The following is a 458,312-nucleotide window of genomic DNA, read 5'->3' on the forward strand; positions in this document are numbered from 1 at the left end:
GGCGTGGCCGCACTTGTACTTGCCGGAAGCAGTCTTCCGGAAGCGCTTGGCTGCCGCCCGATTGGTCTTGATCTTGGGCATTGCGATGTCCTTTCGGAGTTTGGTCACTGGCCTGGGCGGTGGCTCGCGCCACTCTTTCCGTCCTGCCCTTGCCGGCTTGTAAGTCGTTGATCTTGAAAGGATTCTACGACAGGTTCCTGGTACAGCACACAACAAACCCGGCGAACCGGGCCGCACATTATGCGGAAAGGTCACCGGGCTTGCAAATGTTTTCTTTGAGAATCAGGGATTTGGGCTTCAGTGAGCGCTGGAGGCGCCCCGCCCTCACCCCCGGCCCTCTCCCGCTGGCGGGAGAGGGAGCAGATCTCGTCAGATCTTCTTCTTCGGCGCGATCATCATGACCATCTGCCGGCCTTCCAGGCGCGGACGCGACTCGATCACGATGTCCTCGCCCAGGTCGGCCTCGATCCGCGCGGCCATCTCGCGGCCGAGCTCCTGGTGGCTCATCTCGCGGCCACGGAAGCGGATGTTGACCTTGACCTTGTCGCCCTCTTCCAGGAAGCGGCGCATGTTGCGCAGCTTGATCTGGTAGTCGCCTTCGTCGGTCACCGGACGGAACTTGAGTTCCTTGATCTCGACCTGCTTGGTCTTCTTCTTCGCCTCGTTGGCCTTCTTCTGCTGCTCGAAGCGGAACTTGCCGAAGTCCATGACCTTGCAGACCGGCGGATCGGCGTTGGGCTGGATTTCGACGAGGTCGAGGCCTTCGTCTTCGGCCATGCGCAGCGCTTCGTCGCGCGTCAGCACGCCGATCATCTCGCCATCACTGCCAATCACGCGCACGCGCGGGACGCGGATTTCCTGGTTCTTGCGATTCGGCTTTTCGGGGGTACTGATGTTGCAATCTCCGGTATGGATCGTGCCGGCCGCCGGGGGTGGCAGCCGGACCTGGGCAGCTTACGGGCTTATTGAACGCCCTCACTGCGCAAACGCGAGGCGAATTCGGAGACGGTCATCGTCCCGAGGTCCTCCCCTCCCCGCGTGCGCACAGAAATCTGGCCGTTTTCCTTCTCGCGGTCACCGACCACGAGCAGGTAAGGCACGCGCTGCAGGGTATGCTCGCGAATCTTATAGCCGATCTTTTCGTTGCGCAAATCGGCATGGACCCGGAATCCTTGATTTGCAAGGGTTTTCCTGACCTCGTCCACGTAATCGCCCTGGGCGTCGGTGATGTTCATCACCACCGCCTGGATCGGGGCCAGCCAGGCCGGGAACTGGCCGGCGTGGTGCTCGATCAGGATGCCGATGAAGCGCTCCATCGAGCCGACGATGGCCCGGTGCAGCATCACCGGGTGGCGGCGCTGGCTGCTTTCGTCGACATATTCGGCGCCCAGGCGGCCCGGCATCATGAAATCGACCTGCATGGTGCCCAGCTGCCAGGTCCGGCCGATGGCGTCCTTGAGGTGGTATTCGATCTTGGGGCCGTAGAAGGCGCCCTCGCCGGGCAGCTCCTCCCACTGCACGCCGGCCGCGCTCAGGGCCGAGCGCAGGGCGTTCTCGGCCTTGTCCCAGGTGGCGTCGTCGCCCAGGCGCTTGTCCGGGCGCAGGGCGATCTTGATCTGGATCTCACTGAAGCCGAAGACGTCGTAGACGGCCAGGGCCTGCTGGTGGAAGGCGCTGACCTCGGCCTCGATCTGGTCCTCGGTGCAGAAGATGTGGCCGTCGTCCTGGGTGAAGCCGCGCACCCGCAGGATGCCGTGCAGCGCGCCGGACGGCTCGTTGCGGTGGCAGGCGCCGAACTCGCCGTAGCGGATCGGCAGGTCGCGGTAGCTGTGCAGGCCGTGGTTGAACACCTGCACGTGGCCCGGGCAGTTCATCGGCTTGAGCGCGTAGGTGCGCTTCTCCGACTCGGTGAAGAACATGTTTTCCTGGTAGTTGTCCCAGTGGCCGGACTTCTGCCACAGCGACACGTCGAGGATCTGCGGGCAGCGCACTTCCTGGTAGCCGCTGTCGCGGTAGACCTTGCGCATGTACTGCTCGACGACCTGCCAGATCGACCAGCCCTTGGGATGCCAGAAGATCAGGCCCGGGGCCTCTTCCTGCAGGTGGAACAGGTCCTGCTGCTTGGCGATCTTGCGGTGGTCGCGCTTCTCGGCTTCCTCCAGCTGGGTCAGGTAGGCCTTGAGGTCCTTGTCGTTGAGCCAGGCGGTGCCGTAGATGCGGCTGAGCATCTGGTTGTTGGAATCGCCGCGCCAGTAGGCGCCGGCGACCTTCATCAGCTTGAACGCGCGCAGCTTGTCGGTGGACGGCACGTGCGGGCCGCGGCACAGGTCGGTGAACTCGCCCTGGCTGTACAGCGACAGGTCTTCGCTGGCCGGGATCGACTCGATGATCTCGGCCTTGTAGGCCTCGCCGATGCCGCGGAAGAAGGCCACGGCGTCGTCGCGCGACTTGACGCTGCGCGAAACAGGCTGGGCTTCTTTCACAATCTTCTGCATTTCCGCCTCGATCGCCGGCAGGTCTTCCGGCGTGAACGGGCGCTCGTAGGCGAAGTCGTAATAGAAGCCGTTGTCGATGACCGGGCCGATGGTGACCTGCGCGCCCGGATACAGGCGCTGCACGGCCTGCGCCAGCAGGTGCGCGGTGGAGTGGCGCAGCACCTCGAGGGCGTCGGGGTGCTTTTCGGTGACGATCTCGAGCGAGACGTCGTGGTCGATGCGGAAGCTGGAGTCGACGAGCTTGCCGTCGACCTTGCCGGCCAGGGCAGCCTTGGCCAGGCCGGCGCCGATCGAGGCGGCGACCTCGCCGACGGACACGGGCTGTTCGAATTCGCGGCGGCTGCCGTCAGGAAGGGTGATTGCGATCATGAGAGGGCGTCTTGCTGGCGCGCGGGTGCGCGGCTTGGCGGTTGGAGATCGTCGGAACCGGCAACAAACCGGGCTTCCGGAAATGAAAAACGGCGCCGCGGCGCCGTCCTGCAGGGGCGTCGTCGGCGTTCAGCGATGGGAAGTGGTAGTGCTCATGTCGCACGCTCGGCCGGCGGTTTTGCCGCGGGCCACCTCTGGATCCTGCCTCCGGCCGATGCCGGAGCTAGGGTGAAATAGTTGGGTCTTCGCGCGGCCAAGTCAACGCCGGCGCGCGGGCCGGCCTGCGGGCGTCGAAAATACGGGCCCCGAAAAGCAGAACGGCCGGGCAGAGCCCGGCCGTTCGCAACATATTGGTGGGCGGTACAGGGTTCGAACCTGTGACCCCTACCATGTCAAGGTAGTGCTCTACCGCTGAGCTAACCGCCCTTCGTTTCGCCACAAGTGGCTCACGAGGGCGCGCAGTTTAGCCCGTCGGCGCGATGGCGGCAACACCTTTGCCATCAGGCCGCGAAGCCGGCGTCCTTCAACTGCCGCAACTGGTCGCGAACCGCCGCGGCCTCCTCGAATTCGAGGTCGCGCGCGTGCTGGTACATCTGCTGCTCCAGCGCCTTGATGCGCGCCGCGAACTGACTCGGGCTGAGCCTGGCGTATTCGGCCAGGTCCTCGGCGACCCTGCGTGCCTTGCCCCTGCCCTTCGCGGTCTCGCCCGGTTCGGCGCGGGCGCCTTCCATGACGTCGACCACGGCCTTGGCAATCGACTTCGGGGTGATGCCGTGCTCGAGGTTGTACTCGACCTGGCGCGCACGCCGGCGGTCGGTTTCGTCGATCGCCTTCTGCATCGAGTTGGTGATGCGATCGGCGTACAGGATCGCCTTGCCGCGCAGGTTGCGCGCGGCGCGGCCGATGGTCTGGATCAGCGAGCCGGCCGAACGCAGGAAGCCTTCCTTGTCGGCATCGAGGATCGCCACCAGCGACACCTCCGGCATGTCCAGGCCTTCGCGCAGCAGGTTGATGCCGACCAGCACGTCGAACTTGCCCAGGCGCAGGTCGCGGATGATTTCCACGCGTTCGACGGTGTCGATGTCCGAGTGCAGGTAACGCACGCGCACGCCGTGTTCGCCGAGGTACTCGGTGAGGTTCTCGGCCATGCGCTTGGTCAGCGTGGTGATCAGCACGCGGTCGCCCATCGCGACGCGCTTGTGGATTTCGCCAAGGACGTCGTCGACCTGGGTGCCGACCGGACGGATCTCGACTTCCGGATCGATCAGGCCGGTAGGACGAACCACCAGCTCCACGATCTGGTCTTCGGACTTGCGCAGCTCGTACGGGCCCGGCGTCGCCGAGACGTAGATCGCGCGCGGTGAGCGGCCTTCCCATTCCTCGAAGCGCAGCGGCCGGTTGTCGAGCGCCGACGGCAGGCGGAAGCCGAACTGCACCAGGGTTTCCTTGCGCGAACGGTCGCCCTTGTACATCGCACCGATCTGCGGGACGGTGACGTGCGATTCGTCGACCACCAGCAGCGCGTCCGGCGGCAGGTAGTCGAACAGGCACGGCGGCGGTTCGTCAGGCATGTGCCCGGTGAGGTGGCGCGAGTAGTTCTCGATGCCGTTGCAGTAACCGACCTCGGCCAGCATCTCCAGGTCGAACTGGGTGCGCTGCGCCAGGCGCTGCGCCTCGACCAGCTTGTTCTCGGCGTACAGCTGCTCCAGGCGCATGCGCAGCTCGTCCTTGATCCTCTCGATCGCATCGAGCACGGTGCGGCGCGTGGTGACGTAATGGGAACCGGGGTAGATGGTGTAGCGCGGCACGCGACGCAGGGTCTCGCCGGTGAGCGGGTCGAACACGCTGAGCTGCTCGATCTCGCCGTCGAACAGCTCGATCCGCAGCGCCTCGGAGTCGCTTTCGGCCGGATGCACGTCGACGACTTCGCCGCGGACGCGATAGGTCGCGCGGCGCAGCTCGGTGTCGTTGCGGGTGTACTGCATCTCGGTCAGGCGGCGGATCAGCTCGCGCTGGTCGATGCGCTCGCCGCGGACCATGTGCAGGACCATGCGGAAGTATTCGTTCGGATCACCCAGGCCGTAGATTGCCGAGACTGTGCAGACGATGATCGTGTCGCGACGTTCCAGCAGCGCCTTGGTCGCCGACAGGCGCATCTGCTCGATGTGCTCGTTCACCGAGCTGTCCTTCTCGATGAAGGTGTCGCTCGACGGGACGTAGGCTTCGGGCTGGTAGTAGTCGTAGTAGCTGACGAAATACTCGACCGCGTTGTGCGGGAAGAACGCCTTGAACTCGCCGTACAGCTGCGCGGCCAGCGTCTTGTTGGGCGCCATCACCAGGGTCGGCTTCTGCACCGACTGGATCACGTTGGCCACGGTGAAGGTCTTGCCCGAGCCGGTTACGCCGAGCATGGTCTGCGAGGCAAGGCCGCTCTCGAATCCGTCCACCAGGCGCGTGATCGCCTGCGGCTGGTCGCCGGCAGGCTCGTAGGGCGCCACCAGCTGGAAGCCTGCGGGATGGAGGCTGTCGTTCATCAGGCGATGGCTCCGGGCTAAACCTTCAGTGTAGTCGGTGCTGGAGATGGGGACAGCGACGGGTGTTCCCTACCCCCGCGCGCCTCGACACGCCGACTGGATTCAGGTGCCGACGCACCGATAGTCGGCTGCCGGATCTGGAGTACATGCCATGGATCGGCACTCGCGGGGCCTGACCCTGCTGGAACTGATGGTCGCCCTCGCGGTGCTGGGCATGGTTCTGGGCATGGGCGTTCCCGCGTTCAGGCGCGCGTCCAGTGCGGCCCGGGCGGACGGGGTGTTCCATGATCTGACCGCATCGCTGGCGATGGCCAGAGCAATCGCGGTGAGCCGCGGCGTCCCGGTCGTGACCTGTCCAAGCCGGGACGGGATCAGCTGCAGGCAGGACGGCGCATGGGACCTGGGTTGGATCGCATTCCAGGCCCGAAGCCGCCAGCAGCGCGACGCCGCATCGCTCGAGCTGGTGCGGATGCATGATGCGTCGTCAGCGCGGAAGCTGGTCATTCAAAGCACCCGGCCCCGCGTCCGCTTCCAGCCAAGCGGTCGCAGCGAAGGCAGCAACGTCAGCTTGTGCATCTATGGCGGCGCAGATGGCCCCCTGATTGGCCGCATCGCGGTCAACCGGAGCGGCCGGATTCGATCGGAACGGACGCCAAACGCCACGATCTGCGGCAATTCGCCATGATCCACAGGCTGGAGACTATTGACCCTGCCGTTGGAGGCTTTACAATGCCCGTCCCCGCCCGAATAGCTCAGCCGGTTAGAGCACTTGACTGTTAATCAGGGGGTCGTTGGTTCGAGTCCAACTTCGGGCGCCAAATACTGAAAGCCGCGAGCAATCGCGGCTTTTTTGTTGCGCGGGATTCGCGCTCGGCCCTGCTTCCCGATCGACGGCACGAAGCAATCGGGCAAGAGAAAGCCCACGTCGCCGTGGGCTTCTTTTGCATCTTCAGCGTTACCAGCAACCGGGCCCTGAGCCCGTCGCGGACTTCGCACCGGCCTGGGTCAGGCTGAGCGAACCGCACTTGGTGTCCTTCTCCTGGCCCGTGCCCGAAATCGGTGCGGCGGTGAGCGTGTACGTATCGACGGTGGCCACGATCTTGACCCCGTAATACGCCTTGCCCGTACGCGGCGACTTGCCAAGGCTGCCCGCCAGCGTGCCATCACCTGCCGGAGTGCCGAATCCGACGTAGGTGTTGTTGACGGTGCGCCAACGCTCAGCCAGCTGGGCAAGCTCCAGGACGTCTGCCTTTGCCTGACCGCGCCGACCCTTGCGCACGCTGTCGGCGTAGGTCGGGTACGCGATCGAGGCGAGGATCGCCACCACCACCACCACGATCATCAACTCGATGAGGGTAAAGCCGCGGGCGGCCCGGCGAGGGGCGCCCGTGCCGGATGCAACGTTGATCATCGGATCTGTCTCCAGGATTGACGGCCACACGGTCTCACTCGATACAGCGGCTTCGAGCCTGCGACCGAGACGATCGCCATGCAGTACTCAGGCGGCAATGCATCGTAGGCGGCAACGGCGGCATCGTCCGGCGTACCCGACAGGCCACCTTGCTTACCGGTGGTGAGCACGGTCACGTCCTTGACCGGCGCAGAGCCGTCCGTTTCGAGGGTCAGGCGTCCACTGCCCTCCGCGGCTGCAGTGCCCGTCGGCGAACCGACCCGCACCGTGCCCAGGTTGCCGCCACCGCTCAGCGCGTTCAGGCCGTACAGGTAGTTGGTACCGCCACCGGAGCAAGCATCAACCGCGGTAGGTGCGTATGTCGCGAAGTAGAGCGTGCCTCCATCCAGGCGCGGATAGCTGACCATGCGCTCGCCGTCGTACTTGAGTTTGCCGTCGGTCCCCGGGATGACGAGGTCCACATACCAGCCGCGACTGGTGTAGTAGTCGACGTCGCTGTTGCTGACCGCACTGACGCCATTGGTCGCCGCACCGGCCGACTGCTGGACCAGGTTGGCTCGCGTCAGCGGCAGAGCCGATGCCAGCTCTCCCGGCATGTCGAGGACGCCGTAGATGCTGTGGACGTCCCTGTTCTCCTTGTCACCGTTGTAGGAGAAGCTGCCGGTACCGAACAGCAGCATCACGCCGCCGCGCGGTCCAAGCGCCGCTTCAAAACCACCGGTGATGGCCTGGCGCTTGGACGTGGTCAGCGTGCCGTCCTTTGCCGTGAACAGCGGCTTGCCGCCGAGCGCGAGGCGTGCGGTGCCGCTCTTGGTCAGGTCGAACTTCCAGACGTTGCCGTGCAGGTCGCCGCCGTAGACCGTATCGATCATGCCGTCGGAACCAGTGACGAATGCCGAGGTAGCCGAGCTGTACTGCTTCTGGTCGATGGCGACGATGTTACCCAGGCCGTTGGCCGTGGCCGGACCGCCGGTTTCCTTGGCATCGATGTAGTCCACATCGCCGGTCTTCATGTCGACCACGAACAGAGTCGCGGTACCAATCGTGGTGGTGGCGGTGTCGGCGTTGACCTTGTTGCCGTAGCCGCCGCCAAACACTGCCTTCCACACCGGCTTGCCGCTGCTGTCGCGCACCGGAACGATCAGCGGCTTGCCCAGCACGTAGCCGATGCGGTCACCGACTGCGCCGGCGATCTTGTCATTGACTTCCCACAGCACGTCATCCGCGGCGAACTTCGTCTTGCCTACGTCGCTGATATCGAGGCCGAAGACGCTGCGGCCACCGGCTCCGGACGTGCCGACCAGCACCGTGCGCCAGTCGTCGGTCGCGAACAGCGCATCGGAGATCGCGACGGGGCCGTCGACAAAGTAGCGATGCTGGAAGTTCGGGCTGGTCGGGAACAGCAGGTTGCCCATGTAGCCAACTGCGGTCGCCGGGATGAACCCGAACTGCTCCACGCCGGTATCGCCATGAAACGCGTGCAGCATGCCGTCGTTGGCGCCGACGTAGACCATGCGCTTGCGGGTCTTCTTGTCGTCCAGGTACTTGTTGTACGCGTACGGGTCGTAGCCGAAGCTGCCGTCGGCCTTGCGCATCAGCGCATAGCCGAAGTCGTCGGTCGGCGCGGCCACGAGCGGGCTCGAGTTGACGATGTCGCCCAACGGGCTGGTACGCGTGCGCAGGCTGCTGCCCTCAAGCGTGCGGTCGCCACTCAGGTAGGCCACGGCCTGGGTGGCGGTCACGCCGAGCGTCGTCACGTCCGCGCCCGAAGTCGGACCGCAACCGGAGGTGTAGTTGGCGCACAAGGCCGTCAGCGTCGACGGGCCTGCCGTCACGAAGTCGGCAACCGTCGGCGTGCTGTCGTCCGTGGTGGTTGCATAGAGCAGATTGCGTGCGGTCGCGGCCGGCAGCTTCGTGCTGGCCGTCCAGCTGGCGGTGTAGGTGATCATGCCACCGGTGCCGCGGGTTGGCTTGCTGGCGGCCACATCGCCGTACCAGTCGGTGCCGTTACGACCGAAGCGCGGCGTGACCTGGAGCGAGTCGTCGCCGATCTTGGTGCCCGTAATCGCGATGCTGCCGGATACGCCGCCCGCCACACCGACCGAAGCCAGCACGTCGCGCATCGCGTTGGTAATGGCCGCGGGCGTCTGCGCGTTGATATAGGAGCCGCGCGCGGTCATCGTGGCGTGCCAGATCTCGTCCACGGTGTTCGGGTTGTCATTGGTGCGCACTTCCCAGGCCGGAGACGTCGCCGACGCCAGTGCCTGCTTGGTGGCGAGCGGACCGTCACCGCGCCCATTGGGAAGGACACCATAGTTGACGCCGAACTGCTTGCCACGGGCACCCAGGGTGATGCCATAGAAGTTCATGTGCAGATTGGTCTTGCAGTCCACGCCCTTCTTGGCGTTGGCGTCCGAGCTCTCGCAGATCGCTGGATTGGACGTGGGCACTCTGCCGGCGGTGAAGGAACCCGAGCGCAACGTGCGGTTGTAGTAGTACGCGGCAATGTCTGCCAGCGTGTCGGAATGAGTATCCTCGAACGGAACTCCGAGCCCGCTGTCGGCGTTGCCGACCGTCGGGCCATCCTGGTTGCTGTAACCATCGGTAAACAGCATGCCGGCGTTCTTCTGGCACGCGTGCAGGATGACGTTGGTGTTGGTATCGAACTGCTTGCCGATGTTCTCGACCGCGAAGCGGTTGGGCGTGCTGCCATTGGCGTCAAGCTTGATCACGTCGGTCAGCAGCGCGGTCTTGTCGGCCGCCACATCCATGTCGCGCATCGACAGGTTGGTGTAATTGCCGTTCTTGTCGCGAGCGTTGATCGTGAAATAGCCGACGCGAAGCTTGCTCACGTCCTTCAGCGAGCGGGTAAGGCCCGCGACCATCGCGCGGTTGCGGTTACCGTAGAACGAGTACCAGTTGGCAAAATTCTGCCGGGTCTTGTCCTCGTTCGGCGTGTAGCGATAAAGCGAACAACCGGTGCCGCAGGCGTTGGTAATCGCGGCGCTCTTGTCGTAGCCGGCGATGGTCCGGTCGGCCTTCAGATAGAACGTACCGGGGGTGTACTCAATGGCGATGGGCTGCGCACCACCATTCCAGGTGAAGCTGCTGGCGGCGGTGTAGGACTTGTCGACGTCTCTCCACGCGTTGCAGTTGCCATTGTTGTAGTTGCTGCAGATGAAAGTGGTGTACTTGGTGTCTTTCGGGATGACCATGCCATCCTGGACAAAGAAGCTCTCGCCGACGTTCTTTTCGTAGCGCGCACCGAACAGATTCACCGTCGCGGTGCCGCGGGGATCGATAAGTGTTGCCGTCAACGAAGCGTTGGCGTAGTCCTGCAGATCCGGCTTGACCCACCGGTCATACGTCACGTCAGGGCTGTAGTACGTCGGATTGTAGTCCGGCGAACGAGCGAAGCCGTAGGCATCGAATGGCGGGATGCCGCGGTAGTTGTTGATGCGCGTTCCCGGAAGCACGTACAGGTAGTCGCAGCTTCCCGAAGTCCTCAGATTGAGGCCATTGAAGAAGCTGTTGCTGCTCCAGCAACCCTCGCCGTCAGCACCCGGGAACATCGTCTGGAACGTCATCGAGCCCGAGTCGTCGATGGCCATGATGAAGTTCGGGGACACCGTCGAACCCAGGTGCATCGGCTCCTGGGCGAGGATGCCGTCGCCTTGGCGGGTGGCGTTGGCCCCCACGTAGTGCGTCAGCGCCAGCAGGCCGACTACGCCAGCCGTGGCGATGGAAACTATCAGCAATCGTTCGAGTTTCATTGGTCGCCCTTTAAGGCATGAATACGGTTTCGACGGCGGCGTCGGAGGTGGGAGCTGCCGCTACGTCGGTGGAAAACGACGAGATCTGCCAGATCACCGGCTTCTCGTTGACTGGACGCGAGCCCTGGGCAATCGAGAAGCCGGGCGTGCATTCGTTGAGGCGGGAGACGACGATCGCCGTGTCGGGATCGTCGTCGTTGCTGCGCGCTTCGGCCCAGGCCGAACCGCGGACGGGACTGGGGTCGTCGCAGCGACGCTCTTCGTCGCGCTCGCCGGCGCGCGGCACGAAACGCGTGCCGGTGTTGAGCTGCACTTCCTGCAGGCGCGCCAGGCCTTCGGCGCGCTGGAAGGCCATGTTGGTGGCGCGGTAGTTGGATGCCATCCGCTCCTGCAGCGAAGCCACCTGCATGCCGACGATGCCCAGCAGCGACAGGAGGATGAGGAAGATGAGGGCAACATAGAGGACCGCGCCGCGCTGCTGCCTGGGAAACGAAGGTTGACGATGCATGGCGGGCGGCCTCAGTTGCCGAACAGACGGTTGCGCAGGGCCACCGTCGTCTCGTAGACGGATCGATAGTGACCATCGGCGGTGGTATCGGTCGCGCCGCGCTTCATGGTCACGCCGAGCACCTTGGGTGCAGTGGAGGACTGCTGTGCACGCGACCGGTCGGCACTGCGCATCAGCAGGCCGACCTGGACCGTTCCGACGCGACGCCACAGGTCACCGGCGGTGTTGTCGGGATTGGTCGAGTTGGAGACCGCCGAGGCGATGCGCATGCGCTCGACGTTGCCGCGCGGCAGGTTGGCCGGGAGGTGTTCGTCCATGCCATATAGCAGCTGGATGGTTTCGATGCCCTCGACCAGTTCTTCGGCAACGAACGTGAATCCGGTGCCGTCGTTGATTGCGCGGGCACGGAACAAGGCCGGCGGACGGGTACCGTCGGCATTGGTGCCGGCGCCAGCGGCGACGTAGTAAACGACGGTTTCGGCGCGAAAGAGCATCGGCTTGTTCGCCGCACCCTCGTAACCCCACTCGTCACCAATCAGGCCGCTGGCGTTGAGACCGGTCACATCGACCGTGAGGGCGCCGGAGGTGGCATTGACCGTCTTGGAGGCGAAGATGCTGGCCTGCTTGCAGTCGGCCAGCCCGAACAGGCCGGTGGAATTGGTCGTGCTGACGCTGCTGCCGTAGGAATCGGGCGTGATCGTGTAGCTGGTGGCCGACGAAGACACCAGCGAAGCAGGTACGCCGTCGCGCGAAAGGAACCGCACGACGATGATGTCGCTGCCTGCGATGGGGCCAAGGTTGGCAATGGCCGTGGGCAATGCCGGCGACCACTGGTTGGCGTTGCCCGCCACCGGGGTTCCAGCCGCCAGCACCGCGGTGTCACCCGGGGCCGTCGTCGAGGCCTCGTAGCCCTGCACGCCCAGGTCGAAACGCAGTGCGACGTTGGCGCCGGTGTTGAGGGCGGCGTAGTTGCGTGCCGTGCGCTGGGCAGCGGTCAGGAACCACAGGTTGAGACCCTGCCGGCTGGCGTCGCTCGCACCAGGCATCTCCGGCGACATGTGCGCCTGGTCGTTGACGCAACCCATGTGGCCGGCCATGCGCACGTCGCGCTGGATGAAATCCACCGCAAAACGGGCGTTCTCCTGCGTCCTGGCGACACCGGTCGACAACTGGTAGGCCGCGCGCGATGCGCTCATCACCTGCACCAGGCCAAGCAGCAGGACGACACCAATGGCCATGGCGATCATCAGCTCGATCAGCGACAGACCGGCCGCGGAACGCGGGGTATTGGAAGGGCGGCTGTTCATAGGGTGGAGGTGACCTGGAACGTAGTGGTCTTGCCGGGAACGCCTGCCTGGCCATCGGCACGACCGACGTCGTCGGACCAGCTCAGCGAGACGGTGGCGGTGAAGCCGGCGGCCTCGCTGCCTGCAATCACGATGCTGCCGCGCCCGGCCGGAAGCTGGGACGCGACATCGCAGCGCCAGCGCACGATGTTGTTGAGTGCAGTCGCGGCGTCGTCGCCAACCTTGCTGCAACCGGCGGTGTCGGGCGTGTAGCCGGTGAAATAGCCCTCGGTCACACGGTTGTAGACCACCAGGTGACGGGGATTGGAGCGCATCATGTCGAACGCTTCGGTCGCCAGGTTGGTCGCCATCGTGCGGTGTTCGGCGCTACTGGTGTAGCGCACGTTCAACACCTGCAGGAACGCCAGGCCAAGCAGGCCCAGTGCCAGCACCAGCAGTGCCATCAACACTTCGATGAGCGAAAAGCCGCTCTGGCGGCCTTGCGGGGAATGCGTCACTTTCGCGCTGCGTCGGATCACTGGCAGGTCTCCTTGGCCATGCGGGCCTGTCCGGATCGCCTGATCACGATCCGCCGCTGGTAGTCCTGGCCGGTCTTGCAGCCAGTCAGTTTCAGGGAAAGATCAACCGCCTGCGTTACTCGGCCGGAGCGGTCGAACGCCACCTGGGAGATCGTGCCCGTGCCGGATTCGCCGGCACCGGCGGCGGCGGTCAGCCCCAGCTGGTTGTTGGCTTCGATGTAGCGCAGCGCCGTGTCGCCAGCCGTCCAGTCTCCGCTGCCGTCGAGGTCGGTGTAGGCGAGGTAGCCCACGTTCCAGTCGGAGCCGTTGCAGGACGTGCCGGTCGAGGACGGACACACGCCGGCGCCGCGGTTGCTGCGGATGGCCTCGGTGCGTGCCAGGTTGAGCGCCGCGATGACGTTGTTGGTCGATGTGGCGATGCGGTTGGAGCGGATGACGCCGTTGAACGATGGATAGGCCAAGGCCATGCCAATGGCCATGATGGATATCGTGATCATGAGCTCGATGAGGGTGAACCCCCGGCTCGACGTTGCGCTCGACATGCAGATTCCCCTTACAGCCCCAGAGGCATAGTTGAACGCCCTGCTCCGGCGGACAAGGCCGCTGGGGACGAACGGTCATATCGGCCGATGGACGCGGCAAACGCCTCGCGCCGTCCCGGCTATGGCCCCCGCCACATCCGGACAGGCAATATGGTGACACCGCGAGCCCCGCCACCGCAGTGCGCCAATGCCCAAATCGCAACCCGCACACAGCCCGCTGGACGCCCTTTGGCAGCCGTCCGCGATCCTGTGGACGATGCTTTCGGGCGAGGCCGTGGCACTGCTGCTGGCACTGGCGCCAGGCATGGACGAACAGCGGCTGCGCTATTTCGCCCTGGTTTCGGTGGCGATCCAGTGGATGCTGCTGTGGAGCATCGCCACGCTCTACCTGCTGCGCCGACCGCTGCGCTCCTTGCCGCCGCAGCGGATCGCCTATGTGGTCCTTGCCATCCTGCTGATCAGCACTTGGGCGATCACCGCCGCGATCGGATTCTTCTTCCGCGATGGCTGGAATCTGTCCGCAGGGGAATGGCGCTGGACCCAATGGCGCCTGATCGGCATGGTCATGACGGTGGGCGCGCTGGGCGTGGCCGTGTTCCAGAGCCAGTGGCGGGCACGCCAGCTCGCCCTGCGCGCCAAGCAGCTCGAACTGGAAGCGCTGCAGGCGCGTATCCGCCCGCATTTCCTCTTCAATACCCTCAACACCGGGGCCGCGCTGGTGCACCGCCGCCCGGAAGAAGTGGAGCGGCTGCTGCTGGACCTGGCCGATCTGTTCCGCGCGGCGCTGGCCGGGCCGCGCGACATCTCGCTCGAAGACGAGCTGGCGCTGGCGCGGCGCTACCTGGAGATCGAGTCGCTACGCTTCGGCGAGCGCCTGCAGGTGAACTGGAAACTGCCCAGGGAGCTTCCGCCGGTGACGGTTCCGGCATTGTCGATCCAGCCCCTGGTGGAAAACGCGATCCGCCACGGCATCGAGCGCCGGCCGGGCGGCGGCGAAATCGAGATCGCGGTGACGACGACGCCCGAAACCGTGATCGTGCGCATCATCAATCCGCTGCCCCCCAGTGGCCAGGAGAACCGCCTCGGCCATCAGGTAGGCCTCAACGCCTCCCAAGTCCGGATCGAGGCGTTCACCAGCGGCCGCGGCAGTGTCCATACCCAGCTTGAAGGCAAGCGCTTCATCGCGACGGTGCGACTGCCGGTTGCAGGGGCTCCGGACTGATGCCCCGCCCTTGTGCAGACCACTCCCGCCGGGCGGGAGTGGTCCCGATCACTCAGGCAACCACCCGATAGCACGGCTTGTACTCGCCGGCGATCTTCATGCGGCGCTGCTCGACGAACGCACGCAGCAGCGCATCGAGCGACTGCATCATGTCGGCGTCACCGTGAATCTCGAACGGGCCGTGCGCCTCGATCCGGCGCATGCCGTCTTCCTTGACGTTGCCGGCGACGATGCCGGAGAACGCGCGGCGCAGGTCGGCGGCCAGCTCGTGCGGCTTGCGGCCGTGGTGCAGGTCGAGCGAGGCCATCGCCTCGTGGGTCGGCACGAACGGACGCTGGAACGCCAGCGGGATGTCGACCGACCAGTTGAAGAAGAACGAATCCTTCTGCGCGATGCGGTGCTCGCGGACCTTGCGGATGCCGGTCGACATGCGCTTGGCGACCTTGTCCGGGTCGCCGACGATGATCTCGTAGCGCTTGGTCGCTTCCTCGCCCAGGGTCAGGCGGATGAACCTGTCGATCTGCTCGAAGTACGGCGCCGACGCGGTCGGGCCGGTGAAGATCAGCGGGAACGGCAGGTGCGCGTTCTCTTCGCGCAGCAGGATGCCGAGCAGGTAGAGGATTTCCTCGGCGGTGCCGACACCACCGGGGAACACGATGATGCCGTGGCCGAGCCGGACGAACGCCTCCAGGCGCTTTTCGATGTCCGGCATGATCACCAGGTGGTTGACGATCGGGTTCGGCGATTCGGCGGCGATGATGCCCGGCTCGGTGATGCCGATGTAGCGCGTGCGGTTCCGACGCTGCTTCGCATGGGCAATCGTCGCGCCCTTCATCGGGCCCTTCATCGCGCCCGGGCCGCAGCCGGTGCAGATGTCGAGGCCGCGCAGGCCCAGCTCGTAACCCACCTGCTTGGTGTAGACGTATTCGTCGCGCGAGATCGAGTGGCCGCCCCAGCACACCACCAGGTTGGGTTCGGTCGGATGCAGGATGCGCGCGTTGCGCAGCAGGCCGAACACCGAGTCGGTGATCCCCGACGAGGTCTCCAGGTCCTTGTTGCTGTCCGGCCCGAGTTCCATCGCCGTGTAGGCCAAGTCCCGGACCACGGCGAACAGGAGCTCGGCGACGCCGCGGATGATCTCGCCGTCGACGAAGGCCATTGCCGGCGCATGGGCCAGGTCGATGCGCACGCCGCGATCCTGCTGGTGCACCTGGATGTCGAATTCGGGGTACAGCTCGCGCGCGGCGCGCGGGTCATCGGATGCGCTGCCGCTGGTCAGCACCGCCAGCGCGCAGCGGCGCAGCAGGTCGTGCATGCCGGTGGACACATCGCGCAGGCGCGCGACCTCGTCCCGCGAGAGGACGTCGAGCCCGCCCTTGGGGTAGATGCGGGCGTTGACGGTGGGGAGGGTGGTTTCAATGGTGGCGCTCATCTTTCTCTTCTTTCGTCCTGTTTACCGGCATGACTCTAGCCTGCCTCCCCCACAAAAGAAAACGGCCGGGAAACCCGGCCGTTTTCAGGTGCTTCAGACAACCTGTGATCAGAACTTGTAGCGCACGCTGACCTGGGCGGCCCAGCGCGAGATGCCCTTGTCGTCGTAGATCGTCAGAGCGTCAGGCGTATTGACGCGGTAGATGTACTTGCCGGTCGCGGTATCGACGCCGCCGTACTCGACCACGCCGCGCATGCCCGGGAACGACATTTCCTCGACTCGGCCCCAGTCCTTGTTGAGCAGGTTGCCGACGTTGAGGATGTCGACCGACACTTCACCCTTGTGACCGTCCATGAAGCCCGGGAATTCCTGGGCGATGTGCAGATCGAACTGGTTGACCCATTCGCTTTCCACCGCGTTGCGCTCGGCAACCTGGCCGCGATGCGAATTGAGGTACTCGTTGTTGTTGATCAACGCCCAGAACGTTGCCTCTTCCGCAGCCTTCGTGGCGCCCTGCCCGATGATCACGTCGTCGAGACCGGCCGGGATGTACAGCAGGTCGTTGACGCGACCGTCGCCGTTGGCATCGTTGTCGAAGGTGTAGCTGTACGGACGACCCGAACGGCCCTCATAGACCAGCGACACGATGGTGTTGCTGTCGCCGAAGAACGCGTGCTTCCAGCTGGCCGTGGCCAGGAAGCGGTTCTTGATCTCGTAGCTGGAGGTCGCGCTGACTTCCTCGTTGGACTGGAAGACCGAGACGTTGCCCAGGTTCGAGCTCGAGGTCGAGCTGGTCAGCGGGCTGACTTCATTGGCGTTGGTGTAGGTGTAGGACGCGGCCCACGACCAGTCGCCGTCGTTGAAGGGCTTGTTCAGCGACAACGTCAGCTGCTGGCTTTCGCCCTTGCCGGTGCGCTTGGCGATGATGGCGTCGTTGAAGCTCGTCGAGCGGTTGGCGCGCGCGGTGGCACCGCCGCTGGAGACGCCATCGCGGTTCCAGTTAACGGGGTTGTAGCCAGCCGTGTTCCAGAAGAGCGCGCGACCATCCGTGCCGAGCCTGGTCGCGTTACCCAGGTTGAGCTGCTGGTAGTAGATGCCGTCCTTGACCGAGGTCAGAACCAGCTCGGTCGATGCGACCACGCCCCACCACGGCAGCTCGGTGTCGAACGCGATGTTGGACTTCCAGACCGACGGCTGCACCACATCGTTGTCGATGAAGTCGACCGACTGCAGGCCCGGAGTGCCGCCCGACTGGGCAACCGCCAGCTGGCCGCGCGGATCAGGCGAGAACAGGGTGGTGCCGTTGGAGTCGAAATAGTCGGTGTAGGTGACACCGTTGTTGGCGTACGGGTTGGCCAGCCACACCGTTGCCGCCGCGCCCTTGAACAGGCCAACGCCACCACGGACCTGGCTCGGACGCTCGCTGTCCAGGGTGTAGTTGAAGCCGAAGCGCGGCGACCACAGGTCGGCGCCGTCGATGGTGTTGTCGTTACGCACGCCGAACAGCGACGAGGCCTGCGCATTGAACACCGGCTTGTCGTCGACGATCGAATGGTCGTAACGCAGGCCGTAGGTCAGGGTCAGGTTGGCGTTGACCGCCCAGCTGTCCTGCACGAACAAGCCCAGGTTCTCCTGGGTGAACACGGCTGCCATCGCGTCCAGGTCGCCGCCCTGCGGGTAGAACAGCTGGTAGCGGCTGGACTGGTTGGCGGCGTAGGCGGCGATGCTGTTGAAGGTGTAGACACCATTCGTGCGGCGGCCGAACAGGTTGTAGACCTCGTTGGACTCGTAGTCCACGCCGAACTTGACGGTGTGGTCGCCGAGGAAGAGGTTGCCGGCGAAGAAGCCGTTCCAGGTCTTCGTACCGAGGACGTTGGCGTGGGTGTTCTCTTCCGTGCCGAAGTTCAGGGTGTTGCTGCCGACGCGCACGGCGATGGCCGGCAGGTCTGCCAGCGGATTGCGCACGGCGGTGTAGTCGCGGTACGAAACCTTGGCTTCGGTGGAGAACGTGTCGGTCCAGTCACTGAACAGCTGCGCGCTGTAGGTCTCCAGTTCGAAGTCCTGCACGTAGTGGTAGGTGTTCAGGGCGAGCGACGAGTTGCTGAAGCCCTGCAGGAACGGCGTGCTCTGCTCGGTCTTGCCGTAGCGGAAGCTGGCGCGCTGTGCGTCGGTGATGTTCCAGTCAATCTTCAGGCCGTACTCTTCGCTCTCGGTGTCGAGGGAAGGCTTGGCCAGCGTGCCCGGGTTGAAACCCTTGGCCTGGGAAATCGCGATGATCTCGTCGATCTGCGCCTGGGTGATGCCGACGATGTTGCTCTCGCCCGAACCGACCGGACCGAAACCGGAGTTGCCGGTGAACAGGTCCTTGCCGGTGTAGTTCTCGTAGTTGGCGAAGAAGAACAGCTTGTCCTTGATCAGCGGGCCGCCGAAGGTCATGCCGTAGGTCTGCTCGTTGTCGAACAGCTTCGGACGGATGTCGTTCTGGTTCTTGCCCGACCAGTCGTTGTCACGGTAGATGCCGTAGACCGAACCGTGGAACTCGTTGGTGCCCGACTTGGTCACGGCGTTGATCACGCCGCCGGTGCCGCCGGAGATGGTCACGTCGTAGTTGGCGACGTCGACCGCGATCTCATCGATGGTGTCCATCGAGAACGGCTGGCGCGGGGTCGGCAGGCCGTTGCCCTGCAGGCCGAAGGAGTCGGCGCTGCTGATGCCGTCGACGCGGATCACGTTATAGCGCGGGTTCTGGCCGCCGACCGTGATTTCGTTGCGGGCCTTGTCGCTCTGCACGATGCGCGGGTCGAGGCGGGCGAAATCCTGCAGGTTGCGATTGATGCTCGGCATCGTCTCGATCTGCTCGCGGGTCACGTTCGAGCCGGCGCCCATCTTGTTGGCGCTGAACACTTCCGAGCCGCCGTACGAGATTGCCTGCACCGATTCCAGCGTGGTGACTTCGTTGTTCAACGACAGGTCGACCTGGTTGACCTTGTCGAGGTTGAGGAAGACGCCATCCTGGCTGGTCGTGCCGGCACCGGCCTTGTTGATGGTGACCGTGTACGGACCACCGACGCGCAGGCCGCGGGCGTTGTAGCGACCATCTGCACCGGTGATGGCGCGGCTGACCGTGCCCGACTCGGTGTGGGTGATGACGACTTCGGCGCCGGCGACCGGCTGGCCGTCTGCAGCGACGACGCGGCCACCGATACCGGCCGAAGTGGCCTGGGCGAACACAGAAGAAGTGGCAAGGGCGGCGAACAGACCAAGCGCGAGCTTGGACATACGTACGCGGTTCGGATGGGTCATTGCAGATGGCCTCATGCGTCAGATCAAAGGAAGAAAAAATGCGTGGCCTGCGCGGGGCGACTTCCGCGCGGCATGTACTTCGAGATTGCGTAGCCCCAACACCCGGTGGGTGTGGGCCCCCAGCCCGTTTGTTAACAGTAGTTTAACAGGCTAGGTGGGGCTTGTGACAGAGTCGTGACGGCTGTCAAGAAACGCCACGGGCGGCAAAACCCCGGGCCGCTGGCCGCTGGCTTTGCCCCCTGCGCCGAACCGTTGCCCCCTCCCCCAGCCACGGCCACCGCGCCCCAGGGTTCCGGGCACGGCCGGGCCGCCCCGGTGGGGCGAGCGGACGCGGGCGGCCAATTACGGGGGAGCGATCTGCAGGTAGGTGCCCAGGCCGTCGAGGAACATCTGCACCGAGATGGCAACCAGCAGCATGCCCATCAGTCGCTCGATGGCGGTCAGCGCGCGGATGCCCATGAGCTTGTAGAGCAATGTGGCGCTGAAAAGGATCGCCGCGGTCGCGCCCCAGGCGATCAGCAGGGCCAGGCTCCATTCGCCCAGGCGGGTGGGCTCGTTGCTGCCCATCAGCATCACCGCGGCCATGCCCGACGGCCCCGCCACCAGCGGAATGGCCATCGGCACGATGAAAGGCTCGCCATCGGGGATCTCGCCCATCAGCCCTTCCGGCGGCGGGAAGATCATGCGGATGCCGATCAGGAACAGGACGATGCCGCCGGCGATCGACACCGACTCCTGGCGCAGGTGCATCAGTTCCAGGGCGTACTTGCCGCCCCACAGGAACATCATCAGCACGCCCAGCGCGATCAGCAGCTCGCGCGCGAGCACGATCCGCTGCCGCTTGGGCGGCAGGCCGCGCAGCAGGCTCAGGAACACCGGCACGTTGCCGAGCGGGTCCAGGATCAGGAACAGCAGCAGGGCTGCCGAGGCAATCGTCATGGGCGTGGCGTCATCGGTGCGGCGTCAAAGGCCGGAAAGCGTCGGCAACGTCGGCAGTGCGGTGGCGGCCGGAGGATTCCAGACCTGGCCACGGTGGGCCGCGCCGGCCGGCGACAGGAGGGTGACGCAGGCAGCGGCGTAGGCCGCCGGTTCGACCGCGGCGCGGTCGCTGTCTTCGACGTAGGCCTTGGCACGCAGCGGCGTGCGCATCGGGCCCGGTTGCAGACCGGCCACGCGCACGGACGTGTTGGCCAGTTCGCCATGGAGGGTGCCGACCAGGCCGGCCAGGCCCTGCTTGGCCACTCCGTAGCCACCCCAGTAGGCCTTGCCGATGCGGGCGGGATCGTCGAGCACGAACACCACCGAGGCATCCGGCGCCTTGCCCAGCAGCGGCAGGCAGGCCTGGGTCAGCCACCACGGTGCGGTGAGGTTGACGTGGATCGCGCGCGCGAACACCGCCGGGTCGGTCTGCGCCAGCGGCGTCAGCCCGGCGAACTCGGCGGCGCAGTGCAGCACGCCATCGAGGCGCCCCACTTCGCTTTCCAGCCGCTGCGCCATCTCGGCGTAATCGTCGGGCGATGCACCTTCGAGGTCGAGCGGATACAGCAGCGGCTCCGGCCCGGCCTGGCTCAGCGCGTCGTACACGCGGTTCAACTTCGGCAGCTTGCGTCCGAGCAGCACGACCGTTGCACCGGCACGCGCGCACGCCAGCGCCGCGGCCTGGCCCAGGCCACCGTGGGCGCCGGTCACCAGGATCACGCGACCGTCGAGGGGGCGGTCCACTACCGGATTCACTGGCTGTGCGTCTCGCTGATCATGCGCGCCAGCTCGCCGGACTCGAACAGCTCCATGGTGATGTCGCAGCCGCCGATCAGCTCGCCGTGGATGAACAACTGCGGAAACGTCGGCCAGTTCGAATAGCGCGGCAGGTTGGCACGGATCTCCGGATCCTCGAGCACGTTGACGGTGTGCAGCTCGTTCGCTCCGGCGGCCTTGAGCGCCTGCACCGCGCGGCTGGAAAAGCCGCACATCGGGAACTGCGCCGTCCCCTTCATGAAAAGGACGATCGGATGGCTTTCGACTTCAGCCTGGATCCGCTCCATTACGGACATGGGTGCAACTCCTGCGATGGTGCGTTGCGAACCTTTGACGGCACGGCAACGAAGCGTGGGGATAGAATGTCCAATTGTAAGCCTTCCCGAGCCGCGGACGCTCCGGCAACCCGGATCGCGCCCCCGGCCCTCCCCTTAGCCAGCCCTCTGGAGCCCGCAATGGCCATCGAACTGCCCGCCCTGCCCTACGACCGCACCGCGCTCGAACCGCACATCTCCGGCGAAACCATCGACTTCCACTACGGCAAGCACCACAAGACCTACGTCGACAACCTCAACAAGATGATCGAAGGCACCGAGTTCGCCGGCATGGCGCTCGAGGAGATCATCCGCAAGTCGCAGGGCGGCATGTTCAACAACGCCGCGCAGATCTGGAACCACACCTTCTACTGGAACTGCCTGGCACCGGCGGCTCCTGCAGGGCGCGGCGGCGGCGAGCCCGGCGGCAAGCTGGCCGAGCTGATCAACAAGGCCTTCGGCGACTTCGCCAAGTTCAAGGAAGAGTTCACCAAGGTCACGGTCGGCACGTTCGGTTCGGGCTGGGGCTGGCTGGTGCAGCGTCCGGACGGTTCGCTGGCCCTGGTCAGCACCTCCAACGCCGCCACCCCGCTCACCGGCGACGACACCCCGCTGCTGACCTGCGATGTGTGGGAGCACGCCTACTACATCGACTACCGCAACGCCCGCCCGAAGTACGTCGAGTCGTTCTGGAACCTGGTCAACTGGGACTTCGTGGCTGCAAACCTGAAGTAACGGCGCCTGCTGCAAGAACGAACGGCCGGGGAAACCCGGCCGTTTGCATTTGTGCCGATGACGGCAATCGCTACGAACGTGCCAGCGCCACAATCACCGGATCGACCTGGTCCCGTCGGCCCAGCCCATCGCCGATGCGCTGCAGCGACGTCGCCAGCGCCTGCGCCGAATCGGCGCGCACGGTGGCGTGGCCGACCTTGCGTCCGGCCCGCGATGACTTGCCGTAGTCGTGCCAGTGACCGCCCGGCTCGGCCAGCACCGGTGTCGGCGACGGCATCTCGCCGATCCAGTTGAGCATGCAGGCCAGGCCGACCATGCGCGTATCGCCCAGCGGCAGGCCGAGCACGGCGCGCAGGTGGTTCTGGAACTGCGAGGTCTCGCTGCCTTCGATGGTCCAGTGGCCGGAGTTGTGCACGCGCGGGGCCAGCTCGTTGGCGAGCAGCTCACCGTCACGGCAGAACAGCTCGAGGGCGAACACGCCGACGTAATCCAGCGCCTCGCCCAGCTTGCGGGCATGCTCGTAGGCGACGTCCGCCAGCGCGCCGTCGACACGCGCCGGGGCAAGACTGGCCGACAGCACACCGTCGACATGCCAGTTCTCGGTCAGCGGCCAGGTGCGGAACTCGCCGTCGCGGCCGCGCACGGCGACCACCGACAGTTCGCGTTCGAAGTGGACAAACCCTTCCAGGATCAGGCCGACCTTGCTCGCCTGCGCGCCCAGCGCGTCCCATGCGCCGTCGGCATCGGCCGGGGTCTTGATGCGGAACTGGCCCTTGCCGTCGTAGCCAAGACGGCGGGTCTTGAGGATGCACGGCGTGCCGATCTGCGCGATCGCCGCATCGAGCTGCTCGCGCGTATCAATGGCGGCGAACGGCGGCACGGGAATGCCCAGCTGCTGGAACAGGGTCTTCTCGGCCAGCCGGTCCTGCGCCGTCGCCAGCGCGCGCGGGTTCGGAAACACCTGCACGCGCTCGCTCAGCCACTGCGCCGATTCGGCCGGCACGTTCTCGAAATCGAACGTGGCCACGTCTACGCGCGAGGCGAACTCGGCAAGTGTCGATTCGTCGCGATAGTCACCGACGACCATAGGCGCGAACTGTCCGGCGCAGGCGTCGGCGACGTTGTCCATCACCAGGAAGCGCAGGCCCAGCGGTGCGCCGGAAAGCGCCAGCATGCGGGCCAGTTGCCCGCCACCCAGGATGCCGACCGTGGTCATTTCCGCGGGTCGTCGTTGGCGAGCACGTCGTCGGTCTGGCGCGTGCGGAAGGATTCGAGCGCGCTGCCGATGGCAGGATGCTCGGCGGACAGCATCGCCGCGGCGAACAGCGCGGCATTGGCGGCGCCGGCGTTGCCGATGGCGAACGTCGCCACCGGGATGCCGGCCGGCATCTGCACGATCGACAGCAGCGAGTCCATGCCGTTGAGCGCCTTGCTCTGCACCGGCACGCCCAGCACCGGCACGGCGGTCTTGGCGGCGAGCATGCCCGGCAGGTGGGCGGCACCGCCGGCACCGGCGATGATCGCGCGCAGGCCGCGCGACTGCGCCGTGGCGGCGTAGTCGAACAGGACGTCGGGGGTGCGATGCGCCGAAACCACGCGGATCTCGTGCGGGACGCCCAGCGCCTCCAGCTTGGCGGCGGCGTGCTGCATCGTCTCCCAGTCGGAGCGCGAGCCCATCACGATGCCTACCAGCGGGGCCACTTCTGGGGCGTCACTTCTAGAAACGGACATTGGTCGAGCCTTGGTGCAAAGACGTATTCTAACCGCCTGTTCCGTTCCCCTGGCATCACACCGTATGGATCGCAAGCTCCTCGACCTGCTCGTCTGCCCGACCACCCGCCAGCCCCTGCAGCTGCTGGACAGCCGTGGCCTGCAGGCCCTGAACGCCGCGATCCAGGCCGGCGGCATCGTCCGCGGCGACGGCAGCGCCCAGGCCGACGCCATCAAGGAGGCGCTGGTCACCCGCGACCGCAAGCTCGCCTACCGGATCGACGACGGCATCCCGGTGCTGCTGGCCGAAGAGGCCATCGCCACCGCCCAGGTCGACGCTTTCCCCGGCGCATGACCGCCGCGTTCGCCCCGCCGCCGGCCGAGGTCATCGCCGCCGACGTCGCCCGCGCACTGGCCGAGGACCTCGGCAGTGGCGACGTCACCGCGGCACTGCTGCCCGATTCCGCCGACAGCGCCTACCTGCTGTGCAAGGAAGATGCGGTGGTGTGTGGCCGTCCGTGGTTCGACGCCTGCCATCGCGCACTCGATCCGGACGTGCGCATCGACTGGCGCGTCGCCGAGGGTGACCGCGTCGCCAAGGGCAGCGTGCTGGCGATCCTGCAGGGCCGGTCACGCGCCCTGGTCAGCGCCGAGCGCGCATCGCTGAATTTCCTGCAGACGCTTTCGGGCACTGCCACCACGACCGCGGCCTACGTCGATGCCGTGCGCGGCACCGGTGCGAAGATCCTCGACACGCGCAAGACCATCCCTGGCCTGCGCCTGGCGCAGAAGTACGCCGTGCGCGTCGGCGGCGGCGTCAACCATCGCATCGGCCTGTTCGATGCGGTGATGCTCAAGGAAAACCATGTCCGCGCCGCCGGTTCGCTGACCGCCGCCATCCGCGCCGCGCGGGCGATGCATCCGCAGCTGCCGCTGATCGTGGAAGTGGAGACGATTGCGCAGCTGGAAGAAGCCCTGCATGAAGGCTGCGACCGGATCCTGATCGATGACTTCGACGCGGACACGCGCCGTGAAGCCGTCCGCATCGCCTCGGGCGCACCCTTCAACCGGCGCATCCCGCTGGAAGTCTCCGGCGGTGTCGACATGCAGACGCTGCGCGCGATCGCCGAGGATGGCGTCGACTGCATCTCGATCGGCGGACTGACCAAGCACGTCCGCGCCATCGACCTGTCGCTCAAGCTCGGCCCGCCGCCCGCCTGAGAGGCGGCGCGGCGTCCGGCCTGCTCAAAGCATCTGCAGGCCGCCCTGGCCCATCACCACGAAAGCGCCCGCAGCCGCCGCTGCGAGCAGCACGATGGCCAGCAGCCACGGCCACACCGGGCGCCGGCGCGGGGCCGGGCGCGGGGCTGCAAGGACCTGCACCGGCTCGGCCTTGGCCGTGGCAGCGAGACGGAAGCGCAGGGTATCGAAGGCGATCTCATCGCCTACCTGGGCCTCGCCGCGCAGCACGCGCTTGCCGTTGATGAAGCTGCCGTTGCTGGAGCCCAGGTCCTCGACCTGCACGCCGGTTTCGGTCGGCATCAGTCGGGCATGGTTGCGAGACAGCCCCGGCGAATCGAAGCGCATCGTGCTTTCGCTGCTGCGTCCGACGGTGATGACACCGACCAGCGGATCGCTGCGTCCGGACACCTCGGCCGACACACCGCGCAGGAAGAAGCGCGGGACCACCGGGCGAACCGCGGTCACGCCCGGGTCGTCGTTGGCCGGCATCAGGTCGGGCCCGGCCGGTGTCGGCTGGCGGCCGACCACGGGCGCCGGGCCCAGCGCCGCCAGCTTGGCCTGGACCTGGTCGAAACCGACGCTGTCACCCGGCCGAAGCGTGATCAGGCCCGCCACTTTGCGGCCGTTGACGCTGACCGCAGTGCCGGGCGGGACATCGAGCATCACGCCCTGCGCGGTCACGTGCAGCTGGCAATGCTGCGGCAACACCCCGGGGTGGTCGATGACGATGGTGGAGAGTGGATCGGAGCCAACGCGATTGATGCCGTGGCCAAGCAGAACCTGCGGGTGTTCGCCACCCGGAAAGACGAGTTTCATCGTGGACCTGCTCCCCTGTCAGCAATGTCCTGTACCCCTTGCGGCCGGCGCGGCGCGCCGCCACATTTAGGACCTGGATATCCAATCCCGCGGTCCCGAATTGCATGCCGACTTTACTGATCCTGATGATTGCCGCTGCGATGGTGTTCGCATTCTGGAGCGCCGGCCGCGCCGCCGCAGAGCGTGCCGAGGCGGTCGGCCGGGACGCCTGCAAGGCCGCCGGCGTGCAGTGGCTGGACCAGAGCGTGCACGCGACCGGCATCCGCTTGTGCCGGCAAGCCAACGGCTGGCTCGGCTGGGAGCGCACGTTCCGCTTTGATTACTCGATCAATGGCGAGGACCGGCACGTGGGCCGGATGGTGCTGCGCGGGGATCGGCTGATTGCGTTCAGTGGCCCGGTGACGCGGGCGCCTGCGCAGTTGCACTGAACGGCCACGGCGACGTCCTTGGACTCCCGCCTTCGCGGGAGTGACGGGCTGGGTTACTTGACGATGCGCAGATGCCCGCCGCGACGTGGCGTCGGCGTTGGCGCCTGCGGGCCGCCGTCATCGTCACCCTGCGGCGCCGGATCGCTGGGCACTGCGCTCAGGGTCGTGGTCACGCCTTCTTCGGCGTTTTCGACATCGCCGTCGAGGTCACCGTCGTCGCCAGCGGCATGCACGTCATCCGGCAATGCCATGCCCTGCCCGGTCTCGCGGGCATAGATCGCCAGCACCGCCTGCACCGGCACGCTGACCGGATAGCTGACGCCGCCAAAGCGGGCGCTGAAGCGGATGGCATCGTTGCCCATCTCCAGGTGCGAGACCGCACGCTCGGCGATATTGAGCACGATCTTGCCGTCCTTCACCGCGTGCATGGGCACCTGCACGCTCGGCCGTGCGGCATCGACCAGCAGGTGCGGGGTCATGCCGTTGTCGGCGATCCATTCGTACAACGCCCGCAGAAGATAGGGGCGGTGGCTGGTCATCGGGGGACTTTCCTGACTCATGCGGGCAAGTTTAGCGCCGTCGCGTCGTGGGCAGGTGGAAACCGGCGCCAAAAAAACGGAGCGGGCCGTGTGGCCCGCTCGTCGGATCGGTGTCGCGGCCGCGGATCAGGCCGGCATTTCGCGCAGTTTGCGTTCCTGCTCGGTCAGGCTGCGGGTGAAGCCGGGATTGCGGAAAATGCGGTTGCCGTAGTCCTCGATCGCCTTGCCGTCCTTGGGCATCGGCACGCCCAGCGCATCGAGCCGCCAGATGATCGGCGCCATCGCGCAGTCGGCCAGGCTCATCTCGGGATTGAGGAAGAACTTGCTCGCCTTGAACAGCGGCACCGAGGCGGTCAGCAGTTCCTTCAGGCGCTTGCGGCCGGCTTCGGCCTGGGCCTTGTTGCCCAGCTGGATGGCCTGCACCTGCGGCACCCAGTCGTGCTCCAGGCGCAGCATCGCAAGGCGCAGGCGTGCGCGCGAAAGCGGGTCGACCGGCATCAGCGGCGGGTGCGGGTAACGTTCGTCGAGGTACTCGCTGACCACGCTGGCCGCATAGAGCACCAGGTCACGCTCGACCAGGGTCGGCACCGAGTGGTACGGGTTGAGGTCGACGAGGTCTTCGGGGGGATTCTGCGGGTCGACCGGGACCAGATCGTAGGTGACACCTTTGGCCGCAAGCACCAGGCGCACGCGATGACACAGCACGCAATCGGTGGAGGAAAACAGCGTCAGGGCATTACGCATACGTGGACTCGCCGCCATTATCGACCTCTCCCAGCCACCGGAATCCGCCAGTGGCAAGACGCCATCCACCCCGTGTGGACGGTCGTCACGGCCTCGATCGCGCAGCCCGCCGCATCAACCAAGGAGCCCGCACATTGCTGGGCGGGCTCCAAGGGATACAGCAGCGATCAGTGCTTGTCCACGTCTCGCCAGTACTCGATCTTGAGCAGGTAGGCGATGATGGTGAACATCGCCAGGAACAGGATCACCCACACGCCCAGACTCTGGCGCTTGAGGGCGGCCGGTTCGCCGGCGTACTCGAGGAAAGTGGTGATGTCGCGCACGGCCTGGTTGAAGCCCTTCTCGTCGAGCTGACCGGGCTGGGTCACCTTGAGCCCGTGCACCGGACGCTCGCCGGTCTTCTTGTCGGCTTCGCCGAACTCGGCGTGCTGGAGGCCCTGCAGTTCCCACAGCGGGTTCGGCATCGAGGCGTTCGGGAACAGCTGGTTGTTCCAGCCCAGCGGACGCGACTCGTCCAGGTAGAACGACTTCAGGTAGGTGTAGACCCAGTCGCTGCCGCGCACGCGGGCGATCAGGCTCAGGTCCGGCGGCATCTTGCCGAACCACTGGTTGGCGTGCTCCGGCGTCAGGCTGACCTGGATCTGCTCACCGACCTTGGCGCCGGTGAAATTCAGGTTGGCCATGACGTCGTCCTCGCTCAGGCCGAGGTCTTCGGCCATGCGCGAGTAACGCAGGTACTTGAGCGAATGGCAGCCCGAGCAGTAGTTCATGTACAGCTTGGCGCCGCGCTGCAGCGACGCCTGGTCGCCCAGGTCGGTGCCCGACTGCAGCAGGTGGCCACCCTCGGATGCGAAGGCGGTGACCGAGACCAACAGGCCGGCGGCAAAGATGGCGAGCTTCTTCACGATGTGCGTCTTCTGGAAGGGCTGGCGGACGTCGGTCTGGTTATTCATGCATCGTCACCCGTTCCGGCACCGGCTTGGTCTTGTCGAGCTTGGTCCACAGCGGCATGGTGATGAAGAAGGCGAAGTACAGGAAGGTCAGCACCTGGCCGATTCTGGTTTCGACCGGGTCGGTACCCGGGCCGGCGCCGATCTTGCCCAGCCACACGAAGCAGACCGCCAGCACGCCGAGCATCAGCTTGGTGATCCAGCCGCGGTACTTGTGCGACTTGACCGGCGACTTGTCCAGCCACGGCACCAGGAACAGCACCGCAATCGCCGAGAACATCACGATCACGCCGCTGAGCTTGTGCGGGATGACGCGCAACATCGCGTAGTACGGGGTGTAGTACCAGACCGGCTTGATGTGCTCCGGCGTCACCAGGCGGTTGGCCTCGGTGAAGTTGTCATGCTCCAGGAACCAGCCACCGAAGGCCGGCGCGAAGAAGATGACGAACGCGCAGATGATCAGGAAGAAGCCGACGCCGAACAGGTCCTTGACCGTGTAGTACGGGTGGAACGGGATGCCGTCGAGCGGCTTGGCCGCATCCCAGCGGTTGCCCTTCGGACCCTTCTTGATGTCGACGCCGTCGGGGTTGTTGGAGCCAACCTCGTGCAGCGCGCCCAGGTGCAGCACGACCAGCAGCAGCAGCACCAGCGGCAGCGCGATCACGTGCAGGGCGAAGAAGCGGTTGAGCGTGGCATCGCCGGGCAGGTAGTCGCCCATGATCCACTCGGTCAGGCCGTTGCCGATCACCGGGATCGCGCCGAACAGCGAGATGATCACCTTGGCGCCCCAGAACGACATCTGGCCCCACGGCAGCACGTAGCCCATGAAGGCTTCGGCCATGAGCACCAGGTAGATCAGCATGCCCAGGATCCACACCAGCTCGCGCGGCTTCTGGTACGAGCCGTACATCAGGCCGCGGAACATGTGCAGGTAGACGACGATGAAGAACATCGACGCGCCGGTGGAGTGCATGTAGCGGATCAGCCAGCCCCACTCCACGTCACGCATGATGTATTCGACCGACGAGAACGCTTCGGCCGCGGACGGCTTGAAGTGCATCGTCAGGAAGATGCCGGTGACGATCTGGTTGACCAGCACCAGCAGCGCCAGCGAACCGAAGTAGTACCAGAAGTTGAAGTTCTTCGGTGCGTAGTACTCGGTCATGTGCTTGCGGTACGCCGGCATCATGCCGGGCGCGCGCGCGTTGACCCAATCCCAGGCGCCGAGGGCGGTGCGGGTAATGATGTTCGACATGACTTACGCCGCTCCCTTGCTGCCGGACGACGGATCGACGCCGATCACGATCGTGGTGTCGCTCTCATAGTGGTGCGGCGGCACGACCAGGTTGGTCGGCGCCGGGACGCCCTGGAACACGCGACCGGCCATGTCGAAGCGCGACTTGTGGCACGGGCAGAAGTAACCGCCCTTCCAGTCGTCGTCGAACGGCTCGGGGCGGATCTCGGCCTTCATTTCCGGCGAGCAGCCCAGGTGCGTGCACAGGCCGACCAGCACGGAGATATCCGGCTTGATCGAGCGCAGCTCGCCGGTGATGTAGGCCGGCTGCTGGTCCTTGTTTTCCGACTTCGGATCGCGCAGGCGCGCGTCCAGGGTCGGCAACGCGTCAAGGATCGCCTTGGAACGCTTGACGATCCAGATGGGCTGGCCGCGCCACTCGAGGATCATGCGCTGGCCTTCGCCGAGCGCGCTGATGTCCGCCGAGATCGGAGCGCCGGCGAGCTTGGCTCGGGCACTCGGGTTCCAGGACTTGATGAACGGTACCGCCACAAAACCGGCCCCGACCGCACCGACCACGGCAGTGGTCGCGGTCAGGAACCGACGGCGGCCCTGGTTGACAGGATCGTGGACCCCTTGGTTGGCCATCCGGCACTCCGCAAAGCTGTTCGAAGTTACACCGCGTAGCCAGCCACTGGCGACGGCTCGCGGCACAAAAGACGGGGAAGTGTAACGGAACGGTGAATGGCCCGACAATCCGCCGATGTTGCGCAAACCGCCCGCTGGGGCCCGGCAGGCGCCCGGCAGGCCCTTAAAACCCTCAAATCAGCGGACGACGCTGCCCGCGCCGCGGTAACGCTCGGCCAGCTGGGCCACGCGGACGACGTAGCGCTGGGTTTCGCTGTAGGGCGGCACGCCCTTGTACTTGTCCACGGCGCCCTCGCCGGCGTTGTAGCCGGCCGCGGCCAGGGTCAGGTTGTTGTTGAAGCGCTTGAGCAGCCAGGCCAGGTACTGCACGCCCCCCTGGATGTTCTGGCTGGCGTCGAAGGCGTTGCTGACGCCGAAGCGCCGCGCCGTCGCCGGCATCAGCTGCATCAGGCCCTGCGCGCCCACGCGCGAGAGCGCATTGGGGTTGTAGGCCGATTCGGCATGGATGATGGCGCGCACGATCGACTCGTCGACCCCGTGCTGGCGGGCGGCGGCGGCGATCTCGTTGCGGTAGGCGTCGGTGTTGAGCCGGACCGTGCCGAAGTTCACCCCAGGCCGGGCCCCGCAGGCGTAGCAGCTCTCGATGTAGCTGTAGCGGATGGTGCGCACCGCGCTGGCATTGGCCACGCCCCGCGGCGCCTGGCTGGTGTAGTGCCGGACCCCGTCCTTGATGTACGAGTAGACCTGCCCGCGGATGACGCGCGGCGCCGTGCTGCTGGCGGGCGACATGGCGGCCGGCGCCGGCGTGGCAACGGCCGGCACGTTCATGGCGGCAGGCACGGCGGCCAGCCCTGCCGGCGCCGCGGACTGGATCGCGACGGGCGACCCGGCGACGGCGTTGACCGGCACGGTGCTGCCAATCGCGGCGGCGGATGCGGCGGAAGCCTTGGCCTTGGGCGCCGATGCGGACCGATGCTCCGCCCCACCCGATTGGCTGACGACGATGCAGTGGGCGCCCGAGGGCTTCTTGTTGACGTAGCTGCGGGTGCCGTCAGGCATGTCGCAACGGTACAGGGCGCCGGCCACGGACGGAGCCGCAGCCAGCAGACAGGCAATCCCCAGTAGCAGTGAGCCCCCTCTCATGGCCGCGAGTGTGTCCTGTCCCCTTTACCGCTACAAGTGCTTGATCAGGCTGGCTGGAGCGAAACGTGACCCGTGCCGCGTCGCGCCTGTCGCCGCTTTCGAACCCTGCTTCCCATGGCGGGCGAGGTCGGAGCCCCACCTCCGCCCTCGCCCTCCCGGGCCCCTGTCATTGCCTCGCTCAGGGCGCTGCCCTGGCGTTTCGATACCGGTCGGCCAGCACTGCGACGCGTTCGACGTAGCGCTGGGTCTCGCTGTACGGCGGCACGCCCCGATAGCGGTCCACTGCGCCCTCACCGGCGTTGTAACCGGCCGCGGCGAGGGTCAGGTTGCCGTTGAAGCGCTTGAGCAGCCACGCCAGATACTGCACGCCGCCGCGGATGTTCTGCCCGATATCGAAGACGTTGGCGACACCGAAGCGCCGCGCCGTGTCCGGCATCAGCTGCATCAGGCCCTGCGCCCCGACCCGCGACAGCGCGCGCGGGTTGTAGGCCGATTCGGCATGGATCACCGCCCGCACCACTGATTCGTCGACGCCGAAATCGCGCGCGGCCGAGGCGATCTCGCGCCGGTAGGCATCGGTGTTGAGGCTGACCGTGCCGAAGTCCACGCCCGGCTGCAGGTCACAGGCGTAGCAGGTTTCCATGTACGTGTAGCGCACACGGCTGACCGGGCCGATGCCCGCCGCGGCCTCTGGACGGCGGCTGCTGTAAACCAGTTCGCCGCCACTGGTGTAGCTGTAGACCTCGCCCTGAGCGACCCGCATCGAAACCGGGGCAACCGGCGCAGCCGTGGCAGTACTGGCTACCTGGGGTTGCTGCAGTTCGCGCGCGACGGGCGGCAGCTGGGCGGTTTCGCCGACCCGGGCCGGCATCGACGGCTGGCTGACCCGGCCCAGCGGCGCCGCGTCGACGGTGCCCGGGCAGGCCGGCGCGGAGACCGCCCCGGCGGACGCCACCAGCGGCTCGCCGGCACGCTCGCAGCGTCCCGGGCCCGCGGCCACCACCGGCGACAACGCCAGCAGGCACACGACCCGCAGCCACCACGCACCTGCCTTCACGGACATTCCCTCGACCCCGTCGGCGCACGTCGCGCCCTGCCCTTTCCTTCACCAACGCGAACCACGGCCCGACCCGGCCCGCCCCCTCTGCCGGCGCACCCGGACCGGCGCGGGTAGAATGACGGCCCCTCCGGCGCGGAATAACCGCCGCCCCTCCCGGATCGAGCCAGATGACCGACACGACTGCCCCAGCCGCTCCCGTCTCCACGGGCGCCAAAAAGCTCTTCATCCAGACCCACGGTTGCCAGATGAACGAGTACGACTCGGCCAAGATGGCCGACGTGCTCGCCGCCAGCGACGGCATGGAGCTGACCGACAACGTCGACGAAGCCGACGTCATCCTGATCAACACCTGCTCGATCCGCGAGAAGGCCCAGGAGAAGGTCTTCAGCCAGCTCGGCCGCTGGAAGGCGCTCAAGCAGGGCGACCGCCCGGTGGTGATCGGGGTCGGCGGCTGCGTCGCCTCGCAGGAAGGCGAAGCGATCGTCAAGCGCGCGCCGTACGTCGACCTGGTGTTCGGACCGCAGACCCTGCACCGCCTGCCCGAACTGATCGCCGCCAAGCGCGCCACCGGCCTGCCCCAGGTCGACATCAGCTTCCCCGAGATCGAGAAGTTCGACCGCCTGCCCGAGCCGCGTGCCGATGGCCCCAGCGCGTTCGTCTCGATCATGGAAGGCTGCTCGAAGTACTGCTCGTTCTGCGTGGTGCCCTACACCCGCGGCGAGGAAATCAGCCGTCCGTTCGAGGACGTGCTGGTCGAAGTCGCCGACCTGGCCTCGCAGGGCGTGCGCGAGATCAACCTGCTCGGCCAGAACGTCAACGCCTACCGCGGGCCCATCGCTCCGGGCGAGGACAGCGGCGAGGACGGCGGCGAGGCAGAAGTCGCCGACCTGGGCCTGCTGATCCGCACCATCGCCGAGATCGAAGGCATCGGCCGTATCCGCTTCACCACCTCGCATCCGCTGGAGTTCTCCGACTCGCTGATCGAGGCCTACCGCGACGTGCCCAAGCTGGCCAACTACCTGCACCTGCCGGTGCAGGCCGGCAGCGACCGAATCCTGGCGGCGATGAAGCGCGGCTACACCGCGCTGGAGTTCAAGCAGAAGATCCGCAAGCTGCGCGCCGTGCGCCCGGACATCTCGGTGTCGTCGGACTTCATCGTCGGCTTCCCGGGCGAGACCGATGGCGACTTCGACAAGACCATGAAGCTGATCGAGGACGTTGGCTTCGACCAGTCGTTCTCCTTCATCTACTCGCGTCGCCCGGGCACACCGGCCGCCGACCTGGAAGACAGCGTCTCCAGCGAGGAAAAGCACGCGCGCCTGTCGCGCCTGCAGGCAGCGATCAACGACAACGCCCGCAAGATCGGCCAGTCCATGGTCGGCAGCGTGCAGAGCGTGCTGGTCGAGGGCCCCTCGAAGAAGGACCCGAACGAGCTGACCGGCAAGACCGAGAACATGCGCTCGGTGAACTTCCCGGGCCACCCGCGCCTGGTCGGCCAGTTCGTCGACGTGGTGATCACCGAAGCGCTGAGCAATTCGCTGCGCGGACGCGTAGCGACCGCGTGATCCGGTAGCCCGGGTAAGGCCGCAGGCCGCACCCGGGGTCCTGTGGCCGTTTCCCTGCGTCGTTTCCCCGGGTGCGCTTCGCTTACCCGGGCTACTTGGCTGCGCGGTAGACCGGGCGGCCGTCGACGTACGTCGCTTCGACGGTCAGTTCGCGCAGGCGCGCCGGCGCGATCGCCAGCGGGTCTTCTTTCAGCACGACGAAATCGGCGCGCTTGCCGACCGCGAGGCTGCCGACTTCGCTCTCGGCAAACCCGGCATAGGCGGCGTCGAGGGTGAAGCCGCGCAGGGCTTCGAACGCTGTCAGCTTCTCCTGCGGGAACCAGCCGCCGAGGGGCAGCCCGTGCGAATCAGCGCGGGTGGCGGCCGAATAGAGCCCGAAGCGCGGATCCACCGATTCCACCGGGAAGTCCGAGCCAAGGGCGAGGCGTGCGCCGCTGTCGCGCAGCTGGCGCCACGCATAGGCGCCGACGATGCGTTGCGGTCCGACACGGTCTTCCGCCCACGGCATGTCGCTGGTGGCGTGGGTCGGTTGCATCGACGCGATCACGTGCAACTGCGCCAGGCGCGGCAGGTCCTGCGGCGTCAGCACCTGGGCGTGCTCGATGCGCCAGCGGTGGTCGCCCGCCGCGTCCGCACCCAGCGCCTTCGCATAGGCTTCGAGCACTTCGTGGTTGCCGCGGTCGCCGATGGCGTGCGTCGCCACCTGCACGCCGCAGCCCTTGGCCTTGATCGCCGCGGCCAGCAATGCCTCGGGCGACACCAGCATCAGGCCGCGGTTGCCGTGGTCGTCGCTGTAATCCTGCAGCATCGCCGCACCGCGACTGCCCAGCGCGCCGTCGGCGTAGAGCTTGACGGTGCGCATCTGCAGGCGCCCGGACGGATGCCGGTAGAGGCCGTCGCGGCAGATCTGCGCAAGCGCGTCGCCATCGCCGGCAGCCATCGCGGTGATCCGCAGCGGCATTTCGTTGCGGTCGGCCAGGCGGCGGTAGCGCTGCAGTTCGGCCAGGCTGACGCCGGCGTCGTGGACGCCGGTCAGGCCGTGCTCGACTGCGGACTGCATGCCCAGCACCAACGCGCGTTCGGCCGTGGCGTCATCGAGCGGCGGTCGCGACTCGTCGACCAGTGCCATCGCGCCGTCGACGAATATGCCCGTGGGCTTGCCGACGGCATCGCGTTCGATGCGGCCGCCATCGGGCTGCCACTTGCCGGCCAGATCGCGCTTTACCGCGCGCATCGCCGCGCTGTTGGCCCAGCCGGCGTGGCCGTCGATGCGCTCCAGCCAGACCGGGCGATCGGGAAACACCGCATCCAGGTCGGCCGCGCTGGGGAAACGCTTCTCGGGCCAGTCGTTCTGGTCCCAGCCGCGCCCGATCAGCCACGCATCGGCCGGCAGCTTGGCGGCGAACTCGCGCAGGCGCCGGATCACCTCATCCTTGCTGGTCGCATCGACCAGGTCGGCGGTGAGCATCGTCAGCCCGAGGCCGGAGACGTGGGCATGTGCGTCGATCAGGCCGGGGATGACCGTGGCGTCACCGGCATCGACGCGCTTGGCCTTGGGGTAACGCTTGAGCAGTGCGGCGGTTTGCCCAAGGGCGAGGATCTGCCCACTGCCGTCGTAGGCCAGTGCCTGCACGCGCGGCTGGGCGGTATCCATCGTGTGGATCCTGGCCGCGCTCAGTACTGTGACCTCGGCCGCAGTTGCGCTGCCGGCCAGCGTGAGCAGCAACGTCGAAATGGCCAATCCGAGCTTGTGCATTACGCCCTCCCCAGGCGATTGGAGCCTGGCGACTTTGCGCAATGATGCGTTGGCGTGCAAGTCGCGGGGAGACGGGACGTCCCCACCGCCATCACCGCGCCGCCATCACCGCGCCGCCATCACCGCGCCGCCATCCCCGCGACCGTCATCCCCGCGAACGCCGGATGACCGGCGGGCGCTCAATCCAGCCGTTTGCGGAAGCGCAGGATCGTCGCGGTCATCATCACCGTGATGAAGGCCAGCAGTGCCAGCACCTCCGGCCACAGTTCCAGCAAGGTCGCGCCGCGCAGCATCACGCCGCGTATCAGGCGCAGGAAATGCGTCAGCGGCAGCACCTCGGCCAGCCACTGCACGACCTTGGGCATGCCGGAAAACGGGAACATGAAGCCCGACAACAGGATCGACGGCAGGAACACGAAGAACGTCATCTGCATCGCCTGGAACTGCGACTGCGCCTTGGTCGAGATCAGCAGGCCCAGGGTCAGGTTGGCGACGATCAGCAGCACGGAGGCGAGATAGACATCGAGCAGGCTGCCGCGGATCGGCACATCGAACAGCCATACGCCCAGCACGATCACCAGCGTGGTCTGGATCAGGCCGATGCCGGCATACGGCAGCACCTTGCCGATCATCAGCTCGCTGCTGCTCAGCGGCGTGGCGATCAGCAGTTCCATGTTGCCGCGCTCGCGCTCGCGGACGATGGCCACGCCGGTGAACATCACCATCGTCATGGTCAGGATGATGCCGATCAGGCCGGGCACGATGTTCACCGCCGATCGCCGCTCGGGGTTGTAGAAGCTCACCACGCCGATCTGGCCGGCAGCGACCTGGCCCGTGCCGCCGCGCGCCGGCCCCAGGTTGCTGGTGGGCGTGTTGCCCAGCGGCAGCTGCGCGAGCTGGACCGCTGCGCTCTGCACCACCGTGTCGCTGCCGTCGACCAGCACCTGCACCGCCTCGCGACCTTCGAAGCGGCGCCGCTCGAAGTCCGGCGGGATCACCACGCCGATGCTGATCTCGCCGCGACGCAACTGCTCCATCAGCTCCTGCGGCGAGGTCGCGCTGTAGGTCGGGTCGATGACCCCGGTGGCCACCATGTCCATGACCACCGCGCGCGAGCCGGCGGTGTTGGCCTGGTCGGCCACGCCGGTTTCCAGTCCGCGCAGGTTGAGGTTGATCGCGTAGCCGAACAGCACCAGCTGCATCACCGGGATGCCGACGATCATCGCCAGCGTGATGCGGTCGCGGCTCATCTGCCGCAGCTCCTTCTGCACGATCGCGAACATGCGGCGCAGGTTCATGCGGCGCGCTCCTGCGGCTTGTCGGCACGTCCGCGCGTGGCCGATACGAAGACGTCCTCGAGGTTCGGATGCGAGGGCGCCACGGTCGCCTCAAGACGCGCGTCGGCCAGCGCCTTCTGCAGTCGCTCCGCGGCGTCGCCGTTGCGTTCGTTCAGCACCCGCAGCGTGTTGCCGATCTGCGCCACGCTCAGCACGCCCGGCACCTTCACGAGCATCTGCTGCGCGCGCCGCGGCTGCGCCGCCAGGACCTCGACGGTGCGTCCGGCCAGGGCCCGGGTGAGGTCGTCTGGCGTGCCGTCGGCGACCAGCACGCCGCGATCGAGGATGGCGATGCGATGGCAACGCTCGGCCTCGTCCATGTAGTGGGTCGAGACCAGGATGGTCGTGCCGGCGTCGGCCAGGTCGAAGAGCTTTTCCCAGAAGTCGCGGCGCGATTCCGGATCGACCGCGCTGGTGGGCTCGTCGAGGAACAGCAGCTCGGGGTTCTGGATCACCGCACCGGCCAGCGCCAACCGCTGCTTCTGGCCGCCGCTCATGGTGCCGGCCAGCTGCTTCTGGCGATCCTCGAAGTGGTATTGCACGACCAGTTCGTCGATGCGCCGGGCCGCCTGTGCTCGCGGTATGTCCTGCACGGCGGCGAGGAATTCCAGGTTCTCCCGCACCGTCAGGTCTTCGAACAGGGAGAACTTCTGCGTCATGTAACCGATGCGCTTGCGCAGTTCCTCGGCCTGCTTCGGAATGTGCAGGCCCAGCACTTCGACCTCGCCGTCGCTCGGCGTCAGCAGACCGCAGAGCATGCGGATGGTGGTGGTCTTGCCGGAGCCGTTCGGGCCGAGGAACCCGTAGACGTTCGCCCGCGGCACACTCAGGTCGACATGGTCGACGGCGACCAGCGATCCGAAGCGCTTGGTCAGCCCGCGTGCGCGGATGGCAAGGTCGTCCGCGCCGGCGTTCATCTGGTGTCGGCCTCGAATTCGACCCGGACCGGCAGGCCCGCCGGCAGGTTTGCGGTCTGGCCGCCGACGAGCTCGACTTCCGCCAGGTAGCTGAGCCGCGCCGCGTCCTTGCCGATCAGCGCGTAGTACGGGGTGAAGCTGGCCTCGTTGCGGATCATCCGCACTTTACCCTGCAGCGATCCGTCGCGACCGTCGATGAAGACGCGGGCGGACTGGCCGACGCGCACGCCGGCGCGGATCGGCTCGGGCACGTACACACGTGCGTACGGCGCATCGCCGACCAGCATGATGGCCAGCGGCGCGCCGACCGGTGCCTGGTCACCCAGGCGGTACGGCAGGCTGTCGACGACACCGCTGCGTGGCGCGACCAGATCCAGCTTCTGCAGCGTCACGGCCTGCGATGCGGCCTGTGCCCGGGCGGCGGCAAGCGCCGACTCGCCCTGGGCGATCTGTTCGATGCGCGTGCCGTGCTCGAGTTCCAGCAGCGCCGCCTGTGCCGCGCGGACCTGAGCCTCGGCATTGCCAGCGAGGGCACGCGCACGGTCGACGTCCGAGGCGGCGACCAGCTGCTGCCGCCCCAGTGGTTGCAGGCGCGCGTAGTAGGTGCGCGCATCGACGGCCTCGGCCTGCGCCGCCGCCAGGTTGGCGCGTGCCTGCGCGATGTCTTCGCTGCGCGGGCCGGCCTCCAGTTCTGCCAGCACGTCGCCGGCCTGTCGCGCCTGCGCCTGCAATGCAGCGAGTTCGGCCTGGGTGCGCGTGACCTCGAGCTGCACCAGCCGCGCCCCGGCCTTGACCCGCTGGCCTTCGCGCACGTCGATGCGAACGATGCGCTCGGGCGCCGTTGCCGGCAGCGCGATGCGGTCCCATTCCAGCGTGCCCAGCGCCTGTGGCGGGTCCTTGCCGCAACCGGCCAGCAGCGCGGCGCAGGCCACGGCTAGCCAGGCCTTGTGCGTTGTCGTGGGGGTGCTCGTCGTGTCGTTCATGGCTCCACCTTTCATCCCGCCGCCAGACCGCGATCCAGCAGCGCCAGCGTGTGCCGGCGCAGTGCATCGAAGTCCAGGTCGTCGGCCTGGAACATGCGGCGCCAGATCGGTGCACCGGCCGCCGGAAACAGGGTCAGACCGACCAGCGACACCATCAGCAGCCGCGGATCGAGGTCTTCATTGAGTTCGCCGCGCTGCTGCGCCTGGGCGAAGCGCGCGGCCATCATCTGCGGCAGCTGCGGGCCGATGCGTTCGAACAGCACCTCGCGCAGGGCACCGCCTTCGCACAGCACTTCGCGCACCCACAGCGCCGGCAGCCAGGGGTGTTCCGCGACCAGGCTGCCGATGCCCTTGACGAACGCGGCGACCAGCTCGGCGACGTCATCGCCTGCGTGCAGCAATGGCTCGCGCAGCCGGCCGAATGCCGGGAGCACGCGCTCGGCGACCACGGCCTCCTGCAGTTGCGCCTTGTCGCCGAAGTAGTAGTGCAGCAGCGCCGGGGTGACCCCCGCCTCGGTGGCGATCGCCCGCAATGGGGTGGCCGCGATGCCCTGGCGGGCAAAGCAGGCGATGGCGCCGTCCAGCAGGCGCTCGCGCAGGTCGGGACTGTCTGGCCCGGGCCTGCCCGGCGCGCGTCGGCCGGCGCCTTTGGCGGCCTTGCCGGTCTTGCCGGCCTTCGGCCCTGCCTTGGCGGCCCTGATCTGGCTGGAATCTGTCATGGGCGCTATATTTAATTCAACAGTTAATTAGTTTCAAGCTGGAGCCGACGAACGGTCCACCACCACCCGCATGCCGCCCGGACCCGCAAGCTCCGGCCGGTCGCCGTGCCCTATCGTGTCGCCAGCCCGCGCTTGAGATTGCCCTGTCGCCATGCCCGACCCGACCTCCGCTCCCGGCCTCCTGCAACGCTGCGCCCTGGGCCTGTGGTTCTGCGCCATCGGCGCGCTCGGGCTGCTGCGCTACGCGATGGCCTACCTGCGCAAACCCGAGCATGCCGGCGACACGGTGATGTGGTTGTGGCTGATTGGCTCCTTGCTGGTCGGTGCGATCGGCGTGCGCCTGATCGTCCGTGCCTTGAAGCACGACGCTCCCGGCAACTGAACTCCCGCCCGCTGCCGACCGCGCCACCGCCGCTTTGCGAAATGCGCCGCGCAGGCGCAAGCTGTTTGCCCCCCGGCGCGCCAGCGCGCGCACCCCCAGTTCGCCACGGAAGACACTTCCTCTCGATGTCCTCTCGAACCACTTCCGAATTCGCCCTCGAACCCGCGCAAGCAGAGCGCCTGGCCAACCTCAGCGGCCCGTTCGACGGCCACCTGCGCATGATCGAACTGCGCCTGGGCGTGGAGATCGCCAATCGCGGAAACGTCTTCCGAATCGTCGGCCCGCCGCTGGCAGTCAACAAGGCCGAGCGGTTGCTGCGCGACCTGTGGCGCGACACCGCCGAAGAGACCCTGACCGAGCCGGCGATCCACCTGCGCCTCACCGAGATCGATGCCGACGCTGTCGCCAACGACGACGTCGAACCGCAGGAAGTCAGCATCCGGGTCAAGCGCGGCACGATCCGCGGTCGCGGCGCCAACCAGGCCAAATACCTGCACGCGATCGCCACCCACGACATCAACTTCGGCATCGGCCCGGCCGGCACCGGCAAGACCTTCCTGGCCGTCGCCAGCGCCGTGGAGGCGCTCAACGACGCGCGCGTGCAGCGGTTGATTCTGGTGCGCCCGGCAGTGGAGGCCGGCGAGAAGCTCGGCTTCCTGCCCGGCGACCTGACCCAGAAAGTCGACCCCTACCTGCGCCCGCTGTACGACGCGCTGTACGAGATGCTCGGCGTGGAAAAGGTGGTCAAGCTGCTGGAGAAGAACGTCATCGAGATCGCGCCGCTGGCCTACATGCGCGGACGCACGCTTAACGATGCCTATGTGATCCTCGACGAAGCGCAGAACACATCCATCGAGCAGATGAAGATGTTCCTGACCCGAATCGGCTACGGCAGCACTGCCGTCGTCACCGGCGACCTGACCCAGATCGACCTGCCCAAGCACCAGAAGTCCGGACTGCGCGACGCGCTGGACGTGCTGCGCAACGTCAACGGCATCAGCTTCACCTTCTTCGAATCGCGCGACGTGGTGCGCCACCCGCTGGTGGCGCGCATCGTCAACGCCTACGACGCCCGCGACGCCAAGGACGCGGTGTCCGGTCCGTCCACCTGAGCGCAGACACCATGACCCGGGGCCCCATTCGACTCGAAGTTTCGATCAACTATGCAGTCCCGCGCACCGGCATCCCGGCGGCGGTGAGTTTTCGCAAATGGGTGGCGGCGGCGCTGGAGAGCCGCATCCGCGAAGCCGACCTGGCCATCCGCATCGTCGGCACCAAGGAAGGACGCGCGCTCAACCGCCACTACCGCGGCAAGGACTACGCCACCAACGTGCTCAGCTTCCCCGCCGACCTGCCGGACGGTCTGCCCAAGGGCGTGAAGCTGCCGCTGCTGGGCGACCTGGTCATCTGCGCACCGGTGGTGGCGCGAGAGGCCAAGGAACAGAAGAAGCCGCTCGCCGCCCACTACGCCCACCTCACCGTCCACGGCGCGCTGCACCTGCTCGGCTGGGATCACGAGGACGAAAAGGAGGCGATCTGCATGGAGCAGCTCGAGCGCGAGATCCTGGCCGGGATGGGGATCGAGGACCCGTACCGGGATTGAGTCCGGAGCTTCCCCTGCGAGCCGGGGGAGGTTGCGGGCCCCCCTCGCCGGCCCTCCCCGTCGCTGGGCGCGAGGGAGCAAGCACCCCCGGGCCGCTTCCGCGGTAGACTCCTCCCGTCGCCCTTCCCCCTGGGCGCCTTCAAGAACGCAATGTCCGAGGACGACAGTGGTAGCTTCCACGCGCAGGAAACCCACGAGCGGCGGCACCACGAGAAGCCGCGCTCCTGGCTCGAACGCATCAGTTCGGCGCTTTCCGGCGAACCCACCACCCGCGAGGACCTGGTCGAACTGCTGCGCGACGCGCAAGCCGACGGCCTGATCGCCGCCGACACCCTGCGCATGATGGAAGGCGCCATCGCGGTGTCCGACCTGACCGTGGGCGACGTGATGATCCCGCGCTCGCAGATGGTCTCGTTGCCGGCCGACGGCAAGTTCCTCGACCTGATGCGCCAGGTGGTCGAGTCCGGCCATTCGCGCTTCCCGGTCCATGGCGACGACAAGGACGAGATCCTCGGCGTGCTGCTGGCCAAGGACCTGCTGCGCGGCGTGGTCGCCGACAACGGCCCCGGCAGCGTCCACGAGCTGCTGCGCCCGGCCGTCCTGATTCCCGAATCCAAGCGCCTGAACGTGCTGCTGCGCGAGTTCCGCCAGTCGCGCAACCACATGGCGATCGTGATCGACGAGCACGGCGGCGTCGCCGGCCTGGTCACGATCGAGGACGTGCTGGAACAGATCGTCGGCGAGATCGACGACGAGCACGACGACGCCGAAGACCCCAGCGCCCTCATCGCGGCGCAGGCCGACGGCCAATTCGTGGTCGACGCGCTCACGCCCATCTCCGACTTCAACGAGCGCTTCAGTGCCGACTTCGACGACGACGAATACGACACCATCGGCGGCCTGGTCACGGCTGCGATCGGCCACCTGCCCGAAGCCGGCGAGGAACTGACCCTTGGCCGCTTCGTCTTCCGCGTCTCCGGCGCCGACGCGCGCCGCGTCCACGCCTTCCACGTCGGCGTCCTGTCGGATGCGTGACGCTTCACTCCCCTCCCCCGGGGAGCGGACGGATCGAGCCCCCTCTCCCGCGTGCGGGAGGGGATTGGGCTGGCGGCGAACCAAGCAGCTGCTCCTGATGCTGCTGGTCACCGCGCTGGGCCTATTCGCCGGCGCCGCCGTCGCCGCCACGCCCCGCATCGGCGTGGCCACCATGCAGCCCGGCGAAATCTTCTTCGAGCGCTTCGGCCACAACGCCATCGTCGTGGTCGACCCCGACACCGGTGCGGCGATCTCCTACAACTTCGGCTTCTTCGATCCCAGCGAACCGGACTTCATCAGCCGCTTCGTCCGCGGCCACATGCGCTACCGGCTGGCAGCCCTGCCGTTCGAGGAAGACCTGCTGCAGTACCGCGCCGAAGGCCGCGGTGTCGACGTGCAATGGCTCGACCTGAGCGATGCCCAGGCCCACGAACTGGCCGATGCCCTGGCCGAGAACGCCAAGCCCGAGAACGCTTTCTACGCGTACCAGTACTTCGACGACAACTGCTCCACGCGCGTGCGCGATTCGCTCGACCGCGTGCTCGACGGCGGCCTGCGCCGCCAGATCGAAGGCCGCTCGCACGGCAGCACCTACCGCAGCGAGGCCGTGCGCCTGGCCTCGCCGGCATGGTGGATGTGGCTCGGCTTCGACGTCGGCCTGGGTCCGTCCTCGGACCAGCCGCTGCCGGTGTGGAACGAGTCGTACGTGCCGATGCGCCTGGCCGCTGCGCTGCGCGAAGTGAAGAACAGCGAAGGTCGGCCTCTGGTGAAGGCGGAGCAACCGATCCTCCCGCACCGCCTGCCGCCGGAACCGCAGGAACCGCCGCCGCGCTGGTGGCCGTGGTGCCTGGTGGGCATCGTCCTCGGCATCGCCGCGGCATGGGCCGGCCGCCGGCAACCGCGCGCCGTGGCGGCGCTGGCGTTGCCGTTCTGGACGCTGTCGGGCCTGCTGGGTGCGGTAATGCTGTTCATCTGGCTCGGCACCGTGCATCGCTACGGGTGGGCCAACAACAACCTGCTGCTGCTCAGTCCGCTGGCCTGGCTGTTGCTGCCCGGCGGATGGCGCGTGCTGCGCGGTCGCGACCCGGGACCGTGGTTCCGGCGCTGGCTGGCGGTGATGGCCATCGCGGCGGTGGCGGCATTGTTCCTGTACTGGCTGCCGGTGTACCCGCAGCGCAACGCGCACTGGGTTGCACTGTTGCTGCCGATCCACCTGGGGCTGTGGTCGGCCTTGCGCAAGCGGCCGTAGGCGCGGATTTGCGCTTCCCGGGAATGGGTGGCTTGCCCTCGCGGCAAGGCGCGGGCACGATCGCGCCATGAAGGATCCCACCCTCCCCCAGTGCGTGGTCAACTGCGCCGCATACACCCGCGACGGCAAGCGGCGCGACATCAGCCTCGACCAGATCAGCGACGTCCTTGCCGTCGATGACGGCACCTTCATCTGGGTCGGCCTGTACGAGCCGGCCGATGAGATCCTCGAGAAGCTGCAGGAGGAATTCGGCCTCCACGACCTGGCCATCGACGACGCGCGCAACGCGCACCAGCGCCCGAAGATCGAGACCTACGGCAACTCGTTGTTCATCGTCGTGCACACCGCGCAGAGTGTGGACAGCCACATCCGTTTCGGCGAAAGCCACATGTTCGTCGGCCCGCGCTACCTGGTGACGGTGCGCCATGGCGCTTCGACCAGCTACGCGCCCGCCCGCGCCCGATTCGAGCGCGACCCGGAGGACATGGTCCACGGCCCCGCCGCCGCGCTGTACGTGGTGCTGGACCAAATCGTCGACAACTTCCTGCCGATCGTCCAGGAGTTCAGCCAGGACCTCAACGAGCTGGAGCAGGACATCTTCGCCGACGAGTTCCGCAAGGACACCGTCAAGAAGCTCTACGAGCTCAAGCGCGAACTGACCCGCATGCGCATGGCGGTGGCACCCTTGCAGGACATCCTCGGCCAGCTGGCGCGGGCGCGCGGCGCGATGATCGACGAGGAAAGCGCGCTGTACTTCCGCGATGTCCTCGACCACGTCGTGCGCATCAACGAGACCACCGACACCCTGCGCGAGATGCTCACCGCGGCCATGAGCGTGAACCTGTCGCTGGTCACCATCTACCAGGGCGAAGTGGTCAAGCGCCTGGCCGGCTGGGCCGCGCTGCTGGCCGCCCCCACGCTGATCGCCAGCTGGTACGGGATGAACTTCGAAGCCATGCCGGAACTGCACGGGCGCTACAGCTACGCAATCCTGATCGGCGTCACCATCCTCGTGTGCCTGATCCTCTTCGGTTTCCTGCGCCGGGCCAAGTGGCTGTAAACACTGGGATTGTTGTCGCGGTTAGACCAAAGTCGCAGGGTTCATTGCGCACTGCGCATTGACCCGGCGCCATCGGCGGCGCGACCCTTCGTTGATCCTTACGGAGGGGTGTCATGAAAGCATTGTCCTGGCTTGGCTGGGTCGCGCTCGCGGTCCTTGCCGTCTTCTGCATCGGCACCATCGCCCTGCACCGTGGCGAGACCATCAGCGCGATGTGGCTGGTGGTGGCCTCGGTGTCGGTGTTCACCATCGCGTATCGCTTCTACGGTCTGTACATCGCGCGCAACGCGCTGATGGTCGATGCCACCCGCGCGACGCCGGCCTGGCGACGCAACGACGGCCTCGATTACGTCCCCACTCCGCGCAGCGTGCTGTTCGGCCACCACTTCGCCGCGATCGCCGGCGCCGGCCCGCTGGTGGGCCCGGTCCTGGCCGCGCAGATGGGCTACCTGCCTGGCACGATGTGGATCCTGTTCGGCGTGGTCCTGGCCGGTGCGGTGCAGGACATGCTGGTGCTGTTCTTCTCCACGCGCCGTGACGGCCGCTCGCTCGGCGAGATGATCCGCGCCGAGATGGGCCCGGCAGCCGGTGTGATCTCGATGGTCGGCATCCTGATGATCATGGTGATCCTGCTGGCGGTGCTGGCACTGGTCGTGGTCAAGGCGCTCGCGGACAGCCCGTGGGGCACCTTCACCGTCGCGATGACCATCCCGATCGCGATCCTGATGGGCCTGTACCTGCGCTACTTCCGTCCGGGCCGGATCATGGAAGTTTCGGTGATCGGCTTCGTCCTGCTGATCCTGGCGATCTGGAGCGGCGGCAAGGTCGCGGCGAATCCGGACTGGGCGCCCATCTTCCACCTCACCGGCACCACCCTGGCCTGGCTGATGATCGGCTACGGCTTCGTTGCCGCGGTGCTGCCGGTGTGGCTGCTGCTGGCGCCGCGCGACTACCTGTCGACCTTCCTCAAGATCGGCACCGTGCTGGTGCTGGCACTGGCGATCCTGATCGCCATGCCGGACCTGCAGATGCCGGCGATGACCAAGTTCGTCGACGGCACCGGCCCGGTGTTCAGCGGCAAGCTCTTCCCGTTCCTGTTCATCACGATCGCCTGTGGCGCAGTCTCCGGCTTCCACTCGCTGATCAGCTCCGGCACCACACCGAAGATGATCTCGAACGAATCGCAGATCCCGCTGATTGGCTATGGCGGCATGCTGATGGAAGCCTTCGTCGCGATCATGGCGCTGATCGCCGCCTGCGTGCTGCAGCCGGGCGTCTACTTCGCGATGAACGCACCGGCCGCGCTGATCGGTACCACCGCCGAGTCGGCCGCCGCGGCGATCTCGAGCTGGGGCTTCGTGCTCACGCCTGACATCCTCACCGCGACCGCCAAGGAAATCGGCGAAACCACCATCCTCTCGCGCACCGGCGGTGCGCCGACACTCGCGGTCGGCATGGCGCAGATCCTGCACGGGCTGGTTGGCGGCGAAGGCATGATGGCGTTCTGGTACCACTACGCGATCCTGTTCGAGGCGCTCTTCATCCTGACCACGGTGGACGCCGGCACGCGCGTCGCCCGCTTCATGATCCAGGAGCTGATCGGCCTGGCCTACGCACCGTTCAAGCAGACCGAAAGCTGGGCGGCGAACGTGGCCTGCACGGCATTGGCGGTGGCCTTGTGGGGCTACTTCCTCTACCAGGGCGTGGTCGATCCGCTGGGCGGCATCAACACCCTGTGGCCGCTGTTCGGCATCGCCAACCAGATGCTCGCCGGCCTGGCGCTGGTGTTCTGCAGCGTGGTGATGGTGAAGATGAAGCGCGAGAAGTTCCTGTGGATCCCGCTGATCCCGACCGCGTGGCTGCTGATCTGCACCCTCACCGCCGGCTGGCAGAAGCTGTTCCACCCGGATCCGAAGATCGGCTTCATCGCCAACGCCCGCAAGTTCGCCGACGCCGCCGCGCGCGGCGAGGTGCTGGCACCGGCCAAGTCGATGGACGACATGACGCGGGTGATCTTCAACAACTACCTCGACGCCGGCCTGTGCGCACTGTTCGTGTTCGTGGTGCTGGCGACGGTCTACTTCGGCATCAAGGCAGCGCTTGCGGCACGCCGCAACAATGCCCCGACGGCCAAGGAGAGTGAGTATGTCGCGTTCGATGCGGTCTCTCGCTGACACCGGCACGCTGGCCCTGGAGCTGCTCGCACGCTGGTGGCGTGCGGCAGCCCAGACCGCGCGCCTGGCGATCGGCATTCCCGACTACGACAACTATGTCGAGCACGTCCAGCGCAACCATCCGGACCGGCTGCCGATGAGCCGGGACGAGTTCTTCCACGAGCGGATGATGGCGCGCTACGGCAAGGGCCGGTCGCGCTGCTGCTGACTGGACTCCGCGCCCCTCTCCTCTGTGAGGAGAGGGGCGCGGCAAATCGGCGTCAGCCCGCCGCCTGCGCCCGGATCACATAGTCCTGATAAGCCGGAATCGCGATCGCGGCCAGGATCGCCAGGCCCATCACGCCGAATGTCAACACCAGGCCCCAGATCGACCACTTGCGCTGCACGCGCTGGAAGTGCTCGACGCTGTCCCAGCGCGTGTTCTGCCACGACCATTCGCGACCCTTCATGCCGAGAATGATCGCCATCACGATGCCGACATACGGGATGAGGCACACCAGCCCGATCCAGGTGCGGTTGCCCACCGCCCAGATCCAGTTCAACAGGAACGCGCCCCAACTCCAGCCGGCGACGCCCTTGGGAATGGCTGCGCCCTTGCCCATGCCCGAGGTGTTGTCACCCATCGACAGCTCGGCCAGCGTCGCGGCCGGCGCCTGATACGGATTCTGCATTTGCTTCCCCTTGGTTTGACTGATTGCGCCGACCCTTCGATCGGCCGCATGGATGGCCCCGGGTGCAACCGGTGCCGCGATGCCCTCCCCAGGACACCGGTCGCAGGATAGTCGCGGCCGGGCACCCGCCGCCAGAGGGGCGCTACGGGGCCGTCCCGGAACGGCCTATCGCGATCGCCCGGGAGTCGTCAGTTGCACAACTGCTTCTCACACGGCTCGCCATCGTTGTTTCCGTCCATTTTGGTGTTCGGACAGTGCTGCAGGAAGTACGTCGCTTCCGCGCAGGAGGTCATCTGCGAACACATCGTGCGGCCATCGCATTTGAACTGCGCCACCGCCGGCGTTGCGGCGGCCGGAACAACACGCGAGACAGCGTTGCCAACGGGCACCGACTTGCTGAGCTCACGATAGCCGTACATCGCAATGGCGGCGATCGCCGCGGCCACGGCAATGCCGGCCAGGCTGATGCGACCACGCCCAGTGGTCTCGCGATGGCGCGGCGTGCGCTTGGCGGAAGTACCGGGACGCATGACCCGGACCGCACGCATCCTTCCGTCCGGACCGGCCTGGGTCTCAAAGGAGATCAGCTCGCCAACCGTGGGACGTGAGCCGCCCGGAAACGAGGAGATGTGGACGAAGATCTCGTCGGATCCCTGCGCGGGAGAGATGAAGCCAAAGCCGCGGTCGTCGTTCCACTTCGACAACGTGCCGTGTGTTCGCATATGCAATGCCCAGGGAGCGCCAAGTGGCGGAGTAGCACGGTCGGTTCTGGTCAGGCGCCATCAAAGCCGGGAAGGAACGAGAGGTCCATGTAGTACCTGTCGCTGCGCTGCGGATCGATGTAGACCACGACGTGGTCCTGCCTGATGAACACCGTCGGGTCGTACCAGAGGTTCCAGCTCTTGAAGGTGTGCATCTCGCCCGTTGCGGGGTCCATCCACTGCGCCTCAATCCGGTAGGGCGAGCGGCCATTGACCTGGAGCATCCCGCTGACCTGGACGCGGCGAACCAGGGCATCCACCTGCCGGCCATGCCGCATCAGGCCGACCGCCAGGCTCCTTCGCCTGCGCCTCCACAGCATGATCGACAGACCCACGGCAGCGACCGCGACGCCTATCAACGATTCCAATGGCCTGGCCGAGACCAGCAGCGTCGCAGCAAGCCCGCTGCCGAAGAACAGCAGCGCAGTCGATGCAAAGGTCGAGCTGGGATAGTTGGATACGCGATCAATCATGGTCGCGTCCCCCAAGCCGGCCGGCGGCTGCATTCGTGCCCGGCATCGCGATGCCGACGACATTCCGATTCAAGGAGCCCCCCTTCAAAGCCCCGATCCCCGGAAACAGACGCTATCACCTGGATTGGCGACCGACAACCAACCCCAGCCAGCGCCTCAGAAGCCGGACCGGAATGCGGCTACGTCTTGACGAATGGTCAGTGCCCCGCCCCGTGAGCACCGAGCCGATCAACTGTCATGTGTTAGCCGGAATATTGACGATCGTGGCCTGCATGAGCGCAATGGTCTCCCGACGCGAGCCTTGCTCGCCGATGACCTCGCCCTGACACACCGTCAACGTCTTGCCCGCCTTTGTGACCCGGCCAAGCTCGCGGAAATCTTCTGTTCCAGGTCAGACATTGAGGCACTCCACGTAACACCCGGCACCAGAGTCAATCCGCGCCGAGAAGCGGCTTCGGCTTGAGCGAACTGGCCGGCGCAAACTGCCTGCGAAACTCGAACACGATAACCGCGTATTGCTGGCATCGCGGACGATTTCCACGACGGTCGCGAAAGGTAGAGATGCCGAAACGGCGCCGGGATCATGGCCCTGCAGGGCTACCAGCTGCTGCTCCAGGTGACGGAGGACAACGCTCTCAACCGCGACAGTAGTGGCGGCAATGGCACTCGCACCGCAGATGCCCGTGATCAGGCCGAGCAGATAACCTCCGAGACCGCATAGCCAGTAGCTGCGGCAACGCGGCCGGCCCCGACGCAACTCAGCCCCGAATATGGCGCGGTGCCCTAGCTCATGCGACCCGACCTCGGTCAGCTCACCGACCATCGCCGGCGCAGTGAACCGCGCCATGTGGATCTGACTGGAGTAGATACAGATTGCCCTGTGCTCGCCAGCGTGATTGACCTTCATGTTCCGGTCGCCAACGCTCTTTGCGGCAATGGCTTGAACAGCTGCGTCCATGGGGCACCGCTCCTGCAATCTGCACAAAACCGACACCCAGGAGGACAGCGGCAACAAATGAGTAGTGCTGCATGGCATTGCCTCAGCAGCAGATCAATTGTTATGTCCGCAGCTCGCTGGATACGTACTCCGATAGCTCCCTGATGTTCCTGGCAAACTCCGCCTCCAGATCGATGCCGCACTTGTTTGCAAGGACAATGATCGACCACAGACAGTCCGACAGTTCATGACCAAGTTTCGCTTTGCAGTCATCGATATCCCGGATGCCAGCGTTCGCCTGGATCAGCTTTGCCAGATCGCCTACGTCCCCTACGAAACCAAGCGCAAGCTCTTCCGTGGTCCAGATGCGCCCATACCTCTTGATCTCGAGCTGTTCGTAGAGCTCGTTTAGCTGAAGTGCCGACTTTTCAAAATCACTGAGTTTCATGTTGATCGCACAGGTTGAGCCGAGCCGAGAAGCTGCTTCGGTTTGGTTGAATTTTCAGGTCTCTCCATCAGGAAGGCACGTGGCAACCAGCTTAAGCCTGGCGACTGCCTCCACCGAACGCAGACCCGCCCCATCAGTGACCATTGCGGGTCTACTCCCGAACGCTCTCGCCGCGCCATCTCAGCGCCGCCCTTAGGACCGCGGGTCGTCCCCGAAAACCCGAAGCTCCTGATCGCAGCGGCAGGCCTTGGCGATGCGCGCCGCCCACGCGATGGCCTCATCGCGCGAAGGCAGTTCCAACACCGTGAAGCCGCCGTTGAGCTTGGGCGCCCAAGGATAGCCACCCGTTGCAATCGCGCCATCAGCAGAAACGAGTGCGGGCGGAATGCCTTCGTCGATTCCGCCGGCGAAGACGTAAACACCGGCGGCTTTCGCCTCATCGATCACAGCACTTGCGTCGCGACCCACCGCTTCCAATTCGCCATCGGGCACAACCATCGCCGCACTTGGAAACGAGATCAGGTACTTGGCCATGGTGCTCCTCCTGGGGATTGATGGCGGTTGTGAGTTGGTCCAAGCCGCGAATTGGCTTCGGCCTGGATGGGGCTTAACGCGCCTCAACAAATCCGCGCCGCGGAACGGCGTCGACTTGAATGTAAAGTTAGCCGTGCTTGCCTCAGTACAGGTCTTGCCGCTTCTTTGGCTTGACGGCTTGGAAGAAGCTGTAGCCGAGGCCGATGTCTGTAATGAGGCGCGCAACAAGCGCGGGAACTGCGATGAAAGCATGTATCACCATTGCGACGGCAGCGTAACTACCAAACTCCATGTATCGAAACAACGGAAGTGCGTTGCGCGTCCTTGCACCCAGAACCGAATCACGGAGCAGGTCCACACTGGGCCACCGCCCAGAATCCACACCTCTGCGGGTGAGCTTTGAGTACAAATTCTTGCTATTGGTGCCTCGAACAAACGCACGCCACATCCGTCGTGGCTCGAGGACCAGGCCAGTGGACAACGCAATCAAGTTCATAAATGCGAGGGTGGGTGATGATAGGAGGGACCCAGTGCCCAACTCCCAAGCGCTCACCTCACCTTCGCCGATACGGCCGACGCTATAGCCGGTAATCAGATGGTGGAGGTCGTGGTACTTCAGGTAACGGTGCCGTGTCTCGATATTTGGCAATGGGACAAGCAAGCACCCGGTATAGACAGGCACCGTGAGGGGGCGCTCGCCAAGGGTCTCCCCGAAGCCATGCTTAGCGTAGAACGCGGAAAGCTCTTGTTGCAGCTGCATTGCTGCTCCCTGTACGGCTAACACCTGGGCTAAGCCGCACCGCGGAGCGGCGTCGGCTTGAATGAATTGTCAGGCCTCACACCGACGGCCCGCGAGATTCGACCTTTGCAAGCAACTGTTGCACACGACAGGTTGCGCGATCGAGTGCACCACCCGTATAGCCCAGCCCCGCAGCCGCAGCCAGAAAATCGGCCGCAATGTCGGCTTGCCCCCGACTGGCCACGGCAGCAGCAAGGTTTGCATGGGGAATGGAGTAGAGCGGATCAATGATCAAAGCCTCCCGCCACGCGGCCTCCGCGGCGTCAACCTCCCCCATGGCCGCGTACGCGACGCCTATATTATTGAGACCCATGGCCTTTGCGCTCGGCGTATAGATGGACCACGACAGCCATAGTGCCCACTTACGCCAAGGCTGGCGCTCAAGAATCTGCAGGAAATGCCTGAACTCAGATAACGCTAGCGCGGGGTCCAGCGTCGCGAGGGCCCGCTGACCTCGGAAGAGCGGTCGGTAAAGCAAGCCTTGGATGCGACCGGGAACCAAAAGCAAGACAACTGCAATGACCGTTGCGTGATTGCTGCCAAGCGCACGCAGAGCCGAGAATGTTCCGGCCGCGAGGAGGGCCATGCAGGCGATACACGCTGCTCTGTAGCGGGTTGTCCGAGTCATCTGTTTGTGAGGCCTAACGCCTGAACTAAGCCGAGCCGCGAAGCGGCTTCGGCTTGAATGAATTGTTAGGTGCGGACCTGCTGCACCTTGCGAGCCAAATGCCCACCACTCCGAAAGCAACAACAACGGCCGGCCAAGCTACCGAGAAGAACACAACCACACCAAAGAACAGAACCACTCCAAAACCCATCGCCGGCCTTGCCTCGGCTGGGCCGAACGCTAGGGCCCAGGCTGCAAGCGTGGCCAAGCCGAGCAACAGAGACAACACCAGGACCAAGGGAGGGCAGAGGAAGAGCTCGAATGTGGGGCGCTCCTCCAGCACGGGAACATACCAGCGGCCCATCCACCAGCCGACTGCGAGTGCAGCCAGCGACGACGCAATGCCAGCGATCCAAGAAGCCAGCGAGCCCGCGAGGTTGGGCGCAACAAGCAGGAAGAAGCCGACGGACACCGCCATGGCCGCGCCGTATCCGACTGCGCTTCTAAACCGCATGTTCCAGCTCAGCATCCGGCCGCACCTAACGCCTGAGTTAAGCCGAGCCGCGAAGCGGCTTCGGCTTGAATGAATTGTTAGGTGCCGCCCGCCTACGGGTAGACGACGACAGCAAAGCCTGTCTCCAGTGCATCACGGAAAGCCCCGGCTTCTGGAGTGTCTTTTGCTTGAAACTGCTCATGATTAGTGACGTCCTTGTACCGATCAATAGCCATTGAGGCCCAGCCGAGGTCGGCGAGCTCGCGGGAGGCGACCTCCTCCAGCTCGTCGTCGCTGTGAACGTTTACGAAGAGAAGCGCCGGCAATGATGTGCCGGCGGCGTACTTCTCGTGACGGGATCCGGCGACCAAAGTTGCGCTTGCGAGGATCATTAGTGCGGCACCTAACGCCTGAATTAAGCCGAGCCGCGAAGCGGCCTCGGCTTGAATGAATTGTTAGCGCGCTTGCTGCGAGGCTGATACTTCACCCGGCAGACATAGGCCCCGTCCTCGGACTCTAGATTGGTGGATAGCCAGAACTCATAGGTGCCGGGAACTGTAAAGACAGGCTCCGGTGAGGAGCCAGTGCTCCACTCCAACCCAGCGAGCTCCGCTACACGAATCCGAATCTCCGTAGTTGCTCCCAATTGATCTGGAGACATAAGGGGCTTCATTGCCTCCGGAGGTAGACCTACAACCAAGAAGTGCGGGGCTTTGCTACCAGGGCGACGAACGGCCAGCTCTCGTAGGGCGTCGGAATGCTTGTAGAGCACGAGAGTGTCGTCTGGGCCAACAACATTTGGGGTGCACCGGAACACGTCGGGGCTAGTCCAAAATGGAGTTGGTGGGGCGTCACTTTGCGCAGCCAATGCAGCTAGTGCCAAAACTGTGAGGATCTTTCCCATGCGCGCTAACGCCTGAATTAAGCCGAGCCACGAAGTGGCTTCGGCTTGAATGAAATGTTAGCCATGACTACCACCGTGTGCCAGCCTCGGTGATTAATCCGAGACGAGCGGATAAACGGTTGGAATCCCATTTGTAGTTTGGGTGCCTTTCTCTAAGCAAGAACCGACCAGCTATACGAGCGGGCACTGTGCGATCGATTGAGGGTAGCTGCTCCAAACCTGGCCCAAGCTCCTGTATAGCGGGGCCTTCTAGCACCACTGAGCCAATCCCCACTCCGGACTCTAGGGCCTCTCGAGTGAGGAACAGTGTTAGCTGGTGCCTATCACCACCAACCCATCCAGAAACGATTACGAGCTTGCCATCGTAGAACTGTGGATTGGTAAGGAGCTGCGTGCCAGTGATGCCGCAATAGATCCTGTCCGCTCGATTGGACATAAAGATGCATGCGCCTGGTGGTGCCTCCCACTTTCCGTCCTTAGGGAACTCCGGCTGAGGCGAGGAGCAGCCAGAAAGCAAGCAAAGAAGGAGCACGAGCGACGGGGATCTCCGGGTCATGGCTAACGCCTGAGTTAAGCCGAGCCGCGAAGCGGCTTCGGCTTGAATGAACTGTTAGAGTCCGACCAGCGGAACTCAAGCAGCCCACCTGGAATGACCTGGCGGGCAGGAGCGTCCGCCGGAGCAATACATTCGGCTTCAGGGTCAGATTTGAAGTTGGCCAGTACCCGAGCAACTGGCTCGCCTTCAACAAATCCGCTGGCGCTGGTGTATGTGGATGAGAACTGGAGAAAAGCGGATTTAGCTATCCGCTCTAGGACACTGCCGAAGGTCTCTTTTCTGGAGATGCGGAGTGTGAGTTCAAGTGGCATGGTCTGATCATCTGCGGCGCAGACTGATTCACGTGTGACCCTGATCTCATCCACTGTGCACTCCATAGACATTGCTGAGGGCTCTAACGCCAGAGTTAAGCCGCACCGCGGAGCGGTGTCGGCTTGAATGAATTGTTAGGCGCCATTGCCCACGACGGAACTGACGCCCTTGTTGAGTTGCCACACGCCGAAGAATACCAGCGCACCACCAAGTACAACTCCAGAGCCAAATAGCAACATCCGGGGCCAGAGGTCCGGCCGGCCAGGCTGGTCTCCAACGACGACAAACCCCATGAGAAGGATAGGCGTGAGCCCTCCAATGATCATGTTGGCGCATGCCCCGGCGATCCAAAGCACCTCTTTGGCGGAGCTCCAAGCGGATCGGTTGAACTTGCGGATAGCCTGGAAGATGAAGCCCGAGGAGACGGAAAGACCGCTCACGTAGCCAGCACCGAATAGAGCAAGGATTTCGATGACTTTCATCGCCTAACGCCAGAGTTAAGCCGACACCAAGCGCGTAGCGATTGGTGTTCGGCTTGAATGACTTGTTAGGCCTTAGCGCCCTAACCGCAGCCCAGAAACTGCGGCCGGCTGCAGTGCCATGACCTAACTCCAGGCGGAAATGTATCAGCTCGCCGGGCCTGGCGCCGCCGGAGACGGGGGCCCGACCGAAGCGGGAGAAATGCCGCTGGCAATGACAGAGGCTGGGGGCGTTGTGCGCACCACCGAAGCACATAGCCGGACGCGTACCCGCTGCCACAGCATGTCGATTCCGGACCGGCCGCAACGCTGCGACTACAGGCCTAACGCCTGAGTTAAGGGGAGCCGCGAAGCGGCTTCCCCTTGAATGAATTGTTAGGCACCAACCGCTGGAGCAGCAAGCGCCGACCTTGAGTGACCTGACGCAAAAGACTAACCACGCTTTGACGGGCTGCCAAGCAAGGTTGCAAGCAATGCGCCGACGCCTATGACGGCAGCCAGTAGCGCAACAAGAATGGCCCCGGTAGCGGTGAGACTTGGATAAGAAAGCGCTGGGCAGTCATAGCCACAGCCAGTCCAGACGTAGAGCCCGCGGAATCCGAGGGCAAGGCCGATCAGCACTAATGCAATTGCGATGTACTTGGCCATGGTGCCTAACGCCAGAGTTAAGCCGCACCGCGGAGCGGTGTCGGCTTGAATGAATTGTTAGGCCCCAGCCAGCGCTGTGACCGACTCGACTGTGATGCTGCCATTGAACCCCTCGACAATGCACGCTGCGATGGCATCCGAGAACTCGTCCGTCAGGGCAGAGCCATCCGAGTCATAGTCATTGTCCGCTTGCAGCAGCAGCCGAGAGCCGTCCCAGGAGCATTGAACGTTCTGGTGCCATGGTCGGTGCTTGAACTCCTCGGCGATGTCACAGACGGCAGCGGCGCCGACGTGCTCAGGGACTCCACTACAGGCAAGCTTTACTCGGTACATGGGGCCTAACGCCTGAGCTAAGCCGACACCAAGCGCGTAGCGATTGGTGTTCGGCTTGAATGACTTGTTAGGCCCCGCCGGATGACTGCGGCGCCCGCTTAGTGCCTGGCAGGTATCCCTTGACGGCGCCAATGATCGAGACGATGGCAGAGCCAACAAACACGTAGGACTGGAGCCACGCCACCGATGCGCCCGCAACCCTCCCAGCTTCAAAGGCCTTCTGCGGATCAGTCTCGCCCGCGCCCGCCACCATGCCAGCAATCATTGCAATCAGAAGGCCAATGACGACGTTCAGACCAATGAACCATAAGAATCCAAATACAATCTTACGAAGCATGAACGCCCCCCCTGTGGGCCTAACGCCAGAATTAAGCCGAGCCGCGATGCGGCTTCGGCTTGAATGAATTGTTAGCTGCCACCGGCAAAAACTACCGAAGGCGCGCCTTTGGATGCCTCAGTCTCGGCGTAGAACCTGCCGCCACCGGTGCCTATTACAAGAAGCCCATCGCCGAGACCCATGGCGCGGTGAGCCTCGGCCCAAGTGGCCGCCCTGAACCCTCTGGGGCTGGAAAGGATCAAACAGGACTCAGACGGCTCGTAGCTGCACCTGCCATTGGCGAGTGACGCCTCAAACAGATCGTCAGGGTTGTGGCAGACACGGGCGAGCAGCTTGTCCGGCTTCTTTTCCGCCTCATGCACGAAGCGATCGCGGAACTCCGGCCTGACAAAGGCCGACGCGAATGCCTCCAAGGTTTCCTTGTCACCCATAGCAGCTAACGCCTGAGTTAAGCCGAGCCACGAAGTGGCTTCGGCTTGAATGAATTGTTAGGGCCCGTTCTTTGGCCGTCGGAGGTCACAGCGCGAAACATCATCAGCGCTTGCACTGGGAACAGAGTGAAGTGTCATGCAGTACTCGTACTCCACGATCTCCGGGACAGCGCCTTTTTCGCGAAGGGACGACACAGCAGCCTCAGCCTTTCGATAGTCACGGCGCACGAGCGCCGAAATATTGGCCGCCAGAACTGCGTCCGACCCGTACTTGCGATCAATCAGCAGGGATGTGATCACATAGATTGCATCAAACTGATAGCGAGGACTGAGAGGTAGATTGTCGGAGAACTCTGGAATGAGTGCGCATTCTGCCGTGCTCCCCTTACCCTGGCAGTTCAGGCTCAATAGTTGTTCCGCGTCCTGATGTTTGCCAAGCACGTCCAAGGCGACGGCGCGCTGATAGTTTCGATACGCCTGCAGGTCTGGCCTTGGACTCTTGCCCACCTTCTCGTTGAACTGCAGAGATTTCCGGGCATCCGAAATATCGTGATTGAGGTAGGCACGCGTCAAGTAGATGTCTGCCAGAATGGCGTTGGCAAGCAGTGCGTCGTCCGCATCATCCGACTCGGCCAGCCTAGACAAACTGGTGAGCGCCTCGATATCGCTACCACCGTCATAGGCTCTCATTGCATTGCTATAGAGATCTTCCCGTCCAGGCGCCCCGCGCTGCGAGCACGCTATCAGCGAGCCTACAGCCAGCACCATTGCCAGCCGAATGATCGAAATCACCAAGTCAGACTCCCCTGCATTGCGCCCGGTGTGGGCCTAACGCCTGAGTTAAGCCGAGCCGCGAAGCGGCTTCGGCTTGAACGAATTGTTAGGCGCCGACCTAGTCACGGCAAGCGCTGACATAAACACTGAACTGTAGTTGGCGATCAGGTAGGGAGGCGATCTGTAGGGGCTCGCCGAAATCCTGATAGGGCACGACGGCCTCCAGCCGCCCCTTCGGCGGAACCTGCAGCTTCCCACCGCAGCCACCCGGGCAATAGCGGGACATCAGTGAATTTCCGGCGCGGGAAAATGCGAGATCTCCGGACACTACGAACATCGGGTCACCGCTCGCCCGGCCTGTCGGCCATGCGCCTTCCGCCAGGCATAGCGCTCTTGAGTCTTGGGAAGAGAGCACGAGCTTGAAGCGCTGTTGGGCTGGCTCGTCTTGGATGTCCAGGCGGTACGAAGCGGGCGCTGTATCGCGTCCCGGTACGCTGCAGGCGGAGAGGCACGCTAAGGTCAGCGCGCCTATTGCGAACTTCACGGAGTTCAGAAGATGCATGTTCCGACGCCTAACGCCAGAGTTAAGCCGCGCCGCGGAGCGGCGTCGGCTTGAATGACTTGTTAGGCCTTAGCGCCCTAACCGGAGCCCAGAAACTGCGGCCGGCTGCAGTGCCATGACCTAACCCCAGGCGGAAATGTATCAGCTCGCCGGGCCTGGCGCCGCCGGAGACGGGGGCCCGACCGAAGCGGGAGAAATGCCGCTGGCAATGACCGAGGATGGGGGCGTTGTGCGCACCACCGAAGCACATAGCCGGACGCGTACCCGCTGCCAGAGCATGTCGATTCCGGACCGGCCGCAACGCTGCGACTACAGGCCTAACGCCTGAGTTAAGCCGACACCAAGCGCGTAGCGATTGGTGTTCGGCTTGAATGACTTGTTAGGCCTAGCGCCGTGACCGGAGCCGAGAACTGCAGCCGACCATGCCCTGGGCCTTCCCCGGACCGAAATGTAGCAGCTTGCGGCGGCCTGTGAACCAGGCCCCTCCCCTGCCCGAACGCGGAATGCAAGAGGATCGACCGGGCCACCGAAGTCACGCGCGACGCGACAGAGTCCATGTGGCTCTACACCCTTACGGCTGCACAGCGGCGACAAGAGGCCTAACGCCTGAGTTAAGCCGAGCCGCGAAGCGGCTTCGGCTTGAATGAATTGTTAGGGGCGCGCCTAGTCACCGACAAACCAAATGTAGGTATGCGACCGGACGGCGCCCTCAAGCAGGTCCACGATAGCTTGAAGGTGTGTGTGGGCCCGTGCGTTGGAAACGGCAGGCAGCAGCTCACGCATCTCAGTTACCAGAAGCGGGCGCTGTAGCTGATTGAAACAGGCATCTCCGGCGGGATCTATGAAGCGCAAGCAAGTGCTGCCGGATTGGCGATAGAACTGGTGGCTCAGATCGCTCAGCACACCGTTGTCCTCGACTGTGCCGAGGACCTCCCCGCGCTCATCTTTCCAGTAGACGTCAATCCCCATTTGCGCCCCTAACGCCTGAATTAAGCCGAGCCGCGAAGCGGCTTCGGCTTGAATGAATTGTTAGCGCCCATTGGTGCGGTTGACCATGAGCGCGTAAACGAAGGTCACTGGCCAGGCAAAGAAGCACGCCAGAAGCCAAAACCAACTACCGGCAAGGTACGCACGACGCATTGCCACGGCCATGGCCCCGAAAACGGACAGCGGCACCGCCAAGCAAAAGGCTTTCTCGGCAAGGCTCATCTCGTCGCCGGAGAGTCCGCCGTCAGCCATGCGAGGTTGCCCAGAAATGAGCCATAGGTAGGCAGCCGCAGCGAGCAGAAGCAAAAGAGCCAGATAAGGGATCGCGTTATCTCTAGTCATGGGGGCGCTAACGCCTGAATTAAGCCGAGCCGCGAAGCGGCTTCGGCTTGAATGAACTGTTAGGCGCCACCCTACGGCCCGAAGCCAGCAGGAAGCAACTGGACGTCAGTTGCCATGCAAATGCCATTGCCGCCCGAAAGCGGACGTACGCCCAAGATGGTGCCGTGAGGTGCTGTCTCTGCCTGGACGATCACGACAGGTTGTTCAGAGCCATCCTCAAGCGACTGCATAGCGCAGCAAGGCAATGTCATTGGAGCGGCGGCTGACTCGCCCGCGACGTAGAAGACTGCAGAGCCTGCAACAACGTCAGCCTCAGTGGCCGGACGACCGACGACACATGGCGTGCTGCGCCAGTCACTTACCGAGATTGGACCCCAGAGATCGACCATGTCCGATGTGGCGCCTAACGCCTGAATTAAGCCGAGCCGCGAAGCGGCTTCGGCTTGAATGAATTGTTAGGGCGCAGACTACGGTAGTCCGCGACCGCAAGGTAAACGATTGCGCTGGCCGCAATGGCACAGGATGCCACTATCAGATAGTGATGCGGGCTGAGCCACGACAGCCCCCAGAGCGTGAAAAAGGCGATTGCCAGCAGATAGGCCAGAGCTAGCCCGGCCACGGCCAGGAGAAGCCAGTGACGTGAGCTTGGCCCCATGCGGAGAGCTCGACCAAGTGAAGACAGCCCGACAACCGCCACAAGCAGGGCGGCACCAACCACAGAAAGTTCTGCTGTTTCCGCCAGCGGGATGCCAATCGAGTCGGCATTGACGGGATAGACGCCGTTCCGCTGGTTCGTTGCGAGGACGGCTCTAACCGTGCCGTTAACCAACAGTAGCGATGCTGCAGACACCAACAGTTTGCTGATTAGCTTCATCTGCGCCCTAACGCCAGAGTTAAGCCGCGCCGCGGAGCGGCGTCGGCTTGAATGAATTGTTAGGCCGCTGCTGCACGATGTGGCTGCATCGACCCTGGACGCCAACCAAGGAGGCGGGCAGGTAGGAAAAGAATAGCCTGCAGAAGTGCGAACAATGCAGAGAACGTAATGCCTACCAAGCGGAATGGAATGGTGAGCAGCCAGGCGATTGGCCAGAGAACCAAAGCCAGCAGGGCCAGCGGCCAGCAAAGAACAAACAAGATGCACCAAGCAACAACGGCTATTAGCGCCTTCATATCTAGTCTCCCTGCGGCTCGGATCTGTGACGGAAGGGGGAACATTGCGACCCTATGGCGCTGTTGGCAACTGGCGAGCGACATACCGGCCCAAATCTCTGACGAAGCCACAAATACGCCGACGAAAGCACGGCCTAACGCCAGAGTTAAGCCGCGCCGCGGAGCGGCGTCGGCTTGAATGACTTGTTAGGCCTTAGCGCCCTAACCGGAACCCAGAAACTGCGGCCGGCTGCAGTGCCATGACCTAACCCCAGGCGGAAATGTATCAGCTCGCCGGGCCTGGCGCCGCCGGAGACGGGGGCCCGACCGAAGCGGGAGAAATGCCGCTGGCAATGACCGAGGCTGGGGGCGTTGTGCGCACCACCGAAGCACATAGCCGGACGCGTACCCGCTGCCACAGCATGTCGATTCCGGACCGGCCGCAACGCTGCGACTACAGGCCTAACGCCTGAGTTAAGCCGACACCAAGCGCGTAGCGATTGGTGTTCGGCTTGAATGACTTGTTAGGCCTTAGCGCCCAAACCGGAGCCCAGAAGCTGCGGCCGGCTGCAGTGCCATGACCTAACCCCAGGCGGAAATGTATCAGCTCGCCGGGCCTGGCGCCGCCGGAGACGGGGGCCCGACCGAAGCGGGAGAAATGCCGCTGGCAATGACCGAGGCTGGGGGCGTTGTGCGCACCACCGAAGCACATAGCCGGACGCGTACCCGCTGCCACAGCATGTCGATTCCGGACCGGCCGCAACGCTGCGACTACAGGCCTAACGCCTGAATTAAGCCGACCCGCGAAGCGGGTTCGGCTTGAATGAATTGTTAGAGCTTGGCCCGAATTGCATCGGCGACCTCCCCAGCCCCCATGTTGCTTGCTGCTAGTAGAAGTTCCTGCCAGAACTCCGGCGGAGCACTACAAGCCTCGCCAAGGCCAACCAGGTAGTCAAGTGCCAAGCCAAGCTCATTGTGATGCAGATAGTCTTCTGCCTCAGACCAAGACTGGGCCGCCTCTGCGCTTGGCAAATCCTGGGGTAAGTAGAAACGGCTAGCTGCCAGGTGGCGCAGTGACGTCGCCCAGGAAGCTCTCAACTCAGGACTCGACATTGATTGCGGCAAGCTCTAACGCCTGAGTTAAGCCGCACCGCGGAGCGGTGTCGGCTTGAATGAATTGTTAGGCATCAGCCCGGCGACCTCTGCTTGGCTTCCAGAGCGGGCGTGGCTCATAGGCGACGTAGCCCGTGCCATCGTCATAGCCAAGGACCTTGTGACCGAAACACTCAATGAAAGCCACGAGACACGATATGCCGCCATATGGATAGGCGCCTGGTTCGAACGTGAGAACGTGCCGGCCGCACCTCTCGGTGAGGCCGCCAAGCTCGTACTCACCATTCCAAATTGCCTCATACATGGATGGAAGATCCCACTGTGGACACACCATCGTGGGAGAGAGTCGAACGGCTACAGGAGTGCAATTCCAGTGAGCGTTCCATTCATCCCATTCATCAGGCGAGAACTGCGAAAAGTATGCCTGCTCTTGCGGGTTCAATAGCGCGGTCAATCTCACCTCATCGACTTCCAACTCGCTGGACTTCATAGCCCTGATGAGCGAGAGCATCTCTCCGGTTCGAAGAAGCTGCTCGGCGCCGGCTGGCGCGAATTCGATGTAACAGGACTCCACAGCGTTTCCCCTGATGCCTAACGCCTGAATTAAGCCGAGCCGCGAAGCGGCTTCGGCTTGAATGAATTGTTAGGTGCGCAGGCGGCGGCGCACGAATGCCGCGACTGCCACCAGCGAGCCAACGAGAGCAACCAAAGCTGAGTTGTAGAACACAAAAGCGAGAGCCTTGAATCCGCCATCTTTGTGCCACGCGTTAAGCGCCACTGCCGGATCATGCTTCAGATAGCGATCTGCAATTAAGCAGAAGGCGACCGTGGATACAACGACCCAAGCGGCAACCGCACCGTGCCAGAGGCGGCGACTCCTGGTCGTGGGAAGGAGACGGCCAGCCAACCTCACTACAGCCAACGCTAGGAACGGTAGGAGGAGAACTAGCAGACCCATTTCTGCACCTAACTATCTAATCGAGGACAGATTGGGGCGTAATCCCGGTGCGTATCTGTCGTGGTTAATGGTTGAACTTCAGGAATTCCCCACCCAAACAACCGCTTGTCGCCAATGTAGGCGTGTAACCCCGGTGCCTAACCTGTCGTTCCGCCAGTTCTGTTCAGGATGCCCCGATGCGACGCTATCACCGGCCTGCGAACGGGACAAGCGAAGCCACGTTGGGCGTCGGCGCGCCTGCCGGACCGCCGCGATTGCTAGATCGGGTTCGCGAGCGCGCTCGCCGCCTGGGCATGGCCAAGCGCACCGAGGAGGCCTACGTTGGCTGGGTGCGGCGGTACATCCTCGCCCATGGCAAGCGCCATCCGGACCAGATGGGTGCCAGGGAGGTCGAGCAGTTCCTCACCCTGCTGGCGGTGCGCGACAACGTGGCGCCCTCGACCCAGAACCAGGCTTTGGCGGCGCTGCTCTTCCTCTATCGCGAAGTGCTGGGGCAGTCGCTCCCCTGGATGGATGAGGTCCGTCGCGCGAAGAAGCCGCAACGGCTCCCGGTGGTGCTGTCTCGCTCCGAAGTGGCGGCCTTGCTCGGCGAAATGTCGGGCGTGCACGGTTTGATGGCATCGCTGCTCTACGGCAGCGGGCTCAGGCTCATGGAGTGCATCCGACTACGGGTCAAGGACGTCGACCTTGAGCGGCACGAACTGCTGGTGCGCCAGGGCAAGGGCGGAAAGGACCGGCGCACCATGCTGCCCCAGGCATTGGGGGCTCGCCTGCGCGTGCAGATCGACGAAGCGCGCACCCTGCACCAGCGCGACCTGGCGGCAGGTTTCGGCCAGGTCTGGATGCCCGACGCACTGGCGCGCAAGTTCCCCAACGCTGCACGGGAGTTCGGTTGGCAGTACATCTTTCCGGCGAAGACACGCAGCGTGGATCCCCGCTCGGGTGTGTTGCGCCGGCATCACCGCGACGAGAAGGGCCTGCAGCGCGCGGTCCGGGCGGCGTCACTTCGGGCCGGCACGGTCAAGCCAGCCACTTGCCACGCACTGCGCCACTCCTTCGCGACGCACCTGCTGGAGGCCGGGTACGACTTGCGCACCATCCAGGAACTGCTGGGGCACTCCGATGTACGCACCACCCAGATCTATACCCATGTGCTGAACCGCGGCGGCCGCGGCGTGCTGAGCCCGTTGGATCGCTGAAACCTGCGCGGCCTGCGCGCCTGCCGGATCCAACGCGCTCGCCTTCATCCACTCGCTGCGCGACGGCGCCTACAGTAGCGCCACGCCATGGCCCTCCGGCCCAGGCGTCCTTTACCGCAATGGAGTGATGCCATGTGGCATGACAACGCTTTCGCCCGGCGCCTGGGTCTGCAGTATCCGATCGTGCAGGGGCCGTTCGGCGGCGGGCTGTCTTCGATCGATCTGCTGGTGGCGGTTTCCGAGGCGGGCGGTCTGGGCTCGTTCGGTGCGCATCACCTCGCGCCGGAAAAGCTCGATGAACTCACCCGGCAGATCCGCGCCCGCACGCAACGACCCTTTGCACTGAACCTGTGGGTGTCGAACCAGGATCCCGGCGGCGACCGGCTCACGGCGGAGCAGTTCGCAGCCGCCATCGAACGCTTCCGCCCCTATTACGATGCGCTCGGCATGACCCCGCCGCCGATGCCCGAGCGCTATGGACAGCGCTTCGATGACCAGGTGCAGGCCATGCTCGATGCACGGCCGCCGGTGATGAGTTTCGTGTTCGGGATTCCGTCCGCTGCCATCCTCTCGGAATGCCGACGTCGCGAGATCGCCACCATGGGCACCGTTACCACGATCGACGAAGCGATCGCGATGGATCAGGCCGGCGTGGATGTCATCGTCGCCACCGGCTTCGAAGCCGGTGGACACCGCGTGTCGTTCCTGCGCCCGGCCGAGGAGTCGTTGACGGGCACGCTCGCGCTGATTCCGCAGGTGGTCGATCGCGTGTCGACGCCGGTGATTGCGGCGGGCGGCATCGCCGACGGGCGTGGCGTTGCTGCGGCGCTGACGCTCGGTGCGCAGGGCGTGCAGATCGGCACGGCGTTCCTGGCGTGCGAGGAGTCCGGCACGAACGCGCTGCACCGCGAGATGCTGTTCAGCGATGACGCGAAGTACACGGCGCTCACGCGCGCATTCAGCGGGCGCCTCGCGCGCGGCATCCGCAATCGCTTCGTCGAAGAGTGGGAAGGAAGTTCACCGTTGCCCTACCCGATCCAGAACTGGTTCACCGGGACGTTCAAGGCGACGGCGGCGGCGCAGGGTCGCGGCGACATGATTTCGCTTTGGGCGGGACAGGGCGCGCCGCTGTTGAAGCATCGACGCGCGCGCGAGCTGTTCGATGCGCTGGTCGCTCAGACGGGGGCGTTGTTGCGTTGACGCTTGCAGGCGTTGACCCGGGTGCGGCCGTTGGCCTTACCCGGGCTACGCCCTCACCCCAACTCCTCTCACGCACGCGGGAGAGGAGCGTTCTAGGCAATTACTCGCCGATGTGCTGCTTCAGCCAGGCATTGACCGTGTCATGCCACTGCACGGAGTTCTGCGGCTTGAGCACCCAGTGGTTCTCGTCCGGGAAGTACAGGAACTTCGACTCGATGCCCTTGAGCTGCAGCGTGGTGAAGGCACCGATGCCCTGCTCCACCGGGATGCGGAAGTCGAGCTGGCCGTGCACGACCAGCATCGGCACGCGCCAGTCCTTGACGTGGTTGACCGGGTTGAACTTCTCGTAGTTGGCGGCCTTGTCGATCGCGGTGCCGCCCTGCTCCCACTCGGTGAACCACAGCTCTTCGGTGGCGAAGCCCATCATGCGCTGGTCGAACACGCCGTCGTGGTTGACCAGGCACTTCCACGGCTGGTTCCAGTTGCCGGCGATCCAGTTGACCATGAAGCCGCCGTAGCTGGCGCCCAGCGCGCAGGCCTTGTCGCCGTTGAGGAAGCCGTACTTCTGCTGCGCCGCGGCCCAGCCCTTCTGCAGGTCTTCCAGCGGACGGTCGCCCCAGTGCTGGCTGATCGCGTCGGTGAAGGCCTGGCCGTAGCCGGTGGAACCGTGGAAGTCGATCATGACCACCGCGTAGCCCTGGCCCGCGTACGTCTGCGGGTTCCAGCGGTAGCTCCAGCCGTTGCCGAAGCTGCCCTGGGGGCCGCCGTGGATCAGGAACGCCACCGGGTACTTCTTGCCCTCGACGTAGTTCCACGGCTTGACCACGTAGCCGTGCACGGTGTCGCCGTTCCAGCCCTTGAAGTTGAACTGCTCGAAGTCGCCGAATGCAACGTCCTTGAGCGTTTCGCCGGTGGTCGCGGTGATCGCGCGCAGCGGCGCAGTTGCATCGCTGCTGGTGGTGTAGAGCACGTCGCCGCTCTTGAGCGAGTTGCGCGTCAGCGCCAGGGTCGGGCCGGCCAGGTCGATGGCCGACACGCTGCCCCCGCCGACCAGCTTGCTGGCCTTGCCGCTGGCGATGTCGACGGCGAAGAGCGGGTGCTCGCCCAGGTCGGTCGCGGTGGTGTAGATGCTCTTGCCGTCCGCCGACAGGGTGATGCCGTCCGCCGAGCGATCCCACTGCGGTGCGATCTCGCGACGCTGGCCGCTGGCCAGGTCGAGCGAGATCAGAGCGAAGCGGTCTGCCTCGAAGCCCGGACGCTTCATCGCGCGGTAGTACAGGGTCTTGCCGTCGGCGCTGAAGGTGGCGCCGGTGTCCCAGGCGGGATTGGCAGCGGTCAGGTTCTTCGCCGCGCCGGTGCCGTCGGCACTGACCTGGTAGAGGTCGAAGTTGGTCGAGGTCGGTTCCTTGGCGTCGGCGATGCGTGCGCTGAACACCAGGCTCTGGCCGTCGGGCGCCCAGGTGTACTCGCCGCTGTCACCGAACGGACGCGAGGGCACGTCGCCGATCACCTCGCCGCTGACCAGCGTCGCCGTCGTCGCCGGCTTGTCGGCCAGCGCGGTCACGAACAGGCGATTGAGGCGGCCGTCGTTCCACGCATCCCAGTGACGGATGAAGATGCGGTCGAACAGCATGCCGCTGTTCTTCTGCTTGCCCTTGTCGTCCAGGCGCTTCTGCGAGCAGGCGAAATCGCCCTTGCAGTCGGCGAACACTTCGGCGTTGAAGGCGATGCGCTTGCCGTCGGGCGAGAGCTTGTAGCCGCCGACGTCGGTGTTGAACGCGGTCAGCTGCTTCGGCGTGCCGCCGCTGGCCGCGATCGAGTACAGCTGCGAGCTGCCCGACTTGGCGCTGAGGAAGTAGACGGTCTTGCCGTCCGCCGAGAAGCTCGGCGAATTGACGTTCCAGCCCTCCGGCGTCAGTCGCACCGGCGGCGCGGCATCGCGCGCGAACAGATCCTCGATCCACAGCGACGATGCGCCCTTGTTGGCGGCGAAATCGACCACGCGCTTGGCGAACACGACGCGGCGACCGTCGGGCGACAGCGTCGGCGACGACACGCGGTCGAGGGTGGCCATGTCACGGACCTCGAAGCCACGCGGGGCGGCCGGGGCGGCCGAGACGGAAAGGGGGGACAGCGCGGCCGCCAGCATCAGCGGCAAAAGGGCGCGGCGAAACGTCATGACGGCTCCAGCGGGTACAAAGCCCCGGATACAAAGACCGTCGATGTTAGGCGTCCGTGACGGCGGCCGCAAAGGTCAAAGCGCCCGCCGTCATTGCCGGGTTTGCCGGCTTGGGCCGGCCCTCCCCGTTCAGCCGCTCCGTCAGGCAGCCGCAGCCTTGGCGCTGACCCGCTCGGCCCAGCGGTACAGCACGAACACGACCGCGACGAATGCCGCGCCGCCGATCCACACCGCCGGGCCGGCAAAGCCGTCGCCGACCAGGCCGAGCGGGAAGTCCTCGCCGGAGAACGCCACGATCGCTGCGATCGCCACGCCGATCAGGCCTTCGCCGACGATCATGCCCGAGGCCAGCAGCACGCCCATCTGCTTGGTCGATTCCGGCTTGGCGCTGCGCTCGGCACGGCGGTCGTAGAGCCAGCCGATGATCGCGCCCACCACCACCATCAGCGTGGCCGAGGTCGGCAGGTAGATGCCCAGGCCAACGGCCAGCGGCGACAGGTGCGCCGACTTGGTCGTGCGGCGCAGCACCATGTCGACGACGATCAGGCCGGCGCCGATGTAGGCGCCGATGCGGATCAGGCTCCAGTCGATGTTGCCCAGGATCACGCCCTGCGCCAGCGCCGAAATCAGGCCGGCCTGCGGCGCGGCCAGCGCGCGGCCGGGAACGGCACCCGGCGCACCGGTGAAGCCGTAAGCCTGGTTGAGCAGGTCGAGGATCGGCGGAATGATCGCCGCGCCGGCAAGCACGCCGACCACCAGCGCCCACTGCTGCTTGGACGGCGTCGCGTCCACCAATTGGCCGGTCTTGAGGTCCTGCAGGTTGTTGTTGGCAATCGTCGCCACCGCAAACACCACCGCGGTGACGAACAGTGCGAATGCGACCAGCCCCTTCTCGTTGCCCGGTGCCAGCAGCGGCTTGATACCGAAGACCAGCAGCAGCGCCGCGCCGATCACCACCAGGATGCCGATGCCCGACAGCGGGCTGTTGGACGAGCCGATCAGGCCGGCCATGTAGCCGCACACCGCCGACACCAGGAAGCTCATCACCACGACATAGAGCAGCCCGCCGATCACCAGCTTCCACATGTGCTCGCCCAGGCCGCTGCCGAGGGCGAAGTGCCCCAGCAGGAAGGCGATCGGGATGAAGCAGGCCACGGAAATCATGCCAACCACGCCGATCGGGATGTCCTGTTCCTGGCGCGGCAGCGAACCGGCCTGGCCGGCCTTGCGCACGCGCGAGGCGGCCATCGCCGAGGCCAGGCCGCTGGCGACCGGCTTGACCAGCTTGGCCAGCGTCCAGATCGCGGCAACACCAATCGTGCCGGCACCGATGAAGCGTACGTAAGTCGCCCAGGTCTGCTGGCCGAGATCGGCCGCGGGGCCTGCCGTGGCGGCCAGTGCCGAGTAGTGCGGTACCGCCCAGCCCCAGGCGATCAGCGCGCCCACGCCCATCGCCACGCCGACCCACAGGCCGACCAGGTGGCCGACCGCGAGCAGCGCCATCGACAGGGTGAAATCGAATCCGGTCACGCCACCGCGGTCACCGCCGAGGCGGAAGTACGCGCCAACGTTCGAACCAAAGATCCGGGTGGCGACGATCAGCGAGAACGCCGCGGCCACGACCGAACCCCACACCACCGCCAGCAGGCCGTAGCGGCTTTCCTCAACGCCGGAGGCAGTGGACGTGTCGCCGCCGCTGCCCACCTTCAGCACCTCGGCGCAGGCCACGCCTTCCGGATACGGCAGGTCGGAATTGGTCACCAGCGCGCGCCGCAGCGGTATCGAATACATCACGCCGAGGATGCCGCCCAGGGCGCAGATCGCGAACGACTCCCAGTAGGGGAAGCCGGTCCACCAGCCGATCATCACCAGGCCCGGCAGGACGAAGATGATCGACGACAGCGTGCCCGCCGACGAGGCGACGGTCTGCACGATGTTGTTTTCCTGGATCGTGGAGTCCTTGAAGTTGCGCAGCAGGGCCATCGAGATCACCGCCGCCGGAATCGAGGTGGCGAAGGTCAGACCGGCCTTGAGGCCGAAGAACACGTTGGCCGCGGTGAACAGCAGCGTGATGACGACGCCGAGGATGAGGCTGCGCACGGTCAGTTCGGTGCGCGGTGCGGTGTCGGACAGGCTGGTGCTGGTCACTGGATCGGGCCCCTGGCTCAAGTTCGGGCGAGTATTGCAGACCGGCTACTGCGACGTACATCGCCCCCTGCCCGCGCCGGAGGGTGCGCGCAGGGCCGTTCCAGGCCCTAGAATTCGGCGACGTCAGTCACGGATCGCCCATGTCCACCATCGCAGCCCCGGCCGTCCCCGGCGACGTCGTCATCCGCGACGCCCGCGATGAGCTCTTCGGCCACCCCAAGGGCGTCTACGTCTGTTTCTTCACCGAGATGTGGGAGCGGTTCTCCTTCTACGGCATGAAGGCGCTGCTGCTGCTGTACCTGCTGCAGCACCACAAGTTCGGCGACCGCTCCGGCCTGGACGTGCTCGGTGCCTACGGCGGCCTGGTCTACTGTCTGCCGGTGGTGGGCGGGTTGCTGGCCGACCGCTACCTGGGCATGCGCAAGGCGGTGGTGTTCGGCGGCCTGCTGCTGGTCGCCGGCCACCTGGGCATGGCGGTGGAAGGCCATGCCGCGCAGATCACCCATGGCGTGGTGGTGCGCGATGAAGCCTCGCTGCGGGTGTTCTACCTGTCGCTGTCGCTGATCATCCTCGGCGTGGGCTTCCTCAAGCCCAACATCTCCACGATCGTCGGGCGCCTGTATCCCGACAACGACCCGCGCCGCGACTCGGGCTTCTCGCTGTTCTACGCAGGCATCAACCTGGGCGCGCTGTTCGCCTCGCTGGTGTGCGGCTACCTCGGCCAGACGCTCGGCTGGAGCTGGGGCTTCGGCGCGGCCGGCATCGGCATGCTGCTGGGCCTGGGGCAATTCCTTTGGGGCCAGAAGTACCTGCACGGGCATGCCGAACCGCCGGATCCGGCACGCCTGCGCGAGCGCGTGTTGGGCGTGCCGCGCGAGTGGGCAATCTATCTGGGGACGATGCTCGGCCTGGTGCCGATCGCCGCGCTCATGTGGGCCGTGGCCAACGGCCGCTTCGCCCTCGGCGGCGAGATCTCGCTGGCGCTGCTGCTGATGCTGCTGGTGATGCTGGCTGTGCTGGCCTGGTTCGCCTGGTTCGTCACCGCCCGCTGCACGCCGGTGCAACGCCAGCAGATGATCTCGCTGCTGGCGATGATCTTCATGTGCCTGGTGTTCTTCACCCTGTACGAGCAGACGTACGGCTCGTGGGTCACCTTCACCGATCGCATGCTGACCAAGGACGTGGCGCCATCGCTGGTGATCCGTGAAGGCACGCCGTGGCCGTGGTCGACGATCTCGCTGCTGCTGGCGCCGCTGGCGTTCATGGTTTCGGCGGCGCTGTCGGACCGCCATCCCGAGTCGCGCATGCCCAAGCTGCTGTTCGCCGGCGCGGTGCTGGTGATGCTGGTGTTCCTGCTGCGCGACTGCCTGGTGCTGCCGCAGACCGCCGGCTCGCTGACCTACCTGGGGGCGCTGTTCCTGGTGCTGCTGGCGCCGCTGTTCGGCCGCCTGTGGGACGTGCTCGACCGCCGCGGCATGGACCCGTCCAAGCCGGTGAAGTCGGCCTTCGGCCTGTTGTTCGCCGGACTGAGCTTCATCCCGCTGGCATTGGCCGCGCAGCATGCCGGCGTCACCGGCGAAGTGGCCAGCGTGTGGTGGCTGGTGCTGGCCTACCTGGTGCTGGAGATCGGCGAGATGTGCCTGGCGCCGGTCGGCCTGGCGGCGGTGACGCAGTTGTCGGTCAAGAGCGTGGTCAGCCTGATGATGGGCACCTGGTTCCTGGCCACCGCGTTCTCCGAAACCCTGGCCGCGCTGTTCGGCAAGCTCGCCGCGATTGATATCCCCGAAGGCACCACGCTCGACTTCGCCGTCGCCGGCAGCAAGTACGCCAGCCTGTTCTGGCTGATGATGTGGATCGGTATCGGCTGGGCCGTGGTGGCGCTGATCGCGTCGCCGGTGCTGCGACGGATGATGCATGGAGTGAAGTAGCGGCTGCCCTGCAGGCAAAAAAAGGGGCTGCAATGCAGCCCCTTTCAATCAACGGTCTACTTCGCCGACTTTGGCGCACTCGTGCCGGTCGTCGCCACCGCGCCGCCGAGGCTGCGCGACAGGAACGCCAGCAGGCGGGTATAGAACTCGCGCTCGTGCTCTTCGAGGTAGAAGCCGTGGCCTTCGGTGTCGTAGTAGAGCGTCTCGACCGGCACGCCGGCCTTGCGCAGCGCCTGCTCCATCATCCTGCTGTGCTCGATCGGCGCACGCTCGTCCTCGCCACCGGCCGCCAGGAACACCGGCACCTTGATGCGATCGGCCATGCGGTTGGGTGACACGGCAGCGACATCTTCGCGGCTGCCCACCCATTCCTTCAAGAAGGTCTCACCGGAACCGCGCTCCTGGACATCGCCGTCGGTGTGCAACGTCGGCAGGTCGTAGATACCCACGTAGCCGGCCGCACAACGGTACAGCGCAGGTTCCTTGGCCGCGCCCATCAACGAGGCGTAGGCGCCGTAGCTGGCGCCGTAGAGACAGATCTTCTGCCCGTCGGCAATGCCCTCCTTGATGGCCCAGTGGGTCGCATCGGTCAGGTCGTCCTGCATCGTGCCGCCATACTGCTTCGCACCAGCCAGGCTGAACGAGCGACCGTAGCCGGGCGAACCGCGGAAATTCACCTGCAGCACGGCATAGCCGGCATTGGCCAGGATCTGCACATCCGTACTGAAACCCCACACGTCGCGGACCTGGAACGGGCCGCCATGCGGCATCACCACCATCGGCAGCCCCTTGCCGGTCGAGCCATTGGGCACGGTCAGGTAGCCATGCAGCGGCAGGCCGTCGCGCGCCGTGAGCTGGATCGGCTTCATCGCCGCCATGTCTTCGGGGGCGAACCAGTCGCGCCGGCTGACCAGGTGGCTGGCCTTCTTGGCAACCGTGTCGAAGATGTAGAAATCGCCCGGATTGCGATCGCTCTGCACCTGCACCAGCGCCAGGTGGCCGTCGGTGGTCTGCGAGGCGATCCGCACGGGTTCGCCAAAGGCCGCTTCCAGGCTGCGGTACAGCCTCGCCTCCGGCGCGGCCGGGTCGAAGAACTCCGCCCGCGGCTTGCCGTCCATCACGATCGCGCCGATCGGAGTCCTGGTGCCGTTGCGGTAGATGATTTCACTTGGGTCCGTGTCGTCGTCGCGCAGCACCTGCTTGCGCTGCTTGCTGGCGATGTCGTACGCCTCGATCGAATCGGGGCCCTGGCCGTGCTCGACCTTCAGGTAAGCCACCTTGTCGTCGGCCGAGAAGCCGAGCGCCTCTTCGACGAGGTGGCTTTCGGCCTCGTCGTTGATCAGCTGCCATTGCGCACCATCGCCTTCGCGGTAGTACAGCTTGTTGGCATTGTCGGTGCCGCTTCCCAGTGCGAAGCGGACGACGCCCTGGTTGTCGGTGACAAAGCTGGCATTGCGCACCGGAGCGCGCGCAAGTTGGGTGCGTCGTCCGGTATAGACATCGAGCATGTCGGCTCGCGTAAATGGATCGGCGGAAAACGGCGAGATCGAGACGACGACGGATTTGTCGTTGCCCGCAAGCTCGTCAACCAGATCCGCGGCCACCTTCTCGACCTTCTTGGGCTGGATCTTGGTGCCCGGACCGCCACCGAGCATGCGTTGGCCCACCAGGAACTCCGGCTTTCCGCCATCGGCATTGATGGCGTACAGCTCGCCCGTCGCCTGCGGCTGGTCCAGTGCGCCGATCTTCTCGGCCATGCTGATGACGACGCGTTCCGGGTTGACCCACCAGAAGTTGTCGACATGCGTGTTGTTGCCGAGCCTGAAGTTTGCCGTCAGCGCGTTGTCGGAGCGGCGCATGATCGCCAGGGCAGTGCGGTCTTCCAGCACCACCGTCGCCGCGTAGTAGTCGCCGTTGGGCGACAGCTTGATGTCGCGGAAGGCTTCCTTCTTGACGAACGCACGAACGTCCACCGCCTGTGCGAGGGCAGGCGTCAGCATCAGCGCCGCCATGACGGCAGCGACGCACTTGATCTTGTTCATTACTTCCCCTTGGTGATCCGCACCGGGCCCCTCCCCGGCGTTCGCCGCAAGCCTACCTCAGGCCCGACCGGGGCTGCCATGCGAATTCAGCTCAGACGTGCGCCGGCCAGGGTGGTGCCGAGGGCGTCCCGCCAGTCCGGCAGGGCAATGCCGTGCTCCGACTGCAGGCGACGGGTGTCGAGCACCGAATAGGCGGGCCGCCGGGCGCGCGTGGGGTAATCGGAAGTTGCGATGGCGGTCACACGTGGCGCACGTTCGATGAGACCGGCGGGGACCGCCCCGGCGAAGATCGCCTCGGCGAACCCGTGCCAGCTGGTTTCACCGCCGGCCACCAGGTGCATCACGCCGGACCTGTCGAAGCCGTTGCGCAGGAGTTCCGCGGTCACGTCCGCGATCAGCCAGGCCGGCGTCGGCGTGCCGCGCTGGTCGGCGACCACGCGCAACTCATCGCGCTCGGCGCCGACACGCAGCATCGTGCGCAGGAAGTTGGCGCCGTACAGGCCGTACACCCAGGCCGTACGAAGGATCAGATGACGCACGCCGCTTGCGGCGATCGCCTCCTCGCCGGCCAGCTTGCTCTGGCCATAGACACCAATGGGAGCGGTGGCGTCGTCCTCGCGGTAGGGGCGGCTGCCCTGCCCGTCGAAGACGTAGTCGGTCGAGTAGTGCACCAGGGCGATGTCACGCGCGGCACATTCCACGGCGAGCCGCCCCGGACCTGCGGCGTTGGCACGGAAAGCCGCTTCGGCATCGTCCTCGGCCCGGTCGACGGCAGTGTAGGCCGCGGCATTGACGACAACATCCGGCCGAACGCGATCCAGCAACGGCGCGATCGCGTCGAGGTCGGCCAGGTCGAACTGCTCGCAGGCAGCACCGTCCGCCAGCTGGCCACTGCGCGTGGTTGCGACGACCTCGCCCAGCGTGGCCAGGCTGCGCAGCAACGCGTGCCCGACCTGACCATTCGCGCCAGGCACCAGCACCTTCATGGCACGTAGACCGGCAGGCGTTCCTGGGCAATTTCGTCGAGAAACGGAGCGCGCGCGTCCTTGTCCGACAGCGACACGTCGGTCACCGGCCAGTCGATGCCAAGGCGGGCGTCATTCCAACGAATCCCGGCGTCGGCCTGGGCGTCGTAGGTGGCCGTGCACAGATAGGTGAAGACTGCACGCTCGCTCAGGGTCACGAAGCCGTGGGCGAAGCCTTCGGGAATCCAGAAATGGCGCTTGTTCTCCGCGCTCAGCAGCACGGCCGTCCAACGTCCGAAATGCGGGGAGCCGCGACGGATATCCACCGCGACGTCCCACACTTCGCCTTCAACCACCGAGACGTACTTGCCCTGCGGATTGGGCCACTGGTAGTGCAGGCCGCGCAGCACGCCGCGACTGGACGACGACACGTTGCCCTGGACGAAGTGCGGCTGCAGGCCATGTTCGGCGAGCCTGTCGTGGTTGAACGATTCGAAGAAGAAGCCGCGGTCGTCGCCAAACACACGTGGCTCGAAAACCACGCAGCCTGGCAGATCGGTTTCGATCACTTTCACGGCACATAGCCCCGATCGGCCAGGCTAAGCAGGTACTGGCCGTAGCCGTTCTTGGCCAGCGGCCGCGCCAGTTCGTTGAGTCGCTCGGCGTCGATCCAGCCATTGTTCCAGGCGATCTCCTCCGGGCAGCACACGCGCAGGCCCTGCCGCGCTTCGATCGTCTCGATGTAGTTGGAGGCCTCGAGCAGCGATTGGTGCGTGCCGGTGTCGAGCCAGGCGTAACCGCGTCCGAGCTGCTCCAGATGCAGCGAGCCCTCCTCGAGGTAGCGGCGGTTGAGATCGGTGATCTCCAGTTCGCCGCGAGGCGACGGCTTGAGCTCGGAAGCGAAATCGCTGGCGCGGCCGTCGTAGAAATACAGACCGGTCACTGCATAGTTGGAACGCGGCTTGGCGGGCTTCTCCTCCAGACCGATCACCTTGCCGGCCTGGTCGAATTCGGCAACGCCATAACGCTCGGGATCGCGGACCCAGTAACCGAACACCGTAGCGCCCTCGTCGCGCGAGTCGGCGCGCTTGAGCATGGCCGTCAGGCCCGGGCCGTGGAAGATATTGTCACCAAGGACCAGGCAGCTCGGCTGGCCGGCGACGAAATCGCGCCCGATCAGGTAGGCCTGCGCCAGGCCATCCGGGCTCGGCTGCACGGCGTACTCGATGTTCATGCCCCACTGCGAACCGTCACCCAGCAGGGTACGGAACAGGGCCTGCTCGTGCGGCGTGTTGATGATCAACACATCACGGATGCCCGCCAGCATCAGCACGCTGAGCGGGTAATAAATCATCGGCTTGTCGTACACCGGCAACAGCTGCTTGCTGATGCCCTGCGTGATCGGATACAGCCGGGTTCCGGAACCTCCGGCGAGGATGATGCCCTTGCGGTTCATGTGCGCGCCCTCAGGCCTGTCCGATGCGTTCGAGGCGGTAGCTCCCGTCCAGCACGCGGCTGACCCACGGCTGGTTCTGCAGGTACCACTCCACGGTCTGCGCCATGCCCTGTTCGAAGGTTACGGTGGGTGCCCAGCTCAGTTCGGTCTTCAGCTTCGACGCGTCGATCGCGTAACGGCGATCGTGTCCCGGGCGATCGGCCACGAACTTGATCAGCGTTTCGCGGGCACGACCATCGGCCAGCGGCAGGCGCTCATCGAGCAGCTTGCAGATGGTCTTGACCACGACAATGTTCTCGCGCTCGGCATCGCCGCCGACGTTGTAGGTCTCGCCGACACGGCCGGCTTCCAGCACGCGGCGGATCGCCGCGCAGTGATCGGCAACAAACAGCCAGTCGCGAACATTGCGGCCGTCGCCATAGACCGGCAGTGCCTCGCCGGCGAGTGCCTTGGCAATCACCAGCGGAATGAGCTTTTCGGGAAACTGGTACGGGCCGTAGTTGTTCGAGCAGTTGGTCGTCAGGACCGGCAGGCCGTAGGTGTGATGGAAGGCGCGCACCAGGTGGTCCGACGCGGCCTTCGACGCCGAGTACGGCGAGTTCGGTGCGAACGGCGTCTCCTCGGTGAACTTGCCGGTCTCGCCGAGCGTTCCGTAGACCTCGTCGGTGGAGACGTGCAGGAAACGGAACGATGCACGAGCGGCGTCGTCGAGGGACTTCCAGTAGTCGCGCGTCTTCTCGAGCAGGCTCAGCGTGCCCACGACATTCGTCTGCACGAATGCGGCCGGGCCATCGATCGACCGGTCGACGTGGCTTTCGGCGGCAAAGTTGATGACCGCGTCGGGGCGATGCTGGCGCAGCAGGTTCTCGACCAGCCCAGCGTCGCCGATGTCGCCCTGCACGAAGACGTGGTTCGGATCGTCCTGGATGGACTTCAGCGTATCCAGGTTGCCGGCGTAGGTAAGGACATCCAGGTTGACGACCCGGATGCCCTGCCTCACTGCCTCAAGAACAAAGTTTCCGCCAATAAAACCGGCGCCGCCGGTAACAAGCCAGGTGGGCACTTACTGGAACTCCATGTCAATTTCAAGAATGTTCGTACGCAGCCATCCGACTCAGAACGGAATATCGTCGTCGGCGAAATCATCGGCGAAGTCATTGCTCTTGGCCGCCGGGGCCTCGCGACGCGGTGCGGATTCCTGGCGTGCTGCCGGCGCGCGTGCCGGACGTTCGCTGCGATCGCCACCACCGCGGAACTCGCCACGACCGGCACCACCGCCGCCGCCACCGCCCTCACCGCGGCCGCCGAGCATCTGCATCTCGTCGGCGATGATGTCGGTGGAATAGCGCTCGACGCCGTCCTGGCCGGTGTACTTGTCGTAACGGATCGAGCCTTCGACGTAGACCTGGCTACCCTTGCGCAGGTACTCGCCGGCGATCTCGCCGAGCTTGCCGAAGAAGGTCACCCGGTGCCACTCGGTGCGTTCCTGGGTGTTGCCCTCACGGTCCTTGCGCACGCTGGTGGTGGCCAGGCGGGCCTTGGTCACGGCCATGCCGCCCTGGGTGTACTTGGTTTCCGGATCGTCACCGAGATTGCCGACCAGGATCACCTTGTTTATGCCACGTGCCATGGGTATGCGTGCCCCCTCGTATGGTTATTCAATAGTTTGCGCCGGCTGCCGCCACCCCCGGGGGGTCGGGCGCTGCCGGATCGAAGACCATCATAGCAGTCCGCCCAGACCGCCCCGGACGCCCGGAGCGGCTGTCAGGGCCAGGGACTGCCGCTGCGCCCGCAGGGACTCAACGCCGGGCCGCCCTCAGTGCTCCGAAACGCCGCCGCAGCGGATCCGGGCATGGGTGTGCTGGAGGAATCCCAGCAGCATGCCTTCGCGGCATTCCATCAGCGACCGGCCGCTGCGCCTGGAGTACTTCCAGCAGGCATGGCTGAAAAGGTCGGCCAGCAGGACGCCGAAATCCTCTGCTTCGCCTTCGACGTCGGGACGCAGGTTCATCGAGAGGCGGCCGTTTGCCACCCATAACCGGAGGATTTCGAACGCGGCGGGATCTGCCTCGACACCCGGCGGCGTGGCCAGCGCTTCGGCGCCCAGCACCTTGCCCGCTGCGGTGATCTTCCTGCCCTCTTCCATGACTGCCTCACGCGTCGAAAAGATCGCCGTCCTCGGGGTCCGGGCGGCCGGCACCCTGCCGGCACCGTCCTTCGGAGTCATCCGCAGCACCCGTTACGGTCCACGGCCCGATTGAAGTGCCCCGCCCTGGCCACCCCTCGAGCGGACCACCTGGTGCTGGAGGTCCCGGGAAATCAGGCTGAGCACGCCGTCCATGGCATCGTCCGCCAGGTGGCGTGTATTGCTGCCCTGCACGTCCGCAGCCAGGTACTGGACGATCGCGTGCGCCATCAGCTGGAACAGGGCATCGCCGGCGTCGCCGTCGCGAATGGCAACTTCGCGCAGGCTGTCGGCAACCAGATCGACAAACCGCCGGCCGGGCCACGTCGGCAACACGACCGGGGGAGCTGTACCCTGCAGCCGCGCGCCGCGCGCATGCAGGCCGGCACGCGTGTCGCAATGGAGTTCTTGCATCTCGAGACCTCGCCGGATCCGGCCAGCGGAGCGACCGCAACCGCGCGCTCCAGGAGGGGCCAGCTTGGCCACGCGGTTTGCGGCCGGACATCAGAATCGTCTGAATATCCGCGGGGGCGGGCGGAGGCATCGCAGTGGACGTGCCCGCCCCAACCCGGCACGACGGCAAAGGCGCACCCGCGACCACGGACTTTCTGAGCTGCCGCTTATAATCCCAGCCCCAACCGATACGGTCCCCCCATGCACCCCAGCCCCACGCTCCTGGCCGTCCCCGACCTGGTCGCCATCCAGGCCCTGGCCCGCGAGGACATGGCGGCCGTCGACGCGCTGATCCGGCGCCGGCTCGCCTCGGACGTGGTCCTGATCAACCAGGTCGCCGAGTACATCGTCGGTGCCGGCGGCAAGCGCCTGCGTCCGATGCTGCTGCTGCTCGCCACCGGTGCGCTGGGCGGCCGCAACGGCCAGGGCATCGGTGCCGATGCCCACCAGCTGGCGGCCGTGGTCGAGTTCATCCACACCGCGACCCTCCTCCACGACGACGTGGTCGACGAGTCGGACCTGCGGCGCGGTCGCCGCACCGCCAACGCCGTGTGGGGCAACGCCGCCAGTGTGCTGGTCGGCGACTTCCTGTATTCGCGCAGCTTCCAGCTGATGGTCGAGCTCGAGCTCATGCCGGTCATGCAGATCCTCGCCGACACCACCAACCGCATCGCCGAAGGCGAAGTGCTGCAGCTGCTGCACGTGCGCAACCCCGACACCGACGAGGCGGCCTACCTGCGCGTGATTGAGCGCAAGACCGCCGTGCTGTTCGCCGCAGCCACGCGCCTGGGCGCCCTGCTCTGCGACGCCGACGCCGCGACCTGCGATGCCCTGCACGACTACGGCCTCAACCTGGGCTACGCCTTCCAGATCGCCGATGACGTGCTCGATTACGCCTCCGATGCGCAGACGCTCGGCAAGAACCTCGGCGACGACCTGGCCGAAGGCAAGGCGACGCTGCCGCTGATCCACGCCATCGCCCACAGCAACGACGCCACCCGTGCCGTGCTGCGCGCGGCCATCGAGCAGGGCGACACGGACGCATTGCCGCAGGTGCTGGCGGCAATCCACGCCAGCGGCGGACTCGACTACAGCCGTCGCCGCGCCGCCGAGTATGCGCAGGCCGCCGAGCGCGCGCTCGACGGCCTGGACGACAACGACTACACGGCTGCCCTGCGCGGGCTCGCCCGGTACGCGGTCAGCCGCGACCACTGACCGCGCGCGACGTCATTTCGCGGCGAAACGCTCGCGGAAGAAGTCGAACATCATTTCGTAGGCGCGCTTGGCCGCGCGCTCGTTGTAGGCGCAGCCCGGCGGATTGTTCGCTTCGGGCTCGGCAAAGCAGTGCACCGCGCCGCTGAAGTTGACGAACTGCCAGTCGGCCCCGGCCGCGTCCATCTCCTTCTCGAAGGCGGCGATGTCCTCGTCGGTGACGCTGCGGTCGTCGGCGCCGTTGAGCACCAGCACCGGCGTGCGCACGCCATCGTCCTTGGCCGGTGCGGCCGTCGCCAGCGCGCCGTGCAGGCTGACCACGCCAGCGAGCTGGTCGCCGCCACGCACCAGTTCAAGCGCGGTCGTTCCGCCGAAGCAGAAGCCGAGCGCGCCGATCCGGGTGGCATCCAGCGGCACCTTGCCCGCCTGCTCCTTCAACACGGCGACTGACTTCTCGGCGCGCGCGCGCAGCGTCGCGCGGTCCTCCCGCAACGGCACGGCCACCTTGCCCGCCTCTTCGTCGGTCGTCGGCCGGACCTTGCTGCCGTAGACATCGGCCACCAGCACGACGTAGTCGTCGCCGGCGATCTGCTTGGCCTTCTCGATCGCGGCGGGATTGATCCCTTTCCAGTTGGGCACCATCACCAGGCCCGGGCGCTTGATCGCGTTGGTGCCGTCGTAGACAAGCACACCGGTGAACGTGTCCTTGCCGATGGTCCAGTCGACCGGCTTTTCGACCATGGCCGCCATCGCGGGCAGCGTGCACAGCGACAGGATGGCAGCGAGCATCAGGCGTTGCATCTGGACTCTCCCCTTGCGTTGGCCGGATCAGTGGAGACTGCCGCGCGAGCCTACCCCGCGCCTGTCCTCGACGCGTGAAGCTCAGGAGATCCCGATACCGGCAATGGCGCTGATCATGTCCGGGTCGAAGCCGGCCAGTTCGGCGAAATGGCGGCCGCGCGCAACGTAGTCGCGGTAAGGGCCGAAGCTCGGTGCGCCCGGCGACAGCAGGACGACGCCTTCGTCCCCGAGCACCGCGCGGGCCTGGGCCATGGCATCGGCCAGATCGACCGCGGCGCTGAGGTGGAAGTCAGACTCGCCGGCAATGGGTGCCAGCAGCGCGTGGATGCGTGGCCCGTTCTGGCCCATCGTGATCACTGCGACCGGCGCCTGCGTGCGCATCGCCTCGGCGAACTCCTCCCACGGCAGGCCGCGATCGTGCCCGCCCACCAGCAACGCCACGCGACGATCGCCGAAGCAGTCGAGCGCGGCCAGGCTGGCATGCGGCGTGGTGCTGATGGAGTCATTGACGTAGGCGATGCCGTCACGCGTGCCCAGCGTCTGCAGGCGATGCGGCAGCGGCTGGAAACTGGCGGCATGCGGCGCCAGTGCGACCGCGTCCAGGCCAAGCGCTTCGATCGCGGTGAGCACGGCGCAGAGGTTGCCGCGGTTGTGGCGACCGGGCAGCGGCAGGCTGCGCGTGTCCATCACCCAGGCGTCGCCGCGGTACAGCGCATCCTCGCGCAAGTGCCAGCCACCGCGGTCACCGAACCAGTACACGTCGGTGCCGGCGTCGCGGCTGGCGGCGACGCCTGCGGCCACCAGGCGCGAATCGTTGCTGTTGAGCACGGCGATCGCCGGCGCGGCTTCGGTCAGCAGGCGCAGCTTGTCCTCGACGTAACGCTCGTGCGAGCCGTGCCAGTCGAGGTGTTCGGGAAATATGTTCAGCACGACCGCAACCTGCGGGTGCGCTTGGCTCGCGGCGACATCGCCGGTCTGGTAGCTCGACAACTCGATCACCCAGAACTCGGGCGCCTGTGGCGGATCGAGCACCTCCAGCAGCGGCATGCCGATGTTGCCGGCCAGCGCGGTGACATGGCCCCCGCAGCGCAGCAGGTGCGCCAGCAGTGCCGTGGTCGTGCTCTTGCCCTTGGTGCCGGTCACGCACACGGTGCGGGCGACCACGCCGTCATCGCCGGCGTGCTCGCCGAACCACAGCGCGGTGCCGCCGATGAAGCGCGTGCCGCGCGCAGCGGCAGCGCTGGCTTCATTGCCGTAGGGGCTGATGCCCGGCGACTTCACCACCACCTCGAAAGCCGACAGGCGCTCGGCGCTGGCGTCGGTTTCGGTGGCGAGAGCCGGATCGGCCAGCGCGGCGCCCTCGGCGGCCTCATCGCGCGAACAGAACAGCGTCAGCGCAAGGTGCGGCAGCCGCGAACGGATGGCGTGGTAGGCCGCGCGGCCCTCACGGCCCCAGCCCCACAGCGCGACCTTTCGACCTTCAAGCTGCCAGATGCGCACGCAGGCGCTCCCACAACGCAGGCGGCATGCGCTGCTCGTCGTCGATCACCAGCAGCGGCTCGATTCGCAGGTCCTCTGCATCGAGCTGGGGACGGATCTCGTTGGCGAAGCGTTCGACCAGTGCGTCCTCGCGCCACTCCGGGCGAACGGTCAGTGCGGCCATGGCGGCGCGCGATTCGCGGCCCTCGCCCACGCACTCGAACGGCTTGTGGTCCTGGTACTCAAGCAGGGCGTCGTAGCCCGCGGTCTGCGCCGTGTCGTCGAGGAGATTGCGGCCGAAGATCCCCACCAGCCTCGGCTTGGGCATGAACGGCGCCAGCGCCAGGAACACGAAATGGCACTTCGGGCACACGCCGCACCAGCGATTGGCAGGGCGCTCGCCGAGGATATGGAAGTTGCGGTTGCAGCTGCTGAAATGGGCGTCGTAGCGGTCGGTGCGGGTGAACTGGCGCGCCACGGCGAGCTCGCTGAGCGGACGCAGCAGCGAGTAGTAATGCAGGTCGGCGGCGATATGACGCTGCACGTGGTCGCCGATCGCCGACTCGCAGGCCCAGCCCTTGGACCACTGGTGGTTCACCTCGCCGGTACCTTCAATGAGGCTGCCATAGCTGGCCGAACGCTCGTTGGAGAACACCACCTGGTCGACGCCCAGCAGCAGCGCGGCGAACAGCATGATCATCGAGTTGATCGCCGTCACCGGGATGTGGCCGTTCCAGGCGCCTTCGCGGTTGTAGTCGAACAGCTGCGGGGCCAGCGAGCGGCCGATGTTGAACGTCGCCAGGCCGGTGCGATCGGCGCAGGCGCGGATCAGCTGCGAACCGCCGATCCAGGTCACGGTCTGCTCGACTCCCAGCGCACGCAGCGCTTCGATGCTGACCAGCGAGTCCTTGCCGCCGCCGATGGCGACGAGGGCGTGGTGCTTCAGGCCGAGCGTGGGCGCGACCTCCCCCGCGGTGGCGTTCACCGGGAACTTGATCCTGCCGTGCAGGTTCAGGCCGTTGCGGTAGGCGAACTCACCCAGGCCGTTGACGTACAGCAGTTCCAGCAGCGCCGCGGTGTCTGCGTCGATGTCGTAGCTGTCGATCAGGATCTGTTCGGGCACCGCGGCCTTGTAGTAGCTGACGCCGGTGAACAGGTGCAGCAGCCGCAGCGCGCGTTCGACCGCCGCCGCGCGCTCGCCTTCGAGCACGAACGGAGCACCAGGCACCGTGACCGTCTCGATCAGCTCCGGGCCATCGTCGAAGGCGTACACCAACTGCGCCACGCCGGTCTGCGCATCGAACGCGCAGCGCACGAAGCGGAACGCGCGGATGGCGTCGCGTTTGAATTTCCACTCACTCATTCGATTACGTCCTCTGCCGGCAGGGCCCGCAGGTTGTAGGTGTTGGCCATCGCCATGCCGTAGGCACCGGCGTCGGCGACCAGCATCACGTCGTCCTCGGCGGTGTCGACCGGGAGCGTGCGGCCGCGGCCGAGCACGTCGCTGCTCTCGCAGACCGGACCGACAACGTCGAATGCCGCCGTCTCGCCGTCGTCGAGGCGGCTCAGGTTGAAGATGCCATGGTAGGCCTCGTACATCGCCGGGCGCATCAGGGCGTTCATGCCGGCATCGCAACCGATGCGCAGCACGCCGTCCTTCTCGATCACCTGGGTCACTGCCAGCAGCAGCACGCCGCTCTCGGCGACCAGGTAACGACCGGGCTCGATCACCAGGCCGTAGCGCGGATACGCCGACTTGATCTCTTCCAGCCCGCTGCGCCACTGCGCCAGGTCGAACTCGGGCGACTCGGGCGTGTACGGGATCGGCAGGCCACCGCCGATGTCGATCGTTTCGATCGTGCCGACGCTGTCGGCCAGACCGGCCAGGTGCGCATAGACGCCGCGCCAGTGCTGCGGATCCTCGATGCCGCTGCCCAGGTGCGCGTGCAGGCCGCTGATGCGCACGCCGAGCTTGCGCGCCTCTTCGATGAAGCCGTCGAAGCGCGTCATCGGCAGGCCGAACTTGGCCGCCACGCCACCGGTGCGGACCTTCTCGTGGTGGCCTTCGCCGTGGCCCAGGTCGATGCGCAGCCAGATCGTGCGGCCGCGGAACACCTCCGGCCAGCGTTGCAGCGCTTCGATGTTGTCGAGGGTGACGATGATCCCGCGCGCGAACGCGGCCTCGTACTCGCGCCGCGGCGCGAAGCTCGGCGTGAACAGCACACGATTGGGCGACAACCCGGGCAGCGCGGCGAACACGTGTTCGAACTCGCCCTGCGACACGCATTCCAGGCCGAAGCCTTCGCCGGTGATGGCCTTGAGGATGGCCGGGTGCGGATTGGCCTTGATCGCGTAGAAGCAGCGGTCGACCGCGACCGTGGACGTCAGCGAACGGGCGCGCTCGCGCACCGTTGCCAGGTCGTAGACATAGCGCGGCGTGCCCTGCGCGGCCAGCGCCAGCAGCTGCTCACGCCGACCGCGCCACCATGCCGGCACGCGCTGCGGCTTGCCGTGCGCGATCTCGCGCCAGCTCGGGCCGAACACGCTGGCGTCGCGTACCGGCATCGCCCGCGAACGTATCAGTTCGGCGTGCAGGTGCGGCAGCAGGCCGTCGGCATCGGCCTCGTCGATCACGAAGGTCAGGTTGAGGTCGTTGGACGACTGCGAGATCAGGTGCACGCGCTCGCGACCGAACGTCGCCCAGATGTCGGACAACCGGTGCAGCAGCGAACGCATGCCACGGCCGACCAGGGTGATCGCCGCGCACGGCGCGATCACCTTGACCCGGCACACCTCGGCCAGGTCGGCACTGAGCGCTTCCAGCACGTTGGTGGTGACCAGGTTCTCGCTCGGGTCGAGCGAGACGGTGACGTTGGTCTCCGACGAGCCGATCAGGTCGATCGACAGGCCATGGCGCTTGAAGCGTTCGAACACGTCGGCCAGGAAGCCGACCTGCTGCCACATGCCGATGCTTTCCATCGACACCAGCACGATGCCGTTGCGGCGGCTGATCGCCTTGACGCCCGGCACGGTTGCCGCGGTCGCGTCGATGCGCGTGCCCGGAAGGTCCGGGCGCTCGGTATCGAGGATCGCCATCGGCACGCCGGCGTCGCGGCACGGCGCGATCGAGCGCGGATGCAGGACCTTGGCGCCGGTGGTGGCGATTTCCTGCGCCTCGGCATAGTGCAGCCGGGTGAGCAGGCGCGCCTCGGGCACGTCGCGCGGATTGGCGCTGAACATGCCCGGCACGTCGGTCCAGATTTCAACGCGCTGCGCCTTCAGCAGCGCACCGAAGTACGCTGCCGATGTATCGGAGCCGCCGCGGCCGAGGATCGCCGTGCCACCGTCGCCGTGACGGGAGATGAAGCCCTGGGTGATCAGCATCGGCGCCGCCTGCGCGGAGAAGCGCTCGCGGAACGATCCTTCACCGGGTGCGCCGTCGCCGTCGAGGCGGCAGTTCACCGACAGGCGCTGCGACCAGGCGTTGGCATTGGGCAGCGACACCGCATCGAGCCAATGGCGGGCATCGCACCAGCCGAAGTCATGGCCCTGCGTACGCAGATAGGCAGCACCCAGCGTCGACGAGAGCAGCTCGCCCTGTGCCAGCACTTCGGCCTGCCAGTCGAGCGTGCGCCCGGCCGCGCGCGTGTCAGCGGCCAGTGCCTGCAGCAGCCCCAGGCGCTCGCCCAGCACGACGTCGGCATCCAGGTCGAGTTCGACGCAGAACGCGCGGTGGCGCTCGACCAGCGCGGCGATGCGCGCATCGATGCCATCACCGTTGGCAATGGCCTGCAGCTCATTGGTCACGCCCGACAGCGCCGAGACCACGACCAGCACGCGAACCCCCTCTTCGGCCATGCGTTTTCCGGCGAGGCGTCCGATGGTGTCCCAACGATTGCGGCGAGACACTGATGTGCCGCCGAACTTGAGTACTACCCAGCGATTCGCTTCCGCCACCGCAACTGCCCTCTGAGGTTGGATGTGAGTGATGTTCAGGATTGGTAAGTAATTTCGACTGCAACCGTACGGGCAACGCGCCCCTACAGAACCTAGAATGGCGCGCCAGCTGCGGACTGATGCCCAGGCGCGGCCACAAAGAACGGCAATTCTAATCGATTCGACCACCTCGGACCCCCGCCGAATGACGCTTCGCCGCTACCTGCAACTGGACGTGTTCGCCGACCGGCCCGGCGCCGGCAATCCCCTGGCCGTGGTGCTGGACACCGATGGCCTCGACGATGTCCAGATGCAGGCCATCGCCCGCTGGACCCGGCTGCCCGAAACGACGTTCGTCTTCGCCCCGACCCAGCCCGGCGCCAGCTATCGCATCCGCATGTTCAGTCCGCGCCGCGAGGTCCCGTTCGCCGGACACCCCAGCGTCGGCACCGCGCACGTAGTGCTGGAGGCCGGCCTGGCCGAAGCCAGCCAGGGCCGCTTGCTGCAGGAAGGCGTGGCGGGCCTGTTGCCGCTGGCGGTCGACGGCGCCGGAGCCTCGCGCACGATCGCCGTTCGCACGCCGAAGGCGCAGGTGGTCGAGATCGCAGCCGGCCACGATCCGCGCCTGCAATCGGCGCTGTCCGGCCTGGCCCTGGGCGCGCTGCCGCCGGCATTGATGGACGGAGGCCGGCGCTGGTGGCTGGCCGAGCTGGCCAGCGAATCGGCCCTGCGCGGGGCCAACCCGGACTGGGACGCGATCGCGGCGCTGGCCGAAAGCACCGCGAGCATGGGCCTGTGCGCCTTCGCCCGTGCCGATGGCGGCCGCGACTACGACCTGGTCGTGCGCGCATTCGTCGGCGCCCCGGCGCGATTCGAGGATGCCGCCTCAGGCGCCGCCAATGCCACGCTGGCGGCCTGGCTCAATCACAACCACGCCCTGCCCGGCCGTCGGCAGGACGATGGCGGCCACCGTTACAGCGTCAGCCAGGGTCGCGAGGTCGGTTTCGATGCGCGACTGGAGCTGCGCGTGGACGGCGATGGCGAGGTCTGGTCGGGCGGCCAGGTCTGCAACGTGGTCCGCGGCACGATCGACTGGGCCTGAGATCGCCGTCATCCCGTCGAACGCCGGGGTCCAGGCCGTCGTCAGGCCGTCAGCCCCAGAGCCACGCCACCACTTGCGCGGCCACGTCCGCTGCGTCCCGTCCCAGCAGCGGTCCAACGTGCGTTGAACCCGGCAGCCGAAGCAGGCTGGCGTTCCAGGCACCGGCCAGCGCCGCGGTCACGGCCGCCGGCACGTCTTCATCCAACTCCGAGGCCACCAGCAGTACCGGGCACTCGGGGATGGCAACCTCCAGCCCCGCCTGCGCCTGGCGCAGCACCGCGCCGGACTCGTCGCGCCAACGCCGGAAGGCGAACAGCGCGGTCGCATCGTCGGCGTCGGCCAAGGCGGCCCGGGTCGAGGCCAGCCGTGCTTCGAGCCGCCAGGGCACCAGGTCGGGCCACTCGCGTCGCGCAAGCCGTGCCGACCAGGGTGCCGGAGGCAGCGGGTTGACCAGCACCAGCGCATCGGCGGCATCGGCGCAGGTCGCCGCCAGCAATCCGCCCAGGCTGGCGCCAATCAGCACACGCGGACGCGGCACCGCTTCCAGCACCGTCCGCAGCTGCGCCCGGTAGTCGTCGAAGGTGGTGGCGGCCAGCCCGGCATCCACCGGCGCAAGATCGAAGCAGGCGCAGGCGATGCCGTGCGCCTCAAGCACTCCGCACCAGAGGTCCCACTCCCAGCCACCGCCACCGGCGCCGTGCACCAGCACGGCATGGCGGACCTGCGCGGGCGGCATCGGCGACCGTCAGCCCTGCAGCGAGGCCGAAAGCGTCACCGGCACCGACAGCGCGCGCGAAATCACACAGCCGGCCTTGGCCGCTTCGGCGATCTGCTGGAACTGCTCGGCGCTGATGCCAGGCACCTTGGCGCTGACGATCAGCTGCACACCGGTGATCGTCGGGCCCGGGTCCATGCCGGGATCCATCGACGCTTCGGCGCGCGTCTCGATCCGCTCCGGGGTGAACCCGGACTTGCCCAGGACCGCCGAAAGCGCCATCGAGAAGCAGCCGGCATGCGCCGCAGCCAGCAGCTCCTCGGGGTTGGTGCCCTTCTCGTCGCCGAAGCGGGTCTTGAAGGAGTAGTTCTGGTCGGCGAACAGACCGCTCTGCGGCGTGCTCATCGCACCCTTGCCAGACTGCAGGTCGCCCTGCCAGACCGCTTCGGCGAAACGCTTGAAGGCCATGTTGGTGCTCCCGTTGCATGAACGAGCGCACAGCCTAGCGCCTGTAACGTTACCGGGGCATCGCGGACCGGCCGCCCGCGACTAGCGCCGCACCCGCCGGATCTGGCGCCGCACCCGGAAAATGATGGCCTGCACCGCCAGCGACATCAGGCCGACGATCACCATCAGGTAATCACCGCTCTCGAACCCGTGCTTGAAGACGATCACCGACGCGATCAGGACGTAGGCGCCAACAACCGCCAGCTTGGTGGACATGTTCATAGGAATCTCGACAGACGAACGCCGCCCGGCAGGCGGTCGGATCCGGCTCCGACCCAGGCGCACCAAGGCAACTTCACGCCGGATCTACACCGCCCTCGGCCCTGCGACCTCGCATGCGCCGAACGGAGGCGCCAGCTTGCATCACTGCCGTGACGGTTCGAATAGGAGGATTCCGAAAGTGGGGCCTTCATCGGCTTCGGCAGGCTTGACCCACCCAGCCCCTTGCGCGAGGCTTGCCCTCCCGGCTCCCCGCCGGCACCCGCCATGACCGCCCGCCGAGCGCCCAACGCTTCGGCGCGAAGCGCGGACAGCCATGACGGCCTTCCCTCCTCAGCACCGGGAGAAGTCCGCTCATGTCCTACAGCACACAATCCATCCGCAACGTGGCCTTGGCAGGCCACCCCGGCGCCGGCAAAACCACACTGTTCGAAGCCCTGCTGCAGGCCGGCGGCGCAATCCAGACGGCAGGCAGCATCGAGCGCGGCAGCACCGTGTCCGATTTCGATGCCATCGAGAAGCAGCGCGGCCACTCGATCGACTCGGCCATCGCCAGCATCGACCACGTCGCCGCCAACGGCCAGACCATCCACCTCAACCTGATCGACACCCCCGGCTACCCGGATTTTCGCGGCCCGGCGTTGTCGGCATTCGGCGCGGTGGAAACGGTGGTGATCGTGGTCGATGCCGACAGCGGCGTCGAATACGGCACGCGCCGGATGATGGAGTACGCCAAGGGACGAAACCTGTGCCGCGCCCTGGTGATCAACAAGATCGACCACGAGGCCGCATCGGCCGAGCGCGTGCTCGCCGAACTGCGCGACACCTTCGGCCCCGAGTGTCTGCCGCTGAACCTTCCCGCCGACGGCGGCAAGAAGGTCATTGACTGTCTCGGCAATACCACCGGCGACAGCGACCTGGGGCCGGTTGCCGACTGGCACCAGAAAATCATCGACCAGGTCGTGGAGATCAACGAGTCGGTGATGGAGCACTACCTCGACGTGGGCGAAGGCGGCCTGTCGGGCGAGGAGCTGCACGACGCCTTCGAACAGTGCATGCGCGAGGGCCACCTGGTACCGGTGCTGTTCTGCTCGGCGCGGATGAACGTGGGCGTGAAGAAACTGCTGGACGTGGCCGAGCAGTGGTTCCCCAACCCTGCCGAAGCCAACCCGCCGCCGTTCGAGCGCGGCGCCGAGCGCCAGCGCTTCCAGGCCGTTCCCGATTCGAAGGCGCACGTAGTGGCCGACGTCTTCAAGATCGTCAACGATCCCTTCGTCGGCAAGCTCGGCATCTTCCGCGTCTACCAGGGGCTGATAAAGAAGGACACGCAGTTGTTCATCGACGACGGCAAGAAGCCGTTCAAGGTCGGGCACCTGTTCAAGCTCAAGGGCAAGGACCACGTCGAGATCGATCAGGCGCTCCCGGGCGATATTGCCGCCGTGGCCAAGGTGGACGAGCTGCACTTCGACGCCGTGCTGCACGACAGTCACGACGAGGACCAGATCCGCCTGGCACCGCTGGATTTCCCCAAACCGATGTTCGGCCTGGCGGTGGATGCGGCGAGCAAGGGACAGGAGCAGAAACTCGCCACCGCGCTGCACAAGCTTGCCGAGGAAGACCCGTGCTTCGTCGTCGAGCACGAGACCGAGACCAACGAGACGGTGATCCGCGGCCTGTCCGACCTGCACCTGCGCATCAACCTGGAGCGCCTGAAGGACCGCTACGGCGTCGAGGTGACATCGCGTCCGCCGCGCATCGCCTACCGCGAAACGGTCAGCGGCAAGGCCGAGGGCCACCATCGCCACAAGAAGCAGACCGGTGGCGCCGGCCAGTTCGGCGAGGTGTTCCTGCGCATCGAGCCGTTGCCGCGCGGCGGTGGCTTCGAGTTTGTCGATGAGGTCAAGGGCGGCACCATCCCCGGCCAGTTCATGCCGGCGGTGGAGAAAGGCGTGCGCCAGGTGCTGGGCAGCGGCGCTGTCGCCGGCTATCCGATCCAGGACGTGCGCGTGATTGTCTACGACGGCAAGCATCACCCCGTCGACAGCAAGGAAGTCGCCTTCGTCGCCGCCGGCAAGAAGGCCTTCCTGGATGCGATCGGCAAGGCGCGGCCGCAGGTGCTCGAGCCCATCGTCGAACTGGAGGTCAATGCGCCCGAGCAGCACATGGGCGACGTCAGCGGCGGACTGGCCAGCAAGCGCGCACGCATCAGCGGCACCGACAGCGTCCGCGGCAACGAGATCGTGGTGAAGGCGCAAGTGCCGCTGTCCGAGCTGGAGGGCTACGCCGCCGAGCTCAAGTCGGTGACCGCCGGGCGCGGGCGCTACTCGCTCGACTTCAGCCACTACGAGCCGGTCCCGGCCAATGTCCAGCAGAAGCTGGTCGAAGCGTACAAGCCCCGCCAGGACGAGGACTGACCGCGCGCCCGTCAGCAGGGGCCGGTGCAGCAGGCCCCTGCAGACACGCCTACAGATACAGGCTTCACATCCCCTGACCCAAGCTGTGGCTTCCCCCGCACAGGAAGCACACATGCGCCACGGGCACCTGGTTGTGCTGCACACCGTGCTGGCCATCGCGACGTTCGCTGCCGCCGCCCCGACCTGGGCACAAGCGGGCAACAGTCGCTCCATCCCCAACTTCGCGCGCCCGGCCGGATTCCCGGACCCGGCGCTGCGCGTCGAGTACGCGCGCGGCAGCGACGCGCCACCGATGATGGTGCGCACCGGACCGGGCTCGTTCGAGCCGCTGTACCGCCGCGACGGCACGCCGGCGCGCGCGGCCGGCTACCACATCGCGATGTCGTCGTGCCCGTCGATTCCCGACCGCGGCGGCAGTGCGACCACGCGCATGATCGATCTGGCCACGGCCGAGTGGGCGTACTTCGGCCTGCCGGTGCTGGACATGGCGGTGGAGCCGCAGGCGATCGTGCCGCGCATGCCACAGGCCGCGGGCGTGGTCGACATCATCGCGCCAGGCCGCAACGCCTCGATTGGCGATCGCGTGTTGCGCCAGGCCCCGCGCCTGGGCCTGATGGAGGACGACAGCCAGGTCAGCGGAACCATCGCCGGTTACTGGGCCGCCACCGGCAGCGAGGAAGCGCTGCGCGTGCAGAGCATCGTCAACTACGGCTGGCACGAAGCCGGCTGGGCGATGCCGTGGTCAGCGGCGTTCATTTCCTGGCTGGCATGCGAGGCCGGGTTGTCGACCGAGCAGTTCCGCCGCAGCGGCGCGCATTACGAGTACGTGCGCGCGGCAGTGCGCGCGCGCGACGGCCAGGACTCCTCGCATGTCTATGTCGCTTACGACCTGACCGAAACCGTACCCGCGGCCGGCGACCTGCTGTGCACGGCGCGCGGCAACGCCACCTTCGCCTCGATCGCCGACGTGCGTGGCGGCATCAGCGATTCGCTGTCGCTGCATTGCGACCTGGTGGTCAAGACCGACCTCGAGCACCGCCGGCTGTTCGCCATCGGCGGCAACGTCAACCACGCCGTGACGCTGTCGGTGATCGCCATCGACGGCAAGGGCAAACCCCTGACCGACCGCGACATCGTCGGCGCGCATCGCTGGTTCGCCGTGCTCAAGCCGCGCCAGGGTGCCGCACCGACGCACGACCTCGACGGCACGCCGACGGTGCAGCAGCTGTACCGCGACTACGCCCGTTACTCCAGCAGCACCCGGGCGCCACCGCCCCTGCCGCTGCAGAGGCGCGGCCAGCCCGCCGGAAAGACGCCCGGCCCTGCGACCGGCCCGGCCGCCACCCCGCCCGGAACCCAGCCCGGAACCCAGCCCAGGGGCGCAACGAAGGAGACCCCGAAGGAGGCCCCGCAGCAGCCGCCTAAGAAGACGCCCTGATCGCAGGCCGCGTCGGCGGACAGCGGCACGCCCTGAACCCGGCGCCGACTGAGACTTTTCTCATCCATGCCGCACGCGTATCGTCCCGGGCATCACTGTGGAGCTCTGGATGTCCTTGCGCCGTTCTTTTCCGACCGTCTCCCGCGGCCTCGCCGTGGCCGCCCTCGCCCTCGTCCTTGCGGCCTGTTCGACCCTCAATGGGCTCGGCGCGCTGCTGGGCAACGAAGTCCGGTTCACCCCGATGCAGTTGCAGGGCTCGCTCGACCGCAACTTTCCGAAGCACTACGACAAGCTCGGCGGCCTGGTGTCGCTGACGCTGATGAACCCGCGCCTGACCATTCCGCAAGGCTCCAACCGGCTGCGTGTCGACTTCGACCTCGGTCTGGGCGCGCTCGGCAGCGACAGCAGCAAGCCGTCCGGCCACTTCGCCCTGACCAGCGCCCTGCGCTACGACCCCGGCACGCGCGGCCTGCACCTGCAGGATCCGCGCATCGAACAGGTGGATGTACCGTCCCTGGGCGGTGCGATGAACGGCAGTTCGCGCGCACTGCTCAATTCGTGGATGGGCGAGTACTCGCGCGAAGAACCGATCTACCGCTTCGACAACAGCCTGCTCGACAAGCTGGGCTCGCGCCGGATCGGCACCACGGCGATCGAGAGCGGCACCGTCGTCGTGCACCTGGACCAGTGACATGGCAGCGTTCCGGCACCTGATCACCATCGTCGCCCTGGCCGCGGCGATGGCCGCCTGCAGCAGCAGTGACAAACCACCGGGCCAGCGCGGTGGCGACGACTCGCAGGCGTTGCCAGCGCCCTCGGGCAAGGCCGATGGCAGCGTCACCGGCATGCCCGACAAGCCAGGCCCGGGCCAGGTCGGGCCGCCGCCCCAGGTCGTCGAGGAGGTTGTGCTCGACGAACAGGGCAATCCGATCGCACCGACAGACGAAGCCGGCCAGCCACTCCCGGGCACCGACACCGGGGCAACCCCATCCGATGGCGAAGCGGTGAACGAACCGACCGCACAGGACGCCATGGCCGTCGTCCGCGACTACTACGCCGCCATCAACAGCCGCGCTTACGACCGCGCCTATTCCCTGTGGTCGGACGGCGGACGCGCCAGCGGCCAGTCACCGCAACAGTTCGCCGACGGCTTTCGCGACACCTCTGGTGTTTCGGTCGAGATCCTCGCGCCCGGCGCGGTCGACGCCGCAGCCGGTTCGCGCTTCGTCGAAGTGCCCGTGGCGCTGACCGCGACCGCCGCCGATGGCAGCCAGCGCAAGTTCGTCGGTGCCTACACGCTGCGGCGCGCCGTCGTGGACGGCGCCACCGCCGAACAGCGGGCATGGCGGATCGGCTCGGCCGACCTGCGTGAAGTCACCCCCTGATCCGTTGAACCACGTCCCGCCGCGGATCGTCCTGGACACGAACGTCTGCCTGGACCTGTTCGTGTTCGGCGACCCGCGCGTGGCCACATTGCGCGCCGCGCTGCAGGCAGGCGACGTGGTCGCGGTGACCGACGCGGAATGCCGCGGGGAGTGGTTGCGCGTGCTGGACTATCCGGCATTGCGACTGGATGAGACGGCACGCGCGGGGGCCATCGCCGCATTTGACGCCCACGTGCAACTGGTGTCCGCGGATCCCTTGCCGCAGGTCGCAGTGCCGCGCTGCGCCGACCCCGACGACCAGAAATTCCTGCACCTCGCACATGCCTGCGGCGCCCGCTGGCTGCTCAGCCGCGACGACGCGCTGCTGGTGCTGGCGCGACGTACGCGGCGTGATGGCCTGTTCGAGATCCTCATGCCGGACGCCTGGGCGCCGTAAGGCTCTCGTTCAGTGGCGGAAGCTGTTGCTGTTTGAAGGGCTCAGATCTCGAAGCGATAGCTCAGCTTGACCAGCAGCTGCTCATCGTCCCGCAACTCCAGGCTGTCCCGCACCAGTTCCCCCGTATCCTCCGAGAACGGCTCCTGCTGATACCCACCGCGCCCATAGACCACGTACAGATACGACAACGGCGCCAGCTCATAACGATAACGAATCTGGAAGCCCAGGTTCTGCACGTTGAAATCGTCCACCGCATCCGCACTGGCAATCGAATTGCCACCCGCATCGACCCGGTATGCCTGCCGCAACGGCGCATCCAGACCCAGCGCCTGCAGCTTCACCCGCAGCTCCTGCTTGCTGCCGATGTTCCAGTCCACGCCGGCACTGATCTGCATCATCTTCTCGTCGAACTCGCCGATCAGGTTGTCCTGTTGCCAGACCAGCCAGCTCGGGATCTGCTCGTAGTAGGCGCCCAGGTAGACACTGAAGGCGTCATTGAAGAAGTACGTCGGCTGCACGCGGATATCGAAGCCGATCCTGTCGTTGCCGGCCAGGCCACCGCTGAATGCATCGGCCTCCAGCTCCCACCCCCAGTTGCCCTTGCGCGGACGCTCGTACTCCAGATACGCATTGAAGTTCGGCGGCAGGTTGACGTTGCCGTTGCCACGCGTGATCAGGTCGTCGACGAAAGCACTGTTGATGTTGATCTGCGCGTACTCGGAGCTGCCGTTGCGCAGGCTGCTCTGGCGGCTGATGCGCAGCTGCCGCTGCAGGCGCTGGCCGTGATCGTTGTCGGTACCGCTGATCCGGCCGCGCCAGTCCTTGGAGGCGTAACGCGACTCGGCCGGCTGGTCGGGGAAGCGGCGCATCACCTGCCAGTTGAGATAGTTCAGGTTGGCGCGCGAGAGGTAACCGAAGTCGTTGATCTGCAGGTCTTCGCCAAAATGCATCGCCAGCCACTGCTGGCGCCAGCCGTCGTCCATCTCGTAGTTGACCCACATGGTGCCGCCGGTGTCGTCGCTGGTGCGGCCGTCCTGGTCGATCTGGCTGCCGATGACGCGCGTCTCCACGCTGACGCGCTCGTTCGGGCGCCAGTTGTGGTCCACGCCCAGCACCGATGCCTCGCGATCGAGGAACGGTCGTTCGACCTGGGTCAACATCACGCCGAGGTTCTGGTCGGCGAAGTCGCGCACCACGCGCAACGCGCCGAAGGTGCGACCGACCTCGTCGGCCTCGTCGGCGACGAACACACCGTACTTGGTCGCGCCGACGCTGCCGTTGAGCTTGACCGCGGCGGTGATGTCGCCGGCGCCATTGCCGTCGTCGGCCGGGCCACCGACGCGGCGGGTGTACAGCAGCTGGCTGAAGTCCGACGGCGTGGTGAACTCGAAGATGCCCTGGTTCTCGGTGAAGAACGGGCGCTTGTCGCTGATGAAGGTTTCGGTGGCGCTGAAGTTCACCACCAGGTCGTCGCTCTCGACCTGGCCGAAGTCGGGGTTGATCGTCGCCGACAGCTGGAACTGGCCGTTTGGCTTCCAGAAGATGTCCGCGCCGCCGTCGAAGTCGCTGTCGCCGCCGACGTTGTCGTACAGGCCGGACACATACGGCGTGATCGCCAGCAGCGACTGGCTGTACTGCGCCATCTGCATCGGCTCGAAATCGGACAGGAAGCGCGGGCGCTCGAAGCTGGCCGCCGGCCATGCCGAGCGCTCACCGGTGGAGCCGATGACGCGGTCGAAGTAGACCTTGACCGTGCGCATGCCATCGCTGCCATTGCGCATCGGCGCGATGTACCAGGGGATCAGCATCTCCACGTTCCAGCCGGTGTCGTCCTCGCTGACGGCGTGCTTCCAGTTGCCGTCCCAGTCGTCGTTGAACTGCGACTCGTTGCTGATGACCGCATCGGCGATGCCGTCGGTGGAGGAGACGGTGAAGTTGTAGCCGGTGCGGCCGTCGCCGTCGTAGTCGATCATCAGGTTGACGCGGTCGACCTGGGCCTCGAAGTCGCGCTGGACCTTCTGCCGGGTCCGGGTCTCGACCGGCTGGTTGTTGCGGAAGGCCACCGCCAGGCCCTCGGGCGTCGCCATCACCCACACCTTGGTCTGCAGCGTGGCCGGCTCACGGCTCAGCGGCTGCACCTTGCGGAAGTCGGTGATCTCACGCGCCCCTTGCCACTCGGCCGGATCGATGCGGCCGTCGATCTCCACGCCCATCGCCGGGGTGGACAGGGCGGCCAGGATGGCCAGGGTCAACGTTGCGCGCATTCCGTGCATTGAGGGGGAATCTCGGAGGTCGGGGGAGCCAGACCGGTTTCCCCCGCCGCAACCGCCGCCATCGAAGGCGGCCGTCCGACCAGATCGTCCGTGCTGGGCTTGCACACGGGCACCTTGGTACCCGAGCGGTGCACAGCCTATACGCAGTCGCGCCCTGCGCCAGACTGGCGTTAGTCATTGCAACCAAATTTCCCTGGCGTGCATCACGCCTTGGAGTGGCACCGGTGAAGGGGGCTGCCCCGATGCGCTACCGGCACTCCATGGGAGCGGGAACCCGCCCCGTCGGCTACTGCATGTGCCAGCCGTGGCTGACCACGAAGCTCTGCCCGGTCAGCGCCGCGCTCGGGAACTCGGCCAGGAAGCGCACCGTCTGGGCGACGTCCTCGACCGTGGTGAAGATGCCATCGACGGTGTTGCCGAGCATGACCCGGCTCACCACTTCTTCCTCGCTGATGCCCAGCTCCCGCGCCTGCTCCGGGATCTGCCTGTCGACCAGTGGCGTGCGCACGAAACCGGGGCAGACCACATGGCTGCGCACCGCGTGCTTCGCCCCTTCCTTGGCCAGCGTGCGTGACAGGCCCAGCAGGCCGTGCTTTGCGGTGACGTAGGCCGACTTCAGCGGCGAGGCCAGGTGCGAGTGGACCGAACCCATGTAGATGACGGTGCCGCCGCGCGATTTGCCATCCGCCCCGTTTCCGTACATGTGCGGCAGGACGGCCCTGGTGGTCAGGAAGGCGCCATCGAGGTGGATCGCCAGCATCTTCTTCCAGTCGGCATAGGCGAACTGCTCGATCGGGTTGACGATCTGGATGCCGGCGTTGGAGACCAGGATGTCGACGCCGCCGAGTTCGGCGACCACGCGGGCGACGCCGGCATTGACCGCAGCCTCGTCGGTGACGTCCATCGCCAGCCCCAGGGCGCGACCGCCGTTGGCCTGGATTTCGGCCGCGACCGCCTGCGCGCCCTGGGCGTTGAGATCGGCGATGGCGATCGCCGCGCCGGCACGCGCCAGCTCGAACGCGATTTCCTTGCCGATGCCGCTGGCGGCACCGGTGACGATGGCGACCTTGCCTTCGAGGCTCATGGGGGCTCCTTGGATGCGGGGTGGGCGCGCCAGTATCGGCCGCGCGCGTTACCTCAAGTGTGGCCGGACTGCCGGCCGCCGGACCATTGCCCGAAGGTACGGATGGCGTCAGGCCTGCTTGGCCCGCTTCGCCTCGTCGGCCATCTTCCGCTTCTTCTTTTCCTGCTTCTTTTTCTTCTTGTCCGACTTGGGCTGCAGCATCGTGCCGGTGCAACCCGGCGACCCGCAGCGGCACTCCCAGATCTTCTTCAGTTCAGGGGTGTGCTTCTCGGCCAGGGTGATGCCGTAGTTGTAGGACAGTTCCTCGCCCGGAGCGATGTCGCGGACCGCCTCGATGAACACCTTGTCGAGCTTGCGGTCCTTGCCCTCGTCCTCTTCCAGCACGGCCTCGCAGTTGGGCATGCAGCTGTGGTTGATCCAGCGCGCGTCGTTGCCCTTGAAGTTGGCGTCGATGACGTATTCGTCGTTGAGCGTGAACAGGAACGTGTGGCCGGTGTCGATGTCGCCGCTTTCGCCGGCGTCGACTTCCTCGTGGGTGCGGCGCTGGCCCTTGTACTCGATGACGCGCTCGCCCTTGGCGATCGGCTGGATGGCGAATACGCCGTTGCCATGGATGGCGGAGCGACGGGCGGCGATCTTGCGCGGCATGCGGAATCCGGTAGTCATTGCGGGAAGCGGACATTCTGGCCGGATCGGTCGCGTCGCGCCATCGCGTCTGGCCGGTTGCCGCCGATCACTGCGTTGGCGTGGGTCACCACCCGATGTGCATGAACGATGAAGACGATCCGATCCGCCCTCGCCATTACCGCCCTCCTGTCCGTGGCTGGCTGCCAGCAGGGAGAACACGCCCACCAGGCTAGCAGCGACCACGGCGCGCCGGCGCAGAAGGACCTGCTCGCACGCGGCGAATACCTGGCCCGGACCGCGGGCTGCAATGACTGCCACACGCCGGGTTACGCGGAAAGCCAGGGCGCGGTCGACAAAGCCCAGTGGCTGGTTGGCTCGCCGCTCGGCTTCCGCGGGCCGTGGGGCACGACCTATCCGACCAACCTGCGCCTGAAGCTGTCGACCATGACCGAGACGCAGTGGCTGGACTACAGCGCCAAGCTGCGCACGCGCCCGCTGATGCCCGATTTCGCCATCCGCGACATGACCCTCGAAGACCGCCGCGCGATCTACCAGTTCGTCCGCTCGCTCGGCCCCGCCGGGCAGCCGGCGCCGGACTTCATCCCGCCGGGGCAGGATCCGCAGCCGCCCTACTTCGACCTGGTATTGCCGGCCGCGCCGCCGGTGGCCGCGAGCGCCAGCGCCGGCGAATCCTGAACGAGATGCCTGAACGGGCCGCCTTGGACGGGCAGCCTCCAGACAGGGTGTTCCAGGGGCGGTACGGAAGCGTTCCGCCCCGATCCTTGGCGGGGCGGGGCCGAAACCGTACAATTCCGGTACGGATTAACCCGACCGGCCCGCCCCCATGCTCCGCGTCACCAAGCTCACTGACTACGCCACGGTCGTCATGACCGTGCTCGCGCACCGTTCCGACGCTGTCCTCAGCGCTTCGGAACTGGCCGAGCGCGCCGGCCTGGAGGCGACGACGGTTTCCAAGGTACTCAAGCCGCTGGCCCAGGCCGGCCTGGTCGAAGGCTTCCGCGGCGCCAACGGCGGCTACCGCCTGGCCCGCAGCGCCGAGGACATCGGTCTGCTGGAAATCGTGATCGCCATGGAAGGGCCGCTCGGCATGACCGAGTGCAGTGTCCATGCCGGCAACTGCGGCATCGAGCAATCCTGTGGCGTGCGCGCCAACTGGCGCCGCATCAACGACGTGGTGATCGACGCCCTGCGCGGCGTGACGCTGGCGCAGATGCTGGTGCCGCCACCACCGCCCGAACCCACGGCCAAGCGCATCGACCTGCGCCTGGCCAACGCGTAGCGGGCCGCGCCCGCCATGCAACAACGAATCCTGTAGGCAGCCCAATGGCCACCGAAGTAATAGAAAACAAAGAGATCCACGAGCAGCTTGGCCGCAAGTACGAGGCCGGCTTCGTCACGGACATCGAATCCGACAGCCTGCCGCCGGGCCTCAACGAGGACATCATCCGCGCGCTTTCGGCCAAGAAGGACGAGCCGGAGTGGATGGTCGACTGGCGCCTGGCGGCGTACCGGCATTTCCTGACCATGCCGATGCCGCACTGGGCCAAGCTCAACATCGCCCCGATCGACCTGCAGGCGCTGAGCTACTACTCCGCGCCCAAGGCCAAGTACGCCTCGCTCGACGAAGTGCCGCAGGAGCTGCTCGACACCTACGAGAAGCTCGGCGTGCCGCTGCACGAGCGCGCCAAGCTGGCCGGCGTCGCGGTGGACGCGGTGTTCGACTCGGTTTCGGTCGGCACCACCTTCCGCAAGGAACTGGCCGAGAAGGGCATCATCTTCTGCTCGCTGTCGGAAGCCATCCACGACCACCCGGAGCTGGTCAAGCAGTACCTGGGCAGCGTCGTGCCGACCGGCGACAACTACTTCGCCGCGCTCAACTCGGCGGTGTTCTCCGACGGCAGCTTCGTGTTCATCCCCAAGGGCGTGCGCTGCCCGATGGAGCTGAGCACCTACTTCCGCATCAATGCCATGAACACCGGCCAGTTCGAGCGCACCCTGATCATTGCCGAGGAAGGCAGCTACGTCTCCTACCTGGAAGGCTGCACGGCGCCGATGCGCGACGAGAACCAGCTGCACGCGGCGGTGGTCGAGCTGGTCGCGCTGGACGACGCCGAAATCAAGTACTCGACGGTGCAGAACTGGTACCCGGGCGACGAGAATGGCGTTGGCGGCATCTACAACTTCGTCACCAAGCGCGGTGAATGCCGTGGCGCGCGCTCGAAGATCTCCTGGACCCAGGTCGAGACCGGTTCGGCGATCACCTGGAAGTATCCGTCGTGCGTCCTGCTCGGCGACGACTCGACCGGCGAGTTCTACTCGGTCGCGCTGACCCACCACCGCCAGCAGGCCGACACCGGCACCAAGATGATCCACGTCGGCAAGCGCACCAAGAGCAAGATCATCAGCAAGGGCATCAGCGCCGGTCGCGGCCAGAACACCTACCGCGGCCTGGTCAAGGTGCTCGGCGGCGCCGAGGGCGCGCGCAACCACACCCAGTGCGACAGCCTGCTGATCGGCAAGAAGTGCGGCGCGCATACCTTCCCGTACATCGAGGTCAGGCACCCGACCGCGACCGTCGAGCACGAAGCGACCACCTCCAAGATCAGCGAAGACCAGCTGTTCTATTGCCGCAGCCGTGGCATCGGCGAAGAGGACGCGGTGTCGATGATCGTCGACGGCTTCTGCAAGTCGGTGTTCCGCGAACTGCCGATGGAGTTCGCGGTGGAAGCCAAGAAGCTGCTGGAAGTAAGCCTGGAAGGTTCGGTCGGCTGACCGCCTTTCCCTCAAGCAAGAACAACGGAACCAACATGCTCAAGATCGAAAACCTCCACGTATCCGTCGCCGGCAAGGAAATCCTCAAGGGACTGTCACTCGACGTCCAGGCCGGCCAGGTGCACGCGATCATGGGCCCCAACGGCGCCGGAAAGTCGACCCTGGGCAACATCCTGGCCGGTCGCGAAGGCTACGAGGTCACCGCCGGCACCGTCACTTTCGACGGCCGCAACCTGCTCGAACTCGAACCGGAAGAGCGCGCGGCTGCAGGCGTGTTCCTGGCATTCCAGTACCCGGTCGAGATCCCGGGCGTGAACAACACCTACTTCCTGCGCACCGCCCTCAACGCCCAGCGCAAGGCGCGCGGCGAGGCGGAGCTGGACTCGATGCAGTTCCTCAAGCTGGTGCGGCAGAAGCTGGCCGTGCTCCACCTCAAGGACGAGCTGCTGCACCGCGGCGTCAACGAGGGCTTCAGCGGCGGCGAGAAGAAGCGCAACGAGATCTTCCAGCTGGCGCTGCTCGAACCGCGCCTGGCGATCCTCGACGAGACCGATTCTGGCCTGGACATCGACGCGCTCAAGGCGGTCGCCGACGGCGTCAACGCGCTGCGCGACGCCGGCCGCGCATTCCTGGTCATCACCCACTACCAGCGCCTGCTCGACTACATCCGCCCGGACGTGGTGCATGTGCTCGCCGACGGCCGCGTGGTCGAGAGTGGCGGCCCGGAACTGGCCCTGGAGCTGGAAGCGCACGGCTACGCCTGGGTCAAGGATCGCATCACGCCGGAGGCGGCTGCCTGACATGAGCGCCCTGCTCGACTCCTTCGCCACCGCCTTCGATTCGCTCGCCGCGCGCGACGCCGCCGGCCTCGGCGAAAGCCGCAAGGCCGCGCTCGACGCAGTGCTGCGCGACGGCATCCCGCATGCCCGCGTCGAAGCGTGGAAGTACACGCCGCTGCGTTCGCTCGAGCGCCGCCATTTCGCCGCGCCCGACGCTGGTGCGCCGTCCTTCGATGCCGCCCTGCTCGAGGCCATCCCGACGCCGCGCATCGTCTTCGTCAACGGCCGCCTCGATGCCGCCCATAGCGACATCGCGGGCCTCGGCGCCGGCATCTCGCTGCAGCCGCTGTCGCAGGTGCTGCGCGAAGGCGAACCGCGCGAGGCGAACTTCCTCGCCCGCCGCTTCGACCGCGCCGACGAGATCTTCGCCCGCCTCAACTCGGCGCTCGCCGACGACGGCATCGTGCTGCGCGCCCAAGCCGGCGCCCGGGCCGCGCTGCCGCTGCACCTGGTCTTCATCGGTGCCGCCAGCGAAGGCGACCGTGCCTGGCACCTGCGCAACCTCATCGAGCTGCGTGAGGGCGCCGCGCTGACCGTGGTCGAGCATCAGCTCGGCGCCGGCGCGCACAGCCACCTGGCCAACGCCGTGACCCACGTGCACCTCGGCCCGAATGCATTGCTCAACCACGCCCGCGTGCAGGACGAAGGCGCCACCGCGACGCTGATCTCGCGCACCGATGCGGTGATGGCGAAGGCGTCCGAGTACCGCCGCCTCGACCTCGAGCTCGGCGCCGGCCTGTCGCGCCACGAGCTCAACGTCGCCCTGCACGGCGACGGGGCCAGGCTGCACGCCAACGGCGTCCTGCTCGCCACCGGCAAGCGCCATCTCGACACGCGCCTGGGCATCGACCATGTCGGCCGCGACAGCAGCTGCGATCTGACCTGGCGCGGACTCGGCGCCGGTCGCTCCAAGGCCGCCTTCCACGGCGGCATCCTGATCCGCGAGGGCGCCGACGGCACCGCCGCCAACCTGTCCAACAAGAACCTGCTGCTGAGCGAAGGCGCCGAGATCGACACCCAGCCGGTGCTGGAGATCCACGCCGACGAAGTGCAGGCCGCGCATGGCGCCACGGTCGGCCAGCTCGACCCGACCGCGCTGTTCTACCTGCGCAGCCGCGGCGTGCCGGCCGAACAGGCGCGGGCGTTGCTGACCGCAGCGTTCTGCCGCGAGACCCTGGCCGTGTTCGACGACCGCATCCTGCGCGAGACCCTGACCGCCCGCCTCGACGCCGCGCTGGCACAGCTGGAGACCGCATGAACGCCTCCCTCGACAGCACCATCGACTGGGCCCGGGTCCGCGCCGACTTCCCGCTGCTGGCCCGCAAGGTCCACGGCAAGCCGCTGATCTACTTCGACTCGGCCAACACCGGACAGAAGCCGGAGCCGGTGATCGCCGCTGTCGATGACTTCTATCGCCATCACAACGCCAACGTCAGCCGTGCCGTGCACGCGCTGGGGACCGAGGCGACCGATGCCTACGAGGGCGCGCGCAACAAGCTGGCCCGGTTCGTCAACGTGCGTGGCGACGAGCTGGTGCTGTGCAGCGGCACCACCTTCGCGCTGAACCTGGTCGCGTACTCGTGGGCGCTGCCGCGCCTGCAGCCGGGCGATGCGATCGTGCTCACCCGCATGGAGCACCACGCCAACATCGTGCCGTGGCAGCTGGTCGCCCAGCGTACCGGTGCGACGATCAAGGTTGCCGAGCTCGATGAGCGCGGCGAGCTCGACCTCGATCGCCTGTACGCGCTTCTGACGCCGGACGTGAAGCTGCTGTCGCTGACCCACGTCTCCAACGTGCTCGGCACCGTCAACCCGGTGCGCGAGATCTGCCGCGAGGCACGCAAGCGCGGCATCGTGAGCGTGGTCGACGGTTCGCAGGCGGCGCCGCACCGGGCGCTCGACATTGCGTCGATCGGCTGCGACTTCTACGCCTTCACCGGCCACAAGATGTCCGGCCCGACCGGTACCGGCGCGCTGTGGGCGCGTCGCGAGCACCTGGCCGCGATGCCACCGTTCATCGGCGGCGGCGAGATGATCAAGGAAGTGCGCTTCGAAGGCACGGTCTTCAACGACCCGCCGCACAAGTTCGAGGCCGGCACGCCGAACATCGCCGGTTTCATCGGCCTGGGCGCGGCGGTCGATTACCTGTCCGCGCTGGGCATGCACAACATCGAGGCGCGCGAGCAGGCATTGCTCGCCCATGCCACCGAGGAGCTGTCGAAGGTCGAGGGCGTGCGCATCTTCGGCGAGGCCCGCGAGAAGGCGGCGGTGATCAGCTTCCTGGTCGAAGGCGCGCATGCGCACGACCTGGCCACCCTGCTCGACCTGGAAGGCGTGGCGATCCGCTCCGGCCACCATTGCGCGCACCCGCTGATGCACCACTTCGGCGTCGCCGCGACCTGCCGCGCCTCACTGGCCTTCTACAACACCCACGACGAGGTCGAGGCCTTCGTTGCGGCGCTGCGCAAGGTACGTAAACTGCTCGCATGACCGCTCCCGACACCGCCGCGCTCGACGCGCCCGCCATCCAGTTCCGCAACGCCACCCACGCCGACATCGATGCGCTGGTCGCGCTGGTCGAGTCGGCCTACCGTGGCGACGCCAGCAAGCAGGGCTGGACCACCGAAGCCGACCTGCTCGGCGGCCGCCGCACCGGCGCCGACGACATCCAGGCCTGCATCGATCGTCCGCAGAGCGTGATCCTCATTGCCGAGCGCGATGGCGGCCACGGCCGTCGCCAGCTGCTCGCCTGCGCCCATGTGGCGGTCGAGCATGGCGCCGGCTACTTCGGCATGTTCTCGGTCGACCCGACCCTGCAGGGCGGCGGCATCGGCAAGGTCGTCATCAACGAGGCCGAGCGCCTGGTCCGCGAGGACTGGGGCATGGCCGCGATGCGCATGACCGTGATCGACGTGCGCGAGGAACTGATCGCCTTCTACGAGCGCCGCGGCTACCACCGCACCGGCATCAAGAAGCCGTTCCCGTACGGCGACGAGCGTTTCGGCCAGCCCAAGCGCGACGACCTGCGGTTCGAAATCCTCGAAAAGCCACTGACCGCATGAGCGACTGGGTCTTCGTCTGCGCCACCTCGCAATTGCTCCCGGGCGAATCGACCGTCGCCTGGGACGGCGATACCCCGATCCTGGTGGTCAACTACGACGGCGATTACTACGCGCTCGAGGACAAGTGCTCGCACGAGGACTTCGAGCTCTCCGCCGGCACCTTCGACGGCGAGGAAGCCACGATCGAATGCGTGCTCCACGGGGCCAAGTTCGACGTCCGCGATGGCCGGCCGCTTTGCGCGCCGGCGTACGAGCCTGTGCCGAAATTCCCGGTCAAGGTCGAGGACGGCGGGATCTGGACCCGCGACGATCGCGCTTGAACCATGCCGGCCTCGCGCTGCAAATACAGCAGCCGCTGAGCCCAACGCGCCACACGCACCAAATGCGAATGGCTCGCATTAGTATTCCCTGGCATCCGGCGCATCGATGGCGCCGCACACTCAGGGAAATCCATGTCGAACAGGAAGTTCGTAGCGTCGCCGCTCGCCGGCGCAGTGGCGGTCGCCTTCACCGCTGTCGTTGTTTCCACCCCCGCCCTGGCCAATCCAGCCGATGAGGGCCTGGCCAAGGACCTCGACACGATCGAAGTCCACGGCCAATACGTCGACAAGCCCTCGTCGGTGAAGTACACCGAGGCGCTGCTCGACACCCCGCAGACGATCACGGTAGTCACCAAGGAAGTGATGGACCAGCAGAACCTGATCGGCCTGCGCGACGTCCTCAGCACCCTGCCCGGTATCACGTTCGGCGCCGGCGAAGGCGGTGGCGGCTACGGCGACAGCATCACCCTTCGCGGCTTCAATGCCAACAGCGACATCACCACCGACAACGTCCGCGACAGCGCCCAGTACACACGCAGCGATACCTTCAACCTCGACGCGATCGAGCTGATCAACGGTTCCAACTCGGTGTATTCCGGCGCCGGCTCGGTCGGGGGCAACATCAACCTGGTCAGCAAGACCGCACGCAAGGGCGACTTCACCGTGCTGCAGGGCGGAGCGGGCACCGACAGCTACGGCCGCATCACGGTCGACAGCAACACCGACTTCGACAACGGCACCGCCTTCCGTCTCAACGCAATGGTCCACCGAAACGACGCCCCCGGCCGCGACTACGAGAGGTTCAAACGCTGGGGCATCGCGCCGTCGCTGGCCTTCGGCCTTGGCAGCGACACCCGCTTCACCGCGAGCTATCTCCACCAGAGCGACAACAACATCCCGCAATACGGCGTGCCCTACTTCAGCACCTACGGCGGTCCGTTGCCCGGTGTCGACCCGTCCAACTACTACGGCTACCACAACATCGACAGGCAGAAGATCGATGTCGACATGCTCACCGGAGTATTCGAGCACGACTTCAGCGACCGGATGACGCTGCGCAGCCTGGCCCGTTACCAGCAAGTCGACCAGCTCAGCGTCGTCGACGCGCCACAGGGCACCTGGTGCCTGGAAAGCGGCGTCAACCCGGCGACCGGCCTGGCCTGTCCGCGCCAGCTCCGTCCCGGCAGCTACCAGCCCCGCGGCCCGCGTGGCCATTCGCGCGATACGAGCAACTCCATCGCGATCAGCCAGACCGACCTGACCTCGCGCTTTGCGACCGGTTCGATCCAGCACGCGCTCGTCGCCGGCATCTCATTCTCGCGCGAAGGCTTCGACCTCGACACAGTCAACCTGCTGCGCAACCCGAACGGCAGCCCGGCGACGCTGCCGATCATGAGCCTGACCAACCCCGACTCGCTGTGGACCGGTCCGATCAATCCGGTGCTGGTCGGCCGCACCGAGGGCACCCAGGACAACCAGGCCGTCTACGTGTTCGACACGCTCGAGTTCAACGAGCAGTGGATGCTGAACCTGGGCGCGCGCTACGAGCACAATGAAGGCGACAGCGTCACCTGGAACGTCAAGACCTTCACCGCTCCGACCGCAGCCAACCCCAACCCCGACAACACCAATATCGGTGCCATCCTCGGCCGTAATCCGGTCGCCGCCAACGAGGACGACCTGTTCTCCTACCGCGCCGGCCTGGTCTACAAGCCACGCAAGAACGGCACCCTTTATGCGTCGTTCTCCAACAGCACGACCCCGTCGAAGGCATCGGTCAACGGGTCGTGCATCGCCAGCGGTACGAGCGGAACCGCCAGCTGCAACGTCGCCCCGGAGAACGCAGTCAACTACGAGATCGGCACCAAGTGGGACATCGCCGATCGCCTGGCGCTGACCGCCTCGGTGTTCCGCAACGACCGCGAGAACTACAAGGTCCCCGACCCGCTCAATCCGCTCAACCCGAGCGGCGAGCAGCAGCGGGACGGCGAAGCTCGCGTCGACGGCGTCACGCTCGGCGCTGCAGGTCAGCTCAGCCACTACTGGTCGATTTTCGCCAACGTCACCTTCCTCGACAGTGAGGTGCTGCAAGGGGTGTCTGACAGCTGCATCGCCAATCCTCGCGCCGCCTGCGGCAACACCGCGGCCATCCCGGACCCGTTGAAGGGCAAGCCGCTCAGTGGCACGCCGGAACGATCGGGCAGCGCCTGGACCACCTACGACCTGGACCGGTGGACGCTGGGCTACGGCATCAGCTACCTGGGCAGTCATGAGTACTACGTCGGCACCGGCGCCAGGGCCGGCACCATCAAGGGCTATACCACCCACCGGGCAATGGTGGGCTATGACCTCAACCAGCAGGTGAGCCTGCAGCTCAACGTCAACAACCTGTTCGACAAGGAGTACTTCATCCGCGGCCGCAACACCGGCTGGGCGACGCCCGGCGATACCCGCTCGGTGGTCCTCAGCGCCGCCTATCGGTTCTGACCACCCTGTCGTGCCCGGTCCGGCCCGGGTGCCAAGGGTCGTTTCGCCAGCCGGACGGGCCTGACCCGTCCGCCTGGCCGGTAACACATTCAGTTTTCGTTGCAAATGGGAATCGCTCTCATTACCATTGTCGATTGCAGCGGCAGCATGCCGCACTCGACCATCAGGATTCCCCCATGCCCAACAGGAAGTTCGCCGTTTCGCCGATTGCCGGCGCAATCGCGGTGGCCATCACCGCCCTCGTCATCTCCGCGCCCGCCCTGGCCGACCCGGCCGGCGAGCCGCAGGCAAAGGACCTCGACAAGGTCGAAGTGCACGGCCAGTACGTCGACAAGCCCTCTTCGGTGAAGTACACCGAGCCGCTGCTCGACACCCCGCAGACGATCACGGTGGTCACCAAGGAAGTGATGGACCAGCAGAACCTGATCGGCCTGCGCGACGTCCTCAGCACCCTCCCCGGCATCACGTTCGGCGCCGGCGAAGGCGGCGGCGGCTATGGCGACAGCATCATCCTGCGCGGCTTCAACGCCAACAGCGACATCACCACCGACAACGTCCGCGACAGCGCCCAGTACAACCGCACCGACAGCTTCAACCTGGACGCCATCGAGCTGATCAACGGTTCGAACTCGGTCTACTCCGGCGCCGGCTCGGTCGGCGGCAACATCAATCTGGTCAGCAAGGCCGCGCGCGAGGGCGACTTCACCGTGCTGCAGGGTGGCGCGGGCACCGACAGCTACGGCCGCATCACCGTCGACAGCAACACCGACTTCGAGAACGGCACCGCCTTCCGCATCAATGCGATGGTCCACCAGAACGACGCGCCGGGTCGCGATTACGAGACCTTCGAGCGGTGGGGCATCGCACCGTCGCTGGCCTTCGGTCTGGGCAGCGACACGCGTTTCACCGTGAGCTACTTCCACCAGAGCGACGACAACATCCCGCAGTACGGCGTGCCCTACTTCAGCAGCTTCGGGGGTCCGCTGCCGGGGGTCGACCCGTCCAACTACTACGGCTACCACAACATCGACAAGCAGGAGATCGACGTCGACACGCTCACCGGCGTGTTCGAACACGACTTCAGCGATCAGATGACCCTGCGCAGCCTGGCCCGCTACCAGCAGGTCGACCAGCTCAGCGTGGTCGACGCACCGCAGGGCACGTGGTGCCTGGAGGGCGGCGTCAACGCCGCCACCGGCCTGGCCTGCCCGCGTCCGCTGACGCCCAACACCTACCAGCCCAGCGGTCCGCGCGGTCATTCGCGAGACACCAGCAACAGCATCGCCATCAGCCAGACCGACCTCACCTCGCACTTCGCCACCGGTTCGGTGAAGCACTCCCTGGTTGCCGGCATCTCGTTCTCGCACGAGGGCTTCGACCTCGACACGGTCAACCTGCTGCGCAACCCGAACGGCAGCCCGGCAACGCTGCCGATCATGAGCCTGACCAACCCCGACTCGCTGTGGACCGGTCCGATAAATCCGGTGCTGGTCGGCCGCACCGAGGGCACCCAGGACAACCAGGCCGTCTACGTGTTCGACACGCTCGAGTTCAACGAGCAGTGGATGCTGAACGTGGGCGCGCGCTACGAGCACAATGAAGGCGACAGCGTCACCTGGAACGTCAAGACCTTCACCGCTCCGACCGCAGCCAATCCCAACCCGGACAACACCAATATCGGTGCCATCCTCGGCCGTAATCCGGTCGCCGCCAACGAGGACGACCTGTTCTCCTACCGCGCCGGCCTGGTCTACAAGCCGCGCGAGAACGGCACCGTCTACGTCTCGTACTCCAACAGCAAGACGCCGTCGAAGGCGTCGGTCAATGGCTCGTGCACCGCGACCAGCACCACCGGCACCGCCAACTGCAACGTCGACCCGGAGACTGCGGTCAATTACGAAATAGGCACGAAGTGGGACATCGGCAGCCGCCTGGCGGTGACCGCTTCGGTGTTCCGCAACGACCGCGAGGAGTTCAAGGTCGCCGACCCGGGCAACCCGCTCAATCCGAGCGGCGAGCAGCAGCTCGACGGCGAGGCGCGCGTGGACGGCGTGACCCTGGGCGTCGCCGGCCAGATCACCCACGACTGGTCGATCTTCGCCAACGTCACCTACCTCGACAGCGAAGTGCTGCAGGGCGTGTCCGACAACTGCATCGCCAATCCGAGCGTCGCCTGCGGCAACACCGCCGCCAACCCCGACCCGCTCGAGGGCCGGCCGATCAGCGGCACGCCCGAGCGCTCGGGCAGCCTGTGGACCACCTACGACCTCAACCAGTGGACGTTCGGCTACGGCGTCACCTACCAGAGCAGCTACGAGTACTACACCGGCACCGGCGCCAACGCCGGCGACATCAAGGGTTACACCATTCACCGCGCCATGGTCGGCTATGACATCAATGAGCGCCTGAGCCTGCAGCTCAATGCCAACAACCTGTTCGACAAGGAGTACTACATCCGCGTCCGCAACAATGGCTGGGCAACCCCGGGCGATACCCGCTCGGTGGTATTGAGTGCCGCCTACAGGTTCTAATCCGGTCCTGACCGGTCCGCGCGCCGCCCGGCCCTGGCCGGGCGGCCGCATCGAAGGAGCACGAAGATGTTGCTGCAGGTGCCGCAAGTCCTCACCGCCGAGCAGGTCACGCATTGCCGCGCGCGGCTGGCGCAGGCCGGCTGGGCCGATGGCCGCGTCACCGCCGGCTACCAGTCGGCGCAGGCCAAGGACAACGCGCAGCTGCCGGAAAACGACCCGATCGCGCGCGAGCTCGGTGCCCTCGTGCTGGAAGCGCTGTCGCGCAACTCGACGTTCTTCTCGGCGGCATTGCCGCAGCGCGTCTATCCGCCGCTGTTCAACCGCTACAGCGGCGGCCAGTCGTTCGGATTCCACGTCGACAATGCCGTGCGCTACGACCGCAGCGGCGGCGGCGCGGAACCGATCCGCACCGACCTGTCGGCGACCCTCTTCCTCAGCGCACCCGAGGATTACGACGGCGGCGAGCTGATCATCGAGGACACCTACGGCGTGCAGAACGTAAAGCTGCAGGCTGGCGACCTGGTGCTGTATCCCGGCACCAGCCTGCACAAGGTCACGCCGGTCACCCGCGGCGAGCGGATCGCCTCGTTCTTCTGGATCCAGAGCCTGCTGCGCGAGGATGCGCAGCGCCGGCTGATGTTCGACCTGGACGTCTCGATCCGGCGCCTGACCCAGGACGTTCCCGATCACCCTGCCCTCGTGCAGCTGACCGGCGTCTACCACAACCTGCTGCGGCGCTGGGCGGAGACCTGAGTGCGTCGCATGCCGGCTTCAAACCACACCACCACGGAAGGAACGCCACCATGCAATGGATTGCACCCACGTTCGCCACGCTCATCGCCATGAGCGCGACCGCCACCCATGCCGCCCCGGCCAAGGGCCCGGACTCCGGACAGCGACCGATCTGGTCGATTGCGCACCGTGTCCTGACGACCGGTGGCGTAACCACTGCCGTCGACCACGGCGCCAACGCCATCGAGATCGACATGACCGCGTGGAAGGACGGTTGGTGGGCCGATCACGATGGCCTGCCGACCAGCAAGGGCGACACCGCCGAGGCGATGTTCGAGCAGATCGCGCGCGAGCGCCGTGCCGGCAGGACGATCAGCTTCGTCTGGCTCGACATCAAGAATCCCAACCATTGCCGCAGCGACCGTTCGAACAAGCGCCACTGCTCGGTAGCAGGCCTGCGCGACCTGGCCCGGCGCAAGCTGCACCCGGTCGGAGTGAAGGTGTTGTACGGGTTCTACGGCAGCAAGGCCGTGGGCGGAACCGGCTGGAACGACGTCGTCCCGCATTTCATCGACGACGAGGCCGCGGCCGTGAGCGGCGAGTACAGGCAGGTGCGCGCGGCGTTCGATCGCCACTACGTGCCGTCGATCCGGCGTGTCATGGACTATGGCTACTTCAACATCCCCTTCCAGTTCGGCAACTGCCGCGAGCCGGGTTACTACACGTGCACCGAGATTCGCCAGGGTGCGGACGCAACGCGTGCCGGCGAGTTCGCGCGCACCTTCAGCTGGACGACGACCGCGCGTTCGACCCGGCAGGCCCACCTGCTGCTGGACAACGGCGCCGACGGCCTGATCCATGGCTTCAAGGCGACCTACTACTACGACCACAAAGACACCCGCAAGGCCGCCAGGGACATCCTCGACTACGTGCAGGCGCGACCGTGGCTGCGCATGGCGACGATGGCCGACAGCCCATTCGGCACCTAGCACGAACCGAAGCCACGACATGAGCGCCTCCGCCGCCGCCCCCGACATCGCCGCCCGCCAGCAACGCCGCGGTTTCTGGCTGCGCACGCTGCACCAGTGGCACTGGATCAGCTCGGCGATCTGCCTGGTGGCGATGCTGCTGTTCTCCGTCACCGGCGTCACGTTGAATCACGCCAGCGCGATCGAGGCCAAGCCGCAGACGCTCAACCGCACGGTCGACATGCCGGCGTCGCTGCTGAAGGCACTGGGTACGCGCGAGGACGGCAGCGCGCCGTTGCCGGCCAGCGTCAGCGATTGGCTCAACGATGTGCTGCCGGTGGCGATCGGCGCCCAACCGGCGGAATGGTCGGCGCAGGAGGTCTATCTATCGCTGCCGCGTCCCGGCGGCGATGCCTGGCTCAGCATCGACCGCGCCACCGGTGCGGTCGAGTACGAGCGCACCTCGCGCGGATGGATCGCCTACCTCAACGACCTGCACAAGGGGCGCAACACCGGCGCCGCATGGCGCTGGTTCATCGACATCTTCGCCATCGCCTGCCTGGTGTTCTGCATCACCGGTTTGTTCCTGCTGCAGATGCATGCGCGCCAGCGCCCGACGACCTGGCCCTACGTCGTGCTGGGGCTGGTGCTTCCGCTGCTGCTGGCACTGCTTTTCATCCACTGATCCGACCGTCACACCGCCTCCCCCGGAGATCCCATGCGTGTCCAACTGACCATCGCGCTGAGCGGACTGCTCGCCCTGCCGGCCCATTCGGCCGAGATCAACCTCAACCTGCAGATCCCGCAGCTCAACGTTGCCGAGTACCACCGCCCGTACGTGGCGATCTGGGTCGAAGGCCCGGACCAGAAGGCCGCCGCCAACCTCGCCGTGTGGTACTCGCAGAAGGCGACCAATGAGGGCGCCGGCACCAAGTGGCTGCCGGACCTGCGCCAGTGGTGGCGTCGCAGCGGCCGCACGCTGAAGGTGCCGGTCGACGGCGTCACCGGCCCGACCCGTCCGGTCGGCACGCACGCGCTGCAGTTCACCGACCGCCATCCCGGGCTGGCCTCGCTGCCGGCCGGTGACTACACGCTGGTGGTGGAAGCCGCACGCGAAGTCGGCGGACGCGAGCTGCTCAGGATTCCGTTCAAGTGGCGCCGCGCCAGCGACGGCAAAGCGCAGGGCAGCAGCGAGCTCGGCCTGGTCACGCTGGCCAGCAAGCCGTAACGCCTGCTCCCCACCCCCATCTCGTTCCGCTGGAGTGTTCCCCATGAAGCAGACCCTCAAGTTCGCCGCACTCGCACTCGCACTTTCCCTGCCGCTGGCCGCGCAGGCACACAAGGCCTGGTTGCAGCCGTCGCAGACCGTGCTCGCCGGCAACAACCCGTGGGTCACCGTCGATGCGGCGGTGTCCAACGACCTGTTCTACTTCAACCACGTGCCGTTGAAGACCGACAACCTCAGCATCACCGCGCCCGACGGCAGCCAGGTCGCCGCCCAGAACAGCGCCACCGGCAAGTACCGCACGGTGTTCGACGTCGAGCTCAAGCAGACCGGTACCTACAGGATCGGCGTGGTCAACGACTATGTCGTCGGCCAGTGGGAAGAGGACGGCAAGCCCAAGCGCTGGCGCGGTACCGCCGCGGAGTTCGCGACCGGAGTGCCCAAGGGCGCGAAGAACCTGCAGGTCTCGCAGTCGATCAGCCGCGTCGAGACCTTCGTCACCAACGGTTCGCCCAACGACACCGCGCTCAAGCCCAGCGGAAAGGGCCTGGAACTGGTGCCGGTGACGCATCCCAACGACCTGTTCGCCGGCGACGAGGCGAAGTTCCGCATGCAGATCGACGGCAAGCCGGCAGCCGGCATCGATGTCGAGATCGTGCGCGGCAACACGCGCTACCGCAACGCGCAGGACGAGATCAAGGTCAAGACCGACGCCAAGGGCGAGTTCACCGTGACCTGGCCGGAAGCGGGCATGTACTGGCTCGAAGCCACCAGCGAGGACAAGAAGACCTCCGTGCCGCAGGCCAAGCAGCGTCGCGTCGGCTATGTCGCAACGCTTGAAGTGCTGCCGCAGTAACCAGACCACGAAGCAGGCGCAATGCAAGCTGCAGGCAACAACCGTGGCGCCGTCGACATCCTCGGCGGCGCCACCATGGGCACCACCTGGTCGGTGAAGCTGGTCACGCGCCCGCACACCGACCTGCACGCGCTGCACTCGCACATCCAGGCGCGCCTGGATGGTGTGGTGGCGCAGATGAGCAACTGGACCGCGCATTCCGACCTGAGCCGCTTCAACGCCGCGGCCGCCGGCAGCTGGCATGCGCTGCAGGATGACTTCTGGACCGTGCTGTCGTGCGCGCTCGACATCGCCCGCAGCAGTGGCGGCGCCTACGACCCGACCCTCGGTGCGCTCGTCGATGCATGGGGGTTTGGCCCGTCCGGTCGCCATGAGGGCCGCCATGACGCACCCGTCGACGTACCGGTGCACGTGCTCGCATCGATCGGCTGGCAACGCATCGTGCTCGACCACGGCACCAGGCGCGTCCTGCAGCCGGGTGGCACGCAGCTGGACCTGTGCGCGATCGCCAAGGGTTACGCCGCCGATGCCGTGGCCGCGCAACTGCTCTCGGACGGCATCGACAGCATGCTGGTCGAAGTCGGCGGCGAACTCTACGGCCGCGGCCACAAGCCCGACGGCAGCCCCTGGCGCGTGATCGTCGAAGCCTGCGCCGGCGACGAGGACGACGCCAACGAAGCACGCGTGCTGGCGCTCGACGGGCGCGCCGTCGCAACGTCCGGCGATCGCTGGCATCGCGTCGAGCGCGACGGCCAGCGTTACAGCCACACCATCGACCCGCGCAGCGGACGCCCTGCGCGCGGCGCGCCGGCGGCGGTCACCGTGGCCGCCAGCAATGCCATGCTTGCCGACGGCTGGGCTACGGCGCTGACCGTGATGGGCGCCGAAGCAGGCCATGCATTCGCATGCGAGCAAGGCCTGGCGGCGCGATTCGTTGTGTCCGGCGCCTGCGGGCAGGAAGAACGCATGACGCCGGCGTTCGCGGAACTGTTGCAGGCATGAGCACCGGCACCACTTCCCACCGGGCCTGGCTCGGCAATGCGCTGGCGCTGGCGGGCCTGCTGGTGCTGGCGCTGGCACTGGGCCGCTGGCAGAGCGATGCCTGGTGGCTGGCGTCGCCGCGGCTGGGCAGCTGGCTGCTTGCCGCGCTGGTCCTGCTGGCCTACCTGGGCCTGTGCGCGTCGATCCTCGCCAGGGCGAGGGCGCAGGCGCAATCGGACTGCATTCGCGAAGACGACGGTGGCACCGATGCCGTGCTGTTGTCCTGGGCCAGCCAGACCGGCTTTGCCCAGCAGCTGGCCGAGCACACCGCCGATGCGCTGCGCGGTGCGGGCATGGCGGTCCGCGCGATGCCGCTGCATCGCATCGATGCCGACGTGCTGCGCAGTCACCGGCGCGCACTGTTCATCGCCAGCACGACCGGCGAAGGCGATCCGCCGGACCACGTGCTCGGTTTCACCCGCCATGTGCTCGACACCTCCATCGCGCTGGACGGACTGGAGTACGCCGTACTGGCACTGGGCGACCGCGCCTATGAGCAGTTCTGCGGATTCGGACGCCGCCTCGACCAATGGCTGCACCACCACGGCGCCAGGCCGCTGTTCGACCGCATCGATGTCGATGCGGGCGACGCGGGCGCGCTGCGCCACTGGCAGCATCGACTGGGCCAGCTCAGCGGCCACGCCGACTTCGCCGACTGGAGCGCCCCGGCCTACCAGGCATGGCGCCTGGACCACCGCCGCTGGCTCAACGAAGGCAGCTCCGGCGGCCCGGCCTACCACGTCGCCCTGCTCCCGGATGACCGCGCCGATCTGGATTGGACTGCCGGCGACATCGCCGAGATCGGACCGCGTCACCCGGTCGATGTCGTCGCCGACTGGCTCGCCGTGTGTGGATTCGATGGCGATGCCGTGGTCAAGGCGGACGACGCTAGCGAGCCCTTGTCGGCGCTGTTGGCGCGATCCCGGCTGCCCACGTCGAAGGATGTCCTCGGCCGCGGGCCACAGGCCGTTGCCGACGGACTGCAACCGTTGCCCCATCGCGAATACTCGATCGCCTCGCTGCCCAGCGATGGCAGCCTGCAGTTGCTGGTCCGGCAGATGCGCCACCCGGACGGGCGCCTGGGCAGCGGCAGCGGCTGGCTGACCGCGCATGCCGCGCCCGGTGCGCGCATCGACCTGCGCATTCGTCGCAATCGCTCGTTCCATCCGCCGGTCGACGACCGCCCGATGGTGCTGATCGGCAACGGCACCGGCCTGGCCGGACTGCGTGCGCTGTTGAAGGCGCGCATCGCCGCAGGCCAGCACCGCAACTGGTTGCTGTTCGGCGAGCGCCACGCCCGCCACGATTTCCACTATCGCGACGAACTCGAAACGTGGCTGCGCGAGGGTCGCCTGCAGGAACTCGACCTGGCCTTCTCGCGTGACGATCCGTCGCGGCGCACTTACGTGCAGCACCTGCTGCGCGAACGCATCGACCGCCTGCGCGAGTGGATCGCGCAGGGAGCTTCGATCTACGTCTGCGGCAGCCTGGAAGGCATGGCGCCGGAAGTCGACGCGGTGCTGCGCGAGGCAGTGGGCCTCGACGCACTGGAGACCATGGCCGCCGACGGCCGCTATTGCCGCGACGTGTACTAGCTGGCGCTCAGGCGCCTGCCAGCGATTCAATCCGGATCAGCAAGGCTTCGCCGCCGCCGTCGAGGACATGACGCACGCGCTGCGAGCCCGCCGCGATGATCGCGGTATCGGCCGCCGCCAGTGGCGGCAGGCCGGAGTCGTCGGCAAACCTGGCCTGGCCTGCGATCAGGTGCACGATCCAGGTGCTGTCCGCCTCGGCGAACAGCACCATCGGCCCGACCAGCGGCCGATGCCACAGGTCGGCGCGAACACGGTCGCGACGCCACATCAGGTTGAAGTCGTGGGTGAGGCCGTCGAGCAATTCCCCGCTCACGCCACGCTCGCCGGCAAAGCGGAGTCGATCGTGTGGCGGCAGCAGTTCCTTCACTTCGCCGTCGTCGAAGCGCAGGCGCAGGCCGTTGCCCGCAAGCAGCACCAGCTCGCGGTCGATTCCGGGAAAAGCGGAGAACGGGGCGTCGCGTTCGATCTCGGCGATCGAAAGACGCCAGTCCCAGGGCGCATCCGCTGCGGGCACGTGCGCGTGGATCTCGCGGGTCCATCCCATCTGGTTGCGCCAGCGTTCGCGGCGGTATTCGTTGGCCGGTATTACCCAGGACCGGCTGCTGCGTTCGGGTGTCATCACCGGGGACGTCGCCTGTGCGGAAGCTCGAGGCTGACAGTCTAGCGGCGGGCACCGCGGATGCGCTTGTCGGGCGGCCAGACCTGGTTGCGGTGCACGGGCCGAGGCGCCACTCCGTCGCAGTCCGTTGCAACGAAGTGGCAGTACTTCCTTGTCCAGGGATGTTCCCCTGACTCCCTTCGGGCATCCGTGCCGCCCCTTGCCGACGCCGTCCGCGCGAACGACGCCGGCAGGAGATGCTCAGCGGTTGGCGGTCCTGGCAGGCGCGGCCTTGGCCGGGGGCTTGGCAGGTGCAGGCTTGGCCGGGGGCTTGGCGGCGGGCTTGGCGGCCGGGGTTCCCGCTGGCCTGCCAGGAACCGGTTTTGCAGTCGCCGGTGCGCCCGCCGCGGCGGGCTTCGCCGGTGCTGCGGCACCGCTGAAGACGATGCGATCGAGGTTCTTCTCGACGGTCTTGAGGCCGACGCCCTTGACCAGCGCCAGTTGCTCGGCGCTGCGGAATGGGCCGTTGGCCTTGCGGTACGCAACGATCGCGTCGGCCTTGCCCGGTCCTATGTTGACCAGGACCCGGTCGATCGTGGCGGCATCGGCGGTGTTGATGTTGACCTTCTCGGCGGCGTGGGCCGCAGCTGCCATCAGCAACGACAGCAGCAGCGGCACGATCTTCCTGACGGGTGATTTCATGGCGTGGCTCCGTGGGTAGGGTCGGACCAGGGTCTGGAGGGGAGTCTGGAGAGGCCTGAGGGGAAGGCTCTGAAGAGCACGCCACAGACCAGGGCCGGGACCGTATTGGCACTGGATTTCGGTTCCTGGCCGAGTTCGTCCGGGCCGCGTTCGCCTGCCATTGCGCGGTGACGACGCGGACAATCAGTCTCTGCGTGCACCAGCGCGCGGCCCATCGCCGTGGGCTTCGCGGCAAGGCCGGCACACACCGCTGTGGGCGGTCGGGAAACGCCTACGCGGCGTGCGGACCGGGCTCCGGGCGCGGCCACGCGGCAGCCAACCGCCGTTTTACGCATCGGATCGACGCCCGCCGGGCGTAAACTGGCGTTTTCCCCTGTTCCGAGGCCCCTCCATGGACACCAGCAAGGTCGACCGTTTCGTCGCCGACAAATGGGATGACGAGATCGTTCCCCAGCTCGTCGAGTACATCCGCATCCCGAACAAGTCGCCGATGTTCGACGTCGACTGGGTCAAGCATGGCTACATGGAGGACGCCGTCACGCTGATGGAGCGCTGGGCCAAGGCGCAGCCGATCCCGGGCATGCAGGTCGAGGTGGTGCGCCTGGAAGGCCGCACGCCGCTGATCTTCATCGAGATTCCGGCCAGCAACGGCGGCAGCAACGACGACTGCGTGCTGCTGTACGGCCACCTCGACAAGCAGCCGGAGATGACCGGCTGGGATCCCGAATTCGGCCCGTGGACGCCGGTCATCAAGGGCGACCGCCTCTATGGCCGCGGCGGCGCGGATGACGGTTACGCGATCTTCGGTTCGCTGACCGCCGTGCTGGCACTGCAGGAGCAGCAGTTGCCGCATTCGCGCTGCGTGATCCTGATCGAGGCCTGCGAAGAGTCCGGCAGCTACGACCTGCCCGCCTACGTCGACCACCTCGCCGCTCGCATCGGCAAGCCGTCGCTGGTGGTTTGCCTGGACTCGGGCTGCGGCAACTACGACCAGCTGTGGTGCACGACGTCGCTGCGCGGCCTCGCCGGCGGCAACTTCACCGTCAAGGTGCTCAGCGAAGGCGTCCATTCCGGCGACGCGTCGGGCATCGTGCCGTCGAGCTTCCGCCTGCTGCGCCAGCTGCTCTCGCGCCTGGAAGACGAGAACACCGGCAAGATCCGCATCGAGGACCTGTTCGTCGAAGTGCCGGCCGAGCGCATGGCGCAGGCGCGCGAGGCGGCGAAGGTGCTCGACACGGCGATCTTCGACAAGTTCCCGCTGCTGCCGGGCATGAAGCCCATGTTTGCGGAGAATGCCCCCGGCGACCTGACCGAGCTGGTGCTCAACCGCACCTGGCGCCCTGCGCTGTCGGTCACCGGCGTCGACGGCATGCCGCCGCTGGCCTCGGCCGGCAACGTGCTGCGTCCGCACACCTCGGTGAAGCTGTCGCTGCGCCTGCCACCGACGCTGGACGGCAAGCGCGCCGGCGAACTGCTCAAGGAAGTCCTGCTGAGCAACCCGCCCAACGGCGCCCAGGTCACGCTCGACCTGGAGAAGTCCTCGAGCGGCTGGAACGCACCGGCGCAGTCGCCGTGGCTGACCAAGGCCATCGACGCCTCCAGCCGCGAGTTCTTCGGCCAGCCGGCGATGTACATGGGCGAAGGCGGTTCGATCCCCTTCATGGGCATGCTCGGCGAGAAGTTCCCGGGCGCGCAGTTCATGATCACCGGCGTGCTGGGTCCGCACAGCAATGCGCACGGTCCCAACGAGTTCCTGCACATCCCGATGGGCAAGCGCGTCACCGCCTGCGTCTCGCGCGTGATCGCCGAGCATCACCTGGCCAGCCAGCGCGGCGAGACCAGCGGCGTGGCGGCGGTGGCCGGGGGACAGGAGCGCGGCGACCACGGTTGCTGCTGAAGGCGCCCCTCTGCCCGGGCGCCTTCGGCGACCCGTTCCTCCCCCGCACAGGGGGAGGGCTTTGAGCAGATGGCCCGGTGCTAGGATGCGCTCGCGTCACCAACCACTTCAGGAGGGAGCGATATGGGCAGCATCGTCTATACGATCATCATTGGTGCGGTTATTGGAATCCTGGCGCGTTTCTTCAAGCCCGGTGCGGACCCGATGGGCTGGATCCTCACCATCCTGCTCGGCATCGCCGGCGCCTACATCGGCAGCCTGCTCTATGCCGGCGGTGGTTTCATCGGCTTCATCATCTCGATCATCTGCGCTGTGGTGCTGCTTTTCGTCTACGAGTTCATCCGCAGCAAGACCGCCAAACCGGCGGCCTGATCCGCGCAGGAAAAACAAAAACCCCGGCCCAGGCCGGGGTTTTTGCTTGCGTAGCCCGGGTAAGCGCAGCGCACCCGGGATCACTCCAGCAGATAGTCGATGACCCTCTGCGCCAGGTGCTCGGCGTTGTCGCTCACCGTGTCGAGCTTCAATTCGGCCGCCTCGGGCACCTCGTAAGGCGAGTCGATGCCGGTGAAGTTGCGCAGCTGGCCAGCGCGCGCCTTGGCGTACAGCCCCTTCACGTCACGCTCCTCGGCCACCGCCAGGGGCGTGTCGATGAAGACCTCGACGAACTCGCCGGGCGCGAACAGCTCTCGCGCCATGCGCCGCTCGGCGCGGAACGGCGAGATGAAACTGACCAGCACGATCAGGCCCGCGTCCGACATCAGCTTCGCCACTTCGGCGACGCGACGGATGTTCTCGACGCGATCCTCGTCGGTGAACCCCAGGTCCTTGTTGAGGCCGTGGCGGACGTTGTCGCCGTCGAGGATGAACGTGTGGTAGCCCAGCGCGTGCAGGCGCTTGTCGACCAGGTTGGCGATGGTCGACTTGCCCGAGCCGGACAGGCCGGTGAACCACAACACGCGCGGCTGCTGGCCCTTGATGCGGGCGCGCGCGGTCCTGTCGACGTCCAGGTGCTGCCAGTGGATGTTGCCGGCCCGGCGCAATGCGAAGTCGAGCGCGCCTGCGGCGACCGTGGCGTTGCTCTGGCGGTCGATCAGGATGAAGCCGCCGAGCGTGCGGCTGTCGGCGTAGGACTCGAACGGCACCGGCTGGTCGAGGTAGAGATTGCAGTAGCCGACCTCGTTGAGCTCCAGGTGCTTGGCCGCCAGCGCTTCCTGGGTGTTGACGTCGATCTTGTGCTTGATCTCGGTGACGCTGGCACTGACCGTGCGCGTGCCGATCTTCAGCCAGTACGGCCGGCCCGGCAGCAGCGCGTGTTCGCCCATCCACAGCATGTGCGCGGCGAACTGGTCGGACACCTGCGGCGGTTTGTGCGCATCGGCGATGACATCCCCGCGGCTGATGTCGAGCTCGTCGCGCAGCGTCAGCGTCACTGCCTGGCCTTCGCCGGCCAGGTCGAGGTCGCGGCCGGCGGTGACGATGCGCGCGATCTTCGAGCGCCGGCCCGAGGGCAGCACCACGATGTCGTCGCCGGGCCGCACCACACCCGCGGCCACGGTGCCGGCAAATCCGCGGAAATCCTGGTCGGGACGGTTGACGTACTGCACCGGCAGGCGGAAGCCGATGTCGCTGGCGTCGCGGCTGACGTCCACGTTCTCCAGGTACTCGAGCACGCTGGGACCGTCGTACCACGGCGTGTTCGGCGAGCGCTGCATCAGGTTGTCGCCCTGCAGCGCCGACAGCGGCACCGCCTGGACCTGGCCGATGCCGAGCTGGTCGGCGAGCTCGCGATAGCCGGCGACGATTTCGTCGAACACGGCGAAGTCGAATCCGACCAGGTCCATCTTGTTCACCGCCAGCAGCACATGGCGGATGCCCAGCAGCGAGGCGATGTAGGTATGCCGGCGCGTCTGCGCCAGCAGGCCCTTGCGCGCATCGACCAGGACCACGGCGACGTCGGCGGTGGACGCACCGGTGGCCATGTTGCGGGTGTACTGCTCGTGGCCCGGGCAATCGGCCACGATGAACTTGCGCTTGTCGGTGCTGAAGAAACGGTAGGCAACGTCGATGGTGATGCCCTGCTCGCGCTCGGCCGAGAGGCCGTCGAGCAGCAGCGCGTAATCGATCTCGCCGTTGCGGGTGCCGTGGCGGCGGCTGTCGGACTCGAGCGCGGACAGCTGGTCGTCGAACAGCGCGCGGCTCTCGAACAGCAGCCGTCCGATCAGCGTGCTCTTGCCGTCGTCGACGCTGCCGCAGGTGATGAAGCGCAGCAGGCCCTTGGTTTCGTGGCGCTGCAGGTAGGCGGCGACCTCGGAGGCGGCGGTGAGGCGGTCCATCAGAAGTACCCTTCCTGCTTCTTCTTCTCCATCGACGCCGTCGGATCGTGGTCGATCATCCGGCCCTGGCGTTCGGACGTGGTGGCCACCAGCATCTCGGCGATGATCTTTTCCAGCGTGTCGGCCTGCGAGTCGATCGCGCCGGTCAGCGGGTAGCAGCCCAGCGTGCGGAAGCGCACCTGGCGCAACTGCGCGGACTCGCCTTCGCGCAATGGCAGGCGCTCGTCGTCGACGAGGATCCAGGCACCGTCGCGCTCGACCACCGGGCGCTGCGCGGCAAAGTACAGCGACGGCACCGGGATCTGTTCGCGGTAGATGTACAGCCAGATGTCGAGCTCGGTCCAGTTCGACAGCGGAAACACGCGCACCGATTCGCCCTTGTGGATGCGGGTGTTGTACAGGCTCCACAGTTCCGGTCGCTGGTTCTTGGGATCCCAGCGGTGCTGGGCGCTGCGGAAGGAGAAGATGCGTTCCTTGGCGCGCGATTTCTCTTCATCGCGGCGGGCGCCACCGATGGCGGCGTCGAAGCCGTGGAGATCCAGCGCCTGCTTGAGCGCCTGCGTCTTCATCACGTCGGTGTGGACGGTGGCCCCGTGGCTGATCGGGCCGACGCCCTGCGCGATGCCCTCCGGATTGGTGTGCACGCGCAGCTCGACGCCGGTCTCGACGGCGCGCCGGTCGCGGAACGCGATCATCTCGCGGAACTTCCAGCCGGTGTCGACGTGCAGCAAGGGAATCGGCGGACGGCGCGCCGGCGCGAACGCCTTGAGCAGCAGGTGCAGCAGCACCGAACTGTCCTTGCCGATCGAGTACAGCATGACCGGGTTGCGGAACTCGGCCGCCACCTCGCGCAGGATGTGGATGCTTTCGGCTTCGAGGCGATCGAGGTGGCTCAGGTCGACAGGCAGGGTCATCGTCAGGCTGTGGTGGCGGGCGTCAGGACCGGGGGCTCCGGGGCGTCTTTCCGGGGGCTCTCCGGGGTTTGCACGGTCCGTGTTCGACGGTCGCGGCTATCTGACCACATTGTAGGAGCGGCGTACGTCCGCTCCGGAAATAAGCCCCCGGCATGAGCGCATTACCCAACGTCCTTTCATATGGCCGCCGGCGGGGCCTAGCCTGCAATGGTCCCCGCCGCCCAGTCCCATGCCGATGTCGGCTTCTCCTGCCAGCCCGCTTGCCAGCACGTCCCTCGGCTCTCCCCTGCCCGAGGACCGGCTGGTCGCACTCGCCCACGTCACCGACGGACTCAATGCGAACGGCCTGTGGTGGCTGTCGGGCTATGCCGCCGGGCTGGCCAGCCGCACCGCCACGACGGTGCCGGCGACCGCCCTTCCGGCCGCGGAAGCCCAGGCGGCGGGGCGCCTGACCATCGTCTACGGCAGTCAGACCGGCAATGCCAAGCGCCTGGCGGAGCAGCTCGCCCGCCAGAGCGAGGCCGCCGGCCTGCCGGTCCGCCTGCTGCGCGCGGACACCTACCCGACCCGCGAACTGAAGGACGAACGCAACCTCTACCTGGTCATCAGCACACAGGGCGACGGCGATCCGCCGGACGATGCCCGTGCACTGGTCGAATTCATCGCCGGCAAGCGTGCGCCGCAGCTCAAGCAGCTGCGCTATGCCGTGCTCGCCCTGGGTGATTCGAGCTACCCGCAGTTCTGCGCGATCGGGCAGAAGCTGGACGAGCGCCTGGCCGAGCTGGGTGCGACCCGTCTGCTGCCGCGCGGCGACGCCGACCTCGATATCGAGACGATCGCCACGCCATGGCTGGCACAGGCGCTTGCCAAGGCCAGGGACGCACTCAAGCCCTCGGCACCGCTGGCAACCGTGACGCCGCTGCGGCCGCTGCCGGCTGCGCCTGCGCATGGCCGTGACGCGCCGTTCGCGGCCGAACTGCTGCTCAACCAGCGCCTGGTCAGCCGCGCCAGCAGCGTCGGCCGCCCGGGGCCGGACAAGGACGTGCGCCATGTCGAGCTGTCGCTGGAGGGCTCGGGGCTGCACTACGAACCGGGTGACGCGCTGGGCCTGTGGCCATCGAATCCACCCGCGCTGGTCGAACAGGTGCTGTCCACGCTGCAGCTCGACGGCGACGACGAGATCAGCCACGGCGGCCAGACGCTGCCGCTCCGGCAATGGCTCGGCAACAAGCGCGAGCTGACCCGGCTGGCCCGCCCGTTCGTCGCCAGCCTCGCCGCGCAGGCGCGCAGCGACGAACTCAATGGCCTGCTCGCACCGGGCCAGCAGGCCAACCTGTCGCGCCTGCTCGGCGAGCAGCAGGTGATCGACCTTCTCTCGCAGTACCGCGCCGACTGGAGCGGCGAGGAACTGGTCGCGGCCCTGCGGCCGCTGACACCGCGCCTGTACTCCATCGCCTCGAGCCAGAAGCACGTGGGCGAGGAAGTCCACCTCACCGTCGCCCATGTCGAATACGACAACGGCCAGGGAACGCGCTGGGGCGCGGCATCGCACCAGTTCGCCGTCAGCGCCGAAGGCGAACGGTTGCCGGTCTTCGTCGAGCACAACGAGCGCTTCCGCCTGCCTGCCGACGCCTCGCGTGACGTGATCATGATTGGCCCCGGCACCGGGGTCGCGCCGTTCCGCGGCTTCCTGCAGGAACGTGCCGCCATCGCCGCCACGGGCCGCAACTGGCTGCTGTTCGGCAACCCGCACTTCCGCACCGACTTCCTCTACCAGGTCGAGTGGCAGCAGGCCCTCAAGGACGGCCGCCTGCAGCGCCTGGACCTCGCCTTCTCGCGCGACCAGCAGCACAAGGTCTACGTCCAGCATCGCCTGCGCGAGCAGGGCCGCGAACTGTTCGACTGGCTTGAAAGCGGCGCGCACCTCTACGTCTGCGGCGACGCCACGCGCATGGCCCGCGACGTGCATGCGGCACTGCTGGAGGCGATTGCCGAACACGGCGCGAAGTCGGCCGACGATGCCGTCGACTACCTCAACGACCTGCAGCAGCAGGGCCGCTACGCAAGAGATGTGTACTGATGAGCAACCATTCGGTCGAGGACATCAAGCACGAGAGCGCGCGCCTGCGCGGCTCGCTGCTGGCGTCGCTCGCGAACCCGGTCACCGGCGCACTCGCCGATGACGACCAGACCCTGATCAAGTACCACGGCAGCTACCAGCAGGACGATCGCGACATCCGCGAGGAGCGGCGCGTGGCCCGGCTCGAGCCGGCGTACAGCTTCATGATCCGCACGCGCACGCCCGGCGGCGTGGTGACGCCGGCGCAATGGCTCGGACTCGACGCGATCGCCACGCGCTTCGCCGAGCGCGGCCTGCGCATCACCACGCGCCAGGCATTCCAGTTCCACGGCGTGATCAAGACCGAGCTGAAGCCGACGATGCAGGCGATCAACGCCGCACTGATCGACACCCTCGCCGCCTGCGGCGACGTCAACCGCAACGTCGCCGTCGCCGCCAACCCGCTGCTGTCGCAGGCGCATGCCAGCGTGCACGCGCAGGCCGCGTCGCTGTCGGAGCACCTGCTGCCCAACACCCGCGCCTACTACGAGATCTGGCTCGACGAGGAGCGCGTTGCCGGCAGCGGCAGCGAGGATGAGCCGGTCTACGGCCCGACCTACCTGCCGCGCAAGTTCAAGATCGGCTTCGCGATCCCGCCCTACAACGACGTCGATGTGTTCGCCCAGGACCTGGGCTTCATCGCCATCCTCGACGATGACGGCGCCCTCGCCGGCTACAACGTCAGCGTCGGCGGCGGGATGGGCGCAACCCACGGCGATCCGGAAACCTACCCGCGCCTGGGCGATGTCATCGGCTTCGTCACGCCCGACCAGGTGATCGCCGTCGGCGAAGCCGTCGTCACTGCGCAGCGCGACCATGGCAACCGCCAGGTGCGCAAGCGCGCGCGCCTGAAGTACACCATCGACGACCACGGCCTGGACTGGTTCAAGGCCGAAGTCGAGCGGCGCGCGGGTTTCACCCTGCTGCCCGCACGCGCGTACGCGTTCATCCACAACGGCGACCGCTTCGGCTGGATCGACGGCGTAGACGGTCGCGCGCACCTGACCCTGCGGATCGTCGCCGGCCGCATCTGGGACCAGGACGGCGTCGCCCACCTCAGTGGCCTGCGCGAGATCGCGCGCGTGCTGGACGATGCCGGGGTGCAGGCCGAGTTCCGTCTTACGCCCAACCAGAACCTGGTGGTTGCCGGCGTGCCGGCGGCGCTTCGCGCGCGCATCGATGCGCTGGCTGCGCAGTACGGCCTGGACGGCTACCGCTCGGCCAGTCCGCTGCAACGCAACGCCCTGGCCTGCGTCGCACTGCCCACCTGCGGGCTGGCGATGGCCGAGGCCGAGCGCTACCTGCCCGAGCTGACCGGCAAGGTGCAGAGCCTGCTCGACGGCCACGGCCTGCACGACGCGTCGATCCACCTGCGCATCAGTGGCTGCCCGAATGGCTGCTCGCGCCCGTACCTGGGCGAGATCGCCCTGGTGGGCAAGGCGCCCGGACGATACAACCTGATGCTGGGCGCCGACCACCGCGGCCAGCGTCTGAACACGCTGTACCGCGAGAACATCGCCGAGGCCCAGATCCTCGCCGAGCTCGATCCTCTTTTTGCGCGCTATGCCGGACAGCGCCAGGCCGATGAAGGCTTTGGCGACTTCCTCGTCCGCACTGCCGTGATTGCACCAACCAGGCCCCCGATCGATCTGCAACTGCGTAGTGAGAACGCTGCATGAGCACGCCCCCGGATCCCATCACCGCCGCCGAATCGCCGCAGGCACTGGCGGAACTCAATCGCTGGCTCGGCCAGCACAGTGCGCAGGAGCGGGTTGCCTGGGCGCTGGAGAACACAGCCGGAACGCATGCGCTGTCGTCGAGTTTTGGCGCGCAGGCTGCGGTGTCGCTGCACCTGGCGACGCACCAGCAGCCGGACATGCCGGTCATCCTGATCGACACCGGCTACCTGTTCCCCGAGACCTACCGTTTCGTCGACCAGCTCAGTGAGCGGCTCGGGCTGAACCTGAAGGTCTATCGCCCGCAGATCGGCATCGCCTGGATGGAGGCGCGACTGGGCAAGCTGTGGGAGAACGGCCTGGACGGCATCGAGCGCTACAACCGCATGCGCAAGGTCGAGCCGATGCAGCGCGCGTTGAACGACCTGGGTGTGCGCACCTGGATCGCCGGCCTGCGCCGCAGCCAGGCACGTACGCGCGCCAACATCGATTTCTTCGAACTGCGCGACGGCCGCTGGAAGCTGCATCCGATCGCCGACTGGAGCGACCGCGAAGTCTGGCAATACCTGCAGCAACATGACCTGCCCTACCACCCGCTCTGGCACCAGGGTTACGTGTCGATCGGCGACATCCACACCACAAGACCGCTGGAGGCCGGAATGAACGAGGAGGACACGCGTTTTTTCGGCCTGAAACGTGAGTGCGGGCTGCATTTCGACAGCGAGCCGAATGCGGCCTGATCTCACGAAGTAGCCCGTTGTTGCGGCGAAGGCGATTGGAGATCGTCATTGCCGCGTAGCGGGAACCCAGCGACGTTGCAGTGGCGTGCCACCCTGCGGGAACGGTAACGTCAAGGTGGATCCCGGCGTTCGCCGGGTTGACGCTGTTCCGCGATCAGGTCGTGATCGGCTGGCTCAGCTCGCGCCACGCCGGCGCGTCCGGCCAACTCGGCGCCAGGTTGCCTTCGAGCACGCGTCGCAGGTCGCGACGGTCGAGTTGCGGGGCAATGCCGTGCATCAGCGCCAGGGCGTATTCGCGCAGCACGCGCGCGCGCGGGATCACGGCCCAGGTGATGCACTCGGGCAATGCGTCCGGTGCCGGCAGCGCCTTGAGGTCGGTATCGCGCACGCCCACTGCCATCTCCGCCAGCACGCCAACGCCCAGGCCAGCGCGCACATAGGTCTTGATCAGGTCCGCATCGCGCGCAGTCATGGCCAGCTGCGGCTCCAGTCCGGCAGCGGCAAACGTGCGGTGCAGCGACGACTCGGGCTTGGTCGACGATTCGTAGCTGATCAACGGATGCGATGCCAGCTCGGCCAGCGTCGGCGCGCGATCGAGTTTCGCCAGCGGATGCGTCAACGGCACCAGCACCACGCGGCGCCAGCGAAACAGCGGTACCGCGACACCGCCTTCGGGTTCGCTGCCCGCGGTGCTGATGACGGCCAGGTCGGCCTCGCCACGGGCGAGCTGCTCGAGCACCTCGCCATCGGCGGCCGCCTGCAGGTGGACGCTGACCTGCGGGAATTCGCGCTTCACCGCGGCGATCACTTCAGGCAGGACGAAGCGCGCCTGGGTGTGCGTGGTGGCCAGCACCAGGCGGCCGCTGTGCTGGCCGCGTTCGTTGGCGGCGTAGGCGCGGATGTTGCTCGCCTCCTCGAGGATGCGGCGCGCATGCATCAGCACGCGCTCGCCCGCCGGTGCGATCGCTTCCAGGCTGCGACCCTTGCGGGTGAACAGCTGGAACCCGAGCTCGTCCTCCAGCTGCTTGAGCTGCTTGGACAGGCCTGGCTGGGTCGCGTGCACGCGCTCGGCCGCCAGGGTGATGTTGAGCCCGGAGTCGGCAATGGCAACGAGGTAGCGGAGCTGGGTGAGGGTCATGGCGAAGCGAACCTGGGAGGGGGCGATGCGGACAACGGGCTGCCGGTGGATCAGGACCGCGGCCGACGTCGCATCGGGGCTATATATCGCTCAATACGAATAGAGGGATGGAAAGAAACTACCGCGGCGAGGAGCCGCTGTCCAGCACCGCGGCCATCATTCCGAAATGACATACCGCCAGAGGGCGGCGTCATTTCCGCCGCCGCGGGCGCGTGGGTAGGTTCACGGTATCGCCGCTCCATCCCGCATTCGAGACCATGGCCAACCCACTGTTTCCCGTATTTGCCGACCTGCGCGGCCGTGATGTGCTGGTGGTCGGCGGGGGCACGGTGGCCCAGCGCAAGGCCGAGGCCCTGCTCGAGGCCGGCGCGCGGGTCCGTCTCGGCGCGCCCGCCTTGAACGAAGCCCTCGCCCGCCATGTCGCCGAAGGCCGCATCGAGCACCTTGCCGGCGCCTTCCAGCCGCACTGGCTCGAGGGAACCTGGCTGGCCATCGCAGCGACCGATGACGACGCGGTCAATCACGCGGTCGCCGATGCCGGCAACGCCAGGCGCATCTGGGTGAACGTCGTCGACGACGCCGACGCATCCAGCGTGCAGATCCCGGCGCGCATCGAACGCGGTCCGTTGCAGGTCGCGATTTCCAGCGGTGGCGGCGCGCCGATGCTGGCCCGCCACCTGCGCGAGAAGCTGGAATCGGAGCTCGACGAATCCGTCGGGGCGTTGGCCGAGCTGCTCGGCCGCGAGCGCTCGCGCATCCGCGCACGCTTCCCCCAACTGGGCCAGCGCCGGCGCTTCTTCGAGCGGCTGCTGGCCGGCCCGCTGCCGGGGCTGCTGCGGCAACGCCGCCGGCTGGCCGCCGAGCGTGAGTTCAGCGCGGCGCTGAGCGGGGGCCATGAATCCGGGACACGCGGATCCGTCGCCCTGGTCGGCGCGGGCCCCGGTGATCCCGGCCTGCTGACGCTGCGTGCCCTGCGCGTGCTCAACGAGGCCGATGTGATCCTTCACGATCGCCTGGTCAGCAAGGAGGTCCTGCAACTGGTGCGTCGCGATGCGCAGCGGATCGAGGTCGGCAAGCAGGCCGGAAAGCATCACACCACGCAACAGCAGATCCACGCGCTGATGCTGGAGCATGCGCGCGCCGGCAAGCGCGTGGTGCGGCTCAAGGGTGGCGATCCGTTCGTGTTCGGTCGCGGCGGCGAGGAACTGGAAGTGCTGCACGCCGACGGCATCGCTTTCGAAGTCGTGCCGGGGATCACCGCGGCGCTTGCGTGCGCGGCCTATGCCGGCGTGCCGCTTACCCACCGCGACCATGCACAGTCCGTGCGACTGGTCACCGCACACTGCAAGGATTCGCTCGACACGCTCGACTGGCCGTCGCTCGCGCTCGAACGACAGACCTTGGCGGTGTACATGGGCGTGGCCGTTCTGGATGGCCTTCGCGACCGCCTGATCGCACACGGCCGGGCGCCGTCGACGCCGTTCGCCCTGGTCGAGAACGGCTCGCGCCCGGAGCAGCGCGTGGTGGTCGGCACGCTTGCTGACCTGGCCGAGCGGGCACGGCATTACGACGTGCAATCACCCGCGTTGTTGATCATCGGCGAAGTCGCCGCGCTGGCCGGCACGCTGCACTGGTTCGGCCAAGCACCGCTTGGTGACACGCCGCTGGCATTGGCGGCATAGCAAAGCGCCGCTCAACCCTCCCCTGGAGCACACCCATGGCCCTGTACGACAGCATTCTCGACACCATCGGCAGCACGCCGATCGTGCGCCTCCACCGCATCGCCCCGGCGCACGTCACCCTTTACGCCAAAGTCGAATCGTTCAATCCCGGCGGCTCGGTGAAAGATCGCCTGGCATTGGCCATCGTCCTCGACGCCGAGCGCAAGGGCTTGCTCAAGCCCGGGCAGACGATCGTGGAGGCGACGTCCGGCAATACCGGCATCGCGCTGGCCCTGGTCGCGGCCGCGCGCGGCTACCCGTTCGTGGCGGTGATGACCGAGACGTTCTCGGTCGAGCGCCGCAAGCTGATGCGCGCCTACGGGGCCAAGGTGATCCTCACGCCCGCCGCCGAGCGCGGCAGCGGAATGGTGCGCAAGGCGGCCGAACTGGCCGAGAAGCACGGCTGGTTCCTCGCCCGCCAGTTCGAGAACGAAGCCAACCCGGCCTACCACCGCAGCACCACCGGACCGGAGATCCTGCGCGATTTCGCCGGCAAGCGGCTGGACTACTTCGTCAGCGGCTGGGGAACCGGCGGCACGATCACCGGCGCCGGCGAGGTACTCAAGCTCGCGCGCCCGGACCTCAAGGTCATTGCCAGCGAACCGGCGGGTGCGGCATTGCTGTCGGGCAACACGTGGCAGCCGCACAAGATCCAGGGCTGGACGCCGGACTTCCTGCCGCACGTGCTCAGCCGCACCATCGCCGACGAGGTGCTGCCGGTCGATGACGTGCTGGCGCGCGACACGTCGCGCCGCCTGGCCGCGGAAGAAGGCGTGTTCGTCGGCATCTCCGCCGGTGCGACGGTGGCCGCGGCCCTGCAGGTGGCCGAGCGCGCGCCTGCGGGCTCGGTGTTGCTGGCAGTGCTGCCGGACACGGGCGAGCGCTATCTGTCGACGTTCCTGTTCGAGGGCGTTGCGGAGGGCTCGGATGATGAGTGGCTGGCTGCGCTGGAGGGCAAGGAGGCCGTGGCGGCCTGAGGCGCCTCGCCTTCTCTCCAACCCCTGCCCTCACCCTACCCCTGCCCTCACCCCAACCCCTCTCCCGCGAGCGGGAGAGGGGCTTGGTTGGCTCTCGCGACTTGATGCTCCCTTCTCCCGCTGGCGGGAGAAGGTGGCCCGCAGGGCCGGATTAGGGCCGCCCCCTGCTCCTGCATTCCCCAGCGCGCAGCGGCCCGCTACGCTGTGCGCATGCGGCTGTCGCCGCCCGGAGAATGCATGGCTGTAGTACCGGATTCATCCAATGGAAGCCCATCCGATCGCGAGTCCGCGCGCCTGGCCTGGGCTCGCGCCGCGAGCGGCGATCCTGGCCTGATCCTGCAGCGCGCCTCGGTCGACGCCGGCTTCCGCAGTTATTGGCGCGCCACGACGGCCGCCGGCACGCGCATCGTCATGGATTCGCCGCCTGCGCTCGAGGACGTGCGTCCGTGGCTGCGAATGCGCAGCCTGCTCGAAGGCGGCGGCGTGCGCGTGCCGCAGGTGCTCGTCGAAGACGTGGATTCCGGCTTCCTGCTGATGGAAGACCTCGGCGGCCCGACCCTCGCCAAGGTCATCGACGACGACAACGCCGATGCGCATTTCGCGGCCGCGATCACGCAACTGCTCAGACTGCAGGCGATCGCGCCGCCAGCGGGCATGGGCGAGTTCGGCGAGGCGCTGCTGCAGCGCGATGCCGGATTGTTCGAGGACTGGTTCCTGCGCCGCCACCTCGGCATCGAGCTCGATTGTGCCCACGCCGATGGCCTGCAGCTGGTGCAGCGCAGGCTGATGGACAACGCACTGTCGCAGGCGCGCGTGCTGACCCATCGCGACTTCATGCCGCGCAACCTGATGCCGGTGGCCGATGGCCCCGCCGTGCTCGACTTCCAGGACTGCGTCAACGGCCCGGTTGCCTACGACGCCGTCAGCCTGTTCAAGGACGCCTTCCTGAGCTGGCCGCTCGCGCGCGTCGACGAGTGGCTCGCGCAGTACCACGCGCGCGCGCTCGCCGCCGGCGTGCCCGTGCCGGCGCTGGCGCAGTTCCGCCGCGATGCCGACTGGCTCGGGATCCAGCGCCACCTCAAGATCCTCGGCATCTTCGCCCGCCTGCACCACCGCGATGGCAAGTCGCATTACATCGAGGACGCGCCGCGCTTCATCACCTACCTCGATGAGGTGCTGCCGCGCTATCCGGAGCTGTCCGCGCTTGCCGACCTGCTGGATTCGCATGTCCGCCCCGCAATGACCCGGGTGCGCGCATGAAGGCACTGATCTTTGCCGCCGGTCTTGGCGAGCGCATGCGCCCGCTGACCAACCACACGCCCAAGCCGCTGCTGGTCGCGGGCGGCAAGCCGCTGATCGTGTGGCACCTGGAAAAGCTTGCCGCGATCGGCATGCGCGATGTCGTCATCAACACCAGCTGGCTGGCCGATCAGTTCCCGACGAACCTGGGCGATGGTGCCGACTGGGGATTGCGCTTGCATTACTCCTACGAAGGCACCACGCCGCTGGAAACCGGCGGCGGCATGTTGCACGCGCTGCCGCTGCTGGGCGAGGAACCGTTCCTGCTGGTCAACGGCGACATCTGGACGGATTTCGATTTCGCCCGCCTGCCGCGCGAACCCGAGGGGCTGGCGCACCTGGTGATGGTCGATCGCCCGGGTCATGCCACCCAGGGCGACTTCGCACTCGATGACGGTGGCCTTGTCCGCGCAGAGGGCGCCAACCTGCTGACGTATGCAGGGCTGGGCATCTACCGGCCGCAGTTGCTGGCGCACTGGCGCGATGCGGCGGCGGCAGAGCCCGGCGCCGGCGAACAGCCGCCGCGCTTTCGACTGGCGCCGATCCTGAAGGCATTGATGCCGGATGGATCAATCAGCGGTGAGCATCACCGCGGTAGCTGGACCGATGTGGGTACGCCGGAGCGGTTGGCTACGCTGGATGCGGAGCTGGGACGCTAGGCGGGAGAGCCGGGCGCGAAGCTTCAGCTGCCCAGCGTCTGCCGCAGGAACGGCACCGTGATCCGCCGCTGCGCCGCCAACGACGCGCGATCGAGTCGATCGAGCAACGCCGTCAATCCACCCAGGTCACGACCGACGCGCTTGAGCAACCAGTCCAGCGCCGCTTCCTCCAGCACCAGCCCGCGCCGCTGTGCGCGCTGGCGCAGCACTTCGCGGCGGCCTTCGTCATCCAGCGGCGCCAGCGTGATCCGCGTGCACTGGCCCAGGCGCGAGCGCAGGTCCGGCAGTCCCAGTCCGATCGCATCGGGAATGTCGCGCGCGGCATAGACCAGCGCCACGCCGGCGGCACGTGCACGATTGTGCGCGTCGAACAATGCGATCTCGTCCTCGCGGTTGCCGGCGATGACATCCAGGCCGTCGATCGCGATCAGGTCATTGCCTTCAAGCGCTTCGAGCGCGTCGCGCAGGCGTCCGGCCGCGGCCAGCAGCGGCAGATAGGCCGCACGTCGGCAGGCCGCTTCGGTTGCCGCGCAGGTCGCCAGCAACAGGTGGGTCTTGCCCACGCCCGACGGACCGGCGAGGTAGACGTTGTCCGTACGCACGGCCGCGGCACCCGTCGCCAACGCGAGCAGCTGCTCCACGGTCCCGGCGGGTGCGTGGACAAACGTATCAAGACGCTGGTCGGGCGGGTATCGCAACGCCAGCGGCAACTGCGGAACGCTCACTGCATGCCTCTCACAACTGGGTCGCTCACTCTTGCCTGTCGTCCAGCGGCGGCGCCAGGTGCGGATCGGTCATCGGATCCAGTGCGGCTTCGCCCACGTACAACCGGCTATGGCGATATCGCTCCTGCGCGTAGCGCAGCAGTACGTTGACGACCGCCGCCACCGGCAGCGCCAGCAGCATGCCGAGGAAACCGAACAACTGGCCGCCGGCGAGGACGGCGAAGATCACCGCGACCGGATGCAGGCCGATGCGATCGCCGACGAGCTTGGGCGTCAGCACGTAGCTCTCGATCACCTGGCCAACGCCGAACACCGCCAGCACACCGGCGACATGCTGCCAGTCGCCGTACTGCACCAGCGCCGCGATCACGCCAAGAATGATGCCGCTGGCAGGGCCCAGGTACGGCACGAAGGTCAGCAGACCGGCGATCAGGCCGATCAGGATGCCCAGGTCCAGGCCGACCGCCCACAGGCCCAGGCCGTACATCACGCCCAGCACCAGCATCACCAGGAACTGGCCGCGCAGGAACGCACCGAGGACGTCGCTCGATTCGCGCGCCAGGCGCCCGACCGTGGGCAGGTGGTTGCGCGGGATGAGCGATGCGACGCGCTCGACCAGCAGGTCCCAGTCGCGCAGGAAGAAGAAGGCGATCACCGGCAGCAGCGCGATGTTGGCGACCATCGCCAGCACCGCCGAACCCGAACGCGACAGATACCCCAGCATCGTCGTTGCGATGCCACCGGCCTGGTCCCAGTTTTCCCGGACCAGCTGCGCGAAATGGGTGAAGTCGAGCGAGTCGGTGATCTCGAAACCGCTGCGGCGTTCGACCCACGGCAGCGCCGTCATCATCAGCCACTCGCGGTAGCGCGGCAGCGAAGACACCAGCGTGGTGATCTGGCGTTCCATCACCGGGACCAGCACCAGCAGCCCGGCCAGCACGACCAGCGCCATCATCGTGAACACCAGCGCGACCGCGGTGTTGCGCGAGCGACCGGCACGTTCGATCCGGTCGACCAGCGGGTCACCCAGCCAGGCCAGGATCAGGGCGAAGGCGAACGGCGAGAGGATCGGCGCCAGCAGCCACACCAGCCAGCACGCGCCCAGGCCGAGCGCAGTCCATTGCAGCCGGCGCAGGAACAGCGCGATCTCGTCCAGTGATTGCGTTTGCATGGTGTCCCCTGTTCTCAATCCATGTGTCTCAATGCAATGGACTCAACGCAGCCGGTAAACCGGCGGCTGTCCTTCGAGGCCTTCCATCACCTCGATCACGTCGTCGCGCGCCAGCATGCGGTTGAAGCCCGGCAGGCCGCTGACCAGTTCCAGGTCGTATTCCAGGCCCAGCGGCGTGGCCCGCGTCGGCGTCAGGCGGCGCACCACCGACAGCTTCTGCAGGTAGCCGGCGAGACGGATGAAGTCGTCGCTGCTGTCGATGCCGGTGAAGGTCACCCGGTAGCTGCCCGGCTGGCCGGTGGTGGCGCGCTTGGCATAGCGCTTCATCAGCGCGTCGGCGGCGCCGTCGGCGCCGTTGGCCATCAACTGGCGCGGGTCGGTACCGGTCTGCGACCAGTTCGACAGCACCTTGCCGCCATCGACGAAGGTCCAGTCGGCCTTCCAGCCGGCGGTGGTGTCGCGGTACAGCTTGCCGATCAGCTGCATCGGCGGGCTGTAGCGGGCCGAAGCGCGCGCGACGGCGGCGCTGTCGCCGCGCCAGATCGCGCCGACGGCGGCCTGTTCGGCGGCATTGCCGGTCGGCAGGCCGAGCTTGTAGCCGCGCTCGGTGGCCCGGTTCAGGGCCGGCCGGGCCGCATTCACCTGCGGCAGGCCGACCAGGCGCGGGCCGCTGCCGTCGTCGATGGCCAGCCACAGCACCGGCTTGGGCCGCGGCTGCGGCCAGACCGGGATGCCCAGGGTGGAGGCAAGCTCGTTGACCGCCTCCTCGTCGTACTTGACCACCAGGGTGGTGCGGAAGCTAGGGGCGCCGGTCGGGCCCAGGCCCTCGTCCTGGCGGTAGTCGTAGCTCTCCACGTAGGTCTTGGCCTGGCGCAGCTCCTGGCCGACGCCCGGCCGTGAAGCCGCGCCGCGGTCGCCTGAGAGCTTGCCCAGCACCAGCGCCAGGCCGCGGGCAAAGGCGCTGTTGCGCTCGCCCTCACCCTGGCCGTTGACCTGCACTTCGGTGGCGTAGATGCCCTCGGCGCGGGCGACATCGCCCTCCACGCGCTGCGCGGCGGCGCTGAAGCTCGCCAGCAGCAGGGACATTGCCAGCCCCGTCGCCATGGCCAGGCCCAGGACCTTGGAAGGGACGGCCTTCGTATGGATCTTCATGCGGCCCAGCATGCCTGTTGCGCCGCTTGTAGAGCGTGTTCCCGTGCCAATTGCCCGAACCATCGCTATCCCTGGTGGTGCGTAATGAGCCGAAATGGTGCCGTAGTGGCGCCGACACGTCCATTCGCGGCCGTCACGGCTGGTAAAATCGCCGCTTCATATCCCGCGACCGCCGAGGCCGCCCGTGTCCAGCACTCCCCCCAGCCCCACCACGATCACCTACCGCGACGCCGGCGTCGACATCGACGCGGGCAACGAGGTCGTTGAACGCATCAAGCCGCTGGTCAAGCGCAGCTTCCGTCCCGAGGTGATGGGTGGCCTGGGCGGCTTCGGCGCCCTGTTCGACCTGTCGGGCAAGTACAAGGAGCCGGTGCTGGTCTCGGGCACCGATGGCGTCGGCACCAAGCTCAAGCTCGCCCAGCAGCTCAATCGCCACGACACGATTGGCATCGACCTGGTCGGCATGTGCGTCAACGACGTGCTGGTGCAGGGCGCCGAGCCGCTGTTCTTCCTCGACTACTTCGCCACCGGCAAGCTCGATGTCGACACCACCGTGGCCGTGGTCGGCGGCATCGCCAAGGGCTGCGAAATGTCCGGCTGCGCGCTGATCGGCGGCGAAACGGCCGAGATGCCCGACATGTACCCGCCGGGCGAATACGACCTGGCCGGCTTCTGCGTCGCCGCGGTCGAGAAGTCCAAGCTGCTCGACGGCGCCAAGGTGCGCCAGGGCGACGTGCTGATCGGCATCGCTTCCAGCGGCCCGCATTCCAACGGCTACTCGCTGGTGCGCAGGATCTACGACCGCGCCGGCCGCCCGGCCGACCTCGACGTCGGTGGCGTCAAGCTGATCGATGCGCTGATGGCGCCGACCGCGCTGTACGTCAAGCCGATCCTGGAACTGCTCGGCAAGCACGACGGCGCGGAAGGTGGGATCAGCGCGATGGCGCACATCACCGGTGGTGGCCTGACCGAGAACATCATCCGCGTGATCCCCGACGGCCTGGGCCTGCAGATCGAGGCCTCCAGCATCGTCCTGCCGCCGGTGTTCGACTGGCTGCAGCGCGAAGGTGCCGTGCCCAACGAGGACATGTGGCGCACGTTCAACTGCGGCGTCGGCTTCGTGCTGGTCGTTGCCGCGGGCGATGTCGCCGCTGTCAGTGCCGACCTCGACCGCATGGGCCTGAGCCACCGCCCGATCGGCGAAGTGGTCAAGGCCGGTGACGGCGAGCGCGTGCACATCGGCTGAGACCCGACATGCAGCGAGCCAAGCGGATCGCATTCGGCCTTGTCGTGGCCGTGTTCCTGGCGTCGTGGATCTCGCCGCACTGGCCGGCCGAACAGGCGCTGCACAGCAGCCTGACCGTGGCCGGCCTGTGGTGGCTGCTGCGCCATGACCGTCGCTGGCCGATGCGCGCGTCCGATTTCGCGCTGATCTGCGGATTCATCGCTGCGCACTGCATTGCCGCGCGCTGGCTCTACTCCAACCTGCCCTACGACGCCTGGATGCAGGCGTTGACCGGCTGGTCGCCGCAGCAGGCATTCGGATGGCAACGCAACCATGCCGATCGCGTGATCCACCTGCTGTTCGGCGTGTGCTTCGCTCCCGCGCTTCGTCAGTACGCGCAACAACGCTGGCCGCGATTGTCGCAGCGCCAGGCTTTCGCCCTCGCGTTGATGTCGATCATGTGCGCCAGCCTGGTTTACGAATGGCTGGAGTGGGCGATCGCATTGACGATGTCGCCGCAGGCCGCCGAGGCCTACAACGGCCAGCAGGGCGACATGTGGGATGCCCATGCCGACATGCTGCTGGCCACGCTGGGCGCGCTGGTGGCGTGGCCACGCCGGGCGGTCGCCGCGTATCCACTTTCGGCAGAGGCCGCCTGATGCCGGGCCGGATCGCGGTGCTGGCCTCTGGCCGGGGCAGCAACCTGCAGGCCATCATCGACGCGATCGCCGGCGGCGGGCTTTCCGCCGTGATTGCCGGAGTGTTTTCCGACAAGCCGGCTGCGCAGGCACTGCAGCGCGTTGCGCCAGGACTTCGCTGGAGCGCCGACGCCCGCGCGTATCCGTCGCGGGAGGCCTTCGATGCCGACCTCGGCGACGCCATTGCGGCCTGCCAACCGGACTGGGTCGTCTGCGCGGGCTACATGCGCATCCTCGGCGACGCCTTCGTCAGCCGCTTCCGCGGTCGCCTGCTCAACATCCACCCGTCACTGCTGCCCCGCTATCCAGGGCTGCGGACGCATGCGCGCGCCATCGCCGATGGCCAGCGCGAGCACGGCGCCAGCGTCCATTTCGTGATCCCCGAGCTCGATGCCGGCGCCGTGATCGCCCAGGCCGTCGTGCCGGTGCTGGCGGACGATGACGCCGAATCACTGTCGGCGCGCGTGCTGGCAATGGAACACCCGCTGCTGGTGGCGGTGCTGCGCCTGGCCGCTTCCGGCCGGCTGGCTGAACACGGGACAACCATCCTGCTCGACGGTCATCCGCTGTTTACGGCACTGCGCTTAGATTCCGCCGGTGTTTTGCATACCCCCGATGGCCCGCCATCTGTGCCAGTCTGACGCTACTGTGCGTCCCCGATCCAAGGTTCGATGAAGCCGATCTTCCGTGTCCTGACCCTCCTCGCGTGCACTGCGGTTTCCGCTCCGGCGCTGGCGCTGGAGTCGTTCGTCGCCAACTACCAGGTGTTCAACGCCGGCAAGGCACTGGGCGAGGCGACGATGCAGGTGGTGCCGGGAGACAGCAGCGGACGTTGGCGCATCGATCTGAACATGCGCGGTACCCGCGGCCTGATGGGCCTGGCCGGCGTCAATGCGCAGCAGAGCACGGTGTTCGACACCGTCGGCGATGCCTACCGCCCGCTCAGCCAGAGTACGGTGCGCAAGGCCCTGTTTGTCGGCAAGAAGATCACCGGCACCTATGACTGGGCCAGCCATTCGGCGCGCTGGACCGGTGACGTCAAGAAGAACCGCCAGGCCCCCGTGCCCCTGCGCGATGGCGACATGAGCGGCCTGCTGATCAACCTGGCCATCATCCGCGACGCGCAACCCGGAAGAACACTCGACTACCGCTTCGTCGACAACGGCCGCGCCCGCGACCACCGCTACGCGGTCGCCAGCGACATGGAAAGCGTCGCAGTCGATGGCATGAGCTTCAACGCGATGCGCGTCCAGCGCGTGCAGGGCAATGAGGAAACCGTGGTGTGGGTCGTCGACGGCGTGCCCACGCCGGTGCGCATCCTGCAACGTGAAAATGGCGAAGACACCTTCGACCTGCGCCTGGTCGACTACAAAGGAGCCCAGTGATGGCTGCCAGACTGACCACCACCCTGACCCGCCCGCGACTGTACGGCGCGTTCGCCGCCATGCTGCTGACGGTGGCCAGCGCTCCTGCGCTGGCGATCAAACCCTTTACCGCCGACTACCAGGCCAGCTACATGGGCGTGGTCGGCACCGGCCGCATGACCCTGGTGGCCGACGGCGCCAACCGCTGGAAGTACACCCTCGCCGTGACCGCGCCGCTGGCCGACCTGCGGCAGACCACCGTGTTCGAGGACAAGGGCGGGCAATGGCGACCGTTGTCGGGCACCGACACCAGCAAGGTGCTGGCCAAGAGCAAGACCAAGAACGCCGTCTACGACTGGAGTCGTGGCGTCGCCAGCTGGACCGGCGACGTCAAGCCCGAGCGCGCCGGACCGATCAAGCTGCAGAGCGGCGATCTGGACGCACTGCTGGTCAACCTGGCGGTCGTGCGCGACCTCGCCGCCGGCAAGCCGATGAACTACCGGATGGTCGAGGACGGCCGCGTCAAGCAGCTCAGCTACACCGTTGCCGGCAAGGAAGAAATCACGATCGACGGCAAGCCCGTGCAGGCGACCAAGGTCAGCGCCAACCATGGCGAGAAGCAGACCATCGCCTGGATCGTCGACGGCATGCCGGTGCCTGCGCGCATCCTGCAGCGCGACAAGGGCCAGGACGCGATCGACCTGCGCGTGCAGTCGGTCAAGTAGAACCACGTAGCCCGGATAAGCGAAGCGCATCCGGGGTGACGTGGGGAGGATTTGGTGAAGACCCGGGTGCGCTTCGCTTACCCGGGCTACGGCCCGGTTTTCAGGTCTTTGCGTGCCACGCCTTCAGCAGCGTGGCTTCCTGCTCGCGCGTGATGCCTGCGCGCAGCGTCGCCTGGCGTTCTGCCGGCTGGCTGCGGAACCAGGCCAGCAGATCGGTCACGGTGGTGTCGAACGGGCGATAGGTGAGTCCCGCCGCCATCGCATGCGCATTGCTGACCGCGCCGTAGCCGGCATACGGACCGCTCTTCGACGACACCCAGATCGGCAACTCGACCTTCTGCTCTTCGAGGAACTCCGGCGACACGTGCGTGTACGTCGGCTTCTTGCCCGTGACGCGCTCGCAGCCCTTGAGCATGTCGGTCGTGCTCAGTGGCCTGGCCGGACCCACCGCGTTGAACGTCCCCAGAGTGCCCGCCTCCGCCAGTCGGATCATCCACTCGCCCAGGTCGCGGCCATCGATGATCTGCACCGGGTCGGCGCCATCGCCGGGCACCAGCATTTCGCCGCCCTGCGCGACGCGATGCGGCCAGTAGGTGAAGCGGTCGGTTTCGTCGCGCGGACCGACGATGTAGCCGGGGCGCACGATGGTGACGCGCTTGCCGAACTGCTTGTGCGCTTCGGCCTCGCTCAATGCCTTGAGCGGACCGTAGAGGTGCTCGATGTCCGCGCGCAGCGACTCCTGCGTCTCGGCCATCGCATCCTTGCCCGCGTACACCGCCAGCGGCGCGTCCTCGGTGATGCCCGGCTTGCTGCCATCGGCGTAGACCGAGATCGTGGAAATGAAGAGGTACTGCCCGACGTTGCCCTTGAGCACGTTGCCGGCATCGCGCACCCAGAACGGCAGGCTGGTCGGGTTGTCGATGCAGACATCCCACTTGCGCCCCTGCAGTGATTTCAGGTCGCCGGTGTTGCGGTCACCGAACAGCTGCTCGACCGCACCGGGCCATTCCGGCGACGGACGCTTGCCGCGATTGAACAGGGTCACCTTGTGCCCGCGCGCCAGTGCGTAGTTCACCTGGAACGGCCCGGTGAAGCCGGTGCCGCCGAGGATCAGGATGTCCAGCGGCTTGGCCGCGCGCTCGATGGGCCTGGACGGCTTGGCCCATGCCCACTGCGGCAGCGCAGCGGAGGCGGCGGCGAGGGCTCCGAACTTGAGCAGGTCACGACGGGTGGTGGTCATGCAAGGATTCCTGGCGAGTCGGCCGGAATTCTTAGCACATCCAAAACGGAATGCATGTGCGATGCGGCAGGGGTCCCGGCCGTGTGCCGGGAACCCGGAGGACGCCCCCGGGCCACGGCTCAGGGCCCACGGCTCAGGTCACACGAATCAGGGCTTGGCCGCGGCCTGCATCGTCGTGCGGCAGTCCACGCGCAGCGTCTGGTCCGATCCCCGCCACGAATAGGCGCGGCATTCGCGCGGGCCTTCGCGGGTGATCTCCACCTTCACCGCGTAGAGCGACTGCAGCATCTCGTGCATGGTGACCTGGCCGTTGTTGTCCCAGTCCATCTGCTTGCGCTCGAGCCCGCGGGTCGCCGCCGCGCCGGTGAAGTGCAGCCAGGCGACCACGCCCAGCAGCACCAGCACCAGTCCGAGCAGCATCTTGCGACGGGTCGAGAACTTTCCGCGGGCGATGATCATCGGCGCTTCAACCCACCCTCAACCGGCGATGCGGCGGATGGCCGCACCCAGGCCCGAGAGCTTCTCTTCGAGATTCTCGTAACCGCGATCGAGGTGGTAGATGCGATCGATGGTGGTGGTGCCGTCGGCCACCAGGCCGGCCAGCACCAGCGAGGCCGATGCGCGCAGGTCGGTGGCCATGACCGGCGCACCGCTGAGGCGTTCGACGCCACGGATGATCGCGGTATGGCCTTCGACGCGGATGTCGGCACCCAGGCGCTGCAGCTCGGAGACGTGCATGAAGCGATTTTCGAAGATCGTCTCGTTGATCACGCCCACGCCTTCGGCAATGCTGTTGAGCGCCATGAACTGCGCCTGCATGTCGGTCGGGAACGCCGGATGCGGCGCGGTGGTCAGGTCGACCGAGCGCGGACGCTTGCCCTGCATGTCGAGGGTGATGCGGTCGCCCTCGATCTCGATCTGGGCGCCGGCCTGCTTGAGCTTGTCGATCACCGCATCGAGCGTGTCCGGGCGCGCGCGGCGCACGGTGACGCGGCCGCCGGTCATCGCCGCCGCGACCAGGAAAGTACCGGTCTCGATGCGGTCGGGCAGCACGTCGTGGCTGCCGCCGTGCAGGCGCTCGACGCCATGGACGACGATGCGGCCGCTGCCGGCGTGCTCGATGTTGGCACCCAGGGCGTTGAGGCAATCGGCGAGGTCGACGACCTCCGGTTCCATCGCTGCGTTCTCGAGCACGCTGGTGCCTTCGGCGAGCACCGCCGCCATCAGCACGTTCTCGGTGCCGGTGACGCTGACCACGTCGAAGACGAAGCGCGCGCCCTTCAGGCGACCGTTGCGATGGGCCTTGATGTAGCCGTTCTCGACGGTGATCTCGGCACCCAGTGCCTGCAGGCCCTTGATGTGCTGGTCGACCGGACGCGAACCGATCGCGCAGCCGCCCGGCAGCGAGACCTCGGCGGCGCCGAACTTGGCCAGCAGCGGGCCCAGCACCAGCACCGACGCGCGCATGGTCTTGACCAGCTCGTAGGGGGCGACGTGGCTGTGCACGGTGGTCGGATCGACGACGATGCCGCGGCCGCGGCCAGGCTTGCCGTTGACGCTGATGGTGCCCTCGTCGACGGTGATGCCGGCGCCGAGCTCGCCCAGCAGCTTGGCCGTGGTCACCACGTCGTGCAGGTGCGGCACGTTGCTGATCGAAACCGGGCCGTCGGCCAGAAGCGTCGCGCACAGGATCGGCAGCACCGCGTTCTTGGCGCCGGAGATCTGCACCTCGCCGTTCAGCGCGGCGCCGCCTTCTACTACGATCTTCTGCATGGGTCGGATTCTGGTTTCTGGGACTGGATGGGTGAACGGGGTGGGTGAACGCAGGGATCAGCCGGGATGCCGGCCGCAGACCTCAAGCGGGGGTCAGGCGGCTTCTTCCGGCGTCAGCGTCTTCAGCGCCAGCGCATGGATCTCGCCGCCCATGCGATCGCCCAAGGTCGAGTAGACCAGGCGATGTCGGGCCAGCGGCAACTTGCCGCGGAAGGCCTCGGCCACCACGGTGGCCTCGAAATGGACGCCGTCGTCACCGCGCACGTCGGCGTGCGCGCCCGGCAGGCCCTGTTCGATCAGCTGGCGGATGGTCTCGGGATTCACGTATGCAGGGCCTCGGAAGTGCATGCGGCCTGCGGCAGCAGGGCTGCGCGCGGTCTCGCGGTGGGCGGGAGCCCGGGCTTGACGGGCTTTTGGCGGATGAACCGCATAGAATTGATGGATTAGCCTAGCGGAAAGGCCCCCGGTCCGAAATGGCAAGCGTCCCAACCCCTGCCCAGCCCCACCCCATCGCGCCCTACGCCGACGACCCGGCGCAGCTCGCTGCCAGCGCCCGCCGCGTGTTCGAGATCGAGGCACAGGCGCTGGCCGCCGTGGCCGAGCGCATCGATGGCGATTTCAGCGCCGCCTGCAAGCTGATCCTGGCCTCCAGCGGCCGCGTGGTCTGCACCGGCATGGGCAAGTCCGGCCATATCGCGCGCAAGATCGCCGCGACCCTGGCTTCGACCGGTACCCCGGCCTTCTATGTCCACCCCGGCGAGGCCGGCCACGGCGACCTGGGCATGATCACCGACGTCGACGTCGTGCTGGCGCTGTCGTACTCGGGCGAGAGCGACGAGGTGCTGATGCTGCTGCCGGTGCTCAAGCGCCAGGGCAACAAGCTGATCACCATGACCGGCCGCCCCAACTCCTCGCTGGCGCGCGAGGCCGACGTGCACCTGGACGTCAGCGTCCCGGCCGAAGCCTGCCCGCTGGCGCTGGCGCCGACCTCCAGCACCACCGCCTCGCTGGCGCTGGGCGACGCGCTGGCGGTGGCCCTGCTGGACGCGCGCGGCTTCACCGCCGACGATTTCGCCCGCTCGCACCCGGCCGGCGCGCTCGGCCGGCGCCTGCTGCTGCACATCGCCGACATCATGCATGCCGGCGACGACGTGCCGCGGATCAGCGCCGATGCCAGCATCAGCGAGGCGCTGATCGAGATGAGCCGCAAGCGCCTGGGCATGACCGCCGTGGTCGATGACGACGACCGCCTGCTCGGTCTCTACACCGACGGCGACCTGCGCCGTACGCTCGACGACGTCGGCGTCGACCTGCGCAACACCCGCATCGCCGAAGTGATGACGCGCTCGCCCAAGACCATCGACTCCGATTCGCTTGCAGTCGAGGCGGCGCAGCTGATGGAGGCGCACAAGATCAGCGGCCTGCTCGTGGTCGACGAAGCCAGGCGCGTGGTCGGTGCGCTGAACATTCATGACCTGTTGCGCGCACGGGTGGTCTAAAGACGCATGCCGCCAAGCCATATGACCTACAGCCACCTCAACGACTATCCGGCCGACATCCGCGAACGCGCGACGCGCATTCGCCTGGCGTGCTTCGACGTCGACGGGACGCTGACCGACGGTCGCCTGTTCTTCGACAGCGAGGGTCGTGAGCTCAAGGCATTCCACGTCCACGACGGCCAGGGCCTGGTGCTGCTGCGCAAGTCCGGGATAGCGGTCGCCTTCGTCACCGCACGCGCAAGCGAAGTGGCGCAGCGCCGTGCCGCCGACTTGGGCATCGTCGAGGTGCACACCGCGGTCGCCGACAAGCTCGCCTGCGTGCGCGACATCGCCGCGCGCATGGGCATCACGATGGACGAAGTGTCGTTCATGGGCGACGACCTGCCGGACCTGCGGGTCATGCTGCAGACCGGCCTCGCGGTCGCCCCGGCCAATGCCCACCCCTGGGTCGCCGGGCGCGTGCACTGGCGCACCGGCAGCCGGGCCGGACACGGCGCGGCGCGCGAACTGTGCGACCTGCTGCTGGCCGCCCAGGGCCACGCCGAAACCCTGCTGGCCCAGGTCTGCCAGGTGGAAGGCGTCCGTGTTGAGGGCAATGCATGACCCGTCGCGGCCTGGTGATCTTCGTGTTGCTGCTGATCGGCGCGGTGCTCAGCACCTGGGCCCTGTGGTCCCAGCGCGATCGCGACACGCTGGCCGGCGGAGCGTCCGACCGCCCCGATTACACCCTGCACGACTTCGAGCTGACCGTGCTCGACGTACAGGGCAAGGAAGCGTTTACCCTGATCGCGCCCAAGATGGAGCGCGACCCGAAGGTGAAGACCCTGGACATCGCCACGCCGCTGTTCGTGATCCCGCCCAAGGCGGGCAGCAAGGCGACCCCGTGGGAAGTGCGCTCCAGGACCGGCTGGGTCAGCGAGAAAGGCGAGGAAGTGCGACTGCGCGGCGGCGTCAAGGCAGAGAGCACCAATGCCGACGGCAAGCCGGTCAGCATCGTGACCGACCACCTGAACGTCTTCCCGGACGACAAGCGCGCCACGTCGACTGCAGCCGTAACCGTCACCCAGCCGGGCTTTATACTGAACGGCCAAGGGCTGGAAGCCGATCTCGATGCCAAGCGCATCCTCCTCAAATCCAACGTCAAGGCCCGCTATGACCGTTCTGTTCGCTAGCCTGCAGACGCTGCTTCCGGCGGCCGCGCTGGCGACCCTGCTGGCACTGGCCCCGGCCAGCGCGCTGGCCCGCACCAGCGACCGCAACAAGCCGATGGACATCGATGCCGGCAGCAGCGACTACTCGATGGACGACAGCCGCCCGACCACCCTCAGCGGTGGCGTGATCATCACCCAGGGCACGCTCGACATACGCTCCAGCCAGGCGGTCATCCACTCCAGCGGCGGCGACCCCGTGCGTGCGGTGCTGACCGGCTCGCCGGTCACGCTCAAGCAGGAGCTGGACGACGGCAAGGCCATGGACGCCAAGGCCAACAAGGTCGATTACGACCTCAAGAGCGAGATTGTCGTGTTCACCGGCGGCGTCAACATCCAGCAGCCCAGCGGCTCCATCGCCGGCGAACGCGTCGTCTACAACATGAAGACCGGCCAGGTGCAGGGCGGCGGCCAGGATGCCGGCCGGGTCAAGATCCGGATCATGCCCAAGAACACGCAGGGAGGCGGCTGATGCTGGTCGCCCAGGGGCTGCGCAAGGCTTACCGTTCGCGTGAAGTGGTCAAGGATTTCGGCCTGAGCCTGGATGCCGGCGAAGTCGTCGGCCTGCTCGGCCCCAACGGTGCCGGCAAGACCACCTGTTTCTACATGATCGTCGGCCTGGTCCCGGCCGATGCCGGTCAGATCGTGCTCGACGGCAAGGACATCACCTCCGAGCCCATGTACGCCCGCGCCAAGTACGGCGTCGGCTACCTGCCGCAGGAGCCTTCGGTGTTCCGCAAGCTCAGCGTGGCCGACAACATCCGCCTGGTGCTGGAGCTGCGCGAGGACCTCGACAAGGCCGGGCGCGAACGCGAGCTGGCCAGCCTGCTGGACGAACTCCAGGTCAACCACGTCGCCGACCAGATCGGCGCGAGCCTGTCTGGCGGCGAACGCCGCCGCGTCGAGATCGCCCGCGCGCTCGCGGCCAAGCCGCGGCTGATGCTGCTCGATGAGCCCTTCGCCGGCGTCGACCCGATCTCGGTCGGCGAGATCCAGCGAATCGTGCGCCACCTCAAGAATCGGGGCATCGGCGTGCTGATCACCGACCACAATGTCCGCGAAACCTTGGGTATTTGCGATCGGGCGTATATTCTCAACGAAGGCAGCGTGCTCGCGCAGGGAGCACCGGACTCGCTGCTTGCAAATCCCGATGTCCGACGCGTTTATCTGGGTGAAACCTTCCGGCTGTAATTTCCAGTCAACGAAGGATGCGGTGTGCGGAATGCGCATCGCGACGAACGCGGCACGGCCGTCGACCTCCCCCGGTCGCGTTAGTCTCAGACAATGAAGCCCCGCCTCCAAGCCACACTAGGACAACAGCTGGTGATGACACCGCAGCTGCGTCAGGCGATCCGCCTGCTGCAGTTGTCGGCAGTCGAGCTTGAAGCTGAACTGGCGGCGGCAGTGGAGAGCAATCCGCTGCTCGACTGGACCGAAGTCGCGATCAGCGTCACCAATGGCAACGGCGCAAGCGATTCGTCGTCGCATGAAGACAGCACCGAGCACCTGCCGCCCGAGGCCGAATGGGGCAGCAATGACGGCGAGCCGTGGTACGAGCGCATCGGCCCTGCCGACAGCGACGACGACGCGCCGGTCGCCGAGCAGGTCGCCGAATCGGACACGCTGCACGACCACCTGCTGTGGCAGCTGCACCTGAGCCCGCTGTCGCCGCGCGACCGCCTGATCGGCGTGGCCCTGATCGAGGCCATCGACGATGACGGCTACCTGCGCGAGCCGCTGGACTCGATCGCCGCCTCGCTGGCGCCGTCGGTAGAGGCCAGCGAAGAAGAAATCACCACCGTGCTGCACCAGGTGCAGCAGTTCGACCCGGTCGGCGTCGGCGCCCGAAGCCTGGGCGAATGCCTGCGCCTGCAGCTGGCGCAGTTCGCCGTCGAGACACCGGGCAAGGCACTGGCCCACCAGCTGGCCAATGGCCCGCTGGAGCGACTGCCCAAGGTCGGCGTGGCCGGCCTGGCCAGCGAGATGCGCCTGGACCTGGGCGAGGTCGAGACGGCCGTACACCTGCTGCGCTCGCTCGATCCGCGCCCCGGCGCGCAGATCGGCGCGATCGCCAGCGACACCTATATCGCCCCCGACCTGGTCATCTGGCGCCAGCATGGCCTGTGGCGGGTCGCCCTGGCCGACGGCATGCGCCCGCGCATCGCGATCCATCGTGGCTACGAGAGCATGGTCCGCCATGCCAGTGGCAGCGACGCCAGCTACCTGCGCGGCCACCTGCAGGAAGCGCGCTGGCTGCTCAAGAGCCTGGAAGCGCGCGGCGAGACGCTGATCAAGGTCGCGCGCTGCCTGCTCAAGCAGCAGGCGGCGTTCCTCGAGTTCGGCGACAGCGCGCTGCGGCCGCTGACGCTGCGCGAGGTCGCAGGCGAGGTCGGCCTGCACGAATCCACCGTGTCGCGTGCGATCGCGCGCAAGTACGCGCGCACGCCGCGCGGCACCATTCCGCTGCGCGCGTTCTTCGCCTCGGGCATCGACACCGGCGCCGGCGGCGAGGCCTCCAGCACCGCGATCCAGTCCATGATCCGCCGCCTGATCGAGGCAGAGAACCCGCGCAAGCCCCTGTCCGACGCGCGCCTGGCGGAAACGCTCAAGGCAACAGGCGTGCCAGTGGCGCGGCGCACGGTCGCCAAGTACCGCGAAGCCATGAGCATCCCCTCCTCGCAGGATCGCGTACGCATCGGCTGAACTGCGACGCGCGCGTTAACGCGCTGTGCACGAGTCATCGACACTTGATGGTTTCGGCCAAAACCATCGGCGGATCAAGGCCTTCCGGGCCACATTGGCCAAACTGTGGATGCCGGCCACTTGCACATCGCACCGGTCGTGCCATCCTGTATTCCCGTTGCGACGTAAAGGAGGTCTCCGATGCGTATCGAAACCTACGGCCAGCAGATCGAAGTCACACCGGCACTGCGTGACTACGTCGAAAGCAAGCTGGCCCGACTGGAACGGCATTGCGAACAGGCTTTCGACGTCCGCACACAGCTCAGCCTCGACAAACCCAATCATCGCGCCAAGGCCACCGTCAACATCGCCGGCCGCACCCTCCACGCCGACGCCGCTGCCATCGACATGTACGCAGCCATCGACCTGCTTTCCGACAAGCTCGACCGGCTGCTGAAGGAACACCGCAGCAAGGTCGTGGACCACCACCGCGGCGAGAGCGCCGCACGCAGCGACAGCTTCGGCTGACACTTCCCACTCCATGCCACTGGATGAATTGTCTGGCGCGACAGCGATCGCGCACCTGATCCAGCACACCTGTCCGCGCGGGCGCACGGCGCCCGCCGGACGATTGCGCCTGAGGCCCGCATGAGCACGAGCATCAGCGCAGGAGAATTGTTCGAACAACAACGCGATCGACTCAGCCTGCGCTGGCTTGCCGGCCAGCAGGGCGACCGGCGCGTGCTCGAAGCGGTCAACACCGTGGCGCGTCGGCCGTCGCTCGCCGGCTATCTCAACGCGATCTATCCCAACAAGGTGCAGATCCTCGGCACCGAGGAGCTGGCCTGGCTCGACGCGCTCGACTCGCGCCTGCGCTGGGAGACGATCGAGAAGATCATCCAGTTCCGTCCGCTGGCACTGGTCATCAGCAAGGACCAGCCCTGCCCGGAGGACCTGCGCATCGCAGCGCAGGAAAGCCAGACACCGCTGTGGGTTTCGCCGCGGCGCGGCCACGAACTGCTCAACCACCTGCAGTACCACCTCGCGCGCACGCTCGCGCCGCGGGTGACGCTGCACGGTGTCTTCATGGAAATCTATTCGATCGGCGTGCTGATCACCGGTGAGTCGGGCTCGGGCAAGAGCGAGCTGGCGCTGGAACTGGTCACGCGCGGCCATCGCCTGGTCGCTGACGACGCGCCGGAGTTCACCCAGATCGCCCCCGACGTGCTCGACGGCACCTGCCCGGAAATGCTGCAGGACCTGCTCGAAGTGCGCGGCCTGGGCGTGCTCAACATCCGCCAGATGTTCGGCGACACCGCGGTCAAGAACAACAAGTACCTGCGCCTGATCGTGCACCTGGCCAAGCCGATGACCGAGCCCAAGCCGATGGGCATCGAGCGCCTCACCGGCGACAGCGGCGTGCGCCGCGTGCTCGACCTGGACGTGCCGATGATCACCCTGCCCGTCATGCCCGGCCGCAACCTGGCCGTGCTGACGGAAGCGGCGACGCGCCTGCACAGCCTGCGCATGAAGGGGCTCGACCCGGCGGCGGCGTTCATCGCCCGCCACAGCAATTTCCTCGAACGCGGCGATTCCTGATACGCCGCGCCACATCACGCCAGGACACGTCCCAGCCCATGAGCGAAACCCCCACCCCCTCCCTGGTCATCGTCAGCGGCATGTCCGGATCGGGCAAGTCTGTGGCGCTCAAGACCTTCGAGGACATGGGCTATTTCTGCGTCGACAACCTGCCGGCCGACCTGCTGCCGCAGTTCGTCGCCAGCGTGCAGCGCGCCGACGATGGCGCACCGGCCAAGCTCGCCGTCAGCATCGACGTGCGCAACCGCCACAGCGACCTGAGCAACATTCCCGACTGGCTGTCGGCGGTGGGCGCGCTCGGACTCGATCCGAAGCTGGTGTTCTTCGATGCCGGTGATGCCACCGTGCTCAAGCGCTACGCCGACACCCGTCGTCGCCACCCGCTGAGCCACCTGGGCCTGTCGCTGGCCGATGCGATCTCGCTGGAACGGCAGGTGCTCAAGCCGTTGCGCTCGATCGCAGATGCCGTGGTCGATACCAGCGAGCTCAATGTGCACCAGCTTCGCCGGCAGGTGATCACCGAGTTCTGCATCGGTGGCGATACCGGAATGTCGCTGCTGTTCGAATCGTTTGCCTACCGCCGCGGCGTCCCGGCCGATGCCGATTTCGTGTTCGATGCGCGGGCGCTGCCCAACCCGCATTGGGACCCGGTGCTGCGTCCGCTGTCCGGACGCGATGCCGCGATCCGCGCGTACCTGGAAGCGCAGCCGGACGTGAACCTGTTCGCCAACCAGATCAGCCAGTTCCTCGACACCTGGCTGCCGCGCCTGCATGTCGACAGTGCGCGCAGTTACGCCACCATCGCCTTCGGCTGCACCGGCGGCCGCCATCGCTCGGTCTACCTGGCAGAACGCCTCGCCGAACACGCGCGCGAACAGGGCTGGGAAGAAGTCGCGGTGCATCACCGCGAGCTGGACTGACGCGCACCATCCACGGATGTTGCTCTGCCGTCGTTCCCCGGGTGCGCTGCGCTTACCCGGGCTACGGGTGGGCAATGGTGGGGGGCTGGAACTACCCAACCCTCTCACGCAAGCGGGAGAGGGGCTTTGACGCGGTGTCGCGGCGTGATGCCGTGAATCCTTCCTGACTTCGTGTCGCCGCGACCGGCCGTATCACGAAATATTTGCAGGTTACTTGCATCTGGCTTGCGTCGATGCGGATAGGGTCGCAGTTGCGTTGCCAAGCCGCGCGAATCCATCACGGAGATGCCCATGCAAATCCGCAACCTTCCATCGATGATCACGCTCGTTCTGGCCGCCGTGCTTGCCGCACCGGCGGCATTGGCCCAGCGCACTGAAACGCCTGAGACGCCACCGCCCGAAACGACCCCGGACACGACACCAAAGCCGATGAGTTTCCAGGACATGGACGTCAATGCCGACAGCAAGGTGAGCAAGGACGAAGCCGCCGTCGATGCCAGGCTGACCAGTCAGTTCGCCAAGGCCGATCGCAATGGCGACGGCCAACTTTCCGAAACCGAATATGCCGCCAGCCAACAGAGCGGCGCGAGCCAGTACTAGTCGAGCCAATTACTAGCGAGGAGGCAAACCATGAGATCGACCCTCTCCCATCCGATGATCGGCGCCCTCGCCCTGGCGCTCACGTCCGCGGCGCTGGCCCTGGGTGGCTGCCAGAAGACCGAAACCACCACGCCTGCGCCGATGGAAACACCACCGCCGGCCGAAACACCACCGCCTGAGACGACCACCCCACCGGCAGACACCACCACGCCACCGGCGACGACCCCGGAGTCGGGCGCACCGACACCGCCGCCTGCCGAAGGCTCGGAAACCCCGCCGAAGGACGACACCACTCCGCCGTCGAAATGATGCCCCTGACATCGGCGGCGACCCACGCGGTCGCTCCGGCGATCGCCAACCGCGGCCCGCAGCGATGCGGGCCGCTTCTTTTCCGGCACTCTCCCGCTTCGGCTTATCGGTCACCGCAGACCGGGCCTGAACGTGCCCGAGCGTCGTCCGCCGGCCCTGGGATTGCGGAGCAGTGGGCCATGGATGGCCCACGCCCCGCGTAAAGCCAGGATGGCGTCCGCGGGGCGTAGCAATCCCAGGGCCGGCGGACGACGCCGTCCCGACGCCGGTCGCTCATGGCAGCTCTCCTTTCATCGCGCCATCGACTTCACAGCGCTTCCGGCCCGTCACCCGGCTCTGCTAACTTGACGGCATGGCCGTCGGCATCCTCCTGATCACCCATGAAGGCATAGGCAACGCGCTGATCGCGGTGGCCGGGCGCCTGTTGCGTCCGCTGCCGCTGCGGACCGAAGCACTGGAAGTACCGTTCGACGGCGACCCCGACGCCCTGCTGCCATTGGCGAGCGCAGCACTGCGCCGCGTCGACGGCGGAGAAGGCGTACTGGTGTTGACCGACCTGTACGGCGCCACGCCCAGCAACCTCGCCGCCAAGGTCGCCCGACTGGGCACACCGGTCCGGCGCGTGTCCGCGCTGAGCCTGCCGATGCTGCTGCGGGTAATGAACTACGCCGACCTGACCCTGGACGAGCTGCCCGCCGTGGCCGCCGCCGGAGCACGCAACGGCGTGATCGTGGATGAAGCATGAGAAAGCACTTTGGAGCAGTACGAAATGGAATGGCTTCGGCAGAGCAAGCGTGACCTGGCCCGGCGGGATCGCAACGGGCGCGCGACCGGATCGAGGAATCGGCGATGATCGAACAAGAACTGACCGTCACCAATCGCCTCGGCCTGCATGCGCGCGCGACGGCCAAGCTCGTCCAGGCACTGTCGGGCTTCCGCAGCAGCGCCACGCTCACCGCCAAGGGTCGCGAAGTCAACGCCAAGAGCATCATGGGCGTGATGCTGCTCGCAGCCGGCCAGGGAACGCAGGTCAAGCTGCGGGTCGAAGGCGAGGACGAAGCCAGTGCCGCGCAGGCCGTGATCTCGCTGTTCGAGCGCCGCTTCGACGAAGATAGCTGACGCCCCGTCGCACCACCGGAGTAAAGGAATGAGGCAGGAGTTCAACGGACACGGTGCATCGCGCGGAAGCGCCCTCGGCCGCGCCCGTGTCCGCCTGCCGCACGTGCTCGAAGTACTCGAGGAGCACATTCCCGCCAAGGCGGTCGAAGCCGAAGTCGCGCGCCTGCACGCCGCCATCGCCACCGTCCGCAACGAGATGTTCGCACTGCGCGAGCGCCTGCATGGCGCACTGGTGCACGAGGTCGGCGAGTTCCTGGACCTGCACAGCCTGCTGCTCGACGACCCGGAACTGCTCAATGGCCTGGACGAACTGATCCGGACCGGCCGCTACTCCGCCGACTACGCCCTGCGCCTGCAGCGCGACCGCATCGCCTCGGTCTTCCAGGCCATGGACGATGCCTACTTCCGCAGCCGCGTCGACGACATCGACCAGGTCATCGGCCGCGTCCACGCCGCCCTCCACCGCCACGACAATGGCATCTCCGGCGTCGCCGGCGAGATCCTGGTCACCGACAACGTTGCCCCCGCCGAGCTGGTGCAACTGCAGGCGCAGGGGGTGATGGCCATCGTCACCACCAGCGGCAGCATCCTCTCGCACAGCGCGATCCTCGCGCGCAGCCTGCACCTGCCCTACGTGGTCGGCGCGGCGCAGGCGCTGCAGAAGATCAACGATGGCGACGTGCTTGCAGTCGACGGCGCCAGTGGCCGCGTGGTGCTGGAGCCCGACGCCAGCGACCTGCGCTCGCATCGCGGCCGCGTGCGCGAACTCGCGCGCGAGCGAAAGCAGCTGCACCGCCTGCGGCGCGAGCCGACCCGGACCATCGACGGCGTCGACATCAAGCTCTTCGCCAATGCCGAATCGCGCGACGACGTCGCCGAAGCGCACGCACTGGGTGCGGCCGGCGTCGGCCTGTACCGCACCGAGTTCCTGTTCCTGCAGCGCAACGAGGTCCCGGACGAGGAAGAGCAGTTCCGCGTCTACCGCGATGTCGTGCTCGGCATGACCGGGCGCACGGTGACCATCCGCACGCTCGACCTGGGCGCCGACAAGGCCGACCGCACCGGGCTGGCCCTGCGCGACGAACCCAACCCGGCACTGGGCCTGCGTGGCGTGCGCCTGTCGCTGGCACGTTCGGGCCTGCTCGAGTCGCAGCTGCGCGCACTGGTCCGCGCATCCGGGTACGGTCCGCTGCGGATCCTGCTGCCGATGATCAGCAGCCGCGAGGAAGTGCGAGCGGTTCGCAGCATGCTCAAGCGCGTCACCGTGCAGTTGCGCGAGGAAGGCCACGAAGTGGCCGAACAGGTACCGCTGGGCGCGATGATCGAAGTGCCGGCGGCCGCGATCGCGCTTCCCACCTTCATCGGCGCGGTCGACTTCCTCTCGATCGGCACCAACGACCTGGTCCAGTACCTGCTCGCCGCCGACCGCAACAACGAAGCGCTGACCAACCTCTACACGCCATTGCATCCGGCCGTGATCCGCCTGGTCCGCGACGTGATCCGCCTGGGCGATGCGCGCGGCAAACCGGTGGCGGTCTGCGGGGAGATGGCCGGCGATCCGCACTTCGCGCCGATGCTGCTGGCACTGGGGCTGACCGAGTTCAGCCTGCACCCGGCGACGCTGCTGGAACTGCGGCGCACGATCCGCCATTGCAACCTGGGCCAGCTGAAGGCGAACGCGGCGGCACTGCTGCGTGCGCGCGATCGTTCGGCAATCGAAGCGTGGATTCACGACAACGCCCCTTCGCATCGCCCCTGACAGCGTTCCATCCGTCCTCGCGAGTGATGCGAACTTGCCGGGCTGGGCTTTATTGCCCCCAGGGGCGATAATGCGCGCCATGAACACCTAGCCCTGTCGCGCCATCGTGGTGCGATGCGCCACCGGAAGCCCCGCATGGCCGAAGCCGTCCGCCACGACAAGACCGCGCGCCAGCTGCGCCTGCTTTCCGATGCGCTCGACAGCGGCCGTCTGGGTCCGGTGCGCCGGCTCGTCAACACCCTCTCCCCCGCCGAGATCGGCAACCTCCTCGAGTCGTTGCCGCCGGCCAAGCGCACCATCGTGTGGGGCCTGGTCGATGCCGAGGACGACGGCGAGGTGCTGGTCCACGTCGGCGATGAAGTGCGCGAGAGCCTGCTGGCGGAGATGGACCCGGACGAGATCATCGCCGCGGCCTCCGAACTGGAGATCGACGACCTTGCCGACCTGGTCGAGGACCTCCCCGACACCGTCATCGACGAAGTCCTCAAGTCGATGGACCGCGAGAACCGCGAACGGCTCGAGCAGGTGCTGTCGTACCCGGAGGACACCGCCGGCCGCCTGATGAACCCCGACGTGGTGACGGTCCGCACCGACACCACCGTCGACGTCGTGCTGCGCTACCTGCGGCTGCGCGGCGAACTGCCCGAGCACACCGACCACCTGTACGTGGTCAGCCGTCGCCACCAGTACCTGGGCCGGCTCGCGCTGGCCGCGCTGCTGACCCACGACCCGGGCACGTCGATCAACAAGCTGATCGACGACGAGCAACCGGCCATCGACGTCGAGGAATCGGCGAACGAGGTCGCGCGCAAGTTCTCCGACCATGACTGGCTCAGCGCGCCGGTGGTCGATGAAAACAACATCCTGCTCGGACGCATCACCATCGACGACGTCGTCGACATCATCCGCAACCAGGCCGAGCACCAGGCGCTGAGCGCGGCCGGCCTGGACGAGGACGAAGACCTCTTCAGCCCGGTCTGGCGCGCGATGCGGCGGCGCCTGATCTGGCTGTCGATCAACCTGGGCACGGCGTTCCTGGCCGCGAGCGTGGTCGGCGAGTTCGCCGACACCATCGACAAGCTGGTGGCGCTGGCGGTGCTGATGCCGATCGTCGCCGGCATGGGCGGCAACGCCGGCACCCAGGTGCTGGCACTGATGGTCCGCGGCCTTGCCCTGGGCCAGGTCGGTGCGGCCAACGTGCGCACGCTGTTGTGGAAGGAAGCGCGCGTGGCGCTGCTCAACGGCCTGGTGCTGGGCACGCTGCTGGCGCTGATCGTGCTGCTGTGGTTCCACAGCGTGGGTCTGTCGCTGGTGATTGGCGTGGCCCTGACCCTCAACCTGCTGTTCGCGGCGGTGGCGGGCGTGCTGGTGCCGGTGACGCTGCGGCGCGCCGGATTCGATCCTGCGCTGGCCAGCGGCATCTTCCTGACCACCGTCACCGACGTCATGGGGTTCTTCACGTTCCTCGGCCTGGCGACGCTCATCCTGCTGCGGTAGCCCTGCCCCCTGACGTGGCGGCGTCTTCGCATCCGGAGGCTTGTCGATGTCGAACGTGTCACGCCTGATCGTGTTGCTGCTCGTGGCCCTGACCAGCGCCTGCGCACACCGGCCAGCGCGCGACGCCAGCGGCCGCTTTGTCGAGCGCGAACTGCAGGTGGAAGGCGCCACGCATCGCTACCAGGTGTTCGTGCCGTCGGCGCAGGCCGGCGGTCGCCATCCGCCGGTGATCCTGTTCCTGCACGGCTCCGGTGAGCGCGGCAGCGACAACCAGATACAGACCGAGGTGGGCCTGGGGCCGTATCTGCGCAAGCACCTGTCCGACTTCCCGGCGATCGTGGTGATGCCGCAGTCGCCCGAGGGCCAGTCGTGGGACGGAGCGAATGCGCGCATGGCACTGGCCGCGCTCGATGCGAGCGTGCGCGAATTCGACGGTGACCAGGACCGTATCGTCCTGACCGGATTGTCGCGCGGCGGCTACGGCGTGTATGAGCTGGCGTTGATGGAGCCGCTGCATTTTGCCGCGCTGGTGCCGGTCTGCGGCGGCATCACCCAGCCGCCCGGCGTGCCCGAACGGCTGCAGGTCGAGGGGGTGGTGCAGGCGCCGGATCCGTTCGCGGCCGCGGCGCAGCGATTGCAGCACCTGCCCATGTGGCTGTTCCATGGCGCCAACGACGATGCGGTCACCCCGGACCAGTCACGGCACATGGCCGAGGCGCTGCGCCGGGTCGGCGCCGATGTGCGCTACAGCGAGCTGGCCGGCGTGGGGCATGACGTCTGGGATCCGACGTATGCGACGCCGGAGCTGTGGACCTGGGTGTTTGCGCAGCGGCGGCGCTGATGCCCGATGCCCGTGGACGGTGCCAGCGCAGGGCAATCGGGTAAGAATTGGTACAACCTCGGGGGGATTGAGCATGATCAGGATGACGACGGCCCTGGTGGCCTGGCTTGCAGTTGCATCGTTTCCGGCATGGTCGCAGGTGGAGACGGTCATCACACCGATGGGCTCCGCTTACGCCGAGCCGCAACTGGGCTCGCAGTACCGCGAAGACAACGCCAAGGTCGTCGCGGCGGTGAAGCGGGGTGACATGGCAGGTGCGCAGGCGCTGCAACGCCCGGTGCTCGAGTTCTGCGACAGATTGGCCGCGCCGGGGCATGCAATGGTCAGCGTCGCCAGCGCCGCCGAATACGAAGCCTATGTCGAGGCGTCCGCCAAGGACGTTCCCATCGAATGGGTCGACATGGCCTGCCCCAGTGCCTACAAGATGAGCGCCTTTTTGCTCATTGAGCTCAAGCAGCCCGAGCAGGCCCTGGTGATGCTCGACAAGGCCAGTGCCATGGCCCCGTACTGGGCCGAGCCACTTGCCGAACGCGGCTATCTGCTCAACATCATCGGACGCCCCGGCGAGGGGCTGGCAACCTATCAGCGCGCAATGGAACTGATCGAGAAGTTCGAAAGCAACCGCTATCTACTGGCGGCGACGCTGCGCGGTATGGGCTACGCGCAGATCGAGCTTGGCGACCTGGACCAGGCCGAGGCGTACTACGTGAAATCGCTGAAAACCGACCCTGCCAGCCCGGTCGCCGAGAACGAACTGAAGTACATCCGCGAGCGCCGCGGCCAGAGGCTGTAGGGCGACGCGTCGTCAGCCGCGCAACAACGCTTCCAGTACCGCCATGCGCACCGCCACGCCGTTGCTGACCTGGCGCAGGATCAGCGACTGCGGGCCGTCGGCGACTTCGTCGGTGATCTCGACGCCGCGGTTGATCGGACCCGGGTGCATCACCACGGCATCGGCCGCGGCGCGCTTGAGGCGGGTGCTGGTCAGGCCGAAATCGCGGTGGTAGTCGTCGAGCGAGGCGATCAGGCCTTCTTCCATGCGCTCGCGCTGCAGGCGCAGCATCATCACTGCGTCGACGCCTTCCAGCGCGGCATCCAGATCGTGCGAGACGTTGCAGCCCCGCAGCGTGCCGTCATCCGGCAGCAGCGGGGCCGGGCCGCAGACGCGGATGTCGCCGGTGCCGAGGGCGCGCAGCGCCTGCAGGTCCGAGCGGGCGACGCGCGAATGCTTGACGTCGCCGACGATCAGCACCTTCAGCTTCGAGAAGTCCGCGCCCTTGGCCTGGCGCAGGGTCAGCATGTCGAGCAGGCCCTGGGTCGGGTGCGCGCTGCGGCCATCACCGGCGTTGACCAGCACGGTGCCCTCGTTGACGTGCCCGGACAGGCCGGCGACCGCACCATCGTCCTGGTGGCGCACGACGAAACCGCGCACGCCCATCGCCTCGAGGTTCTTGAGGGTGTCGAGCGCGGTCTCGCCCTTGCGCGTCGACGAGGTCGAGGCATCGAAGTTGAGCACGTCCGCACCCAGTCGCTGAGCGGCAAGGGTGAAGCTCATGCGCGTGCGCGTGGACGGCTCGAAGAACAGCGTGCACACGGCGATGCCATCGAGCGCGCGGCGGTCGTAATGCCCCTCGGCAAAAGCCTGCGAGCGAACGAGCAGCGCATCGAGCGCGCCGCGTTCGAGGTCTTGCAGGATCAGCAGGTGGCGCGGCAGGTGCGTGTGCGGTGCGTTCATGGGTCGCTGTGCAGGTGGGTCCGTATCGGCGGTGCAGCCGACGGGCTCAAGTGGGATGGGGCAGTTCGGAAAGATCCAGGGCGTCGTCGGGCGAGGCCAGCCAGCGTTCGATGATGACCGCCGCCGCCACTGCATCCAGCGCCTCGGCATCGCGGCGGCGCTTGCGGCCCTCGGCGCGATCGGAGGCGAAGCGCTGCGCCGCCTCGATCGAACTCATGCGCTCGTCGACCAGCACCACCGGCAAGCCGTAGCGTGCGTGCAGTTCGCGGGCGAAGGCATGGGCGCGCAGGCGGATCGGCTGGTCGCCACCGTCCAGGCTCATCGGGTCGCCGACGATCAGTCCGTCGGGGCGCCACTCGTTGCGCAGCCGGTCAATCGCGGTCCAGTCGGGGCCATGGCCGTGGACGTCGATCACCGCCAGGGCGCGGGCGCCGTGGCCGAACGCACTGGCGACGGCGACACCGATCCGGCGCGCACCGACATCAAAGCCGAGCACGGTGCCGTCGCGCCGGATCGGAGACGCCTTGTCCGCCGCGTCCACCATCAGGCGTGCCCGGAGTAGTCGGCCAGGTAGGCGAAATCGACGCCGATTCGCCCGGCCGCGGCCTGCCAGCGCGCGTCCAGCGGCAGCTCGAACAGCAGCTCGGCGTCGGCCGGCGCGGTCAGCCAGTCGTTCTCGGTCAGCTCCTGCTCGAGCTGGCCCGAACCCCAACCGGCGCAGCCCAGGGCCACGATCGCGTTGTCCGGGCCGTCGCCGCGCGCCATCGCTTCGAGGATGTCGCGCGAGGTGGTCAGGAACAGGCGTTCGGTGATGGCCAGGGTCGAATCCCACTGCGAGCCGCCGTCGTGCAGCACGAAGCCACGTTCGGGGTGGACCGGGCCGCCGGCGAGGACGATCTGCGACAGCAGCGAAGGGTCGCCGCCTTCCAGGCCCATCTGCCCGAACACCTCGCCCAGCGTGTATTCGGACGGACGATTGACGACGAGCCCCATCGCACCATCGGAATCGTGCTGGCAGATCAGGGCGACGCTGCGTGCAAAGTTGGAGTCGGCCAGGGCCGGCAACGCGATCAGCAGCTGGTTGGCAAGTGGCGTGGGAGTCACTGACATGGCCAACATTCTAGCCCGCGTTGCGCGATGTGTGCCGCACCTTCGCGGGCGTAGGATGGCGACTTTCCCTGTCCTCGACGTGCCGCCGCCATGACAGCTTCGACCCGGTCCGCTCCGCTCGCGCACTCCACCCGCCTTCGCGTCCTTGCCGTGGCCTGCCTGGCCGGGCTCGCGCTGGCCGCCTGCAAGCCGCAAGCCCCGCAGGAGCCGGCCAAGCCGGCGGCGCAGGCCGCACCGGCCGCATCGGGTTATGCCGCCGCGCATGCCGGCGACTACGCGCTGGTGCCGCTCAAGGCCGAGCTGTCCGGCTTCGACGACGCGGGCAAACGCATGATCGCCAAGCTTGTTCAGGCGAGCGAGGTCATGAACGACATCTACTGGAAGCAGTCCTGGGACGGCGACCGTGCCGCCCTGCTCGCGCGCGCCCCCGATGCGGCCACGCGTGAACTGGTCGAGGTCAACTTCGGCCCATGGGACCGCCTCAACGAAGACAGCCCGATCATCGAAGGCGTCGGTCCGCGCCCGCCGGGTGGCCCGTTCTATCCGGCCGACATGACCAAGGCCGAGTTCGAGGCGGCCACGCTGCCCGACAAGACCTCCAACTACACCCTGCTGCGGCGCGTGGACGGCAAGCTGGTCACCGTGCCCTATCACCAGGCCTACAAGGCCGACCTCGAACGTGCCGCCGCGCTGCTGCGCGAGGCCGCCGCACTGAGTGTGGACAAGTCCTTCGCCGATTACCTGACCATCCGCGCAACGGCCCTGCTCGACGACAACTTCCGTCCCAGCGACATGGCCTGGATGGAGATGAAGACCAACCCGGTCGACATCGTCATCGGCCCGATCGAGACCTACGAGGACCAGCTGTTCGGCTACAAGGCCGCGTACGAAGGGCTGGTGCTGGTCAAGGACGTGGAGTGGAGCAAGAAGCTCGCCCGCTTCGCCAGCTTCCTGCCGGCGCTGCAGAAAGGCCTGCCGGTGGAGGAGAGGTACAAGGCCGAGGTTCCGGGCTCGGCGGCCGACCTCAACGCCTACCAGGTCGTCTATTACGGCGGCAACGCCAACGTCGGCGCCAAGACCATCGCCATCAACCTGCCCAACGACGAAGAGGTGCAGCTGGCCAAGGGCACGCGCCGGTTGCAGCTGGAGAACGTGATGAAGGCGAAGTTCGACGCCATCCTCACCCCGATCGCGAAGGAACTGATCGCCGCCGACCAGCTCAAGCACGTGACCTTCGATGCCTTCTTCGAGGACGTGATGTTCCATGAGGTCGCGCACGGCCTGGGCATCAAGAAGACCCTCGACGGCAAGGGCACGGTCGACGAGGCGCTGAAGGAATACTCGTCCAGCTTCGAGGAAGGCAAGGCCGACATCCTCGGCCTGTACATGATCGATGCGCTCAGCCGCCAGGGCGAGCTGGAAGAAAGCAAGCTGATGGATGGCTACGTGACGTTCCTTGCCGGCATCCTGCGCTCAGTGCGCTTCGGTGCCAGCGATGCGCACGGCAAGGCGAACATGGTGCGGTTCAACTTCTTCGCTGAGCAGGGCGCTTTCAGCCGCGACCCGGATGGCCGCTATCGCGTCGACTTCGAGAAGATGCGCGCAGCGATGAACGCCCTCAGCGCCAAGCTGCTCAAGGTGCAGGGCGATGGCGACTACGCCGAGGCCAAGCGCATGACCGAGACGCTGGGGATGATCAAGCCGGAGCTGGCCGCGGACCTGGGACGGCTCAAGGACGCGAAGATCCCGGTGGACATCCGCTTCGAGCAGGGCGCCGGCGTGCTGGGGCTGGAGCAGTTCGCAGCGGGCAAGCCGTAAGCGATGTCCGGTTACTGCGACTACGCACCCGGCCACCCGCTGCACGGCCCTTACCACGACCGCGAGTACGGATTCCCGCAACGCGAGGACGCCGTGCTGTTCGAGCGGCTCGTGCTGGAGATCAACCAGGCCGGGTTGAGCTGGGAAACCATGCTGCGCAAGCGCGAAGGGTTCCACAGCGCCTATGACGGTTTCGACATCGACAAGGTCGCCGCTTACGGCGAGGCCGATCGCACGCGGCTGCTCAACGATGCCGGGATCATCCGCAACCGGCTGAAGGTCGACGCGGCGATCCACAACGCCCAGGTGATCCAGGGCCTGCGCGCTTCGCACGGCAGCTTCGCGCAGTGGCTGGACGCGAACATGCAGGTGGATGGCAAGCGACGCGACAAGGCCGACTGGGTGAAGCTGTTCAAGAAGGCGTTCCGCTTCACCGGCGGGGAGATCACCGGCGAGTTTCTGATGAGCCTGGGCTATCTGCCCGGCGCGCACCGCGACAGCTGCCCGGTGCAGGCGCGGATCATCAAGCTCAAGCCGCCGCTCGATCCGCCCTGGCGGCGCCCGTAGCCCGGGCAAGCGAAGCGCACCCGGGGCTTCATCGCCCGAAACCCGGGTGCGCTTCGCTTGCCCGGGCTACGTGATGCAACAAAAAAGCCGGGCATGTGCCCGGCTTTTTCGTACGGCTCATGGCGCGATATCAGCGCACTTCAGCGCACTTCAGCGACCTCGATACCGTCCATGCCCGCGGCCAGCGTCCGGGCGTCGCCGCCCTGGGCCAGCTTGATGCGCAGGCGCACTTCGTTCTGCGAGTCGGCGTAGCGCAGCGCGTCCTCGTAGCTGATCTCGCCGGCCTGGTACAGCTCGAACAGGCTCTGGTCGAAGGTCTTCATGCCCAGCTGCACGGACTCCTTCATCACTTCCTTGATCTTGTGGATCTCGCCGTCGCGGATGTAGTCCTGCACCAGCGGCGTGCCGAGCAGGATTTCCATCGCCACGCGCCGGCCCTTGCCGTCCGGGGTCGGGATCAGCTGCTGCGCGACCACGCCCTTGAGGTTCAGCGACAGGTCCATCAGCAGCTGCTGGCGGCGGTCTTCCGGGAAGAAGTTGATGATGCGGTCCATCGCCTGGTTGGCGTTGTTGGCGTGCAGCGTGCACAGCACCAGGTGGCCGGTTTCGGCGAAGGCGATCGCGTGGTCCATGCCCTCGCGGGTACGCACCTCGCCGATCATGATCACGTCCGGCGCCTGGCGCAGGGTGTTCTTCAGCGCCGCGTCCCAGCTGTCGGTGTCGATGCCGACTTCGCGCTGGGTGATGATGCAGCCCTCGTGCTTGTGCACGAATTCGATCGGGTCCTCGATGGTGATGATGTGACCGGTCGAGTTGAGGTTGCGGTAGCCGATCATGGCCGCCAGCGACGTAGACTTACCCGTGCCGGTCGCGCCGACGAAGATGATGATGCCTCGCTTGGTCATCGCCAGCGTCTTGATCACCGGCGGCAGGTTGAGTTCCTCGACCGACGGGATCTTGGTCTCGATCCGGCGCAGCACCATGCCGACCTGGTTGCGCTGGTAGAAGCAGCTGACGCGGAAGCGGCCGACGCCGGCGACGCCGATCGCGAAGTTGCACTCGTGGGTCTTCTCGAACTCCTCGCGCTGCTGCGGCGTCATCACGTTGAGGACGAGGTCGCGGCTCTGCTGAGGCGTCAGCGGGTTCTGGGTGATCGGCGAGATCTTGCCGTGGACCTTCATCGACGGCGGCATGCCGGCGGTGATGAACAGGTCCGACGCCTTCTGGTGCGCCATCAGCTTGAGGAACGAGGTGAAATCGATGCTGCCGCCGGTGCTGCTGCTCATGCGTTACTCCAGTGCCGCCAGGCTCCCCGGCCGGTGCGGCGTGTGACTGACGAAACTGCCCTCACCCCGGCCGCCTGTGGCGGCCTGTCCTCTCCCGCTGGCGGGAGAGGAGGGTGTTCAATCATTCGAAAAGACGCTTGTCCTTGGCGTACTCGCGCGCCTGCGGACGCAGGATCAGGCCGCGCTTGACCAGGTCTTGCAGATGCTGGTCGAGCGTCATCATTCCGTACTGCTGGCCGGTCTGGATCGACGAGTACATCTGCGCGACCTTGTCCTCGCGGATCAGGTTACGGATCGCCGGGATGCCGACCATGATTTCCCAGGCCGCGGTACGACCGCCGCCGACCTTCTTCAGCAGCGCCTGCGAGATCACCGCGCGCAGCGACTCCGACAGCATCGAGCGCACCATCGGCTTTTCGCCGGCGGGGAACACGTCGATGATTCGGTCGACCGTCTTGGCCGCCGAGGAGGTGTGCAGGGTGCCGAACACCAGGTGGCCGGTTTCCGCGGCGGTCAGCGCCAGGCGGATGGTCTCCAGGTCGCGCAACTCGCCGACCAGGATGTAGTCGGGGTCTTCGCGCAGGGCCGAGCGCAGCGCTTCGTTGAATCCGTGCGTGTCGCGGTGCACTTCGCGCTGGTTGATCAGGCACTTCTGCGAGGTGTGGACGAACTCGATCGGATCCTCGACCGAGAGGATGTGGCCGTATTCGTTCTTGTTGATGTGGTCGATCATCGCCGCCAGCGTGGTCGACTTGCCCGAGCCGGTCGGGCCGGTCACCAGGATCAGGCCCTGCGGCTGGTCGATCAGCTCGCGGAAGATCGGCGGGCAACCCAGGTCGTCCAGGGCCAGCACTTCCGAGGGAATGGTACGGAACACCGCACCGGCGCCGCGGTTCTGGTTGAAGGCGTTGACGCGGAAACGCGCCAGGCCGGGAATCTCGAAGGAGAAGTCGACCTCGAGGAATTCTTCGAAGTCGCGACGCTGCTTGTCCGACATGATGTCGTAGACCAGCGCGTGCACCTGCTTGTGGTCCAGGGCCGGGATGTTGATGCGGCGGACGTCGCCGTCGACCCGGATCATCGGAGGCAAGCCCGCAGACAGGTGCAGGTCGGATGCTTTGTTCTTTACCGAAAACGCCAGAAGTTCGGCGATATCCATGCGTGCTCCCCTGCACTGCCACTGGAAAAACTGACTTGAAGATCAGTACCTTGAACACAGGGCACTTGAAGCGCCCCGTAGTGGAACCAAACTACCCCTGCGCCGCAGTATAGCCCCCTAACCTCGCCATCTTTCCAGCACTTTAGACAGGAATTGAGACGTGCGCGCCAGCGCCCTGCAGGACATGCAACTCAAGCTTGAGAACGCGGCGGAGGCAGCTGGACGGCCAGTGCCGCGGCTGCTCGCCGTCAGCAAGACCCAGGATGCGACGGCCGTCGCGGAACTGGCGGCCGCCGGCCAGCGCGCCTTTGGCGAGAACTACGTGCAGGAGACCGCCGCCAAGCAGCCGGCCCTGGCCGGCCTGGGCCTGGAGTGGCACCTGATCGGCCATCTGCAGTCCAACAAGGCCAGGGAAGCGGCGACCCTGTTCGACTGGGTCCAGACCGTCGACCGGGCCAAGCTGGTGGCGGCGCTGGCGCAGCACCGGCCGGCGGACCGGCCAGCGCTGAACGTGCTGATCCAGGTCAATATCGACGACGAAGACAGCAAACACGGCTGCCAGCCCGGGGACGTGTACGCCTTGGCCGATGCCATCGCCGCACAGCCGCGCCTGCGCCTGCGCGGGCTGATGGCCATCCCGACGCCCCACCCCGATCCCGAACGGCGACGCGGTGCGTTCCGCCGAACCCGGGAGCTGTTCGAGGCCCTGCGTGCCGCGCACCCTGACCTCGATACCTTGTCGATGGGCATGAGCGACGACCATGCCATCGCGATCGCCGAAGGGGCGACCATGGTGCGCATCGGCACCGCGCTGTTCGGCGCCCGGCCGAGGCCGGGCTGACGCCTTGCTATCCTCGATGACCGGCCCCGACCGTCATTCGCCTTTTTCCCCTGCATGCCCCAGATCGAATCCCCCACGACCCATTCCGGCGCCATCGCCTTCATTGGCGGCGGCAACATGGCGCGCAGCCTCATCGGAGGCCTGATCGCACGAGGCCAGGCGGCCGACAGCGTGCACGTCGCCGAACCGGCCGACGCCCTGCGCGAAGCACTGGAACGCGACTTCCATATCCAGGCCTTCGGCAATGCCGCCGAAGCCGCGGCCGGTACCGATGTGTGGATCCTCGCGGTCAAGCCACAGGTGATGGCCAGCGTCTGCGCCGAACTTGCCGAAGTCGCACAGGCCAGGCGACCGCTGGTGATCTCGATCGCGGCCGGCATCACCGCTGCCCAGCTTGATGGCTGGCTGGGCGGTGGCCTGGCCGTAGTCCGGGCGATGCCCAATACGCCAGCCCTGCTCGGCGTCGGCATCACCGGCCTGTTCGCCAACGACCAGACCGATGCCCACCAGCGCGACCATGCCGCGGGCCTGCTCGATGCGGTCGGGCCGACGGTCTGGATCGACGACGAAAGCCGGATGGATGCGGTCACCGCCGTGTCCGGCAGTGGCCCGGCGTATGTGTTCCTGCTTGCCGAAGCGATGCAGGCGGCCGGCGTCGCCCAGGGGCTGACACCCGAGGCGGCGCGGGCACTGGTCCAGCAGACCCTGCTCGGCGCAGCCACGATGCTCACCCGCCTCGACGAACCGGCCGACGTGCTGCGTGCCCGGGTGACCTCGCCCGGCGGCACCACCCAGGCCGCGATCGAAACCTTCGAGGCCGGCGGCTTCCGCGAACTGGTCGCCCTCGCCATCGCCGCCGCCACCGAGCGTGGCCGGCAGTTGTCCGCGGCCAACCACTGACGCCAAGTACTGATTGCCTGAGGAGACCCCGCATGCGCATTGCCCCCACCCTGGCGTTGCTGATCGCCGGCCTTGCCGGCTGCAGCGGCAGCGCCCCGCCGCCGGCCACGCCGGCCGCCACCGCCCCGCAGGGCGAAGCCGTCAGCCGCGTCGGTGATGTCAGCGTCCGTGCCAACGCGATGCAGACCTCGGCCTTGTCGCCGGGCGTGGCCAGCCAGTACGGCATCAGCCGCGCCGACAACACGGTGATGCTGCTGGTCGCCGTGCGCCAGGGCCCGGAAGCACAGGAAGTCGCGCTGCCGGCACGCATCACCGCCACCGCCACCGACCTGCGCGGCCGCCGCCAGAACATCGAGATGCGCGAACTGCGCAGCGGCGACCTGCTCGATTACATCGGCACCGCCGAGGCCACGCCGCCGGACACGCTGCGCTTCGACGTGACGGTCGTGCGCGAGAACGGGGCGACATCGACGATGCAGTTCACGCGGGATTTCTATCCACGGTGAGGTCAGGTCGACCGCAGTGACCACGCCCGGATGATCGCGGCGATTTCCCGCACGCCGTCGGTCAACGCCGCCGGCCCGGGCTGCAGGATGATCGGCGACTTGATCTCGTGCAGCTCGCCGTCGCGCACCGCCGGGATCGCATCCCAGCCCGGTCGCGCCGACACCTTCTCCGGCCGGAACTTCTTCCCGCACCACGAGCCCAGGATGATGTCCGGCGCGCGTCGCACCACCTCGCCCGCATCCTCCAGGATCCGCTGTTTCGCCAGCGACTCGGCCGCGCGCTCGGGAAAGATGTCGTCGCCGCCGGCAATGCGCACCAGTTCGGCAACCCAGCGGATGCCGGTGATCGGCGGCTCGTCCCATTCCTCGAAGTACACCTTCGGTCGCCGCGACAGCTTCGCCGCTTCATCGGCGATTGCATCGAGCCCGCGCTGCAGCTGGTCGGCATAGGCGTTGGCGCGATCGGCCGCGCCCACCAGCGCACCCAGCCGGCGGACGTAGTCGATGATGCCGTCGACGCTGCGGTGATTGCTGATCCATACCTCGACGCCGTGGCGGATCAGTTCACCGGCAATCTCGGCCTGGATGTCGGAGAAGCCGATGACGAAATCCGGCTGCAGCTTGAGGATCTCGCCAATCTTGGCGCTGGTGAATGCGCTGACCTTGGGCTTTTCCCTGCGCGCGATCGACGGGCGCACGGTGAAGCCGCTGATGCCGACGATGCGGTCCTGCTCACCCAGCGCGTAGAGCGTTTCGGTCGGTTCCTCGGTGAGGCAGACGATGCGCTGCGGCCCCACGGTCCTGCCCGCCGGGCTCACGGATACAGCATCCGCTTGTGCCACTCACCGGCGCGGTCCAGTTCGAAGCACTGCCGCTCGTGCAGGCGGTAGTTGGCCCCGTACCAGAACTCGATCAGCGAAGGCCGTACGCGCAGCCCGGTCCAGCGCGGCGGCCGCGGCACGTCGCGACCCTCGAAGCGCTGTCCGGCGTCGGCCAGGCGCTGCTCGAAGGTCTCGCGCGAATCCAGCGTCTCCGACTGCTTCGACGCCCAGGCGCCCAGCTGGCTGCCTCGTGGGCGCAGGGCGAAGTAGGCATCGGCTTCGTCGTCGTTGACGATTTCGACCGGCCCTTCGATGCGCACCTGCACGCCTTCGCGCACGCGCGGCCAATGGAAAAGCAGCGCCGCATGCGGGTTGGCCTGCAGCTCGCGGCCTTTGCGTCCGTCCAGGTGCGTGTAGAAGACGAAGCCGCGTGCGTCGTGCGCCTTGAGCAGCACGGTGCGGACCGACGGCCGCGCATCCAGGCCGGCAGTGGCCAGGTACATCGCGGTCGGATCGGGCTCGCCGGCCTGACCGGCCTCGGCGAACAGTTGCGCGAAGGTGACGAGGGCTTCGTTGAGCAGGGCGGGGGTATCCATTGCGCTATTGTGGGCCGATGTCGCCACGGCTGCATCCCTCCGCGAGTTCGCCCGCAGTTGCGTCCCCCGGCTTCGCCCCGTGGCTGGTCGAACAGGTGCTCGATGACGCCCTGGCACACGGCAGTCGCATCCATGCGATCGCCGGACTGCAGGGATCGGGCAAGTCGACGCTGGCGGCCCAGGTCGCCACCCTCGCCCGTGGTCGCGGCTTGCGCGTGGCGGTGCTGTCGATCGATGATTTCTATCTCGGACGGCGCCAACGGCTGCAGCTCGGTCATCAAGTGCACCCATTGCTGGCCACGCGCGGGCCGCCTGGCACGCACGACGTGGCGCTGGCGTGCGCCACGCTCGATGCGTTGCGCGAGGGAAAGCCGGTGCGGCTGCCACGCTTCGACAAGCTCGCCGACACGCGGTTGCCGCCGTCGCGCTGGCCGTGGGCGCGCGAGGTCGACCTGGCGTTGTTCGAAGGCTGGTTCCTGAAGACGCCGGCACAGGCGACCGATGAGCTGCGCGAGCCGATCAATGCCGTCGAGCGCGACGAAGACCCCGATGGCGGCTGGCGCCGCTACTGCAACGAGGCTCTGGCCCGGGACTATCCGCCGCTGTGGTCGCGGCTGGATCGCCTGCTGTTCCTGCAGCCCCCGGGCTTCGAAGCGGTGCCGCAGTGGCGCTGGCAGCAGGAACAGGCGCTGGCGTCGCAGGCGCGCGCACGCCGGGCGCACCAGGCGCCCGCGCGGCAGGCAATGAGCGAGGCCGCGCTGCAGCGATTCGTGCAGCTGTTCGAGCGCGTCAGCCGGCAGGCGCTGCGGCGGTTGCCCGGCATTGCCGAATGGACACTTCCGCTGGATGCGCGGCGGCTGCCGCTGACCGGATCCGGTCAGCGCTGAGCAATCGAAGCTACGCCGCATCCCGTCAAGATCACGCGAGTACCGTAGCCGTCGCGGCTGGCTACAATCGACGGATGAACTCCACCGGCAATCTCATCCTGGTCGGCCCCATGGGCGCCGGCAAGTCGTGCATCGGCCGCGTCCTCGCCGAGCGCTTCGGCTTGCGCCTGGTCGACGTCGACCACGAGATCGAGCAGCGCGCCGGCGCCAACATCAGCACCATCTTCGAATGCGAGGGAGAAGCCGGTTTCCGCACGCGTGAGCGCAGCATGCTGGCCGAGCTGCTTGCCGACGATGGCATGGTGCTCTCCACCGGCGGCGGCGCGGTACTCGACCCGGACAATCGCAGGCAGTTGCGCGAGCGCGGCTTCGTCGTCCACCTGCACGTCAGCGTCGAGCGCCAGATCGAACGCCTGGCCCGCGACCGCAGCCGCCCACTGCTCGCACGCGGCGATCGCGCGCAGGTGCTGCACTCGCTGGCCGCCGAACGCGAGCCGTTGTACGCGCAGGTTGCCGACCTGCGCTTCGACACCAACCACTACACCGCCACCGAAGTCGCTTCGCGACTCGCGCAGGAGCTGCAAACGCACTGGCACCGCGAAGCGCCTGCACGGATCGACGCCGGCTTGCAGCGCGCGCACAGCAAGGAACCGACATGAGCACGATGCGCACCGTCAGGGTCGAAGGCGAATCGCTGTACGACATCAGCATCGGACCGGGCCTGCTGGCCGATCCGGTTCGCATCAGCCACGTGCTGCGCGGGCGCCATGCCCTGATCGTCAGCGACAGCAACGTCGCCCCGCTCTACGCCGACCGTGTCGAGCAGACCGTGCGCACCGCGCGACCGGGCATCGAGGTTGCGCGCTTCGTGATGCCGGCCGGCGAGCAGGAGAAGACCCTGTCGCGCTTCTGCGAATGCCTGGATGCGCTGGCACGGCTCGGTGCAACGCGCGATGCCGCGGTGGTCGCCCTCGGCGGCGGCGTGATCGGCGACCTCGCCGGCTTCGCCGCGGCCTGCTGGATGCGCGGAATCGATGTCGTGCAGATGCCGACGACGCTGCTGTCGATGGTCGACTCGTCGGTGGGCGGCAAGACCGGCGTCGACCTGCCGGCGGGAAAGAACCTGGCCGGCGCGTTCCATGCGCCGCGCGCGGTCATTGCCGACACGGCGGTGCTGCGCACGCTGCCGCCGCGCGAACTCAGTGCCGGCCTGGCCGAAGTGGTGAAGTACGGCGCGGTCTTCGGCGCCGACTTCCTCGGCTGGCTCGAATCGCACGCATCGGCGCTGCTGGCCGGCGACGACATGGCACTGACCGAGGCGATCGCGCGCTCGTGCCTGTACAAGGCAGAAGTGGTTTCGCGCGACCCCTACGAGCACGGCGAACGCGCCCTGCTCAACTTCGGCCACACCTTCGGCCACGCGATCGAGGCCGAGCAGGGTTACGCCGGCGCCGGCAGCGATTCGCTCAACCACGGCGAGGCGGTTGCCGTCGGCATGGTCCTGGCGGCGCGGCTGTCGACCGCGCTGGGTCGTGCCCCCGCGGCCGACGCACAACGCCTGCAGACGCTGCTGCAACGCCTCGGCCTGCCGACCGCGATCCCGCATGGCCTGGACCCGCAGGCCCTGCTGTCACGCATGCGCCTGGACAAGAAGGCCGAGGCCGGTGGACTGCGCTTCATCCTCTGGGACCACGCCGGCCTGGCCAGCGTGGTCCGGGGCGTGCCGGACGAGCGCGTACTCGAAGTGCTCAGCACCGGCTGAGCGTCGCCCGGGTAAGCAAAGCGCACCCGGGACCGCCAGGGCTACTACTACCCCGGGTGCGCTTCGCTTACCCGGGCTACGGCGGGTGGGCCTGCTCCCGTACAATCCGGGCATGCGCCTGCTACTGCAACAACGGCCGGACGGCCGCGAAGCGCCGCGCTTCGTGCAACTGATGCTCCAGCCCGACCTGCTCGGCGGCTGGACCCTGGTGCGCGAATCGGGGCAGATCGGCGGCCGCAGTACGCTGCGGCGGGAGCAGTTCCTCGACCAGGCCAGTGCCCTGGAAGCGCTCGAACAGGCGCGCGACCAGCAGCTCAAGCGCGGCTTCCAGCTGATGTTCGTACAGGGCGCCGACGCCCCGAAGTAGCCCTTGCCGCAACAGTCCGGTGCCCAGGTGCCGTCGAAAGGGTCGCCAGCCAGGCGCCTCCAGCGGCGATAATGCCGCCCCGCGTGACTGGATCACGCGCCCCCGAACCATGCGCCCCCCCGCGCCGAAGGATCCGCAATGACCGCAGCCGCCACGCCCCCCAAGAACGACCGTTTCCTGCGCGCCTTGCGCCGCGAGCCGGTCGACGCGACCCCGGTGTGGCTGATGCGCCAGGCCGGCCGCTACCTGCCGGAGTACCGCGCCACCCGTGCCGCCGCCGGCAGCTTCCTGGCCATGGCCAAGAACCCCGAGCTGGCCTGTGAGGTCACGCTGCAGCCGCTGCGCCGCTTCCCGCTGGATGCGGCCATCTTGTTCTCCGACATCCTGACCGTGCCCGACGCAATGGGCCTGGGGCTGTACTTCGTCGAAGGCGAGGGCCCGAAGTTCGAGCGCCCGATCCGCAACCACGACGACATCGCCCGCCTCGCCGTGCCCGACATGGACCGCGAGCTGCGCTACGTCACCGACGCGGTGCGCACGATCCGTCGCGAGCTCGACGACGGTACCGGGCAAAGCCGCGTGCCCCTGATCGGCTTTTCCGGCAGCCCGTGGACGCTGGCCTGCTACATGGTCGAAGGCGGTGGCAGCGACAACTATTCGAAGGTGAAGTCGCTCGCCCTCAACGACCCGGCGGCGATGCACAAGCTGCTCGACGTGGTCACCGACTCGGTGATTGCCTACCTCGACGCGCAGCGCCAGGCCGGCGCGCAGGCGCTGCAGGTGTTCGACACCTGGGGCGGCGTGCTGTCGCCGTCGATGTACCGCGAATTCTCGCTGCGCTACCTCAAGCGCATCGCCCAGGAACTGCCGCGTGGCGACGACAAGACGCCGCTGATCCTGTTCGGCAAGGGCAATGGCGCCTACCTCGAGGAACTGGCGGCCAGCGGCACCGAGGCCGTGGGCGTCGACTGGACGGTGGAACTGGGTGATGCCGCACGCCGCACCGGTGGCAAGGTCGCGCTGCAGGGCAACCTCGATCCGGTGACGCTGTACGCGCAGCCCGAAGCGATCCGCCGCGAAGTCGGCCGTGCCCTCGACGATTACGCCGCCGGCAATGGCGGCTCGCGCGAAGGCCACGTCTTCAACCTCGGCCATGGCATGTCGCCGGACATGAGCCCCGACCACGTCGCCGCACTGGTGGCGGCGGTGCACGAGCTCAGCGCGCGCTGACGGCACTGCGGGCGCACCGCTGCCGGTGCGCCCGCCGGTACTACGACCCGTTCAAAGATGCCGGGTCTCGGGCGGCGGATTCCCCCAGTTGTTGTTGCGCCCATCGGCATGGTGGACCGGCGCCGCGATCAGCTCCTGCGCAGTCGCGTCGTCCAGGCACGCGACCTGCACCGACACATACTCGCCACCGATCTCCTCGACGTAACCACGGCCGAACGAGCGCACGCCGCAATGCCTGCAGAACAGGTGGTGCGCGCTCATCGTCCCGAACTGGTAGTCGACGAGTGCGTCTTCACCCGACAGGAGCCGGAACGCTTCGGGCTTGACGATGGCGCCCCAGTTGCGGGTCTTCGTGCACACCGAGCAATTGCACTTTCCCGTTCCGGCGCTGAGGTCGATATCGGCCTCGAAGCGGACCGCACCGCAATGGCAACTTCCGTTGTAGGTCTTTTGCATCAAACTCCTCCACCTCCATCCAGGGACGATCCATGGAGGATAAAGCAACCGCACGTCTTCACGCTCTCTCAACGCGGCAGGGGTGTGATATCGCGCCGGTGATCATCCCGGACTCGACTGCCTGCATGGTCGGCCGGGCACATTGAATCCGGAGGACGAACCATGATGGTTGCCACCACGCAGTTTCGCGTGCACGGCTGTGCGTGGATCCTGCTCGCAGCTGCGGCGCTGCCCCTTGCCTGCGGTGCTGCGCCGCGTGTGGATCCCGCGCTTGTGCCCGACACCACGCTGGCAATCCCGCCGCTGCATTTGGACAGCAACGGTGCACTCATGATCGCTCCGTCGGCCACGTCGTCGCGGCACGACTTCGACTACCTCGTCGGCAACTGGACGCTGAGGAACCGGAAACTGAAATCCCGGCTCACCGGCTCGACGGAATGGATCGACTTCGCGTCCCGCGTGGAGATGCACCAGATCCTCGACGGCCTCGGCAACATCGACAAGTACACCGAGCATGGCGCGGGAAAACCGTACGAAGGCGTTGCGTTGCGGCTGTTCGATCCCGCGACACGGCTGTGGAGCATCTATTGGGCGGACGGCAACTCCGGGCGCCTGGACCCGCCGGTCGTCGGATCGTTCGAGAACAAGGTCGGTCACTTCTTCGCCCGGGATACCTACAAGGGCAAGAAGATCATCGTGGTGTTCCGATGGGACGTGCGCAACCCGCAGTTGCCGATCTGGAGCCAGGCGTTCTCCACCGATGAGGGCAAGACCTGGGAGTGGAACTCGATCAACGTTTCGGAACGCGTCAAGTAGCGCGTCCATGTAAACCCGCACCGGAACGCGCTTCACCACACTCGCTCCCCGACGCATTCGACGATCAAAGGCCCGCCACCGGGCGGGCCTTTGACGAGTGCAGCCGGCCAGCTCAGTTCCCGCGCTTCACCACACTTCGCAACGATCCGCCTGCAGCCGGACCATCGGTGCATCCGCCTTGCACTGGAAGGCCTGGCGGAACTCCGGCAGGTTCGACAGCGGCCCGTTGACGCGGAACTTGGCGATCGGGTGCGGGTCGCCCTGGATCATGCTGCGCTGGGTCTCGATGCGCGTTTCGTCACCACGCCACTGGCCCCACGCGATGAAGAACTGCTGCTCGGGAGTGAACCCGTCGATGGTCGGCTCCGGGCCCTTGCCTTCGCGCGATTTCAGGTAGCCGCGGTAGGCGAGCTTGGCGCCTGCGAGGTCGCCGATGGATTCGCCCAGCACCAGCTTGCCGTTGTGATGGACGCCAGGCTCGATGAAGTAGCCCTCGAACTGGTTCACCACGCACTGGCCCTTCGCCTGGAACTGCTTGTTGTCCTCGGGTGTCCACCAGTTGGCCAACCTGCCCTGCGCGTCGAACTGCGCGCCCTGGTCGTCGAAGCCATGGCTGATCTCGTGGCCGATGACCACGCCGATCGCGCCGTAGTTGACGGCGTCGGTGGCGTTCACGTCGAACGCCGGCGGCTGCAGGATGCCGGCCGGGAACACGATCTCGTTCTGCAGCGGGTTGTAGTACGCATTCGAGGTCGGCGGCGTCATGCCCCAGCGACTGCGATCGGTCGGCTTGCCGACCTGGCTGCGGTTGTCGGCGACGTTCCAGCGCGACGCGGCGACGAGGTTGTCCCAGGCCGAATCCCGCGAAACTACGACGCCCTTGTAGTCCTTGAACTTGTCCGGATAGCCCAGCTTCGGGAAGAAGGTCGAGCGCTTCTCCAGGGCCTTCTTCTTGGTCGCCTCGTCCATCCAGTCGAGGCCGCGGATGGTGTCGTCCATCGCCGCCAGGATGTTCTTCACCATGTCCTGCATGCGCGCCTTGGCTTCCGGCGGGAAGTACTTCTCCACGTACTTCTGGCCGAGCGCCTCGCCGAGCTGGGTATCGGTGAGTTCGGCGCAGCGCTTCCAGCGTGGCTTGATCTCGGTGGCGCCGGTCAGGAATTTACCGTTGAAGGCGAAGTTCTCCTCGACGAACGGCTGCGACAGCGAGTCCGCGGCGGTGTTGAGCACCTGCCACTGAAGGTAGGTTTTCCACTGCGGGAGCGGGGTCGTCGCCAGCTCCGTTTCGACCTGCTGCAGGAACTTCGGCTGGGTCACGTTCAACGCATTGCGCGGCATGCCGGCGGCATCGAAGTACTTCGCCCAGTCAAAGCTGGGCGTGAGTTTGGCCAGGTCGGAGAACGCGGTCGGGTTGTCCTGGAGCTTGGGGTCGCGCAGCTGCACGTTGTCGAACGAGGCCTGCGCCAGGCGCTTCTCGAAGGCGAACACCGAGTCGGCGTTCTGCCGCGCCTGCGCCGCCGGGATGCCTGCCAGTTCGAACATCTTCGCCACGTGCACGAGGTACTTCGCCCGCGCCTCGACGAAACGCGGTTCGTCCTTGATGTAGTAGTCGCGGTCCGGCATGCCAAGGCCGGCGGCGTAGATGTGCGCAATGGTCCTGGACGGCTCGTGCAGGTCTTCGCCGGCGAACACCGCGAACGGCACGGCCACGCCCACGTCCTGCAGCTTTCCGATCATGCGCTGCACCCCGGCCTTGTCCTTGATCGAGTCGACCTCGGCCAGCCACGGCCGCACCGGCTTGTTGCCCAGCGCATCGACGCGCGACTCGTCCATGCATGCGGCGTAGAAGTCGCCGGCCAGCTGGCCCGCGCTGCCCCTGGGCCAGTCCGTGCGCGCGGACAACTCGGTGAGGATGTCGCGCACGTGTTCCTTGTTGACCTCGCCCGATTGCCAGCGGCGGCTCCAGCGGTCCATGTAGTTGGGGATCGGATTCTGCTGCCGCCATGCACCGTTGGCGTAGTCGAAGAAATCGGTGCAGGCATCGCCGTTGCGGTTCATGTCTTCGGGATGTATCCCGTGCACGGCGCCGGCGGATGCGGTGGTGGCGGCGGCCAACAACGCGACGAGCGGAAGGCTGGACCTGATCACGGCAACGCCCCTTGCTGGGATGGTGGCCGCCACTATAGCCGCAGGGTTCCCCCGGACCCGTCCCGGAAGTCCTGCCCTCCCCGGCTATTCCTGCCCGCGATCCAGGTGGGTCAGGTCCAGGTGGGTCAGGTCCTGATGGGTAAGGTCCTGATGGGTAAGGAACAGGCGCAGATCGAACTCCAGCTGGTGGTAGTCGGGCTCCATGTGCGTGCACAGCTGGTAGAAGGCCTTGTTGTGGTCGGCTTCCTTCAGGTGCGCGAGCTCGTGCACGACGATCATCTTCAGGAACTCGGCAGGCGCATCGCGGAACACCGTGGCAATGCGGATCTCGCGACTGGCCTTGAGCCTGCCGCCGTGCATGCGCGAGATCGCAGTATGGGTGCCGAGCGCATGCTTCATCACCTGCAGCTTGCTGTCATAGAGCACCTTGCCCAGGGGCACCGATTTGCGCAGGTGGCGGTCCTTGAGTGCCTGGACGTAGTCGTACAGCTGGCCATCGCTGCGAACCGCGTGCGCCTGGCCGTACTTGTCGGCGAGCATCGTGCCCAGCCGATCCTGCTCGATCAGCTCGCGAACGCGCGCCTGCAGATGCGGCGGGTAGCCAGCGAGGTACTTCAGGTCCTGCATCGGCACGGGGACGGCGGTGGCGGGGTCGAGGGGTATAATGGGCCGGAAATACCCGGCTAGAAATAGCGACCAACCAGCAACTTAGAAGCAGCGACATGGCGAAGGCGAATCCGCTTCAGGAACAACTGCTCAAGGCGGGCCTCGTCAAGAAGTCCAAGGTGGCCGAGGTGGCGCGCGAGCAGAACAAGGCCCGGCACGCCAAGGGTCCGTCCGGGCCCGGCGAGATCCAGCTGGAAGCGGAGCGGGCACGGGCCGAGAAGGCCGAGCGCGACCGCGCACTGGCGGCGGAGCGCAAAGCCCAGGCACGCATCGCCGAACTTCGCGCCCAGGCGCGGCAGATCATCGAGGACAGGAAGGTACCGCGCACGGGCGAGAGCGAGTACCGCTTCACCGCCGACGGCGCCATCCGCACCCTGCTGGTCGATGCGGACCTGCGCAGGAAGTTGTCCTCCGGCGTGCTCGTTATCGCCCGCCTCGACGACCGCTACGAACTGCTGCCGCGCGCGGCCGCCGACAAGGTGCGTGAACGCGACGCCAGCATGATCGTGCTCGACCATGGCCAGGAGGCCGGCACCGCGCCGTCCGCCGCAACCTCCGAAGACGATGCGTACTACGCGCGGTTCCAGGTTCCCGACGACCTGATCTGGTGATCGCTCGGCGACCCGGTGCTATCACCGCGCAGCCCTGGCCCCGCTGATGTCTGCAAGGTTGCCAAGCGCCGTGCGCGTGGCGTGCTGGTCTTCCGCTGCCAGCCGGTCGATCTCCGCGGCGAGCGTTTCAATCCGGTCCATGCGGGCGTTGTAGCGGTCCACTGCCGCGTCGTCGGAGAAGTACAGGCCGCCCTCATCGAATGATGTCGACCCCACCAGGGCGTCCATCATGTCCAGCACCGCAAGGTACTCGGCACGCGCGGCATTCTGCGTTTCCAGGATCCGCCGACTGCGATCCAGTCGCACTGCCTGGGAGGCCCTGTGGCCGTTCCAGAACTTCAGCCATTGGCCCCGTTCGGGAACCTTTCCCTGCAGTGCTGCGTCGAGCTCGCCGAGCGCACCGTCGGAAACCTTCATCTGCAGGCCCATCACATCCATGGCCGCGTGCACCTGCCGTCGGCCCCAGTCGATGCGCTCGTGCGTGGTCAGGTTCCCGGGCGCCAGCACGTCCTCCATCGGGATCGTCGCGAGCTGGCGATCCAGTTCGACGAGTTCCTTGCCACAGCGGCTCGCGGCGTCCTGGAAGCTCAGGCGAATGAAGCGGACGATCTCGGCGTCCGAACGCGGAACCACGCCGGACGCCAACCATTGCTGGTCGCGGGCGGAGAGCGCAGCGACCACGGGGCGACCGGAGCCGTCGTCGGCGTCCAGGGCCTGATGGGCGATCGCCGCCATCGCGACACGCTCGTCAAGCAGTGCCATGTCGCGCTTCGGGAAGGGGCGACCGTTGTACTGCAGGCCAGCCACGAATGTGAGCAGGCAGAAGAACCAGACCCAGGACACGCGCAGCGGTTTGCGCAGACCGACCATGATCCATCCGACTGCAAGCGGAACCAGCGCCAGGCCAACGGCGATGACATTCCACGCCCCTTGTCCCGCGCCCGACGCCGCATAGGCCCGCGCGGCCGCCACGCCCAGCGCCGTCGTGAGTGCCAGCATGCCGAGCACGTGCGGCCAACGTCGACCGGGGAGTGCCTGGGTTGCGCGCATGGGCGATTGCAACGGCTGGTTCATTCGTAGTCCCCCTGGTGGAAAGCATTGCAACCCACGCTGTGCGGGCTCCGCACAAGGCTACCGGCGCGGAACGCCCTCGAGCAGGCCCGCCAGCATCGCCCCGGTCACCGGCTTGCGCAGGAAGCCATGGAATCCCGCCGCAGTCGCCTGTGGCTCGGCGTCGGCGTCGGCGCGCGCGGTGATCGCCAGCAGCGGCCGGCTGAAGCCCTGCGCACGCAACTGTTCGGCCAATGCAAGGCCATCCATGCCGGGCAGGTCCAGGTCGAGCAGCGCCGCGTCGAACGATGCGGTGGCTGCTTCGGCCAGTGCCGACAGGCCATGCGCGGCATGCGTTACCCGATGCCCCTGCGCACGCAGCAAGCCGCTGATGACTTCGGCGACGGTCGGGTCGTCCTCGACCAGCAGCAACGACAGCGGCCCGCCACGCGATGCCAGCAGTGCGTCGCCAGCATCGTGCGCCGATGGCGCCACTGCTTCGGCGAGCGGAAGGTCGACGATGAACCGGGCGCCCTCGCCCGGCGTGCTTTCGACGCGGATGCTGCCGCCCATGGCTTCGGCCAGCTCCTGGCAAATCGCCAGGCCCAGCCCGCTGCCACCGTAGCGCGCGGCCGTGCGTACGCCTTCGGCCTGCTCGAAGCGCCGGAACAGCCGCACCAGTTGTTCCTCGCTGATGCCCGGGCCGGTGTCGGCGACCTCGAAGCGCACGCCCTGCGGCGACAGCGCGGACACGCGCAGCGATACCGAACCCTTTTCGGTGAACTTGATGGCATTGCCGAGCAGGTTGAGCAGGATCTGGCAGACGCGGTTGGCGTCGCCACGCAATCCGGCCGGTGCACCGGTGCCGATGTCGGCGTTGAATGCCAGGCCGCGTTGCCGCGCCAGGGGCGCCATCAGCGAGGCGGCCTCGTCGACCACCTCGTGCAGGGCGAACGGCGCATCGGCGAGTTCGAGCTTGCCCGATTCGATCCGCGCCAGGTCCAGTGCGTCGTTGACCAGGCGCAGCAGGTGGCGCCCGGCGCGACGGATCGAATCGACGTAACCGCGCTGGCGATGGTCGAGCGGCGTGTCCATCAACAGCTCGCTCATGCCCAGCACGCCGGTCATGGGCGTGCGCACTTCGTGGCCGAGCGTGGCGAGGAACTGGGTCTTGGCCAGCGAGGCCTGCTTGGCGAGCTCGCGCTCCTGCTGGGCCAGCTGCCAGTCGTGCCTGCGCTTGAGGCGACGCCGGTAGGCGTCGGCCATCCACCACCCCAGCAACGCCGCCAGCCCGACAAACCCGGCGATTGCCGGCCAGGTCTGCCACCACGGAGCGGCCACGGTGAACGAGATCGTCTGCGCCCGCGACCAGACGTTGTCGGCCGTGCGCGCCGCCACCTGCAGGTCGTAGCGACCCGGCTTCAGCTGCGAGAAGACGCGTTCGCCGACCGAACCGACTTCGACCCAGGCGTTGTCGTAGCCCGCCAGGCGAAACCTGTACGCATGATTGCGCGCGTCATTGAACGACAGCAGCCGCGCGACGATGCGCAGGTCGCGGTCGTCATGGCGGATCTCGAACGGTCGCGCGGGGAAGAACGAGATCCGCTGGTCGCTGCGGCGGGCGTCGATGCTCTCGATCACCAGGTGCGGCGCCTGCGTGTTCGGCCGCACCGTCGAAGGGTCGAACAGCACCAGCCCCTCGGGACTGCCGACGAGGATCTTGCCGTCGCGGCGACTGGCCACCGGCGCGATGTCGAACTCCTGGCTCGGCAAACCGTCGCGCACGCCATACACGCGCACCGCGCGCCGCTGCGGATCCACCCGGGTGAGGCCGCGCACGCTCGACATCCAGACGATGCCGGCGGCGTCCACGCTCAGGCCGCCGGCGGCGACCAGCGGCAGGCCGTCGTCGGTGCCCATGCGCCATTCCCGCTGCAGCGTCGAACCGGCCCAGCGGTACGCCTCCAGTTCGCCCAGGCGCGCCAGCCAGACCTGGCCGCGCGTATCGGTGGCAAAGCCATGGACGCGGCCCTGGCCTGCGCCGGGAATTGGCTCGAAGCGGTGCCTGCCCGCGTTCCATCGCGACATGCCCGCGCTGCCAGCCAGCCACAGAGCGCCGTCCGGCCCCAACCCGGCCTGTTCGATGAAAACGTCGCTGGCCAGGCCGATGGCCTCGCCGGGCACCATGGTCTCGCGGATGCGGCCGTCGGGCGAACGCACCTGCATGACGCCGTCCTCGGTGATCAGCCAGACCATGCCGTCACCGGTCTCCACCAGCTTGCTCTCGCCGGCCGGCGCCGGATCGCTCTCGTCGTCGACGCTCCAGCGGCGCAACCGGTGCGATCCGGCTTCGATGCGTGCCAGGCCGCCGACATAACTCACCCAGACCGCGCCGGATCGATCCTCCAGCACGTGCGACAGGATGTAGCCGTCGCCGACATCGCGCGCGACATGGGTGATCGCACCGCTGTCGGGGTCGAGCCGGTCGAGCACGCCACCGCTGCCGACCAGCCACATCGTTCCATCCGCGGACGGGGCGATGCCGCGAACGTGCGCGTTGGCCAGCGAGGTGGCGTCGTCGATGCGGCGCGACATCACCGCGAACTGGCGCCAGTTCGCCGGCAGGTACCACAGTCCGTTGCTGCTGCTCGCAAACCACAGACCACCTTCGCGGTCCTGGTACGCGCCCACCCAGCCAGGACGCACGAGACCCTGCGCCGTGCCGCTGTAGAGCGGCACCACACTGAGCTTGCCGTGCTCGTCGCGACCCAGTCCCTGCGGGATGTCGAACCAGTACATGCCGCTGCGGTCGCGCAGCAGTACATGCAGGATCGAGTCCTTCATTCCCGCATCGGCCCACGGCGTCGCCGAGACGCGACCATCGACGTGGCGCACGCCGACGCCGCGCGGGGTTGCGAACCAGAGCGTGCCGTCGGCCTCGGCCGTGATGCCGTTGACCAGCGGCGAACTCAGCGCGTTCGGCGGCAGGCGCTCGAAGGCGCGACCGGTCCAGCGCGCGACGCCGCCCTTGGTGCCGGCCCAGAGGCTGCCATCGGGCGCGACCACCAGCTGCCCGACCTCGGCATCGGGCAGGCTGCGCGGGTCGCCGGCGAGCGGCATGAAACGGGTGACCTTGCCGTCGCCATCGAGCCGGTGCAGGCCGCCGAACGAGGTGCCGAACCAGATCGAGCCGTCGGGCGTGGAGGTCACGGCCCACACGGTGTCGCTGCCGATCTGCGGCGTGTTGGCGCGGTTGTAGTAACGGAACTGCTTGCGGTCGGTGTCGAGCATCGCCAGCCCGGCCTGGCTGGTGCCGATCCAGACACGGTTGCGCGCATCGACGTGGACGGCCCAGACGAAGTTGTCGCGCAGGCCGTGCTCGGCGCGCCAGATGCGGAAACCGATGCCGTCGTAGCGCGCCAGTCCGTCGCTGGTCGCGATCCACAGATAGCCGTTGTGGTCTTCGGTGATGCCGTTGATGCGGTTGGACGGCAGGCCATCGGCCACGGTGATCTGGCGCGGCCGCGGGGTCTCCGGAACGGCGGCGTGGACCGGCCAGAGCGCTGCACTTGCCAGCCACAGCAGCAGCACCATCCTTGCGATCGCTCGTGTCCGCATTGCCCCTGTCCGGCTTCCTGTCCCCGCCGCTAGGCTGGTCGAAGCGCCGGTGCGGCGCAAGTCCACGGCGGCTGGGCCGATGCCTGCAACGATCCGTTGCGGGCGTCCACGGACCCGTTCACCCGCCTGCGCCTAGAATCACTCCCCTAGAATCGCTCCCTTGGATTGCCGCCCCCGGGATCGCCCGCCATGAGCCCCAGACCGATGCCACGAACCCGTTGCACCCGCGTGTTCGTCCTGCTCGGCATCGCGCCGGCGCTGGCCATGGCGGCGCCGCCGGAGACCTGGTCGCTCGACCCGGTGCACACCCGCGTGCTGTTTGCGGTGGAGCACGCGGGCTTCTCGCATGCGCTGGGCACCGTATCGGGCAGCACCGGCACCCTGGTGTTCGACCGTGACGACTGGAAGTCGGCGCGGCTCGACGTGCAGGTGCCGCTGCAACGCCTCGACCTGGGTGATGGCAAATGGAACAAGGCCGTGCTCGCGGCCAACCTGCTCGACGCGCAACGGTATCCGGTGGCGCACTTCGTTTCCGCCACGGTCGAGCCGGTCGATGTCGACCATGCCAAGGTCTGCGGCGAACTGAACCTGCGCGGTGTCAGCAAGCCGCTGTGCATGGACGTCACCCTCAACGCGGTCAAGCGCCATCCGCTGCCGCCGTTCCGCCGCACCGCCGGGTTCTCCGCCACGGCCAGCCTCAGCCGCGCGGATTTCGGCATGACCGCCTGGAAGAACGTGATCGGCGATCGGGTCGACCTGCGCATCGAGGCCGAGGCCCTGCGCGATCGCGGTGCAGGCGAACCGGCCAATGACGCCGTGCCGCCAGCCGGCGAAGCGCAGCCGGCCACCGAGCCAACCTCCGAGCCCGCCGTCAAACCACCGGGCACGGAACCGCCGAGCGACCCGCCGGCCACCCAGGAACCCGCACCGGAAACGACTCCATGACCTTGAAGAACACTGCCGACCGCTGGGGCGCCATCAGCCAGCTGCTGCACTGGCTGATCGTGCTGCTGATCCTCGGGCTCGGCGTGGTCGGCCTGATCATGGTCGAGCTGCCGAAATCGCCGCGCTATTTCTGGGTCTACGACCTGCACAAGTCGTTCGGCATCAGCGTGCTCGCCCTGATGTTGCTGCGCCTGGCCTGGCGCCTGGTCGCCGGCGCGCCGCAGGCGGTGCCGGGAACGCCGGGCTGGCAGCATCGAATCGCCACCGTCACCCACGGCCTGCTGTATGCGTTGACGTTCGCCGTGCCGCTGTCGGGCTGGCTGTACGACTCGGTCAGTGGCCTGCGTCCGATGCGCTGGTTCGGACTGTTCAAGATGCCCAAGATCGCCGCCCCCAGCCAGGAACTGCAGCCGCTGGTGCGTGACTGGCACGAATGGTTGTTCTGGATCCTGATCGCGCTGGTTGCCGTGCACGCGGCGGCAGCGCTGTACCACCACCTCTTTCAGCACGACGCCACCTTGTCCCGCATGCTTCCGGGCCGGCGCCGCGCCCCTTCCCCCGCTTCGGAGATCCGCTGATGTTCATCCACTTGAAGTCGAGCCCGCTGAAGTCGAGCCTGTCGAGGACGAGCCAGCGCTTCACCCTGGCTGCGAGCGTGGCCGCGTCGCTGCTGCTGGCCACGCCCGCCTTCGCCGCCAACTATGTGCAGGCCGCGGGCTCGACGCTGACCTTTGCCAGCAAGTACGAAGGCGAAGTCTTCACCGGTCGCTTCCCCGGCTTCGTCACCAGTTTCAGTTTCGATCCGCAGCAACTGGCCACCGCCAAGCTCGACGTGACCATCCCGCTGGCTTCTGCGACCACCGCCAACACCGATCGCGACGATGCATTGAAGGGCAGCGATTTCTTTGCGTCGGGCAAGTTCCCCCAGGCCCGCTACACCGCGACGAAGTTCCGCAGCCTCGGCGGCAACCAGTACGCGGCCGATGGTTCGCTGAGCCTGCGCGGCGTCAGCAAGCCGGTGACGCTGACCTTCACCTGGACGCCTGGCGCCAAGCCGGTGCTGGCCGGCAAGGCCACGATCAAGCGCCTGGACTTCGGTGTCGGCGGCGGCGACTGGGCCGATACCGCGGCGATCCCCAACGAAGTGGCAGTGAGCACCAAGGTCGTGTTCGACCCGGCGAAGTAGCTCGCGCCTACGCCGGTTCTGCGAGGAATGCCCGCAGCCGTTCTAGGTCGAACGGCCAGTCCAGCTCGATACCGCGGCCCTCGTCGCGCAGCACCGGCACGCGCACGCCATAGCGCAGCTCCAGGCCGTCGTCGGCGTCGATGAACACGCTCTCGAATTCGGGCACGCGCGCCACCGCCAGCACTTCCAGCGCCAGATCGCACAGGTGGCAGTCGTCACGCTGGAACAGCGTCAGCGCAGGTGCGGCGGCAGGGATCGAGTCATGCAGGGAATGGGGCATCCAATCGCTCACGGTTCCGGGCATCGGCAATGCGGCAGGGTATGGCAGGGTGACCCTGCCAGGGCGCGTAGAATAGCCGGATTACCTGTTCGCATCCCGCCAGCGCGCATCCGCCCGCGCAGCCAGCCCTCTCCGGAGTAGCCCCCACGTGGCCGTCAGCAGTTTCGACTTGTTCAAGATCGGCATCGGTCCGAGTTCGTCCCATACCGTCGGCCCGATGCGTGCTGCCGCGCGCTTCGTCCAGCGCTGGCTGGTCGAGGGCGGCAATGGCGACGGCAGCGACCTGCAGCGCACTGCGCGCATCCGCGCCGAGGTCTTCGGCTCGCTGGCGCTGACCGGCCGCGGCCACGGTACCGACAAGGCGGTGCTGATGGGACTGGAAGGGCACCTGCCCAACGCGATCGATCCGGACATCATCCCGCCGGCGCTCGAGCGCATCCGCAACAGCAAGCGCATCCACCTGCACGGCGAGCACGAGATCGGCTTCGACGAGAAGCACGACCTCATCATGAACAAGCGCCAGAAGCTGCCATTCCATACCAACGGCATGCGCTTCACCGCGTTCGACGCCGCCGGCGACGTGATCGCCACGCGCGACTACTACTCCGTCGGTGGCGGCTTCGTGGTCAACCAGGACGAGGCGGCCGAGGACCGCATCGTCGCCGACGAGACCGAGCAGCCCTACCCGTTCGGTTCCGGCGACGAACTGCTGGCGCGGGCGCGCGAGAGCGGCCTGACCATTGCCCAGCTGATGTACGCCAACGAAAAGGTCTGGCGCACGGCGGAAGAGATCGATGCCGGTCTCGACGAGATCTGGGAGGCGATGCAGGCCTGCGTCGGCCGCGGCATCCGCGCCCACGGCACGCTGCCCGGCGGCCTGCACGTGTCACGCCGCGCGCCGACCCTGCACGCCGAGCTGACATCGCGTCCGGAAGCGGCCATGCGCGATCCGCTGACGACGCTCGACTGGGTCAACCTCTACGCCCTGGCGGTCAACGAAGAGAACGCCGCCGGTGGCCGCGTCGTCACCGCGCCGACCAACGGCGCCGCCGGCATCATTCCGTCGGTGCTGCACTACTACGACAGGTTCTGCCCGGGCGCGAACATCCAGGGCGTGCGCACGTTCCTGCTGACCGCCGCCGCGGTGGGCATCCTCTACAAGGAAAACGCCAGCATCTCCGGCGCCGAGGTCGGCTGCCAGGGCGAAGTCGGCGTGGCCTGCTCGATGGCGGCCGCCGGCCTCACGGCGGCGATCGGCGGCACCTCCAGCCAGATCGAGAATGCCGCCGAGATCGGCATGGAACACAACCTCGGCCTGACCTGCGACCCGATCGGCGGCCTCGTCCAGATTCCGTGCATCGAGCGCAATGCGATGGGCGCGGTCAAGGCGATCAACGCCAGCCGCATGGCGATGCGTGGCGACGGCAAGCACAAGGTCAGCCTCGACAAGGTCATCAAGACCATGCGCGACACCGGCCGCGACATGCAGGACAAGTACAAGGAAACCTCGCGCGGTGGCCTCGCGGTCAACGTGATCGAGTGCTGAGCGCCCCGTAGCCCGGGTAAGCGCAGCGCACCCGGGTTCCGCACCAGGCATCCTGCAGACGGCCGCCGCCGGCAGGGGCCAAAGCCCCTCACACACCGCCAACACGCCGTTCCCGGCACTGTGGTTACCATCCGCCACAGGCCAGCCGGAGTGTTGCCCATGCCAGCCCGAGTGAGTCGTCGCGACTTCCTCAAATGCACCGTCGTCGCGGGCATCAGCGTGTATATCGCTGCACCGGGCAGCGCCGCGCTGGCCGCGCTGTTCGAGCAGCAGCGCCTGCGGCCACTGCCCTGGGATCCTGGCACCGGCAAGATCCGTTACCGCATCGACGCAACCGCCAAGGTCACCGGCGAGAAGGTCTTCAGCTTCGACATGCGCGGCCGCGACCTGCCGGGCTGGCCGGATCAGCAGGCGCACGCGATGCTGCTGCGCGCGACCCGCGCCGACCGCGCCTACGCCGGCTTCGATCTGTCGATGCTCGGCGATGCACTGCGGCCCGATCGCGTCGTCACGGCCGCCGACCTGCAGCGCGACGGCGTGCAGTTCCCGCCGTTCTACGGCGAGGACATGCTGCTGCCGGAGGGCAATACGCCGGCCTATCTCGGCCATGCCGTCGCCCTGCTGGTCTGGCACGACTTCGCCCGTTTCCGCGCCGCCAAGACCACTCTCAAGTTCCGCGACGACATCGTCCGTTACGGCGCCAGCACCGGCCCGCTGGAGCGCGATCCGTGGGCCGCCTTCCGCTACGTCCGCGTCGGCGGCGCGACCGCATTCGACGACGATGCCTATTCCAGCCTGAAGGACACTCCCCTGTTTCCGTCGGGCTACAGCAAAAAGCGCCCGCTGTGGCCGCAGGCCAATCCGCGCGGCGGACTCGATGCCCAGGGCGCCGCCCACGCCGCCACGATCGCAGCGGCGCTGGACGCGCCAGGCGACGACCAGCTGGTGCTGCAGCGCGAGTACTTCTCGCAGTCCATCGACACCGCCGCGCTCGAACCCGACAACGGCAATGCCTGGTTCGACGCCGCCAACGCCACGTTGCACCTGGTCGTGGCCACGCAGTCGCCGCAGGAAATCGCCGAGGATGGCCCGCGCGTGCTCGCCGCGAGCGGGCTGAACGTGAAGAACCTGGTGCTGCATCCCTGCTACACGGTCGGCTACGGCTCCAAGGACCACACCCCGTTCCCGTTCTACGTGCTGATGGCCGGCCTGTACGGCGACGGCCGGCCGGTGCGGCTGGCCAATGATCGCTACGAGCAGTTCCAGTCGAGCCTGAAGCGGCACAGTTTCCGCATCCGCTATCGCATCGCGGTCGATCGCAAGACCGGCAAGTTCGGGATCTTCCAGGGCGACATGGTCGGCGACGGCGGCGGCCGCCTGAATTTCTCGCCATCGGTGTGCCTGGTGGCGGCAACCGCGGCGCAGTCGATCTACTACTTCCCGCAAAGCGACCTGGCCAGCACGGTGATCTCCTCGCGCGCGCTCGATTGCGGCTCCGCGCGCGGCTACGGCACGCTGCAGAGCATGGGCGCGACCGAGATGCTGGTCGACGAAGTCGCCGCCGAGCTCAAGCTCGATCCGATCGAGCTGCGCCAGCGCAATGTGTTTACTACCGGCATGAAGAACACCCAGGGTGCGATCCCCGGCGGCGCACAACGAGCCGACGAGGTGCTGGCCCAGTGCCGCGCGCATCCGCTGTGGCGCGACCGCGACAAGCGCAAGCGCGAGTACGAAGCGACGCATCCGGGCAAGCGCCATGGCATCGGCTTCGGTTGCGTGCAGAAGGATTTCGGCACCGGTGCCGAAGCGGCGTTCGTCGAGGTGGCCTTCGCCCCGGACGGTCGCCTGCTGCTGCGCCACATCGGTGTCGACATGGGCACGGGCATGGCGACCAGCCAGTCGGCGCTGTGCATTCCGTGGCTGGGCAAACCGGCCGACGACGTTCGCACTGGCGAGACGCACTGGCCGGAACTGCCGATGATCGCGACCGGCGACCCGTGGCTGATGCAGCAGGCCGAGCAGGACCGCAATGTCGGCAACCCACGCTGGACGCCGCACGTCTGCAGTCCGAGCAGCGCCAGCAACTCGGCGTACTTCTTCAGCCATGCCACGCGCGAGGCCGCACGGCTGTTGTTCACGCAGGGCCTGTGGCCCGCGGCCAGGGCGATATGGAGCGAGGGCTTCGGCGGCGGCCAGCTGGCACCGCTGGCGATTCGACGTGAGGACGCCCACTGGGTCGATGGCCGGCTCACCGCCGGCGGCCTGGCCGGACTGCCGCTGCAGCAGCTTGTCGCCAAGGCCTACGAACTTGGCCTGGCCACCGGTGCGATCGTCCACACGTTCAACCGCTGGCAATGGGCCGAAGCCGATTTCCCGCTCGACGGCGAAGACGCGCGCCTGCCACTGGATGCCATCGCCCTGCGCTGGGGCGCGGAAGGAAGCACCGGCAAGGGCACCGCCACGGCCAACGGCTATCGCATGATCGAACGCACCCGCGTGTTCTACCCGCCGACCCAGCGCAACAACGCGGGCGTCGTTTACTACAGCGCCATCGGCACGATCGCGGAAGTCGCGGTCGACACGGCCAGCGGCAAGGTCGAGCTGATCAATCACCATTCCGTGCTCGAGTGCGGCAACCCGATCGTTGCCGAACTGGTCTCCGGACAGCTGCAGGGCGGCCTGGCGATGGGCATCGGCCACGCCCTGCACGAATACCTGCCGCTGTACGAAGACGGCCCCGGTGACGGCACCTGGAACTTCAACCGCTACACCCTGCCACGCGCCGCCGATGTCGCGGTGTGGAAGCAGACTGGCGAAGTGTTGCCGGCGCTGTCGGCCAGCGACCCGCCCAAGGGCATGGCCGAGGTGGTGATGATCGCGGTGGTGCCGGCGATCGTGAATGCCATCGCCCACGCCACCGGGCTGCGCTTTCGCGAACTTCCAGTGACCGCCGAGAAGGTCCGCGCCGCCCTGGTCGCCGGCCGTGTGCAGGAGCAGACGGCATGAGCACGATTCCAGCCAGGCGGCGCCCCCTGTCGCTGCAGGTCAACGGCGTCGCCCACGGGCCCATCGACGTGCCCGAGGACATGATGCTGGTCGATGTCCTGCACGAGTACCTGGGGCTGACCGGCACGCGCTTCGGCTGCGGCCAGGGTGAATGCCGCGCCTGCACCGTGATCGTCGACGACGAGCGCGGCCCGCGCGAAGTGCGCAGCTGCATCACCGGGGCACACTATTTCGACGGCAAGCGCATCCGCACGGTCGAAGGCCACGCCAGGCGCGATGACGCCGGCACGATCGTCGAGCTGTCCCCGGTGCAGCAGGCCTTCCTCGATCACTTCAGCTTCCAGTGCGGCTACTGCACGCCCGGCTTCGTCAACGCCGCCACGGTACTGCTCGAACGCCTGCGCAAAGCTCCCATCAGCAACGACCAGGTCGAGGACACGATCAGCGAGGCGTTGAATCCGCACCTGTGCCGCTGCACCGGCTACGTGCGCTACTACCAGGCAGTGAAGGCGCTGGTGCTGGCCACGCCCGGCCTGGTCAAGGGCGGCCTGGTCGAGGGCGGCAAGGAGCGCGCGCCATGACCCGCGTCGGCTGGAAGCGCATCTTCGCCTGGCTGTTGCTGATCGTCGTGGCCGTGCTGCTGATCGGCTGGATCTCACGCTGGTGGTCGAACCGCGGACCGGTCCAGAAGGTCCAGGCGACGCCCGCGCAGATCGAGCGCGGCCGCTACCTGGCCGATGCGGCCGACTGCGCCGGCTGCCATACCGCGCACGGTGGCGCACCACTGGCCGGCGGCGTTCCGCTGCATTCGCCATTCGGCACGATCCACGGCACCAACATCACCCCCGACGGCGAGCACGGCATCGGCCGCTACACCGCCGACGATTTCTTCCACGCGCTGACCCACGGCGAAGCGCGCGACGGCCATCAGCTGTACCCGGCCATGCCGTACGTGTCGTACCGCACGATCAGCCGCGCCGACAGCGATGCGATCTACGCATTCGTGATGAACCAGCCTGCGGCGAACGTGCCCAACCGCAAGAACGGCGTGCGCTTCCCGGCCAACATCCGCACCGCGCTGCATGGCTGGAACCTGTTGTTCGCGCACCCGCAGGTGCGCTCCGCTTCGCAGGGCAGCAGTGCCGAATGGAAGCGCGGACACTACCTGGTGGAAACCCTGGGCCACTGCGGCGAATGCCACAGTCCCCGCGGCTTGCTCGGCCAGATCGACCGCGACCGGCCGATGGCCGGCAGCACCAAGCTCGGTCGCTTCGCCGCGCCCGACATCACTCCGCAAGGGCTGGCCGCTCGCGGCTGGGACGCGGCCTCGCTGCAGCAGTACCTGGCCACCGGGGTCAGCGCGCAGGCCGTGGCATCGGACGAAATGCTGCGCGTGGTCGACCTGTCGACCAGCCGCCTGCGTCGCGAGGATGTGCACGCAATCGCGGTGTATCTGCTCGGCGACGCGCCGCTGCCGCCGAAGACCGTGGCGAGGGCCGCGACGACTGCTGGACCCGGGCAGCGGCATTACCTGGACCTTTGCTCGGGTTGCCACGGACGTGATGGCGAAGGCGTACCCAACGTCGCGGTGAGCCTGCGGCGCAACACCGCCGTGCACGACAGCAACCCGCACAACCTGATCGTGGCGATTCTCGACGGCTTGCCCGTGCACGACTTCCCCGGGATTGCGCGGATGCAGGACATGCCAGGCTTTGCCGACGACCTCGACGATGCGCAGGTGGCCGCACTTGCTACCTGGTTGCGCCAGCGCCACGGCGCCCAGGCGACTGCGGTCGACGCGTCGGCGGTAGCCGAACTGCGGAAGCAGCGCTGACCCAATGCCCGGATTCCCGGCCCTCCCTTCGCGTTGCGAACGGGAGCAGCGAAGCTGTGGCCTCACGCTGGCGTCTGTCCTGAGCCATGTCCGTCGCCCGGGCATGTTGTCTACAAGCCAATTGTTAAGACGGCGACTTTCCTACGCTATAACGCGTGACAATCCCAGCCGTTCGTCGCCTTCCTGCCCAATGCGCGGCAGAAAATGTGCGCTACGACACATATCTCGCTGACCTGAGCTGACAACGTTGTCAGAAGACGCGGCCAGGACGGCCGTCGACCTTCCCGGAGGCGAGGCGTGCTGGACCAACCACGTTTGGACCCGTCAGGCCCGGATCGGCACCACTCCGTCGGCGCCGACCGATCGGCGCCGCCATCTCCCCTCCCGCGCACGCAGGCACCGCCGCGTCGCCGCATGCATTTCCGCAAGGAAATAGGAGCCTGCCCGGAAGGGCCGGCATGTGTGGTGGTCAATCTCGTATGGGAGGGATGCTCGTGAGATACGCATCAGGGAAAGCTGCACGACCCGCCGGTCTATTGCTGTCCGGCTTGCTCGCACTCGTTGCCTTGCCAACTGCCCAGGCCCAGTCCGCATCCTGTGCGGCGGTACCGGCCTGGAACTCGTCGACGATCTACAACCCGGGCGACAAGCTCGTCTACCAGAACCACCTGTACCAGGCCAACATCCAGATCTGGAACGCGCCACCGACCCACTGTCCCAGCTGCGGCTGGTACCAGGACCTCGGCGTATGCGGCACCGGTGGCGGCAACCAGGCCCCCACCGTGAGCCTGACAGCACCGGCCAATGGCGGCAGCTACAGCGCCGGCAGCAATATCGCGGTGACCGCCAATGCCGCCGACAGCGACGGCAGTGTCAGCAAGGTCGAGTTCTTCCGCGGCACTGCCTCGCTCGGGGTCGACACCAGTGCGCCTTATGCGGTGACCTGGTCGAACGCCGTTGCGGGCACTCATGCCTTCAAGGCCATCGCCACCGACAACCTGGGCGCCACGACGACGTCGGCCACCAGCACCATCACGGTTGCCGGTACGCCACCGGTCGACACCACGCCACCCAGCGTGCCGACCGGACTGGCCGCCAGCGCGCTTTCGTCGAGCAGCATCGGCCTGAGCTGGAACGCCTCCACCGACAACACCGGCGGCACCGGCGTAGCCGGCTATGACGTCTACAGGAATGGCAGCCTGATCGCCTCGCCAGCCGGCACCAGCTACACCAGCAGCGGCCTGGCTGCGAGCACGACCTATTCGTTCACCGTGCGCGCCCGCGATAACGCCAGTCCGGCCAATGCGTCGGCGCAAAGTGCAGCGGTCAGCGCGACCACGCTCACCGGCGGTGGCGGCACCGGCAACAAGCGCGTGATCGGCTACTTCGTGCAGTGGGGCATCTACAGTCGCAACTACCGCGTCAAGAACATCGACACCAGCGGTTCGGCGGCGAAGATGACGCACATCAACTACGCCTTCGGCAACGTCCGCAACAACCGCTGCGAAGTCGGCGTCACCCAGGCCTCCGATCCGAACACCGGCGTCGGCGGCGATGCGTTCGCCGATTACACCAAGGCGTTCGGTGCCGGCGAGAGCGTCAGTGGCACGGCCGACACCTGGAACCAGCCGCTGCGTGGCAGCTGGAACCAGCTCAAGCAACTCAAGGCCAAGTACCCGAACCTGAAGGTGCTGATCTCGCTGGGCGGCTGGACCTACTCGCGCAACTTCTCCAGCGCCGCCAGCGCGGCCAACCGCCAGGCTTTCGTCGCCTCGTGCGTGGATGCCTACATCAGGGGCAACGTGCCGGTGACCGACGGTGCCGGTGGTCCGGGCGCGGCTGCGGGCGTGTTCGACGGCATCGACATCGACTGGGAGTACCCGGTTGCCTGTGGCCTGAGCTGCGGTACGGCTGCAGACAACGCCAACTTCACCGCGCTGCTGGCCGAGTTCCGCCGCCAGCTCGATGCGGTGCGGCCGGGCCTGCTGCTGACCATCGCCGCAGGTGCCGGTGTCGACAAAGTCCGCGTCACCGACCCGGCGACCTACTCGCAGTACCTCGATTACATCAACGTGATGACCTACGACTTCCACGGCACGTGGGATGCGCAGACCAACCATCACTCGTCGCTGTTCGACTCGCCCAACGATCCGTCCACGGGCGACCAGAAGTTCTACAACAGCAACGATGCGATCGAAGCGTTCCTGAGCCGTGGCGTGCCGGCGTCCAAGCTCAACATCGGCATTGGCTTCTACGGTCGCGGCTGGACCAACGTGCCGAACGTCAACAACGGCCTGTACCAGAGCGGCACCGCCGCGCCGGGCACGTATGAAGCCGGCAACGAGGACTACAAGGTGCTCAAGGACCGCCCCGGCACGATCTACACCGATGCCAACGCGCGTGCGACCTGGAAGTACGACGGCAACACGTTCTGGAGCTACGACACGCCGGCCCTGGTCACCGAGAAGATGGGCTACGTGAAGGCGCAGAACCTCGGCGGTGCGTTCTTCTGGGAGTTCAGCGGCGACGACGCCCAGGGCACGCTCGTGAACACGATGAGCAACGGACTCAGATAACCCCCTCTCCAGAACCCTCCTCGGGTTTTGACCCTCAGCGCCGATCCCCGATCGGCGCTCTTTTTTTGGGCCGCGCCCGGGGCGGCTATATAATTCGCCACCCCATGCGCCACTCCCCCTTCCACCGTCGAATGAGCCTGCTGGCGCTGGCCACCATGCTGCTGCTCCTGCTTATGCCGACGGTCGGTCGATTGCTGGCCGGCGTGTCCGGCGCACGCGACGGCGGCGTGTGGACGCAGATGTGCACCATGGCCGGCCTCAAGCTGGTCAAGGTGTCCGCGGGCGCTGCCAACCCGCTGGATCCGGTCACGCCCAACCCCGGCGGCGACCTGCCGATGCAGGACTGCGCCTACTGCCCCGTGCTCAACACGCTGGTCGCACTGGTGCTGTGCGTGGTGTTCGCGCTGGCCGCGGCGCAACGGCAACGCCAGGCGCCACCGCGACGCACCGCGTTGCCAGGAGCACGCTGGCATCCCTGCGGCCTGGGCTCGCGCGGCCCGCCGCTGGCCCTCTGAACCACAAGGCCTGGCCGCTACCGGCGGCTATCTGATACCCGCATGCAGCGATGACGCCGCGTGCACTTGTGCTTTGGAGTTTCCATGCCATCCCCATTCCCGTCGTCGTCGCGCCTGTGCGCGGCGATCCCGGCCGCGCTCGCCTGCGCGCTTCCCTTTGTCGCCCGGGCCGATGATGCCGCCAACGCCGACGCGACCACCCTCGACCGGATCGAAGTCGCTGCCTCCAACCACCCGCTCGACGCTTCCGCCGCCGCCGGCACGCGCCTGAAGCTGAGCCTGCAGCAAACCCCCGCCTCCATCACCGTGGTCGACCGCAAGACCATGGACGATCGCGGCGTCCGCAACACCCAGGAAGCGCTGTTCGGCATCCCGGGGCTGGCAGTGGCCTCGCCACCCGGCAATGGCAATGCCGTGACCTGGCGCGGCTTCTCCGGCGCGCAGATCGCGCAGCTGTTCAACGGCATCGGCGTGCAGTACGACGCGATCGCCGCGCGGCCGGTCGATGGCTGGATCTACGAGCGGGTGGAGGCGATTGGCGGTCCCTCGAGCTTCCTGCACGGCGCCGGCGCGGTCGGCGGCTCGATCAACTACGTCAGCCGCCTCGCCCGGCTCGATCGCGACAGCACGCAGCTGCTCGCTACGGCGGGTTCGTTCGGCAGCGGCATGCTCGCCGGCGGAACCAACCAGCGCATCGGTGGCGAAGATGCGCACAACGCCATCCGCGCCGACGCGGCGTGGTCGCATACCGACGGCTGGGCCGACCGCAACCAGCGCGAAGCCACGACGCTGGCGCTGTCGTGGCTGGATCAGCTGACCGGCAACCTCAGCCATACCCTCGCCCTGGAATACCAGGACGAGGACAGCGAGCGTCCGTACTGGGGCACGCCGACCTACCGCGACGACGGAACCCTGCGGATGGTCGACGGCACCCGCACCAGCAACTACAACGTCGCCGACGGCCACTACGGCCAGCAGGTGCTGTGGGCGCGCTCGCTGCTGGAATGGCAGGTGTCGGACCAGACCGGGGTCCGCAACACGCTCTACCACTACGACGCACTGCGCGACTACCGCAACGTCGAGTCCTACCGGCTGACGCCCGACCGGCACGGCGTGATCCGCTCCGGCGCGCTGCTGCAACGCCACGACCAGCAACTGTTCGGCGATCGCGTCGAGTGGTCGCATGAAGGCACGCTGGCGACACTGCCTACGCAATGGAGTGCTGGCCTGGACGTGAGCTACAACCGGCAGACGCGTTTCCCGCTGTCGCTGCCCGGCGTGGTCGACACGGTACCGCTCGCTGCGGTGACGCCCGGCAGCTTCTTCGACGTGCCCGGCGCCGGGCAGGTCTATCGCCCTGACCGCACCAACCGGCTCCACACGCAGGCACTGTTCGTCGAGAACCTGACGCATCTCAATCCGCGACTGTCGCTGCTGACCGGGCTGCGCCATGACCGGATCGACCTGGACGTGGTGAATCACCGCGCAGCCAGCGCGACCAACCCGGCGCGCTTCCAGCACGACTACGCACCGACCACCGGACGCATCGCGCTCGACTACGCGTGGACGCCGGCCCTGAGCACCTACATCCAGGTCGCCACGTCGGCCGATCCACCCGCGGGCATCCTCACCACCGCCAACTTCGCCACGCTGCGCGACTTCGACCTCAGCACCGGCCGGCAGGAGGAGATCGGCGCCAAGTTCCAGTCCGGTGATGGCTGCCGTTTCGCCACGCTGGCCGCGTACCACATCGTCCGCGAAAACCTGGCGGTCACCGATCCGGCCAATCCGGGTCAGACGCTTCCGGTCGGCCAGCAGTCCTCGCGCGGCGTCGAGCTGGCCTTTGGCATCAAGCCGCTGCAGGGGCTGTCGATCGACGGCAACCTGGCCTGGGTCGATGCCACGCTCGACGACTTCTACGAAAGCGTCGGTGGCGTGCCGGTTTCGCGCGCGGGCAATCGCCCGACCAACACGCCTTCGCGCGTGGCAAACCTGTGGCTGGATTACCTGATCGCACCGCAGTGGAGCGCGGGCCTGGACCTTCGCGCGCTGTCGTCGCGTTATGCCGATACCGCCAATACGACCCGGGCCGCGGGGTATGGCGTGCTGGGTGCGCACCTGCGCTGGCAGGTCGATCCGGCCACCAGCGTGACCGTGCGTGGCCGCAATCTCGCGGACCGCGACGTCATCACCTACGCGCTCAGTACCGACATGGTCTATCTCGGCGAGCCGCGTTCGTGGGAGCTGGAGCTGCGCAGGGAATTCTGAGTGGCGATGCCCGGGGCACTATCCTGCCCCGGGCATGCGATGCGGCGGTTACTTCTTGAGCGCCTTCACGGCGTCGAGGGTTTCCTTGACGTGCTGGTTCGGATTGAGCTCCGAATAGGCATGCACGATGGTGCCCTGCTGCGAGATCACGTACGACGTACGGTCCGACCATTCCGGCTTCTGCGCGAGGATCGCGTCGTACTGCTTGGCGATCTTGGCGCCGTTGTCGGCAGCAACGGGGAACTTGCCGCCGCAGTGTTCGGTTTCCTTGGAGAACGCCGCCAGTTCGCTGGTGTTGCCGGCGGTGACGCCGATCAGGGTCGCGCCCTGATTCTTGAACTGATCGGCTGCCTCGGAGAACAAATGCGCCTCGAGGTTGCAGCCTGGCGTGTGCGCGGCCGGGAAGAAGTACACGACCACCGGGCCCTTCTTCAGGGCGTCGGCGAGCTTGAAGGTGAAGGGCTCACCGGCGAGGTAGGCCGGGGCGCTGAAATCGGGAGCCTTGGCGCCTTCCTTGAGGGCGGCGTAGGACGGTGCGGCAACAGCGACGGCGGCGATGAAGCCGGCGACGGACAGCTTGAGCAGGGAGTTCATGGCGGACGTCCGGGTGGCGGGTGCGGCATACGATAAGGCCCCAAAGGTTAAAAAGCCCACCACGTAACCCGTAGCCCGGGCTACGTGTGATTGCACAACCGCAGCGCGTCGTCGAGCAGCCCTGCTGCGGTGACCTCGGCGCCTGCTCCCGGCCCCTGGATCACCAGCGGCTGGTCGCAATAGCGGTCCGACCAGATCGCCACGCGATTGTCGGTGCCGGCACCGCCGGCAAGCGGATGGTCGGCCGGCAGCGACTCCAGGCCGACCCGCGCGACGCCATCCTGCAGCCGGGCGATGAAGCGCAACTTCTCGTGCCGCTTGTAGGCGCTGGCGTAACGGTCGCGCAGTGGCACGTCGAGCGCCGGCAAGGCGGCATCGAGCGCATCGCGCGACAGCACCGCCAGTTCCGGCGGCACCAGCGAGGTGACCTCGACATCACCGGCATCGAGTTCGACACCGGCGCTGCGGGCGAGGATCAGCAGCTTGCGCCGCACGTCTTCGCCGGAGAGGTCGTCGCGTGGGTCAGGTTCGGTGTAGCCGGCATCGCGCGCCTGCCGTACCAGCGCGGAAAACGGCCGCATGCCGTCGTAGTGGTTGAACAGCCAGGCCAGCGATCCGGACAGCACGCCGGCAATGGAGTGGATGCGATCGCCGCCCGCCTGCAACTCGCGCAGCGTCCGCAACAGCGGAAGCCCCGCGCCGACCGTGGCGCTGTCGCCGTAACCGGCATCGCCGATCGCCGCGGCGGCGCGGATCGATCGCCAGCGCGAGAGCGAGGTGCCCTGCCCGATCTTGCAGGCGGTGGCGACGTGGATTCCCTGCTGCAGCCAGTGGGCGTGGCGCTCGGCGACGACCTCGCTGGCCGTTGCATCGATGACGATGCGGGCGCCATCGCCTTTCAGCGCGGCGTCGATCGTCTCAAGCGAGCTGCGTTGCGGCGCCAGCGCCAGCCGCTGCGCCGCCTCGGCGGGCGCCAGGCCGGACCGGTCGCTGGCCGCCTTGCGCGAGTTGGCGACGTGCACCAGCTGCAGCCGCTGGCCAAGGCTGTTTCCCTGCCACGACGCCAGCCGTGCCAGCACTGCGCTGCCGACCGTGCCGGTGCCGAGCAAGGCCACGCGCGCCGGCGCATGGCGCGGTTGCGCGGCGACGGCGCGGGCGACGTCGAGCGCGGCGGCACTCATCGTTTGGCGCGCTCAGCCGTGGCAACGGCAGTCCCGGCACGGGCGAGCGCGGCCTCGATGTCGGCGACCAGGTCGTCGGCGTGCTCGATGCCGATCGACAGGCGCAGCAGGCCATCGCCGATGCCGGCGGCAGCGCGCGCCTCGGCCGACATCGCCGCATGCGTCATCGTCGCCGGGTGCGCGATCAGGCTTTCAACGCCGCCGAGCGACTCGGCGAGAGTGAAGCACTCCAGTCCGTCGACGAACGCACGCACGGCCGCCTCGCCGCCTTCCAGCTCCACGCTCAGCATCGCGCCGAAGCCAAGCTGCTGCCGCGCCGCCAGGGCGTGGCCGGGATGCGACTCCAGCCCCGGGTAATGCACGGTGCGCACCGCCGGATGGCCGTCGAGCAGCGCAACCACGGCTTCGGTGTTCTCCTGGTGCACGCGCAGGCGTGCATCGAGCGTGCGCAGGCCGCGCAGGGTCAGGAAGCTGTCAAACGGCGAGCCGGTCAGGCCAAGCGCGTTCGCCCACCAGACCAGCTGCTGGTGCTGCTGGGCATCGCGCGCGACGACCGCGCCACCAACCACGTCGCTGTGACCATTGATGTACTTGGTGGTCGAATGCAGGACGAAGTCGGCACCGAACGTCAGCGGCTGCTGCAGCGCCGGCGACAGGAAGGTGTTGTCGACCACGGTCAGCGCGCCCTTGGCCTGCGCGGCTTCGATCACGAAGCGCAGGTCGGTGATGCGCAGCAACGGGTTCGAGGGCGTTTCGATCCAGACCACGGTCGGGTCGGTGGCCAGCGCATCGGTCAGCGAGCGCGGATCGGTGAGGTCGGCGGTGATGAGCTCGAAGGCGCCCTTCGCTGCCAGCGCGTTGAACAGGCGCCAGCTGCCACCGTAACCATCGTGCGGCACCACCAGGCGGTCGCCGGGCTTGAGCAGCGCGTGCAGCAACAGCGTGATCGCGCCCATGCCGGTGGCGGTGACGACACCGCCGGCGCCGCCTTCCAGTTCGCTCAGCGCGTCGGCGAGCAGGTCGCGGGTCGGGTTGCCGCTGCGGGTGTAGTCGTACTGCCGCTTCTCGTTGAAGCCGGCAAAGCTGAAGTTCGACGACAGCACGATCGGGGGCGTGACCGCGCCGAATGCGGTATCGCGGTCGATGCCGGCGCGGACGGCGGCGGTACAGCGGTTGCGCGTGCTCATGCCAGCACCTCCGTGCGTGCATCGGCGACACAGTCTTCAAGCGCCTCGCGCAGGACCGCGGCGACCTCGGCTTCCTCCTTGAGGAAGGCATCGTGGCCATAGAGCGATCGCAGCACGCGCAGGCGGGTTTCGCCGCGCAGGCGCTCGACCAGGTCGTAGGCATCCGGCAGCGGCACCAGGCGATCCTCGGCAACCGCGACCACCGTCACCGGCAAGCGGATCGCGCCCGGGTCGACGGCCTGCAGGTCGATGGATTCCGACAGGCGCAGGTAGGCCGTCGGCGAGGTGCGCTCGACGTAGGTCGCGCCGCAATGGTCGAGGTAGTCCTCGGCCCCGACACGGACCCGGCCGTCGCTGACCTGGGCGGCTTCGAATCGCGCAGCGAACTCCTCGGGGGTGCGGTAGCTGAGGATAGCCAGCTGGCGTGCCAGCGCGAGGCCATGGGTTTCGTCGCACTGCAGCGCGCCGAGCGCGACCGCGCGGCGCTGCAATGCACGCCAGGCGCTGGCATAGGGATGGGCGCGGTGGACACCGCTGATGGCGACGAGCTGCTGCAGGCGCTCGCCATGGCGGACGGCGAACTGCAGGCCGACCATCGCGCCGTACGAACAGCCGACGAATGCCTGCAGGCGGTCGATGGCAAGCACGTCCAGCAACGCGGCGATCGCGTCGGCCTGGTCGGCCGGGTCGATCGGCGCATCGAGGCTGCCATCGGCGCCGAGCCAGTCGAAGGCCACCACGCAAAGCTGGCGCGGATCGATCGTGCGACCTTCGCCGACCTGGGCCTGCCACCAGCCGTTCTCGCCGAAGGCATGGCTGGCAGCGACATGGCGATGCGCGGAGATGCCGCCGGCAACGAACACCGCCGGCAGCGCGCGATCACCGAGGATCTCGTAACGCAGCGTCACGCGCTGGCGTCCGGCATGCAGCAGCGGCAGCTCGATCGTGCAATCGCCGCGCTCTGCGGCAACGGCGGGAGCACCCGCGCCTTTCACCCATGCGGTGGCGTGGGCGATCGCATCCAGCGTGGCTGCTGCGTCATGGGCGCTGTGGCCACTGTGGTCATGGGCGGCGGCGGCGGGGGTGTTGGCAAGACTCATGGCGTGCATCCGAAGTGACGGGGCCATCGAGCCTGCGAGTCGCGGTGCACCCGGCCAGCGATCGGCGGGGCGCACTCACAACCATCTTCCGACCGGCGCGGACGCCTGTCGCAGGAATTGGCACCTTCACCTCACTGCCCCATTGCCTGGGGTGGTGGGTTGGGTTGCCCCGGCTTCAAAGGGCCTGTCCCTCTGCCGGTCTCGATGGATGGCCGCAGTCTGCCAGCGTCTGCCGGCGAGTGTCAATCGCTCTATCCGCATATAGCGATTTATTATTTCGGTCACGTCTTGGCGCCACATTGTTAAGGCCACGCGAATACACTTCGTCCATGACGCCACGCCTCCTTCCCCCCGTCGCCACCGCAGTCATGCTGGCGAGCCTCATCTCCGCCTGTTCCACCACCCGCCCGGCCGCCGCGCCGGCGCAGGAGGCTGCTGCCGCTCCGGCCGTGGCGCCGGCGGTACAGACCGTGTTCGAGCGCTATGTATCGGCCGAAAGCCCGCAGGACGAACTCGACTCGCTCGCCACCTGGACCAGCGAGGACGGGCGTACGCTGCTGATCGCGACGGCCAAATCGACCCACCGACTGGTGGTGTTCGATGCCGACACCGGCAAGCGCCTGCGCGAGGTCGGCAACGAAGGCAAGGCACCGGGCGAGTTCGACCGCCCGAACGGCGTCGCCGTCTACGGCGACTACCTGTTCGTGGTCGAGCGCGACAACCACCGCGTGCAGGTGTTCACCCTGCCCGACTTCAAGCCGCTGGGCATTTTCGGCGACAAGGAACTTCGCAGCCCCTATGGCATCTGGCTGACCGAGACCGAGCCGGGCGAGCTGGAGGTGTATGTCACCGACAGCTTCATGTACGGCAAGAAGTTCGACGAAGTGCCGCCGCTGCCCGAACTCGACCAGCGCGTGCGCCGCTACCGCGTGCAGTTCGACCAGGCCGGCCGCCTGCGCAGCAGCTATGGCGGTTCGTTCGGCGATACCAGCGAGGCCGCCGGCCTGCGCATGGTCGAGTCGATCGCCGGCGACCCGGGCAATGACCGCCTGCTGGTCGCCGATGAAGACCGTCGCCACGAATCGACCCTGCGCGAGTACAGCTTCAGCGGCAAGTACACCGGCCGCAGCCTGCCGCAGGACAGCTTCGCCGCCGAAGCCGAAGGCGTGGCCCTGTGGACGTGCGCCAACGGCGGCGGCTACTGGATCGCCGTCGACCAGCTGGCACCGCTGACGGTTTTCCACCTGTTCGACCGGACCACGCTGGCACCGCGCGGCAGCTTCGAGGGTGAAGTCACCGCGCACACCGACGGCGTCGCCCTGCACGCTGCCTCCACCGCGGCGTTCCCGAATGGGGCGCTGTTCGCCGTGCACGACGACAAGTCGGTGACAGCGTTCGATCTGTCCGAGGTCGTGCGCGTGCTGGGCCTGTCGGCGGACTGCACCCGCTAGCGCCATGGCCACCAGGCGCCACCTGGCAGCAGCAACGATCGGCATCGCGACGGTGCTGGTCGCGTTCGCCGCGGGCGCGGCCAAGGTCTATCGCTGGACCGACAGCAACGGCATCACCCATTACGGCGACCACGTGCCCGATGCGTCCACGACGCAGGTGCGCGCGATCCCCGTGTACACCGAACCCAGCGCGATCGCGCGCCTGCGCATCGAGAACGACGGCGACCGCTACCTGGCGTTTGCCGACAACCGCCTGTCGGGGCCGATCGAGGTGCAACTCGATTTCAGCCGCAGCGACAACGTGGTCGGACGGCCCTTGCTCCCGGCCCGCGCGACGGTGGCCGCGCGCGGCAGCGCGCTGGTGGCCGTGCTGCAATCGGCCGACCCGGAGCGCGGCTTCGGCTTCGAACTGCAGATGGAAAGCCTGCCTGGTGACCCCAGCGCGCGACCGCAGAACGTCGACTACGTGCTGCCGTTGCAACAGGAGGCGTTCCGCATCGACCAGGGCTACGGCGGCCACTTCAGCCACAACGATGGGCAGAGCCGCTACGCGGTCGACTTCGCTGCGGCCATCGGCACGCCGGTGCTGGCCGCGCGCGGGGGCGTGGTGATGCAGGTCGAGTCGGACTTCGACAAGGCCGGCCTCAACCTCGAACGCTTCGGCGGCCGCGCCAACTTCGTGCGCATCCTCCACGACGACGGCAGCATGACCCTGTACGGCCACCTCAAGGCCGACGACGGCGTGCTGGTGCGGGTCGGCCAGCGCGTCCGCGCCGGCCAGCAGATCGGCCTGTCCGGCAATACCGGCTTCACCACCGGCCCCCACCTGCACTTCGCAGTGCAGGTGAACCGGGGCATGCGCCTGGAGTCGATTCCGTTCAGGATGCAGGGACCGACGGGTCCACTGCGGATTTCCGGGGGCCGGGGCGGCCTGTAGGCCGCGTATAATCGCCCCCCTCACCCGCTTCCCCATTCGCGGACCGGTCGCCCGACCCGCCCGCCGCCGCCATGTCCGACGTTTCCCTCGAAGCCGCCCGCCGCCGCACGTTCGCGATCATTTCGCATCCCGACGCGGGCAAGACCACGCTGACCGAAAAGCTGCTGCTGTTCGGCGGTGCCATCCAGATGGCCGGCTCGGTCAAGGGCCGCAAGGCCGCGCGCCATGCCACGTCGGACTGGATGGCGCTGGAAAAGGAACGCGGCATCTCGGTGACCAGCTCGGTGATGCAGTTCCCCTACGAGGGCCGCATCGTCAACCTGCTCGACACCCCCGGCCACGCCGACTTCGGCGAGGACACCTACCGCGTGCTGACCGCGGTCGACTCGGCGCTGATGGTCATCGACGTGGCCAAGGGCGTCGAGGAGCGCACGATCAAGCTGATGGAGGTGTGCCGCCTGCGCGACACGCCGATCATGACCTTCATCAACAAGCTCGACCGCGAGGGCAAGAACCCCATCGACCTGCTCGATGAAGTCGAGTCGGTGCTGGGCATCCAGTGCGCGCCCATCACCTGGCCGATCGGCATGGGACAGCGCCTGAAGGGCGTGGTCCACCTGGTCACCGGCGAAGTGCACCTGTACGAGCAGGGCCGCAACTTCACCCGCCAGGACTCCACGATCTTCGCCTCGATCGACGACCCGGCCCTGGCCGAGCGCATCGGCGAGAACATGCTCAAGGAGCTGCGCGACGAGCTCGAGCTGGTCGAAGGTGCTTCGCATCCGTTCGACCCGGCCAAGTACCTGTCGGGCGAGCAGACGCCGGTGTTCTTCGGTTCGGCGGTCAACAACTTCGGCGTGCAGCTGCTGCTGGACTTCTTCGTCGAGCAGGCGCCCTCGCCCAAGCCGCGCGAGACCACCGGTCGCGAAGTCGGCGCCTACGAGCCCAAGCTGACCGGCTTCGTGTTCAAGATCCAGGCCAACATGGACCCGCAGCACCGCGACCGCGTCGCGTTCATGCGCGTGTGCTCGGGTGCATTCCACGCCGGCATGAAGGCCTTCCACGTGCGCACCGGCAAAGAGGTCAAGCTTGCCAACGCGCTGACCTTCATGGCCTCCGACCGCGAGATCGCCGAGAGCGCATTCCCGGGCGACGTGATCGGCATCCACAACCACGGCACCATCTCGATCGGCGACAGCTTCACCGAAGGCGAGGCGCTGAATTTCACCGGCATCCCCAACTTCGCCCCGGAGCTGTTCCGCCGCGCCCGCCTGCGTGACCCACTCAAGCTCAAGCAGCTGCAGAAGGGCCTGGCGCAGTTGTCGGAGGAAGGTGCCACCCAGTTCTTCCGCCCGCTGATGAGCAACGACCTCATCCTCGGCGCGGTCGGCGTGTTGCAGTTCGACGTGGTCGCCTACCGCCTCAAGGACGAGTACGGCGTCGACGCCAGCTTCGAGCAGGTCGCCGTCTCCACGGCGCGCTGGATCCGCTGCGACAACGACAAGAAGCTGGAAGAGTTCCGCGACAAGAACGCGATGAACCTGGCCATCGACGCCGCCGGCCAGCTGGTCTACCTGGCGCCGACGCGGGTCAACCTGCAGCTCGCGCAGGAACGCGCACCGGACGTGACGTTCATGGCCACGCGCGAGCACGCGCACGCCACCGCGATCGACTGAGGTCGCGCGGTGCCGGCCTGGGCAGCGTGGTTACTGGCGTTCAATGCCGTGACCGTGCTCGTTTACGGCTACGACAAAGCCATCGCCGGCGGCCGCCGCCGGCGAATCCCCGAACGCACCCTGCTCGGAATGGCCCTTTGCGGGGGCACACCCGGCGCACTGCTGGCGATGTGGCTGTTCCGCCACAAGACCGCCAAGCAAAGCTTCCGCAAATGGCTGGCGCTGGTGATTGTCGCGCAGCTGAGCGCGGCCATCGCACTGGTCGCGCTCACGCGTTGACTGCCGATCACGTGCGCGCCGGCAACGTCCCCACCCACTCCGGCGCCGCCTGATCCAGATCGAAGTACTCGAAGATCAGATGGATACGATCGGTCGCCCCCGCATTCTCGACCGCATGCACCGCCATGTTGCTGACCTCCACCGCCTCGCCCTCACCGAAGTGGTAACCGACCCCATCGATGAAGAACGTCACCTGCTCATTGGTCAACAGCGGCACATGGATCTTGTGCGGCCACTTCGCCGCCGGATTCGTATCGCGGTGCGGCTTGATCACACCGCCCGGCGCCATCCGCGCCAGCATCACCCGCGGAAACTCCGCACGGGCATAAGCGTACGGCGCCACGGCCTGCGCCAGCACCGGCTCGAGCAGCTCGCGCCATTGCGCCCACAGCGGCCGGTCATAGGAACCACGCCAGTCCTGGAAATCGCTGACGAAGCGGAAAACGATGTGGCGGGTGCGGTCCAGTGCCTCGAAGCGATTGGGCTTGTCGGCGTTCTCGGCATCCCACAAGGCATCGGGAATGGCCAGCACCGCTTCGCGCAGGCGGGCGATGTCGACCTGGCCCAGCGCGCGCACCGACGTCGTCTTGCGCGGGTTGGGCTGGATGGCCACTGGCGACACGGCGGGCGACTGCATGGTCAGAACTCGTATCCGAAAAGTTCCAGGTCACGCCGGTAGTACGCGGCGACGCCATCGATCAGCGCCTGGTCATAGTAGTCCCGGTAGCTGCCGCGGCGCGAACTGTTGACCTGGCCCAGTGGCGTCGAGGCGATGCCGATGCGCTCGCAGATGGCGTCGTACGAGCCCTGCATGTCCTCGACGCGGCCGATCTGGTCGGCCAGCAGCTGGCCGTCGCCGTCGGTGACGAAGGTGTGCTGCGGCTGGAACAGGATGTGCTGCGTCGGCGGCGCCTCGAACAACAGGTAACGCATCACCTGCTGCGGGTTGCTGAGGAAGGCGCCGTCGGCACGGGTCATGAATGCGCAATAGGAAACGAAGCGGTCGAACGGGTTGCGCACGAACGCGAACTTGCAATACCCCGCGAACGCCGTCTCGCCCAGGAAGGGCCGGATCTGGTCGAGGGTGATGTGGCCGTGCCTGATCGCCGCCAGCTCCTCGAACGGGAAGCGCTTGTTGACGAACAGGCCGACCTGCTCCAGGTCCGCTTCGCTCATGTGCTCGCGCAGCGCCTGCCGCACCGAATGGGTGCCGGTCTTGGGGATTGCAGCGAACACGAAGCGGTGCTGGTGGGAAATGATCATCGAAGGAAGTCTGGGGCGACTGGCGAATCATAGTGCGATGCGCTCCCCGTAGCCCGGGTAAGCGAAGCGCACCCGGGGACTTGGGGGACCGCCGACCCCGGGTGCGCTTCGCTTACCCGGGCTACCTGCCAACCCGGTCACGCCGCGCCCGCCCCCTTCAGAGCATTTGCTCCAACCTGCGCTAGGATGCTGGGGCCATGCCCACCGCACGCTCCGTCAACGACGGCTCCGCTCCCGCCACGCGCGGCACTACTTCGCTGCGCGAAGAGTTCTACAGCGCGCTCACCCACGGGCTCGGCGCCACCGCCGCGCTTGCCGGCGGCGCGGTCCTGATCACGCTGGCCGCGTTGTTCGGCGACGGCTGGCAACTCGCCGGCGCGATCGTCTTCGGCATCAGCCTGCTGCTGCTCTACCTGGCCTCGACCCTCTATCACGCGATCCAGCATCCGGTCGCCAAAGCGCGGCTGAAGGTGTTCGACCACTGCGCGATCTACCTGCTGATCGCCGGCACCTACACGCCCTTCACCCTGATCGGCCTGCGCGGTCCGTGGGGCTGGAGCCTGTTCGCGGCGATCTGGACGCTGGCGCTGGCGGGCGTGGTGTTCAAGCTGTTCTACACCGGTCGTTTCAAACTGCTGTCGACCGGCATCTACATCGCGATGGGCTGGCTGGTGGTCGTTGCAATCGAGCCGTTGCTGGGCGCGCTCGACGCCTGGACCATCGGCTGGCTGTTCGCCGGCGGTGTCTTCTACACGCTGGGCACCGTGTTCTATCACCGGCCGTCGCTGCCCTATTCGCACGCGATCTGGCACCTGTTCGTGGTCGCCGGCAGCGTCTGCCATTACGTCGCCGTGATGGCGCAGGTCGTATCGCCCACGCAGGTGATGGCCAGCTGAACTGCTCACAACGCGTTCACCCCCGCTTGACCGGTGCCCATCGAAGGTGGGGCCGTATCCATGCAGGGAGTGAAACTCGTGCCGGCACCAAACGCGCTGCCAGTGAACGTGCACGTGGCCATTGCCGCTGACCGCGGCAAGCGTCGCTGACGCATGCGCTGGCCTGGGCGCACCACCGGCAACAGCAGCGACGGGACGGCCACGCCGGATGCAGGCCGACCTTGGCCGCTGCGCCATCGGCTGTGGAGCCTGCTTGCACTGCTGGCGCTGGCGATCGTGGTGCTGATCCTGGTCTGGGACTGGAACTGGTTCCGCGGCCCGATCGAGCGCCAGGTGCAGGCGCGTACCGGCCGCGAATTCCACATCCGCGGCGATCTCGATGTCGACCTGGGCTGGACGCCACGGATCAGTGCCGAGTCGGTGAGCTTCGGCAACGCCGCCTGGTCGCGCCAGCCGGTCATGGCCGATGCCCGTCGTGCCGAGCTCGACATCGCCCTGCGCCCGCTGCTTCACGGCCAGGTGCTGCTGCCGCAGATCACACTGGACCAGCCGCGCCTGCTGCTGGAAACCAACCCGCGTGGCGGTGAAGGCAACTGGGTGTTTGGCAAACCGGGGCAGACCGACATGCAGTTCCGTCGCGTCAGCATCGGCCAGGGCCAGCTGCGCTTCCTCGACCGTCGCAAGCGCACCGACATCCGCATCGGCGTCAGCAGCTACGCCTTGCCGGACAACGCCCAGGCCGCACCGGTTGCCGTCGTCGGCGGCGGGCAGTGGCGCGGCAGTGCGTTCCGCCTGCGCGGCAATGCCGCCTCGCCGCTGCTGTTGCGCGATCGCGACGCGCCCTACCAGATCGACGTGCGCGCCTCCGCCGGCGCGACCCACGCGCATGCCCGCGGCACCCTGCTCGACCCATTGCGCCTGACCGGCTTCAACCTGCGCATGGCACTGTCGGGGCGCGACATGGCCGATCTCTATCCGCTGCTCGGCCTGGCCATACCGACCACACCGCCTTACTCGCTCGATGGCCGCTTCAGTCGCGAGGGAAACACCTGGCACTACCGTGGCTTCACCGGCCGGATCGGCGACAGCGACATGCATGGCGATGCCAGCGTCGAAACCGGGCGCGCCCGCCCGTACCTGCGTGCCGACCTGCGTTCGCAGCGCCTGGACTTCGACGACCTGGCCGGCTTCGTCGGCGGCACGCCGCAGGCCGGCCGCGGTGAAACCGCCAATCCCGAGCAGGCGGCCAAGGCGGCCAGCCGCGAAGTCAGTGCCCGGCTGATTCCCGACAAGCCCTACGAACTGGAAAAGCTGCGCGCCATGGACGCCGATGTCCGCCTGCGTGCCACGCACATCAACGCCCCGCGCCTGCCGCTGGACGACATGGACGCGCACCTGCTGCTCGAAGGCGGTCTGCTGCGCCTGCAACCGCTCAACTTCGGCGTCGCCGACGGCGAGATACGCTCCACCATCCGCATGGACGCGCGCACCAGCACCATCACCACGCGCGCCGACATCGACGCGGCCGGGCTCAACCTCGCCAAGCTGATGCCCGAGGTGAAGCTGGCGCAGAACGCGATCGGCAAGATCGGCGGCAAGGTCAACATCACCGGCGCCGGCAACTCGGTGGCGCGCATGCTCGGCAGCAGCGACGGCAGCGTGCTGCTCGGCATGGGTCGCGGCAAGATCAGCAACCTGCTGATGGAGATGGCCGGCATCGACCTGGCCGAGATGATCAAGTTCAAGCTCTCCGGCGATCGCCTGATCCCGGTGCGCTGCGGCTTCGCCGATTTCGCTGTCGATGACGGCGTGATGACCGCGCGCTCGTTCGCCTTCGACACCACCGACACCATCCTGCTCGGCTCGGGCACGATCAACCTGGGCAAGGAGACGCTGGACCTGACCATCCGCCCGCGACCGAAGGACCGCAGCCTGCTCGCCTTCCGCACGCCGCTGAAGGTCGACGGCAGATTCCGCCAGCCCAGGGTGCATCCGGACCTGGTCAAGGTCGGCCTGCGTGGCGCGATTGCATTGACCCTGGCCACGATCACGCCGCCCGCAGCGTTGCTGGCGACGCTGGAAACAGGTCCAGGCGAAGACTCCGGTTGCGGCGGTCGCTACGCGAAGTAGCGCGGCGCGGCTCAGCTCGCGATGTACCGCTGCAGCTGGTCGAGTTCGATCTGCTGGTCCTCGATCACCGCCTTGACCAGGTCGCCAATCGAGACCACGCCAAGCACCTCGCCGTTGTGCAGCACCGGCAGGTGGCGGATGCGGCGGTCGGTGACCATCTGCATGCAATGCTCGGCGGTGTCGGTGAGGGCAACCGTGAGCACCTGGCTGGTCATGATCGTGCGCACCGGCGTGTCGGCCGAGGAACGCCCCTGCAGGACGATCTTGCGCGCGTAGTCGCGCTCGGAAAGGATGCCTACCAGGTGCCCGGCTTCGATCACGAGCACGGCACCGATCCGCTTCTCGGCCATCAACCGGATCGCTTCGATCACCGGCGCGTCCGGGCCGATCGCGAAGATCTCAGGCGCTTTGGCTTCTAGCAGTTGTCGTACGGTGCGCATGGCCGTCTCCTTCCGCAAGCGGGGCTTGCCCCGAGGATACTCCTGCCGCCGGCTGCCAGGTGTCGACGAGGTATAGCGGCCGCTGCTTGGATTCGTCGTAGAGGCGGCCCAGGTACTCACCGATCACGCCCAGCGCGATCAGCTGGACGCCGCCCAGGAACAGGATCACCGACATCATCGTCGGCCAGCCGGCCACCGCGTCGCCCCAGAACAGCGCCTTCACGATCACGGCGGTGCCATAGACGAAGGCCGTCAGCGCTGTCAGCAGCCCCAGGTAGGTGGCCAGGCGCAGCGGCGCGGTGGAAAAGCTGGTGATGCCTTCCAGCGCCAGGTTCCACAGCCGCCAGAAGTTGAACTTGCTGTGCCCGGCGGCGCGCGGCGCGCGGTGATAGGGGATGGCGACGCTGTTGAAGCCAACCCAGCCGAACAGCCCCTTCATGAAGCGGTGGCGCTCGCGCAGCTGGCGCAGGGCCGACAGGGCCCGCGGCGAGAGCAAGCGGAAGTCGCCGGTGTCGGCCGGGATGGGCGTGCGCGACAGCCGGCCGATCACGCGATAGAAGGCATGCGCGGTGCTGCGCTTGATCCAGCCTTCACCCTCGCGCTCCAGGCGCGTGCCGTGGACATCGTCATAGCCCTCGCGCCACTTCGCGACGAACTGGGGGATCAGCTCCGGCGGATCCTGGCCGTCGGCATCGAGGATCAGCGCGCCGCCCTCCTCGACGCGGTCGAGCCCGGCCGTCAGGGCCAGCTCCTTGCCGAAGTTGCGCGACAGCCGCAGCACGGCGACACGGCGGTCGGCCGCCGCCAGCTGCAGCATCACCGGCCAGGTGCCGTCGTTGCTGCCGTCGTCGACGTACAGCACCTGCGCATCGAGATCGTGTGCCAGCGGATCGAGCACCGCGGCGATGCGCGGATGCAGCAACGGCAGGTTGTCGGCCTCGTTGAAGGCGGCAATGACGATGGTCAGGCGTTCGCTCATGCCGCGAATAGTAGCCCGTCGCCCGTCATTCCCGCGCAGGCGGGAATCCAAGGACGTTGCACTTCGAAGTCCGTGCAGCCACTCGCCGAAGCGCCGTCCGCCGGCCCGAAACCCGAAACCCAACCCCGAAGCCCGGCGCCACCCCGGAGCCCGGCGCCACACCGAACCTCACCGCCGCTACTCAAGGCGCTTGAGGTACTCGGTTCCGCCGATGTAACGCATCTGCCGCTGGATCGCCTGCGAGCGTCTTTGCACGTAGGGCCCCGGCTTGACCACGCTGTAGCGGCGCGGGCTCGGCAGCACCGCGGCCAGGCGCGCCGCCTCGGACGGCGCCAGCTGGCTGGCATCCTTGCGGAAATAGGTCCGCGCCGCGGCCTGCGCGCCGTACACCCCATCGCCGAACTCGGCGATGTTGGCGTAGACCTCGATGATCCGGTGCTTGGGCCACAGGGCCTCGATCAGCAGCGTGTACCAGGCCTCGATGCCCTTGCGCACATAGCTGCGGCCGCTCCACAGGAACAGGTTCTTGGCGGTCTGCTGGCTGATGGTGCTGCCGCCGCGGACCTTGCGGCCACGCGCGTTGTTCTTGCGCGCCTTCTCTATCGCCTTCAGGTCGAAACCGAAATGCTCGGCGAAGTTCTGGTCTTCCGAGGCCACCAGCGCGAGCGGGAGGTTGGGCGAGATGTCGTCGAGGTCGCGCCAGTCGTAGGCGATGCGGAACGACCACTCGCCATCGCCCCACGCCTCCAGTTGCCGCGACAGCATGAAGGCGCTGAAGGCCGGGTCGACGAAGCGCAATGCCGCCACCTGCGCGACGCTGCCGATCAGCAACAGCAGCGGCAGCGCCAGCAGCCATCGAATCCAGCGACGGCGACGACGGACCGGAACGGCTGCGGTCTGGGCAGTGTGCCCGCCTGCTTCTTCGGTCCCCGTCATGCCTTGCACTGCGCCATCTCCATCCCCATCTTGTCTCGTCACCCTTCACACGGTCGCGTGCATTATCCGCCAATGCCGCGCGCCGGCAGCACGAGCACGATGATGACCCAAGCCAGCACGCAATCCCGCCCCGACGGCAACGACCGCGACCAGTTGACCCGATTCCTCATCGAAGGCGCCGGCGTGCGCGGTGTGCGCGTACACCTGCAGGACACCTGGCACCAGATCCGCGAGCGCGCCGAGTATCCACTGGCCGCGGCCGAACTGCTCGGCGAGGCGGCCGCGGCGGCCGCGCTCTTCACCGGCCATGCCAAGGTCGACGGACGCCTGTCGGTGCAACTGCGTGGCGATGGCGCGCTGCGCACGCTGTTCGCCGAATGCACCGCCGCCGGGACCCTGCGCGGCATCGCCCAGCTCGCCGACGATGGCGAAGTCTCGCGCGACCTGACCCAGCTGGGACCCGATGCGGTCCTGGCGATCACCATCGAGAACCCCTCGATCGACGGCCGCGACCCCACCCGCTACCAGGGCCTGGTGGCGCTGGAGTCGGATTCGCTGGCGGGTGCCTTCGAAGGCTATTTCCGCCAGTCCGAGCAGTTGCCGACGAGACTCCTGCTGGCAACCGACGAACGGCATGCAGCGGGACTGATGCTGCAGAAGCTTCCGGGGGATGATGGCGACGACGACGGCTGGGCACGCGCCTGTGCCCTCTTTGACACCCTCAGCCCACGCGAGCTCCTGGAATGGAGCGCCGATGATCTTCTGACCCGCTTGTTCCACGAGGACGGGGTGCAGCTGCTGGGCCGCAAGCCATTGCGGTTTGCCTGTTCATGTTCACGCGAGCGGGTCGAGGCGATGCTGGTCTCGCTTGGCGCGGACGAGGCGGAAGCGGCGGCGGACGCGGCCGGCGGCGAAGCCAATATCCGTTGCGAGTTTTGCGGACACAGTTACCGTTTCGGCAAAGAGGAAATCGCTAGCTTGTTCTCCGTGGCAGCCGCTGAACTGGCCGCCCCGGAACGGCTTCAGTAGTCCGTCTCGGTTTCATCTGAAATTGTTAAATAAACATAAACGGTCTATAGTCGCGGTCCAAAGGAGAGGGGAACTCCACCGGGTTTACCCGGTCGTAACCAGACCATGTACACGCGCCTGCTTCGACTGCCGTTGACCCTGCTGCTCGCCCTGGGCGTGGCTGCGGGCGTACATGCGCAGGGAGCCCCCAAGCGAGCTGCCAGCGATACGACCTACCTCCCGGTCTGGAACCAGACCAGCGGCAAGCTCGAATACCTGCTGCAGCTGGAACCGGCCAGCACGCCGATCGCCGGCGCCCGCTGGCAGGTCGGCAGCAATACCCTCGGCGCGGCCTTCGGGCTCGAGGCCGGAGACACGCTCGGCCTGGTCTGCGACCGCCAGACCGGCCTGGCCGGTGCGATCGGCAACCTCGCCAACCACTGCATGCTGGCCACCCTCGACGACGACGGCGAGTACTCGGCCAGCCGCACCGCCACGATCGGCGCCAGCCTCACCCGCCCGGGTGGCAAGGTCGGCCTGGCACTGGGCAGCGGCCGCGATGCCATGCCGGCATGGCTGAGCCCGAACAACAAGGCCAGCAAGGTCGACCAGAACACGCTCACCGTCTACGGCCAGAAGAACATCGGCCGCGAGGCGACCGTGTCCATCGGCGGTACCTGGGCCCGGGCCCGGCTGATCCCGGCCGGTGAAGTCCCGGCGCTTGCAGATCGCTGGAGCAGCAAGAGCGTCACCATCGGTGCCGGCCTGGGCAATTTCAGCGCGAACATCGTCGGCCGCGTGGTCGACATCCCCGGCGAACCCGGCCAATGGGAAGGGCTGGGCGTCGGCCTGACCTGGCGCACCCCCTGGAGCGGCCAGCTCACCGTTGGCGCCGAAAACGTCGTCACCCGCGGCAAGAATCCGTTCGCCCCGGCCGACAACGAGAAGGACGAAGGCACCGTGCCTTACGTCCGTTACGAGCAGGACCTCTAAGCCTGCTGTCCGGCCGCGCTTGCGGCCTTTTTTGATCCAATCTCACGCCTGACAGGTCGTACTGCGACCTGTGTCACCGTTTGCGTTCGCAAACGTACCAGGGCGTATCTTCACACGATCAATACAAATCGTTAACGAGTCTTTCACTTTCCTGAGCGCGCAGTTAGGATCGGGTCCGACTTTGCCGTTTTTGGCGTCGCTTTTGACTCCATCGGCCAAGTCGTTCCGGAACACCGACCCGCTTGATTGGAGAGAGAGATGACACCCAAGACCACCCCGCTCCGCGACGCGATCGTTTTCGCGCTCGCAGTGGGCACCACCGCAGCCGCCGGCACCGGCGTTGCGATGGCGCAGGAAGAGCAGCAGGCAACCAACCTCGACCGCATCGAAGTCACCGGCTCGCGCATCCGCCAGGTTGATATCGAGACCGAGGCACCGGTGCTGACCATCACCCGCGCCGACATCGAAAAGCAGGGCTTCCAGTCGGTCGCCGACATCCTGCAGAACATTTCGGCAGTGGGCGCACCGGCCATCAGCCGCGCCGCTCCGCTGACCGCGGGCGAGAACGTCGGCGGCCAGTTCATCAGCATGCGCAACCTGGGTGCCGCCCGCACCCTGATCCTCGTCAACGGCAAGCGCCTGGGCATCAGCACCAGCGGCCTGCAGGACGTGTCGCTGATCCCGACCGTTGCGGTCGAGCGCATCGAAGTGCTGAAGGACGGCGCCTCGTCGATCTACGGCTCCGACGCGATCGCCGGCGTGGTGAACATCATCACCCGCTCGAACTTCGAAGGCGCCACCGCCAACGCCTACTACGGCCAGTACAGCGAAGGCGACGGCGAGACCACCCGCGCCGACTTCATCATGGGCTTCACCGGTGAACGCGGCTCGCTGACCGCCGCCGTGGAATACCGCAAGGAAGAGGAAGTCTTCGCCAAGGACCGCCCGTACAGCGCGTTCGGCCAGAGCGATCGCCACCCGACCCGCAACTGGACCACCGTCAGTCAGTGGGGCGTGATCAACCTGCCCGCCACGATCGGCGGCGGCACCACGGCGTTGACGGCTTACCAGAACAATCGCGTGCTGAACGACGGTGGCGACTGGCGCAGCCTGGGCAACTTCCACATCCAGAACTGCGACGTCGGCGCCGTTGGCGCATCCGTCCCCGCTGCCTGCCGCGCCACCGCCGGCGCCGGCTCGGTCACCGACAAGACCAACACCAACCAGCAGACGCACCTGCGCACGCCGCTGGAAAGCCGTGCGCTGTTCGTCAACGGCCTGTTCGACATCACCGAAGACATCCGTTTCCGCGGCGACATGCTGTACTCGAACCGTGATGCCGAGCGCCAGGTCGCCGGCTATCCGTTCCAGAGCACGGCGGCCGGCCCGATCCCGGGCGGCTTCAAGATGTCGAAGGACAGCTACTACAACCCGATCGGCAGCCACCATGGCTTCGCCACGCCGCAGGATGTGGGCTTCTGGCGCCGCACCTGGGAAGTGCCGCGCGTCGACAGCCCGTCGTCGACCACCTGGCGCTTCGCCGCCGCGGTGGAAGGCAGCTTCGACGTCGCCGAGCGAATCTTCGACTGGGACGTCAACTACCTCTACAACAACAACAAGGTCCACCAGGAAAACTACGGCAACCTCAACGTTGACCGCGCCAAGCAGGCGACCGGCGCGTCGTTCGTCGACAGCAACGGCCAGGTGGTCTGCGGCACGCCGGACAACCCGGCCACCGCGACCGTCAATGAGCGCAACGTCATTCCGGGCTGCGTGCCGTGGAATCCGTTCATCCCCTACGGCCGCACCGGCGACGGCGGTCTCACCGGCAACCAGGCGCTGCAGGACTGGCTGTTCCAGCGCCTGAACTCCAGCGGCGAAACCGAAACCACGGTGTACAGCGCCAACCTCAGCGGCTCGATTGCAACCCTGCCGGGCGGCGACCTGGGCATGGCGGTGGGTTACGAAAACCGCAAGGAATCGGGTCGCTTCATTCCCGACGCGCAGGCGGTGACCGGCAACTCCACCACCCTCGCAGGTGGTCCGACCCAGGGCCGTTACACGGTCGACGAAGTCTATGCCGAGCTGCTCATCCCGGTGCTGGCCGACATGACCATGGCGAAGGAGCTGAGCTTCAGCCTCGCCAGCCGTTACTCGGATTACGACACCTTCGGCGACACGGTCAACAGCAAGTTTGGCTTCAAGTGGAAGCCGATCGACTCGCTGCTGTTCCGCGGCACCTGGGCTGAAGGCTTCCGCGCTCCGACGATCAACGACCTGTTCGGCGGCGGCTCGCAGACGTTCTCGTTCTTCACCGACCCGTGCGACACCAGCTTCGGCGCTTCGCGCACCAACCCGGCGGTGCGGGCCAACTGTGCCCGCGACATCACCAACGCCAACACGTTCCGTCAGCTTGGCCAGGGCTTCCAGCCGGCCGGTTCGGGCAACTCGCAGACGCCGGTGGCGTTCTTCTCGGGTTCCAATCCGAACCTGATTCCGGAGACCTCGGAGTCCAAGACGCTCGGCACGGTGTGGAGCCCGGGCTTCATCGAAGGCCTGAACGTCAGCCTGGACTGGTGGACGATCCGCATCGACGACACGATCGTTGCCGACTCGCCGACGCAGATGCTCAACGACTGCTACATCCAGAACGATCCGACGCGTTGCGTGGACTTCACGCGTGACCCGACGCTGGGCTACGTCAACAACCTCACCTTCACCGGCATCAACGCCGGTTACCGTGAGGCTGAAGGCTACGACCTCGACCTGGGCTACCGCCTGCCGACCGACACCTTCGGCAACTTCAACCTGTCGTGGCAGACGACGTACACCGTCAAGGACGAGATCAAGACCGACACCAACCCGGCGACTCCGCCGCAGCAGCTGGTCGGCTACGCAACGTCGCCTGGCTTCACGGGCACGTTCCGCATCCGCTCCAACGCCACGCTGAGCTGGGACATGGGCGCGTGGGGCATCAGCTGGGGTGCGCGTTACTACTCCGGCCAGAAGGAAACCTGCCTGTCGCTCACGATCTTCCCGGACGAGTGCGACAACCCGGACTTCGCCGTTGCCAACCCGAGCCCGGCACAGGCTCGCGCGATCAACGAGCTGGGTTCCAACACCTTCCACGACCTCGAGTTCCGCTGGCAGGCTCCGTGGAATGCCACTGTCGCCATCGGCGCCAACAACGTTTTCGATCATGTTGGCCCGGTGCTCTACAGCCAGCCGAGCGCGAACGTGTCCTACCAGGGCCAGTTCGACATCGGTCGTTTCATGTACATGAAGTACCAGCAGCGCTTCTGATCCACCGGCAACACGCCAGGCTGCACGCTTGGCGACTGCAGGCTTGACGACTGCAGGCTTGACGACTGCACGCTTGACGACTGCACGCTTGACAACTGCGGCCCCTCACGGGGCCGCAGTCTTGTCCGGCATCGGCCGCCGCGCGGATGCGACCGGGCCCGACCCCACCGGCAAGCATGAACAGGCGGGATCCGGCACTGGATCACAGCCTTTTCGGCAGGTACCAACTAACGTTTGTTTCACCAAATCCGCCAGTCATGATTCGGCGACGCACCGCCGGTTTTCAGAGTAGCGCTGCAACCGACTGTTTTTACTGGCTATTTTTTGACATACCGAAGCGTATCCGTGACTACCCCGGGGCCCGGTACGGGCTGTCCTGTTCAAAATTAACGACACTTTAATTCTTCTTTCCAAGCGTCTACTATCGGCCCGACCTTGCCGGATTTGGCGTCTTTTTTGACTCCACCCGCTCGGTTCCCATGGGAAACCCCAAGACACGCTTGGAGAGAGAGATGACCTTGAAGACCACCCAGCTCCGTGACGCGATTACCTTCGCGCTCGCTGTGGGCACCACCGCTCTTGCAGGCACCGGCGCAGCAGTTGCCCAGGATGCTCCGCAGGAAGCGACCACCCTTGACCGTATCGAAGTGACCGGTTCGCGAATCAAGCGCACCGACATCGAGACCTCGCAGCCGATCTTCTCGCTGAGCCGTGACGACATCCAGGCCCAGGGCCTGACCTCGGTCGGTGACGTGATCCAGAACCTGACGGCCAACGGTTCCACGCTCAACACCAGCTTCAACAACGGCGGCAACGGCGAAACCCGCGTCAGCCTGCGCAACCTCGGCTCGAACCGCACCCTGGTGCTGGTCAACGGCCGTCGTTGGGTCGGTGGTACCGGCCTCGGCGGCGCGGTCGACCTCAACACGATCCCGACCGCAGCAGTCGAGCGCATTGAAGTCCTGAAGGACGGCGCCTCGACGATCTACGGTTCCGATGCCATCTCCGGCGTCGTCAACGTGATCCTGCGCCAGAACTTCGAAGGCGCCGAAGCCAACGCTTACCTCGGCCAGTTCGACAAGGGCGACGGTTCGCGCCAGGCCTATGACTTCACCATCGGCACCAGCAGCGATCGCTTCCAGGCGATGCTGGGTGTTGGCTACGTGAAGGAAGAGCCGGTCATGGCCGGCGACCGCGAGATCTCCAAGGAGCCGGTGTTCGGTTCGCGTCCGGGTACCCGCGGCAGCCTGGCCAACGTTCCGGCCAACGTCGCGATCTTCGACGGCAGCTCGTTCAACAATCCGGACGGCGACTACGGCATCTTCGTGCCGGACGCGTCGGCACCCAATGGCTGGCGCCCGTTCGCTGGTCTGCCGGACCAGTACAACTTCGCACCGGCCAACTACCTGCTGACCCCGCAGGAGCGTTACTCGGTGTTCGGTAATGCCAGCCTCGACATCACCGACGACATCCGCTTCAAGACGACGGTGACGTACAACTCCCGCCGTTCGACCCAGCTGCTTGCCGCCACCCCGCTGGTCATCGACGCCTCCTCGGGCGACGCTGGCTTCATCAGCGCCGACAGCATCTACAACCCGTTCGGCCAGGACATCAACGAAGTCTTCCGCCGCATGACGGAGACCGGTGGTCGCATCTTCGACCAGGACGTCCGTACCGTCGTGTTCGATGGCGCCTTCGAAGGCACCCTGACCCTCAACGAGAAGCCGTACGACTGGGAAGCCGGTTACTTCTACGGTGAGAACAAGGCCAACAACACCACCAACGGCCTGTTCCAGACCAGCCACGTGCTCAATGCCGCCGGTCCGTCGTTCGTCGACGCCCAGGGCGTTGCACGCTGCGGCGCGCCGGGTGCGGTCATCGACGGCTGCGTGCCGATCAACCTGCTCGGAGCGGAAGGCTCGGTCACCCAGGACATGCTGGACTACAGCACGTTCGTGGCACACGACGAGCTGTTCTATAAGCAGAAGACCTACTACGCCAACATCGGCGGCGAAGTGTTCGACATGCCGGCCGGCGCGCTGGCCTTCTCGTTCGGTATGGAACACCGCACCGAGTTCGGCTACGACTCCCCGGATGCGCTGATCAACTCCGGCGACACCAGCGGCAACGCCCGTACCGCAACCCGCGGTGGCTACTCGCTCGACGAGGCCTACCTCGAGTTGGCAATTCCGGTGCTGGCCGACCTGCCGGGCGCCAAGCTGCTCGACTTCAGCCTGGCAACCCGTTACTCGGACTACTCGAACTTCGGTGACACGCTCAACAGCAAGTTCGGTTTCCGCTGGAAGCCGATCGACGACCTGATGGTGCGTGGTAACTGGTCCGAGGGCTTCCGCGCTCCGTCGATCAGCGAGCTGTTCACCGGCCAGGCCGACAGCTTCCCGGCCATCGCCGACCCCTGCGCCGGCTCGATCCAGGGCACGCCGAACCCGGGTATCCCGGCAGGCTGCGCAGGCATCCCGGCCTACAACCAGCCCAACGGCCAGGTTCGCATCACCGTCGGCGGCAACCCGGACCTGGGTCCGGAGAAGTCGGAAACCGTCACCTTCGGTTTCGTCTACAGCCCGAGCTGGGCGGAAGGCCTGGACGTTTCGCTTGACTGGTGGCAGATCGAGATTGACGAAGCGATCTTCCTGCAGACGGGCCAGGCGATCCTGGACAACTGCTACCGCAGTGGCGTGGCCAGCGCGTGCGCGCTGATCTCGCGTACCCCGTCGGGCCAGATCGCCGACCTGCTGTCGGTGCCGACCAACATCGGCAAGATGGAGACCGAAGGCTTCGACATGACGGTCGGCTACCGCCTGCCGGAGACGTCGTGGGGCAAGTTCTCCTTCACGTGGGACACCACCTACGTGTCGAACCTGTACATCGACACCAACGGCGACGGCCTGTACTCGGAAGATCCCATCTCGGGTGAAGCCGGCAACAACGTCGGCGAGTACTTCGGTGCCAGCTTCACCAACAACTGGCGCATCCGCTCCAACCTGCAGGCTCGTTGGGAAATGGGTGACTGGGGCGTGTCCTGGTTCGTCCGTTACTTCTCGCCGCAGGAAGAAATCTGCCTTGGCCCGAACGTTCCGGCCAACCAGCGCGCGCAGCTGTGCTCGGATCCGACCCGCCGCACCGCCCTGGACGGCAACGATCCTGGCCTGGCACCGGATGCCCCGGCCGCCCGTCCGCTCAACCGCATCCCGTCGGCGACGTACAACGACATGCAGGTCAGCTGGCAGGCTCCGTGGAATGCCAAGGTCTCGCTGGGTATCAACAACATCTTCGACCGCGATCCGCCGGTGGCAATCACTGCGTTTGCCAACAGCTTCGATCCCGCGTACGACGTTCCGGGCCGCTTCTTCTACATGACGTACAACCAGAAGTTCTGATCTGGTTCCCGGTAAGCAACACTTTCTACGGCCCCGAAAGGGGCCGTAGTTTTTTGCGGGCTCCGCCTGCAGCGCGGCCCGGTTGGCCACGTTAAACTCCAGCCACGCAAATGGCCGGCATGCCCCCAATGGCTTTCGAGATCTATCCCGCCTTCTCCGTACCGTTCGCCCAGGACTTCCTTCCCGACGCGGAGCGGATCAATGCCCAGCTCAAGGCGTTGCTGCTGGCGCGCGAGGCGGAGGGTGCGCGCTACGCCAATCCCAATCCGTCACTGAAACAGCAGCAGGGTGTGTTCGAGAGCGATTTCAACCTGTTCGCATGGCCCGATGCCTGCATCCAGCAACTGCGCCAGTTCTGCTGGACCACGCTGGGACGGACGATCCAGAAGCTCAACGGTTACAGCGCGCAGGAAATGCAGCGCCTGCAAATCTTTTCCCACACCTGGTTCCACGTGACCCGGAGTGGTGGCTTCACGATCGCGCATACGCATCCGATGGCGTCCTGGTCGGGCGTGTACTGCGTCGATCCCGGACAACGGCCGGAAGACCGGCCGGAATCGGGCGTGCTGCGGTTCCACAATCCGCACCACTACAGCAACTGCTTCCTCGATGCCGGCAACGCCAGGCTGGAGGCGCCGTATCACCACGGCACCTGGAACGTGCACTTCCAGCCCGGGCAACTTGTGTTGTTCCCGTCGTGGCTGCAGCACGAGGTGATGCCGTTCTACGGCGCCGACGAACGCATCACGATCGCGTTCAACTGCTGGTTCGGGATGAAGGACGACAAATAGAAGTAGCCCGGGTAAGCGCAGCGCACCCGGGATCGTGCGCGTCCGTCGGCCCCGGGTGCGCTTCGCTTGCCCGGGCTACAAAAAAGCCCGGCGATGCCGGGCTTTTTCGTTGCGACCCGAGGTTGGCCGATCAGTCGAATTCCAGCGTGCCGTCGCCCGAGAAGGTCTCGATGGAGATGTCGCCATCACCGCTGCCGTAACGGTGCTCGAAGCTCGAACCCGGGCCGTGCTTGGGACGGATGACCTGTGCGCCTGGCGCGACCAGGTCGCCGCTGAAGCTCTCGCCGCGGACGTTCGCCGACAGATCGCGCGGCATCCGCAGGGTGAGGTCGCCGCTGACGGTGTCCATCGAGATCCGGCCATTGTTGGCCAGGCCCGTCGCGACGAGGATGTCGCCCGACACCGACGAGCCCGACAGCCGCTGCAGGCGGTTCTGCAGCACCGCCACGTCGATCCGGCCGGAGACGGTCTCGACATCGACTTCGCCGTTCATGCGGCCACGCAAGGTGAGGTCGCCACTGACCGACTCGGCGCGCACGCGGTTGCTGTTGAGCGTCAGCATCAGGTCGCCACTGACGGTGTCGATGCTGGCTTCGGTCGGCGCGCCGGCGACGGTGACTTCACCGCTGACGCTGTCGATCGACAATTCGCGCGAGGCGATGCCCTCGACGGTGACGTCGGCCGAGACCACGTCGATGTCGAGGTCGGCACGCACCGGCACCGTCAGCCGCAGGTCGGTCGGTTCGCTCTTGTCGCCGCCGCCGAACATGCCCATACCGCTGCGGTTGGGGTATTTCACGCGCACCGTCAGGTGCTCGCCGTCGCCTTCGATCTCGAGCTTCTCGACACCCTGGCCGAGGCTGCCTTCGATCTTGACCTCGGGCCGCTCCCAGGTGCGCACGTCGACGCGGCCCTTGATGTTTTCGATCTCCACCGTTCCTCGCGGATCCAGCGGCCGGGTCTCATTGATCGGGGTGGCTGCCATGGCGGAGTTCGCCGCCAGCACGGCCAGGCCGAATGCGAGACGTTGGAGTTTGGCGCGGGTCATGGAGTTTCTCCGGAAAGATCAGGGCAGGACAGGTTCGGATTCATGTGTTGGGCGATGCGATACGAATCAGGCATAAGCCAGGCGCTGTGCAAGTGCCAGGCGACGTGCATAGGTGCGGCGCAGCTGTTCCAGCAGCAGGCGCGAATCGGGGTTGCGCGCCAGCGCTTGCAGGATCAGCCCGGCGTTGCGGTCGAGGTCGTCGAAAACCGGCTGCAGTTCCATCGGCGGCTGGCCGCTGTCAACTTCCTGCAGGGCCGCCTGGTATTGCAGCGTCATGCCTTCGGCCTCGCGCTGCACCAGGGTCGCCCTGGCCGGCGTGACGATCGGCGCATTGCTGCCGCCCTCGCCCCGCCACAGCCCGACCATTCCCACCGCCAGCACCAGCGTGGCCGCCATGGCCACTGGCGCCAGCCAGCGTGGGCGGGCACTGGCCTGTGGCCGCTGTGCCTGCAGGCGCGCGGCGATGCCGGGCCACAGGTCGGTGCCGGGCGCGACGTCGCGGCGCATCGAGCGAAGCTGCCAGCGCAGGGCGTCGGGCAACTCGTCGTCGGGGGTACGGGGGTTGTTGTCGTTGGTGTTCATGCGTGTCCTCCTAGCCGCTCGCGCAACAAGCCACGCGCGCGGTGCAATTGCGCTTTCGAACTGCCGACCGCCATGCCGAGTTCGGCGGCGATCTCTTCGTGCTTCCAGCCTTCCACGTCGTACAGCACGAGGACGGCCCGGGCCCTGGGCGGCAGTGTTGCCACGGCGCGCTCCAGGTCCATCGTCAGCGCGGTCGTGTGACCGGCCGAGTCGGTGCTGCCGAGCAGGTCGAAGACCTCCTCGTCGGAATCGCCGTCGTCCTGCGGCCGGCTGCGGCGACTGCGCAGTTCCATCAGCGCGGTGTTGACGGCCAGGCGGTGCAGCCAGGTCGAGAACGCCGACTCGAAACGGAACGCCGGCAGTGCCTGCCAGGCCCGCACGAACGCTTCCTGGGTCAGGTCCTCGGCGCGCGCCCCCTGGTTTCCGACCAGGCGGGCGATGACGCCATGGACCCGCCCGGCATGGCGCCGATAGAGGGACTCGAAAGCACCCACCTCGCCACGTGCGGCCGCGGCCACCAGGCCACGTTCGTCGGCGCCGTCGTCGCTCGCGGCAGGGGTGTCGGTGAGGATTTCGGTCACGACTGTCAGCATGGTCCTTGAGATGCGCCGAACTGGCCGCGGGTTTAACGCCCTTCCGGTCGGCGCTTCAGTCGCCCACCGCCCATCCCGCGGTCGGCCGATCCTTACGGCTGCACGGCCCTTACGGCTGCACGGCCCTTTCGGCAGGGATCGCGCCCGCCTCGGCCAGCCCGTCGAGCAAAGGCTGCAGGTGGGCCCGGTACGGCTTCCAGGCGGCGCCACGGTTGCCCAGGATGCCCTGGCGGACATGCGCCATGCTGGCCGTCGCGACCGCTCCGCTGTCGCGCTCGACCCGCAGCGCCGCGGCTTCGAAGGGCAGCCCGCAGAAATCGAAGATCTGCCGCGCGGTGGCCTCGGTGTCGTTGACCAGCCCGTCGTAGGACACATCGAGGATGCGCCCGGGCATGACCTGGCGCCAATGTTCCATCAGGTCCAGGTAGCGGCCGTAGTAGCGGGCCAGGTTGCGCTGGTCGAACGAGTACGGGGCGGCCTTGGAGAAGTAAGTACGCAGGTTCGAGAAGCACGTGTCCACCGGGTCGCGCACCATGTGGAGGATGCGCGCATTGGGCAGGGCCCTGGCGATGAAGCCGGTGTTCAACACGTTCAAGGGCAGCTTCTCGGTCAGGAACGGCTTGCCATGCGTGCGCCAGCGCGAGGCGTCGATGAAGCCGCGACCGATCGCATCGAAGTCGGCATCGGCCAGTGCGTCGAGCGCGGCCTCGTCCAGTGCACCGCGGATGCCATGGTCGGCAGCGATGCGCAGTTGTGCCGTGAAGGCGTAGCTCTCGCCACCGTCCGCCACCTGGCTGTGTCCGCCGAGGATGCGTTCGAGGAGGGTGGTGCCGGAGCGATGCATGCCGACGATGAAGACTGGAACGTAGGCGTCTTCGCGCTGCACCGGCGCGACGAACCCGGCGTTGCAGATCGCCTTGATGCGGGAGAACAGCGCTTCGGTGCGGCAGTCGTCGTACGGCTCGGCGTGGGCCTTGATCCGGCAGGCGTCCTCGAGCGCGACCCAGGCCGGGTCGAAGTCCTTCAGGTCATGCAGCTCGTTGTGCAGCGCGAAACCGGCGTAGGCCGCCGCTGGCGAGCCCGCCGGCAACTGCGCGAGCAACGCGCGCAGCCGGACGACGTGGTCCTCGCCGGGTTTCCATTTGCGCAGCAGAGACAGCAGCCAGTGCGCCTGCGCCAGCTGCGGTTGCAGCGCGATGCTGGCTTCGAATTCGACTTCGGCCTCGTCCGGTCGCCCCAGGAACATCTCGATCACGCCGCGCAGGTAGCGCGAGCGCGGCACCTGCGGCTCCAGCCGCAGGGAGCGATCCACCAGGTCCAGCGCCAGCGACTGGTCGCCGGGACCGGAGCTGACGATCTGGGCCATTTCCGCCAGCATCCGGCCATCGGCGGATTCTGCGAAACCGCTGCGGCCGATCAGGTCTAGCAGGCGCTCGTACTCGTTGAACCGGGTGAGGGTCCGCGCCAGCTCGAGTACGACCGCGGGATGGTGGCTGGCGCTTTCCACCGCAAGCAGCGCGTGTCGCCGCGCGGCGCGGTAGTGGTCGAGCTGCAGCCGGATCGCCGCCAATCGCAGCTGCGCGGCCGTGTGGCGTGGATCCAGCGCCACCACCGTCTCGAATTCGCGTAGTGCCTGCTGCCAGTCGCCTTGCGTCAACGCCTGTTCGCCGCGATGGGCGGCGTGCCGGATGATGTCTATCTGGCGGGGGTCCAGCGTCATGCCTGGCTCCAGCGCGCCGGGTCGAGTCGCGCCTGCGGCCGCATGGCCGGCAACAGCCAGCGCTCGGACCAGGCCAGCGCATTGGCCAGCTCGCGGGCGAAGTGCGCGACCACGATTTCCGCCTCGCTTGCCCGCTGCGCCGCCGAATAGGCCACGTCCATCGCCTTGGCATTGCGCCCGCCTATCCCTTCGCAGCGGTCGCGCAGGGCATGCTCGGGAATCTCGACTTGAAGCCAGCGCGCGCACTGCGTCATCGCATCTGCGAGGTCGTCGAGCAGCCAGCTCATGTCGATCGCGCGAACCCGTGCTCCGTCGTCCACCGCCACCAGGTCGGCCATGACTTCGCGCTGCGCGGCCCATTGCAGGGCGGCGGCACACAGCAGGTCCGGCGGTGCCAGCGCCTGCGGCGGCAGTCGCGATGCGAACGTGCCGATCGCCAGTGCCCGTTCCGCCAGTTGCGGGATCCTGGATTGCGACTCCGGTGGCTTCTTCAGGTTGGAGACGAGGAAGTCCTGCAGCGACGAAGTCAGCACGACGGCGCGACTGCCGGGTGTCGCGGCGAGCATGTCGGAGGCAAGGTTGAGCGCGGCGTGCGTGGGCTTGATGACCACCGCGCCGCCCGCATGCCAGGGGCGTGCAAGCAGTCCCACCGTAGTCTCGAGCAGGCCCTGCAGCGGCATCGCGCGGTGCCGGGCATCCGCGAGCCGCCGCAGTACCAGCGGTTCACGCAGGCAGACCGCGGCAGGCGGGCAATGCAGCGCGCGTGCAGCCAGGGTGGATCCGCAGAACGAGGTGTGGAACAACCAGGCCACGCGAGCGCTGGGCAGGTCGCGTTGACCACGTTGGTCGCGTTGAATCTGCGCCTGCCCCACCTGCACCGCGGCGGCGAGCGGCGCGTCGATGCGGGTGTCGAGGAAACTGGAGCGATCGATGACCGCGTCATCGAGTGCAACAAACGAGAACGTGCGCGACGGCACGTCCAGGTCCGTCGGGAACCAGCGCGCTTCGCCCAGCTCCTGGTCGGACGGTCCGGTCATGGCGCAGCGTGGGCTGCCGGGACGCGCTCGAACTTGATGGCGAAGGTGTAGCGCGGCGCGTAGCAGATGCGGTTCGGCGGCCGGCCGACGTGCTTGATCGCGCCATCGAAGATCACCAGCCGTCCGGGTCGCGGCTGGACGGCATGGGCGATGTCGTCGTGTGAATCGAAGAAGACCGTCTCGCCGCCCCATTCCAGGTCCCACTTCTCGCACAGGTACCACAGCGCGGTAAGGTCGTGCTGGTCGGGCAGGCAGTCGGTGTGGCTGAAGAGCATGTCACCGTAGCTGGCGACGTTGGTGTAGGCGCGATAGGGACGGTACGTGTAACCCGGTGATTCGAAGGCCAGTACCGCGCGGCGGGTGACCTCGAAGATGGGCTGGCGGACCAGCCCATCGAGCTTCACTTCCGTGGCCCAGTGCAGGTACGCGGCCGTCTCCGGCCGCGCCATCTCGGTACGGGTGAAGGCCGCTCGCGACAACCCGGCCACATAGTCGCTGACGTTGGGCAGGTGCCCGTCGAACACCCGCAGCGGGCGGCCGTCGATCAGCAGTTCACGACTGGCCGCGAGCGCGGCGGGGTTGTCGGTCATGGAGTCCTCAGTCGGCCAGATCTCAGCGGGAAAGATCCCGGGCGATGCGCTGCTGCTCGTCCTTCAGTGCCTGCGGCATGCGCGGGCCGTACTCGTCGAGGTACTCGCCGATGCTGGCGAACTCGGCCTGCCAGCCGGCATGGTCGAAGCCGAACAGCTTGGCGCGTGCCTCATCGCCCAGCGCGATGCCGTCGAGGTTGAGATCGCCTTCGGCCGGCAGATGGCCGATGGGCGTCTGGACCGAACCGGCCTCGCCCTTCACGCGCTGGATCATCCACTCCAGCACGCGCAGGTTGTCGCCGAAGCCCGGCCACAGGAACTTGCCGTCGTCGCCCTTGCGGAACCAGTTGACGTGGAAGATCTTCGGCAGCTTCGCGCCGGCCTTGTCGAACGACAGCCAGTGGCTGAAGTAGTCGGCGAAGTTGTAGCCGCAGAACGGCTTCATCGCCATCGGGTCGCGGCGCATCACGCCGACCGCGCCGGTGGCGGCGGCGGTGGTTTCCGAGCCCATCGCGGCACCGACCAGGACGCCGTGCGCCCAGTCGCGCGCTTCGAACACCAGCGGCACCAGCGAGGCGCGGCGACCGCCGAAGACAATGGCGCTGATCGGCACGCCGGCCGGGTTCTCGGCCTGCTGCGAATAGCTCGGGCACTGCCTGGCCGACACGGTGAAGCGCGAGTTCGGATGTGCGGCGGGACCCTTGGCGGCGTCATACGGATTGCCGCGCCAGTCGGTGACCGGGACCTGGCCGTTGTCGAGGCCTTCCCACCACGGCTGGTTGTCGGCGGTGACGCCGACATTGGTGAAGATGGTGTCGTGCTGGATCGAAGCCAGCGCATTCGGGTTGGACTTGTCCGAGGTGCCAGGGGCGACGCCGAAGAAGCCCGCTTCCGGATTGATCGCATACAGGCGGCCGTCGGCACCCGGGCGCATCCAGCAGATGTCGTCGCCGACCGTCCACACCTTCCAGCCCTGGGCGCGGTAGCCCTCCGGCGGAATCAGCATGGCCAGGTTGGTCTTGCCGCAGGCCGACGGGAACGCCGCGGCCACGTAGTGGGTCTCGCCCTGCGGATTTTCCAGGCCGAGGATCAGCATGTGCTCGGCCAGCCAGCCTTCCGAACGGGCCTGATGCGAGGCGATGCGCAGGGCATGGCACTTCTTGCCAAGCAGCGCATTGCCGCCGTAGCCGGAGCCGAACGACTTGATCGTCAGTTCTTCCGGGAAATGCATGATGAAGCGGCGCTCGGGGTCGAGCTCACCGATCGAATGCAGGCCACGCACAAACTCGCCGTCATGGAGCCGGCCTTCGCGCTCGATGCGCGCCAGCGCCGGCGCGCCCATGCGGGTCATGATGCGCATGTTGGCGACCACGTACGGGCTGTCGGTGATCTCCACGCCACAACGCGACAGCGGCGAGTCGATCGGGCCCATGCAGTACGGGATCACGTACATCGTGCGGCCCTGCATGCAACTGTCGAACAGGGCGTCCATCTGCTTGTGGCCGTCGGCCGGCGACATCCAGTGGTTGTTCGGGCCGGCGTCTTCCTGCTCGCTCGTGCACACGAAGGTGAGGTGCTCGACACGGGCGACGTCGTCCGGATGCGAGCGGTGCAGCCAGCTGTTCGGGTGGGTCTGTTCGTTGAGCTTGACCAGGGTGCCGTCGGCCTGCATCTGCTTGATCAGCGCGGCGTTCTCGGCATCGCTGCCGTCGCACCAGACGATCGCGTCCGGCTGGGTCAGTGCGGCGACCTGGGCGACCCAGGCGTTGAGTGCCGTCAGCTTGCTGCCTTCGCTCCCCGGCGCAATGGCAGGTTTCGAGACGTCATGGGAAATCGCATTCATTTGCAAACATCCTCCAGCGGGGGCCGGTCTATCAAGAAGAAGGGATCAGCGTGGCCATCATGTGCTCGACATAGGCCTCGAATTCGTCGTGCTGCATGCGCGCCTGGTGCAGCTGCAGGTTCAGCTGCAGGAAGCCGACATAGGCGGCGTAGAGCAGGCGGGCGCGATGCTGGGCATCGGTGCGGGCCAGGCCGGCCTGGCGGAACGATGCGGTGAGGTAGTCCAGGCGGCGCTCGGAGACGCGACCGATCACCGGCTGCACGGCCGGGTGGTCGAGCGCCTTGAGCAGCTCGGAATAGATGACGTGCGACTTGAACTCGTGCGCGACCAGGGTGAACAGCGCGCGCAGGCGCTCACGCGGATCGGAGATGGGTTCGAGCTGGCCGAAGACGGTCTCCTGCTCGACCTTCTCCCAGCGCTCCAGTGCTGCTACCAGCAGGGCGTCGCGGGACGGGAAGTGCCAGTAGAAGCTGCCCTTGGTCACGCCCAGGCGACGGGCGAGCGGTTCGACCGCGACCGCGGCGACCCCCTGCTCGGCGATCAGGTCGAGCGCGGCCTGGGCCCAGTCGTCTGCGCTGAGACGGCCGGTGCGTTCTGTTCCGGAGCCGCCACTACGGGCCTGTCCGGGGCGGTCTTGCTTGGGGTGCGCGGTCGAGCTCATAGGTGACAAGTTTAACCATACGGCACCGGCGGGAACAGTATGCATCTGTAATGAAACGGGAACGGCGGGCCGGAACGGGAAACACTGTGGTGCTCCGGAGGCCCTCTACCGGCGATTACGGGCGCGTTAGGCTTTATCCAACAAGCACCTGCGTGCGTCGGCAACCTCGCCCTGCGGCTCCGCTCTCCGGGTGGCCCGTTCCGCTTCCTTGACAGCAACCGGCGAACATTACCATACTCGCCCGTATGTTGAGCGTTTGATGCAGTTGCTTGAATGGCCCAGTCCCTCTTTACCGAGGACGGCAATTCCGACACCGGCGCTTCGCCTCAACTCAATGGTTGGCCTGCCCTTGGCAGACTTCGTCATCGCCGCTGGAGCGTTGTCATGAGTATTGCGATTCCTTTCATTGCCTTTCTGCTGGTCGGGGCCATTGCCGCCTATCACCGGCTGCGCCTGCCGGTCTGGGCGGCGCTGACCGCGACGGTGCTGGTGGCCTGCTGGCTGCTGGGCGCAAATGGCACGGCCACGCTGGTCGCCGCCTTCGTCACCGCGCTGATCGCGGTGCCGCTGCTGCTGCCGCAGTTCCGCCTGCCCTTCATCACCAAGCCGCTGCTGGGCTTCTACACCAGGATCCTGCCGCCGCTGTCGGAAACCGAGCGCGTCGCGCTGGAAGCCGGCACGGTCGGCTTCGAGGGCGAGCTGTTCTCCGGCAAGCCGGACTGGAACATCCTGTTGAACCAGGCCAAGCCGACCCTGAGCGCGGACGAGCAGGCCTTCCTCGACGGACCGACCGAAGAGCTGTGCCGCATGGTCAACGACTGGGAGATCACCCACGTCCATGCCGACCTGACGCCGCCGGTGTGGGAGTTCATCAAGAAGAACAAGTTCTTCGGCATGATCGTGCCGAAGGAATACGGCGGCCTGGGCTTCTCGGCGCTGGGCAACCACAAGGTGATCCAGAAGCTGGCATCGATCTCCTCGGTGGTCAGCTCCACCGTCGGCGTGCCCAACTCGCTCGGACCGGCCGAGCTGCTGCTGCACTACGGCACGCAGGAGCAGAAGGACTACTACCTGCCGCGCCTGGCCGATGGCCGCGAAGTCCCGTGCTTCGGCCTGACCGGCCCGTGGGCCGGCTCGGATGCAACCTCGATCCCGGACTACGGCATCGTCACCACCGGTGAGTGGAACGGCGCGCGCGTGGTCGGCGTCAAGCTGACCTTCGACAAGCGCTACATCACCCTGGCGCCGGTGGCCACGCTCATCGGCCTGGCCTTCCGCATGTACGACCCGGACGGCCTGATCGGCGACCAGAAGGACATCGGCATCACCCTGGCGCTGCTGCCGCGCGACACCGACGGTGTCGAGATAGGTCGCCGCCACTTCCCGCTCAACTCGCCGTTCCAGAACGGCCCGATCCATGGCCGCGAAGTGTTCATCCCGCTGAGCCAGCTGATCGGCGGCGAAGCCTACGCCGGCAAGGGCTGGCAGATGCTGGTGGAGTGCCTGTCGATCGGCCGCTCGATCACCCTGCCCTCCACCGCCAGCGGCGGCGCCAAGATGGCCGCGGTGGTCACCGGTGCGTATGCACGCATTCGCAAGCAGTTCGGCCTCTCGGTCGGCCGCTTCGAGGGTGTCGAGGAAGCACTGGCGCGCATCGCCGGCAACGCCTATGCCGCCAGTGCGCTGGCCGAGGCGTCGGCTGCGGCGGTCGCGCGTGGCGAACTGCCGGCCGTGCCATCGACGATCTCCAAGTACCACTGCACCGAGATGGGCCGCGAGGCGGCGCAGGACGCCATGGACATCCATGGCGGCAAGGGCATCATCCTCGGACCGAAGAACTACCTCGGCCGCGGCTGGCAGGCCTCGCCCATCGCGATCACGGTGGAGGGCGCCAACATCATGACGCGCTCGCTGATGATCTTCGGCCAGGGCGCGATCCTGTGCCATCCGTGGGTGCTCAAGGAAATGAAGGCGGCCACGCTGCCCGATCCGGACGAGCGCCTGCGCGAGTTCGACAAGAACCTGTTCGGCCACATCGGCTTCGCCATCTCCAACGCCGTGCGCAGCTGGTGGTACGGCCTGGTCAACGCCAGGTTCGGCGCGGCCCCGGGCGACAGCTACACCCGTCGCTATTACCGCAAGCTCAACCGCTACTCGGCGGCGCTGGCGCTGATGGCCGACACCTCGATGCTGCTGCTCGGCGGCAAGCTCAAGTTCAAGGAATCGCTGTCGGGCCGCCTGGGCGACGTGCTCAGCCACCTGTACATCGTCAGCGCGATGCTCAAGCGCTACGAGGACCAGGGCCGTCCGGTGTCCGACCAGCCGCTGCTGGCGTGGTCGGTGCACAACAGCGTGCACAAGATCGAGATCGCCTTCTCGGCGGCGCTGCGCAACTTCCCGATCCGTCCGGTCGGCTGGCTGCTATGGATGCTGGTGTTCCCGTGGGGCCGCCGCGCGCAGGCGCCGAGCGACCGCCTCGGCCACAAGACCGCCTCGCTGCTGATGTCGCCCAACGAAGCGCGCGACCGCCTTGCCTCCGGCATCTTCATGACGCCGTGCGAGAACAATCCGGCCGGCCGCATCAACAGCTACCTGCAGAAGGCGATCCTGGCCGAGCCGGTGGAGCGCAAGTTCCTCAAGGCGCTCAAGAACAGCGACATCGAGGCGCACGATTTCGCCTCGCAGCTGGACGAGGGCGTGCGCGAGGGCTGGATCACCGCTGACGAGCGCCGCCAGCTGGAAGAGCTGCGCGAGATGACCATCGACACCATCAGCGTCGATGACTTCGACAGCGAGGAGCTGCGCTCGGCCGGCTACCGCGACCTGCAACACGACAGTCGCGCCGCCGCCTGAAGCGGTAACAAGTAGAAGACAACGGCGGGCATGTCCCGCCGTTGTCGTATGTGACACAAGGAGCCTGATCACCCATGTCCGCGCCCATCCTCTCGATGTACCGCCGCATCACCCGCTGGCCCGCCGGCCACTGGCTGTTCTCGCGCGCGATCTGCTTCAAGGCGCCCTACTTCGCCACGATCGCACCGCGCTTCGTTGCGCTGGAGCCGGGTCGATGCGAAGTCCGCATCCGCGACCGCCGCCGCGTCCACAACCACATCGGCACGGTGCACGCGATCGCGCTTTGCAACCTGGCCGAACTCAGCGCCGGCGTCATGACCGACGCGACGATCCCCGCCAGCATGCGCTGGATCCCCAAGGGCATGACGGTGGAGTACCTGAAGAAGGCGACCGGCACCCTGCACGGCGTCGCCACGCCGGACATCCCGGTGGTCGAGTCCGGCAGCGGCTACGAACTGCCGGTCAGCGTCGCCGTCACGGACGGCGCCGGGGACACCGTGTTCCGTGCGCGCATCAACATGTGGGTGTCGCCGCGCCCCGCCGCGACCTAGCGAATCATTGCCGAAACATCGCGGGCGGAACCGGGTTCCGCCCGCGATCACCCCCGACAGGCGGAGAGCGTCTTACTCGCCGAGTCCGACATTCATCTCGACGCGACGATTCTTCGCCTGGTTTTCCTTGGTGTCGTTGGGCACGAGCGGGTTCTTCGGCCCGTACCAGAACAGCACCATGCGGGAATGGTCGATCCCGTGCTTCTCGGTCAGGTAGCGCCCGACCATCTGCGCACGATCGCGCGAGAGGCGTTCGTTGTAGTCGCGGGTTCCGACATTGTCGGTATAGCCGGCGATGACGGCATACGACTTGGGCTTGTCCTGCATGAACGCGGCGACCTTGTCCAGCTCGGCCTTGTCCTTGTCGGCCAGCGCGGTCTCGTTGAAGGCGAAGTTGATGTTGTCCGCCTTCAGGCCGACGATCTTGGTATCGGTCGTCGTTACGACGTTCTCGGTCACCTTGACGTCGTACAGCGCGCCACTCGTGTACTCGGGCCGATTGAAGAAGTCGGCCAGCGGAATCACCCGCGAGCAGGCGTTGAGGCTGGCGACATCCTGCGAGAGCGTGGCTTCCCGCGCCGGCTTCGCGCTGCTGACCACGTAGAAGCAGACGTCGTATTCCTTGGCCAGCCGCTTGGCGATCTCGGCCGGATTCTGCCCGGTGTACTCACCGTCCCAGAACACGAAGACCGCCGTCCGCCCCGTCAACGGCTTGAGGATGCCCTCCAGCTTTTCCAGCGCGGTGTTGAGTGGGGTGATGCCACTTCCCTTGTCGCGCATGCCATCCAGCGCCGCGTCGACCTTCTCGCGGTTGTACGGTTGCACCGGATAGTTGTCCTGCCATCCGGTGTAGGTATAGATGCCGACGTTGTAGCCAAGATCCGGGAAGTAGGAATTGCGGTTCTTGAGCTCCCGCTTCACGACCTGGACCGCAGGCAGTCCGGTCTCGCCGTACTTGCGGTTCGTCGAGGACGATGTGTCGAGCAGGAAGATCGCGTTGTCAGCAACTTTCTCGAGTTGCTCTTTCTTGACGACGTTGTTGACGATGTCGTCCTTGGTGATGATTTCCACGGCCAGGAGATCGGGCGCAATGATGCCGCCGAGAATCCCCACCATGGCCCCGGTCAAGACTTTCGACGTGCGCTTCATTGCTTCCCTCCTCACAGCGGACCCACGTCCGCGAGGTGTCGGACAATGGTCCTGCACGCGTTCCGGAGCCGTGAAGCTGAATCGCATCTGCAACGCGCCTGGCTTTGCCTGCAATAGCCGCATCGGCCTTGCATTCGCCAGCCGCGGATCACGCAAGTTGTTGCCGCAACTGGCACTTCCCATCGGACAGGAACGACAAATTCACACAAGCGCCCCAAGCCTTCACAGCAGCGACGGTGCACGCCGCGCCCATCGCGACAGGCAAGCATCCGACGGACGGCGACCTTTCACGTCTGTATCGGGGAACTTTTGCTGTTGGCGCGAAACATGCCGAAGGGCGATTCGGTTCCGGCAGGTGGTCCACATTCGACTCGCAGCACTCACTATCTCGACATGGACTGCATCTGCGCGGCGACGAAATCAGACAGGAGTCCCACGCGCGCCGGCGCAAGCCGACCGAACGCGTGCAGCGCCTGCAATGGGAGCCTCGGCAGGATCTGCTGCGTCATCAGCTGCACCAGGTTGCCGCGGTCGATGTCCTCCTGCACCGTGCACTTCATCAGATAGGCGACCCCTGTTCCGCACAGCGCTGCTGCGCGCAGGCCCGAGCCACTGTCCAGCCCGAACTGCCCGCGCGGCACGATGACGGAACCATCCTTGAAGGTCACCGGCAACGTCCTTCCGCGCAGCAGATAGCGCACGAACGGCAGCTCGCGCAGTGCATCAAGCGAAGTGGGCGTGCCCCACCGAGCTAGCAGTTGTGGCGAGGCCACCAGGGCCATGTCGAGCTCGGCCAGCGTGCGCACCTTCAGATCGCTGTCGGCCACGGCGCCGACCCGGAACACCACGTCGTAGCCCTCGCCGATGACATCGACGTGGCGGTCGAGCAGCGTCATGTCCAGCTCCAGTTCCGGATTCGCGGGAAGGAATACCCAGGCAAGTGGTTTCATCAGGATGCGGCCGAGGTCGCTGGGCATGCTGACGCGCAATCGGCCCTGCGCGGCAGAAGCCGGGCGGATCGCGTCGGCGGAATCCTCGATCTCACGCAGCAGGGGCGCGATCCGCTCGAAGAACGCCTGCCCTTCCTGGGTCAGGCTGAGCAACCGGGTCGAGCGCCGGAACAGCTTGGCACCCAGCTCGCTCTCCAGCCGCCCGATGCTCTTGGAGATCGCCGATGGCGTTGTGCCCGCATTGCGCGCGGCGGCGCTGAAGGACCCTGCCTCCACCACCCGCACGAAGGCGATCAGGTTCGCGGACTGGTTCAACAGGCTCGCCATCGTTGACTCCAAGGCACAAGTGATATGCCGGCCGAAGGACTGTTTGGCGGGCAATTGCACCATATAACGGGTCTACCGACACGACAGCAGGTGTGCAATGAACAAGCTCCAGGACAAGGTCGCGCTGGTGACGGGCGGCAACAGTGGGATCGGCCTGGCGGCAGCCGAGCTGTTCGCCGCCGAAGGCGCGCAGGTCATCGTGACCGGGCGCCGGCAGGACGTGGTCGACGATGCGGTCCGCCGGATCGGCCATGGCGCCATCGGTGTCCAGGGCGATGTCGCCGACATCGGGCACCATGCTGCACTTGCGGCGATGGTGCGTGAGCGCTTCGGCGCGCTCGACGTGTACATGGCCAACGCCGGCGTCATCACGATCGCGCACTCGGCCGGCGTCACCCCTCAAGAGTTCGACGCACAGTTCAACGTCAACACACGCGGCGTGTTCTTTGGCGTCCAGTCGATCATTCCGGTCATGCGCGACGGCGGCAGCATCGTCCTGACCAGCTCGCTGGCAGCAACCCGTGTGCTCGAAGGCCATGCCGTCTACGCCGGCTCGAAGGCGGCGATCGCTGCATTCGCGCGCAACTGGGCGCTGGAACTGCGCGCACGGCGCGTGCGCGTGAACGTGCTGAGCCCGGGACCGGTCGACACCTCCATCCTCGCCAAGCTCGGCATCGCCGACAGCGATCGCCCGGCGTTCCTGGAGGCGATGGCGTCGATGATTCCGGCCGGCCGGCTCGGCGAGCCGATGGAGCTGGCCAAGGCCGCGCTCTATCTCGCCAGCGACGACAGCAGCTTCGTCAACGGCATCGAACTCAATGTCGACGGCGGCATGTCGCTTACCTGATACGCCCCGGACCCAGCAGGCCGACCCGGCACTGTACGAACTTCGCCTGCGCAAGGTCGAAGGCAACTGGCGCGTCGCCGGCGAGACCGTGATGCCCTGGCCCAACCTCGAGCAGGCCAGGGGCTTCCTGCCGCCGCGCACGAAGGAGTGGCCGCTGGCGGCGTCCTGATCCTCGCGTCGCGCGTTTGCAGCAGGCGCAACCTATCCGTTGCGCTAGCCCGCCAGCTCCGCATCGATGGCGAGTAGGACGTTGCCCATCACGCGTCCGGACTCGACCGCTTCGTGTGCCTGCGCGATCTCCTCCAGCGGCAGCCTCAAGGCGATGGCATGCTGCAGCGCGCCGGCGGCGGCCCACTCGTGCAGGCGCTCGATGGCCGCGGCGCGATGGGCATCGGTCAGGTTGTAGACGATGAAGAACGAAAGCCGCACGTTCTTCAGGATCGCCGGCACGAACGGCACCTGGATCTGGCCCGCCCCACTGCCGTAGACCACGATGCGCCCTTCCGGCGCGAGCATGGCGAAATCGTGTTCGGCATTGGCGGCGAAGTCGACCTCGATGATGCAGTCGATGCCGTGGCCGCCGGTTTCCTCGGCGACACGTGCGACCAGGTCCTCGCTGCGGTAGTCGATCACCGCATCCGCGCCCGCCGCGCGCGCCCGCTCCGCCTTCTCGCCGGAGCTGACGGTGGCGATCACCTGGCGTGCGCCCGACAGGCGCGCCATCTGCACGGCGTAGTGCCCGACCGCACCGGCGCCACCGGCGACGAGCAAGCGTTTTCCGGCCACGCCGCCATCGACGCTGACCGCATGGCAGGCCGTGAGCGCGGGAATGCCGAAACTCGCGCCGACATCCAGCGCGACGCCATCCGGCAACGTCACAGCCTGCGCGGAGGGGACCACGATCCACTCGGCGGCCGTGCCGTCGGCGCGGCCCCATGCCCCGTTCCAGATCCACACGCGCTCGCCCAGGCGATGGGCCGGTACGCCCTCGCCCAATGCGTCGACGATGCCGGCGCCGTCGCTGTGCGGGACGACCTGCGGGTACGGCAGCGCGCTCGAGCGCGCGCCGGAGCGGGCCTTCACGTCGGACGGATTGACCCCCGACCAGGCGATGCGGATACGTACTTCGCCCGGGCCAGGCTCGGGCCTGTCCTTGTCGATGATGGCAAGCACGTCCCGGGCGGGCCCGGTGCGGGAGTAGGCGGCAGCGCGCATGTTGCAGTTCCGGCGGCCTTGGGGGAGTGGCCACAGGCGCAGGGTACGACCGTGCCGGCGCCGCCTCCAGCCCCACCACCGGAACACTGCACTTGCATCAGAGGTCGTGCCCGCTACTCCTCAAAGCGCCCAGTACCTTCACGGTCGCGCTCGTACCGCCTCGTGATCGGGAACGGCGGCAACCAGGATTCGCGGCGGATGGTCCAGCTTTCATACGTTGGCATCAGCTGGTCCGGGGCATCGAGGGACCCCAGGTTCACTTCGACTTCGTCCGCCGAGCGCCCGAAGACGGTCGAACCGCAACGCGGACAGAAGTGGCGTCCGGCATAGCTGTGTGTCTCGCCCTCGATCGCTACCGCATCCTCGGGAAAAATCGCCGAAGCGTGAAACAGCGCGCCGTGATGCTTGCGGCAGTCGAGGCAATGGCACAGGCCCACCCGGTAGGGGCGGCCCGATGCCACGATCCTGACGTCACCGCAAAGGCAACTGCCCGTGAATCGGTCCATGCCCGGTCTCCCTCACTGCCCAGGCGGTGGCTGCCAGAGTTCGATCTTGTTGCCCTCAGGATCCATGACCCAACCGAACTTCCCGTACTCGGAATCGTCGGTCTTCTCGAGGACGTTGCATCCCTCGTCACGCAGTGCCTGGAGCAGCGCGGCCAGGTCGTCGACGCGATAGTTGACCATGAAGGTCGAATGGCTGGGTGCGAAGTGTCCGCCATCGGCGGCGCCGATCGACCACACAGTCGTTCCGCCGGCTGGATTGCCCGCTTCGTCCGTCCACGTGAACGCCGTGCCTCCCCATGGCTGGACGTCGATTCCCAGGTGCTGCCTGTACCAGGCCCGCAACGCGACAGGGTCCTTCGCATTGAAGAAGATCCCGCCGATGCCGGTGACTCGCTTCATCTGAACCTCCGAAGTGTGCGTCGCTTCATGCCAACGATATGGCCCGTCCCGTACGCGCCGACTCGTAGATGGCCTGCATGATGCGCACGTCGCGCATGCCCTCCTCGCCTGGAACCCTGGTGGGTCGGCTTTCGAGGATGCAGCGGGCGAAGTCGTCCATCTCGGCGGCGAACAGGTCGACCTGTGGAAAGCGGATCTCCTTGCCGTCGCTGCGTCGGCCGTGGTTGCCGTCGTAGAAGAAGGCCGGATCGAGTTCGAACCAGCCGCGTTCGGCGTTGACGCGAAGATTCTGGATGCGACCGGCCTTGTAGCTGGTGCTGCAGTAGGCGACGACGCCGCTGGGGAACCTCGTGGTCCAGACCATGCTTTCGTCGACCTCGGCGAACTTCACCGGATCGGTCTTCGTTTCCAGCGCCGACACCAGGATCGGCTCCTCGCCGGTCAGGTAACGCGTGGCCTGCAATGCGTAGATGCCGACGTCCATCAGCGCGCCGCCGCCGGCCAGCGTCCGCTTCAGGCGCCATTGGTCCGGCGTACCGACGTCGATGGCGAAGCCGGCCTGGACGATGGTGGGCTTGCCGAACTCCTGCTCGCGCACCAGGCGGATGCACTCCAGATGATGCGGATCGTACTGGCAGCGGTACGCCGTGCCGAGCAGACGGCCGGCGCTGCGGCAGGCGTCGATCATCTGCTGGCAACGCTCGACCGATATTTCCAGCGGCTTCTCGCAGAACACATGCTTGCCGGCCTGCGCCGCCTGGATGGTGTGCTGCGCATGCAGCGCGTTGGGCGTGACGACATAGACGAAGTCGATGTCGGTGTTGTCCGCCATCCGGTGCATCGTGTCGTACGAATACACGCTGTCCGCAGCAATGCCGTACTTCGCCTTCCAGGCTGTCGCTTTGGCCGACGTACCGGTGACGATGCCTGCAAGGCGGCAGTGTTTCGTCTTCAGCAGCGCGGGCGCGATCTGGTCCGTACTGAGCTTGCCGAGGCCGCAGATGGCGACGCCGAGCTTGCGCGACTCCTGCGCGCGGGCGCGCGTGGAACTGGTGCTGATGAAAGGCGCCGCCATGACCGCAGCGGTGGAAGCCAGGAACTGACGACGGGAGACCTCGGGCATGACCGGTCCTCGGGCTGGGCACGCGCAAGGTACCGCGCGCGCTGCCCCTGCCGCCAGCCGCGGCACGGTTAGTCAAACGGAATTTCGCTGGCAAGCCAGCCCGCGAGAGTGCGGCGCCTCAACCAGTTCGACCGAACGACGCCATTCCAGAGTCAGGGCGTCATGCGCACCAAGCGCCAAAGGCTACACGGCGGCGCGCCCTTTACTGGCGGGCGGCCCGTGCCGGTGTTTCATCATTGCGTTGCGTAGTGGCGCGACTTTGCACGAAGTCCGGGAAGGTCTCTGTCATCGGCGCCGAATCCGGCAGGATATAGAACACCCCGCCCCGCTCGAACGTCGGACGGATGACCTGCTCGTAAAATTCGGGCGAGACGTTGATGCAGCCATGAGTGATGCGGTTGTCGTCCGGCGAAGGCGATGCAAGACGTTCGACGCGTCTCTCGGCCGGGACGCCAGTAGCGGTAGGGTGGATGGAGACTGCGGAATCGTAGTCCACCCACAGCACGCGCCCAGCGTCGATTGACGGACCGAAACCGCCGACAAAGCGACCAGCAGGCGTCGTGCGATCCCTGCCCGGAATCTCGCGAAGCGCGAGACCGGCGACGCCGGGGGCCGTATGATCGCCGACCGCCGAGCCAAAGAGTCCAGGTGCCGCGCCGCGAAGTCGGCCGTCGCCGCCGAATACCAGGATCTGTGCGGTGGCCTTGTCTATGACCGCGAACGGATAGCCTACGGTGTCGTTGGCTGCGACTACCCAGCCGGCGAGCTCAATTACCCTGCCGGACACCTCTTGGCCTGGAGGAAGCTGGTCGACTTCGGCGACCGGTTGCGCAGTGGGATCCTCGGCGCTGGCCGCGCCGAAGCTCGCGAACGCCAGGGACAACGCCAGCGCACCATGAAGGGCCCGGATCGCAGGGTGTTTGCACGTACGGATGGGACGGTACCTTATGAATGAAGATTGGGTGAAGACAAGGAGACCGGTGGCCAGCATTGGCCACCGGGTCCCGGTTCAGGCCGTTCGTCGCGAATAGAGCAAGAGCGACTAACCGCGCGGCGGGCGGCCCGGCTTCGTTTCGAGCTGCTGGACGCGGCTTTCCAGTTGATCCAGCCGTTGGTTGGCCTGCTGCGCGGACTGATTGGCCGCATCAGCGCTTTGGGCTGCGCTCTGCACCTTCGTGTCGAGTTGATCGAGGCGTGAGTTGACCCGTGCAAAATCGTCATCGTAGGTAGCGCAGGCGGCAAGGCCCAAGGTGGCGACGAGCGCCACGCCGAGCGTACGCGCCATCGCAATATGTTGCTTGGTCGGAAACATACCAATCCTCCTTCGTCTGGGGTATCGGAAATATAGCGGCCCTTCTTGCCGGAGTCATGAGCCACCTTCAGCTTGCGTTGCAATACGTTGATGGATTGTGAAGATGTGAAAACTGGTGAGAGTTGCGCCTTCTAGCGGGCAACAGGCCGAGTAAACCAGATGGCCGGCGGCGGCAACGTCCCGTCGAAAACGTCACGCGAACTGCCGCGACGCGGGTAGAAATCGCCAAGGGACACAAGCTTCATCCTGCGCACCAAACGTCCGCCAAGTTCAACGTCAACGCAGCCTTCCACCATTTGGCAAGTGAAGCGAATAGTGACGGCGCGCACGCCCGCACTGGCTCACACCCCGACGACAAACCCTCCGTGGCTGCGGCCTCCACTCACCCCACTGCGGCCCCCACTCGTCACTCTCTGGGCCCCGGGAAGCTGCGAGCAGGGGACGATGGCATCGCGCTTGGAGGCAATTGGGTATGCTGCCAACGCCGGCGACGGGGTCGGCTGGAGGCAGCCCGGCCGATGGCACAGCTCGTTATGGAAGAGCACGAAGGGGCGACACCCATGGTGGAGAACGGGTCCGGAATCAGCCGCCGGGGCGTTGCGATTCTGGGGGCATGGACGCTGGTCGCGATGCTCTTCGCCGTGCAGGCCTGGTTCGCCGCACAGGTGCGGGACGAACCACTGGCCTGGGGCCGTGCCAGTGTCATCTGGCTCGTCTGGGCCGCCGTCTGGGCTGCCCTCACGCCGGCCGCCCTTCGGCTCGCGGCGCGGTTCCCGCTCCAGCGACCGCGGGCACTGCGCGCGCTCGCGGTCCACGGCCTGGCTTCGGTGACCTGCGCCTTGGTCAACCTGGCGATATTCGCGCTGGCGGCGCCGATGATCGGGGCTACCCAGGTGGAGCCGACCTGGTTTGGCACCTTCAGCCGGCTGCTCGGCACCACGTTCCTCCTCAACCTCCCGGTGTATTGGCTCATCGTCGCTGCCGCCCATGTGGAGCGCCTGGTACGGACCGCCCGCGAAAAGGATCGGCGACAGCTCCGCCTCGAAGCGCAGCTGACGGATGCGCGCCTGCAGACATTGCGCACCCAGCTGCAGCCGCACTTCCTTTTCAACGCCCTGAACACGATCTCCGTACTCATGCACGAGAACGTCGACTCGGCAGACCGGATCCTCTTGCAGCTGAGCGCCCTGCTGCGCCGGTCGCTTGACGGCAGCGAGGCACATGAGGTCGCGCTTGCCGAGGAGATCGGCTTCCTCGAAAGCTATCTCGAGATCGAGCAGGCCCGCTTCGGGGGGCGTCTGAGCTACCGGATTGCAATCCCCGACGAGGCGCTTGCAGCGCGGGTCCCCAACCTGATCCTCCAGCCCCTGGTCGAGAATGCCCTGCGCCATGGACTGGCGACGCGCGCTGGACCTGGGCACATTGAAATCAAGGCGGACCGACAGGGCGAGGCGCTGCTGCTGTGCGTTTCTGATGACGGCCGAGGGCTGCCACCGGCGACGACCGAGCGCGTCGGCCTGGCGAACACAAGGGCGCGTCTGCGCTTGCTGTATGCGGACAGGCAACGCTTCGAGGTGCGGAATTCCGCTGACGGCGGTGTCATCGCCGAGATCGAGCTGCCTTGGCGCACTGTCGCATGACCATCCGCGTACTGATCGTTGACGATGAACCGGTCGCCCGCCGCGGGATACTGCGGCTGCTGCGGCAGGAACCGGACATCGAAGTCGTGGGAGAGTGCGGTGACGGTGCAGCGGCCATATCGGCGATCAGCGCGCATTCGCCCGATCTCGTCTTCCTCGATGTTCAGATGCCAGAACTCGATGGGTTCTCCGTCATTGAAGCCATCGGGGGCAGGCGCATGCCGGCGGTCGTGTTCGTGACCGCATTCGATCAACACGCCGTGCGGGCGTTCGATGCGCAGGCGATCGACTACGTGCTCAAGCCGATCGATCCGGAACGCTTTCGGCGTGCACTGCAGCGAGCCCGTACCCACCTCGCCCATCCCGATGACGGCTTCGTCCGCCGCGTTTCTGAGGTCCTTAAATCGATCGATCGAGGTGCGCTTCAGCGCCATCCCACGCGACTCGCAATCCGTTCCGAGGGGCGCGTCCGACTGGTCGACATCGACGAGGTCGACCGTATCGTCGCCGCAGGAAACTACGTCGAGATCCACGCAGGCGCGAAACAGCACCTGCTGCGCGAGACAATGGCCAGCCTCGAGTCCCGCCTGGACCCGCAACGCTTCATCCGGGTATCACGCGCGGCGATCGTCTGCATCGCCCGGATTCGCGAAGTCCAGCCACTGTTCAATGGCGACTTCGTCGTTCTCCTCAAGAACGGCGCGCAGGTCAATGGCAGCCGCCGTTATCGGGTGGCGCTCGAAGTGTTGCTCCGCTGAGCGCTGTCGCATCCTGGGACCCCGACGGACAACATGCCGTCAGTGCCGGCGTAAGACAGGCCCCCGTCACCGCGCCGCCGCTACTCATCCCACCGCCGCGTCCGTCCGGCACATAAGGGGCGCGAGCAGTCGTTCGGGACTCCATCATCCGCAACACGCGCTTCCGCGTTTCGGAGATGGCCATGAAAACGTGCAACATCCTGCTGTCCGCAGTGGCAACGATCGTCACCCTCACCGGCATGATTCCGTGCGAGGCCACCGAGTCCGACGGCGTTCGCGCCGGGTCTCTTGAGCTCAACAAGTCGATCACCCGCAGGGTGTACGAGGAAGGTCTCAGCCAGGGTCGCTTCGAAGTGCCCTACAGTGCGGACTTCGTCGGCCACGGCGGCAGGACAACCTTCACCCATGCCGATGGCATGGCCGAAGCCAAGGGGTGGCGCAAGGCGTTCCCGAATCTCAACATCACGGTCGACAAGCAGGTTGCCGAACGCGATCTGGTGGCCGTGCGCTGGACCGCGCGAGGGACCAACACCGGCGCCGGCAACGGCATTCCGGCCACTGGTCGCGCAGTGCAGGTCACGGGAACGACGCTGTTTCGAATGGCGGACGGGCGAATCGCCGAAGAATGGACATGCGCCGATTCGCTTGGGCTGATGAAGCAACTGGGCCTGTCGCCGACGCCGGCAGCGCCGCCGACGGCCGAAAACAGCGCTGCCCCTGGCGCTCCCTGACCCGGGCTGATGCGTCCAGTTCCGCGGCCGATACTTAGGTATTGACCTTAGTGTTTTTCGGTGATAGAAACACCGTGTCAGATCGGACGAACCGGTCCATCGAGCGGTGATGAAATGGTGCAATCCGCAGTCGCGGACGATGTCTTCCATGCCTTGTCCAACTCGACGCGTCGGAAGGTCCTGGAGCAGTTGTCTTCCGGGCCCGCCACGGTCAGCCAGTTGGCAGCGCCCTTCGACATGAAGCTCCCCTCGTTCGTCCAGCACCTCTCGGTGCTCGAACGCAGCCGACTGGTGAAGTCGAAGAAGCAAGGCCGGGTAAGGACGTACGAAATCGAGCCCGAGCGGTTCAGGGTCGCCGAGCGCTGGCTGTCCGAGCGACGTCAGCTGTGGGAGTCCCGGCTTGATCGCTTCGATGAGTACGTCATGCAGCTCAAACAGAAGGAGTCGAAGTCATGAGCAAGCGCTTCGAGATCAATCCAAAAACCGATTTCGTCCTCGAACGATTCATCGATGCTCCCAGGAGCCTCGTCTGGGAAGCGTTGACGAAGCCGGAGCACCTCAGGCAGTGGTACATGCCCAAGGCCTGGGGCGCGGTTTACGCGTGTGAGATGGACGTGCGGCCGGGCGGCATGTTCAGCCTCTCAACGGCGGTGGACCAGGAGGTTCCGCATCTGGGTTGCTTCCTGGACGTCGTTCCAATGGAGCGGCTTGCCTGGACTTCCATGTTGTTCCCCGGCTATCGGCCGGCGGTCTTTGATGACATTCCGATCACTGCCATTGTCACGATGGAAACCGCGGGAACTGGAACCCGCTACGTCTTCACGGCGCTGCACCGGAATGAAGCAGACTTCGAGGAGAACAAGGCTTCCGGCTGGCAGGAAGGCACCGAAATCGCCGTCGACCAGTTTGTGGCGCATGCAACGTCATTGAAGTAGCTGGAAAAGCCGGGCCATCGACGGGCGACACGATGCCTCACGCCACATAGATGCGCCTGCATCGAAACTTGCCGCCCACCTGAGCGGAGATGCGGCATGGCCAGGATCGACCACCCGGCAACCGCAGCATTGTTGCTGAGCTGCATTCTTGCGGTCGCGGCCGTTCCCGCCCGCGCGGCCGAGGTTGGGCCACCGAAAGCTCCGATGGTCGCCAAAACTTCGGACGGCATGTCCTGTGACAGCCCGGACCAATCCCAGGCCGGCCTGAACGAGTGCGCAAACCTCGGTGCGCGTGACGCGGATGCCGAACTGAATGATGTGTACAGGAAGATACTGTCCGCGAACGCGGGCGACCCTGTCTTCGTTGAAAAAATGAAGACGGCCCAGCGTGCATGGTTGGCCTTCCGCGATGCACAGTTGGCTGCCAGGTATCCGCACCCGGAAGACTCCGGCAGCGTCTTGCCGATGTGCGAGGGCAACGAACTGGAAGCGCTGACCCGCGAGAGGACGAAGCAGCTGAGGAGCTGGCTCAGTGGCGTTGAAGAGGGGGACGTATGCACCGGTTCCTATCCAATCAGCGCGGGACACTGAACTGGCCGATATGACCTGGATCAGGGACGGCCGGCTCACAGGCACGTGCCAAGCGCAGACAGCCAAAGGCGCAATGGCCCCCTCAAGCGTTCGCCGTTTTCATCATTTGGGCCTCCGCGCCCCCTCTCTGGCCCTGCCAATCGGCCGGCCGACGTGGCCTTGTCCGCTGGAGCCGCCCGCCGGGTGGCCGCCGGTGGCCGGATAGGAAGGTGCCGTTGCGTTCGGCTGTATACGAGTGGCCGCCGGGTCGCTGGTTGCCTTGCACGCAGTACACGCCGGGTTGGCGCAACCAGCCCCACGCTATCGGACGGGAGAGAATCGATGACCAGGTGGATGACACTGGGATGTGCCGCGGTCGTGGTATGCGGCCACGCGGCATGGGCGCATGCGCAAACCGCGACGGCTGTGACGCCTGCTCCGGCGGCGGCAGCGGCCGCCGCGACCGGCACCCAGGACAATCGCATGGTGCTGGCGGACAACGAGTCGTTCCTGATGCCGCTGGACGACATGAAGAATGTCCATCCGGGCTACCCGGAGAACCTGCTCGGCCTGAACCTGCCCCCGCGCACGGTGTGCCTGAGGGTCGGCATCGACGAGAAGGGCGCCGTGACCGTGGTCGCCAGAGCACCGACGTCGGAGTTCTGCCCCAAGGGTGCGGAACCCGAGTTCCTGGCCGCGTCGGAAACGGCGGCCAGGACGTGGAAATTCGACCCTGCGCTGCGCTGTGTCTTTCGCAACACGAAAGACAAGGACCGGGCGGTCGCCAGCTGCGACGGCGGCAAGGGCATTCCGCAGGCGGTGACCCTGGTGTATCGATTCCGCTTCGAACAGGTCAACGGCAAGCCCAACGTCCATGTGATCGGCGGCTAGCGGCGGCCGACCGCGATGGATTTCCGCCTATGGGATAGGCGGCGATTCCGGAATGGTCGCAGCAGCGAATGGCGCGAGCACCGTCCAGCCAAGGTTCGCATAGAGGCTGCGGCCGTCTTCTGTCGCGACCAGGAGCTGCGGGCTTGCAGGGGATCTTCTCGCGGCTCCCAGTGCGGTCATCACTGCGATACCCAATCCCTTCCGCCTGTGATCCGGCGCGGTTTCGATCCGATCGTAGATGAAGACATCCGCGGTCTCGGCCGCGCAGCCGCTTGCAGCCAGATCACCATCGGGCGCGATGATGCAGGCCCGGGTAACGAGCCCGGCTTGATGGAGCTCCATCGAGTAGCCATCCGGCAGGGGCTTTGCATCGACGGTAGCCGCTGCCGCGATCATGAAGTAGTTCGCCGGCTGGACCTCCCAGCGAGCAGGCAGCGCACTTCGCAGTTCCTCGTCAGGTCCGCAAAGTTTCAGGTAATGCCGCGGCGCGGTGATGTCCTGCGCAATCTCGCGCAGCCCATCGCATAGCTCCGGGAATACCCAGCGCTTCACTTCCTTCTCCGAATGGGTATCGACCCGGAACCCGCCGCGATCGTGGACAGGCGGTGGCGAGCCGCGGGCGATGGAATGCGCTGCCTGCCAGGCAAGGACGAGTTCTGGATCGATGCGGTAGATCGTCATGGTTGATGGTGTGGTGGCCGTCTCGGTGAGTTTCAACTAGAGCATTGCGCTGTCTCAGGGACGAAGACGGCAGCGCAAATGTCAAAGCGCCAGCTCGCGAAGCCTGCGCTCTATGAAGCGCCGCTGCGGCGCCTGCTGTGTCAGTTCGAGCGCCCGCACGTAGGACTCGCGGGCCTGCTCGTTTCGCCCCAGGCGCCGGCACAGGTCGGCACGCGCCGAATGCGCCAGCGGGTAGTGCTGCAGTTCGCCACGGGCAAGCAGTGCCTCGACGAGCACCAGTCCCGCGGCAGGTCCGTCGCGCATGGCCATGGCCGCGGCACGGTTGAGCTCCACCACCGGCGACGGATCGGCGCGCAGCAGCAGGTCGTAGAGCGCGACGATCCGCACCCAGTCGGTGTCGGCGGCGCTGGCGGCAACGGCATGGACGGCGGCGATGGCGGCCTGCAGGCTGTAGGGGCCGAAGCGGCGTGAGGCGTGGATCCGCTTCACCAGCGCCAGGCCTTCGGCGATCAGCGGGCGGTTCCACAGCGCGCGGTCCTGGTCGTCGAGCAACACCAGGTCGCCGTCGGCCGTCGCCCGCGCCGGCCGCCGCGATTCGTGCAGCAGCATCAGGGCCAGCAGCCCGAGCGTCTCCGGATCCGGCAACAGCTCCACCAGCAGCCGGCCCAGGCGGATCGCCTCATTGCACAGCTCGTGGCGGGTCAGCGACTCGCCCGAGGTCGCTGCGTAGCCCTCGTTGAACACGAGGTAGACCACCTGCAACACGATGTCCAGGCGCTGCGGCAGTTCGTCGCGTGCGGGCACCTGGTATGGAATCCGCGCCTGGCGGATCTTGGACTTGGCGCGGACGATGCGCTGGGCGACGGTGGGCGCGGTGATCAGGAACGCGCGCGCGATCTCCTCGGTGGTCAGGTCGCAGACTTCGCGCAGGGTCAGGGCGACCTGGGCATCGGCGGGCAAGGCCGGATGGCAGCAGGTGAAGATCAGGCGCAGGCGGTCGTCCTCGACGTCCTCGTCGCGGGCGACGCCTTCGCCGGTGTCGCTGTAGAGCCGGTCGGCGATCTGCATCAGCGACGCATCGAATCGCGCGCGTCGGCGCAGGCTGTCGATTGCCTTGAAACGTCCGGCCGAGACCAGCCAGGCGCGCGGCTGGTCGGGCACGCCCTCCTTCGGCCATTGCTCGATCGCGGCGCGGAAGGCGTCGTGCAGCGCCTCCTCGGCGAGGTCGAAGTCGCCGAGGAGACGGATCAGGGTGGCCAGCACGCGCCGCGATTCATGCCGGTAGACGGCATCCAGCCGCTCGCGGATCTGGTCGGCCATGGCGGGTTCGCCGAACGCTAGCGTTCGAACTCCATCACCGGCCGTACCTCGATGCTGCCCAGGCGTGCGGACGGGATGCGGGCGGCAATGCGGATCGCCTCGTCGAGGTCACGCGCCTCGATCAGGAAGAACCCGCCCAGCTGCTCCTTGGTCTCCGCGTACGGGCCATCGGTGGTGGACACGCGGCCGTTGCGGACGCGCACCACGGTCGCGCTGCTGACCGGCAGCAGGGCCTCGCCGCCGAGCAGGTGGCCGCTCTGGCCCAGCTCGTCGGAGAGGGCGAAGTACTCGCCGAGGATGGCGTCCACCTCGCCCTTGGGCATGGCGTCGAACAGCTTCTCGTCGTCGTAGATCAGGCATGCGTATTTCATCGTTGGCTCCTGGTATGGGTGCGCTCGGCGCGGATGGGGCGGCCGGTGGTACCGCCTTCACCGGGTAGTCGTCCCGGGGCGGCCGGTTTCGACATCAGCCCAGACACACCGCCACGATCGCCAGCAGCGCCGGCACGGCCTGCACGAAGAAGATGCGGCGATTCACCGTCGCGGCGCCATATGCGCCAGCCACGACCACGCAGCCCAGGAAGAACAGCGCCACGTCAACGCGCTGGCCCACGATCGCCCACAGCAGTCCGGCGGCCAGAAAGCCGTTGTAGAGGCCCTGGTTGGCGGCGAGCACTTTCGACTGCTCGGCCTTCTCGCGCGACTGGCGGAACACCTTCAGTCCGTAGGGTTTGGTCCACAGGAACATTTCCAGCACCAGGAAACCCAGGTGCAGCAACGCGACCAGCGCGATCAGTACCACTGCGAGCACGGACATGCCGCTTCCTCCTTGACGGTAGCTGACAGCTTAAGCCGCCAGGCCTGCCTGAGCCCACGGCCGTCGGGCACCTATGACGGCATCGAATCGTCGGGCAGCGTGCGCTGCGCGCGGATCACCTTCCAGGCACCGAAGGTCAGGCCCAGCGCGACGGCCATGCCGGCCACGAACACCAGCCGCGAGCCAAACGCCGACAAAGCCTTGTGCAGCCAGACGAACGTCAGGTCGCCGCCGCGGTAGACCACGGTGTCGATGACCGCCTTGGCCTTGTAGCGCGATTCGCGATCGACGCGGGTGTAGATCGTCTCGCGGCCGGGCTTGGCCAGCGAGAACTCGCCGGCGCGCGTGGCCACCTGCACCATCGCCACCAGCAGCGGCACCGGCGACAGCGCCAGCATGGCGTAGCCGCCGAGGATGGCGAAGGCCGGAATGAGCAGCGTCGGCCCGACACCGTAGCGGCGCAGCAGGAACCGCGTCAGCAGCAGCTGCACCAGGATGGTGACGGTGTTCACCGAGCCATCGATGATCGAGTAATAGCGCGTCGCCGCGCGTGCGTCGGGGTAGAACTCCTTCACGATCGCCGCCTGCTCGTTGTAGAGCAGCGTGCCGACACCGACGCCGAAGAACACCGTGATCGCCAGCGCGCGCAGCACGGGGCGCTGCCATACCAGGCGCAGGCCGGCGACGATGGAGCCGCCCATCGCGGCCTCGCCGTCGACACTGCCGCTCAGCTGCTCGCGCCGGATCGCCCACTTGCGCAGCTGCAGGATGCACAGCAGGCACACCGCCAGGAAACCGGCCGACACCAGCAGCAGGTTGGCCACGCCCAGCGTGCCGACCAGGCTGGTCGTCAGCAGCGGGCCGACCAGGGCGCCGATCGTGCCACCGGCGCCGATGTAGCCGTACAGCCGCTTGGCGTGGTCGTTGTCGAACACATCGGCCATGAAGCTCCAGAACACGGCCACCGCGAACAGGTTGAACACCGCCACCCAGATGAAGAACACCGCGCCGCGCCCCGGTACGTCGTGGTCGAACGCCCAGTAGAAGCCGAGCAGGCAGGCGATGAAGACCAGGTACACCGCCGGCAGGAACACCCGCCGCGGAAAGCGCGACACCAGCGCCCCGTACACCGGTTGCAGCAGCACCATCGCCAGGAAGGTGCCGGTGAACAGCACCTGCAGCGTGAAGTCCTTCAACGCGAAGCCGTGTGCCGCCGCCCAGTCGATGCTGGCCTGCGGGAACACGGTGGCGATATCGCCCGAAGCGCCCATCGCATCGCGGACCGGGCGCAACACGTAGTAGCCGCACAGCAGGCAGAAGAAATACAGCAGCGACCACCACAGCGGCGGCGACTCGCTCAGGGCCGCACGGAAGCCGCGCAGGTGGCCGGTCACGCCCTCGCCTGGGCCGTCACCTACCGCGCCCTCGCCGTGCCCGCCTGTCGCCATGATCGCTGTCCTCGCTGCCGGCCGGCAGGTCCGGGCTGAATGATATCGGTAGCCCGGGTGAGCGCAGCGCACCCGGGAGGGCTTGGGCGGGGTGGAGGGATGGCGGACGGGCGGGATCGCTGGTGGGGCCCCGGGTGCGCTGCGCTTACCCGGGCTACGGGTGGGGCTGCGGGTGGGGTCGCCGCACCTTCGGTGGGAGCATTTGCTCTAATGGCCCCCCTTACGGTCGCTCGGCTGTAGGGCAGTTTCCACTGGCAGGGCGCACGCAACGTGTTCGATTACATCATCATCGGTGCCGGCTCGGCCGGCTGCGTCCTCGCCAATCGCCTGTCTGCCGATCCCGACGTCAGCGTGCTGCTGGTCGAGGCCGGCCCGCGCGACAGCCATCCGTTCATCCACATGCCCGCCGGCCTGGCCAAGCTGGTCAACAACAAGCGGGTCAACTGGGATTACCACACCGCTGCCGAAGCGCAGCTCGACAACCGCGTGCTGTGGTGGCCGCGCGGCAAGGTGCTGGGCGGATCGAGCTCGATCAATGCCATGTGCTACACGCGTGGCGTCGCCGGCGACTACGACCAGTGGGCGCAGCTTGGCGCCGACGGCTGGGACTGGAAGTCGGTGCTGCCCTACTTCCGCCGCAGCGAACGCAACCAGCGCGGCGCCGATGCGCTGCACGGCGACGAAGGACCGCTGTACGTCTCCGACCTGCGCTACAGCAGCGAGCTGTCGCAGGCGTTCATCGAGGCCGGCCGGCAGGCCGGTTATCCGCTCAACCGCGACTTCAATGGTCCCGCGCAGGCAGGCTTCGGGCTCTACCAGGTCACGCAGAAGAACGGTGCACGCTGCTCCAGCGCGGTCGCCTATCTCGATCCGGTGCGCGAGCGCCGCAACCTCACCGTCGTCACCGGCGCGCAGGTCAATCGCATCACGTTCGAGCGCGGTCGCGCCAACGGCATCATCTATACGTCCAGGGGTCGCGCCTTCCACCAGCCCGCAGCGCGCGAGGTGTTGCTGTGCGGCGGTGCGATCAACTCGCCCCAGTTGCTGATGCTGTCGGGCGTGGGCCCTGCGGCGCAGCTTCGCCGCATCGGCATCGACATCGTCGCCGACGCGCCGCAGGTCGGCGGGAACCTGCAGGACCATCTCGACATCTGCACGCTGCAGCACGCCACGCAGCCGGTGACCTACGACCGCCTCAACGACGCCAGGGTCGCCTTCGATTACTACCTGCGCGGCCACAGCGGCGTGGGCAGCAGCAACATCGCCGAGGCCGGCGCATTCGTGCGTTCACGGTTCGCGCCCGACGAGCGCCCGGACATCCAGTTGCATTTCGTTCCGGCGATGCTCGACGACCATGGCCGCCATCGCCTCAAGGGCATCGGTTACACCGTGCACGGTTGCTTCCTGCGGCCGCTCAGCCGCGGCCGCATCACGCTGGCCAGCGCGCGCGCCGGCGACAAGCCGCGGATCGAGGCCAACTACCTCAGCGATGCCGAAGGTTTCGACATGAAGATGATGGTCGAGTGCGCCAGGCTGTCACGCGAGCTGCTTGCGCAACCGGCGTTCGATGCCTATCGCGGCGAGCCGATCTTTCCGGCGCGCAACGATCTCGACGATGCGCAGCTGATGGAGTTCATCCGCGCCAAGGCCGAGACCATCTACCACCCGGTCGGCACCTGCCGCATGGGCAGTGACGATGCCTCGGTGGTCGATCCGCAGCTGCGCGTGCGCGGCGTCGAGGGCCTGCGCGTGGTCGATGCCTCGGTGATGCCGACGCTGATCGGTGGCAACACCAACGCCCCGACGATGATGATCGCCGAGCGTGCCGCCGACCTGATCCGCGCCAGTTGAGCGCAGGCGCCCGGCCAGCCCGCCCGACCCTGTTCGCGCAGCCCACGTGACGGCAAAAATCTGAACAGGCGTGTGCGCGCCCCGCGAAAATGGGATGCAGTGCGCTTATGCCAGTCAAATCAATCCGGTGGGCCCGAGAGCTGCCACAACCCCTGAGATCGGAGCTAGAATCGAGCCGGATCGCAGCACGAGCAGGCGCTCAGAGCCATGAATACCAATAAGAAGAAGCGCTCTCGCGCCCTCCCGCGTCTCGGGGCCATTGCCCTGCTGCTGCCACTGACCCTGGGTTCGACCGCACAGACCCCGCTGCACTGGAACCCGCAGCCGTCGGCTGCCAGCGTCGCCGCACAGGGCAGTGTCAGTGTCACCACACGCGACGCCCAGCTTCCGCCGGCCGCACCGCTCGCCGCGGGCTTCGATGTCCGTCAGTTCGAGTCGATGGCGCAGCAGCTGGTCGCTGGCCAGCGCGTTCCCGGCCTGGCGATGGCACTGGTGCACAACGGCCAGATCATCAGCGCGCGCGGTTACGGCATCACCGATGTCAGCCGCGCCGCACCGGTCGACTCGCATACCGTGTTCCGCCTGGCGTCGCTGTCGAAGAGTTTCGCCGGCACGATGACCGGGCTGCTCGTCAACGACGGTTCGCTGCGCTGGGACAGCAAGCTGGTGCGCTACCTTCCGAGCTTCCAGCTGAGCAACGCGAGCGCGTCGCAACAGCTTACCGTCGCCGACCTGCTCAGCCATCGCGTCGGCCTGACCCACAACGCCTTCGACCGCGACCTCGAGCGCTTCGTCGATTACCGCACCCTGACCCAGAGGCTGGCGTACGCGCCGCTCAAGTGCGCACCGGGTACCTGCTACAGCTACCAGAACATCGCCTTCAGCCTGATCGGCGACGTGGTGTTCGCCGCTACCGGCGACTTCTACGCGCAGGAAGTGCAGCGCCGCCTGTTCAAGCCGCTGGGCATGAACGACGCCAGCCTCGGCCTGGAAGGCATCCAGGCCAGCCCGAGCTGGGCGCGCCCGCATGTGCGTGGTCGCGGTGGCTGGGTTTCGACGATGCCCAAGTCGACCTACTACCAGGTGCTGCCGGCCGCCGGCGTCAACGCCAGCGCCAGCGACATGGCGCAGTGGCTGCTGGCCCACACCGGCCATCGTCCTGACGTGCTGCCGGCGCCGCTGCTGGCGACGCTGCACCAGCCGCTTGTCGACACCCCCAGTGAGATGCGCGGGTCGTCCTGGCGTCGCCAGCGCCTGACCTCCGCCGGCTATGCACTGGGCTGGCGCACCTACGACTACGGCGGCCATCGCATCGTGTTCCATGGCGGCGCCGTGCAGGGCTACCGCGGCATGATCGCGATGGTTCCCGACCGCGACTTCGGCGTTGCCGTCCTGTGGAACAGCGAGAGCTCGCTGCCCTCGGGCCTGGTGCCGACCATCCTCGATCGTGCGCTTGGCCTGCCGGCGCAGCAGTGGCTCGACGACGAGATCGACGAGACCCTCTACGCCGGTGCGACGCAATCGGGCTCGCCGAACGCACCCGGCAGCCAGGCGCAGACCGCCAGCTCCGCTCCGCGTTGATGACCTGCGTCGTCCTGGCGATGGCCGGACGACGGATGCTCCCTCTGTCCTGACCCTGTCGTCCCGGCGCCCGCCGGGATGGCGTGCCTGGCGCGCGCCGACGTTCGCATCGATTGCGCAGTGCGGTCGCACCCGGGCCTTTCCGGATCCCCAAAAAAAAACTCTCCCCCCGCCTGGGCTGCGGGGAGAGAGCTGGATTACGGCAATCGGGACTTTCTTATTTAGATCATCGGTGCCGGGGTGGCCGGCATCGCAGCAGCAACAGCCTTCTTGGCCGACTTGCGACGGGCCGCCTTCTTCTTGGCAACCTTCTTCACGGCCTTCTTGGCGGCCGACTTGCGGGCACCGGCCTTCTTGGCGGCCTTCTTGGCAACCTTCTTGACGGCCTTCTTGGCGACCTTCTTGCGAGCGGTCTTCTTGGCTACGGCCTTCTTGGCAACCTTCTTGGCGACCTTCTTGCGAGCGGTCTTCTTGGCTGCTGCCTTCTTGGCGACCTTCTTGACGGCCTTCTTCACTGCCTTCTTGCGGGCAGCGACCTTCTTGACGGCCTTCTTGACGGCCTTCTTCACTGCCTTCTTGCGGGCGGCTACCTTCTTGACAGCCTTCTTGGCTACCTTCTTGGCGGCTTTCTTGGCAGCGGGCTTCTTCTTCGCAGCTTTCTTCATGGCCATGGGATGGCTCCTCGTCAGTGGTTGATCAGAGATTGATCAGTGGTCTTGCAGGTCTATAAAGCCCAGTAGAACTTGTGGAAACAGCCGAACTAGTCGGGTACGGCCAGGCCGGCAGAGCCGGTCTGTTCGCGCCCGGGCCGCGGGAGTCGGACCCGCGTGCAGCCGCCGATACGCAACGCGCACCGGTACGGATGAGGCGCCCGCCAGATGGCGGGCAAACAAAAACCCGGACCGCCGAGAGCGAGCCGGGTTGGATAAGACTGCGTACCTGCGCCTTTGCGAAACACCCTTTCGCGAAGGAAACGATCCCTGCTTCCACCGTGTCGACTGCCCGGTCGGAGGTTCGTTTTGTACCGCGAGTTGTTTCTTTGTTCGTACTCACTCGCTTCCGCAGGAGACGTCTGCTGGGCGAAACCTAATCACGGTTTTTCATACTGTCAACACATTGGCCGATTTTTTTTTAGTCGGTCGCCGCGGCCGGGCCGGCCCGCCGTCGTCGCCAGCGACTCGACGAGCGGCACGCGCGTCGCGCGACGATCGCCGGCCTCGCCAGTTTGATTTTCTGAAACTGCTTTATTTAAGGGGTTTGCGAAAACAGAAACTGGTACGCGCGTAATTCGCGCCGTGCTCGCATGCCAGCGGCAAGCGGTTCGAACAGCGCCGCATCGTCGCCCGAACACCCCCTGTCGGCGGGTGCATCGAGGTGCTCCGGTTTCGCGTCGCACAAGCCGATTTGCGCGAAAGTGCGCGAACTTTTCCGGCGCCTCACGACCTCGCTCCAACCTCGCGTCGGCATCGATCGACTCTGTTCGACGAGCTCGACAGCGCGTCGCCGAAGTTCGTTCGTCGGCTTCGACCGAGCATTCCGACATCGCCACCGAGGACGTTCGACGGCGGCGCATCACACTGGATCCGGCGGCGACGAATCACCTCGTCATCACTTTCCGAACTCGATCCGGATGCCGGTGAAGTCGCGGGCAAGTGCTGTGCGCCTGGCAGGTGACAGCCTGGGCGCGCGCTTGTCCGGGTTGCGGTCGATGGGTGATTCGCTCGCACGTCGGTGGTGGACGGGTGCGTGGTTTGTGCGGATGGCGGGCTGCGTCCCGGGTGCGCTTTGCTTACCCGGGCTACGTGTGGGGCCTGAAACGCAAACCGGCCGCACTTGGCGGCCGGTCGCGGGATCGGTTGCTCGTCGCCCTTGCGGGCGGCGAGCCGGTGACTCAGTTGTCTTCTTCTTCGAGCAGCTCGGCGTAGTCGTCCGGGGCCAGCAGCTCGTTGAGCTGCTCCGGCTCCTCGATCGCGACGGTGAAGATCCAGCCTTCGCCGTAGGCATCTTCGTTGATCGTCTCGGGCTTGTCGGCCAGCGCCGCGTTCACTGCGGTCACCTTGCCGGTCACCGGCGAGTAGACGTCGGAGGCGGCCTTCACCGACTCCACCACGGCACAGGCAGTGCCGGCTTCGACGCGGTCACCGACGTTCGGCAGCTCGACATAGACCAGGTCGCCGAGCAGGCCCTGCGCGTGGTCGGAGATGCCGATCGTGACTTTGCCGTCGCCTTCGACGCGTGCCCACTCGTGGGACTTCATGAACTTCAGATCGCCGGGAATTTCACTCATGACTGGCCTCGAACTCTACGGGGGCTACTGGGGACGGCGCCTAGTTTACCGACGCGGAAGGAACATGCGAGAGGTGGGGGACGAACGGATCGACCCGGCCAGAATCATGCCGGGTCGACCCGGTACGGGGCGCGCCCGCTGAGCAGCGCATCGCGCAGGTCGTCGATGCGGTCCTGGCCCCAGAACGGTTCGCCGTTGAGCACATACCCGGGCAGGCCCGGCAGGTCGGCGGCGATCGCCTCGGCGGTGTTGCGGGCGTAGATCGCCTCGACGACGTCTTCCGCCGCCTGCGCCATCACAAGCTGCGCATCGAAGCCCTGGCTGCCGAGCAGTGCCGCGATCACCTGCGGATCGGCCAGGTCCTGATCCTGCGCCCATAGCGCGCGGAAGGCGGCGTCGGCGTAGTCGGAAGGATCGTGACCGGCCTCGACCAGCGCGATCAGGCAGCGGTCGGCCAGGGCGATGTCGACCGGCCAGAACCTGGGCTTGAGGTTCAACGGCAAGCCGCGCCTGGCACGCCAGCGCTGCAGCTCGATCAGGCGGTAACGCTGCCGTGCTGGCGCACGCTTGCCCAGCGGCAGGCCGCCGTTGGCGTCGAACAACTCGAAGATCCTGATCGGCCGGTGCACCAGCGTGGCGCCGCATTCGCGCGCCACCTGGCGAATCGCCGCATGCCCGAACCAGGCATACGGCGAGATCAGGCTGTAGTAATAGGTCACGGTCGCGTTCATCGCTGCCCCCGTCGCCGGCTCAGCCGAGCACGCCGTCCTGCGCCTTGCCGTCGCGCACGAACGGGAACTTGACCACGCGCACCGGCACCTCCTTGCCGCGGATGTCGACGCGCACGTTGCCGGCGGTGCCCAGCGGGATCTCGCCAGCCGGCACGCGCGCGAACGCGATCGCCTTGCCCAGGGTCGGCGAGAACGTGCCCGACAGGATCTCGCCCTCGCCGTTGTCGGTCAGCACCTTCTGGCCGTGGCGCAGCACGCCCTTCTCGTCCATCACCAGGCCGATCATCTGGCGCGGTGCGCCGGCGGCCTTCTGCGCCTCGAGCACGCCGCGGCCGATGAAGTCGCGACCCTCGTCGAGTGCGACGGTCCAGGCCAGCGCGGCCTCGAACGGCGAGACCTCATCGTCCATGTCCTGGCCATACAGGTTCATGCCCGCTTCCAGGCGCAGCGTGTCGCGCGCGCCCAGGCCGGCCGGCTTCACGCCGGCGGCGAGCAGTTCATTCCAGAAGGCGACGGTCTGTTCTTCCGGCACGACGACCTCGAAGCCGTCTTCACCGGTGTAGCCGGTGCGGGCGACGAACACGTCGGTTCCGCCCTGGGTGCGCGCCTGCGCCGCGGCGAACTTGCCGAGCTTGGCAACGGCGGCGCGGTCGTCCTCGCGCAGCAGGCCGAGCACCTTCTCGCGTGCGGTCGGGCCCTGCACGGCGATCATGCCGAACTCGGGACGCTCGCTGACCTTCACGTCGAATGCCTTGGCCTGCTCGGTGATCCACGCCAGGTCCTTCTCGCGCGTGGCGGCGTTGACCACCAGGCGGAAGAAATCCTCGCTACGGAAGTAAATGATGAGGTCGTCGATGACGCCGCCATCGGGGTTGAGCATGCAGGTGTACAGCGCCTTGCCCGGCACCTTGAGCTTGTCGACGGAATTGGCGACCAGGCGGCGCAGGAACTCGCGAACGCGCGCGCCGTTGAGGTCGACCACGGTCATGTGGCTGACGTCGAACATGCCGGCGTCGCTGCGCACCAGGTGGTGCTCCTCGATCTGCGATCCGTAGTGGATCGGCATGTCCCAGCCGCCGAAGTCGACCATCTTGGCGCCGAGGGCGCGGTGGGTGTCGTTGAGGATCGTCTTCTGGGTCATGGCTCGGGGGATCTGTCAGGGGGCGAGCCGCCGATTATCACATCTGCGGCAGGGGGGCTGCAGACCATGCTGTGGGGGATGGTGGGTCTTGTTTGGGCGCGGATGGTGACGGGAACCCGGGTGCGCTGCGCTTACCCGGGCTACGGGTGGACGAGGCCACGGGCTATTCGCTGGTGCCTTCGTTGTAGCAGCGCACGCGGCTGGGGGCGACGCGGATGAACTTTCCGGTGGCGCGGTCCAGGCGCATGGCCCAGCGCGTGGCCGGGAGCATATCCAGTTCGGCCGCATGGGCAGTGCCGGTATCGACGATCGCGACCAGGCCGGCGTCGTCGACGCCATCGCGCTGGCAGGTGGCGATCACCACCAGCTCGTCCCGGCGCAACACCGGGTATGGCACTGCATCGGTGATCCGCCAGCGCGGCTCGTCACCGAGCCGGTCGACGAACTGCGATGCCAGCAGCTTCAAGGTGCGGTCTTCGGCGTCGTCCAGCGTGGCGATGCTGCGCGCGCAGACCTGGCCAGGCTCGCTGCCGGAACCGACGCAGCTGCCGGTGTTGGATTTCAGTCCGTCCGGCCACGGCGGCACGACCATGCCTATCAGGCTGGGTTCGGCCGCCTGCACCGACGCCGCGATCGCTACTGCTGTAATGCACGACATCGCGAGCAGGTGCGATCGGCGCATGTCGGTGCTCAGCCCGCAGGCTCGACCTGCAGGCTCATGCCGCGGCTGGCGACAATACGCACCGCCGCGCCTGCCGGCAGGTCCGGGCCGGTCACTTCCCAATAGGCGTCGGCAATCTGCACGCGGCCGCGGCCGTTGACGATGCCCTGCTCGAGCGGGACCACGCGACCGACCAGGGTTTCGGCACGGCGGTTGAGGTTGGGCTGATCACTGCCGCGCTCGCGACCGCGGAACCAGGCACGGTAGACCTGGATCGAGGCGAAGCTGAGCACGACGAACGCCGCGACCTGGGCCAGTACCGGCATGTCCGGCACCAGCAGCACCATCACGAACACGACCGCGGCGGCCAGGCCCAGCCACAGCATGAATGCTCCCGGGGCCAGCGCTTCCGCCGCGAACAGCAGCAACGCCACGACGGCCCACGAGAACACGTGCCAGTTCAAGGACAGTCCCCACTGCATGGCGCTCAGCCTCCCACGCGCGGCGGCAGCGGCGCGGCAGGCGCGCGCACCTGCTGGCGATCGAGCGCTTCCTTGGCCAGCTCGGCGATACCCGCCAGCGAGCCGATCACGCCCGCAGACTCCATCGGCATCATCACGAACTTCTGGTTCGGCGCTTCGGCCAGCGCCTTGAATGCTTCGATGTACTTCTGCGCGACGAAGTAGTTGATCGCCTGCACGTTGCCCTGTGCGATCGCAGTGGAGACCATCTCGGTCGCCTTGGCTTCGGCCTGGGCCAGGCGCTCGCGCGCTTCGGCTTCGCGGAATGCCGCTTCCTTGTTGCCTTCGGCCTCCAGGATCACCGACTGCTTCTCGCCCTCGGCCTTGAGGATCGCGGCCTGGCGGAAGCCTTCGGCTTCGAGGATGTTGGCGCGCTTCTCGCGTTCGGCCTTCATCTGCCTTGCCATCGAATCGACCAGGTCGCGGGGCGGCTGGATGTCCTTGAGCTCGATGCGGTTGACCTTCAGGCCCCACGGATGGGTGGCCGCGTCTACGGCGACCAGCACCTTGGTGTTGATCTCGTCGCGCTTGGACAGCGACTCGTCCAGGTCCATCGAACCGATCGCGGTGCGGATGTTGGTCATCACCAGGTTGAGGATGGCGATCTCCAGCGTCGCCACTTCATAGGCGGCCTTGGCGGCGTCGAGCACCTGGAAATAGACCACGCCGTCGACCTTCACCACGGCGTTGTCCTTGGTGATCACGTCCTGGCTGGGGACGTCCATCACCTGCTCCATCATGTTGATCTTGCGACCGACGCCGTAGACGATCGGAATCAGGAAGTGCAGTCCCGGGTCCATCGTGTGGGTGTACTTGCCGAACCGCTCGACGGTCCATTCATAGCCCTGCGGCACCATCCGCACGGTCTTGAACAGCACCACCACACCCGCCAGCAACAGCACCACGGCCAGAATCGAGCCCATGCTTTCCCCTCCCTGTCGATGGGCCGAGTATAGGCCCACAGCCCCGGGCCAAGAGGTCGGCGGCGACCGGCTGCGACGGTTTGGCCGGTAGCTGCATCCAGACCAGTGACATGCCACTGAACCCCTATCCCACCAGCGCCAGCGCGACCGCCACCGCCACTGCGCCCCCGGCGGCGGCTGGCCCACGCAGCAGTTTCGCCATCGATGTGCCCGATGCGCTGCTGGCGCGGGCGCGGGCCGGCGACCGCCCGGCGTTCGAGCAGATCTACCGCTGGTTCGAGCGCCCGGTGTTCAACCTGGCGCTGCGGATCCTCGGCGGCGGTCACGCGGGCGATCGCGACGAGGCGTCGGAAGTGCTGCAGGAAACCATGCTCAAGGTCTACGGCAAGCTCGGCGAGTTCCGCGGCAACGGCAGTCCGTTCTGGGGCTGGCTGCGGCAGATCGCGGTCAACGAGGCGCTGATGCGGTTGCGCAGCCAGCGCCGGCACCTCCACGACGTGCCACTGGAAGGCGATGACCTGGTGATGGACCCGGGCCCACTGCCGACCGCGGCGGCCGACGCCGCGGCACTGGGACGCGCCCTCGCCCGCTTGCCCACCACCACCCGCAGCGTGCTCTGGCTTTACCACGCCGAGGGCTACACGCACGAAGAGATCGCGGCGCTGATGCAACGCACGCCGAGCTTCTCCAAATCGCAGCTGGCACGCGGCGGTCGCCGCCTGCGTGAACTGCTCGAACCCGATCAAAGTGGAATGAACCAGGAGAAGGCACATGCCTGACACCGACCGCCCCCGCATCGCGACGCCTGGTGACTGGAACCAGGCCTTTGCCGCACTGCCGCTGGAATCGCCCGGCAACGATGGCTGGCAGCGACTGACGCGCGCGCTGGATGACGCCGCCACCGGCCCCGCCGTGCATTCGGCTGCGCGTCCGCACACCGCTGCTCGCCGACGTGCGCGCTGGCCGGTGTGGCTGGCCGTGGCTGCGGCCGTGTCGGCAGTGGCATTGATCCCGCTGCTGCGCCAGGGCGAAGCACCGGTGCAATCCGGCGCGACCCGCGTCGCCGACGACACCACGCACGCGCCGTCGCCTTCGAGGTCCGCACCGACGCCGGCAGCAAGCGATGCGCCGTCGGTGATCGCGCCTTCGGCCACCTCGCCGGCCGTGGTCGCAACGACGAAGGCACCAGAGCGCACCGCGGCGCGGCGCAAGCCGGTAGGCATGCCGACGCGCAAGCCGGCACCGGTGGCATCGCCGCTCCCCGCACGCAGTGACAACGGCACCCGCGTCGCCGATGCCGGCACCACGCCGCCGGCACCCGCGATTGCAGCCGGGCAGGACACCGCGACGACGGCGCCGTCGGCCACCTCGCTCGCCGACGGTGCCGTGGCGATCCAGGCGCTGCAGACCGAATCGGCGCAACTGGAAGCGCTGGTGACCCTCGCCCGCGACGAACGCGTCTCTTCGGCGAGCGGCGCTGCACTGGGCGTCGAGCTGGACGAGCGCATCGGCCGCATCGATGCGTCGTTGTCGCAGCCGGGACTGGCCGACAGCGATCGCGTCGGCCTGTGGCAGCAGCGCGTCGAGGCCATGCGCGAGCTGGCCGGCATCGAAACCACCCAGCGCTGGCTGGTCACCCGTGGCGAGCGCTACGACGGTGCCCTGGTCAACGTCGACTGATCTTTCCTTCCATTGCAGGACCCCAGGCCATGACCTCCAACCATTCCGCGACACCCCGGTCCAGCAAACGCGCGGGCGCACCGGCGAAGAAACTTCCCAGGGTGACCCTGCTGGCGGCATCGATCGGCTTGCTGTTCGCGTTCGTCGCCGCCGCCCAGACCGCGACCACCACCACGGCCGACGCCAGCAAGGCGCGCGAGCTGGCGGCAGCACGCGAGGATCTCAGGCAGGCCGCCAAGCGCGTGGCCGAACTCTCCGGTGAATTCGACGTCGCCAGGCAGATGGCCTACGAGCGCCGATTCGAGCAGCGCCCGGTGATCGGGGTCGTGCTGGCACCGGAGACGAAGTCAGGCGTGCGCATCGCCGCCGTCACGCCCGACAGCGCGGCGTCCAAGGCCGGACTGCGCAGTGGCGATCTGCTGACCACCATCAATGGCAAGGCGCTCGTCGGCAAGGACAGCGAGCAGCGCCTGGCGAGCGCTCGCGAACAGCTGGGCGACCTGGACACGATGTCGGCGGTGACGATCGGCTACGAGCGCGGCGGCAAGACCGCGTCGGCCAAAGTCACGCCGCAGATCGGCGAGCGCGTGTGGATCATGCGCGACGGCACCGGCGCCCAGTTCACCGGCCGCGGCGAATCCATGGAGGACACCATCGTCTGGTCGGCGGCGCGCGACGGCGCCCAGCCGCGGCCCTTGCCTATCGTCTCGCCGGAAGTGCGCACCGAGATCGTCCGGCTCGGCCCGATGGGCGACTGCAAAGGCGACGACTGCCGCCTGCCGATGCTGGCCGAAGCCTTCCGCTGGAGCGGCCTGAACCTGGCCACGGTCGACGGCCAGCTGGGCCGCTACTTCGGCACCGACCACGGCGTGCTGGTGGTCAGCACCGGACCGGAGCTGGCTGGCCTGCAGGCCGGCGACGTGATCCAGCGCATCGACGGCAAGGACGTCAGGACACCGCGCGAAGCGATGATGGCGTTGCGCGACAAGCCGGCCGACAGCAAGGTCGGCGTGACCTACCTGCGAGACCGCAAGAGTGCATCGGCGCAGATCACCGTGCCCAAGACCGCGATGTTGCGCCTGCCAGTACCGCCGGCCCCGCCGGCACCACCGAAGCCGCCGATCGCACCCAAGGCGCCCGCGGCTCCCGCGCCGCCGGCACCACCACAAGCCCTGGAAATGCCGGCACCGCCCGCACCGCCCGTGGCACCTGCACCACCGACACCACCCCTCTCGGTGCTCTGAAAAAGAAGACGGCGCCACACGGGCGCCGTCTTTCCGGAGAGGCTCAACAAGAGCGCATCACATCGACGCCGGCTCGACCCACTTGTTGAACACCGCATCGATCTTCGCATCGCCGACCTTCTTGCCCTCCTCCAGCTGGGAAGCCTGCTCGAACAGCGGCATGATCATCGCCATCCCGTCGATCTTCGTCTTCAGGTGCACTCCCGGCGCCTTGCCGAGGAAACCGTCCCAGCGAGCGCGAACCTTCGCCCAGTAACCCCTGGTCGCATCCCAGTACTTGTAGGCCGGAGCGAAATCGACCTCCGTCGTCTTCTGGTAGTCATTGAAACCGAACTCACGGGCCAGCTCGACCTGCGAACCGTCAGGCTTGCGCAACACCTTGGTGTTGAACTGCTCGTGCGTCCAACCCATCGGCGTGAGCGTATGGCGATTGACCGCACTGATGGCGTTGTAGTCGCTGCGCTTGGTGTACTCGCGACGCGGCAGCGGACGCCAGCTCAGGTCACTCGTCCAGGTCGCCACACCATTGTCGTACGTCCAAGCGCCAGTGCCGCAGTAGCGCGGCGCATCGCTGACCTCGTACACGCACTGGGTCCAGGCACCACGCGTCAGCCCGGCCGCGACCGGACGCACCTGCCAGGTCTGGTCGGCGGTGAACTCGAAGCGGGTGGCCGCTTCATACGTCCAGTCCTGGCGCCAGTGCTTGGTCACGTGACCGCTCTTCTCGTCCACCAGGATGTGCTGCAACACGACCTTGGTCGGCGTGTCCTCGACCACGATCACGACCTCGTTGCCGCCGCTGCGCATCGCCGGATGACGCTCGTAACCCGGCTGCAGCAGCACGGTTTCATCGAAGGCGAAGTCGACGATGTACTCGCCCTTCATCGCCAGGATCGAAGCGCGGTCGCGGGCGGCATCGGTTGTGGCGGGTGCGGCGACGGCCTGCACCGGCACGACGGAAAGTAGGGAAAGCAGAAGCAGGTGCGGGCGCATGTTCATGGCTGGCTCTTGGTGACGATGAATGGAATTGGGGCGAAGGCTGGCTGCATCACCAGCTCACGCTCAGGCTGACGCCGACGTTGCGGCCGGGGCTGGTGTACCTGTCGAGCACGGTGCTGGTGGCCGACTGGATGCCGGCGATGGTCCCCGTCTCCCAGTACTTGCGGTCGGCGAGGTTGAACACGCCGGCGTTGAACTCCGCGCCCGGTGCAAATGCCCAGTGGCCGAGCAGGTCGAACACGCCATAGCCCGGGGTTTCGAATCGACCGGCGACCGGCAGCTCGTCGTCGCGACCGGCGAATCGGCCCGCCAGTTCGACGCCCCAGGTGTCGCGGTCGTAGGCGATGCCCAGCGATGCCCGCAGCGGATCGACCGAATCCAACGGGATGCCGGTGTCGCGGTCCTCGCCCTTCGACCAGGCCGCCGATCCACGCAACGACCACCCCGCGAGCCCCTCGGCCAGCGCGCCCAGGTCGACGCCGGCGCGTGCTTCGGCGCCATGGATCTCGGCGTTGGCGATGTTCTGCGACTGGAACACGATCAGCCCCTGCGCATTCGTGCCGGTGTCGCGCAACGACTCGATGAAGTCGTCGTAGCGGTTGTAGTAGGTGGAGAACTCCGCGAACACGGCCTCATTGGAGAAGCGCACGCCGAACTCGACGCCGTCGCTGGTTTCCGGCTTGAGGTCCGGGTTGGGAATGGCGGTGTAGCCGAACTGCAGGTTGGTGAAGCCCAGGTTGACGTCGTTGTACGGCGGTGCGCGGAAACCGGGCTGGTAACCGCCGAACACGGACCAGTCCCGGGTGAAGTGCCAGACCGCGCCGAGCTTGGGCGAGACGCTGGTTTCGGTCATGTCGACCACCGCCAGGCCCGGGTTGTCGGCGGCGTAGATCGGATCGATCTCGGAGTCGAGGTCGAAGTGGTCCACGCGCAGTGCCGGGATCAGGCGGAAGTCGCCATCGGCGAAGGAGATCTCGTCCTGGACGTAGAGCGCGGTCTGGGTGGTGGTGCTGGTCGGGAAGTCGCGGACCGGAAACACGTCGGGCAGTATCGAGTTGCTGATTGCGCCGGTGGTCAGGTTGATGGAGCGGCCGTCGCGCTTCTGCTTGAAGTCGGTGTAGGTGTACTCGAAGCCGTAGGTCAGGCTGTGCTCGACGCTGCCAGTGGCGAAATCCTTGTGCAGCACCGCTTCGGCGCCGACCAGGCGCTGGTCGAAGTTGAACTCGCGTTCGCGGCGGGTCGGATTGGTCACGCGGCCGGTGCTGCTGACGGTCTCGCGCAGCTCGTATGTCTTCTGCGTGGTCTCGCTGTCCTGGCGATAGACCTGCCACTGCAGCGAATCGACGAGCGCCGAATCGATCGAATCGACTTCATGCGCGAACGAGACGCGCGCGCGCGTCTGCTTGTCGTCACCGACCAGCGACGTGGTACGGGTCCGCGGGGTGGTCGGCGGCGATCCCGGCGGCAGCGCTGCCAGCACGCGCGAGCTCAGCACGTCGGTGTCGACCTGGTCTTCGTTGCCTTCGACGGTCAGCTTGAAGCGCTGGTTTCCGCTCGGTGCGAACACCAGCTTGGCCAACAGACTGCGGCCGTCGTAATCCTGCGGGTTGGCAGCGGTGCGGCTGGCGCCCTCGCTGCGGTCCTCGCCCATGTTTTCCGTTTCCTGGCCCTGGTGGTGGTTGAGCGCGACCAGTCCCGACCAGCGATCACCGCCGAAGGCAGCGGTTGCGGCGCCGAACAGACCATCGTCGGCGCCCTCGTAACCAAGCTTGAAACCAAAGTAGGCGTCCTTGCCCGCCTCCAGGTAATCGGAGGGATCCTTGGTTGCGAACGCGACCACGCCGCCCAGTGCGTCGGAGCCATAGAGCGCGCTGCCCGGGCCACGGACCACTTCGACGCGCTTGAGCGTGTCGAGGTCGACGAAGTTGCGGTTGGCGGTGGAGAAGCTGCCGATCGTGAAAGCGTCCGGCACGGCGATGCCGTCGGTCTCGATGCGCACGCGATTGCCGCCGAGCCCGCGGATGCGGATGTCGCCCAGGCCGAAGCGGCCGGTGCCGGTGGTGACGGTGATGGCCGGCTCGTAGCGGAACAGGTCCTTGAGGTCGCGCACCAGCTCGCGATCCATCTGCTCGCGGTCGATGGCGGTGACCACCGATGGCACGTCGTCGAGCGCGCGCTCGGTGCGTGTCGCGCTGACGACGATGCGGTCGAATTCGGTGGCGGCGCCGGCGACGGCCGCACCGGTCGTCGATTGCGAATCGCCCGTGGCGCTGTCGGCGGCACGGGCGTGGGCTGGCAGCGCCAGCATCAGGGCAACGGCGAGGGTACTGGGAACGGGATGCATGACGGGCTCGAGTGGATGTCGAGGCGTGCTGGCAGCCGTTCTTGCGGCGAGCTTGCGGGCCCTGGAGAGAGACGTTGAGTGGAGAGCGGCCGCCGTCCTGGCAGTCCGCCTTCGCGTTGCCACCCTCCCCAGGGCGGCACGCGGTCGATCGGCGCGTCCGGAATTCCCGGGGCGCGCCGATCGGTGGGTTGGGTCGGGTTACTTGGTCAGGATCAGCTTGTCGTTGCGCGTATGGCGCAGGCGATAGACCTCGTCGCCGTGGCGGATCAGCACTTCGCGGCCACCGCGCAGGAGGTCGTCGCTTTCGACCAGCGAGGCGGACAGGGTCAGGCCCGGAGCGGCCACGGCGAACGGCGGAGCGATGGACGCGGAATGTTCGGAACGTGGCTTGAGCTGCAGCAGCGGTTGGCGCAGAGACATGTTCGTGGCTCGGTCGGGGACTCGACAGTGATGATAATGATTCTCATTACTGCGTCAACACCCCCGCCCGGCCGCATGTCGGTCAGCGCACTGCGGCTTCCACTCGTTGCCAGTCGGATTCCTGCACGCGCTGCACCAGCTCCAGCGCCTCGAGGTTCTGCAGCAGCTGTTCCGGACGGCTCGCGCCGAGGATCACGCTCGACACGTGCGGATTGCGCAGGCACCAGGCGATGGCCAGCGGCGCGGGCGCCACGCCCAGCTCCGCAGCGAGGTCGACGAACCGGCGCGCACGCTCCACCCGCCCTTCGTTCTCGGCGCCCAGCACGGTGCGCTGCAGCCAGCCCAGGCCTTCCCTGCCCAGCCGCGCCTCGGTCGGGATGCCGGCGTTGTACTTGCCGGTCAGCACGCCCGATGCCAGTGGCGACCAGGTGGTCGTGCCGAGGCCAACCTCCGCGTACAGCGGCGCGTATTCGAGCTCGACCCGTTCGCGGTGCAGCAGGTTGTACTGCGGCTGTTCCATCGTCGGCGCGGCCAGGTGCTGGGCGCGGGCGATCTTGTGCGCCTCGCGGATCTGCGCCGCGGTCCATTCCGAGGTCCCCCAGTAGAGGACCTTGCCCTGGCTGACCAGCGCGTCCATGGCGCGCACGGTTTCCTCGATCGGCGTGTCCGGATCGGGGCGATGGCAGTAATAGAGGTCGAGGTAGTCCACGCGCAGGCGCTTGAGCGCGGCGTGGCAGGCATCGGTGACGTGCTTGCGCGACAGGCCCTTCTGGGTCGGCCGCGGCTCGGCGACGGCGCCGAAGAACACCTTGCTGGACACGCAGAAGCCGTCGCGCGGCAGGCGCAGGTCGGCGATCACGTCGCCCATCACCTTCTCCGCCTCGCCGTTGGCATAGGTCTCGGCGTTGTCGAAGAAGTTGATGCCGTTGTCCCAGGCGGCGGCGACCAGGTCGCGCGCGGTCGAGCGGCCGATCTGCGAGCCGAAGGTGAGCCAGGCACCGAATGACAGGGCCGACAGTTGCAGGCCGGAGGAACCGAGGCGGCGGTATTGCATGGGGACTCCTGGGGGAACCTGGGGATCGGATCCGGGTGGCGTGATGGTCTCCGGGTGCGGCCTGCGGCCTTGCCCGGGCTACGCGGGGCGTTCAGTTTAGCGGCGTGCGCTCGCTGCTCAGGCATCTGTACAATGCGCGCCATTCCCTCCTCCGGGGAGTAGCCCACCGGCGACGTCTTCGACGATCCGCCGGGACCTGCGTCAACACACTTGGCCCAACGGCCATGGCGCAGGAGCGGCAGCCAGCCGGCCCCATGCCGGCGAGCGACCACGGGCAAGACCGAAGGCAGGCGTCGCGCGAGCAACTGGCATCTGCCGGGTCGGGCCGCGTGGCGTTTGCCTTTCGCGTCCACGCGGAAGCCCGACCTCCGGAGTCTCCATGGATCACTTCACACTGGGTACCTTCCCGTTGACGGCGGCTGCCGTCTCGACCGGTACCGTCGCGCTGGCCGAAATCGGCGACAAGACCCAGTTGCTGGCGCTGCTGCTGGCGGCCCGTTTCCGCAAGCCGTGGCCGATCGTCGCCGGCATCCTCGTCGCGACCCTGCTCAACCATGCCCTCGCGGCCTGGTTCGGCACCCTGGTCGCGCAATGGCTCAATCCCGGGGTCCTGCGCTGGGTGGTGGCGATCAGCTTCCTCGCGGTCGCGGCGTGGACGCTCAAGCCCGACAAGCTCGACGACGAGGACGGCGCCCTGCCCGCGCGCGGCGCGTTCGTCGCGACCACTATCGCCTTCTTCCTCGCCGAGATCGGCGACAAGACCCAGGTCGCGACCGTCCTGCTGGCGGCCAAGTACCAGCCGTACTGGGAAGTGGTCGCCGGCACCACGCTGGGCATGCTCCTGGCCAACGTGCCGGTGGTCCTGCTCGGCAGCCGCCTGGCCGATCGCCTGCCGCTGAAGACCGCCCGCACGGTCGCCGCGGTGGTGTTCCTGGCGCTGGGCGCCTGGGTTGCGGTGCGCGGGCTGGGGTAACAGATCGGAGTCGGAACTCCGCCGGGCGCCGCCAGGCTGGCTCCCCCGGGCCCGTGCCGCGCTATGCTCGGCGCGGGCATCAAAGGGGACTGGGGTGCACATCACCGGCGGTAGGGTCCGCGAGGTCGTCACTTCGCTGCTGGCGCGACCCGACGAAATCATGCTCGAGATCGGCGCCGGCGGCGAACTGCTGGTGGCGCGCCTGCGCGCGGCCATCGCGGCGATGCTGCTGCTGTTGCCGCTGGCCAACGCGCTCGGCGGCGGCAGCATCAACGAGACGATGATCGGCCTCGGCGGTGCCCTGTTCGTCAACATCTTCGCCCAGCTGTGGCTGTCGCTGGCGCGCCGCCGCCGCCTGTTCCGCTGGCTGCCCTTCGCCTCGTCTGCCTTCGACGTCACCGCAACCACGCTGGTGCTGGTCGCGCTGGCCTACAACCACCTGCCGGCCGGGCTCAACAGCCTGATCGTGTGGTGCGGCTACATCCTGGCCATCCTGCTGACGGCGCTGCGCAGCGACGGCCGCATTGCCCTGTTCGCCGGCGCCCTGGCGATCGTCCAGTACGGCCTGCTGGTGCTGGCGGTGTTCGCCCTGGCCAGCTCGCCGGAGCAGCTGCTGTCGAGCGATTACGGCTCGGTGACCCCCGGCAGCCAGGTCCAGCGGCTGGTGCTGCTGATGATGTTCACCCTGATCACGGCGATGGTGGTCTACCGCATGCAGCGCCTGGTCGAGCTGTCGGGCACCGACGGCCTGACCCGCCTGCCCAACCGCACCTGGCTGCTGCACCGGGTGCCGCGCCTGTTCGACAGCGTCCGCCACGATGGCGACAGCCTGACCCTGGCGCTGATCGACCTGGACCACTTCAAGCGCATCAACGACGCCCACGGCCACCATGCCGGCGACCGCGCCCTTCGCCACGTCGTGGCCGTGCTGCGCGAGCTGGCCGAACCGGGCGAATGGCTGGTGCGGATCGGCGGCGAGGAGTTCGTGCTGCTGCTGCGCAAACCCATTGGCACCGCCTGGGAGCGGGTGGACGCGATCCGGCGCGCCCTGGGCGAACGCCCGTTCGAGCCCGAGCGCGGCGCCGACTCGATGCCGCTGAGCTTCAGCGCCGGCCTGGCGGGCTTCCCGCACGAGGGCTCGGACCTGTCGCGGCTGCTGCGCCGCGCCGACAGCCGGTTGCAGCTGGCCAAGCTGCAGGGGCGCAACAAGGTCGTGGCGCGGGACGGCTGAGCCCACGCCTGCGCCCCTCTCCCACAGTGGGAGAGGGGGCCGGGGTAAACTACGCCGCGCCGCCGCTGCGGCGTGCCTACAACAACAACGACGCGCTGCCGGCTGCCGGTTGCATGGGGAGAACTGAGTGGAAGCAATTGCGCGGGTGGCATTTGGCCTGTTTGGCCTGGCGGTACTGATCGGCATTGCCTGGTTGTTCTCCATCAACAAGCGCCGGGTCGACTGGAAACTCGTCGTCACCGGCGTGTCGCTGCAGATCGCATTTGCCGCCGTCGTGCTGCTGATGCCCGGTGGCCGCGAGGCGTTCAACGCCATCGGCCACGGCTTCGTGAAGGTGCTCAGCTTCGTCGGCGAAGGCTCGAAGTTCATCTTCGGCAGCCTCATGGACACCTCGACCTACGGCTTCATCTTCGCCTTCCAGGTGCTGCCGACGATCATCTTCTTCGCTGCCCTGATGGGCGTGCTCTACCACCTGGGCGTGATGCAGGCGATCGTGCGGGCGATGGCCTGGGCGATCACCAAGGTCATGCGCGTGTCGGGCGCGGAAACCACCAGCGTGTGCGCCAGCGTGTTCATCGGCCAGACCGAGGCGCCGCTGACCGTGCGCCCGTACATCCCGAAGATGACCGAGTCGGAGCTGATCACGATGATGATCGGCGGCATGGCCCACATCGCCGGCGGCGTGCTCGCCGCCTACGTCGGCATGCTCGGCGGTGGCGATCCGGAGCAGCAGGCGTTCTACGCCAAGCATCTGCTCGCCGCGTCGATCATGGCCGCACCGGCGACGCTGGTGATCGCCAAGATCCTGGTGCCCGAGACCGGCGAGCCGCTGACCCGCGGCACGGTCAAGATGGAAGTGGAAAAGAACACCGCCAACATCATCGACGCAGCCGCTGCCGGTGCCGGCGACGGCCTGCGCCTGGCGCTGAATATCGGCGCGATGCTGCTGGCCTTCATCGCCCTGATCGCACTCATCAACTGGCCGCTGACCTGGCTGGGCGATGTCACCGGCATTGCCGCGGCGATCGGCAAGCCGACCGACCTGGCGACGATCTTCGGCTACGTGCTGGCACCGCTGGCCTGGGTGATCGGCACGCCGTGGGCGGATGCGCCGATCGTTGGCAGCCTGATCGGTCAGAAGGTGGTGATCAACGAGTTCGTCGCCTACCTGCAGCTGGCCGACATCGTCAACGGCAAGGTGGCCGGCGTCACCCTCAGCGAACAGGGCCGCCTGGTCGCGACCTATGCGCTGTGCGGCTTCGCCAACTTCAGCTCGATCGCGATCCAGATCGGCGGCATCGGCGGACTCGCGCCGGAACGTCGCCAGGACCTGGCCCGCTTCGGCCTGCGCGCGGTGCTCGGTGGCTCGATCGCGACCTTCATGACCGCGACCATCGCCGGCGTGCTCACGTACTTCAGCTGAGCCCGGCCGACGCATGAGCGACAGCGCGCGCGTGGTGGTGGTCGGATCGTTCAACGTCGACCACGTCTGGACGGTGGCGACGCTGCCGCGGCCCGGTGAGACCCTCAGCGGGCACTACCGGACCGGGCCCGGCGGCAAGGGCTTCAACCAGGCCACTGCCGCCGCGCGCGCCGGCGCCAGGACCAGTTTCATCTGCGCGCTCGGTGACGACCTCGGTGGCCAGCTGGCGCACGCGCTGGCCGTCGCCGACGACATCGACCTGCACGACCTGCCCAGCCATGCCCCTACCGGTACGGCAGGCATCTATGTCGACGAGGCGGGCCGCAATTCGATCGTCATCGGGGCCGGCGCCAACGCCGAACTGTCCGTGGACTTCGTTGGCGCGCAAGCACAGACGATCACCACCGCGCAGGTCGTGCTCGCGCAGCTGGAGTCCCCGGTCGCGGCGATCGAATCGGCATTCGCCGCAGCGCGCGCCGCCGCCGTTCCGACCATGCTCAATCCGGCGCCGGCCGATGCGCAGGCGCCGGCATCGCTGTTGGCATTGGCCGATGTGGTGACGCCGAATGAAACCGAGTTCTGCGCGCAGCTCGCCCGCCATGTCGGCGAGCAGGTCGATGCCAGCACCCTCGCCGCGCAGGACGACGCCACGCTGCACGCCATGTGCCGGCGCTTGCTGCCACACGGCACGGTAGTGATCACCCTTGGCGCGGCAGGGTGTTTCGTCTCGCATGCGGACCAGTCACTGCACAACGACGCGCGCAGCCACTACCGCCTCGCTGCAGCGCCGGTGCAGCCGGTCGACACCACCGGTGCCGGCGATGCCTTCAATGGCGCCCTCGCCGCCTCGCTGGCGCGTCGTGGCGCTGCCGCCTTCGCCGATCACGTGCACTTCGCCAACCGCTACGCCGGACTGTCGACCGAACGCGCGGGCGCTGCCGCGGCCATGCCCCACGAAGCCGAGCTCCGGGCGCGCTTCGGCGCCGCCTGAGGGCCGGTCGGCGGCATGTTCGGGGCCAGTTCGGCGGACATATCGGGCCCAAATCCAACCTGAAATCGGGCCAGTCGGGCAAATCCGCCAGATTCGGCCTGTAAAACGAGAATGGTTCGCATTACCATACGCGACTGACTCGCAGTCCGGATCCCCCATGCTCCGTCGCCACCTCCTCGCCAGCGCCCTGCTGGCCGCACTTGCCGCGCCCGTTGCCCAGGCAGCCGATGCACCCGCCGACAGCGCCACCGACATCGACCGCGTCACCGTGTCGGCAAGCACCAGCCGCATCCCCGATTCCGATGCCGCCCTGCCCAACACCATCACCGTGATCGACCAGAAACAGCTGCAGCAGCAGCTGGCGCTGACCCAGGACATCTCGCAGGTGCTGGCCAACCTGATACCGTCGTTCTCGCCCTCGCGGCAGAAGCTGACCAACGGCGGCGAGACCCTGCGCGGCCGCAAGCCGCTGTACCTGGTCGACGGCGTGCCGCAGTCGACGCCGCTGCGCGAAGGCGGCCGTGACGGCCACACCATCGACCCGGCCATGATCGAGCGCATCGAAGTCATCCACGGCGCCAACGCGCTGCAGGGCCTGGGCGCTTCGGGCGGCATCATCAACATCATCACCAAGCGCGCGCCGCGCCAGGACGGCGAAACCTTCCAGGACGTCAACGTCGCCGCCAGCAGCGCCCTGCCGCACGAGAGCGACAGCACCGGCTACCGCGGCTCGTACGTGTTCGGTACGCGCGGCGGTGCGTTCGATTTCGTCGGCGGTGCTTCCTATGCCAGCGAAGGCCTTTACTACGACGGCGATGGTGATGCGATCGCGGTCAATGACGTCCAGGGCGACCTGATGGACGCGCAGTCGTGGAACCTGTTCGCCAAGGGCGGCTGGAACCTCAACGAGGAGCAGCGCCTGCAGCTCACCGTCAACCACTACGAGCTGCAGGGCAACAACGACTACGCCACCGTCAACGGCAACATCGCCACCGGCCAGCTCGCCACTTCGATCCGCGGCGAGAAGGAAGGCGAAGGCCCGCGCAACCGCTCGACCTCGTTGAACCTCGACTACACCGACAAGGCCATGGCCGGCGGCTACTTCCAGGCGCAGCTGTACTGGGTCGACTTCGAAGCGTTGTACGGCGGCACCGACTGGGGCAACTTCTGGGGAGACGGCCGCGAACTGCACTGGTTCGACCAGTCGCAGAACGTGTCCGAGAAGCTGGGCGGCAAGTTCAGCTGGTCGCGCGGCGACCTGTTCGGCCTGCGCCTGCGCGTGACCACCGGCCTCGACCTGGCCCGCGACACCACCCATCAGGAACTGGTCGTCAGCGGCCTCGACTGGGTGCCGAAGACCACCTACGAATCGGTGTCGCCGTTCGTGCAGGCCGAGTGGTGGGTCGCCGACCGCGTGATGCTCAGCGGCGGACTGCGCTACGAGCGCGGCAAGCTGAAGGTCGGCGACTTCACCACCATCCCGAGCAACAACGGCGGCCAGTTCGTCGAGGGCGGCTCGCCGACCACCAGCGAAGTGCTGCCCAACTTCGGCGCGGTCTGGGAAGTCACCGACGCGCTGAAGCTCTACGCCTCGTACTCGGAAGGTTACAGCGTCGCCGACATCGGCCGCGTCCTGCGCGGCATCAGCACGCCGGGCCAGCGCGTCGATACGCTGGTCGACCTGTCGCCGGTGATCGCCGACAACCAGGAAATCGGCATCGACTACGACGACGGCCGCTGGCTCGCACACATGGCCATCTACCAGTCCGATTCCGATCTCGGATCTCGACTGGCCTTCGACCCGGGCAGCCAGAGCTACAACGTCGTGCGCGAGCGCACGGAGATCGAAGGCATCGAGGCCAATGTCGCCTGGCAGTTCAGCGAGGCGACGCGCATCGGCCTGGGCTACGCGCAAACCGACGGTCGCTACGACAGCAACGGCGACGATCGCGTCGACAGCGACCTGCCCGGCATCAACGTCAGCCCCGACCGCATCACCGCCTTCTGGGACCAGGACTGGACGCCGGGCATCGCCACGCGCCTGCAGGCCAGCCAGTCGCTCGATCGCGAGTTCGACCTGCGCGGCGTCGAGGTCGCACAGTTCGACGGTTACACCACGGTCGACCTGCAGACCCGATTCCAGCTACCGCTGGGCCAGCTCAACGTCGGCATCGAGAACCTGTTCGGCGAGCAGTACGTCACCTACTACTCGCAGAGCACGCCGCGCAACGACACTTATGTCGCCGGTCGCGGCCGCGTGCTGACCCTGAGCTGGGCCAACCGGTTCTGAGCACGACCTGATGACCGGCAACGCGCCACGACATGCTCCCCGGACGGCTTCCCGCCGCCTCCGCGCGGTGCTGTCGTGGCTGCACCTGTGGGTCGGCCTCAGCGTCGGCGTCGTGTTCGCGCTGGTGGCGCTGACCGGCACCGTGCTGGTGTTCCACAACGACCTGTTGCGCCTGCAGCACCCGCAGCTGGCGCAGCACGCTCCCGTCGCCGACGGTCGCGTGCTGGCCGGGCTGGTCGAGCGCTGGCAGCCCGAGGGGTTGCGCTCGCTAGACCTTCCGCACGGCGACCTGCCGGTCTGGCAGGGATACTTCGAGGACGGGCACCGCGCCTACTTCGCACCGGAAGACGGCGCGCTGCTGCTCTACCGCAGCCACGAGGACGACGTGCTGATGTGGCTGCACGACTGGCACACCCATCTGCTCGCCGGCGAAACCGGCGAGGAAGTGCTCGGGGTCTTCGGCTGGATCGCGCTGGGCCTGATCCTGACCGGGCTGTACCTGTGGTGGCCACGACGCGGGCAATGGCTGGCGCACCTGACGATGCACCCGGGCCCACCGGTACGGCGCTGGCTGAGCTGGCATCGCAGCAGTGGCGCATTGCTCTTTCCGCTTCTGTTGCTGGCGACGCTGACCGGCGTCGGCATGGTGTATTCGAAGGGGTTCCAGTCGGTGCTGGTGGGCGCATTCGGCGGTGACACGGCCAAGCCGCCCAAGCTCGCCGGTGACGGCGCGGTCGACTGGCCGCGCGTGCTGGGCCAGGCCGATGCCGCGTTGCCGCGCGCACGCCTGAGCCGGGTGTCGGTGCCAAAGGCCAATGACGGCGCGGTCTCGTTCCGCGCACGTGCCGAGGGCGAGTGGCACCCGGTCGGGCGCAGCACGATTGCGATCGCGAAAGCCGGCGCGGGCGTGCTGCAGGTGAACGATGCCACCGCCAACCGGCTGGGCATGCGCATGAGCCAGGCGATCTTTCCGCTGCATGTCGGGGCGGTCGGCGGCGCCGTGATGAAGTGGGCGACGGCGGTGGTTGGCTTGCTGCCCACGTTCCTGCTGGTGACCGGATTCCTGTTCTGGCGGCGCCGGCGCGGGCGTCGCTGAGGCCTTCTCCCACTCCTTGGCGCCTGCGGCGCAGGGAGGAGGGCCCGCTACAATGTCCGTCATGGCGGACACGTCCTTCCATATCGGCCCCTACCAGATTGCGCCCAGGGTCATCCTGGCGCCCATGGCCGGCGTCACCGACAAACCGTTCCGGGTGCTGAGCAAGCGCCTGGGCGCGGGGCTGTGCGTGTCGGAAATGACCACTTCCGATCCGCGCTTCTGGAACACCGCCAAATCGCGACACCGCATGGACCACGACGGTGAGCCCGCACCGATCAGCGTGCAGATCGCCGGCACCGTGCCCGAGGTGATGGCCGAGGCGGCGCGCTACAACGTCGACCACGGCGCACAGATCATCGACATCAACATGGGCTGCCCGGCCAAGAAGGTCTGCAATGCCTGGGCCGGCTCGGCGCTGATGCGCGACGAGGCACTGGTCGCGCGCATCCTCGATGCCGTCGTCGGCGCCGTCGATGTACCGGTGACACTGAAGATCCGCACTGGCTGGGCCGCCGACCAGCGCAATGCGCTGGCCATAGCAAAAGTCGCGCAGAGCGCCGGCATCGCCGCGCTTGCCGTGCACGGCCGCACCCGCGACCAGCAGTACACCGGCACCGCCGAGTACGACACCATCGCCGAAGTGAAGGCGGCGCTGTCGATCCCGGTATTCGCCAACGGCGACGTCGATTCGCCGCAGAAGGCCGCAGAAGTGCTCGCACGTACCGGCTGCGACGCGGTGCTGGTCGGCCGTGCCGCGCAGGGCCGGCCATGGATCTTCCGCGAGATCGCGCATTACCTCGCCAGCGGTGAACTGCTGCCCGAGCCGAGCGTGCAGGAAGTGCGCGATGTGCTCATCGGCCACCTGCAACACCTGCACGAGTTCTACGGCGAGGTGTCCGGCGTGCGCATCGCCCGCAAGCACCTGGGCTGGTACGCCAGGGATCGTCCGGAGAACCAGGCCTTCCGTGCCGTGGTCAACCGCGCTGAAACTGCCCAGGCGCAACTGCACCTGACCGGCGAGTACTTCGATGCCCTGATCGCGGGCGTCACCCCGGAGCTCCCGGCCGCCGCCTGAGGCATGCACGCGGCGGCCTGGTCGACCATTGGAGGCCACATGAGCGAGTCATCCAGCGCCACTGAGTTTCCGTACCTGCACGGGTTTTCGCAGACCGAGCAGGCACGCCTGATGAAACAGGCGCGGCTGGCCGAATCGACGATCTTCCACGACATCGACTACAGCGGCGTGCGCCGTCTGCTGGAGATCGGCAGTGGCGTCGGCGCGCAGACCGAAATCCTGCTGCGCCGTTTCCCGGACCTGCACGCAACCTGCGTCGATCTCAACGAAGCCCAGCTCGGTGCCGCCCGTGTCAACCTGGGTTCGATGTCGTGGCTCGAAGGTCGATACGACCTGCACCTGGCCGATGCCACCAATCTGCCGTTCGAGCCGCGCAGCTTCGACGCCGCCTTCCTGTGCTGGGTGCTCGAGCACGTGCCCTCGCCGGCGCGCGTGCTCAACGAAGTACGGCGCGTACTGGCTCCGGGTGCGCCGGTGTACATCACCGAAGTGATGAACTCCTCGTTCCTGCTGGACCCGTATTCGCCCAACGTCTGGCGCTACTGGATGGCGTTCAACGATTTCCAGTACGAGAGCGGCGGCGACCCGTTCGTCGGCGCCAAGCTGGGCAACCTGCTGCTCGCCGGTGGTTTCCGCGATGTCTCCACCGAGGTCAAGACGTTCTACTTCGACAACCGCGAACCGGCGCGACGCAAGACCATGATCGCGTTCTGGGAAGAGCTGCTGCTGTCGGCTGCCGACCAGTTGATTGCAGCGCAGCGCGTGACGACCGACATCGTCGATGGCATGCGCCGGGAGATGCACCAGGTGCAGAACGATCCGAACGCTGTCTTCTTCTATGCCTTCGTACAGGCGCGCGCGACCGTGTATTGACGCGACGTTCATCGATTTCCGATGAAACCAATCCGCTGCATGCATACGCGCATTGCATGACGATTGTGCTGCAGTTGTGATTGCGATGAATGGTGCAGGTCGAAAGTCACAGGCCCCTATGGCCGATGCAATGTGCATCGTCTTTGTTCGACTCTATGCCATGCCGGGGCGTCCCCTACGCGGACCCCGCCGCAACGCCCCGGTGGATCGATCCGATCAGGAGGCAACTCATGAAAGCGAAGATTGCGTTCATCGCGCTGGCGCTTGCGGCATCGATGCCGGCGTGGGCCGACGAAGACCCCGTACGCGACCTGTCCCAGATCAGTGGGCTGAGCGAGCGCAAGGTCCAGATGATCCTCGGCAACCGCACTGCATTCGCGGAATACACCTATACCTACGACCGGGCACTTGAGAAATTCGTGGATGCCATTGGCCAGGAGAACTATCGCCAGTTGATGAATGGCGAGGCCGTTGCGCTCACCGACAAGCAGGGACGCGTTTACCTCGTCCAGGTGAAGCGCGATTTCAAGGGCGCTCTCTGACTCTCAAGGTCTGAGCCTCACCGTCTGAATTCCCGTTCCAGGTACCACGGGGTCCCCTCAAGGGGATCCGGGTCGGCAAGTCCCGAGGTGGACAGCCAATGACGTCATCTTCCACTTAAGGGCCGTGTGCGTGTCACGCGGCCCTGGTGGTTTGATCAGCGTCCACCCGTAGCGCCGACTGCGCTGTCACCGCCGGCCCCTTCAGCGCCGGCCTTTTCGCCGACCGCCGCCCTCACCGAGGGCCGCTCCATCGCCGCGCCGGCGACATCGGCTTCGTTCACGGGCGCATTCCAGATCCGCTTCCACATCGCACCGAGCCTGCGACTGGCCTGCCATGGCCATTGCAGCTGCTCGGGAGGCATCTCCTGCCAGGCATCGCCTTCCCGCCGTGCGACGGCGAAGCGGAAGCTGTAGTCGGGTTCGGCGCCCATGCGCAGGTCCGACAGCACCAGTCGGCCTTCGCGCTCCTGCGCTTTCATGAATCCGCGATTGAACCAGTTCAGGCGCTGCACGCTGGGATAGTCGAAGACCTGGGCCAGCGCCTGCACGTCTGACGGGTATTCGCGCAGGTGCATCGGCCCACTGTCTGCCACCAGCGAGCGCTCGCCTTCGACAAATCCTTCCGGCGTCATCGCCACCACCCGCCACAGCAGGATGTTGAATGGCATCGGCACGGAGAAGCGCGGCGCGTTCTCGAGGTTGTGGGCGGCCAGCGCGCGCTCGGCCTCGTGCTCGACCTGCTGCTTGGCCCACAGGGACGCCCCGAGGTAGGCCGTGCTCAGCGCCAGTCCCGCCAGCAGCGCCGGCTGCACGATCGGCCGCTCGCGCCAGCACCAGGCGATGACGCATGCCAGCAGCAGCCAGATCGTGTACAGCGGATCGATGATGAACACGCTCGACCACATCACCGGCCTGAACGGCAGCGGCCAGAGCAGTTGCGTGCCGTAGACGGTGAACGCGTCCAGCAGCGGATGCGTGGTCAACGCAAGCGCGATCGCCCAGAACCAGCGGCGCGGTGCTTGCGCCACGCGACCGCCGCGCCCGCGGAACCAGGCCCAGATCGCCCAAGCGACGAACGGCAGCACCAGCAACGAGTGACTCAGGCTGCGGTGCCAGGTCATGCGCTCGACCGGATCGCTGGTCAGCAGGTTCACCGGCAGCACGTCGAGGTCGGGCAAGGTGCCCAGTGCCGCTCCGACCAGCAGCGCGGCGCGCCGGTGTTGGGGCGGTGCGATGGCGGCCGCGATGGCCGCGCCGAGCACGATCTGGGTCAGTGAGTCCATCCGCCGATGCTAGCAGCGGTCCGCGCGGCGCAGCCGTGTCACCGGTCGCGTCACGGCCAGTCAGGCAGCGCGCGGCTGCTCCGGTTGCGCCAGCGGCTGCGGCAACGGCGCGCACACCGCCAGCGTCTCGCCGGTGTGCGACAGCAGGCGCAGGGTGCCGTCGGGGTCCTCGGCCAGCGCCGTCAGGCTCTCGACCCAGTCGCCATCGTTGGCGTACAGCCGCCCATCGCGCTCGAACAGCCCGGCGCGATGGATGTGGCCGCAGATCACGCCATCGAGCCCCCGCCGCGCGGCGTCGTCCAGGCCCGCCTGCACGAAACGTTCGATGTAGCGCTCGGCGGCGCCGCTTTGCCGCTTCAGGAATTCCGACAACGACCAGTAGCGCTGGCCGAAGTGGCGGCGCACGCGGTTGAGCCACTGGTTGCCGGTGAGGATGCGGTAGTAGAGCCAGTCGCCGAATCTTTCCTGCAGGCCACCGAAATGGGTCACGCCGTCGTAGTCGTCACCGTGGGTGACCAGCAGGCGGCGGCCGTCGGCGGTGACATGGATCGCGCGGCGGCGCACGGTCATGCGCGGCAATGTCAGGCCGCAGAAGCGGCGGATCGGACGGTCGTGGTTGCCCGGCACGTACACCAGCTCGGTGCCGGCGCGGCGCAGGGCATGCAGCGCTTCGATCACGCGGTTGTGGGCACTGCCCCAGCTCGGCCGGCGCTGCGCCATCCACCACAGGTCGACGATGTCACCGACCAGGTACAGCCGGTCGCAACGAAGCCCGCCCAGGAAGTCGGCGAACTCGGCGGCATGGCAGTGTTTGGAACCCAGGTGGACATCGGACACGAAGACCGCGCGGCGGCGCAAAGGCAGCGCGGTCGGCGCCGGTGTCATCCGCCAGCTTCCGTCATGGCGGGGGCCGCGGGGCAATGGCCGCCGAGGTAGCGCTCGCGCTTCTTCGGTCGCAGCAGTTGCAGGTCGACCTCGATCAGGCCATCGACCGCATCGCTGAAGGCCGGATCGACCCCGAACGCCAGGAAGCGCGCACCCCCGGGTTCGCACAGGTCGGTGTACTGCTTGTAAAGCATCGGCAGGGTCGCGCCGAGCGCGTCGAGATTGGCCCTGAGCACGCGGAAAGCGGTGGCGGCGTCGACGGCATCGAACTGCGGTGGCGCGGCCCGGTAGGCAAACGGCTGCTTCGACACCGCGTCAGCGTGGCCGCAACCGTAATAGCGCGCGTAGTAGGCGACGATCTGTTCGCGCGCCTGTTCGGGCAATGCCGCGCTGATGGACACCGGCCCGAACAGGTAGCGCACGTTGCGGTGACGGGCCAGGTAGGCGCCGATGCCCTGCCACAGGTAGTCGATGCTGCGGCTGCCCCAGTAGTCCGGGGTGACGAAACTGCGGCCGAGCTCCATGCCCTGGGCGATGCGCGGAATGGCGTCGTCGGCGTAGCGGAACAGCGAGGCGGTGTAGAGCCCGGCCAGGCCGCGTTCGGCCAGCACGGTGGCGCCGCGGGCGACGCGGTAGGCACCGGCGATGCGCCCGGCCTCGTCATCCCACAGCACGATATGGTCGTACCAGCTGTCGTAGAGGTCGACGTCGAGGCGCTGGCCGGTGCCCTCGCCGACCGCGCGGAAGGTGACCTCGCGCAGGCGCCCTATCTCCTGCAGCAGCGCCGAACCGGCGGCCAGGCGCCCGCAACGGATCTGCTTGCCGTCGAGCGTGCGTCCAAGCAGCTGCAGCGACTCCACGCCGGCACGCACCAGACGCGGCTCGATCGCTTCGATCAGCGGCTCGGGGCTGCCCGGTGCCGCGATCGCGCTTGCCAGCTCGACCGCGCTGCGGCGATGGCCGTGGCCGAGCGCGAAGAGCTCGTGCCTCACCTGGCGCAGCAGCCGCTCAGGATCGCCGTCAGGCGCCAGCGTCAGCGGCGTTCCGATGCGCAGCGAGACGCGATGCGCGCGGCGGGCAAACATCTCGCGCGCCAGCAGTGCCGTGCCGACTGGCTTGAACAGCGCCGATGCTCCGTAGAACAGCGCCGAGTTGCGGGCCTCGATCCGCACCGGCAGCACCGGCGCGCCGCTGGCGCGGGCGAAGCGCAGGAAGCCGCGGCGCCAGCGTCCGTCGGTCACGCCGTTCAGGCCCAGCCGGGCGACTTCGCCGGCGGGGAAGACGATCACGCACTGTTCGCCCTTGAGCGCGTCGTCGATCGCTTGCAGGCTCGCCGGGCTCGGCCGGCCGCCCAGGATGCGCACCGGCAGCAGCAGTCCCGACAGCGGCTCCAGCGCCGACAGCAGGTCGTTGGCGACGATCTTCACGTCGTGGCGCACGCGCCCGACCAGGTCCAGCAGCGCCAGTGCATCGATCGCCCCGGAAGGGTGGTTGGCGACGATCAGCAGGCGGCCGCTGGCCGGGATGCGCGAGATTTCCAGCGGATCGGCCAGATAGCGGACCTGCAGGTGGTCCAGGCCGGCGCGGACGAAATCAAAATCGCGCAGGTGGCCGTTGGCGTGCAGGAAGGCCGCGATCTGGTCGAACCGCGACCAGCGCCCGAGCGTGCGCAGCAACGGCCGCGCGATCGACGCACGGCGGCCATTGAACCAGTGCGGAAAGCGTTCCTGCAGGCGGCGCTCGAGCGGCATCGGAGGTCACGGCTCGCCCCGACGGGGCGTCTCGCCGCGCAGCCTGCGTCGCCGCGGCGACAGCGACGTGGCGGAATAGGGTCAATCCCGTGACAAGGCTGGCAGGCCGAAATTAACTCTCAGCCAACACCTGAATGACGCACAATGCGCCGACCCGGCCAAGCCTGTATCATGCGCGGCCATCCTTTCATCCGAATACGGGGATAAAGCCTCGATGTCCAGCTACCTCTTCACCTCCGAGTCGGTCTCCGAAGGCCATCCGGACAAGATTGCCGACCAGATCTCCGATGCCGTCCTCGATGCCATCCTGGCCCAGGACAAGCGTGCGCGCGTGGCGTGCGAGACGATGGTGAAGACCGGCGCGGCGATCGTCGCCGGCGAGGTCACCACCAACGCGTGGGTCGACATCGAGGCGCTTGCGCGCAAGGTCATCAACGACATTGGCTACAACAATTCCAACGTCGGCTTCGACGGCCACACCTGCGCGATCATCAACATGCTCGGCAAGCAGTCGCCGGACATCGCCGCCGGCGTCGACCGCAAGAAGCCGGAAGAACAGGGCGCTGGCGACCAGGGCCTGATGTTCGGCTACGCCTGCAACGAAGCCCCGGAGTTCATGCCGGCGCCGATTTACTACTCGCACCGCCTGGTCGAGCAGCAGGCCAAGATCCGCAAGAAGAAGAACTCACCGCTGCCGTGGCTGCGTCCTGACGCGAAGTCGCAGGTGACCCTGCGCTACGACGCCAACCACAACGTGGCCGGCCTCGATGCGGTGGTCCTGTCGACCCAGCACGATCCGGGCATCAAGCAGAAGGACCTGATCGAGGGCGTGTACGAGCACGTGCTCAAGCCGGTGCTGCCGAAGAAGTGGCTCGAGTCGCTGCCGAAGAACAAGATCCACATCAACCCGACGGGCATCTTCGTGATCGGTGGTCCGGTTGGCGATTGCGGCCTGACCGGTCGCAAGATCATCGTCGACAGCTACGGCGGCATGGCCCGTCACGGTGGTGGTGCGTTCTCGGGCAAGGATCCGTCCAAGGTCGATCGTTCCGCTGCGTACGCTGCGCGTTACGTCGCCAAGAACATCGTCGCTGCCGGTCTGGCCGACAAGTGCGAGGTGCAGGTCTCCTACGCGATCGGCGTGGCCGAGCCGACGTCGATCTCGGTCACCACGTTCGGCACCGGCAAGATTCCGGACGACAAGATCGAGAAGCTGATCCGCAAGCACTTCGATCTGCGTCCGTACGGCATCGTGAAGATGCTCGACCTGATCCATCCGGTCTACCAGGAAACCGCTGCCTACGGCCACTTCGGCCGCAAGCCGCACGAGGTGACCTACGTCGACGGCGCCGGCAAGAAGCACACCGCGACCGCTTTCTCCTGGGAGAAGACGGACAAGGCCGAAGACCTGCGCAAGGATGCTGGCCTGAAGAAGTAAGTCTGTCGCACTCTCCTGCTGCGGGAGAGTGCTTGGATACGGGAAACGGACCGCACTGCGGTCCGTTTCTTTTTGCGGGATCGGTGGCAGCGGGCAACGTCCATGGATTCCCCCCTCAGCGGGAATGACGGCTTCCGGACGGAGACCACGCAATACAGCGCCGAAGGGGCGTTCGCCGGGTCGGGGATTGCTCCGCAGCGGGACATGGATGTCCCGCGCCCCGCCTTCGGACAGGATGTCCGACGAAGGGGCGGAGCAATCCCCGGCCCGGCGGACGACGCCCTTCCGAAGGCATCACGCACCACGGGCTGCTACGGGTTCATCCACTCGCAACCTCAACCAGCTAAAATGACCCGCCTCGCCGAGGGGCGCTGCAAGTCCGGGCAATCCGGAATCAGGCTCGGCGGGACGCAACACGCACAACGGCGCCCGGTTTGGCAGGCCACATGCCTGCCCTCACCCAAAAACCGGAGCTTCACAATGAATGCCGTAGCAAAGACCTTCTCCACCGAAGGCGACTACAAGGTCGCCGACATCTCCCTGGCCGACTGGGGCCGCAAGGAGATCGACATCGCCGAGCACGAAATGCCGGGCCTGATGTCCATCCGCAAGAAGTACGCCGCCACCGCAACGCTCAAGGGCGTGCGCGTGACCGGCTCGCTGCACATGACCATCCAGACCGCCGTGCTGATCGAGACCCTGCGTGACCTCGGCGCCGACGTGCGCTGGGCCTCGTGCAACATCTTCTCGACCCAGGACCACGCCGCCGCAGCGATCGCCGCCAGCGGCACCCCGGTGTTCGCCTGGAAGGGCGAATCGCTGGAAGAGTATTGGGACTGCACCCTGGCCGCACTGACCTTCCCGGGTTCGGGCGCCGACAAGTACCTCGGCCCGCAGCTCGTCGTCGACGACGGCGGCGACGTCACCCTGCTGATCCACAAGGGCTATGAGCTCGAGAACGGCAGCGACTGGGTCAACACCGCCTCGGGCAACCACGAAGAACAGGTCATCAAGGACCTGCTCAAGCGCGTCCACGCCGAGCGTCCGGGCTTCTGGCACACCGTCGTGCGCGACTGGAAGGGCGTCTCGGAAGAGACCACCACCGGCGTCCACCGCCTGTACCAGCTGGCCGAAGCCGGCTCGCTGCTGGTGCCGGCGATCAACGTCAACGACTCGGTCACCAAGTCCAAGTTCGACAACCTCTACGGCTGCCGCGAGTCGCTGGCCGACGGCCTCAAGCGCGCGATGGACGTGATGCTGGCCGGCAAGGTTGCCGTGGTCTGTGGTTACGGCGACGTCGGCAAGGGCTCGGCGCACTCGCTGCGTGCCTACGGCGCGCGCGTGGTCGTCACCGAGATCGATCCGATCAATGCCCTGCAGGCGGCGATGGAAGGCTTCGAGGTCAACACCGTCGAAAGCACGCTCGGCCGTGGCGACATCTATGTCACCACCACCGGCAACAAGGACGTGCTGACGCTCGAGCACATGTCGCAGATGAAGGACCAGGCGATCGTCTGCAACATCGGCCACTTCGACAACGAGATCCAGGTCGACAAGCTCAACGCTTCCGGCGCGGTCCGTCTGAACATCAAGCCGCAGGTCGACAAGTACACCTTCAAGGGTGGTAGCTCGATCTTCCTGCTGGCCGAAGGCCGCCTGGTGAACCTGGGCTGCGCCACCGGCCACCCGAGCTTCGTCATGTCCAACTCGTTCTCGAACCAGACCCTGGCGCAGATCGACCTGTGGGCCAACAAGGACAGCTACGAGCCGAAGGTCTACATCCTGCCCAAGAAGCTCGACGAGGAAGTCGCGCGCCTGCACCTGGAGAAGATCGGCGTGAAGCTGACCCGCCTGACCGATGACCAGGCCGCCTACCTGGGCGTGTCGGCGGACGGTCCGTACAAGCCGGAGCATTACCGCTACTGATCGCTTTTCATCGCGATTGGATTTGGGGAACGGGCGCTTCGGCGCCCGTTTCTTTATGGCGTTTGTCGCACCCGGGTGCGCTTCGCTTACCCGGGCTACGTCGGGCTACGTTGGGGCGTAGCCCGGGTAAGGCCGCAGGCCGCACCCGGGGACCGAGAACGTTGGACGATCGAGAATCGCCTGGTTTCCCTCCATCGCGATAGAGCGATAGACTATGCGCCATCCATTGCACCGGCGGCCATGCATGACCCCGATCAGCTTCGAGTTTTACCCGCCCAAGACCGATGACCAGCGCGCGCAGCTGGACAAGACCGCGGTCCGGTTGAAAGCGCAGAACCCCGAGTACGTCTCGTGCACGTTCGGCGCGGGCGGATCGACGCTGAGCTACACGCCCGAGACCATCGAACGCCTGCACCAGACCCACGGCCTCGACGCCGCTCCGCACCTGTCGTGCGTTGGTGGCACGCGCGCCGAACTGGGCGAGTTGCTCGAACGCTACAAGGCCATGGGCTGCCATCGCATCGTTGCGCTGCGCGGCGACCTGCCGTCGGGCATGGGCCACACCGGTGACTTCCGCTACGCCACCGAGCTGGTCGAATTCATCCGTCGCGAGCACGACGGCTACTTCCATATCGAAGTCGGCTGCTACCCCGAGTGCCATCCACAGGCGGACGACGCGCTAGCCGACCTGCGTCACTTCAAAGCCAAGATCGATGCCGGCGCAGACGGCGCAATCAGCCAGTACTTCTACAACGCCGACGCGTATTTCCGGTTCGTCGACGACGCGCGCCGCCTCGGCGTCACGGTGCCGATCGTGCCGGGCATCATGCCGATCTCCAACTTCAGCCAGCTGCGCCGGTTCTCCGACGCCTGCGGCGCCGAGATCCCGCGCTGGATCAGCAAGCGCATGCACGCCTTCGGCGACGATGCCGAGTCGATCCGCGAGTTCGCCGCGGACATGGTCGCCGCAATGTGCCAGCGCCTGATCGACGGCGGCGCACCGGCCCTGCACTTCTACACGCTCAACCTGTCCAAGCCGACGCTGTCGGTGCTGTCGCGGCTGGGCTCAAGCCGCTAACACGCGCCATTGACGCCCGCGGGCGGAGGATGAAATCCCCCGTTCCCCCGCGGGCCGAACATGAACACGCAGCCACGTCGGGTGGCGGCATGGGTATGGCTTTGGGCGCTCGTGATCTGCGTCCCGGCCCACGCCGTCGGCAGCCTCAATCGCTGCCAGACCCGCGACGGTCAGCCCGTCTACACCGATACCGCGTGCGCGGCGCTGGACGCCATGCCTGCGCCGATATCGGCTGAGCTGGTGAACCGCCTGACCTTCGATGCCTCCGCCTCGGCCAGCGCGGGCCTGCTGGGGACGCGCCACCAGGGTGCCATTCCGCTGCGCCGGCCGGCCGCCAGCGGATGCGCGCGCAATGTCGGGCAACTGTCGCTGGACCTGCTTGGCGCTTTCGCCGCCGGTGACGTCAACCGGATCGCCGAGAGCTTCCACTGGCCCGGACTGCAGCACCAGCAGGCGCATCTGGTCATGCAACGGCTGCAACGCCTGTCGCGGCAGTCGCTGGTCGACGCCAGCTACTGGCCAGGACTGGCCAGCGCCAGCTCCAGCGCCAGCTCCAATTACACCGGCGGCGCTGACCACGGCGGCGACGGTGGTGCGATGCAGCTGATCTTCTCCGAGCCGCAGCAGGTGCTGGAACTGGGCGTGCAGCGCTATTCGGGTTGTTACTTCGTCCGCTTCTGAACGACGAGTGCTGAACGACGACCGCCCCGCCGACCCGGCGCATCGGGTGGGCGGATTGAGATCGGCGTATCGTCGCGATCCCCGTGCCGAAGCTAGTCTGCAGCGATGCCGATGTCGAAATCCCTGCTGGTGACCGTGCTGCTCGCGATGGCAGGGACGCAGCCGGTCGCCGCGCAGGTGCACCGCTGCACGATGCCCGACGGCGTGGACGTGTACACCGATCGCGCCTGCCCCGATGTCGGGGCCGTCGAGCAAGCGCCCAAGGCGGCACCGCCCGCCGTCGCCAGGGCCCGCACAGGCGGCTGCGCGCGCAACCTGCGCGACCTCGTCCACGAGATCAACGGCGCTTTCGACGCCCGCGATGCCAACCGCCTTGCCGGCGTCTATCACTGGGCCGGGATGTCGGGCAGCAACGCCTACGACGTGCTGGCCCGGCTCGACGCGCTGGTGCAGTTGCCGCTGGTCGGCATCGTCCCGGTGATGCCTGCCGAGAGTGGCGACGAGGCGGCGGCGATGGAGGCTGCACCGCTCTTCGAGGAGGACCCGGTCATTGCCCCGCCCCGGCCGCGGCGGCCACCGGTTGCATTGCGGGTCGAGCAGACCCAGGCCAACGGCATCACACCGGCGCGGACGGTCTTCGGCCTGCAGAAGCATTTCGGCTGCTGGTGGATCAAGGGCTGACCGCCACTGCCGTTGCGCCAAAGTCTCGACTTGGGCCGGGGCCTCGCCGCAAGGCACAATAGGCGCTTCCCCCTGACGGACGACCGGCGATGCAATACCCCGAATGGATCTGGCAGAACGGCGCGATCAAGCGCTGGGCCGAAGCCACCACCCATGTCATGGCGCATGTGGTGCATTACGGTTCGTCGGTCTTCGAGGGCATCCGTTGCTACCAGACGCCTTCCGGGCCGGTGATCTTCCGCCTCACCGACCACAACACCCGCCTGTTCGCCTCGGCCAAGATCTACGACATGGCGATGCCATATTCGCTGGAGCAGATCAACGCTGCCTGCCGCGACGTGCTCAAGGCCAACGACAACACCACCGACTACCTGCGTCCGGTCGCCTATCGCGGCCTCGGCGGTTTCGGCCTGTCGGCAGATACGCCGACCGACGTCGCCGTGGCGACCTGGAAGATGGGCCAGTACCTGGGCGCGAGCGTGCTCGACCAGGGCATCGATGCGTGCGTGTCGAGCTGGCAGCGCTTCGCCCCCAACACCCTTCCGGCCGGTGCCAAGGCCGGTGGCAACTACCTCTCCGGCCAGCTGGTCGCGCGCGAGGCGCGTCGCCTGGGCTTCGGTGAGGGCATCGCACTGGCCTCGACCGGCCTGCTCTCGGAAGGCGCGGGCGAGAACCTGTTCCTGGTGTTCGATGGCGCCCTGCACACCACGCCGATCAGCGCCGCGCTGCTCAACGGCATCACCCGCAACACCATCATCACCCTCGCCCGCGACGCCGGCATCGAGGTGATTGAACGCGACCTGCCGCGCGAGTACCTGTACCTGTGCGACGAGCTGTTCATGTGCGGCACCGCCGCCGAGATCACGCCGATCCGTTCGGTCGACGGTCGCCAGGTCGGCAGCGGCAAGCCGGGTGCGGTGACGCGTCGCATCCAGGAGCTGTTCTTCGGCCTGTTCAACGGCAAGACGCCGGACAAGTACGGCTGGCTCGAGCCGCTCTGAGCGGGCACCGCCTTGCAGGAGCCCGCTCGGCTCCTGCAACGGCACCGTCAGACGTGCGGGAAGACGCCCTCGGTGAACGCCAGCGTGGCGACCACGCCACGCGTCTCGCCCGGGCGCACCTGCACTTCCCAGCCGTACAGCGCGCACAGTCGGCGCACGATTGACAGGCCGATGCCGCCTCCCTGCGAGTGCGCGGCATGGGTGCCGCGATAACCGCGCTCGAACAGCTTGGCGGCATCCTCGGCGCTGAGGCCCGGACCGGAATCGATCACCTCGACCGACTGCCGCCCCAGGCGCACCACCACCTCGCCTTCGTTGCTGTACTTGACGGCATTGCCGATCAGGTTGCCCAGCGCGACCGACACGGCCGCTTCGGGCGCATCCACCACCAGGCCACGCTCGCCCTCCACGCGCAGATCCAGCGGCTTGCCGCCGAGCTGGGCACGGTGGGCGTCGAGCAGCTGTTCGGCGACCTTGGCGACATCGGTGGCGCCGTGGCCGCGTTCGTTGCGCGACAGCAGCAGCAGCGCGCTGATCAGGTCGGTGCACTGCTGCTCGGCGCGCTGGATGCGCAGCAGGCGGTTGCGGGTCTTGTCGTCGACGTCGGGACGCGACAGCAGCAGTTCCACCGCGCCCTTGACCACGGCCAGCGGCGTGCGCAACTCATGGCTGACGTCGGCGTTGAATTCGCGGTCGCGCTGGACCACCGTCGTCAGTCGCTCGGCGTAGTCGTCGAGCGCCTCGGCGAGCTGGCCGACTTCGTCGTCCGGGAAATGCGAGGCGAGGTTTTCCGGCTCGGAACTGCGGCCGGACAGTTTCAGGCGGTTGGCCAGCTCCGACACCGGGCTCATCACGCGCGAGGCCGACCACCATCCGACCAGCAGCGACAACACGGTGAACAGGAACACCGACGCCCAGATCGCGCGCTGGAACTGGGTCTCGCCGCGCGTCGCCTGCGACATGTCGTAGGCGAGGAAGAACCATGCCTTGGGCGTCTTGCGCACCGCCAGCTTGTAGGAGAACGGGTTGCCGTCGGGGTCCACGCCGGTCATGCCGTAGATGCCGTCGGCCAGCTCGTACCATTCGGGCCAGTTGACCCGCACGGAGTCGAACTTGTCGGAGGTATAGACGTAGGCGCGGATCTGGTCGACCGCGAACTGCGGGTTGTCCGGGTTCTGCTCGAACTGACGCGCCGCAACGTCGATGTTGCGGTTCATCACGTCTTCGATGATCTGGTTCTCGACCCGGTTGCGGGTCCAGTTGGTCGCCCAGGCGAACAGCGCCGTCAGGCCGAAGCCCAGCAGCACGAAGGCAAGGATGATGCGGCTGCGCAGCTGCCGCCGGAAGCGCGTCCTTCCTGGGGTCCTGCCCGGCGGACGCTGGGGCTCTTCGGCGACCGCCATGGGCTCAGCCGTTGTCTGGGGCGGCGATGCGGTAACCGATGCCATGGCGGGTCTGGATCAACGGAACCTCGAACGGCTTGTCGACCACCGCGCGCAGGCCATGGATGTGCACGCGCAGGCTGTCGGAATCGGGCAGCTCCTCGCCCCAGACGCGCGTTTCCAGTTCCTGGCGCGTCACCACGGCCGGCGAGGCTTCCATCAGCGCCTGCAGGATCTTCAGTGCGGTCGGGTTGAGCTGCAGCAGCTTGCCCTGGCGACGCACTTCCAGGGTGTCGAGGTTGTACTCGAGGTCGGCGGTGTTGAGCACGCGCGTCTGCACGCCGCGGCCACGGCGCGACAGCGCATTCAGGCGAACCTCGACTTCCTGCAGCGCGAACGGCTTGATCAGGTAGTCGTCGGCGCCTGAATCGAAACCGGCCAGCTTGTTCTCGAGGCTGTCGCGCGCGGTCAGCATCAGCACCGGGGTCTGCTTGCGCGCTTCGTTGCGCAGCTTGCGGCAGACCTCCAGGCCGTCCAGGCCCGGCAGGTTCAGGTCGAGCACGATCGCGTCGAAGTCGTGGACCACGGCCAGGTGCAGTCCGGTGACGCCATCGGCGGCGAAATCCACGGTATGACCGCGGTCCTCGAGAAAGTCGCCGAGATTGGCGGCGATGTCCTGGTTGTCTTCGATGACGAGGATGCGCATGGCTGGGACCTTCCTGGGTAATGGGGCTTTCGACCGTCGAACGTCTTTCAAGTTGCAGCGGTGGCTCCGGCGGCGAGCGCCGCGATCCCACCTGACTTAACGATCTTAACGATCTTAACGATTCTGCCAGAGCCGTCGTGTGCGCCAGTCACCTGTTGCACACGCGCGATGCGCGTCGCGCAAGCTTCCCGCAGACAAACAAAGGCCCAAGCGCGGGGCCACCGCGCCTGGGCCAAAAGGGTATTGCCCCGATTACCGTAACCTGCATCGACCAGGTACTGACATTGGTAGAGCGGCAGTGCTGCGGTACCGACAGGCTACGCCGAATTCGATTAAACCGCTGTTAAAACTGCTCGTTACGTTTTCGTTAAGGACTGGACTGACTTCTGTTTGGTGTCGCCAATTTCGCTAAATGTCGGATAATTGGTTGGCATTTGTCGCCAACATCCAAAATCAGCGCGAGGCGGCCTTTTTCGCGATTCTGCGTTTGAGCCGATCGGCGACGTAGCTGATGATCTCCCCGGCGACGTCCACCCCGGTCGCATCCTCGATGCCTTCCAGGCCCGGGGAGGAGTTCACTTCGAGCACCAGCGGGCCACGCGCACTGCGAATGAGATCGACACCGGCGACGCCGAGTCCAAGCACGCGTGCAGCGCGAATGGCAACGTCCTGCTCGGCTGCGCTGGCGCGAACACCCTTGGCCGAACCGCCGCGATGAAGGTTGGAGCGGAAGTCGCCCTTGGGTGCCTGCCGTTTCATCGCCGCCACCACGCGGCCGCCGACGACGAAGCAGCGCACATCGGCGCCACGCGCCTCCTCGATGAACTCCTGTACCAGGAAGTTGGCGTAGAGGCCGCGCAGGGCCTCGATGACGCCGCGCGAGGCCGACAGCTTCTCGGTCAGCATCACGCCGGCACCCTGGGTGCCCTCGTTGAGCTTGATCACGTGCGGCGGAGCGCCCAGCATCGACAGCAGGTCGCCGGTGTCGTCGGGGTTGTCGCCGAACACGGTCGTCGGCAAGCCGATGTGCTCGGCGGCCAGCAACTGGTGGCAGCGCAGCTTGTCGCGCGCGCGCAGGATCGCGTCGGAGGAGTTCGGGGTGACCGAGTTCATCAGTTCGAACTGGCGCAGCACCGCTGAGCCGTAACGCGTCACCGAGGCGCCGATGCGCGGGATCACCGCCTGGTAGCCGGAGATCGGCCGGCCCTTGTAGTGCATGCTGAAGCCGTCGCTGGCGATGCGCATGTAGCAGCGCAGCGGGTCGAGCACCCGCACGCTGTGGTTTTGCTCGCGCGCGGCCTCGACCAGGCGCCGGGTCGAGTAGAGCTTGCTGTTGCGCGACAGGATCGCCAGTTTCATTGCATTGATTTCACTATTGGCACGATCGCGCCCGAGATGGGCAGCCGGCCGTGCAGGAAAGAACGCGCGGGGTCGACGGTGAATACCCTCGCCAGCGCGGTACGGCCCAGCAGCATCGGGAACAGCATGCCGCGCCGATCCGACAGATTGATTTCAACGACCCGTTCCACGCCCGCCAGCGACAGCACGGTGCGCACGAACACCCGGCGGGTGCAGTGGCCGCCCGAGTCGGTGACCTCGCGCTCGTCGTACACCGGCGCCACCGCTTCGATGATCCCGCCGCGCTGGCCGGGACTGATTCTGAAGCCGACCCACGGCGCGCCGCCATCGGAAAAACGCCATTGCGTGTCCACGTGCAGCGCCGAGCTGCGCGCGCCACTGTCGACCTTGGCGCGCAGGCGCGCGATGCCCATCTCCGGCAAGGAGGCCCACTCGCGCCAACCCAATACGATCTTCGTTGCCATCGGGCCTCCAGTGCGGGCCGCTGAAAGGCAAAAGCGGCGGCCACTGTAAGGCAGGCCGCCGCTGCAGATGTTTGGAGCGGGTGATGGGAATCGAACCCACGCTAGCAGCTTGGGAAGCTGCAGTTCTACCATTGAACTACACCCGCGGATGCCGGGAAGTCTATGCCCCGGACGGAGCGCGAGTAAAGCTGCGGGAGCCAGGGCCGGATCGGGAAATCAGCGGCCCTATGGTCAAGATCGACCCGGACAACCGCCGTTCCCGTTACCGGTTCCCTGCTCCCGCACCTGGTTCTGCGTTGCCAATCAGCCGATCAGATCATCCGGTCAGAAGCCGCCGCCGAGGCTGACGAAAACAGTCGCGTCATTGCCGCCCTTCTGCCCGACCGTCACGCTGGTGCCGAGGTTGGTGGCCAGGCCGAACAGCTGCGTACGCGCGCCAAACACCAGCGTGCCGTAGTTCTGGTCGTACTGCGTACCGGGGACGGCGAACGCTGCCACGCCCGGCATCGAGCGCAGGCTGGCGAACACTTCGTCGTCGTTGTCCTCGAACTCGTGGTCGTAGGTCAGCTGGGCGTACGGGCTCAGGTGCTCGTTGATGGTGTAGTCGACCTTCCAGCCGACGCTGCCGATCAGCGAGTCGTAGTCGTGGTCCATGAAGGTCAGCGCCGTGGCTTCGGTGCTGTTCTCGTCATAGCCGTCGACCTCGATCGTCTGCGACAGCACCTGCAGCACCGGGCCGTGCTTGAGCGAGCCCTCGCCGAAGTTCCAGCCGGCGGCGAAGCCGGCCGTGAGGTTGGTGCCGTCGGGCGAGCCGGTATGGGTGCGCGAAGTCGGGCCCAGCTTGATCCGGCGCTCGACGTCATAGGAGACCCAGCTGTAGCTCAGCTGGCCGTTGATCCAGGCCGAGCCGCTGGTCCAGCCCAGGTAGCCGCCGAGGGTGGCATCGTCCTGGTCGAACTCGCCGCGGTTGTTGCCCCAGTCCATCTTCTGCTGGCCATAACCGGCGAAACCGCCGTACACGAGGTCGCCGCTGGCCCAGTCGAGGCCGAAGCTCGCGGTCGGGCCCATGCCGTCGTAATTGTCGCCATCGCCGTAGCGCTGGAAGTCGCCGCGCACGTCGCCCCACCAGCGCATGCCCTCGCCTTCCGGGCGCGAGCCGATCTGGGCGGCGACGCGATCGGCGCGGGCGCGGCCGACCACGGCCTCGGAATGCGGCAGCACAGCCAGCTGGCGCGGGCCTTCCAGGATCGAGATCGCGTAGTCACCCAGGATCGCGTGGGCCTTGGAGGACGGATGCACGCCATCGGCGAAGGCATACGTGTCGGGCGCATTCGGCGCGGCGTAGGAAGCCGGATTGCAGAACAGCGACGAGTCGCCAGCCGGCACCGGCTGGGTGCGGCAGGCCGGGTTGGTGACGTTGCTGATGCCGTAAGGCACCGGATTGCTGACGATTTCCTGCAGCAGGTGGAAGGTGTCGAGCGGAATCACGCGCAGGTTGGCCGTGGCCAGGCCGCTGAACAATGCGGTGTTGTAGGCGGTCGACAGCGCAGTGCCCTGCGCCTGCGCGACGGCACCACCGGCACGCGACTGCGGCGTCAGGCCGAGGTCGGGCACGGTCGGCACCAGCACGTAGCGGGCGCCGGCGCTTTCCAGCGCGGCGACGTTGCCGACCTGGGCGGTGACCGCAGCGCCGATGATCGCCTGTGCCTGTGCCGGAGCCGTGGCCGCGGCGAACAGGTCGTTGGCGCCGCCCCACACGGTGTAGAGCGCATTTGCATCGGCGCGACCGCCGTTGCGGCCGAGGTAGGTGGTGATCTGCTTGTTCAGCGAATCGATCGGACCCAGCCCGCCGACGATGTTGGTGCCGTTGCGGGCACCGCCGACGGCGTAGTTGCTGCCGCCCTGGTTGTCGCTCGCGGCATTGGTGCCGTAGTAGTCGGCAACGTATTCGGCCCAGACCAGCCCCGGGTTGGTGGTGAAGCGGCCAAGCAGCGCACCGGACGGTCCCACCACTTGCACCAGCGCCGGGCGGAAATGGCCGGAGTCGGTGAGGCTGTCACCGAAGAAGACGGTCTGCGAATACGGGTTGGACTGGGCGAAGGCCGGTGCGGCTGCCAGCGCCAGTGCGGCGGCCAGCACGGTGCGAACGGGTGTCATCATTGAATCCCCTGGAGAGGCGGTGGTTGGAGCAGAAGGGTCCGCGGGGCCCACATACGCCCGCGGATGGACGCATCGAAGCATGCGCCGTTGGCACACTCACGCCGCAGTGCGTCAAAAAGCGTGCCGGCGCTGGCCTGGTGCCGTGGCCGCGGCGACAATAGCACCATGGAAATCATCTTGAACGGCGAGCCGCGCGCGATCGCGGCCGACACCACGGTGCTGCAGCTGCTGCAACTCGAAGGGCTCGGCGAGCGCCGGGTCGCGGTGGAGATCAACAGCGAGATCGTGCCGCGCAGCCGCCACGGCGAACGCGCCCTGGCCGACGGCGACCGGGTCGAGATCGTCCACGCCCTCGGCGGCGGCTGATCTGCTGCAAAGATCCGCTGCAGTGATCCGCTGCAATCCGTGGCGGCCAGGTGACAGTCACGCAAACGGCGGCTGCTAAACTAGTGCGATGACTGCTCCGCTCCTCAACGACCCCCTCGTCATCGCCGGCAAGCCTTACGCTTCGCGCCTGCTCACCGGTTCCGGCAAGTTCACCGACCTGGAACAGACCCGCCTGGCCACCCAGGCCGCCGGCGCCCAGATCGTCACCGTCGCGATCCGTCGCAGCAACATTGGGCAGAACCCGGGCGAACCGAACCTGCTCGACGTGCTGCCGCCGGACCGCTACACGATCCTGCCCAACACCGCCGGCTGCTACACCGCCGACGACGCCGTGCGCACCTGCCGCCTCGCCCGCGAACTGCTCGACGGGCACAACCTGGTCAAGCTGGAAGTCCTCGGCGACCAGAAGACCCTCTACCCCGACGTGGTGCAGACCCTGGCCGCCGCCGAGATCCTGGTCAGGGACGGCTTCGAGGTCATGGTCTACACCTCCGACGACCCGATCCTGGCCAAGCGCCTGGAGGAAATCGGCTGCGTCGCGGTGATGCCGCTGGCCGCACCGATCGGCTCGGGCCTGGGCGTGCAGAACCGCTACAACCTGCTCGAGATCGTCGAGAACGCCAAGGTCCCGATCATCGTCGACGCCGGCGTCGGCACCGCCTCGGACGCGGCCATCGCGATGGAGCTGGGCTGCGACGGCGTGCTGATGAACACCGCCATCGCCGGAGCGAAGGACCCGGTGCTGATGGCCCACGCGATGAAGCTCGCGGTCGAGGCCGGTCGCGCCGCCTTCAAGGCCGGACGCATCCCGCGCAAGCGCTTCGCCAGTGCCTCCAGCCCGGTCGACGGATTGATCGGCTGATGTCGGACCACAGCACTCCTGCTCCCAAGGGCAAGGCGCCACCCAAGCCGTTCACCATCGAGGAAGGCCACCGCAAGGTGCGCAGCTTCGTGCTGCGGCAGGGGCGCTTCACCGAGGCGCAGCAGCGCGCGTTCGACCAGTTGTGGCCGCGATTCGGCCTGGACTACACAGGCGCGCCGCGCGATTTCGACGCCGCCTTCGGCCGCCAGGCCAAGCGCGTGCTGGAAATCGGCTTCGGCAATGGCGAGGCCCTGCGCTTCGCCGCGCACAACGACCACGAGCGCGACCTGATCGGCATCGAGGTGCACGCACCCGGCGTCGGCCGCCTGCTCAATGCCCTGGCCGAAGACGGCAGCGACCACGTCCGCCTCTACCACCACGACGCGGTCGAAGTGCTGCACAACGAGATCGCCGACGGATCGCTCGACGAGATCCGCATCTACTTCCCCGACCCCTGGCACAAGAAGCGCCATAACAAGCGCCGACTGGTCCAGCCGGAGTTCGCCCGCCTGCTGGTGTCCAAGCTCGCGGTCGACGGACGCTTGCACCTTGCCACCGATTGGCAGGACTATGCCGAGCAGATGTGGGATGTGCTCGATGCGACGCCCGGCCTGAGCAACCGCGCCGGTCCGCGCGGCAGCGTGGAACGGCCACCATGGCGACCGCAGACCCACTTCGAAACCCGCGGCCAGAAGCTTGGCCACGGGGTGTGGGATCTCCTCTACGACCGCAACTAACAAGAAGAGTCGCTAACGCCCCGGCATGGATACCGCGCTGACGCTCACCACCGACATGAAGCTCGTGCTCGGGCTGGTGGGCTTCACGATGGTGATGTTCCTGTTCGAGCGCATCCGCGCCGACGTCGTCGCCCTGGTCGTGCTGGTGCTGCTGGGCCTGTCGGGCCTGGTCGAGCCGGAGGAACTGTTCAACGGCTTCTCCGGTAACGCCGTCATCAGCATCATCGCCACGATGATCCTGGGTGCCGGCCTGGACCGCACCGGTGCCCTCAACCGCCTTGCCGGCTGGCTGCTGCGACGCGCGCACGGCGTCGAGCAACGGCTGCTGCTGCTGACCAGCGCGGTCGCCGGCATCAACTCGTCGATCATGCAGAACCCGTCGGTGATGGCGCTGTACATGCCCGTCGCCGCGCGCCTGTCCTCGCGCACCGGCCTGACCCTGCCACGCCTGCTGCTGCCGATCGCCTGCGCGATCGTGATGGGCGGCGGCCTGACCATGGTCGGCAACTCGCCGCTGATCCTGCTCAACGACCTGCTGATTGCCGCCAACAGCAACCTGCCCTCGGGCGCGGCCACCATCGAGCCGCTGAAGATGTTCGCGCCGCTGCCGATCGGCCTGGCGCTGGTGGCTGCATCGCTGGCCTACTTCCACTTCTTCGGCGACAAGCGCCTGCGCGACGAGGACGGCAAGGGCGCCACGCCGGCACGCACGCAGAGCTACTTCGCCAAGGCCTACGGCATCGACGGCGATGTCTATGAGCTCACCGTCACTGCCGACAGCCCGCTGGTCGGCATGTCGCTGGGCGAGGCCGAAGCACTGCACAACGCGCCGCTGCTGCTGGCCCTCAAGAGCGACAACGAGTCGCGGCTGGCGCCGCCGGCGGACACGCGCATCTGGGTCGGCAGCGTGCTTGGCGCGATGGGCCCGCGCCAGCAGGTCAGCGACTTCGCCCAGAACCATTTCCTGCGCCTGTCCTCGCGCCTGAAGAATTTCGGCGACCTGTTCAACCCCAGCCGCGCCGGCATTTCCGAAGCCGTCGTCCCGGCGACCTCGAAGTTCATCGGCAAGAACGGCCGCGACCTGCAGCTGCGCAAGCAGATGGGCCTGAGCCTGCTGGCGATCAACCGCGACAAGGCGGTGCTGCGCGAGAACGTCCGCGACGTGGCGCTGCGTGCCGGCGACATGCTGGTCTTCCACAGCATCTGGACCGACCTGGCAGTCGCGGCCGAGAGCAAGGACCTGGTGGTGGTCACCGACTACCCCAAGGGCGAGCAGCGGCCGCACAAGTTCAAGATCGCGATGGCGATCTTCGCCATCTCGATGCTGCTGGCGCTGTCCTCGCGTCTGCCGGTGTCGATCGCGCTGATGACCGGCGTGGCCGGCATGCTGATCGCCGGCGTGCTCAACATCGACGAGGCCTACGCCGCGATCAACTGGAAGACGGTGTTCCTGATGGCCTGCCTGATCCCGCTGGGCTGGGCGATGGACTCCAGTGGCGCGGCGGCGTGGGTGGCCGGCCACACCATCGAGCGACTGCCCACGGGCACGCCGGTGTGGCTGATCGAGATCCTGGTCGGCATCTTCACGACCGCGTTCTCGCTGGTGATCAGCCATGTCGGCGCGACCATCGTGACCGTGCCGCTGGCGATCAACCTGGCGCTGGCCGCGGGCGGCAACCCGGTCGCGTTCGCGCTGATCGTGGCGCTGTCGGCGTCGAACAACTTCATGACCGCCTCCAACCCGGTGATCTCGATGATCACCGGACCTGCGGGGTACACCAGCAAGGAGCTGTGGAAGATCGGCGGGCCGTTGTCGCTGATCTATACGGTGGTGATCGTGGTGATGATCAACCTGTTGTACTGACCTCAAGCCAGACGGCGCCGTCCCGCACCGACACCGACACCGCGCGCAGCGCTTCGCCCCGGCACGGCCCTGCCACGCATTCGCCACCGCGCAGCTCGAAGCTGGCCCCATGGGCGGCGCAGACCAGCAGGCCGTCCTTGCTCTTGAGGAACTGACCGGGCGCCCAGTCCAGGCGGCGGCCGGCGTGCGGGCAGATGTTGAGCCACGCACGGACGTGATCGCCGTCACGGTAAAGGATCAGCGATTCCGCATCGCCGCCAATGACTGCCTCGACTTCGGCAAAAGCCCCGTCCGGCAAGCGTTCCAGTGGCAGCAGGGGTGACATCGGAACGGTTGCCTCGTGCGGAATGCTTAACGAAGTTCTCACACCTTCACCCAACCCTGGCCCGATACTCGCTTGCCCGGCGTATTGCCGCATTGTGTCACGACGTCCCCGATGTTCGCCCAGACCTTCCGTTTCGACTCCGCCCAGTTCCAGCGCGTGCGCTCCGCTTTCGAGCCGCGCAAGCCGCGTCATCGCCTGCTGCGCTTCGCCATCGGCCTGGTCGGCCTGGGCCTGCTGGCGGTGCTGGTGATGTTCAGCGTGGTGCTGGGTGCGGCCATGATCGTCGCGGGCATCGTCTACAAGCTGTGGAAGGGGCGCGGCAAGGCCGCCGCCCGCGACCCGCGCATCGTCGAAGGCGAGTACCGCGTGGTCGACCGGCAGGTGCTGGAGGCCAGCCGCATCCGCTCGCAGCGCGAAGCGCTGTAACCCCATGAGCGACGTGATCGCGGCCCTGCCGCAGCCCCGCGTTCCGGTGCACGGCACCGCTGGTCAGTTCTTCCCGGTCCACCGCATCTACTGCGTCGGCCGCAACTTCGCCGACCATGCCCGCGAAATGGGCGCCGCCGTGCCGGCCTCGGCGGCCGAGCGCGGCAATCCCGTGTTCTTCCTCAAGCCCGCCGACGCCATCGCGCCCGACGCGGACGTGCCCTACCCGCCCGGAACCCGCGACCTGCACCACGAGGTCGAACTGGTGGTGGCCATCGGCCGCGACGCGCCCGCCGGCGTGCTCGACCCGGCCGACGCCGACGCCCTGGTCTACGGCTATGCCGTCGGCCTGGACCTGACCCGTCGCGACCTGCAGGGCGCGGCCAAGGCCAAGGGCCTGCCCTGGGACACCGGCAAGGCGTTCGACCATGCCGCACCGATCAGCGCGATCGTGCCGAAAACCCGGGTCGGCGAACTCGGTCCGCGCAAGCTCACGCTGCAGATCAACGGCGAGACCCGCCAGGCTGGCTCGCTGGCCGACCTGATCTGGACCGTGCCGGAGATCCTGCACGAACTGTCGAAGCTGTACGCGCTGCGCGCAGGCGACCTCGTCTTCATGGGCACGCCCGCAGGCGTCGGCCCGCTGCAGCCCGGCGATCGCTTCCACGCCGTCCTGGAGGGCGTGATCGAACATTCCGGACGGATCATCGCTGCACGGACCGCAGACGCCACGCCGGTATAGTCCTTCGCAACGGCCACGTCCTTCGCAACGGCCACCGCCAAACCCTCGGGCAACCACGGAGACAGTGCAGCCATGGGAATGATCAGCGAGTTCAAGGAGTTCATTTCGCGCGGCAACGTCGTCGACCTCGCGGTCGGTGTCGTGATCGGCGCGGCGTTCGGCAAGATCGTGACCTCGCTGGTCGACGGCATCGTCATGCCGGTGGTCGGCGCCTTCACCAAGGGCGCCAGCGTCACCGACTGGAAGTACGTGCTCAAGCCGGCGCAGCTGGATTCGGCCGGCAAGGAAGTCGCCGCCGAACTGGCGATCAAGTACGGCTTGTTCATCCAGACCATCATCGATTTCCTGCTGATCGCGCTGGTGATCTTCCTGGTGCTGAAGGGCTACAACCGCCTGCGTGCCCCTGCCGCGGCGCCGGCGGTACCGGAAGACGTGCTGCTGCTGCGCGAGATCCGCGATTCCCTGAAGAAGTAACCGTAGCCCGGGTGAGCAAAGCGCACCCGCGGTCTACTGCCGCCGCCACCCCGGGTGCGCTTCGCTCACCCGGGCTACGTTGGCTGGTTTCGCCAAACCGCGCACAGCGCGCGTGACCATAGGCACCCGCACCGCGAACCGGCGAGTTGATACGCTCGCGGTTTCGACTTCGGGGAGTCCTTGCTGATGCGTGCAACGTTGTCGGTGGCCGTCGCCACCCTGCTCTCGGCCGCCGTGCTATCCACCAGCGGCAACGCGATCGCCGCACAGCCGACCACGCGCATTCCCGACAAGGCCATCGCCACCGCCGCGCAGCTGCGCGAAACCGCGCTGGCCAGCGACCTGGGTTACCGCATCACCGAATCGCTGACCACCGAAGTCGGTCCGCGCCTGGCCGGCAGCGAAGCCGATGCCCGCGCCGTCGCCTGGGCCGTGGCCAAGTTCAAGGAGCTGGGCTTCGACAAGGTCTGGACCGAGCCGGTCACCTTCCCGAAGTGGGAGCGCCGCAGCGAAAGCGCGCACGTGCTGGGCGCCAATGCGCAACCGCTGCACCTGACCGCGCTCGGCGGCAGCCCGGCCGGCACGGTCGATGGCGAAGTCGTGCGCTTCGCCGACCTGGCCGCGCTGGAAGCGGCCGCGCCTGGCTCGCTCGCCGGCAAGATCGCCTTCATCGACTACAAGATGGAACGCGCCCGCGATGGCGCCGGTTACGGTCCTGGTTCGCGCGTGCGCAGCCGCGGCCCGTCGGCGGCGATCCGCGCCGGTGCCTCGGCCTACCTGATGCGTTCGGCCGGCACCGATTCGCACCGCAACCCACATACCGGCATCACCCGTTTCGATGACGGCCTGACGCCGATTCCGTCGGCCGCGCTCGCCGTGCCCGACGCCGACCAGCTCGCACGCCTGCTCGCACGCGGCCCGGTCAAGGTGCGCGTCGCGCTGGACTGCGGCTGGGACGGCGAGTACACCTCGGCCAACGTCATCGGCGAGATGACTGGCTCAAAAGCGGGCGGCAGCAGCAAGCACGACGAAGTGGTGGTCATCGGCGGCCACCTCGATTCGTGGGACCTGGGCACCGGCGCGATCGACGACGGCGCCGGCGTCGGCCTGACCATGGCCGCCGGCAAGCTCATCGGCAACCTCAAGCAGCGTCCGGCGCGCACCATCCGCGTGGTTGCCTTCGCCAACGAAGAACAGGGCCTGCACGGCGGCAAGGCGTACGCGAATGCGCACCTTGCCGACCTGGGCAAGCACCAGATCGGCGCGGAGAGCGACTTCGGCGCCGGTCGCATCTACGAGTACTCGAGCTCGGCACCGGACTACGCCAAGCAGGCCGACGAACAGATCGCGCAGGCCCTGGCGCCGCTCGGCATCGCGCATGCGCCCGGCAAGGGCGGCCCCGGCCCGGACATCAGCCCGTTCGCGGAGAAGGGCCTGGCCTGGGGGCGACTGGCGCAGGACGGCAGCGACTACTTCGACCTGCACCACACCCCCGACGACACCTTCGACAAGATCGACCCGAAGGCGCTGGCGCAGAACGTCGCCGCCTATGCGGTGTTTGCCTACCTGGCGGCGTCGGCCGAAGGCAACTTCGGCAGCGCGCCCAAGGCCGAACCGGCGAAGTAACCCGTCGATACAGGAACGTGGCCCGGGCAGGCGGATCCCGCCCGGGCCGCGCATCAGGACGCGAGCACGAAGTCGTCGAGAACACCCAGCCGTTGCCGCCGACCAGGTAAGGAACGGCGCCGATGGTGCGGAAGTCGTCGACCCGGCGCCAGTAATTCTCGCCCTGGATGGCCGTCCTGGCCGGTTGTCTGGTTGTGGATCGTCCCGTCCTGGGATCAGAAGATGTCGAATGCATAGTTCACGATGATCCGGAAGTCGAAGTAGTCGTCGCCGTTGGTGTCGCGCTCGTCCTGGTCGATGTACGCCCCGCGCACCCGGATCCAGAGCCGGTCGAGAGCGCTGGATTTGCCGAAGCGGTAGTCGACGGTCAGGTCGTACTCGGTCTCGTCCGGCGATGCGTTGGGGCCGCTGTCGGGGGTATTGCCGGTGGAGATGTTGGTGAACGCGCTCAGCCCTTCGACGCCAACGCCTTTGAAGTCATAGGAAGCGCCGACCATGTAAGCCTCCTCGCCGGCCCGATCGAAGTTGTCGACGATGATCGACAGATAGTTCGGTGGTCCGCCGAAGGGGCTCTGCAGGCCGCGCCCGCTGCCAGCGCGGCTGGCCGCCAGGCGGAAGCTGGCATTCGGATAGAACAGCTCGCCCTTGACCGACACCAGGTGCGTGCCGAAGCCGCCGATCAGTTCGTCGCCTTCGCTGCGCTGATCGGTGTACTGGGCATAGCCGCGGATCGACACGTCCTGGCCGATGTCGAACGACTTCTCGGCCTTGATGAAGAACGTGTTCATCACATCGAACGAGGCCTGGTTGGTAAAGCCGACCAGGCTGCCGTCACTGAAGGTGTACTGGGCGCCGACCAGCCCCAGTCCTTCGTCGCTGCCGGCGGCACCGGCGGCTTCCGACATCGGGATGAACTCGTCGTCGTCCTTGCGCTTGATCTTGTCGACATACCCGGCGATGTAGGCCAGGCCGGTCTTGGCTGGTCGACCTGTCGCGATGGCCTCGAAGGTATTGGGGGCCATGCGGACGTCATGGCGCGCCAGCCACGGCAGGTCGAAGGACTGGCGACCGACTCGCAGGCCGTCGCCTTCGCCGAAACGCGCGGTCACGTACGCCTCGCCGAGCACGGTGAACTGCTCCGGGCCCGGCTTGAACAGCAGCGTTCCGTCCTTGTCGGCAGGCGCGTAGAGCTCCTGCGACGTATAGACGGTGGCCGCCACCTGGAGAACGTCGGCGGCCCAGCCGGACTTGAACTCGATCGCTCCGCCCAGCGCCCAGCCTTCGTTGTCGGGCTTGCTGTCGCGGTCGCGATCGAGGTAGTAAGTACGCGGCCTGATCGCCAGCGAGCTTCCCTTCCAGAAGCCCTCCGGCTCCTGCGCTTTCACCTGCAGGCCCTGCACCGCGTCCTGCTGGTTCGGCTCCTGGTCGCGATTGGCTTCCTGCGCGACCGGCGGTGAAGCCTCCCCGGCTTCCACGGCGGACGTTGCCACCTGCTGCGCGTGCGCCGGTGCCGGTGCCGACAACGGCACGGCGATGGCAATGGCAATCGCAATGGCACTCATCACGCCCATGGGGGCGTTTGTCCTCTTCATCACTTGCAGATTTCCGGGACGTGGTAGCCGAGGTTCAACAGCCGGAAGTAGTTCTCGCCCAGCGCGATCCAAACGGGCGCGGGTTGAATGGACATGCCGAACATCAGCGAACATTCCGATTCCGTCCGAACCAGCTTGCGTACCGGCGAAGTGAAGGACGCGTCAAGCTCGTGTCAAAGCAAGCGCCCGGTCGTCGGATGAATGGCGATCGGCATTGTTTCGCCGCACGCAGTACATGCTTTTGCCTTGCTTTGCTAATGACGCCGCAGTCGAGCGCGGATCAAACTTGGCAGCACCGGACGTCGTCGACGGCAGCGAGAGTCTCCACGAGGACTCCAACGGTATGAGCACTCCAGCGATGCACGGCTCCACGGCGCAGCGCCACGCACGCGGCAGGCCCCGGGCTTCGCGCGACGGCACCGTCGCCTCCGTGCTGCAACTCATCGACCAGCAGCGGTGGCCGTTGCACCTGGCCGACCTGTGCCGCGTAGCCGGTGTCAGCGAGCGCACCATGCGCACGATCATCAAGGAACAGTTCGAACTCGGGCCGAGCCGCTACCTGCGCCTGCGCCGGTTGCAGATGCTGCACGACGCGCTGGCACATGCAGACCGCCATGGCGCGACGGTGGCCGAAGTCTCGGCGCGATTTGGATACGCGCACGGCGGCCGCATGGCGTCGGAGTACCACCAACTGTTTGGCGAGTACCCGAGCCAGACACTTGGCCGCGATTTCCCGGCTTCGGACCTGGGTGTCGACGGCACGGCGACTGCGCCTGCGGACGGCGTCGGCGATGAGTTCGACGGTGCGGACGCCGGTTCGCCGTTGCGGCATGGCGCATGGCGACCCGCTGGCGGGCACTGATCCCTGCATCGCCAGGCGGCGTTGGCGGCCAGAGATCGCGCACCGGCGCTGTCCCGGCACGATGTACAACAGGCGGCTGCGGCGTTCCAATGGGCGCTCTCCGGCGAAGGCCGGCCGAACGCCAGGAACCCGTACCGTGCGCGACCTGTACCCGGAGATTCTCCCCTACCGCAGTTTTCGCCTCGCCGTGGATGGACTCCACGAGTTGCATGTCGAGGAGTGCGGCAATCGCGACGGCCTGCCGGTGCTGTTCCTCCATGGCGGCCCGGGTGCGGGCGTGTCGCCCTATCACCGCCGCTTCTTCGATCCCGCCAAGTACCGGATCGTCCTGTTCGACCAGCGCGGCGCGGGCAAGTCGACGCCGCACGCGGAACTGCGCGACAACACCACCTGGCACCTGGTGGCCGACATCGAGGCCATCCGCGAGCACCTGGGCATCGATCGCTGGGCGGTGTTCGGTGGCTCGTGGGGGTCGACGCTGGCGCTGGCCTATGCGCAATCTCACCCTGAGCGAGTCACCGGCCTGGTGCTGCGTGGCATCTTCCTCGGCCGCGGCTATGAGCTGCGCTGGTTCAACGAGCTCGACGGCGGCGCATCGCAGATATTTCCCGAGCGCTGGGCGCATTACCTGGCGCACATTCCCGAGCACGAGCGCGGCGACATGATCGAGGCCTACTGGCGTCGCCTCGACAGCGACGACGAGGCCACGCGTCTGGCCGCAGCGCACGCATGGGGCCACTGGGAGGGGGGCAGCACGACGCTGGTGCACGATCCCGACGAGCCGGGCAACTTCGCCGATCCGCAGGTGGCGCTGGCGGTGGCACGCGCCGAGGCGCACTACTTCCGCCATGGCATGTTTCTCGAGCACGACCAGCTGCTGCGCGACATCGACCTCATCGCCGACATCCCCGCGACCATCGTGCACGGTCGCTACGACATCATCTGCCCGGTGCGGGCCGCGTGCGACCTGGCCGCGGCGTGGCCGCAGGCGCGGCTGCGGATCGTGCTGGCCGGGCACAGTGCCGCCGATCCGGCGATCGTCGATGCACTGGTCGAGGCCACCGACGCGATGGCAGCGCAGCTCACGGCACGGTGATGATCACCTTGCCGCGGGCGCGGCCGGATTCGAGGTAGCGGATCGCGTCGGGCACTTCGGCCAGCGGATACGTGCGATCGATGACCGGCGTGACCTTGCCGGCGGCCATCAGGTCGGCGAGCACGGTCAGGTCCTTCTGGTTGAGCTCGGCCAGCACCATGCCCATGTCCTGTGGCACGAACCATGACGTCACCGCGGCACCGATCGGCTTGATCATCGGCCCGACCCAGTGGCCATCGTCTGGCCCGCCACCGCCGATCAGCACGTAATGGCCTTCGGCCTTGAGCACGCGGCGATTCTCGGACAGGGAGCGGTTGCCGACGTTGTCGAGGATCACGTCGTACTGCTCCTTGCCCTGCGTGTAGTCGCTGGTCTTGTAATCGATCACCTGGTCGGCACCGAGCGACCGCACCATTTCGACGTTGCGCGTGCTGCACACGCCGGTGACGCTGGCGCCCATCGACTTGGCGATCTGCACCGCGAACGTGCCCACGCCACCGGATGCACCATTGATCAGGACCGCCTGTCCGGCCTTCACCTGGCCGCCGTCGCGAAGACCCTGCAGCGCGGTGATCGCGGCAACGCCGACGCCGGCCGCCTGTTCGAAACTGAGGTTGGCCGGTTTGGCGACGATCGCGCGATCCTGCTTGACCACGACATACTCGGCGAAAGCACCGGTGCGGCCGCCGAACACTTCCTCACCGGGCTTGAAGCGCGTGACGTCCTTGCCGACCGCCTCGACCGTTCCTGCGAAATCGACGCCCAGCCGGATCACGTCCGGTCGTCGCAGGCCGGTGCCCATGCGCATGAGGTAAGGGGTTCCGCGCATGTAGTGCCAGTCCAGCGGATTGGCCGCGGCATTGCGCACGTGCACCAGCACCTCGTCGTCTGCAGGCACCGGCTTCTCGACGTCGCCGTAGCGCAGCGTTTCGGCCGTGCCGTAGTCGCAATAGGTGACGGCCTTCATCGGATGCACCAGCTTCGCCACCGGCTCGCTGCAGGCATTGTCCGAACGCCAGTAGGCGACCAGCAATGCCAGCATCGCCAGCACCACCACGACCGCGCCGAAACCTGCCACGCGCTTCAGTCTCATCCTGACCCCCTCCGCATCGGCTGCCGCGCCGGGTCCGGCGCGCTCCGGTGTCGGCCGACGATTGCACTGGAAAAGTTAAATCGATGTGACCGGCCGCCGGGCCGTGGCACCGGCGCGTCCGCTATCCTGCGGCGTCCCCTCGCGCAGGCACGCCGGCATCATGTCGAACACGCCCAACCGTTTCCCATATCTGCGCCAGCGCGCACTGGGCCTGGTGTTGCTGCTGGCGACGTTCGTCGCCGCTGCCGCCGATGGCACGGCGAACTATTTCCCGCCACGCGGCGACTGGGAGCGGATGGCACCGGCGCAGTCCGGTTTCGATCCGGGGCGGCTGCAGCAGGCCATCGCCTTCGCCCAGGCACACGAGGCGCCGGAGCCACGCGATCAGGCGCAATCGCTGGCGCAGAGTTTCGGCAGCAAGGAACCGGACTTTGGCGGGCAGATCGGACCGACCGCAGTGCGGGCAGGCATCAACGGCCTGATCGTCCACCGTGGTCGCGTGATCGCCGAGTTCGGCGACACCCACAGCATCGACATGGGCCACAGCGTCACCAAGACCTTCCTCAGCACGGTGGTGGGACTGGCCTGGCAGGACGGACGCATCGGCGATACCAGCGATCGCGTCGCCGGCTACATGCCGCGCGACGTCGACCTGTTCGCCGCCGAACACAATGCGCCGATCACCTGGGAGCACCTGCTGCGCCAGACCAGCGACTGGCAGGGCACGCTGTGGGGCAAGCCGGACTGGGCCGACCGGCCATCCGGTCCGAAGGAGCAATGGCCGCAGCGCGCGCGCCACACGCCCGGCAGCCACTACATGTACAACGACGTGCGCGTGAACGTGCTCGCACTGGCAGCGCTGCAGGTGTGGCGCCAGCCCCTGCCGCAGGTCCTGCGCGAGCGCGTCATGGACCCGATCGGCGCCAGCAGCCGCTGGCGCTGGCACGGCTACCGCAATTCGTGGATCGAACTCGACGGCGAGAAGATGCAATCGGTGTCCGGCGGCGGCCACTGGGGCGGCGGCATGTTCATCGACAGCTGGGACCTGGCCCGCTTCGGCTATCTGTTCCTGCGTGACGGGCGCTGGCAGGACCGGCAGATCATCTCGCCCGAATGGATCGCCAAGGCGCGCACGCCCGGTACCGACAAGGACGACTACGGCTACTGCAACTGGTTCCTCAATACCGGCCGCAAGGCGCTGCCGTCGGCACCGGCCAGCAGCGTCACCTTCCGTGGCAACGGCCAGAACATCGTCTACATCGACTGGGACAACGACCTGCTGATCGTGGTGCGCTGGATCGATCGCGGCGACGCGCTGGACCAGTTCATCGGCAAGGTGCTTGCGGCGCGGCGCGCCACGCCGCAGGCGCCCTGAGACGATCAGCGGCTCGGCGGCGCTTCGCCGGTCGCCAGCGGACGCACGTACTGCAGCAGGCTGGTGAGGGTCTTGCCCGGCTCTTCCCACGGCATCATGTGGGCCGAGCGCTCGAACCAGACGCCCTGCTTGTACGGTGCCTTGACCTTCTCCAGCCAGGCCCCGGTCGGTTGCGACGGCGTGGTGTAGTCGTGACGTCCCATGAACATCACCACCGGGATCGGGAACTCGCGCACGCCCTTGAAATCGACCTCGAGGAACTCCGGCAGCAGCCTGCCAAGGCTGAACACACTGCCCAGGTTGATCGCGCAGCGGTCCACGTCGTTGTAGTCCGGTGACAGGCGCGGACCGCGGTAGTAGTAGTTGGAGTCCTCGCGGAATGCGGTCAGACCACCGTAGAACTGCGGCCACTTGCGCGCCAGGATGATGCGGTCGCGGGTGATCGGCGTATCGCCCGGGTACGGTGCGATCGACGCCAGTTCACGCATCGCCTCTTCGTTGTTGTGCGCCCTGGCCTGCTCGACGCCGAAGTCGTAGCTGATGCGCTCGTTGTCGCGCGTGTTGATGACCTGGCCGATGCCGACGTAGGCGTAGAACAGATCGGGGCGCTTGAGCGCGGCGCCCATGCCGACGATCGTGCCCCAGCTGTGGCCGACCAGGATCAGCTTGTCCTTGTGGTAGCGCTTGCGCAGGTACTGCGCCACTTCGATCGCATCGTCGACGTAACGCTGGATGTGGATGGTGTCGCCGATGGAATCAGGCGGCGTGGCCTCGTTGTAGGTCTTGCCGGCGCCGCGCTGGTCCCAGTTGACGACGGTGAAGTATTCCTCCATCGGTCGCTGGAACTGCCAGGTGGTCGGCGTGATCGGCGCGGCGGGCCCGCCGTGCACGAACAGGATCATCGGATTGTCGCGGTCCTGGCCGCGCACGTTGAGCCACTGCTCGATGCCGCCGATGCGGGTCCTGTACGACTCCTGCACACCGCCCGGAGCAACGATGCGCTGCATGTCGGCGATGATTTCCCGCGACGGTTCGTAGGACGAACGGTCCGGGCATTCCTGTGCAGCTGCGGCCAGCGACGTGGCCAGGGTTGCGGCCATCGTCGCCGCCAACACAATCGATCGCTTGATCATGAACGCTCCTTGGAAAGACCGGCGGGACGCCGCCGGCCTTGAGCCAAGGGATACGATCAGCGCCGCGAGGGTTGCGATTGCAGGTGCGCGCCTGCGCTCAGCTGCGCGCGCGCCAGCTGGCCAGCAGCACCGCGGCGGCGGAGGCGACGTTGAGGCTTTCGACCGCGCCGGTACCCGGGATCGACAGGCGCAGGTCGCACGCGGCGGCCAGTTCGCGATCCATGCCCTCGCCTTCCGCGCCCAGCACGTAGATCACACGCTGCGGCAATGGCGCGGAGAACAGGTCGCTGCCGCCCTGCACCACGGTCGCGGCCAGGGTGAAGCCGACGCTGCGCAGCTGCGCGATGGCGTTGTCGGTGCGGCCCAGGCGCACCATCGGCACGACCTCGGCACCGCCTTCGGCGACGCGTGCAGCGGCCCCGGAAAGCGTCAGCGTCGAATGCTTCGGCAGCAGGATCGCACTGACGCCAAAATGCGCCGCCGAACGCAGGATCGCGCCAAAGTTGTGCGGGTTGCCGACGCCGTCCAGCCAGATCGCGCACTGCGGACCGGCCGGCAGCTCACGCAGCCAGTTCGACAGCGCCAGCGGTTCCTCGCGCAGGACGTCGGCGACGATGCCTTCGTGGTGCGCGCTGGCGGCAAGCTTGTGGAGGTCTTCCTCATCGACCACGCGATAGCCGACGCGGTGGGCCACGCACCACTTCAGGATCGGCTGCAGCGCCGGGATGCGCGCCTCGGCCAGGTAAAGCTTGCGGATCGCCTGCGGACGCCGGGCGAACACCGCGCGTACGGCATTGAGCCCGTACAGGCGCAACTCGGCGCTGCGACGCTCGCGCGCCGACGGACCCAGCTCGTGGTCACTCTCGTGGCTGGACTCGGCAACGCGCGGCGCCTGCGACCCATAGGGGGAGGCGTGCGGCGCGCGCGGTGCACGTGGCGGACGATCGCGGTCAGCAGGCGCCTCGCCGCGCTCACGCGGTGGACGCGCCCAGGGCTGGCCGGTCGGAGGTTGGCGCGGGCCGCGCGGCGGTTTACCAGGGGGATCGTGTCGCATCTGTCGTATTCCCTCTCATCCTGGCCGCCGCACCTTCGCGAACACGCGCAGGTCATGCAGCTGGCCGAACTTCATCACGGCGCAACGTTGTGCGCCCTCTTCTTCGAAACCGTTCTTCAGCAGCACGCGCGCCGAGGCGGGATTGCTGTCGAGCACGGTTGCCTGCAGGCGATGCAACGCCAGCGTGTCCATCAGCCAGGGCACGTAGACGGCCACCACCTGGGTCATCAGTCCCTGGCCCCAGCGGGAATGACCGAGCCAGTAGCCCATTTCCGCCGAGTATCGGCGATCGCCCTGGCCGGGCCGCGCGCCGATGCCGCCGCAGGCCCTGCCGTCGACTTCGATCGCGAACACCGGATCGGCCAGGTCGACGACCTTGCCGGCCAGGAAACGCTGGCCATCCAGGCGGGTGTACGGATGCGGAAATCGATCGCTGAGGCCACGCACGACCCGCAGGTCATCGGCATGCTGCAGCAGGTCGTCGAGGTCGTCGGCCCGCCACGGCCGCAGCACGAAGCCGTCGCCAGCCAGGCGCACGTCGCGGTGGTCGGGCTGGCGTAGCGGTTCGGGCATGGCGCAAGGGTAACCGATCGCCGCGCGGGGCCTCTGCATGGCCGCCCTGCGCGGCCTGCCCCTCTGCCGCGGGGGAGAGGGAGCGGGCGCTAGGCGTGCCCGCCCACCGACGGCGTTTCCGCCTCCAGCTTCTCCAGTTCCTGCGACACCGCCTCCGGCGACTTCGTGTATCTGGCCAGCAGCACATAGAACGCCGGCACCACGAACAGCGACAGCAGCGTCGAGAACGACACGCCGAAGATCACCACGATGCCGATCGTCGCCCGGCTCGCCGAACCCGGGCCGCCGGCAACCACCAGCGGCACCGCACCGACCACCGTAGCAATGGACGTCATCAGGATCGGACGCAGGCGCACCGCCGAGGCTTCGACGATCGCCTGGTGAATGCTGCGTCCCTCGTCGCGCAACTGGTTGGCGAACTCGACGATCAGGATGCCGTTCTTCGCAGCCAGGCCGACCAGCATGACGATGCCGATCTGGCTGAACAGATTGAGCGTGCCGCCGGTCAGCGCCAGGCCGATCAGCGCACCGAGCACGCCCAGCGGTACCGTCAGCATGATCACGAACGGATGGATGAAGCTCTCGAACTGCGCCGCCAGCACCAGGTACACGATCAGCAGTGCCAGGGTGAACGTCAGCATCACCGCGCCGCCGGCCTTGAGGTACTCGCGCGACTCGCCCTTCCAGTCGATCTGGGCATGGTCGGGCAGCTCTTCCTGCACCGTCTTCTCCAGCCACTGCATGGCTTCGCCCATGCGGTAGCCCGGCGTCAGGCCCGCACTGATCGTGATCGCGCGCAGGCGGTTGAAGCGGTTGAGGCTGCCCGGCTCGGCCAGCTCGCGCAGGGTCACCAGGTTCGACAGCGGAATCAGCGCGCCGTCGCGCGCACGCACCTGGATCGCCTCCAGGTCGGCCGGCGACGCACGCAGTTCGCGATCGGACTGGACGATGACGTCGTACTCCTCGCCGTTCTGCACGAAGGTGGTGACGCGGCGGCTGCCCATCATCGTTTCCAGGGCGTGGCCAATGTCGGTCACCGGCACGCCAAGGTCGGCCGCACGCTGGCGGTCGATCTCCACGCGCATCTGCGGACGCGTTTCCTTGTAGTCCGAATCGGTCGAGAAGAAGCCCGGGTTCTGCTCCATCTTCGCAAGCAGCTTGTCGCGCCACTGCGCCAGCTCGGCATATTCAGGGCCGCCCAGGACGATGTTGATCGGCTGGCCGCGGCCGCGCACCAGGCCACCGCTGACCTGCGGCATCGCGCGCACGCCCGGCAGGCTGCCGAGCTCGCCCTGCAACTGCTTGGCGACGTCGGCGGTGCTGATGTCGCGCTCCTTCCAGTCCTTCAGGAACACCGCGATGCGGCCGGTGTGCATTTCCTCGCTGGCGCCGAAGCCGCCGGGCACGCGCGGGTTGTAGCGCTGGATCACGCCGTCCTTGCCGGTGTGCGCGGCAACGATCTTCTCGACCTGCTGCACCTGCCCGACCGTGTAGTCGAAACCGGCGCCCTCCGGGCCAAGGATGCTGATCTGGAACGAACCGCGGTCTTCCGGCGGCGCCAGTTCCGACGGCACCACCTTGAACAGCACCAGGCTCAGCACGATCGCGACCACCATCACCGCGCCGAACACCCACGGCCGGTTCACGCTATGGTCGAGGAAGCCGCGATAGCGCTTGCCGATGCCATCCAGGCGCGCATTGACCCAGCGGTTGACCGGGTTGGACTTCTCTTCGCTGTGCGCACGCACCAGCTTGGACGACATCATCGGCGTCAGCGTCAGCGCGACGAACGCCGACAGCGCCACCGCGCCGGCCAATGCCACCGACAGCTCGCGGAACAGGCGGCCGGTGTTGCCTTCCATGAAGCCGACCGGCAGGAACACCGCCACCAGCACGGCAGTGGTGGCGATCACCGCAAAGGCGACCTGCTTGGTGCCGCGCTTGGCCGCGACCAGGCGCGGCTCGCCCAGGTCGATGCGGCGCTGGATGTTCTCCAGCACCACGATCGCATCGTCGACCACCAGGCCGATGCACAGCACCAGCGCCAGCAATGTCAGCAGGTTGATCGAGAAGCCGAACAGGTACAGCGGAATGAACGCGGCGATCAGGCACACCGGCACGGTCACGGCCGGAATGAGCGCGGCGCGGAAACTGCCCAGGAACAGCCAGATCACCAGCAGCACCAGCACGATCGCCTCGACCAGCGTGTGGTAGACGCGCTCGACCGCCGATTCGATGAACACCGTGGTGTCGAAGGCGACGAAGATCTTGGTGCCCTGCGGCAGCGTCTTCTGCACCTGCTCGGCCTCGGCGCGGACGGCGCGGGCGACATCGAGGCTGTTGGCAGTGGAGGTCTTGACGATGCCCAGGCCGATGTTCGGCTCGCCGTTGCTGCGGTAGTAGGCGCGGCGCTCGGCCGAGGCCAGCTCGATCCTGGCCACGTCGCCCAGGCGCACGACGTAACCGTCGGTGCCCTTGGCCAGCGGGATCTGGGCGAAGTCCTCGGGCTTCTGGTAGCTGCGCGCCACGCGCAGGGTGAAGTCGCGGGCGTTGGATTCGATGCGGCCGGCCGGAAGCTCGACGTTCTCGGCTTCCAGCGCGTTCTCGACATCGTTGACGGTGATGCCGCGCGCGGCGAGCGCGTCGCGATCGATCCAGACCCGCATCGCGTAGCGCTGCTGGCCGCCGATGCGGACCTGGGCGACGCCGTCGACCGACGACAACCGGTCGACCACGTAACGCTCGGCGTAGTCGGACAGCTGCAGCGTGTCCATCTTCGTCGAGCTCATGTTGAGCCAGAGGATCGGGTCGGCGTCGGCCTCGACCTTCTCGATCTGCGGCGGATCGGCTTCTTCCGGCAGGCGGTTGGTGACGCGGCTGACCGCGTCGCGGACGTCGTTGGCGGCGGCCTCGATCTCGCGCGACAGGGTGAACTCGATGCTGATCGAGGCGCGACCATTGATGCTGCGCGACTCGATGGTCTCGATGCCCTCGATGCCCGCCAGCGCGTCCTCGAGGATCTGGGTGATGCGGGTTTCGACCACCGCCGCCGAGGCGCCGGGGTAGTTCACGTCCACTGACACGATCGGCGGATCGATCGCGGGCAGTTCGCGCAATGTCAGGCGCGAGAACGCCATCACGCCGAGCACGATGAGCAGCAGGCTCATCACCGTGGCGAACACGGGACGGCGGATCGACAGATCGGACAGGTTCATGGCTCAGCCCCGGGTTGCCGGCGCGGACTGGTCGGCTTTCTGGTCGGCCTTGAGATCGGTGATGCGGCTGCCAACGCGCAGCTTGCCGGTGCCGTCGACGACGATGCGGTCGCCGACCGCCAGGCCCTGCGTGACCTCGGCCTTGCCGTCGCGGCGGCTGCCGACCTTGACGTCGGCGCGCTCCACCGACGAATCGGGCTTGACCCGGTAGACGAAGCTGTCGGTGCCGACCTGGACGATCGAGATCTCCGGCACCAGCAGCGCCTGGCGCTCCGGCCGCACCAGCGTCACCTGCAGCAGCATGCCCGGGCGCAGCTCGCGCCCGTCATTGGCGAAGTCGCCGCGCACGGTGACGGCGCGGGTGGCCTCGTCGATGCGCGCGTCGATCGTACTGACCACGCCCTCGAAGCGGCGGCCCGGATAGGCCGTGCTGGTGCCGCTGACCTTCTGTCCGACGGCGAGACTGGCCAGCAGTGCCTCCTGGACCGGGAAGTCGACGTAGACGCGGGCAGTGTCGTCGAGCGTGGCGATCGGCGTGCCCGGCGTGACCAGCGCGCCCGGGCTGACCTGGCGGATGCCCAGCACGCCGCTGAACGGTGCGCGGATCACGCGGTCGCCGATGTCGGCGCGCATTTGCGCGACGCGGGCGCGGGCGACATCGCGTGCGGCGCGCTGGGTGTCGAGCGTCGAGCGCGCGATCAGTTGCTGGGTGTCCAGTTCGGTCTGGCGCTTGTAGAGCTGCTCGGATTCGTTGGCGGCCGCTTCGGCCTGGGCCAGGGCCGCCTGCTGCTGGCGCCCGGTCAGGGTGACCAGCGGCGCACCCGCAGCGACGATGTCGCCGCTGTTGAAATGCACCTGCTCGACGGTCTCGCTGACCTTGGCCGAGACCGTGATCGACTCGCGCGCCTTGACGTTGCCCAGCGCCAGCACGGTGTCGCTCCAGGGCTGCAGGCTCACCAGCTGGGTGGTCACCGGGATCGGCCGATCGCCGCCGCCGTCGCGCTGCTTGGCGTCATTGCTGCCGCACGCGGCCAGCGCGATGGCGAAAACCAGCAGGCAGCTGGCCTGAAATCCCGGGGTAAGTCGCATGCGGCTCTCTGAACATGGGGCAGCGGCGTGCCCAAACCATTGGATTCTAGCTGTCCACGGTTAACGTCCGCGTAGGCCATTGGTTGACAGCACACTCTGCACAGCCGGCTCCGGGCGGCCGCCCAGACCGGGGCGGGCCGGCGGGCGACGACGCCCACGGGGCCTGGACTGTGGCAATCTGCGGCGGCGATCACCCTGCCGGCGCCCCCGCGGCGCCTGGCCCTCGCCACGCGACGGTCCGCCCGACTTCCCACCCTGCCTGGAGTCGAAAGAAATGATCCACGACAGCATCCTCGACACGATCGGCCGCACCCCGGTCGTTCGCCTGCACCGCCTCGCCCCCGACCACGTCACCATCTACGCCAAGGTCGAGGCCTTCAATCCCGGCGGCTCGGTCAAGGACCGCCTGGCCCTGGCGATCATCCTCGACGCCGAAGCGCGCGGCCAGCTGAAGCCGGGCGACACGGTGGTGGAGGCGACCTCGGGCAACACCGGCGTGGCGCTGGCCATGGTCTGCGCCGCGCGCGGCTACAAATTCGTCGCGACGATGTCGGAAACGTTCTCGATGGAGCGCCGCAAGCTGATGCGCGCCTTCGGCGCCAAGGTGATCCTCACCCCGGCCGCCGAACGCGGCAGCGGCATGGTGCGTCGCGCCGGGGAGCTGGCGAAGAAGCACGGCTGGTTCCTCGCCCGCCAGTTCGAGAATGAGGCCAACCCGGCCTATCACCGCCAGACCACCGCGGCCGAGATCCTGCGCGATTTCGCCGGGCGCAGGCTCGACCATTTCGTCACCGGCTGGGGCACCGGCGGCACGCTCACCGGTGTCGGCGAGGTGCTGAAGGTCGCTCGCCCGGAAGTGCGCGTGACCACCTGCGAACCGGCCGGCGCATCGCTGCTGGCGGGCAAGGAATGGCAGCCGCACAAGATCCAGGGCTGGACCCCGGACTTCGTTCCGGCGGTGCTCAACCGCGACGTCGCCGATGCGATCCTGCCGATCGACGACGTGCTCGCGCGTGACACCGCACGACGCCTGGCCAGCGAAGAAGGCATCTTCGTCGGCATCTCCGCCGGCGCCACCGCGGCGGCGGCGCTGGAAGTGGCGCGCAATGCGGAAAAGGGATCGGTGATCCTGGCGATGCTGCCCGACACCGGCGAGCGTTACCTGAGCACGTTCCTGTTCGAGGGCGTGAACGAGGGTTCGGACGACGAGTGGCTGGCGGGGTTGTAGGTCCGTAGCCCGGGCAAGGCCGAAGGCCGCACCCGGGTGCGCTGCGCTTACCCGGCCCACGTGGAGCACGCCATGTCGATGCACGTATTCGAAGGCGACATCACGCTCCTGGCGGTCGATGCCATCGTCAATGCCGCCAATGAGGCGCTGCTCGGAGGGGGTGGTGTCGACGGCGCGATCCACCGCGCCGCCGGCCCCGGCCTGCTCGAGGAGTGCCGCAAGCTGCCGCAGGTGCGACCGGGCGTGCGCTGCCCGACGGGCCAATCGCGCATCACCGGCGGGCATCGTCTTCCGGCGCGTTTCGTGATCCACACCGTCGGCCCGGTCTGGCACGGCGGTGACGCCGGCGAGGCCGCGCTGCTTGCCGCCTGCTATCGCAACAGTCTGGAGCTGGCGTTGCAGCACGGCGTTGAGTCGATCACCTTCCCGGCGATCAGCTGCGGCGTCTATGGCTATCCGCCGGAACTGGCGGTGCCATTGGCGGTGGCGACGGTGGACCAGTGGCAGGCCGCGCACAAGCAGCCGATCGCGGTGACGTTCGCGTGCTTCGGCAATGAGATGGCACAGCGGTATCGCGCCGTGCTGGATTCGATCTGAGGGCGCTTGCCCCGGGTGCGCTCACCCCTGCGGCACCCCCGCCATGTCCGGCAGGCGATGTGCCACGCCCTTGTGGCAATCGATGCAGGTCTTCTCACCCGTGCCCAGCCAGCGCTTGTGGATCTGCGAGGCGCGCGATCCCTGGCGGGTCAGGTCCATCGAGTCGAAGTCGTGGCAGTTGCGGCATTCCAGCGAATCGTTGGCCTTCAGCCGCGACCATTCGTGCATCGCCAGCTCCAGGCGATGGTCGAGGAACTTCTCGCGCGTATCGATGGTGCCAAACAGCTTGCCCCACACCTCCTTCGACGCCTGCATCTTGCGCGCGATCTTGTCGGTCCACTGATGCGGCACGTGGCAGTCCGGACATGTCGCGCGCACGCCGGAGCGGTTGCTGTAGTGAATGGTCGACTTGAGCTCCTGGAACACGTTGTCGTGCATCTCGTGGCAGCCGGTGCAGAACTTCTCGGTGTTGGTCGCTTCCAGCGCGGTGTTGAATCCGCCCCAGAACATGATGCCGGCGATGAATCCCGCCGCCACCAGGAAGCCAAGGCTGTAGTGCACGCTGGGCGAGCGCAAGGTGCGCCAATAGGGTTTGAACCGTTCGAACCAGCGCTTGAACATCACTGGCTCCCTTTCGCTTCGGCGGCCGCGAGGACCTTGTCGATGTCCTCGAAGTTGTTGGCGACCAGCACCGGCGCGTCGGTCTGCACCACGTGGCACTGGTTGCAGAAGTACCGGCGGGAGGAAATCGACGCCAGGAACTGGTCGTCGCGGTCCATGTAGTGGGTCACGCTGACCGGCGGCGCCTGGAACTTCTCGGCATTGGCGCGGGCATGGCAGAGCATGCAGCGGTTGCTGTTCTTGTCGACCTGGTAGCCGTCGATGGCATGGGGGATGGTCGGCGGCTGCATCGGATAGGCACGTTCGCGCTTGCGGTCGACGTTCTCGACGCGCGCCATCGGCAGCGGCGCCGCCTCCTGGTCGACCGGCACGCCGCGGCGCAGCGCATCGAGCTGGCGGGTGGCGGTGCGGCCGATTGCCGAGTCCGCATGCGGCGCCGGCGCGGCCGCCGCGACGCGGGCCTCGGCCGCGCGCTCATGCTTGCCGACCATCCGGCCGAACAGCCAGCCGGCGAAGAAGATCAGGGCCATCACCCCGACGGTCAGGCCGACGGCGATCAACAGTGGCTTGTTGCGCATGGCGAAGCCCTCCTAGGCGCCCAGTACCTTGACCGCGCACTTCTTGAAGTCGGTCTGCTTGGAGATCGGATCGGTGGCGTCGAGCGTGACCTTGTTGATCAGCTGCCCGGCATCGAACCACGGTACGAACACCACGCCCGGCGGCATGCGGTTGCGACCGCGCGTCTCCACCCGCGTGCGCATCTCGCCACGGCGCGAAATCACCCGCACGTCGTCGCCGCGCTTCAAGCCACGCGCCTTGGCATCGTCGGGGTTCATGAAGATCACCGCGGTCGGGAAGCTGCGGTACAGCTCCGGCACGCGCATCGTCATCGAGCCCGAATGCCAGTGCTCGAGCACGCGCCCGGTGACCAGCCACATGTCGTATTCCTTGTCCGGCGACTCGGCGGGTGGCTCATAGGGCAACGCCCAGATCACCGCGCGGTTGTCCGCATTTCCGTAGAACTGGTAGCCGCTGCCGGCCTTGACGTAAGGATCCGTGCCTTCGCGGTAGCGCCAGCGCGTTTCCTTGCCGTTGACTACCGGCCAGCGCAGGCCGCGCGTGCGGTGGTAGTCGTCGAACGGTGCCAGGTCATGGCCGTGGCCCCGACCGAAAGCAGCGTACTCCTCGAACAGGCCCTTCTGCACGTAGAAGCCGAAGTCCTTGGATTCGTCGTTGGCGTAGCCCGCTTCGATGTCGCTCAACGGGAACTTGTCTACGTTGCCGTTGCGGAACAGCACATCGAACAGCGTCTTGCCCTTGAAGGCCGGGTTGGCGGCGAGGATCTCCGCCGGCCAGCACTCGTCGGTGGTGAAGCGCTTGGAGAATTCCATCAGCTGCCACAGGTCCGAGCGCGCCTGTGCCGGCGCGTCGACCAGCTGGTGCCAGAACTGGGTACGGCGCTCGGCGTTGCCGTAGGCACCCTCCTTCTCCACCCACATCGCCGCCGGCAGCACCAGGTCGGCGGCCTGCGCGGTCACCGTCGGATAGGCGTCGGAGACGACGATGAAGTTGTCCGGGTTGCGGTAGCCCGGCCAGCCCTCCTCGCGCAGGTTGGCGGCGGCCTGCATGTTGTTGTTGACCTGCACCCAGTAGGCATTGAGCTTGCCGTCCTTGAGCGCACGATTCTGCTCGACGGCGTGGTAGCCGGGCTTGGCCTTGATGATGCCGTGCGGAATCTTCCAGATCTCCTCGGCATGTTTGCGGTGCTCGGGATTGGTCACCACCATGTCCGCCGGCAGGCGATGGCTGAAGGTGCCGACCTCGCGCGCGGTGCCGCACGCCGACGGCTGCCCGGTCAGCGAGAACGGGCTGTTGCCCGGCGTGGCGATCTTGCCGGTCAGCAGGTGCAGGTTGTAGACCATGTTGTTGGCCCACACGCCGCGCGTGTGCTGGTTGAACCCCATGGTCCAGAACGAGGTGACCTTGATCTTCGGGTCGGCGTACAGCTCGGCCAGCTTCTGCAGCCAGCCGGCTTCCACGCCGGTCATCTCCACCGTCTTCTCCAGCGTGTACGGCGCCACGAACGCGGCGAACTGGTCGAAGTCGATCACCTTGCCGCCGCCGGCATCCTTGGCGTTCTTGGCCTTGACCTCCAGCGGGTGCTCCGGACGCAGGCCGTAGCCGATGTCGACGTTGCCCTGCTTGAAGCTGGTGTGCTTGCTGACGAAGTCCTTGTTGACCTTGCCGTTTTTGATGATGTAGTTGGCGATGTAGTTGAGGATCACCAGGTCGGTCTGCGGATTGAACACGATCGGGATGTCGGCCAGCTCGAAGCTGCGATGCTCGAAGGTGGACAGCACCGCGACCTTGACGTTGGGGTCGGTCAGGCGCCGGTCGGTCACCCGGGTCCACAGGATCGGGTGCATCTCGGCCATGTTCGAACCCCACAGCACGAATGCATCGGCGACTTCGAAGTCGTCGTAGCAGCCCATCGGTTCGTCCATGCCGAAGGTGCGCATGAAGCCCATCACCGCCGAGGCCATGCAGTGGCGCGCATTGGGATCGATGTGGTTGCTGCGGAAGCCGGCCTTCATCAGCTTGTTGGCGGCGTAGCCCTCGAAGATGGTCCACTGGCCGGACCCGAACATCCCGATGCCGTCGCCGCCCTTGTTCTTGAGCACGCGCTTGAACTGTGCGGCCATGACATCGAACGCCTCGTCCCACTCCACCTCGACGAAGTCGCCTTCCTTTGCGTAGACGCCATTGGTCTTGCGCAGCAGCGGCTTGGTCAGGCGATCGCTGCCGTACATGATCTTCGACAGGAAGTAGCCCTTGATGCAGTTGATGCCGCGGTTGACCTCGGCATGGACGTCGCCATGGGTGGCGACGACGCGGCCGTCCTTGACCGCGACGTTGACGCCGCAGCCGGTACCGCAGAACCGGCACGGTGCCTTGTCCCACTTCAATGCGGTCAGGTCGCCTTCGGTGACGATGTTGGCGGCGCCACCCGGCAGGGACATGCCGGCGGCGGCCGCAGCGGTGGTGACCGCGGTGTTGCGGATGAACTCGCGACGGGTGGTCATGGCGCGACTCCGGTGACGGTAAGGGTTGGCATGGGGGTGTCGAGCGCTTCGCCCGGTTCGGCGTGGTGGTAGACCAGCAGCACGTTGAGCACGCCCGGCACGGCGCGCAGGGCTTCGATGCGATCGAGCAGCGCGTACTGGTCGGCGCATTCGCACAGCACGATGCTGCGGGTGCCCTCGCTTCGCGCCAGCTCCATGTCGACGCTGGCCGCGATCCAGGTGGCCAGCGCGGCGGCGGCGTCATCGCGGTGTTGGACGACGAAGCTGGCGATGTGGATTTCGTTGGCGGTCGCGCTGCTCATGCCTGCTCCAGGTGCATCAAGGCCACTGCGTCGACCGGGCACACGCTTACGCAGGCACCGCACCCGTTGCAGCGCGCGGGGTCGATGACGGGTGTCGGTACGCGGGTCGACAGGGGGAATGCGATCGCCCTTTCCGGGCAGGCATCGCGGCAACTCGAACAGACCACGCCGTGGCGCGGCAGGCAGGCGTCGCCGGCGCTGGCCAGCGTGCGCCAGGGCACTTCAGACGCCGTGCGGTCGATCGCCCGCGGCGTGCAGGCATCGGCACAGTCGCCGCAGAACGTGCACTCACCCAGGTGCGGGTCGAACACGGCATAACCGGCAGCGCTACGCACGAGCACCTGCTCGGGGCAGCGCTCGATGCACGCACCGCAGCCGGTGCAGGCGTCGAGGAATGCGGATTCATCCAGGGCCCAGGGCGGACGCAGCGGCGTGCGGGCGGCCTGCCTGCCCAACAGCAATGCCCGGCGCGAGCGGTTTGGCGCGGCCACCTCAGTGCCCCGTCGGCGGGCCGGCGAACATCTGCCAGATCCAGACCATGAAGCCGTATCCCGCGACGAACATCACCGTCAGCAGCGGGAAGACGACAGCGGTAAGCAGCAGGAACGCGACGCGCTCGCGCCGTTTGATGACCGCGTGGTCTGGCTGGCCCATGGCTGGCTCCGTAACGACAATCCATTCCGTTCGCAGCGAGGATGACGCCCCGCCCCATCGGCTTCCTTGATCCAACTCAAACGGGTCAGGAGAGCGGCGTCTCAGCGCCGGCGCCATTGGTACCCCACGGCGTGTTAAGGCGTCGTGTTAACGGTTCGTCAAACTCGTGTTCCACGGCGCTGCGTGGCAGGGGATTCAGCGGCATTTACGCCGACGCGGCGCAACATCCGACAATCCCGGCAACGGAGCTGTTCGATGCGCCCCGGACTCGCTGCGTTGTTATTGTCTCTCGCCGCAAGCGGTCCGGCCGCGAGTGGCAAAGAAGATCAGCTGCTCTTCGTCAGCGTGCACTATCAGGACCGCGCCCAGGTGCAGTATCTGGCCGGCCGGTTCCAGCACGTGATGGTCGACGAGCGCATTCGCACGGCCGCATTCGAGGCCAGCTACGACGAGTACCTCGCGCTGCGCCGGGCCGGTGTCGATGCGCACATCGACGAGGTCGCTACGGCGCGCATGCGCGAGGCGGACGAAGCGCTGCTTCGAGACGACCTGCAACGCGACGTCCTGCAGCGCGACGTCCTTCAGCCCGACGTCCTTCAGCCCGAAGCGATCCCCGGCTTCGCCTGCTACCGCACCGTCGAGGAGACCTACGCCACGATGGAGCAGCTGGCGCGCGATCGTCCGGATCTGGCGCGGGTGGTGGACATCGGTCCGACCTGGCTGCGCAGCCGCGATGCCGCGACGGGCTACCCGATGAAAGTGCTGGTGCTCGGCAACAGTGCCACCGACGGTGAAATCGCCAACAAACCGAACATGGTGCTGCTGGGCTCCATTCACGCACGCGAGTACACGCCTGCGGAAGTCCTGGCGCGCTTCGCGCAATGGCTGGTCGACGGTTACGGCAGCAACGCCGAGGCGACCTGGCTGCTGGACACCTATCGCTTCCATTTCGTGCTGCAGGCCAACCCGGACGGACGCAAGCGCGCCGAGGGCGGCGCCTCGTGGCGAAAGAACGTCAACACCAGCAACGGCTCGTGCACCGCCAGCAACTACGGCATCGATCTCAACCGGAACTTCCCGTTCCGCTGGAACGGCGCCGCCGGCGGCTCCAGCGGCAATCCCTGTGCGGGTACCTATCGCGGCCCGCAGCAGGGGTCGGAGCCGGAGACGCAGAACCTGCTGCGTTACATCGCCGGCGTCGCCGATGCCAGTGGCACCTGGCGCGGCGGCGTGTTTCCCGATCGCCGCGGTGATGCCGCCACCGCCGCCGCACCGCAGGACTATCGCGGCCTGTTCGTCGACCTGCACAGCTACTCGCGACTTGTGCTGTGGCCGTGGGCCTACTCCACCACGGCAACCGCGAACGCGACCGCACTGCGCACCCTCGGCCGCAGGATTGCCTGGCACAACGGCTATGCCCCGAAGCAATGGGTCGGACTGTATGTCGCCGACGGCACCAACACCGACACGATGTACGGCCTGCTCGGCGTGCCCAGCTACACGATCGAGATGGGCGTGGCGTTCTTCGAGAGCTGCTCGACATTCGAGTCGACCACGCTGCCGAAGAACCTGGCCGCCTTGCGCTACGCCGCGCGCAACCTGACCGCGCCCTACGTCTATCCGTCCGGGCCAGACACGGTTGCCGTGACGGCATACCCGGCAAGCGTCAGTGCCGGACAGCCCGTAACCGTGACCGCCACCATCGACGACGGCCGCAGCAACCAGAGCAACGGCGCCGAGCCGGTGCAAGCGATCAGCGCCGCTTCGGCCTACCTCGACCAGCGACCGTGGACGGCCGGCGCCGCGCGGATTGTGATGCAGTCCAGCGACGGGGCCTGGGATACCAGCCGCGAAAGCGTTCGCGCGGTGATCAGCACGCAGGGCCTGGCGCCAGGTCGCCACGTCGTCTTCGTCCGCGGCAGCGACGCCAGCGGCAGCGTTGGGACGCCGAATGCGGCGTATTTCACGGTGGTTGGCGGCCAGTGACCCTACCAGGACGCGTTGTTCCCGCTTTCGCAACCCAAGCCAGAAGCAACGTCCTTGGATCCCCGCCTTCGCGGGGATGACGGTGGTTTGGAGACGGTCCGAAGACCGGGCAATGAAGCGGCATGGCGTCGTCCGCCGGCCCTGGGATTGCGGAGCAGTGGGCCATGGATGGCCCACGCCCCGCGTAAAGACAGGATGTCGTCCGCGGGGCGCAGCAATCCCAGGGCCGGCGGACGACGCCTTTCCGAAGCCCCCCACGCAACTGGAACGCAGCCGACACGCCAAACGACAGACAACAAAAAAGCCGGCACAAGGCCGGCTCTTCTGCTGATCAGCAAACGCGACGCTTACGCAGCCTGCTTCCACTGGCCAAGTGCAGCCAGACCGTTGTCACGAGCACGCTCGTACACCGTCTGCTGAGCCTTGGCGAAGTTGTTCACCAGATCCTGCGACCACAGCTTCAGCGCCGCCTGCTGCATCGCGCGACCGTACGAGAACGACAGCGGCCACGGATTCGGACCCATCTGGTTCATCGCATTGAGGTGCGCAGTAGCGTCCTCGTCGGCCTGGCCACCGGACAGGAACACGATGCCCGGCAGCGTCGCCGGCACGGTCGACTTCAAGCACTGCAGCGTCGCCGCAGCGACGTCCTCGACACTGGCCTTCTCACCGCTGGTGGTGCCCGGCAGGATCATCGACGCCTTCAGGATCGTGCCCTCCAGCATCACGTTGTGCTCGTACAGCGAAGCGAACAGCGAACGCAGCGTGACCTCGGTGACCTCATAGCAGGTCTCGATATCGTGCGAACCGTCCATGATCACTTCCGGCTCGACCATCGGCACCAGACCCTGCTCCTGGCACAGCGCCGCATAGCGCGCCAGCGCATGCGCATTGGAATCGATGCAGGTGCCCGACGGAATGTCGTCACCGATGTTGATCACCGCGCGCCACTTGGCGAAACGCGCACCGAGCTTGTAGTACTCCTCCAGGCGCGCACGCAGACCATCCAGACCCTCGGTGATCACTTCGCCCGGGAAGCCGGCCAGCGCATGCGTGCCCTTGTCGACCTTGATGCCCGGGATCATGCCGTTGTCGGACATGTACTTGGCGAACGGAATGCCGCTCCTGGTCGACTGGCGGATGGTCTCGTCGAACAGGATCGCGCCGGAAATGTAGTCGCTCAGCTTGGGCGTGGCCAGCAGCAGCTCGCGGTAGGCGCGGCGATTCTCTTCGGTGTTCTCGATGCCGACGCCGGCGAAGCGCTTGGCAATGGTGCTGGTGGACTCATCGATGGCGATGATGCCCTTGCCCGGGGCCACCATGGCCTGGGCGGTTTCGGCAAGCTGTTCGATGCTCATTGGACGTCCTGCAGGAGCGGTGGGAAGCCCGGCATTATAGCCGCAGCGTGGCGTTCCCGCCCGCGGTCGGCCACGGTGAATCAATCACTTGCGTGATTCACACCTTCGATTTCAATACCAGTTTCAGGTGCCGTTGCCAGCCCGGACCGGGTCACTGCCCGGCGATGGCCTGGCGCAACGTGTGGTTGGCCGCGTCCCGCGTCTTCAGGGGCTGGCCGTACTCGTCCACGCCCGGGAAGAAATCGGCGGATGGATCGATGCTGCGCTTGAGGGCCGCGATCTGCGCGTAGCAGTCGGACATCGCACCGGCATGCGGGCACCCGAGCAGATGGTAGAACTCGTGGACGGTCGCCTTGCCCGGTGGCGTGAACACCTGGTTGAGCGACACCTGGGTGGCCACGACATAGCCGCGCGTATGCGTGGGATCGTCAACGCTGCCGAGCACCTCCGGCATCAGCAGGCCCCACAGGAAATCACCCGCATTTCGATCGACGAACGCCACCAGGCGATCGCACGGCGCCTCCAGCTCGTGCGCGATGACATCGTCAAACAGGCTGCGATGAGCGAAGCCCGCGCGTGTCCACGGCCGCACCCATGGCACCACCACGTCGATGCCGTAGGGTTTGAACTCCTGGTTGACCTCGGCAATCAACTTGTCGATGCGCTTCTCGCTGACGTCGCTGGTGCGCAGCACGCACACGCGCATCTGCACCGGCGGGCCGTATTCGATCGCGAAGCGCTGCTGGGTGTGCATTCCCACCGTCGTGCACGCGCACAACGCAATGGCGGCCAGCGTGAAGCTGGCGGCTAGCGCGACGCCGCGCAGCAGGCGCGACGCACGGCGGGGACCATCGATCCTGACGGTTGCCACGGCAATTCCCCTGGATGAGGGATTGCTATCGCCAACGCGCCAGACACGAAGCGGCGGCCATCACGCCGCCTTCGCAAAGACAAATGCATTGATGGGAGCCAGCTCGCTGCCGGCTCCGTCAACGGCGGCTCAGAGCTCGCCCAGTCCTTCTGCCGTGCCGTCGGCACCGACCTGCAACAGGCGCAGCGTGTTGGTCGCGCCGTGCTGCTCCATATGGTCGCCACTGGTGAAAATGACGCGGTCGCCGACGCTGAGCCGGTCCTGCTTGAACAACTGCTTGATCGCGCTGCGGGCGGCATCGCGCGAGGTCAGGCCACGGCTGTCGAAGTCGTAGGCCACGACATCGCGCATCATCGTCATGCGACGGCGCGAGCCGTCATGGCGCGACATCGCGTAGATCGGCACCTGCGAGCGGAAGCGCGAGAGGAAACGCGCAGTGCCACCAGACTCGGTCATCGCCACGATGGCACGCACGCCGATGTGCTCGGACAGGAACATCGTGGCCATGGCGATAGCCTGGTCGGCGCGCTCGAGGTTGCGCGGGGCGGCTTCGAAATCGGTGTCGCGGTTGAACTGGCGCTCGGCGCCCAGGCAGATGCGCGCCATCGCCTCGACCGCCTTCACCGGATAGCGGCCGGCGGCCGATTCCTGCGACAGCATCACCGCGTCGGTGCCGTCGATGACGGCGTTGGCGACGTCGAGCACCTCTGCGCGGGTCGGGATCGGGCTGTCGACCATCGACTGCAGCATCTGCGTGGCGGTGATCACCACGCGGTTGCGCTCCAGCGCCTCGCGGATGATCTTCTTCTGCAGGCCTGGCAGTTCGGCGTCGCCGATCTCCACGCCCAGGTCGCCGCGCGCGACCATGACCACGTCGCTGGCGTCGACGATCTCGGACAGGTTCTCGATCGCTTCGGCGCGTTCGATCTTCGACACCAGCGCGGCATCGCTGCCGGCGGCGCGGGCGATGCGACGCGCTTCGTTCATGTCTTCGGCATTGCGGCAGAACGACACCGCGATGAAATCGGCGCCGAGTTCGGCGGCGACCAGGATCAGCTCCTTGTCGCGCTCGGTCAGCGCGCCCAGCGAGAGGCCGCCGCCCTGCTTGTTCAGGCCCTTGCGGTCGGACAGCGCACCGTCGTTGAGCACGGTGGTGATGATGCGCTCGCCCTCGATCGCGCCTACTCGCAGCTGCAGCAGACCGTCGTCGAGCAGCAGCACGTCGCCCGGACGCACGTCGTTGGGCAAACCGAGGTAGCTCACGCCAACCTCGCGCAGGTTGCCCGGAGGCGCATCGACGCTGGCGACCAGGTCGAAGCGGTCGCCGGCCTTGAGAAGGACCTTGCCTTCGGCGAAACGTTCGATGCGGATCTTCGGGCCCGGCAGGTCGGCGAGGATGCCGACCTCCACGCCGACGCGCTTGGCGGCTTCGCGCACGGCTTCGGCGCGGGCAACCTGCGAGGACGGATCGCCGTGCGAGAAATTGAGCCGGACCACGTCGACACCGGCGGTGAGCAGCGCGTCGAGGACGCCCGGCGGATCAGTGGCCGGGCCGAGGGTTGCGAGGATCTTGGTGCGGCGCTGTGTGGTTGTCATCGAATGCTGCTTTCGCCTGGTGCGGCTTTTGCCGAGTGAGATTCATTGATTCCGGCGACGCTAGCACAGCTGTACGTTCAATCGGATTGAATACGCACGCAATCCGGGACGCGGGTCGTCCATACCGCGGGGCATGTGGGAAAGTGGTCTGCAATCACCCGGTCAAAAGCAGACCACCGCTGTCCCGGCGACCGCGCTCAGGCCGCCAGCAGGCCCTGCAGCTCGCCCGGCGCAGCAACCAGGTGCAGCGCCCCCGCCTCGCGCAACTCGACCTCGCCACCAAACCCCCAGAGCACGCCGACATTGCGCATGCCGTGGTGACGCGCGCCCTCGATGTCCATGCGCCGGTCGCCGATCATCCAGCACTCACCGGCGGCGACATCCAGGCGCCGCAGCGCCTCGCCGATCAACTGGTCCTTGTGGCTGATGCGACCGTCCAGGGTCGCACCGACGATGTCGTCGAAACGATGCCCGAACGGCAGGTGCCCGGCGATCTTTCGCGCGTGCGGTTCGTTCTTGGCGGTGACCACCGCCAGGCGGTGCCCGGCCGCGTGCAGCGCCTCGATGGTCTCGCCGATGCCGGCGTAGACCTCGTGCTCGGCCCAGCCGTGGCTCTCGAAGCGGTCGCGGTAGTGCAGCACCGCCTGCTCGACGTCCTGCGGATCGTCGAGCAGCGGACCGAAGCTGGTACGCAAGGCCGGTCCGATCCAGCGCCGCAGTTCCGACTGCGGCGGCACCGGCAGGCCCATCTTCACCAGTGCGTACTCGACACAGCGGGTGATGCCGACGGCCGAGTCGATCAGCGTGCCGTCCATGTCGAAGAACACCGTTGCCATTGCAGCGCCTCAGCCCCGCGCCTTGAGCGCGGTCACCGCCGGCAGTTCCTTGCCTTCGAGGAACTCGAGGAAGGCGCCGCCGCCGGTCGAGATGTAGGTCACGTCCTGCTCGATGCCGTACTTGTCGACCGCCGCCAGGGTATCGCCGCCGCCGGCGATCGAGAACGCCTTGCTGGCGGCGATCGCACGCGCCAGGGTTTCGGTGCCCTTGCCGAACGCATCGAATTCGAACACGCCGACCGGGCCGTTCCACACCACGGTGCCGGCGGCCTTGATCAGCTCGGCGTAGCGCGCAGCGGTGTCCGGACCGATGTCGAGGATCATGTCGTCGGCGCCGACGGCATCGACGGCCTTGACCGTGGCAGGTGCATCGGCGGAGAAAGCCGGGGCGACCACGACGTCGGTCGGCACCGGGATGTCGGCGCCGCGCGCCCTGGCATCGGCCATGATCTTCTTCGCGGTGTCGATCAGGTCGTTCTCGACCAGCGACTTGCCGACGCCGTGGCCCATCGCGGCGATGAAGGTGTTGGCGATGCCGCCGCCGACGATCAGCTGGTCGACCTTGCTGACCAGCGACGACAGCAGTTCAAGCTTGGTCGAGACCTTGGAACCGGCGACGATCGCCAGCAGCGGACGCGCCGGGTTGTCGAGCGCCTTGGCCAGCGCATCGAGCTCGGCCATCAGCAACGGACCACCAGCGGCGACCTTGGCGAATCGGATCGCGCCATGCGTCGACGCCTGGGCGCGGTGCGCGGTGCCGAAGGCGTCCATGACGTAGACGTCGCACAGCGCGGCGTACTTCTTCGACAGCGCTTCGTCGTCCTTGCCCTCGCCGACGTTCATGCGGCAGTTCTCGAGCAGCACCAGCTGGCCCGGCGCGACCTCGACGCCGTCCACCCAGTCCTTGACCAGCGGCACGTCGATGCCGAGCAGCTCCGACAGGCGCCGGGCGACCGGTGCGAGCGAATCGGCCTCGCTCCACACGCCTTCCTTCGGCCGGCCCAGGTGCGAGGTGACCATCACCGCAGCGCCCTTCTCCAACGCCAGCTTCATCGTCGGCACCGCCGCGGTGATGCGCTGCTCGGAGGTGATGCGACCGTCGTCGATGGGCACGTTGAGGTCTTCGCGGATCAGCACGCGCTTGCCGGCGAGATCGAGGTCGGACATGCGGACGATGGACATGGGGGGCGCTCCGGGTGAATGCGTAGCCGCGTATTGTCGCGGCCCCCGTGCCGGAATGAAACCGCTGCACGCCGCAGCGGGCGCCCCTGTTTAGGCCCCGCCCGGGGTTTCCGGGTCGTGCGCCGCGCCCTGCCCGGCCGCCGGCCTGGGCTGGCGCAGCAGGCTCAGTGCGAACGCGCTGACGACCAGCGCCCCCAGCACCAGCACCGACCACAACAGCCACGAGGTCCAGTCGCGGCGGGCGGTGAACGCGGCATCTCCCGCCAGCGCCTGCGCTGCACCGAGGGAGGCGGGCGCGGGTTGCCAGGCGTCGCCGCGCTGCTCGCGCATGGCATCGACCAGCTGCGACAGCGGCGAATCGGCACGGCGCGCACGTGCGCTGCCGGCGACCAGCGAGTAAGGCGCCGGCCCCTGCGCGAGGAAGACCACCACTTCCGGCCGGTAGCCCAGACGCAGCGCAGGATCGCCGCTGACCGGCGTGCTGGCGCTCAGGCGCCAGTAGCGGTCGCGGACGACCCGATCGAGCACCCGTGCGCCGGAACGGCTCGCGCGCCCGGCCGAATCGACCTGCCAGGCCATCCACGGACCGGCGCGCAGCTGCCAGGGCGCACCGCTGTCGTCGCGGCTTTCCAGCCGCCACTCGACGGCATGGTTGCCCGGAAGCTCGACATCCACCTGCTGCACCGGGAAGCGACCTTCGAGGTTGAACTCGAATGCATCGCGACCGGCCTGGTCGATGCGGCGGCCGCGCAGTGGTTGCCACTGCGGCGCCGAGGCCACGGCAGAGCCGGCCAGCTCGGCGCTGACCGCGGTGATCTCGATCGGCTGATCGCTGCGGTCCGGCGTGAGTCGCAGGTAACGAACGTGGCGAGCGGGAGACAGTTCGATGCGCCGCTGCAGCAGGCGCCGCCCGTCGCGTTGCAGGTCAACCAGGCGGCCGCGCACGGGCAACGGCTGCCATTGGTCGAGATCGTCGCTGCCTTCGACGCGAAAGCCCAGGTCCAGTGCAGAGGCTGGTGCCGACGCCGGTGTCGAGGCTGGCTGCCATTGCAGCTCCAGCGCGGTGATCGCCTCGCGTGCCTGGCTGGCATCGACCAGCAGCACGTTCTGCGGCAACGCGTCGGCGGCGGCGCCGTTTACGCGTGCCTGGACGCCGCGCAGGCGCCCCTCGCCATCGATCGTTCCGGTCAGCTCCCAGCCTCCGGCCGGGCCACCGGCGGGCGTGGCCGGAAGCCTGAACCATGGCAACGCGATCCGGGCCGGCGCCTGGACCAGGGGCTGCTCCGGTGCGAACAACGCCGACGGAACGGTGGCGCCGTCGTGGTTGCGGACCTCGAAGTCGCGCAGGTCATGTGTGTACAGCTGCCGATACACCGACGCGTCCAGGGTCACGCGATAGGCGCCGCCATCGTCCCGGCTCAGCTTGAGCGGCCACTGCTGGGCGAAGTCTTCGCTGGCAACGGCGGGCGCGGCAAGCAACAGGCAGGCGACCTGAAGGCAGACAATCCGGGCGAGGCGTTTCATGGGCTGGCGTCGAACTCCGTGCGCAGTGCGCGCGGCGGCGCGGGAGCAAAGTAACCGACCAGCGTGCACAGCAGGCCGTAGGCGATGAACGACGCGATCCCGAGCATCGTGCCCAGGTGCGAGCGGTCGACCAGGACCAGCTTGACCAGCACCACCGCCATCAGCACCGCACCGGCCCGCCACAGGTCGCGCTGGCCACGGCGCGAACCCAGGATCCAGCCGAACACACCGAGCACGCTCCAGACGATGGTCAGGCTGGTCTGCACCAGGCTGGTCGAGAACATCGAGCCACCCCAGGCAATGCCGCCAACGTGGTGGACGGTGCGCAGGGTGATCACCGTGATCAGCGCGAAGCCCGCCGCGGCGAGCAGCGGGATGCGGCGTTCGCGCAAGTCGTCGGAGACCAGCGGCGACGCCAGCCATGCGGCGGCGAGTCCGATCACGGCCAGCTGCGCCAGGTCCAGCGGATTGAGCACCGGCAGCCATTGCAACGGCGTGCTGCTGCCGGCAACGGTCAGCGCGACCGTCGCACCAAGCGCGACGGCGAGCACGAACAGGCGCTGCAATGGCGCGCGCCATTGCTCGAAGTGGCTCGCCAGCGGCGTTGCGATCCATTGCGGGCGCCACTGCACCAGCGCGGCAATGCACCAGGCCGGCAAGCCAAGCGCGGCGACCTTCCAGCCGTCGCCGAATGCAGCCTGGCTGGCCAGCCAGTACAGCGACAGGCCCGCAGCAAGCGCCCAGGACCACAACCACAGCGAATGGGCGAGCGCGATCGGGCTTTCGCCTTCGCCGTGGTCGCGCAGGCAACGCAGGCTGCGCCAGCCGGCGAGTGCGAACACCAGCCACGCCACGCCGCCGAGACCTGCAAACGGATGGTCGTGCGCAGCGTCCTGCACGAGCGCCAGCGGCAGCGCCGCGGCCATGGCCGCGACCACGCTCCAGGCGAGTGCGCGCGCCGGAATCCGCCGGTACACCTCCGCTACGACCCAACCCGTCACCGCCGCGAACATCAGCACCGCGTCGGGCCATTCCTGCGCGGTGACGAAGCGGTCGATCTCGTGCAGTGCGTTGCCGCACCACCAGCCCAGGCCCCACAGGTAATAGACCAGCGCCGGAGGGTCGGCAGAAATGCGTCGATAGCTCCACGCGCTGGCGAAGCCGGCGATCGCGATCAGCAACGCGCCCATGCAGGCTGCATTTGCGATCGGCGTCGCCGCCGTCGGATTGTCGGCAAGGCCGATGGCGAAGGCGCCGGCGGCCAGCAGCTGCAGCAGCAACCCGGTCACTTGCGGCAACTGCCGTTGCTGGTGCGATCCCAGCCAGACCAGCGCTGCGCCCTCCAGGGCGAACACGCAAGCGGTGGCCTGCGCCGACAGTGCCAACGGCACCGCCAGCGTCGCAAAGCCCACGGCCAGCAATGCGTGCGATGTGGCCAGCATGGTGAAGCGCTCGCGACGGCGCAGCCACCACGCGAGTGCCGCGTACACCGCCGCCAATGCCAGTGCGCACAGGGCCAGCTGCATGCGGTCGCCTTCGAGCAGCGCGGCCTGCAGCGCGAACGCCACCAGCGGCGTGCCAAACACCAGGCAGCCATCGATGCGGTCACGCTTGCCGTCCGGTCGCTGCTGCGCGTACAGGATCGGCACGAGCAGATAGCAGAAGAAGAACAGCAACAGGAACGGTTCGGTGGTGGCGAAGTGCTCGGGCTTGTAGCTCAGCACGCCCCAGACGGTGCCGACACCGAAGGTGAAGACGAACCCCAGCAGGTTCAGCGCACGCCACGGCCGCACCCACGCGATCACGAAGATGGCCAGGTTGAGCACGGCGTAGTAGCCGAACAGCGCAACATGGTTGCCGCTGCCGGTCGACAGCCAGATGGGCGCGAGGAATCCGGCCAGGATGCCCAGCACCGCGAGCGCGATCGCGTTCTGGCGCACCGCCAGCACGCCTGCGCCGGCCACCAGCACCACGCTCAGGGCGAAGGCGACGCCGGCCGGAATCATCTGATAGAAGCGGAAGGCCGCGAAGATGACCAGCAACAGCACGCCGATCGCACCGCCCTGCAGGCTCAGCGCGAAGCTGCGCCTGGCCTCGCGCTGGCGCCAGCCGAAGACCAGCGCGGCCAGCGCCGAGGCGGCGATGCCGGCCAGGCGAAGCTCGACCGGCATGCGCATCCAGCCCTGGTCGGATGCGTATTTCAGCAACGACGCGATGCCGGCGAAGAACACCAGCACGCCGACCTTGACCGGCATGTTGCCTTCGGTGAACCACTTGCGTACCGCACGCCTGGCCAGGTCGAACGCGTCGGGCGAAGCCGGCTGGCGCGGCGCGCGCGCGTACTGCGGCGCGGCTCGTTCGCGCGCGGCGGCGGGCAGCGGCATTGGTGCCGGCGGTGCCTGCTGCGCCGGAGAAGCAGGAGGTTGTGGTGCGACCGGGCGTTCGACCGGAGGCGGTTTGGGCGCTGTGGCCGCTGGTGCCTGGGTGCGCATCCATTCCTGCAGCGTCGGTCCGTCGGTCGGTTCCTGGGCAACCGGCTCCTGGGCAACCGGTTCCTGGCCAACCGGTCCCGGGGCAACCCGTTCCCGCCCGACAGCTTGCGAGCGCAATTGCGCGACCTGCGCCTCGAGGACCGCCACGCGCGTCTTGAGCGCACTGATCATCGCCAGCGCGACGATCAACAGCACCGGCACCGACAACACCACGAGCACCAGAATTCCAATTCCACCAGCCATCCATGGGCCCCCTGTTGTGGATCTGCGCACACCTTACCGCAAGCGCGGACGCCCGGTTCAGGTCGTGACTTCCGATCACAATGCACAACATTATGTGTTGACCAATCCACCGGACCACACTATGTTGTGGCCGTCGGTGCCGACCTCGCGGTCGGCTTAAAAGGGAAGTCCGGTGCGGCCTCGCTCAGATCACATCGTTGATCGAGCGGCCAACTCCGGCGCTGCCCCGCAGCGGTAGTGGAAACGAACGCCGTCATGGCACTGGGCCCAAGGCCTGGGAAGCGACGGTCAGTAGGTGAGGTGGCCAGCGGCATGCGCCCGGTCCTCGCGTCCAGAGCCCGAAGACCTGCCGACAACCGCGCGTTGCACACCGCGCGGTGACCGGCCAGCGAGTCTTCGGAGGGAAGACGGTCGGTGTTGCATGGAGGCGCGCCGTTGCTGTCGAAGGACGCCCGCCACCACAGGCCCGTCTCGGCCTGCGCGACGCCGCAACCGCAATCTCCGAGTCCCGCGCCACGCCGCCCTTCGAGGGAAGGACGACGAGCCGTGCGCCCACGCACCGGAGCTATCACGATGACCACCACTACCGACGCGCCTGCCGTCAATCAGCCTGCCGTCACCCGGCCTGCTGCCCCTGCCGCCGCAATCGCGCAGGGCGAGTCCGCCGGCTTCACCCTGACCCCGCCCGCCGCCAACCTCACCATGACGGTGACCAAGCGCAACGGCCGCCGCGACCCGGTCGACCTCAACAAGATCGTGCGCGCAGTGACGCGCAACTGCGAAGGCCTTTTCTCCGTCGACCCGATGCGCGTGGCCACCCGCACCATCTCCGGCCTGTATGACGGCGCGACCACGCGCGAGCTCGACGAGCTTTCGATCCGCACCGCCGCCCTGCTCACCGCCGAAGAACCCGAGTACGGCCGCCTCGCCGCGCGCCTGCTCGCCGGCGTGATCGAGAAGGAAGTCGCCGGCATCGAGATCCACGCGTTTTCGCAGTCGGTGCAGCGCGGCTTCGACCTGGGCCTGATCAACGAGCGCCTGCTGACCTTCGTCCAGGCCAACGCGCGCAAGCTCAACGACGCGATCGACCCGACCCTCAACCAGCGCTTCGATTACTTCGGCCTGCGCACGCTGTACGACCGCTACCTGCTGCGCCACCCGACCGCGCGCACCGTCATCGAAACGCCGCAGCAGTTCTTCCTGCGCATCGCCTGCGCACTGAGCGAGGATGTCAGCGACGCCCTGGCGCTGTACCGGCGAATGGCGCAGCTGGACTACATCCCCAGCTCGCCGACGCTGTTCAACTCCGGCACCACGCACGAGCAGCTGTCGAGCTGCTTCCTGCTCGACTCGCCGGAAGACTCGCTGGAAAGCATCTACAAGCGCTACATGGACGTCGCCAAACTGAGCAAATTCAGCGGCGGCATCGGCCTGAGCTACACGCGCATCCGTTCGCGCGGCTCGCTGATCCGGTCGACCAATGGCCTGAGCAACGGCATCGTGCCGTGGCTGAAGACGCTCGATGCCTCGGTCGCCGCGGTCAACCAGGGCGGCAAGCGCAAGGGCGCGGCTTGCGTGTACCTGGAGCCGTGGCATGCCGACGTCGAGGAGTTCCTGGAGCTGCGCGACAACACCGGCGATGAAGCGCGGCGCACGCACAACCTCAACCTCGCCAACTGGATCCCCGACGAGTTCATGCGCCGCGTCGAGGCCGACGGCGACTGGTCGCTGTTCGACCCGGCCCGCGTGCCGCAGCTGACCGACCTGTGGGGCGAGGCCTTCGACCGCGCTTACCACGCCGCCGAAGTGGCCGGCCTGGCGGCGCGCCAGGTCAAGGCACGCGAGCTGTACAGCCGCATGGTGCGCACGCTGGCGCAGACCGGCAACGGCTGGATGAACTTCAAGGACAAGTCCAACCGCGCCTGCAACCAGACCCTGCGCGAAGGCAACGTGGTGCACCTGTCGAACCTGTGCACCGAGATCCTGGAAGTCACGTCGCAGGACGAGACCGCGGTGTGCAACCTGGGTTCGATCAACCTGTCGCACCACGTCGAGCTGTTTGCCGAAGGCCCGGTGCACGGCGAAGGCGGTCTCGCCTCCATCGGCATGTTCGATTTCGGGAAGCTGGCCGAGACCGTGCGCCTGGCCGTGCGCCAGCTCGACCGCGTCATTGATTTGAATTTCTACCCGATCGAGACCGCGCGGCGCGCCAACCTCAAGTGGCGCCCGGTTGGCCTGGGCGTGATGGGCCTGCAGGACGTGTTCTTCAAACTGCGCATGCCGTTCGATTCCGACCAGGCGCGTGCGCTGTCGCGGCAGATCGCCGAGGCGGTGTACTTCCATGCGCTGTCCGCTTCGAATGAGCTGGCAATGGAGCGCGGTCGCCATCCCTCGTTCGCCGATACGCGCGCGTCGCAGGGCGAGCTGCAGTTCGAAGCCTGGGGCGTGACACCTTCCGAAGCCCACGGCTGGGACAGCCTGCGCGCGCGCATCGCCGAGCACGGCCTGCGCAACTCGCTGCTGATCGCGATCGCGCCGACGGCGACCATCGCCTCGATCGCAGGCTGTTACGAGTGCATCGAGCCGCAGGTGTCAAACCTGTTCAAGCGCGAGACGTTGTCCGGCGACTTCCTGGTGGTCAACCGCTACCTCGCCGAGGAACTCAAGACGCTCGGCCTGTGGACGCCGGAACTGCGCGACCGCATCAAGATGGCCGAAGGTTCGATCCAGGGCATCACCCAGATCCCTGAGTCGCTGCGCGCCGTCTTCCGCACCGCCTGGGAACTGCCGATGCGCTCGCTGATCGACATGGCCGCAGACCGCGGCGCCTTCATCGACCAGAGCCAGTCGCTGAACCTGTTCATCGAGAGCCCGAACATCGGCCAGCTGTCGTCGATGTACATGTACGCATGGAAGAAGGGGCTCAAGACGACCTACTACCTGCGCTCGCGCCCGGCGACGAAGATCGCCAAGGCCACGGTCAGCGGCGTCGCCGAAGCGGCAAAGCCGGAGTACACCGCGGTCGAGGCCGTGGCCTGCTCGCTCGAGAACCCCGAGAGCTGCGAAGCCTGCCAGTAACCCACAAGCCGGCGGTGGCCCTGGCGTCACCGCCCCACAAGAACCGTCCCTTCAGCCGGCGTGCGACGCGCGAACTGCTTCCCTCCCCCCGCGCAACGCAGCGTCGCCCGCCCCTGAAGGGCAAGGTCCACCGAGGCAACACCATGTCCGACACCCGCCTGCTCGACCCCGGCTTCGATCTCACCCTGCGGCCGATGCGTTACCCGCAGTTCTACGAGATGTACCGCGACGCGATCCGCAACACCTGGACCGTCGAAGAGGTCGATTTCTCGCTCGACGTCAACGACCTCAAGCACAAGCTCGGTCCGGCCGAGCGCCACCTGATCGAGCGGCTGGTGGCGTTCTTCGCCACCGGCGACAGCATCGTCGCCAACAACCTGGTGCTGAACCTCTACCAGCACATCAACGCGCCCGAGGCGCGCATGTACCTGTCGCGGCAGCTGTACGAGGAAGCGCTGCACGTGCAGTTCTACCTGACTCTGCTCGATACTTACCTGCCCGACCCGGTCGCCCGCGCCAAGGCTTTCGACGCAGTGCAGAACATTCCGTCGATCCGCGCCAAGGCCGAGTTCTGCTTCAAGTGGATCGACTCGATCCAGGGCATCCGGCGCATCGAGACCACGGACCAGCGTCGCCAGTTCCTGCTCAACCTGATCTGCTTCGCCTGCTGCATCGAGGGCCTGTTCTTCTTCGCCGCATTCGCCTACGTCTACTACCTGCGCTCGCGCGGCCTGCTGCACGGGCTGGCGTCGGGCACCAACTGGGTGTTCCGTGACGAAAGCTGCCACATGGCCTTCGCCTTCGAGGTGATCCGCACCGCGCGCAGCGAGCAGCCGGAACTGTTCGACGACGAGCTGCAGCGCCAGGTCGTGCAGATGCTGGAGGAAGCGGTGGAGTGCGAGATGCAGTTCGCCCAGGACGTGCTGTCGGGCGGCGTCGCCGGCCTGTCGCCCAAGGACATGCGCCAGTACCTGCAGTACTGCGCCGACCAGCGCCTGGCGCAACTGGGCATGCCGCGCCATTTCGGCGCGACCAACCCGTTCGCCTTCATGGATCTGCAGGACGTGCAGGAAGTGACCAACTTCTTCGAGCGCCGCGTCTCGGCCTACCAGGTGGGCGTGCAGGGCGAGGTCGCCTTCGATGCCGCGTTCTGAGACGCCAACGCCCCCGACCGAAGCCCGCATGACCGAAATAGTCTTCCCCGACCACACCAACCACCTCGGCACCCTGTTCGGTGGCCAGGCGCTGGCATGGATGGACAAGGCCGCCTTCGTCGCCGCCTCGCGCTATGCGCGCAGCACCGTGGTCACCGCGCGCTCGGAACAGATCGACTTCCACGTCGCCGTGCCCAAGGGCGCCCTGGTAGAACTGGTCGCACGCGTGGTCGCCACCGGCCGCAGCTCGCTGCAGGTGGAAGTCGACATGTACCGCGAGGACCTGATGACAGGCGACACGCAACTGGCCACGCGCGGCCGCTTCACGATGGTCGCGCTGGACGTGCACGGCCAGCCGACGCCGGTCCCCGCACTGCAGCCATCCGGCGATTGACGCCCCCTGCCCGCGGCGCTAATTTAGCGGCGTCGTGGTGACCATCGCTTCATAAAGATAAAGCGATGTGACAAGCACCGCCGGGCGACCGGCGGTGCCAGAGGGAATCCGGTACGGACAACCGTCCAATTCCGGAGCTGCCCCGCAGCGGTATATGGGAACGACCGCCATCCATGCACTGGGCTCTGCCCGGGAAGCGATGGCCAGTAGGTGAGGAGCTTGCGCCCCTCGCGCCCACGAGCCCGAAGACCTGCCATGACCGGAGGGTTCGCCCTCCGTCCGACCCCCGACCGCACGGCTCGCGCCGCGTGGCCGGTTCGCCCGCGGGGGCGAAGGTCGAAGGCAGGTCCCGGTCCCGAAGCCGCTTGCGGCGGCGGGGGCGTGCCCATGCCCTCCTTCGTTGCCCTGCGTCATGCATACGCATCGCAGGTACATAACCATGATCCAGGTAACCCATCTCGGCTTCCCGCGCATTGGCGCGCGGCGCGAGCTCAAGCAGACCCTCGAATCGTTCTGGAAAGGCCAGGCGCCAGCCCAGGACCTGCACGACACGGCACGCGAGTTGCGCGCACGGCACTGGCAACTGGCACGCGATGCCGGTGTCGATGTCGTCGCCTGCAACGACTTCTCGCTGTACGACCACGTGCTGGACACGGCGGTGCTGTTCGATGCCATCCCGCCCTCGCACCGCGACGTGTTCGAAGCAGATCCGCTGGCCGGCTATTTCGCTCTCGCCCGCGGCCTGCAGGACGGCCAGCACGACCTCCATGCGCTGGAGATGACCAAGTGGTTCGACAGCAACTACCACTACCTCGTGCCGCAGTTCCAGCTCGACCAGACCTTCCGCCTGCGCGGCGACAAGCCGCTGGCCGAGCTGGGTGAAGCCCGTGCGCTCGGACTGGAGGCGCGCCCCGTGCTGCTCGGCCCGGTCTCGTTCCTCAAGCTGGGCAAGCGTGAGGACGGCGGCTGCCCGCTCGAACTGCTCGATGCGCTGCTGCCGGCCTACGTGCAACTGCTGCAGCAGCTGAAGGCGGCCGGTGCCTCGTGGGTGCAGATCGACGAACCCTGTCTGGTGCTCGACCTCGGCGACGCCGACCGCGAGGCCTATCGCCGTGCCTTCGCCGCGCTGGCCGCGGCTGACGTTCCGCAGATCCTGCTGGCGACTTACTTTGGCGACCTGGGCGACAACCTGGAGCTGGTCGCGGGGCTGCCGGTGGACGCGCTCCACGTCGACCTCGTACGCGCACCGCAGCAGCTCGTGCGCGTGCTCGCCAGGTGGCCGGCCGAGCGCCCATTGAGCCTGGGCGTCGTCGACGGACGCAACGTGTGGCGCACCGACCTCGACGCAGCATTGGCGCTTGTGCGCACGGCCGGTTCGCGCGTGCGATGGCTGGCGCCGTCATGCTCGCTGCTGCACGTGCCGATCGACCTGGAGCTCGAGCGCAAATTGCCGCAGCCGCTGCGCGGCGGCATGGCCTTCGCACGGCAGAAGCTCGAAGAGCTGCGGTTGCTCGCCGATGCCCATGCCGGCAATGCAGGCGCAAAAGCAGCGATCGCCACTGCGCAGGCAGCACGCGCCGCCCATCGCAATGCGCCGGAACTGAGCAACGCCACGGTCCGCGCGCGCTTGGCCGCACTGGTTCCGGCGATGAGCCGGCGCGTCACGCCCTACCCGCAGCGCGCGCCACTGCAGCACGAGCGGTTGCCGCTGCCGCCACTGCCGACCACCACGATCGGTTCCTTCCCGCAGCTGTCGCTGGTGCGCAAGGCCCGCGCCGACCACAAGGCCGGCAAGCTCGATGACGCCGGCTACCGCCAGTTCCTCGAGCGCGAGATCGACAACTGCCTGCGCGAACAGGAAGCCATCGGCCTGGACGTGCTGGTGCATGGCGAGTTCGAGCGCAACGACATGGTCGAGTACTTCGGCGAGCAGCTCGACGGCTTCGCCTTCACCTCCCACGGCTGGGTGCAGAGCTACGGCTCGCGCTGCGTGAAGCCGCCGGTGCTGTACGGCGACGTCAGCCGGCCGCGGGCGATGACCGTGGAATGGACCCGCTACGCGCAGTCACGCACGCAGTATCCGGTGAAGGGCATGCTGACCGGGCCGGTCACCATCCTGCAGTGGTCGTTCGTGCGCGACGACCAGCCACGCGCCGACACCTGCCGGCAGATCGCGCTGGCCCTGCGCGATGAAGTGCTGGAGCTGGAAGCGGCCGGCATCGCCATCATCCAGATCGACGAGCCGGCATTGCGCGAAGGCCTGCCGTTGCGGCGCGACGATTGGCCGCACTACCTGGCCTGGGCGGTGGAGGCGTTCGGCCTCGCCGCCGGTGCAGTGGCCGATACCACCCAGATCCATACCCACATGTGCTACGCCGAGTTCAATGACATCATCGATGCGGTCGCCGCGCTCGATGCCGACGTGATCTCGATCGAGACTTCGCGCTCACGGATGGAGCTGCTCGATGCCTTTGCCAGATTCCGCTACCCCAACGGCATCGGCCCGGGCGTGTATGACATCCACGCCCCGCGCGTGCCGTCGCCGGGCGAGATCGGCGAGCTGCTGGACAAGGCGTTGCAGGTGATTCCGGCGGCGCAGCTGTGGGTCAACCCGGACTGCGGCCTCAAGACGCGCGGCTGGCCGGAGGTGCGCAAGGCGCTGAGCGCGATGGTCCAGGCCACCCGTGAACTGCGCCTGGGACTGACCGCGGCCTGACGGCGATGGAGCCGCCCACCCGCCAACGCGGGCGGGCGGCCTCCATTGCATCCTGGCCGGCCGCAGGACTAAATAGCCGACATCCTGAACGGGAATCGCCGCTGCCATGTCGCCAATGCGCCTGCCCCGCAGCCATGTTCTCTGGCTCGCCCTGATCGCGATCGCGCTGTTCGTGCTGCGGCTCTTCAGCAACCAGCACTACGGCTTCCACCGCGACGAACTGGCACTGCTCGACGATGCACGAACGCTGGCCTGGGGCTACGTCGCCTACCCGCCGCTGACGCCGGCGCTCGGGCGCATCTCGCTGGAATTGTTCGGCGATTCGCTCAGCGGCTTCCGTGTGTTTGCGGCCCTGGCGCAAAGCATCGCCGCCGTGCTTGCCGGCCTGATCGCGCGCGAAATGGGCGGCACCCGCGCCACGCAGATAGTGACAGCGCTGTTCGCTGCGCTGGCGCCGTTCTCGATGGTGGCAGGCGGCCTGATGCAATACGTCAGCATCGACTACCTCTGGTGGGTGCTGCTGGCCTGGTTGATGCTGCGACTGGTCAACAGCGCCGACCCGCGCTGGTGGCTGGCGATCGGCGCGGTGATCGGCCTGGGCATGCTGACCAAGTACACGATGGTGTTCTTCGTCGCCGGCATAGTGGTGGCCACGCTGGCGACACCGCTGCGCTCGCACCTGCGCGGCCGCTGGCTGTGGCTCGGAGCGGCACTGTCAGTGCTGCTGTTCCTGCCCAATGCGCTGTGGCAATGGCGGCACGACTTCATCTCGCTGGACTTCCTGCAGACCATCCACGCCCGCGATGTGCGCATCGGCCGCACCCGGGATTTCCTGATCGAGCAGCTCTACGGCAATGCCGGCCTGATGGCCCTGCCGGTCTGGCTGGCCGGTCTGGCCTGGCTGATCCTGTCCAAGGCCGGCCGACGCTATGCCGTGGTTGCATGGATGTACGCGGTGCCATTGTTCCTGTTCGCGATGGCCCAGGGCCGCGCGTATTACCTGGCGCCGGCCTATCCGATGCTGCTTGCGGCCGGCTGTGTCGCGATCGAACAGTTCCTGCACCGGCAGGGGCCACTGCGCGCCGGCTACGCGTTCACCGGCACGGCGCTGATGACGGTTTGGATCGTGGCCATGGCCGCGGCGAGCGGTCTGATCGGCCTGCAGTTTTCCGCGGTCAACTCGATGGGCTGGCGCATCAGCCGTGCCGCGCACGACAACTTCGCCGAGCAGATCGGCTGGCCGGAACTGGTGGCGGAAGTGGCGCGCATCTACCACGCGTTGCCGGAAGGCGAGCGCGAGCACACGGCCGTGTTCACCAACAACTACGGCGAGGCCGGTGCGATCAATCTCTACGGGCCGAAGCTTGGCCTGCCGACAGCGATCAGCCCGGTCAATTCGTACTGGTACAAGGGCTATGGTTCGACGCCACCGAACACGGTGATCGTATTGGGCGACACGCGCGAGGACATAGCCGACGCGCCGGGCGACTGCGTGCCCGCAGGCCGCATACGCAATCGATACAACGTGCCCAACGAAGAGACGCGCGACCACCCGGACATCTTCATCTGCCGCAACCTGCGCATTCCGTGGTCGCAGGCGTGGCCGAAGATGCAGAAGTTCGGTTAACCGGTCTCGGCGATGGCGATGCCGAGCGGGAGCGCGCCCTTGCGTTCCTGCAGGCCCAGGCCGTAACGCAGGCTGTAGCCGATCTTGTTGGCGTGTTCGCAGGCCAGCGCGGCATGCTCCGGCGCCAGCAGCGACTCCGCGGTCTGCTGCCACAGCGACAACCACTGGTCGAAATGCTCGGGGCGGATCGGGTGCGGCCGGTGCGCGGCCATGGGCTGTCCGCGATAACTGCGCGTGCCCAGCAGTACCGACGACCAGAACGACGTCAGCAGCCGCTTGTGCCCGGGCCAGTCGTCGATGGCGGCGTTGAAGACGGGACCGAGTTCCGGGTGGGCGCGGACCTGCTCGTAGAAGCGGTCCACGAGGGTCGCCAACTGCTGCTCATCAAGCTGTGGGGTTTGGCTCATGGCTCTTCTACTGGGGTTTTTAGGCCCGGAAATCAAGGTGTGCCTGCTGTTCTGGCGAGCAACATCCATGGGTTCCCGCCTTCGCGGGAATGACGGGCAAGGGACCGAAGACCATGCAACGAAGAGCCGAAGCGTCGTCCGCCGGGCCGGGGATTGCGTAGCAGCGGGACATGGATGTCCCGCGCCCCGCGTTCGGACAGGATGTCCGACCAAGGGGCGGAGCAATCCCCGGCCCGGTGGACGACGCAGCTCCGCAGACGGAAGCGTGCGACCAATGGGAGAAGAGCCAAAGAAAAGGCCGGCAAGATGCCGGCCTTGTCTGTGATGCTACAGCCGCGCGACTTACTTGCTCGCGACGACCTTGACCATCTCGAGGCACTTGTTGGAGTAGCCCCACTCGTTGTCGTACCAGCTGACCAGCTTGACGAAGGTGCCGTCGAGCGCGATGCCGGCCTCGGCATCGAAGATCGACGTGCGCACGTCGCCGCGGAAATCGGTCGCCACGACCTTGTCCTCGGTGTAGCCCAGGATGCCCTTGAGCGCGCCTTCCGACTGCGCCTTCATTTCCGCGCAGATCTCGGCGTAGGTCGCCGGCTTTTCCAGCTCGACCGTCAGGTCGACCACCGACACGTCCGAGGTCGGCACGCGGAAGGCCATGCCGGTGAGCTTCTTGTTGAGCTCCGGGATCACCACGCCGACGGCCTTGGCCGCACCGGTGCTGGACGGAATGATGTTTTCCAGGATGCCGCGGCCGCCGCGCCAATCCTTGTTGGACGGACCATCGACGGTCTTCTGCGTCGCAGTGGCAGCGTGCACCGTGGTCATCAGGCCACGCTTGATGCCCCACTTGTCGTTGACGACCTTGGCGATCGGCGCCAGGCAGTTGGTGGTGCACGAAGCGTTGGAAACGATCGCCTCGCCGTTGTACTTGGTGTGGTTCACGCCGTAGACGAACATCGGCGTGTCGTCCTTCGACGGCGCCGACAGCACGACCTTCTTCGCGCCGGCATCGAGGTGCTTCTGCGCGGTGGCCTTGTCGAGGAACAGGCCGGTGGACTCGATGACGACGTCGGCGCCGACTTCGTCCCACTTCAGGTTGGCCGGATCGCGTTCCTGGGTCAGGCGGATCTTCTTGCCGTTGACCAGCAGCGTGTTGCCCTCGACCTTCACGTCGCCCTTGAAGCGGCCGTGGACGGAGTCGTAGCTGAGCATGTAGGCCAGGTAGTCCGGCTCCAGCAGGTCGTTGATGGCGACGATCTCGATCTCGCCATTGAAGTTCTGCACGGCCGAGCGCAACACATTGCGCCCGATGCGGCCGAAGCCGTTGATACCAACCTTGATGGTCATAGCTGGAAAACTCCTGCAGCCGCGCCCGGCGCGGCGGATGGACGGGGAACCCCCATTCTAACAGGCCCGCCCTCGGGCCCGGGACGGAAGGGCCACGCCGGGCCCCGGGCGACTTGATCCGGATCAAGCGCGTCCAATGCCCCCTGCAGACACTGGAGGCCTCCCCACAACAAGGCTCCCCAACATGCACAAGCCGCTTCTTTCCGGCGCCATCGCGCTCGCCCTGGGCAGCGCCGCCCTCCCCGCCCTGGCCCAGTCCGCCGGTGACTGGACCGTCGGCGTCGGCGTCCATGCCGTCGACCCCAAGTCCGACAACGGCCGCCTGGCCAACGGGACACTCAAGGTGGACATCGACCGCGACATCAAGCCGAGCGTGACGTTCGAGTACTTCGTGCGCGACAACCTCGGCGTAGAAGTCCTCGCCGCCTGGCCGTTCGAGCACGACATCAACATCGCCGGCCTGGGCCGGGTCGGCAGCACCAGGCAGCTGCCGCCGACGGTTTCGCTGCAGTACCACTTCAATGGCCAGGGCCGGATCTCGCCGTTCGTTGGCGCGGGCATCAACTACACCGCGTTCTTCAGCGAGGACACCACCGGCGCGCTGGCCGGCAGCAAGCTCAAGCTCGACGACTCCTGGGGTCTGGCGGCGCATGCCGGCATCGACTTCGCGGTCGGCCAGCGCGGTGCGATCCGCGTCGACGCGCGCTGGATCGACATCGACAGCGACGTCGCCCTCGACGGCGCGAAGCTGGGCACGGTGGCGATCGACCCGATCGTCTACGGCGCTGCGTACGTCATGAAGTTCTGAGGGAGCGGTTTGTGTGGGGAAGGCCCCGAAACGCAAAGGCGTGTCGTCGCTGGTCGGCTAAAGTGCGCGCCATGATCAGAGCCCTCACCGCCCTCCTGCTTGTCCTCAGCCTCCTGCCCGCCCCCGCTGCCGCGTGGGGCCGGCTCGGCCATCGCCTGGTCGCGTCCCTGGCCTGGGACGGGATGACCCCGGCGGCCCGCGCAGCCGCCCTGCAACTGCTCGAAGGCGAACCGGAGCCGACCCTGGCCGGCATCGCCAGCTGGGCCGACGACCTGCGCGAGAGCGACCCCGACCTGGGCAAGCGCACCAGCAAGTGGCACTACGTGAACATCGCCGAGGACGGATGCGTCTACGAACAGCAGCGCCATTGCCGCAATGGCGACTGCGTGGTCGAGGCGATCCGCGCGCAGACCGCGATCCTCGCCGACACGAAGCGGCCGAAGGCGGAACGGCTGCAGGCGCTGAAGTTCGTCGTCCACTTCGTCGGCGATGTCCACCAGCCGCTGCATGCCGGCTACGGCCACGACAAGGGCGGCAACGACTTCCAGGTCAACCTCAACGGCCGTGGCAGCAACCTGCATTCGCTGTGGGACAGCGGCATGCTCAAGGACAGCGGACTCGACGAGCCGGCCTGGCTGGCGCGCCTGCGCGCGATGCCGGCGGCGACGCAGATGCCCGGCAAGCCCCTGCCGCCGCAGTCCGCGGCCTGGGCCGAAACCTCCTGCGCGATCGTCAGGCGCCCGGGTTTCTATCCGGCCCGCGCCACGATCGGCCCGGACTACCTGCAGACATGGCGCCCCGTGGCCGAGGCCCAGCTGCGCCTGGGCGGCGCGCAGCTGGCCGCGACCCTCAACGCGGCGCTAAGCCGACACTAGGACCGGCACCAGGGCCGACACCAGGCTCGATGGGGGCCTACACTCCGGGCACGGTTCACCCGGCGAGAAAAGCCATGTTCCCGCACGTCCAGCCGTTCTTCCATGCCGACAGCAACACCTGGAGCTACGTCGTGCACGAGCCCGCCGGGCAGGGCGCGGCGGCGGCAGTGATCGATGCGGTCCTGGATTTCGATGCCAAGGCCGGGCGAACGTCGACGGCGTCGGCGCAGCAACTGCTCGACTACGCGCGCGATCACGACCTGCAGGTGCAGTGGATCCTGGAAACGCACGCGCACGCCGACCACCTCAGCGGCGGCCACTGGCTCAAGTCGCAGTGGCCGCAGGCCAGGCTGGCGATCGGCGAAGGCATCCGCACGGTGCAGAAGACATTTCGTCCGATCTTCAACCTGGGCGATCACTTCCCGGTCGATGGTTCGCAGTTCGACCATCTGTTCGAAGACGGCGAACTGTTCCGCATCGGCGCGCTCCAAGCGCGCGTGACCGCCGTGCCCGGGCATACCTGCGACAGCAGCGCCTACCTGATCGGCGATGCGCTGTTCACCGGCGACTCGCTGTTCATGCCCGATGCGGGCACGGCGCGCTGCGATTTCCCCGGCGGTGACGCGCGCACACTGTTCCGCTCGATACGGCATCTGTTCCACACCCTGCCCGACGACACCCGCGTGTTCGTCTGCCACGACTACGGCCCGGGCGGTCGCGAAGTGGCATGCGAGACCACGATCGGCGCGCAGAAGCGCGACAACATCCATGTCCGCGAAGGCACCGGGGAGGACGCGTTCGTCGCCCTGCGCGAGGCCCGCGATGCGACGCTGGCGATGCCGGCGCTGATCCTGCCCGCGGTGCAGGCCAACATCCGCGCCGGCGCGTTGCCGCCGCCGGAGGACAACGGCGTGCGTTACCTCAAGATTCCACTCGACCGGCTTTGATCAACCTGCCCTGACACGTTCTGATGCCAACCCAGTTCACTCCCGTTTCTGCGCTGATCGGCGGCGCGCTCATCGGCCTTGCCGCCACCTGGCTGCTGCTCGCGCTGGGCCGCATCGCCGGCATCAGCGGCATCCTCAACAGCACCGTTGATGGCGAGGCCGGTCGCGGTTGGCGAATCGCGTTCCTGCTCGGGCTTGTCGTCGCCGCAGGTGCCTGGTTTGCCTGGTCCGGCTCGCCCGGTCGCAACGGCTTCCCGCTGCCCTGGCTGGTCGCCGGCGGACTGCTGGTCGGCTTCGGCACGCGCCTGGGCAACGGCTGCACCAGCGGGCACGGCATCTGCGGCCTGGCGCGGCTGTCGAAGCGCTCGCTGCTCGCCGTGCTGGTGTTCATGGGCGCGGGTTTCCTCACCGTCTACGTGCTGCGCCACGTGATCGGAGGCGTGGCATGAAGCTGATCGTCCACGCTGCGATTGCCGGCGCACTGTTCGGCCTGGGCCTGGCGGTGTCGGGCATGACCGATCCGGACAAGGTCCTGAACTTCCTCGACCTGGCGGGGCATTGGGATCCTTCGCTGGCGCTGGTGATGGGCGGAGCGCTGGCGGTCGCATTGCCGAGTTTCGCCCTGGTGCGCCGTCGCGGCCGCACATTGTCGGGTGACCCGTTGCCAGCACCACCGGCGCCGACGATCGACCGCCGCCTGCTGATCGGCAGCGCGCTGTTCGGCATCGGCTGGGGCATCGCCGGCTATTGCCCCGGACCGGCCCTCGCCAACCTCGCGCACGGTACGCTGGAGTCGGTTGTGTTCGTCATGGCGATGCTGGCCGGCTCGCAACTGGCCCGCCTTGCTCTGCGAACCTCGCAATGACCTGTATGCAATGTGCCCCTTGGCAACGCCTACACATGCAGCGCATAGGCTGTCGCCATGAATGAACGCCCCGCCCCCACCCTGCTCGACTCGCTCGACGACGCCGTCGAGTTCCTGCTCACCGTCCGCCACGGCGCGCTGCACGTAGGCGCGCCGCTGGGACTGGGCAAGCCGCATCGGCTGCTCAACGCACTGTATGCGCGGATCGAGAAGGATCCGTCTCGCCCCCTGCACCTGTATACCGCGCTGTCACTCGACCCGCCCGGCGGCGGCAAAGGCCTGGAAGCCCGCTTCATCAAGCCTTTCAGCCAACGCCATTTCGGCGATGACTTTCCACGCCTGGCCTACGTGCAGGCGCTCAAGCGCGATGCATTGCCGGCGCACATCGAGGTGGAGGAGTTCTATCTCCAGTCCGGTGCGATGCTCGGCTCGACGCAGGTGCAGCGCCGCTACGCCAGCCTCAACTACACCCACGTCGCGCGCGCCCTCGCCGACCGCGGCCTCAACGCCATCGTGCAGAAGGTGGCGCGCTCGGCTGACGGCAGCCGGTTGTCGCTGTCGTGCAACACCGACCTTACCTTCGACGCACTCGACGCGATCGCAGCGCGCGGCCTGCCACGGCCACTGCTGATCGCCGAAGTCGACCCGGAACTGCCCTGGCTCGCCGGCAGCGCGGAAGTGGATGCCGCCTTCTTCGACGCCATCGTGCGACCGCCCGGCCCGTATCCGAAACTGTTCGGATTGCCGCGCCAACCGGTGAGCGACGTCGACTACGCGATCGGCTTCCACGCCAGCACCCTGGTGCGCGACGGCGGCACGCTGCAGATAGGCATCGGCGCACTGGCCGACGCGCTGTGCCATGCCCTGGTGCTGCGCCACACCGACAACGCCGCCTATCGCGACGTACTGCGCGCGCTTGGCTCGGCACAGGCCGAAGACCCGGCGCTGGCCCCGTTCGCGCAGGGCCTTTACGGCTGCAGCGAGATGATCAACGAAGGCTTCCGCCGCCTGGTGGAAGTCGGCGTGCTGTCGCGCAAGGTCGTCGACGATCACGGGCTGATGCAGCGCATCGCCGACGGCCAGGCCAGTGCGGACGACCTGGCGCGACTGCAGCGCGAAGGCGAATTCCTGCACGGCGCCTTCTACCTGGGCTCACCGGACTTCTACCAATGGCTGCGCGACCTGAGCGACGAGGAGCGTCGGGGCATCGGCATGAAGCGCGTCGGCGAGGTCAACGAACTCTATGGCGGCAACGAAGCCCTGGAGCGCCTGCAACGTCGCGACGCCCGCTTCTTCAACACCTGCATGATGGCGACTGCGCTGGGCGCGGCGGTGTCGGATGCACTGGAAGACGGCCGCGTCGTCTCCGGCGTCGGCGGCCAGTACAACTTCGTGGCAATGGCGCATGCATTGCCCGACGCACGATCGGTGTTGCTGCTGCGCGCCAGCCGCGAGGCCGCCGGCGAGACCACGTCCAACATCGTCTGGAACTACGGCCACACGACGATCCCGCGTCACCTGCGCGACATCTACATCAGCGAGTACGGCATCGCCGACGTGCGCGGGCGCAGCGACGAAGACTGCATCATGGCGATGGCAGCGATCTGCGACGCCCGCTTCCAGCAGCCGCTGCTCGACACCGCGCGTGGCGCAGGCAAACTGCGCCGGGATTTCGTACTTCCCGCGCGGGCTGCCGGCAATACCGCGCAGTCGCTGCAGTCGGCGCTACAACCCTATCGCCGCAACGGCACATTGCCCGACTATCCGCTGGGCAGCGACTTCACCTCGGTCGAGCAGCGGCTGGTGAAGGCGCTGGGATGGCTGAAGGCGAATACGGCGACGCGCACGGGCAAGCTGCGCACGCTCTGGCGCGCCTTGTCGGCAAGGGAAACGGACCGCGAGGCGCTGCAACGGATGGGCCTGGAAGCACCTTCCAGCCTCGGCGAGCGGATCGAAGCGCGCCTGTTGAATCTGGCGCTGGTGCAGGCTGCGAGTGAGTGTTGAGGCTCGCGGAGCCGATCAAGAGCAACGTCCATGGATCCCCGCCTTCGCGGGGATGACGGCTTCCAACGCAGACCGGGCAACGAAATGCCGAAGCGTCGTCCGCCGGGTCGGCCCGCCCCTCCGCAGGAATCGGCCCGCAACTTCGCAGGCAACGGCCCACAAAATGAAAGAGCCGCCCAAAGGCGGCCCTTCCAATCGCACGACAACAGGGCAATCAACCCAGCCCGCGCGCAGCCTCGACCACCTTCTCGACCGTGAAGCCAAACTCCGGGAACAGCTTCTCCGCCGGAGCCGACGCACCGAAATCGTCAATGCCGATCACCGCACCGTCCAGGCCCACGTACTTGTGCCAGAAACCCGTCACGCCCGCCTCGATCGCCACCCGCTTGCGGCAATCGCGCGGCAGCACCGACTCACGGTATTCCGCATCCTGGCGATCGAACACATTCGTCGACGGCATCGACACCACGCGCACCTTGTCACCGAGCTGCGCCGCCGCATCCATCGCCAGGCCCACCTCCGAACCAGTCGCGATCAGGATGACCTCCGGCGCACCGTTGGAATCCTTCAGCACATAACCACCGCGCGCGATGTCGGCCACCTGCTGCTCGTTGCGCTGCTGGTGCGCCAGATTCTGGCGCGAGAAGATCAGGCAGCTCGGACCATCGCTGCGCAGGATCGCCGCCTTCCAGCATGCCGCCGACTCGACCGCATCGCACGGACGCCACAGATCGTTGTGCGGGATGTAACGCAGCGACGCCATGTGCTCGATCGGCTGATGCGTCGGACCGTCCTCGCCCAGGCCAATGGAATCATGCGTGTAGACATGGATCGCATGCGCACCCATCAGCGCACTCATGCGCACCGCATTGCGCGCGTAATCGCTGAACACCAGGAACGTCGCGTCGTACGGAATGAAGCACTCGTGCAGGCCCAGACCGTTGCTGATCGCCGTCATCGCGAACTCGCGCACACCGTAATAGATGTAGTTGGCGTTGGGATCGTCGGTCGCGACCGACTTGCTGCCCTTCCACAGAGTCAGGTTCGAATGCGCCAGGTCGGCCGAACCGCCGATCAGTTCCGGCAGCAGCGGCGCGAAAGTCTCGATCGCCATCTGCGACGCCTTGCGTGAAGCAATCACCGGACCTTCGGCCTGGAGCTTTGCGATGTAAGCGTCGGCGGCCTCGACGAAGCCCTCCGGCAGCGCACCGCTGGCGCGACGGGTCAGCTCGGCGGCCAGCTCCGGGTACTGGCTCTGGTAGGCCGAGAACAACTGGTCCCATTCCTGTTCGCGCTGCACGCCGGTGCTGCGCACGCGCCAGCCGTCGTAGATCGCTTCGGGAATCTCGAACGGACCGTACTCCCAGCCCAGCGCCTGGCGGGTGGCGGCGACTTCGTCCTTGCCCAGCGGCGCGCCGTGCGAAGACTCCTTGCCGGCCTTGGCGGGCGAACCGTAACCAATGGTGGTGCGGCAGCAGATCAGGGTCGGCTTGTCGGTCGACTTCAGCGCCGTCTCGATCGCGGTCTTGATCTCGTCGGCGTCCTGCCCGTTGACGCCACGCACCACGTTCCAACCGTAGGCCTCGAAGCGCGCCGGCGTGTTGTCGGTGAACCAGCCGTCGGTGTTGCCGTCGATCGAAATCTTGTTGTCGTCCCAGAACGCGACCAGCTTGTGCAGGCCCCAGGTGCCGGCCAGCGACGCGGCCTCGTGCGAGATGCCTTCCATCAGGCAGCCATCGCCCATGAACACCCAGGTGCGGTTGTCGACGATCTTGTGCTCGGGCTTGTTGAAGCGCTGTGCGAGCAGCTTCTCGGCGAGCGCCATGCCGACGGCATTGGCGAAGCCCTGGCCGAGCGGACCGGTGGTGGTCTCGATGCCCGGCGTCATGAAGTTTTCCGGATGGCCCGGGGTCTTGGAATTGAGCTGGCGGAAGTTCTTCAGCTCATCCAGCGACAGGTCGTAGCCCGACAGGTGCAGCAGCGCGTACTGCAGCATCGAACCGTGGCCGTTGGACAACACGAAGCGGTCGCGGTTGAACCAGTTCGGGTTGCTCGGGTTATGGCTGAGGTAGTCGTTCCACAGCACTTCGGCAATATCGGCCATGCCCATCGGCATACCCGGGTGGCCGGAATTGGCGGCCTGCACGGCGTCAATGGCAAGGAAGCGGATGGCGTTGGCTAGTTCGCGGCGGCTGGGCGTCGTCATGGCGTCGGGGCGGGGTCTTCGGCTGCGGGGAGGGGCCCATGCGGAGACCTGGCGATCGAAGCCTGGCCGGGCGGGCCAGCCATTGTCCCATTGACACGCCGCCCTGTCGCCCCGGCTCGGCGCCGGGGGCGGGACAGACCTGTGAGGAGCCGGAGAGGCCGGCCAGGGAGGGGCCGCCGACCGCCCCCCCCTGGCCGCAGACTTCAGGCCGTCGCCGGCTCGGCCGGCACTTCCGCCGGTTCGCCACGCGATACGACCGTGGCGAGCATGAGGTCACCGGTGACGTTGAGCGTCGTCCGGCACATGTCGAGGAAGCGGTCGACGCCCAGGATCAGGCCGATGCCCTCGGGGGGCACGCCGACCATGCCGCAGATCAGCGCCACCACCGGCAGCGAGCCGGCCGGGACGCCGGCCGTGCCGATGCCGCCCAGGATGCAGACGAACATCACCGTGGCCTGCTGCACCAGGGTCAGCTCGACCCCGAAGAACTGCGCCAGGAACAGCACCGTGACGCCCTCGAACAGGGCGGTGCCGTTCTGGTTGGCGGTGGCGCCCACGGTCAGCACGAAGCGCGACACCCGCCGCGGCAGGCCGAGCTTTTCGTCGGCCACGCGCAGCGCGGTCGGCAGGGTGGCGTTGGACGAGGCCGTGGAGAAGGCCATCACCATCGCTTCCTGCACGCCCTTGAAGAACTTCATCGGCGAGTAACCGCCTGCGAACTTCAGCACCAGCGAATAGACCACGAACATGTGCAGCGCCAGCGCCAGCACCACCACGCCGACGTAGGCGCCGAGGCTGCCGAGCAGCTCCCAGCCGAACAGCACCGCCAGGTTGAACATGAAGCAGAACACCGCGTACGGCGCCAGCTTGATGACCATCCCGATCAGCGTCATCGACACCTCGAACAGGCCTTCGATGCCGCGCTGCAGGGTTTCGGTCGCCTTGGTCCGGGTCAGCACCAGGCCGATGCCGAGCATCAGCGCGAAGAACATCACCGCCAGGATGGTGTTGTCGGCGGCGGCCTTGACGATGTTGTCGGGGACGATCGCCATCAGCATGTCCAGGCCCTTGGGCTGGACGTGGGTGCTGCCGACGATGGCGCTGGCGCGCTCGGAGCCTTCGCTGAGCAGCTGCTGCGCGCGCACCGGGTCGACGCCGGCGCCGGGCTGCAGCCAGTTGACCAGCAGCAGGCCGAGGATGACCGCGATGCCGGACACGACCACGGTGTAGCCCAGCGTGCGCCAGCCGATGCGGCCCAGCGCGCGCACGTCGCCCATTTCGGCCACGCCGATGACCAGTGCCGAGAACAGCAGCGGGATCACCAGCATGAAGATCAGTCGCAGGAACAGAGTGCCGGCGGGCTGGGTCACATAGGTCGTGAACGTCTTGACCCACCCGGTGTCGGCGCCGACTCCGTAGTGCACGACCAGGCCCAGCAACAGGCCGGCCACGAAGCCGATCGCCATTTTCCAGTGCAGCGGCAGCTTGCCTTTGCCGGCGCTGGTGTTCGAATCACTCATCCTGCAACTCCTCCGGGAACCGCGCGAGCTTAGCAAACCGCCCGGCGGCACCCGGAATCACCGGGTGTCGGCAGCAAGTGCAGACAATGGCCGACCTGGTGGCGCCGGCGGTCGCGACTCAGGCGCCGCGGCCTCCGGACGGGTTCAGCGGGCTTGCCGGGCCGGCCGGGTAAAGCGGCGGCAGCGGCGAGGGACTGTCCGCAGGACGTTCGCGCCAGCGCGGACCCGACGCGAACACCTTGCGCAGCGCCTGCCGCGCGGCCACGCCGTCACCCCTGCCCCAACGCGCCCGCTGCAATGCCTGTACTGCATCGCGTTGATCGTCGTCCGCCAGTCGCGCGATGACATCGTCGAGATCGCGCGCACGCGGTTGCGCGGCCGCGCACAGGGCATCGGCGACGTCACCAAGCGCACCGCGATCGAGCGCCTGCCTGAGGCCGATAGCGCCCGAAGCGGTCGGCCGTGCCGATCCGCCCGGTGTACTTTCACCCGCCGTCGCTTCTGCCGCCGCGCGCGCGTCGCCACGATGCAGGCCCCAGACCAGCGTGAAGAGCCACAGGGCGGCAAACAGCAGCGTCGCCAGCACCCAGCCGCGGCTTGCGCCCTGGATCACCTGCAGCGGTGAGCCGGCGTCGGCGACCACTTCGGCGGGTGCCGCCGGCGAAGCCGTCACTGGATCCGGGGTAGGCGTCGGCGCGGCGGCCGCCGGCAGTGCCGTCCATGACAGTGCCGGCAGTGTCGCGGTGCGGACCATGCCGGCGCGCACGTCCCACCAGCTCAGGCGCATGCCGCCCAGGTCGACCTTGCCCGTGCGCGAGGGCACCAGCGAGAAGCGCCGTGTCAGCTTCGCCCGCGGCCTGCCGTCGACAAAGCGCTCATCGGCCTGGACCGGTTCGGCGAACACCTGCACGCCCGCCATCGCCGGCAACTGCAATTCCGGCATCTGCGCGGCGGTGGCGCCATCGGCGGTGGCCTCCACCACCAGCGTCGCCGCGGCGCCGGCGCGCAGCTCCTGCGGCGTGGACTGGTAACGGAGCTGGAGGTCCTGCAACGGCAACCACGGCTGCGGCGCATCGGCCGGCACCGGCCGCACCTGCAGCACGCGCGGCGCGGACTGCGCCTGCAGCGCGCCACCATTGCCACCGAACAGGTCATCGAAGAAGCCACCGGCGCCACGGCCTTCGAAGCTGGCCGGCGGAATCGTCAGCGCGCCACTGCGCTCGGGCACGAGCAGGAAGCGGCGTTCGACCACGCTGTAACGACGCCCACCGACATCACGCTGGTACTGGGCGTCGTCGCCGACGCGCTGCAGCGAGGCACCTTCCGGGGCGGGCTGATCAAGCTGCCCCGAAACCAGCGGCGCGGCCGAATACAACCGGACCACCCAGCCGACCGACTGCTGCACGTACGGGTCTGCGTCGTCGGCTTCGCTCTCGATGAACACATCGTCGCCGGCGCGGGCCGGCGTGCGTCCGCTTGTGGGCGTGACCACCAGTGGCAACGGTTGTGTCCGCTCGCTGCCCAGACCCAGGGCGGGCACGGTCAATACACCATCGCGTCGCGGCCGCAATGCGACTGCGTAAAGCGTGCGCATGCTGTTGCGACCGTTGATGCTTTCGAACTCGCGTCGGCTGGTGTGGCCGCTCACCGAAAAGTCGGCCTGCAGTGGCGCGTAGTCCGGCTCGGCGGCGGCGGCCGAAGTCGTTTCGATGTTGAGCGTGACCGTTTCCCCCAGGGCGATGCGATCACGGTCCAGCCAGGCGCGGGTCTGCGCCGATGCCGCCAGGCTCATTGTCGACAGCAACAACCAGATCACCACGCGCATCAGCGTGCGTGGCAACAGGTACCGATGGTTGCTCTGCTTCGTTGCCTGCGTGACTGCACTCATGGCTGACCCTGGCCCTCCGTGAGCCGGCGTTCCTGCTCGATCCGGAATTTCTCGCGCAGCAGGCTGCCCGGATCATCGGGCACGCGTCGTAACCAGGCCTCATTGGCCAGGCGTTGCTCGCGCTGCTGCGGCGTTTCGTTGGCCTGTTCGGCACGGCGCCGCGGCTCTGCCTGGCCGTTACGCTGTTGCTGCTGCAGGGCGCGTTGCATGCGCTCGCGCTGGGCGGCATCGGCCTGGCGCTGGGCCTGCGCATCGGCGGGCTTGGCCGCCTGCTGTTGCTGCGCGGGTTGCCGATCCTGCTGCGGCTTGCCAGGTTTCGGCGGTGGCTGACCCGTGCCTGCCTGGCTGGACTGGCTGCCCGGGGAGGTCTGCCTTCGCTGTGGCTGCCCCGAGTTCGATTCGTCCTTGGACTTGGACGACTGCCGCTTCATCGCCGCTTCGACCGCACGCTTGTTGGCCATCGCATCGTCCATGCCGGGACGTCGCTTCAGTGCTTCGTCATAGGCCGCGATCGCCTGCGGATACTGCCCCGCCTTGGCCAGTGCGTTGCCGCGGTTGTAGTGGGCATCGGCGCTGTCGGCACCGCCGAACAACGTCGCCGCCTGGGGGAAATCGCCGCGGCGGTAGGCCTGCGAGGCCTCCTCCATGTGCGCATGCTCGACCTGGTCGGCGCGCCGCCACAGCTCCGCCGCACGTGCCTGCGGAATCGGCCAGGCGAAGCACAGCGCCAGCACGAGCATTGCCGCGCGCCGGCGGAACGCGAGCAGCGCCAGCAGCATCAGCGGCGGCAGCAGCCAGTAACCCTGGTCCTGCCACGCGCGCGCCCTGCCCTTGGCGACGCCGGCATCTTCCTGCCCGGGATCGAGGATGCCCAGCTTTCCGAGGTCGTCGTCGCCGGCTGCGATCCCGGCATACCCGCCGTCACCGGCGGCGGCCATCGCACGCAGCGACGCGGCATCCAGGCGCGCCTGGCCGAAGCTGCCGTCGCTACGCCGGTATGGCGCGCCGGCCGCGGTTCCGATGCCCAGTGCGAACACGCGGTAGCCCTGTCTGGCCGCGCGCGCGGCGGCGTCGCGCGCCGCGTCGTCGGACTGCGCGGTGAGCACGACGATGTCGCCGCGATCGAATCCGGCGCGCCGCAGCAACTGCACCGACCAGTCGATGGCGCGATCGGCGCGCTGGCCATCGACCGGCATCACGTCCGGCGCGAGTGCATCGAGGAACAGCGCCACGTTGGCGACGTCCTCGGTCAACGGCGCGACGGTGAACGCATCGCCGGCGTAGGCGACCAGCGCCACCTGCCCGGCGGCACGCTCGCGCAGCAAAGTAGAGATCTTCGCCCGCGACTGCGCCAGTCGCGATGGCGGCACATCCGCAGCCGTGGCCGCACTCGACAGATCGAGCGCGATCACCAATGGCGCCCGGCTCTGCCACAACGGTTGTGGCGTCTGTCGCCAGCTGGGCCCGGCCAGTGCCACTACTGCGATCGTGTAGGCCAGCGCCGCCAGACCGCTCGTCCAGCGTGTGCGCACGTCGGCGCGCTGCGCCAGCAGGTGCGGCAACAGGTGCGCATCGACGGCACCGCGCCAGGCACTGGCGCGACGACGGCGCAGTTTCCACAGCCACGCCAGCAGCGGCAGCGCCAGCAGCGCCCACAGCCACTGCGGTCGCAGCAGGTGCAGCGCCGCCATGTCGACGCCGGCGAGCGCGTTCATGCCAGCCTCCGTCGCGGCCAGGCGAAAGCGAGCAAGGCACACGCCAATGCCGCCGACAACGGCCAGTAGTAGCGCTCGATGCGCGGGCGCAGCGCCTTTCCCGGTTGCGCGATGGGTTCGATCCGGTCGATCTCGGCGTAGATGTCGACCAGCTGCGATGTGTCACGCGCACGGAAGAAACGGCCGCCGGTGGCCTTGGCGATCGCGCGCAGGCCCGGCTCGTCGATCTCGTCGCCGGCACCCGGCATCGGCATTGGCAGGCCGAAGAACGACATCGAGCCCTCGCTGCCGAAGGCGATGGTATGGATGCGGACGCCTTCGGCGCGCGCGATCTGCGCGGCCTTGGCCGGTTCGAGCAGGCCGGCGGTGTTGACGCCGTCGGTCAGCAGCACCAGCACGCGCTGCTCCGCCGGCCGCGACTGCAGGCGCTTCACTGCCAGGGCGATGGCATCGCCAATGGCGGTCTCCTGCCCGGCCAGGCCGATGACGCTGTCATTGAGTTGCTCGCGCACCGAGTCGAGGTCGAGCGTGAGCGGCGTCAACGCATAGGCACGGCGACCGAACACGATCAGCCCGACACGATCGCCATAGCGACGATCGAGGAAATCGGCGAGCACGGCCTTGGCGGCGGTAAGCCGGTCGACGGTTCGACCGCCCAGGTCCATGTCCGGCTCGCGCATGCTTGCAGACAGATCCAGCGCCAGCATCAGGTCGCGCGCGACCTGCGGCGGCTGCACGGGTTCGCCCAGTTGCTGCGGGCGCGCCGCAGCCACGCACAGCAGGACCCAGCCCAGCCAGACCAGCACACCGGCGCGGCCGCCAAGGCCGCCGCGTCGACCGGCAGCGGCGACGCGTTGCAGGCGGTCGCCGTACGGCACCTGCAATGCCGCCGCGGTGCCGCGCGCGGGGGGCAGCAACCATCGCGCCAGCAAGGGCAGTGGCAACGCCAGCAGCCACCAGGGCCAGGCGAATGCGTCGGCCAACCTGATCAACGGCGCCAGCAGTGCGTCGATCATGCCGCGCCCATCCACTGCAGGAAGCGCGAACGCGCCAGCGGTCGTAGCGCGTGCACGTCGGCCGTCGTGACGTCACGCCGGTATCCGCCATCGAGCAGCAAGCGGCCATGGCCGCGGCTGAAGTCGCTGTTCGCCGCCGCGCGTGGCTTCGTTGCGGAACCGGCATCGAGGAACGCCAGCCACGCTTCGCCCTGGAGGCGATCAGCATCGGCATCATGACGGCGCGCCGCGCGGCGCAGGAGCTCCGACATGGCCGCCACCTGTGCGGCCGGCGAGCCTGCGGCGTCGACGCTGCGATCGAACAGCTCGGTGATGGCGCGACGACGACTGCGGCGGCGCAGCACGGCCCACGTGACCGCTGCGCACAGCAGCAGCACCGCGGCGGCCAGCAACCACCAGCCAGGCGCCGGCGGCCACCACGGCGGCGCCGGGTGCGAATGGATGTCGCGCAGGACCAGTGCGTTCGCGCCCATCACGCCACCAGCGGCCGGTTGCGGCCGAGCAGGGGCAACCAGGCTTCGCTCGCCATCTGCGTCGACAGCGCCTGCACGCGGACGCCTGCGGCGGGCAGTTGCGCCAGCACCTGCTCCAGTGGACGCGCGAACTCGTTGCGCCAGGCCTGCCGTTGCGCGGCCGAGGCCAGGTCGAGCTCGATGCGGGTCTGGCCATGCTGGAACGGCAACGGCGATTTTGGTGGCGCGTCTTCGAGTGGATCGGTCAGCAGCAGCACGATCACTTCATGGTGCTGGGAAAGTGCGGGCCAGCGTCGCTCGGCGATGGCGGCCACGCTTTGCGGATCGGCCAGCAGCAGCAGGCGCGAGCCAGGCCGCAGCAATCGCTGGGCGTGGTCCAGTGCGACATCCAGGCCGGCATCGTCCTGCGGCGGCCGCGTGTACCAGCGCACCAGCGCGTCGAGCACGCGCAATGCACCGCGGGGTCCTGCGGCCGGCGCCACCGGCGCCTCGACACGGCTGCCGCGCAGGGCGGCGATCCGGTCGCCATCGCGCACGCCCGCCCATGCCGCGATCGCGCCCGCGCGCGCCGCTTGCACCGACTTGAAACGCACCCGCGTGCCGAAGTAGAGCGCCGGCGCGGTGTCGGCGACGATCAGGCTGAGCCGTTCGCGCTCGGCCTGGAACAACTTGGTGTGCGCACGACCGGTGCGCGCCGTCAGCCGCCAGTCGATATGGCGCGCGTCATCGCCGCCGGAGTACTCGCGCGACTCAGCGTATTCCATGCCGCGGCCACGCAGCGGCGACAGTGCCTGGCCGCTGACGCCGAAACGGCCGCGGCGTGCCTGGCCGTGCGCGGTGACGGCGGCACGCAGCACCACCAGCTCCGCCAGCGTCGGCGTGATGCCGTTGGCCGAGGTCGCATCGTCGTCGCCTGCGCGCATCGAAGTCATCGCATCCACTCCGGGCCGGCGGCTCAGGGCAACGGCACCCGCTGCAGCAGTTCGGCCACCAGGCGATCGCCGTCCCAGCCTTCGGCCGTGGCCTCGTAACTTGGCAGGATCCGGTGCCGCAACACCTCAGGTGCCACCGCGCGGACGTCGTCCGGGGTGACGAAGTCGCGGCCGGCCAGCCAGGCGTGCGCACGCGCGCATCGCTCCAGCGCGATCGATCCGCGCGGACTGGCGCCCCAGGCGATGCGCCGGGCCAGCGCCGGGTCGTAGCGGCCGGCGTCGCGCGAGGCCAGCACCAGTTCGATCAGGTAACGCTCGACCGGCGGTGCCAGGTGCAGTTCCAGAACCGCAGCGCGCGCCGCGAACACGTCCGACAGCGGCATGCGCTCGACCGGTGCCGCCGGCGCATGCAGGGCGACGCGGGCGCGCTCGCGGGCAAGGCGCAGGATCTCGGTCTCGGCGGCGACTTCGGGGTAGCCGATGCGCACGTACATCAGGAATCGATCGAGCTGGGCCTCCGGCAGCGGGAAGGTTCCTTCCTGCTCGATCGGATTCTGCGTCGCCATCACCAGGAACAGCGCCGGCAGCGCATAGGTCGCGCGGCCCACGGTGACCTGGCGTTCGCCCATGGCTTCGAGCAGGGCCGACTGGACCTTGGCCGGAGCGCGATTGATTTCGTCGGCGAGCAGGATCGGATGGAAGATCGGCCCGGGCTGGAACTCGAAGCGTCCTTCCTGTTGCCGCCAGACCTCGGTGCCGGTCAGGTCGGCCGGGAGCAGGTCCGGGGTGAACTGGACCCGGGCGAATTCGGCGTCCATGCGTGCCGCCATCGCGCGGATGGCGCTGGTCTTGGCCAGGCCCGGCGCGCCTTCGACCAGCAGATGGCCGTCGGCCAGCAGCGCGATCAGCAAGCGCTCGATCAGCGCCGCCTGGCCTACGATCTCGACGGAAAGCGCCTCGCGCAGGGCGCGGAAGGCATCGTGTACGCGGGGCAGATCGTCGCTGCGGCGGTCCATGGGGGTCTCGAATGCGGGGCCGGACCAGTTTGACCGAAGATTGGCAACAGGGTTCAGCAGCGCGATCACCCATTCAGCGAAAGGCCACCCGGACGCCACTGCCATCCCTACAAGCAGAAAGCCCGGCTCTCGCCGGGCTTTCCGTCATACAGTTGGATCGGGCTGCTTGTTCGAGAGCTTAGCGCTGCTCGACCCTGAGCACCTTCGGCGTAACCATGATCAGCAGTTCGGCCTTGTCCTTGTTGCGACCCTTGCGCTTGAACAGGTTGCCCAGGAACGGCACGTCGCCGAGGAACGGAACCTTGGCAATGTCGCTGCGATCGCGAAACTCGTAGACGCCGCCGACGACCACGGTCTGGCCATCCTGGACCAGCACGGCGGTGTTGACCTCGCGCTTGGCGATCTGCGGCACCTGGCCAATCGACGTGTTGGTGAAGCCCTCGACCTCGTCCTTCTTGACGTTCATGTTCAGGAACACGCGGCCGTCGTGGGTGATGGTCGGGGTGACCTTCAGCTCCAGCAACACGTCCTTGAACTGCACGTTCGGGATCGGAATGCTGTTACCACCCTGCTGCGGCGAGATCGTCACGTAACCGACTTCCTGGCCCTGGCGGATGACCGCCTCGCGCTGGTTGCTGGTGACGATGCGCGGGTTGGAAATCACCTCGCCCCGGCCTTCTTCCTGCATCGCTGACAGCTCGACATCGAGCAGGTAACCGGCGTTGAGGATCGAAAGCGCCAGTGCGCTGGGCGCGGTGACTGACGCGGCAGGCAGGTTGCTCATCAGAGAACGCGTGACATCGAAGGCGTTCGCACCGCCCTGCACCGCCTCCGCACGCGAGTTGGCGTTGGCCGACGATGCATCGGTATTTCCACCGAAGCCGACCGAGCTGCGGTCACCCGGCTTGCCGCTGGCGCCGCTGATGCCGAACTTGGCACCGAGGTCGCGGGCGAAGGTATCGGTGGCGATGACGACACGAGCTTCGATCAGCACCTGGTCGACCGGGCGGTCGATCACGTGGATCAGCTCCTTCATCTGCGTGATCTTCTTCGGGATGTCGCTGATCATCAGCGTGTTGGTGCGTTCGTCGGCGACCAGGCGACCACGCGACGACAGGAAGCCGCTGTCCTGGTTGTTGCCGCTGGAACCGCCACCGGTACCGCCGCCGCCGATGCCCTTGGCTTCGGTCAACGCCTTATAGATCTGGGTGGCGTTGTGGTAGTTGATCTGCACGTACTCGGTCACCAGGTCGACGCGGCTGTCGATCGCGATGCGCGCGTCTTCCTTGTCCTGCTCGTACTTGGCGATCTCGGGCTGCGGTGCGACCCACACCACGTTGCCGCTACGACGCTTGTCCAGGCCCTTGGCCTGCAGGACGATGTCGAGTGCCTGGTCCCACGGCACGTTCATCAGGCGCAGCGTGATGTTGCCGGTGACCGTGTCGGAGGCGACGACGTTCAGGCCCGACTCTTCGGCGATCAGCTGCAGGACGGTGCGAACCGGGATGTCCTGGAAGTTGAACGTGACCGGACGGCCGCTGTAGGCACGACCACCGGTGGCGGCGGGCTTGCCGTCGACCGTGGCGCCCACGGCGCGACCGGTGGCGGCCCCCGTGCGCGGCACGATCTCGACGATGTACTCGCGGCCGGTCTGGTAGGCCATCGACTCGAAGTTGCCGCTGGTGTTGAGCACCAGCTGCATGCCCTTGCCGCTGGCACGGGCGTCGATGCGCTGCACCGGCGTGGCGAAGTCGACCACGTTCAGCGGCTTCTGCAACGAGGCAGGCAGCTGTGCGTTGCCGACGTCGATGACGACGCTGGAGCCCTGGTTGCGCAGGTCCGGCGCGGCACCGTCGCCGCTGAACTTCACGACCAGGCGGCCGGAGCCGTCAGTGCCGCGCTTGAAGTCGATGTTGGACACCGCGATGGTGCCCGGCAACTGCTTGGCCGGGTCGGCGCTGGCCGCTGGCGCTACCGTCGCCGGTGCAGTGGCAGGCGCCGGTGCGGCGGCGTGGACGGCGCTGAAGGCGGCAATTGCGCCGACCATCAGACCCACCGACCCGCTGCGCAAGAGCAGCGGGCGACGGGCCGGTCGCGTGCGTGTGTTGAAAACGGTCATCGTTGCTATCCCCCAATCCCTATTGATCTTCCAACGCGACCGTGGCCGGGCGTTCCAGCCATCCACCCGCGCCGTCCGGCACCAGTTCCACCAATTCGATGTGGTCTTCGAACACGCCGGTCACCCGACCGTCGCTCTGCCCCATGTACGCGCCGGCCTGGACCCGGTAGGTCACCTTGTCCGGCGCCATCACCAGCGCCACGACACCACCGCCCTTGCCCAGCGTACCGACCATGTCGAGGCTGTCGAGCGGGAACTGCTCCAGCGTCTGCTTGCGGCGTGCCGAATCCGGACGCGGGCCGTTGCCGCCATCTTCGTCGGTAAACGCTGTGCTGAACGGATCGCGCATGGCGTAGGCGTTGTATTCGAAAGTCTCGAACTGCTGCATCACCGGCAGCGGGTCCAGCGGCGGCGCCGGACGGGCCTTGACCTCGGCGATCCACTTTTCCAGGTTCGGCGACTCACCAGGCGTGCTGGTGATGCCGCGCGAGCAGCCTGCCAGGACCAGGGCCACGGCCAGCATGGTCAGTGCTCGTCCGGACAGGGCATGCGGTGCCGCGCCTTCACGAATGGTTGCGCGCATCTCAGGTCCCCCCCTGCTTGCCGTCGGTCGCCGCGGCCGATTCCTGCTTGGCGACCTCATCCTCGTCGAGATAGCGGTAGGTCTTCACCGTACCGGCCAGCTCGAGCGGGCTGTTGGGCGTGATTGCGGCACCGGCTTCCCTGCTGCGCGGCTTCAGCGAGATGTCGTGCATGGTCATGATCACCACGCGCGGCAGCGAAGCCACGCCGCTGACGAATCCGCCGAACTGGTGGTAACTGCCCACCATGCGCAGCGCGATCGGCTTCTCGGCGTAGAACTCCTTGGGCTGCTCGGCACCAGGCTGGAACAGCTCGTTGGTGATGCCGGTGGCCAGAGCGGTCTGCGAGATGTCGACGATCAGGTCGGGCATTTCGGTCTTGCTCGGCAGCTGCCGCAGCATCTGCTGCAGCTGCTGCTCCATCTGCGCCAGCTGCTGCTTCAGCGGCTCCAGGTTGGCGGCACGGCCCTGCTTGGTTTCGTACTCGGTACGCAGGTCGGCTTCCTCACGCTCCAGGCCTTCCAGTTCGGTGCGCTTGTCGCTGACGAACAGGTACCAGGCCAGGCCGACGATCAGCGCCGCGATGAGGACGCAGAAGCCCATCTTGGCCTGCTGCGGCCAGGAGCCGATGTTGTTGAAATCGAGTTCGTTGAGCTTGATGGATTTCTTCTTGCTCATGACGCCGCTCCCTTGGTCGGCGCTGCAGCCGGCGCCGTCGGCGCGTTGGCGGGGGTCGCTACCGGCGCGGCGGCCGGAGTGCTTGCCGGTTGTGCGGTGGCTGCGCCCGGTGCCGGTGCGGTCGGTGCCGCGCCCGCAGGTGCGGTGCCGGTACCGGCCGCGGTGGCATCAGCCGCCTGCGCGATCTGCGAGGTAGACGCCGCCGGTGCGTCCGGCACGCCGTCGCCATCCTCGTCCTTGGGCGCGTTCGGGTTGGCCAGCTGGACCTGCAGCTTGAACTCGTACGGCAGGCCCTTGTCGCCACCCTTGGCTTCGATGATCGACAGGTCCGGGCTGGTCATCCAGCCAGAGCCTTCCAGGTTGCGCATGTAGGTACTGACGCGGGCGTTGGACTGGGCGCGACCTTCAAGGGTGAGGGTCTGGCTGTCCTGCTTGATCGAGGTCAGCACGGCGCCGTCGGGGATGGTGCGCACCAGCGAATCGAACAGGTGCACCATCTGCGAGCGGTTGGCCTGCAGTTCTTCGATCACTTCCTTGCGTGCGAGCAGCTTGGACTTCTTCTTGTCGAGTTCCTCGATCTCCGCGATCGCCTTGTCGACCTGCGCGATCTGGTCGCGCATGTAGGTGTTGCGTTCGTTCTGACCGTCAATCTGGCCGTTGTAGTAGCTGATGATCACGAACGACAGCAGCACCGCGCCCAGTGCCGCCATCGCGAACATCACCGCGAATTCCTTCTGGCGGAGCTTGCGGCGCTCTTCGCGCCATGGGAGGAGGTTGATGCGTGCCATCAGTCGAAGCTCCTCAGGGCGAGGCCACAGGCGATCATCAGCGCCGGCGCGTCCTGGGCCAGGGCGTGCGCCTGCACGCGCGGCCCCAGGGTCATGTGGGCGAGCGGGTTGGCGATGGTGGTCGGCACGCCGAGCTGCTCTTCGACCATCTCGGCGATGCCGGCGATCGAGGCACAGCCGCCGGCCAGCACGATCTGGTCGACGCGGTTGAATTCGCTGCCCGCGTAGAAGAACTGCAGCAGGCGGCTGATCTGCTGGACCATCGCCTCCTTGAACGGCTCCAGCACTTCGGCGTCGTAGCTCTCCGGCAGGCCGCCCTGGCGCTTGGCCAGTCCGGCTTCCTCATAGCTCAGGCCGTAGCGGCGCATCACTTCGTCGGTGAGCTGCTTGCCGCCGAACACCTGTTCGCGTGCGTACAGGCTGCGGCCGCCGCGAAGGACGTTGAGCGTGGTCATGGTGGCGCCCGAGTCGACCAGGGCCACCAGGCCATCGCGCGGACCACCGAGCTGGTCGGCGACCAGGGCGAAGGCGTTCTCGAGCGCGAAGGCTTCGACGTCCATCACCTTGGGCGTCAGGCCGCCGATCTCCAGCGCGGATGCGCGGACCTCGACGTTCTCCGAGCGGGAGGCTGCCAGCAGTACCTGGAGCATGTCCGGGCTGCCCGGCATCGGACCCAGGACCTCGAAGTCATGGTTGACCTCTTCGATCGGGTACGGGACGTAATTGACCGCCTCGAGCTCGACCTGCGACTCCAGGTCGTCATCGTCCAGGTCGCCCGGCATCGAGATCACCTTGGTGATGACCGATGAACCGGCGACCGCGGCGGCGGCGTGTTTGGCCCGCGTGCCAGAGCGCGCCACGGCGCGCTTGATCGCCTGTCCCACCGCCTCGACCTCGACGATGTTCTTTTCGACCACGGCATTGGGTGGCAGCGGTTCAACCGCGTAATGCTCGACGCGGTAGCGGTTGCCGGCCCGGGAGAGCTGCAACAGCTTGACGGCAGTCGAACTGATATCCACGCCGACGACTGCCGGCTGGCTTTTTGTGACGATCCCCACGGTATTCTCCCCTTGTCACAGGCGCTTACGTGCGCTTCGTGTGACCCCGCTTTAAATATCGAAGTTTGCGCAGCATGGCAACCGTTTAGTTCGGAATTGCCTTACTGCGTCACTTTCCGCCCCTTCAACGGCTGGCCAGCCCTGCCCCGTCTGGCCCGTCCGCCCCGCCCTTGCCCCGCTCAAGTGCCTTTCCCCGGCTCATCTATACTCCACGGCCACTACACCCGCAATCGGAACCTGCCTTGATGCCCCGTTTCCGCCGCCTGCTGCGCTGGGCGCTGATCGCGTCCGCCGGCCTGGCCCTGCTCGGCGCCATTGCCCTGGGCACCCTGTACTACCTCGTTGCCCCCAAGCTACCCGACGTCGAGACCCTGCGCACGGTCGAGATGCAGGAACCGATGTACGTCTACGCCAGGGACGGCCGCCTGATGGCGCTGTTCGGCGAGACCCGGCGCTACCCGATCTCGATCCAGGACGTCCCGGACCGGCTCAAGCAGGCCTTCATCTCGATCGAGGATGCGCGTTTCTACAAGCATCACGGCGTCGATTTCAAGGGCATCGCGCGCGCTGTCTGGCTGCTCGCCACGACCGATGCGCGTCGTGTTCCCGGTGGCTCGACCATCACCCAGCAGGTCGCGCGTCAGTTCTTCCTCAGCAACGAATACAGCTACACGCGCAAGCTCGCCGAGATGCTGCTGGCGATGCGCATGGAGCGCGAGCTGAGCAAGGACGAGATCTTCGAGCTGTATCTCAACAAGAGCTTCTTCGGCAATCGCGCCTACGGTGTCGGCGCGGCCGCGGAGTTCTATTACGGCAAGAAGCTGGGCGAGCTCACGCTCGATGAAATGGCTTCGCTCGCTGGAATTCCGAAGTTCCCGTCCAGCGGCAATCCGCTGAGCAATCCCGAGCGCGCCAAGGAACGTCGCGACTACATCCTGCAGCGCATGGCCGACCTGCGTTACATCAGCCAGGCCGAGGCCGACCAGGCCAAGGCCGCGCAGATGCATGCCACGCCGCACGAGCGCCCGGTCGAGGTGTACGCCCCGTACGTGGCCGAGATGGTGCGCCAGGAAATGGTCGCCCGCTATGGCGCCGAAGCGCTGACGCGCGGTTTCCACGTCACCACGACGATCGATCCGACCCTGCAGGCCGCCGCCGACCAGGCCATCCGCGATGGGCTGTCGGTGTACGACCGCCGCCACGGCTGGCATGGCGTCGAACAACATTTCGACCTCGCCGCAGGTGAGGATGCAGCGTCGCTGCGCACGCGCCTGCGCGGCATTCCGGCGCAGGCCTCGCTGCTGCCGGCGATCGTCACCGGCAGCAATGGCAGCCAGGTGCAGCTGGTGCTGGCCGATGGCAGCCAGATCGAGCTAGGCCCCAACCAGGGCTTCGGCGGACGCAGCCCGGCCAGCCTGGTCAAGCGTGGCGACCTGGTGCGCGTGCTGCGCACCGAGCCGGCCCCGGCCAAGCCCGGCCAGACCGGCCCCATGCCGGCGCCGACCTACCGCCTCGACCAGGTCCCGCAGGCCCAGGCAGCGCTGGTGTCGCTTGAGCCGGGCAACGGCGCACTGCGCGCCCTGTCCGGTGGCTACAGCTTCGCCGGCGCCAAGTTCAACCGCGCCACCCAGGCGCGCCGCCAGCCGGGTTCGAGCTTCAAGCCGTTCCTGTATGCCGCATCGTTCGAGCGCGGCTTCAATCCGGCGTCGGTGGTGCTGGACGCGCCGGTCGTGTTCAAGGACCGTCGCGGCCACATCTGGCGTCCGCAGAACGACAGCGGCAATTTCGCCGGCCCGATGCGCCTGCGCGAGGCGATGGTGCAGTCGCGCAACCTGGTGTCGGTGCGCCTGCTCGACGCCATCGGCGTCGACTACGCGCGCAAGTACATCAGCCACTTCGGCTTCGACGAAGCCGAACTGCCGCCGAACCTGTCGATGTCGCTGGGCTCGGCGTCGCTGACGCCGATGTCGGTCGCGCGCGGTTTCTCCGCCTTCGCCAATGGCGGCTTCCGCATCACGCCGTGGTTCATCGACGAGGTCAAGGACCGCGAGGGCGCGGTGGTGTTCAAGGAAAAGCCGGCCATTGCCTGCCCGGCCTGCGGCGGTACCGGCGGTGCCAGCAGGGCGGTGCAGACCTCGACGGTGGTCGACGGCTTCAACCTGGGCCCGAATGCGACACCGGCCGCGCCGGTGGAGGCCAAGCCGAAGGACGAGCCGAAGAAGACCGAGATCGACACCAGCAAGCTGGTGCTGGCGCCGCGCGCGATCGACAGCCGCATCGCCTACCAGATCAACTCGATGCTGCGCGACGTCGTCCTGCGCGGTACCGGCACCGCGGCCAAGGTGCTCGAGCGCGAGGACGTCGGTGGCAAGACCGGTTCGACCAACGATCACCGCGACGCCTGGTTCTCCGGCTTCGGTGGCCCCTATGTCACCACCGTCTGGGTCGGCCGCGACAACTACAAGTCGCTGGGCTACCGCGAGTACGGCGGCAAGGCTGCGCTGCCGATCTGGATCGACTACATGCGGGTGGCGCTGAAGGACCAGCCGATCTCGCTGAACGAGCCGCCGGAAGGCATGGTCAAGGTCTCGGTTTCGGCCAGCGGCGCACTGGTGCCGGGCGAAGGCGGCGGCATCGTCGAATGGGTCAAGGCCGAGGACCTGGAGCGCATGCAGAGCTACGTCGACTACGGCCCGGCCGAGACGGCGCCCGCCGAGGAAGAGTTCGACATCTTCTGAGCTGCCCCGCCAGCAAGCCTCAAACGACGCCGGGTTCGCCCGGCGTCGTCGTTTCCGGTGGACGGGATTGGTTCATGCGGCATGGGCAGAATGGAGATCGCCGATACACCCGAAGCGGTAACTTCCAGGCCCGATGAAACGTGCTAGGTTGCCGCTGCCGGTGCAGATACGGCCGCGGCGCAACCGGTCGCCGACGTCGTGCCAGATGCGGAGGTTGTCATGCCCCACGCCCGACAGCACGCCAACCTGCATGCGCAGACACGCACCCGCGAACGCCGCCACCGCCTCGCCCACGAGGCCGCCCGGCTGATGGCCGAAGGCGGCATCCGCGACTACCACCAGGCCAAGCTAAAAGCGGCCGAGCGGCTGGGCATTTCCGACGACGCCTCATTGCCGCGCAACCGCGAGATCGAGGAAGCGCTGCGCGAGTACCAGCGCCTGTTCCAGCGCGAGAACATCCCGGCATTGCGCCGTCGCCGCGAGTCGGCATTGCGGGCGCTGGAGTTCTTCAAGTCGTTCGAGCCGCGCCTGGTCGGCCCGGTGCTCGACGGCACCGCCGACACGCGCAGCCCGGTGGCATTGCACCTGCACAGCGACGACCCCGATGCCCCGCCGCGCTTTCTCGAACAGCACGGCATCCCGGCCGAGGCCCGCAGTCGCCGCCTGCGCCTGGACCGCGAGCGCGCCGGCGATTTCCCGGTGTGGGTGTTCAGCGCGGAAGACATCACCTTCGACCTCACCGTGATGCCCCTGGACATCCTGCGCCAGGCGCCGTTGTCGAGCACCGACGAGAAGCCGATGAAGCGCGCCAGCGCGGCGCAGTTGCGGCAGTTGCTGGCCGACGACGAAATCCACGACTACGAGAACGGCGGAACGTCGCCATAAGGATCCGTAGCCCGGGTAAGCGAAGCGCACCCGGGGTATTGGGCGCACATACCCCGGGTGCGCTTCGCTTACCCGGGCTACCGGCGGGTCAATGCACCGCGGAATCCGAACACGTTCAGTTCGATCACCACGAAGGCCACCAGCCACAGCAGCGCGTCCCAGGTGTCCAGCCAGGCCGCGTGCGGATCCTGGCCGCCGATGCCCATCGCCGCCCAGGTCAGCATGAACCCGACCAGCGCAAGGTAGAGCAGCGAGGCTGCGACGCGGCGCAGGCGGTGCAGGCGAAGCGCGGCCGGCGGAAGCCGGACCTCCAGTTCGAGCAACGCGATCACGCCCAGCCAGACCACCTCGTTGGCGAAGTCCAGCCAGACACGCTCGAGCGCATAGCCGACCACGGCAACCACGACGGCCACAGATGCCAGTGCGCGCACGCCGTGCAGCAACGGCAGCCAGCGACGCGGCAACGGCCAGCCACCGGTCTCCCACTCGAACAACAACAGCAGCACGAACCAGGCCGCCGTATCGATCAGCTCGGTGACCCGGCCATAGAGCGCGTACAGCACGACATCGCCGGCCAGCAGCGCATAGACCAGCCATTTGAAAACGACAAAGCCGCGGTGTGGCCGCGGCTTTGTCGTTGCGTCGGCGCGAACGCCGGCCATGTGCGCGGGCGACGCCTCAGCGCTTGCCGGCGTCGACGTAGTCGCGCTGCGGCGAACCGATGTAGATCTGGCGCGGACGGCCGATCTTGTTCTCCGGATCGTTCTGCTGCTCCAGCCAATGCGCGACCCAGCCCGCGGTGCGGGCAATGGCGAACATCACCGTGAACATCTCCACCGGGATGCCGAGCGCCTTGTAGATGATGCCCGAGTAGAAATCGACGTTCGGATAGAGCTTGCGCTGCACGAAGTACTCGTCCTTCAGCGCCGCCTCTTCCAGCTTCATCGCCACTTCCAGCAGCGGATCGTTGACGCCCAGCTCGCCCAGCACCTTGTGGGTCATCTCGCGGATGATCTTGGCGCGCGGATCGAAGTTCTTGTAGACGCGGTGGCCGAAGCCCATCAGGCGGAAGCCCGACTCCTTGTCCTTGGCCTTGGCGACCGCCGAACCGACGTTCTCCGGACGGCCGATCTCCTCGAGCATCTTCAGCACGGCTTCGTTTGCACCGCCGTGCGCCGGGCCCCACAACGCGGCAACGCCGGCGGCGACGCATGCGTACGGGTTGGCACCGGTGGAACCGACCAGGCGCACGGTCGAGGTCGACGCGTTCTGCTCGTGGTCTGCGTGCAGGATGAAGAGCAGGTCCAGCGCCTTGGCGGCGACCGGGCTGAGCTCCAGCGGCTCGCTCGGCACTTCCTTCATCATGTGCAGGAAGCGCGTGGTGTACTCGAGGTTGTTCTTCGGATAGCGCATCGGCCAGCCGATCGAGTAACGATGGCAGGCAGCGGCAATCGTCGGCACCTTGGCGATCAGGCGGATCGCGGCCAGGCGGCGCTGCTCCGGATCTTCCAGGTCGAGATCGTTGTGGTAGAAGCTCGCCATCGAGCCGAGCATGCCGACCAGCATCGCCATCGGATGGGCGTCGTGGCGGAAGCCGTACAGGAACGTGCGGAAGGCCTCGTGCATCATCGTGTGATGCGTGACTTCGTGCTCGAACCTGGCGAACTCGCCCTGGTTCGGCAGCTCACCGTTCATCAGCAGGTAGGCCACTTCGAGGAAGCTCGAATGCTCGGCCAGCTGGTCGATCGGGTAACCGCGGTACAGCAGCACGCCGGCATCGCCATCGATGTAGGTGATGGCCGACTTGCAGCTGGCGGTCGCGGTGAAGCCGTTGTCGTAGGTGAAAGCGCCGGTTTCCTTCGGCAGCTTGGCGATGTCGATGCAGGGCTGGCCGAGGACCGGGTGGTGGACCGGCAGGGTCACGGTCTTGTCGCCAGCGGTCAGGGTGACCTGGTCGAAACCGGGTTTGTTCGAATCGGACACGAAACACTCCTCAAGTCTGCATGCCTGCCGACGGGCAGGCCGGGCACGAGTGGGCCACGAATGGGCACGGGGTCACGGCGGAACTCGGCCGGACCGCGATAGTGAATTATCGCACAACGCCCTGGAGCCAAGGCTCGGACTTTGGTCGGCTTGCACCGCCTGGCTGCAACGGACCGTCGCGCGCGTGCGGCCTGGCCGGTGCTGCCAGTATCTCGGCCGGAGCCGATCTGGTCAGCCGCCCCAAGGGCTGGCGCCAATGGCCAGAAACGGCAACGGCCGCCTTTCGGCAGCCGTGGCTTGTGTCGTCTGGGCCGCCGCAGGCGGGACCCTGCCCCCGGCAGAGCGCTCCACGCAAACGGCAACGGCCGCCTTTCGGCAGCCGTTGTTGCAAACAGATCCTGGCTTCGCCGACTGCCCTTCGGCAGCCATTGCTACAGCAGACCCGTCGCGTCGCTCGCCATGAACTTCCGGCAAAGCCGTGCCTGCGGCACGGCCCGGAAAATCACTTCTGGGCGTAGCGCTTGCGGAACTTGTCGACGCGACCGCTGGTATCCATGATCTTGTGCTTGCCCGTGTAGAACGGGTGCGAAGCCGAGCTGATGTCGACCTTGATCAGCGGATACTCATTGCCGTCTTCCCACTTGATCGATTCCTTGCTGCCAAGGGTCGAGCGGGTCAGGAACTGGAAGTCGGTGGTCACGTCTTGGAACACGACTTCGCGGTATTCGGGATGGATGCCGGCCTTCATGGCACTCACCAATCTTTAAGCGGGAAAGCCGGGAAGTATAGCGGCCACTCTGCGTCCCGGCAAGTCCGGATTACGCCCCGCTCAGCTGGCTGCGAGCGCCTCGCGGATCAGGCCGTCCAGGCGTGCCTGCTCGTATTTCAGCAGGATCCGGACCCCGTCCGGCCGGCCGCTCTGGCGCTGCCAGTCGACCACGGTCATGCCGCGGGCGTGGCCATGCCCCAGTTCGATCGCCAACGGACGCGCGGCCGTCTCCACGGCTCCGTCCGGGGCCAGGGCGAAGGCCATGGCGTAGGCGTCGGCCGAATGCCAGTAATCGCCGCGGCGGTCGGCAGACCACTCCCGGGTCTTCTTCGAGATGCGCTCGTAGAAGCGGGCTCGCTCGGAGTCCGCGCCCAGCCATTCCACCACGCGGTCATGGTGCAGGCCGTGGGCGATGGTGCCCTCCCAGTCGGCCAGGTCGATCTGCGCGAAGGCCTCGAACACGATGTGCGCCGCCTCCGGGTCGAAGTAGATGTTGAATTCGGCGGCCGGGGTGATGTTGCCGTGGCCGGTGACCGCGCCGCCCATCACCACCAGGCGCGCCACGCGCTCGGGCAGGGTCGGGTCGAGCTTGAGCGCCAGGGCAATGTTGGTCAGCGGGCCCAGCGCGACCAGCAACAGCTTGCCGGCGTGTTCGTGCGACAGGCGCAGGATGGCCAGCGCGGCATGCTCGGCATGCACCTGCTGGCGCGCCGCCACGTAACCGACATCACCGAAGCCGTCCTGGCCGTGCACGTAGCCCGCATCCGGTGCCGGATGCAGCAGCGGACCGGCACAGCCAACGAACACCGGCACGTCGACGCCGGCGACTTCGCACAGCTTGAGTGCATTGGCCACGGTATGACGCAGGCCGACATTGCCCGCGGCGATGGTCAGGCCAACCACGTCGTGGCGTGGATCGTTGAAGGCCATCAGCAGGGCCAGCGCGTCGTCGACGCCCGGGTCGGTATCGATCAGCAGGGGGATCTTGTCGCTCATGGGCCGATTATGGCCGGGAAGACGTCATGCCTGCACGTCGCGCCTGCACGACATGCCTTCGCGGGATGCCTCCGCGATCATCCGGCAAGCAGAACCGCACGCAGCGCCCGGACCCGATCGGCATCGCTCTGCAACCAGTGAGCATCAAGGCCGGCAATGCGCTGGTTGGGATGCCGCATGCGCGACGAACGATGCGCTTTCGCGGAGGCATGAAATTCGTCCGCGCCGCTGCGGATGACGAGTTCGGCGAGATTGTCTTCGGTGATGCCCGCGCCCGCCATCACCCGGATGCGCCGGGCGGCCTGCCGCACCAGCGCCGCGATCGTGCCGGCACCTTCCGGCGCCGTCGATCGCGCGCCCGAGGTGAGCACGCGCTCGCAGCCCAGCGCGATCACCGACTCCAGGGCCTGCGCCTGGTCGCGCGCGACGTCGAAGGCGCGATGGAAGGTGATGCCCAGCGTGCCTGCGGCCGCAATCAATTCGAGGCAGACCACTTCGTCCACGCCGCCATCGTCGGCGAGGGCGCCAATGACGACGCCGTCGCAACCCAGGCGCACGCACGACTCGATGTCGCGCAGCATCACTTCCCGCTCGCAGCTGTCGTAGAGAAAGTCGCCGGCGCGCGGCCGGATCAGCACGTACAACGGAATTTGCAGGCGCTCGCGTGCGAGCGCGATCGTCCCGTACGACGGCGTGCAGCCACCGTCACCGAGGTTCTCGCAAAGCTCGACGCGATCGGCACCGCCTTCCTGCGCGGCCTGCGCCGAGGCCAGCGAATTGGCGGCGATCTCCAGCAGCGGCCGGGTCATTTCTGTTCCGTGGCGTATACCGAGGGCGATTCGTGCAGTGTGTCATGCGGGCCCGCGCCGCCATCGTGCAGGGCGTAGACGAAGCCCTTGTGCAAGGCAAACGCACCGGCTTCGCCGTCGCGGTTGAGGGCGAGGAAGCAGACCTGCAATTGCTTGCTGGCCTCGGGCCGCTTGCGCACCACCCGCTCGATCGCCTCGCGGCAGGCGTCCGCCGGCGAGCGCCCTTGCCGCATCAGTTCGACGACGAGGAAGCTGGCGGCATTGCGCACCATCTCCTCGCCCACGCCCGAGGCGGTGGCCGCGCCGACTTCGTTGTCGACGTACAGGCCGGCGCCGACGATCGGACTGTCTCCCACCCGGCCGTGCAACTTCCACGCCATGCCGCTGGTGGTGCAGGCTCCGGCCAGGCGCCCCTTGGCGTCGAGGGCGAGGATGCCCAGCGTGTCGTGGTTGCTCTTGTCGCCCGGGCGCTGCTGGCGTTCGGCATTGATCTGCGGTGTGTACTGCGCGGTCTTGAGCCATTCGCGCCAGGCCTGGCGCGCCTGGTCGGTCAGAAGCGGCGTCTTCTCGAAGCCCTGGGCGATGGCGAACTGCTGCGCGCCGGCACCGACCAGCATCACGTGCGGAGTCTTCTCCATCACCGCGCGCGCCACCGACACCGGGTGGGCGATGTCTTCCAGCGCGGCGACCGCGCCGCAGCGGCCGTCGCCGTCCATGATGCTGGCGTCGAGCGTGAGGACGCCATCGCGATCGGGATTGCCGCAACGGCCCACCGTCGGATTGCACAGGTCGGCCTCGGCCCAGCGCGCGCCGGCTTCGACCGCGTCGAGCGCGCTGCCGCCTGTTCCGAGCACCTGCCATGCCGCGGCATTGGCACCGACGCCGAAGTCCCAGGTCGAGACGACACGGCCGCGGTTGGCGACCGGTGCGGCCCCGGCCTTGGGCAAGGCCAGCGCGCCGGCGGCAAGCAGCGAGGACTGGAGAAACTGGCGGCGGTTGGTCATGGGCGAGCGGTCCTGGGCAGGTGCGGGATTGCGCGCGGCCAGGCCTCGCCTGGCTGCAATCCGAGCGCGGTCAAGCTGAAAACAGGTGCGTTCTAGAAGCCGGAATGCCTTTCGTAATACCAGGCCGCGGCACCGACCAGGCCGAGTTGGCCATGGTCGACCAGCCACACCGGCACGCGCGCCAGGACCTCGCCCAGCACGCCCTTGTTGCGGAAGCGCGCAGCGAACTGGCTGTCGAGCAGGAACGGACGGATCTGCGCCGGAATGCCGCCGGCCAGGTACACCGCGTCCGCGCCGAAGGTGACAGCGAGATCGCCTGCGAGGCTGCCGAGCAGCGCACAGAACAGCTGCAGCGTCTCCACGGCGCGCGCATCGCTGCCCGCCTGGGCGGCCGTGGCAATCGCTTCGGGGTTGTCCAGCGCCGGCGCAACGCCGTCGAGCTCGCACAGCGCCCGGTAGGTATTGACCAGGCCCGGGCCCGACAGCACGCGCTCGTTGTCGACGTGCGGCCAGCGCCGGAGCAGGTGGCGCACCAGATCGAGTTCGCGCGCGGTACCGGCGGCCAGTGCGGCGTGCCCCGCCTCGCTGGCGAGCACGCGCAACGGCGCACGCTGCTGCGCACTGGGCAGGCACAGGGCGGCGCCGAAGCCGGTACCCGGACCCAGCACCAGGGCCGGGCCGTTGCCGGCGCTGCTGTTGGAGCTGGTGCCCGGGCCGCAGACGCGCGTCATCGTCGCTGCATCGACGTACGACATGGCGCAGGCCACCGCCTCGAAATCGTTGAGCAGGGCCAGGTGCGTGACCCCGGCCGCCTCACGCGTGCTGCGCACCGACACCGGCCATTGCAGGTTGCTGTTGATCAGCGTGTCGCCTTCCAGGCGACCGGCGATCGCCACCACGGCGTGGGTGCGCTCGGCTGCGAACTCGCCGGCGAAATGGTCGAGGATCGCGGCCAGGCTCGGGTACTCGGCGCAGGCATAGCGGCGGTACTGCAGCACGTCGACCTTGCCGTCTGCCCCCACCCGGACCAGCCCGACGCGCGCATGCGTGCCGCCCACGTCTGCGGCAATGAACGGCTGGGCGCCCTGTCGGGCAGCGGAAACGTTGGCAGGCTCGGCAGTCACGGATTGCGGGGGTTCGACCGGGGGCCGGACTGCGCATGATGCCACTGTGGGGCCTTTCCGACTGGCATGCGGGCAGTCTCCTGAACCCGGGAGTCAGCTTGCCGCCCTCCGGGAAGGCCTCAGGCCCCGGCGAAACGCACGGCCCCGCCAACCCAGCGCGCGACGATGCGCTGCGCCAGATCGGGCGATTCGCGCAGCAGCCGCTCGCCGATGTCCTGCACCTGCGGCAGCAGGTCGGCGTCGCGGGCGAGGTCGGCGACGCGGAACTGGGCCAGGCCGGTCTGGCGCGTGCCGAGCAGCTCACCGGGGCCACGCAGCTCCAGGTCCTTCTCGGCGATGACGAAGCCGTCGTTGGTCTCGCGCATGGTCTCCAGGCGCTGCCGGGCCATCTGCGACAGCGGCGACTGGTACAGCAGCACGCAGCTGGAGGCGGCGCTGCCGCGGCCGACGCGTCCGCGCAGCTGGTGCAGCTGTGCCAGGCCCAGGCGCTCGGCGTTCTCGATGATCATCAGCGAGGCATTGGGCACATCGACGCCGACCTCGATGACGGTGGTCGCCACCAGCAGGTCGACGGTGCCTTCCTTGAATGCGCGCATCGTCGCCTGCTTGTCGGCGGCCTTCATGCGACCGTGGACGATGCCCACGCGCAGTTCCGGCAGGCGCTTGGACAGGTCTTCGAACGTCGATTGCGCGGCCTGGGCGATGACCTCGTCGCTGTCGTCGATCAGGGTGCAGACCCAGTAGGCCTGGCGGCCTTCGGCGCAGGCACGGCGGATGCGTTCGACCAGTTCCGGCCGGCGCTCGGCACTCAGCGCGACGGTCTGCACCGGCGTGCGCCCCGGCGGCAGCTCGTCGATCGCAGACACGTCGAGATCGGCATAGGCGGCCATCGCCAGCGTGCGCGGGATGGGCGTGGCGGTCATCACCAGCTGGTGCGGGACGATGGCGTCGCCATTGCCGTTGCCGCCGATGCCCTTGTCGCGCAGCGCCAGGCGCTGGTGCACGCCGAAGCGGTGCTGCTCGTCGACGATGGCCAGGCCGAGGTCCCGGAACGCCACTGCTTCCTGCATCAGCGCGTGCGTGCCCACGACCATCTGCGCTTCGCCCGACGCCACCTCTTCCAGCACCTTGGCGCGGGCACGACCGGTGACCTTGCCGGCCAGCCATGCCACGCGCACGCCCAGCGGCTCCAGCCAGCCGCGTAGGTTGCCCAGGTGCTGCTCGGCCAGCAGCTCGGTCGGCGCCATCAACGCCGCCTGCTTGCCGGCCTCCACCGCCTGCATCGCTGCCAGCGCCGCGACGACGGTCTTGCCGCTGCCGACGTCGCCCTGGACCAGGCGCAGCATCGGATGCGGCCTGGCGAGGTCGGCGCGGATCTCGTCGAACACGCGCTGCTGCGCGCCGGTCAGCGCGAACGGCAGTGCCTTGCGCAGGCGTCCTGCGAGCGCGGTCTTGCGCAGCACCGGCGCGGCATGCGCCTGCTGGGCGATGCGCTGGCGGCGCAGGCTGAGGTGGTGTGCCAGCAGCTCCTCGAGCGCGAGCCGGCGCTGCGCCGGATGGCGGCCGGCGATGAGCGCGGCGACGTCGGCGTCCTGCGGCGGACGGTGCACCGTCAGCAGCGCCTCGCGCAGCGAAGGCAGGTTGAAGCCGTCGCGCAGATCGCGCGGCAACAGCTCCAGCGACTCCTCATCGGGAAGGCGATCCAGCGCCAGGCCGATCAGGCGGCGCAGCGACACCGGGCCGATGCCCTCGATCGCCGGATAGACCGGATCGAGGCTGCTGCCCAGTTCGGCGCCGGCCTCCGCGTCGAGCATGCTGTAGCTGGGATGGACGATTTCCAGCCCGTTCTGGCCCGGCCGTGGCGTGCCGTAGCAGCGCACGCGCGCGCCCGGGTGGAACTGGGCGACCTGGGCGGCGCGGAAATGGAAGAAGCGCAACACCAGCGTGGCACGGGAGTCATCGCCTATCGCCACGCGCAACGTCGGCCGGTAACGGAATCCGCGCTCGACCGCCTCCACGCGACCTTCGACCTGCGCGGCCACGCCCGGCTGCAGCAACCGGATCGGCGTCAGCGCGGTGCGGTCCTCGTATTGCCTCGGCAACTGCAGCCACAGATCCTGCAGCGTGGTCAGGCCGCGCGCGGCCAGCTTCTCGGCCACGCGCGGGCCAACCCCGCGCAGGCTGCTGATCGGTTGCTGGTGATGGAGAGCGACGGCGGGACCGCCCTTGCGTGTCGGCATCCGCCAAGGATGCCCGGATCGCCGGAAAACCTGAACCCCGGCACCAATGTGCCGGGGTCGGTGGAGCGCCAGCCCCTCGGTCAGAACTTCGCGCTGACTTCCAGGCCGTACTGGCGCGGCTGGGTCATGCGCGCGCCAACGGTGCCGAGCACGGTCATGCCGTAGGTGCCCAGCGAGTTGACGTACTGGTTGTCGAACACGTTGTTGCCGTACAGCGCCCAGCCCCAATGGCCGCTGGACGAGGTCCAGCCCAGGCGCACGTCGGTGAGGTTCTGCGCTTCGCCGATGTCGATGGCGCCGGCGCCCGTGCCGCAACCGAGCAGGCTGACCGACTCGTCGTTGCTGCGGCATTCGCCCACGTAGGAGTGACGCACCGAGGCACGCATGTCGCCGGCATCGCCCATGTGCCAGACATAGTTGGCGCCGGCGGCAAACGACCACTTCGGCGCGCCGCTGGGTTCGCCGGCCAGGTCGACGCCCTGCGGATTGATGTACGACTTGTAGGTCGAATCCAGGTACTCGGCGTTGAAGTCCAGGCCGAGCCCGTCGGTGGCCTGCCAGCGCACGTCGAAGTCGACGCCGTAGGCTTCCTGGTCGGAGGTGTTGACCACGAAGCGCGGAATCGCCGTGGTCATGTCCAGGGTGACGGCCTGGCGATTGTCGTAGACGTAGTAGAAGCCAGAGACGTTGTAGGCCAGGCGCTGGTCCGGGAACGACTGCTTGATGCCCGTCTCGAAGTTCCAGACGTCTTCGTTCTCGAACTCACTGCCGATCTGCAGCGCGTTGAAGCCGCCGGCCTTGTAACCCTTGGCCAGCGAGGCGAAGCCCATCAGGTTCTCGGCGAAATGGTAGTCGGCGACGAAGCGCGGGCTCCAGTCATCCCACGACTTCTTGGCGCGGTTGAGCACGCCCTTGTTCATCATCGCCGGCGGATCGATGAACGCGACGTCGAAGACGAACATTTCCTTGGGCAGACCGATCGCATCGAAGAAGCCGATCGCATCGAGCAGGTCGAGCTGGGCGTCGAGTGCCGGCGCGCTGCGGTGGTCGTTGAACCAGGTGAAGTCCTTCTCGTCGCGGGTGTAGCGCAGGCCGGCGGTCAGGTTGAGCTTGTCGTTGACGTGCCAGGTGGCGTCGCCGAACGCAGCGTAGGCCTTGGTGTCGAGCGTGTTGACGAACTTCTCGTTCCACGGCAGGCCGGTCAGGTCCACCGGAATACCGAACATGTTGGCGACCTGCGTGACCGGGCCAAACAGGCCGCCCGGCGCGAGTCCCATGTTGTTGGCGATGGTGTCGATCGAGTCGGTCAGCGCGTTGACCTCGCTGGTCTGGCCGGCCTCTTCCTGGAAGTAGCTCGCGCCGGCGACCCAGTCGACGCTGTCGGTGCTGCCGGTGAACTTGAACTCCTGGTAGAAGTTCGAGTTGCTTTCGGTGTTGGTCGAGTCGACGTAGAGGTAGCTGAGGTTGGTGCCGTCTTCCTCGACGCGGTTGAGCGAGTCGTAGTCGTGCCACGCCGACGTCGAGGTCAGGCTGCCCCAGCCGAAGTTGTGGTCGACGATCAGGGTGATGCCATCGAACCTGCGTGTTTCGGCATTGCCCTGCGCATCGGTCGCGGTCGCAATCTCCAGCGGGTCGAGGAACTGCGACGGGTCCGCCGGTGCGGTCGGCAGCGACGGGAACGCCGGAATCGGCACCACGCCGGTGGTGGCCTGGCCAAGCTGGTCCAGGCTCTCGTGGTCCCAGGTGAACCAGGCGCGGGTGTTCTCGCCGAACTTGGTCTGGAACGAAGCGCGCGTGGCCCAGTTGTCCTCCGGCGCCAGGTCTTCACCGGTCACCGAGTCCTGGATCCAGCCGTCGCTGTGGTTGAAGATGCCGTTGAAGCGGAACGCCGAGGTGTCGCTCACGGCGATGTTCGCCATGCCCTCGAAATAGGTCTTGTTGTCCTCGCCCAGGCGCAGCTTGGCGCGCGCACCGTTCTCGTACTCGGGACGGCTGGTGATGATCGAGATCGCGCCGGCGGCGGTGTTGCGGCCGAACAGCGTGCCCTGCGGCCCCTTGAGCACTTCGATGCGCTGCAGGTCGGTGAACGGCAGCAGCACGCCGCCGCCACGACCGGCGTAGACGCCATCGACGTACACACCCACGGCAGGATCGGTACCGATGCCGAAGTCGTCGGTGGCGATGCCGCGCAACTGGAAGCTCGGCTGGGTCGGCTGCAGGCTGTTGACCTGCAGGCCCGGGACGAAACTGTCGATGTCGCCGAGGTCCTCGGCGGCAACGTCTTCGAGCAACTGCTCGGTGACGACCTGCAGTGCGATCGGCACATCCTGCAGTTCCTGCTCGCGGCTCTGCGCGGTGACGGTAATCGTGTCCAGCTGCGTGGCGCTGACCGGCGCGGGTGCGTCGGCGGTCTGCGCCATGGCCAGCGGCATCGCCGCGGTGAATGCCAGACCTGACAGTGCGCGGCCCAGACTGATTGCGAGCCTGCTCTTGCGTGGCGACATCGGAACTCCCCTCCCAATGACTTTCTTGTTGTTTTGGCGCCGGCAGCCCGGGTTGGACCGGACTGCACGGCAATGGTTACTTCATGGTGATTGCATCATCGCGATTGCACCGCGACGTTCTGCTCCGGATCGGTACAACTCCCCAGCCATGCACCGATCCAGTCACGGATCAGGGCAACGCCTTCTTCGTGCACGGTTCCCCGACCGAGCTCGGGCATCATCGCACCCGGATCGAGGCTGTCCATCCGGTAGACCAGGATCGAATCGTCGGGACGGCCCGGCACGATGTCGAACATGTGGTCACCGGTGCCCTGCCCGGCCGCGACCGGCGGCTTGCACAGGCCGACGCGACGCGAATCGGTCGTGCCGGCGTCGAGCCAGAGCCCGGACGTATCGGCCGGTCCCTTCGGGTTGTGGCAGTGGCCACAGTTGACGTCGAGGTAGGCGCGCGCGCGGTCGCCGAGCTTGGCCGATGCGTCGTCGAAGCGGGCATTGCGCGGCACGCCGGACTGCGGCAGCCCCTGCAGCCTGCCCATTTCGACCATCCGGGCGAGCTGGTTGCTGCCCGGGTGCCATGGATCCTCGCGGTTGAGGTGGCGCGCCTTCGGGCCGATCGGATGCAGCACGCGCGTGGTGTTGTTGGTGGAATGGCAACCGGCGCACTGGTTCTCGTCGGGGACCATGTAGCTGAAGTCCTGCTTGCCGCTGCCGTCCGGCTTTTGCAGCGTCATCGCGATCGAGTCGCCGGCACGGGCCAGTACCGCTTCGGTCTGCTGCGCGTTCCACACGTAGGCCATCGCCACCCAGCCCTGCTCGCGGCGGACCAGCAGGCGCGTTTCGATCAGGCGGACCCTGGCCAGGTCGAGGCCGTCGCGGCTTTCCGCCGGCGTCTCGGCCACGCGCAGCACCGCGTCGCCCCCGCCGTCACCTTTTTCCGCGCGCGGGTAGTAGAAGGTCTTGCTGATGATGGTGCCGACCGGGAAGTCGAAGGCCTCGTAATCCTGGTACGTGGCCTTGGTCCCCGGCGGCAGCCACAGCGTGCGCAGCTTGTGTGCGTAGTCGCTGAACAACGCACTGTTGAGCGCGTACGGCTCGACGCCCTGGTTCAGGCGAAGGTGGCCGTCGGCGACCGACAGCACGTGCCAGTCGCTGAGGTTTTCCGGATGGCCGGAGGCATGGAACTGCACCGGCTCCTGGCTGCGCATGCATCCCACCAGCGACATCGCGACCAGCATCACGGCCGCGCCGATCACGGCGGCCCTGATCAACAATCCATGCTTCATGCCGTCGGAGCCGCCTTCGTCGCCGCAGCGGTGGTGTCGCCGGGCAGGGTGACCACCGGCAGCGGCGCCAGCTTGCAGCGCACAGCTTCGGTCACCAGGCTCGGGGACTTGTACTTGTTCGGGCCGTCGGCGTTGAGTGTTTCCGCCGCGCCATTGTCGATGCAGACCTGCGCGCCGCCGGGGCGCGCGGTGTTGACGTAACCGTCCCACAGCACGTCCGGCAGGTGGCCGCCGAGGCCGAACATCGCCACGCGCAGTGCCTTCAGGTCGAGGCCATCAGGCTTGTCGCCACCGCCCTTGAAGCGGTTGCCGTGGATGGCGATCTCTTCCGGGTACGGATCGAACGCCTTGGCCACGCCCTTCTCGGTCATGTAGCCGGTGGAGAAGTAGCTGGAGATGATCACGTTCGCCGTCTGGTTGTCGGCGATGTCGTTGTCGAAGATCTCGACCTTGTCGTTGGAGTTGATCACCACGCCCGAGCCGGCCGGAACGCTGGCCACGGCCGCGCCCTTGGCGGCGAAGTTGCCCGTGTTGTTGGCGAACACCTTGTTGCGGTAGACGCGGGTGGTGTGACCCGGCTGCGGCAGGTTGGGCATGTTGAACACGAGGATGCCGCCGGTGTTGTCGGTGGCGGTGTTCTCGTAGACGTCGGCGCCGATCGTGTTCTCGATCTCGATGCCGGCGACGTTGCGCTCGGCGCGGTTGCGGCGCACGACCACGTTCTTCGACTGGCCGACGTAGATGCCGGCATCGGACGCGCCGATCACCACCGAATCCTCGATCAGCACGTTGGTGGTCTGCACCGGATAGATGCCGTAGGCGCCATTGGTGGTCTTCGGGCCACCGGTCCATTCGACGCGGACGCCGCGGATGGTGATGTTGTCGCCTTCGTTGACCTTCAGGCCGTCGCCCTTGCTGTCCTCGATGGCGAGGTTTTCCAGGGTGAAGTTGCCGGCGTTGACCAGCAGCCCTTCGGCGCCGGCCTTCTGGCCCTTGAAGCTGAGGATGGTCTTGTCCATGCCTGCGCCGCGGAGGGTGACGCCGTCCACGCGCAGGCTCAGGCTGCGATCGAATGAGAAGCGGCCGGCCGGGATCTCGATCACGTCGCCGGCCTTGGCATCGAGCAGCCGGCCGATCAGCACTTTCTGGTAGTCGGCGTCGGCGGCCGGGGCCGCGGCCTCCTGCTTCTGGCAGCCCGCCAGGGACGCCACGCCAACTGCGATCGCAATGCTGAGAGTGATGCGCTTCATAAGGTTTGCGTCCGTCCCCATTCCAGACTGATCCCGGTGGCCTTCCCGGCCCGCAACGCGGAGGGGAAGAAGTAAAACGCAGTCTGTGACCTTCGGAGGACGCCAGAGGAGGGCAAAGCCGGCATACTCTGGGGGGCAAACCGGACAAGCTACGCAAGCGTATGCAACCACTCGACAACAACGACCCGCGCCAGAGCGTGGCCAACATCAAAAGCGGCATCGTTGCCGGCCTGGTCGCCATGGCCGCCGAGTCCGGCATCGGCTGCGAGGGCTGGTTCGCCGGCCTGCGCCTGGGGCCGGCGGAGTTCGACGGCGAAACCCCGGTCTACCTGTCCTATCGCCAGACCTGCCAGATCATCCGCCGCGCGGTGCGCAGCCTGCCCATCCGCGGCCCCGGCCTGGTCCTTGGCGAGCGCCAGAACATCGGCCATTTCGGCCTGCTCGGCCTGGCCATGCTGACCGCGCCGCGCTTTGCCGAAGCATTGCAGCTGGGCGTCCACTACGCGCCGATCACCGGCGCGATGATGGAGCTGGAGCTCGACGTCGACGGCAGCGACGGCCTTGGCATGATCGCCAGCATGCGCAGCCCGGACCCGGAACTGGAACCGTTCCTGTGCGAAGAGCTGTTCGCCAGCTGCCTGATGCTGTGCCGCGGCCTGCTGGGTGCGGACTTCCGGCCGACGGTGCTGGAGCTGGCCTACCCGGCGCCGGACTACGCCGACGATTACGCACGCGTGTTCGACTGCGCGATCCGTTTCAATTGCCCGCGCAATCGCGTGGTCATCGACGCACGCTGGCTGGATACCGCCATGCCGGCCGGCAATGCCGCCAGCGCCCAGCGCGTGCTGGCGCTATGCGATGAACAGATGCCGGCGGGACAGCCACGCAGCGAGATTGTCGCCGTGGTGGAGCGGCTGCTGCTGCAGCGACTTGCCGACAACCCGCGCCTGGTCGACATCGCCGCGGCGTTGCACTTGACCGAACGCACGCTGCGGCGCCAGCTGCAGGCGGCGCGGACCAGCTTCAGCGAGTTGCACGACCGCGTGCGCAGCGAATCGGCGCGGGCCATGTTGAGCGATCAGAAGCTGAGCATTGCCCACGTTGGTGCGGCAGTGGGCTTCAAGGACGCACGCGAGTTCCGGCGCGCGTTCAAGCGCTGGACGGGCGTAGCGCCGCGGGAGATGCGGACGATGTCGTCGTAGCCCGGGCAAGGCCAAAGGCCGCACCCGGGACGCGCGCAGTTCCCCGGGTGCGGCCTTTGGCCTTACCCGGGCTACGGGTTGGTCAGTCCAGCACCATCACTGCATCGACTTCGAACCCGGCACCGCGCGGCAGGCCCGACACTTCGATCGTGGAGCGCGCCGGGTACGGCGCCTTGAAGAACTCGCTCATCACCGCGTTGACCGCGGCGAAGTTGCCCAGGTCGGTCAGGTACAGGCCGAGACGGACGATGTCCGACAGCGAACCGCCACCGGCTTCGCACACGGCCTTGAGGTTCTCGAACGCGCGACGCGCCTGCGTGCTGATGTCGCCTTCGACCAGCAGGCCGGTGCCCGGATCGAGCGGGATCTGCCCGGACAGGTAGACGGTATCGCCGGCGCGCACGGCCTGCGAGTACGGGCCAATGGCGGCCGGGGCCTTGTCGGTGTGGATGATCAGGCGGGACATGGGCGGGCTCTCGGGAAGTCAGACGCGCATGCTAGTCCAACAACGGACCGTTCGTCCCGCGTTACATCCGCTGCACGCCCAGCACCACGCCCAGCCGACGTACGCGCCGCATCACGTCGGCAAGGTGGCGGCGGCCGCTGACTTCGATCGCGAAACGCATCACCGCCACGTTCGCATCGCGGTCGAGATACTCGACGCGATCGATGTTCGACTCGGCTTCGGCGATGGCCGCTGCGACCTGCGCCAGCGAGCCGGGCCGGTTGTCGACCTCGATGCGCAGCGCCGCGGCGAAATCGCCGGAGACCTGGCGGTCCCAGCCGATCGGCACCCAGCGATCGGGCGACTTGCGGTAGTCGGCCACGTTCGGGCAATCGAGCCGGTGCACCACGATCCCCTTGCCGGCGGTGTGATACCCCATGATCTCGTCGCCGGGAATGGGCAGGCAGCAGTTGGCGAAGCTGATCACGCCGCGCTCGGCGCCGGTGATCAGGATCTTGTCCTGCGACAGCGGCTGCAGCGGGACGTCCTTCGATCGCAGCGACTTGCCGGGCGTCTCGCGCGCCAGCGCCTGCGCGACCTGCTGCGGCATGCGGTTGCCCAGGGCGATGTCGGCCAGCAACGCTTCCAGTCGCGGGTAGCGGAACTCGCCCAGATACGCTTCCATGCGCACCGCCGGAACGCGGTCGAGCGAGATTCCCAGCGCTTCCAGCGCGCGGTCGAGCATGCGATGGCCCAGCTGCACCGCGTCCTCGTGTTCGAGCTGTTTGAGCTGCTGGCGGATCGAGGTGCGGGCCTTGCCGGAGACGACGAATTCGAGCCACTGCGGCTTCGGCGAGGACGACTTGGCGGTGATGATCTCCACGCGCTGGCCGCTGGCCAGTCGCGTGCGCAGCGGCACCAGCTTGCCGTCCACGCGCGCCGCGACGGCACGGTTGCCGACATCGGTGTGCACGGCGTAGGCGAAATCGAGCGCGGTCGAATTGCGCGGAAGCGACATGATGTCGCCCTTGGGCGTGAACAGGTATACCTCGTCCGGGAACAGGTCGACCTTGACGTTCTCGAGGAACTCCAGCGAAGAACCGGTCGAGCGCTGCGATTCGACCAGGTTGGCGATCCAGCTGTGGGCGCGGCTCTGCGCGCTGCTGGGACCGTCGCCGCCGTGCTTGTAGGACCAGTGCGCGGCGATGCCGCGCTCGGCGATCAGGTCCATCTCCTCGGTGCGGATCTGCACTTCGATCGGCGAGCCATACGGGCCGAACAGCACCGTGTGCAGCGACTGATAGCCGTTGGCCTTGGGGATCGCGATGAAATCGCGGAAGCGCGAATCCAGCGGCTTGTACGCCGCATGCACCACGCCCAGGGCGTGATAGCAGTCCGGCACCGTGCGTACGACCACGCGGAAGCCGAACACGTCCATCACCTGGGCGAAGGTTTTGTGCTCCGAGCGCATCTTGGTGTAGATGCTCCACGGCGACTTGACCCGGCTGACCAGGCGGTGCGGAACGCGCTCCTTGGCCAGTCGCTGCGCCAGCTGCGCCTCGATCTGCACCAGCGATTCGCGCCGTACCACCGGCTGCGTGCGCAGGCGCTTCTCGATGACCGCATGCCGCCACGGATGCAGCGCGCGGAAGCCCAGGTCCTGCAGCTCGGCCTTGATAAGGTTCATGCCCAGGCGCTGGGCGATCGGCGCGTAGATCTCCAGCGTCTCGCGGGCGATGCGGTGGCGCGCCTCCATGCTCTGCGCGCCCAGGGTGCGCATGTTGTGCAGGCGGTCGGCGAGCTTGATCAGGATCACGCGCAGGTCGCGCGACATCGCCAGCAGCATCTTGCGGAAACTTTCCGCGGTCGCCTCCTGGCGGTCGCGGAACTGAAGCTTGTCGAGCTTGGTGACGCCGTCGACCAGCTCGGCCACGGTTTCGCCGAACTCGCTGGCCAGGCCGTCGCGGGTCAGCGGCGTGTCTTCGATGGTGTCGTGCAGGATCGCCGCGATCAGCGTTTCGACGTCCAGCCCCTGGTCGGCCAGCACCTTGGCCACGGCGACCGGATGGGTGATGTACGGCTCGCCGGACTTGCGCGTCTGCCCGGCATGCGCGGCCGCACCGATCGCCCAGGCGCGGCGCAGGCTCTGGCGCTGGGGGAGCGGCAGGTACTCGGCGGCGTTCTCCAGTTCGCGCACATAGTCCGGCATGTCCGCGTCATCGAGGACGACGGCTGGATGCGTGCTGATCGCGGACTCGGCGGGGCTCATGGAGAGAATCTACGCGTGCCGCGGCGCGCTGTGCAATCAGCGGCCGCTCATTCGCGTCAAAGGGTTACGGGCAGGTCCAAGGAATATGGCGGCCATTGCCGGCGATAAAAAGTCCCACGCGCCGAAAACCGGGTCGGAATGCACATACGGGCGGGCGACCGCACCTGGGCGCACATAAGCAAACGGCCCCGCCAAGGCGGGGCGCACATAGCAAACGGCCCCGCCAAGGCGGGGCCGTGCAGCTCGCGGTGCCGAAATTTCCGGCGTGCGATGCAGGATCGATCAGTCGTCGCCCTTGGACAGGTCGTCGTCGGCGACCACTTCGGCGGCCGCCCATTCCAGCGCCTCGCGCTCCTTGCGCTCGCGCTCGGCCTTCTCGACGGCGTCGATGTAATCGGTATCGATGCGGCGCGCGGCGATTTCGCGCAGGGCCAGCACCGTCGGCTTGTCGTTGGCTTCGCTGTTGTCCAGCTGCGGATCAACGCCATTGGCCAGCTGGCGGGCGCGCTTGGCGGCCATCATGACGAGTTCGAAGCGGTTATCGACCACTTCCAGGCAATCTTCAACGGTGATGCGGGCCATGGGACTCCTGGCGGCCGGCGGGCCGTCCATACAGGCTTGTAAGGGACCGCAGAGTGTAGTCGCGGCCCGAGGGCGAAGCAAGCTGATCGTTGAAAATCAAGCAGTTAGCGAGCAATCGAGCCGCCACAGACCGGTTTTTGCCCCGCCCATGCGTGCGGGAAGGGCTGCGACGGCCCCCGCCCCTCCCTCGCCCCCTGCTTCGCAAGGGTGGCAGCCGGACTCACTCGTCCGCCAGCAGCGCCGTGATCAGGCGCGAATGCCGCGCCACCTGCTGGTCGCGTCGCACCCGGCTGGCGGTGAAGATCGCGCACATCTCGTCGACGGCGGTGTTGAAGTGCTCGTTGACGATGACGAAGTCGAACTCACCGTAATGCGACATCTCCTCGCGCGCCGCCGCAAGGCGCTGCGCGATCACTTCCTCGGTGTCCTGGCCGCGGCTTCGCATGCGCTGGTCAAGCGCCTTGCGCGACGGCGGCAGGATGAACACGCTGACCGCATCGGGCACCTTGGCGCGGACCTGGCGCGCGCCCTGCCAGTCGATTTCCAGCAGTACGTCCTTGCCCGCCGCCAGCTGCGGTTCGACCGACTGTCGCGCCGAACCTTTCCAGTCGCCATGCACCAGCGCGGACTCGAAGAAGTCGCCGGCCGCGACCATGCCTTCGAACTCTTCCTTGCTGACGAAGTGGTAGTGCTCGGCATGGCGCTCGCCCGGCCGCGGCTTGCGCGAGGTGAACGAGATCGACAGGCAGATGTTCGGGTCGCGTGCCAGCACAGCGTTGACGATGCTGGATTTGCCGGCGCCCGACGGTGCCGCGACGATGAAAAGGGTTCCGCGCATCAGTGGGCTCGTGTCATTCGATGTTCTGGATCTGCTCGCGGACCTGGTCGATCAGCACCTTCAGCTCCACCGCCGCCGCCGAACTGCGCGCGTCGACCGACTTGGAACCCAGGGTGTTGGCCTCGCGGTTGAACTCCTGCAGCAGGAAGTCCAGGCGGCGGCCGACCGCTTCCTTGAGCTTGAGCACGCGGCGCGCCTCGCTGACATGCGAATCGAGCCGGTCGAGCTCCTCATCCACGTCGAGCTTCTGCAGCCACATCACCAGCTCCTGCTCCAGACGACCGGAGTCGAGCGGCTGGGCGAGGTCGGCCATGCGTGCTTCGAGCTTGTTGCGCTGGCCGGTGCGGATGATCGGCATCAGCGTGCGCACTTCGGCCGCGATCGCGGCGATGCCGTCGACGCGCTCGATGATCACCGTCGAAAGCTTGGCGCCCTCGCGTTCGCGTGCGCGGATGAATTCGTCGAGCACCTGCTCGAGCAGTTCCAGCGCCTGCGCCTGCAGCGCCGCCGGGTCGGCGGACTGGGTCTGCAGCACGCCGGGGAACTGCAGCAACTGGGTGAGATCGGTCTGCAGGCGCGGAAACCGCGCTTCCAGGTCCAGTGCCAGCTCGCTCAGTTCGCGCAGGCGGCCGGGGTTGAGCTGCAGCGCGCCGTCGCCATCGGCGGTGCGCAGGCGCAGCGCCAGGTCGATCTTGCCGCGGGCGACCCGGGAGGCGACGCGTTCGCGCAGCGCCGGTTCCAGCGCGCGCAGCTCATCGGGCAGGCGCACGCCCAGCTCGAGGAAACGGTGGTTGACCGAGCGCAGCTCGCAGCCGAGCGTGCCCCACGGGGTGACGCGTTCGCCGCTGGCGAAGGCGGTCATGCTGCGGATCATCATCGAATCCAAGGGCTGACAGGGTGCGAATGGTAAACTCGCGCGCCCCAATAACGGTAATCAGTCCATGACCGGCACGCCGCAAGCCCCTTCCGCCGGCCAGAACGCGCCGACCGTGGTCCGCCCCAGCGGGCGGGCGCCCGCGCAAATGCGCGAAGTCCGCATCCAGCGCGGCTACACCCGCCACGCCGAAGGTTCGGTCCTGGTCAGCTTCGGCGAGACCCGCGTGCTGTGCACCGCCAGCGTCGACAACAAGGTGCCGGCGTTCCTGCGCGGCAAGGGCGAAGGCTGGGTCACCGCCGAGTACGGCATGCTGCCCCGCGCCACCCATACCCGCAGCGACCGCGAGGCCGCGCGCGGCAAGCAGGGCGGCCGGACGCTGGAGATCCAGCGCCTGATCGGCCGCTCGCTGCGTGCCTGCGTCGACCGCAAGCTGCTCGGCGAACGCACGATCACCCTCGACTGCGACGTGCTGCAGGCCGACGGCGGCACCCGCACCGCCGCCATCACCGGCGCCTACGTCGCCCTGGTAGATGCCATCCGCTGGTTGCAGGCGCGCCGCGAGATCAGCCGCGATCCGGTTTTTGGCGCCGTTGCGGCGGTGTCGGTCGGCATCTACCGCGGCGTCCCGGTGCTCGACCTCGACTATGCCGAGGACAGCGACTGCGACACCGACATGAACGTGGTGATGAACGACGGTGGTGGCTTCATCGAGCTGCAGGGCACCGCCGAGGGCCATGCCTTCCGCCGCGAGGAACTCGATGCGCTGACCTCCCTGGCCGAATCCGGCATCGCCGAACTGGTCGCCAGGCAGCGCGAGGCGCTGGCGGGTTGAGCAAGTCCTGAAGTCAATGAACCAGACCATCGCCAACGTCACCCTGGTCGTTCGCGACTACGACGAAGCCATCGCCTTCTACACCGGCGCACTCGGCTTCGCCCTGCTCGACGACATCGACCTGGGCGACGGCAAGCGCTGGGTGCGCGTGGCACCGCAGGGCGCGCAGACCGCCCTGCTGCTGGCCCAGGCCAGCGATGACAGCCAGCGCGCGCACGTGGGCAACCAGACCGGCGGTCGTGTCGGCTTTTTCCTGCACACCGATGATTTCCTGCGCGACCACGCCGCGATGCTCGCCCATGGCGTGACGTTCCTCGAGGCGCCGCGCTTCGAAGCCTATGGCACGGTGGCCGTGTTCGAGGACCTGTACGGCAATCGCTGGGACCTGCTGGAACTGAAGCAATGAACCTGCCGACGAAATGGGTGATCGCCAGCAGCAACGCCGGCAAGCTGCGCGAGTTCCGCGAACTGCTCGATGGCAGCGGCATCGAGTTCGTCACCCAGGGCGAGCTCGGCGTCGCCGATGCCGATGAAACCGGCCTGACTTTCGTCGAGAACGCCCTGCTCAAGGCGCGCAAGGCCGCGCGCGAAACCGGCATGCCGGCACTGGGCGACGACTCGGGCCTGTGCGTGGATGCGCTGGGTGGCGCGCCGGGACTGTACTCGGCACGTTACGCCGGCAGCCATGGCAACGCCGACGCCAATATCGACAAGCTGCTCCAGGCCCTCGTCGATGTCCCCGACGAGCAGCGCACCGCGCACTTCTATGCCGTGATCGTGCTGCTGCGCCATGCCGGGGATCCGCAGCCTTTCATCGCCGAAGGCGTCTGGTCCGGACGCATCCTGCATGCGCGCCGCGGCACCGGCGGCTTCGGTTACGACCCGGTGTTCTTCGATCCCGGGCTGGGCCAGGGCGCTGCGGAACTCGACACGGAACTGAAGAACCGCATCAGCCACCGTGGCCGCGCCCTGGCGGCGCTGCGACAGCTGCTGGTGGCCGGCATCGGCTGACAATCATGCGTCCCGACGCCGGTCGAACCACTCCACTTCCTCGAAGATCCCGCCTTTGTCGCTGACCACGCCGCCCCTGTCGCTCTACGTCCACCTGCCCTGGTGCGTGCGCAAGTGTCCCTATTGCGACTTCAACTCGCACGAGGGCCGCGGCGCGCTGCCGTTCGACAGTTACGTCGATGCGCTGCTGGCCGACCTCGACCACGACCTGCCACTGGCCTGGGGCCGCAACGTGCACTCGGTGTTCTTCGGCGGCGGCACGCCCAGCCTGTTCCCGCCCGGGCACATCGACCGTTTCCTGCAGGAGGCCAGCAGCCGCCTGCGCTTCGTCCCGGGGTGCGAGATCACCCTGGAAACCAACCCCGGCACCGCCGAGCACGGCCGTTTCGAGCTGTACCGGCAGGCGGGCGTCAATCGCCTGAGCTTCGGCATCCAGAGCTTCGACGACGGCTGCCTCAAGCGGCTGGGCCGTATCCACGACAGCGGCGAGGCCGAGTCGGCAGTGAAGCTGGCCCAGGATGCCGGCTTCGACAACTTCAACCTCGACCTCATGTATGCGCTGCCGGAGCAGACGCTGGCGATGGCCGAGCACGACCTCGAGCGTGCCTTCGCCCTGCAGCCAACCCACGTCAGTCACTACCAGCTGACGCTGGAGCCGAACACGCTGTTCGCCGCGCGGCCGCCGCTGGGCATCCCCGACGACGACGCCAGCTGGGACATGCAGGAACACTGCCAGGCCCTGCTCGCCGCGGCCGGCTATGCCCAGTACGAAGTCAGCGCCTACGCGCAGCCCGGACGGCAGTGCCTGCACAACCTAAACTACTGGCAGTACGGCGACTACCTCGGCATCGGCGCCGGCGCGCACGGCAAGCTGACCCTCGGCGCCGAGCAGACCGTGCTGCGGCGCTGGAAGGTCAAGCATCCGACCCAGTACCTGGTCCAGGCCGGGCATGCCGGTGCGATCGGCGGCGATGACCGGGTCGAGCCGGCGCGCCGTCCGTTCGAGTACATGCTCAACGCGCTGCGACTGGTCGAAGGCTTCAGCCTGACGGCTTTCGAAGCCCGCACCGGCCTTCCGCGCACGGCAATCGCCGCGCAACTCGATGCTGCAAGCGCACAGGGCTGGCTTGAGATCGATGGCGATCGCGTGCGCCCGACCGAGCTGGGACGACGCTTCACCAACGACGTTGTCGAACTTTTCCTGGTCGATGACGGTGCCGATGCCACCTCCGCTGCCCCTGACGGTCCGAACGTGTCGCAGCGCGTCATGGTCGACCACGCCAAGTAGCGCGAGGCCGCGTACGGGCGGTCAACTGGCCGCTGGCGGCCGCCCTCGCCGTTACAACAGTTGGTCGCTCCCTGAGGGACCGCTGGGGCGGGAGGCTGGCGGGGCACGGGGGGACGATGCATGATCGTCCCGATCACACGGTGCCCATAAATGTCCGCAACGTTCGAACCCCTTGGTAGTTCGATCCCTCGGCCTACGCTGGCGTCAGCGGCGTTGCCGAAGCGGGTTCGGCGCGTGCTGGAACATCTTTACGCGCTGGTCTCGGACGAAATGGCGCGCCAGCTCGAACACATGCTCGGCGAATTCGAGCAGCAACTGTTCAAGCACGCCGACCAGGCGCGCACATCGGCGCAGCAGGCCGCGCACCTTGAAACGTTGCGCACGGCCCGACTGAACCGCTCGGACCTGGTCCCGCAATTCCTGGCATTGCTGGAAGGCGAACTGACCACGGTCCGCGACCCGACGCCAACCCAGGAAGCACCGGCCGCCCTGCCCACCTTCCGCGACCTGCGCCTGGTCGATGACGGCGAAGCCGACGAGGCCAACCTGCTGCGCAGCATCGCCATCCGCCACGAGGCACGCGCGGGCCTGCCGCTGCTGCTGCTGGGCCAGCGCTTCGGCGTGCTCGGCGGCGCCCCGGCCTTCGACGCCGATCGCCTGCCGGTCGGCCCCTACCACCTGTGCCGGATCCTGGCCGAGGCCACGCAGTCGCTGCAGATCACGCCGGAAGCGCGGCTGCATCTGTACAAGGTGTTCGACCAGCACGTGATGTCGGGCTATGCGCAGCTGGTCGAAACGATGAACGCACTGCTGGCACGCGAGAACGTGCTGCCGAGCCTGTCGTTCGTGCCGGTGCGCAGCCGCGCGAAGGCCCAGCGCCAGGGGCAGGCACAAGGACAAGGACAAGGACCGGGGCAGGACGAGGCACAAGGGCGGGGACAACGCGAGGATTCGATGGTGCCGCGACGCGGCGCCGACGCCAGCAGTCCACTGTTCGATCCGCTCCGTCCGCACACCGCCTGGCCCGGACAGCCGGTTCCCCGCCATGGCGACGACCACGACTCCTACGTCTCGCTGCAGAACCTGCTCAACGGTCGCCGCGACCTGATGGACAAGCTGCGCACCGGTGGGGACCCCGGCACGCCGCGACCGACCCTGTCGGCACACGACATCTCCAGCGCGCTGGCAGGCCTGCAATCGATGCCGGCGCATGCCACGCCGCCGCGCAACCTCAACGACGTGCGCCAGACCCTGCTCGCGCAGGCGCGGCAACAGCGCGGCGAAGCGGCCACGCTCACGCGCGAGGACGCCGACACCTTCGAGCTGCTCGATCAGTTCTACAACGAGATCGGGCGCGAGCTGCGCAACGATGCCGCGGTCTCCTCGCTGCTCAATCGCCTGCAGGTGCCGCTGCTGCGCCTGGCGCTGCAGGACCAGGCGTTTTTCGTACGCCAGGAACACCCGGCGCGGCAGCTGCTCAACGCCGTCGCCGAGGCGGGCGCGCACTGGCTGCCCAAGGAAGAAGCCGATCCGGCCCTCAACGAACAACTGCGTCGCGCGGTCGATCACGTCGTCGAGCACTACGACGGCGACGACGGCGTGTTCGAGTCGGCCAACCAGCAGCTGCAGGAGCACCTGCGCCTGATGGCGCGCAAGGCCGAAGTGGCCGAACGCCGCCACGTCGAAGCCGCACGCGGCAAGGAAAAGCTGGTGCTGGCCAAGCACCAGGCCACCGAAGCGATCACCGAGGCACTGCACGACCAGAAGCTGCCGAAGTTCGTCCACACCCTGCTGACGCAGGCGTGGACCGACGTGCTGACGCTGACCCTGCTGCGCCACGGCGAGGAATCGGACGAGTGGCAGCGCCAGCTCGAGGCCACGCGCCAGATCATCGCCGCCAACACCGTCGAGAACCGCGCGCCAGCGCCGGAGCCGCTGGGCGAAGACATCGAGCAGGCACTGACCCAGGTCGGCTACCACGTCGACGACGCCGGTGCGATCTCGCGCCAGCTGACCACCGGCCACGCCGCCAACGACGATGCAGCCACCCGCACCGAGCTTGCGCTCAAGCTCAAATCGCGGACGCGACTGGGCGAAGACGAAGCGCCGCGTTCGCAGGAGCCGCAGCCACGCAACCCGCACGAACAGGAGTGCTGGCAGCACCTGCGGACGTTGCCGTTCGGCACCTGGTTCGAGTTCGACCTCGATGCCCCGGGCGAGATCATCCGCCGCAGGTTGTCCTGGTTCAGCCCGCTCACCGACAACGCGCTGTTCGTCAACCAGCGCGGCCAGCGCGTGGGCGAGCAGTCGCTCGACAGCCTGGCGCGGCAGATGGCCGCCGGCCGCGCACGCATCGTCACCGTCGAGAAGAGTCGACTGGTCGATCGTGCGTGGAATGCGGTCGTCAGCGCACTGAGCAACCTGGTTTCCAGCCCGACCCCGCAGCAGGCCAGCGCATGACGCTCGTGGTGACTGAGCACGCCGCAACCAGCCACGCCTCCAGGGAGGGTGCATGAACGAAGAATTCCGCCGCGCCCGCCGTCGCTCGATCCAGGAGCCGGTGCAGGTCGTCGACACCATGACCGACACCGTGGTCGGGCAGCTCAGCAACCTGTCCGAGAGCGGCATGCTGCTGATCGCCACCGCGCCGTTGGTCGACGATGCGCTGTACCAGCTGCGCTTCAACCTGCGTGGCACACCGCACCAGACCTCGCCGATCGAGGTTGGCGCGCACCTGCTGTGGCAGGACAAGACCAGCACCCCGGGCCAGACCTGGTCGGGTTTCCGCTTCATCACCATGCTCGAGAGCGAGCTGCAGCAGCTGCGCAACTGGCTGGACACCGGCAACGGCCACCCGGCCTGAACGCCTGGCCGCGTTCACGCGGCACAGCGGCGGGACATCGGTGGCAACGGGCAAGCGCGGCAACGGCGCCTGCCGCGCCGATGCGGCAAAATGGGCCGGTCCCCGCCCCCTCGCCGCATACGCATGAGCACGCTCGCCACGCTGTACCCGCAACACCTCGCCGAACTGCACCGCCGCACCGAACAGGCCCTGGCCCGCGGTGGCTTCGATCATCTGGTCGTCCCCAGCGGCACCTCGCACTACCAGGTGTTCGACGACCGTGACTACCCGTATGCGGTCAACCCCCAGTTCAAGGCCTGGCTGCCGCTGACCCGCGCGCCGGGCAGCTGGCTGGTGGCCACGCCCGGACAGAAGCCCAAGCTCATTTTCCTGCAGCCGTTCGACTACTGGCACGTCGTGCCGTCGGCGCCGAGCGGCTACTGGGCCGAGCACTTCGACATCGTCGTGATCCGCAAGCCCGACGAGGCGCTGCAGCACCTGCCGGCCAATGCCGCCCGCTGCGCGATCGTCGGCGAGCCGCAAAGCGCGCTTGGCGCGTTCGTTCCCGACAACCCGGCGCCGGTGGTGAACTACCTGGAGTACCACCGCGCCTACAAGACGCCGTACGAGATCGCGATGATGCGCGAGGCGACCCGTCGCGGCGTGCGCGCCCACCGCGCCGCCGAACACGCGTTCCGCGCCGGCGCCAGCGAGTTCGGCATCCACCTGGTCTATTGCCAGGCGGCCGGGCAGGACGCCAACGACCTGCCCTACAACAACATCATCGCCCTCAACGAGCATGGCGCGGTGCTGCATTACACCGACCGCGACCTGGCCCCGCCCAGCCCCGTGCGCAGTTTCCTGATCGATGCCGGCGCCGCACACCACGGCTATGCCTGCGACATCACCCGCACCTACGCGCTCGATCGCGGCAGCGAATTCCAGGCGATGGTCGACGCGGTCGACGCCGCGCAGCTGAAGATGTGCGACCAGGTCCGCGCCGGCACCGACTACAAGCAGATCCACATCGATGCGCACCTGGCGCTGGCCGGCATCCTGAAGGACTTCGGCGTGATCCGGGTGTCGCCGGAAGCGGCCCTGGCCACCGGCGTCAGCAGCGCGTTCTTCCCGCACGGCATCGGCCACGGCATCGGCCTGCAGGTCCACGATGTCGCCGGCTTCGCCGCCTCCGACAGCGGCGGCACGATCGCCAAGCCGGAGGGGCACCCGTACCTGCGACTGACCCGCGTGCTCGAGCCGGGCATGGTGGTGACGATCGAGCCGGGCCTCTACTTCATCGACATGCTGCTCGACGAAGTGAAGGCCAACGGCCACGCCGACAGCGTCGACTGGGCGCGCGTGGAAGCCTTCAAGCCCTTCGGCGGCATCCGCATCGAGGACGACGTGGCCTGCACCGATGGCGCGCCCGCCAACCTCACCCGCGAAGGCTTCGACGCCGCCGCATGACCGCACGCCCTCCCTCTCCCACCGGAGAGGGAGCCGGCACGGCCGATTGCCTGCAATCGACCCGCTCGACGTTTGCCTCTCTACAGGCCTTTGTCGGGAGACGTCATGCTGCGATCGTTGCTGCTCGGAATGCTGCTGGTACGCGCCGGACTCCCCGCGCACGCGCAGGACGTGCCAGCGACCGCTGCCGAGCCGGCGTCGGCAGGTGAAGCAACACCAGAAACCGCAGCGCCAGCAGCGGACCTGCCCGTCGCTGAAGCGCCCATCAGCGTCCATGTGTCGGCCTCTGCCGTGGACGCCGTCGGTCGACAGTTCGTCGATGCGGTTCGCGAACAACTGCGCGAGTCGCCGGACCTGGCCCTCGTCGAGGCCAGCAATGGCGCCCGCATCCGCCTCAAGATCGCCACGCTCGATCCCGACAACGACAGCGCGCGCCGCACGGTCTACTCGGTGGTGGTGACGGTGCGCCCGGTCGACCGCGAGGTCGATGTCTACTGGAACAACTACGTCGGCCTGTGCGGACAGGCACGCGTGCAGGCCTGTGCGCGCAGCATCGTCGAGGAAGCCGGCGCGCCGGCCGCATCGTTGCGCACGATCATCGAAACCACGCAGGGACCGGCGCCCTGAGCGATCACTTCGCGTCCTGCACTGCCTGCTGCGACAGGCCCGTGCACTGCCGCAACCGATAGGCGATGTAGCGGTCGTACAGCGAGGTGTGCAGGTTGTGCAACGCCAGCTCGACCCGGAACGGCGTGCGCGGATTGCGATCGAGCAGGCGCGCGACATGGAACCCGACCGGCTTCACGCCCTGCCGGTGCACGTAGACCTGGAATCCGCGATAGAAGGGATCGTCGAGCAGCGCATCGATCCGCGCGAGCGTCTGCAGGGTCGCGGCGGACTGCTGCGCACGCAGGGACGGATCGCGCTCGAACAGCAACCGCTCGAAGAAACGCCTCGGCTTTCGTGCCTGGATCGACCGCGCCAGTGACCACACCTCGCGGTTGCGATCGTTGTAGAACTCCAGCCCGCCATGCGCGCGCAGCGCCGTCGCCGCCTGTTCGCTCACGTCGTAGACGACGAAGTTCTCGGCCTGGTTGTTGAGGTCGTCGAGCTTGCTGCGGTCGAACACATGAAAGATGAATCCCGGAAGGCCCATGAACGCCTGGCGCCCCTGCTGCGATGCCTGCACGGCGCGGCCGTCGCGGGTGAGTTCGCCGGCCGATGATCCGACCAGGATGCTGCGCGTCGACCTGAGACGGTTGAAGGTGCCGATGACGATCTCGTCGGCGGCAAACTCGCTATCGAATCCGTCCGCGCCGTAAAGCTCGGCCTGCGTCGCGTACTGGGCAATCTGGCGTCCGAGGCCGCACTCGCCGCGCACGTGTCCCTCGTAGAAGCCCTCGATCGCCCGGAAGTTCGCAGCGCGCGGCTGGTAGCCACGGCCAAACGTCGCGATCGGCTCCCAGCCATCTTGCGCCGCCCCGGTCGGGCCGAACCCGATCCATCCCGTCTGCAGCGCGGAAAAACGGAAGCCGGGGTTGGCAACGAGGCGGTCAACCGCGCGACGCGTCGCGGCACCGAGCGCGAAGCCATGCGCGCAGATCGTGGCCGGATGGTGCAGCAACTCGTCGGCCAGTCGCTCCCTCACCATGGCATCGAGCGATCCGGGAACGCGCACGACCAGATCGCCGGCTGCAGTCGCTTCGGCCAGGCTGGCGCGATCGCACGGGGTGCCGGGGCGGATTTCCACCGCAACTCCGGCTGTGGCGACATAGCGCCACCCCATCTCCTGCAACAGACGCTGCTTGCATTCGCCCGCGGGCCCGGACGCGCCCGCCGCTGCGCTGGCAAGTACTGCCAGCGCGACAGCCAACCCGGCCGCGAGGCATGCCGGGCGGTGCGCGCGCTTTCTCGCACGTCTTCTCGAACGCAATGACGGATCCGACATCGCTCCAGCCTACGACCGGCCAGTGAAGGCACGATCATCGCCGCCCTTGCCCGTTCAATGCACTGACGCTTCATCCACCTTGTAGACGCGTGGCGTCACCACGTCCCGGTCCGATCCAGCCGCCGCAGCGCAGGAGCGGTGCCAGCGCGAGTCCATGAGACTGGCCTCAGCGGGCCCTTCTTTCGCTCACCTCGAATCCACCAGCGCGAGCGCGTCCGCGCCAGCTGCGAGCCGCAGCGGTCCGGTTCCATCATCGTTGGCAGCTCGCCACACGACTTCCGCCACGTCGGCAGCCGTCGTCACTGCTGTCGACCGAGTGAACGAGGCGAGCGTGCGCTGGGCAAACCCGGCATACGCCGGTGGGATCAGTCCAACCAGGCGCGAGCCGCTGTTGGCAGAGAACTGCGTGCCCGGTCCGTAGCCGGGTTCGACCAGCTTGACGCGAACATTGAATTCGGCGAGCTCGAACGCGAGTGAACCGGTGAAGCCTTCCACTGCGGCCTTGCTCGCAGTGTAGGCGGCCACCAGCGGCATGGGCGCCAGCGTCGCGCTGGAGGTGACGTTCACCACCACGCCCGACCGACGTTCGCGCATCTGCGGCAACACGGCCTGCGTCATTGCCATCACACCAAATGCGTTGGTCTCGAACACCTCGCGCACGGTGGTCATTGGCGTCGCTTCGAATGCACCGAACAGGCCGATGCCTGCGTTGTTGACGAGCACATCGATTGATCCGCACGCTGCAACCGCGGCGGCGATGCTGTCCGGCCTGGAGACATCCAGCTGCAGCAGGTGCAGCCGATCGGACTCTGGAAGCAGGCCATCCCGCGGCGTCCGCATGCTGGCGATGACGTTCCAGCCCTGGTCATGGAAGTGGCGGGCAGTCTCCAGGCCGTAGCCTGACGAGCAGCCGGTGATGAGCACGGTCTTCATTGGTGGTTGTCCATCGTGGGGAGGTGACGATGGATACGATGGCGGAACGGTCCTGGACTGCCTACCATCAAACGTCCGCATTTAATTTGTGAGCGTCCAGCCATGCAGGACCCACTCTCGGAAGTGATCGCGCTGCTGCAGCCGCGCGCCGTGTTTTCCAAGGGCATCAGCGGCGCCGACCGCTGGGCGGTGCGCTACAGCGACTACGGACAGCCGAGTTTCTGCGCCGTGCTCGAGGGTCGCTGCCGGCTTGCCGTAGACGGCCATCGCGATCTCGTGCTCCAGGCCGGTGACTTCGTGCTGCTGCCGGCTACGCCCGGCTTCACGATGTCGAGCCTGGCGCCGGCGGAGCCCGTGCACGTCGATCCGAAACTGGCGCCAGCGCCGAGCGGCGAAGTCCGCCACGGCCGGCGCGGCGGCAAGCCTGACGTGCGCCTGCTGGGCGGCTATTTCGTGTTCGGTTCGCCCGATGCGTCCTTGCTGGTGCCGTTGTTGCCGGCGGTGATGCACGTGCGCGGTATTGAACGGCTGTCGATGCTCGTGCAACTCGTCGGCGAGGAGGCCGCCGGACACAGGCCCGGGCGCGACCTGCTGCTGGCAAGGCTGGTGGAAGTGCTGCTGATCGAGGCGCTGCGTTCGACATCCGGCGACGACGCGCCACCGGGCCTGCTGCGCGGTCTCGCCGACACACGGTTGGCGCCGGCCATCCGGCAGATGCACGCCCACCTCGCGCGCCCCTGGACGATGGCGGAGCTGGCGGCCAAGGCGGCGCTATCGCGATCGGCATTCTTCGATCGTTTTACCCGCACTGTCGGCCTGCCACCGATGGAGTATCTGCTGGCCTGGCGCATGGCGGTTGCCAAGGATCTGCTGCGGGTCGGCTCGCTCGGCCTGGCGGAGGTCGCCGAACGGGTCGGCTACGGCTCAGCCAGCACGTTCAGCACCGCCTTCCGCCGACACGTCGGCCAGCCGCCCGGCCGTTTCGCGCGCGCGGGGTAGCAGCGACTGGTCCCGCGCCACCCTGGTCGTCACTATCGTGCCGCCATCAACGCTTCGATCTCGTCGGCGCTGCGCGCCAGTTTGCCGGTCAGCACTTCGCAGCCGTCCTGCGTGACCAGCACGTCGTCCTCGGTGCGGATGCCGATGCCACGCCACTTCGCATCGACCGTGGTGTCGTCGGGCGCGACGTACAGGCCCGGTTCGATGGTGAACACCATGCCGGGTTCGAGCAGGCGTGATTCGCCGTCGATGCGGTACTCGCCGACGTCGTGCACATCCAGGCCGAGCCAGTGGCCGGTCTTGTGGCGATAGAAACGCTTGTAGCTGCCGTCGGCGAGATTCTTCTCGAGGCGACCCTTGAGCAGGCCGAGCTTGAGCAGGCCTTCGGTCAGGGTCTCCACTGCCGCGACATGCCCGGCTTCATAGGCGATGCCGACGCGCGCCTGCGCCAGTGAGGCTGCCTGCGCGGCGCCCACCAGGTCATGCAGCGCACGCTGTTCCTTGCTGAAGCGACCGCTCACCGGGAAGGTGCGGGTGATGTCGGCGGCATAGCCCCGGTATTCGGCGCCGGCATCGACCAGTACCAGCTCACCGTCACGTGCCTGGGCGTTGTTGGCGCGGTAATGCAGGACGCAGGCATTGCTGCCGGCACCGACGATGCTGCTGTATGCAGGCTCGGCATCGTAGCTGCGGAACACACGCTCGAGTTCGGCCTGCAGCTCGTACTCGTGCATGCCCGGGCGCGCGGCGCGCATCGCCGCTTCGTGCGCGAGCACGCTGATGTCGGCGGCGCGCTGCATCAGTCGGATTTCGTCGCGGTCCTTGAACAGGCGCAACTCGTCGAGCAGATGCCCCAGTTCGAGGAATTCGTGCGGCGGCTGCGCACCCTGGCGCACCATTGCGCGCACACGGTTGAGCCAGCCGATCAGCTTGAGATCGAATTCCTGGTCTCGGCCGAAGTGGTAGTACACGCGCGAGCGGCCTTCGAGCAGGCCCGGCAGGATGTCGTCGAGGTCCGTGATCGGATAGGCATCGTCCAGGCCGAATGCCTCGACCGCGCCTTCAGGACCGAAGCGCGGACCGTCCCAGCCTTCGCGCTCGGGATCGCGCTCCCGGCAGAACAGCAGCACCTCGCCGTGCTTGCGGCCGGGCACCAGCACCAGCACTGCCTCGGGCTCCGGAAAACCGGTGAGGTAGAGCAGATCCGAGTCCTGGCGATACGGGTAATGCGTGTCGCGGCTGCGAATGCGTTCGAGTGCCGCCGGCAGTACCAGGATCGCGTCGTCGCCTGCCATGCGCATGAGCTGCTTGCGGCGACGGGCGTAGGCCTTGGCGGGAATGGTGATGGGCTTGGGCATGGAGTTCCGTTGACTGGGTGCGCCTGCGCCTGCGGACAAAGCGCGTCCCGGACACATGGACGGGACGGTCAGTTCGAGCGCTCTCAGTTCAACCGCTGGCGGTGCTGGGCAGCCAGCACACAGTCGCCGTGCAACAGCAGCACCGCGACGCGGACGAACTCTTCGATCTCGACCAGCGCGATCTCGTCTTCCTCGTCGCCGTCGCTTTGCGGCTGCGCCGAGGCGAGCTTGCCCAGGTCGGCCAGCGCCTCCTGGCCTTCGTCCGACAGCTTGGTCTTGCCGCCACCGGCCAGGCCGAAGCCGCCGAGGAAACCGCGGCACCACTCGAACAGGGCACCACTGCGCTCGGCCAGCGAGGTGTCCGCGGCGGGCAGCAGCAGGGCGAAGTCGAAGCTCCTGTCGGCGAGCTGCGCGGCACTGGCTTCGCGCAGTTCGTCCAGTGCGCCGCCTTCGGCAGGCGTCGGCAGGGCATCGTCGGCGAGCACCCTGGCCGGCCATTCGCGAACCGCCGCGCCGCCACCGGCAAGCCAGCCGCACAGGCCGCCGTGGAGCTCAAAGGGCGAAGCAGCAAGGGCCAGCGTGCGGCTCTCGGCCTCGATGGCGGTCAGATCGGGCAGTTCAATTTCGGACACGGGACAGGGCTCGGGGGAGTCAAGGCAGTGTATCAATGCAGGCGCGTCTTGTTGCCAGGCTGAACGCTTGCCTACACTGCGCGCTGCAGTACTCAACCCGTGGGTGTCCGTGCGTCCGCCCTCCCAAGCCTGCTTCCCCAGCCGGATCGTCTGGCTCGTCCGTCTCGCCGGACCGGTACTGGCGTTGGCATTGGCGACCGCGCCGGCCGCGGCGGCAACCCGCGACTTCTACTTCTCGCGCCTGGGCAGCGAGCGGGGCCTCACCCAGAACACGGTGACGGCCATGGCCCAGGACCCGCAGGGGTTCGTCTGGGTCGCCACCCAGGGCGGCCTGCACCGTTACGACGGCCAGCGCTACCTGCCCTACCGGCATAACCCGCGCGATCCCGACAGCCTGCCCGACAGCAACATCACCGCGATTTCCCTCGACGGCGGCCGGGCGCTGTGGGTAGGCACCTATTCCGAATACGTCAGCCGGCTCGACCTGGGCAACGGCAAGATCCGTCGCTATGCCGCCTCGGCGCCCAGCCACCCCCATCGCCAGGTCGTGGCGGTGCTGCCCTACCGCGGCCACCTCTGGGTCGGCACTGCGGCGGGACTGGAGCGACTGAATCCCGAGAGCGGCACGCGCCAGACGGTGCTGTCGCTGGAATCGCTGTCGGCTGCTGCCACAGGCCGGCAGACGTTGCTGGCGACCCGCGACGGCATGGCCTGGTACGGCGGCCCGACCGGACTGCATCGCATCGACCCGGCCGGAACGGTGCAGCGCATCGGCCCCCAGGATGCGGTGCTGTCGCTGCAGCAGGACCAGGCCGGCCAGTTGTGGGTCGGCCGCAACGACGGCCTGTACCGCTTGCACAGCAATGGCCGCGAACTGGTGCGCGCCTGGCCGCAGGCGGCCGCGCAGACGGCCGACCCGACGCCTGTCCGCGCCATCGTGCAGGCGCCTGACCATCGGCTCTGGCTGTCGGTCTACGGTTACGGCCTGCGCCGCTTCGACCCGGCCACGGGCAGCACGGAAGAAGTGCACGAGGAGCCCGGCATAGAGGCCAGTCTTCCCGACGATGCAGTCAACGCGATGCTGGTCGACCGCGGCGGAATGCTGTGGGTGGGTGGCCAGTTCCGCGGCGTCGCGGTCGCCGACCCGCGCGGCACGCGCTTCCGTTACGTGTTCAATCTCGAACGCGCGCGCTCGCGCAGTCCCGCCGCCGCCGACAGCATCCGCACCATCGCGCAGGCCCAGGACGGCGCGCTCTGGCTCGGCACCGACAACACCCGCCTGCTGCGCTACGCGCTTGCGCAAGACCGCTTCGAAGATCTCACGGCACTGCTTGGCGACGCGGCGACACCGCCGCGCGTGACCGCATTTGCGCCCGCCGCACAGGGCGAGCTGTGGGTGGCCACCGACGTCGGCCTGTTCTTGCTCGACCCGCAACGCCGACAGGCACGCCATCTGCCGATTCCGGGCCTGGAGCGGCAAGCGATGCGCTCGCTGGCAGTGGCGCGCGATGGCTCGCTGTGGATCGGCAGCCATGGCAATGGCGCGTTCCATTACATTCCCGATGGCGGCAAGCTCACCCACTACCCGTACCGCGAGAACGACGCCAACGGCCTGAGCTATCCGGTCGTGCACGCCATCGCCGAAGACCGCCACGGCCATGTCTGGATCGGCACCGGCGACGGCCTCGACGTGCTCGATCCCGCCACCGGCCGCGTGCGCCATTTTCGCCACGCCGGCGACAACGCCGCCAGCCTGCCCGGCAACCGTGTGCGTGCGCTGCACCTGGCGCACGACGGCACGCTCTGGGTCGGCACGCACGCCGGTCTGAGCCGCGTGGTCGAAGCCGCCGACGGCAGTGTCAGCTTCGCCCACCCGCTGACGGGAACGCTCAACAGTTCCATGGTGCCGGTCGTGTTCGCGATCGCCGAAGGCCCGGCCGGACGGCTGTGGCTGAGCACGCAGGCCGGCATCGTCAGCTTCGACATAGGCAGCGAGCGGACGCGCAGCTACGGCCTCGCCGACGGCCTGCAGGACCTGGAATTCCACGGCGGCTCGATGGCGCAACTGAGCGACGGCCAGATCGTCTTTGGTGGTGTCCGCGGCCTGAACCTGTTCGATCCCGCGCGCATCGTCGACTCGCACTACAGCGCGCCGCTCAAGCTGCTCGGCGCGTGGGTTGGCAGCGAGGCGACCGCCGAGCCGCGCGCACTGTGGCAGCCGACGCGGCTCGAGCTGCCCGATGCGGCCGGCCTGCTGCGCCTTCGCATCGGTTCCCTCGATTTCGCACCGGCGGCCGGCATCCGCTATCGCTACCGCATGGACGGTTTCGACAAGGACTGGATCGACAACGGCAACCAGCAGGACATCACCTATACCCGACTGCCGGCAGGCAGCTACACCTTCCTCGCCCAGGCCACCAACCGCGACGGCGTGTGGAACGAGCAGACGCTGGAGATTCCGGTGCGCATCGCGCCGCCGCTGTGGCGCCACCCGCTGGTGATCGCCGGCGCGGTGCTGGCCGCACTGGCGCTGGCGCTGGTGCTGGCCTGGCGTCGCCACCGCGATCGTCGCCGCGAGCGTGGCTACTTCGCCCAGATCCGCGAACGCGACGAGCGCCTGAAACTGGCGCTGTGGGCCTCGGGCGAGCAGTTCTGGGATTACGACCTGGACAGCCGCGTGCTGCGCCGCACGCGCGCCGACGACCAGGCCGGGCTGACGCCGGAGCTGGGCGTGCAGACGCTGGTCGACTCCAACCTGCAGATCCATCCCGAAGACCAGCCGCAGGCAGTCGAACAGCTCAAGCGCCACCTGCGCGGCGACGCCGCGCTGTTCCTGTCCGAACATCGCGTGCGCGAGGACAACAAGTGGGTGTGGATGCGCGCCCGCGGCCGCGTCGTCGAACGCGCCGCCAACGGTCGCGCCCTGCGCGTGGCCGGCACGGCACGCGACATCACCGCCAACCGCAGCGCCGAGCGCGATCGCCTGATCGCCGGCCAGGTGCTCAACAGCATGATCGAGGCGGTCGCCGTGTTCGACCGCGAGTTCCAGTTCGTCTCGGTCAATCCCGCCTTCACCCGCATGACCGGGTATGCCGATTCGGAAGTGATCGGGCGCCCGACCCGCCTGCTCGACAGCGACCAGCACGACCCGGCGTTCTACCAGCACGTGCGCAGCGAACTTCGTCGCAACGGGCGCTGGTCGGGCGAGATCTGGCAGCAGCGCAAGAACGGCGATGAATTCCTGTGCTGGTTCCAGGGCAGCGAAGTGCTCGACTCCAGCGGCCAGCATGGTCATTACGTCGCCGTGCTCGGCGACATCACCGACCAGAAGCGCGCCGAGCAGGAACTGCGCTACCTGGCCAACTACGACACGCTGACCAGCCTGCCCAACCGTGCGCTGCTGTCGGAGCGGCTGTCGCGGGCGATCGTGCGTGCGCGCCGCCACGGCAGCCGCATCGCGATGCTGTTCCTCGACCTGGACCGCTTCAAGGACATCAACGATTCGCTCGGCCATGCCGCCGGCGACCGCATCCTGCGCGCGGCGGCCATCCGCCTGCAGCAGGCAGTGGGGCCGCAGCACACCGTCGCCCGCCTCGGCGGCGACGAGTTCACGGTGCTGTTGGAGAACCTCGAGCACGTCGAGCAGGCCGAGCAGGTCGCGCGCGACGTGCTGGTCGCTTTCGAAACGCCGCTCGACATCGACCAGCGCCACGACGTGGTGATCTCGCCGTCGATCGGCATCAGCCTGTATCCCGACCACGCCCTGGTGCCGACCGACCTGCTCAAGCATGCCGATACGGCGATGTACCAGGCCAAGGCCGCCGGCCGCCGCACCTTCATGCGCTACACCGAGGCGATGGACGTGGAGATCCGCGGCCGTGCGACCATCTCCGCAGCATTGCGCGGCGTGCTCGATCGCAACGAACTGCGCCTGGTGTTCCAGCCCAAGCTGTCGCTGGATCAGTCCCGCATCACCGGCGTGGAAGCACTGCTGCGCTGGCGCAGCTTCGAACTGGGCGACATCTCGCCGGCGCAGTTCATTCCGCTGGCAGAGGAAAGCGGCCTGATCCTCGACATCGGCGAATGGGCGCTGCGCGAAGCCTGCGGCGTGCTCAAGCGCTGGCGCCACAACGGCCTGGACCAGCTGACGATGGCGGTCAACGTGTCGTCGCTGCAGTTGTTGCGCGGCAACCTGCCCAAGCAGGTCGCGCGCGCACTGGTCGAGAGCGGCGTGCCGCCGGAGATGCTGCAGCTGGAACTCACCGAGAGCGTGATCATGGCCAACGCCGGGCAGACCTCGGCCACGCTCGACGCGCTGCGTTCGCTCGGCGTCGGCCTGGCGATCGACGACTTCGGCACCGGCTACTCGTCGCTGGCCTACCTCAAGCGCCTGCCGATCAACACGCTCAAGATCGACAAGGAATTCATCGGCGACCTCACCCGCGACGCCGACGACGAGGCGATCACCACGACGGTCATCGCCATGGCGCATTCGCTGGGCCTGACCGTGATCGCCGAAGGCGTGGAGACCGAAGCGCAGATGCAGTTCCTGCGCGGACGCGGATGCGACGAGATCCAGGGCTACTGGCTGGCCAGACCGCTGGAGGCGGCGGACTGCCTGGCCTTTATCCGCAACTGGACGCCGCAGTCGGTTCCGGCCGGAAACACCACGGCGGGCAGTGGCGCAGCGGGCAGTGGCGCTGCGGGCAGTGGCCCCGCCGACAAGGTCGGCTCGCCGGGCTGACCGGGGCTGTCCGGGCCGATTCATCACTGACCCCGCGAAGGCGGCCACTGGCCGCCCTGGCCACGCCGGTGTGAACCGGGGCCCGGGTCGCCGACCGTCGCCCTTGACCGGTCTCCCCGCCCTGCTATCGTGCGCGGCATGGACCAAGCCGAACTACTCGCCCAGCTCAAGTCGCTCGCCGACCGGGTCGAGCAGCTTGCCGAGCGCTCGCGCCGGCTGAGCGAGGAGAACCGCAGCCTGCGCCAGCAGCAGGAACAACTGTCGGGCGAACGTTCGGCACTGCTGGCCAAGAACGAACAGGCACGCGCCCGTGTCGAGGCGATGATCGCGCGATTGAAGTCCCTGGAGCAGCACACGTGAGTCCTGACCTGATGCGCAATGGATCGGGCAACGGACCGACGGCACTCGTCGTGGAGGGCGTCGCACGATGAGCAGCACCAATGAACCGGTCAGCATCCGCCTGCTGGATCGCGAGTACACGGTCGGCTGCGAGCCGGACGAGCGCGACAGCCTGCTGTCGGCAGCCAAGCTGCTCGACGCCAAGATGCGCGAGATCCGCGGCAACAACCGCATGGCCGCGCTCGATCGCGTCGCCGTGCTGGCCGCGCTCAATCTCGCCCACGACCTGCAGCAGATGCGCAACGAGCAATCGAGCCGCGACCGCGAATTTTCGCGCACGCTGACCGACCTGCACCGCCGTCTCGACGACCTGTTCGACTTGCCGGCGCGCTGATCCGGCACATCGCCGGCGCTTGTGTCCAGGCGCTGGCGCCGCCGCGCGCATCAGGCGCACGCGTGCACTGAACCGTTCCACCCTGGTGCCGACGAGCGGGCACTCACTTCACAGACCGCGCGCTATACTTCGCGAACGTCCTCTGCTGTACGCGACAGCGTGCGCAAACATTCGCCTTGTCCCTTATGACGACACCGGGGGCGCGGCGGAGGCCCGGAGTGCAGGTCCGCCTCGTAGCGGGAAGCCCGAAGGCATCCAAGCGTCCCCACTTGAACCCCGGGTTCAAGGTCGTTTCGCAAGCATCGCCATCGGCGGAGGACTACTCATTCAACGGCGTTGGTGCCTGGCCCCGCGGCCATGGCACCGACCGAACCCCAGGACCGGGCGCGACTTCGCGCCCGATCTTTTTTACCCTGTCCCCACCCGGCCGGCGATTGTCAGCCGCAGCAAAGGATCGAGTGCCGCATGACGGCTGACCGCGCGGCGCTGCGCCGCGAACTCCGCGACCGCCGCCGTGCCCTGGGTGCCGGCGAGCGCATTGCCGCTGCCGAACGGCTGTCCATGCAGCTGCTCGCACTGCCATTCGCGCCCGCATCGGGCTATGTCTGCGGCTATTGGGCCACCGACGGCGAAATCGCCCTGCACGTCTGGCAATTGCGCCTTCCCCGCGAATGCGTGTACTGCCTGCCGGTGCTGCACGAGGACGGCCGACTGCGCTTCGCGCCCTGGCGCCCCGGCGACCCGCTGGTGAGCAATCGCCACGGCATCCCCGAGCCCGACATCGCGCCGAGCTCGCTGCTCGAGCCGGAACAGATGAGCCTGGTCGTGGCGCCGCTGGTGGGCTTCGACGCACGCGGCCACCGGCTCGGCATGGGTGGCGGCTGGTACGATCGCAGCTTCGAATTCCGCCACCAGCGCCCGGCCCCGCCGTGGCTGGTCGGCGCGGCATTCGACACGCAGCAGGTCGAAACGCTCGACCGCGCCGACTGGGACGTCGCACTGGATGCGGTCTGCACCGAATCGAAGACCATGGATTGCAGCAGCAGGGCCACCGCATGACCGCACGCCGCCGCTACTGGCTGATGAAGTCCGAACCGGACGCGTTCTCGATCGACGACCTCGAGCGTGTCGGCACCGAGCCCTGGAACGGCGTGCGCAACTACCAGGCACGCAACTTCATGCGCGACGGCATGCAGGTCGGCGACGGCGTGCTGTTCTACCACTCCAACACCGAGGTTCCCGGGATCGTCGGCACCGCCACCGTGGCGAGCAAGGCCTATCCCGACGAAACCCAGTTCAACCCGAAGTCGGACTACTTCGATCCCAAGAGCACGCGCGAGGAGCCACGCTGGTTCCTGGTCGACGTTGCCTTCGATCGCAAGCTCAAGCGCACGATTTCCCTCGACGAGATCAAGCAGCACGCCGCCAGGCTGGGCGAGGATTTCGCGCTGGTGCGGCGAGGCAACCGGCTGTCGGTGTTCCCCGTCCAGGCGGCGCAGTGGAAGTACCTGCTGTCGCTGGAGTGAGTGCGTTGCCGCTGGCGACGAAACGAAATCCCTGCCCCAACGAGTTGAAACCATGAGCGAAGCCAAGCGCCTGGCCGGCGAAAAAGCCATCGAGTACGTCGAGGACGGCATGATCGTCGGCGTCGGCACCGGTTCCACGGTCGCCTACTTCATCGATGCACTGGCGCGTATCCAGGATCGCATCAAGGGCGCCGTGTCGAGCTCGGACCAGAGCACGCAGCGGCTGCGCGCGCATGGCATCGAAGTGCTCGACCTCAACGCCACCGGCCCGCTGTCGCTCTACGTCGACGGCGCCGACGAATGCGATCCGCACAAGCGCCTGATCAAGGGCGGTGGCGCGGCGTTGACGCGCGAGAAGATCATCGCCGAGGCCAGCCAGAAGTTCGTCTGCATCGTCGACCCCAGCAAGCGCGTCGATGTGCTCGGCAAGTTCCCGCTGCCGGTCGAGGTGATCCCGATGGCACGCAGCCTGGTGGCCCGCCAGATCCAGGCGATGACGCGCGGCCAGCCGGTATGGCGCCAGGACGCCGCCGGCAATGGCGTGGTCACCGACAACGGCAACGTGATCCTCGACATCCACGGTCTGTCGATCGTCGACCCGGTCGGCCTGGAGCAGGCGATCAACCAGATTCCGGGCGTGGTTGCGGTCGGCCTGTTCGCCCGCCGCCCCGCCGACGTGGTGATCATCGGCGGCGAGCCGCCGACGCTGCTGTAAGCCGTTTGCTGCAGCGTCCGGTCCAGTCGGCCCGGACGCCTGCTTCGTCGCGCACTCAGTCCAGCGCGGTTGCCGGTCCGAAGAACTCGTAGTGGCATTGCCGTTCGGGCACGCCCATCGCCTTCAGGTGACCCTTGATTGCGCGCATGAACGGCTTGGGCCCGAGGAAGTACACATCGACGTCGCGCGTCGCCGGCATCCACCGCTCAAGCAACGCGTGGTCGATGTATCCAACGGCATCGACCGGATCGGCGCCGGCCTCTTCGTAGCAGTAGAAGCGCTTGAGCTGCGGATGATCCAGCGCCAGCGTGTCGGTCCAGTCGCGGAATGCATGCACGCCCGAATTGCGCGCGGCATGGATGAAATGGATCGGCCGCCCACTCGGCAAGGCCGCCTGCAGCATGGCCAGTGTCGGGGTGATGCCGACGCCGCCGCTGATCAGCACCAGCGGCTTCTCCGCAGGCTTGAGCACGAAGTGGCCAGACGGCGGAAACAGATCGACTTCGTCGCCTACCTGCACCTGCTCATGCAGGTGGCTGGAGACCGCGCCACCGGCCACGCGCTTCACGCTGATCCGGTAATGACTGTCGTTCGCCGCGGCCGAGAGCGAGTAGTTTCGCCGCTGGTCGGTGCCATCGACGTCCAGGCGCAGGCCGATGAACTGCCCCGGTGAGTGCGCGAGGATCGCGCCACCGTCGCTCGCCGCGAAGTAGAACGACGTGATCTCGTCGCTTTCGACCACCTTGTCGACGACGGTGAACCTGCGTGCACCGCGCCAGCCACCGGCCCGGTCCGCGGTCGCCTGGTAGAGACCGGCTTCGGTGTCGATCAGTATCCCGGCCAGTTGCTGGTACGCCGCCGCCCAGGCATCGACGACCGCATCGGTTGCGACCTCCGGCCCCAGCACTTCGCGGATCGCGCGCAGCAGGCACGCACCCACGATCGGATAGTGTTCGGCCTGGATCTGCAGCGAGACATGCTTGTTGCCGATCAGCGTGACCAGTTCGGCCAGCTGATCGAGCTGGTCGATGTGTCTCGCATACATCAGCACGCCACTGGCCAACGCCCGCGGCTGGTCGCCGCTGTGCTGGTTTGCCTGGTTGAAGAAGGGACGCAGCTGCGGATTCTCACCGAGCAGGATCTCGTAGAAGTGACGGGTCAACGCCTCGCCCCCGCTTTCCAGGAGGGGCACGGTGGACTTGATGATCTGACGGTGTTCGGGGGTCAGCATGCGCGGTGGATCCGGTTGTAGGGATACCTGATACCTATCAAGGTCCGTGCCATGCATCCGTTTCTTGCAGATCAACACCTTGGTGCCACACCCGGTCGAATCGACAACGACCGGTGGCGGTACAATCGACTGCGATGAGTGTCGAATTGACAGCAGCGGACCTGCTCGAGACCGTACTTCCCGTGGTCGACGACCTGTCGCGCGACATGCCCGAACACGAGCGCTATGGCCGTTTGCTGGCTTCGGTGCGTAGGCTGTTCGGAAGCGACGCCAGCGCACTGCTCAAGCTGGTGGGCGAGACCCTCGTGCCGATGGCGGTCGATGGACTCAGCGAGGACACCCTGGGCCGCAGGTTCCACGTATCCGAGCATCCGAGGCTGGCGGCATTGCTGGCCAATCCTGACCCCACTCGCTTTCCCGCCAACAGCCAGCTGCCGGATCCGTACGACGGGCTGGTCCTTGGCCACGACACGCGATTGCACGTCCATGACTGCATGGGTTGCACGCTCACGGTGGCCGCCAGGCCCTGGGGATTGCTGACGATCGACGCACTCGATGCGGGGCGCTTCAGCGATCAGGACGTGCAGCTGTTGCGGGCATTCTCCAGCGTTGCCTCGGCCGCGGTAAGCGCGGCGGAACGCATGCGGCAACTGGCGCAGGACGCCGAGCGTGCGCAGTTCAATGCCGAGAGCTATCGGGTTGCCGCCGATGACACGACTGCGCGCTCGCTGCTTGGACGCAGCCCTGCGTTCAAACGCATGCAGGCCGAGTTGGGGGCGGTCGGGGGCAGCGAGCTGACCGTGCTGATCAAGGGCGAAACCGGCGTGGGCAAGGAGCTGGTTGCCAAGGCACTGCACGCCGCTTCGTCCCGTGCCGGCAAGCCGATGATCTCCATCAACTGCGCCGCTCTTCCCGAGTCCTTGGTGGAGAGCGAACTGTTTGGTCATGTCCGCGGCGCGTTTTCCGGCGCGACCGGCGACCGTCGCGGCAAGTTCGAACTGGCGGACCAGGGAACGCTGTTCCTGGACGAAGTCGGCGAACTTCCGCTCAGCGTGCAGGCGAAACTGCTGCGGGTGATGCAGAGCGGGCAACTGCAGCGCGTCGGTTCCGACCGCGAGCATCATGTCGATGTCCGGATCATCGCCGCCAGCAATCGCGATCTCGCCCAGGAAGTACGCGACGGACGTTTCCGCGCCGACTTCTACCACCGCATCAGCGTTTATCCGCTGCAGGTACCGCCGCTGCGTGAGCGCGGCCACGACATCCTGCTGATCAGCGGGTACTTCCTTGAAGAGAATCGTCGACGTCTCGGCCTCTCTGCCCTGCGCCTTTCCGCCGATGCGCAGACTGCGCTGGTGGCCTATCCATGGCCAGGAAACGTCCGCGAGCTGGAGCACCTGATTGCACGAAGCTCACTGCGCGCGTTGGCTTCCCGCCCCACCCGTCCGCGCATCCTCAGCCTGGAACCCGGCGATCTGGATCTCCCCGGCGAGCGCCGGCAGATCGACGAGCCGCCGCCGGAGCCTGTCAGTCAGCCGCCCGGTGAAAGCCTGCGCGACACGCTGGCGGCGGTGGAGCGGCGGTTGATCCAGGAGGCCCTCGATCGGCATGGCAACAACTGGGCCGCCGCGGCACGATCGCTGGGGCTGGACCGGGCGAATCTTGCCCGGTCGGCGCGTCGGCTGGGGTTGAGGTCCTAGCGTCCCGCACCGCGCGCCAGATAATCCCCCGCAGCGCAGTGATTAACTTCACGCCGGGCCACACCATTAACTTTCCAAACGCGCAAAGAAAAACCCCCAACCTTTCGGCTGGGGGTTTTAGGGTAAAGCCCCTGGCGATGACCTACTCTTGCATGGCTTAAGCCACACTACCATCGGCGCATGTGCGTTTCACTTCCGAGTTCGGAATGGGATCGGGTGGGACCACACAGCTATTATCACCAGGGAGAGGGTGGAGGGTCGCGGATCTCGGTGTACTGAGTCGCGCACACGCTCTCGTTTGGTTGCTTTCACGGGATGTATTCCGTGTCGGCGAATGGGTTGGGAATTGTAGCAAGTTTTTGGCGAATGGTGTCCGACGCGTCGGAAGCCAAAGCAACTTGAGGTTATATGGTCAAGCCACACGGATCATTAGTACAGGTTAGCTCAATGCATTGCTGCACTTACACACCCTGCCTATCAACCACCTGGTCTTGATGGTTCCTTTAGGGGACTTGAAGTCCCGGGAGATCTCATCTTGAGGCGCGCTTCCCGCTTAGATGCTTTCAGCGGTTATCGCTTCCGAACATAGCTACCCGGCAGTGCCACTGGCGTGACAACCGGAACACCAGAGGTTCGTCCACTCCGGTCCTCTCGTACTAGGAGCAGCCCCTCTCAAATCTCCAACGCCCACGACAGATAGGGACCGAACTGTCTCACGACGTTCTGAACCCAGCTCGCGTACCACTTTAAATGGCGAACAGCCATACCCTTGGGACCGACTACAGCCCCAGGATGTGATGAGCCGACATCGAGGTGCCAAACACCGCCGTCGATATGAACTCTTGGGCGGTATCAGCCTGTTATCCCCGGAGTACCTTTTATCCGTTGAGCGATGGCCCTTCCATACAGAACCACCGGATCACTAAGACCTACTTTCGTACCTGCTTGATCCGTCGATCTTGCAGTCAAGCACGCTTATGCCTTTGCACACAGTGCGCGATGTCCGACCGCGCTGAGCGTACCTTCGTGCTCCTCCGTTACACTTTGGGAGGAGACCGCCCCAGTCAAACTACCCACCATACACGGTCCCCGATCCGGATTACGGACCTAGGTTAGAACGTCAAGCACTTCAGGGTGGTATTTCAAGGTTGGCTCCGCCGAAGCTAGCGCCTCGGTTTCATAGCCTCCCACCTATCCTACACAGAAGAACTCAACGTTCAGTGTAAAGCTATAGTAAAGGTTCACGGGGTCTTTCCGTCTTGCCGCGGGAACGCTGCATCTTCACAGCGATTTCAATTTCACTGAGTCTCGGGTGGAGACAGCGCCGCTGTCGTTACGCCATTCGTGCAGGTCGGAACTTACCCGACAAGGAATTTCGCTACCTTAGGACCGTTATAGTTACGGCCGCCGTTTACCGGGGCTTCGATCAAGAGCTTCGCCTTGCGGCTGACCCCATCAATTAACCTTCCGGCACCGGGCAGGCGTCACACCCTATACGTCCACTTTCGTGTTTGCAGAGTGCTGTGTTTTTGATAAACAGTCGCAGCGGCCTGGTCACTGCGGCCCCTCCCAGCTATTCACCAGAAAGGGCGCACCTTCTCCCGAAGTTACGGTGCTATTTTGCCTAGTTCCTTCACCCGAGTTCTCTCAAGCGCCTTAGAATTCTCATCCTGCCCACCTGTGTCGGTTTACGGTACGGTCTGCGTAAGCTGAAGCTTAGGAGCTTTTCCTGGAAGCGTGATATCGGTTGCTTCGCCCTGATGGGCTGGTCCTTAGTCTCAACGTTGCTCCCCCGGATTTGCCAAAGGGAACCGCCTCAACTCTCTCACCGGGACAACCAACGCCCGGCCAACCTAACCTTCTCCGTCCCTCCATCGCACTTACGCGAGGTGCTGGAATATTAACCAGCTTCCCATCGACTACGCATTTCTGCCTCGCCTTAGGGGCCGACTCACCCTGCGTCGATTAACGTTGCGCAAGGAAACCTTGGGCTTTCGGCGTGCGGGCTTTTCACCCGCATTATCGTTACTCATGTCAGCATTCGCACTTCCGATACCTCCAGCAGACTTCTCAATCCACCTTCAACGGCTTACGGAACGCTCCTCTACCGCGCATAACCAAAGTTATGCACCCCAAGCTTCGGTTCATCGCTTAGCCCCGTTAAATCTTCCGCGCAGACCGACTCGACCAGTGAGCTATTACGCTTTCTTTAAAGGGTGGCTGCTTCTAAGCCAACCTCCTGGCTGTCTGTGCCTTTCCACATCGTTTTCCACTTAGCGATGAATTTGGGACCTTAGCTGTGGGTCTGGGTTGTTTCCCTTTTCACGACGGACGTTAGCACCCGCCGTGTGTCTCCCCTACATTCTGTCCTGGTATTCGGAGTTTGCCATGGTTTGGTAAGTCGCAATGACCCCCTAGCCATAACAGTGCTCTACCCCCAGGAAGATTCATAGGAGGCGCTACCTAAATAGCTTTCGAGGAGAACCAGCTATCTCCGGGTTCGATTAGCTTTTCACTCCTAATCACACCTCATCCCCTACCTTTGCAACGGGAGTGGGTTCGGGCCTCCAGTTGATGTTACTCAACCTTCACCCTGGGCATGACTAGATCACCCGGTTTCGGGTCTACTGCCCGCGACTATGCGCCCTTATCAGACTCGGTTTCCCTTCGCCTCCCCTATACGGTTAAGCTCGCCACGAACAGTAAGTCGCTGACCCATTATACAAAAGGTACGCCGTCACCCTTGCGGGCTCCGACTGCTTGTACGCACACGGTTTCAGGGTCTATTTCACTCCCTTCACCAGGGTTCTTTTCGCCTTTCCCTCACGGTACTGGTTCACTATCGGTCGGTCAGGAGTATTTAGCCTTGGAGGATGGTCCCCCCATGTTCAGACAGGGTTTCTCGTGCCCCGCCTTACTCGATTTCATTGGAAGAGCTCTTTCGCATACCGGGCTGTCACCGTCTATGGCCAACCTTTCCAGGTTGTTTTGCTAGAACTCAATCAACTTAAGGGCTGGTCCCCGTTCGCTCGTCACTACTCAGGGAATCTCGGTTGATTTCTTTTCCTCCGGGTACTTAGATATTTCAGTTCTCCGGGTTTGCCTTGCATGGCTATTTATTCACCATGCAATACCTCTTGCGAGGTGGGTTTCCCCATTCGGACATTGCGGGATCAATGCTTGTTGCCAGCTCCCCCGCACTTTTCGCAGGCTGCCACGTCCTTCATCGCCTCTGACCGCCAAGGCATCCACCGTGTGCGCTTATTCGCTTGACCATATAACCCCAAGTTGCCTTGGAGCTACATTCGGACCAGGGGTACAAAGCCCGGTCTGGAATATAACGACTCAATTAATAAAGTGTCCGAAGACACTCGCCTTAGCCTCACGACACGTCATGGACACAATTCGTCTCAAAACGCTCGCTACAATTCCCAATTTTCAAAGAACGCAAATGGGCCTCAACGCCCAGCTGCTTCAATATTTGATGTGTGCGCAATCAGAGTTTCGTTCGCTGGAACCACTTTAGCGGTGGTGGGTCTGGGAGGACTCGAACCACCGGCCTCACCCTTATCAGGGGTGCGCTCTAACCACCTGAGCTACAGACCCAAAGTGTTTCCCGCCGGCATAATCGCCAGGCAAGGGTCTTCGCCCAAGGTGGTGGAGCTTGTCGGGATCGAACCGACGACCCCCTGCTTGCAAAGCAGGTGCTCTCCCAGCTGAGCTAAAGCCCCATCGAATTCCCTGGAGGGATCCGGGGACGCTCCCGCAGCCACCCCTATGGGCGACCCGGAACTCTGAATGCAGGTTACTTGTGCGGACGTCCGACCAGCAATTTGCTGTCTTTAGTCTCTAAAGGAGGTGATCCAGCCGCACCTTCCGATACGGCTACCTTGTTACGACTTCACCCCAGTCATCGGCCACACCGTGGCAAGCGCCCTCCCGAAGGTTAAGCTACCTGCTTCTGGTGCAACAAACTCCCATGGTGTGACGGGCGGTGTGTACAAGGCCCGGGAACGTATTCACCGCAGCAATGCTGATCTGCGATTACTAGCGATTCCGACTTCATGGAGTCGAGTTGCAGACTCCAATCCGGACTGAGATAGGGTTTCTGGGATTGGCTCGCCCTCGCGGGTTTGCAGCCCTCTGTCCCTACCATTGTAGTACGTGTGTAGCCCTGGCCGTAAGGGCCATGATGACTTGACGTCATCCCCACCTTCCTCCGGTTTGTCACCGGCGGTCTCCTTAGAGTTCCCACCATTACGTGCTGGCAACTAAGGACAAGGGTTGCGCTCGTTGCGGGACTTAACCCAACATCTCACGACACGAGCTGACGACAGCCATGCAGCACCTGTGTCACGGTTCCCGAAGGCACCAATCCATCTCTGGAAAGTTCCGTGCATGTCAAGGCCAGGTAAGGTTCTTCGCGTTGCATCGAATTAAACCACATACTCCACCGCTTGTGCGGGCCCCCGTCAATTCCTTTGAGTTTCAGTCTTGCGACCGTACTTCCCAGGCGGCGAACTTAACGCGTTAGCTTCGATACTGAGGGCCAAGTTGCCCCCAACATCCAGTTCGCATCGTTTAGGGCGTGGACTACCAGGGTATCTAATCCTGTTTGCTCCCCACGCTTTCGTGCCTCAGTGTCAGTGCTGGTCCAGGGTGTCGCCTTCGCCACAGATGTTCCTCCCGATATCTACGCATTTCACTGCTACACCGGGAATTCCACACCCCTCTACCGCACTCTAGTCAGCCAGTTTCCAATGCAGTTCCCAGGTTGAGCCCAGGGCTTTCACATCAGACTTAACAAACCACCTACGCACGCTTTACGCCCAGTAATTCCGAGTAACGCTTGCACCCTTCGTATTACCGCGGCTGCTGGCACGAAGTTAGCCGGTGCTTATTCTTCCGGTACCGTCATAACTCCGGGTTATTAACCCGAAGCTTTTCTTTCCGGACAAAAGTGCTTTACAACCCGAAGGCCTTCTTCACACACGCGGCATGGCTGGATCAGGCTTGCGCCCATTGTCCAATATTCCCCACTGCTGCCTCCCGTAGGAGTCTGGACCGTGTCTCAGTTCCAGTGTGGCTGATCATCCTCTCAGACCAGCTACGGATCGTCGCCTTGGTGGGCCTTTACCCCGCCAACTAGCTAATCCGGCATCGGCTCATCTATCTGCGTGAGGCCCGAAGGTCCCCCACTTTCTCCCGTAGGACGTATGCGGTATTAGCGTAAGTTTCCCTACGTTATCCCCCACAAATAGGCAGATTCCGATGCATTCCTCACCCGTCCGCCACTCGCCACCCACAGTATTGCTACTGCTGTGCTGCCGTTCGACTTGCATGTGTTAGGCCTGCCGCCAGCGTTCACTCTGAGCCAGGATCAAACTCTTCACTTAAAATTGCATGGATCCGAAGATCCAAATTTTTTGAGTGCAAAGCTCGTTCCAGGCACCAATTACTCGCTTGCATTTGCATGCATTTGAATCGTTGTTGCTTGGTACGAACATCTGCTCAATGGACAACCATCCACCAGCCAGACGTCCGCACAAGTTACCTGCGCACACTGTCAAAGATCTTCGGGGCCGGCCTCAGCGCCTTTCCCGTCTCACCCCGCCGCACCAAAGTGCCCGAGGGAGCCGACTATCTTACAGCGAATTTCGATTCCGTCAACACCGTGTCGAAATCTTTTTTCGCTCCCCGAAGGTCCGTTCAGCGTCCTTTCGGACCGCCCCAGGACCACCGGGCCGCGCATCTTACAGCATGCTCGAGAACCGTCAACCGCCTCGAACCACACCGTCTTTTCCGCGCCCCGCCGCGATCAAGTTCACCGTGGCGGGGCGCGCATTGTGCACATGCACAACGGGGATTGGAAGGGGTTCGTTAAAGTTTTTTTACATCTTTGCCGAACGAGCACGTTCGGCGGGTCCGGCGGACAAGCAACGTCCTTGGATCCCCGCCTACGCGGGGATGACGAGCAGGGGAAAATGGCGGCTTTTCGTCACCGCGGACCGTGGCGCGAAGTGGCAGAGCGGTGTCCGTCGGGCCGGGGATTGCGCCGCAGCGGGACATGGATGTCCCGCGCCCCGCATTCGGACAGGATGTCCGACCAAGGGGCGGAGCAATCCCCGGCCCGACGGACACCGCCCTTCCGCAGACGCAGACGCAGATGCCGACGCAGCCCAGCGACCGCGCCCGCACCAACAGCCGCGCGGACACAGCGCTTCCCGCTTGACTCGCATTCACGACTGCACGATGTTTCCTCGCGCAACGGCCGCCATGGCCCCGGACCAACGCCCACAAGGAGCTCCACCATGTTCCTGCCCCGTCTGATGGTCGCCTGCTGCGGCCTGGCCCTGTCTGGCTGCGCAATGGGCGGATCCAGCCCCTGGGTCGAACTGGGCGGACAGCGCTTCGAAGTGGAAGTGGCCGACGACGACGCCGAACGCGCACGCGGCCTGATGTTCCGCGAGGAAATGGCCGCCGACCACGGCATGTTGTTCATCCACGAGAGCCAGGAACCCCTCGCCTACTGGATGAAGAACACCAGGATCCCGCTGGATATCCTGTATTTCGACAACGACCGCAAGCTCGTTTCGCAGCGCCGCGACACACCGCCGTGCTCGCTCGGCGACAACTGCCCGCCCTATCCCAGCAACGTGCCCGCGCGCTACGTACTGGAGCTCAATGCCGGCGAAGCGGCCAAGCTGGGGCTCAAGGATGGCGCCAAACTGAAGTTCGGGCCGGGACTGGGAACGCCCTGAAGGACCTGACCGCCAAGGCGGTCAGAGAACCACCACTCAGAGCACCATCATCTCGAAATCGTCCTTGGTCACGCCGCAGTCCGGGCAGGTCCAGGTATCGGGCACGTCTTCCCAGCGCGTGCCCGGCGCGATGCCCTCTTCCGGCAGGCCCTGGGCCTCGTCGTAGATGAAGCCGCAGACGACGCACATCCAGGTGCGGTAAGTGGTGGCGGCGGCAAGCTCGGACATGGATGGATCGGACCTGGGGGAAATTGAGCGGATAATGCCGGATTGCGGCACGCGCATTGTCCCACTGCGCCCGCGCCCACGGAAGCTTCCTGGATGAATCCGCCCATCTCGCGGCATGTCCCGCGGACTGGCCTCTATGCCATCACCCCCGACGAAAACGACACCGAGCGCCTGCTGGCCCGGGTGGAAACCGTGCTGGCGGCAGGCGCGGCCTGGCTGCAGTACCGCAACAAGGCCGCCGACCCAGCCCTGCGCGACCAGCAGGCACGGCAGCTGCTGCCGCTGTGCCGGCACCATGGCGTGCCGCTGATCATCAACGACGACTGGCGCCTGGCCGCATCGATCGGCGCCGACGGCGCCCACCTGGGCGAAGACGACGGCGAACTCGCCGCCGCCCGCGCGACCCTGCCCGAGGGCGCGATCCTGGGCGCCTCCTGCTATGCCGACCTGTCCCTGGCCCACCGCGCCGCCGCGGCCGGCGCCGACTACGTCGCCTTTGGCGCCTTCTTTCCCTCGCCGACCAAGCCCGACGCCCGCCGCGCAGGCCTCGACCTGTTGCGCGACTCCGCGCCGCTGGGGCTGCCGCGGGTGGTCATCGGTGGCATCACCCCGGACAATGCCCGTCCCCTGGTCGCGGCCGGTGCCGACCTGCTCGCGGTGATCAGCGGCGTGTTCGATGCCGCCGATCCCGCCGCAGCGGTGCGACGTTACATGGCCTGCTTCGAACTGCCTTCCCCCCACCCCTCTTCCGACAGCGGCAGAGGGAGCCAAGAGACTCCCCCATGAATCACTCGCAATCGCACGAACTGTTCACCCGCGCCCTCGAACTGATCCCCGGCGGCGTCAATTCGCCGGTGCGCGCGTTCAAGTCGGTCGGCGGCGAGCCGTTCTTCGCACAGCGCGCGGAAGGTGCGTACCTGCAGGACGTCGATGGCAACCGCTACATCGACTACGTCGGCTCGTGGGGCCCGATGATCGCCGGCCACGCCCACCCCAAGGTGCTGGCCGCGGTCGAGAAGACCATGCGCGACGGCCTCAGCTTCGGCGTGCCCAACGCGCTGGAAGTGACGATGGCCGAAGCGATCACCGCGATCGTGCCGAGCTGCGAGATGGTGCGCATGGTCAACTCCGGCACCGAGGCCACGCTGTCGGCGATCCGCGTCGCGCGCGGCGCCACCGGCCGCAACCGCATCGTCAAGTTCGAAGGCTGCTACCACGGCCATGGCGACAGCTTCCTGGTCAAGGCCGGCAGCGGCGTGATGACGCTGGGCCTGCCCAATTCGCCGGGCGTGCCGTCGGCGCTGGCCGACCTGACGATGACCATCGCCTACAACGATTTCGACGCGGCGACGAAACTGTTCGACGAGATCGGCGGTGAGATCGCGGGCCTGATCATCGAGCCGATCGTCGGCAACGCCAACTGCATCCTGCCGCGCGACGGCTACCTGCAGCACTTGCGCGAGCTGTGCACGAAGCACGGCGCGCTGCTGATCTTCGACGAGGTGATGACCGGTTTCCGTGTCGCCCTGGGCGGTGCACAGCAGCGCTACGGCATCACGCCCGACCTTTCCACCTTCGGCAAGATCATCGGCGGCGGCATGCCGGTCGGCGCCTACGGCGGCCGCCGTGAACTGATGGCACAGGTCGCGCCGAGCGGGCCGATCTACCAGGCCGGTACGCTCAGCGGCAATCCGGTGGCGATGGCCGCGGGCCTGGCGACGCTGGAACTGATCCAGGCGCCGGGCTTCCACGACGCACTCGAGCGCACGACCCACGTCCTGTGCGATGGACTGGAAGCGGCGGCGCGCGAGGCCGGTATCGCCTTCCACACGACGCGCGCGCCGGGCATGTTCGGCCTGTATTTCCGCGAAGGGCCGGTGGAAACGTTCGAGGATGCGAAGGTGTCCGACAGCGCGCGTTTCAATCGTTTCTTCCACGCGATGCTGGAACGCGGCGTGTACCTGGCGCCGTCGGCGTTCGAGGCCGGCTTCGTTTCGAGTGCGCATGGTGAGGCGGAGATCGCACGGACGATCGAGGCTGCGCGGGCTTCGTTCGCTACGCTCTGAAGGGCGCCCTCACCCCAACCCCTCTCCCGCCTTGCGGGAGAGGGGATCAAGTGCAGGTCAGGCGTTGACGAACGCGGTCAGCGCAGCGCGCAGTCGCGACAGGCCTTCGGCCACGTCTGCGTCGCTGATGTTCAGTGCCGGCACGAAGCGCAGCACGTCCGGGCCTGCCTGCAGCAGCAGCAGGCCCTGTTCCACGCACAGGTCGAGGATCAGCCCGGCCTTGCCGGCATGCGCCTCGCGCAGCTGCGCACCGAGCATCAGGCCACAGCCACGGATCTCTGAGAACAGGCCCAGCTCGGCATCGAGCGCAGTCAGCGCATTGCGGATCGCCAGCGACTGCCGCTCGACATTGGCCAGCACCTGCGGCGAGGAAATCTCGCGCAATGCCGCACGCGCGACCGCCGCGGCCAGCGGGTTGCCGCCGAAGGTGGTGCCGTGCGCGCCGAACTGCATCGACTCGCCCGCCTTGGCGCCCACCAGCATCGCGCCAATCGGGAAACCGCTGCCCAGCGCCTTGGCGAGCGTCACCACGTCGGGCGTGACACCGTAGCCGTGGCAGGCGAACAGGTGGCCGGTCCGGCCCATGCCGCACTGGATCTCGTCGAGGATCAACAACGCGCCATGGCGATCGCACAGCGCGCGCAGGCCCAGCAGGAAGTCTTCCGTCGCCGGCGTGACACCGCCTTCGCCCTGCACCGGTTCGACCAGCACGGCGCAGACGTCGCCGGCCGACATCGCGGCTTCGGCGGCGGCAAGATCGTTGAAGTCGCTGTAGCGGAAACCCGGCGGCAGCGGCTCGAAGCCCTCGTGGTACTTGGGCTGCGCAGTGGCGGTAACGGCGGCCAGGGTGCGGCCGTGGAAGCTGCCACGGAAACTGAGGATGACGCGACGATCGGGTTCGCGGCCCTGCGCCGTCGCCCACTTGCGCGCGAGCTTGATCGCCGCTTCGTTGGCCTCGGCGCCGGAGTTGCAGAAGAACACCCGCTCGGCGAAGCGCGACGCTTCGACCAGCTCTTCGGCCAGGCGCAGCGGCGGTTCGCTGACGAAGACGTTGCTGGTGTGCCAGAGCTTGCCTGCCTGCTCGGTCAGCGCCGCGACCAGCACCGGATTGGCGTGGCCAAGCGCGTTGACGGCGATGCCGGCGCCGAAATCGACGTACTCGCGACCGTCGCGATCCCACACGCGTGCGCCGCGGCCATGATCGAGCACGATCCGGCGGGGCCGGTACACCGGCAGGTAGTAGCGTTCGGAAAGCGAGAACAGGTCGGCGCTGGTAGCAGTCATGGTGGGACGAAGTCAGGCGGTGCGGGGAAGTCGCCATTGTCGCCTATCGCGGCCGTCGTGCGTCCCCCGGTGCCGGCCAACCACGTGAAAATCGCCCTTGCAGGCGATCCTGCACAATCGCCGCAGGAGGTCCTCCCCCCATGCGCCTGCTGTTCGACCCCCAGCTCAACCCGGCCAGCGAAACCGGCTGGCGGCGGCGCTGGTTCGACATCATCTACCGCCACGACACGCCGCGGGCCCGCAATTTCGACCTGCTGCTGATCGTGGCCATCATCGCCAGCGTGCTGGTGATCATGTGCGACAGCGTGGCCAGCATCCACGCCCGCCATGCCGGCTGGCTGTACCCGCTGGAATGGGGATTCACCCTGCTGTTCACCGCGGAATACGCGCTGCGCCTGGCGGTGGTCCGGCGGCCATGGCGCTACGCGCTGAGCACGTGGGGGCTGATCGACCTGCTGTCGATCCTGCCGACCTACCTGTCGCTGATCCTGCCCGGCAGCCAGAGCCTGCTGGCGGTGCGGATCCTGCGCATCCTGCGCTTGTTCCGCGTGCTCAAGCTGACCCATTACGTCGAGGAAGGCGGGATCCTGATCAGCGCGCTGGCGCGCAGCCGCCGCAAGATCTTCCTGTTCGTGTGCGTGCTGCTGACCATCGCGGTGATCTTCGGCGCGCTGATGTACGTCGTCGAAGGCCCGGAGCACGGCTTCGTCAGCATCCCCACCAGCATGTACTGGGCGATCGTGACGATGGCCACCGTCGGCTTCGGCGACATCGCGCCGCAGACCTCGCTCGGGCGTTTCATCACGTCCCTGCTGATCCTGATCGGCTACGGCATCATCGCCGTGCCCACCGGCATCTATACGGCCGAGCTCGCCAGCAGCCTGCGCGATGCCAGCCACGATGCCGGCCAGCACGACCGCCGCGGCTGCCCGGAATGTGGACTGGAAGGCCACGATCCGGGCGCGCTGTACTGCCGGCACTGCGGCCACGCCTTGCCGGCCCCGCTGGGTTGAGGCGATGGCCGGTGGGCGCTAGCGGGGCTTTTTGGCCAACTGCGAATCGGTCAGGAACAGGTCCGGGATCAGGTGTTCGCAGAAGGGATTCATCGCGTACTGGGCGAAGTCGGTGACGCCGGCGGCGAACAGCACATCGTCGTCGATCAGGAAGTGCCCATGGAAATCGTCCGACGGCCGCACCAGCACCGCGTGTGCGGCGTCGGCGACGATTTCGGGCTTGCGGCACATTTCCAGGCGCACGCCGGGAATCATGTTGACCGCATCGGTGGCAATCACCGTGCGCGGCCACAGCGCATTGACCGCGACGCCCTGCGGGCCGAACTCGGCGGCCAGGCCCAGCGTGACGAAACTCATGCCCATCTTCGCCAGCGTGTACGCGGTGTGCGGCGCCCACCACTTCGGATCGAGGTTGAGCGGCGGCGCCAGCGCCAGGATGTGCGGATCGGGCGCCTTGAGCAGGTGCGGCAGGCACGCCTGCGCGCACAGGAAACTGCCGCGCGCGTTGACCTGCTGCATCAGGTCGTAGCGCTTCATCGGTGTCTCGAGCGTGCCCTTGAGCCAGATCGCGCTGGCATTGTTGACGAGGATGTCGATGCCACCGAACAGGTCGACCGTGGCCGCGACCGCGGCATAGACGTCGTCTTCCTCACGGATGTCGCACTTCACTGCAAGCGCCTTGCCGCCTGCGGCTTCGACCTCGGCGGCGACACTGTGGATGGTGCCGGGCAGCTTCGGATTGGGAACCGCGGATTTCGCCGCGATGACGACGTTGGCGCCGTCGCGCGCGGCGCGCAGGGCGATGGCGCGACCGATGCCGCGCGATGCGCCGGTAATGAAGATGGTTTTTCCAGACAGGGTACGCATGGCGGTGTCCTCCGGGGCTCAGGGCAGGAAGCCCAAGGCAGTCGTGTTGCGGGTCGTCACGGGGCGGCTTACGGTTTCGGCCCCTGCCCTTCGTTGTCTTCCCATTTCAGCAGCTTGCGCGTTACGAAGCGGTAGACCGGCTTGCCGGTCGCGAACCAGGCCTCGCGCAGCCAGGAGTGGCGCTTGAGGACGCGCCGCTCGACGGGCGTGAGAAATTTCGGGCAATACGTGCGTTTGTGCTTGAGCAGGTGGCGCAGGTCTTCGCGCGCCAGCAGGCGCATCCAGCGCGATCGCGCGTTGCCACGCGTTGCGAGCTGGAAATCGATGATCGCCGGCGCGCCATCGTCGAGCACCAGCCAGTTGGCTTCCTTGGCCAGGTCGTTGTGGGCCAGGCCGCGACGGTGCAGCTGTTGCAGCAGCCGCCGGGCGCGGCGGAAGTACGCAAGGTCGCCGTGCGGGGGGCGCTGGTACATCGCCGCGCCGGACATGTAACTGCGATCGAGGCGACGCCCGTCCCAGCGCAGCAGCTGCGGCGTGGCGGCCAGCCCTTCGACGCGTTCGAGTCCCCTGGCTTCGCGCCGCGCCAGCCACCAGGCCGGCAGGCGCAGCCACAGCGGCACGTGGCGCAGGTCGCGTCGCACGAACAGGCCATCGTCGCCGCGCATCAGCGCGATCCGGCCGAAACTGTCGGCCTTGAGCGCCTGGACTTCGATGGCGTCGACGTCGGTGGTGTCGGTGCGTGGAGGCATCGCATCAGTGTACGGAAACGGCCGGTCGTGAGCAGGCGAGCCGCCCGTACCGTGCCCGCCGTCGCCGTGCTGCTGCCACCGTGCCTGCAGTCCCCCTGCAACATGACCATCGCGCCGTCATGGCCGGGCTGCCTATAATCGGCCGATGGAACCGGCCTGGATCGAAAGCGCGACTGCATGGATCGCGGCAAACCCTATCGCCGCCGGCGCTGTCATCTTTCTGATTGCCTTCTGCGATGCCCTTGTCATCGTCGGCATCGTCGTGCCTGCGCTGCCGCTGCTGTTCGCCGTCGGCACGCTGGTCGGCCTGGGCCATGTCAGCGGACCGTATGCCCTGCTGTGCGCGACGTTCGGCGCCTTCATCGGTGATGGGCTGAGCTACTGGGTCGGCTATCGCTGGGGGCCGCAACTGCGCAGCCGCTGGCCGTTCTCGCGCTACCCGCAATGGCTCGATCGCGGCGAAGCGCTGTTCCGCCGCCACGGCAGCATGAGCATCGTGATCGCGCGCTTCGTCGGCGCGGTGCGTCCGTTCGTGCCGGCGATCGCCGGCATGCTGCACATGCCGATGCGCCGCTACGCACTCCCGAGCCTGGCCGCGTGCCTGGTGTGGTCGCTGGCCTTCCTTGCGCCGGGCTGGGCCCTGGGCAAATCGTATGACGCGATCGCCGCGGTCGCGGACCGGCTGGCGCTGGTGCTGGCGGCACTGGCGCTCACCATCGGCCTGGTCTGGGCCTGCGTGCTCTACACCTGGCGATGGTTCGCCGCGCACGCCGACAACCTGCTCGCGCGCGCCCTGTACTGGACCCGCCACCACCCCCATCTTGGTCGCTACGCGGCGGCACTGATCGATCCGAACCGGCCGGAATCGCCGTCGTTGCTGATGCTGGCGGTGTGCCTGCTGGGCATCAGCTGGGCCTGGTTCACGCTGCTCGCGTCGCTGCTTGCCAGTGGCGGCCCGCTGGCGATCGACCACACCATCCACGAATTCATGTGGGGCCTGCGCAACCCGCTTGCCGACCGCATGATGGCCGGACTGGCGAGCGTGGGCGACGCCGCCGTGCTAGGTCCGGCCGCAGCAGTCGCACTGGCCTACCTGCTGTGGCGCAAGCGCTGGATGGCGGCCGCGCACTGGCTGGCCGCGCTGGTGTTCGGCCTGACCCTGACCTCGCTGCTGGAAGCGGCGATCGACATGCCGCGTCCGCCGACTGCACCGGCCGGCTTCGGCTTCCCGTCGGTCGCGGTGACGATGTGCACGATCGTGTTCGGATTCTTCGCCGTGCTGATTGCGCGCGAACTGCCGGGCCGGACCCGCGTGTGGCCCTACCTGCTCGCCGGTGTGGTGACCACCGCCGTCGCATTCGCCCGCCTGTACCTGGGCGCGCACTGGCCCAGCGATCTGGTCGGCGGCACGCTGTTCGGCATCCTCTGGCTGCTGATCCTGGGCATCGCCTATCGCCGCCACGTCGCGCGCTCATTCTGGATGCGGCCGCTGGCGTGGCTGTTCTATTCAACGTTTGTCATCGCCGCGCTATGGCATGCGCCGCGTTCGGCCGACGCGCTGCTGGCCAAGTTCGCCGCGGCAACGCCAACCACCGTCATGGACCAGGACGACTGGTGGCAACGCGACTGGGCCACGCTGCCGGCGCAACGCAACGAACGTGACCAGCGCCGGCGCTGGCCGCTCGACCTGCAGGTCGCCGGACCGCTGGCACCGCTGCAGGCACGCCTGCAGGCGCAGGGCTGGCGCGTGCAGCCGCAGGCCACCTGGGTCGATACCGTCGGCCTGCTCGACGACGACAAGCCGACGCAGCGACAGCCGGTGTTGCCGGCAACGCTGGACGCCCAGGCCGAAGCGCTGCTGATGCTGCGCGACGGCCCGCGCAAGGACGAGCAGTACGCGTTGCGCCTGTGGCCGGCGCCGGTGCTGCTCGACGACGGCACGCCGCTGTGGCTGGGCAGCACGCAGACCCTGCACCTGACCAAGCCCTTGGGCGCTGCCTCGCTGTGGCTGCCGGCCACGGACGACGGCCGCGCGCATGCGCTGGTCGGCGAGGCGCTCGAGGGCCTGGCATCGCGGCAGTCGCAGCACCCGCAGGGGTCGACGCTGGTGTTGCGGGTGAAGACCGGCGGCAAGTAGCCGCGCAGCGCTCGTCAGGGCAGCAGCGCCAGCAAGCGTTCCAGCCGCAGGTGCGGGTCGTCGAGCTGGAGCAGTGCCTGGCGCTGCGTGTGTTCCAGCGGCAGCAGCTCGGCCAGGCGCCAGCCGACCCAGGCCGCGTCGTCGAACAAAGCCTGCGGCGCCTTGGCATGCTCGCCGCCGACCTGGTCGATGATCTGCTGCAACAGGGTCGACAGCAGGCCGTGCTCGGGCCGGACCACGTCGTCGGGATCGGGGTCGCACCAGCTGACGTCGGCCACCTGCAGGCCGTTGTCGCGGACACGGACGCGCTGCGCATGGAAGCGGCGCGCGCCGCGCACGCGCAGGGTCAGCAGGCCGTCATCGCCGCGACCGAAGTCCTCGATCACCGCTTCGGTGCCGAACGCCGCCGCCGTGGCCGGCGCACCGGCCTCTTCGCCGTGCATGATCAGGCAGATGCCGAAGCCCTTGCCTTTGCGGCCGCAGTCGCTGATCAGGTCCAGGTAGCGCGGCTCGAACACGCGCAATCCGATCGCGGCACCGGGCAGGAGCACCGCGTGCAGCGGGAACAATCCCAGGGACTGGGTCGGTGTGTCGTCTGCCGGCATCGGGGCCAGTTTAGGACGAATTGCAGGCGCGGTGGCTGCAGCTGGTGCGGGATACCCGGGTGCGCTTCGCTTACCCGGGCTACGCGGGCGACAGTGCGGCGAGGAAGCGGCGCGGTGCGCCGTCGAAGCCGCCGTTGGACATGAACACGACGTGGTCGCCATTGCGCGCGTGTTCGCGCAGCACTGCGATCAGCGCGTCGGCATCAGGCACTGCGATGCCTTCGCCACGCAATGCTGAAACGACCCGGGTGGCATCCCAGGCCAGTTCCGGCCGGTGCAGGAACACCACCGTGTCGGCGAGGTCCAGCGACGGCGCCAGGGCTTCGGCGTGGGCGCCCAGGCGCATCGAATTGCTGCGCGGTTCCATGGCGACGACGATGCGTGCGGGACCGACCTTGGCACGCAAACCGGCGAGCGTGGTCGCGATCGCGGTGGGATGGTGGGCAAAGTCGTCGTAGATGGTGACGCCCTGCGCCTGGCCGATGACTTCCAGGCGCCGCTTGACGCTGCGGAACTGCGCAAGCGCCGGCAGCACCGATGCGACCTCGACGCCGACGGCCTGTGCCGTGGCCAGCGCGGCAAGGGCATTCATCACGTTGTGGCGGCCGAGCAGCGGCCAGCGGACTTCGCCGACTTCGACGCCGTCGTGGACGACGGCAAAGACGCTGCCATCCTCTTCGATCATGCGCGCGGTCCAGTTGAAGCTGGCACTCGCAGCGGCGCGTTCGTCGGCGCGGTCGCCGTGGCCCTGCGGCTGCGCCGGTTGCGGCGCCAGGCTGGCATCGAGGCCGAAGGTCTCCACCGGCGTCCAGCAGCCCATCGCCAGCACTTCAGCGAGATGGCGGTCCTCGCCGTTGACGATCAGGCGACCACGCCGCGGCACGGTCCGCACCAGGTGGTGGAACTGGCGCTGGATCGCGGCGACATCGGGAAAGATGTCGGCGTGGTCGTACTCGAGGTTGTTGAGGATCGCCACCAGCGGACGGTAATGCACGAACTTGCTGCGCTTGTCGAAGAACGCGGTGTCGTATTCGTCGGCCTCGACCACGAACTCGCGGCCGCTGCCGACCCGCGCCGACACGCCGAAGTCCTCGGCGACGCCACCGATCAGGAAGCCCGGCTCGCGCCCGGCCGCCTGCAGCAGGTAGGTCAGGATGGTGGTCGTGGTGGTCTTGCCGTGGGTGCCGGCGACGGCGAGCGTGTCGCGGCCCGGCAGCAGGTTCTCGCTGAGCCACTGCGCGCCGGAAGTGTAGCTGCGGCCGTCATCGAGGACCTGCTCGACGGCGGCATTGCCGCGCGAGAGCGCGTTGCCGACGACGATCTGGTCGCAGTCGGCGGCGATGTGCTGCGGCTGGTAACCCTGCTTGAGCGCGATGCCGAGCTGTTCGAGCTGGGTCGACATCGGCGGATAGACGGCCTGGTCGCTGCCTTCGACTTCGTGACCGAGTTCGCGTGCCAGTGCAGCGACGCCGCCCATGAAAGTGCCGGCAATGCCCAGAATATGAATCTTCAAGATCAGTACGTCCTAAACGATCGCAGCACACCAATACGAAGAAGAAGCCGACAGCATGAGCTGCCCTCACCCCAACCCCTCTCCCGCTAGCGGGAGAGGGGCTCAAGCGTTCAGCCCACTTCCTTGGCCGGCACCAGCGCTTCGATGATGCGGTTGAACACGTCATCCAGACCGCCCACGCCATCGACCACGGTCAGCTGGCCGTGCTGGCGGTAGAACTCGATCACCGGCGCGGTCTGGTCGTCGTAGACCTTCAGGCGGGTGCGCACCGATTCCGGGCTGTCGTCGGCGCGGCCTTCGGCCTTGGCGCGGCCGGCGATGCGCTCGACCAGCAGGTCGGTCGGCACGTCCAGCTGCACGGCGTAGTCCATCGGCTGGCGGATGCGGGTCAGCAGCTTGTCCAGCGCATCGGCCTGGGCCAGGTTGCGCGGGTAGCCGTCGAGGATGAAGCCGCCCTGGGTGTCGGGACGCGAGAAGCGGTCCTCGAGCATGCCCAGCAGGATGGCGTCGCTCACCAGGTTGCCCGAAGCCATGACTTCCTTGGCTTCAAGGCCCAGCTTGGAGCCGGCGGCGACTTCGGCGCGAAGCAGGTCGCCGGTGGAAATGTGCGGCACCTGCAGATGCTCCTTGAGGCGCGCGGCCTGCGTGCCCTTGCCGGAACCGGGCGCGCCCAGAAGTACCAATCGCATCAAAATCACTCCTAGAACGGGAAAATTTCTTCGTGGCCCGTCGTGGTCCGCCGCGGCGCTGGCGACCCGGCCTTCGGGCGACTGCCCGCGGCGGCGCTACACTCGCTCACGACCCAGCCCCGCCAGGCAAATATTGCGGTCAGCTTACCGCATCCCGGCCTGGTCCTGCCCCACACCCCAGGAATGGACATGCCCTCCGGAACCCTGCTTTACGCGCAATCTGGCGGTGTCACCGCTGTCATCAACGCCACGGCCGCCGGCGTCATCGAGACCGCCCGGGCCCGCAAGGTAAAAGTGCTGGCCGCCCGTAACGGCATACTCGGCGCCCTGCGCGAAGAGCTGATCGACACCTCCCGCGAGTCGGCGGCCTCGATCCGGGCCCTGGCCCACACCCCCGGCGGCGCCTTCGGCTCGTGCCGGGTCAAGCTCAAATCGCTGGAGCAGGACCGCGCCCGCTACGAGCGCCTGCTCGACGTATTCCGCGCCCACGACGTGCGCTGGTTCCTCTACAACGGCGGCAACGACTCGGCCGACACCGCGCTCAAGGTCTCGCAGCTGGCGGCCGAGTACGGCTACCCGCTGACCTGTGTCGGCGTGCCCAAGACGGTCGACAACGACCTGGCCGTCACCGACTGTTGCCCCGGCTTCGGCTCGGCCGCCAAGTACACCGCGGTGTCGGTGCGCGAATGCGCGCTCGATGTCGCGGCCATGGCCGACACCTCGACCAAGGTGTTCGTCTACGAGGCCATGGGACGACACGCTGGCTGGCTGGCGGCCGCGGCCGGACTGGCCGGGCAAGGCGCCGACGGCGCACCGCACCTGATCCTGTTCCCCGAGCGTCCGTACAACGAAGCCGAGTTCTTCGCCAAGGTGAAGGCGACCGTCGAGCGGGTCGGCTATTGCGTGGTCGTCGCCAGCGAAGGCATCCAGACCGCCGACGGCCGCTTCGTCGCCGATGCCGGCGGCGGCAAGGACTCGTTCGGGCACACGCAGCTCGGCGGGGTCGCCTCGTTCCTCGCCGGCCGGGTCAAGGATTCGCTCGGCTACAAGGTGCACTGGGCACTGCCGGACTACCTGCAGCGGTCGGCGCGGCACCTGGCTTCGAAGACCGACCTCGAGCAGGCACAGGCGGTCGGGCGCAAGGCGGTGGAGTTCGCGCTCAAGGGCATGAACTCGGTGATGCCGGTGATCGTGCGCAGCAGCGATTCTCCGTATCGCTGGAAGATCGAAGCGGCGCCGCTGTCGAAGGTCGCCAACCACGAGAAGAAGATGCCGGCGGGCTTCATCCGCAAGGATGGCTATGGCATCACCGCCGCGGCACGACGCTACCTCGAACCGCTCATCCGCGGCGAAGCACCGCCGCCATACGGACGCGACGGCATCCCGAAGTACGTGGTGCTGAAGAATGTCCCGGTGAGACAAAAACTGCCCACGTTTGCCGGCTGACGCCAACTGGGCAAATGTCTCAATTGCCAACCACGGATGGGTTGGTCAAGCTTCGACGGTCCCGGGGTAGCCGGGACTCCTCGGGGGGGAGGAAGTCGCTCCACAATGCAACCGCACGCTGGGGAAGCGTCCGGTTGCCGAGCTTTTCGATCTGCCCCTGAGACCACCACTCAACAGGGGATAGATGAGATGAAGCAATACCTTTCGCGTGGCCCGCTGATGGCCGCGCTGATGCTGCTTGCGCTGACCGGCTGCGTGAGCATGCCCAAGCAGCAGGCCTACAACCGCGAGTCGCACACCAACATCAAGACCATCGCCGTGCTGGGAACGACTCAGGCGCGACCGACGGTGTTCATGCTCAACCATCCCGGCGCGAGCTTCGGCCTCATCGGTGGCCTGATCGCCGCCAGCGACCAGGCGAGCAAGCAGAAGAAGTTCGACGCGATCGTCGCCGAGACCGGCTTCGAGCCGCTGGGTTACTTCAAGGAACAGCTGACCACGCGCATGTCGGAGCGTGGCTACACGCTGGTGTGGCCGCAGGCGCAGGTTGAAACGGCGAAGGTCGAGCGCGGCTCGTTCGGTCTGCGCAAGGCCTACACCGCCGCGCAGGGCGCCGATGCGCAGCTGGACATCAACTTCGGCTTCGTCGGTTACGCCGCCGCAGGCGCCACCGACGATTCGCCGTACCGCCCGACCGTCACGGTCGGCGCGCGCCTGGTGAGTGCCGATGGCCAGCAGAACTACTTCACCGACTTCTTCGCGTACAACAACGTCTTCAACCTCGGCAACGCCGTGGCGGTGAATGCCAACGCGGACTATGCCTATCCCGACTTCGACAACCTGCATGCAGCCGGTCCGAAGACGGTCGAGGGCCTGAAGACAGCCATCGATGCGATCGCCGCCGAAGTTGCGCGCCAGCTCTGAGGGCCGGGTCATGCGGCCTTCTCTTAGCCTGCTGGCACTGCTCGCGATTTCCACCCTCAGTGGCTGCTCCAGCGTCGCCTACAAGGCGGCGATGCCGGACGTGAGCAGCAACTGCGTCGACAGCCTGGGGGCCGTGCACAGCACTGCCCTGCGTTACCCGCCCGCGGGCGAGGACGCCGACACCACGTACCTGGAGTTCGCAACCGTCGCACGCTGCCATCGCACCGCCGAGGGCGTGGCGGTGCCGGTGGCGTTGTACCGGCTGGAAGGTGTCACGCCGCCGTCGGAAGTGAACGTCTCGGTGATGCTGTCACCGGGCGGCACCTTCGCCGCCGCGGTCGACGTGCTCGACAGCGATTTCCAGTCGCTGCGCCACTACGACTTCCGCCAGTTCGTCCGTCGCGGTTCGCAGTACTCGCTCAACGTGTTCCTCAATCCGTCGGCACGGATGCCCGCCTACCTGCTGCTGACCCCGGACCGGGAACAGGTTGGAAAAGAGGACACGGCGATTGGCTCCGCAGCCAACACGATGGTGATTCCCGCCGGGCCGGTGATGTTCATGTACAACAACGGCAGCGAGACCCGCAGCGTCCGACCGTTCCTGGAAGGCGGCAAGGTGCTCGTGACCGTGCGGCCGCAATCGACGGCGATCGCCGACGAGTGAAGCCGGGCGATACCGGTCTGCTACACGACGTGCTACACAACCCTGCTACACAACGAAGGCCGCATTGCGGCCTTCGTTTTTTCCGCCGGCCGCGCCTTGGCGACCTCTACCGTGAGCAGGGCGTGCCTTCCACCGCCATCTGCGCAGCGAACATCGGCACCGGTGCCATCTGCCCCGACTTCGCCTGCTGGCGTGCCTCGTCGAGGTAGATGCGCGCCTTGCCCTGGGCGTCCAGCGCCGGCGTGGCGACATCGACCGGCTTGCGCCACACCCGCACCACCGCGAACTGCGTGCCGCAGGCGGCGCTGGGCACGCGGATCAGGTCGTTGAGCTTCCAGCCGCTCTTTTCCGATGGCTTGACCTTCGCCGCGTCGACGAAGCGCGCGCGCGGCTGGCAGGTCTCGCTGGTCCGCACCACGGCGAAGGCATAGGGATCGGCCGCCTGGCCGGTGAACATGCCCTCCAGGCGCGCGCACGCCTCCGGGATCTGGCGCAGCGTATGCACCGCGTTGAGCGCCTGTGGCCGGGCCGGCTCGCGGCTGATCTCGGGCTTGGGCTCCGACTTCGGGTTGGCCGCCAGCACCGCGTCCGGTGACAGGGCGAACATGGCGAACAGCAGGACGGGCAACAATCGCATGGCAGGGTCGGCCCCTGTGGTGGCAGCCCTGAAGGCTGGCACGGTCGCGCTGAACGACGGATTCACGCCTGCGACCGGGATCACATCACCCGCGCCGCGCCGGCGTCGGGGCGTGCCCGCAAGGGTGCCGCGCAGGGTGCGGATCGCGCAGGGTCTGTGCGATAGTCGGACCGTTGCGGCGGCGGCCCCACGGCCCGTGCAGCACTACAACTCAATGTGATCGACTCGAAATTCCTGATGTATCCACTCTAAGGGGAGGGGTTCATGCTGGAGCAGTACGGTTTGGCATTGGCGCTGGTATGCGCCGTCATCGCGATCCTTTACGGGGTCATTTCCGCGCGTTGGATCAACGCGCAGCCCGCCGGCAACGAACGAATGCAGCAGATCGCCGGCGCGATCCAGGAAGGCGCGCGCGCCTACCTCAATCGTCAATACACCACCATCGCCATCGCCGGCGCAGTGCTGTTCGTACTGGTCGGCATCTTCCTGAGCTGGCACACGGCGATCGGTTTCCTGATCGGCGCGGTGCTGTCGGGCGCCGCCGGTTACATCGGCATGAACGTCTCGGTCCGCGCCAACGTGCGCACCGCCGAGGCCGCGCGAAAGGGCATGGGCCCGGCGATGGACGTCGCGTTCCGCGGTGGCGCCATCACCGGCATGCTGGTGGTCGGACTGGGCCTGCTCGGCGTGGCCGGCTACTACGTCGTGCTGACCCGCTACCTGGGCGTCACCGGCGAAGCGGCACTGCATGCGCTGGTCGGCCTGGCGTTCGGCTCGTCGCTGATCTCGATCTTCGCGCGACTGGGCGGCGGCATCTTCACCAAGGGCGCCGACGTCGGTGCCGACCTGGTGGGCAAGGTCGAAGCCGGCATTCCCGAGGACGACCCGCGCAATCCGGCGGTGATCGCCGACAACGTCGGTGACAACGTCGGCGACTGCGCCGGCATGGCTGCCGACCTGTTCGAAACCTATGCGGTTACCGTCATCGCGACCATGCTGCTGGGCGGCCTGATGGCGGCCGACGCCGGGCGCAACGCGGTGCTGTATCCGCTGGTGCTGGGCGGCGTGTCGATCATCGCCTCGATCATCGGCGCGTTCTTCGTCAAGGTGAAGGAAGGCGGCTCGATCATGGGCGCGCTGTATCGCGGCGTCATCGTTTCGGCAGTGCTGGCGGCGATCGCGTTCTACCCGATCACCACCCAGCTGATGGGCGACAACAGCCACGGTGCGATGAACCTGTACGGGTGCGCGCTGATCGGGCTGGTGCTGACCGGCGCGATCGTGTGGATCACCGAGTACTACACCGGCACGCAGTACGGTCCGGTGCGCCACATTGCGGCCGCCTCCACCACCGGTCACGGCACCAACATCATCGCCGGCCTGGGCGTGTCGATGAAGTCGACCGCGCTGCCGGTGATCGCGGTGTGCGCGGCGATCTGGGGTGCATTCGACCTGGCCGGCCTGTACGGCATCGCGATCGCAGCAACGGCGATGCTGTCGATGGCCGGCATGATCGTCGCGCTCGACGCCTACGGCCCGATCACCGACAACGCCGGCGGCATCGCCGAGATGGCGGAGCTGCCGCCGGAGGTGCGCAACGTCACCGATCCGCTCGATGCGGTCGGCAACACCACCAAGGCGGTGACCAAGGGTTATGCGATCGGTTCGGCGGCGCTGGCGGCGCTGGTGTTGTTCGCCGACTACACGCACAACCTGTCGGCGAACAACGCTGGTGCGACTTACGTCTTCGATCTGTCCGACCATCGGGTGATCATCGGCCTGTTGATCGGCGGCCTGATCCCTTACCTGTTCGGAGCGATGGCGATGGAGGCGGTCGGCCGCGCCGCCGGTGCGGTGGTGGAGGAAGTGCGCCGCCAGTTCCGCCAGATCCCCGGGATCCTGGAGGGCACGGGCAAGCCGGAGTACGACAAGGCCGTCGACATGCTGACCAAGTCGGCGATCAAGGAAATGATCGTGCCGTCGTTGCTGCCGGTGGCAGTACCTATCGTGGTGGGCCTGTTGCTGGGACCGGAGGCGCTGGGCGGTCTGCTGATCGGCACGATCGTGACCGGTCTGTTCGTTGCCATCTCGATGACCACCGGCGGTGGTGCCTGGGACAACGCCAAGAAGTACATCGAAGATGGGCATCACGGTGGCAAAGGCTCCGACGCGCACAAGGCAGCGGTCACCGGCGACACCGTCGGCGATCCGTACAAGGACACCGCTGGCCCGGCGATCAATCCGCTGATCAAGATCATCAACATCGTCGCGCTGCTGATGGTGCCGTTGCTGTAGCCACGCCGAGTTGGACTGAACCGCTCTCCCGCTCGCGGGAGAGCGGTTGGCAAACGGACCGCTCTGCGGTCCGTTTTCTTTTTCGGGAATGCCATTGCCGGAGCGTCGTCCGCCGGGTCGGGGATTGCGCAGCAGTGGGCCATGGATGGCCCACGCCCCGCCTTCGGACAGGATGTCCGACGAAGGGGCGGAGCAATCCCCGGCCCGGCGGACGACGCCCTGCCGCAGACGGAAGCGGGGCGTGCCGGCGTTTGCCCTCACCCCAACCCCTCTCCCGCAAGCGGGAGAGGGGCTCAAGCCCCGCCCCCGCCCCCGCCCCCGCGGCCCGCGGCCCGCGGCCCGCGGAGAAGCTGAACACCCCACTGCTGCGCCGCAGCAGCCAGCCGCGTAAAATGCCCGGCCGCATATCTAAATCCCGCCCCGCCGTCCTGGCGCGGCCATCAGAAGTTGGAGCAACGCATGGGTCTGGACCTCGTCCCCACCGGCAAGAACCCGCCGGATGAGATCAACGTCATCATCGAAATCCCCAAGGATGCCGAACCGGTCAAGTACGAGGTCGACAAGGCTTCGGGCGCGATCTTCGTCGATCGCATCCTGTCCACGCCGATGCGCTACCCGTGCAACTACGGATACGTCCCCCACACCCTGTGCGGTGACGGCGACCCGGCCGACGTGCTGGTGATCCTGCCGCTGCCGCTGGTGCCCGGTTCGGTCATCCGCGCAGTGCCCGTCGGCGTGCTGAAGATGAGCGACGAGGCCGGTAGCGACGAGAAGATCATTGCCGTGCCGGTGCCGAAGATCTTCGGCGGCTACGCCCACATCACCGACATCGAGCAGGTCTCGCAGCACTGGCTCGATCGCATCGGCCACTTCTTCGAGCACTACAAGGACCTGGAGAAGGGCAAGTGGGTCAAGATCGAAGGCTGGGGCAACGCCGCCGAAGCCAAGTCGATCCTCAATGACGCGATCGCCCGCTACAACGCGACCTCGGACGAAGAAAAGCCGAAGTTCTGAGCAAGGCCCCCGGGTCATGCACAGCGAAGGCCGCCCGCAAGGCGGCCTTCTTCGTTTGCGGGTGCCGGCCTGTCAGCCGTTGTCGCCGACGTCGGACTGGCGGGCCGCCGTCGCCGGTTGCGACGCCTGCGCGCCAAGCGCGAACTTGCACACGATCGCCATCAGCACGGTGTGCCAGCGCAACTCGTTCTTGAGCATCAGCGGCTGGCTCGGCACGCTGACTTCCTCGATGAAGCGGTCGAGCACCTCGCGGTAATGCGGTCGCCCTTCCTCGCTTTCGCCATGCTCGAACCACAGCCCCTGCCACTCGCGCGCGAAGCGCGTGGCGATCTGCCGTACCTGCGGCAGGTTCGGGTGCGGCACCGCGTCGGCCAGCAGCAGGCCGAGATGGCCGCTGAGCTCCCAGGGCGACATCACGTTGGGAACGTTCACCGATTCGCACGCGAACGCAGCCACCACGCCCGGCTGCACCGGAACCGCGTGCTGCTGCCAGCCCGCGCGCGGCGCGTCGTGCGGTCGACCGCGGCCGACCAGGTCCCAGAACGTGCCGCCGCCGACCGTATCCACCACCAGGTGCACGCGCGACTCGACGGCATCGTTGAGGACGCGGTGCTGGCGCCAGGTGTCGAAGATCCAGCATTCGCCGGCGGCCATGTTGATCGCCGCATCGCCGCACTCGAAGCGCACCGTCGGCTGCGTGACCACCGGAACGTGCACGCGCACGCGCTCGGCCCAGTAGTAGCCCTGGTCGGCGTGGCGGGTGACTTCGGCCATCCCCGACAGGCGCATCAGGCGGCTGCGGCCGGCCGTCACGCCGAGGCTGGCGATGACCTGGCTCAGGTAGGGGCAGCGCAGAAGCTCGGGCGTGGGTCGCATCGGCCCGGCGAATGCCTCGTTGCCGGGATCGCCGTCGACTGCCACCAGCGGCAGCATCGAGTTGCCGGGGAACCCCTGCGGATGCGGTCGCCACGGGGCTTCGCCCAGGGCGGCGATTTCCGCGGCAAGCGCACCGGCGTCGAACGCCAGCGGCAGCTGGATGAAGGGCACCTGCAGTTTCATTGCGGATCCGGCCAGGAGACTGCGGCTATCGTACCGTCCGCCGCGCCTGGCGCCAGATCGGGCACCGCCGGCGCCTGGCCCCGCCGCAAAGAACTACGGCCCCTTTCGGGGCCGTAGTGGTGTTACGTGTTGCGTTTCAGCCTATCAGAAGCGCTGACGGTACTGCATGTAGTAGAACGTGCCCGGCAGGTCGTATTGCGGGTCGAACTGGTTGTACGGCGCGGTCAGGGACAGCGGCGGTTCCTTGTCGAATACGTTGTTCGCGCCGACCGACACGGTGCCGTTCCACGGCGTGTTGTAGCGCACCTGCAGGTCGTGGTACGTCACCGCACCCAGATGGTTGCGCGGTGCCGGGCCAGTCGCGACGCGACGATCCGGATCCGAGCAGTAGGACTCGGCGTTCACGCTGCCACCGGCGTACGGGCAGGTCTCGTCGATGCCCGACTTGTAGCGCATGCCCCAGGTCGCGCCCCAGTCACCCAGGCTCCAATCCAGGTACAGATTGGACTTGACGCGCCAGTACGGATCCTGCGGCAGGTACAGGCCCTGGCGCTGCTCTTCGTCGGAGTCGATGGTTGCCTTCGTGCTCCAGTTCGAGGTGTAGGTGCTGTCCCAGGTGACCGAGAACTTGCCGAAGGTGGTTTCCGGCAGGCGGTAGTTCACCGTCAGGTCGTAACCCTCGACGTCATACGATGCCAGGTTCAGCAGCGGCATTTCGAGGTGGGTGATGATGTTCGGCGCGCCCGGGTAGTTCGGATCGCGCGAGTACAGACCGCAGTAGACGGCCTGCTCGCCCGGCGTACCGGCGTAGCACTTGTCCAGGATGAACTGCGCCTGCGGACGGCTGATCGCGTTCTCGATCTCGATCTTGTACCAGTCCAGCGAGACGTCGAAGCCTTCCAGCCAGCTCGGGTTGTAGACGAAGCCCAAGGTCTTGGTCGTCGACGTTTCCGGCTGCAGGTTGTCGTTCGAGGTCCAGGTGAACGGCTCGAGGGTCTGACGCGAAGAACCGTTACCCGGCTGTTCGAAGTCAGCCGGCACGCCTTCCTGGGCGCAACGGGAAGCGACCTGCGGGTTGCCGCGCAGAGCCGAGTGGCTCGAGCACGGATCCTGGTAGCTCTCGAACGAATCGTTGTCGCCTGCGTACAGGTTGTTGATCGTCGGAGCGCGGAAGCCCTCGGACCAGTTACCACGCACCATCAGGTCGTCGATCGGCTTCCAGCGGAAACCGAACTTGCTGTTCAGCGTGTTGCCGAAGTTGCTGAAGTCCGAGTAACGGGTCGCGACGCTGAAGTCGAGCAGCTTGGCGCCCGGCAGGTCAGCCAGGACCGGGATTGCGAGCTCGAGGTAGTACTCGTCCAGCGAGTAGGCGCCGGCGGTCGGCTTGGAGCCGTTGCCGGTGCTCAGGCCGGCGGCGATGAACGCGTCCGGATCGTACTGGCCGCTCTCGGTGCGGTGCTCATAGCCAGCTGCGAAGGCCAGTGCACCGGCCGGCAGGGTGGCGATTTCGCCGCTGATGTTGGCGTAGTAGCTCTTCGAGGTGACGCGGCTGGAGTCATGCGCGGTGAAGGCGGTGTAGTCGATGCCTTCCTGCGTGATGGAGCCGTTCGGGCCGAGCGGATTGACCGGCACGCAGCCAGCGATCACGTTGGTTGCCGTACCGCACTTGACGACGCCGTCGGTGTCGAGGAACGACGGGCCGTAGGCGGTCTCGAGGTTGGCGACGTTGAACAGACCGTAGGTCAGGTCGTTCTCGTCGGTGCGGTCATAGCGGTAGCCGGCGTCCCAGTCGAAGGTACGGTCAGCCACTTCGAAGAAGCCTTCGAAGCCACCATAGAAGTGCCAGTTCTTGACGTCCTGGTTGAACGAACGGCCGCCCGATTCCTGGAAGCGACGGTTGACACCGATCACGTCACGAGCCGGACCGGTCAGCGCGCCTGCATACAGGCCGTTCGGGTTGCTCGGGTTGTAGTAGCTGCCCGCATCAAGCGTCTGGCTGGTGACCGGCATGGCCGCCAGCAGCTGCTCGGAGAGGCGCTCGTTGTAGAGCATCTCGGTGCGGAAGGTGAAGTTCGACGCGATGTCGTAGTTCGCCTGTGCGAAGAGCGAGGTGCGCTCCTGCGGGGTCAGCAGGTAGTTGTCCGGCGCGGTGTTGTAGCCGTGCACGGCCGACACGTACGGAACCTTGGTGCCGTTGGGACCAATGATGTAGCGCTTGTTGTCGGTCGGATCGACGAACGAACCCGGGAAGCCGGTGCCGCTCTGGCCGCCGAAGAACGGAGGACCACCGTCGGAGATCTCGCGATCGCCGGCCATGACCGCTTCTTCCTTGACGTAGGAAGCGCCGATCATCACGTTGCCACGGTCATTGCCCGTGCCGATCGTGAAGTCATAGGCTTCGCGGTTGCCGTCGCCCTGCGAGTACTGGCCGAGGTATGCACCGGCCTCTGCGCCTTCGAAGTTGGAGCGGGTGATGATGTTGACCACGCCGGCGATGGCGTCGGAACCGTAGATGGTCGAGGCGCCGTCCTTCAGGACTTCCACGCGCTCGATCATTGCGGCCGGGATGGTGTTCAGGTCGACGCTGCCACCCAGGCCCTGGGTCCAGCGGCGGCCGTTGACCAGCACCAGGGTGCGGCCTTCGCCAAGGTTACGCAGGCTGATGCCGGCCGAGCCGTCACCACCGTTGTTGAACGTGGTGTTGAGCGCAGCGCCGTTGGTGGAAATGCGCTGCAGCACGTCGGCGACCGAGGTGACACCCTGCTTCTGGATGTCTTCACGGCTCAGGCTGAAGATCGGCTGCGACGTTTCGATATCGGCGCGCTTGATGCGCGAACCCGTGACTTCGATGCGGTCGAGGGTGGTGGCACCCTGCTCGGCCGCAGCTTCCTGCGCGCTGGCAAATGCCGGCGCCAGTGCGATCGCGATGCCGGCCGGCAGCATGCCGACGCGCATCGCGGTGCGCAAATTGCGATGGTTCATTGTATCTCTCTCCAGATAACTGTTATGAGCGTGTTAAACGCTCATCAAACTTACGTTCCGGTGCGCTCCGCCGCTTTGCGGCTAGCGCTGAGAGACTTTGCCGAATCGGTCCTCGAGGACACTGCCGCACTCCGGTAGCGGCTTGCCGACTGTCCGAAGCGGGCACGGAATGCACGCGCGAAGCTGCAGCAGTTGTCGAAGCCGCTGGCCGCGGCCACTTCACCGATCATCATCGAGGTGCTGGTGAGCAGGTCGGCCGCATGTTCCAGGCGCATGCGCGCCGAGGCCGCCTGCGGGCTTTCCTCATAGAGACTGTGGAAGGTCTTGGAGAAGTACCAGCTGGAGAAGCTGGTCAGTTCGGCCAGCTCGCTGATGCGGACCACGCGGTCGCAGTTGCCTTCCAGGTACAGGCGGGCGCGCTGGAGGCGACCGAACACCTGGCGCTTGCGGCTGCGCGAGCGGCCCGGGCAACGCGGGATGCGCGCTGCAAGTTCGCGCTGGACGCCGGCCAGGTGCAGCAGGATCGGGCGCAGCGAGGCGGCATCGAACACGGCGGCGGGGTTGTCGGCCAGACGGGCCGCGGCCTCGCGCCACAGACGCAGGGCAATGCGGGCATCGCGACGCGGCATGTTGCCGCGACCGGCGTACAGACCGCGGTCGGCGAACCGGGTCATCTCGCGGAGCGCGTCTCCGGAGAGGGTGAGACCAACGCAGACGCCGAAGCGGTCGGCCTGGACGGTCGGCTTGGAGTCCTTCTCGAAGGCAATCCAGTCACCGCTGCGAAGGCGGAACTTGCCCTCTTTGGCTTCGACCCAGGAGCTGCCGTGCAGCTGCACCCAGATCGAGAAGCCGCCGGCGACCTGCACGCTGCCCAGCCTGGACACGCCGATGCAGCCGCCCTGAATTGCGCCGTCAGCCGTGTCGAGCTGCAGCAGCTGCCCACGGTCCGCCCATTGCACTTGCTCCATTTGGTCCACCTCATGTGCCGAGAATGGTCAATGGATTTGCCTGAGGCGGTCATCTACATCAGGAAAGTTGGCGGAGACTTATACGAATTCGCAACGAATGGTTAACCGAAGGAGTTCCGAAAGGAACTTTCCTTTCTGTATCAATCAGTTGATCCAGCCAGGGACAAAGGCTTTCGGTTCTTCCGGGAGTTCCATGTAACCGATATCGGCACCGTCCCATTCTATAAGTGCGACGTACGCCACATCTCCGCGCGGGCCGCCGAGGCTGAAACCGTTGACCGCGGAGCGTCGTGTCTGGTCCATGCAGCTGGCCGGGGCGTCGGCTCCGACCGGCAGGATCCGGCGCAGGCTGGCCGCGCAGCCCTGCAGTTGCTCGAGGTAGCGGACCTCGCCATCGGGGGCGACCGCCCACAGGCGATAGCGGTCGGAGGTCGGCTCCGAGGCGTCGATCCGGGTGACGCTGGCGGCCGTCAGGTCCAGGTCTGCCTGCCACAGGCCGCCCTCGGTCAGGCGGGTGAACAGGACCCGCTGGCGTTCGGCGTCGACCTTGTAGTTGGAGACGCCGGAGATCCGGGCCAGCGACCGCCAGGGTTTCCGGCTGCGGTCGTACAGGCGCAGCTGCGGGTGGCCGTCGTTGTTGGCCGACAGCACCAGCAGCCGCTTCGGGTCGGGGGTGTACTGGCCCTGGAGCGGGTCCGGCTCGGGCACGTCGAGGCGGACGACCCGGCCACTGGCCGGCGAGACCTCCTGGAGGACGCCGTGGCCGTCGCCATCGACACCGGTTACCAACAAGCGCTGACTATCGCCCGACCAGGCCGGTGCGTAGCGCGAGCCCGGGCGGACGCCACTCATCATGCGCAGCGTGTCGGGCTGGGTCAGATCGCCCCACCACAGGCCACCGGCCCCGGAGCGGTCGGAAATGAAGGCGAGCTGGCGGCCATCGGGGGCGATCGTCGGAAGCACGTCGCGCGAGGTCGAGGCGAACAGCGGCTCGACCACATGCACGCTGCCCTGCCCCGGTGGGCCCAGCGCCACCCGGTACAGGCCAAAGTACGGCCGGCGCTGGACGAAGGCCATGGCCCGGCGGCCCAGCGCCGTCACCGGCGACTGCGCATCGTCCAGACCCATCGAGCGGACCTCGCCGGTCCCGGTGTCGAGCCGGAACATGCGGTAGTCGCCGTCGATCATCACGCTGAACAACAGCGCCTGTCCGCTGGGCAGCCAGTCCCAACCCTTGGTGTCGGCGCGCAGGTGGCTGAGGCGCTCGGCCTTGCCGCCGCTGGCGGGAATCCGCCAGAAGTCGCCCAGCGGCGCGTTGCGCACGAACACGATCCACTTTCCGTCCGGCGAATAACGCGGCGACGAGTCGAGGTCGTCGGAATCGTGGTCGTAGACGATTTCACGCCAGTCGCCGCTGTCGAGGTCGAGCAGGCGCAAGCCGAGGCTGCCGCGGTCGCCGGGCATGCCGCCGAACAGCAGGCCGTTGCCGTCAGGCGTCCAGTCGAACGTCGGCGGGCTGCGGTAGTCGCAGTCGCCGACCTCGTGCTCGCCGCGGGCATTGGGGGTGACCACGCGAATGCTGCAGGCGGTTCCGGCGATGCGGATGAAGGCGACCCAGCGACCGTCCGGCGACCAGGCCGGCGCGCTGTCGTCGGCGCCTGCAGGCGGCCGGGTCAGCAGTCGTGGCTGGGTCTGCTCGGTGGTCTGCACCATGATCGAGGTGCCGCGCTGGCCTTCGGGAATGGCCACGTAGGCGACCATCCCGGCATCGGGCGACAGGGTCGGCGCCAGTTCGAACCCCGGCATCGAGGTGATCAGCCGGTACGGCCGCTCGCTGCGCAGGCCATGCGAGATCGAGGGCGCCAGCGGCGCGGCATTGTTGCGGGCCGCATCGCCACCGCGAACCAGCGCCCAGGCCAGCAGCGCCGAAACCAGCACCGCCACCGTGCACACGACCGCAGCGATCGAACGCCAGTTGCCGCGCGGCATGCTCGTCGCCGGGAATGGCACCGGCGACAGCGGTTCGCTCGGATCGGCCGGCGCTATCGCCGGATATTTGGAGGTCGTTCGCGACGGATCGGCCCAGCGCTCGTCCTGCGCCGGCTCCGATGCCGGGTCCTGCGGCGAGTACAGCCATTCCACCGGCGCCAGCAGGCGGTAGCCGTTCTTGGCGATGGTCTCGATGTAACGCGGATTGCCGCGCTCGTCGTCGAAGGCCTTGCGCAGCTGGGTGATGGCCTGCGTGACCACATCATTGGTCGGCAGCGTATCGGGCCAGACTTCGGCCATCAGCGCATCGCGGCTGACAACGCGCCCGGCCTGCTCGATGAGAACCAGCAGCACCGCCATCGACTTGGGCGTGATGCGCAGCGGCCGGCGTTTGCCCGGCGCACGGATCTCCCGCAGTGGCACATCCACCAGACAATCGCCCACGCGCATCCGGTCGGACGGCGGTGTCAGCGATATTGGCTCGGTGGGTCGGGGCATGGATCCGAAATGGTGAACAGCAAGCTGAACAGCCGTCATGTGCCGTTCGGTCCGAATCCATCGAATCGACCGATGCGGCAAACAGCCCGGGCGCGTAGGGGAAAGCGCTGCTCAGGTGACCATTCTACCGTCTGAAAGGCTTAACCCCGTTCATCCGGGGTGGCTCCAGGCCCTCTCTCGCCGACGTATTACAGAAATCTCTGTTCCAGAATTCGCGCTTCGGCGCGATTTTTTTGCCCGTGCCAATGCCCATACCCGTAGCTGCACGTAGACCGGGTAAGCGCAGCGCACCCGGGGCGCCCGCACCAGAGCCCGCCCCACTACTTCCGCAAAATCGTCAGCCCGATCAACCGCGACACCACCACGGCGATATAGGCCACGCCGGCAAACTGCTCCAGCATCACCAGCACCCTCGCCTGCGATGACAGCGGCAGGATGTCGCCCAGCCCGGTAGCCGACAGCGTGGTGAAGCTCAGGAACAGCAGCTCGAGCCAGGGCCGCGGCTGGCCGGGGTTGACCGCACCGGTGAAACTCCCCGGATACAGCGCCTGGCAGACGAAGTAGACGTAGGCGAAGCCCCAGGCCAGCAGGGTAAACGTCGCGCCGGCGGCGAACAGCTCGTCCGTGGTGACCTTGTGGTCGCCCAGCATGTAGGCGATCAGGCTGCACGCGGCGTAGAGATACAGCAGCGCTTCCAGCGCGGCCGAGATGGTGACCAGCGAATGGTCGTCGATGACGACGGCAACCACCGACAGCAGCAATGCAGGCGCCGCCAGCACGCACGCGATCCAGGTCTTGGCCGGGCTGTTGTTGACCACCAGCACGGCCAGCACCATCACCACCACGCCGAACGCGCCGAACAGCACGCGACCGGAACGCATCTCGTCGAACAGCGGGTACAGCACCAGGCTCAGCAGCTGCGCGGCGAGCAGGAACGCCGATGGATTGCGTCGCGCCTTCACGCGCCAGCGCAGCCAACCTATGCGGGTCTCGCCCATCTCGCCCAGCCCTTCCGTGTGAATGCGGCAGAGCGTAGCCCAATCCGCGCCGCCATCGCGTCATGGCGGCACGGTTGCGACGGCGATCAGGCCTTGTGGTAGACCTGCGCGCCCTGGGCGAGGAACTCGGCCGACTTCTCGGCCATGCCTTCATCCAGTGCGGCCTGTTCGTCCACGCCGTGCTCCTTGGCGTAGTCGCGCACGTCCTGGGTGATCTTCATCGAACAGAAGTGCGGCCCGCACATCGAACAGAAGTGGGCGACCTTGTGCGCGTCCTTGGGCAGCGTCTCATCGTGGTACTCGCGGGCACGCTCCGGATCGAGGCCGAGGTTGAACTGGTCCTCCCAGCGGAACTCGAAGCGCGCCTTGCTCATCGCGTTGTCACGCGCCTGTGCACCCGGATGACCCTTGGCCAGGTCGGCGGCATGGGCGGCGATCTTGTAGGCCATCAAGCCTTCGCGCACGTCGTACTTGTTGGGCAGGCCCAGGTGCTCCTTCGGCGTGACGTAGCACAGCATCGCCGTGCCGAACCAGCCGATCATCGCCGCACCGATCGCGCTGGTGATGTGGTCGTAGCCCGGTGCGATGTCGGTGGTCAGCGGGCCGAGTGTGTAGAACGGCGCTTCGCCGCACTCGCGCAACTGCTTTTCCATGTTTTCCTTGATCAGCTGCATCGGCACGTGGCCGGGGCCTTCGATCATGGTCTGGACGTCGTGCTTCCACGCAATTCTGGTCAGCTCTCCGAGCGTCTCGAGCTCGCCGAACTGGGCGGCGTCGTTGGCATCGGCAATCGAACCCGGACGCAGGCCATCGCCGAGCGAGAAGGCGACGTCATACGCCTTCATGATTTCGCAGATGTCCTCGAAGTGCGTGTAGAGGAAATTTTCCTTGTGGTGCGCCAGGCACCACTTGGCCAGGATCGAACCGCCGCGCGAAACGATGCCGGTGACGCGCTTGGCGGTCAGCGGCACATAGCGCAGCAGCACGCCGGCATGGATGGTGAAGTAGTCCACGCCCTGCTCTGCCTGCTCGATCAGGGTGTCGCGGAAGATGTCCCAGGTCAGCTCTTCGGCACGGCCGTCGACCTTTTCCAGCGCCTGGTAGATCGGCACGGTGCCGATCGGCACCGGCGAGTTGCGGATGATCCACTCGCGCGTCTCATGGATGTGCTTGCCGGTCGACAGGTCCATGACCGTGTCGGCGCCCCAGCGCATCGACCACACCAGCTTCTCGACTTCTTCGGCAATGCCGGACGACACCGCCGAATTGCCGATGTTGGCATTGACCTTGGTCAGGAAGTTGCGGCCGATGATCATCGGCTCGCTTTCCGGGTGGTTGATGTTGTTGGGGATGATGGCGCGGCCGCGGGCGACTTCGTCGCGCACGAATTCCGGGGTGATGATCTTCTGGATGTTCGCCCCGAACGTTTCGCCGGCGTGCTGGCGCAGCAGGTGCGCCTCGCGGATCGACTCCAGGCGCTGGTTCTCGCGGATCGCGATGAACTCCATCTCCGGGGTGACGATGCCGCGGCGCGCATAGTGCATCTGGGTGACGTTGGCACCGGCGATCGCGCGGCGCGGCAGCGGGCGGTTGCCGAAGCGCACGGCATCGAGCTTGGGATCGTGCTCGCGCTTGCGACCGAACTCCGACGACAGGCCAGTGAGCGCTTCGGTGTCGCCGCGCTCGGCGATCCACTGCGCGCGCAGCGGCGCCAGGCCCTGGGCGAGGTCGATCACGGCGTTGCTGTCGGTGTAGGCACCGGACGTGTCGTACACCGCCAGCGGCGCGTTGTCTTCGCCGCCGAACATGGTCGGCGTGCGCGCCAGCGCGATTTCGCGCATCGGCACGCGGATGTCGGGGCGCGAGCCCTCGACGTGGATCTTGTGCGAGCCCGGAATCGGACGGGTGACGTCGGCAGAGAGCTGCTCGGCCTGGCGGATCAGTTCGGAGGGGACTGCATTCATGGCGTTCGTCCGGAGGGGGCGGGACGAAGCGGCGGCGCGCACCGCGGCCGTGGCGGTGTCGCGAAGCTTCCCTACGGCGGTCTCAACCGCATCAGGTTCGAAGGGTCTGTCTCAACCGGCGCCACCTGGCGCAGGTACCCCCGCTTCAGTGTGCATTTGACCACGCGCAGGCCACTCGGGCCAGCATTGGCCGGCCGGACGCCGGCGCAGGTTTCGTTTGCAACTGTTGACAGCCACGGAAACGGCGTGGTTCTCTCGTCTCCATGACGCATCGCAACATGCCGCCGCAGACGCTGCAAACCCCGGTCCTGGACCGGGCCGTAGCCGTCATGGCCATTGCGATTACCACTGGTACCGGTACCACTCCTTTCGGGGTGCGGACGGGCGTGTCCAGCTGAACCAGACCACGCCTCCGCACCCGACCCGGGTGCGCAGGTGTGCACCCGGACCGGAAGCGGGGCCCACAAGGAGCCCGAGCCATGCCTTCCGCCGATGCCGCACCACCCGATCGCAAGAAACGCGACCTCAACGAACGCGACCCTGACGAACGCAACCGCGGCAAGTGCGCCGTGCAGTGCCACGTCCACAAGTTCGGCGGCAGCAGCCTCGCCGACGCCGGGCTGTACCGCGTTGCGGCCGGCCTGCTCGATGACCAGGCCAGCACCCGTGTCGTGGTCGTGTCGGCCATGCAGGGCGTCACCGATGCCCTGATCGCCCTGGTCGCCGCTGCCCGCGCCGGCCAGGACTGGGCACCGGCCTGGGATGCGTTGCGACAGCGGCACCGTGCCGCCGCCGATGCGCTCGATGGCGACGGCACGCAGACGCTGCAGTCGGCACTGGACGAGGAATTCGGGTCGGTTCGCGGCGAGCTCGCCGCGATTGCCGGCGATGGCCGCGACGCCGAAGCACTCGCGGTGTCGCTGCCCGGATGGGGAGAAGTCTGGTCATCGCGATTGATGCACGCTGCACTCGCCAAGTTGGCGCCGGGTTGGCTGCGGCTGGATGCGCGCGACGTGCTGGTGGTGCATCCGGGTGAAATGGGCATGGCGGTGGACTGGCCCGCCAGCCGCGCGCGACTGGCCGACTGGCGCGCGCAGCACGGACGGGGCCACGTTGTCGTCACCGGTTTCGTCGCACGCGACGCGCAGGGGCGCGCCACCACGCTCGGCCGCAATGGCAGCGACTACTCCGCGGCGATCTTCGCCAACCTCTTCGATGCCGATGCATTGACGATCTGGACCGACGTCGACGGCGTGCTTTCAGCCGACCCGCGACTGGTGCCCGAAGCCGTCTGCCTGCCGTCGATGTCGTACGCGGAAGCCTGCGAGCTGGCCTACTTCGGCGCCAAGGTGCTGCACCCGCAGACGCTGGCGCCGGTGCAGGAGCGCGGCATTCCGCTGTGGATCCGCAACACCCGCCGGCCGCAGCTGCCGGGCACGCTGATCAGCCCGAAGAGCGATCCCGACGGCGCACCGGTGAAAGGCCTGAGCCTGGTGCGCGACATGGCCATCATCGAACTGGTCGGCAACGGCATGGTCGGCGTGCCCGGTGCCGCCGAGCGCCTGTTCGGCGCGCTGCGCGGCGCCGGCGTGTCGGTGACGATGATCTCGCAGGGGTCCTCCGAGCACTCGATCTGCTGCGTGGTGCGCGCCGACCAGGCGCAGCGCGCACGCGATGCGGTCGCCGCCGCATTCGCCGATGCCATCGCCGACAGCCAGGCGCAGGGCGTGACCCTGACCGATGGAATCGCCGTGCTGGCCGCGGTCGGCGACGGCATGGTCGGCACGCCCGGCGTTGCCGCGCGCCTGCTGGGCGGACTGGCGCAGGCGCGGGTGAATGCACGCGCCATCGCGCAGGGCGCGGGCGAGCGGAACATCTCCGTCGCCATCGGCGAGAAGGACGCCACGCGGGCGCTACGCGCCGCGCACGCGGCGTTCTGGCTGTCGCCGCAGAGCCTGTCGGTCGGCGTGATTGGTCCGGGCCAGGTCGGGCGGGCGTTGTTGGCGCAGTTGTCGGCGGCCCTGCCGCAGCTGCGCAAGCGCTCCGGCCTGGACCTGCGCCTGCGCGCACTCGCCAACAGCCGCACGATGCACCTGGACGAGCGCGGCATCGAGCCGGCGGACGCGGTCGCCCGCCTGGAGGTCGGCGCCGCCGAGCCCGTCGACCTGGAGCGGTTCGCCAGCCATGTCCGCGGCGAACACCTGCCGCATGCGCTGATCGTCGACTGCAGCGCCAGTCCGGCCGTTGCCGCGCTGTACCCGCGCTGGCTCGCCGCCGGCATCCACGTCGTGACACCCAACAAGCACGCCGGCAGCGGCGACTGGGCCCACTACAGCGCGATCCAGGACGCCAGCCGCAGCGGTGGCGGGCGCTTCCGCTACGAGGCCACGGTCGGCGCCGGCCTGCCGGTGATGCTGACGCTGCGCAACCTGCTCGACACCGGTGACGAGCTGTCCGGCATCGACGGCATGCTCTCGGGCACACTGGCGTGGCTGTTCAACCGTTTCGACGGCAGCGTGCCGTTCTCGCAGCTGGTCCGCGAGGCGCAGTCGCTGGGCTATACCGAACCCGATCCGCGCGACGACCTGTCCGGCCTCGATGTCGCGCGCAAACTGGTGATCCTGGCGCGCGAAGCCGGTCGCGTGCTGTCGCTGGAGGATGTGGAAGTGGAGAACCTGGTGCCACAGGCACTGCGCGCGGTCAGCCGGGACGAGTTCCTGGCCCGCCTCGATGAAATGGATGTCCCGATGCTGGCGCGCTATCGCGAGGCCGACGCGCAGCAGCGCGCCCTGCGCCATCTCGCCCGCCTCGACCGCGACGGTCGCGCCAGCGTCGGCGTGGTCGCCCTGCCGCGCGATCACGCCTGCTGCCATACCCGCCTCACCGACAACCTGGTGCAGTTCAGCACCCGCCGCTATGCCGACAACCCGCTGGTCGTGCAGGGCCCGGGCGCGGGTCCCGATGTCACCGCCGCCGGCGTGTTCGGCGATGTGCTGGCGATCGCGCAGTCACTGGGTTCGCCGTGCGGGATGCCGCTGCTGCATGCCGGCGTGCCGGTCGAGGCGAACACATGAGCGTCGACATCGAGGCGCCGTCGGATGCCGCCGCGCACGGCAATCGCCTGCAGTGTCGTGCGTTCGCGCCCGGCAGCGTCGGCAACATCGGCGTCGGCTTCGACCTGCTCGGCCATTCCATCGCCGGCGTGCGCGATGTCGCCGTGGTGCGCCGCATCGCGCAACCGGACGTCCGGATCGTGGCGATCCACGGCGATGTCGCCGGCGCCGATGCGCTGCCGCTGGAGGCGGCGCGCAATACCGCCGGCCAGGCGCTGATTTCCCTGCGTGCCGCACTCGGCCTCGACTTCGGTTTCGAGCTGGAACTGGAGAAGGGCATTCCGCTTGGATCCGGTCTTGGCGGATCGGCCGCATCGTGCGTTGCCGCGCTGGTCGCCGCGAACGCACTGCTCGATGTCCCGCTGCCGCGCGAGGCGCTGTACGCGTTCGCCCTCGACGGTGAGTCGGTGTCGAGTGGCAGCCGCCATGGCGACAACGTCGCGCCGATGCTGCTCGGTGGCGTGGTCATGGCCACGGCCACGCGCATGATTCCGCTGGCGGTTCCGCCGTGGCTGCACGCGGTGGTGGTGCATCCCGACCAGGTGCTGGAGACGCGTCGCGCGCGCGCCGTGCTGGCCGATCCGTACCCATTGTCACTGGTGGTCGAGCAGAGCTCGCACCTGGCGCTGTTCCTGACCGGGTTGCAGCGTGGCGATACGTCGCTGCTGCGCGAAGGCCTGCACGACCTGCTGGTCGAGCCGCGCCGCGCGCCGCTGATTCCGGGCTTCGTCGAGGCCAAGGCCGCAGCGCTGGAACACGGGGCATTGGGCGCGAGCATCTCCGGCGCCGGGCCGAGCACGTTCGCGTGGTTCGCATCGGAGGCCGAGGCCGAAGCGGCGGCGCCGGCGATGCAGGCGGCGTTCGCGCAGGCGGGGTATGGCTCGCGCGCGTATGTCACGCCGGTAGCGGGGCCGCGGGCGGATGTGATTGCGTCGCCCTGAACGCAATCGGCCCGAACCGATACCCGTCATTCCCGCCTTCGCGGGAATGACGAACCAGAACCAGATTACTGATCACTTCCGATGAACTTCACCAGCACCCGCGGCAACACGCCCCCCACTTCGATCGACCAGGCCCTCGTCGCCGGACTCGCTCCCGACGGTGGCCTCTACGTGCCCGAGCGCATCCCGACGCTGGACCTGCACCCGGTGGCAACGCTCGCCGACACGGCGCACGCGGTCCTGGCCCCCTGGTTCGACGACTCGTCGCTGCGCGATTCGCTCGCGACGATCTGCGAACACGCCTATTCCTTCCCTGCCCCGCTGCGCGCGATGTCCGGCGAGGGCGACCATCTGCTCGAGCTGTTCCACGGGCCGACCGCCGCCTTCAAGGACTATGCCGCGCGCTTCCTCGCCGAGTCGCTGGCGCGATTGCGCCCGCAAGACGCGCCGACGACGACCATTCTCGTGGCGACTTCGGGCGACACGGGCGCAGCGGTGGCGGCCGCCTTCCATCGCCGGCCGGGCTTTGAAGTGGTGATCCTCTACCCCGAAGGCCGCGTCTCGCCGCGCCAGGCGCATGGCCTGGAGTGCTGGGGCGACAACGTGCGCACCTATCGCGTCGCCGGCAGTTTCGATGACTGCCAGCGGCTGGCCAAGCAGGCGCTGTCGGACGAAGCGCTGCGGCAGTCGATGTCGCTCAGCTCCGCCAACAGCATCAGCCTGGGGCGCCTGCTGCCGCAGGTGGGCTACTACGCGCACGCGGCGTTGAGGTTCTTCCCGGAGCACGGCCAGCCGCTGAACTTCATCGTTCCCACCGGCAACCTCGGCAATGCCTGCGCGGCCTTCCTCGCAAGGCGCATGGGCCTGCCGGTCGGCGAGCTGGTCCTGGCCAGCAATGCCAACGACGTGCTGCCGCGTTACTTCGCCGGGGGCGACTATGCGCCGCAGGCCACGCGCGCGACGCTGGCCAACGCCATGGATGTCGGCGCGCCCAGCAACTTCGAGCGACTGCGCTACTGGCACGACGACGACGCACAGCTGCGCCACGCCCTCAAGGCATTCGCGGTCGACGACGCCACCATCACCACCACGATCCGCGAAGCGCCCCGGCGCCATGGCATCGTGCCCTGCCCGCACACCGCCACCGGCCTGCATGTGCTCGAGCAGCTGCGTGCACAAGGCGATCGCCGCCCCTGGGCGGTCGTGGCCACGGCCCACCCGGCCAAGTTCGAAAGCATCGTCGAACCGCTCGTCGGCCATGCCGTCGAGCCGCCGCCGGCGTTGGCGCAGACGCTGTCGTGGCCGGCCTTCGCAGAGCCCATGGCAGCCGACTACGCGGCGTTGCGCGAGCGCCTGGCGGGGAGATGAGGAGCCCGTCGCAGGCCCGCGCCGTTTCATACGAAACTGTTGACATGCCCGTGCCGGGCATGTTTCCCTCGTTTCCATGACGCAGCGCAACAACCACCCGCAGACCGCACAGGCCCGGCCGCAAGGCACGGCCGAGGCGCTGCGACTTGCGTTGACCCTGACCGCATCGGCGGCACTCATTCTTGTACTCGTACTTATTACCGGGCATGCCAGCGCGGGGTACGGGTTCGTGTAAGCAACACCACACCACCCAGGTCTGAAACACAAAGACCCCGCGCCCGAAACGGCGCGGGGTTTTTGTTTTTGCGGGCCTGGTTTCCACCAAGGAAGCCAGTACGTGAGAAGCAACGCCATCAAGCAAGGCCCCGCACATGCACCGGCACGCGCGATGCTGCGCGCCACCGGCCTGGACGACGCCGCGATCGCCAGACCGCTGGTCGCCGTCGTCCACACCTGGTCGGACGTGTCGCCGTGCAATTTCACCCTGCGCGACCTCGCCCAGGACGTGCGCCGGGGCGTGATCGACAACGGCGGCACACCGATCGAGTTCAACACGATCGCCGTCACCGACGGCATCGCGATGGGCTCCGACGGCATGCGTTGCTCACTGGCCTCGCGCGAGACCATCGCCGACTCGATCGAGCTGGCGGTCAACGGCCACTGCCTCGACGCGATGGTGCTGCTGGTCGGCTGCGACAAGACCATCCCGGCCGCTGCGATGGCGGCGGCGCGCCTGGATATCCCGACGGTGATCCTCTACGGCGGCACGATCATGCCCGGCCACTGCCCGTCCAGGCAGGGCGAAACCGCCCGTGCCCTCACCGTGCAGGACGTCTTCGAGGCGGTCGGCGCACACTCCGCCGGGCGCATCGACGACGCCGAGCTGCACCGCATCGAATCCCATGCCTGCCCTGGCGCCGGCGCCTGCGGCGGCCAGTTCACCGCCAACACGATGGCGATGGTGCTGACCTTCCTCGGCCTGTCGCCGCTGCAGTTGAACGACATCCCGGCGATCCACGCCGACAAGCCCGCCGCCGCCCGGTCCTGCGGCGCGCGGGTGATGGACCTGTTGCGCAACGGCGGGCCGGGACCGCGCGACATCCTCTCCCCAGCCGCGTTGCGCAACGCGGCCCGCGCGGTCTCGGCCACTGCCGGTTCCACCAACGCTGCCCTGCACCTGCTGGCGATCGCCCACGAAGCCGGCGTCGCCTTCGACCTGGAAGAGTTCGAGGCCGCCGCGCGGACGACGCCGGTCATCGCCGACCTCAAGCCCGGCGGCCGCTACACCGCCGCGGAGATGTTCGAACAGGGCGGCACCGCGCTGGTCGCGCGCGAGCTGCGTGCAGCCGGCCTGATCGAAGACATCGCCACCGTCACCGGCCGCTCGTTCTTCAGCGAACTCGATGAGGTTCCCACACCGGCGCACCAGGACGTCGTCCGCCCGGTGCACGATCCGATCAAGCCGCGCGGCGGCTACTCGATCCTCTACGGCGACCTCGCCCCCGAAGGCTGCATCGTCAAGCTCGCCGGCCACGGCCGCGAGCACTTCGAAGGCACCGCGCGCGTGTTCGATTCCGAGGAAGCGGCGTTCGCGGCGGTGCAGTCGCGCCAGGTCAATGCCGGCGACGTCGTGGTGATCCGCTTCGAAGGCCCCGCCGGTGGCCCCGGGATGCGCGAAATGCTCGCGGTCACCGCGGCGCTGGTCGGCCAGGGCCTGGGCAACGACGTCGCCCTGATCACCGATGGCCGCTTCAGCGGCGCCACCCACGGCTTCATGGTCGGCCACATCTCGCCCGAGGCCGCGCACGGCGGCCCGATCGCAAAGCTGCGCGAAGGCGACCGCGTGCGGATCGATGTCGGCACGCGCCGCATCGATGTCGATGCCGACCTGTCGACGCGCACCGCTGCCCGCATCGCCCCGCGCGTCACCACCGGCGTGCTGGCCAAGTACGCGCGCGCGGTCAGTTCCGCCTCGCGCGGCGCCGTCACCGCGCCGGGTCCGCTCGATGACCGCCGCATCGCCAGCGCGCTGGTCGACACGGACACCAGCAAGACCACCGGGCCACGCGAGCCCGCGATCGCCTGACGTTTTCCATCTGACGTTTTCCATCTGACGTCTCCCACCTGACGTTCTCCACCTGAAGTCGTACGCCCCTGTTCCTACTCCCGCTTCGAACACCACAAGGACTTTGCAATGACCACCAGCTCCAAACCCCGCGTCGCCATCGTCGGTTACGGCAGCCAGGGCCGCGCCCATGCACTGAACCTGCGCGACTCCGGCTTCGACGTCACCATCGGCCTGCGACCGGGCGGCCCGACCGAAATAAAGGCCAAGGCCGACGGCTTCACCGTCACCACGCCGGCCGAGGCCGTCAGGAACGCACAGCTGGTCGCCGTGCTCACTCCCGACATGGTCCAGCCGCAGCTCTACGGCGAAGTGATCGAGCCGAACATCGCGCCGGGCGCCTGCCTGCTGTTCGCGCATGGCTTCAACGTCCACTACGGCCAGATCACGCCGCGCGAAGACCTCGATGTCGTGCTGGTCGCGCCGAAGGGTCCGGGCGCGCTGGTGCGTCGCGAGTACGAGATCGGCCGCGGCGTGCCGTCGGTCTACGCCGTCCACCAGGACCGCAGCGGCAATGCCGAACAGCTCGCGCTGACCTATTGCGCCGGTATCGGTGGTGCCCGCCAGAACGCCATCCAGACCACCTTCAAGGAAGAAACCGAGACCGACCTGTTCGGCGAGCAGGCCGTGCTCTGCGGCGGCGCGACCAAGCTGGTCCAGGCCGGCTGGGAAACGCTGGTCGAGGCCGGCTACCAACCCGAGGTGGCCTACTACGAGTGCCTGCACGAACTGAAGCTGATCGTCGACCTGTTCTACGAGGGCGGCATCACCCGCATGCACGAGTTCATCAGCGAAACCGCGCAGTACGGCGCGCTGACCCGCGGCAACTACGTCGTCGACGACAACACCCGCGCGCAGATGAAGAAGGTGCTGACCGAGATCCAGGACGGCACGTTCGCGCGCCAGTGGATCGCCGAGTACGCCGCCGGCAATGCCAACTACAAGGCGCTCAAGCAGGCCGACCTCGACCACCCGATCGAAGCGGTCGGCAAGAAGCTGCGCGCCAACATGAAGTGGCTGGGCGCGTCCGCGCAGCAACCGGCAGCG

Annotated in this window: 408 protein-coding genes, 5 tRNA genes, 3 rRNA genes, 1 other RNA gene, 4 pseudogenes and 5 riboswitches (2 of these 426 only partly in view); of the genes and pseudogenes, 199 read left to right on the forward strand and 222 right to left on the reverse strand. The window is 67.2% G+C overall.

All coding sequences use genetic code 11. The features are described 5' to 3' along the window. From rpmI to uvrB, 5 genes are all read right to left on the reverse strand, one after another. Nucleotides 1–81, reverse strand: partial view of a 50S ribosomal protein L35 gene (rpmI, locus tag MNR01_RS06165; RefSeq protein ID WP_027083463.1) — the start only. Its footprint begins 117 nt before the window's first position; the window shows 81 of its 198 coding nt (coding positions 1–81); the start codon lies at nt 79–81; the stop codon falls past the left edge of the window. A gap of 288 nt (nt 82–369) precedes the next feature. Beyond that, on the reverse strand, nt 370–894 hold the full coding sequence (infC, locus tag MNR01_RS06170; RefSeq protein ID WP_233264853.1) for a translation initiation factor IF-3: 525 nt from the start codon (nt 892–894) through the stop codon (nt 370–372). A gap of 68 nt (nt 895–962) precedes the next feature. Beyond that, nucleotides 963–2,864, reverse strand: a complete 1,902-nt coding sequence (thrS, locus tag MNR01_RS06175; protein WP_241920048.1) for a threonine--tRNA ligase — start codon at nt 2,862–2,864, stop codon at nt 963–965. A gap of 351 nt (nt 2,865–3,215) precedes the next feature. Further along, a tRNA-Val gene (locus MNR01_RS06180) sits at nt 3,216–3,290 on the reverse strand. Nucleotides 3,291–3,364: 74 nt separating this feature from the next. Beyond that, nucleotides 3,365–5,398: an excinuclease ABC subunit UvrB gene (uvrB, locus tag MNR01_RS06185; RefSeq protein ID WP_241920049.1), complete on the reverse strand. Its 2,034-nt coding sequence runs from the start codon at nt 5,396–5,398 to the stop codon at nt 3,365–3,367. Between the two features lie 151 nt (nt 5,399–5,549). On the opposite strand from uvrB, the gene MNR01_RS06190 reads away from it, so the two are divergent. Together MNR01_RS06190 and MNR01_RS06195 are read left to right on the forward strand one after the other, a co-directional pair. Further along, entirely contained in the window at nt 5,550–6,083 is a 534-nt protein-coding gene (locus MNR01_RS06190) for a GspH/FimT family pseudopilin (RefSeq protein ID WP_241920050.1), read from the forward strand. Nucleotides 6,084–6,139: 56 nt separating this feature from the next. Then, nucleotides 6,140–6,216 (forward strand) — tRNA-Asn (locus MNR01_RS06195). A gap of 137 nt (nt 6,217–6,353) precedes the next feature. On the opposite strand, the gene MNR01_RS06200 is transcribed toward MNR01_RS06195, so the two are convergent. The 6 genes from MNR01_RS06200 to MNR01_RS06225 are packed head-to-tail and all read right to left on the reverse strand — an operon-like array spanning nt 6,354 to nt 13,394. Further along, nucleotides 6,354–6,809, reverse strand: coding sequence for a type IV pilin protein (locus MNR01_RS06200; RefSeq protein WP_241920051.1), 456 nt, complete (start codon nt 6,807–6,809; stop codon nt 6,354–6,356). Beyond that, entirely contained in the window at nt 6,806–10,582 is a 3,777-nt protein-coding gene (locus MNR01_RS06205; protein ID WP_241920052.1) for a PilC/PilY family type IV pilus protein, read from the reverse strand. The genes MNR01_RS06200 and MNR01_RS06205 overlap by 4 nt, the downstream gene beginning before the upstream one ends. A 10-nt stretch (nt 10,583–10,592) precedes the next feature. Then, nucleotides 10,593–11,090, reverse strand: a complete 498-nt coding sequence (locus MNR01_RS06210; protein WP_241920053.1) for a PilX N-terminal domain-containing pilus assembly protein — start codon at nt 11,088–11,090, stop codon at nt 10,593–10,595. Nucleotides 11,091–11,101: 11 nt separating this feature from the next. Continuing rightward, on the reverse strand, nt 11,102–12,397 hold the full coding sequence (locus MNR01_RS06215; RefSeq protein ID WP_241920054.1) for a PilW family protein: 1,296 nt from the start codon (nt 12,395–12,397) through the stop codon (nt 11,102–11,104). Next, nucleotides 12,394–12,915, reverse strand: a complete 522-nt coding sequence (pilV, locus tag MNR01_RS06220; protein WP_241920055.1) for a type IV pilus modification protein PilV — start codon at nt 12,913–12,915, stop codon at nt 12,394–12,396. Before pilV ends, MNR01_RS06215 begins: the two co-directional genes overlap by 4 nt. Further along, nucleotides 12,912–13,394, reverse strand: a complete 483-nt coding sequence (locus tag MNR01_RS06225) for a GspH/FimT family pseudopilin (RefSeq protein ID WP_241920056.1) — start codon at nt 13,392–13,394, stop codon at nt 12,912–12,914. Before MNR01_RS06225 ends, pilV begins: the two co-directional genes overlap by 4 nt. 250 nt (nt 13,395–13,644) lie before the next feature. On the opposite strand from MNR01_RS06225, the gene MNR01_RS06230 reads away from it, so the two are divergent. After that, on the forward strand, nt 13,645–14,679 hold the full coding sequence (locus MNR01_RS06230; RefSeq protein WP_241920057.1) for a histidine kinase: 1,035 nt from the start codon (nt 13,645–13,647) through the stop codon (nt 14,677–14,679). Nucleotides 14,680–14,731: 52 nt separating this feature from the next. On the opposite strand, the gene ppnN is transcribed toward MNR01_RS06230, so the two are convergent. The 5 genes from ppnN to grxD form a co-directional block, all read right to left on the reverse strand. After that, nucleotides 14,732–16,111 carry a nucleotide 5'-monophosphate nucleosidase PpnN gene (gene ppnN, locus MNR01_RS06235; RefSeq protein ID WP_241920058.1) on the reverse strand — a complete coding sequence of 460 codons (1,380 nt, stop codon included), beginning with the start codon at nt 16,109–16,111 and terminating at the stop codon, nt 14,732–14,734. A 108-nt stretch (nt 16,112–16,219) separates the two neighbouring features. Next, nucleotides 16,220–19,414 carry a TonB-dependent receptor gene (locus tag MNR01_RS06240; RefSeq protein ID WP_241920059.1) on the reverse strand — a complete coding sequence of 1,065 codons (3,195 nt, stop codon included), beginning with the start codon at nt 19,412–19,414 and terminating at the stop codon, nt 16,220–16,222. 342 nt (nt 19,415–19,756) lie between these two features. Further along, nucleotides 19,757–20,353 carry a YhgN family NAAT transporter gene (locus tag MNR01_RS06245; RefSeq protein ID WP_241920060.1) on the reverse strand — a complete coding sequence of 199 codons (597 nt, stop codon included), beginning with the start codon at nt 20,351–20,353 and terminating at the stop codon, nt 19,757–19,759. Nucleotides 20,354–20,377: 24 nt separating this feature from the next. Then, a complete protein-coding gene (locus MNR01_RS06250; RefSeq protein WP_241920061.1) occupies nt 20,378–21,136 on the reverse strand; it encodes an SDR family NAD(P)-dependent oxidoreductase in 759 nt (252 codons plus the stop codon). Between the two features lie 8 nt (nt 21,137–21,144). Next, nucleotides 21,145–21,465, reverse strand: coding sequence for a Grx4 family monothiol glutaredoxin (gene grxD, locus MNR01_RS06255; RefSeq protein WP_241920062.1), 321 nt, complete (start codon nt 21,463–21,465; stop codon nt 21,145–21,147). 159 nt (nt 21,466–21,624) lie between these two features. Here grxD and MNR01_RS06260 point away from each other — a divergent pair, with 159 nt between their 5' ends. Further along, nucleotides 21,625–22,218 carry a Fe-Mn family superoxide dismutase gene (locus tag MNR01_RS06260; protein ID WP_241920063.1) on the forward strand — a complete coding sequence of 198 codons (594 nt, stop codon included), beginning with the start codon at nt 21,625–21,627 and terminating at the stop codon, nt 22,216–22,218. Nucleotides 22,219–22,288: 70 nt separating this feature from the next. On the opposite strand, the gene MNR01_RS06265 is transcribed toward MNR01_RS06260, so the two are convergent. Together MNR01_RS06265 and purE are read right to left on the reverse strand one after the other, a co-directional pair. After that, complete coding sequence (locus MNR01_RS06265; protein WP_241920064.1) at nt 22,289–23,434, reverse strand: 5-(carboxyamino)imidazole ribonucleotide synthase; 1,146 nt, start codon at nt 23,432–23,434, stop codon at nt 22,289–22,291. Continuing rightward, complete coding sequence (gene purE, locus MNR01_RS06270; protein WP_241920548.1) at nt 23,431–23,895, reverse strand: 5-(carboxyamino)imidazole ribonucleotide mutase; 465 nt, start codon at nt 23,893–23,895, stop codon at nt 23,431–23,433. Before purE ends, MNR01_RS06265 begins: the two co-directional genes overlap by 4 nt. A 118-nt stretch (nt 23,896–24,013) precedes the next feature. Between purE and MNR01_RS06275 the strand changes: the two genes are divergently transcribed. Beyond that, on the forward strand, nt 24,014–24,283 hold the full coding sequence (locus MNR01_RS06275; RefSeq protein WP_241920065.1) for a Trm112 family protein: 270 nt from the start codon (nt 24,014–24,016) through the stop codon (nt 24,281–24,283). Continuing rightward, the gene (gene nadC / locus MNR01_RS06280; RefSeq protein WP_241920066.1) at nt 24,280–25,149 is read left to right on the forward strand and encodes a carboxylating nicotinate-nucleotide diphosphorylase; all 870 of its coding nucleotides are present in this window, start codon (nt 24,280–24,282) and stop codon (nt 25,147–25,149) included. The genes MNR01_RS06275 and nadC overlap by 4 nt, the downstream gene beginning before the upstream one ends. Before the next feature lie 24 nt (nt 25,150–25,173). Here the strand turns inward: nadC and MNR01_RS06285 are convergent, their stop codons facing one another. Beyond that, nucleotides 25,174–25,986: an FHA domain-containing protein gene (locus tag MNR01_RS06285; protein WP_241920067.1), complete on the reverse strand. Its 813-nt coding sequence runs from the start codon at nt 25,984–25,986 to the stop codon at nt 25,174–25,176. Between the two features lie 104 nt (nt 25,987–26,090). Between MNR01_RS06285 and MNR01_RS06290 the strand changes: the two genes are divergently transcribed. Further along, on the forward strand, nt 26,091–26,414 hold the full coding sequence (locus MNR01_RS06290) for a DUF3301 domain-containing protein (RefSeq protein WP_241920068.1): 324 nt from the start codon (nt 26,091–26,093) through the stop codon (nt 26,412–26,414). Nucleotides 26,415–26,467: 53 nt separating this feature from the next. On the opposite strand, the gene MNR01_RS06295 is transcribed toward MNR01_RS06290, so the two are convergent. The 7 genes from MNR01_RS06295 to MNR01_RS06325 form a co-directional block, all read right to left on the reverse strand. Continuing rightward, nucleotides 26,468–26,974 (reverse strand): ClpXP protease specificity-enhancing factor, encoded by a 507-nt coding sequence (locus tag MNR01_RS06295; RefSeq protein WP_345779034.1) that lies wholly within the window; start codon nt 26,972–26,974, stop codon nt 26,468–26,470. A gap of 105 nt (nt 26,975–27,079) precedes the next feature. Beyond that, entirely contained in the window at nt 27,080–27,715 is a 636-nt protein-coding gene (locus tag MNR01_RS06300; protein WP_158733116.1) for a glutathione S-transferase N-terminal domain-containing protein, read from the reverse strand. 149 nt (nt 27,716–27,864) lie between these two features. Next, nucleotides 27,865–28,650, reverse strand: coding sequence for a cytochrome c1 (locus tag MNR01_RS06305; RefSeq protein WP_241920069.1), 786 nt, complete (start codon nt 28,648–28,650; stop codon nt 27,865–27,867). Beyond that, nucleotides 28,643–29,902 carry a cytochrome bc complex cytochrome b subunit gene (locus MNR01_RS06310; protein ID WP_241920070.1) on the reverse strand — a complete coding sequence of 420 codons (1,260 nt, stop codon included), beginning with the start codon at nt 29,900–29,902 and terminating at the stop codon, nt 28,643–28,645. The genes MNR01_RS06305 and MNR01_RS06310 overlap by 8 nt, the downstream gene beginning before the upstream one ends. 3 nt (nt 29,903–29,905) lie before the next feature. Beyond that, nucleotides 29,906–30,529 (reverse strand): ubiquinol-cytochrome c reductase iron-sulfur subunit, encoded by a 624-nt coding sequence (gene petA / locus MNR01_RS06315; RefSeq protein WP_241920071.1) that lies wholly within the window; start codon nt 30,527–30,529, stop codon nt 29,906–29,908. 177 nt (nt 30,530–30,706) lie between these two features. Then, complete coding sequence (locus MNR01_RS06320) at nt 30,707–31,672, reverse strand: lytic transglycosylase domain-containing protein (RefSeq protein WP_241920072.1); 966 nt, start codon at nt 31,670–31,672, stop codon at nt 30,707–30,709. Nucleotides 31,673–31,850: 178 nt separating this feature from the next. Next, entirely contained in the window at nt 31,851–32,735 is an 885-nt protein-coding gene (locus MNR01_RS06325) for a lytic transglycosylase domain-containing protein (protein ID WP_241920073.1), read from the reverse strand. Between the two features lie 164 nt (nt 32,736–32,899). Between MNR01_RS06325 and miaB the strand changes: the two genes are divergently transcribed. Beyond that, nucleotides 32,900–34,297 carry a tRNA (N6-isopentenyl adenosine(37)-C2)-methylthiotransferase MiaB gene (gene miaB, locus MNR01_RS06330; RefSeq protein ID WP_241920074.1) on the forward strand — a complete coding sequence of 466 codons (1,398 nt, stop codon included), beginning with the start codon at nt 32,900–32,902 and terminating at the stop codon, nt 34,295–34,297. Nucleotides 34,298–34,388: 91 nt separating this feature from the next. Here the strand turns inward: miaB and MNR01_RS06335 are convergent, their stop codons facing one another. From MNR01_RS06335 to MNR01_RS06355, 5 genes are all read right to left on the reverse strand, one after another. Further along, complete coding sequence (locus MNR01_RS06335) at nt 34,389–36,053, reverse strand: amidohydrolase (protein WP_241920075.1); 1,665 nt, start codon at nt 36,051–36,053, stop codon at nt 34,389–34,391. A 179-nt stretch (nt 36,054–36,232) separates the two neighbouring features. Beyond that, a complete protein-coding gene (locus tag MNR01_RS06340; RefSeq protein WP_241920076.1) occupies nt 36,233–37,351 on the reverse strand; it encodes an ABC transporter permease in 1,119 nt (372 codons plus the stop codon). After that, nucleotides 37,348–38,307 carry an ABC transporter ATP-binding protein gene (locus tag MNR01_RS06345; protein ID WP_241920077.1) on the reverse strand — a complete coding sequence of 320 codons (960 nt, stop codon included), beginning with the start codon at nt 38,305–38,307 and terminating at the stop codon, nt 37,348–37,350. Before MNR01_RS06345 ends, MNR01_RS06340 begins: the two co-directional genes overlap by 4 nt. Further along, entirely contained in the window at nt 38,304–39,290 is a 987-nt protein-coding gene (locus MNR01_RS06350) for an HlyD family efflux transporter periplasmic adaptor subunit (protein WP_241920078.1), read from the reverse strand. The genes MNR01_RS06345 and MNR01_RS06350 overlap by 4 nt, the downstream gene beginning before the upstream one ends. An 11-nt stretch (nt 39,291–39,301) precedes the next feature. Further along, a complete protein-coding gene (locus MNR01_RS06355; RefSeq protein ID WP_241920079.1) occupies nt 39,302–40,009 on the reverse strand; it encodes a TetR/AcrR family transcriptional regulator in 708 nt (235 codons plus the stop codon). A gap of 151 nt (nt 40,010–40,160) precedes the next feature. Here MNR01_RS06355 and MNR01_RS06360 point away from each other — a divergent pair, with 151 nt between their 5' ends. The 8 genes from MNR01_RS06360 (at nt 40,161) to MNR01_RS06395 (ending at nt 47,720) form a co-directional block, all read left to right on the forward strand. Then, the gene (locus MNR01_RS06360; RefSeq protein WP_241920080.1) at nt 40,161–40,391 is read left to right on the forward strand and encodes a hypothetical protein; all 231 of its coding nucleotides are present in this window, start codon (nt 40,161–40,163) and stop codon (nt 40,389–40,391) included. A gap of 125 nt (nt 40,392–40,516) precedes the next feature. Further along, complete coding sequence (locus MNR01_RS06365; RefSeq protein ID WP_241920081.1) at nt 40,517–41,503, forward strand: PhoH family protein; 987 nt, start codon at nt 40,517–40,519, stop codon at nt 41,501–41,503. A gap of 11 nt (nt 41,504–41,514) precedes the next feature. Next, on the forward strand, nt 41,515–41,994 hold the full coding sequence (gene ybeY, locus MNR01_RS06370; protein WP_241920082.1) for an rRNA maturation RNase YbeY: 480 nt from the start codon (nt 41,515–41,517) through the stop codon (nt 41,992–41,994). A 150-nt stretch (nt 41,995–42,144) separates the two neighbouring features. Next, the gene (locus MNR01_RS06375) at nt 42,145–43,029 is read left to right on the forward strand and encodes a transporter associated domain-containing protein (RefSeq protein ID WP_241920083.1); all 885 of its coding nucleotides are present in this window, start codon (nt 42,145–42,147) and stop codon (nt 43,027–43,029) included. A gap of 97 nt (nt 43,030–43,126) precedes the next feature. Further along, nucleotides 43,127–44,278: a DUF4105 domain-containing protein gene (locus tag MNR01_RS06380; protein WP_241920084.1), complete on the forward strand. Its 1,152-nt coding sequence runs from the start codon at nt 43,127–43,129 to the stop codon at nt 44,276–44,278. A gap of 67 nt (nt 44,279–44,345) precedes the next feature. Then, on the forward strand, nt 44,346–45,338 hold the full coding sequence (gene corA / locus MNR01_RS06385; protein ID WP_241920085.1) for a magnesium/cobalt transporter CorA: 993 nt from the start codon (nt 44,346–44,348) through the stop codon (nt 45,336–45,338). A 113-nt stretch (nt 45,339–45,451) separates the two neighbouring features. Beyond that, nucleotides 45,452–47,512 (forward strand): carbon starvation CstA family protein, encoded by a 2,061-nt coding sequence (locus MNR01_RS06390; protein WP_241920086.1) that lies wholly within the window; start codon nt 45,452–45,454, stop codon nt 47,510–47,512. Next, nucleotides 47,484–47,720 carry a CstA-like transporter-associated (seleno)protein gene (locus tag MNR01_RS06395; protein WP_241920087.1) on the forward strand — a complete coding sequence of 79 codons (237 nt, stop codon included), beginning with the start codon at nt 47,484–47,486 and terminating at the stop codon, nt 47,718–47,720. The genes MNR01_RS06390 and MNR01_RS06395 overlap by 29 nt, the downstream gene beginning before the upstream one ends. 52 nt (nt 47,721–47,772) lie before the next feature. On the opposite strand, the gene MNR01_RS06400 is transcribed toward MNR01_RS06395, so the two are convergent. The 21 genes from MNR01_RS06400 to MNR01_RS06500 form a co-directional block, all read right to left on the reverse strand. Next, a complete protein-coding gene (locus tag MNR01_RS06400) occupies nt 47,773–48,183 on the reverse strand; it encodes a hypothetical protein (RefSeq protein WP_241920088.1) in 411 nt (136 codons plus the stop codon). A gap of 188 nt (nt 48,184–48,371) precedes the next feature. Then, nucleotides 48,372–48,905, reverse strand: coding sequence for a cold shock domain-containing protein (locus MNR01_RS06405; protein ID WP_241920089.1), 534 nt, complete (start codon nt 48,903–48,905; stop codon nt 48,372–48,374). Between the two features lie 50 nt (nt 48,906–48,955). Continuing rightward, the gene (locus MNR01_RS06410) at nt 48,956–49,417 is read right to left on the reverse strand and encodes a hypothetical protein (RefSeq protein WP_241920090.1); all 462 of its coding nucleotides are present in this window, start codon (nt 49,415–49,417) and stop codon (nt 48,956–48,958) included. 391 nt (nt 49,418–49,808) lie between these two features. Further along, nucleotides 49,809–50,375 (reverse strand): demethoxyubiquinone hydroxylase family protein, encoded by a 567-nt coding sequence (locus MNR01_RS06415; protein WP_241920091.1) that lies wholly within the window; start codon nt 50,373–50,375, stop codon nt 49,809–49,811. A gap of 100 nt (nt 50,376–50,475) precedes the next feature. Beyond that, nucleotides 50,476–50,802, reverse strand: a complete 327-nt coding sequence (locus MNR01_RS06420; RefSeq protein ID WP_241920092.1) for a MazG nucleotide pyrophosphohydrolase domain-containing protein — start codon at nt 50,800–50,802, stop codon at nt 50,476–50,478. A gap of 192 nt (nt 50,803–50,994) precedes the next feature. Then, nucleotides 50,995–51,336 (reverse strand): transcription initiation protein, encoded by a 342-nt coding sequence (locus tag MNR01_RS06425; protein ID WP_241920093.1) that lies wholly within the window; start codon nt 51,334–51,336, stop codon nt 50,995–50,997. A 142-nt stretch (nt 51,337–51,478) separates the two neighbouring features. Next, nucleotides 51,479–52,096 (reverse strand): hypothetical protein, encoded by a 618-nt coding sequence (locus MNR01_RS06430; protein WP_241920094.1) that lies wholly within the window; start codon nt 52,094–52,096, stop codon nt 51,479–51,481. Between the two features lie 76 nt (nt 52,097–52,172). Continuing rightward, entirely contained in the window at nt 52,173–52,721 is a 549-nt protein-coding gene (locus tag MNR01_RS06435) for a tetratricopeptide repeat protein (RefSeq protein WP_241920095.1), read from the reverse strand. Between the two features lie 67 nt (nt 52,722–52,788). Beyond that, complete coding sequence (locus MNR01_RS06440) at nt 52,789–53,271, reverse strand: hypothetical protein (protein WP_241920096.1); 483 nt, start codon at nt 53,269–53,271, stop codon at nt 52,789–52,791. Nucleotides 53,272–53,348: 77 nt separating this feature from the next. Further along, nucleotides 53,349–53,627, reverse strand: coding sequence for a hypothetical protein (locus MNR01_RS06445; RefSeq protein ID WP_241920097.1), 279 nt, complete (start codon nt 53,625–53,627; stop codon nt 53,349–53,351). A gap of 1,082 nt (nt 53,628–54,709) precedes the next feature. Then, nucleotides 54,710–55,006 carry a hypothetical protein gene (locus MNR01_RS06450; RefSeq protein WP_241920098.1) on the reverse strand — a complete coding sequence of 99 codons (297 nt, stop codon included), beginning with the start codon at nt 55,004–55,006 and terminating at the stop codon, nt 54,710–54,712. 135 nt (nt 55,007–55,141) lie between these two features. Next, nucleotides 55,142–55,489, reverse strand: coding sequence for a hypothetical protein (locus MNR01_RS06455; RefSeq protein WP_241920099.1), 348 nt, complete (start codon nt 55,487–55,489; stop codon nt 55,142–55,144). Nucleotides 55,490–55,918: 429 nt separating this feature from the next. Continuing rightward, complete coding sequence (locus MNR01_RS06460; protein ID WP_241920100.1) at nt 55,919–56,134, reverse strand: hypothetical protein; 216 nt, start codon at nt 56,132–56,134, stop codon at nt 55,919–55,921. Nucleotides 56,135–56,191: 57 nt separating this feature from the next. After that, nucleotides 56,192–56,467 carry a hypothetical protein gene (locus MNR01_RS06465; RefSeq protein ID WP_241920101.1) on the reverse strand — a complete coding sequence of 92 codons (276 nt, stop codon included), beginning with the start codon at nt 56,465–56,467 and terminating at the stop codon, nt 56,192–56,194. A gap of 67 nt (nt 56,468–56,534) precedes the next feature. Next, a complete protein-coding gene (locus tag MNR01_RS06470) occupies nt 56,535–56,804 on the reverse strand; it encodes a hypothetical protein (RefSeq protein WP_241920102.1) in 270 nt (89 codons plus the stop codon). A 71-nt stretch (nt 56,805–56,875) separates the two neighbouring features. Continuing rightward, nucleotides 56,876–57,235 carry a hypothetical protein gene (locus MNR01_RS06475; protein WP_241920103.1) on the reverse strand — a complete coding sequence of 120 codons (360 nt, stop codon included), beginning with the start codon at nt 57,233–57,235 and terminating at the stop codon, nt 56,876–56,878. Nucleotides 57,236–57,292: 57 nt separating this feature from the next. Next, the gene (locus tag MNR01_RS06480; RefSeq protein ID WP_241920104.1) at nt 57,293–58,030 is read right to left on the reverse strand and encodes a hypothetical protein; all 738 of its coding nucleotides are present in this window, start codon (nt 58,028–58,030) and stop codon (nt 57,293–57,295) included. A gap of 1,204 nt (nt 58,031–59,234) precedes the next feature. Next, nucleotides 59,235–59,540 carry a hypothetical protein gene (locus tag MNR01_RS06485; protein ID WP_241920105.1) on the reverse strand — a complete coding sequence of 102 codons (306 nt, stop codon included), beginning with the start codon at nt 59,538–59,540 and terminating at the stop codon, nt 59,235–59,237. A 60-nt stretch (nt 59,541–59,600) separates the two neighbouring features. After that, nucleotides 59,601–59,900: a hypothetical protein gene (locus MNR01_RS06490; RefSeq protein ID WP_241920106.1), complete on the reverse strand. Its 300-nt coding sequence runs from the start codon at nt 59,898–59,900 to the stop codon at nt 59,601–59,603. Between the two features lie 415 nt (nt 59,901–60,315). Beyond that, nucleotides 60,316–60,774, reverse strand: a complete 459-nt coding sequence (locus MNR01_RS06495) for a hypothetical protein (RefSeq protein ID WP_241920107.1) — start codon at nt 60,772–60,774, stop codon at nt 60,316–60,318. A gap of 59 nt (nt 60,775–60,833) precedes the next feature. Next, nucleotides 60,834–61,070 carry a hypothetical protein gene (locus MNR01_RS06500; RefSeq protein ID WP_241920108.1) on the reverse strand — a complete coding sequence of 79 codons (237 nt, stop codon included), beginning with the start codon at nt 61,068–61,070 and terminating at the stop codon, nt 60,834–60,836. A 2,304-nt stretch (nt 61,071–63,374) separates the two neighbouring features. Here MNR01_RS06500 and MNR01_RS06505 point away from each other — a divergent pair. Together MNR01_RS06505 and MNR01_RS06510 are read left to right on the forward strand one after the other, a co-directional pair. Continuing rightward, nucleotides 63,375–64,319 carry an integron integrase gene (locus tag MNR01_RS06505; RefSeq protein ID WP_256451873.1) on the forward strand — a complete coding sequence of 315 codons (945 nt, stop codon included), beginning with the start codon at nt 63,375–63,377 and terminating at the stop codon, nt 64,317–64,319. A gap of 87 nt (nt 64,320–64,406) precedes the next feature. After that, nucleotides 64,407–65,519, forward strand: a complete 1,113-nt coding sequence (locus MNR01_RS06510) for a nitronate monooxygenase (protein ID WP_241920110.1) — start codon at nt 64,407–64,409, stop codon at nt 65,517–65,519. A 100-nt stretch (nt 65,520–65,619) separates the two neighbouring features. Here MNR01_RS06510 and MNR01_RS06515 read toward each other — a convergent pair whose 3' ends face one another. Continuing rightward, the gene (locus MNR01_RS06515) at nt 65,620–67,698 is read right to left on the reverse strand and encodes a S9 family peptidase (RefSeq protein ID WP_241920111.1); all 2,079 of its coding nucleotides are present in this window, start codon (nt 67,696–67,698) and stop codon (nt 65,620–65,622) included. Between the two features lie 141 nt (nt 67,699–67,839). Next, nucleotides 67,840–69,846, reverse strand: coding sequence for an oligopeptide transporter, OPT family (locus MNR01_RS06520; protein ID WP_241920112.1), 2,007 nt, complete (start codon nt 69,844–69,846; stop codon nt 67,840–67,842). 140 nt (nt 69,847–69,986) lie between these two features. Here MNR01_RS06520 and MNR01_RS06525 point away from each other — a divergent pair, with 140 nt between their 5' ends. Beyond that, a complete protein-coding gene (locus tag MNR01_RS06525) occupies nt 69,987–71,774 on the forward strand; it encodes an oligopeptide:H+ symporter (protein WP_241920113.1) in 1,788 nt (595 codons plus the stop codon). A 56-nt stretch (nt 71,775–71,830) separates the two neighbouring features. On the opposite strand, the gene MNR01_RS06530 is transcribed toward MNR01_RS06525, so the two are convergent. The 8 genes from MNR01_RS06530 to MNR01_RS06565 all read right to left on the reverse strand — a co-directional run bounded on the left by MNR01_RS06530 (nt 71,831) and on the right by MNR01_RS06565 (nt 78,836). Then, nucleotides 71,831–73,816 carry a S9 family peptidase gene (locus MNR01_RS06530; protein WP_241920114.1) on the reverse strand — a complete coding sequence of 662 codons (1,986 nt, stop codon included), beginning with the start codon at nt 73,814–73,816 and terminating at the stop codon, nt 71,831–71,833. 86 nt (nt 73,817–73,902) lie between these two features. Then, entirely contained in the window at nt 73,903–74,802 is a 900-nt protein-coding gene (gene rfbD / locus MNR01_RS06535) for a dTDP-4-dehydrorhamnose reductase (protein WP_241920115.1), read from the reverse strand. Continuing rightward, on the reverse strand, nt 74,799–75,356 hold the full coding sequence (rfbC, locus tag MNR01_RS06540; RefSeq protein ID WP_241920116.1) for a dTDP-4-dehydrorhamnose 3,5-epimerase: 558 nt from the start codon (nt 75,354–75,356) through the stop codon (nt 74,799–74,801). The genes rfbD and rfbC overlap by 4 nt, the downstream gene beginning before the upstream one ends. Continuing rightward, nucleotides 75,353–76,237, reverse strand: coding sequence for a glucose-1-phosphate thymidylyltransferase RfbA (gene rfbA / locus MNR01_RS06545; protein WP_241920117.1), 885 nt, complete (start codon nt 76,235–76,237; stop codon nt 75,353–75,355). Before rfbA ends, rfbC begins: the two co-directional genes overlap by 4 nt. A gap of 10 nt (nt 76,238–76,247) precedes the next feature. Then, on the reverse strand, nt 76,248–77,300 hold the full coding sequence (gene rfbB / locus MNR01_RS06550; RefSeq protein ID WP_241920118.1) for a dTDP-glucose 4,6-dehydratase: 1,053 nt from the start codon (nt 77,298–77,300) through the stop codon (nt 76,248–76,250). Nucleotides 77,301–77,351: 51 nt separating this feature from the next. Beyond that, nucleotides 77,352–77,867, reverse strand: coding sequence for a single-stranded DNA-binding protein (gene ssb, locus MNR01_RS06555; RefSeq protein ID WP_241920119.1), 516 nt, complete (start codon nt 77,865–77,867; stop codon nt 77,352–77,354). A 186-nt stretch (nt 77,868–78,053) separates the two neighbouring features. After that, nucleotides 78,054–78,383, reverse strand: coding sequence for a DUF5076 domain-containing protein (locus MNR01_RS06560; protein WP_241920120.1), 330 nt, complete (start codon nt 78,381–78,383; stop codon nt 78,054–78,056). A gap of 93 nt (nt 78,384–78,476) precedes the next feature. Next, on the reverse strand, nt 78,477–78,836 hold the full coding sequence (locus tag MNR01_RS06565; RefSeq protein WP_241920121.1) for a hypothetical protein: 360 nt from the start codon (nt 78,834–78,836) through the stop codon (nt 78,477–78,479). 240 nt (nt 78,837–79,076) lie between these two features. Between MNR01_RS06565 and MNR01_RS06570 the strand changes: the two genes are divergently transcribed. Then, nucleotides 79,077–80,090: a polyprenyl synthetase family protein gene (locus tag MNR01_RS06570; RefSeq protein WP_241920122.1), complete on the forward strand. Its 1,014-nt coding sequence runs from the start codon at nt 79,077–79,079 to the stop codon at nt 80,088–80,090. Between the two features lie 12 nt (nt 80,091–80,102). On the opposite strand, the gene MNR01_RS06575 is transcribed toward MNR01_RS06570, so the two are convergent. From MNR01_RS06575 to MNR01_RS06590, 4 genes are all read right to left on the reverse strand, one after another. Continuing rightward, nucleotides 80,103–80,888, reverse strand: coding sequence for a dienelactone hydrolase family protein (locus MNR01_RS06575; protein ID WP_241920123.1), 786 nt, complete (start codon nt 80,886–80,888; stop codon nt 80,103–80,105). Nucleotides 80,889–80,969: 81 nt separating this feature from the next. Then, the gene (murD, locus tag MNR01_RS06580) at nt 80,970–82,388 is read right to left on the reverse strand and encodes a UDP-N-acetylmuramoyl-L-alanine--D-glutamate ligase (RefSeq protein WP_241920124.1); all 1,419 of its coding nucleotides are present in this window, start codon (nt 82,386–82,388) and stop codon (nt 80,970–80,972) included. Next, nucleotides 82,369–83,730, reverse strand: a complete 1,362-nt coding sequence (gene murL, locus MNR01_RS06585; RefSeq protein WP_241920125.1) for a UDP-N-acetyl-alpha-D-muramoyl-L-alanyl-L-glutamate epimerase — start codon at nt 83,728–83,730, stop codon at nt 82,369–82,371. The genes murD and murL overlap by 20 nt, the downstream gene beginning before the upstream one ends. Continuing rightward, a complete protein-coding gene (locus MNR01_RS06590) occupies nt 83,727–86,324 on the reverse strand; it encodes a bifunctional aspartate kinase/diaminopimelate decarboxylase (protein ID WP_241920126.1) in 2,598 nt (865 codons plus the stop codon). The genes murL and MNR01_RS06590 overlap by 4 nt, the downstream gene beginning before the upstream one ends. Before the next feature lie 184 nt (nt 86,325–86,508). Here MNR01_RS06590 and MNR01_RS06595 point away from each other — a divergent pair, with 184 nt between their 5' ends. Then, a complete protein-coding gene (locus MNR01_RS06595; protein ID WP_241920127.1) occupies nt 86,509–87,405 on the forward strand; it encodes a PhzF family phenazine biosynthesis protein in 897 nt (298 codons plus the stop codon). A 49-nt stretch (nt 87,406–87,454) separates the two neighbouring features. On the opposite strand, the gene MNR01_RS06600 is transcribed toward MNR01_RS06595, so the two are convergent. The 3 genes from MNR01_RS06600 to MNR01_RS06610 all read right to left on the reverse strand — a co-directional run bounded on the left by MNR01_RS06600 (nt 87,455) and on the right by MNR01_RS06610 (nt 88,843). Next, entirely contained in the window at nt 87,455–88,141 is a 687-nt protein-coding gene (locus tag MNR01_RS06600) for an alpha/beta fold hydrolase (RefSeq protein ID WP_241920128.1), read from the reverse strand. 9 nt (nt 88,142–88,150) lie between these two features. Next, entirely contained in the window at nt 88,151–88,588 is a 438-nt protein-coding gene (locus tag MNR01_RS06605) for an OsmC family protein (protein WP_241920129.1), read from the reverse strand. 81 nt (nt 88,589–88,669) lie between these two features. Beyond that, nucleotides 88,670–88,843 (reverse strand): hypothetical protein, encoded by a 174-nt coding sequence (locus MNR01_RS06610; RefSeq protein WP_241920130.1) that lies wholly within the window; start codon nt 88,841–88,843, stop codon nt 88,670–88,672. Between the two features lie 359 nt (nt 88,844–89,202). On the opposite strand from MNR01_RS06610, the gene fusA reads away from it, so the two are divergent. From fusA to MNR01_RS06635, 5 genes are all read left to right on the forward strand, one after another. After that, nucleotides 89,203–91,260, forward strand: a complete 2,058-nt coding sequence (fusA, locus tag MNR01_RS06615) for an elongation factor G (RefSeq protein WP_241920131.1) — start codon at nt 89,203–89,205, stop codon at nt 91,258–91,260. Nucleotides 91,261–91,372: 112 nt separating this feature from the next. Continuing rightward, nucleotides 91,373–92,698, forward strand: coding sequence for a DUF2272 domain-containing protein (locus MNR01_RS06620; protein WP_241920132.1), 1,326 nt, complete (start codon nt 91,373–91,375; stop codon nt 92,696–92,698). Nucleotides 92,699–92,807: 109 nt separating this feature from the next. Then, on the forward strand, nt 92,808–93,389 hold the full coding sequence (locus tag MNR01_RS06625; protein ID WP_241920133.1) for a DUF1439 domain-containing protein: 582 nt from the start codon (nt 92,808–92,810) through the stop codon (nt 93,387–93,389). Between the two features lies 1 nt (nt 93,390). Beyond that, the gene (locus tag MNR01_RS06630) at nt 93,391–94,083 is read left to right on the forward strand and encodes a hypothetical protein (protein ID WP_241920134.1); all 693 of its coding nucleotides are present in this window, start codon (nt 93,391–93,393) and stop codon (nt 94,081–94,083) included. Continuing rightward, a complete protein-coding gene (locus tag MNR01_RS06635) occupies nt 94,067–94,519 on the forward strand; it encodes a PIN domain-containing protein (RefSeq protein ID WP_241920135.1) in 453 nt (150 codons plus the stop codon). The genes MNR01_RS06630 and MNR01_RS06635 overlap by 17 nt, the downstream gene beginning before the upstream one ends. Before the next feature lie 41 nt (nt 94,520–94,560). Here the strand turns inward: MNR01_RS06635 and MNR01_RS06640 are convergent, their stop codons facing one another. From MNR01_RS06640 to MNR01_RS06650, 3 genes and pseudogenes are all read right to left on the reverse strand, one after another. Beyond that, nucleotides 94,561–96,783, reverse strand: a complete 2,223-nt coding sequence (locus MNR01_RS06640) for a DUF5916 domain-containing protein (protein ID WP_241920136.1) — start codon at nt 96,781–96,783, stop codon at nt 94,561–94,563. Nucleotides 96,784–97,078: 295 nt separating this feature from the next. Further along, nucleotides 97,079–97,876: a 3-hydroxybutyrate dehydrogenase gene (locus tag MNR01_RS06645; protein WP_241920137.1), complete on the reverse strand. Its 798-nt coding sequence runs from the start codon at nt 97,874–97,876 to the stop codon at nt 97,079–97,081. A gap of 186 nt (nt 97,877–98,062) precedes the next feature. Then, a pseudogene (locus tag MNR01_RS06650) lies at nt 98,063–98,524 on the reverse strand (SET domain-containing protein-lysine N-methyltransferase); the annotation flags it as partial. 126 nt (nt 98,525–98,650) lie between these two features. Between MNR01_RS06650 and MNR01_RS06655 the strand changes: the two are divergent. The 17 genes from MNR01_RS06655 to MNR01_RS06735 all read left to right on the forward strand — a co-directional run bounded on the left by MNR01_RS06655 (nt 98,651) and on the right by MNR01_RS06735 (nt 116,952). Then, nucleotides 98,651–99,199 (forward strand): hypothetical protein, encoded by a 549-nt coding sequence (locus MNR01_RS06655; protein WP_241920138.1) that lies wholly within the window; start codon nt 98,651–98,653, stop codon nt 99,197–99,199. 148 nt (nt 99,200–99,347) lie between these two features. Next, nucleotides 99,348–99,803, forward strand: coding sequence for an SUF system Fe-S cluster assembly regulator (locus MNR01_RS06660; protein ID WP_241920139.1), 456 nt, complete (start codon nt 99,348–99,350; stop codon nt 99,801–99,803). Between the two features lie 44 nt (nt 99,804–99,847). Continuing rightward, nucleotides 99,848–101,296 (forward strand): Fe-S cluster assembly protein SufB, encoded by a 1,449-nt coding sequence (gene sufB, locus MNR01_RS06665; RefSeq protein ID WP_241920140.1) that lies wholly within the window; start codon nt 99,848–99,850, stop codon nt 101,294–101,296. Nucleotides 101,297–101,331: 35 nt separating this feature from the next. Beyond that, nucleotides 101,332–102,096 (forward strand): Fe-S cluster assembly ATPase SufC, encoded by a 765-nt coding sequence (sufC, locus tag MNR01_RS06670; RefSeq protein ID WP_241920141.1) that lies wholly within the window; start codon nt 101,332–101,334, stop codon nt 102,094–102,096. A 1-nt stretch (nt 102,097) separates the two neighbouring features. Next, on the forward strand, nt 102,098–103,393 hold the full coding sequence (gene sufD, locus MNR01_RS06675; RefSeq protein ID WP_241920142.1) for a Fe-S cluster assembly protein SufD: 1,296 nt from the start codon (nt 102,098–102,100) through the stop codon (nt 103,391–103,393). Beyond that, nucleotides 103,390–104,625: a cysteine desulfurase gene (locus MNR01_RS06680; protein WP_241920143.1), complete on the forward strand. Its 1,236-nt coding sequence runs from the start codon at nt 103,390–103,392 to the stop codon at nt 104,623–104,625. The genes sufD and MNR01_RS06680 overlap by 4 nt, the downstream gene beginning before the upstream one ends. Further along, on the forward strand, nt 104,622–105,197 hold the full coding sequence (locus MNR01_RS06685) for a GNAT family N-acetyltransferase (RefSeq protein WP_241920144.1): 576 nt from the start codon (nt 104,622–104,624) through the stop codon (nt 105,195–105,197). Before MNR01_RS06680 ends, MNR01_RS06685 begins: the two co-directional genes overlap by 4 nt. Continuing rightward, nucleotides 105,194–105,517 (forward strand): non-heme iron oxygenase ferredoxin subunit, encoded by a 324-nt coding sequence (locus MNR01_RS06690; RefSeq protein ID WP_241920145.1) that lies wholly within the window; start codon nt 105,194–105,196, stop codon nt 105,515–105,517. Before MNR01_RS06685 ends, MNR01_RS06690 begins: the two co-directional genes overlap by 4 nt. Nucleotides 105,518–105,649: 132 nt before the next feature. Continuing rightward, entirely contained in the window at nt 105,650–108,004 is a 2,355-nt protein-coding gene (locus tag MNR01_RS06695; protein ID WP_241920146.1) for a TonB-dependent receptor, read from the forward strand. Nucleotides 108,005–108,180: 176 nt separating this feature from the next. Beyond that, nucleotides 108,181–110,535: a TonB-dependent receptor gene (locus MNR01_RS06700; protein WP_241920147.1), complete on the forward strand. Its 2,355-nt coding sequence runs from the start codon at nt 108,181–108,183 to the stop codon at nt 110,533–110,535. A 66-nt stretch (nt 110,536–110,601) separates the two neighbouring features. Continuing rightward, complete coding sequence (locus MNR01_RS06705; protein ID WP_241920148.1) at nt 110,602–111,288, forward strand: Fe2+-dependent dioxygenase; 687 nt, start codon at nt 110,602–110,604, stop codon at nt 111,286–111,288. Between the two features lie 50 nt (nt 111,289–111,338). Beyond that, entirely contained in the window at nt 111,339–112,256 is a 918-nt protein-coding gene (locus tag MNR01_RS06710) for a hypothetical protein (RefSeq protein ID WP_241920149.1), read from the forward strand. A gap of 19 nt (nt 112,257–112,275) precedes the next feature. Next, on the forward strand, nt 112,276–112,920 hold the full coding sequence (locus tag MNR01_RS06715) for a PepSY-associated TM helix domain-containing protein (RefSeq protein ID WP_241920150.1): 645 nt from the start codon (nt 112,276–112,278) through the stop codon (nt 112,918–112,920). A gap of 33 nt (nt 112,921–112,953) precedes the next feature. Then, the gene (locus tag MNR01_RS06720; RefSeq protein WP_241920151.1) at nt 112,954–113,463 is read left to right on the forward strand and encodes a DUF2271 domain-containing protein; all 510 of its coding nucleotides are present in this window, start codon (nt 112,954–112,956) and stop codon (nt 113,461–113,463) included. A 43-nt stretch (nt 113,464–113,506) separates the two neighbouring features. Further along, nucleotides 113,507–114,316, forward strand: a complete 810-nt coding sequence (locus MNR01_RS06725; RefSeq protein WP_241920152.1) for a DUF4198 domain-containing protein — start codon at nt 113,507–113,509, stop codon at nt 114,314–114,316. A gap of 21 nt (nt 114,317–114,337) precedes the next feature. After that, nucleotides 114,338–115,318: an FAD:protein FMN transferase gene (locus MNR01_RS06730; protein ID WP_241920153.1), complete on the forward strand. Its 981-nt coding sequence runs from the start codon at nt 114,338–114,340 to the stop codon at nt 115,316–115,318. Then, nucleotides 115,315–116,952 carry a sulfite reductase flavoprotein subunit alpha gene (locus MNR01_RS06735; protein ID WP_241920154.1) on the forward strand — a complete coding sequence of 546 codons (1,638 nt, stop codon included), beginning with the start codon at nt 115,315–115,317 and terminating at the stop codon, nt 116,950–116,952. Before MNR01_RS06730 ends, MNR01_RS06735 begins: the two co-directional genes overlap by 4 nt. Before the next feature lie 7 nt (nt 116,953–116,959). On the opposite strand, the gene MNR01_RS06740 is transcribed toward MNR01_RS06735, so the two are convergent. Beyond that, a complete protein-coding gene (locus tag MNR01_RS06740) occupies nt 116,960–117,571 on the reverse strand; it encodes a HutD family protein (protein ID WP_241920155.1) in 612 nt (203 codons plus the stop codon). A 345-nt stretch (nt 117,572–117,916) separates the two neighbouring features. Beyond that, nucleotides 117,917–118,252: pseudogene (locus tag MNR01_RS06745) on the reverse strand (ComEA family DNA-binding protein); the annotation flags it as partial. A gap of 391 nt (nt 118,253–118,643) precedes the next feature. On the opposite strand from MNR01_RS06745, the gene MNR01_RS06750 reads away from it, so the two are divergent. Continuing rightward, nucleotides 118,644–120,149, forward strand: a complete 1,506-nt coding sequence (locus MNR01_RS06750) for a M20 family metallopeptidase (protein WP_241920156.1) — start codon at nt 118,644–118,646, stop codon at nt 120,147–120,149. Between the two features lie 123 nt (nt 120,150–120,272). Then, nucleotides 120,273–120,521, forward strand: coding sequence for a GlsB/YeaQ/YmgE family stress response membrane protein (locus MNR01_RS06755; RefSeq protein WP_241920157.1), 249 nt, complete (start codon nt 120,273–120,275; stop codon nt 120,519–120,521). Nucleotides 120,522–120,601: 80 nt separating this feature from the next. Here the strand turns inward: MNR01_RS06755 and cysN are convergent, their stop codons facing one another. Next, entirely contained in the window at nt 120,602–122,482 is a 1,881-nt protein-coding gene (cysN, locus tag MNR01_RS06760) for a sulfate adenylyltransferase subunit CysN (RefSeq protein ID WP_241920158.1), read from the reverse strand. Next, nucleotides 122,482–123,396, reverse strand: a complete 915-nt coding sequence (cysD, locus tag MNR01_RS06765; protein WP_241920159.1) for a sulfate adenylyltransferase subunit CysD — start codon at nt 123,394–123,396, stop codon at nt 122,482–122,484. The genes cysN and cysD overlap by 1 nt, the downstream gene beginning before the upstream one ends. 235 nt (nt 123,397–123,631) lie before the next feature. Here cysD and MNR01_RS06770 point away from each other — a divergent pair, with 235 nt between their 5' ends. From MNR01_RS06770 to MNR01_RS06780, 3 genes are read left to right on the forward strand one after another with little or no spacing between them, the layout of a single operon-like run. Beyond that, the gene (locus MNR01_RS06770; protein WP_241920160.1) at nt 123,632–125,476 is read left to right on the forward strand and encodes an assimilatory sulfite reductase (NADPH) flavoprotein subunit; all 1,845 of its coding nucleotides are present in this window, start codon (nt 123,632–123,634) and stop codon (nt 125,474–125,476) included. Beyond that, nucleotides 125,476–127,194 carry an assimilatory sulfite reductase (NADPH) hemoprotein subunit gene (gene cysI / locus MNR01_RS06775; protein ID WP_241920161.1) on the forward strand — a complete coding sequence of 573 codons (1,719 nt, stop codon included), beginning with the start codon at nt 125,476–125,478 and terminating at the stop codon, nt 127,192–127,194. Before MNR01_RS06770 ends, cysI begins: the two co-directional genes overlap by 1 nt. Beyond that, a complete protein-coding gene (locus MNR01_RS06780; RefSeq protein ID WP_241920162.1) occupies nt 127,191–127,931 on the forward strand; it encodes a phosphoadenylyl-sulfate reductase in 741 nt (246 codons plus the stop codon). Before cysI ends, MNR01_RS06780 begins: the two co-directional genes overlap by 4 nt. A gap of 154 nt (nt 127,932–128,085) precedes the next feature. On the opposite strand, the gene MNR01_RS06785 is transcribed toward MNR01_RS06780, so the two are convergent. After that, a complete protein-coding gene (locus tag MNR01_RS06785) occupies nt 128,086–129,069 on the reverse strand; it encodes a LysR family transcriptional regulator (RefSeq protein ID WP_241920163.1) in 984 nt (327 codons plus the stop codon). 257 nt (nt 129,070–129,326) lie between these two features. Between MNR01_RS06785 and cysG the strand changes: the two genes are divergently transcribed. The 4 genes from cysG to murU all read left to right on the forward strand — a co-directional run bounded on the left by cysG (nt 129,327) and on the right by murU (nt 133,725). Then, nucleotides 129,327–130,751, forward strand: a complete 1,425-nt coding sequence (gene cysG / locus MNR01_RS06790; protein ID WP_241920164.1) for a siroheme synthase CysG — start codon at nt 129,327–129,329, stop codon at nt 130,749–130,751. A 35-nt stretch (nt 130,752–130,786) separates the two neighbouring features. Continuing rightward, nucleotides 130,787–131,767 (forward strand): cysteine synthase A, encoded by a 981-nt coding sequence (gene cysK, locus MNR01_RS06795; RefSeq protein ID WP_241920165.1) that lies wholly within the window; start codon nt 130,787–130,789, stop codon nt 131,765–131,767. Nucleotides 131,768–132,004: 237 nt separating this feature from the next. Then, a complete protein-coding gene (locus tag MNR01_RS06800) occupies nt 132,005–133,027 on the forward strand; it encodes a phosphotransferase (protein ID WP_241920166.1) in 1,023 nt (340 codons plus the stop codon). Continuing rightward, a complete protein-coding gene (gene murU / locus MNR01_RS06805; protein ID WP_241920167.1) occupies nt 133,024–133,725 on the forward strand; it encodes an N-acetylmuramate alpha-1-phosphate uridylyltransferase MurU in 702 nt (233 codons plus the stop codon). Before MNR01_RS06800 ends, murU begins: the two co-directional genes overlap by 4 nt. A gap of 23 nt (nt 133,726–133,748) precedes the next feature. On the opposite strand, the gene hda is transcribed toward murU, so the two are convergent. Genes hda through MNR01_RS06820 form a run of 3 tightly spaced genes read right to left on the reverse strand, consistent with a single transcriptional unit; the run spans nt 133,749 to nt 136,773 of the window. Then, complete coding sequence (gene hda, locus MNR01_RS06810; protein WP_241920168.1) at nt 133,749–134,450, reverse strand: DnaA regulatory inactivator Hda; 702 nt, start codon at nt 134,448–134,450, stop codon at nt 133,749–133,751. A gap of 25 nt (nt 134,451–134,475) precedes the next feature. Continuing rightward, nucleotides 134,476–135,621, reverse strand: a complete 1,146-nt coding sequence (locus MNR01_RS06815) for an AI-2E family transporter (protein ID WP_241920169.1) — start codon at nt 135,619–135,621, stop codon at nt 134,476–134,478. Between the two features lie 42 nt (nt 135,622–135,663). Beyond that, nucleotides 135,664–136,773 (reverse strand): DUF2066 domain-containing protein, encoded by a 1,110-nt coding sequence (locus tag MNR01_RS06820; protein WP_241920170.1) that lies wholly within the window; start codon nt 136,771–136,773, stop codon nt 135,664–135,666. A 184-nt stretch (nt 136,774–136,957) separates the two neighbouring features. Between MNR01_RS06820 and purM the strand changes: the two genes are divergently transcribed. The 5 genes from purM to MNR01_RS06845 are packed head-to-tail and all read left to right on the forward strand — an operon-like array spanning nt 136,958 to nt 140,785. Further along, nucleotides 136,958–138,019: a phosphoribosylformylglycinamidine cyclo-ligase gene (gene purM / locus MNR01_RS06825; RefSeq protein WP_241920171.1), complete on the forward strand. Its 1,062-nt coding sequence runs from the start codon at nt 136,958–136,960 to the stop codon at nt 138,017–138,019. 8 nt (nt 138,020–138,027) lie between these two features. Next, nucleotides 138,028–138,657, forward strand: coding sequence for a DUF2238 domain-containing protein (locus tag MNR01_RS06830; protein WP_241920172.1), 630 nt, complete (start codon nt 138,028–138,030; stop codon nt 138,655–138,657). Further along, entirely contained in the window at nt 138,657–139,337 is a 681-nt protein-coding gene (purN, locus tag MNR01_RS06835) for a phosphoribosylglycinamide formyltransferase (RefSeq protein ID WP_241920173.1), read from the forward strand. The genes MNR01_RS06830 and purN overlap by 1 nt, the downstream gene beginning before the upstream one ends. Before the next feature lie 30 nt (nt 139,338–139,367). Beyond that, nucleotides 139,368–140,081: a DUF3108 domain-containing protein gene (locus tag MNR01_RS06840; RefSeq protein ID WP_241920174.1), complete on the forward strand. Its 714-nt coding sequence runs from the start codon at nt 139,368–139,370 to the stop codon at nt 140,079–140,081. Next, nucleotides 140,081–140,785, forward strand: a complete 705-nt coding sequence (locus MNR01_RS06845) for a DUF3108 domain-containing protein (RefSeq protein WP_241920175.1) — start codon at nt 140,081–140,083, stop codon at nt 140,783–140,785. Before MNR01_RS06840 ends, MNR01_RS06845 begins: the two co-directional genes overlap by 1 nt. 100 nt (nt 140,786–140,885) lie before the next feature. Here MNR01_RS06845 and MNR01_RS06850 read toward each other — a convergent pair whose 3' ends face one another. The 4 genes from MNR01_RS06850 to MNR01_RS06865 form a co-directional block, all read right to left on the reverse strand. Then, a complete protein-coding gene (locus MNR01_RS06850; RefSeq protein WP_241920176.1) occupies nt 140,886–142,025 on the reverse strand; it encodes an SDR family oxidoreductase in 1,140 nt (379 codons plus the stop codon). 147 nt (nt 142,026–142,172) lie between these two features. Beyond that, the gene (locus MNR01_RS06855) at nt 142,173–142,484 is read right to left on the reverse strand and encodes an EF-hand domain-containing protein (protein WP_241920177.1); all 312 of its coding nucleotides are present in this window, start codon (nt 142,482–142,484) and stop codon (nt 142,173–142,175) included. Nucleotides 142,485–142,502: 18 nt separating this feature from the next. Next, a complete protein-coding gene (murA, locus tag MNR01_RS06860) occupies nt 142,503–143,798 on the reverse strand; it encodes a UDP-N-acetylglucosamine 1-carboxyvinyltransferase (RefSeq protein WP_241920178.1) in 1,296 nt (431 codons plus the stop codon). Between the two features lie 93 nt (nt 143,799–143,891). Next, complete coding sequence (locus MNR01_RS06865) at nt 143,892–144,122, reverse strand: BolA family protein (RefSeq protein ID WP_241920179.1); 231 nt, start codon at nt 144,120–144,122, stop codon at nt 143,892–143,894. 149 nt (nt 144,123–144,271) lie between these two features. Between MNR01_RS06865 and MNR01_RS06870 the strand changes: the two genes are divergently transcribed. The 17 genes from MNR01_RS06870 (at nt 144,272) to MNR01_RS06950 (ending at nt 158,624) form a co-directional block, all read left to right on the forward strand. Continuing rightward, nucleotides 144,272–145,297: a KpsF/GutQ family sugar-phosphate isomerase gene (locus MNR01_RS06870; protein ID WP_241920180.1), complete on the forward strand. Its 1,026-nt coding sequence runs from the start codon at nt 144,272–144,274 to the stop codon at nt 145,295–145,297. 21 nt (nt 145,298–145,318) lie between these two features. Then, a complete protein-coding gene (locus tag MNR01_RS06875) occupies nt 145,319–145,900 on the forward strand; it encodes an HAD hydrolase family protein (protein WP_241920550.1) in 582 nt (193 codons plus the stop codon). Then, nucleotides 145,897–146,469 carry an LPS export ABC transporter periplasmic protein LptC gene (lptC, locus tag MNR01_RS06880; RefSeq protein ID WP_241920181.1) on the forward strand — a complete coding sequence of 191 codons (573 nt, stop codon included), beginning with the start codon at nt 145,897–145,899 and terminating at the stop codon, nt 146,467–146,469. Before MNR01_RS06875 ends, lptC begins: the two co-directional genes overlap by 4 nt. Continuing rightward, entirely contained in the window at nt 146,450–146,977 is a 528-nt protein-coding gene (gene lptA, locus MNR01_RS06885) for a lipopolysaccharide transport periplasmic protein LptA (protein WP_241920182.1), read from the forward strand. Before lptC ends, lptA begins: the two co-directional genes overlap by 20 nt. Then, entirely contained in the window at nt 146,977–147,696 is a 720-nt protein-coding gene (gene lptB / locus MNR01_RS06890; protein WP_241920183.1) for an LPS export ABC transporter ATP-binding protein, read from the forward strand. The genes lptA and lptB overlap by 1 nt, the downstream gene beginning before the upstream one ends. Nucleotides 147,697–147,789: 93 nt before the next feature. Further along, nucleotides 147,790–149,208, forward strand: coding sequence for an RNA polymerase factor sigma-54 (locus MNR01_RS06895; protein ID WP_241920184.1), 1,419 nt, complete (start codon nt 147,790–147,792; stop codon nt 149,206–149,208). 180 nt (nt 149,209–149,388) lie between these two features. Next, nucleotides 149,389–149,715 carry a ribosome-associated translation inhibitor RaiA gene (gene raiA / locus MNR01_RS06900; protein WP_158734200.1) on the forward strand — a complete coding sequence of 109 codons (327 nt, stop codon included), beginning with the start codon at nt 149,389–149,391 and terminating at the stop codon, nt 149,713–149,715. 120 nt (nt 149,716–149,835) lie between these two features. Then, a complete protein-coding gene (gene hprK / locus MNR01_RS06905; protein ID WP_241920185.1) occupies nt 149,836–150,786 on the forward strand; it encodes an HPr(Ser) kinase/phosphatase in 951 nt (316 codons plus the stop codon). Nucleotides 150,787–150,824: 38 nt separating this feature from the next. After that, on the forward strand, nt 150,825–151,706 hold the full coding sequence (rapZ, locus tag MNR01_RS06910; RefSeq protein ID WP_241920186.1) for an RNase adapter RapZ: 882 nt from the start codon (nt 150,825–150,827) through the stop codon (nt 151,704–151,706). Between the two features lie 291 nt (nt 151,707–151,997). Further along, nucleotides 151,998–152,306, forward strand: coding sequence for a hypothetical protein (locus tag MNR01_RS06915; protein ID WP_241920187.1), 309 nt, complete (start codon nt 151,998–152,000; stop codon nt 152,304–152,306). A 30-nt stretch (nt 152,307–152,336) separates the two neighbouring features. After that, entirely contained in the window at nt 152,337–152,615 is a 279-nt protein-coding gene (locus MNR01_RS06920) for a hypothetical protein (RefSeq protein ID WP_241920188.1), read from the forward strand. Between the two features lie 352 nt (nt 152,616–152,967). Further along, the gene (locus MNR01_RS06925; protein WP_241920189.1) at nt 152,968–153,360 is read left to right on the forward strand and encodes a PTS fructose IIA subunit family protein; all 393 of its coding nucleotides are present in this window, start codon (nt 152,968–152,970) and stop codon (nt 153,358–153,360) included. A gap of 104 nt (nt 153,361–153,464) precedes the next feature. After that, entirely contained in the window at nt 153,465–153,734 is a 270-nt protein-coding gene (locus tag MNR01_RS06930) for an HPr family phosphocarrier protein (RefSeq protein ID WP_241920190.1), read from the forward strand. A 28-nt stretch (nt 153,735–153,762) separates the two neighbouring features. Continuing rightward, entirely contained in the window at nt 153,763–155,493 is a 1,731-nt protein-coding gene (gene ptsP / locus MNR01_RS06935) for a phosphoenolpyruvate--protein phosphotransferase (protein ID WP_241920191.1), read from the forward strand. Nucleotides 155,494–155,628: 135 nt separating this feature from the next. Further along, nucleotides 155,629–156,990: a magnesium transporter gene (gene mgtE, locus MNR01_RS06940; protein ID WP_241920192.1), complete on the forward strand. Its 1,362-nt coding sequence runs from the start codon at nt 155,629–155,631 to the stop codon at nt 156,988–156,990. A gap of 46 nt (nt 156,991–157,036) precedes the next feature. Then, complete coding sequence (locus tag MNR01_RS06945; RefSeq protein WP_241920193.1) at nt 157,037–157,831, forward strand: alpha/beta hydrolase-fold protein; 795 nt, start codon at nt 157,037–157,039, stop codon at nt 157,829–157,831. Nucleotides 157,832–157,913: 82 nt separating this feature from the next. After that, the gene (locus tag MNR01_RS06950) at nt 157,914–158,624 is read left to right on the forward strand and encodes a tetratricopeptide repeat protein (RefSeq protein WP_241920194.1); all 711 of its coding nucleotides are present in this window, start codon (nt 157,914–157,916) and stop codon (nt 158,622–158,624) included. A 12-nt stretch (nt 158,625–158,636) separates the two neighbouring features. Here the strand turns inward: MNR01_RS06950 and MNR01_RS06955 are convergent, their stop codons facing one another. Genes MNR01_RS06955 through MNR01_RS06965 form a run of 3 tightly spaced genes read right to left on the reverse strand, consistent with a single transcriptional unit; the run spans nt 158,637 to nt 160,676 of the window. Further along, the gene (locus MNR01_RS06955; RefSeq protein ID WP_241920195.1) at nt 158,637–159,566 is read right to left on the reverse strand and encodes an aspartate carbamoyltransferase catalytic subunit; all 930 of its coding nucleotides are present in this window, start codon (nt 159,564–159,566) and stop codon (nt 158,637–158,639) included. A gap of 46 nt (nt 159,567–159,612) precedes the next feature. Further along, nucleotides 159,613–160,110, reverse strand: coding sequence for a Holliday junction resolvase RuvX (ruvX, locus tag MNR01_RS06960; protein WP_241920196.1), 498 nt, complete (start codon nt 160,108–160,110; stop codon nt 159,613–159,615). After that, complete coding sequence (locus MNR01_RS06965) at nt 160,110–160,676, reverse strand: YqgE/AlgH family protein (RefSeq protein ID WP_241920197.1); 567 nt, start codon at nt 160,674–160,676, stop codon at nt 160,110–160,112. The genes ruvX and MNR01_RS06965 overlap by 1 nt, the downstream gene beginning before the upstream one ends. A 90-nt stretch (nt 160,677–160,766) precedes the next feature. Here MNR01_RS06965 and MNR01_RS06970 point away from each other — a divergent pair, with 90 nt between their 5' ends. Both MNR01_RS06970 and MNR01_RS06975 read left to right on the forward strand, forming a co-directional pair. After that, entirely contained in the window at nt 160,767–162,494 is a 1,728-nt protein-coding gene (locus MNR01_RS06970; RefSeq protein ID WP_241920198.1) for a Zn-dependent hydrolase, read from the forward strand. A 3-nt stretch (nt 162,495–162,497) separates the two neighbouring features. Next, nucleotides 162,498–163,061 (forward strand): DNA-3-methyladenine glycosylase I, encoded by a 564-nt coding sequence (locus MNR01_RS06975; RefSeq protein WP_241920199.1) that lies wholly within the window; start codon nt 162,498–162,500, stop codon nt 163,059–163,061. 140 nt (nt 163,062–163,201) lie between these two features. Here MNR01_RS06975 and MNR01_RS06980 read toward each other — a convergent pair whose 3' ends face one another. Continuing rightward, on the reverse strand, nt 163,202–164,347 hold the full coding sequence (locus MNR01_RS06980) for a PilT/PilU family type 4a pilus ATPase (RefSeq protein WP_241920200.1): 1,146 nt from the start codon (nt 164,345–164,347) through the stop codon (nt 163,202–163,204). Nucleotides 164,348–164,468: 121 nt separating this feature from the next. Beyond that, nucleotides 164,469–165,506: a type IV pilus twitching motility protein PilT gene (locus MNR01_RS06985; RefSeq protein WP_241920201.1), complete on the reverse strand. Its 1,038-nt coding sequence runs from the start codon at nt 165,504–165,506 to the stop codon at nt 164,469–164,471. Nucleotides 165,507–165,690: 184 nt separating this feature from the next. On the opposite strand from MNR01_RS06985, the gene MNR01_RS06990 reads away from it, so the two are divergent. The 3 genes from MNR01_RS06990 to MNR01_RS07000 are packed head-to-tail and all read left to right on the forward strand — an operon-like array spanning nt 165,691 to nt 167,753. After that, entirely contained in the window at nt 165,691–166,347 is a 657-nt protein-coding gene (locus MNR01_RS06990) for a YggS family pyridoxal phosphate-dependent enzyme (RefSeq protein ID WP_241920551.1), read from the forward strand. Between the two features lie 54 nt (nt 166,348–166,401). Further along, on the forward strand, nt 166,402–167,247 hold the full coding sequence (gene proC, locus MNR01_RS06995) for a pyrroline-5-carboxylate reductase (protein ID WP_241920202.1): 846 nt from the start codon (nt 166,402–166,404) through the stop codon (nt 167,245–167,247). Between the two features lie 32 nt (nt 167,248–167,279). Further along, nucleotides 167,280–167,753, forward strand: coding sequence for a DUF4426 domain-containing protein (locus MNR01_RS07000; RefSeq protein WP_241920203.1), 474 nt, complete (start codon nt 167,280–167,282; stop codon nt 167,751–167,753). 2 nt (nt 167,754–167,755) lie between these two features. On the opposite strand, the gene MNR01_RS07005 is transcribed toward MNR01_RS07000, so the two are convergent. After that, nucleotides 167,756–168,550, reverse strand: a complete 795-nt coding sequence (locus MNR01_RS07005) for a cobalamin-binding protein (protein WP_241920552.1) — start codon at nt 168,548–168,550, stop codon at nt 167,756–167,758. A 17-nt stretch (nt 168,551–168,567) separates the two neighbouring features. Further along, nucleotides 168,568–169,170: a pyridoxamine 5'-phosphate oxidase gene (gene pdxH / locus MNR01_RS07010; RefSeq protein WP_241920204.1), complete on the reverse strand. Its 603-nt coding sequence runs from the start codon at nt 169,168–169,170 to the stop codon at nt 168,568–168,570. 17 nt (nt 169,171–169,187) lie between these two features. On the opposite strand from pdxH, the gene MNR01_RS07015 reads away from it, so the two are divergent. The 5 genes from MNR01_RS07015 (at nt 169,188) to hemE (ending at nt 173,416) form a co-directional block, all read left to right on the forward strand. Beyond that, nucleotides 169,188–170,057, forward strand: coding sequence for a kinase (locus MNR01_RS07015; protein WP_241920205.1), 870 nt, complete (start codon nt 169,188–169,190; stop codon nt 170,055–170,057). 74 nt (nt 170,058–170,131) lie between these two features. Next, nucleotides 170,132–170,716: a shikimate kinase gene (locus tag MNR01_RS07020; protein ID WP_241920206.1), complete on the forward strand. Its 585-nt coding sequence runs from the start codon at nt 170,132–170,134 to the stop codon at nt 170,714–170,716. Beyond that, nucleotides 170,713–171,819, forward strand: a complete 1,107-nt coding sequence (gene aroB, locus MNR01_RS07025) for a 3-dehydroquinate synthase (protein WP_241920207.1) — start codon at nt 170,713–170,715, stop codon at nt 171,817–171,819. Before MNR01_RS07020 ends, aroB begins: the two co-directional genes overlap by 4 nt. A 112-nt stretch (nt 171,820–171,931) precedes the next feature. After that, the gene (locus MNR01_RS07030; protein WP_241920208.1) at nt 171,932–172,186 is read left to right on the forward strand and encodes a WGR domain-containing protein; all 255 of its coding nucleotides are present in this window, start codon (nt 171,932–171,934) and stop codon (nt 172,184–172,186) included. A gap of 138 nt (nt 172,187–172,324) precedes the next feature. After that, nucleotides 172,325–173,416, forward strand: a complete 1,092-nt coding sequence (gene hemE, locus MNR01_RS07035) for a uroporphyrinogen decarboxylase (protein ID WP_241920209.1) — start codon at nt 172,325–172,327, stop codon at nt 173,414–173,416. Nucleotides 173,417–173,467: 51 nt separating this feature from the next. Here hemE and MNR01_RS07040 read toward each other — a convergent pair whose 3' ends face one another. Next, complete coding sequence (locus MNR01_RS07040; protein ID WP_241920210.1) at nt 173,468–173,872, reverse strand: GFA family protein; 405 nt, start codon at nt 173,870–173,872, stop codon at nt 173,468–173,470. A 162-nt stretch (nt 173,873–174,034) separates the two neighbouring features. Here MNR01_RS07040 and MNR01_RS07045 point away from each other — a divergent pair, with 162 nt between their 5' ends. Further along, the gene (locus tag MNR01_RS07045; protein WP_241920211.1) at nt 174,035–174,688 is read left to right on the forward strand and encodes a hypothetical protein; all 654 of its coding nucleotides are present in this window, start codon (nt 174,035–174,037) and stop codon (nt 174,686–174,688) included. 126 nt (nt 174,689–174,814) lie between these two features. Here MNR01_RS07045 and MNR01_RS07050 read toward each other — a convergent pair whose 3' ends face one another. Further along, nucleotides 174,815–176,836: a M13 family metallopeptidase gene (locus MNR01_RS07050; RefSeq protein WP_241920212.1), complete on the reverse strand. Its 2,022-nt coding sequence runs from the start codon at nt 176,834–176,836 to the stop codon at nt 174,815–174,817. Between the two features lie 84 nt (nt 176,837–176,920). Beyond that, nucleotides 176,921–177,463 carry a M48 family metallopeptidase gene (locus MNR01_RS07055; protein ID WP_241920553.1) on the reverse strand — a complete coding sequence of 181 codons (543 nt, stop codon included), beginning with the start codon at nt 177,461–177,463 and terminating at the stop codon, nt 176,921–176,923. A 95-nt stretch (nt 177,464–177,558) separates the two neighbouring features. On the opposite strand from MNR01_RS07055, the gene MNR01_RS07060 reads away from it, so the two are divergent. Beyond that, on the forward strand, nt 177,559–178,113 hold the full coding sequence (locus MNR01_RS07060; RefSeq protein WP_241920213.1) for a DUF2058 domain-containing protein: 555 nt from the start codon (nt 177,559–177,561) through the stop codon (nt 178,111–178,113). Nucleotides 178,114–178,134: 21 nt separating this feature from the next. On the opposite strand, the gene MNR01_RS07065 is transcribed toward MNR01_RS07060, so the two are convergent. Next, a complete protein-coding gene (locus MNR01_RS07065) occupies nt 178,135–179,121 on the reverse strand; it encodes a hypothetical protein (RefSeq protein ID WP_241920214.1) in 987 nt (328 codons plus the stop codon). Nucleotides 179,122–179,244: 123 nt separating this feature from the next. Then, a complete protein-coding gene (locus MNR01_RS07070) occupies nt 179,245–182,781 on the reverse strand; it encodes a hybrid sensor histidine kinase/response regulator (protein ID WP_241920215.1) in 3,537 nt (1,178 codons plus the stop codon). A gap of 204 nt (nt 182,782–182,985) precedes the next feature. Between MNR01_RS07070 and MNR01_RS07075 the strand changes: the two genes are divergently transcribed. The 3 genes from MNR01_RS07075 to MNR01_RS07085 are packed head-to-tail and all read left to right on the forward strand — an operon-like array spanning nt 182,986 to nt 184,912. Next, complete coding sequence (locus MNR01_RS07075; protein ID WP_241920554.1) at nt 182,986–183,726, forward strand: YceI family protein; 741 nt, start codon at nt 182,986–182,988, stop codon at nt 183,724–183,726. Beyond that, entirely contained in the window at nt 183,723–184,304 is a 582-nt protein-coding gene (locus MNR01_RS07080; RefSeq protein ID WP_241920216.1) for a cytochrome b, read from the forward strand. Before MNR01_RS07075 ends, MNR01_RS07080 begins: the two co-directional genes overlap by 4 nt. Then, nucleotides 184,304–184,912 (forward strand): YceI family protein, encoded by a 609-nt coding sequence (locus tag MNR01_RS07085; protein WP_241920217.1) that lies wholly within the window; start codon nt 184,304–184,306, stop codon nt 184,910–184,912. The genes MNR01_RS07080 and MNR01_RS07085 overlap by 1 nt, the downstream gene beginning before the upstream one ends. Nucleotides 184,913–184,919: 7 nt before the next feature. On the opposite strand, the gene MNR01_RS07090 is transcribed toward MNR01_RS07085, so the two are convergent. Then, nucleotides 184,920–185,192, reverse strand: coding sequence for a glutaredoxin family protein (locus tag MNR01_RS07090; protein WP_241920218.1), 273 nt, complete (start codon nt 185,190–185,192; stop codon nt 184,920–184,922). Between the two features lie 148 nt (nt 185,193–185,340). On the opposite strand from MNR01_RS07090, the gene MNR01_RS07095 reads away from it, so the two are divergent. From MNR01_RS07095 to MNR01_RS07130, 7 genes are all read left to right on the forward strand, one after another. After that, nucleotides 185,341–186,738 carry an L-serine ammonia-lyase gene (locus tag MNR01_RS07095; RefSeq protein WP_241920219.1) on the forward strand — a complete coding sequence of 466 codons (1,398 nt, stop codon included), beginning with the start codon at nt 185,341–185,343 and terminating at the stop codon, nt 186,736–186,738. Between the two features lie 159 nt (nt 186,739–186,897). Beyond that, nucleotides 186,898–189,744, forward strand: a complete 2,847-nt coding sequence (locus tag MNR01_RS07100; RefSeq protein ID WP_241920220.1) for a molybdopterin cofactor-binding domain-containing protein — start codon at nt 186,898–186,900, stop codon at nt 189,742–189,744. Beyond that, nucleotides 189,741–190,325 carry a (2Fe-2S)-binding protein gene (locus tag MNR01_RS07105; RefSeq protein ID WP_241920221.1) on the forward strand — a complete coding sequence of 195 codons (585 nt, stop codon included), beginning with the start codon at nt 189,741–189,743 and terminating at the stop codon, nt 190,323–190,325. The genes MNR01_RS07100 and MNR01_RS07105 overlap by 4 nt, the downstream gene beginning before the upstream one ends. After that, a complete protein-coding gene (locus MNR01_RS07110; protein WP_241920222.1) occupies nt 190,322–191,578 on the forward strand; it encodes a c-type cytochrome in 1,257 nt (418 codons plus the stop codon). Before MNR01_RS07105 ends, MNR01_RS07110 begins: the two co-directional genes overlap by 4 nt. Nucleotides 191,579–192,126: 548 nt before the next feature. Further along, on the forward strand, nt 192,127–194,154 hold the full coding sequence (locus tag MNR01_RS17525) for a glycosyl hydrolase family 18 protein (RefSeq protein ID WP_345779035.1): 2,028 nt from the start codon (nt 192,127–192,129) through the stop codon (nt 194,152–194,154). Nucleotides 194,155–194,258: 104 nt separating this feature from the next. Beyond that, nucleotides 194,259–194,669: a DUF2946 family protein gene (locus MNR01_RS07125; RefSeq protein WP_241920223.1), complete on the forward strand. Its 411-nt coding sequence runs from the start codon at nt 194,259–194,261 to the stop codon at nt 194,667–194,669. Between the two features lie 84 nt (nt 194,670–194,753). Continuing rightward, nucleotides 194,754–196,937 (forward strand): TonB-dependent receptor, encoded by a 2,184-nt coding sequence (locus MNR01_RS07130; RefSeq protein WP_241920224.1) that lies wholly within the window; start codon nt 194,754–194,756, stop codon nt 196,935–196,937. Nucleotides 196,938–196,985: 48 nt separating this feature from the next. On the opposite strand, the gene MNR01_RS07135 is transcribed toward MNR01_RS07130, so the two are convergent. The 4 genes from MNR01_RS07135 to MNR01_RS07150 form a co-directional block, all read right to left on the reverse strand. Further along, nucleotides 196,986–197,531, reverse strand: a complete 546-nt coding sequence (locus tag MNR01_RS07135) for a peroxiredoxin (protein WP_241920225.1) — start codon at nt 197,529–197,531, stop codon at nt 196,986–196,988. 80 nt (nt 197,532–197,611) lie between these two features. Then, the gene (locus MNR01_RS07140; RefSeq protein WP_241920226.1) at nt 197,612–198,712 is read right to left on the reverse strand and encodes a homoserine dehydrogenase; all 1,101 of its coding nucleotides are present in this window, start codon (nt 198,710–198,712) and stop codon (nt 197,612–197,614) included. Continuing rightward, nucleotides 198,709–199,899 carry an O-succinylhomoserine (thiol)-lyase gene (locus MNR01_RS07145; protein WP_241920227.1) on the reverse strand — a complete coding sequence of 397 codons (1,191 nt, stop codon included), beginning with the start codon at nt 199,897–199,899 and terminating at the stop codon, nt 198,709–198,711. The genes MNR01_RS07140 and MNR01_RS07145 overlap by 4 nt, the downstream gene beginning before the upstream one ends. Beyond that, nucleotides 199,896–200,999: a homoserine O-succinyltransferase gene (locus MNR01_RS07150; protein WP_241920228.1), complete on the reverse strand. Its 1,104-nt coding sequence runs from the start codon at nt 200,997–200,999 to the stop codon at nt 199,896–199,898. Before MNR01_RS07150 ends, MNR01_RS07145 begins: the two co-directional genes overlap by 4 nt. A gap of 78 nt (nt 201,000–201,077) precedes the next feature. Continuing rightward, nucleotides 201,078–201,210, reverse strand: a riboswitch (SAM riboswitch). A 118-nt stretch (nt 201,211–201,328) separates the two neighbouring features. Here MNR01_RS07150 and MNR01_RS07155 point away from each other — a divergent pair. From MNR01_RS07155 to MNR01_RS07170, 4 genes are all read left to right on the forward strand, one after another. Beyond that, entirely contained in the window at nt 201,329–202,450 is a 1,122-nt protein-coding gene (locus MNR01_RS07155; RefSeq protein ID WP_241920229.1) for a phytase, read from the forward strand. Nucleotides 202,451–202,454: 4 nt separating this feature from the next. Then, entirely contained in the window at nt 202,455–203,387 is a 933-nt protein-coding gene (locus MNR01_RS07160) for a M23 family metallopeptidase (protein WP_241920230.1), read from the forward strand. Between the two features lie 71 nt (nt 203,388–203,458). Next, nucleotides 203,459–205,063: a peptide chain release factor 3 gene (locus MNR01_RS07165; RefSeq protein WP_241920231.1), complete on the forward strand. Its 1,605-nt coding sequence runs from the start codon at nt 203,459–203,461 to the stop codon at nt 205,061–205,063. A gap of 48 nt (nt 205,064–205,111) precedes the next feature. Further along, nucleotides 205,112–205,342: a DUF1294 domain-containing protein gene (locus tag MNR01_RS07170; protein WP_241920232.1), complete on the forward strand. Its 231-nt coding sequence runs from the start codon at nt 205,112–205,114 to the stop codon at nt 205,340–205,342. 7 nt (nt 205,343–205,349) lie between these two features. Here MNR01_RS07170 and MNR01_RS07175 read toward each other — a convergent pair whose 3' ends face one another. Next, nucleotides 205,350–205,979: an aspartyl/asparaginyl beta-hydroxylase domain-containing protein gene (locus MNR01_RS07175; RefSeq protein ID WP_241920233.1), complete on the reverse strand. Its 630-nt coding sequence runs from the start codon at nt 205,977–205,979 to the stop codon at nt 205,350–205,352. A gap of 2 nt (nt 205,980–205,981) precedes the next feature. Beyond that, entirely contained in the window at nt 205,982–206,605 is a 624-nt protein-coding gene (locus tag MNR01_RS07180) for a sulfotransferase family 2 domain-containing protein (RefSeq protein ID WP_241920234.1), read from the reverse strand. 197 nt (nt 206,606–206,802) lie between these two features. Here MNR01_RS07180 and MNR01_RS07185 point away from each other — a divergent pair, with 197 nt between their 5' ends. Beyond that, on the forward strand, nt 206,803–207,501 hold the full coding sequence (locus MNR01_RS07185; RefSeq protein ID WP_241920235.1) for a hemolysin III family protein: 699 nt from the start codon (nt 206,803–206,805) through the stop codon (nt 207,499–207,501). Nucleotides 207,502–207,654: 153 nt separating this feature from the next. Continuing rightward, nucleotides 207,655–209,631, forward strand: coding sequence for an AsmA family protein (locus MNR01_RS07190; protein WP_241920236.1), 1,977 nt, complete (start codon nt 207,655–207,657; stop codon nt 209,629–209,631). A gap of 11 nt (nt 209,632–209,642) precedes the next feature. Here MNR01_RS07190 and MNR01_RS07195 read toward each other — a convergent pair whose 3' ends face one another. The 3 genes from MNR01_RS07195 to mtgA form a co-directional block, all read right to left on the reverse strand. Continuing rightward, a complete protein-coding gene (locus MNR01_RS07195; RefSeq protein ID WP_241920237.1) occupies nt 209,643–210,071 on the reverse strand; it encodes a CBS domain-containing protein in 429 nt (142 codons plus the stop codon). Further along, nucleotides 210,031–211,050 carry a glycosyltransferase family 2 protein gene (locus MNR01_RS07200; RefSeq protein ID WP_241920238.1) on the reverse strand — a complete coding sequence of 340 codons (1,020 nt, stop codon included), beginning with the start codon at nt 211,048–211,050 and terminating at the stop codon, nt 210,031–210,033. The genes MNR01_RS07195 and MNR01_RS07200 overlap by 41 nt, the downstream gene beginning before the upstream one ends. A gap of 177 nt (nt 211,051–211,227) precedes the next feature. Further along, nucleotides 211,228–211,986: a monofunctional biosynthetic peptidoglycan transglycosylase gene (gene mtgA / locus MNR01_RS07205; protein ID WP_241920239.1), complete on the reverse strand. Its 759-nt coding sequence runs from the start codon at nt 211,984–211,986 to the stop codon at nt 211,228–211,230. 99 nt (nt 211,987–212,085) lie between these two features. On the opposite strand from mtgA, the gene MNR01_RS07210 reads away from it, so the two are divergent. The 5 genes from MNR01_RS07210 (at nt 212,086) to MNR01_RS07230 (ending at nt 221,479) form a co-directional block, all read left to right on the forward strand. Then, the gene (locus tag MNR01_RS07210) at nt 212,086–213,015 is read left to right on the forward strand and encodes an Hsp33 family molecular chaperone HslO (RefSeq protein WP_241920555.1); all 930 of its coding nucleotides are present in this window, start codon (nt 212,086–212,088) and stop codon (nt 213,013–213,015) included. Between the two features lie 141 nt (nt 213,016–213,156). Next, on the forward strand, nt 213,157–213,987 hold the full coding sequence (locus MNR01_RS07215; RefSeq protein ID WP_241920556.1) for a hypothetical protein: 831 nt from the start codon (nt 213,157–213,159) through the stop codon (nt 213,985–213,987). A 258-nt stretch (nt 213,988–214,245) separates the two neighbouring features. Then, nucleotides 214,246–217,290 (forward strand): TonB-dependent receptor, encoded by a 3,045-nt coding sequence (locus tag MNR01_RS07220; RefSeq protein WP_241920240.1) that lies wholly within the window; start codon nt 214,246–214,248, stop codon nt 217,288–217,290. Between the two features lie 512 nt (nt 217,291–217,802). Continuing rightward, a complete protein-coding gene (locus tag MNR01_RS07225; protein WP_241920241.1) occupies nt 217,803–220,688 on the forward strand; it encodes a TonB-dependent receptor in 2,886 nt (961 codons plus the stop codon). Nucleotides 220,689–220,816: 128 nt separating this feature from the next. Next, nucleotides 220,817–221,479: a putative 2OG-Fe(II) oxygenase gene (locus MNR01_RS07230; RefSeq protein WP_241920242.1), complete on the forward strand. Its 663-nt coding sequence runs from the start codon at nt 220,817–220,819 to the stop codon at nt 221,477–221,479. A 130-nt stretch (nt 221,480–221,609) separates the two neighbouring features. Here MNR01_RS07230 and MNR01_RS07235 read toward each other — a convergent pair whose 3' ends face one another. From MNR01_RS07235 to MNR01_RS07270, 8 genes are all read right to left on the reverse strand, one after another. Beyond that, nucleotides 221,610–222,527 carry a DUF4097 family beta strand repeat-containing protein gene (locus tag MNR01_RS07235; protein ID WP_241920243.1) on the reverse strand — a complete coding sequence of 306 codons (918 nt, stop codon included), beginning with the start codon at nt 222,525–222,527 and terminating at the stop codon, nt 221,610–221,612. 66 nt (nt 222,528–222,593) lie between these two features. Further along, the gene (locus MNR01_RS07240) at nt 222,594–223,109 is read right to left on the reverse strand and encodes a hypothetical protein (protein ID WP_241920244.1); all 516 of its coding nucleotides are present in this window, start codon (nt 223,107–223,109) and stop codon (nt 222,594–222,596) included. Further along, complete coding sequence (locus tag MNR01_RS07245; RefSeq protein ID WP_241920245.1) at nt 223,106–223,702, reverse strand: sigma-70 family RNA polymerase sigma factor; 597 nt, start codon at nt 223,700–223,702, stop codon at nt 223,106–223,108. Before MNR01_RS07245 ends, MNR01_RS07240 begins: the two co-directional genes overlap by 4 nt. 109 nt (nt 223,703–223,811) lie before the next feature. Further along, nucleotides 223,812–225,422 (reverse strand): sulfotransferase, encoded by a 1,611-nt coding sequence (locus MNR01_RS07250; RefSeq protein ID WP_241920246.1) that lies wholly within the window; start codon nt 225,420–225,422, stop codon nt 223,812–223,814. Then, nucleotides 225,419–226,459: a hypothetical protein gene (locus tag MNR01_RS07255; protein WP_241920247.1), complete on the reverse strand. Its 1,041-nt coding sequence runs from the start codon at nt 226,457–226,459 to the stop codon at nt 225,419–225,421. The genes MNR01_RS07250 and MNR01_RS07255 overlap by 4 nt, the downstream gene beginning before the upstream one ends. Beyond that, nucleotides 226,456–227,049, reverse strand: coding sequence for a 2OG-Fe(II) oxygenase (locus MNR01_RS07260; protein WP_241920248.1), 594 nt, complete (start codon nt 227,047–227,049; stop codon nt 226,456–226,458). Before MNR01_RS07260 ends, MNR01_RS07255 begins: the two co-directional genes overlap by 4 nt. A 22-nt stretch (nt 227,050–227,071) precedes the next feature. Beyond that, entirely contained in the window at nt 227,072–228,892 is a 1,821-nt protein-coding gene (locus MNR01_RS07265) for a phosphoenolpyruvate carboxykinase (GTP) (protein WP_241920249.1), read from the reverse strand. Between the two features lie 31 nt (nt 228,893–228,923). Further along, nucleotides 228,924–229,598, reverse strand: coding sequence for a TetR/AcrR family transcriptional regulator (locus MNR01_RS07270; RefSeq protein ID WP_241920250.1), 675 nt, complete (start codon nt 229,596–229,598; stop codon nt 228,924–228,926). A 339-nt stretch (nt 229,599–229,937) separates the two neighbouring features. On the opposite strand from MNR01_RS07270, the gene MNR01_RS07275 reads away from it, so the two are divergent. Further along, complete coding sequence (locus MNR01_RS07275) at nt 229,938–232,406, forward strand: acyl-CoA dehydrogenase (protein ID WP_241920251.1); 2,469 nt, start codon at nt 229,938–229,940, stop codon at nt 232,404–232,406. 74 nt (nt 232,407–232,480) lie between these two features. Continuing rightward, nucleotides 232,481–232,957, forward strand: a complete 477-nt coding sequence (locus MNR01_RS07280) for a hotdog fold domain-containing protein (protein ID WP_241920252.1) — start codon at nt 232,481–232,483, stop codon at nt 232,955–232,957. A gap of 72 nt (nt 232,958–233,029) precedes the next feature. Here MNR01_RS07280 and MNR01_RS07285 read toward each other — a convergent pair whose 3' ends face one another. Further along, entirely contained in the window at nt 233,030–234,106 is a 1,077-nt protein-coding gene (locus MNR01_RS07285; RefSeq protein WP_241920253.1) for an OmpA family protein, read from the reverse strand. 383 nt (nt 234,107–234,489) lie between these two features. Further along, nucleotides 234,490–235,383, reverse strand: coding sequence for a LysR family transcriptional regulator (locus MNR01_RS07290; RefSeq protein ID WP_241920254.1), 894 nt, complete (start codon nt 235,381–235,383; stop codon nt 234,490–234,492). 97 nt (nt 235,384–235,480) lie between these two features. Between MNR01_RS07290 and MNR01_RS07295 the strand changes: the two genes are divergently transcribed. After that, a complete protein-coding gene (locus tag MNR01_RS07295) occupies nt 235,481–236,230 on the forward strand; it encodes an SDR family oxidoreductase (RefSeq protein ID WP_241920255.1) in 750 nt (249 codons plus the stop codon). Next, nucleotides 236,202–236,399: a hypothetical protein gene (locus MNR01_RS07300; RefSeq protein ID WP_241920256.1), complete on the forward strand. Its 198-nt coding sequence runs from the start codon at nt 236,202–236,204 to the stop codon at nt 236,397–236,399. Before MNR01_RS07295 ends, MNR01_RS07300 begins: the two co-directional genes overlap by 29 nt. Nucleotides 236,400–236,443: 44 nt before the next feature. Here the strand turns inward: MNR01_RS07300 and MNR01_RS07305 are convergent, their stop codons facing one another. From MNR01_RS07305 to MNR01_RS07330, 6 genes are all read right to left on the reverse strand, one after another. Next, nucleotides 236,444–237,445 (reverse strand): NADPH:quinone reductase, encoded by a 1,002-nt coding sequence (locus tag MNR01_RS07305; protein WP_241920257.1) that lies wholly within the window; start codon nt 237,443–237,445, stop codon nt 236,444–236,446. A gap of 113 nt (nt 237,446–237,558) precedes the next feature. Continuing rightward, nucleotides 237,559–237,951, reverse strand: a complete 393-nt coding sequence (locus tag MNR01_RS07310) for a GFA family protein (protein WP_241920258.1) — start codon at nt 237,949–237,951, stop codon at nt 237,559–237,561. Nucleotides 237,952–237,963: 12 nt separating this feature from the next. Further along, nucleotides 237,964–238,350: a VOC family protein gene (locus tag MNR01_RS07315; protein ID WP_241920259.1), complete on the reverse strand. Its 387-nt coding sequence runs from the start codon at nt 238,348–238,350 to the stop codon at nt 237,964–237,966. 25 nt (nt 238,351–238,375) lie between these two features. Next, nucleotides 238,376–239,473: a Gfo/Idh/MocA family oxidoreductase gene (locus tag MNR01_RS07320; RefSeq protein WP_241920260.1), complete on the reverse strand. Its 1,098-nt coding sequence runs from the start codon at nt 239,471–239,473 to the stop codon at nt 238,376–238,378. A gap of 202 nt (nt 239,474–239,675) precedes the next feature. Then, nucleotides 239,676–240,356, reverse strand: a complete 681-nt coding sequence (locus tag MNR01_RS07325; protein WP_241920261.1) for a L,D-transpeptidase — start codon at nt 240,354–240,356, stop codon at nt 239,676–239,678. A 159-nt stretch (nt 240,357–240,515) separates the two neighbouring features. After that, entirely contained in the window at nt 240,516–240,785 is a 270-nt protein-coding gene (locus MNR01_RS07330; protein WP_241920262.1) for a hypothetical protein, read from the reverse strand. A gap of 518 nt (nt 240,786–241,303) precedes the next feature. Here MNR01_RS07330 and MNR01_RS07335 point away from each other — a divergent pair. From MNR01_RS07335 to MNR01_RS07365, 7 genes are all read left to right on the forward strand, one after another. Next, the gene (locus MNR01_RS07335) at nt 241,304–242,425 is read left to right on the forward strand and encodes a histidine kinase (RefSeq protein WP_241920263.1); all 1,122 of its coding nucleotides are present in this window, start codon (nt 241,304–241,306) and stop codon (nt 242,423–242,425) included. After that, nucleotides 242,422–243,183, forward strand: a complete 762-nt coding sequence (locus MNR01_RS07340) for a response regulator (protein ID WP_241920264.1) — start codon at nt 242,422–242,424, stop codon at nt 243,181–243,183. Before MNR01_RS07335 ends, MNR01_RS07340 begins: the two co-directional genes overlap by 4 nt. Before the next feature lie 182 nt (nt 243,184–243,365). Next, nucleotides 243,366–243,914 (forward strand): ester cyclase, encoded by a 549-nt coding sequence (locus tag MNR01_RS07345; RefSeq protein WP_241920265.1) that lies wholly within the window; start codon nt 243,366–243,368, stop codon nt 243,912–243,914. A 114-nt stretch (nt 243,915–244,028) separates the two neighbouring features. After that, nucleotides 244,029–244,370: a metalloregulator ArsR/SmtB family transcription factor gene (locus tag MNR01_RS07350; RefSeq protein ID WP_241920266.1), complete on the forward strand. Its 342-nt coding sequence runs from the start codon at nt 244,029–244,031 to the stop codon at nt 244,368–244,370. Beyond that, the gene (locus tag MNR01_RS07355) at nt 244,367–244,849 is read left to right on the forward strand and encodes an SRPBCC domain-containing protein (RefSeq protein ID WP_241920267.1); all 483 of its coding nucleotides are present in this window, start codon (nt 244,367–244,369) and stop codon (nt 244,847–244,849) included. The genes MNR01_RS07350 and MNR01_RS07355 overlap by 4 nt, the downstream gene beginning before the upstream one ends. Nucleotides 244,850–244,945: 96 nt before the next feature. Next, entirely contained in the window at nt 244,946–245,440 is a 495-nt protein-coding gene (locus tag MNR01_RS07360; RefSeq protein WP_241920268.1) for a lysozyme inhibitor LprI family protein, read from the forward strand. 321 nt (nt 245,441–245,761) lie between these two features. Continuing rightward, complete coding sequence (locus MNR01_RS07365) at nt 245,762–246,310, forward strand: hypothetical protein (protein WP_241920269.1); 549 nt, start codon at nt 245,762–245,764, stop codon at nt 246,308–246,310. Between the two features lie 27 nt (nt 246,311–246,337). On the opposite strand, the gene MNR01_RS07370 is transcribed toward MNR01_RS07365, so the two are convergent. The 5 genes from MNR01_RS07370 to MNR01_RS07390 all read right to left on the reverse strand — a co-directional run bounded on the left by MNR01_RS07370 (nt 246,338) and on the right by MNR01_RS07390 (nt 250,575). Beyond that, nucleotides 246,338–247,027: a GNAT family N-acetyltransferase gene (locus MNR01_RS07370; protein ID WP_241920270.1), complete on the reverse strand. Its 690-nt coding sequence runs from the start codon at nt 247,025–247,027 to the stop codon at nt 246,338–246,340. 45 nt (nt 247,028–247,072) lie between these two features. Continuing rightward, a complete protein-coding gene (locus MNR01_RS07375) occupies nt 247,073–248,311 on the reverse strand; it encodes an RNA polymerase sigma factor (protein ID WP_241920271.1) in 1,239 nt (412 codons plus the stop codon). A gap of 17 nt (nt 248,312–248,328) precedes the next feature. After that, nucleotides 248,329–248,682 (reverse strand): YciI family protein, encoded by a 354-nt coding sequence (locus tag MNR01_RS07380; RefSeq protein WP_241920272.1) that lies wholly within the window; start codon nt 248,680–248,682, stop codon nt 248,329–248,331. Nucleotides 248,683–248,776: 94 nt separating this feature from the next. Next, nucleotides 248,777–249,127, reverse strand: coding sequence for a DUF1304 domain-containing protein (locus MNR01_RS07385; protein ID WP_241920273.1), 351 nt, complete (start codon nt 249,125–249,127; stop codon nt 248,777–248,779). Between the two features lie 71 nt (nt 249,128–249,198). Beyond that, nucleotides 249,199–250,575 (reverse strand): MFS transporter, encoded by a 1,377-nt coding sequence (locus tag MNR01_RS07390; RefSeq protein WP_241920274.1) that lies wholly within the window; start codon nt 250,573–250,575, stop codon nt 249,199–249,201. A 270-nt stretch (nt 250,576–250,845) separates the two neighbouring features. On the opposite strand from MNR01_RS07390, the gene MNR01_RS07395 reads away from it, so the two are divergent. The 3 genes from MNR01_RS07395 to MNR01_RS07405 all read left to right on the forward strand — a co-directional run bounded on the left by MNR01_RS07395 (nt 250,846) and on the right by MNR01_RS07405 (nt 254,703). Further along, entirely contained in the window at nt 250,846–252,426 is a 1,581-nt protein-coding gene (locus MNR01_RS07395; RefSeq protein WP_241920275.1) for a choline dehydrogenase, read from the forward strand. A gap of 207 nt (nt 252,427–252,633) precedes the next feature. Beyond that, nucleotides 252,634–254,007, forward strand: coding sequence for a serine hydrolase domain-containing protein (locus tag MNR01_RS07400; RefSeq protein ID WP_345779036.1), 1,374 nt, complete (start codon nt 252,634–252,636; stop codon nt 254,005–254,007). Nucleotides 254,008–254,286: 279 nt separating this feature from the next. Then, nucleotides 254,287–254,703: a hypothetical protein gene (locus MNR01_RS07405; protein WP_241920557.1), complete on the forward strand. Its 417-nt coding sequence runs from the start codon at nt 254,287–254,289 to the stop codon at nt 254,701–254,703. 1,195 nt (nt 254,704–255,898) lie between these two features. On the opposite strand, the gene gcvH is transcribed toward MNR01_RS07405, so the two are convergent. From gcvH to MNR01_RS07435, 6 genes are all read right to left on the reverse strand, one after another. Then, on the reverse strand, nt 255,899–256,294 hold the full coding sequence (gene gcvH, locus MNR01_RS07410; RefSeq protein WP_158733853.1) for a glycine cleavage system protein GcvH: 396 nt from the start codon (nt 256,292–256,294) through the stop codon (nt 255,899–255,901). A gap of 104 nt (nt 256,295–256,398) precedes the next feature. After that, a complete protein-coding gene (locus tag MNR01_RS07415; RefSeq protein WP_241920276.1) occupies nt 256,399–257,025 on the reverse strand; it encodes a 2-hydroxychromene-2-carboxylate isomerase in 627 nt (208 codons plus the stop codon). A 19-nt stretch (nt 257,026–257,044) separates the two neighbouring features. Continuing rightward, a complete protein-coding gene (gene gcvT / locus MNR01_RS07420; protein ID WP_241920277.1) occupies nt 257,045–258,166 on the reverse strand; it encodes a glycine cleavage system aminomethyltransferase GcvT in 1,122 nt (373 codons plus the stop codon). A 163-nt stretch (nt 258,167–258,329) separates the two neighbouring features. Beyond that, entirely contained in the window at nt 258,330–258,848 is a 519-nt protein-coding gene (locus MNR01_RS07425; RefSeq protein ID WP_241920278.1) for a hypothetical protein, read from the reverse strand. Between the two features lie 8 nt (nt 258,849–258,856). Then, a complete protein-coding gene (locus tag MNR01_RS07430) occupies nt 258,857–259,291 on the reverse strand; it encodes an NfeD family protein (RefSeq protein WP_241920558.1) in 435 nt (144 codons plus the stop codon). Nucleotides 259,292–259,314: 23 nt separating this feature from the next. After that, entirely contained in the window at nt 259,315–260,271 is a 957-nt protein-coding gene (locus MNR01_RS07435; protein WP_241920279.1) for an SPFH domain-containing protein, read from the reverse strand. Nucleotides 260,272–260,381: 110 nt separating this feature from the next. Between MNR01_RS07435 and MNR01_RS07440 the strand changes: the two genes are divergently transcribed. Genes MNR01_RS07440 through MNR01_RS07450 form a run of 3 tightly spaced genes read left to right on the forward strand, consistent with a single transcriptional unit; the run spans nt 260,382 to nt 263,195 of the window. Continuing rightward, the gene (locus MNR01_RS07440; protein WP_241920280.1) at nt 260,382–261,050 is read left to right on the forward strand and encodes an RNA polymerase sigma factor; all 669 of its coding nucleotides are present in this window, start codon (nt 260,382–260,384) and stop codon (nt 261,048–261,050) included. Further along, on the forward strand, nt 261,043–261,951 hold the full coding sequence (locus tag MNR01_RS07445; protein ID WP_241920281.1) for a hypothetical protein: 909 nt from the start codon (nt 261,043–261,045) through the stop codon (nt 261,949–261,951). Before MNR01_RS07440 ends, MNR01_RS07445 begins: the two co-directional genes overlap by 8 nt. A gap of 29 nt (nt 261,952–261,980) precedes the next feature. Next, nucleotides 261,981–263,195 (forward strand): PDZ domain-containing protein, encoded by a 1,215-nt coding sequence (locus MNR01_RS07450; RefSeq protein ID WP_241920282.1) that lies wholly within the window; start codon nt 261,981–261,983, stop codon nt 263,193–263,195. Nucleotides 263,196–263,252: 57 nt separating this feature from the next. Here MNR01_RS07450 and MNR01_RS07455 read toward each other — a convergent pair whose 3' ends face one another. From MNR01_RS07455 to MNR01_RS07470, 4 genes are all read right to left on the reverse strand, one after another. Next, on the reverse strand, nt 263,253–264,194 hold the full coding sequence (locus MNR01_RS07455; RefSeq protein WP_345779037.1) for a DUF6607 family protein: 942 nt from the start codon (nt 264,192–264,194) through the stop codon (nt 263,253–263,255). 49 nt (nt 264,195–264,243) lie between these two features. Beyond that, the gene (locus tag MNR01_RS07460; protein WP_241920283.1) at nt 264,244–266,538 is read right to left on the reverse strand and encodes a TonB-dependent hemoglobin/transferrin/lactoferrin family receptor; all 2,295 of its coding nucleotides are present in this window, start codon (nt 266,536–266,538) and stop codon (nt 264,244–264,246) included. A 198-nt stretch (nt 266,539–266,736) separates the two neighbouring features. Next, a complete protein-coding gene (locus MNR01_RS07465; protein WP_241920560.1) occupies nt 266,737–266,901 on the reverse strand; it encodes a hemin uptake protein HemP in 165 nt (54 codons plus the stop codon). 139 nt (nt 266,902–267,040) lie between these two features. Beyond that, complete coding sequence (locus tag MNR01_RS07470; RefSeq protein WP_241920284.1) at nt 267,041–268,012, reverse strand: aldo/keto reductase; 972 nt, start codon at nt 268,010–268,012, stop codon at nt 267,041–267,043. 379 nt (nt 268,013–268,391) lie between these two features. On the opposite strand from MNR01_RS07470, the gene MNR01_RS07475 reads away from it, so the two are divergent. The 9 genes from MNR01_RS07475 (at nt 268,392) to MNR01_RS07515 (ending at nt 278,506) form a co-directional block, all read left to right on the forward strand. After that, nucleotides 268,392–268,985 (forward strand): TMEM165/GDT1 family protein, encoded by a 594-nt coding sequence (locus MNR01_RS07475; RefSeq protein ID WP_241920285.1) that lies wholly within the window; start codon nt 268,392–268,394, stop codon nt 268,983–268,985. A gap of 94 nt (nt 268,986–269,079) precedes the next feature. Then, nucleotides 269,080–270,216 (forward strand): GGDEF domain-containing protein, encoded by a 1,137-nt coding sequence (locus MNR01_RS07480; RefSeq protein WP_241920286.1) that lies wholly within the window; start codon nt 269,080–269,082, stop codon nt 270,214–270,216. A 127-nt stretch (nt 270,217–270,343) separates the two neighbouring features. Further along, entirely contained in the window at nt 270,344–271,639 is a 1,296-nt protein-coding gene (locus MNR01_RS07485) for a nucleoside transporter C-terminal domain-containing protein (RefSeq protein WP_241920287.1), read from the forward strand. Nucleotides 271,640–271,652: 13 nt separating this feature from the next. Beyond that, a complete protein-coding gene (locus MNR01_RS07490) occupies nt 271,653–272,630 on the forward strand; it encodes a ribokinase (protein ID WP_241920288.1) in 978 nt (325 codons plus the stop codon). 157 nt (nt 272,631–272,787) lie between these two features. Further along, nucleotides 272,788–274,920, forward strand: a complete 2,133-nt coding sequence (locus MNR01_RS07495; protein ID WP_241920289.1) for a TonB-dependent receptor — start codon at nt 272,788–272,790, stop codon at nt 274,918–274,920. Nucleotides 274,921–274,987: 67 nt separating this feature from the next. After that, nucleotides 274,988–276,016 (forward strand): PepSY-associated TM helix domain-containing protein, encoded by a 1,029-nt coding sequence (locus MNR01_RS07500; RefSeq protein WP_241920290.1) that lies wholly within the window; start codon nt 274,988–274,990, stop codon nt 276,014–276,016. 61 nt (nt 276,017–276,077) lie between these two features. After that, nucleotides 276,078–277,091, forward strand: coding sequence for a tRNA dihydrouridine synthase DusB (dusB, locus tag MNR01_RS07505; RefSeq protein WP_241920291.1), 1,014 nt, complete (start codon nt 276,078–276,080; stop codon nt 277,089–277,091). A 39-nt stretch (nt 277,092–277,130) separates the two neighbouring features. Next, nucleotides 277,131–277,964, forward strand: a complete 834-nt coding sequence (locus MNR01_RS07510) for a class I SAM-dependent methyltransferase (RefSeq protein ID WP_241920292.1) — start codon at nt 277,131–277,133, stop codon at nt 277,962–277,964. A gap of 230 nt (nt 277,965–278,194) precedes the next feature. Further along, on the forward strand, nt 278,195–278,506 hold the full coding sequence (locus MNR01_RS07515) for a hypothetical protein (protein WP_241920293.1): 312 nt from the start codon (nt 278,195–278,197) through the stop codon (nt 278,504–278,506). Between the two features lie 155 nt (nt 278,507–278,661). On the opposite strand, the gene MNR01_RS07520 is transcribed toward MNR01_RS07515, so the two are convergent. The 3 genes from MNR01_RS07520 to MNR01_RS07530 are packed head-to-tail and all read right to left on the reverse strand — an operon-like array spanning nt 278,662 to nt 282,425. Further along, nucleotides 278,662–279,789, reverse strand: coding sequence for a metal-dependent hydrolase (locus MNR01_RS07520; RefSeq protein ID WP_241920294.1), 1,128 nt, complete (start codon nt 279,787–279,789; stop codon nt 278,662–278,664). A 60-nt stretch (nt 279,790–279,849) separates the two neighbouring features. Continuing rightward, the gene (locus MNR01_RS07525; protein ID WP_241920295.1) at nt 279,850–280,674 is read right to left on the reverse strand and encodes a UDP-2,3-diacylglucosamine diphosphatase; all 825 of its coding nucleotides are present in this window, start codon (nt 280,672–280,674) and stop codon (nt 279,850–279,852) included. After that, the gene (locus tag MNR01_RS07530) at nt 280,671–282,425 is read right to left on the reverse strand and encodes a lysophospholipid acyltransferase family protein (protein WP_241920296.1); all 1,755 of its coding nucleotides are present in this window, start codon (nt 282,423–282,425) and stop codon (nt 280,671–280,673) included. The genes MNR01_RS07525 and MNR01_RS07530 overlap by 4 nt, the downstream gene beginning before the upstream one ends. Before the next feature lie 214 nt (nt 282,426–282,639). On the opposite strand from MNR01_RS07530, the gene metK reads away from it, so the two are divergent. From metK to MNR01_RS07560, 6 genes are all read left to right on the forward strand, one after another. Continuing rightward, the gene (gene metK, locus MNR01_RS07535) at nt 282,640–283,863 is read left to right on the forward strand and encodes a methionine adenosyltransferase (RefSeq protein WP_241920297.1); all 1,224 of its coding nucleotides are present in this window, start codon (nt 282,640–282,642) and stop codon (nt 283,861–283,863) included. A gap of 357 nt (nt 283,864–284,220) precedes the next feature. After that, a riboswitch (S-adenosyl-L-homocysteine riboswitch) is annotated at nt 284,221–284,301 on the forward strand. Nucleotides 284,302–284,343: 42 nt separating this feature from the next. Then, nucleotides 284,344–285,789 (forward strand): adenosylhomocysteinase, encoded by a 1,446-nt coding sequence (ahcY, locus tag MNR01_RS07540; RefSeq protein WP_241920298.1) that lies wholly within the window; start codon nt 284,344–284,346, stop codon nt 285,787–285,789. 244 nt (nt 285,790–286,033) lie between these two features. Beyond that, nucleotides 286,034–286,867: a methylenetetrahydrofolate reductase [NAD(P)H] gene (metF, locus tag MNR01_RS07545; protein WP_241920299.1), complete on the forward strand. Its 834-nt coding sequence runs from the start codon at nt 286,034–286,036 to the stop codon at nt 286,865–286,867. Nucleotides 286,868–286,927: 60 nt separating this feature from the next. Further along, nucleotides 286,928–287,548, forward strand: a complete 621-nt coding sequence (locus tag MNR01_RS07550; RefSeq protein ID WP_241920300.1) for a hypothetical protein — start codon at nt 286,928–286,930, stop codon at nt 287,546–287,548. A gap of 111 nt (nt 287,549–287,659) precedes the next feature. Beyond that, nucleotides 287,660–288,229 (forward strand): hypothetical protein, encoded by a 570-nt coding sequence (locus MNR01_RS07555; RefSeq protein WP_241920301.1) that lies wholly within the window; start codon nt 287,660–287,662, stop codon nt 288,227–288,229. Nucleotides 288,230–288,318: 89 nt separating this feature from the next. Then, nucleotides 288,319–289,230, forward strand: a complete 912-nt coding sequence (locus tag MNR01_RS07560) for a branched-chain amino acid transaminase (protein ID WP_241920302.1) — start codon at nt 288,319–288,321, stop codon at nt 289,228–289,230. A gap of 47 nt (nt 289,231–289,277) precedes the next feature. Here the strand turns inward: MNR01_RS07560 and MNR01_RS07565 are convergent, their stop codons facing one another. From MNR01_RS07565 to MNR01_RS07590, 6 genes are all read right to left on the reverse strand, one after another. Next, a complete protein-coding gene (locus tag MNR01_RS07565) occupies nt 289,278–290,633 on the reverse strand; it encodes a HAMP domain-containing sensor histidine kinase (RefSeq protein ID WP_241920303.1) in 1,356 nt (451 codons plus the stop codon). 4 nt (nt 290,634–290,637) lie between these two features. Then, a complete protein-coding gene (locus tag MNR01_RS07570) occupies nt 290,638–291,318 on the reverse strand; it encodes a response regulator transcription factor (protein WP_158733826.1) in 681 nt (226 codons plus the stop codon). Between the two features lie 453 nt (nt 291,319–291,771). Further along, nucleotides 291,772–292,677, reverse strand: a complete 906-nt coding sequence (rimK, locus tag MNR01_RS07575) for a 30S ribosomal protein S6--L-glutamate ligase (protein ID WP_241920304.1) — start codon at nt 292,675–292,677, stop codon at nt 291,772–291,774. Next, nucleotides 292,674–293,141 (reverse strand): RimK/LysX family protein, encoded by a 468-nt coding sequence (locus MNR01_RS07580; protein WP_241920305.1) that lies wholly within the window; start codon nt 293,139–293,141, stop codon nt 292,674–292,676. The genes rimK and MNR01_RS07580 overlap by 4 nt, the downstream gene beginning before the upstream one ends. Before the next feature lie 72 nt (nt 293,142–293,213). Then, nucleotides 293,214–293,287 (reverse strand) — tRNA-Gly (locus MNR01_RS07585). A gap of 178 nt (nt 293,288–293,465) precedes the next feature. Then, nucleotides 293,466–295,277: an autotransporter domain-containing protein gene (locus MNR01_RS07590; protein WP_241920561.1), complete on the reverse strand. Its 1,812-nt coding sequence runs from the start codon at nt 295,275–295,277 to the stop codon at nt 293,466–293,468. Nucleotides 295,278–295,466: 189 nt separating this feature from the next. On the opposite strand from MNR01_RS07590, the gene thiS reads away from it, so the two are divergent. The 4 genes from thiS to MNR01_RS07610 all read left to right on the forward strand — a co-directional run bounded on the left by thiS (nt 295,467) and on the right by MNR01_RS07610 (nt 299,151). Next, nucleotides 295,467–295,667, forward strand: coding sequence for a sulfur carrier protein ThiS (gene thiS / locus MNR01_RS07595; protein WP_241920306.1), 201 nt, complete (start codon nt 295,467–295,469; stop codon nt 295,665–295,667). An 88-nt stretch (nt 295,668–295,755) separates the two neighbouring features. Next, nucleotides 295,756–296,550: a thiazole synthase gene (locus tag MNR01_RS07600; protein WP_241920307.1), complete on the forward strand. Its 795-nt coding sequence runs from the start codon at nt 295,756–295,758 to the stop codon at nt 296,548–296,550. Beyond that, complete coding sequence (gene trmB / locus MNR01_RS07605; protein ID WP_241920308.1) at nt 296,550–297,287, forward strand: tRNA (guanosine(46)-N7)-methyltransferase TrmB; 738 nt, start codon at nt 296,550–296,552, stop codon at nt 297,285–297,287. The genes MNR01_RS07600 and trmB overlap by 1 nt, the downstream gene beginning before the upstream one ends. A gap of 25 nt (nt 297,288–297,312) precedes the next feature. Next, nucleotides 297,313–299,151, forward strand: a complete 1,839-nt coding sequence (locus tag MNR01_RS07610) for an SLC13 family permease (protein WP_241920309.1) — start codon at nt 297,313–297,315, stop codon at nt 299,149–299,151. Here MNR01_RS07610 and MNR01_RS07615 read toward each other — a convergent pair. Then, entirely contained in the window at nt 299,135–299,476 is a 342-nt protein-coding gene (locus MNR01_RS07615; RefSeq protein ID WP_241920310.1) for a Rieske (2Fe-2S) protein, read from the reverse strand. The genes MNR01_RS07610 and MNR01_RS07615 overlap by 17 nt on opposite strands. A 111-nt stretch (nt 299,477–299,587) precedes the next feature. Here MNR01_RS07615 and MNR01_RS07620 point away from each other — a divergent pair, with 111 nt between their 5' ends. The 4 genes from MNR01_RS07620 to MNR01_RS07635 all read left to right on the forward strand — a co-directional run bounded on the left by MNR01_RS07620 (nt 299,588) and on the right by MNR01_RS07635 (nt 302,744). Beyond that, on the forward strand, nt 299,588–299,902 hold the full coding sequence (locus MNR01_RS07620) for a hypothetical protein (protein WP_241920311.1): 315 nt from the start codon (nt 299,588–299,590) through the stop codon (nt 299,900–299,902). A gap of 4 nt (nt 299,903–299,906) precedes the next feature. Then, entirely contained in the window at nt 299,907–300,644 is a 738-nt protein-coding gene (locus MNR01_RS07625; protein ID WP_241920312.1) for a fumarylacetoacetate hydrolase family protein, read from the forward strand. Between the two features lie 72 nt (nt 300,645–300,716). Then, nucleotides 300,717–301,118: a large-conductance mechanosensitive channel protein MscL gene (mscL, locus tag MNR01_RS07630; protein WP_241920313.1), complete on the forward strand. Its 402-nt coding sequence runs from the start codon at nt 300,717–300,719 to the stop codon at nt 301,116–301,118. Between the two features lie 186 nt (nt 301,119–301,304). Beyond that, nucleotides 301,305–302,744, forward strand: coding sequence for a M28 family peptidase (locus MNR01_RS07635; protein ID WP_241920314.1), 1,440 nt, complete (start codon nt 301,305–301,307; stop codon nt 302,742–302,744). Nucleotides 302,745–302,959: 215 nt separating this feature from the next. On the opposite strand, the gene MNR01_RS07640 is transcribed toward MNR01_RS07635, so the two are convergent. Beyond that, nucleotides 302,960–304,336 carry an OprD family outer membrane porin gene (locus tag MNR01_RS07640; protein ID WP_241920315.1) on the reverse strand — a complete coding sequence of 459 codons (1,377 nt, stop codon included), beginning with the start codon at nt 304,334–304,336 and terminating at the stop codon, nt 302,960–302,962. 286 nt (nt 304,337–304,622) lie between these two features. On the opposite strand from MNR01_RS07640, the gene MNR01_RS07645 reads away from it, so the two are divergent. Next, complete coding sequence (locus MNR01_RS07645; protein ID WP_241920316.1) at nt 304,623–305,198, forward strand: helix-turn-helix domain-containing protein; 576 nt, start codon at nt 304,623–304,625, stop codon at nt 305,196–305,198. 136 nt (nt 305,199–305,334) lie between these two features. Then, a complete protein-coding gene (gene pip, locus MNR01_RS07650; protein ID WP_241920317.1) occupies nt 305,335–306,294 on the forward strand; it encodes a prolyl aminopeptidase in 960 nt (319 codons plus the stop codon). Here pip and MNR01_RS07655 read toward each other — a convergent pair. Further along, nucleotides 306,281–307,387 carry an NAD(P)-dependent alcohol dehydrogenase gene (locus MNR01_RS07655; protein ID WP_241920318.1) on the reverse strand — a complete coding sequence of 369 codons (1,107 nt, stop codon included), beginning with the start codon at nt 307,385–307,387 and terminating at the stop codon, nt 306,281–306,283. The two genes, pip and MNR01_RS07655, sit on opposite strands and share 14 nt — an antisense overlap. Nucleotides 307,388–307,547: 160 nt before the next feature. On the opposite strand from MNR01_RS07655, the gene MNR01_RS07660 reads away from it, so the two are divergent. Then, entirely contained in the window at nt 307,548–308,762 is a 1,215-nt protein-coding gene (locus MNR01_RS07660) for a serine hydrolase (RefSeq protein WP_241920319.1), read from the forward strand. A 5-nt stretch (nt 308,763–308,767) separates the two neighbouring features. Here MNR01_RS07660 and MNR01_RS07665 read toward each other — a convergent pair whose 3' ends face one another. The 5 genes from MNR01_RS07665 to MNR01_RS07685 form a co-directional block, all read right to left on the reverse strand. After that, nucleotides 308,768–309,895, reverse strand: a complete 1,128-nt coding sequence (locus MNR01_RS07665) for an alpha/beta hydrolase (protein WP_241920320.1) — start codon at nt 309,893–309,895, stop codon at nt 308,768–308,770. A gap of 97 nt (nt 309,896–309,992) precedes the next feature. Further along, nucleotides 309,993–310,949 carry a TrmH family RNA methyltransferase gene (locus MNR01_RS07670; protein ID WP_241920321.1) on the reverse strand — a complete coding sequence of 319 codons (957 nt, stop codon included), beginning with the start codon at nt 310,947–310,949 and terminating at the stop codon, nt 309,993–309,995. A gap of 15 nt (nt 310,950–310,964) precedes the next feature. Then, on the reverse strand, nt 310,965–311,522 hold the full coding sequence (locus MNR01_RS07675; protein WP_241920322.1) for a GNAT family N-acetyltransferase: 558 nt from the start codon (nt 311,520–311,522) through the stop codon (nt 310,965–310,967). Nucleotides 311,523–311,611: 89 nt separating this feature from the next. Then, complete coding sequence (locus MNR01_RS07680) at nt 311,612–314,737, reverse strand: efflux RND transporter permease subunit (protein ID WP_241920323.1); 3,126 nt, start codon at nt 314,735–314,737, stop codon at nt 311,612–311,614. A gap of 3 nt (nt 314,738–314,740) precedes the next feature. Continuing rightward, nucleotides 314,741–315,826 (reverse strand): efflux RND transporter periplasmic adaptor subunit, encoded by a 1,086-nt coding sequence (locus tag MNR01_RS07685; protein WP_241920324.1) that lies wholly within the window; start codon nt 315,824–315,826, stop codon nt 314,741–314,743. Between the two features lie 274 nt (nt 315,827–316,100). Here MNR01_RS07685 and cysK (MNR01_RS07690) point away from each other — a divergent pair, with 274 nt between their 5' ends. Next, entirely contained in the window at nt 316,101–317,054 is a 954-nt protein-coding gene (gene cysK, locus MNR01_RS07690; protein WP_241920325.1) for a cysteine synthase A, read from the forward strand. Between the two features lie 72 nt (nt 317,055–317,126). Next, a complete protein-coding gene (locus tag MNR01_RS07695; RefSeq protein ID WP_241920326.1) occupies nt 317,127–317,651 on the forward strand; it encodes an O-acetyl-ADP-ribose deacetylase in 525 nt (174 codons plus the stop codon). 21 nt (nt 317,652–317,672) lie between these two features. Here MNR01_RS07695 and MNR01_RS07700 read toward each other — a convergent pair whose 3' ends face one another. From MNR01_RS07700 to napE, 6 genes are read right to left on the reverse strand one after another with little or no spacing between them, the layout of a single operon-like run. Next, on the reverse strand, nt 317,673–318,272 hold the full coding sequence (locus MNR01_RS07700; RefSeq protein ID WP_241920327.1) for a NapC/NirT family cytochrome c: 600 nt from the start codon (nt 318,270–318,272) through the stop codon (nt 317,673–317,675). Further along, nucleotides 318,272–318,850, reverse strand: coding sequence for a nitrate reductase cytochrome c-type subunit (locus MNR01_RS07705; RefSeq protein WP_241920328.1), 579 nt, complete (start codon nt 318,848–318,850; stop codon nt 318,272–318,274). The genes MNR01_RS07700 and MNR01_RS07705 overlap by 1 nt, the downstream gene beginning before the upstream one ends. 12 nt (nt 318,851–318,862) lie before the next feature. After that, nucleotides 318,863–321,355 carry a periplasmic nitrate reductase subunit alpha gene (napA, locus tag MNR01_RS07710; RefSeq protein ID WP_241920329.1) on the reverse strand — a complete coding sequence of 831 codons (2,493 nt, stop codon included), beginning with the start codon at nt 321,353–321,355 and terminating at the stop codon, nt 318,863–318,865. Continuing rightward, nucleotides 321,352–321,657 carry a chaperone NapD gene (locus tag MNR01_RS07715; protein WP_241920330.1) on the reverse strand — a complete coding sequence of 102 codons (306 nt, stop codon included), beginning with the start codon at nt 321,655–321,657 and terminating at the stop codon, nt 321,352–321,354. The genes napA and MNR01_RS07715 overlap by 4 nt, the downstream gene beginning before the upstream one ends. Beyond that, nucleotides 321,654–322,148: a ferredoxin-type protein NapF gene (gene napF / locus MNR01_RS07720; protein ID WP_241920331.1), complete on the reverse strand. Its 495-nt coding sequence runs from the start codon at nt 322,146–322,148 to the stop codon at nt 321,654–321,656. Before napF ends, MNR01_RS07715 begins: the two co-directional genes overlap by 4 nt. Nucleotide 322,149: 1 nt before the next feature. Continuing rightward, nucleotides 322,150–322,311 carry a periplasmic nitrate reductase, NapE protein gene (gene napE / locus MNR01_RS07725; protein WP_241920332.1) on the reverse strand — a complete coding sequence of 54 codons (162 nt, stop codon included), beginning with the start codon at nt 322,309–322,311 and terminating at the stop codon, nt 322,150–322,152. A 255-nt stretch (nt 322,312–322,566) separates the two neighbouring features. Here napE and MNR01_RS07730 point away from each other — a divergent pair, with 255 nt between their 5' ends. Next, nucleotides 322,567–324,297: a M14 family zinc carboxypeptidase gene (locus tag MNR01_RS07730; protein ID WP_241920333.1), complete on the forward strand. Its 1,731-nt coding sequence runs from the start codon at nt 322,567–322,569 to the stop codon at nt 324,295–324,297. 347 nt (nt 324,298–324,644) lie between these two features. On the opposite strand, the gene MNR01_RS07735 is transcribed toward MNR01_RS07730, so the two are convergent. The 7 genes from MNR01_RS07735 to MNR01_RS07765 form a co-directional block, all read right to left on the reverse strand. After that, entirely contained in the window at nt 324,645–325,655 is a 1,011-nt protein-coding gene (locus tag MNR01_RS07735; protein ID WP_241920334.1) for a class I fructose-bisphosphate aldolase, read from the reverse strand. Between the two features lie 151 nt (nt 325,656–325,806). Next, a complete protein-coding gene (locus MNR01_RS07740; RefSeq protein ID WP_241920335.1) occupies nt 325,807–326,526 on the reverse strand; it encodes a hypothetical protein in 720 nt (239 codons plus the stop codon). A 129-nt stretch (nt 326,527–326,655) separates the two neighbouring features. After that, on the reverse strand, nt 326,656–328,122 hold the full coding sequence (gene pyk, locus MNR01_RS07745; RefSeq protein ID WP_241920336.1) for a pyruvate kinase: 1,467 nt from the start codon (nt 328,120–328,122) through the stop codon (nt 326,656–326,658). A gap of 197 nt (nt 328,123–328,319) precedes the next feature. Then, complete coding sequence (locus MNR01_RS07750; protein ID WP_241920337.1) at nt 328,320–328,958, reverse strand: HAD hydrolase-like protein; 639 nt, start codon at nt 328,956–328,958, stop codon at nt 328,320–328,322. A gap of 9 nt (nt 328,959–328,967) precedes the next feature. Then, the gene (locus MNR01_RS07755; protein WP_241920338.1) at nt 328,968–330,140 is read right to left on the reverse strand and encodes a phosphoglycerate kinase; all 1,173 of its coding nucleotides are present in this window, start codon (nt 330,138–330,140) and stop codon (nt 328,968–328,970) included. 90 nt (nt 330,141–330,230) lie between these two features. Beyond that, the gene (locus tag MNR01_RS07760) at nt 330,231–331,664 is read right to left on the reverse strand and encodes a DUF3999 domain-containing protein (protein WP_241920339.1); all 1,434 of its coding nucleotides are present in this window, start codon (nt 331,662–331,664) and stop codon (nt 330,231–330,233) included. Then, nucleotides 331,661–334,399: a DUF2339 domain-containing protein gene (locus tag MNR01_RS07765; protein WP_241920340.1), complete on the reverse strand. Its 2,739-nt coding sequence runs from the start codon at nt 334,397–334,399 to the stop codon at nt 331,661–331,663. Before MNR01_RS07765 ends, MNR01_RS07760 begins: the two co-directional genes overlap by 4 nt. Nucleotides 334,400–334,516: 117 nt before the next feature. Beyond that, a riboswitch (cobalamin riboswitch) is annotated at nt 334,517–334,768 on the forward strand. A 333-nt stretch (nt 334,769–335,101) separates the two neighbouring features. Here MNR01_RS07765 and MNR01_RS07770 point away from each other — a divergent pair. The 5 genes from MNR01_RS07770 to MNR01_RS07790 all read left to right on the forward strand — a co-directional run bounded on the left by MNR01_RS07770 (nt 335,102) and on the right by MNR01_RS07790 (nt 343,368). Beyond that, entirely contained in the window at nt 335,102–337,477 is a 2,376-nt protein-coding gene (locus MNR01_RS07770) for a ribonucleoside-diphosphate reductase subunit alpha (RefSeq protein ID WP_241920562.1), read from the forward strand. A 143-nt stretch (nt 337,478–337,620) separates the two neighbouring features. After that, nucleotides 337,621–338,631, forward strand: coding sequence for a ribonucleotide-diphosphate reductase subunit beta (locus MNR01_RS07775; protein WP_241920341.1), 1,011 nt, complete (start codon nt 337,621–337,623; stop codon nt 338,629–338,631). Further along, nucleotides 338,618–339,025: an acyl-CoA thioesterase gene (locus tag MNR01_RS07780; RefSeq protein WP_241920342.1), complete on the forward strand. Its 408-nt coding sequence runs from the start codon at nt 338,618–338,620 to the stop codon at nt 339,023–339,025. Before MNR01_RS07775 ends, MNR01_RS07780 begins: the two co-directional genes overlap by 14 nt. A gap of 65 nt (nt 339,026–339,090) precedes the next feature. Then, nucleotides 339,091–339,298, forward strand: a riboswitch (cobalamin riboswitch). Nucleotides 339,299–339,464: 166 nt separating this feature from the next. Continuing rightward, entirely contained in the window at nt 339,465–341,741 is a 2,277-nt protein-coding gene (gene metE, locus MNR01_RS07785) for a 5-methyltetrahydropteroyltriglutamate--homocysteine S-methyltransferase (protein WP_241920343.1), read from the forward strand. A gap of 106 nt (nt 341,742–341,847) precedes the next feature. Then, nucleotides 341,848–343,368 carry a glycosyltransferase family 39 protein gene (locus MNR01_RS07790; RefSeq protein ID WP_241920344.1) on the forward strand — a complete coding sequence of 507 codons (1,521 nt, stop codon included), beginning with the start codon at nt 341,848–341,850 and terminating at the stop codon, nt 343,366–343,368. On the opposite strand, the gene MNR01_RS07795 is transcribed toward MNR01_RS07790, so the two are convergent. Next, on the reverse strand, nt 343,365–343,775 hold the full coding sequence (locus MNR01_RS07795; RefSeq protein ID WP_241920345.1) for a group III truncated hemoglobin: 411 nt from the start codon (nt 343,773–343,775) through the stop codon (nt 343,365–343,367). The two genes, MNR01_RS07790 and MNR01_RS07795, sit on opposite strands and share 4 nt — an antisense overlap. A gap of 342 nt (nt 343,776–344,117) precedes the next feature. Continuing rightward, a complete protein-coding gene (gap, locus tag MNR01_RS07800; RefSeq protein WP_241920346.1) occupies nt 344,118–345,122 on the reverse strand; it encodes a type I glyceraldehyde-3-phosphate dehydrogenase in 1,005 nt (334 codons plus the stop codon). 184 nt (nt 345,123–345,306) lie between these two features. Between gap and MNR01_RS07805 the strand changes: the two genes are divergently transcribed. From MNR01_RS07805 to MNR01_RS07830, 6 genes are all read left to right on the forward strand, one after another. Next, nucleotides 345,307–345,930 (forward strand): OmpW family outer membrane protein, encoded by a 624-nt coding sequence (locus tag MNR01_RS07805; protein WP_241920347.1) that lies wholly within the window; start codon nt 345,307–345,309, stop codon nt 345,928–345,930. Between the two features lie 71 nt (nt 345,931–346,001). Then, nucleotides 346,002–346,805: a S1/P1 nuclease gene (locus tag MNR01_RS07810; RefSeq protein ID WP_241920348.1), complete on the forward strand. Its 804-nt coding sequence runs from the start codon at nt 346,002–346,004 to the stop codon at nt 346,803–346,805. 74 nt (nt 346,806–346,879) lie between these two features. Further along, complete coding sequence (locus MNR01_RS07815) at nt 346,880–347,752, forward strand: MBL fold metallo-hydrolase (RefSeq protein WP_241920349.1); 873 nt, start codon at nt 346,880–346,882, stop codon at nt 347,750–347,752. Between the two features lie 23 nt (nt 347,753–347,775). Next, nucleotides 347,776–348,201, forward strand: coding sequence for a YeeE/YedE thiosulfate transporter family protein (locus tag MNR01_RS07820; RefSeq protein ID WP_241920350.1), 426 nt, complete (start codon nt 347,776–347,778; stop codon nt 348,199–348,201). Beyond that, entirely contained in the window at nt 348,198–348,617 is a 420-nt protein-coding gene (locus tag MNR01_RS07825; RefSeq protein WP_241920351.1) for a YeeE/YedE family protein, read from the forward strand. Before MNR01_RS07820 ends, MNR01_RS07825 begins: the two co-directional genes overlap by 4 nt. 57 nt (nt 348,618–348,674) lie before the next feature. After that, nucleotides 348,675–350,621 carry an acetyl-CoA hydrolase/transferase C-terminal domain-containing protein gene (locus MNR01_RS07830; protein ID WP_241920352.1) on the forward strand — a complete coding sequence of 649 codons (1,947 nt, stop codon included), beginning with the start codon at nt 348,675–348,677 and terminating at the stop codon, nt 350,619–350,621. A gap of 214 nt (nt 350,622–350,835) precedes the next feature. On the opposite strand, the gene tkt is transcribed toward MNR01_RS07830, so the two are convergent. The 13 genes from tkt to MNR01_RS07895 form a co-directional block, all read right to left on the reverse strand. Continuing rightward, on the reverse strand, nt 350,836–352,827 hold the full coding sequence (gene tkt, locus MNR01_RS07835) for a transketolase (RefSeq protein ID WP_241920353.1): 1,992 nt from the start codon (nt 352,825–352,827) through the stop codon (nt 350,836–350,838). Nucleotides 352,828–353,030: 203 nt separating this feature from the next. Next, complete coding sequence (locus MNR01_RS07840; protein WP_241920354.1) at nt 353,031–354,347, reverse strand: dicarboxylate/amino acid:cation symporter; 1,317 nt, start codon at nt 354,345–354,347, stop codon at nt 353,031–353,033. Between the two features lie 118 nt (nt 354,348–354,465). Beyond that, nucleotides 354,466–356,235 (reverse strand): BatD family protein, encoded by a 1,770-nt coding sequence (locus MNR01_RS07845; protein ID WP_241920355.1) that lies wholly within the window; start codon nt 356,233–356,235, stop codon nt 354,466–354,468. Beyond that, nucleotides 356,232–357,950, reverse strand: coding sequence for a tetratricopeptide repeat protein (locus MNR01_RS07850; RefSeq protein WP_241920356.1), 1,719 nt, complete (start codon nt 357,948–357,950; stop codon nt 356,232–356,234). The genes MNR01_RS07845 and MNR01_RS07850 overlap by 4 nt, the downstream gene beginning before the upstream one ends. Further along, a complete protein-coding gene (locus tag MNR01_RS07855) occupies nt 357,947–358,966 on the reverse strand; it encodes a VWA domain-containing protein (RefSeq protein WP_241920357.1) in 1,020 nt (339 codons plus the stop codon). The genes MNR01_RS07850 and MNR01_RS07855 overlap by 4 nt, the downstream gene beginning before the upstream one ends. Beyond that, nucleotides 358,963–359,439, reverse strand: coding sequence for a DUF4381 family protein (locus MNR01_RS07860; protein ID WP_241920358.1), 477 nt, complete (start codon nt 359,437–359,439; stop codon nt 358,963–358,965). The genes MNR01_RS07855 and MNR01_RS07860 overlap by 4 nt, the downstream gene beginning before the upstream one ends. Further along, on the reverse strand, nt 359,439–360,371 hold the full coding sequence (locus MNR01_RS07865; RefSeq protein ID WP_241920359.1) for a DUF58 domain-containing protein: 933 nt from the start codon (nt 360,369–360,371) through the stop codon (nt 359,439–359,441). The genes MNR01_RS07860 and MNR01_RS07865 overlap by 1 nt, the downstream gene beginning before the upstream one ends. Before the next feature lie 23 nt (nt 360,372–360,394). Beyond that, complete coding sequence (locus MNR01_RS07870; protein ID WP_241920360.1) at nt 360,395–361,387, reverse strand: AAA family ATPase; 993 nt, start codon at nt 361,385–361,387, stop codon at nt 360,395–360,397. 178 nt (nt 361,388–361,565) lie between these two features. Beyond that, nucleotides 361,566–363,506: a type IV pilus secretin PilQ family protein gene (locus MNR01_RS07875; RefSeq protein WP_241920361.1), complete on the reverse strand. Its 1,941-nt coding sequence runs from the start codon at nt 363,504–363,506 to the stop codon at nt 361,566–361,568. A 19-nt stretch (nt 363,507–363,525) separates the two neighbouring features. Then, nucleotides 363,526–364,050, reverse strand: coding sequence for a pilus assembly protein PilP (locus MNR01_RS07880; RefSeq protein WP_241920563.1), 525 nt, complete (start codon nt 364,048–364,050; stop codon nt 363,526–363,528). A gap of 40 nt (nt 364,051–364,090) precedes the next feature. After that, the gene (pilO, locus tag MNR01_RS07885) at nt 364,091–364,765 is read right to left on the reverse strand and encodes a type 4a pilus biogenesis protein PilO (protein WP_241920362.1); all 675 of its coding nucleotides are present in this window, start codon (nt 364,763–364,765) and stop codon (nt 364,091–364,093) included. After that, nucleotides 364,762–365,553: a PilN domain-containing protein gene (locus tag MNR01_RS07890; RefSeq protein ID WP_241920363.1), complete on the reverse strand. Its 792-nt coding sequence runs from the start codon at nt 365,551–365,553 to the stop codon at nt 364,762–364,764. Before MNR01_RS07890 ends, pilO begins: the two co-directional genes overlap by 4 nt. Further along, entirely contained in the window at nt 365,553–366,611 is a 1,059-nt protein-coding gene (locus MNR01_RS07895; RefSeq protein WP_241920364.1) for a pilus assembly protein PilM, read from the reverse strand. The genes MNR01_RS07890 and MNR01_RS07895 overlap by 1 nt, the downstream gene beginning before the upstream one ends. A 245-nt stretch (nt 366,612–366,856) precedes the next feature. On the opposite strand from MNR01_RS07895, the gene MNR01_RS07900 reads away from it, so the two are divergent. Next, the gene (locus tag MNR01_RS07900; RefSeq protein WP_241920365.1) at nt 366,857–369,349 is read left to right on the forward strand and encodes a penicillin-binding protein 1A; all 2,493 of its coding nucleotides are present in this window, start codon (nt 366,857–366,859) and stop codon (nt 369,347–369,349) included. Nucleotides 369,350–369,568: 219 nt separating this feature from the next. Then, the gene (locus tag MNR01_RS07905) at nt 369,569–370,234 is read left to right on the forward strand and encodes a hypothetical protein (protein WP_241920366.1); all 666 of its coding nucleotides are present in this window, start codon (nt 369,569–369,571) and stop codon (nt 370,232–370,234) included. A 77-nt stretch (nt 370,235–370,311) separates the two neighbouring features. Here MNR01_RS07905 and MNR01_RS07910 read toward each other — a convergent pair whose 3' ends face one another. From MNR01_RS07910 to MNR01_RS07960, 11 genes are all read right to left on the reverse strand, one after another. Beyond that, complete coding sequence (locus MNR01_RS07910) at nt 370,312–370,896, reverse strand: hypothetical protein (RefSeq protein ID WP_241920367.1); 585 nt, start codon at nt 370,894–370,896, stop codon at nt 370,312–370,314. Nucleotides 370,897–370,912: 16 nt separating this feature from the next. After that, entirely contained in the window at nt 370,913–372,217 is a 1,305-nt protein-coding gene (locus MNR01_RS07915) for a citrate synthase (RefSeq protein ID WP_241920368.1), read from the reverse strand. Between the two features lie 502 nt (nt 372,218–372,719). Then, nucleotides 372,720–372,965: a type B 50S ribosomal protein L31 gene (locus tag MNR01_RS07920; RefSeq protein ID WP_158734120.1), complete on the reverse strand. Its 246-nt coding sequence runs from the start codon at nt 372,963–372,965 to the stop codon at nt 372,720–372,722. A gap of 81 nt (nt 372,966–373,046) precedes the next feature. After that, the gene (locus MNR01_RS07925) at nt 373,047–373,982 is read right to left on the reverse strand and encodes a nucleoside hydrolase (protein ID WP_241920369.1); all 936 of its coding nucleotides are present in this window, start codon (nt 373,980–373,982) and stop codon (nt 373,047–373,049) included. Nucleotides 373,983–374,059: 77 nt separating this feature from the next. Continuing rightward, nucleotides 374,060–374,791, reverse strand: a complete 732-nt coding sequence (locus MNR01_RS07930; RefSeq protein WP_241920370.1) for a copper homeostasis protein CutC — start codon at nt 374,789–374,791, stop codon at nt 374,060–374,062. Further along, the gene (locus MNR01_RS07935; RefSeq protein ID WP_241920371.1) at nt 374,788–375,795 is read right to left on the reverse strand and encodes a N(4)-(beta-N-acetylglucosaminyl)-L-asparaginase; all 1,008 of its coding nucleotides are present in this window, start codon (nt 375,793–375,795) and stop codon (nt 374,788–374,790) included. Before MNR01_RS07935 ends, MNR01_RS07930 begins: the two co-directional genes overlap by 4 nt. Before the next feature lie 92 nt (nt 375,796–375,887). After that, nucleotides 375,888–376,919: a glucokinase gene (locus MNR01_RS07940; protein WP_241920372.1), complete on the reverse strand. Its 1,032-nt coding sequence runs from the start codon at nt 376,917–376,919 to the stop codon at nt 375,888–375,890. Nucleotides 376,920–377,038: 119 nt separating this feature from the next. After that, nucleotides 377,039–379,159, reverse strand: a complete 2,121-nt coding sequence (recG, locus tag MNR01_RS07945; RefSeq protein ID WP_241920373.1) for an ATP-dependent DNA helicase RecG — start codon at nt 379,157–379,159, stop codon at nt 377,039–377,041. Between the two features lie 80 nt (nt 379,160–379,239). Beyond that, a complete protein-coding gene (locus MNR01_RS07950) occupies nt 379,240–381,663 on the reverse strand; it encodes a TonB-dependent receptor (RefSeq protein ID WP_241920374.1) in 2,424 nt (807 codons plus the stop codon). A 95-nt stretch (nt 381,664–381,758) separates the two neighbouring features. Then, nucleotides 381,759–382,931: an SO2930 family diheme c-type cytochrome gene (locus tag MNR01_RS07955; RefSeq protein ID WP_241920375.1), complete on the reverse strand. Its 1,173-nt coding sequence runs from the start codon at nt 382,929–382,931 to the stop codon at nt 381,759–381,761. Between the two features lie 11 nt (nt 382,932–382,942). Next, complete coding sequence (locus tag MNR01_RS07960; RefSeq protein ID WP_241920376.1) at nt 382,943–384,196, reverse strand: parallel beta-helix domain-containing protein; 1,254 nt, start codon at nt 384,194–384,196, stop codon at nt 382,943–382,945. A 161-nt stretch (nt 384,197–384,357) separates the two neighbouring features. Here MNR01_RS07960 and MNR01_RS07965 point away from each other — a divergent pair, with 161 nt between their 5' ends. Next, nucleotides 384,358–385,398 carry an AraC family transcriptional regulator gene (locus MNR01_RS07965; protein WP_241920377.1) on the forward strand — a complete coding sequence of 347 codons (1,041 nt, stop codon included), beginning with the start codon at nt 384,358–384,360 and terminating at the stop codon, nt 385,396–385,398. Between the two features lie 82 nt (nt 385,399–385,480). Here the strand turns inward: MNR01_RS07965 and MNR01_RS07970 are convergent, their stop codons facing one another. The 5 genes from MNR01_RS07970 to MNR01_RS07990 all read right to left on the reverse strand — a co-directional run bounded on the left by MNR01_RS07970 (nt 385,481) and on the right by MNR01_RS07990 (nt 390,406). Further along, entirely contained in the window at nt 385,481–385,864 is a 384-nt protein-coding gene (locus tag MNR01_RS07970) for a RidA family protein (protein ID WP_241920378.1), read from the reverse strand. A gap of 61 nt (nt 385,865–385,925) precedes the next feature. Next, complete coding sequence (locus MNR01_RS07975) at nt 385,926–388,112, reverse strand: bifunctional (p)ppGpp synthetase/guanosine-3',5'-bis(diphosphate) 3'-pyrophosphohydrolase (RefSeq protein ID WP_241920379.1); 2,187 nt, start codon at nt 388,110–388,112, stop codon at nt 385,926–385,928. A gap of 282 nt (nt 388,113–388,394) precedes the next feature. Next, nucleotides 388,395–388,694, reverse strand: coding sequence for a DNA-directed RNA polymerase subunit omega (rpoZ, locus tag MNR01_RS07980; RefSeq protein WP_158734183.1), 300 nt, complete (start codon nt 388,692–388,694; stop codon nt 388,395–388,397). A 220-nt stretch (nt 388,695–388,914) separates the two neighbouring features. Next, a complete protein-coding gene (gene gmk, locus MNR01_RS07985) occupies nt 388,915–389,532 on the reverse strand; it encodes a guanylate kinase (protein WP_241920380.1) in 618 nt (205 codons plus the stop codon). A gap of 13 nt (nt 389,533–389,545) precedes the next feature. After that, nucleotides 389,546–390,406, reverse strand: coding sequence for a YicC/YloC family endoribonuclease (locus MNR01_RS07990; protein ID WP_241920381.1), 861 nt, complete (start codon nt 390,404–390,406; stop codon nt 389,546–389,548). A gap of 67 nt (nt 390,407–390,473) precedes the next feature. Between MNR01_RS07990 and rph the strand changes: the two genes are divergently transcribed. The 8 genes and pseudogenes from rph (at nt 390,474) to MNR01_RS08030 (ending at nt 398,476) form a co-directional block, all read left to right on the forward strand. Further along, nucleotides 390,474–391,241 (forward strand): ribonuclease PH, encoded by a 768-nt coding sequence (gene rph / locus MNR01_RS07995; protein ID WP_241920382.1) that lies wholly within the window; start codon nt 390,474–390,476, stop codon nt 391,239–391,241. A gap of 16 nt (nt 391,242–391,257) precedes the next feature. Continuing rightward, nucleotides 391,258–391,647, forward strand: a complete 390-nt coding sequence (locus MNR01_RS08000) for a VOC family protein (RefSeq protein WP_241920383.1) — start codon at nt 391,258–391,260, stop codon at nt 391,645–391,647. Next, nucleotides 391,644–392,252 (forward strand): RdgB/HAM1 family non-canonical purine NTP pyrophosphatase, encoded by a 609-nt coding sequence (rdgB, locus tag MNR01_RS08005; RefSeq protein WP_241920384.1) that lies wholly within the window; start codon nt 391,644–391,646, stop codon nt 392,250–392,252. The genes MNR01_RS08000 and rdgB overlap by 4 nt, the downstream gene beginning before the upstream one ends. 55 nt (nt 392,253–392,307) lie before the next feature. Further along, nucleotides 392,308–393,456 (forward strand): annotated as a pseudogene (gene hemW / locus MNR01_RS08010) (radical SAM family heme chaperone HemW); the annotation flags it as partial. Between the two features lie 234 nt (nt 393,457–393,690). Continuing rightward, the gene (locus MNR01_RS08015) at nt 393,691–396,000 is read left to right on the forward strand and encodes a DUF1631 domain-containing protein (RefSeq protein WP_256451871.1); all 2,310 of its coding nucleotides are present in this window, start codon (nt 393,691–393,693) and stop codon (nt 395,998–396,000) included. Between the two features lie 52 nt (nt 396,001–396,052). Then, the gene (locus MNR01_RS08020; protein WP_241920387.1) at nt 396,053–396,403 is read left to right on the forward strand and encodes a PilZ domain-containing protein; all 351 of its coding nucleotides are present in this window, start codon (nt 396,053–396,055) and stop codon (nt 396,401–396,403) included. A gap of 117 nt (nt 396,404–396,520) precedes the next feature. Next, nucleotides 396,521–397,849, forward strand: a complete 1,329-nt coding sequence (gene pepQ, locus MNR01_RS08025) for a Xaa-Pro dipeptidase (protein WP_241920564.1) — start codon at nt 396,521–396,523, stop codon at nt 397,847–397,849. A 105-nt stretch (nt 397,850–397,954) separates the two neighbouring features. Continuing rightward, the gene (locus tag MNR01_RS08030; RefSeq protein ID WP_241920388.1) at nt 397,955–398,476 is read left to right on the forward strand and encodes a hypothetical protein; all 522 of its coding nucleotides are present in this window, start codon (nt 397,955–397,957) and stop codon (nt 398,474–398,476) included. Between the two features lie 4 nt (nt 398,477–398,480). Here the strand turns inward: MNR01_RS08030 and MNR01_RS08035 are convergent, their stop codons facing one another. Together MNR01_RS08035 and MNR01_RS08040 are read right to left on the reverse strand one after the other, a co-directional pair. Next, on the reverse strand, nt 398,481–399,599 hold the full coding sequence (locus MNR01_RS08035) for a hypothetical protein (protein ID WP_241920389.1): 1,119 nt from the start codon (nt 399,597–399,599) through the stop codon (nt 398,481–398,483). Between the two features lie 384 nt (nt 399,600–399,983). Further along, nucleotides 399,984–400,730, reverse strand: a complete 747-nt coding sequence (locus tag MNR01_RS08040; protein WP_241920390.1) for an SDR family oxidoreductase — start codon at nt 400,728–400,730, stop codon at nt 399,984–399,986. Nucleotides 400,731–400,832: 102 nt separating this feature from the next. Here MNR01_RS08040 and MNR01_RS08045 point away from each other — a divergent pair, with 102 nt between their 5' ends. Continuing rightward, nucleotides 400,833–401,729: an AraC family transcriptional regulator gene (locus MNR01_RS08045; protein WP_241920391.1), complete on the forward strand. Its 897-nt coding sequence runs from the start codon at nt 400,833–400,835 to the stop codon at nt 401,727–401,729. Nucleotides 401,730–401,761: 32 nt separating this feature from the next. On the opposite strand, the gene MNR01_RS08050 is transcribed toward MNR01_RS08045, so the two are convergent. Both MNR01_RS08050 and MNR01_RS08055 read right to left on the reverse strand, forming a co-directional pair. Then, the gene (locus tag MNR01_RS08050; protein ID WP_241920392.1) at nt 401,762–403,087 is read right to left on the reverse strand and encodes an aminopeptidase P N-terminal domain-containing protein; all 1,326 of its coding nucleotides are present in this window, start codon (nt 403,085–403,087) and stop codon (nt 401,762–401,764) included. Between the two features lie 83 nt (nt 403,088–403,170). Then, nucleotides 403,171–403,710 (reverse strand): UPF0149 family protein, encoded by a 540-nt coding sequence (locus MNR01_RS08055; RefSeq protein WP_241920565.1) that lies wholly within the window; start codon nt 403,708–403,710, stop codon nt 403,171–403,173. A gap of 76 nt (nt 403,711–403,786) precedes the next feature. Here MNR01_RS08055 and MNR01_RS08060 point away from each other — a divergent pair, with 76 nt between their 5' ends. The 7 genes from MNR01_RS08060 to rpiA all read left to right on the forward strand — a co-directional run bounded on the left by MNR01_RS08060 (nt 403,787) and on the right by rpiA (nt 411,437). Further along, nucleotides 403,787–408,463, forward strand: a complete 4,677-nt coding sequence (locus MNR01_RS08060) for an EAL domain-containing protein (RefSeq protein WP_241920393.1) — start codon at nt 403,787–403,789, stop codon at nt 408,461–408,463. A 138-nt stretch (nt 408,464–408,601) separates the two neighbouring features. Next, entirely contained in the window at nt 408,602–408,823 is a 222-nt protein-coding gene (locus MNR01_RS08065; RefSeq protein WP_241920394.1) for a TIGR02449 family protein, read from the forward strand. A 67-nt stretch (nt 408,824–408,890) separates the two neighbouring features. After that, nucleotides 408,891–409,196, forward strand: coding sequence for a cell division protein ZapA (locus MNR01_RS08070; RefSeq protein WP_241920395.1), 306 nt, complete (start codon nt 408,891–408,893; stop codon nt 409,194–409,196). Between the two features lie 136 nt (nt 409,197–409,332). Continuing rightward, a non-coding RNA gene (gene ssrS / locus MNR01_RS08075) (6S RNA) lies at nt 409,333–409,518 on the forward strand. A 143-nt stretch (nt 409,519–409,661) separates the two neighbouring features. Beyond that, entirely contained in the window at nt 409,662–410,255 is a 594-nt protein-coding gene (locus MNR01_RS08080; RefSeq protein WP_241920396.1) for a 5-formyltetrahydrofolate cyclo-ligase, read from the forward strand. After that, the gene (locus MNR01_RS08085) at nt 410,252–410,722 is read left to right on the forward strand and encodes an EVE domain-containing protein (protein ID WP_241920397.1); all 471 of its coding nucleotides are present in this window, start codon (nt 410,252–410,254) and stop codon (nt 410,720–410,722) included. Before MNR01_RS08080 ends, MNR01_RS08085 begins: the two co-directional genes overlap by 4 nt. Before the next feature lie 52 nt (nt 410,723–410,774). Continuing rightward, nucleotides 410,775–411,437 carry a ribose-5-phosphate isomerase RpiA gene (gene rpiA, locus MNR01_RS08090; RefSeq protein WP_241920398.1) on the forward strand — a complete coding sequence of 221 codons (663 nt, stop codon included), beginning with the start codon at nt 410,775–410,777 and terminating at the stop codon, nt 411,435–411,437. Between the two features lie 55 nt (nt 411,438–411,492). Here the strand turns inward: rpiA and hmpA are convergent, their stop codons facing one another. Continuing rightward, nucleotides 411,493–412,668: an NO-inducible flavohemoprotein gene (gene hmpA / locus MNR01_RS08095; protein ID WP_241920399.1), complete on the reverse strand. Its 1,176-nt coding sequence runs from the start codon at nt 412,666–412,668 to the stop codon at nt 411,493–411,495. A gap of 5 nt (nt 412,669–412,673) precedes the next feature. Between hmpA and norR the strand changes: the two genes are divergently transcribed. Then, complete coding sequence (gene norR, locus MNR01_RS08100) at nt 412,674–414,368, forward strand: nitric oxide reductase transcriptional regulator NorR (RefSeq protein ID WP_241920400.1); 1,695 nt, start codon at nt 412,674–412,676, stop codon at nt 414,366–414,368. 129 nt (nt 414,369–414,497) lie between these two features. On the opposite strand, the gene rrf is transcribed toward norR, so the two are convergent. The 5 genes from rrf to MNR01_RS08125 form a co-directional block, all read right to left on the reverse strand. Next, a 5S ribosomal RNA gene (gene rrf, locus MNR01_RS08105) occupies nt 414,498–414,612 on the reverse strand. A 164-nt stretch (nt 414,613–414,776) separates the two neighbouring features. Then, nucleotides 414,777–417,643, reverse strand: a 23S ribosomal RNA gene (locus MNR01_RS08110). Nucleotides 417,644–417,897: 254 nt separating this feature from the next. Next, a tRNA-Ile gene (locus MNR01_RS08115) sits at nt 417,898–417,974 on the reverse strand. Nucleotides 417,975–418,023: 49 nt separating this feature from the next. Next, nucleotides 418,024–418,099 (reverse strand) — tRNA-Ala (locus MNR01_RS08120). 120 nt (nt 418,100–418,219) lie between these two features. Next, nucleotides 418,220–419,764 (reverse strand): 16S ribosomal RNA (locus tag MNR01_RS08125). Together the 16S, 23S and 5S rRNA genes with 2 tRNA genes alongside form the textbook arrangement of a ribosomal RNA operon. A gap of 915 nt (nt 419,765–420,679) precedes the next feature. On the opposite strand from MNR01_RS08125, the gene MNR01_RS08130 reads away from it, so the two are divergent. Then, nucleotides 420,680–421,129, forward strand: coding sequence for a DUF192 domain-containing protein (locus tag MNR01_RS08130; RefSeq protein WP_241920401.1), 450 nt, complete (start codon nt 420,680–420,682; stop codon nt 421,127–421,129). 36 nt (nt 421,130–421,165) lie between these two features. On the opposite strand, the gene MNR01_RS08135 is transcribed toward MNR01_RS08130, so the two are convergent. After that, nucleotides 421,166–421,357, reverse strand: a complete 192-nt coding sequence (locus MNR01_RS08135; protein ID WP_158732207.1) for a rubredoxin — start codon at nt 421,355–421,357, stop codon at nt 421,166–421,168. A gap of 93 nt (nt 421,358–421,450) precedes the next feature. Here MNR01_RS08135 and thiE point away from each other — a divergent pair, with 93 nt between their 5' ends. After that, complete coding sequence (gene thiE / locus MNR01_RS08140) at nt 421,451–422,143, forward strand: thiamine phosphate synthase (protein ID WP_241920402.1); 693 nt, start codon at nt 421,451–421,453, stop codon at nt 422,141–422,143. Next, complete coding sequence (gene hemL / locus MNR01_RS08145) at nt 422,140–423,423, forward strand: glutamate-1-semialdehyde 2,1-aminomutase (RefSeq protein ID WP_241920403.1); 1,284 nt, start codon at nt 422,140–422,142, stop codon at nt 423,421–423,423. Before thiE ends, hemL begins: the two co-directional genes overlap by 4 nt. 57 nt (nt 423,424–423,480) lie before the next feature. Here hemL and MNR01_RS08150 read toward each other — a convergent pair whose 3' ends face one another. Continuing rightward, complete coding sequence (locus tag MNR01_RS08150; RefSeq protein ID WP_241920404.1) at nt 423,481–424,707, reverse strand: acetylornithine/succinyldiaminopimelate transaminase; 1,227 nt, start codon at nt 424,705–424,707, stop codon at nt 423,481–423,483. A 140-nt stretch (nt 424,708–424,847) separates the two neighbouring features. Here MNR01_RS08150 and MNR01_RS08155 point away from each other — a divergent pair, with 140 nt between their 5' ends. Then, entirely contained in the window at nt 424,848–425,720 is an 873-nt protein-coding gene (locus tag MNR01_RS08155; RefSeq protein WP_241920405.1) for an ion transporter, read from the forward strand. Nucleotides 425,721–425,738: 18 nt separating this feature from the next. Here MNR01_RS08155 and MNR01_RS08160 read toward each other — a convergent pair whose 3' ends face one another. Next, a complete protein-coding gene (locus tag MNR01_RS08160; RefSeq protein ID WP_241920406.1) occupies nt 425,739–426,587 on the reverse strand; it encodes an NAD(P)-dependent oxidoreductase in 849 nt (282 codons plus the stop codon). Nucleotides 426,588–426,655: 68 nt separating this feature from the next. Then, entirely contained in the window at nt 426,656–427,336 is a 681-nt protein-coding gene (locus MNR01_RS08165) for a serine/threonine protein kinase (protein ID WP_241920407.1), read from the reverse strand. A 145-nt stretch (nt 427,337–427,481) separates the two neighbouring features. Between MNR01_RS08165 and MNR01_RS08170 the strand changes: the two genes are divergently transcribed. Continuing rightward, entirely contained in the window at nt 427,482–429,473 is a 1,992-nt protein-coding gene (locus MNR01_RS08170; RefSeq protein ID WP_241920408.1) for a bifunctional DedA family/phosphatase PAP2 family protein, read from the forward strand. A gap of 14 nt (nt 429,474–429,487) precedes the next feature. On the opposite strand, the gene MNR01_RS08175 is transcribed toward MNR01_RS08170, so the two are convergent. From MNR01_RS08175 to MNR01_RS08185, 3 genes are all read right to left on the reverse strand, one after another. Beyond that, nucleotides 429,488–430,078, reverse strand: a complete 591-nt coding sequence (locus MNR01_RS08175; protein ID WP_241920409.1) for an LON peptidase substrate-binding domain-containing protein — start codon at nt 430,076–430,078, stop codon at nt 429,488–429,490. Between the two features lie 79 nt (nt 430,079–430,157). Continuing rightward, nucleotides 430,158–431,594: a Mur ligase family protein gene (locus MNR01_RS08180; RefSeq protein ID WP_256451874.1), complete on the reverse strand. Its 1,437-nt coding sequence runs from the start codon at nt 431,592–431,594 to the stop codon at nt 430,158–430,160. 107 nt (nt 431,595–431,701) lie between these two features. Then, entirely contained in the window at nt 431,702–432,280 is a 579-nt protein-coding gene (locus MNR01_RS08185; RefSeq protein WP_241920410.1) for an adenylate kinase, read from the reverse strand. Nucleotides 432,281–432,469: 189 nt separating this feature from the next. Here MNR01_RS08185 and MNR01_RS08190 point away from each other — a divergent pair, with 189 nt between their 5' ends. From MNR01_RS08190 to MNR01_RS08200, 3 genes are all read left to right on the forward strand, one after another. Beyond that, the gene (locus MNR01_RS08190) at nt 432,470–433,726 is read left to right on the forward strand and encodes a 6-phosphofructokinase (RefSeq protein WP_241920411.1); all 1,257 of its coding nucleotides are present in this window, start codon (nt 432,470–432,472) and stop codon (nt 433,724–433,726) included. Nucleotides 433,727–433,915: 189 nt separating this feature from the next. After that, on the forward strand, nt 433,916–434,650 hold the full coding sequence (locus MNR01_RS08195; protein WP_241920412.1) for a hypothetical protein: 735 nt from the start codon (nt 433,916–433,918) through the stop codon (nt 434,648–434,650). A gap of 10 nt (nt 434,651–434,660) precedes the next feature. Beyond that, nucleotides 434,661–435,314 carry a hypothetical protein gene (locus MNR01_RS08200; protein ID WP_241920413.1) on the forward strand — a complete coding sequence of 218 codons (654 nt, stop codon included), beginning with the start codon at nt 434,661–434,663 and terminating at the stop codon, nt 435,312–435,314. Between the two features lie 106 nt (nt 435,315–435,420). Here the strand turns inward: MNR01_RS08200 and MNR01_RS08205 are convergent, their stop codons facing one another. After that, nucleotides 435,421–435,951, reverse strand: coding sequence for a hypothetical protein (locus MNR01_RS08205; RefSeq protein ID WP_241920414.1), 531 nt, complete (start codon nt 435,949–435,951; stop codon nt 435,421–435,423). A 264-nt stretch (nt 435,952–436,215) separates the two neighbouring features. Between MNR01_RS08205 and MNR01_RS08210 the strand changes: the two genes are divergently transcribed. Both MNR01_RS08210 and ppa read left to right on the forward strand, forming a co-directional pair. Next, nucleotides 436,216–438,246 (forward strand): sodium-translocating pyrophosphatase, encoded by a 2,031-nt coding sequence (locus MNR01_RS08210; RefSeq protein ID WP_241920415.1) that lies wholly within the window; start codon nt 436,216–436,218, stop codon nt 438,244–438,246. 459 nt (nt 438,247–438,705) lie between these two features. Then, nucleotides 438,706–439,260: an inorganic diphosphatase gene (gene ppa / locus MNR01_RS08215; RefSeq protein WP_241920416.1), complete on the forward strand. Its 555-nt coding sequence runs from the start codon at nt 438,706–438,708 to the stop codon at nt 439,258–439,260. A 72-nt stretch (nt 439,261–439,332) separates the two neighbouring features. Here the strand turns inward: ppa and MNR01_RS08220 are convergent, their stop codons facing one another. The 6 genes from MNR01_RS08220 to thiC all read right to left on the reverse strand — a co-directional run bounded on the left by MNR01_RS08220 (nt 439,333) and on the right by thiC (nt 449,718). Further along, the gene (locus tag MNR01_RS08220; protein WP_241920417.1) at nt 439,333–440,319 is read right to left on the reverse strand and encodes an aspartyl/asparaginyl beta-hydroxylase domain-containing protein; all 987 of its coding nucleotides are present in this window, start codon (nt 440,317–440,319) and stop codon (nt 439,333–439,335) included. Nucleotides 440,320–440,463: 144 nt separating this feature from the next. Then, on the reverse strand, nt 440,464–443,274 hold the full coding sequence (locus MNR01_RS08225; RefSeq protein ID WP_241920567.1) for a TonB-dependent receptor: 2,811 nt from the start codon (nt 443,272–443,274) through the stop codon (nt 440,464–440,466). Between the two features lie 77 nt (nt 443,275–443,351). Further along, nucleotides 443,352–444,269 (reverse strand): helix-turn-helix domain-containing protein, encoded by a 918-nt coding sequence (locus tag MNR01_RS08230; RefSeq protein WP_241920418.1) that lies wholly within the window; start codon nt 444,267–444,269, stop codon nt 443,352–443,354. Nucleotides 444,270–444,413: 144 nt separating this feature from the next. After that, on the reverse strand, nt 444,414–446,756 hold the full coding sequence (locus tag MNR01_RS08235) for a winged helix-turn-helix domain-containing protein (RefSeq protein ID WP_241920419.1): 2,343 nt from the start codon (nt 446,754–446,756) through the stop codon (nt 444,414–444,416). 320 nt (nt 446,757–447,076) lie between these two features. Next, complete coding sequence (locus MNR01_RS08240; RefSeq protein WP_241920420.1) at nt 447,077–447,754, reverse strand: potassium channel family protein; 678 nt, start codon at nt 447,752–447,754, stop codon at nt 447,077–447,079. 86 nt (nt 447,755–447,840) lie between these two features. Then, complete coding sequence (gene thiC, locus MNR01_RS08245) at nt 447,841–449,718, reverse strand: phosphomethylpyrimidine synthase ThiC (protein ID WP_241920421.1); 1,878 nt, start codon at nt 449,716–449,718, stop codon at nt 447,841–447,843. Nucleotides 449,719–449,768: 50 nt separating this feature from the next. Further along, a riboswitch (TPP riboswitch) is annotated at nt 449,769–449,870 on the reverse strand. A 327-nt stretch (nt 449,871–450,197) separates the two neighbouring features. Between thiC and thrA the strand changes: the two genes are divergently transcribed. The 5 genes and pseudogenes from thrA to ilvC all read left to right on the forward strand — a co-directional run. Continuing rightward, nucleotides 450,198–452,792: a bifunctional aspartate kinase/homoserine dehydrogenase I gene (gene thrA, locus MNR01_RS08250; protein ID WP_241920422.1), complete on the forward strand. Its 2,595-nt coding sequence runs from the start codon at nt 450,198–450,200 to the stop codon at nt 452,790–452,792. Further along, on the forward strand, nt 452,789–453,772 hold the full coding sequence (locus MNR01_RS08255) for a homoserine kinase (RefSeq protein WP_241920423.1): 984 nt from the start codon (nt 452,789–452,791) through the stop codon (nt 453,770–453,772). The genes thrA and MNR01_RS08255 overlap by 4 nt, the downstream gene beginning before the upstream one ends. A gap of 81 nt (nt 453,773–453,853) precedes the next feature. Further along, nucleotides 453,854–455,140: a threonine synthase gene (gene thrC, locus MNR01_RS08260; protein WP_241920424.1), complete on the forward strand. Its 1,287-nt coding sequence runs from the start codon at nt 453,854–453,856 to the stop codon at nt 455,138–455,140. 337 nt (nt 455,141–455,477) lie between these two features. Further along, nucleotides 455,478–457,226, forward strand: a complete 1,749-nt coding sequence (locus MNR01_RS08265) for a dihydroxy-acid dehydratase (RefSeq protein WP_241920425.1) — start codon at nt 455,478–455,480, stop codon at nt 457,224–457,226. A 105-nt stretch (nt 457,227–457,331) separates the two neighbouring features. Continuing rightward, nucleotides 457,332–458,312, forward strand: a pseudogene (gene ilvC, locus MNR01_RS08270) (ketol-acid reductoisomerase); its annotated part runs 39 nt beyond the window's last position; the annotation flags it as partial.

Origin of the sequence: Lysobacter sp. S4-A87 (genome assembly GCF_022637455.1) — a bacterium.
GTDB lineage: Bacteria > Pseudomonadota > Gammaproteobacteria > Xanthomonadales > Xanthomonadaceae > Lysobacter_J.

Coding starts and splice junctions, on each gene's coding strand:
- thrS (WP_241920048.1), bottom strand. CDS start 2,864: ATGATCGCAATCACCCTTCCTGACGGCAGCCGCCGCGAATTCGAACAG.
- uvrB (WP_241920049.1), bottom strand. CDS start 5,398: ATGAACGACAGCCTCCATCCCGCAGGCTTCCAGCTGGTGGCGCCCTAC.
- MNR01_RS06190 (WP_241920050.1), top strand. CDS start 5,550: ATGGATCGGCACTCGCGGGGCCTGACCCTGCTGGAACTGATGGTCGCC.
- MNR01_RS06200 (WP_241920051.1), bottom strand. CDS start 6,809: ATGATCAACGTTGCATCCGGCACGGGCGCCCCTCGCCGGGCCGCCCGC.
- MNR01_RS06205 (WP_241920052.1), bottom strand. CDS start 10,582: ATGAAACTCGAACGATTGCTGATAGTTTCCATCGCCACGGCTGGCGTA.
- MNR01_RS06210 (WP_241920053.1), bottom strand. CDS start 11,090: ATGCATCGTCAACCTTCGTTTCCCAGGCAGCAGCGCGGCGCGGTCCTC.
- MNR01_RS06215 (WP_241920054.1), bottom strand. CDS start 12,397: ATGAACAGCCGCCCTTCCAATACCCCGCGTTCCGCGGCCGGTCTGTCG.
- MNR01_RS06225 (WP_241920056.1), bottom strand. CDS start 13,394: ATGGCCATTGGCATGGCCTTGGCCTATCCATCGTTCAACGGCGTCATC.
- MNR01_RS06230 (WP_241920057.1), top strand. CDS start 13,645: ATGCCCAAATCGCAACCCGCACACAGCCCGCTGGACGCCCTTTGGCAG.
- ppnN (WP_241920058.1), bottom strand. CDS start 16,111: ATGAGCGCCACCATTGAAACCACCCTCCCCACCGTCAACGCCCGCATC.
- MNR01_RS06240 (WP_241920059.1), bottom strand. CDS start 19,414: ATGACCCATCCGAACCGCGTACGTATGTCCAAGCTCGCGCTTGGTCTG.
- MNR01_RS06245 (WP_241920060.1), bottom strand. CDS start 20,353: ATGACGATTGCCTCGGCAGCCCTGCTGCTGTTCCTGATCCTGGACCCG.
- grxD (WP_241920062.1), bottom strand. CDS start 21,465: ATGTCCGTAATGGAGCGGATCCAGGCTGAAGTCGAAAGCCATCCGATC.
- MNR01_RS06260 (WP_241920063.1), top strand. CDS start 21,625: ATGGCCATCGAACTGCCCGCCCTGCCCTACGACCGCACCGCGCTCGAA.
- MNR01_RS06265 (WP_241920064.1), bottom strand. CDS start 23,434: ATGACCACGGTCGGCATCCTGGGTGGCGGGCAACTGGCCCGCATGCTG.
- purE (WP_241920548.1), bottom strand. CDS start 23,895: ATGGGCTCGCGCTCCGACTGGGAGACGATGCAGCACGCCGCCGCCAAG.
- MNR01_RS06275 (WP_241920065.1), top strand. CDS start 24,014: ATGGATCGCAAGCTCCTCGACCTGCTCGTCTGCCCGACCACCCGCCAG.
- nadC (WP_241920066.1), top strand. CDS start 24,280: ATGACCGCCGCGTTCGCCCCGCCGCCGGCCGAGGTCATCGCCGCCGAC.
- MNR01_RS06285 (WP_241920067.1), bottom strand. CDS start 25,986: ATGAAACTCGTCTTTCCGGGTGGCGAACACCCGCAGGTTCTGCTTGGC.
- MNR01_RS06290 (WP_241920068.1), top strand. CDS start 26,091: ATGCCGACTTTACTGATCCTGATGATTGCCGCTGCGATGGTGTTCGCA.
- MNR01_RS06295 (WP_345779034.1), bottom strand. CDS start 26,974: ATGAGTCAGGAAAGTCCCCCGATGACCAGCCACCGCCCCTATCTTCTG.
- MNR01_RS06300 (WP_158733116.1), bottom strand. CDS start 27,715: ATGGCGGCGAGTCCACGTATGCGTAATGCCCTGACGCTGTTTTCCTCC.
- MNR01_RS06305 (WP_241920069.1), bottom strand. CDS start 28,650: ATGAATAACCAGACCGACGTCCGCCAGCCCTTCCAGAAGACGCACATC.
- MNR01_RS06310 (WP_241920070.1), bottom strand. CDS start 29,902: ATGTCGAACATCATTACCCGCACCGCCCTCGGCGCCTGGGATTGGGTC.
- petA (WP_241920071.1), bottom strand. CDS start 30,529: ATGGCCAACCAAGGGGTCCACGATCCTGTCAACCAGGGCCGCCGTCGG.
- MNR01_RS06320 (WP_241920072.1), bottom strand. CDS start 31,672: ATGAGAGGGGGCTCACTGCTACTGGGGATTGCCTGTCTGCTGGCTGCG.
- MNR01_RS06325 (WP_241920073.1), bottom strand. CDS start 32,735: ATGTCCGTGAAGGCAGGTGCGTGGTGGCTGCGGGTCGTGTGCCTGCTG.
- miaB (WP_241920074.1), top strand. CDS start 32,900: ATGACCGACACGACTGCCCCAGCCGCTCCCGTCTCCACGGGCGCCAAA.
- MNR01_RS06335 (WP_241920075.1), bottom strand. CDS start 36,053: ATGCACAAGCTCGGATTGGCCATTTCGACGTTGCTGCTCACGCTGGCC.
- MNR01_RS06340 (WP_241920076.1), bottom strand. CDS start 37,351: ATGAACCTGCGCCGCATGTTCGCGATCGTGCAGAAGGAGCTGCGGCAG.
- MNR01_RS06345 (WP_241920077.1), bottom strand. CDS start 38,307: ATGAACGCCGGCGCGGACGACCTTGCCATCCGCGCACGCGGGCTGACC.
- MNR01_RS06350 (WP_241920078.1), bottom strand. CDS start 39,290: ATGAACGACACGACGAGCACCCCCACGACAACGCACAAGGCCTGGCTA.
- MNR01_RS06355 (WP_241920079.1), bottom strand. CDS start 40,009: ATGACAGATTCCAGCCAGATCAGGGCCGCCAAGGCAGGGCCGAAGGCC.
- MNR01_RS06360 (WP_241920080.1), top strand. CDS start 40,161: ATGCCCGACCCGACCTCCGCTCCCGGCCTCCTGCAACGCTGCGCCCTG.
- MNR01_RS06365 (WP_241920081.1), top strand. CDS start 40,517: ATGTCCTCTCGAACCACTTCCGAATTCGCCCTCGAACCCGCGCAAGCA.
- ybeY (WP_241920082.1), top strand. CDS start 41,515: ATGACCCGGGGCCCCATTCGACTCGAAGTTTCGATCAACTATGCAGTC.
- MNR01_RS06375 (WP_241920083.1), top strand. CDS start 42,145: ATGTCCGAGGACGACAGTGGTAGCTTCCACGCGCAGGAAACCCACGAG.
- MNR01_RS06380 (WP_241920084.1), top strand. CDS start 43,127: ATGCTGCTGGTCACCGCGCTGGGCCTATTCGCCGGCGCCGCCGTCGCC.
- corA (WP_241920085.1), top strand. CDS start 44,346: ATGAAGGATCCCACCCTCCCCCAGTGCGTGGTCAACTGCGCCGCATAC.
- MNR01_RS06390 (WP_241920086.1), top strand. CDS start 45,452: ATGAAAGCATTGTCCTGGCTTGGCTGGGTCGCGCTCGCGGTCCTTGCC.
- MNR01_RS06395 (WP_241920087.1), top strand. CDS start 47,484: ATGTCGCGTTCGATGCGGTCTCTCGCTGACACCGGCACGCTGGCCCTG.
- MNR01_RS06400 (WP_241920088.1), bottom strand. CDS start 48,183: ATGCAGAATCCGTATCAGGCGCCGGCCGCGACGCTGGCCGAGCTGTCG.
- MNR01_RS06405 (WP_241920089.1), bottom strand. CDS start 48,905: ATGCGAACACACGGCACGTTGTCGAAGTGGAACGACGACCGCGGCTTT.
- MNR01_RS06410 (WP_241920090.1), bottom strand. CDS start 49,417: ATGATTGATCGCGTATCCAACTATCCCAGCTCGACCTTTGCATCGACT.
- MNR01_RS06415 (WP_241920091.1), bottom strand. CDS start 50,375: ATGGACGCAGCTGTTCAAGCCATTGCCGCAAAGAGCGTTGGCGACCGG.
- MNR01_RS06420 (WP_241920092.1), bottom strand. CDS start 50,802: ATGAAACTCAGTGATTTTGAAAAGTCGGCACTTCAGCTAAACGAGCTC.
- MNR01_RS06425 (WP_241920093.1), bottom strand. CDS start 51,336: ATGGCCAAGTACCTGATCTCGTTTCCAAGTGCGGCGATGGTTGTGCCC.
- MNR01_RS06430 (WP_241920094.1), bottom strand. CDS start 52,096: ATGCAGCTGCAACAAGAGCTTTCCGCGTTCTACGCTAAGCATGGCTTC.
- MNR01_RS06435 (WP_241920095.1), bottom strand. CDS start 52,721: ATGGCCCTCCTCGCGGCCGGAACATTCTCGGCTCTGCGTGCGCTTGGC.
- MNR01_RS06440 (WP_241920096.1), bottom strand. CDS start 53,271: ATGCTGAGCTGGAACATGCGGTTTAGAAGCGCAGTCGGATACGGCGCG.
- MNR01_RS06445 (WP_241920097.1), bottom strand. CDS start 53,627: ATGATCCTCGCAAGCGCAACTTTGGTCGCCGGATCCCGTCACGAGAAG.
- MNR01_RS06450 (WP_241920098.1), bottom strand. CDS start 55,006: ATGCCACTTGAACTCACACTCCGCATCTCCAGAAAAGAGACCTTCGGC.
- MNR01_RS06455 (WP_241920099.1), bottom strand. CDS start 55,489: ATGAAAGTCATCGAAATCCTTGCTCTATTCGGTGCTGGCTACGTGAGC.
- MNR01_RS06460 (WP_241920100.1), bottom strand. CDS start 56,134: ATGGCCAAGTACATCGCAATTGCATTAGTGCTGATCGGCCTTGCCCTC.
- MNR01_RS06465 (WP_241920101.1), bottom strand. CDS start 56,467: ATGTACCGAGTAAAGCTTGCCTGTAGTGGAGTCCCTGAGCACGTCGGC.
- MNR01_RS06470 (WP_241920102.1), bottom strand. CDS start 56,804: ATGCTTCGTAAGATTGTATTTGGATTCTTATGGTTCATTGGTCTGAAC.
- MNR01_RS06475 (WP_241920103.1), bottom strand. CDS start 57,235: ATGGGTGACAAGGAAACCTTGGAGGCATTCGCGTCGGCCTTTGTCAGG.
- MNR01_RS06485 (WP_241920105.1), bottom strand. CDS start 59,540: ATGGGGATTGACGTCTACTGGAAAGATGAGCGCGGGGAGGTCCTCGGC.
- MNR01_RS06490 (WP_241920106.1), bottom strand. CDS start 59,900: ATGACTAGAGATAACGCGATCCCTTATCTGGCTCTTTTGCTTCTGCTC.
- MNR01_RS06495 (WP_241920107.1), bottom strand. CDS start 60,774: ATGAAGCTAATCAGCAAACTGTTGGTGTCTGCAGCATCGCTACTGTTG.
- MNR01_RS06500 (WP_241920108.1), bottom strand. CDS start 61,070: ATGAAGGCGCTAATAGCCGTTGTTGCTTGGTGCATCTTGTTTGTTCTT.
- MNR01_RS06510 (WP_241920110.1), top strand. CDS start 64,407: ATGGCCCTCCGGCCCAGGCGTCCTTTACCGCAATGGAGTGATGCCATG.
- MNR01_RS06515 (WP_241920111.1), bottom strand. CDS start 67,698: ATGACGTTTCGCCGCGCCCTTTTGCCGCTGATGCTGGCGGCCGCGCTG.
- MNR01_RS06525 (WP_241920113.1), top strand. CDS start 69,987: ATGTCCACCATCGCAGCCCCGGCCGTCCCCGGCGACGTCGTCATCCGC.
- MNR01_RS06530 (WP_241920114.1), bottom strand. CDS start 73,816: ATGAACAAGATCAAGTGCGTCGCTGCCGTCATGGCGGCGCTGATGCTG.
- rfbD (WP_241920115.1), bottom strand. CDS start 74,802: ATGAAGGTGCTGGTGCCTGGCGCGAATGGTCAGGTCGGGCACGCGTTG.
- rfbA (WP_241920117.1), bottom strand. CDS start 76,237: ATGAACCGCAAGGGCATCATCCTCGCCGGAGGTTCCGGAACCCGGCTG.
- ssb (WP_241920119.1), bottom strand. CDS start 77,867: ATGGCACGTGGCATAAACAAGGTGATCCTGGTCGGCAATCTCGGTGAC.
- MNR01_RS06560 (WP_241920120.1), bottom strand. CDS start 78,383: ATGGAAGAGGGCAGGAAGATCACCGCAGCGGGCAAGGTGCTGGGCGCC.
- MNR01_RS06565 (WP_241920121.1), bottom strand. CDS start 78,836: ATGCAAGAACTCCATTGCGACACGCGTGCCGGCCTGCATGCGCGCGGC.
- MNR01_RS06570 (WP_241920122.1), top strand. CDS start 79,077: ATGCACCCCAGCCCCACGCTCCTGGCCGTCCCCGACCTGGTCGCCATC.
- MNR01_RS06575 (WP_241920123.1), bottom strand. CDS start 80,888: ATGCAACGCCTGATGCTCGCTGCCATCCTGTCGCTGTGCACGCTGCCC.
- murL (WP_241920125.1), bottom strand. CDS start 83,730: ATGAGTGAGTGGAAATTCAAACGCGACGCCATCCGCGCGTTCCGCTTC.
- MNR01_RS06595 (WP_241920127.1), top strand. CDS start 86,509: ATGACGCTTCGCCGCTACCTGCAACTGGACGTGTTCGCCGACCGGCCC.
- MNR01_RS06600 (WP_241920128.1), bottom strand. CDS start 88,141: ATGCCGCCCGCGCAGGTCCGCCATGCCGTGCTGGTGCACGGCGCCGGT.
- MNR01_RS06605 (WP_241920129.1), bottom strand. CDS start 88,588: ATGGCCTTCAAGCGTTTCGCCGAAGCGGTCTGGCAGGGCGACCTGCAG.
- MNR01_RS06610 (WP_241920130.1), bottom strand. CDS start 88,843: ATGTCCACCAAGCTGGCGGTTGTTGGCGCCTACGTCCTGATCGCGTCG.
- fusA (WP_241920131.1), top strand. CDS start 89,203: ATGTCCTACAGCACACAATCCATCCGCAACGTGGCCTTGGCAGGCCAC.
- MNR01_RS06620 (WP_241920132.1), top strand. CDS start 91,373: ATGCGCCACGGGCACCTGGTTGTGCTGCACACCGTGCTGGCCATCGCG.
- MNR01_RS06625 (WP_241920133.1), top strand. CDS start 92,808: ATGTCCTTGCGCCGTTCTTTTCCGACCGTCTCCCGCGGCCTCGCCGTG.
- MNR01_RS06630 (WP_241920134.1), top strand. CDS start 93,391: ATGGCAGCGTTCCGGCACCTGATCACCATCGTCGCCCTGGCCGCGGCG.
- MNR01_RS06640 (WP_241920136.1), bottom strand. CDS start 96,783: ATGCGCGCAACGTTGACCCTGGCCATCCTGGCCGCCCTGTCCACCCCG.
- MNR01_RS06645 (WP_241920137.1), bottom strand. CDS start 97,876: ATGAGCCTCGAAGGCAAGGTCGCCATCGTCACCGGTGCCGCCAGCGGC.
- MNR01_RS06655 (WP_241920138.1), top strand. CDS start 98,651: ATGAAGACGATCCGATCCGCCCTCGCCATTACCGCCCTCCTGTCCGTG.
- MNR01_RS06660 (WP_241920139.1), top strand. CDS start 99,348: ATGCTCCGCGTCACCAAGCTCACTGACTACGCCACGGTCGTCATGACC.
- sufB (WP_241920140.1), top strand. CDS start 99,848: ATGGCCACCGAAGTAATAGAAAACAAAGAGATCCACGAGCAGCTTGGC.
- sufC (WP_241920141.1), top strand. CDS start 101,332: ATGCTCAAGATCGAAAACCTCCACGTATCCGTCGCCGGCAAGGAAATC.
- sufD (WP_241920142.1), top strand. CDS start 102,098: ATGAGCGCCCTGCTCGACTCCTTCGCCACCGCCTTCGATTCGCTCGCC.
- MNR01_RS06680 (WP_241920143.1), top strand. CDS start 103,390: ATGAACGCCTCCCTCGACAGCACCATCGACTGGGCCCGGGTCCGCGCC.
- MNR01_RS06685 (WP_241920144.1), top strand. CDS start 104,622: ATGACCGCTCCCGACACCGCCGCGCTCGACGCGCCCGCCATCCAGTTC.
- MNR01_RS06690 (WP_241920145.1), top strand. CDS start 105,194: ATGAGCGACTGGGTCTTCGTCTGCGCCACCTCGCAATTGCTCCCGGGC.
- MNR01_RS06695 (WP_241920146.1), top strand. CDS start 105,650: ATGTCGAACAGGAAGTTCGTAGCGTCGCCGCTCGCCGGCGCAGTGGCG.
- MNR01_RS06700 (WP_241920147.1), top strand. CDS start 108,181: ATGCCCAACAGGAAGTTCGCCGTTTCGCCGATTGCCGGCGCAATCGCG.
- MNR01_RS06705 (WP_241920148.1), top strand. CDS start 110,602: ATGTTGCTGCAGGTGCCGCAAGTCCTCACCGCCGAGCAGGTCACGCAT.
- MNR01_RS06710 (WP_241920149.1), top strand. CDS start 111,339: ATGCAATGGATTGCACCCACGTTCGCCACGCTCATCGCCATGAGCGCG.
- MNR01_RS06715 (WP_241920150.1), top strand. CDS start 112,276: ATGAGCGCCTCCGCCGCCGCCCCCGACATCGCCGCCCGCCAGCAACGC.
- MNR01_RS06720 (WP_241920151.1), top strand. CDS start 112,954: ATGCGTGTCCAACTGACCATCGCGCTGAGCGGACTGCTCGCCCTGCCG.
- MNR01_RS06725 (WP_241920152.1), top strand. CDS start 113,507: ATGAAGCAGACCCTCAAGTTCGCCGCACTCGCACTCGCACTTTCCCTG.
- MNR01_RS06730 (WP_241920153.1), top strand. CDS start 114,338: ATGCAAGCTGCAGGCAACAACCGTGGCGCCGTCGACATCCTCGGCGGC.
- MNR01_RS06735 (WP_241920154.1), top strand. CDS start 115,315: ATGAGCACCGGCACCACTTCCCACCGGGCCTGGCTCGGCAATGCGCTG.
- MNR01_RS06740 (WP_241920155.1), bottom strand. CDS start 117,571: ATGACACCCGAACGCAGCAGCCGGTCCTGGGTAATACCGGCCAACGAA.
- MNR01_RS06750 (WP_241920156.1), top strand. CDS start 118,644: ATGGACACCAGCAAGGTCGACCGTTTCGTCGCCGACAAATGGGATGAC.
- MNR01_RS06755 (WP_241920157.1), top strand. CDS start 120,273: ATGGGCAGCATCGTCTATACGATCATCATTGGTGCGGTTATTGGAATC.
- cysN (WP_241920158.1), bottom strand. CDS start 122,482: ATGGACCGCCTCACCGCCGCCTCCGAGGTCGCCGCCTACCTGCAGCGC.
- cysD (WP_241920159.1), bottom strand. CDS start 123,396: ATGACCCTGCCTGTCGACCTGAGCCACCTCGATCGCCTCGAAGCCGAA.
- MNR01_RS06770 (WP_241920160.1), top strand. CDS start 123,632: ATGTCGGCTTCTCCTGCCAGCCCGCTTGCCAGCACGTCCCTCGGCTCT.
- cysI (WP_241920161.1), top strand. CDS start 125,476: ATGAGCAACCATTCGGTCGAGGACATCAAGCACGAGAGCGCGCGCCTG.
- MNR01_RS06780 (WP_241920162.1), top strand. CDS start 127,191: ATGAGCACGCCCCCGGATCCCATCACCGCCGCCGAATCGCCGCAGGCA.
- MNR01_RS06785 (WP_241920163.1), bottom strand. CDS start 129,069: ATGACCCTCACCCAGCTCCGCTACCTCGTTGCCATTGCCGACTCCGGG.
- cysG (WP_241920164.1), top strand. CDS start 129,327: ATGGCCAACCCACTGTTTCCCGTATTTGCCGACCTGCGCGGCCGTGAT.
- cysK (WP_241920165.1), top strand. CDS start 130,787: ATGGCCCTGTACGACAGCATTCTCGACACCATCGGCAGCACGCCGATC.
- MNR01_RS06800 (WP_241920166.1), top strand. CDS start 132,005: ATGGCTGTAGTACCGGATTCATCCAATGGAAGCCCATCCGATCGCGAG.
- murU (WP_241920167.1), top strand. CDS start 133,024: ATGAAGGCACTGATCTTTGCCGCCGGTCTTGGCGAGCGCATGCGCCCG.
- MNR01_RS06815 (WP_241920169.1), bottom strand. CDS start 135,621: ATGCAAACGCAATCACTGGACGAGATCGCGCTGTTCCTGCGCCGGCTG.
- MNR01_RS06820 (WP_241920170.1), bottom strand. CDS start 136,773: ATGAAGATCCATACGAAGGCCGTCCCTTCCAAGGTCCTGGGCCTGGCC.
- MNR01_RS06830 (WP_241920172.1), top strand. CDS start 138,028: ATGCAGCGAGCCAAGCGGATCGCATTCGGCCTTGTCGTGGCCGTGTTC.
- purN (WP_241920173.1), top strand. CDS start 138,657: ATGCCGGGCCGGATCGCGGTGCTGGCCTCTGGCCGGGGCAGCAACCTG.
- MNR01_RS06840 (WP_241920174.1), top strand. CDS start 139,368: ATGAAGCCGATCTTCCGTGTCCTGACCCTCCTCGCGTGCACTGCGGTT.
- MNR01_RS06845 (WP_241920175.1), top strand. CDS start 140,081: ATGGCTGCCAGACTGACCACCACCCTGACCCGCCCGCGACTGTACGGC.
- MNR01_RS06850 (WP_241920176.1), bottom strand. CDS start 142,025: ATGACCACCACCCGTCGTGACCTGCTCAAGTTCGGAGCCCTCGCCGCC.
- MNR01_RS06855 (WP_241920177.1), bottom strand. CDS start 142,484: ATGATCATCGCCCGCGGAAAGTTCTCGACCCGTCGCAAGATGCTGCTC.
- murA (WP_241920178.1), bottom strand. CDS start 143,798: ATGCAGAAGATCGTAGTAGAAGGCGGCGCCGCGCTGAACGGCGAGGTG.
- MNR01_RS06870 (WP_241920180.1), top strand. CDS start 144,272: ATGGCAAGCGTCCCAACCCCTGCCCAGCCCCACCCCATCGCGCCCTAC.
- MNR01_RS06875 (WP_241920550.1), top strand. CDS start 145,319: ATGACCTACAGCCACCTCAACGACTATCCGGCCGACATCCGCGAACGC.
- lptC (WP_241920181.1), top strand. CDS start 145,897: ATGACCCGTCGCGGCCTGGTGATCTTCGTGTTGCTGCTGATCGGCGCG.
- lptA (WP_241920182.1), top strand. CDS start 146,450: ATGACCGTTCTGTTCGCTAGCCTGCAGACGCTGCTTCCGGCGGCCGCG.
- lptB (WP_241920183.1), top strand. CDS start 146,977: ATGCTGGTCGCCCAGGGGCTGCGCAAGGCTTACCGTTCGCGTGAAGTG.
- MNR01_RS06895 (WP_241920184.1), top strand. CDS start 147,790: ATGAAGCCCCGCCTCCAAGCCACACTAGGACAACAGCTGGTGATGACA.
- raiA (WP_158734200.1), top strand. CDS start 149,389: ATGCGTATCGAAACCTACGGCCAGCAGATCGAAGTCACACCGGCACTG.
- hprK (WP_241920185.1), top strand. CDS start 149,836: ATGAGCACGAGCATCAGCGCAGGAGAATTGTTCGAACAACAACGCGAT.
- rapZ (WP_241920186.1), top strand. CDS start 150,825: ATGAGCGAAACCCCCACCCCCTCCCTGGTCATCGTCAGCGGCATGTCC.
- MNR01_RS06915 (WP_241920187.1), top strand. CDS start 151,998: ATGCAAATCCGCAACCTTCCATCGATGATCACGCTCGTTCTGGCCGCC.
- MNR01_RS06920 (WP_241920188.1), top strand. CDS start 152,337: ATGAGATCGACCCTCTCCCATCCGATGATCGGCGCCCTCGCCCTGGCG.
- MNR01_RS06925 (WP_241920189.1), top strand. CDS start 152,968: ATGGCCGTCGGCATCCTCCTGATCACCCATGAAGGCATAGGCAACGCG.
- MNR01_RS06930 (WP_241920190.1), top strand. CDS start 153,465: ATGATCGAACAAGAACTGACCGTCACCAATCGCCTCGGCCTGCATGCG.
- ptsP (WP_241920191.1), top strand. CDS start 153,763: ATGAGGCAGGAGTTCAACGGACACGGTGCATCGCGCGGAAGCGCCCTC.
- mgtE (WP_241920192.1), top strand. CDS start 155,629: ATGGCCGAAGCCGTCCGCCACGACAAGACCGCGCGCCAGCTGCGCCTG.
- MNR01_RS06945 (WP_241920193.1), top strand. CDS start 157,037: ATGTCGAACGTGTCACGCCTGATCGTGTTGCTGCTCGTGGCCCTGACC.
- MNR01_RS06950 (WP_241920194.1), top strand. CDS start 157,914: ATGACGACGGCCCTGGTGGCCTGGCTTGCAGTTGCATCGTTTCCGGCA.
- MNR01_RS06955 (WP_241920195.1), bottom strand. CDS start 159,566: ATGAACGCACCGCACACGCACCTGCCGCGCCACCTGCTGATCCTGCAA.
- ruvX (WP_241920196.1), bottom strand. CDS start 160,110: ATGGTGGACGCGGCGGACAAGGCGTCTCCGATCCGGCGCGACGGCACC.
- MNR01_RS06965 (WP_241920197.1), bottom strand. CDS start 160,676: ATGTCAGTGACTCCCACGCCACTTGCCAACCAGCTGCTGATCGCGTTG.
- MNR01_RS06970 (WP_241920198.1), top strand. CDS start 160,767: ATGACAGCTTCGACCCGGTCCGCTCCGCTCGCGCACTCCACCCGCCTT.
- MNR01_RS06975 (WP_241920199.1), top strand. CDS start 162,498: ATGTCCGGTTACTGCGACTACGCACCCGGCCACCCGCTGCACGGCCCT.
- MNR01_RS06980 (WP_241920200.1), bottom strand. CDS start 164,347: ATGAGCAGCAGCACCGGCGGCAGCATCGATTTCACCTCGTTCCTCAAG.
- MNR01_RS06985 (WP_241920201.1), bottom strand. CDS start 165,506: ATGGATATCGCCGAACTTCTGGCGTTTTCGGTAAAGAACAAAGCATCC.
- MNR01_RS06990 (WP_241920551.1), top strand. CDS start 165,691: ATGCAACTCAAGCTTGAGAACGCGGCGGAGGCAGCTGGACGGCCAGTG.
- proC (WP_241920202.1), top strand. CDS start 166,402: ATGCCCCAGATCGAATCCCCCACGACCCATTCCGGCGCCATCGCCTTC.
- MNR01_RS07000 (WP_241920203.1), top strand. CDS start 167,280: ATGCGCATTGCCCCCACCCTGGCGTTGCTGATCGCCGGCCTTGCCGGC.
- pdxH (WP_241920204.1), bottom strand. CDS start 169,170: ATGGATACCCCCGCCCTGCTCAACGAAGCCCTCGTCACCTTCGCGCAA.
- MNR01_RS07015 (WP_241920205.1), top strand. CDS start 169,188: ATGTCGCCACGGCTGCATCCCTCCGCGAGTTCGCCCGCAGTTGCGTCC.
- MNR01_RS07020 (WP_241920206.1), top strand. CDS start 170,132: ATGAACTCCACCGGCAATCTCATCCTGGTCGGCCCCATGGGCGCCGGC.
- aroB (WP_241920207.1), top strand. CDS start 170,713: ATGAGCACGATGCGCACCGTCAGGGTCGAAGGCGAATCGCTGTACGAC.
- MNR01_RS07030 (WP_241920208.1), top strand. CDS start 171,932: ATGCGCCTGCTACTGCAACAACGGCCGGACGGCCGCGAAGCGCCGCGC.
- hemE (WP_241920209.1), top strand. CDS start 172,325: ATGACCGCAGCCGCCACGCCCCCCAAGAACGACCGTTTCCTGCGCGCC.
- MNR01_RS07040 (WP_241920210.1), bottom strand. CDS start 173,872: ATGCAAAAGACCTACAACGGAAGTTGCCATTGCGGTGCGGTCCGCTTC.
- MNR01_RS07045 (WP_241920211.1), top strand. CDS start 174,035: ATGATGGTTGCCACCACGCAGTTTCGCGTGCACGGCTGTGCGTGGATC.
- MNR01_RS07055 (WP_241920553.1), bottom strand. CDS start 177,463: ATGCAGGACCTGAAGTACCTCGCTGGCTACCCGCCGCATCTGCAGGCG.
- MNR01_RS07060 (WP_241920213.1), top strand. CDS start 177,559: ATGGCGAAGGCGAATCCGCTTCAGGAACAACTGCTCAAGGCGGGCCTC.
- MNR01_RS07070 (WP_241920215.1), bottom strand. CDS start 182,781: ATGCGGACACGAGCGATCGCAAGGATGGTGCTGCTGCTGTGGCTGGCA.
- MNR01_RS07075 (WP_241920554.1), top strand. CDS start 182,986: ATGCCACGAACCCGTTGCACCCGCGTGTTCGTCCTGCTCGGCATCGCG.
- MNR01_RS07080 (WP_241920216.1), top strand. CDS start 183,723: ATGACCTTGAAGAACACTGCCGACCGCTGGGGCGCCATCAGCCAGCTG.
- MNR01_RS07085 (WP_241920217.1), top strand. CDS start 184,304: ATGTTCATCCACTTGAAGTCGAGCCCGCTGAAGTCGAGCCTGTCGAGG.
- MNR01_RS07090 (WP_241920218.1), bottom strand. CDS start 185,192: ATGCCCCATTCCCTGCATGACTCGATCCCTGCCGCCGCACCTGCGCTG.
- MNR01_RS07100 (WP_241920220.1), top strand. CDS start 186,898: ATGCCAGCCCGAGTGAGTCGTCGCGACTTCCTCAAATGCACCGTCGTC.
- MNR01_RS07105 (WP_241920221.1), top strand. CDS start 189,741: ATGAGCACGATTCCAGCCAGGCGGCGCCCCCTGTCGCTGCAGGTCAAC.
- MNR01_RS07110 (WP_241920222.1), top strand. CDS start 190,322: ATGACCCGCGTCGGCTGGAAGCGCATCTTCGCCTGGCTGTTGCTGATC.
- MNR01_RS07125 (WP_241920223.1), top strand. CDS start 194,259: ATGCGCCACTCCCCCTTCCACCGTCGAATGAGCCTGCTGGCGCTGGCC.
- MNR01_RS07130 (WP_241920224.1), top strand. CDS start 194,754: ATGCCATCCCCATTCCCGTCGTCGTCGCGCCTGTGCGCGGCGATCCCG.
- MNR01_RS07135 (WP_241920225.1), bottom strand. CDS start 197,531: ATGAACTCCCTGCTCAAGCTGTCCGTCGCCGGCTTCATCGCCGCCGTC.
- MNR01_RS07140 (WP_241920226.1), bottom strand. CDS start 198,712: ATGAGTGCCGCCGCGCTCGACGTCGCCCGCGCCGTCGCCGCGCAACCG.
- MNR01_RS07145 (WP_241920227.1), bottom strand. CDS start 199,899: ATGAGCACGCGCAACCGCTGTACCGCCGCCGTCCGCGCCGGCATCGAC.
- MNR01_RS07150 (WP_241920228.1), bottom strand. CDS start 200,999: ATGAGTCTTGCCAACACCCCCGCCGCCGCCGCCCATGACCACAGTGGC.
- MNR01_RS07155 (WP_241920229.1), top strand. CDS start 201,329: ATGACGCCACGCCTCCTTCCCCCCGTCGCCACCGCAGTCATGCTGGCG.
- MNR01_RS07160 (WP_241920230.1), top strand. CDS start 202,455: ATGGCCACCAGGCGCCACCTGGCAGCAGCAACGATCGGCATCGCGACG.
- MNR01_RS07165 (WP_241920231.1), top strand. CDS start 203,459: ATGTCCGACGTTTCCCTCGAAGCCGCCCGCCGCCGCACGTTCGCGATC.
- MNR01_RS07175 (WP_241920233.1), bottom strand. CDS start 205,979: ATGCAGTCGCCCGCCGTGTCGCCAGTGGCCATCCAGCCCAACCCGCGC.
- MNR01_RS07180 (WP_241920234.1), bottom strand. CDS start 206,605: ATGATCATTTCCCACCAGCACCGCTTCGTGTTCGCTGCAATCCCCAAG.
- MNR01_RS07185 (WP_241920235.1), top strand. CDS start 206,803: ATGCCCACCGCACGCTCCGTCAACGACGGCTCCGCTCCCGCCACGCGC.
- MNR01_RS07190 (WP_241920236.1), top strand. CDS start 207,655: ATGCGCTGGCCTGGGCGCACCACCGGCAACAGCAGCGACGGGACGGCC.
- MNR01_RS07195 (WP_241920237.1), bottom strand. CDS start 210,071: ATGCGCACCGTACGACAACTGCTAGAAGCCAAAGCGCCTGAGATCTTC.
- MNR01_RS07200 (WP_241920238.1), bottom strand. CDS start 211,050: ATGAGCGAACGCCTGACCATCGTCATTGCCGCCTTCAACGAGGCCGAC.
- mtgA (WP_241920239.1), bottom strand. CDS start 211,986: ATGACGGGGACCGAAGAAGCAGGCGGGCACACTGCCCAGACCGCAGCC.
- MNR01_RS07210 (WP_241920555.1), top strand. CDS start 212,086: ATGATGACCCAAGCCAGCACGCAATCCCGCCCCGACGGCAACGACCGC.
- MNR01_RS07220 (WP_241920240.1), top strand. CDS start 214,246: ATGACACCCAAGACCACCCCGCTCCGCGACGCGATCGTTTTCGCGCTC.
- MNR01_RS07225 (WP_241920241.1), top strand. CDS start 217,803: ATGACCTTGAAGACCACCCAGCTCCGTGACGCGATTACCTTCGCGCTC.
- MNR01_RS07230 (WP_241920242.1), top strand. CDS start 220,817: ATGGCTTTCGAGATCTATCCCGCCTTCTCCGTACCGTTCGCCCAGGAC.
- MNR01_RS07235 (WP_241920243.1), bottom strand. CDS start 222,527: ATGACCCGCGCCAAACTCCAACGTCTCGCATTCGGCCTGGCCGTGCTG.
- MNR01_RS07240 (WP_241920244.1), bottom strand. CDS start 223,109: ATGAACACCAACGACAACAACCCCCGTACCCCCGACGACGAGTTGCCC.
- MNR01_RS07245 (WP_241920245.1), bottom strand. CDS start 223,702: ATGCTGACAGTCGTGACCGAAATCCTCACCGACACCCCTGCCGCGAGC.
- MNR01_RS07250 (WP_241920246.1), bottom strand. CDS start 225,422: ATGACGCTGGACCCCCGCCAGATAGACATCATCCGGCACGCCGCCCAT.
- MNR01_RS07255 (WP_241920247.1), bottom strand. CDS start 226,459: ATGACCGGACCGTCCGACCAGGAGCTGGGCGAAGCGCGCTGGTTCCCG.
- MNR01_RS07260 (WP_241920248.1), bottom strand. CDS start 227,049: ATGACCGACAACCCCGCCGCGCTCGCGGCCAGTCGTGAACTGCTGATC.
- MNR01_RS07265 (WP_241920249.1), bottom strand. CDS start 228,892: ATGAATGCGATTTCCCATGACGTCTCGAAACCTGCCATTGCGCCGGGG.
- MNR01_RS07270 (WP_241920250.1), bottom strand. CDS start 229,598: ATGCATACTGTTCCCGCCGGTGCCGTATGGTTAAACTTGTCACCTATG.
- MNR01_RS07275 (WP_241920251.1), top strand. CDS start 229,938: ATGAGTATTGCGATTCCTTTCATTGCCTTTCTGCTGGTCGGGGCCATT.
- MNR01_RS07280 (WP_241920252.1), top strand. CDS start 232,481: ATGTCCGCGCCCATCCTCTCGATGTACCGCCGCATCACCCGCTGGCCC.
- MNR01_RS07285 (WP_241920253.1), bottom strand. CDS start 234,106: ATGAAGCGCACGTCGAAAGTCTTGACCGGGGCCATGGTGGGGATTCTC.
- MNR01_RS07290 (WP_241920254.1), bottom strand. CDS start 235,383: ATGGCGAGCCTGTTGAACCAGTCCGCGAACCTGATCGCCTTCGTGCGG.
- MNR01_RS07295 (WP_241920255.1), top strand. CDS start 235,481: ATGAACAAGCTCCAGGACAAGGTCGCGCTGGTGACGGGCGGCAACAGT.
- MNR01_RS07300 (WP_241920256.1), top strand. CDS start 236,202: ATGTCGACGGCGGCATGTCGCTTACCTGATACGCCCCGGACCCAGCAG.
- MNR01_RS07305 (WP_241920257.1), bottom strand. CDS start 237,445: ATGCGCGCTGCCGCCTACTCCCGCACCGGGCCCGCCCGGGACGTGCTT.
- MNR01_RS07310 (WP_241920258.1), bottom strand. CDS start 237,951: ATGGACCGATTCACGGGCAGTTGCCTTTGCGGTGACGTCAGGATCGTG.
- MNR01_RS07315 (WP_241920259.1), bottom strand. CDS start 238,350: ATGAAGCGAGTCACCGGCATCGGCGGGATCTTCTTCAATGCGAAGGAC.
- MNR01_RS07320 (WP_241920260.1), bottom strand. CDS start 239,473: ATGCCCGAGGTCTCCCGTCGTCAGTTCCTGGCTTCCACCGCTGCGGTC.
- MNR01_RS07330 (WP_241920262.1), bottom strand. CDS start 240,785: ATGTTTCCGACCAAGCAACATATTGCGATGGCGCGTACGCTCGGCGTG.
- MNR01_RS07335 (WP_241920263.1), top strand. CDS start 241,304: ATGGCACAGCTCGTTATGGAAGAGCACGAAGGGGCGACACCCATGGTG.
- MNR01_RS07340 (WP_241920264.1), top strand. CDS start 242,422: ATGACCATCCGCGTACTGATCGTTGACGATGAACCGGTCGCCCGCCGC.
- MNR01_RS07345 (WP_241920265.1), top strand. CDS start 243,366: ATGAAAACGTGCAACATCCTGCTGTCCGCAGTGGCAACGATCGTCACC.
- MNR01_RS07350 (WP_241920266.1), top strand. CDS start 244,029: ATGGTGCAATCCGCAGTCGCGGACGATGTCTTCCATGCCTTGTCCAAC.
- MNR01_RS07355 (WP_241920267.1), top strand. CDS start 244,367: ATGAGCAAGCGCTTCGAGATCAATCCAAAAACCGATTTCGTCCTCGAA.
- MNR01_RS07360 (WP_241920268.1), top strand. CDS start 244,946: ATGGCCAGGATCGACCACCCGGCAACCGCAGCATTGTTGCTGAGCTGC.
- MNR01_RS07365 (WP_241920269.1), top strand. CDS start 245,762: ATGACCAGGTGGATGACACTGGGATGTGCCGCGGTCGTGGTATGCGGC.
- MNR01_RS07375 (WP_241920271.1), bottom strand. CDS start 248,311: ATGGCCGACCAGATCCGCGAGCGGCTGGATGCCGTCTACCGGCATGAA.
- MNR01_RS07380 (WP_241920272.1), bottom strand. CDS start 248,682: ATGAAATACGCATGCCTGATCTACGACGACGAGAAGCTGTTCGACGCC.
- MNR01_RS07385 (WP_241920273.1), bottom strand. CDS start 249,127: ATGTCCGTGCTCGCAGTGGTACTGATCGCGCTGGTCGCGTTGCTGCAC.
- MNR01_RS07390 (WP_241920274.1), bottom strand. CDS start 250,575: ATGGCGACAGGCGGGCACGGCGAGGGCGCGGTAGGTGACGGCCCAGGC.
- MNR01_RS07400 (WP_345779036.1), top strand. CDS start 252,634: ATGAATACCAATAAGAAGAAGCGCTCTCGCGCCCTCCCGCGTCTCGGG.
- gcvH (WP_158733853.1), bottom strand. CDS start 256,294: ATGAGTGAAATTCCCGGCGATCTGAAGTTCATGAAGTCCCACGAGTGG.
- MNR01_RS07415 (WP_241920276.1), bottom strand. CDS start 257,025: ATGAACGCGACCGTGACCTATTACTACAGCCTGATCTCGCCGTATGCC.
- gcvT (WP_241920277.1), bottom strand. CDS start 258,166: ATGACCCAGAAGACGATCCTCAACGACACCCACCGCGCCCTCGGCGCC.
- MNR01_RS07425 (WP_241920278.1), bottom strand. CDS start 258,848: ATGCGCCGATCGCACCTGCTCGCGATGTCGTGCATTACAGCAGTAGCG.
- MNR01_RS07435 (WP_241920279.1), bottom strand. CDS start 260,271: ATGGGCTCGATTCTGGCCGTGGTGCTGTTGCTGGCGGGTGTGGTGGTG.
- MNR01_RS07440 (WP_241920280.1), top strand. CDS start 260,382: ATGCCACTGAACCCCTATCCCACCAGCGCCAGCGCGACCGCCACCGCC.
- MNR01_RS07445 (WP_241920281.1), top strand. CDS start 261,043: ATGCCTGACACCGACCGCCCCCGCATCGCGACGCCTGGTGACTGGAAC.
- MNR01_RS07450 (WP_241920282.1), top strand. CDS start 261,981: ATGACCTCCAACCATTCCGCGACACCCCGGTCCAGCAAACGCGCGGGC.
- MNR01_RS07455 (WP_345779037.1), bottom strand. CDS start 264,194: ATGAACATGCGCCCGCACCTGCTTCTGCTTTCCCTACTTTCCGTCGTG.
- MNR01_RS07460 (WP_241920283.1), bottom strand. CDS start 266,538: ATGCATCCCGTTCCCAGTACCCTCGCCGTTGCCCTGATGCTGGCGCTG.
- MNR01_RS07470 (WP_241920284.1), bottom strand. CDS start 268,012: ATGCAATACCGCCGCCTCGGTTCCTCCGGCCTGCAACTGTCGGCCCTG.
- MNR01_RS07475 (WP_241920285.1), top strand. CDS start 268,392: ATGGATCACTTCACACTGGGTACCTTCCCGTTGACGGCGGCTGCCGTC.
- MNR01_RS07490 (WP_241920288.1), top strand. CDS start 271,653: ATGAGCGACAGCGCGCGCGTGGTGGTGGTCGGATCGTTCAACGTCGAC.
- MNR01_RS07495 (WP_241920289.1), top strand. CDS start 272,788: ATGCTCCGTCGCCACCTCCTCGCCAGCGCCCTGCTGGCCGCACTTGCC.
- dusB (WP_241920291.1), top strand. CDS start 276,078: ATGGCGGACACGTCCTTCCATATCGGCCCCTACCAGATTGCGCCCAGG.
- MNR01_RS07510 (WP_241920292.1), top strand. CDS start 277,131: ATGAGCGAGTCATCCAGCGCCACTGAGTTTCCGTACCTGCACGGGTTT.
- MNR01_RS07515 (WP_241920293.1), top strand. CDS start 278,195: ATGAAAGCGAAGATTGCGTTCATCGCGCTGGCGCTTGCGGCATCGATG.
- MNR01_RS07520 (WP_241920294.1), bottom strand. CDS start 279,789: ATGGACTCACTGACCCAGATCGTGCTCGGCGCGGCCATCGCGGCCGCC.
- MNR01_RS07525 (WP_241920295.1), bottom strand. CDS start 280,674: ATGACACCGGCGCCGACCGCGCTGCCTTTGCGCCGCCGCGCGGTCTTC.
- MNR01_RS07530 (WP_241920296.1), bottom strand. CDS start 282,425: ATGCCGCTCGAGCGCCGCCTGCAGGAACGCTTTCCGCACTGGTTCAAT.
- metK (WP_241920297.1), top strand. CDS start 282,640: ATGTCCAGCTACCTCTTCACCTCCGAGTCGGTCTCCGAAGGCCATCCG.
- ahcY (WP_241920298.1), top strand. CDS start 284,344: ATGAATGCCGTAGCAAAGACCTTCTCCACCGAAGGCGACTACAAGGTC.
- metF (WP_241920299.1), top strand. CDS start 286,034: ATGACCCCGATCAGCTTCGAGTTTTACCCGCCCAAGACCGATGACCAG.
- MNR01_RS07550 (WP_241920300.1), top strand. CDS start 286,928: ATGAACACGCAGCCACGTCGGGTGGCGGCATGGGTATGGCTTTGGGCG.
- MNR01_RS07555 (WP_241920301.1), top strand. CDS start 287,660: ATGTCGAAATCCCTGCTGGTGACCGTGCTGCTCGCGATGGCAGGGACG.
- MNR01_RS07560 (WP_241920302.1), top strand. CDS start 288,319: ATGCAATACCCCGAATGGATCTGGCAGAACGGCGCGATCAAGCGCTGG.
- MNR01_RS07565 (WP_241920303.1), bottom strand. CDS start 290,633: ATGGCGGTCGCCGAAGAGCCCCAGCGTCCGCCGGGCAGGACCCCAGGA.
- MNR01_RS07570 (WP_158733826.1), bottom strand. CDS start 291,318: ATGCGCATCCTCGTCATCGAAGACAACCAGGACATCGCCGCCAATCTC.
- rimK (WP_241920304.1), bottom strand. CDS start 292,677: ATGAAACTGGCGATCCTGTCGCGCAACAGCAAGCTCTACTCGACCCGG.
- MNR01_RS07580 (WP_241920305.1), bottom strand. CDS start 293,141: ATGGCAACGAAGATCGTATTGGGTTGGCGCGAGTGGGCCTCCTTGCCG.
- thiS (WP_241920306.1), top strand. CDS start 295,467: ATGGAAATCATCTTGAACGGCGAGCCGCGCGCGATCGCGGCCGACACC.
- MNR01_RS07600 (WP_241920307.1), top strand. CDS start 295,756: ATGACTGCTCCGCTCCTCAACGACCCCCTCGTCATCGCCGGCAAGCCT.
- trmB (WP_241920308.1), top strand. CDS start 296,550: ATGTCGGACCACAGCACTCCTGCTCCCAAGGGCAAGGCGCCACCCAAG.
- MNR01_RS07610 (WP_241920309.1), top strand. CDS start 297,313: ATGGATACCGCGCTGACGCTCACCACCGACATGAAGCTCGTGCTCGGG.
- MNR01_RS07615 (WP_241920310.1), bottom strand. CDS start 299,476: ATGTCACCCCTGCTGCCACTGGAACGCTTGCCGGACGGGGCTTTTGCC.
- MNR01_RS07620 (WP_241920311.1), top strand. CDS start 299,588: ATGTTCGCCCAGACCTTCCGTTTCGACTCCGCCCAGTTCCAGCGCGTG.
- MNR01_RS07625 (WP_241920312.1), top strand. CDS start 299,907: ATGAGCGACGTGATCGCGGCCCTGCCGCAGCCCCGCGTTCCGGTGCAC.
- mscL (WP_241920313.1), top strand. CDS start 300,717: ATGGGAATGATCAGCGAGTTCAAGGAGTTCATTTCGCGCGGCAACGTC.
- MNR01_RS07635 (WP_241920314.1), top strand. CDS start 301,305: ATGCGTGCAACGTTGTCGGTGGCCGTCGCCACCCTGCTCTCGGCCGCC.
- MNR01_RS07640 (WP_241920315.1), bottom strand. CDS start 304,336: ATGAAGAGGACAAACGCCCCCATGGGCGTGATGAGTGCCATTGCGATT.
- MNR01_RS07655 (WP_241920318.1), bottom strand. CDS start 307,387: ATGAGACTGAAGCGCGTGGCAGGTTTCGGCGCGGTCGTGGTGGTGCTG.
- MNR01_RS07660 (WP_241920319.1), top strand. CDS start 307,548: ATGTCGAACACGCCCAACCGTTTCCCATATCTGCGCCAGCGCGCACTG.
- MNR01_RS07665 (WP_241920320.1), bottom strand. CDS start 309,895: ATGATCAAGCGATCGATTGTGTTGGCGGCGACGATGGCCGCAACCCTG.
- MNR01_RS07670 (WP_241920321.1), bottom strand. CDS start 310,949: ATGCGACACGATCCCCCTGGTAAACCGCCGCGCGGCCCGCGCCAACCT.
- MNR01_RS07675 (WP_241920322.1), bottom strand. CDS start 311,522: ATGCCCGAACCGCTACGCCAGCCCGACCACCGCGACGTGCGCCTGGCT.
- MNR01_RS07680 (WP_241920323.1), bottom strand. CDS start 314,737: ATGAACCTGTCCGATCTGTCGATCCGCCGTCCCGTGTTCGCCACGGTG.
- MNR01_RS07685 (WP_241920324.1), bottom strand. CDS start 315,826: ATGCGACTTACCCCGGGATTTCAGGCCAGCTGCCTGCTGGTTTTCGCC.
- cysK (WP_241920325.1), top strand. CDS start 316,101: ATGATCCACGACAGCATCCTCGACACGATCGGCCGCACCCCGGTCGTT.
- MNR01_RS07695 (WP_241920326.1), top strand. CDS start 317,127: ATGTCGATGCACGTATTCGAAGGCGACATCACGCTCCTGGCGGTCGAT.
- MNR01_RS07700 (WP_241920327.1), bottom strand. CDS start 318,272: ATGTTCAAGCGCTGGTTCGAACGGTTCAAACCCTATTGGCGCACCTTG.
- MNR01_RS07705 (WP_241920328.1), bottom strand. CDS start 318,850: ATGCGCAACAAGCCACTGTTGATCGCCGTCGGCCTGACCGTCGGGGTG.
- napA (WP_241920329.1), bottom strand. CDS start 321,355: ATGACCACCCGTCGCGAGTTCATCCGCAACACCGCGGTCACCACCGCT.
- MNR01_RS07715 (WP_241920330.1), bottom strand. CDS start 321,657: ATGAGCAGCGCGACCGCCAACGAAATCCACATCGCCAGCTTCGTCGTC.
- napE (WP_241920332.1), bottom strand. CDS start 322,311: ATGGGCCAGCCAGACCACGCGGTCATCAAACGGCGCGAGCGCGTCGCG.
- MNR01_RS07730 (WP_241920333.1), top strand. CDS start 322,567: ATGCGCCCCGGACTCGCTGCGTTGTTATTGTCTCTCGCCGCAAGCGGT.
- MNR01_RS07735 (WP_241920334.1), bottom strand. CDS start 325,655: ATGAGCATCGAACAGCTTGCCGAAACCGCCCAGGCCATGGTGGCCCCG.
- pyk (WP_241920336.1), bottom strand. CDS start 328,122: ATGACAACCACACAGCGCCGCACCAAGATCCTCGCAACCCTCGGCCCG.
- MNR01_RS07750 (WP_241920337.1), bottom strand. CDS start 328,958: ATGGCAACGGTGTTCTTCGACATGGACGGCACGCTGATCGACTCGGCC.
- MNR01_RS07755 (WP_241920338.1), bottom strand. CDS start 330,140: ATGTCCATCGTCCGCATGTCCGACCTCGATCTCGCCGGCAAGCGCGTG.
- MNR01_RS07760 (WP_241920339.1), bottom strand. CDS start 331,664: ATGAAACGCCTCGCCCGGATTGTCTGCCTTCAGGTCGCCTGCCTGTTG.
- MNR01_RS07765 (WP_241920340.1), bottom strand. CDS start 334,399: ATGGCTGGTGGAATTGGAATTCTGGTGCTCGTGGTGTTGTCGGTGCCG.
- MNR01_RS07770 (WP_241920562.1), top strand. CDS start 335,102: ATGACGGTGACCAAGCGCAACGGCCGCCGCGACCCGGTCGACCTCAAC.
- MNR01_RS07775 (WP_241920341.1), top strand. CDS start 337,621: ATGTCCGACACCCGCCTGCTCGACCCCGGCTTCGATCTCACCCTGCGG.
- MNR01_RS07780 (WP_241920342.1), top strand. CDS start 338,618: ATGCCGCGTTCTGAGACGCCAACGCCCCCGACCGAAGCCCGCATGACC.
- metE (WP_241920343.1), top strand. CDS start 339,465: ATGATCCAGGTAACCCATCTCGGCTTCCCGCGCATTGGCGCGCGGCGC.
- MNR01_RS07790 (WP_241920344.1), top strand. CDS start 341,848: ATGTCGCCAATGCGCCTGCCCCGCAGCCATGTTCTCTGGCTCGCCCTG.
- MNR01_RS07795 (WP_241920345.1), bottom strand. CDS start 343,775: ATGAGCCAAACCCCACAGCTTGATGAGCAGCAGTTGGCGACCCTCGTG.
- gap (WP_241920346.1), bottom strand. CDS start 345,122: ATGACCATCAAGGTTGGTATCAACGGCTTCGGCCGCATCGGGCGCAAT.
- MNR01_RS07805 (WP_241920347.1), top strand. CDS start 345,307: ATGCACAAGCCGCTTCTTTCCGGCGCCATCGCGCTCGCCCTGGGCAGC.
- MNR01_RS07810 (WP_241920348.1), top strand. CDS start 346,002: ATGATCAGAGCCCTCACCGCCCTCCTGCTTGTCCTCAGCCTCCTGCCC.
- MNR01_RS07815 (WP_241920349.1), top strand. CDS start 346,880: ATGTTCCCGCACGTCCAGCCGTTCTTCCATGCCGACAGCAACACCTGG.
- MNR01_RS07820 (WP_241920350.1), top strand. CDS start 347,776: ATGCCAACCCAGTTCACTCCCGTTTCTGCGCTGATCGGCGGCGCGCTC.
- MNR01_RS07825 (WP_241920351.1), top strand. CDS start 348,198: ATGAAGCTGATCGTCCACGCTGCGATTGCCGGCGCACTGTTCGGCCTG.
- MNR01_RS07830 (WP_241920352.1), top strand. CDS start 348,675: ATGAATGAACGCCCCGCCCCCACCCTGCTCGACTCGCTCGACGACGCC.
- tkt (WP_241920353.1), bottom strand. CDS start 352,827: ATGACGACGCCCAGCCGCCGCGAACTAGCCAACGCCATCCGCTTCCTT.
- MNR01_RS07840 (WP_241920354.1), bottom strand. CDS start 354,347: ATGAGTGATTCGAACACCAGCGCCGGCAAAGGCAAGCTGCCGCTGCAC.
- MNR01_RS07845 (WP_241920355.1), bottom strand. CDS start 356,235: ATGAGTGCAGTCACGCAGGCAACGAAGCAGAGCAACCATCGGTACCTG.
- MNR01_RS07850 (WP_241920356.1), bottom strand. CDS start 357,950: ATGAACGCGCTCGCCGGCGTCGACATGGCGGCGCTGCACCTGCTGCGA.
- MNR01_RS07855 (WP_241920357.1), bottom strand. CDS start 358,966: ATGATCGACGCACTGCTGGCGCCGTTGATCAGGTTGGCCGACGCATTC.
- MNR01_RS07860 (WP_241920358.1), bottom strand. CDS start 359,439: ATGGGCGCGAACGCACTGGTCCTGCGCGACATCCATTCGCACCCGGCG.
- MNR01_RS07865 (WP_241920359.1), bottom strand. CDS start 360,371: ATGACTTCGATGCGCGCAGGCGACGACGATGCGACCTCGGCCAACGGC.
- MNR01_RS07870 (WP_241920360.1), bottom strand. CDS start 361,387: ATGGACCGCCGCAGCGACGATCTGCCCCGCGTACACGATGCCTTCCGC.
- MNR01_RS07875 (WP_241920361.1), bottom strand. CDS start 363,506: ATGACCGTTTTCAACACACGCACGCGACCGGCCCGTCGCCCGCTGCTC.
- pilO (WP_241920362.1), bottom strand. CDS start 364,765: ATGAGCAAGAAGAAATCCATCAAGCTCAACGAACTCGATTTCAACAAC.
- MNR01_RS07890 (WP_241920363.1), bottom strand. CDS start 365,553: ATGGCACGCATCAACCTCCTCCCATGGCGCGAAGAGCGCCGCAAGCTC.
- MNR01_RS07900 (WP_241920365.1), top strand. CDS start 366,857: ATGCCCCGTTTCCGCCGCCTGCTGCGCTGGGCGCTGATCGCGTCCGCC.
- MNR01_RS07905 (WP_241920366.1), top strand. CDS start 369,569: ATGCCCCACGCCCGACAGCACGCCAACCTGCATGCGCAGACACGCACC.
- MNR01_RS07910 (WP_241920367.1), bottom strand. CDS start 370,896: ATGGCCGGCGTTCGCGCCGACGCAACGACAAAGCCGCGGCCACACCGC.
- MNR01_RS07920 (WP_158734120.1), bottom strand. CDS start 372,965: ATGAAGGCCGGCATCCATCCCGAATACCGCGAAGTCGTGTTCCAAGAC.
- MNR01_RS07925 (WP_241920369.1), bottom strand. CDS start 373,982: ATGAGCGACAAGATCCCCCTGCTGATCGATACCGACCCGGGCGTCGAC.
- MNR01_RS07930 (WP_241920370.1), bottom strand. CDS start 374,791: ATGACCCGGCCGCTGCTGGAGATCGCCGCCAATTCGCTGGCCTCGGCG.
- MNR01_RS07935 (WP_241920371.1), bottom strand. CDS start 375,795: ATGACCAACCGCCGCCAGTTTCTCCAGTCCTCGCTGCTTGCCGCCGGC.
- recG (WP_241920373.1), bottom strand. CDS start 379,159: ATGCCGACACGCAAGGGCGGTCCCGCCGTCGCTCTCCATCACCAGCAA.
- MNR01_RS07950 (WP_241920374.1), bottom strand. CDS start 381,663: ATGTCGCCACGCAAGAGCAGGCTCGCAATCAGTCTGGGCCGCGCACTG.
- MNR01_RS07960 (WP_241920376.1), bottom strand. CDS start 384,196: ATGAAGCGCATCACTCTCAGCATTGCGATCGCAGTTGGCGTGGCGTCC.
- MNR01_RS07965 (WP_241920377.1), top strand. CDS start 384,358: ATGCAACCACTCGACAACAACGACCCGCGCCAGAGCGTGGCCAACATC.
- MNR01_RS07970 (WP_241920378.1), bottom strand. CDS start 385,864: ATGTCCCGCCTGATCATCCACACCGACAAGGCCCCGGCCGCCATTGGC.
- MNR01_RS07975 (WP_241920379.1), bottom strand. CDS start 388,112: ATGAGCCCCGCCGAGTCCGCGATCAGCACGCATCCAGCCGTCGTCCTC.
- rpoZ (WP_158734183.1), bottom strand. CDS start 388,694: ATGGCCCGCATCACCGTTGAAGATTGCCTGGAAGTGGTCGATAACCGC.
- gmk (WP_241920380.1), bottom strand. CDS start 389,532: ATGCGCGGAACCCTTTTCATCGTCGCGGCACCGTCGGGCGCCGGCAAA.
- MNR01_RS07990 (WP_241920381.1), bottom strand. CDS start 390,406: ATGATCCGCAGCATGACCGCCTTCGCCAGCGGCGAACGCGTCACCCCG.
- rph (WP_241920382.1), top strand. CDS start 390,474: ATGACCGGCACGCCGCAAGCCCCTTCCGCCGGCCAGAACGCGCCGACC.
- MNR01_RS08000 (WP_241920383.1), top strand. CDS start 391,258: ATGAACCAGACCATCGCCAACGTCACCCTGGTCGTTCGCGACTACGAC.
- rdgB (WP_241920384.1), top strand. CDS start 391,644: ATGAACCTGCCGACGAAATGGGTGATCGCCAGCAGCAACGCCGGCAAG.
- MNR01_RS08015 (WP_256451871.1), top strand. CDS start 393,691: ATGTCCGCAACGTTCGAACCCCTTGGTAGTTCGATCCCTCGGCCTACG.
- MNR01_RS08020 (WP_241920387.1), top strand. CDS start 396,053: ATGAACGAAGAATTCCGCCGCGCCCGCCGTCGCTCGATCCAGGAGCCG.
- MNR01_RS08030 (WP_241920388.1), top strand. CDS start 397,955: ATGCTGCGATCGTTGCTGCTCGGAATGCTGCTGGTACGCGCCGGACTC.
- MNR01_RS08040 (WP_241920390.1), bottom strand. CDS start 400,730: ATGAAGACCGTGCTCATCACCGGCTGCTCGTCAGGCTACGGCCTGGAG.
- MNR01_RS08045 (WP_241920391.1), top strand. CDS start 400,833: ATGCAGGACCCACTCTCGGAAGTGATCGCGCTGCTGCAGCCGCGCGCC.
- MNR01_RS08050 (WP_241920392.1), bottom strand. CDS start 403,087: ATGCCCAAGCCCATCACCATTCCCGCCAAGGCCTACGCCCGTCGCCGC.
- MNR01_RS08065 (WP_241920394.1), top strand. CDS start 408,602: ATGGACCAAGCCGAACTACTCGCCCAGCTCAAGTCGCTCGCCGACCGG.
- MNR01_RS08070 (WP_241920395.1), top strand. CDS start 408,891: ATGAGCAGCACCAATGAACCGGTCAGCATCCGCCTGCTGGATCGCGAG.
- MNR01_RS08080 (WP_241920396.1), top strand. CDS start 409,662: ATGACGGCTGACCGCGCGGCGCTGCGCCGCGAACTCCGCGACCGCCGC.
- MNR01_RS08085 (WP_241920397.1), top strand. CDS start 410,252: ATGACCGCACGCCGCCGCTACTGGCTGATGAAGTCCGAACCGGACGCG.
- rpiA (WP_241920398.1), top strand. CDS start 410,775: ATGAGCGAAGCCAAGCGCCTGGCCGGCGAAAAAGCCATCGAGTACGTC.
- hmpA (WP_241920399.1), bottom strand. CDS start 412,668: ATGCTGACCCCCGAACACCGTCAGATCATCAAGTCCACCGTGCCCCTC.
- MNR01_RS08130 (WP_241920401.1), top strand. CDS start 420,680: ATGTTCCTGCCCCGTCTGATGGTCGCCTGCTGCGGCCTGGCCCTGTCT.
- MNR01_RS08135 (WP_158732207.1), bottom strand. CDS start 421,357: ATGTCCGAGCTTGCCGCCGCCACCACTTACCGCACCTGGATGTGCGTC.
- thiE (WP_241920402.1), top strand. CDS start 421,451: ATGAATCCGCCCATCTCGCGGCATGTCCCGCGGACTGGCCTCTATGCC.
- hemL (WP_241920403.1), top strand. CDS start 422,140: ATGAATCACTCGCAATCGCACGAACTGTTCACCCGCGCCCTCGAACTG.
- MNR01_RS08150 (WP_241920404.1), bottom strand. CDS start 424,707: ATGACTGCTACCAGCGCCGACCTGTTCTCGCTTTCCGAACGCTACTAC.
- MNR01_RS08155 (WP_241920405.1), top strand. CDS start 424,848: ATGCGCCTGCTGTTCGACCCCCAGCTCAACCCGGCCAGCGAAACCGGC.
- MNR01_RS08160 (WP_241920406.1), bottom strand. CDS start 426,587: ATGCGTACCCTGTCTGGAAAAACCATCTTCATTACCGGCGCATCGCGC.
- MNR01_RS08165 (WP_241920407.1), bottom strand. CDS start 427,336: ATGCCTCCACGCACCGACACCACCGACGTCGACGCCATCGAAGTCCAG.
- MNR01_RS08170 (WP_241920408.1), top strand. CDS start 427,482: ATGGAACCGGCCTGGATCGAAAGCGCGACTGCATGGATCGCGGCAAAC.
- MNR01_RS08175 (WP_241920409.1), bottom strand. CDS start 430,078: ATGCCGGCAGACGACACACCGACCCAGTCCCTGGGATTGTTCCCGCTG.
- MNR01_RS08185 (WP_241920410.1), bottom strand. CDS start 432,280: ATGCGATTGGTACTTCTGGGCGCGCCCGGTTCCGGCAAGGGCACGCAG.
- MNR01_RS08190 (WP_241920411.1), top strand. CDS start 432,470: ATGCCCTCCGGAACCCTGCTTTACGCGCAATCTGGCGGTGTCACCGCT.
- MNR01_RS08195 (WP_241920412.1), top strand. CDS start 433,916: ATGAAGCAATACCTTTCGCGTGGCCCGCTGATGGCCGCGCTGATGCTG.
- MNR01_RS08200 (WP_241920413.1), top strand. CDS start 434,661: ATGCGGCCTTCTCTTAGCCTGCTGGCACTGCTCGCGATTTCCACCCTC.
- MNR01_RS08205 (WP_241920414.1), bottom strand. CDS start 435,951: ATGCGATTGTTGCCCGTCCTGCTGTTCGCCATGTTCGCCCTGTCACCG.
- MNR01_RS08210 (WP_241920415.1), top strand. CDS start 436,216: ATGCTGGAGCAGTACGGTTTGGCATTGGCGCTGGTATGCGCCGTCATC.
- ppa (WP_241920416.1), top strand. CDS start 438,706: ATGGGTCTGGACCTCGTCCCCACCGGCAAGAACCCGCCGGATGAGATC.
- MNR01_RS08220 (WP_241920417.1), bottom strand. CDS start 440,319: ATGAAACTGCAGGTGCCCTTCATCCAGCTGCCGCTGGCGTTCGACGCC.
- MNR01_RS08225 (WP_241920567.1), bottom strand. CDS start 443,274: ATGCGCGTCGGCATGCTGCCGGCCGGCATCGCGATCGCACTGGCGCCG.
- MNR01_RS08230 (WP_241920418.1), bottom strand. CDS start 444,269: ATGGAGCAAGTGCAATGGGCGGACCGTGGGCAGCTGCTGCAGCTCGAC.
- MNR01_RS08235 (WP_241920419.1), bottom strand. CDS start 446,756: ATGCCCCGACCCACCGAGCCAATATCGCTGACACCGCCGTCCGACCGG.
- MNR01_RS08240 (WP_241920420.1), bottom strand. CDS start 447,754: ATGGGCGAGACCCGCATAGGTTGGCTGCGCTGGCGCGTGAAGGCGCGA.
- thiC (WP_241920421.1), bottom strand. CDS start 449,718: ATGAATGCAGTCCCCTCCGAACTGATCCGCCAGGCCGAGCAGCTCTCT.
- thrA (WP_241920422.1), top strand. CDS start 450,198: ATGCCTTCCGCCGATGCCGCACCACCCGATCGCAAGAAACGCGACCTC.
- MNR01_RS08255 (WP_241920423.1), top strand. CDS start 452,789: ATGAGCGTCGACATCGAGGCGCCGTCGGATGCCGCCGCGCACGGCAAT.
- thrC (WP_241920424.1), top strand. CDS start 453,854: ATGAACTTCACCAGCACCCGCGGCAACACGCCCCCCACTTCGATCGAC.